The following is a 448,841-nucleotide window of genomic DNA, read 5'->3' on the forward strand; positions in this document are numbered from 1 at the left end:
CATCCGCGCCTCCCCGTCGCCGGACAGGTGCGGGAAGGGCTGGGAACCGTCGGGCTGGGAAGCACGCGCGCGGGGTACCTCGGGAATGAAGGCGTCCACCGACGAGGGACGAAAGACCGGGCGCTCAGTCATTGTCCAGCATCCAGACCATGACGCGCTCGCCGGCATCGACCACTTCGGTGTCCTCGCCCAGCAGGACCAGCGCATTGCAGGCCGCCAGGTCACCCAGCAGGTGCGAGGAGTGACCCCCCACCAGGTCGACGAGGCGTCGGCCGTTGTCCTCCCGCACGATGGCCCGGCCGAACTGCAGCTTGCCCTTGGCGGAACGCATCACGGAGCCCGCGACGCAGCGCACCGGGTGGTGGTTCAGGGGCTCGACGCCCATCAGCTTGCGGATCACGGGCCGCACGAAGCACTGGAAACTCACGTAGGCGCTCACCGGGTTGCCGGGGAGCATGATCATCGGCACCCTGTCCTCGCCGATCAGCCCGAAGCCCTGCGGCTTGCCCGGCTGCATCGCCACCTCGGCGAAGTCACACGTGCCCAGGCTGGGCATCACCTGCTTGACGACGTCGTGGTCGCCCTTGCTGACACCGCCGGTGGTGATGACCAGGTCCGCACGGATCAGCTGGTCCGTGATCGCCTCGCGCACGGCCTCCGGCTCGTCGGAGGCCACCTGCACGCGCCAGACCTGGCAGCCCTCCGCCTTCGCCGCGGCGGCGATCATGAAGCTGTTGGCGTCGTGGATCTGGCCGGGGCGTTCCAGCGGCCGTCCGGGGTCCACCAGCTCGGCGCCGGTGGAGACCACCACGACGCGAGGACGGGGACGCGCCAGCACCTTGTCGATCCCGGCGGCCGCCAGCAGGCCGATGGTGCGGGCATCCAGCCGCTGACCACGGCTCATCAGCTGGTCACCGTCGTGGATGTCGGAGCCGCGCAGCCTGACGTACTCCCCTGCCGTGACCGGCTCGAAGATCTTGACCTGCTCATCGCCTCCGTCGGTGAACTCCAGCGGCACCACGGCATTGGCGCCGGGCGGGATCGGGGCTCCGGTCATCACCTTGATGGCCTTGCCCTGCGCCAGTTCCTCGGTGCCGTCGTCACCGGCGGCGACGTGGCCGGCAACGGTCAGGGACAGGGGCTCCCCCTGACTGGCGGCGGCGATGTCCTCGGCCCGCACCGCGTAGCCGTCCATCTGGGAGTTGTCGAAGGCGGGCAGGTCCGTCTCCGAGCGGATGTCCTCGCACAGGGTCAGCCCGTGCGCGTCGAGCAGGCTCATGCCGAAGTAGGGCAACGGCTCCACCAGACCCAGCAGGTAGTCCCGGTGATCCTCCATCACCCGCATCCCGTCCTCGCCGGTCCGTGGCGGATCCGGCAGCGACTCCGTTGGTGGGGTGGGAGCCTCAGCCTCTTCGACGAGCTTCTTCTTGCGACGCAACAGTGCCATGACCTTTACGATAGGCGAATGACCTCGTGGGACTCCGACGGACTCTCCAAGCATGATGTGCGACGTGAGGTGGTGGCTCGCCGTCAGGCCAGACCCGCCTCCCAGCGGCTCGACGACGACCGTGCCCGTACGGGGCTGCTCCTGGCGGCCCTGCGCGACGTCGAACCGGCCACCATCTCCTGCTACCTCTCCGTGCCACCGCACGCCTCCCGCCCCGAACCGGGGACCCTGGAGATCGTCACCGCGCTGTGGACCATGGGCCACCGGGTGCTGGTGCCGGTGCTCTCCCCCACCCCCGAGGGACCGAGACATGAGCCGGCCTGGGCCTTCTTCGAGGGGCCGTCGGAACTCCGCCCCGGGCTGTGGGGCATCCCCGAACCCACTGGTACGCCTCTGGGTGCCGAAGCCCTGGCCGAGGCGGACCTGGTGCTGTGCTCCGGGCTGGCGGGCACCCACGACGGCCGCCGGCTGGGCGTGGGCGGCGGCTGGTACGACCGGGCCCTGGCGCACTGCCGCGAGGACGCCGAGGTGTGGATGCTGCTCAATGACGACGAACTGCTCGAGTCACTGCCGACCGAAGCGCATGACCGTCGGGTGGACCGGATCCTGCTGCCCGGTCAACTGCTGACCTGCGTCCACGCGGAGTCCTGAGCCCGGCCGCCTCGGAACAGCCGGGAGCCGGGGAGCGGGCCCGGCGGTTCACGTCGCGCCGGCTCTTGCACCGGGCGACGGCGGGGGTTCCTGGCGACGCGCCTGCGGGGTGCCAGGTGCTGTCATGTCTCATCACTTCTGGGACTCCCAGATGTCATGACATCTGGGACAGTTTGTAGGCGCGGCTGCGGCGGTCGATGACGGGGACCAGCCGGTGGGGTGGTTGGGTGACCGAGACGTATTTGGTGGGTGATGGCCAGGGGATGCTGGCGTGGAGTTCACCGTTGTCGTCGAAGATGTCGAGCTGGCCGTCGGTTTCGACGAGGTGGACCAGTTGGTGGGCCATGTCAGGGCCGAAACCGATGCTGGTGCCCTTCCACGCGGTGCGCAGGTTCCCGCCGATAGTGCGGTCCTCGATCCGGTTCTTTGCGGGCTGGGTGGGCTGCCGCAAGGACTGGCTGTAGAGCAGGTCGAGCGGAATCGCTCGGGGCTCGGGTCCGGCCTTGGAGGCTACTTGCCAGACGGCCATGGGCGTCAGGTGATGCCCCAGGCCTTGGTGTTGGCGTTCGTGGTTGTACCAGTTCCGGTAGCCGTCCAGGGCCTGGGTGAGGTCCTGCAGGGTGGCCGGTGTGCGGGCATGGAGCCAGCGTTGCAGTGGCTGGTGAGAGCGTTCGACCTTGCCTTGGGTTTGTGGGTGGCTGACCCGCCCCGAGATCGGCCGGATCCCAAGCCCGGCTAGCCAGACCTCAGTCGCGGACAAGCGTCCGCGTCGGTGCTGGTTGAACGCCGCGCCGTTGTCGGACAACACGCTCTGAGGCGGGCCGAACGCATCGATCCCGGATTGGAGGGCCTGCCGGGCGCCGGCCGTGGACTCGCCACCTGCCACGGCGATCAGGGCTGGGCAGAGGCGGGAATGGTCGTCGACGACGTGGTAGATGGTGACCAGCCCGATCTCAGGCAGGTGCCATTCCATGCCGTCGAGTTGCCACAGTTCGTTGGCCCTGGCTCGTCGGAAGCGACGGTACGAGGCGCGGGGACGTGTGCGGGGTGAGGGCGCTGACAGGCCTTCGCTGCGCAGGATCCAGGCGATCGTGGACCGAGACGGCAGCGGGTCCGCCTCCCGTTGAAACAGGCGCCACTCGACCGACCACGGGCCACAGTCCTTGCCCTCGGCCACCAGTTCCGCATGGGTCACGCGTACCAGGAGACGAGTCCAGTCCGTGTAGATGGTGGCGGGATGCTTGGGCGCCCGTGACTCGGGGACCAACGCCGCGGCCAGCCCGCGTTCGGTGGCCTTGTCTCGGACTCGGTAGAACGAGGATGTCGAGATCCCCGCCCGTCGGCAGAACTCGCTGACCGAGACCTGCTCCACGTCGGGATCGAACCGGACGATCTGCTCACGAACCCGTGGCGACAATGCGCTTCCCATTCCCCCAGCGAACTGCCCCAGATGTCATGACACCCGACCGTCCCAGAAGTCATGACACCCCGGTGTCCCAGAAGTGTTGCTACATGACACGGGGTGCCAGGTGCAGAAGGCGGCGCAACGTGCAGGTTGGGGCGCAGCGTCGCGTCGCCTGCTGGAGGATCCCCACGCGATTACCGGGGTCGTGGTCCACGTCGATAGAATCGCCCGGTTGCCGGAGCCCGCGCCACACCGCCCGCCCGGCCTGCCGATTGAAGGGGACCATGCCTACCTACCAGTACCGATGCACCGAGTGCGGCGTCGAACTCGAGCGCGTCCAGAAGTTCAGCGACCCTGCCCTGACCCACTGCGAAGACTGCGGCGGTGCCCTGCGCAAGGTCTTCAACGCCGTGGGCGTTGTCTTCAAGGGCTCGGGTTTCTACGCCACGGACAACCGCACCAAGGGTTCCTCCAGCGCGGCCACCCCGGCGAGCTCCGGCACGTCCTCCAGCACCGATTCGTCGAGCTCGTCGAAGAGCGATTCCAAGCCGGCCAGCACCACGAGCAGCACCACGACGCCTGCCCCCTGACCCTCGGCACGCTCGGGGAGCGGGTGTCGACGACTGCCAAGGTTGTCCACAGTTCGCCCTTCTCGGTGCAGGAATCCCCAACTGTGGATGACTGACACGAAAACGGGCCCGACGCACACACTGCAGGTGTGAGCATCTCCCACCAGTTGACCCAGTTGCGCCGGGCAGCCCGTTGGCATCGTCGCGGACTGGCCGCCCTGGCCGCGGCCATGGCAACCCTGGCCATCCTCGCCGCGCTGCGCCCCGCCCCACCGGTGACGGCCAGCGTCGTCGTGGCCGTCAAGGATCTTCCCGCCGGACACCGGCTGAGCGGCACCGACCTGGAGCTGAGCCATTTGCCTGCCGAGCTCTTACCACGACACGCCGTCACAAACCCCGATATCGCCATTGGCGAAACCCTCGCCGCGCCCATCACGCGTCGCAGCGTCCTGACCCGAGCCTCGACGGTCTCGGTGGCCCTGACTCCAGGTGCGGGAGAACTCCTGGTGCCGGTCCGGATCGCCGATGGCTCGGTGCTGGGCCTGGTGCACGTCGGTGACCGCGTGACCCTGGTGACAGCGTCGGCGGAATCCCAGGTGATCACCCTTGCCAGCCGGGTGCGCGTCGCCGCCGTCCCGCAGCAGGAGGAGACGGGCAGCCTGTCCGCGAGCACGGACCGCGCCATGCTGGTGGTCGCCGCGGACCGCGCCACCGCCGAACGCCTGGCGGCCCATGCCACCGCCGACGGGATCGGAATCGCCCTGGGGTGACCGGATTCTCAGCGGCCTGCCAGAAAAGCCCGCGTGTTTGGCCCGAAAAGCCCGCCATTCACTTCAACGACACTTGCACTTTCAAAGTTCCCGTAGTCTTGATGTCGTAACAGTTTGCGGGCCCGTCCAGGGTCTCCTGTTGTGTTGAAAGGAGCAACCCATGAAGGGTTTCAAGGATTTCGTACTGCGCGGCAACCTCATTGAGATGGCCGTCGCCTTCATCATCGGCGGCGCATTCGCCACCGTCGTCACCGCCTTCACCAAGGTGGTCATGGAAATGCTGGCCAAGGCCGGCGGCGCCCCCAACTTCGACGACTGGAAGATCTTCGGCCTGACCACCGTCGGCCCCTTCCTGACCGCCCTGATCGCCTTCCTGATCCTGGCCTTCATCGTCTACTTCTTCATCGTGAAGCCCTACGAGGCCGCCAAGAACCGCTTCATGAAGCCGGCTGAGGATGGCGACACCCCGGAGAGCCTGCTCGCCGAGATCCGCGACCTGATGGCCGCCGAGAAGCGCGCCTGATCCTCAGGACCAGTCCCACGCACCAAGGAACCCCCGCCGCCCGCTGGGCGACGGGGGTTCTTGCATGTCCGCGAGCAGCTGCTACCAGCCCCAGGCCAGGACGTGACGGCCGGCCGGGGCGTCGTGCTGGATCCGCTGCACCTCCGCGGTGGGAGACAGCTCCTGCGTCGAGGACGCTTCCTGGTCTCCGGGTGCGATGTGTGAGTGACGCACCCAGGCGGGCAATTGCTGCTCGAAGGCCACTTCCTGGATCAGCTGGTGGGTACCGTCCGGCCGTGGCGTCACCAGCTCGCAGCCGGCCTGCGCCGTGCGAGACACCTCGGTGATCACCAACTGCTGGTGCAGGATGGCGAACTCCCCCGGCGCCAGAGCCGCGTCCAGGCCGGTGCAGGTGAGCAGGATGCGCGGGGCCCCGGGCGAGGCCGGCTCCAACTCCACCACCTCGGGACGGGGAATGTCCGCCAGCTCGACGAGCTCCCACTGCGCCTCGCGTGGCACCTCGTGCACGATCACCAGGCGGTCCACCCCGGCACGCTCGGCCCGCACCAGCTGGAAGACCCGTCGGGCCAACCGCCCGGGCGCCACCACCAGGCGGTCGCGCAGCACCTGCACGGCCACGTCGCGTTCCAGTCCGACGCCCAGGCTGGCCAGGGCGGGCTGGATGCCGGGATGCTCCGGTAGCACCGCCAGGGGATCCCAGCCGCTGGGGCTCACCGTCGCCAGCACCCCGGTGAGCCAGCCGCGTCGGTGAAGACCTGGGCGAAACGCTCGCCGCTCTCCTGGTGGTCAACGGAGCCCATGGTCAGCCCACATTTCCGTGGTGCGGGGGCCGGTCCGCCAGCAAGCGCTGCTCCGCCGGCCCGATCACCTTGGGCCCGACGTGGCGGGTACGCATCAGTCCATCGGTGCCGGTCAGACGCCGCACCTCCTTCAGGACTGCCGTGAAGCGGGCGAAACCCACCTGCGCCAGCACCTCGCGCGGCACCTCGAAGGGCCACGGCTGCTCGTCGGCCTGGCGCTGCAGGCGCAGCCCCACCAGCCTCGGGGCGTCCCAGCCCAGGTCGGCCAGCCGGGCCACCACCTCGTCGGGGGTGGCGGCCCCACCGGCCATGACCGCCGGGCGCTCACCGGTCAGGGCGAGCGCCACGGCGGCCAGCAGTCCGTCGTCGCTCACGCGTCGAGGTCCACGACGCCGTCCAGGACGGTCCCGTCGGCAATGGTGGCCGGTGCCTTCGCGTTCACGGTCACGTCGCCGACGACGCTCACGTCCCGGCCGAAGCTGACCTCACCATTGACGGTGAGCGAGCTGGCCTGCCGCAGCGACGGGGCCTCGGGGATGAGCCGGCTGAAGTCCTGCACCAGCTTGTAGGGCTTGTCCAGCTTGATCGCCGGCGTCGTGGCCTGGGCCACCAGGTGCCCCTGGTCATCCAGCTCGTACAGGTCGGAGCGCAGCAGCAGCAGCTCATTGGTGGTCTTGACCGGCAGGAAGCGGTCGCGGCCCACGCAGATGGCCGTCGCCCCACCGAAGACCTCGATGGCGGCACCCATCGCACTCTCGATCTGGATCACCTTCGGCGACGACGCGTCGGCCGGGTCCACGGTCTTCTCATTGCGGATCAGCGGCAGGCCCAGCACACCGCGGCGCTCGACGAGGGTGTCGCGCACCACCTGCAGGTCCAGCCACAGGTTGTTGGTGTGGAAGAAGGGGTGACGGTGCTCGTCGGTGAAGAAGTCCATCTCCTCCTCGGCGCACTGTGCGGTGTCACGCAGCACCAGCTGGCCGTCGGCCTTGCGGATGGCCAGGTGGCCACCCTTGCGGTCGTTGACGGTGCGCACGCACAGCTCCGCGGCATAGGGTGCGCCGGAGGCGGCGAACCAGCCGGCGACGCGGGCATCCGGGGCGGCGCCCAGGTTGTCGCCATTGCTCACCGACGCGTAGCGGAAACCCTGCTCCAGCAGCTTGTCCAGCACACCGGAACCCAGCAGGGCCGTGTACAGGTCCCCATGACCGGGCGGGCACCACTCCAGCGTCGGGTCGGCCGGCCACTCGGCAGGCGTCAGGTCATCGGCCAGCAGCTTCGGCTCCTGGTTCTGGACGAAGTCCAACGGCAGGCCCTCGACGGCCAGCTCCGGGTACTTCTCCAGTGCCGCCAGGGTGTCCTCCTGGGTGCGGAAGGAGTTCATCAGGAGCAGGGGCACCCGGGCGCCGTGGTGCTCGCGGGCGGCCAGCACCTGCTGGACGATGATGTCCAGGAAGGTCTTCCCGTCGCGCACCTCCAGCAGGTTCTTGGCCTTGTCCAGGCCCATCGACGTGCCCAGGCCGCCGTTGAGCTTGATGATGGCGGTGCGGGACATGGCCTCACGGGCCGCTTCCTCACTGATCTCGACGTCGTCGAGCATCGGCGGAGCCGTCAGCGGCTCGATCGTGTCCTCCCGGATCAGGCCTGTCGCGCCCGATTCCAACTGCCGGTAGTAGTGGCTGAACACCTCGATGGCGGCGTCGCTGACCCCCGAGGCGCGCATCTTGTCCGTGGCTTGTGCAAGACCGTTGTCGCTCATGAACCCGATCCTAGAGGGGAGCGGCTGGGCACTGGCGCTCGGAACCCCCGGCAATTGGCTGTGAGGATGAGGGAAGGCGATGCCGCGCGCAGGGCCGAAGCCGTCTACCCACCCCCAGGAGACATGCGACGCTCGGCATCGCCTTCACCTGAAGAGTACGGGGCCACGGGCCTGAGCCGGGCATGGAAAGCAGCTGGTCAGCGGCACCTTCAGCCCCTCATCAGCCCCCTCGTGGGGAGCTGGGCTGCTGGCGACCCTGGGAGGATTCGAACCTCCGACACACGGTTTAGGAAACCGTTGCTCTATCCCCTGAGCTACAGGGCCAGCGCACCGGCTCGTAGCCGGCGCTCGTAGAAGAATACGGCATCTGCCGTGACCGAAGCACACGGAGGGGCCGAGCCGTCGGTGCGTTCGGCACCGCGGCTCGGCCCCTTGAGCATGCGTGTGTGGCTCAGGCCTGCTGCTTGGCGGCCTCGGCCTTGAGCGAGTCCATGTCCAGGCCCTTGATCTGCTCGATCAGCTTGTCCAGCTGCGAACCGTTCAGCAGGCCGGACTGGCGGAAGACCAACATCCCCTGACGGAAGGCCATGATCGTCGGGATCGAGGTGATCTCCAGCCCGGCGGCCAGGTCACGCTCGGCCTCGGTGTCCACCTTGGCGAAGGTGACGTCGTCGTGACGGCCGGAGGCCTCGTCGTAGATGGGCGCGAAGCGCATGCACGGGCCGCACCAGGAGGCCCAGAAGTCGATCAGGACGATCTCGTTGTCGTTGATGGTGCTGGCGAAGGTGTCCTTGTCCAGGGCGACGGGAGCCATCGTGTCCTCTTCCTTGTTCGGTAAAGCCTGAGCTGTGAAGTCTTCGACGCTCGGCGAGCGCCTGTCATGGTCTCAACGAACCGGGGCGGTGCGCTATTCCCTCACTTGATGGCCACGACGCGACGCAGGGGGATCGGCACCCGGATCCCGTCGTGCTCGGCGGCCTGCTGGGTCAGCCAGTCGGAGGCCGCCTGCAGCCGCTTTGGCGAGGTGGTGGGCAGATAGAGCCCGCTCAGCAGCAGGTCCGCGTCCTCGCGGTCCTCGACGGTGAAGTGGTAGCGCTCACGAGCATCCTCGGCCTTGCGCAGGCCGTGCTGCTCCAGCAGCTTGCCGACGGCCAGTTCCACCGTGGCGGGAAAACGTGGCGTTCCCAGCAGCACCTGGGTCAGCCGGGCCGCGGTGCGCATGTCGCGGGCATTCAGGGGGCGGATGGTGGGCACCAGGCCGACGAAGACCCCGCCGGGACGCAGCACCCGGGAGACCTCGTCGAGCAGGCCGGAGGTGGGATGGATCTGTGCCAGACCCAAGGTGCTGACCACCGCGTCGAAGGAGCCGTCGGCGAAGGGCATCGCCAGCGCGTCGCAACGCACGAAGGGCCCCGGGCCGTGGGCTGCGGCCAGTTCTGCGGCATTGCGGTCCAGCCCGATCACGGTGCGCCCCTCGGCTGCCAGTTCCCGGCCCATTGCACCGGCGCCGCAGCGCACGTCGAGCACGCGCGTGGCGGTCTGGCTGACACCGCGCGCGAGCCAGCGATAGGGGGTGTGGTTCCCGGAGGTGCAGCGGGAAAGGACGGCGTCGGCTATGCCGGGCCGCCGGGTGTGGAAGTCCGTGAGATAGCCACTCCAGTCGTCCATGGGGACCACACTAGCCAGCGACGTGGTCCCGGGCCCGGCGCAGTGCGGCAATGATGTCGTCGCCGATCTCGCGCAGCAGCGTCCCCTCACCGATCCTGCGGTCGGCCACCGTCGAGATCAGGGCCGACAGACCCGGGAGCGCCTCGTGCGGATCCGTCGGCATGGCGCCGATCAGCGGGTTCGAGCCGTCCGGCCACTGGGCGCTCAGCTTCTGCCAGGTGCGCAGCCAGCCCTCGCTGATCTCACCCACCGACGGGACCCCGAAGAAGTGCCCCACCGGGGCGTGGTGCCGAAGCGCCACCAAGGGGCTGTCCAGGTAGATCAGGGCCAAGCGCAGCCGCGCGTCCAGCGAACGGCGCTCCTCCCGGCTGCCCTGAACCGCCCAGCCGCACGGTGTCGGGCAGGTGGGGCCCACATCGGGCCGTTCGCCGGCCTCGATCGTCAGGTGATTCATGGCGCAGACGGCCAGGGTGTCGCCCAGCCGGGAGTGGAACTTGTCCAGGTAGCTGGTGAAGCCCACCCGGTCACCCTGCGACGCGTTCACGGCCCGCTTGGCGGTGGCGCGCATCGCCGAATTGTGCGGACATTCCGGGTCATCGGTGCCCCAGCGCTCCCCCACCTGGCCACCCAGCCGCAGCGGGTCTCCGCCATGGCCCAGCCGAGGCTCCCAGGCCAGCTGGCACAGGTATTCGCCAATCAGGTGCGCGGTCACGACGAGGCTCTGCGGCTCCCCGCGCTCGGCGCGCAGGTTCAGCACCTCCAGCATCAGCTCGTAGAGCGGCACCAGCGAGCCCAGAGCTCCACGGTGCGGGTCACGCGGGCCGTGGGGGAAGCCCGAGGCGCTCAACCGCTCGGCCCAGGCGTACTCCTCCACCGTCGTGGCCAGCTCGTCGAAGTCCTCGGCATCCAGGGCCAGCACCCGCTGTGCCACCGCCGCCAGCCGGTGCGCCTCGAGGATCGCCGGATCGTTGTCACCCGCCGCAATGCGCTGGGTGAGCATGGACAGGGCCGCGTCGTACCAGTGCTGCTCGCACAGGGCGACGAGGGATGCGGAATCGATCATGCGTCGGTGGCGAGGCTGACGAACAGCCCCTCCGCGACGGCCGCCGGAACCTCGCAGGTGCGGCCTCCGGCCTCGATCACGACGGTCTGGCCCTGCAGTCGGGCCGTCATCGAGGTGCCGGGCAACAGGTCCATGCTCTGCAGCACCCCGAGGGTGTCAGGGTCCGCCTGGCAGTTCTCGCTCATCCGGCGCAGGACCACCTGCACCGGCTCGGCGCCCAGGACGGTGGTCAAGGACTCCACGCCCTCCCGGAAGGACAGTTCGCTGCCCGCACCGCCGATAGCATCCAGGCCCGGAATGGGATTGCCATAGGGGGACTCGACGGGATCGGACAGGATCTGCACCAGACGACGCTCCACCTCGTCGGAGATCACGTGCTCCCAGCGGCAGGCCTCGTCGTGCACCTGGCTCCACTCCAGCCCGATCACGTCCACCAGCAGGCGCTCCGCCAGGCGGTGCTTGCGCATCACGGCAATGGCCAGCCCACGTCCCTTGTCGGACAGCTCGATCCGGCGGTCCTCATGCACGCGCAGCAGACCGTCGCGCTCCATCCGGGCAACGGTCTGGGAGACGGTGGGGCCGCTCTGGTGCAGGCGCTCGGCAATCCGGGCGCGCAGCGGCGTGATGCCCTCCTCCATCAACTCATAGATGGTGCGCAGGTACATCTCAGTGGTGTCGATCAGTTCATTCACGGCAGGCTCCTCGGGGGCAAGTGTCGCATTGAATCACTCAACTGGCGAGCGCGTCGACCCATTGTCCGCGACGCATCACGCGGCGCCCTGCGGCCGTCCTCCCCCACCCCGACCGTGTCCGGGCCTTCGACGTCGTCGACGCCGGTGACCATCCGCTGGGAGGAAGAGCGCGTCACCGCGGCTCTCCTCAGTGCTTGAGCGCCACGAAGGCGCCCGAAGCCAGCGAGATCAGCCCCGCGACGACCAGGGCCCACAAGGTGCCCCTGTTCTGCGAGGCGGCGCTGGGCCCAGTGGCCGCGGGGCTGGCCGGGGCCACCGTGGCCGGCGCCGGGGGCACGGAGGCGAGTGAGGTGGGCACCGCCACGTTGGTGAGCGTCGCCGGGCTGGCCAGCCCGGACACCGCCAGCTGGCTGCCGTCCAGGGCTGTGGTCAGCCCGAGCCCCTGGGCCTTCTCCGGGAGCGCAGCCGCGGCGGTGGCCGTCAGCTTGTAGGCGTCGAGCACGTGTACCGAGGTCAGGGTGCGCAGCACGAGGCTGCTGCCATCGGCATTGAAGGAGGCGTCGGTGACATTGGCCGGAGCATCCGCCACCCGCACCAGGGTGTTGGTCGGCCCGCCGGGAACCGGCTCCCCCGTGGTGCGGTAGATGCCGGGCTTGGTGCCCCGGGTGACCAGGTAGATCTTGCCGGTGCGGCTGACCGCCATGGCACCGCAGTCCTTCGCGCCATCTGGGTAGGCCAGCGTGAAGCTGCGGTAGGGCGCCGTGCCGCCATAGGCCAGGTCTCCGAAGCGGTAGGCCGCCACCGTGTCCCGCGAACCGGTCCGGTCCCCGACGTCGCCCACCCACACCCGGGAGTCGTGGAAGCTGACGGCCTGCACGTCCTGGGGTGTGGCTCCGTAGCTGACCGTGCCCTTGACCTTGCCGTCCGCGCCCACCGCCCGCACCTGCCCGGAGGTACGTGCCGGCACCCAGTAGACCTTGCGGCCGGCGTCGGCGGCCATGCCGGTGACCTCACCGACGGCGGGGTCGGTGCTGATCGTGTCATCGGCGCGAGCGGGAGCCGTGGCGGTGGCCCCGGCGGCCGCGGCCAGCATGCCGGCGACGGTGAGGGCGCGCAGGGCGCGTGCAGTGCCCGCGGGAGAGTCAGCCATGTCGTGGAGTCCTTCGTCCGGGTCAGCCGAGTACCGCACCCAGCACGACGAGCAGCACCAGGGCGGCGAGCACCCCGGAGACCACCAGGCGACGAGAACGCGGATTCACGAAGCCCACCATATGCCGTCGGGCCCACTGCCCGGCCACGCCCGAACGGGCTACCTTGGGTTCATGGGTGAGTTGCGCATGTACGCCATCTGCATCGACGAGGTCCGCGACATGTTCGGCGCCACCCCGGCCATCGCCGGGACGCTGCGCCAGATCGCCTCCGAGACCTTCCGCGGCGCCCCCGTGCCGCCCCGCGCACCGGGAATGCTCGGCAAGCTCGGTCCCCTGTTCGCCCGGGCACCCGAGGCACCGTTGGTTCCGCACGGCACTCCGCTGCCCTCCGACGTGGAGAACCTGCTGGCCGGACGCTTCGTGGCGCCCGAGCGTCTGGGGCTCGCCTGGCAGGTCGTCGACGCCTGGCTCGGCCGCCGCAGCCTGGCGCGCCACGTCCTGCACCGCACCCCGCGCGAGGTCGACCAACTGGAATTCGAACTCACCCGTGCCGGACTGCCCAGCCAGTTCGGGATCGGCAAACTGCAGGCCCTCGACGCGCAGATCCCGCTGCGCCCACTGCCGGGGATGAGCGTTGGCTACTGCAAGCACGCCCACGTGCTGGCCAGCGGACGCGCCCTGCAGGCGGTGCTGCCCGACGTGCTGCCGCACAGCCACCAACGCGCCGCCGCCCTGGCGGACTTCCTGACCTCCTTCGAGACGCTGGCAGGGGCCGCCCGCGCGAACGGGCGGCCCCTGCCGGACCTCTTCGTCACCTTCGACCGGGGTTGACCTCCCCGGCAGTGGAGCTCGGCTCAGGCCGGGGTGATCACCAGCAGCAGGTCGCCGCCTTCCAGCTGGGTGGTCGAGGGCACCGCGACGCGCTGCACCGTGCCCGCCACCGGTGAGGTGATGGCGGCCTCCATCTTCATCGCCTCGATGGTGGCCACCGTGGCACCCGCCTCGATCTGCTGGCCGGCCTCGACGGTCACGGTCACGGCGCCCGCGAAGGGTGCGGCGATGTGGCCGGGGTCGGACTTGTCGGCCTTCTCGACGGCGCTGGCCTCGGCCTTGACCGACGTGTCGCGCACCCGCACCGGACGCATCTGGCCGTTGAGCAGGGCGTGCACGGTGCGCTTGCCCTTCTTGTCGGCCTCGCCGATGGCGTCGAGCTCGAAGATCAGGCTGACGCCCTTGTCGAGGGTCACCACCTGCTCCTCCCCGGCACGCAGCCCGTACAGGTAGGGAATGGTGGGCACGGCCGACAGGTCCCCGAAGGTCTCGCGGTAGGCCTCGAAGTCCTTGGTCGGGCCGGGGAAGAGCAGCCGGTTGAGGGTCTCCTGCCGGGTGCGGCCGGGCTGGGACAGCAGGGCCAGGTCCTCGGCCGGCACCTCGGTGATGCGCGGCGGCGTGCGTCGGCCCTCCAGCGCCTTCGAGCGGAAGGGCTCCGGCCACCCGCCCTCGGGCTGGCCCAGCTCACCGTTCAGGAAGCCGATCACCGAGTCGGGGATGTCGAAGGCGTGCGGGTCCCGCTCGAAGTCGGCGGGGTCGGCCCCGACGGCCACCAGGTGCAGGGCCAGGTCACCCACCACCTTGGAGCTGGGCGTCACCTTGGTGGGGCGTCCCAGGATCTTGTCGGCCGCCGCGTACATGGCCTCGATCTGCTCGAACTTCTCCCCCAGCCCCAGCGCGATGGCCTGCTGGCGCAGGTTCGACAACTGGCCACCCGGGATCTCGTGGCGGTAGACCCGCCCGGTGGGCGCGGGAAGGCCGGACTCGAAGGGGTGGTAGACCTTGCGCACCGCCTCCCAGTAGGGCTCCAGCTCCGTGACGGCGCGCGGGTCCAGCCTGGTCTGCTTGTCCGTGTTGGCCAGCGCCATCACCAGCGCGGAGGCCGGTGGCTGGCTGGTGGTGGCGGCCATCGGGGCGCTGGCGACGTCGACGATGTCGACGTCGGCCCGGATCGCCTCCAGCAGTGTGGCCAGCTGGCCGCCGGCGGTGTCGTGGGTGTGCAGCGCCAGCGGGACGCTCGGGAACTCCTCGCGCAGGGCGGTGACCAGCTTCACCGCAGCCGGGGGCCGCAGCAGGCCGGCCATGTCCTTGATGGCCAGGATGTGGGCACCGGCGTCGACGCACTTGCGGGCCAGTTCCACGTAGTAGTCGAGGGTGTAGATGGTCTCGGCCGGGTCGTTCAGGTCACCGGTGTAGCACAGCGCCACCTCGGCGATGGCCGTCTTCGTCTCCAGCACCGCCTCGATCGCGGGGCGCATCTGCTCCACGTCGTTCAGGGCGTCGAAGATGCGGAAGACGTCGACGCCGACGGCCGCGGCCTCCTGCACGAAGGCCCGGGTCACCTCCACCGGGTACGGGGTGTAGCCGACGGTATTGCGGCCGCGCAACAGCATCTGCAACAGCGTGTTCGGCATGGCCTCGCGGAGCTTGGCGAGCCGCTCCCACGGATCCTCGCCCAGGAAGCGCAGGGCAACGTCGTAGGTGGCCCCGCCCCAGCACTCGACGCTGAACAGTTCCGGCAGCATCCGGGCGTAGTAGGGCGCGACCGTCAGCAGGTCACGGCTGCGCACCCGGGTGGCCAGCAGGCTCTGGTGGGCGTCGCGGAAGGTGGTGTCGGTCACCTCGACGCCCGACTGCTCGCGGACCTCACGGCTGAAGGCAGCGGGGCCCAGGTCCAGCAGCCGCTGGCGCGGCCCGGCGGGCACCGGAGCGGTCAGGTCGACGCCGACGGGCAGCTTCTCGGCCGGGTCCAGATTGGTGAGCGGCTCGCCATTGGGCTTGTTGACCGTCACGTCACCGAGCCAGCGCAGCATCTTCGTGCCGCGGTCGGCCGGGGTGCGGGAGGTGAGCAGGTAGGGACGCTCGTCGATGAAGCTGGTCGAGATGACGCCGCTGGCGAAGTCGGGCTCGTCGAGCACCGCCCGCAGGAAGGGCATGTTGGTGCTGACGCCACGGATCCGGAACTCGGCCAGAGCGCGACGGGCACGGCTGATCGCGGTCTCGAAGTCGCGGCCGCGGGCGGTCATCTTCACCAGCATCGAGTCGAAGTGGCCGCTGATCTCCACCCCGGTGGCCACGGTCCCACCGTCCAGCCGGATGCCGGCGCCGGAGGCCGAGCGGTAGGCGGTGATGGTGCCGGTGTCCGGGCGGAAGCCGTTGGCGGGGTCCTCAGTGGTGATGCGGCACTGCAGGGCGGCACCGCGGATCTCCAGCGTGTCCTGCGACAGGCCCAGCTCGGCGAGGCTCTCGCCGCCGCAGATCCGCATCTGCGACTGCACCAGGTCGACGTCGGTGATCTCCTCGGTGACGGTGTGCTCCACCTGGATGCGCGGGTTCATCTCGATGAAGTGGTGTTCCCCGGCGCGCGGCCCTTCCGTCTCCACCAGGAATTCGACGGTGCCGGCGCAGGAGTAGTTGATGGACTGGGCGAACTTCACCGCATCCGAGCAGAGGGCGGCCCGCAGTTCGTCGCTGAGGTGCGGCGCGGGGGCGATCTCGATCACCTTCTGGTGACGACGCTGGATGGAGCAGTCCCGCTCGAACAGGTGCATCACATTGCCGTGCTGGTCGGCCAGGATCTGCACCTCGATGTGGCGCGGACGGCCCACGGCCTGCTCCAGGAAGACCGTGGCATCGCCGAAGGCGCTCTCGGCCTCGCGCATGGCGGCACCCATCGCCTCGGCCAGGTCCTCGCGACGGTTCACCCGTCGCATCCCTCGGCCACCGCCACCGGCGACGGCCTTGACGAAGATGGGGAAGCCGATCTCGTCGGCCTGCTGCGTGAGCCACTCGACGTCGGTGGACGGGTCGCAGGAGCGCAGCGTGGGGATGCCGGCGGCCTTGGCCGCGGCCAGGGCACGGACCTTGTTGCCGGCCAGCTCGAGCACCTCCGGCGGCGGTCCGACGAAGGTGATGCCCGCATCGACGCAGGCCTGCGCCAGGTCCGGGTTCTCGCTCAGGAAGCCGTAGCCGGGGTAGATCGCGTCGGCGCCGGCGTGCTTGGCGACGCGGATGATCTCGTCGATGTCCAGGTAGTTGCGCACCGGGTGACCCGGCTCGCCGATCTGGTAGGACTCGTCGGCCTTGAGCCGGTGCTCGGAGGCCCGGTCCTCGTAGGGATAGACGGCGACGGTCTTCAGGCCCAACTCGTAGGCGGCTCGGAAGGCACGGACGGCGATCTCGCCGCGATTGGCAACCAGGACTTTCGTGAACATGGACCCAACCTATCGCCAGGCGGTGTGACCAATGTCACACGGCGGTCATTGATGGACACCCCTTGACAGCCGCGGTGCCCCCTTCAACCGAGGGCCCGCACCCCGTCCGCACCGAAAGGCCCCCGCCCCCACCGAAGGCTCACCATCCGCACCTGGGGGACCCGATCCACATGTTCGAACATGCGGATCAGGCCCCTTGGGTGCGGATGGTGAGAACAGTGGCGATGTGACACACGGGACGCCAGGGGGCCACTACTCCGACGGAAACCCTCAGGGGCGCCGACGAACAACCAGGGCCACGGCGCAGAGTTCCTGACGGTGGGCCGCAAAGGTGCGTCGCATCCCCAGCACCCGTCGGCGGGCCTCGGGCCTGCGGAGCAGGTTCACCAGGATCCGCACCAGGCCCACGACTCCCTCGTCGGCCAGCATTCGGCGCGGCTCGAGCAGGGCCATCTCCGTGGTCTGCGACCACTCGACGTCGTAGCCCTCTTCGTCGAAGAGCTGCCGCCATTCGGCGAGCGTCAACGGGCGGGCATTGACCTTGATGGCTCGCGCCAGGTCCTTGCGGATGTCCTCCTTGACCTGCTCGTCCAACTCGTCCGGACGCAGGCCCAGCTCGTGGATGGCATAGCGGCCGCCCGGCTCCAGCACTCGTCGGACCTCGGCCAGGATCTCCCGCTTGCCGCGCTCGGACTGCATCGTGAGCATGGCCTCCCCCACGACAAGATCCGCGCTCGCCTCCGGCAGCCCGGTCTGCTCGGCGCTGCCCAGGTGCACCTGGCCACGGGAGCCGATCACCGCGCGCACCGTGTCCGCGGCCTGCGGGTCACGCTCGACGGCCTGGTAGCCGGCCGGCTGGAGGTCTAGCAGCCGCGCAGCCGTGACGCCAATCCCCGGCGCCAGCTCCACCACCCGCCGACCCGCCGGTTCCGCCGCCGCGAGCATTGCCTCGGTGAGCTCCCGACCACCGGGACGCAGCACCCGCTTGCCCAGGGAGGCCAGCACCCAGTGCCCCTGCTGACCGCCCCCCGGACGCGCCTGGTCGAGCTCCTGCTCGTCGGTCTGGTCCACGCCTCGCTGCATGATGGCCCTTTCGTTCGCCGAGTCTTTAGGTTAGGTTTACCTAAACCATTAACCAAGGAGCCTTCCGTGTCAAATGAACAGCTTGAGGAATTCGCACCCGAGGATCCCCGTGCGGGTCACGTCGACCAGGGGGATGACGCCGGCCAGACCGACGGCGTCGCCACCTACGTCGCCAGCGCCTTCGAACAGTCCGCCTCGCGCGGCGGCCGGCCCGGTGCCACGGCCGTGGTGGACAACGAGACCACCAAGGTGGTCGCCTTCGAGTTCGCGGCCGGCGACGAGCTGAAGGAACACGCCGCCCGGCATCCGGTGCTGATCCAGGTGCTGCGGGGACGGGTGGACTTCACGCTGCCGGACCGCACCGTCGAGCTCGTGCCGGGCTCCTTGCTGCACCTGACCCCGATGCTGCGGCATGCGGTGCGCGCCACCGAGCCCACCACGCTCACGGTGACCATGCTGCTCCCCCGCTGACCCGAGCCTGTCGAGCAGCAGAAAGGGCCGACACCGTGGAAGGTGTCGGCCCTTGGGTACCGGCCCATCCGGCCGGAGACTTCTGTCCAAACCGGAATGTTACGCCGCAGCCCGGCCGTACTTCCAACCGGGGGCGGCGACGGGCCTCAGATCTTGTCCACCAGGCTCATCAGGATGCCCTGGGCGAAGTACACGACGAACAGCGCCGAGACCGCCCACAGCAGCGGATGCACCTGCTTCGCCTTGCCCTTGATCAGCTTGATCAGGCAGTAGACGATGAAGCCCGCGCCAATACCCGTCGTGATCGAGTACGCGAAGGGCATCAGGACGATGGTCAGGAAGGCGGGGATACCGTCCTCCACGTCGTCCCAGTCCACGTGCGCCACCTGGCTCATCATCAGGTAGCCGACGAAGGCCAGCACCGGGGCGGCGGCCTCGGACGGGATCATGTCGACGATGGGCGTCAGGAAGATGCTCAACAGGAAGGCGATGCCAGTGACCACCGAGGCCAGGCCGGTGCGGGCGCCCTCACCGACGCCGGCGGCAGACTCGATGTAGGAGGTGTTGGAGGACACACCACCCAGGCCACCGGCCATCGCGGCGACGGAGTCGACGGTCAGAATCTGCTGCAGGTGTGGCGGGTTGCCCTTGTCGTTGAGCAGGTCACCCTCCTGGCCGATCGCGACGACGGTGCCGACGGTGTCGAAGAAGTCGGCCAGCAGCAGGCTGAAGACCAGCAGCAACAGGCCCAGGAAGACCTTGAAGGAGAAGTGTCCCTCGGGGCTGAAGGCACCCAGCATGTCCACCTTGCCGAGCGTGCCCAGACTGGGGCTGGCGAAGTCCGCGGCGCTGGGCAGCTTGGGCACGTTCAGCGCCCAGCCGGTGGCCTTCTTGCTGCCGTCGGCCAGGAAGGTGGGGCCCACCTTGAAGACGGCCTCGACGACCACCGCGAGCACGGAGGTGAGCAGGATGGACAGCAGCATCGCGCCGCGCACCTTGCGGGTGTACAGGATGACCAGCAGCAGGAAACCGGTGATGCACACGGCGATCGGCCAGCCCATCAGGGAGCCGTTGATGCCCAGTTCGACGGGCGTCGAACCCGCGGGCTTGCGGACCACACCGGCGTCCATCAGGCCGACGAAGGTGACGAACAGGCCAATGCCGACGCTGATCGCGGTGCGCATCGGTGGCGGTACGGCCCGGAAGACCGCGGTGCGGATGCCGGTCATCACCAGCAGCGTGATCAGGATGCCCTCCCAGACCACCAGGCCCATCGCCTGCGCCCAGGTCATCTGCGGGGCGATGGCGTAGGCCAGCATCGCGTTCAGACCGAGGCCGGTCGCGAGGCCCAGCGGGTAGCGGCCCCAGACGCCCATCAGGATCGTCATCAGGCCGGCGATCAGCGCCGTGCCGGCCGCCACCATCATCTTGGAGTCGGCGACGGCGGCCCAGTCCACCTGGGTCCGGGCGGCGTCGAGGTATTTCGGGGCGCCGGAGATGAGCCGTCCCGTGCTGTCTGCCTCGGAGCCGATGATGATCGGGTTGAGCGCGATGATGTAGGCCATCGTGAAGAAGGTGACCAGTCCGCCGCGCACCTCCCGGCCGACATCGGACCCGCGCTGGGTGATCTCGAACCAGCGGTCCAGACCGCTGAGCTGCGTCTTGTGGGGGGAGCCGGGCGGCGTGACTGGTGCCGCCTGCGAATTGTTGACCATGGCTGACATCGTATGGCCCAGCATGTGGACGCCTAGAATGGCGTCCATGAGCGAGCCCACGCCGTCGCCCCGCCACCACTTCGTGCAGGCACCCATCCGTCCCCTGGACGAGGACGGGGTGCAGGTGGCCCGGGCGGGAACTGCCCTCTGGCTGGTGGCGACGCTGCTGCTGTGGCTGCGCCTCGACGCGCTACGGGCCGCAGGTCAGGGCTGGTGGCTGTGGGTCGGTGTCTGTGGCGTGATCCTGGGTCTGGTCGGCATCGTCTGGTGCACCCGGCGCCGCGCGGCACGTCCCTGAGCCGCGTCGGCCCCTGCCTCACGGAGCGAAACCCGGCACCGTGCGCCCCAGCCACTGGACGCCGCGCACCATCCCAGGAACCCACAGGTTGAAGGAGTGGCCGCCGCGTTGGTTGACCTCCGCCGTGACCGCCATGGGTGCGTGCACCCGCCCGAGGAAGGCATTGGTCGTCGGCCATGAGGCCTTGTCGTCCTTCGCGGTCTGCACATACAGCGCGACGCGCGGACAAGCACGGCGTGCCACGTCAACCAGGTCGAGCCGACGCGCGAGGGCGTCGGCCTGGTCCGCGGGCGGCTTGGAGGTACCCCACCAGGGGCGGAAGTAGCCGCCCAGCACCACCCCGGCCGCGAAACGATCGGGGTGGGTCATCGGCATCATCGCGGCGCACCAGCCGCCGGCGGAGTAACCCAGCCAGGCCCAGGCGGTGCGCTGCTGCATGACACGGAAGCGGGTACGCACCTGGTTGGGGACGTCCTGGGCCAGCCACTGCTCCATCTGGGTGGCGCCGTCGGGCCCCAGCACGCATTCGCTGTCGAGGCCGGGGTGATCGACGGGATGACGGCGATGAAGGGCTGCACCTCGTGCCGGGCCACCACCGGATCCGTGAGCTGCGCAAGGGACATCCGCCCCTGGAAGACGGGGAGACTGCCGGGCACCCCGTGGGCGGCGAGGAGCACGGGATAGGCACGGTGGGCATTGGCGGGGTCGAAGTAGCCGGCCGGGAGCAGGACGTCGACGGGCCACCGGCGCAAGCCGTCGGCGGTGGAGACCTCCAGGTGCTGGAGGCACTGCCCGGGCTGGGGAAGCGCGGGAAGACGCCGGCCATCGGTGCGGACGAGTTGCTCCCGGCCAAAGGTCTTGTGAGGATCACGAGCCCCGATGTGGGCCTCCGCGACGGGTTGGCGCCCCTGGACGAGGTCAGCCAGCGTCGGGTACCAGGCATTGGTGACGTTGAGGTAGAGGAAGACCGAGCCCAGCAGCACCGCATTGCTGACCAGCAGGGCGAGCACTGCCTTGGCCACGTCGACCCAGCGGCGCCGGGCCCGCAGCGTCACCAAGACCGTCGCGGCGGCCACCGCCACCAGCCCCAACGCGATCGCCACCCATCGCACATTCGGGTCCAACAGGTTCCATCCCATGCCACCGCCCCCTCAATGGCCGCCGGATGGGCCGAAGCCAGTATGGATTGGCAAGGGGGCAAATTGGGCTCGACGACGAAAGCATGCGCGACTGTCGTCGGTGATCCGTGGACCGCGGTGGTACTGGGCGGGAGCCAGCGCCCGGCCCCGGGTCACCCGGGGCCGAGGCGGGGGCTGTTCAGTCGAAGAGGTTGTCGTCGACGCCAATGGTGTCGAAGACGGGGACGCCCAGCTCCACGCCACGTTCCTCGGCGACGACGTCGGAGTGCCCGCCGCAGCCGTGGTCCACGGCGACGACATTCGCATCGAAGGGCGAGAACTCGTTGGTGCAGGCTCCGAAGATGCTGCCGAGCCCGCCCTGCAGGCGCACGAAGTAGCCGCAGGTCACGCAGGGTGCCGGGGCCAGCTTGCTGGACTGGTTCTCCGCACCGGAGTCGCCGGCGCTCCACCTTTCCGCGGCGACGGCTCGTCCGTGCTGCGACAGGACGCGCTCACGCCCCAGCCCGAGTTCGTTGACCACCGCACGGGTGGCGGACCACTCGGCCGGGTCGGCGTCGGCGGCGAACTCGCCACCGGTGAAGCCGGGCTCCAGGCGCGGGTCATTGTCCGGCGTGGGCAGCAGCGTCCCCGGGGCCACGTCCCCGGCCTGGATGCGGTCGCTCCACGGTACCCATGCGGGCGCCAGCAGGGCATCCTCACCGGGCAGCAGCACGATCTCGTTGATCGTGGCCACCCGGGCGCGCGAGGCACGCACCATGGTGACCGCCCAGCGCCAGCCGCTGTAGGCCGGATGCGGGCACGCGAACAGGTGGGTGACGATGCGCTCGTCCTCGGCCACGGCGCCGAGGTGCTCACCGACGCCGAAGTCCTTCGCGTGCTCGACGGCCGCCTCGCGGGCCTGCTCGACGGCCGCCGCGGTGACGGCGTCCAGCTTGGGCGCCCTCGACGTCTTCGCGACCGTCATCACAGCTCCAGCTCGTCGGCAACCTTGCGCAGCATCATCGCGATCTGCTTGGAGCTCTTCGGGTCGGGGTGCCGGCCATGGCGGTAGCCGTTGCCGATCCCGTCGAGCAGCTTGATCAGGTCCTCGGTGATGACCGCCATTTGTTCGGGCTTCTTGCGGCTGGCCTTGGACAGCGACGGCGGGGGCTCCAGCAGACGCACACTGAGCGCCTGCTCACCACGGCGGCCCTCGATGATGCCGAATTCCACCTTCTGGCCCGGCTTCAACGAGGTGACCCCTTCGGGGAGCACGTTGGCGCGCACGTAGACATCGCCCCCGTCCTCCTTGGACAGGAAGCCAAAACCCTTCTCTGCGTCGTAGAAACGCACCTTGCCGATGGGCACTTCATCCTCGCTTGGTCGTCTTCACCCGCGCCGGGAGGCACAGGTCATCACAGGATATCTGTCCGGAGCAAGACAGACCACCGCATTGCTCGGCCGCGTGCGGGTTCTCACCGCTCGGGTTCCCGCAAGCCGCTCGGGTTGCAACACGAGCGGAAATCCGAAACCCACTCGACATCGCGCGGCCGCCTAGACTGGAGGGCATGGCTGACTGGACCGACGGCGCCGAGTACGCACCCGTGGAGCGACCCGCGGGCTTTGCGACGCCCAGGGCCGGCGCGCTGCAGGTCATCGAGGCGGAGCCCAGCCCCGCCGATGGCCAGCCACTGGAGGCCCCCGGCGGCTACCGCCAGCCCGACACGACGCCGCTGGAGGCGCTCGATCCCCGTGATGCCCTGCCCCGCCGGGACCCCCGGGAGGCCTTCTCCACGCACGGCAGCGCAGATTCAGCGTGGGGTGCGGCGCACGCCTCCACCGGATGGGTCCCGACGATGCCCTTGGGCGATCCCGTCCACGAAGCAGCAGCCGTCGCCGACTTCCCGCCGCCGCAGGGCGCACCGGTGGGTGCGGCCCCGATGGGTGCAAACCCCATGCCCGGCGCCACTGGCGGCCCACAACCAGCACCCGCCGTGGTGGAGATCCCGCTCCAGGGGCACTTCCCGCCCCCGACGGTCGCACCGGCACCCCTGCCCCCGCCTGCCACGGCCGTCCGGCAGGAACCCACTGCCTGGCCACAGCCCCAGCAACAGGCCCCGGCCAGCACGCCCCAACAGTTCAACCCCTTCGCTCCCGCCCCGCGCAACGGCCAGCAGCCGACGCAGTGGCCCGTGCCGTCGGGCAACCAGCCCGCCCGGCGGGACACCCCGACGAAGCTGACGGCCACCGCGGTGGTCTCCGAGACCGGCCCGCTGGTCCTGGCGGTGCTGACCCTCGGTGCCCTGATCCCGGGCTTCGGAGCCATCACGCTGGTGATCGCCTCCATCCTGTCCCGGCGGCAGAACCCCGGCAATGTCATGCTGCGTGCCCTGTACAACGTGGCCATCTGGGCGGTCCTGCTGTCCTGGCTGGCCAGCGCCATCCTGACGCCCGAGACCAGTTCCTGGCCAGGCAACCTGGGCCGTTGGCTGTGCGCGGTGATGATCCCTGCCAGCCTGACCGCGGTCTACGACGAGCTCCGCAAGCGGATCGGCCGGTGAACGCGCCGCGCTCCATGGCCGACGTCGTCCGCGGCATGTCCCCCGACGAGCTGACCCGTCTGGTGGACCTGCGCCCGGACCTGGCCCTCCCCCGCCCGCAGGACCTCGCCGAACTGGTGGAGCGCGCCCTGGGAGCAACCTCGACGCAGCTGGCCCTGGAGGGGCTCGACGCCTGGCAGCGCCGGGTGGCACTCGCCCTGGCCGCCAGCCCCGACGCCATCTCCACCCGCCACCTGGCCGCGCTGATGGGGGCGGAACGCTCCGCCGTCGCGCAGACCATCCATGCCTTGCAACGGCGGGCCCTGCTGTGGGGCAACGAACGCGGCTGGCACATCACCCACGCCGTGCGGGCCGCCTTCGGAAGCTACCCGGCTGGATTGCCTGGCCAGTCCGTGATGCCCCTGCCGGACCACCAGATCGACGAGGCCCTGGCCGCCGTCGGGGAGCCCGGACGCGCCGTGCTGGAGCGGCTGCTCTGGGAGAACCCGACGGGCAGGGTTACCCAGGCAGATCGTCGCGGTTCGGCCACCTCCACGCGCCCCGTGGACCAGTTGCTGCACCACCGTCTGGTGCGGCCCCTGGACTCCGAGACCGTCATCCTGCCCCGCGAAGTGGCCCTGCGACTACGCGGCGGACGCCTCTTCCCCGACGAGGTCTCCCCCGTCGTCCCGCCGTGGCCCGCCGGCAGCGACAGCCGGGTGGCGGACCGCGCCGGACTGGGCAGCGCCTTCGAGCTGGTGTCCACGGTGGAGGTCCTCATCGAGGAGGTCGGCCGTCGCCAGCCCCGCCCGCTGGCCACCGGTGCGCTGCCCAAGAAGGAGCTCACCGCCCTCGCCCGGGAGGGCGGCGGACCGCAGCGGACGCTGTTGGCCCTGCTGGTGGCCGAACGCGCCGGTCTGATCACCTCGACGGCGAGCGCCTGGCTGCCCAGCGAGGGCTACGACGAATGGCTTGCCCTTGACGGCTGGGGACGGTGGATCGTGCTGCGCGACGCGTGGCTGGCGCTGGACGCCTTCGCGGACGTCCAGGCACCGGCCCTGGCACCGGGCAACACCGTCGCCTGGGCCGGGGCGCTGCGGCGGCTGGCCATTGAGCAGTTGCGGGCCGCCCCAGAGGGTGCACCCGTCGAGGCGCCGGTACTGGCCTCCCGGCTCGCCTGGTTGAAACCCGCATGGGCCCGGCTGGACCTGGAGCTGCTCGCAGGTCAGGTGGTGACCGAGGCCAGTTGGTTCGGTCTGGTGGCGCTCGGGCGGCGCACCGGGCTGGTCGATGCCGTCGAGGACCCGGGCTTCCCGCAACCAGCCGACGAGTTCATGGTCCAGTCGGACCTCACGGCGGTCACGCCGGCGCCACTGCGCGCCGAGGTGATGCGCACCATGGCGCTCGTTGCGGACCGCGAGTCCAGCGGCGGCGCCGGTGTCTACCGCTTCACCGCGGACAGCATCCGCCGCGCGCTCGATGCCGGTTTGGGCGCCGACGAGGTCCGCGGCTGGATCCGTGAGCACTCCCTCACGCCGGTTCCACAGGCGCTGGACTACCTGGTCGACGATGTCGCCCGGCGCCACGGCCTGGTGCAGGTGGCGGCGGTGGCCAGCGTCGTGACCGTCGATGACCCGGTGACCGTCGATGCCATCCTTGGTCGCCCCGGCGCCACCGAGCTGGGCCTGCGGCGTCTGGCGCCCACGGTGCTGGCCGCCGCAGCAGAGCCGGCGGACGTGGTGATCTTCCTGCGGGAACTGGGCCTGGCACCGGTGGCCCAGGACGCCTCGGGGGCCCGCTTCACCACGCCTGCATCCCGGCGCGCCAAGGCCCACGTCCCACCTGCCCCCATCGGTGGCCAGCGGGTGGACGCGCACGCGGTGGTGTCGGAGCTGCTGGTCCGCGACGAGGGCCGTCGGCACGCGGCCGAATCCGGAAACCTGCTCAAGGCCTTGGAGGATTCCATCGGCAAGCCCGGTTGGTGGCACCTTGACCACGTCGCCGACGACGGGACCCGCCGCACGGCCGAGGTTCGGGTGCTGGCGCTGACCGCAGGCCAGGCCCGCCTGATGAAGAAGGCAGAAGGCCCGTTCACCCTGCCGGTGAGCCGAATGATCGCGCTGCGCAAAGGTTGAGGCTGGCTGCACGCCAACCGCCCGTGCAGCACCACAGGCAGCAGCGGGCCGCATGGTCGTCCCGAACAGCGTCAAACGCGACCGAGCGCGACAATGTGCGACGAAGGAGCACTTGCGCGAGGGAGGCGAGCTGTCGGGACGAGCCATGCGGCCCGTTACGGTGGCCGAGGCCTAGGAATTCCCACCAAAGAGGCTGGTGACGGAGCCATCCTCGAAGACCTCGTGGATGGCCTTGGCGATCAGCGGCGCGATCGACAGCACGGTCAGCTTGTCCAGGTCCTTGCAGGACTCGGGAAGCGGCAGCGTGTTGGTGACGATGACCTCGCTGAAGGCGCTTCCGGCCAGACGTTCCCGGGCGGGGCCGCTGAGCACCGGGTGGGTGGTGGCGGCGATGACCTGCTTGGCGCCTCGCTCCATCAGGGCGTCGGCCGCCTGGCAGATGGTGCCAGCGGTGTCGATCATGTCGTCGACGAGCAGGCAGACCTTGCCCTCCACGTCGCCCACGACCTCGTGCACCTTCACCTGGTTGGCGACGTCGACGTCGTGGCGCTTGTGGATGATGGCCAGGGGGCAGCCGAGTCGATCGGTCCACATGTCGGCCAGGCGTACACGTCCGGCGTCGGGCGAGACGACGACCATCTCCGAGGTCTCGTACTTGTCGATGACGTACTCGGCCAACGCGGGCAGTGCCCACAGGTGGTCGACGGGACCGTCGAAGAAGCCCTGGATCTGGGCGGCGTGCAGGTCCACGCTCATCACGCGGTCCGCACCGGCGGCCTTGTACAGGTCAGCCATCAGGCGGGCGCTGATGGGTTCACGGCCCAGGTGCTTCTTGTCCTGGCGCGCATAGGGGTAGAAGGGGGCGACGACGGTGATCCGCTTGGCCGAGGCACGCTTGAGCGCGTCGACCATGATCAGCTGTTCCATCATCCACTGGTTGACCGGGGCGCAGTGGCTCTGGATCACGAAGGCGTCCGCGCCACGTACCGACTCCTCGAAGCGCACATAGGTCTCCGAATTGGCGTAGTCGATGGCACGCGTGGGCACCAGGTCGACGCCCATCAGTTCGGCGATCTCCTGCGCCAGCTCGGGATGCGCACGCCCCGAGAAGAGCATGAGGTGCTTGTCATTGGGGCGCTTGACACCGCTCACTTGTAATCCTCCGGCTTGCGATTTGCCATCTTCTCCCGGGACGCGGCCACGTCCGGGTGGATTTCGGGGTTTGCCTGGGCTGCGGACGCGGCGGCCTTGGAGGCGGGGCGCTTGCTGGCCACCCAGCCTTCCTTGACGGCCTGGCGGCCACGGGCGACGGCCATGGCGCCGGCGGGAACGTCCTCGACGAGGGCCGATCCGGCGGCCACGAAGGCCCCATCGGCAATGTCGACGGGCGCCACCAGCACCGAGTTGGAACCGATGAAGACGTTGTCACCCAGGTGGGTGACCGACTTGTTGGTTCCGTCGTAGTTGGCGAAGATCGTGCCGGCGCCGACGTTGACGCCCTCACCGATCCGCGCGTCGCCGCAGTAGGTCAGGTGCGGAACCTTCGAGCCGTCGCCGATCTGGGCGTTCTTGGTCTCGACGAAGGCGCCGATCTTGCCCTTGGCACCCAGCTCGGTGCCGGGGCGCAGGAAGCTGAACGGGCCGACGGTGGCCCCGGCGCCGATCACGCTCAGCGAGCCGTGGCTGCGAATGACGGTGGCGTCCTCCCCCACCTCTACGTCGGTCAGGGTGGTGTCGGGGCCGATCACAGCACCGGTGGCGATGCTGGTGGCGCCCTCGAGGTGGGTGCCGGACAGGATGGTCACGTCCTGCGCGATGTCGACGCCCTGCTCGATCCAGGTGGTCCTCGGGTCCTGGACGGTGACGCCGTTGCGCATCCACTTCTCGACGATGCGGCGGTTCATCTCCTCGTTCATCCGGGCCAGCTGGACGCGGTCGTTGACGCCCTCGGTCTGCCACAGGTCGTCGATCATGTGGGCACCGACGCGCTCATTGTTGCCGCGCGCGGTGGAGATGACGTCGGTCAGGTACAGCTCTCCCTGCGCATTGTCGGTCTTGAGGTGCTTGAGGCCCTCGTAGAGGGTCTCGGCATTGAAGATGTAGATGCCGGAGTTGATCTCGGTGACCGCGGCCTCGGCCTCGGTGGCGTCCTTCTGCTCGACGATCTTGGCGATCTGGTCACCCTCGCGGATGATCCGGCCGTAGCCGAAGGGCTCGGGTACCTCGGCGGTCAGCACGGTGATGTGGTTGTCCTTGGTGCGGTGCTCGGTCACCAGCTCGACCAGCGTCTGACCGGTCAGCATCGGCACGTCGCCGTAGGTGACCAGGATCTCGCCGCGCAGCTCGCCCAGACCCTGCAGGCCGCACTGGACGGCATGGCCGGTGCCCTTCTGCTCCTCCTGGACCGCGGTGGTGACATTGGGGGCAATCTCCGACAGGTGCTGCAGCACCTGCTCCCGCTTGTGGCCGACGACCACGACGAGGTGCTCCGGCTCCACCTCTTCGGCGGCATTGACCGCGTAGCTGAGCATGGAGTGTCCGGCCACCTGGTGCAGCAGCTTCGAGGTGTTGGACTTCATGCGCGTCCCGCCACCTGCGGCGAGTACGACGACGGCCGCCACCTGGCGGGCTTCGGGCTGCTGACTGCTCACGTGGCTCCTTCGGGTCCGGCAGCTTCCTGCCACAGACAGGGAGTGACTGCCTCATCAGTGCTCCTGTGGCACTCTACCGCGTCGGGGCCGGTGGACCCGGAGGTCATGGCGCAGCCAGTCTGGGCCAGGACGACGGCGTCGTGAAGAGGATGACGCCCATCTGGACGCAAGGTGTCAGTCTCCGGCCGTTGATCGACCGCGCGTCTGCCCTCTGCTGACGGCAATCCGCGCACGTCATGACATGTGGCTCCCCGGAGTGGAGTCGAACCACTGTCGCTAATCCTGATTCAAAGTCAGGCGGGCCCTGCCGGCAGACCAACCGGGGAACGCTCGTGGCGCGCACGAGCTCCCAGTACTCTACGGCACCGGCACCCACGTCGCCCATTCCGTCGCGCCGCGGCTCCCTCTGCGGACCGCGGACCTCTCCCACATGGTGCACCCGGCGCCACCCCTGCACCTGGCGACGGGCCCCCAAGGCGCAAGGAGCAGGCCCCGGCGCGACGAGCAGGAACCGTCGAGGACCGATATGGGATCATGTAGCCATGCCGGAACGCCACGCCACCCCCGAAGAGGTGACCGCGACGCCCCCTGCCCCGGAGCGTCCCACCACCTCCGCTCGTGCCCGTCGTGGCCGGATCCGGATGACGAGCGAGGAACGCCGCGAGCAACTGATCGGTGTGGCCCGCACCCTGTTTGCCCAGCGTGGCTTCGAGGGCACCAGCGTGGAGGAGATCGCGGCCACCGCCCAGGTCAGCAAGCCGGTGGTCTACGAGCACTTCGGTGGCAAGGAAGGGCTCTACGCCGTCGTGGTGGACCGGGAGGTCCGACGGCTGCACGACATGATCCGCACGGCCCTGACCACCCCCGGCGCCAGCTCTCGCGAACTCATCGAGTACGGCGCCCTCGCCCTGATGGACTACCTGGACGAACACCCCGACGGTTTCCTGATCCTGGCCCGTGACTCCTCGGTGGTGGCGACCCAGGGCTCCTTCGCCAGCATCCTGTCCGACATCGTCGGCCGCGTCACGGACCTGCTGGAAGCTCCCCTGAAGAGGCACGGCTTCGAGGCGACGCACTCCGATCTCTACGCCCAGGCGCTGGTGGGCCTGGTGGCGCTGGCCGGCCAGAGCTGGTTGGACACCCGGGAACCACCCAAGGAGGTCGTCGCGGCACATCTGGTGAACCTGGCCTGGAATGGGATGGCCAATCTGGTGCCCAACCCGGGCCTCACCGTGCGGGAGATGCCCGAGGACGCCCCTCGGCACCGTCCCAACCGCCGCGTCTGAGGCGCCGGCGCACGGCCGTTCCGCCCACCGCCGCGAGCCCGGGGATGTGTCGCAGCTGTCCGCTAGGGTGGCCCTGAAGGCTGGCACGGCTGCCAGCCCGATGCCACTGACGGTCAGCCGTCCAGACGATTGAGGGGAAGCCCCAGCCCATGGCGAAGATCATCTACACACACACCGACGAGGCCCCGCTGCTCGCCACCTACTCCCTGCTTCCGGTGGTGCAGGCCTACCTGAGCACCGCCGGAGTCGAGGTCGAGACCCGAGACATCTCCCTGGCCGGCCGCATCGCCGCCGCCTTCGGCAAGCAGCCTGATGCCCTCGCGGAACTCGGTGCCCTGGCCCAGACCCCTGAGGCCAACATCATCAAGCTGCCCAACATCTCGGCCTCGATGCCGCAGCTGAAGGCAGCCATCGCCGAGCTGCAGGCCCAGGGCGTCGACGTCCCCGACTACGACACCGCCTCCGACGAGGACAAGGCCAAGTACGACGCCGTCAAGGGTTCCGCCGTGAACCCGGTGCTGCGCGAGGGCAACTCCGATCGTCGCGCCCCCATCGCCGTCAAGAACTACGCCCGCAAGCACCCGCACAGCATGGGCGCCTGGTCGGCCGACTCGAAGACCGCCGTGGCCACCATGGATGGCGATGACTTCCGCCACAACGAGCAGTCGGTCATCATGCCCGCCGAGGACGTGCTGAAGTTCCAGCTGGTCGGCGCCGACGGCACCGTGACCGTGCTGAAGGAGAAGCTGCCCGTGCTGGCCGGCGAGGTCGTCGACGCCACCGTGCTGAGCGCCAAGGCACTGGATGCCTTCCTGGCCGACCAGGTCAAGCGCGCCAAGGACGAGGGCATCCTGTTCTCCACCCATCTCAAGGCCACCATGATGAAGGTCTCCGACCCGATCATCTTCGGCCACGTCGTCAAGGCCTTCTTCCCGCAGACCTTCGAGAAGTTCGGCGCCGACCTCGACGCGGCCGCCCTGAGCGCCAACAACGGCTTGGGCGGCATCTTCGCCGGCCTCGATGCGCTGCCCAATGGCGCCGAGATCAAGAAGAGCTTCGACGACGAGCTGGCCGCCGGCCCCGCGCTGGCCATGGTGAACTCCGACAAGGGCATCACCAACCTGCACGTCCCCAGCGACGTGATCGTCGACGCCTCGATGCCCGCGATGATCCGCACCTCGGGCCAGATGTGGAATGCCAAGGGCGAGCAGCAGGACACCCTCGCGGTGATCCCGGACAGCTCCTACGCCGGCATCTACCAGGTCGTCATCGACGACTGCAAGGCCAATGGCGCCTTCGACCCCACCACCATGGGCTCGGTCCCGAATGTCGGTCTGATGGCCCAGAAGGCCGAGGAGTACGGCTCCCACGACAAGACCTTCGAGATCCAGGCCGCGGGCAAGGTCCAGGTCCTCAACCAGGCCGGCGACGTGCTCATGGAGCACGACGTGCAGCCCGGTGACATCTGGCGCGCCTGCCAGGCCAAGGACGCCCCGATCCGCGACTGGGTGAAGCTCGCCGTCACCCGCTCGCGCCTGTCGGGCACCCCTGCCGTGTTCTGGCTGGACCCGGAGCGCGCCCACGACCGCAACCTGATCGAGCTGGTCAAGAAGTACCTGGCCATGCCCGAGGTCGTTGGTGACGCCACTGGCCTGGACATCCAGATCATGAGCCCGGTGGAGGCCACCCAGTTCTCCATCGATCGGATCCGCAAGGGCGAGGACACCATCTCGGTGACCGGCAATGTGCTGCGCGACTACAACACCGACCTGTTCCCGATCCTGGAGCTGGGCACCAGCGCCAAGATGCTGTCGGTGGTTCCGCTGATGAATGGTGGCGGCCTCTTCGAGACCGGCGCCGGCGGCTCCGCTCCGAAGCACGTGCAGCAGCTCGTCGAGGAGAACTACCTGCGGTGGGACTCGCTGGGCGAGTTCATGGCCCTGGCCGAGAGCCTGCGTCACCTGGCTGCCTTCGACTCGAACAAGCGCGCCGAGGTGCTCGCGGAGGCCCTCGACAAGGCCACCGAGACCCTGCTCAACGAGAACAAGGGCCCGGCCCGCAAGGTCGGCCAGATCGACAACCGCGGCTCGCACTTCTACCTCGCCCTGTACTGGGCGCAGGAGCTTGCCGCGCAGACCGACGACGCCGAACTGGCAGGAGCCTTCAAGGCCCTCGCCGAGCAGTTGTCGGCCGACGAGCAGAAGATCGCCCAGGAGCTCATCGAGGTCCAGGGCAAGCCCGTGGAGATCGGTGGCTACTACTGCCCCGACGACAAGCTGACCAGCGAGGTCATGCGTCCGTCGGCAACCTTCAACGAGGCACTGGCCACGATCAGCTGAGAGGCTGATTGACCAATTCTGGTGGGGTCCGGGACGTCGTTCCCGGGCCCCATCGTCATGCGTGCCGGGGACCGAACACGCCACCTTCAGGAAGTGTTCAGGCTTCGGCTACCATGTGCGCAGCACGAGGGAGCCACAGGCGGCTCGACCCCCACACCACGTGCTGGAGGAAGAACCCCATGAGCATCGCCCGTACCGGCTCCGCCCTGTTCGTCGTGGCTGTCGCCGCATCCGCCGTCGTCAACGTCGTCGCCCCTGTGCAGCCCGCAACCCAGCCATCGCCGTCACCATCCGCGTCGACGAGTGCGATCGTCCCCGCGCCCGCAAGCCAGGCCAGCACCACGGCCACGAGCGCCCCGGCCAGCACCACCGCCACGGGCCCGCAGCAGGAGACGCAGCCGCAGGACCAGGACGCCACCACCGCATCGCCCGCGGCCACCACCGAGGCCAGCGCCCCGTCCGCTCCCGTGACAGCGAGTGCCACCCCCAGTGTTTCCGCGTCGGCCCCCAGTACGCCGCCGCCCAGCCCCCTGGGTGACAGCACCGCACCGTCCGGCGCCCCGGCCACCACCGCGGCCCCCGCGCCCACGGCGTCTGTGGCGGCCAGCCACCGGCCGAGCCCGGCGCCGCACCCCAGCGCCACGAATTCGCGGCCCACCTCGAACCCGATGTCCACCCGGCCCACGGCCCACCCGTCGGCGCCGACCCGGCGCCCCAGCGCGACGCCGAGCACGGCCCGCCCCACCGTCACCGCACGGCCGACGGCGAAGCCCACGGCCACAACCACCGCGAAGCCGACGGCGAAGCCCACCGCCACGGCGAAGCCCACTGCCACGAACCCGCAGCCGGAACCGACGGCCACCAGGAGCTGCCCCCACGGCCGCACCGGGGAACACGACTGCCGCCGCTGATCGCCTCGGACATCCACCACGAGAAGCACCCGTCCACCCCACTGGGGCGAACGGGTGCTTGTGGTCTGGCGGGAGCCGTCAGAGCAGGTCGTTGATGGTGACCGTCTGCTCGCGGCCGGGGCCGACACCGATTCCGGAGATGCGGCAGCCGATCAGCTCCTGCAGGCGCTTGACGTAGGCCTGACAGTTCGCGGGGAGGTCCTCAAAGTGTCGGGCACCGGAGATGTCCTCGTGCCAGCCGTCGAGGTATTCGAAGACCGGGGTGGCCTTCGCCAGCTGGTTGACGTCCACCGGGAAGTGCTCCAGACGCTCACCGTCGGCCTCGTAGGCGACGCAGACCGGGATCCGGTCCCAGCCGGACAGGATGTCCAGCTTGGTGAGGAAGATGTCGGTGCAGCCATTGAAGGTGGCAGCCTGCTCCACCACCAGGGCGTCGAACCAACCACAGCGACGGGGGCGTCCGGTGGTGGCGCCGAACTCGCCACCCTCGGTGCGCAGCCGCTCACCGTCGGCGTCGAAGAGCTCGGTCGGGAACGGTCCCTCCCCCACGCGCGTGGTGTAGGCCTTGGCGATGCCGACGATCCGGTCGATCCGGGTGGGGCCGACGCCGGTACCGGTGCAGGCGCCACCCGCAGTGGGGTTGGAGCTGGTGACATAGGGGTAGGTGCCGTGGTCCACGTCGAGGTGGTGCGCCTGGGCGCCCTCGAAGAGGACCACCTTGCCCTCGTCGAGCGCGTCGTTGAGCACGCGGGCGGAATCCACCACGTGCGGGCGGATGCGTTCGCGGTGCACGAGCAGCTGTTCGACCACCTCGTCGGCGCGGATCTCCGGACGGTTGTACATCTTGACCAGCTGGCTGTTCTTGCTGACCAGGGCGGCTTCAACCTTGTCCCCCAGGGTCTGCTCGTCGAACAGGTCCTGGACGCGGATGCCCATCCGGTTGATCTTGTCCGAGTAGGCGGGGCCGATGCCGCGGCCGGTGGTGCCGATCTTGCGCTTGCCGGCGAAGCGCTCGGTCACCTTGTCCATGGTCTGGTGGTAGCTGGTCAGCACGTGGGCGGTGGCACTGACCTTCGGGTGGTTGACCTCGGTGCCGCGCTCGGCCAGCTCGTCGAGCTCGGTGTAGAGGACATCCAGGTCGATCACGACGCCATTGCCCAGCACGCAGGTGGTGTTCTCGTTGAGGATTCCCGACGGCAGCAGGTGCAGGACGGTCTTCTGACCATTGACCACCACCGTGTGCCCGGCATTGTTGCCGCCCGAGTATCGGGCGCAGAAGTCCACGCGCTCGCCGAGCTGGTCGACGGCCTTGCCCTTGCCCTCGTCGCCCCACTGGGTACCGATCACCACGATGCCAGGCATTTCAGCCCTCCAAGATCATTCAGCGACGCCGCTGGTCCGTGCCCCGGCGCCAGAAACAGGTGAAGCCCCTTGCACGAGTGCAAGCGGGCTCTTGCCACACAAGGTTACCTCACCCCCGCCGCCACCCCGGGAGGTGTCCGCAAACGCCGAAGGATCGCCCAGTGCTCACCTCGCGGCCATCTGGAGGCACCCACGGCGACCTGGCTGGAGTTGCTACGTCACGTAGTAGACACCCCACTCACGAGGAGAACCCGATGAACACCCGTCGCATCGCCGCGCCCCTGTTCAGCCTGGCCCTGGTGGCCGGCCTCACCTGTGCAGGAAACGTCTCCAGCGCCGACGCCACCGCGCCGCTGCCCGCCAAGAAGGCCAACAAGAAGCCCAAGGCTCCCAAGAACGTCATCGTCCTGATCGGTGACGGCATGGGCTACAACCAGATTGCCGCTGCCTCGCTGTACGAGAAGGGCCGCAGTTACAAGCAGGCCGTCGGCCAGCCCGGCGCCGTCCGCGAGGTCACCGGCCGTCCCGTCACCCTGCAGGAGAAGTTCCCGGTGCAGGTGGACATGGCCACCTACTCGGTCAAGGGTTCCCATGACCCCTTGCGCGCCTGGCGGGACTTCGAGTGCGTCAAGGCCGATCCCACCGGCTCCGCCGCGGCCGGCACCGCGATGTCGACCGGTGTCAAGACCTACAACGCCGGTCTGGGTGTCGATGCCGACGGCAAGCCCGTCGAGAACCCGTCCGAGCGCGCCATCGCCCTCGGCAAGGCCGCGGGCTCCATCTCGTCGGTGCAGTTCAGCCACGCCACGCCCGCCTCCTACGTGGTGCACAACAAGTCCCGCAATGACCACATGGGCATCGCGAAGCAGGAGGTCGCCTCCGAGATGACCGTCATGATGGGCGCAGGCAACCCCCACTTCGACGACAACGGCAAGAAGCTGAAGGCCCCCAAGTACGGCTACATCTCCTAGGAGGACTACACGGCGCTGCAGCAGGGCACCAAGGGCTGGAAGCTGCTGGAGAGCAAGGCCGACTTCACAGAAGCTGGCCAAGGGCAAGACCCCCCAAGCGGGTCTTCGGCATCCCGCAGGTGGCCACCAGCCCGCCTGGCACTCAGGCGCGACCACACCATCCACCGGTCCCCGTCCATGCCAAGGGCGCCGGTTCCAAGCAGCTGGCCAAGCGCGCCGTCGCGGGCGACCCGGTGCGCGGCAAGTACCTGGACAACACGGACCTCGCCAATGTGTTGCTGCAGGACCTGTGGGCCAACTGTTCGCAGGCGATGGGCAAGCGCCGCTGACGCACCTGCGGCTGCAGGGACGCAGGAGGGCCCGCACTCCGATCGTGGTGATCGGGGTGCGTGCCCTCCACGTCGTCGGGGTGCCCGTCAGTCCGCGTCGCCCGGCTGACCCTTCGAGAGCTCCAGGTAGGCCTCCTCGGAGCTGTCGCGCAGGAACTGTGCGCACCGCTCGGCCTCCTCGGTCTCCCGGATCCGTCCGGCGGCGACGGACAGCGCCCACAGGCAGCGCAGGAAGCCCTGGTTGGGCACGTGGCTCCACGGCACCGGACCGGCCCCCTTCCAGCCGCTGCGCCGCAGGGCATCGAGCCCGCGGTGGTAACCGGTACGGGCGTAGGCGTAGCCGGCAATGTCGTCCTCGAGTTCGCCGGTGCGCAGCGATGCCTCGGCGAGCAGTGCCCAGCAGAGGCTGGACGTCGGGTGGTCCTTGACCACCTCGAGGACGGCGTCGACGCCTCGTTCGGTGAGCAAGGCCAGCGCGGGATCCTCGGGGAGCTTCGTCTGGGGACCGGTGGCCATCAGGTTGGGGTGCGTCTCAGGAGCCATGGCACCACTCTAGGAGACCCCACCTACTCGTGGGGCACGCCTTGCCCAAGGCCGGACCGCGCCCCCTCCAGGGGCCGATGGGGCCGCGCTTCCTGAGGAGCAGGTGGCGACGTGTCAAGAGAGACGCCATCGGGCAGTAGAATCGACGAGTCAAATCCCTGTGAAGTTCGGAGTACCCCTGCATGCCCATCCGCAATGACCTGCGCAATGTCGCCATCGTGGCCCACGTCGACCACGGCAAGACGACTCTCGTCGACGCGATGCTGTGGCAGTCCGGCGCCTTCCGTGAAGGCTCCGATGTCAACAACCGCGTGATGGACTCGATGGACCTCGAACGCGAGAAGGGCATCACCATTCTCGCTAAGAACACCGCCGTCAAGCACACCATGGGCGACGGCGAAGAGCTGCTGATCAACATCATCGACACCCCCGGCCACGCCGACTTCGGTGGTGAGGTCGAACGCGGCCTCGAGATGGTCGACGGCGTGATCCTGCTCGTCGACTCCTCCGAGGGCCCGTTGCCCCAGACCCGCTTCGTGCTGCGCAAGGCACTGAACAAGAAGCTGCCGCTGATCGTGGTCATCAACAAGGTGGACCGCCCCGACGCCCGGATCACCGAGGTCATCGACGAGACCTACGAGCTGTTCATGGACCTCGTCGACGACGAGAATGCCGAGCAGCTCGACTTCCCGGTGGTCTTCGCCTCCGCGAAGGCCGGCCGCGCCTCGATGAACCAGCCGGCCGACGGCGAGATGCCCGACTCCGAGACCCTGCAGCCGCTCTTCGAGGTCATCGCCAAGACGATCCCGGCCCCCACCTACACCGAGGGCGCCCCGCTGCAGGCCCTGGTCACCAACCTGGACTCCTCCCCCTACCTCGGCCGCCTCGCGCTGTGCCGCATCAAGGAGGGCAAGATCCAGCGCGGCCAGCAGGTCACCTGGATCCGCCGAGACGGCAGCCAGCAGACCGTCAAGTTGTCCGAGCTGCTGATGACCGATGCACTGGAGCGCAAGCCCGTGGACGAGGCAGGCCCCGGCGACATCATCGCCATCGCCGGTATCCCGCAGATCACCATCGGTGAGACCATCGCGGACCCGGCCGACCCGAAGGCACTCCCGCTGATCCACGTCGACGAGCCCAGCATCTCGATGACGATCGGCATCAACACCTCGCCGCTGGCCGGCCGTGTCGGCAAGCAGCTGACCGCCCGCCTGGTCAAGGCGCGCCTCGACCAGGAGCTGATCGGCAATGTGTCCATCAGCGTCAACAACACAGACCGTCCCGACACCTGGGAGGTGCAGGGCCGTGGCGAGCTGCAGCTGGCCGTGCTGGTGGAGATGATGCGACGCGAGGGCTTCGAGCTCACCGTCGGCAAGCCCGAGGTCGTCACCAGCTTGGTCGACGGCAAGTTGCATGAGCCCTTCGAGCGGCTCACCGTGGACTGCCCCGAGGAGTTCGTGGGTTCCGTCAGCCAGATGATGGGCGTCCGCAAGGCCCGCATGGAGCAGATGGTCAACCACGGCACCGGCTGGGTGCGCCTGGAGTTCGTCCTGCCCGCCCGTGGCCTGATCGGCTTCCGCACCGAATTCCTCACCGAGACCCGCGGCACCGGCATCATGAACCACGTCTTCGAGGGCCGCTTCCCGTGGGCGGGCGAGATGCGCAACCGCCCCACAGGCTCGCTGGTGGCGGACCGGACGGGTGTCACCACCTCCTACACGCTGTTCAACCTGCAGGAGCGCGGCACACTGTTCGTCGGCCCCGGCGAGGAGGTCTACGAAGGCATGGTCGTGGGCGAGAACTCCCGCCCCGACGAGATGGACGTCAATCCCACCAAGGAGAAGCACCTCACCAATGTGCGCTCCGCCACGGGTGACGAGCTGGAGCGCCTGATCCCCGCGCGTCGGATGAGCCTCGAGGAGTCGCTCGAGTACTGCGCCGAGGACGAGTGCCTGGAGGTCACACCCACCCACGTGCGCATCCGCAAGTTGCAGCTCAGCCAGAACGACCGCTCCAAGGTGCGCAGCCGCGCCAAGGCCGCCGCCCTGTCCGCGAGCAAGAAGGACTGACGTCACCTGACGAAGTGCTGAGCAGCCGGCCCCGAACACCGTTCGGGGCCGGCTGCTTGTTTGATCGGGCAGACCGCTGCAGGTGGAGAATGGGGCCGTCGGATGCGAGACTTCATGCTGAGCGTCTGAACAACTCTCAGACAAACTCTCAACGAAGTCGGTGCAACCGAAGAGCGCGGTCGGACGTATTGGGAGTAGGAACTCACCACGGAGGGCAAACAGCCATGACCACCAAGATCTCGCGAGCAGTCGTCGCAGCAGCAGCCGCAGCCGCCATGATGGCGACGCCGTCACTCACGACGCCGGCCCACGCCGCCCCCATGCCGTCCGCCCCGATCGCGTCCCCCAACGCGGTGGTCGCCAAGCTCGGCAGCCGTGGGGCCACCGTCAAGAGCATCCAGTACAACCTGTACAAGGTCGGCCTGCTCAGCTCTGACAGCATCACCAGCTACTACGGCACCAAGACCCAGGCAGCCGTCAAGAAGTTCCAGGACCTGCGCGGACGCAAGATGACCGGCGTCGTCACGAAGTACGACTACGCCCTGATCACCAAGTTCGGAGCCGCCGTCAAGCCGGCGGCGAAGACGCCGGCAGCGAAGAAGCCGACGTCGCAGAACACCGTGGTCGCCAAGCTCGGCAGCCGCGGGGCCACCGTCAAGAGCATCCAGTACAACCTGTACAAGGTCGGCCTGCTCAGCTCTGACAGCATCACCAGCTACTACGGCACCAAGACCCAGGCAGCCGTCAAGAAGTTCCAGGACCTGCGCGGACGCAAGATGACCGGCGTCGTCACGAAGAACGACTACGCCCTGATCACCAAGTTCGGAGCCGCCGCCAAGGCCACCAAGCCGCGAGTCCGCCTCGACGGCCGCTGTCTGACGGGCCGCGCGATCTGCATCGACAAGGGTGACCGCAAGATGTACTGGGTCATCAACGGCAGCGTGAAGGCGACCTACCAGGTCCGCACGGGCCGGGCGAGTCTGCCCACCCGCTCCGGCTCCTTCCAGGTCTACCTGAAGCACCCGAACTGGTACTCGACGCTCTACCACGTGTACATGCCCTACACCATGTTCTTCTCCGGCGGACAGGCCGTGCACTACTCCAGCGAGTTCGCCCGCATCGGCTACTCGGGCGCCGGCAGCCACGGCTGCGTGAACATGAACAGCCGCAGCGACGCGAAGTGGCTGTACAGCCAGGTGCGCGTCGGCGACAAGGTCATCGTCACCGCCTGATCCCGGCCCCGGTCACCCCCGGAGCACCACGAACACGGACGAGGTCCCGCACCGAATTGGTGCGGGACCTCGTCACATCTGGGGCGTGGGCAGCCCGACGGTCAGAGCCGTGGGCGTACGTGCAGGCCCACTTCGGGGTCAACCAGGGTCTCCTGAGCGGCACTGATCCCCCCGGCCTGCAACACCGCGTCGACCGGCACATTGCGCTTGACCAGGCCCAGGGCAATGGGGCCCAGCTCGTGATGACGCGCCGAGGCCCCGACGAGACCCACCGGCCGGCCGTCGAGCTCCAGGGCGGAACCGAGCTCGGGGAGGGCTTCCATCGAGCCGTCGAGGTGCAGCTGCACCAGACGTCGAGGCGGGCGCCCAAGGGTGTTCACCCGGGCGACGGTCTCCTGGCCGCGGTAGCAGCCCTTGTCCAGGTGGGTACCCACCAGGCCGATCTCATTGGGGATGGTCTTGTGGTCCGTGTCGACGCCGATCCGCGGCACGCCCGCGGCGATCCGCAGCGCCTCATGGGCCCACACACCGACGGGGTCGGCGTCGAGCAGCGTCCCGCGGGGCACGATGTGCTCGAGACCGTCGGCGACCTCGCTGTGTCGGCTGGCGACGGCCTGCTGCGGGAACGCCACGTCGCGGCCGGCCCAGACCACCTCGAGGTCGTCACGCAGGGTGACCTCGACGCGCATCATGAAGCGCATCCGGTCCAGCCAGCCGGCCAGGTCCTCGCCGCGGCCGGCCTCGGTCCAGGCCCAGAAGCTGCCATCCCGGTCCACGCCGTGCAGCACATGTTCGATCCGTCCGTTGGGGTCCAGCACCAGTGCTGTGGTGGATCCACCGTCGGCCAGACCTTCGAGGTGCTGACTGGTCAGCGAGTGCAACCAGCCGAGCCGATCGGGGCCACTGATCTGCAGCACGGGACGGTTCGACAGGCTGACCTGTCCACCACCGGACTCCATGGTGCGCTGTTCACGCATCGGGTCACCCAGGTGCCAGACCAACCCGTCATCGAGGCCACCGTTGACCAGTACCGCGCTCATGCTTCCTCCGGATCAGGCCACACGCTGCAGGCGGGCCCACAGGTAGGGCTGCAGCTGGTGGTTGGTGGTGGCGCGGTCGAAGGTCCACAGCAGGTCGCCCTCCACCTGGCCGTAGAGGCGCGAGCCACCGGTGTACTCGACCTCGGCGGTGTTGGTGCGCGCCACGGCGTCGGTCACCAGCTCGATGCGCGCGCCGTCGATGGTGCCGGTCCACACCTCGCTCCAGCCCTCGGGTGCGGTGAGCACCACCTCAAGGTTCTTCTTGTCCTCGCTGGGGCGCCAGAAACCGGTCTCCATGCTGATCGGCTCCACGGGCGTGCCCTTGGAGTCCACCTTGTAGGTCTGGCAGATGTAGTGCAGGTACGGGCCGCCATTGGTCTCGAAGTCGATCTGCATGCCGTACTCGAAATCGCCGTGGCCGGGCCACGTGCCGTGGCCATTGCCGCGCCAGCGTCCAATCATCCAGGCCAGCGGGAACAGGGCCGGGTTGAGGTCATCGGGGATCTGGAAGGCCATCAGGAGTCTCGCTTCGTTCGTCGGGTCCGCCACTGGGTGGGCACAAGGAGGGTGACCAGCACGCCCACGGCGAGCAGCGCGACGAGCGCGCAGGCGATCGCGAGGACGATGACGGAGATGTTGGCCACCCGCAGAGTCTAACGACCGGCCCTGCGCTTTTCTTCCCGCGAGGCAGGGCTGCCGACGCGCAGGCGGTCAGATGCCGCCCATGCCTCCGGATCCCAGGAAGCCGGTGGTGACCGAGCCCTGGACCATGATCTCCTCGGCATCGGGACGCCGGCGCTCCGGGTAGGTCCCGTCGAGGTCCGCGTCCCCCTCCCGGACGAGGCGGACCGGCTTCATCACCAATTGCACGAGACGCGAAAGCAATCCCTTGAGGGTCTTCACGACCACCTCTCCCGATTCCGCCATGGAATCCCTTGTGGATCAACGCTACACGCCGGCGAGGCCATCCGCGCCCATTCGTCGTCGACTACTGTCACAGGCATGCGATGTGTGGTGCAGCGGGCCTTGGAGGGGCAGGTCAGCGTCGACGGCGAAGTGGTTGGCAGACTGCCGTCGCCGGGCTTGGTGGTGCTGGTGGGAATCACCCATGATGACGAGCCCACGGTGGTGCATCGGATGGCCGAGAAGCTGTGGGGGCTGCGCATCCTGGACGAGGAGAGGTCAGCCAGTGATGTGGCCGCTCCCCTGTTGGTGGTCAGCCAGTTCACCCTCTACGCCAATGTCCGCAAGGGCCGGCGTCCGTCGTGGAGTGCCGCGGCCCCGGGCCCGGTCAGCGAGCCGCTGGTGGACACCTTCGTGGAGGCCCTCCGCGGGCTGGGAGCACATGTGGAGACGGGCCGCTTCGGCGCCGACATGCAGGTGAGCCTGGTCAACGACGGACCGGTCACCCTGGTGCTGGACTCCGCCGAGCTCTTCGCGCCTCGCTGAGGCCTATCGGGAAGCCGCGAAACGGTAGCCGACATTGCGCACGGTGGTGATGTGCCCGTCGTACTCGGCGCCGAGTTTGGCGCGGAGGCGCCGGATGTGGACGTCGACGGTGCGGGTGCCGCCGTAGTAGTCATAGCCCCAGACCTCGCTGAGCAGCGTCTCCCGGCTGAGCACCCGGTTGGGGTGCAGCGCCAGGTACTTGAGCAGTTCGAACTCGGTGTAGGTCAGTTCCAGTGGCCGGCCGCCCACCGTGGCGGTGTAGGCCGTCTCGTCCACCTCCACCGGGCCGCAGACGATCCGGTTGCTGCCCTGTCCCACGTGCGTCAGGAGCCGGACGCGGGCGTCGATCTCCGCCGCCCCGGCCTGGTCCATCACGAAGTCCGCAATCCCCCACTGGGGGCTGAGCACGGCCAGTGCCTCCGCACCGACGAGCATCATGATGGGGGCCTCGACGTCCCGCCCCTGGATTCGCAGGCACAGGTCACGGGCCCCGGCCAGGTCCCTGCGCCCGTCGACCAGGACGACGTCGGCCTCCCGCAGCGCCGAGGAATCGGACTCCACGTCACAGCGGGTGTGTGGCACGAGGGCGAAGGCCGACGGCAGTTCCGCCGTGGGATCATGTGAGACCACGATGAGCCGAGCCATCCCCACCTCCGTCTAGACCGCCCCCTGGTCCGGGAGCATCTGCGGAAGATCGTTGCACGGCTTCGCAGCGGCGCGGCAATTGGGTCAGCAATCGGGATGCGAGCTCCCACGCCCCGGGGCTCCGCCGTCGGGCTGCTCGCGGCGCAGGACGATCGTGTCAGCCTCGGGGTCCACATGGCGTTCCTCATCGGCCGTGATGACGCGCCGAGCGTGGTCCATCCGCTGGGGGAGGACACCACGCGGCCCTGCCGGGTTGAACTGGTGGATGCCACCGAAGCCGGTGGCGAGGATCGCGGACACGCCGCAGGCAAGCGCCCACCAGTGGGCCTGTTCCTGGCGGGCGGTCTGCTCGGCCATCTGCAGGCAGGCCCACGGCCCCGCAAGTCCACACAGGACGGCCACCCAGCGCGCCGACGCGGAGGGCGTGAGCAGGTGCATCAGGGACACGTCCTTGGCGCCCGTCCACTCCTTCTGCGCCTGCCGCCACACGTGGAACTGGAGCAGGCAGACCAGCACGAGCAAGATGCTGGCGAGGTTGGCGACCATCGGCCACAGCCGGGAGGTCTGCTCCAGCCGCATCAGGGTGTGCGAGGACATCAGGGCACAGCCCAGCCCGATGAGGGAGACCAGCAGGGCGCCCGCGAGCTGCACGAGCAGGGCGCGCGTACGCGCGGCGACGGCGGGCTGGCGTCGCACACCAGTGACCTCGTCGACAGCCTGCTCGGAACTCATGTGAGGAGCCTAGCCTGCCCCACTGACACGGACCGGTCCACGGTGGTGGCAAGCTGTGGCGTCAATCGGCACCCGCCGGTATAGCGTGACTCGTGTGAACATCGCCATTGCTCGCACCGGAGCCCTCACCCCGCACCAGCGCGCCGCCGTTGAGCGGCTGGTGGAGGCCGTCACCGCCCATGACCGTGTCCGCCCGCTGAACGAGGCGGCCGGTTTCGCGCTGGACGGCAAGGGGCACGCCGTCCACTGGCTGGCCCACCGGGGAGGTGAGGTGGTCGGCTACGCCCAATGCGACCGCAGTACCCACCAGGCCCAACTGCTGGTCCACCCGGAGCACCGTCGCCAGGGCGTCGGATCCGCCCTGATGGACCAGGTGCAAAGGGTGGAGCCCCAGACCACCTGGTGGGCCTTCGGCAATCTGGAGGAGGCCCGTGGACTGGCCCAGAGCAAGGAACTGCGGCTGGAGCGCGAGCTGCTCATCATGGAACGTGATCTCGCCACCTTCCCGCCCGCTCGCGAGCCGGCCCCGGAGGGCATCGAGGTCCGCCCCTTCGAGGAGTCCGACGCCCAAGCCCTGGTCGAGGTCAATGCCGACGCCTTCACACATCACCCCGAGCAGGGTGCCATGACCTTGGAGGACTTCTGGATGCGTGCCGGGGAGGACTGGTTCGACCCGGCGGGCCTGCTTGTGGCCATCGATGATGACTCCGGCGCCTTCCTCGGCTTCCACTGGACCAAGACGGAGCGCCTGAACCCTGAGCGTCCCGACGAAGTGGTGGGCGAGGTCTACGTGATCGCCGTCGCGCCAACTGCCTCGGGACGAGGCATCGGCCGGGCCCTGCTGTCCGCCGGCCTGGCCCACCTCGCAGACCGGGGCGTCCAGCGCGTTCGCCTGTACGTCGAGGCTTCGGGCGAAAGGGTGGTCAAGATGTATGAATCCGCTAGATTTGCCGTTGTCACGCGCGATGCCAGCTATGCCCGTTGAGGAGACCACGTTGAACGCCAAGGACGTCGTTGCCCAGGCCGACAAGGCCCTGGACGACCTGCCGCCGAACCGATACTCCGACCGTGAGATGAGCTGGCTCTCCTTCAACAACCGGGTCCTGGACCTGGCCAAGGACGAGCAGCGCATCCCGCTGCTGGAACGGGCCAAGTTCCTGGCCATCTTCTCCTCCAACCTGGACGAGTTCTTCATGGTCCGGGTCGCCGGCCTGAAGCGTCGCATCGACGCCGGCGTCGCGGTCCGCAGCGTCACCGGGCAGATGCCGCGTGACCTGCACGACTCAATCCTCGTCCGTACCCAGGAACTGGTGACAGAACAGGCCGAGGTCTTCGCGCAGAGGGTGCGTCCCCAGCTCGCCGAGAACGGCATCGTCATCCTGCGTTGGGACGAGCTGACCGCCGCCGAGAAGGACCAGATGCGCACGCTGTTCAGCGAACGCATCTTCCCCGTCCTCACGCCGTTGGCCGTCGACCCCAGCCATCCCTTCCCCTACATCAGCGGCCTGAGCATCAACCTGGCCGTCCTGCTGAAGAACCCGCTGACCGGCCAGCGCCAGTTCGCCCGGGTCAAGGTCCCCACCATCCTGAGCCGCTTCATCAAGCTGGACAATGGCCGCTTCCTCCCGCTGGAGGAGATCATCAGCCGCCACCTCGACCAGCTCTTCAGCGGCATGCAGGTGCTGGAGCACACCACCTTCCGGGTGACCCGCAATGAGGACCTCGAGGTGGAGGAGGACGACGCGGAGAACCTGCTGTTCGCCCTGGAGAAGGAGTTGCTGCGCCGCAAGGTGGGCCGTCCCCCGGTACGCCTCGAGGTGCAGGACGACATCGACGACACGATGCTCGAGCTGCTGATGAGCGAGCTGGACGTGCGGGAGAAGGAGGCCTTCAAGCTCCCCGCCCCGCTGGACCTGACAGGTCTGTTCAGCCTGGCCGACGTGGACCGCGATGACCTCAAGTACCCCAACTTCCTGCCCATCACCCATCCGGACCTTGCGGAGGTGGAGACCGCCAAGCCGGCCGACATGTTCGCCGCCCTGAAGAAGCGCGAGGTGCTGCTGCACCACCCCTACGACTCCTTCGCCACCAGCGTCCAGCGCTTCGTGGAGCAGGCCGCGGCCGATCCCAAGGTGCTGGCCATCAAGCAGACCCTGTACCGCACCAGCGGTGACTCCCCCATCGTCGACGCCCTGATCGAGGCCGCGCTCGCCGGCAAGCAGGTGCTTGCCGTGGTGGAGATCAAGGCCCGCTTCGACGAGCAGAACAACATCGCCTGGGCACGCAAGCTGGAGAAGTACGGCGTGCACGTCGTCTACGGCATGGTGGGCCTCAAGACCCACTGCAAGCTGTGCCTGGTCGTGCGCGACGACGGCGACGGTCTGCGCCGCTATGCCCACATCGGCACCGGCAACTACAACCCGAAGACGGCGCGGATGTACGAGGACATGGGCCTGCTCACGTCCAACCCGATCATCACCGACGACGTCGCCCGCCTGTTCAACCACCTGTCCGGCATGACGCAGGAGACCAACTACCGTCGCCTGCTGGTGGCTCCGCACAGCATCCGCAAGGGGCTGATCGAGCGGATCGAGAACGAGATCTCCAACAAGCAGGCCGGCAAGCCCGCCGGCGTGCGGATCAAGGTGAACTCCCTGGTGGACGAGAAGGTCACCGACGCCCTCTACCGCGCCAGCCGCGCGGGCGTTCCGGTGGACCTGTGGGTGCGTGGCATCTGCACCATCAAGCCGGGAGTCCCCGGTCTCAGCGAGAACATCCGGGTGCGTTCCGTCCTGGGCCGTTTCCTGGAGCACTCCCGCATCTTCTGGTTCGCCAATGACGGCAGTCCGACGGTGGGCATCGGCTCGGCCGACCTGATGCACCGCAACCTGGACCGCCGGGTCGAGGTCATGGTGGGCATCACCAACCAGCGACACATCCGCGAGATCGAGGCGATGTTCGACGTGGCCTTCGACGAAGGGACCGTCTCCTGGCAGCTGGTGGACAACCAGTGGACCCCGCACACGACCGACGAGAACGGTGAGCCCTTGATGGACCTGCAGGAGGAGGAGGTCCGCAAGACCTCACAGCGTCGTCACTGACCCACACCCCCTGGGCCGGACGGACACCGCAGGGTTCCGCCCGGCCACACACCGCCAACCCACCCCGACGAGCACGGCAGGTACGCGCAGACATGGGCAGCAAGGGCAAGATCACCGCGGCTGGAGCCGTGGTGCTCAGGGACGCAAAGAATGGGCGCGAGGTGCTGGTCGTGCGCCGATCAACCTACAAGGACTGGTCCTTGCCGAAGGGCAAGCCGAAGACCGACGAGGACCTGCCCGCCACCGCGGTGCGGGAGGTGCATGAGGAGACGGGGGTCCGGATCCATCTGGGCCTGCCGGTGGGCACCACGAAGTACACCGTCGACAAGCACGCCAAGGTGGTGAAGTGGTGGCTGGGCGTCATCGAGTCCGAGCGACGTCGCCGGCCGGACAAGGAGATCGAGAAGGCCGTCTGGATGCCGGCCGACAAGGCACTCAAGAAGCTCAGCTATCCCAATGAGGCGGCCATCCTGGAGGAGGCCCTTGCCCTGGAGTCCCGGGCGACGGTGCTGCTGGTGCGGCATGGCAAGGCAATGCTGCGCAAGCACTGGAGCGGCGCGGACCAGCGTCGACCGCTGTCCAGCCGGGGCCGTCGCCAGTCGAAGCGGATCTCTGCACTGCTGGCCGCCTACGGCACCAGTGACCTGGTCTCCTCCACGTCGACCCGCTGCCTGCAGACCCTGGAACCCTTTGCGAGCATGCACAAACTGCCACTGACCGGCGTCGGGCTGCTGAGCGAGGAGGAGGCCGAGGGGCACGGCCCGCAGGTGGAGCACTTCATGGCGGGTCTCCGGCGCCAGGCGGCGGAGAGGGGCTCCGTGGTGGCGGTCTGCGGACACCGCCCGGTCATCCCGGACATGAGGACGGGGCTGCTCGTCACCGACGCCCCGATGCTGACGGCCGAGGTGCTGGTGGTGCACCTGGACGAGGACGGCGAGCCGATCGCCGTGGAAACTCACAAATGTGCCTCCTGACAACGGAGCATCCACTGCCCTGACGGCGATTCGAGACAACGTTCACCGAGCGTTAACCAGCTGGGGAGAAACAGGACACGTCCTCTCCCTACCGTGACCGTCAGGGGGGCACAGTGCTCCCGGCGCGGCGGCTGCCGCGGGAGCGACACAAGGAACAACGTGACGATGAATCGCACTGGCAAGTACGCAGCACTCGCCATCCTCGGAACCCTCAGCCTCGCCGCCTGTGGTGGCAATGACGCCGGGACGGCCGCGACCAGCGCCGCCGGCAGCCTGAAGGGCGAGGGTTCCAGCGCCCAGAAGACCGCCATGGACGAGCTGAAGAAGTCATACCAGGACCAGTGCGGAAACAAGGGCACCATCGAGTACAACCCCACCGGCTCCGGCAAGGGCATCACCAACTTCAACGCCAAGCTGGTCGACTGGGCCGGTTCGGACTCGGCCCTGAAGGACAAGCCGAAGGACGACGGCACCATCGAGACCGACGCCGCCAAGAAGCGTTGCGGTGGCAACGAGGCCTGGAACCTGCCGATGGTCGTCGGCCCGGTCGCCTTCGCCTTCAACCTCGACGGCGTCGACGAGCTCGTGCTGACCCCGGAGATCCTGTCCAACATCTTCGCCGGCAAGATCACCACCTGGAACGACGAGGCGATCAAGAAGGCCAACCCTGACGCCACCCTGCCCGGCGACAAGATCACCGTCTTCTACCGTTCCGGCGAGTCGGGCACCACCGAGAACGTCACCAAGTACCTGAAGGCCGCCGCCCCGTCCGCCTTCACCGCCGAGACCGGCAAGAAGTGGCCCATGAAGGCCGGCGAGGGCAAGGACGGCTCCTCTGGTGTTGCCGAGGCCGTGTCCTCCACCAAGGGCGCCATCAGCTACATGGAGTGGAGCTACGCCCAGTCCAACAACCTGAACATCGCCAAGATCGACAATGGTGGCGGCGCCGTGGAGCTCACCCCCGAAACGGTCGGCAAGGCCGTCGAGGGTGCCGAGGTCAAGGGCAAGGGCAATGACCTCAAGCTCGGTCTGAAGTACGACATCAAGGAAGCCGACGCCTACCCGGCCATCCTGGTCACCTACGAGATCGTCTGCTCGAAGGGCCTGGATGCGGGCAAGACCGCCCTGCTGAAGGACTACCTGACCTACACCGCCTCGGACGAGGGCCAGGGCCAGCTCGAGGATGCCGGCTATGCCCCGCTGCCGAAGTCGATGCAGACGAAGGTCCAGGAAGCCATCAAGGCCATCGCCTGATCCTTCCAGGCGTCCTCGTGACACCACTGCAGTGACCCTGGGAGTGGTCTCCTCGCCCAGAGAGGAGGCCACTCCCTCTCACTGTGACCGCCCCCACCGGCACCCTGCAGCACCCACCAGAAGAGGGAAATCCATGCCCACACCAGGCACTGAACCGCGTCGCGGTGCGCCGCCTGTCGACGCCGCCGAGTCACCCGCGGACATCGTCCACCACCACGAGCCCCACGCCGAGGCGCCCACCCCCGCGGTGAAGCGCGCCGTGGCCAGCAAGAAGCCCGCGGCCTCCACCCCCGTCGTCGAGACCGCGCCCGTGAAGCTCGACGAGGTCAAGCGGGGCGCAGACCTGGCCTTCAAGTCGGCCACCGGTCTGTCGGCTGGCCTGATCGTCACCATCGTGGGCTTCATCGCGGTCTTCCTGCTGGCCCTCGCCGTGCCGGCGCTGGGCCGCAACAACGCCAACTTCCTCACGTCGAACGAGTGGGACCTGGGCAGCAAGTTCAGCTTCGGCATCTCCGGGCTGATGTGGACCACGGTCTTCAGTTCGATCATCGCCATGATGATCGCCGTGCCGATCGCCATCGGCGTCGCCCTGCTGATCACCCACTACGCCAAGGGTGCCCTGTCCAACACCATCGGCTTCATGGTGGACCTGCTGGCCGCCGTCCCGTCGGTGGTCTACGGCCTGTGGGGCCTCCGCGTCCTCGGGCCGGTCCTGGTGCCGGTGGGTGAGTTCCTCTCCAAGATCCTGGGCTGGATCCCCATCTTCAAGCCGGGGCTGCTGCCCTCCCCCGGTACCGTCTTCACCGCGTCCACCGTCCTCGCAATCATGATCCTGCCGATCGTCACCTCGATCTCGCGCGACGTCTTCGCGCAGACCCCACGTGACAACATCGAGGCCGCCTGGGCACTGGGGGCCACCAAGACCGAGATGATCCGTACCGCGGTGATTCCCTACGGCCGCTCCGGTGTCACGGCCGCCGCCATGCTCGGCCTGGGCCGTGCACTCGGTGAGACCGTCGCCGTGATGATCATCCTGTCCACAGTGCAGGAGCTCGACTTCTCCATCTTCGGTGGTGGCGAGACCTTCGCCGCCCGGATCGCCAATGGCGCCGGCGAGCTGGACAGCGCGGACAAGACCGGCGCCTACATCGCTGCTGGCCTCGTGCTGTTCGTGCTGACCTTCGTCGTCAACGCCGTGGCCCGTACCCTCGCCAACGCCGGAAAGGTCAAGGCATGAGCACCGCCGTCAACACCACCTCCGCACCCGCCGGGGAGTCGAAGATCGAGCTGCGAACCCCGTCGGGCAAGCGTCAGCTCATCGACCGCTCGGCCACCGCATTCGTGTGGCTCGCAGGCCTGCTGGCCATCATCCCGCTGTTGTGGATCCTGGGAACCGTCGCCGTCAAGGGCGCCGCCCCACTCGTCACCGCACAGCCCGACTACATCAAGACCTGCGCCACCAAGGACGGGTCCAAGTGGGTGCGCGTCGAGCAGTCGCAGTGCGGCGCCGAACCCGCGTCCCCGTTGGACTATCGCTACACAGAGTCCGGCAAGTACGTCGGCGTCGGCGAGCAGATCGAGGGCCTGTCCAAGGGCAAGGAGCCCACAGCGGTCTCCACGGAACTCCGCATCGGGGAGCCCCAGGGTTCCTCCGCTGGCACGGCCAAGGAGTTCAGCCTGCAATGGTGGACCTCCGACGAGGGACAGGCCACCCAGAACTCGTCGGCCGGTGGCGCCAAGCACGCCATCATCGGCACCCTGCTGATCGGCCTGATCACGTCGTTGATCGCCGTGCCGATCGCAGTGCTGGGAGCCGTCTGGCTCGTCGAGTACGCCCGGGCGACGAAGGCCGCCAAGGTGGTCAGCTTCGCCATCGACATCCTGTCCGGCGTGCCCTCCATCGTCGCGGCACTGTTCGTCTTCGCCCTGGTGATCACGATCGGCGGCATGGACCGCTCCACCTTCGCCGCCTCCCTGGCGTTGGTGCTGCTGATGCTGCCCACCGTGCTGCGCTCCACCGAGGAGATGCTGAAGCTGGTGCCCGACAGCCTGCGAGAGGCCTCCTACGCCTTGGGCGTGCCGAAGTGGAAGACCATCCTCAAGGTGGTCATCCCCACCTGCAGCTCCGGCATCCTGACCGGCATCGTGCTCGGCCTGGCCCGCGTGATGGGCGAGACCGCCCCGCTGCTGATCCTGGTGGCCTTCGCCACCGGCACCAACTGGAGCCCCTTGGCCTCCAACATGGGCTCCCTGCCGACCATGATCAACGAGGACCGTCGCTTCGCCGTCGGTTCCACCGGTGAGGTGCGCGCCTGGGGCGCGGCACTGACCCTGGTCCTGCTCGTGATGATCCTCAACCTCATTGCTCGCGGCATCGCCCGCATGGGCAAGATCGCCGACAAGTAAGCAAGGAAGACACCAATGGCCAAGCGCATCGAGGTCAAGGACCTCAACATCTACTACGGCAAGTTCCACGCGGTCGACAGCGTCTCCTTCACCGTGGAGCCCCGCACCGTCACCGCCTTCATCGGCCCGTCGGGCTGCGGCAAGTCAACCGTGCTGCGCACCCTGAACCGCATGCACGAGGTCATTCCCGGCGCCACCTGCACCGGCGAGGTCCTGCTCGACGGCGTGAACCTGTACGGCGACGGCGTCGATCCGGTGGCCGTGCGCCGTCTGGTGGGCATGGTCTTCCAGCGCCCCAACCCCTTCCCATCGATGAGCATCTACGACAATGTCGTGGCGGGCCTGCGCCTCAACGGCGTCACCAACAAGGCCAAGCTCGACGAGGTGGTGGAGCGCTCGTTGCAGGGCGCCAACCTGTGGAATGAGGTCAAGGACCGCCTGGACAAGGCCGGCACCGGCCTGTCGGGTGGCCAGCAGCAGCGTCTGTGCATCGCCCGCGCCATCGCCGTGGAGCCCGAGGTGCTGCTGATGGACGAGCCCTGCTCCGCCCTGGACCCCATCTCCACCCTGGCGATCGAGGACCTGATCCAGGAACTGAAGGAGAAGTTCACCGTCGTCATCGTGACGCACAACATGCAGCAGGCAGCTCGAGTGTCGGACCAGACGGCCTTCTTCAACCTTGCCGCGACCGGCAAGCCCGGCCAGCTGGTCGAGATCGGTGCCACCGAGAAGATCTTCTCCAACCCGGACCAGAAGGCCACCGAGGACTACATCACCGGCCGCTTCGGCTGATCAACCTGGCTCTTGGGCGCTCCTCGCACCCGAGTGCTACATGCGACGCCCCCCGCGAATTCTCGCGAGGGGCGTCGTCGCTGACGAGGTCTGGGCGACCGTCGGATCGTGATCAGCTGGGCTCAGTGCGGCCGAGGGCGAACCAGACCAGTACGGCGACGGCATAGGCGACCAGCATGATCACGGCCATCGGCAACGGGCCGCCGGTCCCGAAGAAGCCCACCACCGGCGCGATGGCGGCACCCAGGATGAACTGCCCGGCCCCGAGCAGCGCCGAGCCGGCGCCCGAGGCATGCTGGGCGAGCGTCTGCCCAAGGGTCATCGTCGAACCGATGATCCAGGCCAACCCCAGCTGGGTGACGAACAGGCAGATCCAGGTGACCACCATGGTGTCGCCGTGGACGACGTCGAAGAGCACTTGTGCCAGCGCCCCGGTCAGGCTCAGGCCGATGCCCAGCGGCAGCAGTCGTTCCAACGGGAAATGGGCCGACAGACGGCCGAAGACCATCGAGGAGAGGATCACGGCAGCGGAGTTCACGGCGAAGACGATGCTGTAGCCGGTGGGCGACATCCCGTAGTGCTCCTGGAAGACGAAGGTGGAGCCGGAGATGTAGGCGAACATTCCGGCCGAGGCAGCACCGAGCGTCAGAACCATGCCGAGGAAGCGCTTCAACGCGACCAGCTCGATCATCGGGCGGGTCGACGCGCCGAGGTTGCCTGTCGTGCGCAGGTGCTCGGGATGGCTCTCGGGAACCAGACGGGCGGCGAGCAGCAGGGCGATCAGACCGGCCGCCGCCAGCACGACGAAGATGGCATTCCACGGGGCCACGCGCAGCACCGCCGCACCGATCACCGGAGCGATCACGGGGGCGACGCCTATCACCATGATGAGCACCGAGTAGGCCTTGGCCAGCTCCGTGCCACGCAGCTGGTCGGTGAGCACTGCGCGCGCCACGACCATGCCGACGGCACCGCAGAAGCCCTGCAGGAAGCGCGCGCCGACCAGCAGACCGGCGCTCGGAGCGATGGCGGCAAGCAGCGAGAAGCCCACGAAGGCCGCGGTGCCGAGCAGCAGCGGACGTCGACGTCCGATCTTGTCGCTCAGCGGACCGACGACCAGCTGACCCAGGACGATGCCCACCAGGCACGCGGTCATGGAGAGCTGGATGGAGGCGGCCGGGACGGCCAGGGAGCGGGCCATCGCCGGGAAGGCAGGGACGTACATGTCGATCGACAGCGGGGCCAGCGCGCTGAGGAAGGCGAGAACTGCCACGAGCCCGCCCATCCCTCGTCTCTCCTGTGCTGACTCGATGACGGGCGATGGAATGGTGCTGGTACTCACTGGCAGACTTTCGAGGTGGACTCCGGAATCCGATCAGACTCCGAAAAACCGTAACACGATAGACAACTGGTTTACCAAAGGAGCGACATGACAGAGACCCCGCAGACGATGGTGGCCCGAGCCTGGCAGGAGAACTTTCCGGGTCTCGACGTCAGCCCCATCGAGATCTTCGGACGCCTGCGGCACCTCCAGGAGCAGCACGAGGAGGCCCTCGCCCCGCTCTACGAGGGCGCGCCGATCAGCCAGGGGGAGACCGCCGTCCTCATCTTCCTCCGTCATGCCGAAGGCCCCACGATCGCCCGACGGCTCGCCCACCAACGGGGCTGCTCCGCTGCGGCGATGGGCAAGCTGCTGTCGAAGCTGGAGCGTCGAGGCATGGTCACCCGACGCCCGAACCCTGCAGACCGTCGCTCCGCGCTGGTCGAGATCACCCCCACCGGCGCCCGGATGGTGGACGACTACTTCCCCCGCCAGCTGGCCCTCGAGGCCAGCATCCTGGACGGCCTGCCCCAGGAATGGCGCCAGCAGTTCGTCGAGGCCATGGACGTCCTGTCGGACCGGCTCCGCCCCCTGGCGGGGCCATAGGGTGGAGACCATGACCACATGCAGCGACGGATGGGACGGGGCCGGGATTCCCGCGCTGGGAACGGCACCCGACGCGCGCTTCTGGGTGGCGCTGGAACAGCCCGGACCCTGGGGCGCCAAGGCCTTCACCCAGTCCCGGCTGGATCCGGAGCTGGGTCAACGGCTGGAAGCCGCCGTCGCGGCTCGAAAGGGACGGCTGCTGCTGGTCCGCAACCCCCTCTCCCACCCGGACGAGGACGGGCCACGACGCCTGGTCGTCGGGGCCGGCCCGATGCATGCACCGTGGGTGGCCGAGACCGTCATCGAGAACGCGGCAACCCTCCTGCACCTCCTCGACGGATGGCCGGACCTGGACATCGTCGAGACTCCCCCGCCGCCCCTGCAGCCCTGCGAACCGGTCCTGCTGGTGTGCACCAATGGCAAGCGCGACGTGTGCTGTGCCGTCAAGGGTGCCCCACTGGCACGTCGGCTGGCGGCGCGCTTCCCCGAGCGGGTCTGGGAGGCCACCCATCTGGGAGGGCACCGCTTCGCCTGCACGGCCCTTGCGCTGCCCTCGCGCCAGATGCTGGCTCGCATGGCCGAGTCTCTGGCCGTCCGGGCGATGGACGGCGAGCTACTGGCCCTGGACGCCCACCACGACCGCGGGCGCTCCGAGCTGCCCCAGCTGGCCCGCGTCGCGGACGCCTGGTTGCGAGGCGGCACCGGCGAGACCGATCCGGGAGCCGTCGCGTTCACCGTCGACGGCGACGTGGTGGCCGCAACGCACCGCGACGGCCGCAGCTGGACGCTGCAGATCACCAAGCACTCCAGCGACGAGCTGGAACTTCCCGAGAGTTGCGGCAAGCCCGCGGTGCCCGCCAGCTGGTGGCAGGTCACCGAGCTCTGATGTAGTTTCGACAGCTCTGAGTAGTTTCGACAGCTCTGACTGGTCATGACAGCTCTGGGCATACCGCCTTGTCACGGTGGGGGCAACGGAGAATGGCGGGCCGGCATCCAGACGTGTCCCTCCGATGACAGGCCGACGGCCCCGCCCGGGCCTAGCGTCGTGATCACCAACCACGAGCCCCAGGAGCACACATGACCACCGCCGGCCGAATCCGCGAATGCCGCACCACCGCGGGCCTCTCGCACGCCGAACTGTCCAACCGCCTGTCGGTCTCCCGGCAGGCCGTCAGCAAGTGGGAGTCCGGCGCGGGCCTGCCCGACGTCGAGAACCTCAAGCAGATGGCGAAGCTCTTCGACGTCAGCGTCGACCACCTGCTGGTCGACGAAACGGCCACGGACCGGGGCGAGGTCGCCATGCGCCAGCCGATCGACCTGGCATCGATGCAGCCGTACACAATCCCCGGCAAGAGGATGGGCTCCCGCGCCCACGCCGCGGTACTGGCTGCCTACCCCCAGGCCACCAGCGTCTGGGCGTTGGCTCGGAGCCAACGCAACACCCGCTCGCAGAACGCGCTGGAGTGGATCATCTCGCTCTTCTCCGATGCCAACGGTTTTGGCATCTTCGGCACCGCCGACGCACTGTCCGACCACGACGCCCGCTACCTGGTGGAGTCCGCCAACCGGCAGCTGCTGGTCAGCGTCGGACAGCACGAGATCACCAGCCGAGAACTGGGCGAGCGCATCACGGGCAAGAAGTTCACCATCGGCCAGGACAGTTTCCGTCGTGCCGTCCAGGTTCGCTGAGCTCGCGTCAGAGCTGGGCCACCAAGCGCCACACCGCGGCGGCGGAACGGGCGGCGACGTCGTCGATGTTGCCCTTGAAGTCCTGCCCCGCCTCCGGTGCGCACAGGTCGCTGATCGAGCGCACGCAGACGAAGGGCAGCTTGGCCGCCCACGCCACCTGGGCAATGGCGGTGGACTCCATGTCCGCCGCCAGAGCCTCGGGGAAGCGTTCCCGCAGGGTGTGCGCCAGCTCACCGGCAACGAAGGAGTTGCCGCTGACGATCTCGCCCAGGTGCACGGTGGCGTCGCTGTCGTCAGCCTGCATCAGGCCCAGCAGGCGCTCGTCGCCCGGGAAGCTGACGGGCATCGACGGGATCTGGCCGTACTCGTAGCCGAAGGCCGTCGCATCGGCGTCGGCGTAGCGGTAGGACCGGCCGACGATGATGTCGCCCACCCGCACGTCCTTGCCCAGCCCACCAGCCGATCCGAGGGAGACGATCACGTCGGGCCGGTGTCGTTCGATGGCGACGGCGGTGGCCGCGGCCGAGTTCACCAGGCCGATGCCGCAGGTCACCAGGGTGACGGTGCGCTCACCGTCGACGGCACGCCAGACGCGGCCCTCCTCGACGGCATCGAAACTGCGGCCCGCGATGACGGGTGCGGTCTCCTCGGCCATCGCCGCCAGCAGCAGGATGTGGGTCATGCCATCACCTGCGACCACTCGTCGCGCTTGGCGAGCATGGCGCGGGCAGCCTCCTGGGCCTCCTCGAGAGTGTGGTTGGCGCCCCAGCCGCACTGCACCTCGTTGGCGGCGGGAACCTCGGTGGCCTGCAACACGTCGCCGAGCGTGGCCGCCACCAGTTCCTCGATCTCGGCCTGCTCATGGTCCCCGACGGTGATCAGGTAGAAGCCGGTCTGGCAGCCCATCGGCGAGAAGTCGACGATGTAGTCGGCATGGTTGCGGAAGTTCTCGGCCATGGTGTGCTCCAGCGAGTGGATCACCGGCATCTCCAGGTGCTCCTGGTTCGGCTGGCAGAAACGCACGTCGAACTTGGTCAGCACGTCACCCTGCGGCAGCTCCTTGCGGTCGGCGACGCGGATGTAGGGCGCGGCGACCAGCGTGTGGTCCAGGTTGAAGCTCTCGACATTCATCTTCGGCATGTCACCAAGGCTACCCGCGGATCCCCCGTACCAACGGCGCTCAGGTTCCCGCGATCCGCTCGGGTTTGTGGGATCCGCTCGGGTTCGTGGGATCCGCTCGGGTTCGTGGGATCCGCTCGGGTTCGTGGGATCCGCTCGGGTTGCAACCCACGCGGATCATGGGAACCCACGCGTCTTCACCGGGGGCGCCCAGAACGCAGTGCCTGCTCCAGCTCCTTGCTCCACACAGCAGGCACCCGGAGCCCAGGATCGGTCCAGCGATGCACCCACCATCCCTGGGTGCGCATCCGTTGCTCCCGGAACCGCTCGTCGCGCAGCACGTCGGAGAGCTGCTGCCCGGGTTTCAACAGACGGCCGTACTTGACCCACCCGTCGAACTCGCCCAGGACGCCCAGGTCCGGCCACGCAAAGTCCGCGCGCCCGATCCGGTTCCCCTGGGAATCGACAACCCAGAACTGCAGCACTGGGACGGGCAGGTTGAACTCGTGCATGAACCAACGGCTCCGTGACTCCCCGGCGCTTTCTGCCAGTGGATCCCCCAGCGCCACGATTGCCCTGGCCCGGGGCGCCCCCGTCATCCGCCCCTGCATCTCGACGATCTCCGCCAGCAGCACCGGATCCGCCCCTTGCCGCAGCGCCGCGTCAACCACGACCAGCCCTCGGTCCGGAGTAAGGATCCTCGCGAGGTCTGCCGCCGTGCGCTCGAGGGTGGTCACAGGCAACCCGTCCACCTCGGTCACCTCGACGTCGTCGAGGCGGGCGCGGTGCACCTGGACGCTGGCACGGCGCACCCCGCCGGCATCCCCCACCCGCGTGACGTGTACCCGCCCCAGATCGTGCGACGGCAGCGGAAGCCCGTGCAGGGCCGCGGCCGAGTGGTGACTGAGGACTCCCGAATGGAGGCGCGGCCAGGTCGCCTGGACCAGGATGCGATGCCTGTCCTCGAACTGTGGCACTGGACGCGTCGACGTGTCCAGGTAGTCACCGCGCCGGACGCGTGCAAGGCTCCCCTCGCCGACGAGTCGTCGGATGTCGCTGTCGGTCACGCCCCGCTGGGCCAACTGTGCTCTGGTGAAAGTGTTCATACCTACGTTATGTGCGGCGCGCCCCGAAAATTTTCACCTGTCCACAGGGACACTTGACCCAGTAGCTGTCCACAGGGTCCCGTCGGGAAGGCGTGGCGGCCAAGACGCCTGGGTTCCCGTGATCCGAGTGGGTTGCAACCCGAGCGGATCACGCGAACCCGAGCGGATCCAACGGGGGGTTGGCATCGGCGCGAGCTAGGCCCCAGGGCGTCGATGTCCTGGGTCGAGCCGGAGACGATCAGCGCCTCCCCCATGCGCAGCACACGGTGCTCGGGCGGGTTGGCCTCGTAGTTGCCGTCGTCGTGGCGGATGGCCATGGTTGCCATCCCGCGACGACGCAGGTCGGCCACGGACTTGCCATCCAGCTGCGCATCGACTCCGATCTCCTCCAGGCTGAAGGACAGGTCACCGCGCCGGGACGCGTGGCCAGCTGCACCGCTCGTCGGCCCGCCATCACATAGGGCGAGATGGCGCGGTCCGCGCCGGCCGGCTCCAGCTTGTGCATCACGGCCTTCGTGCTGGCCCTGGACACGATGAAGAGCTCCGGGTTCAAGGCTCGGGCGCTGATGGTGGCGTGGACATTGTCGGCATCGTCGTCGATGGCCGTCACGAAACCTGCGGCCCGGGTGATCCCGGCCGTCAGCAGCGTGTCGTCATTGGTGCCATTGCCCGGCACCACCAGGTAGCCGTCGGCTGCCCACCAGGCGCCGGTGGTGGCGCAGGCCGCCCGGGCGTCAGTCGTGTTTCACTCCCGTGATCCTGGTCCTCTCACCCGGTGAACAGGCACGACATGACGAATGCCCCGCCGGTCTGGCGGGGCATTCGTCACGGGAGGTCTCAGGCGGGGACCACGTTCACCAGCTTGGGTGCCCGCACGATCACGGTCCGCACCCCGTTCTCGGTTGCCGCGACGACCTTCGGGTGGGCCAGGGCCAGGGCCTTCAGCTCGTCCTCCGTGATGCCGGCGCTCACCTCGAGCGTGGCGCGCACCTTGCCCTTGATCTGCAGCACGCAGGTCACCTGGTCGTCGACGAGCTTGCTCTGGTCGGCCACCGGGAAGGGGGCGTAGGCGATCGTCTCGCCATGCCCCAGACGCTTCCAGAGTTCCTCGGCGATGTGCGGGGCCACCGGGGCGGTCATCAGCACCAGGGCTTCGGCGGCCTCGCGGGGGACGGCGTCGAGCTTGGTCAGAGCATTGTTGAACTCGATCAGGCGGGCGATGCCGGTGTTGAAGCCCAACGTGGCGTAGTCCTTGCGCACCGCGTCGATGGTCTTGTGCATCGCCTTCTCGGTCTGGGGGTCGAGCGGCTGGTCCACCACCACGACCTCGCCGGTCTGCTCGTCGACGATGTTGCGCCACAGCCGCTGCAGGAAACGCTGCGAACCGACCACGGCGCGGGTCTCCCACGGGCGGCTCAGGTCCAGCGGACCCATGCTCATCTCGTAGACGCGCAGCGTGTCGGCGCCGTAGGCCTCGTACATCTCGTCGGGGCTGACGGCATTCTTGAGGCTCTTGCCCATCTTGCCGGCGCGACGGGTGACTTGCTCGCCCCCATCACCGTTCGGGTCGTACCAGTAGGTGGTGTCCTTGCCCTCGCCGCGCTCCTCGATCTCCGCGGCGGGCACGTAGACCTCGCGGCCGTCGGTGTAGGCGTAGGCCTGGATCATGCCCTGTGCGAAGTACTTGCGGAAGGGCTCCTCCGAGCTGACGTGGCCCAGGTCGAAGAGCACCTTGTGCCAGAAGCGGGCGTAGAGCAGGTGCAGCACCGCGTGCTCGGCGCCACCGACGTAGAGGTCGACACCGCCCGGATCCTTGCTGCCGGAGACGGCACCGGCGGCGGCCTGGTCGTGCTTGCCCATCCAGTACTGCTCGACGGCCGGGTCGACGAAGGCCTGGTCATTGGCCGGATCCAGGTAGCGCAGGTAGTACCAGCAGGAGCCCGCCCACTGGGGCATGGTGTTGGTCTCGCGGCGGTACTGCTGGGGGCCGTCGCCCAGGTCGAGGGTGACGTTGACCCACTCGGTGGCGCGGGCCAGCGGCGCCTCGGGACGCGAGTCGCGGTCGTCGGGCGCGAAGGTGCGCGGCGAGTAGTCGTCCACCTCGGGCAGCTCCAGCGGCAGCATGCTCTCGGGCAGCGCGTGGGGCACCCCGTCGGCGTCGTAGACCACCGGGAAGGGCTCACCCCAGTAGCGCTGGCGGCTGAACAGCCAGTCGCGCATCCGGTAGTTGACGGTGCCGGTGCCGGTGCCCTGCTGCTCCAGCCAAGCGATCATCGCCTGCTTGCTCTCGGTGACGCTCATCCCGTTCAGGTCGAGGCTGTCATTCGCGGAGTTGACCAACACGCCCTCGCCAGTAAAGGCCTTGCCGTCGGCGACGGTGCCCTCCCAGCCGGCCTGGGCCTTGCCGTCGCCGTCGACGGGGCTGATCACGTCGATGATGTCGATGTCGAAGGCCTGCGCGAACTCGAAGTCACGGTCGTCGCCACTGGGCACGGCCATGATCGCGCCGGTGCCGTAGCCCATCAGCACGTAGTCGGCGATGAAGACGGGCACCTTGGCGCCGTTGACCGGATTGGTGGCCCAGGCGCCGGTGAAGACGCCGGTCTTGGTCTTGTCATCCATCTGGCGCTCGACGTCGGACTTGCGGCCGGCCTCACGCTGGTAGTCCTCGACGGCCTGCTTCGGGGTGGCTGCGCCGCCGGTCCACGCGTCGCGGGTGCCCTCGGGCCAGCTGGTTCCCTCGCCGACCAGCGAGGCGACCAGCGGGTGCTCGGGGGCCAGCACCATGAAGGAGGCACCGAAGAGCGTGTCGGGACGGGTGGTGAAGACCTCGAGGTCCTCGCCGTTCGGGCCCGTGAAGTGCACGCGGGCGCCGTGGCTCTTGCCGATCCAGTTGCGCTGCAGCGCCTTGATGTTCTCGGGCCACTCGACGCGGTCCAGGTCTTCGGCCAGCCGATCGGCGTAGGCGGTGATCCGCATCTTCCACTGGCGCAGGTTGGCCTTGAAGACCGGGAAGTTGCCGCGCTCGCTGCGACCCTCGTTGGTGACCTCCTCGTTGGCCAGCACGGTGCCCAGACCGGGCGCCCAGTTGACCGGCGCCTCGTCGGCATAGGTCAGGCGGAAGCCGTCCAGGTAGTCGCCCTGCTCCTTGTTGCTGAGCTCGGACCACTGGCGTCCGGCGAAGTCACCCACCAGTTCTCGGCTGCCGTTGGCCAGTTCATCGACCAGTTCGCTGATCGGGCGCGCCTTGCCCAGACCACCGTCGGCGCGCACGGCCTCGGGGTCGTACCAAGCGTTGAAGATCTGGGTGAAGATCCACTGGGTCCACTTGTAGTAGCCGGGGTCGATCGTCTTGATGCTGCGACGGTCGTCGTGGTCCAGGCCCAGACGGCGCAGTTGGCGCTTGTAGGTGACGATGTTCGCCTCGGTGGTGACGCGCGGGTGCGTACCGGTCTCGATGGCGTACTGCTCGGCGGGCAGGCCGAAGGCGTCGTAACCCATGGCGTGCAGCACGTTCTTGCCGAGCATCCGGTTGTACCGGCTGAACACGTCGGTGGCGATGTAGCCCAGCGGGTGCCCCACGTGCAGACCGGAGCCCGACGGGTAGGGGAACATGTCCAGCACCAGCAGCTTCTCGCGTCCCTGGGCCTTGTCGGGCTCGGCCCAGGGGCCGGCCGGGTTCGGGGCCTGGAAGGTGCCCTCGGCCTCCCAGCGGTCCTGCCAGGCGGTCTCGATCTGGCCGGCCAGTTCGGCGGTGTAGCGGTGCAGCGGCTCGTTCATCTTGTCCTCAAGCTCGTCGGAAGTCGTCTCGCGACGTACCCACTGAGGTTATCCCAGCCTGGTACCCGACGCCCGTTGGTCCCAGCCGCGCCACCGCGGCCAGCCGCAAGGGTGGAGGTCTCATCGAACTGGCGGGTCAGTGAGCCTGCTTGCGGGCCTCGTCCCGACGCATGTACTCCCACGCGACACCACACGCGATCGCAAGCCCCATCCCGGGGAAGGATGCCTCGATCCAGCCGTAGTCCATGGCACTGGTCACCAGCTTCGTCACCACCCAGCAGGCAACCCAGATGGCCATGGTCACCAGCGAGTAGTAGCCCATCCGGATCCAGCCGAACTCGGTCTTGGGGGTCTTGTCGATGTCCATGGCTCAATTCCACCGCGCCGGAGTGCCGCGCGCATCAGTCCGGTGCATGGTTCGTGCTCATCCCACGGGTGGATTGCGCAGTTCAGCCAACAACTCCGTGAGCTGTCGTGGGTGCGTCAGCCGCAGGACCGCGGGGCCATCCGTCGCGGCTTCGAAGGCCCGCATCCGCCGGCGCTTGTTGGCGAAGGAACGGGAGTGCCACGCGATGATCGACTCCGACGAGAACGTCTGCCGCAACGTCTCGACATTGCCATTGCACTGCGGTTCCTTCGTGACCACGCGCCGCACGGTCCGGCGGACGAGGCGGGCCAAGGTCAACCACCGCGGGTAGTCGAGCGCGAGGATGACCTCGGCGCGGGGCAGCACGAGGTCGCGCCAGTGCCCGTAGGCGGAGTCCAGGATCCAGCCGGGCTCCGCCACCATGGATGCCGCCAGCTCGCGCTGCTCCGGGGCGGGGCGCTGTCGCCAGCCAGGCAGCCAGCCGATCTCGTCGTCCACCAGGTGCACCGGGAGCCCCAGCAAGGCGCCCAAGGCCAGCGCGGCCGTCGACTTGCCACTGCCCGTCACGCCGTAGCAGAGCACCCGCTGGGCCGTGCGGAGGTGATCGAGGGTCGCGGCGGGCATGTATCAGGCCTTGCACTCCACCAGACCGACCTCGGCCTTCAGTGCCAGGACGCGGGCGGCGTGCTCGGGCAGGTCATCGGCGAAGGCCTGGTCCTCGTCGGCCTTCTTCGCCAGCCCCTCGGCCATCTCGCCGACGCTGGACGGATCGGCATTGATCACGAGGTCGCCGCCGGCCTGCACGAAGCGCACCGCGCGCTCGGCCACGGGAACCTCCTTGACCGCCGCGGCGGCGCCCAGGTCATCGCTGATCACCACCTTCTGCCAGCCCTCCTTGCCACGCAGCCCCTCGGTGATGATCTTGGAGCTGAAGACCGCGTGCACCCCGGGATCGACCTTGGAGTAGATCGTGGAGCTGATCATCACCGAGCTCGCGCCGGCCGCCATCGGGCCGGTGAAGCTGGCGGTGTCGTCAAGGGTGGTGACGTCGTCGGTGGCGGAACCGAAGTCCGTGTTCACCGCGGCTCGGCCCAGTCCCGGATAGTGCTTGAGGCTCGACGCGACACCGGCATCCCTCAGCCCCTCCACCACGGCGGTCGCCTTGGCCGAGACAGTCTCCGGATCGCTGCCGTAGTGGCGCTTCAGGGCACCGACGGCGGCATTGCCGGACTCCGTGCCGGCGGGAACGACGTCGGCGTCGGGGGCAAGGTCATAGAGCACCCCGGCATCCTTGAGTTCCTGGCCCCAGGTCAGCCACTTCGAGCGCAGCTCGGCCTCGGACAGCCTGCCCTGGGTCACGGCCGACGGCAGGTCAGAGAATCCCTCGCCCTCGAGCCGCTGCACCTGACCGCCCTCCTGGTCCGTCGCGAATAGCAGCGGAGGCTGGGCACCCGTATTGCCCTGCAGGTTCTCCCCCACCTTCGCGGTGCCGGACAGGCTGCGGGGCCCCGGGCCGAGGTAGAGCACGGAACCGATGCCGTACTCCTTGATGGCCTCGGCCACCGACGGTTCGGGTTCCACGGTGTTGGTGCCCACCATGAGCAGCTGACCGATCTGGTCCTTGCGGTCCAGCTCCTTGGCCATGTCGAGGCAGCTGGTGGCCGACTCCCCTTCACTGGACTGGGTGTCCGTGGGCTGGGCCGCGGTGTCACTGGCCGCGGAATCCGGTCCGTCGGTGGGTGCGGGGGCCGAGGATGACGCCGCCGATTCGGGGGAATCGGCCTGCTGGCTGCCACCACCGCAGCCGGAAAGGCCCAGACTGAGGGCGCAGGCGGTGGCCAGGACGGCGATGTGTCGTGCGGGGGAAACGATCACGGGGAAACTACCTTGCCTTGTCGGCCTGCTCGACGAGCCCGAGCAGGGCATTTTCGACCACCTCGGTGAGTGCCGGGTGGATCCAGTACTGCCCACGCGCCATCTCCCGGATGCCCAGACCGAAGCTCATGGCCTGGACCAGTGGCTGGATGAGGGTTGAGGCCTGCGGACCGATGATGTGCGCCCCGAGCAGCTGGCCCGCCTCAGGGTCGCTGAGCAGTTTGACGCAGTGCTCGGTGTCCTCCATCGCCCAGCCGTAGGCGACGTCGCCATAGGCCTGCACCGTGGCCAGGTAGGGGGTGCCCGCTGCGCGCAGTTCCTGCTCCGTCCTGCCCACCGACGCGATCTGGGGATCGGTGAAGATGGCGTGCGGCACGAAGCGGTGGTCCGAGCTGACCAGACCGTCGCCGGTGCCGGTGATCTCGTGCAGCAGGTTGGCCTGGACCACCCGCATCTCGTGGTTGGCCACGTGCTTGAGCTGCGACGGGGAACACACATCGCCCAGGGCCCAGATGTGGGGCTGGCTGGTGCGCTGGTGCTCGTCGACGACGACATAGCCATTGCTGTCCACCTCGATGCCGGCGGCCTCCGGCTGCAGGAGGTCCGCATTGGGCACGCGCCCCAGGGCCACCAGCACCACCTCCGCCTCGTAGCCGTACTCGATGCCGTTGGGGTCCTTGGTGACCACCTCGACACCGCCGTCGACGGGATTCACGCCGGTCACCTGCTGGTTCAGCTTGAGCCCGACCCGCTCGGAGATGATCTTGGTGAACCGTTCGCTGATCTCGTCGTCCTCGCGGCGCAGCAGGCGTTCACTGCGGTTGATCATGGTCACCCGGGTGCCGTAGGCGCTGAAGACGTGGGCGAACTCGCTGGCGATGTAGCCGCCACCCAGGATGATCATGGACGCGGGCAGTGCCGGCAGCCGCATGATGCTGTCCGAGGTGTGCACCCGGGCGGCGACCTCGGGGTCATTGACGCCGGGGACGTCCAGCAACGTGGCGCGGGAGCCGGCGGCCAGCACGAAGCGGTCACCGCTGATCCGCACCGGCTCGGCCTCGCCCTGGACGGCGATCTCCATCACGTCGCGCTCGACGAAGTGCCCGGTGCCGGTGAAGACGGTGACATTGTCGCTCTTCTCCCGCCACTGCTTGCCGCCCGAGGAGATGGGGTCGATCCGGCCGAAGATGCGGTCCCGGATGGCGTCGAAGTCCACGCCCTCGAGCTGCAGGTCCACCCCGATCCGCCCGGCAGCCGCCGGCGAGACCGCATAGTCCGCGGGCAGCACGAACATCTTGGTGGGGATGCAGCCGACGTTCAGACACGTCCCGCCGTAGACGCCGCGCTCCACCATGGCAATCCGCAGGCCGTCGAAGCGCTCGTCGATGAGTGAATTGCCCGAACCGGAGCCGATGATGACCAGGTCGAAATGTTCCATGCCCTCCAACCTACCGGGCCCCTACCCGGGATCGGGGTCACGACGCGGGGCGGCTGCGCAACTGCACCTGGCTGGCCTTGACCTGGGCGAAGAGTGCGGCCCCCGGCGCGAGGTCCAGGGCCGCGACGCCCTGCGCCGTCAGGTCCGCCGCCAGCACCTGGCCGCCACTCATGGCCAACCGGACCCTGACGATCGCCCCGCGAGGCTCCAGGCCGGTGACCACCACCGGCCAGACATTGCGTGGGCTGCCGCCGGGGCGGGTGCAATGGAGCGCCACGGCCGCGGGGTCGAAGACCGCCAGCGTCGGCCCCACCGAGGCGCCGTCCGGCTCCTCCCACAGACCAGTCACCGTCTCCTCCCCGATGACCACCACCTGCCCGTCGCCGTGACCCTGCAGCAGGTTCGCGCCACACAGCTCGGCCAGGAACCTGGTCGTCGGGCGCGCCAACACGTCGCTGACCGGCCCCTGAGCCGTGATGCGACCACCCTCCAGACAGACCAGCCGCGTGGCCAGGGCCCAGATGTCCAGGGGATCGTGGGTGACCAACAGCACGGTCGGGCGGCTGGCTCCCGTCAACCGGGTGGCGAGCACCCGACGCATGGCGGCGGCGGAAGCGACGTCCAGGGCGGCGAGGGGTTCGTCGAGCAGGAGCAGCGTCGGGTCGGTGGCCAGGGCCCGGGCCAGCGCGACCCGTTGCGCCTGGCCACCGGACAGGGTGGTGGGGTGACGCCGGGCCAAGTCGGCGATCCCGACCGCTGCCAGTTCTCGTTCCGCCCGCTCCCGCGCCTCCCGACGCGAGGCGCCCCCGGCTCGGGGCCCGAAGGCGACATTTCCCAGCACGTCGAGGTGGGCGAAGAGCATCGGCCGTTGCTGCAGCAGGGCGATCGGGCGCCGGTGAGTGGGGACGTGGTGGTAGGCGTCACTCACCGTCTCCTCCGCGATGGAGACGCTGCCCCGGTCCGGCCGCAGCTGGCCGTCGAGCAGCTGCACGAGGGTGGACTTCCCCGCACCGTTGGGCCCCACCAGGGCCGTCGTGGTGCCCGCGGGCAGTGCGAGCTCGACCGCGACGTCGCGGTTGGTCACCTCGGCGCCGATCCGGGCGCCCACCCGCTCAGCCATCCGACGGCCTGCGCATCACCCAGCCGGACAGCCCCATCAGGGCGGCGGCCAGCACCAGCAGCACGAAGGACAGCGCCAGGGCCCCATCCGGGTCGCTCTCCCGGGTCAGGTAGATGGCCTGGGGCAGCGTCTGGGTCACCCCGGGCAGGGAGCCCGCGAAGGTGAGGGTGGCGCCGAACTCCCCCAGGGCCCGCGCCATGGCCATGGCGGCGCCCCCGACGAGGGCCGGTGCGAGTACGGGCAGTGTCACCCGGCGCAGGGTGTGGCTGGGTGAGGCCCCCAGCGTGGCGGCCACCCGCTCCAACTCGGGGTCCAGGGTGCGAAGCGCCCCCTCCAGGGCGACGACGAAGTAGGGCATTGCCACGAAGCTCTGGCCGATCACCACGGCCAGGGTGGTGAAGCCGACCTCGAGACCCAGGACGGACAGGTGCTGACCCACCAGCCCGCGTCGCCCCAGGGTGACCAGCAGCGCCAGGCCGGCCACCACCGGCGGCAGCACCATGGGCAGCACCGCGAAGAGGCGCGCCAGGCCGGCCAGCGGGCCACGGGACCGGGCCATCACCAGGGCCAGGGGCAGGCCGAGGACCACCACCACGGCCAGCGAGGCGGTGCAGGTGAGCAGGCTGAGCCGCAAGGCCTGGACTGCGGTGGGTGCGGTGACCAGCTCCACCAGCCGGGGCCACGGGATCCGGGCCAGCAGGCCGACCACCGGGAGCATCACCAGCAGCAGTGCCGCCCAGGCGAGCCCCTGAACCCAGCGTGGCAGTGGGGCCGGAGCCCTCATGGCTTCCCGAAGCCGGCGTCCGTGAGGACCTGCTGCCCCGGCTCTGCGGTCACGGCGTCGACGAACTGCTGGGCCAGCTCGGCCCGCTTGCTGGAGCTCGTCACCGCGATCGGGTAGCGGTTGACGGCCTTCTCGGCGCCCTTGATCGACACCGCGGAGGCCTTGCCGCTGGCCGAGGTGACGTCGGTGACGTAGACGACGCCGGCATCGGCCTCCCCGGAGGTGACCTTGCCCAGCACGTCGGTGACGCTCTGCTCCGCCGACACGGGCTTGAGCGTCGCCCCCAGGGCGGTGGAGAGCTTGGCTGTGGCATTGCCGCAGGGCACACCCTCGGCACAGATGACGAGCTTCCTGCCATCCAGGGACTTGTCCAGACCCGTCAGTTCCAGCGGGTTGCCCGGCGCGACGGCCAAGGTGAGCACATTGGTGGCGAAGACCTTCGGGCTCCCGGTCACCAGCTTGCCGTCGGTGGCCTTGGTCATGTTCTTCTCGTCGGCCGAGGCGAAGACGTCGGCGGGGGCCCCCTCCTTGATCTGGGTGACCAGCGTGGAGCTGCCGTTGAAGGACAGCGCAACGGTGGTGCCGGGATGGCTGGCCTCGAAGTCCTTGGCGATGGTGCTGAAGGTGGACTTCAGGGAGGCCGCGGCGAAGACATTGAGCGTGGTTCGTTCCTGCTCGGCACCGCCGGGGGCGCAGGCGGTCAGCGGAAGCAGCAGACACAGGGCCGCAGCGGCGGCGAGATGGCGACGGGGCATGGGGGATCTCAGTTCTCGAGGACGACATTGGTGGCCTTGACCCGGGCCGTGGTGACGACTCCGGGCTCCAGGCCCAGTTCGCGCACGGCCTCGGTGGAGATCAGGGAGACGACGCGGTAGGGGCCGCACTGCAACTCCACCTGGCTCATCACCTGGTCGCTGAGCACGCGGGTGACCAGGCCCCGGAACTGGTTGCGGGCTGACGTGTGCTCCGGACGGCTGGCCTGGGCGGCGGCATTCTCCTGGGCAACCCGGGCGACGTCCACGCCGTCGACGACGCGGCGCCCGGAACCGTCCTGCGCGGCGGGCAGGCGCCCGGCATCGATCCAGCGACGCACGGTGTCATCGCTGACCCCCAGCAGGCTCGCGGCCTCCGAAATCCTCATCTGCGGCATGAAGTTACGCTATCAGCCCGCAAATGCGTCAGTTGACGTCCCCGTCGAGGTAGACCCAACGGCCGGCGCGCCGCGCGAAGAAGCTGCGTTCGGTCAGGACGCCGTGCGCCCGGCCCCTTCGCCAGCGGGCCGTGAAGGCCACCTCGCCGGCCTCGTCGTCCTCATCGCCGTCCACCACCTCGGTGATGACCAGGCCCTCCCAGGCCTGCCCAGGGTCCGGGGTGACGTCCTCGGGGCGCTTCGACGGATGCCATGTGCGCCACAGGTGATTGGCGGCCGACGCGTGGCGGCCGGCCAGCGCGAAAGCGGTGTAGCGGGAACGCATCAAGGCCTCGGCCGTCGGGGCGGGATGCCCGTCCAGGTAGGGACCACAACACTCTGCGAAGGCGCGGCCCGTGCCGCAGGGGCACGGCGCCGCATCCAGCGTGCTCACTGCTCGTGCTGTCATCGCTTGGTGGGAGCGACGACCCGGCGGGCCACGGGCACCGCGATGCGGGCCGGCATCACCTTGGCGAAGTGCCCCTGGACGGCGTTGACGAAGCCGTCGGTGACGCTGGGCTGGCGACGGTCCAGTGCCCGGAAGGTGCTTGCCACCACCTGGTCCGGTGTGCGGCGGTTGGCCAGCACCTTGTCATCGCCGGCGGCGTCGAAGAAGGCGGTGTCGGTGGGGCCCGGGCAGATGGCGGTGACCCGGACCGGGGTGCTGCGGGTCTCCTCCCAGAGCGCCTGGGTGAAGCTCAGCACGAAGGACTTGGTTGCTGCGTAGACGGCCATCGTCGGAATGGGCTGGAAGGCGGCGGTGCTGGCGACATTGATGATGGAGCCACTGCCCTGCTCCAGCATCCCGGGCAGGAAGAGGCGGCTCAGGTGGGCCACCGCGCCGCAGTTGAGACCGATCTCGTCGTTGAGCCGGTCGACGTCGGCCATGGCCAGTTCCCCGATGGTGCCGAAGCCGGCATTGTTCACCAGCACGTCGACGTGGATGCCGCGACGCCCCAGCTCCGCGGCCAGCTCGTTGCGGGCGGCCTCCTCGCTGAGGTCTGCGGGCAGCACGACGGCGTCGACGCCGAACTTGGCGCGCGCGTCGGCGGCAATGCGTTCCAGCTGGTCGGTGCGGCGGCTGACCAGCACCAGGTCATGGCCCTGGGCGGCGAGGTGGTTGCAGAAGGCCTGTCCCAGGCCGCCGGATGCTCCGGTCACGAGTGCATGCATGCGGCCAGCCTAGTCGGGAGCTCACAAGGACAGAGCCGCTCGGGTTTGTGCGATCCGCTCGGGTTTGTGCGATCCGCTCGGGTTTGTGCGATCCGCTCGGGTTTGTGCGATCCGCTCGGGTTGCAACACACGCGGACCGCAGGAACCCGAGCGGCTGCCGGGGCACCCCGTGAAATCAGATGCCGGCGTAGGAGTGCAGCCCACTGACCAGCAGGTTGACCCCGATGAAGTTGAACCAGAAGCTCACCACGCCGATGATCGCGATGATCGCGGCATTGCGGCCCCGCCAACCGGCCGTCGCACGGGCGTGCAGGTACATGGAGTAGATGATGAAGGTGACCAGGCTCCAGGTCTCCTTCGGGTCCCAGCCCCAGAAGCGACCCCAGGCGTACTCGGCCCAGATGGAGCCGGCGGCGATGGTGAAGAACCACACCGGGAAGGCGAAGGCGTGGGCCCGGTAGGCGAAGGTGTCCATCACCTTGGCCGAGGGCAGCTTGGCCAGGTAGCCGGTGCGCGGCGCCCCATCGGCCTTCTTCTCGGCGCGTTCCTGGAAGAGGTAGATGATCGAGGCCATGCCGCCGACATTGAAGGCGGCGCCCGCGATGCAGGCGGCGACGATGTGGATCAGGAACCAGACCGAGTGCAGCGCTGGCACCAGCGGGGCGATCGCGACGTAGAAGACCGTCGCGGCCAGGCCATTGCCGACGGCCAGCAGCAGGGTGATGGGCAGGCCGAGCCAGCGCATGTCCTTGGTGAGGGCCAGGACCACGTAGGCGACGGCGACGAAGAGCAGCGCCGAGATGGTGAACTCGTACATGTTGCCCCACGGCGCCCGGTGGGCCGCGACGCCGCGGAGCACGACGCCCAGGGCATGGCTGACCAGGGCGATCACCGTGATGCCGATGCCCATCCGGCCGAGCATGTCGACGCGAATGCGGGCCTTCTCGTCGTTCTCCGCGTCCCCCGGGCCTGCCTCGACGAGCTCGGCCGACGCGAACTGCGGATCGGCCGCGAGCCCGCGGGCGGAGGCCCATTCGGCGGCGTGGGCCATGAAGGCCACCAGGTAGAGCACGGCCGCGGTGACGATGCCCAGGGCGGACAGTTCGGAAATGCTCACTTCTTCTCCTCGGTGGCGGTGCCGGTTGCGGCGGCGGTGAGTTCGTCGACGTGTTCGGACAGCCCGGTACGGGCGTCGGCGCGGTCCAGGCCGGCCACCTCGATCGCCGTGCCCTCGTCGTTGGTACGGGTGCGGATCCACAGACGGCGGGGCCGCACGAACAGGCTCAGGCACAGCCCCAGGATCGAGGCGGCGATGGAGCCGAAGGTCATCGGCAGACCGGGTGCGCGGCTGATCTGCACCTTGCTCCAGCGGCTCCAGCCGTCGAAGGTGACGGTCCCGGTGCCGTCGGGCAGGGTGTAGCCCTCTCCCGGCTTGAGCATGAAGCTCAGCACGTCGTCGCCCTCCTTGAACTGCGTCAGGCCCGTGGTATCCAGCGCGTAGATGTTCTCCGGCTTGCCGGTCTCGGTCTTGGGCGCGCCATGGTAGGCGTTCAGGAAGAGCTTGGGATTGACGGCGTCAGGGAAGAGCGACTGGCCCATCATCCCCTGCTCCGGCGCGGTGGGGAGGAAGATGCCCTGGAAGGCGAGGCGCTCGGGGCGGGCATCGGGGGCCTTGATGACGCCCGAGGAGGTGAAGTTGCCGTCCTGTGGCAGGAAGACGACCGGCCCCTGCCAGGCCTTGTCTCCCTTGCCGTCGGTGACGGTGACGTGGGCGGCGTAGCCGTGCCCGATCAGGTGGATCTTGTTGCCGTCGATGGTGATCGGGTGGTTCACCCGGACCAGGTCGGAACGGGTGCCCTGCTCATCCGTGACGTCCATGGTGGCGCGGAAGTCACGCGCGGCGCCGCGCTGCACGGGGCCGGTCTCGAACTTCACGATGAACTGCTTGAGCTTCATGCTGAAGGGCGACAGGTTGTCCGTGTCCACCCAGGCGCCGGCGTGGTACTCGTCGTACTGGGTGATGGAATTGCTGAAGCCCTGGCCCTCGACGAGGATCGTCGAGCCCTTGAAGCCCAGCATGTTGTTCCAGGCGATGCCGAGCAGCACGAAGACCAGACTGAGGTGGAAGAGCAGGTTGCCGAACTCGCGCAGGTAGCCACGCTCGGCGCTGAGCCCGGCCGATCCGTCGGGCAGGGTGGTGCGCTCGACGCGGAAGCGGCGCTTGCGCAGCCACGCCTCCGCACGCTCCAGGCCCTCGTCGGCAGTGATGCCCACGGGAGCCGCCAGCCGGTGTTCGGGCAGCCGGTCAAGCCGCGACGGGATGCGTGCCGGGCGGCCACGAAGGGCCTTCCAGTAGACCCTGATCCGGGGGATGATGCAGCCGATCAGGCTGGCGAAGAGCAGCAGGTAGATGGCGCTGAACCAGGGCGAGGTGTACACGTCGTACATGCCCAGCGGCTCGTAGACCTTGTCCAGGACCGTGTGCGCCTGCTTGAAGTCGGACACCTTCATCGCGCTCTGGCTGCGCTGCGGGATCAGCGATCCTGGAATGGCGCCCAGCGCCAGCAGGAAGAGCAGTGCCAGGGCGGTGCGCATGCTGGTCAGCTGCGTCCACACCCAGCGAATCATCTCGACGGGGCCCAGCGGCTGGGGGCGGGTGCTGCTGCTCATCGTGTCCTTGCTCTTCTTCATCAGATCGGGGCTCCGTAGGCGACGGCCCACTGACGCACCACGGCCATCGCCCGGTCCCACAGGCCGGTGACCAGCAGGATGCCGACGAGCACCATCAGTCCCCCGCCGGCGCGCTGGACGGCCAGTTGGTGGCGCTTCACGAAGCCGATGGCGCCGGCCATCCGGCTCATCGCCAGCCCGGCCAGCACGAAGGGAATGCCCAGGCCGAGGGCATAGCAGAAGGCCAGGACACCGCCCCTCAGTTGCGAACCCTCGTTGAGGGCCAGCCCCAGGACGACGGCCAGCGCCGGCCCCATGCACGGGGTCCAGCCGACACCGAAGACGATCCCCAGCAGTGGGGCGGCGAGGATTCCGAGACGGGGCACCCGGTGCAACCGCACGTCTCGTTGGCCCAGCGGGACGAGCCCCAGGAAGATGGCGCCCAGCAGGATGGTGAGCAGGCCGATCACCACGGTGATGGCGCGCTGGTGCATCACCAGCGCGGAACCGAGGCTGCCGATCACGGCGCCCGTCGCGACGAAGACGGCGGCGAAGCCCAGCACGAACAGGCAGCTGCCGAGCAGCATCCGGCCGCGCCGGCCCCCGTCGGCCACCTCGGCGGCGCTCAGGCCCGTCGCGAAACTCAGGTAGCCGGGCAGCAGGGGCAGCACACAGGGAGAGAAGAAGCTGAGCAGGCCGGCCAGGGCTGCGACGGGAATGGCGAGCAGCATGGAGCCCCCGATGGCGGATTCCACCCAGGAAGCCTGCAGCGGGACGAGGCCCGGCCACGACGTGGTCAGCATGGGCAGCTCACTTGCCGGCGGCGATGTCGTCGACGACGCCCACCAGGGTGGAGGCCGTGGCCTCGCCCAGGATGCGGGCGGCGATGCGACCCTCGGCGTCGATCACCAGGGTGCTGGGGATCGCCTTGGCGGGCAGCACCTTGAACTTGAGCAGCAGGGCACCGTCCGGGTCGTGCAGGTTGGGATAGGTGATCCCGAAGCTGCGCACGAAGGCCTGTCCCTGGGTGGTGTTGACGTCGCGGGTGTTGAGGCCGACGAACTGTGCCTTCCCGGCGGTGCGCTTGGCCGCCTCCACCAGGGCGGGCGCCTCGTGCCGGCAGGGCGAGCACCATGAGCCCCAGACGTTGACCACGACGACTTTTCCTGTGAAGTCCGTCAGGGAAAGCTTCTTGCCGTCCAGGGTCGGGCCCTCGATGGCGGGCGCGGGCTTGCGTCGGTCCACGGGGACGATCGAGTAACCGCCGTCCCCCACGGCGAAACCGTCCTCGGCTGCAACGCCCGTGGAATCGCTGCACCCGGGGAGACCCAGCAGCGGAAGGCTGGCGGCGCCGGCGAGCAGGGCGCGTCGGCTGGTTGGCACCGTCACAAGGCCTTTCGTGCCGCTGCGGCTGCCTTGGGCAGTGCATCGATGACCCGGCCGACGACATTCTCGTCGTGCGCCGCGGACAGGAACCAGCACTCGTAGCCCGACGGGGGCAGGTAGATGCCCTGGTCCAGCATGGAGTGGAAGAAGGCGGCGAAGGCCTCCTGGCTCTGTGTCTGGGCCTGCTCGTAGTTGGTGACCGCGCTCTCGGCGCCGAGGAAGACGCTGAACATGCTGTTGGCCGTGTTGATCACGTGCGGGACGCCGAAGGCCTGCAAGGCCGTGGTGACGGCCTGCTGCAGCTTGGCGGACATGGCGTCCAGGTGGCTGTAGACGTCGTCGGTGCACAGCTTGAGGGTGGTGGCTCCCGCCACCGAGGCCACCGGATTCCCGCTCAGGGTGCCGGCCTGGTAGACACCGCCGACGGGAGAAAGGTGCAGCATGTGCTCCGCGGAACCGCCGAAGGCAGCCGTCGGGAAGCCGCCACCCATCACCTTGCCGAAGGTCATCAGGTCCGGTTCGACGCCGTCCTTGCCGAACTGGCCGCTGCGAGTGACGCGGAAGCCGGTCATCACTTCGTCGCTGACGGACAGGGCGCCGTGGGCATGCGCGGTCCGCTTCAGGAAGGCGTTGAAGTGCTCGCCGTTCTCGGTGCCGGGCTCGATGACGCCCATGTTGCCGGGGCTGGCCTCGGTGATGATGCAGGCGATCTCGTCGCCGTGCTCGGCGAAGATCTTCTCCACGGCCGCACGGTCGTTGTACGGGGCCACCAGCGTGTCCGCGGCCACCGCGTCCGGGACGCCGGGGCCGGCGGGGACGGCGCGGGAAGCGGCATCGCCCAGGGTGGCGACGCCGGAACCGGCGGCCACCAGCAGTGAGTCGACGTGGCCGTGGTAGCAGCCGGCGAACTTCACGATCTTGTTGCGGCCGGTGATGCCGCGGGCCAGGCGGAGCACGCTCATGGTGGCCTCGGTGCCCGAGTTGACCAGGCGCACCATCTCGATGGGTGTGCGCTCGACGATGAGTTCGGCGAGTTCCACCTCGGCCTGGGTGGGGGCACCGAAGGAGGTGCCCCGGGCGGCGGTGGCCTGGACGGCGTCCAGCACCTGCGGGTGGGCGTGGCCCAGGATCATCGGCCCCCAGGAACCGACCAGGTCGACGAGCTCGTTGCCGTCGGCATCGGTGACGAAGGCTCCCTTGGCGGAGGTGATGAAGCGCGGCGTGCCTCCGACGGCACGGTAGGCGCGGACCGGGGAGTTCACTCCCCCGGGGATGACCCTCTGCGCGCGGGCGAACAGGTCTTCGGAGGCAGGCACGGGTTGCATGGCCGCCAGCCTATGCGCCCAGCCAAGGAAGGCCGAATCCGTGGACCGGAGGGTGGGCACCGGGCACAGAATCGACCGAGCCCGCTCAACCCCTCGACAAGCTCGGGGACCAAGGTGGAGACACGCGCGAGGACCAGGGCCCACACCCGACGGCCGAGCCTGTCGAGGCCTCAGCGTTGCGACGGAGGCTTGGCGAGCCGCTTGATCTCTCCCCAGCCGCGAATCAGAGCCTCGCGCTTTTGGGCACCCCAGCCATGCAGCTTGCGCTCCCTGCGCCACGCGTCCCCGACATTGGAGAACTCCTGGAACCAGACGAGCTGGATCGGCAAGCGTTCCGCCGTATGGCTGGCGCGGTGTCCGGATGCATGCTGGTGCAGCCGGTTCTCCAAATTCTTCGTCCTCCCGACATAGAGCGTGCCATCGCTGCAGCGATGCATGTAGTCCCATGTCATGCGGCGATCATTCGCCGTCCGGCCAGTTATGACCACCAGCAGAGCCCTCGACAAGCTCGGGCAGCGAGAAGGGTGCGGCCTCTGGACAGGCTCGGGTCACCCAGCCCTCGACAGGCTCGGGGCCGGGGCACGGGCGGCGTCGCGTCAGCGCGCCTGGCGCTGGGCCCACTCCAGGGCCCAGTAGCTCAGGGTGATGTCGGCACCGGCGCGACGGATGGCCAGCAGGCTCTCGTCGATGGTGCGCTCCCGGTCCAGCCAGCCATTGGCAGCGGCGGCCTCCACCATGGAGTACTCACCGGAGACGTTGTAGGCGGCCACCGGGATGTCCACCGCGTCGGCCACCTGGCGCAGGATGTCCAGGTAGGGCAGGGCCGGCTTGACCATCACGATGTCCGCACCCTGTTCCACATCGGCGAAGACCTCGCGCAATGCTTCGCGGGCATTGGCCGGGTCCTGCTGGTAGGTCTTGCGGTCGCCCTGCAGCGAACTGCCGACGGCCTCCCGGAAGGGGCCGTAGAAGGCGCTGGCGTACTTGGCTCCATAGGCCATGATCGCGACGTCGTCATGGTCCGCGTCGTCCAGCGCCTCGCGGATGGCCAGCACCTGGCCGTCCATCATGCCGCTCGGGGCCACCATGTGCGCGCCGCACTCGGCGTGGATCCGGGCCATCTCCGCGTACAGCAGCACCGTCAGGTCGTTGTTGACCACGCCGTCGGGGTTCAGCACACCGCAGTGACCGTGGTCGGTGAACTCGTCGAGGCAGACATCGGTCATCACCAGCAGCCCGTCACCCACCTCGTCGCGCACCTCACGGATCGCGCGGTTCAGGATGCCGTCTGGGGCCAGGGCCTTGGTGCCATTGGCGTCCTTGTCCTCGGGCTTCGGCACGCCGAAGAGCATGATGCCCGCAAGCCCTGCCTCGGCACACTCGTTGGCCAGCTTCTTGATGCCGTCCAGCGTGTGCTGGAACTGCCCGGGCATCGAGCTGATCGGGCGGGCCTCGTCAATCCCGTCGGCCACGAAGGCCGGCAGCACGAGGTGACGGGCCTCAACCCTGTTCTCACTCACCATGCCTCGCATGGCCGGGTTTGTACGCAGACGACGAGGACGATTGATCATTGGGCCAGTCTAGGCCGTGACCACCTTGCGACGCCTCCGCGTCTCGCTCGGCTTGGTCACGGGACGCCCCTCCGCCAAGAGCTCGGCACGACGCTCCACGGCGAAGGCCGCCAGGGCATCCACCAGCTCCAGCGCCCCGGGCTGCGGGGCCACGACGTCGACGCGCAGACCGTGCTCGGTGCAGGCCGTCGAGGTCTGCGGACCGATCGCCGCGATCACCGTGTGGCTGTGCGGCTTGCCGGCAATTCCCACCAGGTTGCGCACGGTCGACGACGAGGTGAAGACCGCCGCGTCGAACTTGCCGGTCTTGATCGCCTCGCGGGTCTCCGCGGGCGGCGGGGCGGCACGCACCGTGCGGTAGGCGGTGACGTCGTCCACCTCCCAGCCGAGCTCCACCAGGCCGGCCACCAGCACCTCGGTGGCGATGTCGGCACGCGGCAGGAAGACCCGGTTGATGGGGTCCAGGACCTCGTCATAGGCGGGGAACTCGGCGGCCAGCCCGGCCGCAGAGTGCTCGTGCACCGGCACCAGGTCCGGCACGATGCCCCAGGCCCGCAGCGCCTTGGCCGTGGCATTGCCGACGGCGGCGATCCGCAGTCCGCTGAAGGCGCGGGCGTCCAGCCCGTACTCCTCGAGGCGTTCGCAGACGGCCTTGACCGCATTGACGCTGGTGAAGGCCACCCACTCGTAACTGCCCTCCACCAGGCCACGCACGGCCTTGTCCATCTGCTGGGGTGTGCGCGGGGGTTCCACGCTGATGGTCGGCACTTCGTCGGCGTGGGCCCCGTACATCTCCAGGCGGGCCACCATCTCCCCTGCCTGGTCCTTGGTGCGCGGCACCAGGACTCGCCAGCCGAACAGGGGCTTGCTCTCGAACCAGTCGAGCTCGTCGCGGGGACTGTCCTCGACGGCGGTGCCGATCATCACGTGGATGCCGGCTTCGGGATCGAGGGTGCGGGCCACGCGAGGCAACTCGCCCAGCTTCGCCTGCCGGGAGTTCTGCTGGGTGCTGCCACCGGAGAAGGTCAGCAGGACCGGTTCGTCATTGGCGCGGCCCGAGGCCACGGCGTGCTGGTGCACGTCGACGAGCTGCGCGGCGGTGGCGTGCACCACCAGGGTTCCGTGATTGGCCCACAGGTGCGCGCTGCCCAGTTCCGAGGCGTCACCCGTGCTGGGGACGACATTGATCAGGTGCACCCCACCGCGGTCCAGCGCTACGCCCGCGTACTCGGGGATGGCGGTCATGGCGGAGATACCTGGCACGATCTCGATGTCCAGGCCGGCCTGCACGCAGGCGGAGGCCTCGCGGGAGACCCGGCCGTCGAGGAAGGGATCACCCGCGACGAGCCGCACGACGTGCGCGCCACTGGCTGCGGCGGTGCGAATGGCACGCACCCGCGCTTCCAGGGGGGCTTCCGGAGCCTGCTCCGTGGAGGCGAAGCTGGCGATGGTCGCCTCCGGGTCCACCGTGACCTGATGGTGGTCGAGCAGCCTTCGCAACTCGTCACTGTCCACCAGGACCGCGCCCGCCTCTTCCAGCGCGCCGAGGGCGGCAAGGGTCAGGAGATTGGGGTCACCGGGGCCGGCGCCCACGAAGAGCACCCGGCCCGGAGCGATGCCGGGCGCGAGATCGTCGTTGTTCACCGTGCTTCTTCCACCTTCTGGTCAATCCCGGTGCCGGTGAGCAGGGGCAGCACCTCGCGTGCGAGGGCGGCTCCCAGATTCCCAGCATCCTGCGGAGAACCGGCAACACGGGCAACGTGCAGTTGCTCGTTGTTGGACGATTGTTCCCCAGCAACCACACGCAGCGTCAAATCCTCGCCCACGGCGGCGTGTGCACCCACGGGCGCCAGGCACCCCGCCTCCAGCGTGTTGAGGAAGGTCCGCTCCGCGGTGATGGCGGCACGAGTGGCCGCGTGGTCCAGCTCCGCGAGGGCCTGAAGGACCTCGTCGGGCGCATCGCTGCGGCACTCCACCGCCAGGGCTCCCTGGCCTGCGGCCGGCAGCAAGACGTCGAGCGACAACAGGCGTGCGGGAAGGTCCCCGATCATCACGTCCTGGTCCTCGTCGACGCCGGTGGTGACCGCCTCGGGCGACAGCCGTCCCAGCCGGAGCAGTCCGGCGGCGGCCAACAGGGTGGCGTCCACCTCGCCGTCGCGCACCAGGCCAAGGCGGGTGTCCACATTGCCGCGGATCGGCACCACCTCGACGGCGACGCCGCGTTCACGAGCGATGCGTTCCACCTGCACCGCGCGACGCGGGGAGCCGGTGCCGACGCGGGTGCCGTCACGCCACTGGTCGATGTCCAGCCCCACCAGCACGTCGCGGACGTCCTCACGTTCGGGGATGGCGGCGACGACCAACCCCGGCGCAGGCGCCACGGGCAGGTCCTTGAGGGAGTGGACGGCGACGTCGATCCGGTCTGCCAGCAGCTGTTCGCGCACGGCAGTGGCGAAGATTCCCGTACCGCCGATCTCGGTCAGCCTGCGACGGTCCACGTCACCCAGCGAATCGATGCCCAGCAACTCGCACGGATGACCGAGTTCCGCCAGCCGGGCTGCCACCCATTCGGCCTGGGCGACGGCGAGCGGGGAACGGCGGGCGCCGATGCGGATCATGCAGTGGCCTCTTCCTGAAGGTCGGCGGGACGAACGGCAAGGCTGCCCGGAATCCCCTCGGGGCTCTCGCTGACGGCCCGACGGGCCTCCGGCGGGCAGTCGTCGGGATCACTGAGGGCGACATTTTGACCCTCCAGGGCAAACAGGGCCCGGAGGGCAGCGGCATAGTCAACGGGGCTGTCGTCCCCGGCGAACTCCCGGACCCGCACCGTGGGCGAATGGATCAGCTTCTCCGCCACCCGGTTGAGGGCATTGTGGACCTCCTTGGCGACGCACTCGTCGAAGCCACCGACCCGGCGCTCCAGGCGGGACATCTCGCTGTCCACGACGCCGGTCGCCATCCGTCGCAGTGCCACGACGGTGGGCGTCACGGCCTGGGCGCGCTGGCGGGCCAGGAATGCCGTCACCTCGGAGCCGACCAGGCGCCTGGCGGCTTCGACGTCCACCTCATCGGTGCGGTCCCCCGCCTCGCGCAGGCTGGCCAGGTTGACCAGCCGCACGCCGCGGTCCACCACATCGTCGGAGACATCCGGTGGCAGGGCCAGATCAATGATCACCCGGGGGGCCGGACCGTCACCGAGCGTCTCGGCGCTGACCAGGCTGCCGGAGGCACCCGTGCAGGTGACCACCACGTCGTGGCCGGCGACGGCCTGGGCCAACTGCTCCATCGGGACGGCCACGCCGCCCACCTCGGTAGCCAGCCGCTCGGCCTTGGCCAGCGTGCGGTTGGCGCAGTCGACGTGAGCGCCCTTGGCGGCGAGGCTGCGCGCGGCCACACCGGCCATGGCGCCCGCACCGACGACCAGTACGGAACTGCCGACGGGCTCGAACTCGCCTTCCAACTGGGTCAGGGCGGCGGTCAGCACCGAACGTCCCGCGGCACCGATCGAGGTCTCGGACTGCACCCGCTTGCCCACCCGCAGGGCGGTCTGGAAGAGCTGGTTCAGGGCGGGGCCGCTGGTGGCCTCCTCCTGCGCCGAGGACAAGGCCTCTCGCACCTGGCCGAGGATCTGGTTCTCCCCCACCACGAGCGAATCGAGTCCAGCAACCAGACCGAAGCAGTGGGTCACGGCCGCCTCGTCGTAGTAGACACGGCACAGATCGGGCAGGGCCGCCCGGTCGACGCCAGCGCGAGCCGCCAGCGGCTGGGCGACGGCCTCGAGCCCGGCGTGGAACTTGTTCGTGTCCAGGTAGACCTCGGTGCGATTGCAGGTGGACAGCACCAAGGCCTCGCTGACGTGTGCGGCGCCCACCAAGCTGTGGGCGAGCTCACGGCTGGCGTCGTGGTCCATCGACGTGCGCGCCAGCAGGTCGAGCCCTGCTGTGCGGTGGTTGATGCTGATGGCGAGCAGAGTCACGGCTGATACTCCTGCGCAGACTGGGTGGTGGCGGAGCCGGCCTGCTCGGCTGTCCGTCGCGCCTCATGGAAGGCGAGGATGTGCAGCTCCTGCGAGAGGTCGACCGTGCGGACGGTCGCTCCGGCGGGCGCCACGATGGTGGTGGGAGCAAAGTTCAGGATGCTGGTCACGCCGGCCTCGAAGACGCGGTTGCAGACCTCTTGGGCGGCGCTGGCCGGGGTGGCGACGATCGCGATCCGCGCGTGGGTGCGGTGGATGCTGTCCTCGAGCTCCCCATCGGAGACGACGCGAATGCCGGCGACGGTGGTCCCCACCACGGCCGGATTGCTGTCGACGAGGGCGGCGAGCCTGAAGTCCCTGCCCAGCATGCTCTCATTGCGGGCCAGGGCACGGCCGAGGTTGCCGACGCCGATCACGACGACGGGCCACTTGATGCCGCTTCCGACGTGCTCACCGATCTCTCGGACCAGCACGGGCACCTCGTAGCCGACGCCACGGGTGCCGTAGCTGCCGAAATGGGACAGATCCCGGCGCAGCAGGGCGGACTGCACTCCGGCCGCGTCGGCCAGCTCCGTGGAACTCACCCGGGTCACGCCCTCGGCATCGAGTGCGCTGAGCACGCGCAGGTACCCGGGAAGGCGCGCAATGGTCGCCTCCGGGATCTGGTCTGCGGGGCTCGTCATCACACTCCTGGCGTGGTCTCGAATACCGGTGCGAGGCGGATGCCCTCGGTTCGATATGCACTGTATCCACTGGTGAAAATGTTCACAATGCACCGTTCGCCGTGGTGGGACGAGCTTTCGGCCTGTCACAACGCCGGCGGCGGCGCGACGGCCCTTACGTCAAGGGCGTCATGGAGACGCCCCTCGTCAACCCGCCAGTAGTCGAGCAACGCGCCGCGCACGAAGAGCACCGGCACGTGGTCCGTGAAACGGGCACGCAGACCCTCGTCGGAGTCCACCTCCAGCACGCGCAGTCCGGAGCCATGCCGTTCGCAGGCCGAGGCCACGATGGGCTCCGCCTCCTGGCACAGGTGACACCCCGTGCGGGTCAGGAGTACGACCTCCGCACTCGACACGAGCGCGTCCACCTCACCGTCGCTCACCTCATGGTGCGAAGCAGACGAGGACATGCCGACGTCCGCAGTCTCCGAAGACACTGCGGACGGACGGTTCCCACCCCGCGGCCACAGACGCATCGTCAACCTCCCACGACGCACCGCGCCGCGGGACCAGGACTTACTTGCCTGCGCGACGACGCTGGATACGCGTCTTCTTCAGCAGCTTGCGGTGCTTCTTCTTGGCCATCCGCTTGCGACGCTTCTTGATGACAGAACCCACAGTGGAGCCTTTCCTCGATGGGACTGAGGACTTCCCCAGCCAAGTCTTGTTACCTCCCCGTCCGGCGGTGTCCCTCGACGAACTCGAGAACCACCGATGACAGGGCGACCCCCCAACCTTACCGTCAGGCAACGATCGGGCGAAATCGCGGTCAACCCATGGCCGCCGAACGATCGTGACAGGCCTGCATCGCCTCAGCGAAGGCGGCCCGCACGGCACGCTGGTCAAGCACCTTCAGCGCCTGAGCCGTCGTGCCACCGGGGCTGGTGACGTTCTCGCGCAGGATGCTGGGATGGGTGCCGGACTCGGTGAGCATGGTGCCCGCGCCGAGGATCGTCTGGTTGGCGAGCACCGTGGCCACGTCCCGAGGCAGACCGAGCTGCACACCCGCCTCGATCATCGCCTCCGCGATGGCGAAGATGTAGGCCGGGCCGGAACCGGACACGGCGGTGACGCCATCCTGCTGGTCCTCGGGTACGACGATGGCCTTGCCACAGGCCGCGAGCACCTCGAGCACCCGCTGCAACTGTTCGTCGTCGACGTGCTCTCCGGGGGAGGCGGCGCTCATCCCCTGGCCCACCAGCGACGGGGTGTTCGGCATTGCCCGCACCGCGGCGGCACCCGCGGGCAGGTGTTGCTGCATCGTCTGCAGGGTGATCCCAGCCGCCAGGCTGACCACCACGGCCTGCTGGGTCAGGGCGGGTGACAGCTCGTCGAGCATTCCGGGGACGTCCTTCGGCTTCACCGCAACCACCACGACGTCACTGCCGGCCACGGCTTCGGACAGGGTGGCCGCCGTCACGCCGTAGCGCTGCACCAGTTCCGCGTCGCGTTCGGCGCGGCGGTTGACCACCACCACCTGATGGACGCCGACGGCTGCGAGACCCGCAAGCACGGCCTCCCCCATCTTGCCGACGCCAACCAGGGCGATCCGCATCGTCAGCCCTTCAGGTTCTTGGCGACGACCTCGGCCACCTGCACCGCGTTCAGGGCGGCACCCTTGCGCAGGTTGTCATTGCTGAGGAAGAGCACCAGGCCCTTGCCCTCGGGCGCCGACTGGTCGCGACGGATCCGGCCGACATAGGACGGGTCCTTGCCGGCGGCATCCTGCGGCGTCGGGACGTCCATCAGCTCGACGCCGGGCGCCGTCGACAGGATCTCGGCGGCCTGTTCCGGGGTGATGTCCTGCTCGAACTCGGCGTGCACCACCAGCGAGTGCCCGCTGAGCACGGGGACACGCACGCAGGTACCGGAAACGAGCAGCTCGGGCAGGTGCAGGATCTTGCGCGACTCATTGCGCAGCTTCTGCTCCTCGTCGGTCTCGCCGGTGCCGTCGTCGACGAGGCCGCCGGCGATCGGGAGCACGTTGTAGGCAATCGGCTTCACGTACGGAGCGGGGTCACCGAAGTCGATGACCGAACCATCCAGGCGCAGTTCGTCGAGCTTGCCCGACTCGACGCCGGTGCGGAACTGGCGCTCGGCATTGACCACGGCGGCACCGCCGGAACCCGAGATGGCCTGGTAGGTGGCCACGATGAGCCGCTTCAGACCGGCCTCGTCGTGCAGCGGCTTCAGCACTGGCATGGCTGCCATGGTGGTGCAGTTCGGGTTGGCGATGATGCCCTTGGGCGGGTTCTTCGCGTCCTCCGGATTGACCTCGCTGACCACCAGCGGGACCTCCGGGTCCAGCCGCCAGGCCGAAGAATTGTCCACGACGATGGCACCCGCGGCGGCCAGCTTGGGGGCAACCACCTTCGACGTCGAGCCACCATTGCTGAACAGGGCGATGTCCAGGCCCGAGAAGTCAGCGGTCTCGGTGTCCTCGACGGTGATCTCCTGACCCTTGAAGGAGATCTTCTGCCCCGCGGAACGGGCGGAGGCGAACAGCCTCAGCTCGTCGACGGGGAAGTTCCGCTGCTCGAGCAGCGTCAGCATGACGCCACCCACCTGGCCAGTTGCTCCAAAGACTCCTACGCGCATGGTGTCCAGCCTACGGGGTGTCCCATCAGCCGGGATTCGCGTCCCACGGGATGGGGGCAGAACAGTGTGTGGGTCCATTGCTCCCCCTGGGCCATGAAGTCATACACTGTCAGGAGAAGGGCTCAGAGCCAGGAGAGCCTGTCAGCGAGCAGTGCGTAGCCCACGAAACTGGCGACGTCGAGCAGGAAATGGGCCACCACCAGGGGCCACAAGCGACGGGTGCGGGTGAACCACAGCCCGAAGGCGATGCCCATCACCAGGTTGCCGACGAAGCCCCCGAAGCCCTGGTAGAGGTGGTAGCTGCCCCGCACCACCGCGGAGAAGAGCAGGACGTGCAGCATCGTGAAACCGGCCTGGCGGCCACGCACGAACAGGTAGCCCACCATCACCACCTCCTCCAGCACGGCATTGCCCAGGGCGGCCAGCACCAGCAGCGGTACCGTCCACCAGTATTGCCCCAGGTTCGCGGCCTGCACCGTGGTGTTCAGCCCCATCGCCCGGGCGCCCAGGTACAGCCCCAGACCCGGGATCCCAATGGCTGCGAAGATCGCCGCGCCATGGAGGAGGTCCTGGCGCCACCCTTCCCGGGTCAGCCCCAGGGCCTGGGCCACCCCCACGCGTGGGCGCGCCACGGTGGCCAGCAGATGGACTGCCAGCAGCGCCGCCATGGGGAGGAAGACCACGTCCGCCAACTGGAAGAGGGCGCTGAGCCACGGCCGGTCCGGCGTCGCCGCCTGGTTCAGGGAGCTGGTCTGCTGGTTCAGCGCCACCCTGCGAGTGAGGCGCTCGATGATGCGCAGCACCGAGTAGACGGCCGACTGGCCCAGCGAGAGCGCAAGCACCAGCCCCATCTCGACCAGCAGGATTCTGCGGAACTTCATCGTCGCGTCACCAGGGCGCGCAGCAAGGGCATCACATTGGCGGGTCGTTCCGCCACGCGTCGCACCAGATAGCCGTACCAGTCCCTGCCCACCGGAAGGTGCACCCGCACCCGGTGTCCCGTGTCCACCAGCCGACGGTGCTCCCAGGGCCTGACCCCGTAGTACATCTGGAACTCGTAGCCGTCCAGCGAGCGCCCGTGGGCCCGGGCCTGCTCGTCCGCTATGGAGACCAGCCGGGGGTCATGTGTCGCGATCATGGGGTAGCCCTTGCCCGCCATCAGCAGGTCCATGCAGGCCACGAAGTTCGCGTCGACACCCTCCTGGTTGTCCACGCTGACCCGGCGTGGTGCGGTGTATCCGCCCTTGCACAGCCGCACCCGCGCGGGCATCGTGGCAAGCCAACGGCTGTCCGCCAGGCTGCGGCGCAGTTGGCTCTGCACCGTGACCCCCAGCCAGGGAAAGTCTTGGTGGAGGGCGGTGAAGGCGGCGAAGGTGGCATCGGTGGTGCTGTGCTCCTCCAGGTCCAGACTGACCTGGGTGCCGGCATTGCGCGCCGCGGCACACACCTCCGCCAGGTGCGTGGTGCTCAGCGCCGCGCCGTCCCGGCCGATCCGCTGGCCCAGGGTGGACAACTTGACCGTCACCTCGGCCAAGGGGCCCAGTCCGGCGGCGCCCAGCGCCCGGACCATCTCGAGGTGCGTCCGCCGTGCAATGGCGGCCTGCTCCCGGTCCCGGGCCACGGGCAGCAGCGGCTCCAGCGTCGCCATCAGGCCCTTCGCCTGGTCTCGACGCACCAGGTCCAGCGCCTCGTCCACGTCCTCGGCTGCGATGAACCTACGGGCCACGTCACGGGCCGCCGGGGTCTGGGTGACGAGCCGGTGTGCACGTTCGGAGTCCCCGAGCCGCAACAGTCGCGCATTGAGCCGCCCGTAGGGACGGGTGAGTTCGTCGTCGGTCACCGTCAGGCCTGCCCGAGGTGCTTGCGCAGGTCAGCCAGGACGGTGCCCAGCATCTCCTCCCGGGCCGCGCGGGAGCCGGCCTTGCGGGTGTTGACCTCCAGCACCACATGCCCATCGAAGCGTCGCTCCGCCAGCCGGTGCAGCAGTTCGACCGCCTCCTGGTCCCCTTCCCCGGGCAGCAGGTGCTCGTCCTTGAGGGAGCCGGAGCCGTCGGTGATGTGCACGTGGCGAAGCCGGGGCCCCCACTCCTCCAGGTAGTCCAGGGAGCGCTTCTTGGCCGTGGAGGCGTGCGAGAGGTCCAGGGTCAGGTGCTCATAGGGGAGTTCGGTGGGATCCCAACTGGGTACATAGGCCTGGAAGGGCGTTCCCGGGGTTCGCCACGGGTACATGTTCTCCACGGCGAAGATCACGCCGGTCTCCGCGTTCAGGCGTCGAATGCCCTCGACGAAGGTGCGGGCATAGCTTGGCTGCCATCGGAAGGGCGGATGCACGACGACGACCTCGGCGCCGAGCCGTTGCGCCGCCTCGGCGGAACGTTCCAGCTTGTCCCACGGGTCGGTACCCCAGGTGGCCTGGGTGACCAGCAGCGTCGGGGCGTGGATGCTGAGCACCGGTACCTGGTGGAAGTCGCGCAGCGCTTCTACACGGTCGATGTCCGCGGCCAGCGGGTCGATCCCCACCATCACTTCCACGCCGTCCCAGCCCAGGGCCGCCGCCACCTCGAAACCCGATGCGGTGGACTCGGGGTAGACCGAGCTGGTGGACAGCCCAAGCTTCGCCGGGCTCATGGCAGGGCTCTGGTCGCTCGCGCCGTCACTGGTCAGGTCCACGTTCCAAAACTAGCCCACCCCTCGACGGGCTCGGGGAACGTGGGCCCGACGTGCTCGGGGAACGTGGGTCCCATGGCCCGGAGAAGGCGGGGCGAGGAGCACGAGAAGGCGAGCGGGAGGCTGGCGCGGGTAGGGTGCGTGGGCGTGAATGCCGTGAGCGTGGAGATCACCCGCCCCTTCCCCCGAACCTGGGTGGAATTCGTCGACCCAGCCGATGAACAGCAGGTCCTGCGCTGCGACCTGACCTGGTTGACCTCCTCCTACCGCTGCATCTTCGGCGCAGGCTGCCGGGGCATCGACGCGTCGCGCCCCGATGACGGCTGCTGTGTGCTGGGCGCCCATTTCAGCGAACCCGCCGACGAGCAGCGCGTCGCCGGACACGTCGCACGCCTGACCCCCGAGACCTGGCAGAACCACGAGTTGGGCAAGGACAGCTGGGTCATCGATGACCCGGATGCCGAACCCGAAGAGGACGACGAGGACGCCCTTCCCGGCCGCAAGACACGCATCCACGACGGGGTCTGCATCTTCCAGAACCCCCCTGGCTTCCCGGGCGGCACCGGTTGCGCCCTGCACGGCCTCGCGCTGGAGGAGGGCATCAGCCCGATCGAGACCAAACCCGACGTCTGCTGGCAACTGCCGATCCGCCGCAGCTATCGGCACATGGAACATGCCGACGGCACGCCGTGGCTGGAGATCACCATCGGGGAGTACACCAGGGAGGGATGGGGGCCGGGCGGTGCGGACCTCGACTGGTACTGCACGTCGAATCCCGAGGCCCACCGCGGAGGAGACCCGCTCTACCTCACCAGCCGCGACGAGCTGGTGGAACTGATGGGGCCGCTGGCCTACCAAGAGCTCTGCCGGCTGGCCGAGATCCATCTGACCAGAGGAGCCATGCCCCACCCGGCAGGCGGAAAGCCGTAGTCAGAAGAGGTTTTGCCATCCCGGTTTCGCGTTGGGCCCTCCGGCCCGCAAGAATGATGCCATGCATGTCGACCATCTCGTTTTTGCAGCTGGACCCGCAGGCCTCAAGGCAGAGGCCGAACGTCTGGGCGAGCTTCTTGGTGCCGAATTCAAGGATGGTGGATTCCATCCCCGCTTCGGTACCCGCAACCACATCCTGCCACTGGCGGACGACCGTTACCTGGAGGTGGTGGAGGTGCTGGAGCACCCCGCCGCAGACAAGGCGCTCTTCGGCCAGGCCGTGCGCGTCCGCACGGAGATGGGCGGCGGCTGGCTGTCCTGGGTGCTGAGCGTGGAGGACATCATCCCCTTTGGCGAACGCGTCCAGCGCACCCCCGTCGACGGTTCGCGCCACTTCCCTGACGGCCGCCTGCTGGAGTGGAAGCAGGTCGGCATCAAGGGCCTGCTCGCCGATCCCCAGCTGCCCTACTTCCTGCAGTGGACCTCCCAGGACCACTCGGTGCTGCCGAGCGCACTGCCCGGCGACATCGATGTCCTGGAGATCGACATCGCCGGTTCCCGCCCCCGCATCGAGGAATGGATCGGACAGGAGCTCGGTGAGGAGTTCGACGGTGTGAAGCTCAACTTCACCGCCCCGAACGGCCAGCCTGGCATGGACGCCGTCACGTTCAACACGCCCAACAAGGGCATCGTGCGCATCTGACACACCACCACCGACGTGCTGCGGCGCGGCCCCATCCGGGGCCGCGCCGTTTTTTGTGGTGCCTTCCCCGGGTGCCCTCCCGGCCCAGCCGTCGTCGGACGCGCAGCTTCCAGGCCCCGGCGGCGAACCGACCCAGCAGGCGCTCCGACCCCCGACATGCTGCTTCGACCCCCATGGGCAGGGGTCGAAGCAGCACCGCGAGGGTCGGAGCCGACGACTCGAGACCAGGCTCCATCTTTTGTCAGTGGCGGCGTCTAGGGTCATCGACGTGGCAAAGACCAAGCAGGACCAGTGGGTGTGCACCGAGTGTGGATGGACCTCGGTGCGCTGGGTGGGCAAGTGCGGCGAGTGCCAGGCCTGGGGCAGCGTCGCGGAGCGGGGCGCCCCGAAACTGACGGAGGTGGCCTCCAACATCCCCGCCGCCAAGGCCATCCCGATCAACCAGGTCCCGACGAACTCCACCGTGCGCCACCTGACCGGAATCGGCGAACTGGACCGGGTGTTGGGCGGCGGGCTGGTACCGGGCGTCGTCGTCCTGTTGGCAGGAGAACCCGGGGTGGGCAAGTCGACGCTCCTGCTGGAGGTGGCCTCCAAGTGGTCCGCCGGCGGCCACCGCACCCTGTACGTGACGGGCGAGGAGTCCGCCGCCCAGGTGCGGCTGCGAGCGGACCGCACCGGAGCACTGGGCGACGAGCTCTACCTGGCGGCGGAGACGGACCTGGGCACGGTGCTGGGCCACATCGAGGAGGTGGAGCCCACCCTGTTGGTGCTGGACTCGGTGCAGACCATCGGCACTGCGCAGGCCGACGGCTCCCCCGGTGGCGTCACCCAGGTGCGCGAGGTGACCGGAGCCCTGGTCCGGGTGGCGAAGCGTCGCGGGATGGCAGTGGTGATCGTCGGCCATGTCACCAAGGACGGCAACATCGCGGGCCCACGGACCATGGAGCACCTGGTGGACGTGGTGCTCAACTTCGAGGGTGACCGGCACTCCGGTTTCCGGATGGTGCGGGCCGCGAAGAACCGTTTCGGCCCGGCCGACGAGGTGGGCTGTTTCGAGATGGGTGAGAAGGGCATCGTGGAGGTTCCGGATCCGTCGGGACTGTTCACCACCCACCACGAGGAACCCGTGCCCGGCACTTGTGTGACGGTGACGATGGAGGGTCGACGGCCACTGCTGGCCGAGATCCAGGCGCTGGTGGCACCGTCGCCCAATGAGAAGAATCCGCGACGCACCACCAATGGTGTCGAGAGCTCCCGGGTGGCGATGATCCTCGCGGTACTGGAGACCAAGGCCCGCATCGGGTTGAGCGCGAAGGACGTGTACGTGGCGACGGTGGGTGGCGCCAAGGTCGCCGATCCGTGCGCCGATCTGGCGATCGCCGTGGCCGTCGCCTCCGGTCAGCTGGGGGTGAACTTCCCCAAGCGGGTACTGGCCGTCGGCGAGGTGGGCCTGGCGGGAGACCTGCGGCGCACCCCCGGCCTGGAACGACGACTGCAGGAGGCGGGTCGGCTGGGCTTCGAATTGGCGATCGTCCCGGCCCGCTCGCGTGACACCACGCAGAAGGTGCCCAATCTGGGCGCGCTGAAGGTGGTGGAGGTGGCCAGCGTCGAGGAGGCGCTGGGCGTGCTCGGCCTCAAGCACCGCCCCCGCCGCACCGGGGGATGACCCCCCCGCGCCCCCTTCGGTCCTCCCCGGATGGGATCGGGACGTGGACTGTCCAGCGCCCCTTGACTGAGGGGGCTGCGGTCGTCAGCCGCGCGCCACGGTCCGGGCCCGCGCCACCAGGTCCAGCTGCAGCGGCAGGCGCCCCAGCGCGATCGCGCGCTTCGCCGGGGACTCACCACGCCAGTCCCAGGCCATCTTGAGGTTGCCCGGGAAGACCCCGACGAAGAGGGCCTCTGCGGCCCTGCCGCCGACACTGCGCGTGGCCGGGTTGGCCAGCAGCCCTGCGACAGCCAGCTCCGCCACACCCGAGCCCAGCGTCCAGGCACGTGCAGTGCCGGGCAGCTGTGAGGGGATCAGCCCGTCGAACGGCTCAGGCCTCACCAGGTGCAGGACGCCGGCGCCGGCCAGCAGCGCAGTGAGGAAACGGGCCTGGTTCTTCGGGTCGCGTGACATGCTCCGATCCTAGTCGTGGCCCACGACGAGGGCCCGCCAGTCCTCGACAAGCTCGGGAAATACCCCTGGCGCGGGCGACTGCGATCCGCTGGTCGCACAGAGGGTGGTGGAGGTGTCCAATGTCGCCGAGGCGCTGGGCATGCTCGGGTTGAAGCGCCAGCCGCGCGGGTGACCAAACGACCCGCCGCGGTGGCTGCGCGACGGGTCGTTCAGTGAGTCCTTGCTGACAGGGCAGGAGATTGTGGGAGGATCAGTTGGCGGCGATCCGTTCGGAGTGGACGAGCTCCGGGTCGACGCCGGCGGCTGCCGTCGCCTCCTCGAGCGCGGTGACCATCCCGGGCGGGCCACAGACGTAGATGTCCGGGACCAGCTCCGGGTCGTCGATTTGGGCCAGCGCCGCGGTGAGCACGTCGACGGAAGACCCGGCGACGCACTCGAAGCGCTCGTCGGCGGGTTGGAGACCGGCCTCGGGACGCCAGACGGCGGTGGTGACCTGCAGCTCGGGGAGCTGGTCCAGCACCTCCCCGATCTCGGCGGCGCCGAACATGTCGGCCGCGGTGTTGACCCCCAGGATGAGGCGTGACTCCTGCGGGTCGCCCCACTCGGCCATCCGTCGCAGCATGGACAGCAGCGGCGCCAGACCGCAGCCGCCGCCCACGAACCAGCGCGGGCGCATCCCGTTCTCCACCAGGCCGAAGGTGCCCTGAGGACCCACCAGGTTGAGGATGTCGTCCTCCCGGGCCTGGGTGTCCAGGTAGGTGGAGAAGAGCCCTCCCTCGCGGATGTGGATCAGGAATTCCAGCGTGCCGTCCCAGTTGGAGACATTGCTCATCGAGTAGGCGCGCAGCTCTCCCCTGCCGGGCACCTCGATCTGCATGTACTGCCCGGCCTCGAACTCGGCGGCCGAGCCCAGCTCGTCGTCGGGCTCCAGCTGCAGTGTGAGCTTCACGATGTGCGGGGTCAGCCGCTCGATCGAGACGATGCCCGCCTCGCGTCGGTTGGGCGCCTGTTCCACCAGCTTGGTGGAGTCGAAGGGCAGGGCTACGTCCAGGTCCGAGGTCGGCTCGGTGCAGCACAGCAGCACCGCGTCCTGCTTGCCGCCCAGGGCGTCATCCTCGAAGGGGCGCATGTCGTAGCTGCCCGCCTCCACCCGGCCGACGCAGGTGCCGCAGGTCCCCTTGCCACACAGCGACGGCAGGATGATGCCGGCCTGCTTGGCGGCCTCCACCACGGACTGCCCGGGCTCGGCGTGGACGACGCGTTGGTCACCGTCGGCGGTGACCAACCTCACCTGGCAGCTCATGCGCCGGCCATCGCGTTGGCGAGGTCCTCGGTGGGATCGCCCAGCGGCTTGAGCGCGAACTTGTCCACCAGCACGTCGACGACGGCCGGGGTGAGGAAGGCGGGCAGCGTCGGGCCGAGGCGGATGTTCTTGATGTCGAGCGCCAGCAGGGTCAGCAGCACGGCGGCGGCCTTCTGCTCGAACCAGCTGACGAACATGCTCAGCGGCAGGTCGTTGACGCCGCAGTCGAAGGCGTCGGCCAGGGCCAGGGCGATCTTGACGGCGGTGAAGGAGTCATTGCACTGGCCGATGTCGAGCAGGCGCGGCAGGCCGGCGACGGTGCCGTAGTCGTGGCCGTTGATGCGGAACTTGTTGCAGCCCATGGTGAGCAGGATGGTGTCGTCGCCCGACTTCTCGGCGATCTCGGTGTAGTAGTTGCGGCCGGGCTTGGCGCCGTCGCAGCCACCGATCACCAGGAATCGGCTGATGTCGCCGGCCTTGACGGCCTCGACGATGGCGTCGGCATTGGCCAGCACCGAGTCGTGCCCGAAACCGACGGTGATGCTGCGGGCCGGGTCCGTGGTGGCGAAGCCGGGCAGCGCCTGGGCGGCCTTGACCAGCAGGCCGAGGTCCTTGTGCTCCAGGTGGCGCACGCCGGGCCAACCCACCGGGCCCATGGTGAAGATGCGGCTGCGGTAGCTGGGCTGCGGTTCGATCAGGCAGTTCGAGGTCATCACGATCGGGCCGGGGAAGGCGGCGAACTCGGCGTGCTGGTTCTGCCAGGCGCTGCCGTAGTTGCCGGCCAGGTGCTCGTACTTGTTCAGGCCCGGGTAGCCGTGGGCGGGCAGCATCTCGCCGTGCGTCCACACCGTGATGCCGGTGTCCTTGGTGGCTTCGAGGATGGCCGCCAGGTCGCCGAGGTCGTGGCCGCTGACCAGGATGGCCTTGCCCTCGACGGGGGTGACGCGCACCTGGGTGGGCACGGGGGTGCCGTAGACGCCGGTGTTGGCCGCGTCGAGCATCTCCATCACCTTGAGGTTCAGGCTGCCCAGTCCGAGGGCGTGGCCCAGCAGGCTGTCGAGGTCGGTGGGCGGGTCGCCGAGGAAGGCGAGCGCCTTCTCGATGCCGGCGTCGGTCTCGTCGGTGCGGTGACCCAGTGCGTGGGCGTGGTGGGCGTAGGCGCACAAACCCTTGAGGCCGTAGAGGTTGAGGTTGCGGACGCCGACCACGTCGGCGCCCAGCACGTCGATGTTCACGTCGACGCGCACCAGCGGCGCCTGCTTGAGCAGACCGGCCATGCCGGGGTCGGGCACGAACTGGGCGGCTCCCTCGGGCACGACGGGCGTCTCGCCGGCCTCGGTGCAGGCGGCTTCGTAGCGGGCCTTGAGCTCGTCGCGCAGGACGATCGCGTCGGCGATCATGCGCTGGAAGACGGTGGCGTTGAAGTTCACATTGGTGAGGGTGGTGAAGACCCAGTAGGAGGCGCGGTGGGCCCATGTCGGGTCGACGACGCCCTTCTCGCGCAGCAGCACGGCGTACTGGCCGATGCCTTCACAGATGACGATCAGGACGTCCTGCAGCGTGGCGGTGCGGTCATCCTTTCCGCAGTTGCCCTTCACGCTGTGGCAGCCCAGCAGCAGGTTGTCGCTCCGGTCGGTCTGTTCGCACTGGTAGCAGAACATGGGGTGCTCCATCCGTGGGATCCGTTGTTTGTCACGGACACTAGCGTGTCTATTGGTTGGTGTCATCCAAGGCAGACCTCGCCCACCCACTACCATCGAACCCATGGCACTGTCCCCCGCTGAGATCCAGGCCCGGCCCCGTCGTTACCAGGCACTGCTGGCGCCGGGCACGCCACTTCGCGAGGGGCTCGAACGCATCCTGCACGGACGGACCGGCGCGCTGGTCGTGCTCGGCAGCAACCGGAAGGTGGACCGAGTCTCCACCGGCGGCTTTGCCCTGGACGTGCAGTTCACCCCCACGGCGCTGCGGGAACTGGCGAAGATGGACGGGGGGATCATCCTGTCCAGTGACTTCGAGCGCATCCTCGCCGCCGGGGTGCACTTCGTTCCCGACGGCTCCATCCCCACCGTCGAGACCGGCACCAGGCACCGCACCGCGGACCGGATCGCCCAGCAGACCGGAATGCCGGTGGTCACCGTCTCCGCGTCGATGTCCACCATCGCGCTCTTCCTCGACGGCCAGCGCCACCCCATCGAGACCTCCGAGGCTATCCTCTCGCGCGCCAACCAGGCCCTGGCCACCCTCACCCGCTACCGGGAGCGCCTCAGCGGCACCACCCGATCCCTGTCCACCCTCGAGGTGCATGACCAGGTGAGCGTGAAGGACGTCGCCCTGGTGGCGCAGCGGATCGAGATGATCCGACGGCTGGACCGCGAGCTACGTGCCTATGTCGCTGCACTCGGCGTCGACGGGCGGCTGCTGGAGATGCAGCTCTACGAGCTGACCCTCGGCGTCGACGACCTGGCCACCCTGCTCGAGCTGGACTACCGACCCGAGGAGCAGGAGGAGATGACCTTCCGGGTTGGTGCCTTGGAGCACCTGGACTCCACCGAGCTGCTGGATCCGCACGTCGTCGCCCGCCAGATGGGCTTCGGCGAGGGGATGCACCTGGAGACCCGGCTGGAGCCGCGCGGCCACCGGCAGGTGGCGCAGTTGACGCGGATCCCGGGCAGTCTCGGCCGCCGCTTGGTGGACCACTTCGGCACCCTGCAGGCCCTGTTCGGGGCCTCGACGGCGGACCTGCTGGAGGTGGAGGGCTTCGGCGAGGGCCGTGCCCGCCTGGTCCGCGAGGGACTCGCCCGCCTTGCCGAGGCCGCCTTCAGCGAGCGCCTGGACTGAGGCAAGTATTCGGAACAGATCCCAATCCGCTCCCCAACGCAATAGATGCACTGGGGAGCGGATTGGGATCTGTCCTGAATACTCATGCGGCGGGTTTGGTTCCCCGTCGCGCTCCCCACCACTGGTCTCCGCGGCGAATCATCGCCAGCAAGGCCTGCTCCGTGGCCGGACAGTCGTGAACGACCTGCTGGTAGGTCAGCCGAACGACGATGTAGCCCATGGAGCGCAGTTCCAGGTCTCGTCGGCGATCCGCCTGATAGCGCTCCTCCCCGGTGTGGTGCTCCCGGCTGTCCACCTCGATCACCAGTCGCTCTCCCACCAGGAAGTCCACCCGGGTGTCCTTGCGCAGCCAGACCTGGGGTTTCAGCTGGACACCCTTGGCACGCAACCGGAGCCGGACCATGGTCTCCGTCCCGGACTCCGCCGCGTCGATCAGGGCCAAGCTGTCCTCCCGGCCACGCACCCACCCCCACGCGCTGCGAATGTCCCCCACCGTGCAGATCTTGCGATGGACCAAGGAGTCGCACACGACGATCAGGTCCTCCCGGTCCAGACAGCGCCAGGCCGCAGAGAGCGCCGTCGCCAAGTCATCGACGGCTTGGGCCGGTGCCACCTCAAATCGGGACGACAAGGCATGACATCGTTTGAGTCCGGCGGGCAAGGGCATCGTCCGGTTGTGATCGCGGCGCACGTGCAGGACCCCTGCGGTGACGTCCCAGCCGCCATGGAAGGCGATTGCGGAAGCGCAGGTCAGCGCCCCACCGGAACGGACGGCCCGCTTCACGGACTCGTCGGCGCCCACCGTCGCGTACCAACCGGGCCGTAGCCGTTCCAGGGTTCCCGAGGCCACGGCCCTCGCGATCAGGTTGCCGTCGATGCCCTGTTCCTTGAGATCTCGCGTGCGGGCGATGCCGCCCGTGAACTGATTGCTCTCCATGCCCCTTCAGTTTCGAAATCGGGGGGCCAGAATTTTCACCTGTCCACAGGCTCGTCCGCCTCCTGTCCCTGTGGAAAAGTCGAAACAGATGCAGATCCGCTCCCCAACGCAATGGATGCACTGGGGAGCGGATTGGGATCTGTCCTGAACAGCCGGGTCAGGCCTTGGGCATGACCACCATCGTGTCAGGCTCGGCCCCGTCCATCGTGGCGCTGACCCGGTAGGTGCCGGGACGCAGCACCTGGGCGTCGAGCTTGCAGCCGTCGTGGGAACGCTTGCCCTGCCAGGTCACCTTGGCGGCGAAGGACTTGCCGCCGGTCAGGTCGGCCTTGCCCTTGGGCGCCCAGGCGGGGCAGTGCACGGTGGTCCAGATCCGGTCGCTACCCGAGGTGACGGCCAGCTGCACCGGGGTCTTGGCCAAGTCCAGCGTGCAACCCTTCTCGCTCTTCATCGTGATGGTGTAGGCGGCGCCGGCACCGATCTTCGGTGACCGGGAACCGTCGAGGGACAGGCTCACGTCGCCGCCCTGGCACTCGGCAGGCGCGCTGGGTGTGGGGGTGGGCGTCGGGCTCTGGCTGGGGGTCTGGCTGGCACTGGCCGACGGCGTGCTCGACGCACTCGCACTCGCCGAAGGACTCGCGGAGGCCGACGCGCTCGGGGAGGCCGATGGGCTGGGCGTAGCCTCGGCGCTGGCCAGCGACGACGGGTTCTGCGGCGTGGCAGCGACGGTGGAACGGTCGTCACCGCCGAACAGGCCGGACAGCACCCACCAGATCAGCCCGAGGGCCAGCAGGAAGGCCACGACGAAGATGCCGCGTCGCAACCAGTAGGTGTTCTCAGGCTCCGGGCCGGACGGGTGGATCACCGAGTTCATGCACCGATCGTAGGGTTGGTGGGCGGCTTTGCCTACCATGGCTCGCGTGATCCAGGACAACGAACTCACCGAAGACGCACGCCGCCGCATCGTGGCCCGGGTGGGTGACTGGTTCGACGAGCACCGCCGGGACCTGCCCTGGCGCCGCTCCACGCCGTGGGGCGTCATGGTCAGCGAGTTCATGCTGCAGCAGACGCCCGTCTCCCGGGTCCTCGGCCCCTGGCAGGAGTGGATGGAGCGTTGGCCCGCCCCCGACGACCTGGCCAGCGAGCAAGCCGGTGCCGCGGTGGCAGCCTGGGGCCGGCTCGGCTACCCCAGGCGCGCGCAGCGGCTGCACCGCGCCGCCACCGTGATCAGCGAGCAGCACGCCGGCCGAGTGCCCGGGACCCTGGAGGAGTTGCGGGCCCTGCCCGGCGTCGGGCAGTACACGGCGGCCGCCATCCTGTCCTTCGCCTTCGGCGGGCGCGCGGTGGTGCTGGACACCAACATCCGTCGCCTGCTCTGCCGCGTGGAGGACGGCCGGGAGTTCCCGCCGGACTCGGCCACCGCCTCGGAATGGCGCCGGGCGGAAGACTGGCTGCCCGACACCGACGAGCGCGCGGCGCACTGGGCGGCCGCGTCGATGGAGCTGGGAGCGCTGGTCTGCACGGCCCGCAGTCCGCGCTGCGAGGACTGCCCCGTCAAGGATTCCTGCCGCTGGCGGGCCGCCGGACACCCGCGGCACGACGGACCCCCGCGTCGCACCCAGGCCTGGCACGGAACCGACCGCCAGTGTCGCGGGGTGCTGCTTGACCTGGTCCGCCAGAACCCCGAGGGCGTCACCGTCGAGGTGGCGCTTGGGGCCTGGGCGGAACGGGTTCAGGCGGAGCGCTCACTGGCCGGGCTGCTGGCCGACGCGCTGGTCCGCGACGACGGTGGCCTGCTGCGGCTGTGATCCCCACCAACGCCAGGCCAGCACCATCAACAGCGCGGTGGTGAGCAGCAACTGGCCGCGTTGGACGAGGCCCATCATGTCCATCCGGACGCCGGGCAGGTGGGCGGCGAGGGTTGCCGCCAACAGGCCCAGCCACAGCACGAAGAGCGCGCCGAGCACCATGCGGCCCTCCCACCCGATCCAGCAGCGCACCCGCTGACGACGCCACAGCAGAACCGCGAAGGCCACGCCGAGGGCCGTGACCGCCACCGTGCTTGTGCCGGTGTGCGCCAGGTGGGTCCACGGCACCTGCCAGCTGGCCTCCCGGGCGGCGCATTCGGCGTCGCGGGTGGCCACACAGCTCATCGGACACAGGGAGTCGGCGACGGTGGCCAGCCCGAAGAGCGCCAACAACCGGAAGGCCCAACGCTCGTGACGCCAGCTCGGGCTCCTGCGCAGCAGGAGCAGGGCCACCAGGCCGGCCACCGTCATGCTCACTCCCGCCAGGGTGTCGCCCATGCGGAAGAGCAGGGCGTGGGGTTCACCGTTGGCCCCCAGCTCGCTGACATAGGAGGTCCGGGGCGAGAGCTTCGTCGGCAGCAGGAGTTCCAGCAGCCACACGGAATAGAACAGGCCGCCCAGCATCATCAGCCCGGCCGAGACCCGTCGCGCGCTCCTCATGCCAGCAACGCTAGGAGTCTGTCGGGTCAGCATCCGTCCACCATAGGGCCTGTCCGGGGGAAACCCGGGTCGTAATGACTGCTAGCCTCATGGGTGCACACGGGAGTCCGGAGCACCGGGCTGAGAGGAAGGTTTCGCACCTTCGACCGTCGAACCTGATCTGGATCATGCCAGCGCAGGGAGGCCTCTTGCGGCAACCGAAGGCCGGCTGCCACCCGTGCCCATTCCTCGAGAGGGCACACGAATGAGCACCATCACCGAAGACCCCACCCGTCCCCGCAGCAGTTCCGGCTGGCGCGTGGTGGACATCGTCGTCGCCGCCATCCTGGGCGTTGCGGTCGGCGTCATCTTCTGGGCCTTCAACAACACCGTCGCCACCGTCTGGGGGCCGCTGGAGGCTGTGCTGCCCGGCCTGGCCGGTCTGATCACTGGCGTCTGGTTCCTGGGCGGAACGCTGGGCGGTCTGGTCATCCGCAAGCCGGGCGCCGCCCTGCTGGTGGAACTGTTGGCCGCCACCGTCTCCGTGCTGCCCGGCAACCAATGGGGCATCACCACGCTCTACTCCGGCCTCGCCCAGGGAATTGGCGCGGAGATCGTCTTCGCGATCTTCGCCTGGAAGCGCTGGAGCCTGCCGGTGGCAGCCTTCGCCGGAATCGGCTCGGCACTGGGCGCCTTCGTCAACGAGTACTTCCTGATGGGCAACCATGCGAAGAGCTTGGCCTTCAACGCCACCTATCTCGTCTGCCTGGTCATCTCCGGTGTGCTGCTGGCCGGAGGACTGGCCTGGGTGCTGATGAAGGCCCTGGCATCGGCCGGGGCGCTCGATCGCTTCGAGTCCGGCCGCGAGACCCGTCGCGCGGTCTGACGCCGATGATCGTCGCCGAGGGTTGGGGTTGGCGCCACGCGAGCCGACGCGACTGGGCGGTACGCGGGGCCAGCTTCACCATTGGCGACGGTGAGCGGGTCCTGCTGCTGGGGGCCTCCGGCGCCGGCAAGTCGACGCTGATGCACGCCATGGCGGGCGTGCTGGGCGGCGCCGATGAGGGCGAGGAGGAAGGGCGTCTGCTCGTCGACGGAGCCCATCCCACCCGACGCCACGGCCACGTCGGGCTGGTGATGCAGGATCCGGAGACCCAGGTGGTGCTGGCCCGGGTGGGCGACGACGTCGCCTTCGGCGCGGAGAACCTGGGCGTGGCTCGCGACGAGATCTGGCGACGGGTGGACGAGGCCCTGGACGCAGTTGGTCTGGACGTCGGCCGTGACCGACCCACCACTGCCCTGTCCGGCGGCCAGAAGCAGCGGCTGACCATCGCCGGAGCCCTGGCGATGCAGGCGAAGGTCCTGCTGCTGGACGAACCCACCGCCAATCTGGACCCCGAGGGTGCCCGCGAGGTGCGCGACGTGGTGGCCCACCTCAGCCGGGAGCGCGGGACCACCCTGGTGGTGGTGGAGCACCGGGTGGAGTTGTGGGCGGACCAGGTGGACCGGGTGATCGTGCTCGCTCCGGGCGGGGGGATCCTTGCGGACGGTGCGCCCGGCAGGGTCTTCGTCGAGCAGCGTGAGGCCCTGTTGGCCGCGGGCGTCTGGGTGCCGGGCGTGGACATCCCCTCGACAGGCTCGGGGAACGGAGAAGGAAGCACGGCCGGGCCTGCCGAGGCCCCCTGGGCCCTGCGCGGCGAAGCACTGGCCATCGGCCACGACCCGCAACATGTCGTGCAGCACGCGCTCGATGTCACCATCCCCGCAGGACGCTCGACGATGATCACCGGCCCGAACGGCGCCGGGAAGTCCACCCTGGCACTTACCCTGGCCGGTCTGCTCCCCCGGCTCGACGGCCGCGTGGTGGCGGCCGGGGAGCTGCGTCCCGCCCGCGTCCTGGGCCCACGGCACTGGGGCAGGCGCAGGCCGGTGGATTCCTCTGACCCCGGCACCTGGTCCTCGCGGGACCTGATCACCCGGATCGGGACGGTCTTCCAGAGCCCGGAGCACCAGTTCGTCGCCACCACGGTGCGCGACGAGCTCGCCGTGGGCCTGCGAGCCCTGGCCGCCGTCGACCCGCAGTGGACCACCCAGCGCATCGACGAGCGCGTCGACGAACTGCTGGCAATGCTGCACCTGTCGCGGATTGCCGGGGCCAATCCCTTCACGCTGTCCGGCGGCGAGAAGCGCCGCCTCAGCGTGGGGACCGTGCTCGCCACCGGGCCACGGGTGATCTTCCTCGACGAACCCACCTTCGGGCAGGACCGCAACACGTGGCTGGACATGGTGGCGCTGGTGCGGGCCATGCTGGACCAGGGGCGCGCGGTGGTCAGCATCACCCACGACGCGGACTTCATCACGGCCCTGGCCCAGCACCGGATCCATCTGGAGCCGCAGCGATGAGCCGTCCCCGAACCCTGCTGGAGCGGCTCAATCCCGCGACGCTGCTGTTGCTCGCGGTCATCCTCTCCGTGCCCTTGGTGGTGACCCTGGACTGGGTGAGCGCCAGCGTGGCACTGGCTCTGGAGGTGGTGGCGCTGGTGGCCTGCCGGGTTTCCCTGCGGCGGATCCTGCGCAGGCTGGCCCCGCTGTTGCTGATCGCCCCGCTGGGGGCGATCAGCATGCTGCTCTACGGCCAGACGTCCGGCCGCATCTGGTGGCACTGGGGGCCAGTGGTGGTCAGCGACGGTTCGATCAGCCTGGCCGTGGCCCTGTTCATCCGCATCTTCGCGCTGGCTCTGCCGGCCGTGATGCTCTTCGCGGACATCGACGCCACCCGGATGGCCGACGGCCTGGCCCAGGTGGTGCGGCTTCCGGCCCGGTTCGTGCTGGGCTCCCTGGCGGGCTTCCGGATGCTGGCCCTGTTCACCTCGGACTGGCGGGTGCTCGGGCAGGCACGGCGGGCCCGCGGGCTGGGCGACGACGGGCGGCTGCGGCGCTGGGCACTGATGAGCTTTTCCCTGCTGGTCCTGGCCCTGCGACGAGGCGGGCGGCTGGCCACCGCCATGGAGGCCAAGGGTTTCGGGGCACCGGTCGAACGCACCTGGGCCCGGCCCTCGCGCGTGGGTGCCGCCGATGCCCTGGCGGTGTTGGTCTGCCTGGCCATCGCGGCGGCATCCCTTGCCGCGGCAGCACACTTCGGGACCCTGATGACAGTCCTGTCATGAGCGGACCGGTGCGCAGGATCATTGTCGACGGCGGCTCCGGGGCGGGCAAGACCACCTTCGCCCGGCGACTGGTGGAGCGCTGGGGCGTGCTGTGCGGTGAGTCGGTGCAGTTGGTCAGCCTGGATGACTGCTACCCGGGGTGGCATGGACTCGCGGCGGCCTCCCGGATGGTGGTGGCCGACATCCTGCGCGCCCATGATCCCGGTTACCGACGCTGGGACTGGGAACGTCGGGAACCGGCGGACTGGGTGGCGCTGGATCCCGGGCTGCCGATGGTCGTCGAGGGATGCGGGGCACTGACCCACGATTCGGCCCGGTTGGCGGATCTGTCCTTCTGGTTGGACATGCCCGCCGACGAGCGTCGCAGCCGCGCGTTGGCCCGCGACGGTGCGAGCTACGAACCGTGGTGGGAGGTCTGGGCCGCCCAGGAGGCCGAGCACTGGCGACGCCACGAGCCGCAGCGCCTCGCCTGCATGGTCGTGATCCCCCCGCACTGAAGACCTGCTGAGGCCCATGCCCTCCGCGCCCACGTGGACTAGGACTTTCATCGGCTCCGTCGGGGCCCGTGCCGAGCCACCCCTGTACCGGGACAGCTGGAGCCCGTGGCGGAGGCCGCGGGATGGTCTAGCCTCCTGCCCGGTGGCCGCTACGGCCGGCCGCCGCGCGGGCGGGGGTCCGCGTGCTCTCGGGGGGAGCGTCTCGCCACCCAGACCCAAGGATCCCCCACATGTCCTCCCCCATTGCCCGGCTCGTACTGGCCAGCTGCATTGCCGGCAGCCTCTCCGCCGTCGCCCCCGCCGATGCAGCCACCGCATCGTCCGTGAAGTGCCAGATCGTCCGGTCCCCGGTCGTCGGCGGCTTTGCGTGGCGCGGGATGCCCACCCGTCGCACCAGCAACACCGCGGTGGCCAAGGCGACGGTGCACGAGCTGACCCACCACGTCGAGTACCGCACCACCGCCCGACAGCGGGCACGCCTCTACGCGGACCTCGGCATTCGCAATCCCAGCGGCAACTACTTCGCCTTCAACGATGGCTACTACTACTCCGGATCGCTGGCCCGTTGGAAGGCCTCGCCGCGTGAGCGGCTGGCCGAATCGGTGGTGAACTGCACCTACGGGTCACCGAACCACAAGGGCATGAAGCAGGTCCCGCGCGGCAAGTGCAAGCCCTTCCTGTCACACTTCCGCCAGGCTCTGGCACAGGCCCGCTGACCCGCGGGCACCGGCTGCGTCAGGCCGTGGGGTCGAGCCGCGGCCGGAGCCAGGGCCGGCCATCAAGTCGAAAGCAGAAGACTGCCAGGGCACCGTAGGCAGCCAGTTCGACCAGTGCACCCAGGAGCCGCAGAGCCACCCAGCCGGATGTCCCGCCCAGCGTGGCGTCATGACCGGCGATGGCGGCGCTGAGGCTCCAGCCTGCTGCCATGGCGCGCCCCACCAGCACTCCCGCCATCAGCACGGCGAGCCGCCGCGCCATGTGCACCAGGTGCTGATCGCGCCCTGTCGAGGCCGCCGCGACGCCCATCAACATCCACCAGGTGGCGGCGAGCGCCGCGAGCCCTTCGCCCAGGCCCACAGCGTGGAGCAGCACGTCCCACGACTGTTCGCTGAAGAAGAGCGCCATCGTGATGCTGCCGAGGATGCCTGCCAGCAGGGCCGCCTGCTTGGCGCGCGTGAAATCCACCGAGGCCTCCGGGTGCGCGAGCGCCTGCTCCTCGACGACGGCATAGGCAATGGCCCAGCCCGCGACGTCAGGAAGCACGTCGAAGCCGTTGAGGCTGGGATCCAGCCCCACCAGGAGCATCGCCCAGCCGAGTAGGCGCATCGTCATGACAGTGACCATATTGCCTGACGTGCGGTTCCGGACCGGGGCGCACCAGAAGTTGATGCCCTTCGTGTCCCGTGCGCCTCCAGAGCGGCATCTGCTCAGGCGACACCGTACCCAAGACGCATGGGATACATGCTTTCGACTATATCTTTTGGGGTGTGACCATTCCTGGACCTGAAGCGCTCCCTGCCCACGCTTTCGCCGAGCCTCCCCCCGTGCGCGGTCGGCGCGGGCTGGGCCGACGCTGCGGCCGGACGTTGGCGGCCGCGTGGTCGCTCGCCACCTGGCGCTGGCTCGTGGCCGCGGGAGTCCTCCTGGTCATCTTCCCTCGAACCGTTCCGAATGCCACGGGCGACCGGTCCGTCTTCCTGGCTGTAGCCGAGAGGCTGCTCCAAGGGGATCGGCTCTACGCAGACGTGTGGGACAACAAGGATCCACTGTTCTTCTGGTCGCTGTCCCTCGAGCGGCTGGTGTGGCCGGAACAGTGGGACGTGCTGGGAGAGATCGCATGGATCGGCCTCGCATGCCTCGGCGTCTGGCACTGGTCCCGGGCACTGGGTTCGGACCAGTTGCCGGCATGGTGGGCAGCATGTGTCGCAGCACCGCTCATCATCACCGGCGACTCGTACATTGCCGGAATGACCTCATTGCCCGGCACGGCGCTGGGGATCCTCGCCCTGGGCCTCGCCGCCCGCGAACGATGGACCGCCGCTGGCACCGTGGGAGCCCTGCTGTGCTTCACAAAGATGGTCGTCGCCCCGATTGCCCTCGTGGGCGCGCTACTGGTGATCCAAGGCCGCTGGCGCAAGGCTCGGGGCTTCTTCTCTGCGGCTGTCCTGGTAGGGCTGACAATTCTGGCGGCCCTGGCCGCCACGGGCAGCCTGGGTCCCTGGATCACGACCCAGGGGAAGAATTCCGCCTACGCGAACGGGATGATCAGCCACGGCTTCCTACCCGGTGTCGCCGCCCAACTGGCCGCGGACGGGGCCCCGGCATGGGTCATCCACCTGACGCTGGCGCTCACCGCCACCACGATGACCATCATCACCACCACGGGCCTGCTGGCCATCTGGGCGCGACACCGCAATCCCCTGGGATCCCGAGTGCTGCTGTGGATGACGGTTGCAACTGTGCTCGTCGCCTCACTCACCACGATCTGGCCCCACCATCGCCAGATCTTCTACCTCCCCGCACTCGTGGCCCTGGGAGTGGCCACGGCCCTGGTCCCGGCCGGAAATCGACGAATCCTGGCAGCCACCATGGCCGCCGCGACGGTCCTGAGCGGATTCAACCCCCAACTCCTCGTGCATGACCGCTACGAGTTCAGGGGTCGACTGGCGGTAGCCGCCTCACAGCCTGCCGAGGGCCGGGCCCTGGCGAGCCTGGGACCCACGGGAACCTTCGCGCGAGTGGGAGGACCTCGACGGGCTGACTTCCGTGGAGCGGAGGGATGGCACCTTGCCTGCCCCCAGTTCCACCACTATCCATTCACCCCACCAGCAGATCTTGACGCCACGGTGGCCTGCCTCCCATCCGCCGATGTCATCATCGTGGCCTCCAACATCGCCATCAGCCCCCGCAACAATCCAGTCTGGAACAAGTTCTCCACCGACGTAGGCGCTCTCCTCTCGCGTGACTACACGTGCTCCCCCCTCATCGTGGAGGGCGAGAACGTGGAACGGTTGTGCGTCCGTGGACGGTGAGCGCGCAACGGGGCCTCAACAGGATGGACCGCCACCCGAAGCCTGTGGGGGCCTCTGGTGGCGGTCCAGTGGTGTCGGGCTTCAGCCTGCCCGACGGTGAGCGGTTGGTTCAGGCGACCTTGCTGGCGTTGACATCCTTCAGCTGCCCAGCCGGTGCGAACCGCGTCGAAGCCGTCGGTTTCCATGATCTGCTCGTCCGACGCGAGCGCGGCGTTGACTGCCATCGAGGTGTCGCCCGAGAGGGCGATCACTGCAAAGGCGCCCAGCCACAGGGCTGCGAGTTGCGACTGCGACGATCATGATGTGCTCCGGCTTCATTCGGGGGATTCGTGCGGTTGGCCCGGGGGAGCCACCTGCGACACCAAGAACTCTGCCATCCGTGCGACACCAAATGACTATGTATGACGGTTTAGTTCAGGTGACCGTCAGCATTACTTGAATATTTGACTAATTCGCTTCAGCTGGACTTCAGGCGCTGGTCAGGGCGTACTTCGCCAGCAGCGACAGGATGAGCGCGAGACCCACCAGCGCCAGCCACGGCCAGGTTCGGTTGGGCTTTCCGCGCCATGTCTCCCGGACAGCCACCATCATCAGCTGACCCACCAGCAGACCGGTCAGGAAGCCACCGAGATGTGCCTGCCAGGCGATGTTGGGCAGAGTGAAGGAGATCGCGGCATTGATGGCCAGGACACCCCACATCGAGCGCGACGAGGCTCCGATGTGCTTGTACATGGGAAGGGTGGCCCCGAACAGCCCGAAGACGGCGCCGGAGGCACCGACCACTCCGGTCACCCAGCCCCGGCTTCCGGGATTCGCCAACAGCACGAATCCGACGCCGCCACCCAGGGCGCTCAACAAGTACAGCGCGGCATAGCGGGCCCGCCCCAGGGCGGGCTCCATCCACTGGCCCACCGACCACAGCGCAAGCATGTTGAAGGCAATGTGCATGATGCTGTACCGGTCGTGGGCAAAGGCCGAAGTGAGGAAGCGCCAGGGCTCGTGGCGGCCGATCGCGGGACTCAGGGCCACCTGCTCGTAGAAGCCGGGCAGCATCAGCTCGCCCAGCCACACCGCCGCACACACGGCAATGATCGTCCAGGTCACCACGGCCAGCTGCGGCCGGAGTCGTCGCACCTGCGGGGGATGGTGCTCGGTCCACTGTTCAGTCACTCGCACAAGGCTAGGCGGACCAGCCAAGAGTTTGCTGTGGGCACGGCTACGCTGGGCGCACACCTCGAAGGGAGCAGTGGACACCATCACAATCCACCTGGACGCCGCCGACATGCGTCGGATGCTCCGCCACGCCTACGGGCCACACCTGGCTCCCGTCGGCGAGGACTTCGCTCGCCCGCTGCCCACCGACGGGCCGGAACAGGGCACCAGTCACCTGGCCACCCTGCGCACCGGTCAGCGCATCGTCCTGCGCACCGCCCCGTCGCCCGAGGTGGACCTGCTCACCCAGGAGACGGACCTGCTGGGCGCCGAGGTGGAAGCCCTGCAGATGATTCCCGAACACACCGACGTGCCGGTCCCCGCCATGCACCACCATGACGAGAGCCAGGAGCTGGTGGACGTGGAGTGGTTCTGCCGGGAGCACGTCGAGGGAACCAGCCTGGGCCATGCCGTGCTGGACCATGCGGCCCGGCTACAGGTCACGCGTGACCTGGGACGCCAGTTGCGCGCCCTGCACACCATCGAGGGGGAATCCTTCGGCCGCTTCCAGCAACCCTTGATGGACTCGTGGCAGGACGCCTTCAGCGGCATCTTCGAGGACGTGCTGCGCGATGCACAACGCTTCGGCGCAGACCTTGGAGTCGACCTGGACCGGGTGCATGGGCGATTCCTGGACCACTCCCCCGCGCTCGACGCGGTCAGGACTCCGGTCTTCTGCCTGTGGCGCACCCCGAAGTCCACGATTGTCGTCGACGAGGGCTGGATCGTGGGCCTGGTGCGTCCGGCCAAGACCTTCTGGGCGGACCCCCTGCTCGAGTCGGCCTTCTCCATCTGCCTGGACGCCGACTCACCGGCGTCCTCGGCGCTGCTGTCGGGCTACGGGCGTGGCCCGCTGGAGCCCGACGAGGTGGAGCGGCGTCGGCTCTACGACCTGTACGACGCCCTCGTCCGGGCCACGGAAGCGGCGCTGCGCCACCCGCAGGACCTGGGCGCGCGGCGCCAGGACCTGACAGCGGCGATGGCCCGTCTGGACCACCGCCGCTGATTGACCACGCCGCCTCAGCTGAAGACGGTCACGCTGCCGAAGCCCGAGCCGGCCGCAACCGCAGATCCCACTGTCGTTCCCGTGTTCAGGCGGGTGGACAGGGTGCCATCCGGGCGGCGTCCCATCAGGTCCAGACGTCCGTCACCGTTGAAGTCACCGGGGGTGAACAGCTTGGTCCATGTCCCCCAGCCCGAGGAGAGTTCCTTGCCCCACATCGGCTGTCCGGAGCTGTTGCTGGCGTAGAGCATCAGCTTGCCGTCGGTCCGCAGGCCCACGATGTCCGCCCGGGCATCCCCGTTGAGCGAGCCCAACCCCACCATGTGCACCACACCGTTCCAGCGCGGTGAGATCACCACGCCCTTGGACAAGCTGGTGGTCAGGCCGTAGCGCCGCAGTTTCCCGTCGCTGGTGCGCGCGACGATGTCCGTGACACCGTCGGCATTCATGTCGCCCACGACGGTGATGTTGCCCAGCCCGCCCCAGCCATAGCCGAGCCGCCGTCCACCGTCCAGGACGCCCACGCCCTTGGAATAGTAGAGCCACATGCTGCCATCGCTGCGCCGCGCGAGGACGTCAGACCTGCCGTCCTTGTTCACGTCACCGGCAAGCGACAACCAGTTGGTTGTGCTCCATCCCCGTCCGACGCGCCACCCATGCCCCAGGGACCCGTTGCTACGCCCCTTGTAGAACCACAGTTCACCGTTCTTCACCATGAAGAGGTCTGCCGCCTTGTCGCCCGTCTGGTCACCCGCGATCCGGGTGGCGGGCGCCGCCGTGGTGAACTCCACCGGCAGGTTCATTTGTTTGCTACTGCCACCCAGGGCATTGACGCTGGCCGTGAAGCTCCCCGTGTAGTGGGTACCCGGGCGCAGTGCGGCCGCAGGCACCATGGCCAGGGAGGCGTCGGAGATCTTGTCGGGCGCCACCGTGCACGTGCTGACTGCCGCACCGTCGGCCAGCAGGCGGCCGCTGCTGGCGGTCACCAGGCCGTACTGTGTGTAGTCCAACCCAGCGGTCACGGGAAAACCGAGGCCCGTGCAGCCGAAGCTGTCCATCCAGGGGATCCTGTGGGCCAGGGTGGTGTTGTTGACGCCACGGGGGAAGGTGCGCGGATAGCCCGTCGGGGGTTCCCCGGTGAACTGCATGGCAAAGACGCGCACCCCTGAGTATGAGCCGAACCCGACAGCGGTCCCGGTCTGTTCCAGGGCCATCGACGTACGAAGGTAGGGATCGCCCAGCATGCCGTCCACCAGGCCGCGCAACGTGCTGGTCCACACGGGTTCCGCATAGGGGGCAATCTCCGCGCCGGAAGCGGTGTACCCCGGCCGGCTGGATTCCTCGGTGTACACGTCATCGTCAGCGTCCGCATTCAGGCTGATGTAACGGGCGTGATTGTTCAGCGCCGTGGTGATGCCGGTGTCGAGCCTGAGGGCCGGGGTGCCATAGCGCGCTCGCGCCGCATTGATCGTCTGGAGGGCCGTGGTGGGAGTCAGGTCCGTCGTGGTGGCCGCCGCCCGCACCTCCCCCCGACGCTCGATGCCCTGCGAAGCACTGCCACGATGGGTGGGGCTGCGATAGGGATCGCGCTCCTGTGCTTTCGCGGTTGGGGCCGCAGCCGAGATCAGACCGATGGCCGTGGCGGCGGCAAGCGCCGCCCGCATCCTCGTGCCGGCAGTGCTCATGGAACGTACTCCTTGTCGATGTTCTCCCCCGAGCAGACCCATTCTGGCAGGCCGCTCAGGGACGCCCAGACCTGCCCCCCGGAGAGCGGCACACGGCGCGCGATCCAGTGGACCGTGCGCCGCTTCGTCAGCCGGTAGCTTCCTGCGCAGGAAGGATCAGGCCGCGGGCTTGCCGTCGACCGTGAGCTTCCAGTTGTCCACGAAGAAGGCGTGTGGATCGATCGTCTTGCTGGCACTGGCCCAGTCGATCAGCAACTGCCGGATCTCCTGCTGCTGCTGGTACACCACCGGTGCCGTCGCGATGTGCGGGAAGTTGCCGCCGCCGCTGCGACGGTAGTTGTTCACGGCCACCACCAACTGCTGGTCATCGGCCACGTGGGCCCCGTTGAAGGACAGGCCCTGGATGCGCTGGCCGACGGGCTGCGTGAGCTCGATCGAATAGTCGAGCCCGGCGATGCTGTCGTAGTTGTAGTCCCAGACGTTCTGTCCGTTGTACTGCACCTGCGTCATGGTCTCCGGGTCGAAGGTGCCGCCCGAAGGGACCTGGCCGAAGTACTTCGCCGAGTACTCCAGGTAGTCCTTGACCTGCGCACCCGTCATCACGACCGCCTCCAAGGTGTTGTCGTAGATGTACAGCCCGGCCATGTCACGCACCGTCACGTCACCCTGGGGGAAGAGGGCGGTACGACTGAATGGGGCCGCGATGCTCAGCACTGGCAGGTTGGCGTACTGACCGCCCTCCATGGCCTTGGCGACGGTCTGGGTCTGCACCATCTGGATGTAGTCCAGGATCGCGGTGTCCTTGTAGCGGCTCTGCGCCGCCGACATCTCCTGGGTGGACGTGGCGATGACCTGGTTCACGTACGCGACGGTCTTGTCGTGGTACGGCTTGACCACCGCCATGACCTCCGGGTCCGCCTGGTAGTCCTTGCTGGCCAGCAGCTTCGCCGAAGCCGCCCGCACCTCCCACGTGCCCCTGACCTGCTGCAGGCCGAAGGTCACGTCGGAGACGCTCTGCGCCCAGTTCTTCGGCTGGGTCAACAGCACCGGCTTGCCGGTCGTCTGATTGGCGACGTACTGCTGGGCAACCTCCTGGTGGGAATGGCCCATGACGACCGCGTCGATCCCCGGCACCTCGCGGGCGATCCGGTCGGACACGTTCTCCGCACCCAGACCGGCGGCCACCGGGTCATAGGAGCTGAGCCCGCCCTGACCCGAGTGGGACATGACCACGACCACGTCGGCACCCGCGGCACGCACCTTGGGCACCCATGTCTTGGCAGAAGTGACCATGTCCTCGATGGTGACCTGGCCGCTGAGGTTGGCCTTGTCCCAGATCATCGAACCGGGGACCGTCAGGCCCAGGATGCCGATCCGCACCGGCTTGTTTCCCTTCACCTTCTTGGTGACGATCCGGTAGGGCTGGTAGCGAGGCTGGCCTGTCTTCGCATCCAGCACATTCGCGCCGAGCAGCGGGGAGTCCAGGTCAGCCTTGAACTTGTCCAGCAGCGGCAGTCCGTAGTTGAACTCGTGATTGCCGATGTTGTTGGCGTCGTAGCCGATGGCGTTGTACGCGGCCGCCATCGGATGGGTGAGACCGCTCGCGGTGACCGGTTCCTGCTTGGCGTAGTAGTAGCTCAGTGGGGTTCCCTGCAGCGTGTCACCGTTGTCCACGACGACCACTCGGTCAGCCCCGCGCTCCTGGCGGACCTGCTTGATGGCAGTGGCGGCATGGGCAAGGCCCACCGCATTGCCCGCCTTGTCCGTGTATCCGGCGTTCTTGAAGTAGTCCCAGTTGGCGACATTGCCGTGCACGTCGGTGGTGGCCAGCAGCGTGATGTCCAGCTGCTTGCCCCCATCCTTGGGTGCCGCACTCGCCCGGACGCCGCCCAGGGCACTGGCACCGAGCGCGACCGCGAGACTGGCGGCCCAGATCTTGCGCATGAGGTTCTCCTTGTGGGGGTCGGCGGCGCCCCAGCGGTGCCGCCACCGGCAGCCTATGGCCGTGGCGGCCGTACGGTCACCCCTTGCTGAGCCCCCAGCTCGGCAAAGCGGACCGGGTCATACGTCCAAGATTCGTGCTCCTGTGGTCTCCCCGGACTTGGACAAGTGCCCCGGACCGAAAAGCCGAGTTGTCCACAGGCAAGCCAAGCGCGGGAATTCATCCCCAGCCCCCAGCGTGGCTGAGAATTCTGGGGCTCGGACCTCGATACTCCCCAGGCATGAGACAGACAGAGGAAGCCAGACAGTTGCTGGCCGCCCAAGGGAACCTGTTGAGACGCCGTTCACACCGCCAGCTGAGATCCGGCCTGAACTGGATGGTCAAGAACGGGGAGCGGGGCCGCGATTGATGACCTCCTGCGCCTTCACAAGGTGTCGCCGGCCACTCTGACCGCGGCGATGGCGGACCTCCGGCCCGCGCCGGGGAACCCCATCCGCCGCTTCATGGTCCAGAACTCGCGGTCCGAGCCGTGGTCCCAGGCGGAGCGTCGATTCCACATGTTCCTGCGAGCCCACGGCTACGACAGGTGGCGATCCAATGTCTGGGTGGGCATTGACGGAGACAGCTTTCCGGTTGATGTCCTTTTCGATGACCTTCCCCTTGCCGTCGAGGTGATGTCATGGGCCTTCCACGGCAATCGTGAGAACTTCCAGCGGGACAACGACAAGATCGCTGGGCTGGTCGGCGCCGGCTGGGTCTACTTCCCCGTCACGTGGCGGATGCTTGACGACGACGAACGCTTGACACGGACCTTCGCCCACGCATGGGATTCGGCTGCGCTTGTGTCATTGGATCAGGCACGCCGAGTCCGGGACACGGTCACGGAGCTCGGCCTGCCGGACCGGGACTGACGTCCAGAAGACCGAACCCTGCACCACTTGCGCGGGTGGACAAGTGCCCCGGGCCGGAAGGCCGAGTCCAGCCCCGGCCGACCACAGACGAAGGGCGGGCACCCGGTTTCCCGGATGCCCGCCCTGTGACCTCTACGGGCTCGGCCGTCGTCTGGCAGCTCGGCCCACTGGCGTCAGCCCTGCTGGGCTTCGCCCTGCTCGCCCTGGGCATCGGCGGCGAAGTCCGTCGGCGGCGAATCGGGCAGCTCGGCCTTCTTCGTTCCGGTGAAGGCGAAGGGCTCGGTGGAACCCTCACCCGCGACGTCGACCACCACGATCTCCCCGGCCTTCAACTCGCCGAACAGGATCTTCTCGGCCAGCACGTCCTCGATGTCACGCTGCAGGGCACGACGCAGTGGGCGTGCACCGAGCAGCGGATCGAAACCACGCTTGGCGATCAGCGTCTTGGCGGCAGGTGTCAGCTCGATGCCCATGTCCTTGTCCTTCAGGCGCCCCTCGATCTGGGCGACCATCAGGTCCACGATGCGCTCGATGTCGGCCTGCGTCAGCTGGTGGAAGACCACGACCTCATCGACACGGTTCAGGAACTCCGGACGGAAGTGCTGCTTGAGCTCGTCGGAGACCTTCGCCTTCATCTTCTCGTAGCTGGATGCCTCGTCGCCCTGGCGGTTGAAGCCCAGGCTGACCGCCTTCGAGATGTCGCGCGAACCCAGGTTCGTCGTCATCACGATCACGGTGTTCTTGAAGTCCACCACACGGCCCTGGGCATCGGTCAGACGACCCTCGTCCAGGATCTGCAGCAGCGAGTTGAAGATGTCCGGGTGGGCCTTCTCGATCTCGTCGAAGAGGATCACGCTGAAGGGCTTGCGACGCACCTTCTCGGTGAGCTGTCCACCCTCCTCATATCCAACATATCCGGGCGGGGAGCCGAACATCCGCGAGGCGGTGTGCTTCTCCGAGTACTCGGACATGTCGAGGGTGATCAGGGCATCCTCGTCGCCGAACAGGAATTCCGTCAGCGCCTTGGTCAGCTCGGTCTTGCCGACACCGGAGGGGCCGGCGAAGATGAACGAACCCGAGGGACGCTTGGGATCCTTCAGACCCGCACGGGTACGACGGATGGAGCGCGAGAGCGCCTTCACCGCGTCGTCCTGGCCGATGTATCGCTTGCCCAGCTCTGCCTCCATCTGCAGCAGACGGCTGGACTCCTCCTCGGTCAGCTTGAAGACCGGGATGCCGGTGGAGCTGGACAGCACCTCGGCAATCTCCTCCTCGCCCACCATGGCGGGGGCGTCGGAGTCACCGGCCTTCCACTCCTCCTCCTTCTCGGCGCGCTCGGCGAGGAGCTTCTTCTCGTCGTCACGCAGGGAGGCGGCACGCTCGAAGTCCTGGCCGTCGATGGCGGCCTCCTTCTCCAGGCGCACGGCGGCGATCTTCTCGTCGAACTCGCGCAGGTCCGGCGGAGCGGTCATCCGACGGATACGCATCCGTGCCCCGGCCTCGTCGATCAGGTCGATCGCCTTGTCCGGCAGGAAGCGGTCCTGGATGTAGCGCGAAGCCAGGTTGGCGGCCGCGGTCAGGGCCTCGTCGCTGATGGTGATCCGGTGGTGCGACTCGTAGCGGTCGCGCAGGCCCTTGAGGATGTCCACGGTGAGCGCGATGCTCGGCTCGGCCACCTGGATCGGCTGGAAACGACGCTCCAGCGCGGCATCCTTCTCGATGTGCTTGCGGTACTCGTCGAGCGTGGTGGCACCGATGGTCTGCAGCTCACCACGGGCCAGCATCGGCTTGAGGATCGACGCGGCGTCAATGGCGCCCTCGGCGGCACCCGCACCCACCAGGGTGTGGATCTCGTCGATGAACAGCATGATGTCGCCACGGGTCTTGATCTCCTTGAGCACCTTCTTCAGGCGCTCCTCGAAGTCACCGCGGTAACGCGAACCGGCCACCAGGGCGCCCAGGTCCAGCGTGTAGATCTGCTTGTCCCGCAGGGTCTCGGGCACGTCACCGCGCACGATCGCCTGCGCCAGGCCCTCGACGCATGCGGACTTGCCGACGCCCGGCTCACCGATCAGCACCGGGTTGTTCTTGGTACGACGGCTGAGCACGACCATCACGCGCTCGATCTCCTTGTCCCGGCCGATGACCGGGTCGAGCTTGCCGTCGCGGGCAGCCTGGGTCAGGTTGCGGCCGAACTGGTCCAGCACCGTCGCGGAGCTGGGAGCCGGACCGACATCGGGCGCACCGGCCGTGGCGGCCTCCTTGCCCTGGCCACCCGAGAGCAGCTGCAGGACGGTGTTGCGCACCCGGTTGAGGTCCGCGCCCAGCTTGATCAACACCTGGGCGGCAACGCCCTCACCCTCACGCACCAGCCCGAGCAGGATGTGCTCGGTGCCGATGTACGAGTGGTTCATCTGCAGGGCCTCACGCAGGCTCAGCTCCAGCACCTTCTTGGCGCGCGGAGTGAACGGGATGTGACCCGTCGGCACGGTCTGACCGTGGCCGATGATCTCCTCGACCTCACTGCGCACGGCCTCGAGCGAGATGCCCATCTGCTCCAGGGCCTTGGCGGCAACGCCTTCACCCTCATGGATGAGGCCCAGCAGGATGTGCTCGGTGCCGATGTAGTTGTGGTTCAGCATCTTGGCTTCGTCCTGGGCGAGCACGACAACGCGCCGCGCCCGGTCGGTAAACCGCTCAAACATTGGACTCCTCACTACGGGCCCGAGGGGCCCTGTTGCGCATCGCAGTCACCGGTCGGTCCGGCAGGCGTTGCAGATGCGTTCAAGTCTAGTAACTCCCACTGACAGCATTGTGTTCCCACGGCCCCCCGCTCGTTCGCTGCAGGCGGACCCATGTGAAGGGCCCCCGAAGGGACCCGGACACGATGCCCGGCCCCACGGGGGCCCTGGAAACCGCACAAGGCGTCAGGCGTTGGCCTTCTCGTAGGCCTCGCGAACCTCGGCGGAGACGCGGCCACGGGCGCTGACCTGCATGCCCTGGGCCTGCGCCCAGGCACGGATGTCATTGGCGGCGCTGCCCTTGCCTGGCTTCTTGCCGGTGGAGCGACGGCCGCCGACGCGACGCGCGTGGCCAACCCAGAGCGCCAACTCGTCGCGCAGCTTGGCGGCATTCTGCTCGCTCAGGTCAATTTCATAGGAAACGCCGTCCAGCGAGAACGAAACGGTCTCCGCGGCCTCGGAACCGTCGACGTCATCTTCAAGAACGATGTGCACGCGCTGGGCCATCGGTAGTCCTTTCGTAGTGAATGCTCCACACGATGCTATCGACAATTGTCGGCGCATCAAATCCCTGTCGGACTTTCCGCCCCGCAACACCCCGTCATTGGTTCGATACCATCGACGGGTGACATCCCTCCATCACCTCGCCATTGGAGCGCTGGGCGCCAGCGCTTTGCCGCCCGACGCCAATCAGGAATCCGTGCACGTGCTGGACCTAGGGCCCCAGCACCCGTCTCGGACCGGCCTATTGTTGATGGATGTCCACACGGAAAATGGCAGCATCTCGGACGTCAGAATTCAGCCCGGATACAACCACCGCAGCGCCGAGAAACTCTTCGAGGTGCGCGACTACCGCCAGATCCTGATGCTGGCGGACCGCCATGACTGGCATTCACCGTTCACCGGGGAACTGGGGATCGCGCTCGTCTGCGAACACCTGATGGGCCTTGTCCCACCCGTTCGGGCCACCTGGCTGCGCACCCTGCTGGCCGAGCAGGCGCGGATCCAGAGTCATCTGGCGCATCTGGGATTCATCGCCCATCACACGGCGGACGAGGCACTGGGCCGACGCATCAGCGCGGCGCGCAATGGGGGCCGTGACCTGCTGCTGGCCGTCTCCGGCAACCGGGTGCATCCGATGATGAATCGCCTCGGCGGTCTCGCCTTCGACGTCGACTCCTCCTGGATTGGTCACATTGACCAGTGGGCGAGGCAATGCGCCGATCTGGCCGCCGACATTGCCGCCGTGGTCGAATCAATGAAGATCGGTGTGGGGCTGGGAACCATTGACAGGGCGCTGGTGGACCAGTTCTCCTTGACCGGACCGGTGGCCGCCGCCACGGGAACACTGCGCCGCACCAGAACCAGCAACCCCCATCTGGGATATCAAGAACTCACGGACGTCTTCGGCGAACCCGCACACACGAACGGAGATGCGTCCTCGCGATTCCTGACATTGTGTGACGAGGTGGGCGAATCGGCGAAGTTGATCACCCGCTGTCGGGAAATCCTCGCCGGCATTGCGGGCCCAGTGGACACAAGACTCTCAAAGATCGTCAAGGTTCCCGATTCTGAGGCGTATCTCGCCCTGGATGCCCCGTGGGGAATGGCAGGATTCCTGCTCGTCTCGCGCGCGGAACGGACGCCATGGCGCCTCAAGCTGCGCACTCCCAGCCTGGTCAATGTGCAGGTCATGGAGCAGGCCCTGGTGGGGTGCTCCCTGCGGGACGCGGCCGTGGTCATTGCCTCCCTCGGGTGGACCGCCGGCGACCTCGACAAGTGATCCTTGAGGGGAAGGCCCCGGACATGACGAAGGGCCCGCCAGAGGCCGGCCCTTCGGAGTCTCCGGGTGGCTCAGGCCTGGCGCAGCGCGCCGGCCTCGCTCGGGTAGACCAGCGGGATGTTGGAGACGTCCAAGGTGCGGCGGCCGGCGCCACGGCGCGGGAGGCTCATCACGTGCTGCGCCAGCACCACCTCGTCCTCGGCGGCGGACAGTTGCTTCTCCAGGTCGCTGACGATCTTGTTCAGGGCGGAGATGCGCGTCTGCTTGGCCTCGGCGTCCAGGCTGACCGCGGCAACATCCGCCGTCAGGCGCTCGATCTCGGCGGTGGCTTCGGCAATCTGCGCCTGGTAGGCCTCTTGGCGCTTGGTGAAACGAGCGATGGTGGCCATCATCTCGACATGGTGGGCGTGCGCGGCCTCGCGGGCCTCGTCGCGCAATGCCTTCAACTCACCCATGTGCTGCAGGACCATGCGATCCATCTCACGCCAAGTCATCCACACGGAGGCGACGGCGGTCAACAGGGCGACGCCGAGACCGACGCGCACCAGCCACTCAGGACCGAAGGCGCAGCCGACGGCGAGCACGCTCCCGACGCAGAGCAGGATGAAGGTCCGTCGACGAGCGGGGGATGTCTGGGTCTGGTTCTTGGCTGCCACGTCCGCAAGTGTAGGCCGCATTCATCTGGGGCTCACACCATCACGCGGCGTGTTCGTCGGGTCTTCAGCCCACCGTCACACCATGGTCAGCCCTGCGGCTCCGTCTCCTCGTCCTCCGGCCCCTCACCGGGAGGTACCAGGCAGGCGCGTTCCAGGGCACGGCCGGACAGCCCACAGATGACGCTGGCGACGATGGCCGCCGCCCCATGGATGACCCTCTCGCGGGGCGTCGGCACGCTCCAGCTGCCGAGGAAGGCCAGGACGTAGACCAGGTGTCCACCGCCGAGGATCGCGCCGGTCATCAGCAGCGTCTTGCCCAGCACCAGTGCTCGGACACCACTCTCATGGGGAAGGGCAGCGCGGCTCTCGGCCACCTGTCGTCGCAGCACGCGGGAGTAGACCCAGGCCGCCGCGCCCAGTGCGCCCATCACCAGCGCGAGGCTCCATGGAGTCACCGGCACGGGCTTCCCCACGGCCTGCAGGGTGCCGACGATGAACCAGCCCACCACGGCGCCGACCAGCACCGAGGTGAGCGCCTGCCGTCCGGAGGTCAGCCCCAGACCGTTCTGGGGCTGGTCCGGGTCCTGCTGTGTGTTCACGGGAGCTCGATGACCTCGTCGCTCCTGACCACGCCGCTGGTGTCGAGACCGGCCAGCAGGTCCTTGACGCTGCCGCGGCCCTCGATCTCCGCCTCCGGGTCGATCTCCAGCCACGGCACCAGCGCGAAGGCGCGCTCGTGGGCACGCGGGTGCGGCAGCGTCATCTCGTCGGTGTCAACGGTGCGATGGCCGTACATGACCAGGTCGATGTCCAGGGTGCGGGGGCCACCGACGATGTCGCGAGTACGCCCCAACCCGGCCTCGATGGCGTGGGCACGCTCCAACAGGATGGACGGCTCGATCACCGTCTCCGCCACCAGCACCAGGTTCAGGAAGTCCGGCTGGTCCACGACCGCGCCCACGGGCTTGGTGACGTAGACGCTGGACAGGTCGACGGGGATCAGGTCCGGGGTGTCGGCCAGCGCCGTGACGGCGCTCTGAAGGATGTCGACGCTGTTGCCCTGGTTGGAGCCCAGGCTGAAGACGACCTTGGAGATGGGCTTCAGGTTGCCCAGGGTGTCGACGTCGGGAACGAAGGGATTGCTCATTGCTTGCTCCTGGTGATGCTCACCGAGACATCGGTGAAGGTGAAGCCCATGGGGGCCTGGGGCTTGTGTACACGGACCTTTGCGACGCTGACCAGCGGTTCCGCCAGACAACGGTGCGCGATCCGCCCGGCAAGGGTCTCGATCAGGTCGACGGGCTCCCCCGTGATGATCGCCACCACGTCGCCGGCAATCACCGAGTAGTCCACTGTGTCGTGGAGGTCATCGGTGTCGGTGACCACATGCAGGCCGAGCTCGAGGTCGACGACGAACTGCTGCCCGTCGCGTCGCTCTTCCGGGTAGACGCCGTGGAATCCGGTCGCGCTGAGACCCTGGACGGTGATCCAGTCCAGTGTCTCCATGCTGCCTCCGGTCATTGTCGAGGGGGTACGGCGCCCCGGGGTGGGTGAGCTCGAACAGGTCAGACAGTACCGGAGCAGGTGTCCGCCTCCGAACCGACGCCGAGGTGCCGGACAGGTCAGGCCCGGCCCAGTTCCGCGAAGACCCTCGTCACGTCCGCATTGCCCGCCACCTCGTGGGTGCGGACCGCCCAGATGCCCTGCTGGGCGCAGAGGGCGGTGATGGCCTGGGTCGCGGCATCCCGGCCCACCGGCTCGCGTCCGTCCAGCAGCTCACCCAGGAAACGCTTGCGGCTGACCCCCACCAGTTGGCGGTACCCCAGGGCCTCGAAGCGGTCCAGGTGGCGCAGCAGTTCCCAGTTCTGCGCGGCCGTCTTGGAGAAGCCGAGCCCGGCATCACTGATCAGTCGCTCGGGAGCGATACCGCCGGCCAGGCAGGCATCCAGGCGCGTCACGAGCTCTGAGAGCACCTCGCCGACGACGTCGTCATAGCTGGCATTGGTGTCGCCGGTGCCCAGGAAGCCGCGCCAGTGCATGCACACGAAGTCCAAGTCCAGCCCCGCCACGGTGCTGATCATGGCCTCGTCGGCCATCCCGCCGGAGACGTCGTTGATGATCTTCGCGCCCGCCAGCGCCGTGGCACGGGCCACCTCGGCGCGCATCGTGTCGATGCTCACCACCGCACCCTCGGCGGCCAGCGCCTCCACCACGGGCACGACCCGGGCCAGTTCCTCCTCGGGACTGGGCCGCAACGCACCCGGCCGGGTGGACTCCCCGCCCACGTCCAGGATGTCGGCTCCCTGGGCCAGCAGCTCCCGGCCATGGGCAATCGCCTGTTCCGGCGTGGACCAGCGCCCGCCGTCGCTGAAGGAGTCGGGGGTGACGTTCACGACGCCCATCACCAGGGTCCGGCCGGGCACGCCGGGGACCACGGGCTTCATCGATGACCTCCCATGATCAGGGCCATCGCCTCGGCGCGGGTGGCCGATTCACGCAGGTAGCCACGCACCGCGCTGGTGACGGTCTTCGCGCCGGGCTTGCGGACCCCGCGCATGGTCATGCACAGGTGTTCGCACTCGATCACGACGATCACCCCGCGAGCGTGCAGGTGCTCGACGATGGCATCCGCCACCTGGGTGGTCAGGCGTTCCTGTACCTGGGGACGCTTGGCGTACAGGTCCACGAGGCGGGCCAGCTTGCTCAGGCCGGTGACCCGGCCGTCCTTGGCCGGGATGTAGCCGACGTGTGCGACGCCGGTGAAGGGCACCAGGTGGTGCTCACACATGCTCCACAGCTCGATGTCACGCACCAGCACCATCTCGTCGTGGCTGATGTCGAAGGTGGTGCCGAGCAGCTCGGCCGGGTCCTGCCCCAGCCCGGCGAAGATCTCCGCATAGCTGCGGGCCACTCGGGCGGGCGTCTCACGAAGCCCCTCGCGGTCCGGGTCCTCGCCGACGGCGTACAGGATCTCTCGCACGGCTGCGGCGATCCTGTCCTGGTCGATGTCCTTGCCAATGTCGCTCACCCCGCCATGGTAGGCGCCATCGCCCCTCGTCGCCCGGCACATCGAGAAGCCCCCGATCCACGGATGTGGATCGGGGGCTTCGGCAGTCCAGACAGCCACACAGGGCTCAGGCCCGGGGAGGACGTCCCCAGGGGTTCGCGCCGGAACCATCGGCCGGCGGCTGCGGGTCCTGTCCGGGCAGGCCCGGAGTGGTCGACGGGCCGCTGGAGGGCGGCTGCGTGGGCCAGGAGTCCGGCTTGGCGCTCCACGGGTCATTGGCCGGGGGCTGCGGCGTGGGGCCGGCCGGGGTCTTCCACGGGTCGTTGACCGGCGGCTGCGGGTTCGGGGTCACGCCGGGCGGGGCCCAGTCACCGGGAGCCTTCCAGTCACCGGGAGGGGTCGTGCCCTCTCCCGTGTTGCCCGGGGGCAGGTCGGCTCCGGCTGCAGGAACCTCGTCGTCGGGCTTGGAGCGACGCGGGGGCATCGGCACGGGCGGCTCGTCGGACGGGATGCGGTTCTCGGAGCCCGTCCAGGCACCACGATCCGGCCAGCGCTTCAGCGGCTCGAAGATCTTGGCGATCTGCGCCTTGTCCAGGGTCTCGTGCTCCAGCAGCTGGCGGACCAGCTCGTCGAGCACCTCGCGGTTCTCCTTGAGGCAGTCGAAGGCCTCCTGGTGGGCGGTCATCAGCAGCTTGCTGACCTCCTCGTCCACCATCGCGGCGGTGATGTCCGAGTAGCCACGGCTGGGCTGGGAGCCGCTCATCCCCATGAAGGGCTCGGAGTCCCCGCCGCCCAGCTGGACGGCACCCAGACGTTCGGTCATGCCGTACTGGGTGACCATGGCCCGGGCCACCTTCGTCGCCTTCTCGATGTCATTGCTGGCGCCGGTGGTGGGGTCGTGGAAGATCAGCTCCTCCGCCGCGCGGCCACCCATCATGTAGGCCATCTGGTCCAGCAGCTGCCCGCGGGTGGAGGAGTACTTGTCCTGGTCCGGCATCACCATCGTGTAGCCCAGGGCACGGCCACGGGGCAGGATCGTGACCTTCTGCACCGGGTCGTTCTGCGGCATGGCGGCCGCCACCAGCGCATGTCCGCCCTCGTGGTAGGCGGTGACCAACAGTTCGTGGTCATCCATCAGGCGGGTCTTCTTCTGAGGGCCGGCAATGACACGGTCAATCGCCTCACCCAGCTCGGCATTGCCGATCACCGGCAGGTTCAGCCGGGCGGTCAGCAGCGCGGCCTCGTTCAGCACATTGGCCAGGTCCGCGCCGGTGAAGCCGGGGGTGCGCCGAGCGATTGACTCCAGGTCGACGTCGGCGGCCATCGGCTTGCCCTGGGCGTGCACCTTGAGGATCTGCGCACGTCCCTTCAGGTCGGGCGCCTCGACGGCGATCTGCCGGTCGAAACGGCCGGGGCGCAAGAGCGCGGGGTCCAGCACGTCGGGCCGGTTGGTGGCGGCAATCAGGATCACATTGGTGGTGGAGTCGAAGCCGTCCATCTCCACCAGGAGCTGGTTCAGGGTCTGCTCACGCTCGTCATGGCCACCGCCCATGCCGGCGCCGCGGTGGCGGCCGACGGCGTCGATCTCGTCGATGAAGATGATGGCCGGGCTGGCCTCCTTGGCCTGGTCGAACAGGTCACGCACACGGCTGGCGCCGACGCCGACGAACATCTCGACGAAGTCCGAGCCGGAGATGGAGAAGAAGGGCACGCCCGCCTCACCCGCCACGGCGCGGGCCAGCAGGGTCTTGCCCGTACCGGGAGGACCGTAGAGCAGCACGCCCTTGGGAATCTTGGCACCGACCCGCTGGAACTTGGTGGGTTCGGCCAGGAACTCCTTGATCTCCTGCAGCTCCTCGATGGCCTCCTGGCAACCGGCGACGTCGGCGAAGGTGGTCTTGGGTGTGTCCTTGGTGGCCACCTTGGCCTTGGACTTGCCGAAGCCCATCACGCCACGGGCACCGCCGGCGCCGCCCTGGACCATGTTCATCAGGAAGAAGAACAGGCCGAACATCAACAGGAAGGGCAGGCCGGTGTAGAGCAGGCTGGACCAGATGCTGGGGCCGGGGTTCTCACCACGCCACTCGTCGAGCGTCTTCGCCTGGGTGCGCTTCTCCAGCAGGTCGACGATGTTGCCGCCCTGACTGCCCGTCCAGGTGGACAGGTAGGTGGTCTTGCCGTCCTTCATGGCGATCTTGATCGACTGGTCACCGTCGTCGATGACGACCTGACGGATGGGTTCGGTGCCCTGGAGCACCTCGAGCGCCTTGCTGGTGGGCACCTTCTGGCTGCCGGAGGCGGAGTTCGCCAACTGCACCACACCGAGGACGAGGACGATGGCCAGCAGCAACCACAGGATGGGGTTGCCCTTGGCCTTGGAGAGCTTGTTCATTGACGGCCTGACGTTGGACGACGGAGCATCCTGCACCATACCAGCGCGTTTCAATCGGAGAGCTGGCGTGGGGACTTCCCGCCATCGAGCCGGCGACCTTCCAAGACCTGGGCGCGTCCGCTCCACTCACGCGGTGGGTGGGGAAAGGCGCAGCGCCTGCTCGATGACGGGAAGGGCCGCGCCCACTCCTGCGACGCGATGGCAGGGATGACAAAGGCGCCGTGCGGGGCCGTGTGTCAGCTGTAGATGTGGGGCGACAGCGTCGCGACGTCACGCAGGTTGCGGTACTTGCCGGCGTAGTCCAGGCCATAGCCGACGACGAACTCGTTGGGAATGTCGAAGCCGACGTACTTGACGTCGACGGGGGCGGTGACAGCCCCCGGCTTGCGGAACATGGCGGCCACCTCGAGGGTGGCGGGTTCACGGCTCCTGAGGTTCTGCACCAGGTAGCTGAGGGTCAGGCCGGTGTCGACGATGTCCTCGACGATCAGCACGTGCTTGCCGGAGATGTCGGTGGTGAGGTCCTTGAGGATGCGCACCACGCCGGAGCTCTTGGTGCCGGACCCGTAGGAGCTGATGGCCATCCAGTCCATGGTGCAGTGACTGTCCATGGCGCGCGCCAGGTCGCTCATCACCATGATCGCGCCGTTCAGGACGCCGATCAGCAGGATGTCACGGCCCTGGTAGTCGGCATCGATCTGTGCCGCCAGCTCATTCACGCGCTCCTGCACCTGCTCTGCGGTGTAGAGGACTCGGGTCAGGTCATCGGAAATCTCGGCTGCATCCACACCGCAACCCTACTCAGGGTCGCCGGACCGGGCCACCAGTGCCCCCTGGATCCGGTGCACCCGCACACCGCCGGGAAGGTCGACTCCGACCTGTCCGTGCCAGTTCTCCACCAGGGCCGCGACGCCCTGCACGTGCGCCATCGTCGGGGCCTGTGCCCCGCGTTCGATCATCCAGCGCCGCAGCACCCGCCCCCTCAGCGCCGGGTAGAGGTGCAGCAGACCGACGGCGTCGAGGCTGTCGCCACGTACCAGGTCACGCTGGGCATCGGCGGCCAACCGTTCCAGCAGGTCATTGTCGTGCCGGGCGAGCGTCGCGGTCCGTCCCAGGGCCTCCACCACACCGGGGCCCAACACGTCATCCAGCACCGGCAGCAGTTCGTGACGCACCCGCACCCGCAGGTAGGCGGGGTCGAGGTTCATCGGGTCATCCCAGGGCATCAACCCCCAATCGAGACAGGCCTGCCGCACCTGGCTGCGCCGCAGCCCCAGCAGGGGACGGACCAGGCGCCCGGACAGGTGGGGCGTGCTGGGCGCCATGGCCTGCAGGGAGGCCGCACCGGACCCGCGGGCCAACCCGAGCAGCACGGTCTCGGCCTGGTCATCCAGGGTGTGGCCCAGCAGCACCGGACGTTTCCCGTCCCCCACCAGGGCCACCAGTCGTTCCCGTCGAGCGGCGGCCTCGACCCCCTCCCCGGAGGTCGTGTCGACGTGCACGCTGCGCACCTCGGCGGCGACGCCCAGCCCCCGCACGGCCTCCACCGTCGCATCGGCAATGCGCAGGGAATCCGCCTGCAGGCCGTGCTCGACGACGACGGCCAGCACCCGGCTGGCATCGACATTCGCGCAGGCGGCGACCAGTGCCAGCGAATCGGCACCGCCGGAACAACCGATGACCAGCCCCCGTTCAGGGCCGTCGAAACACGGCCTGACCGCCTGGACGACGGCCAGCTGGGAAGGGCTAAGGGCTCGTCTGGCCATCAGCACCCGCAGGTGACGAGGGTGGAGGCCATCTGGTCCAGCCAGCTGCGTACATTCCACTCCTGTTTGGGGTTGTTGGACATGAAGGCGAAGACCACCTCGCCTCCCTGCCGGGTGCGGGTGTAGCCGGCCAGGGTCGAGACCTTGGACAGGGTCCCGGTCTTGGCATTGACCCAGCCGCGGCCCGGTTCGGAGGCCGGGGTGTAGAAGCGCAGGTGCAGGGTGCCGGTGACGCCGGCGCTCGGCAACCCCTCCAGCAGGGGCCGCAGCTTCGGGCTTGCCGCGGCCAGGTGCAGGGCCCGGCCCAGGACCCTGGCGGAGACCCGGTTGTTGCGGCTCAGCCCGGAGCCGTCGGCGATCCGGGTGGAGGCGTCCCAGGCCTTGAGCGTGGTCAGCCGCTGCTGCATGCCCTTGGCACCACCCGTGAAGCTGCCGCCATTGCCGGTGGCGACGCCGACCTGGCGCAGCAGCACCTCGGCGGCGGCATTGTCCGAGTGCACCAACGTCTCCTGCACGAGGCTGGAGACCGGCAGCGACTGGACGCTGGCCACCTCCGCGGCGTCGGCGCCTGCCGCGGCGGCGGTGGGCTTTCCGCTGACGGTGATGCCGTTGGCCTTGAGCTGGGCGGCGAAGACGGTGGCGGCGGTGGGCGCCGGGGTCTGGCTGGGGGCGGACTTCTCGTCGGGCTTGCCCTTGTCGATCCACAGCGCGGAGAGGTTGGTCACCTGGTCGTGGTAGCCCTGCGGCCAGCTGGGATGCCAGTTGGGGCCGCTGAACAGCGACTCGTCATAGCCCAGGGTGACCGAGCTCATGCCCTGCTTCTTGAGGGCTGCCGCGGTCTTCTTCGCCAGGTCCGCGCTGGTGGCCGGGAAGGGATACTCCTTGGCCGGCTTCGACGCGAGATAGGGGTCCCCGCCCCCCACCAGGACGATGCCCTTGCCCTGCTGCACCACACGGGTACTGAAGGTCTTGTCCGGCCCCAGGACGTCCAGGGCGGTCAGGCAGGTGAGCAGCTTCAACGTGGACGCGGGGATCTGGCCGGCATCGGGGCGGCTGCTCCACAGCAGCTCACCGCTGACAGCGTCGAGCACCACGCCCGAGGTGGTGCCCATGTCCTTGGCGGGCACCTTGGCAAGGGCCGCGGCCAGGGCCTTGGGATCCGGGGTGTGGGTGGGTGTCGCGACGGGAGCCGAGGCGATCACGCCGGATCCGCGCGCCGGCTGGCTCGCGCTGGGTGAGGCTGAGGGGTCCTCGAAGAGCGTCTGGGAGACGGTGGGTTGGCCACCGTCCACCCACAATCCCGTGGCGTACAAGGCGGGCCGCCAGCAGACCGCGCCGGCGATGGCCAGCAGTGCGGTGAGCACTGGCCAGATGACCAGCCGCAGCCCGCTGCTCCGACGTGTGCCGCCTTGCGAAACAGGCCGGCGTCGGCTTCCCTCTGGGCTCACGGTGCTCCCCTGTTAGGCGGTAGTGTGCTGAATAGTTCAGGTGCCCCTAATCATAGAGAGAGCTCACCGTGACAGATGACTTCGTGAAGCCCACCCTCAACAACCTGCCTCCGGGCGTCACGTTCGACGTGACGATCGAGATCCCCAAGGGCACCAAGAACAAGTATGAGATGGACCACAACACCGGCCGTATTCGCCTGGACCGCACCCTGTTCACGTCCACCCAGTACCCCTACGACTATGGCTATGTCGAGGGCACCCTGGGTGAGGACGGCGACCCGCTGGACGCCATGGTGATCGGCAATGAGCCCACCTTCCCGGGCTGCCTGATCGAGTGCCGCGTCATCGCGATGTTCCGGATGACCGACGAGATGGGCGGTGACGACAAGCTGCTGTGCATCCCGACCGCTGACCTGCGTCGCAACCACCTGCAGGACATCACCGACGTCCCGGAGTACATGTTGCTGGAGATCGAGCACTTCTTCACGGTCTACAAGGACCTGGAGCCGGGCAAGTCGGTCGAGGGCGCCACGTGGACCGGCCGCGCGAACGCCGAGGCCGAGGTCCATGCCTCGTTCGAGCGTGCCAAGGGCACGGCCTACGAGCACCACACCGTCTTCGTCTCGCACTGAACACCACCGCAGGCACACTCGCAAGGGTGCGAGCCGGTACCGGGCGCAGTGTTGCGCTGAAGTACTGCTGAACGCAACAAGGGTCCGTTCCCACGGGGACGGACCCCTGTTCCATGTCCCGGGCACTGCCCGGACGCTCGGGTTCGCAACACACGCTCGGGTTCACAACACACGCTTGGGTTCGCAACACACGCGGATCACAGGAACCCGAGCGCCTTCCACGAAGCCGAGCGAATCCGGGGGCACGAGTGGACCGACGAGACTCAGGCGAGCAGGAAGAACCCCAGTGCCGCAGCCGCCAGGCAACAGGCGGCACCCCCCAGCAGGTAGCCCAGGGCCAGTCCGGCTCGCCCGGCCTGCACCAGCCGGACACATTCCAGGCTGGCTGTGGAGAAGGTGGTGAAGCCCCCGCAGAAGCCGGCGCCCAGGACCAGCCGCACATCGGGGTCCACACCCTCGCGCAGCACCAGACCGGTCAGGGCCCCCAACAGCAGGCTGCCCAGCACGTTCACCAGCAGGGTTCCCGACGAGAAGTCTCCGGTGCGGCGGGCGCGCACCACCGCGTCGATCACGAAGCGGCAGACCGCGCCCAGGCCGCCCAGCACGGCCATCAGCACCAGGTTCATGCCGATTCCTCCGCCAGTCGGGAACCCAGCAGTACGCCACACCAGGCCAGCGCGACGCCGCCCAGCAGGCTCACCGCCAGGTATCCGCCGGCGGCCCACCACTGGGACCGGTCGGCCAGCAGGACCGCCTCGGTGGCCAGCGCGGACATGGTCGTGAAAGAGCCCAGGAAGCCGGTGCCGAAGTGCAGCCGCGCCAGCCGGGGCCACCCGCGGTCCGGGGCGCGCCGCAGCAGCGCCTCCAGGAGCAGGCCAAGGCAGAAGGCCCCCACAAGATTCACCAGCAGGGTCGCCCACGGCCAGCTGCCACCACCCCCCAGGAGCTCTCCGGCGCACCAGCGTGCCAAGGTCCCCAGCACACCGCCGACGAAGACGACGTAGAGGTATCGGGGCCTCAGGTGCAGGGGCCGGAGGTCGCCACCGGCGGTGACGGCATCGACTTCGGGATCCAGCAGCACGGGCACGGGTGGGTCTGGGTTCATGGGCTTTCCGTGGCGAGGGTCTGGGGCACGACAGGGCCATTCGGCGGCCCGCGTGGAAGAATGGGCCGGTGCCGAACCACGTGATGTTGCTTGCCCCGTCCGCCAACCGAGTGTACGCCGGGGAGTCCGCCGCCCTGGCTGCCGGGGAACTGGCGATCAGTGCCCCCTTCGCCAAGGATCCGGCCACCACGACGCTGGCGGGGGTGAACTACCTGGGCTTCGACACCGACGCCCTCGACGACGATGCCCTGCGCCTGCTTGCCCGGCAGTCCGCGGCGCTCGCCCTGTTCGGTGTGGAGGGTGAGCTGCTGCGTCCCCTCGAGCTGCCGGACGCGTTGACCCTCTCCAATGACCTGGTGACCATCCCCAAGTACCCGGGCAAGACCAATGAGCAGTTCACCCAGTTGCTGATGAATGTCACGCTGGCCAGCATCGACACCACGCTGAACCCGAAGGCGGCGCAGGGTCCCCTCGCGATCCTGGACCCGTTGTGCGGGCGCGGGACGACGCTGATGGTGGCCTGGATGCTGGGGCACAACGGCTACGGCGTGGAGGGCGACGAGAAGTCCGTCGAACAGATGGCCGCCTACCTCAAGACCTGGCTGCGCCGAAAGCGTCTCAAGCACACCGCCGACACCACCCCCGTGCGCCGCGAGGGCCGCGCCATCGGCAAGCGTTTCGACGCGACGCTGAAGGACGAGGCCCTGGAGATGACCGTCTTCACCGGCGACACCCGCCAGTCGCAGTACCTGTACGGCAAGAAGAAGTTCGACGCCATCGTCACCGACGCCCCCTATGGCGTGGTGCACGGCGCACACCACGTCACCGACGTGCGTGGGCATGCGGGCAAGCGGGACCGCTCCCCCTCCGGCCTGATCGGCGAGGCACTGCCGGTCTGGGCCTCCCAGCTGCGCGTCGGCGGTGCCCTGGGCATCAGTTGGAACACCTTCGGCCTGTCCCGCGAGGACCTGGCCTCCCTGATGAGCGAGCATGGTCTGGAACCGCAGGAGGGCGAGCAGTGGATGGGCTTCGCCCACCGAGTCGACTCGTCGATCCACCGCGACCTGATGGTCGCCGTCAAGCAGGAGGAAGTGTCATGACCCGCACCCTGGTGCTGATGCGCCACGCTGCCGCAGAGGGCTGGTCCGTCTCCGGAGACAGGGGGCGCAAGCTCAACGAGGGCGGACGACAGGATGCCGCCCAGGCCGGGCAGCAGATGGCCGCGCTGGGCATCCAGCACGTGCTGTGCTCCACGGCCACCCGCACCCGGGAGACCGTCGAATGCCTGGGCCTCGATGCCCCCGTCGAGTACATGGACGCCCTGTACAACTGCACGATGGACACCCTGGTGCAGCGGATCGGGGAGATCGAGGACGATGTGACCGCCCTGCTGGTGGTGGCCCACTCCCCGGCCATCCCGTCACTGGCCGCCGAACTGACCTGGGCCGCGGACCCCTCGGCCGCCGACGACATGCGGTGCTGGTTCCCGACGGCCGCCTTCAGCCAGTTCACTTTGGAGGGCAGCTGGTCCGAGCTGACCGACGACGCCACCCTGAAGCTGGCCGGCATCAAGCGCGTCGGCCACTGATCCCCGCGCGCCCGAGTCTCCCAGGCCGAGGCATCAGACAGGCCGAGGCATCAGACAGGCCGAGGCATCAGACAGGCCGAGGCATCAGATCAGCACGTAGACTTCGGAACCCCGCTCCGTCCTGCAGACCACCATCTCCTTGACCGTGCACCGGAACTGGTAGCTCGTGCCGCTGGTGGGACTCTTGGCGGTGCGCACGAAGCTGCCCGACGGCGGCTGCGGCAGGGTCAGCGCCAAGGCTCTGGCCAGGCCGCAGGAGGTCCCCTCGGAGGCACCAACCAGCGCCGTGCAGGCACGGGCATCGGCCGGCAGCCTCAGAGCGTGCGAGGGGGCTGCCTTGCTCGGCATCGGCTTCGCCGCAGCCGGTGTGGCCGTCACGGTCCTGACCGGAGTGGCGGGTGGCGCCGTCGGCCTGTCCGGTCCGGCCAGGCGCACCGGCCCGCTGGCTCGCAGCATCTGGGCGAGGACCAGGACGAGCGCCAGCGCCAGCCCGACGGCGGCGAAGCAGACGGTCATCACCAGCTGGTTGCGGCGGTGCAGCGCCAGGCTGTCCCGGGCGGTGCGGGGCCGGGTGGTGATCTGGCTGAGCGAGGGCAGGGAAGTCAGTGCCGGCATCGCCGGGAGCGCCAGCGCGATGCGCGCGATCGGCGCCGGGGCGGTGGCCCCGACGGGACCGACCGAGGCGACGGGCTTCTCGGAGGAGACAGGGTTCCGGCCCCCCGGGAAGACATCGGACAGGTGGCGGGCAGGCTCGTGCGGGCTGGTCAGCCGCAGGGCCCCCGAGCCCCACAGCTCGCGGCCGCATCCGGCGCAGACGTCATCCTGGGCGCCCACCTGGTGGCCGCATCCCGAGCAGTACATGAACTGGTCCCTCCCGGCGAGACCCGGCCGGGGATGACCCGGAACGAGTGTTCGACTGGACCTGCCCCCGCAGAGCCGCTCGCCTGTGGAGTGAGACTAGCCGACCGAGGAGTCGCCATGAGTGGGATCGTCCGGAAGACGTCTGGGGCACGGTTCAGGGGCCCTCGTGTGCGAGCAGCGTTGGGGGCGGTCACCGCCGGAGCCGTGAGATCCGCAGCTTGGTCACCACCCTGGAACGCAAGCACCGGGCGCACGTCAGCGTTGCCCTCCTCCCGGTGGGATCCACCGGGGCCCGTGGACCACGGGCACCTGCCGCAACGGCCCGGCATGGTCCACGTCGAAGGTTCCGCTGGCCATGGCCGCCCGGCGCAAGTACCCCAGGGGCCCCCTCACCGCCGCCCGGGTGATCCGCGACGGCCGCGACCGCACCACGACGGTTCCCTCGGTGCGCAAGCGCCGCGGCTTCACGATCTTCGGCCAGACCGCCTGGGCCCCGGCCAGCCAGGTGCGTTTCGTCGCCAGCCTCCGCCTGCCAAGGCCCACCCGGATCTGCTGAGGCTGTGACCTGGCCGTAACACCATCACAACCGTTGTGAAATCCGGCCGCTGCAGTGTGTTCTTCCATGAACCTGATCCAGATCAATGCAGGCGACACCGCCTGGGTCATGGTCAGTGCCGCCCTGGTGCTGCTGATGACCCCGGCGCTGGCCCTCTTCTACGCAGGCATGGTCCGTTCCAAGGGCGTGCTGAACATGATGATGATGTCCGTGCTGAGCATGGGCATCATCGCGGTGCTGTGGGTGCTCTACGGCTACTCGATGACCTTCGGTGACTCCTGGCACGGGTTGCTCGGCAACCCCTTCCAGTTCGCGGGGATGCGCGGCATGGCGGAGGCTACCGTGGGCCCCGAGGGCCACCAGATCCCGGCCTTCGCCTTCGCTGGCTTCCAGGCGGCCTTCGCCATCATCGCCGTCGCCCTGATCAGCGGCGCGGTGGCGGACCGGATGAAGTTCTCGGCGTGGGTGGCCTTCAGTGTGCTGTGGGCGACGCTGTGCTATTTCCCGGCGGCGCATTGGGTCTTCGCCTTCGACGGCTTCGCGGCCGAGCACGGCGGATGGATCGCCAATGACGTGAAGGCCTTCGACTTCGCCGGCGGCACAGCCATCCACATCAATGCCGGCGCGGCGGCGCTGGTGCTGGCCGTCGCCCTGGGGCCCCGGATCGGCTTTCGCACCTCCCCGATGCGTCCGCACAACCTCACACTGGTGATGGTGGGCGCCGGGCTGCTGTGGTTCGGCTGGTTCGGTTTCAATGGCGGCTCCGCCTTGGCCGCCAATGGTCTGGCCGCCATGGTCTGGGTGAACACCCTGGTGGCCGCCGGCGCAGCGATGCTGGGCTGGTTGGCCACCGAGCGGCTGCGCGACGGACATGCCACGAGTCTGGGCGCCGCCTCTGGCATCGTTGCCGGCCTGGTGGGCATCACCCCCGCGTGTTCGGTGGTGACGCCGCTGGGAGCGCTCGCCATCGGTGCCATCACGGGCGTGTGTTGTGCCTGGGCGATCGGCCTGAAGTACCGCTTCGGGATCGATGACTCCCTGGACGTCGTCGGGGTTCACCTGGTGGGTGGTCTGGTGGGAACCCTTGCCGCCGGCCTGTTCGCGAAGGGTTCGCTGGCCGGGGGTGCCGCAGGCCTGTTCTACGGCGGCGGGCTGGAGCAGCTGGGCCGTCAGGCCGTGGGGGCCGTTGCCGTGCTGCTCTACAGCCTGGTTGTCAGTTACCTGCTGGCCCGGCTTGTCGACGCCACCGTCGGACTGCGGATCGATCGTCGCGCCGAGGCTGCGGGGATCGATCTGGCCGAGCACGCCGAGAGCGGCTACGACCTGTCCCGTGTGCAGTACTCCAGCTACAGCAAGTCGCTGGTCGTCCCCCGTCCCGAGAAGTCCCCCAAGGAAGAGGTTGAGGCATGAACCTGGTCACCGCCATCATCCAGCCCGATGCCGTCGACGACGTGCAGATTGCGCTGCACCAGCACGGCATCAACGGCATGACACTCACCGAGGTCTCCGGCTATGCCCGCCAGCGGGGGCACACGGAGGTCTACCGCGGCGACTCGATCACCATCGACTTCACCGACAAGGTCAAGATCGAGATCCTGTGCGCCGGCGACGAGGCGTGGGCCGTGGTGAAGGTGATCTGCGACGCGGCCCGCACCGGCAGCGTCGGGGACGGGAAGGTGTGGATCTCCCCGGTCGAGGACGTGGTGCGGATCCGCACCGGGGAGCGGGGCGACGCCGCCATCTGACGGGCCCACCGGACATACGAAGGGGGCGGTGCCAATCGGCACCGCCCCCTCTGTCGTCCTCGTCGGCCTTACAGGGCCCGCCGCGGCGCCACCGGAGCCGGATGGTCGAACAGGTCCAGCATCAGGGCATTGGTCAGGTCATGGCTGGCCTGGCGCAGCTTGGCGATGTCGACGGCCTCGAAACGCTCCGCGACCGTGGGCTCGACGCCGGCCGTCACCTGCTCGTGGCTGGCGCGGGTCACCTCGCCGGCGCGCACGGCTAGTTCCCGACGCATCTCCTCGCCCAGGACGCCGCCCTTGCGGGCCGCCCGGTGGGCCACCTCGACGCCGTACTTCTCCAGCTCGGCCACCTCGTCGGCGTCCTCGCTGGTCAGCATTCGGCTGGTCCGGCTCAGGATCCAGACACCGTCGTGGTAGTTGCCATTGCCCAGGTCCTCGATGGCCCTGCGCAGCAACGGACGGTCATCGCGTTCGGCCTGCTGGGCGACGAGTTCCAGCTGCAGGCCCAACAGCCGCTCCCCGGAGCGGGTGTCCCCGCCGAGCCGACCGAGCGGCACGCGCGGATCATTGGCATTGGAATTGCCCATCGTGTCCAGCAGTTCGGCGCCGGCCTGGTCCGCGGTGTGCACGGTGTCGCGCAGCGGGACGGCCTTGATGAACATGCTGATCGCGAAGACCAGGATGCTCAGTGGGATGCCGATCACGAAGACGGTGTGCAGGGCGTCCGCCAGGCCGGCACGGATGGCATTGGCCACCACGGGGGGCATCTTGGCCAGGGCCTCGGGGTTGAGCACGTCGCCCGTGGACATCTTCTGCCCGCTGGCCTGCATCTGGGCGGCCATCTCGGGGGGCAGGTGCCGCGGGATGGCGGTCTTCATCTGGGTGGTCATGATGGTGCCGAAGACGGCGATGCCGACGGTATTGCCGACATTGCGGAAGAACTGGGTGGCGGCGGTGGCCACGCCCAGGTCACGGCGCGATGCGGTGTTCTGCACGGCCAACGTGTACTGCTGCATGCACAGGCCCAGGCCGACACCGAAGACGGTCATTGCCAGGGTCAGCTGCCCCTGCGAGGAACCGACGTGCAGCCGGGTGAGCAGCCAGAAACCGACGCCCATGATGGCCACACCGCCCAGCATGAACTCCTTGTAGCGTCCGGTGCGGCTGACCATCAGGCCACCCACGATGGACAGGCCGATCAGCGCCAAGTTCATCGGCATCAGGATCAGGCCGGAGTTCGTGGCGGAGACGCCCATCACGCCCTGTGCGTAGACGGGGATGTAGATGATGGCACCGAACATCAGCAGGGAGATGAAGAAGCCGGCCAGGTTGCTCAGCGTGAACAGCGAGCTCTTGAACAGGCGCAGCGGGATGACGGGCTCCACGGCCTTGCGCTCGATCAGCACGAAGGCCAGCGTCAGCACGACGCCCGCGATGTAGAGGCCGATCACCTGCGGACTGGACCATGCCCACGTCGTGCCACCCATGGAGGTGGGCAGCAACAGGCAGACCAGGGCGGCGGACAGCACGGCCATGCCGGCCCAGTCGATGGTGGTCTCACGCTTGGTGTGCGGCAGGTGCAGGAAGCGGAAGATGGCACCGAAGGCGGCGATGCCGATGGGCAGCGAGGCGAAGAAGAGCCAGCGCCAACCCCAGTGGTCGGTGATGAAGCCGCCGGCCAGCGGGCCCGCCACCGAGCTCATGCCGAAGACGGCACCCATCAGGCCCTGGTACTTGCCGCGCTGACGTGGCGGAATGATGTCGCCGATGATGGTCTGGGAGAGCGGCATCAGGGTTCCGGTGCCCAGGCCCTGGATGGCGCGGGCGGCCACCAGCATCGCGAAGCTCTGGGTCAGGCCGGCCATCAAGGTGCCCAGCATGAAGACCACCAGGCCACCGAGGTAGAAGCTGCGGCGCCCGTAGAGGTCGGACAGCTTGCCGACGATCGGGGTGGTGATGGCGCTGACCAGCATGGTGGCCGTTGCCACCCATGAGTAGTGGTCCATGCCACCGAGCTCGGCGACGATCCGCGGCATCGCGGGGCCGACGATGGTCTGGGTGATGGAGGCGACGAACATGCCGAGCATCAGGCCGATGAAGATGCGCCGGTTCTCCGGGCTGAGGCCCTCGAAGCGCTCGACGGCATCGCCCGACGCGGCGGTGACAGTGGTGGACATGGAACTCCTTGGTTCCAGACCCGAACGGGTTGAGGTCTGGGACGGGCTGTGACGTAGTACGGGGAAAGATTTTGTGCAAAGGGAATGCGAGCGTTCCACGGCGGGCACGGACACCGCCGAGGACCTCTCCATCGTGACAAAAACATGCAGTTACTGCAAAATATTCCCCATGGCTTCTCAGCAAATCCCCACGCTCGACCTGTTCGAGGCATCGAGCGTGCGTGAACAGAAGAAGCGCTCCACCCGCAGGGCCCTTCACCTCAGTGCCCTGCGCCTGGTGCTGGAGCACGGCCTGGCCGGGGTGACCACGGACGACATCGCACGCGCTGCAGGCGTCTCACCCCGCACCTTCTTCAACTACTTCCCCACCAAGGAGGCCTCGCTGGTGGGCATGCCCGAGGTGGTGGTGGAACGCGTGTCCGAGTACTGCGCCAACCGGCCCGACGACGAGCCCGCCTGGCAGACCGCCCGCTCCGTGGCGGCCCTGCTGCTGCACCTGTCCACCGATGACGATGACCTGAGGCGCAACCGTCGAACACTGATGGCCCATGATCCCGAGACCGCCGCGCTGATGCTGGGCAGTTCACGGGTGATCGACGCCGGGCTCACCGAGGCCCTGGTGACCCGCGTCGATGCCGGCCCCGTGACCACGCAACCGTGGCGGGCGCGCATGATGGCGCACACCGCCCTGGACGCGGCGCGGGTCGCCACCGAGTTGGGTGACGACCCGCACGATGCGATGTCGATCCTGCAGGAGATCCTCGACGCCCACGACGCGCTGTACGCGTGAGCCCGGCCTCCTGCCGCAGGCCTCAGGCCAGCAGCTGCTCGGCCACCTGCTCGCCGGAGCGCACGGCACCCTCCATGTAGCCGTTGTACTTGCTGGCGTACTCGGCACCCGCGAAGTGCACCCGGCCCTCCGCGGCAGCCAGCGCCGGACCGGAGGTGGTCCACACACCGGGCGCGAAGTGGGCACCGTGGCAGCCGCCGGTGTACTCCTCGCGGTACCAGTCGCGGTCGACATAGGCGATCGCGGCCGGGTGGTCCGCCCCGAAGGCTGTCTTGATGGTCTCCTCCATGGCCCGCTGGCGCAGGAACTGCGAGCGCTTGCCGATGCTGGAGTCTCCCTCGAAGAAGCCCATCAGGACACCGTGCTTGTCCACCGGGCCGGAGTTGTCGAAGATGACACGCATGGCGCCCTCGTCGGAGCCCAGCTGCCCGGACAGCCCCGCGCGACGCCACCAAGGACTCTCGAAGACCAGCGCCGCCTTGATCACATTGCCGGCGGGCACCTTCTCCGCCAGCTCGGAGCGCCAGCCGGGCAGGATCGGGGTGAAGGCGATCCGGCTCACCAGGCGAGGCGGCAGGGTGATGATGACCTCGCGGGCCTCCACCGTGCTGCCGTCGGCCAGGGTGACGGTGACGCCCTCGCTGCCCTGCTCGATGGCGGTGACCACGGCGCCCAGCCGCACCGCCTCACCCAGTGCCTCGGCCAGCCGGTCACAGACCTGCACGACGCCACCGGCGACGCGCTGCTGCTTGACGCCGCCGTTGACGGCGATCAGGGACTCCATGTCCACGCCATTGTTCACTCGCTGCAGGCCCTCCAGCAGGGTGCTCTCCGCGGCAGAGACGCCCATCGCGGAGTCGTAGACGTTGGCGAACCACTCGCGGGCACCGGGGGTGCGCAGGTTGGTGGCGGCCCAGGTGGAGACCTCCTGGTCCAGCCACTTGCTGTTCGCATCGGCCCAGGCGGCGTCCTTGACGACGCGCTCGGCGAGGCGCCGGAAGCGCAGCAGGCCCTGGCCCAGGTCAGCCATCTCGAAGGGCGACAGGTGCTCCTCGATCTCGTTGCTGGTGGGCACCTTGCGGGAACTCCCGCCCACCCGCACGACGATCTCGCCGTCGGTGGGGTCCACGCAGGTCAGACCGAAACGGTCCACCAGCTCATACATCCGCTCGTGCTGGGGGGAGATCCACTGACCACCCATCTCCAGCGGCGCCCCCTCGACCACGGCATTCTCCAGCCGACCACCCACGCGGTCCCGGGCCTCGAGCACGACGACGTCGCGGCCGGCCTCCGTCAGCTTCGTCGCGGCGCACAGGCCAGCCAGCCCCGCTCCGACAACCACACAGTCCAGCATCGCGACCTCCAGATCAACCAACACGTCAGCCAGAACTCTACTAAGTCTCTCCAGCCCCCCCGGCGGCGGGTGGGGACAAGACAAGGGGGCCCGCCAGGCGGCGAGACCCCTTGCCAAGTGCGTGAAATTGGGTCTTGGAACCCTGTGCGGTCCGGGCCTGAGGAAAGACCCCGACGGCTCAGGACCGGGCCGTGCGGAGCATCCCCGGATCGTTCAGCCGCCCGGCATCGGCGGCCGACGCAGATCCGGTGAAGGTGGCGGCGAAGGCCTCGCTGGTCCAGGTCTGCCAGTCCGCCTCGACGTCGGGATCACCCAGCGCACGCAGGGCCCGGATCTCGAAGACATAGTCACCGGCGGATGCCTTCGCGACATAGGGCGAGCTGCCGGTGGTCTGGTAGGTACCGTCCCAGGCCACACCCAGGTCCCCCACCATGCGCCCTTCCTTCTCCAGCTCCAGGGCCGTGCCCAACAGCTCACCCTTCGAGCCGTCGGCATTGGCCTTGTGCACCATCAGCTGGAAGGTCTCCACGGGGTACTCGATCCGGAAGACGGCCACCGGCTGGTCACCCTCGGCCATCGTGTAGCTGTGCCCCGTCTGCTCGTCGAGGCAGAGCGCCTTCTTGTCCACGATCTCGCCCAGGCAGGGCGCCGCGGAACCGTCGGCGTGCAGGACGTCGACGCGCTGGTAGTCCCCCGCCATGCCCTGGTAGGGCACGTTCAGGGTGGCGCCCGTGGCGGACCTCGCGACGATCCAGCCGCCGTAGACATAGCCATTGGGTGCATCTGCGGGTGCCTGGATGCTGACCTTCACCTTCTTGCTGCCCCTGGGCGGGACGACGACGCGGCCGGGCAGGTCCACCTGCGCATCGAGCAGGTCGAACTGCGGGTCGCTGGTGCCCACGGTTCCGATGGAGCTGTCATGGGTCAGCTCGTAGACCACGGGACGGGCGGCCTCATTGCGCAGGTTCAGGGTGGTGGTCACTGCCTTGGCCCGCTGTTCACCCAGGCTGATCTTTGCCGGGGACACGCGCTGCTGGGTGGTGATGGCTCGGTCCACCTGAATCATGCCGGCTCCCTGACGGATGACCGGCTCCACCAGTCCCAGATCCGGAGCCATGCTCCACAGGGCGTCGTGCCGGGCCGTGTTCATCAGCAGCTGGCGCACCTGGTCCGGATGCCCCTTGAGCTTGGGACGGGCCTGCAGCAACAATGCCACGGCACCGGTGGTGTGCGGCGCCGCCATCGACGTGCCCGACATGGAACGGTGGGCGCCCTTCTCCAAGGGGTAGGTGGACCAGATGTTGCCGCCGGGAGCGCCAAGCTCGGGCTTGAGGTCCAGGTTCGCGGCCAGGCCCCAGCTGGAGAAGTCGGAGATCCGGCCGCCGGCGGGGTCCTTGCTGGAGATCGTGTCGGCGGTCCACTCGATACGGGCGTCCTGGGCCGCGGCCAGTTCGATGCCGTCAGCCTGGCTGACGATCACGACGGGGATGGTGATCTTCTCGGCGCCGTCCAGTCCGGGGCTGAGTGTCCCGGGAGCGTTGTTGTAGAGCACGACGGCCGTGGCGCCGGCCTTCTGGGCGTTGATGGCCTTCTGGTAGAAGGTGCACGTCCCCCGCTGCACCAGCGCGGCGGCGCCCTCGTCGAACAGGGCCTTCTGGGCCTCGGTGTACTCCTCGCAGCCCTGCGCGGCCGGAGTGCCGGGCTCCCCCAGCTTGACCAGCGGCATGCTGCCGGACTGGGGCGGCAGCGGGGAGGCGTCGGCGGAACCGTAGCCGTAGAGCTTGCCGTTGGCGGCCAACCGGATGGCGCGCTGCGTGACGTGGGTGTTGTCGAAGGAGGCCACCGCGAGCGTGCCCTTGCCGACGCTGGGAGCGCCGGAGGTGAAGACGCCGGACTCGCCGGAGTTGCCGGCGGAGGCCACCATCACGGTGCCGCGACGCGCCATGGCGTCGGAGGCCTGGGCCGTCGGGTAGTCCGGCCAGGTCATCATGTCCGCACCCAGGGACATATTGACCACGTCCATGCCGTCGGCCTCGGCGCGCTCCATGGCCGCCATGATGATCTCGGAGCTGGTGCTGCCCTCGCACCCGAAGACGCGGTAGGCGCCGAAGGTGGCCTTGGGTGCGACGCCCGTCACGCCCTGCTTCGTGGTGTCCCCGTCGGCCCCGACGATGCCGGCGACGTGTGTGCCGTGGCCGCCACAGTCGTCCGGAACGGCGTCGGGAACGGGAACCGAGGTCTCGATCTTCGCGTCGTAGGCGTCACCGACGAAGTCGTAGCCGTACTTGACGCGGGCACTCGGGAAGGCGGTGGTGCCATTGGTGCCGGAGCCGCCCAGGTCCGGGTGGTCGATGTCGATGCCGGAGTCGATCACACCCACCTTGATGCCCCGGCCGTCGAAGCCCAGGTCATCGCGTGCAATGGCCGCACCGGACAGGCCCACCGCATTGGCCATGCTCGGGTCCGTCGCGCCCCCCTCGGTGACGGGACGGGAGACCGCCACGACGGGGTAGATGCCGGTGACGCCGGGAACGCGCATCAGCTTGGAGACCTGCTTGGCATCCAGGGTCACGGCCATCCCGTTGAAGGTGCGGGAGAAGCTGCGCTGCCCCTTGATCCGTACGCCGGCGCGGGCGGCTGCCGTGACGACGGCCTTCTGTGCCTTGCCCACGCTGGCGGGGGTATTGCCCTGCGCGATGCTGGGCCCCTGGACCTGCACGAGCCAGCGGTTCTTCACGAACTGCCCCGAGGTGTCGGAGGTGGCGATCTTCACGTAGTCCGACATCCGGCCCAGGTCACGGTCGTCGGCGCGTGCCGTGCTGGGAGACGTGGCGGCCAGGCAGGATGCGGCCAGGGCGGCTGCGGCAAGGCCACAGGTCAGGGTGCGGGGCATGGTTCTCCTCATCGAGAGTGGGGGTGGGCAACGCCGGGGCGGCCCCTCTGCAGGTGAACCTAACCCACCCTGAGGCGGCGCGGAAGAGCTTCCACCACACGGATGGCACGGCCCTGCCGCGGGACTAGGCTGACCGTGTGAGCGAGAATCTCCCCTCCCCCGAGTCCCCCGTCGCGCGCGCACGAACCGCCGTCGACGAGATCGCCGACGCCTACTTCGAGCGCTCCGCCCAGATGAGCCCCACCCTGCTCACCTCGCTGGGCCGTGCCGAGCGACAGGACGAGTACGACGACTTCTCCCCCGCTGGCCTGGGCGCCCAGGCGAAACTCGCGCGGGAGGTCCTGGACCAGCTGGCCGAGGCAGAGCCCGTCGACGTGATCGACAAGGTCACCATGGCCGCAATGCGCGAGCGGCTCGGGTTGGAGATCGAGGCGCACGAGGCGAGCCTTGACCTGCTGGGCATCAACAACATCACCTCCGGCCTGCACCAGATCCGCTCCGTCTATGACCAGATGCCGCGGAGCACGCAGGAGGACTGGCGCACCATCGCGCGTCGCCTCCGGGCGGTGCCGACGGCCGTCCTGACCTGGTTCATCTCCCAGACGGCTTCCGTGCACCAGGGCTTCTCGCCGGCCCGGCGCCAGGTGGAGGGTCTGGCCGAACAGGTGGAGCAGTGGGTGTCCGAGGGCGGTTTCCTCGATGGGCTGCGTGAGGGTGCTGCCACCGACGAGGGTCCTTTGAACGACGACCTCGCGGAGGACCTGGCCCACAGCATCGAAGTGGCGCGGCGCAGCTTCCGTCGGGCGGCCGAGCACCTGCGACGTGACTTCCTGCCCGTGGCCACCGAGACCGATGCGGCCGGGGTCGAGCGCTACCGCCTGGCCTCGCGCGCCAGCCTGGGCACCACGATCGACCTTGCCGAGACCTACCGCTGGGGGCTGGCGGAGGTGGCCCGGATCGAGGAGCTGCAGCGCCAGACCGCGGAGCGGATCCGGCCGGGTGCCAGCATCGCCGAGGCCGTCGAGCTGCTGGATGCCGACGAGAGCTACCGTCTGCAGGGCACCGAGGCCCTGCGTCACTGGATGCAGGAACGCGCCGACGAGGCCGTCGACGCCATGGCCGACGAGCACTTCGACATCCCCGAGCCCGTGCGGCGCATCGAGTGCTGCATCGCCCCCACCACCGACGGTGGCATCTACTACACCGAGCCCAGCGAGGACTTCTCCCGGCCCGGCCGGATGTGGTGGTCCGTGCCGCCGGAGGTGGAGAGCTTCACCACCTGGCGCGAGCTGACCACCGTCTACCACGAGGGCGTTCCCGGCCATCACCTGCAGATCGCCCAGACCGCCTACCGCTCGGAGCTGCTGAACTCCTGGCGGCGGCACGGCTGCTGGGTCCCCGGCCATGGCGAGGGCTGGGCCCTGTACGCCGAATGGTTGATGGCGGACCTGGGCTTCATGGATGACCCGGGCAACATGATGGGCCTGCTGGACGGGCAGATGTTGCGTGCCGTACGCGTCGTGATCGACATCGGCATCCACTGCGGTCCGGAGCTGGGCCTCAGCGCCCCGGACTTCGTCGGCGGTGGGGACTGGACCTATGACAAGGCCTGGCAGTACTTCAACCACTACGTCTTCATGGAGGAGGCCTTCGCCCGCTTCGAGGTGAACCGCTACTGCGGCTGGCCCGGCCAGGCCCCCGCCTACAAGCTGGGTGAGCGACTGTGGCTGCAGCTGCGCGACGAGGTGCGCGCGGCCCAGGGCGATGCCTTCGACCTCAAGGACTTCCACCGCACCGCCCTGGACCTGGGCAGTGTCGGGATGGACGTGCTGCGGGCGGCGGTGCTGGACCTGTCCGGCGTCTGATCGACGGGGCCCCTGCGATCTGCTCGGGTTCGTGCAGGACGCTCGACTTTGCGCAGGACGCTCGGGTTGCAACACACGCGGATCGCGCAAACCCGAGCGACTGCTGGGGCCCGCCGGGGCGGGCAGGAAAGAACCCGCGGGCTGCGTCGATCCGACGCTGACGGCTGGACGACTGCCGTCATACCCGCGGGTTCCGGTGGCTCGAGTGGATTGCCCGAGCTCACGCGTCCCTGGTGGAACGAGCTCGCTCAGGCGCGAGCCACCTCACATGTCCTGTAGTCATTCATCGGCAGGACCACCTCCTTCCTTGTGTGCTCCACACGCTAGGCGCGGCGCCGCAGGCGAGCAACCGATTTTCTGCTCAGTCCGCGACGCGGTCCACGAGCGCCCAGCTGGCCGCCGCGGTGATGGCGGTGACCGTCAGCACCGACGGCCAGGCACCCATCTTCTTGGCAAGCGGGTGGGACCCGCCGAAGGCGCCGAGGTAGAGGGCGGCCAGGCCGATGGTGGTCAGCGCACCCTGCTCCTTCCACTTCAGCCCGGCGGCGATGCCGGCGGCGGCCAGCACGGCACCGCCGAGAGGACGGTTGCGGGTGGTGCTGGCGAGGCCATAGCCACCCACCAGGCCGAGGGAGGTGAGTGCTGCGGACGTCGGGCAGGTCTTGGTTCTCATGCTCCGAGTCTTGCGCGCGGGTCTCCCCTCGACAAGCTCGGGGACCATTCACGCGGACCATCCGCTCGGGTTCACACGATCCGCTCGGGTTCACACGATCCGCTCGGGTTGCAACACACGCGGACCGCGGGAAGCCACGCGGATCCCGTGGAGGGCCTCAGGATCGCCCGGGCGCGCCCCGTCAGTGCGTCGGCTGGATGAAGTCGGCGACCTTCTTGACGACCTCCTTGTGCCAGATCACCTTGCGGTGTCCCAGCCCTTGGGTGGCCCTCAGCTCCGCACTGGGCCAGGCATCGGCCAGGACTCGGGCCTGGGAGAAGGGGGCGTCGGGGTCCTGCTCGTCGTGCACCACCAACAGCTTGGGCAGCGGACCCTTCTCCGCGCGTCGAGTGACATCCGCCACCATGTCGAAGTCGTCGGGCACCACGCCGGCATTGCTCGTCACCCGCTCCAGGAAGAGCTCACGGGTGCGTGGCCCCATCCCGACGACCTGCTCGAACCACGTCAGCGCCGGTTCCAGGCGGATCTGGGGAGCAAAGAAGATGTAGGCCTCGGCCATCGGCCGGCGACGAGCGTCGCGCAGTGCAGCCATCGCACCGATGGAGTGGGCCAGCACCAGACTGGGCCGGCCGAATTCGCCCACCACCGCGTCGATCGCCTCGGTCATCTCCAGCACCGAGCCGGAGCCGAAGCCGTGCGCGCCGTGCGTGGAGCGTCCGTGGCTTGGTGCGTCGTAGGCGACGACGCGGTAGCCGGCCTCCACCAGGGCGGGGATGTGGCTGGCCAGTTGCTGCCAGTAGCCGCCCCAGCCGTGCACCAGCAGGGCCACCGGACCATCGACCGGGCCATAGCTGGCGCCCTGCACCTCGCTCTGCCCGGACATCAGGAAGAAGGGCTCACCTCCCGCGGGGGTGAAGCGCTGCAGGCGGCCCGGCGACGAAGGTGCCGGCACCTTGTACCAGAGCTTCTCGGCAACCACGGCGGCGCGCTGCGGCGACACCTTCTCCAGGCTGGCCATTCGCAGCCGGACAGGCAGCGGTGCCGTCACGGTCACGGTGGCGGAGTCCTTCTTCGGCATGAGTCGTTCGCCTTTCCCCGAGTTGACGCCGGGACACGGGCGACGGGCCCCAGCCTGACCTAGGGTAGAGCAGCCCACCTACGGCTCCGTGCGGGCCCATCCGTCGGGCGGTGGGTTGCCCCCCGCCTTGTCCTAGGGTGGCAACCACAGAGAGAGGTGGGCCATGCTCAGATTTGCCAGCATCGGGACGAGTTCGATCGTGGAGCTCTTCGCCGAGGCCGCACGTCAGGTGGACGAGGTCTCCTACGTCGCTGCCTATTCCCGTGACCTGACCCGGGCAACCGCCTTCGGGGGCCCACACGGAGCGCGCCCCTTCACGGACCTGGGGGCGTTGGCCGACGCGCAGGACATCGACGCCGTCTACATCGCCTCCCCCAATGCCCTGCACCACGAGCAGGCCGTCAGGCTGCTGCGCGCCGGCAAGCACGTGCTGGTGGAGAAGAGCGCCGCCGCAAATGCGGGTGAGTGGTTGGACCTGCTGCGCATTGCCGAGAGCAACGGGGTGGCGCTCCTGGAGTCCGTGCGCTCCGTACACGAACCCATGTGGCGTTCCGTCGAGTCCTACATGGAGAGCCTGGGCACGGTGCGTCAGGTGAACCTGCAGATGTGCCAACGATCCCGCCGCTATGACAACTACCTGGCGGGCAAGGTGGAGAACATCTTCAAGCCCGAGATGGCCGCCGGAGCGCTGATGGACCTGGGCGTCTACTGCCTGCACCCCTTGATGACGCTCTTCGGCCTCCCCTCGAGGGTGCGAGCCTCCAGCGTCAAGCTGGCCAATGGCATCGACGCCAACACGACGCTGCTGCTGGACTACCCGGCCTTCACCGCCACCGTCGCCTGTTCCAAGGTCTCGGCCAATGCCGCGTGGAGCGTGATTGCCGGGGAGGACGCCTCGCTGGAGATGGACGCCGTGGACAATCCGCAGGCGCTGCGGGTCTGGTGGGCGCACTCCAAGTCCCATGAGGACCTGGTTCTGGACAAGTCCCAGCCGCAGCAGGCCCATGTGCTGCGCGCCTTCGCCCGGATGGCCGAACAGCCGTCGCTGGCCCGGCCCCACCAGCAGGCGACGCTCGATGCACTCACCGTGATGGATGAGGCACGCCGCCAGACCGGGGTGCGTTTCCCGTCGGATCCCGACATCACCGAACACCACTGACACTCCCCCTCGACAAGCTCGGGGACCGAAACGCCGCTCGGGGACCGTGCGGTCGGCTGGGGCCATAGGCTGGGTCACGACGCCACCGGAAGGGCCGGCGGCGCGAGTTCAGGAGTGGTCATGGCACTTGCCATTGGTGTGGACGTCGGCGGCACGAAGATTGCCGCCGGAGTGGTGGACGAGCAGGGCACCATCATCGCGGAACTGCGCAAGGCCACCCCGGCCAATGACACGGACAAGGTGGCCGCGCTGATCTCGTCGATGGCCAAGGAGCTGGCGGCCGAGCACGGCGCCACCAGCATCGGCATCGGAGCGGCGGGCTTCGTCGACGATGCCCGCTCCACCGTGATCTTCGCGCCCAACCTGGCATGGCGCAATGAACCGTTGAAGGATCGCGTGGAACAGGCCACCGGGCTGACCACCGTCGTCGAGAACGACGCGAATGCTGCCGGATGGGCCGAGGCGCGTTTCGGTGCGGCACGGGGCGCCAACTCGGCCGTGGTGTTCACCATCGGCACCGGAATCGGCGGCGCCATCATCTCCAATTCCCAACTGGTGCGCGGATCCAACGGTTTCGCGGGCGAGTTGGGGCACTTCATCATCCGCCCCGACGGGCGCCGTTGCGGCTGCGGACTGCGCGGGTGCTGGGAGCGCTATGGCTCCGGCAGTGCGCTGGTCACCGAGGCCCGTGAACTGTCCACGCTGGACCCCAACCTGGGGGCACGGATGCTGGAACTGGCCGACGACAATCCGCTGAACATCACCGGCCTGCACGTCACCCAGGCCGCCAAGGAGGGCGACGCTGCGGCGCTGGACTGCTACTCAACGCTGGGCACCTGGATCGGCCGGGGCATGGCGGCCCTGGCAGCCGTGCTGGACCCCGACGTCTTCGTGCTGGCCGGCGGGGTGAGCGAGGCGGGCGACCTGTTGCGCGAACCCACGATCAAGGCCTTCAAGAAACAGCTCACCGCCCGCAAGTTCCGCCCTGAGCCGCAGGTGCTGATGGCGCAGATGGGCAACAAGGCCGGCATGATCGGCGCCGCAGACCTGTCCCGCTGAGCCTGCGCGAGTCGCCCGTGGGCCCACACCGTCGCCCGAGCCTGTCGAGGGCACCCCAGGCTCGGGTGAGTTCCGCCGTGAGGGTCAGGGAATTTCGGTGGTGACGATCTCCTCGCGTGCCAACTGGCCGTCGACCTGCACCACGGACCGCTGGGTGTCGACGATCATCTGCACCTTCTCGTAGGGGCGGGCCTCCACCACGACGCGGGGCTCCTCCTGGTGCAGCACGAACTCCTGCACGACGCGGCTGTCGACGGTGCCGGTGGAACCGTGCACCGTGCCGGGATGGGCCTTGGGATGTTCGTCATCGAGATATTCGACGACGAGTTCCTCGCGACGCACCGGCACGGTGATCGTGCGCTCCTCGGTGATGATCCGCTTGGTGACGCGCACCCGCGCCCACTCATGGGTCGCGGTGCTGGCGACCATCTGCTCGCGGAGCAGGGTGAGCTCCTGTGCTTGCTCGTGCGGGGCGTCGCCAGCCAGGGCATCGCCTGCCGCGAAGGGCTCACGCGGGCTGGGCTGCTCGAACTCGGGAGTGGTCATCAGGGCCTCCTTGGGTGGGCGTCGCCGCGATGACCTCGAGGTGCTCGGCCAGCGGGCGGGGCTTCGATGGTCGCATGTCATCACCGCCCAGGGCCCCATGGATTCACGACGGGCGGAATGGCCGTGTCTGTCCGAGAGCGGCCAGTCCTCGGATGGGTGGGCAGCCCACGGCTTGTGCTGAATCCCTTCTACCCGCCATCGCAACGCGAGAACGGCTACGACGTCAGTGACTATAGGACGGCATCGACTCCAGCTTCTGGGGCTTCCTGATCGCCTCGGCCGCGGCCTTGGTGGTTTCCTTCGTGCTGACCTACACGTTCGGTTTCAGCGACGCCGACCTGGATGGTGAGAAGGAGGTCAAGAAGGTGCGCCTCGGGTCGCGTGAGCCCAAGGGCGTCTGATTCTGGGTCAGTAGCTGCCGCCGACGGCCTTGACGACGCCGTTGCGGGCCTTGACGTCGGTGAATGCCTTCGACGGGCTGGCCGAGAACTCGACCGTGATGGCGGCGGTGGGCTTCACCGCCGCATTTACGTGGCCGACGAGGGTGCCCCGGCTCACCTTCTTGCTGCTGCCCGTCCACTTGATCGGCAGGCCGAGCTGGTGGGACAGGTTCTTCTGGCGGATCACCCAGATCTTCACGCCCTTCACCTTTGGGCCATTGATGATCGCGTAGGCGGTGTCGTCGGTGCGCGGTTCGTCGCCGTGCATGTTGCCGAGCACCATCTGGGTTCGGGTGGCCTTCGGGTCACCCACCAGGTAGGCGGCGATGGCCTTGACGGTGGTCTTGTGCGCCTTGGCGATGCGGGACATGGTGTCGCCCGCCTTCACCCGGTAGGACTTGTGCGTGGTGGCGGCGTGGGCCGGAGTGGCCGTCATGGCGGCCGGGGCTGCACCCAGGGCCAACCCGAGGGCCAGGATGCCGGGGGTCAGTGCTGATCTCGTCGCCCTGGGCATGGGGGCTCCTGGGCTCGCGTGTCGAATGTGGTGTCCCCCGACGTGGTGCACGGTCACGGTATCCACTGATCAGTCCATGGTTCGCCGATCATGCTCAACGAGGCTCTTCTTCAGCTCTTCCACCCGCTGCCCCTCCGCCCAGTGACTCCCCCGGAGCAAGCCCCGGTGGCCACCGATAGCGTGGAGGCACGACGACGAGAGGACTGACCAGATGACCCACACCGTGACCGTGGACGGGATCCTGTTCGACAACGACGGGGTGCTGGTGAACTCCATCCCGGTGGCGATGCGGATCTGGCGCGAGTGGGCCCAGAAGCGCTCGCTGGGTGTGGACCCCACCATCAACTTCCCGCACGGCACGCCGGCCCGGGACTACATCGCCACCCTGGTGCCGCAGGATGAGGTGGACAGCGCCTACCAGGCACTGGACGAGACGGAGATCGCCCACGCCCACGAGGTGGATGCGATTCCCGGTGCGGTGGAACTCACCACGAGCCTCCCCGCCGATCGGTGGGTGGTGGTGACCTCCGCCGGGCGTGACCTGGCGACGGCCCGGGTGCGCGCCGCCGGGCACGAGCCGCAGCAGATGGTTTCCGTGGACGACGTGACCCATGGCAAGCCCCACCCCGAGCCCTACCTGCGTGGCGCGCAGGTGCTGGGGCTGGATCCCTCACGGGTCGCGGTCTTCGAGGACGCCCCAACGGGCGTGCAGGCAGCCAGGGCGGCGGGCGTGGCGCTCGTGGTGGGTGTCGGGGACCAGCTCGATCCGTCGACGGTGGATGTCCTGGTCCAGGACCTGACGCAGGTGCGCCGAGTTCCCTCTGACGAGGGCATCGTGCTGGAGTTCACGCCCGACGACCCGGTTGAAAAGTGAATCCCACAAGGGAATCCAAGTTAAATTGATTGAACGCCTCAGTTAACGGGGTCACGTGCCAAAGGCGGTGGCAGGAAGACACGGGGCTAACGGCCCTCGCGCACCCGCAGGACGCTGAGCGCCCCCCAGCGCCATTGCCGTGCCACCGACGAGCATGATGCCGGACATGCTGTGCCCCAGCATGCGTCGGCCGTTGGTGGAGCACCGCCGCTCGCTGAGCGTGGCAGTGAACCATCAAGCCCCTCGGCAAGCATCCAGCTCTGCGATGGCACGGCGGCAGCAACTGCCACCAGGACGGCGAGAGGATCAGAGCGCACTTGCACACTCCTCCAACCGAACCGCAGCTGCCGCGCTCACCCGGGGGTCCCCCAACAGATAGGCATCCAAGAGCACTCGCGCAAGCCGGTTGTCAGGCTCCGAGCGCTCGACAACCCCCAAGTTCCCGTCGGCGCTGAGTGTCACATCGTGCTCGGCCTCAAAGGCGTCCAGGTCCTCTGTCCGTCCGAAAGACAGCCAGGATTCCCCTTCGAGGATTCCTAGTTCCGACTTGGCGACGTCACTGGGGCCAATCGCATCAAGGGGCGCCGACCCCACCGTTGAGTAGCGCGCCCAGATCCCCAGACCACCACTGGCATGCGCAATCCCACGCGCATCCATGACGCGCAGGCGCCTGGCGAGCCGGGACTTCTCCGGACCCGAGATGAGTCGAGTCGTGCCCGATGTCAACAGGTCCAGCGCCGCCTCCCTCACCACCGCCGACCATCGCCGCCCCCGCGAGGAAGAGCGCATCCATGCCTGCGCCGCCAAGTCATCCACCAGATAGGCCTTGCCAACCCGGCGCAGGGGCGCGAGCTGCCCCAGCGCCACTGCCTGCTGGACAGCCCGCTGGGTCACCCCGTGGCGCACGGCCACGTCCCCCAAGGTCAATTCCATGGCACATATCTTCTCATGTGCGAAGCATTGTGCCAACCGTCACTGAAGGCTTCCCAAACTGGGGGGCACCCCGCACGCCTGTGGTGTCACAGTTGACCCAGGTCAAGAGACGCGACGCCAACCCTCTGGAGTGGTCGCGCGGCAACCGGAGCCGCTCCGGTGCTTTCCAGGGAAGACCCGGCCAGCCGGCAGTCCGCCGCGCTGGGCAACAGCGGCCTCGCTTCGAGGCCCGGAGCGAGGAGTTCAGATGAACCGTCCCCTGCCGCCCTTCCCGCGGCCCATTCCCGCAGATCAGGTCCACGTCGGCTATGTCCGACCGGCGCCAGGCCAAGGGGAGCTTGCGCCGCGCCCGACGCTCGTCGAGTCCTACCGGCTGGGCAACCTGCGTGTGTGGTCGGATGCCGGCCAGGCGGTGGACCTCCTCCCCCGCGTTGAGACCGAGCCCAACCTTCCGATGACCGAGCCCAGCCCTTCGACGGCCGAGCTTGTCGAGGCCCCCTCCCGCCCGACGGCCGAGCCTGTCGAAGCCCCGATCCACCTCGTCTTTCCCGCCAACACCCTCTCCCCTTGCTCCGACAAGGAGGCCGAGGCGCACCAGTGGCTCCGCACCGTCGTCGAGAATCGGGGCGTCGACTGGACCCCGGCGGCGCGCTGGTCACCGTCGCTGGACTGGGCGCAGCCGGGCGTCGCGATCCGCGGACTCGACGAGGACGCGATGCTGCTGCTGGCCGTGGAGCTGGGGCTCGACGTGTGGCTGCGCTGGGACGACTGCGGGGTGCGGGTCCGGTCGGGCGACGAGACGCTGGCGTGGCTGCCCGCCGCCCGCGTGAGCTTGCGGGAGGTGCGGCCGGGGTGCCCGCTGCGCAGTGGCGTGGATGATTTCTGCACACCGTGGGGCGGCCCGTGGACCGGTCAGTCGAGGGCCGCGTGGGTCATGTGGCAGCGGCATCGTCGGATGCTGGTCACCGCCTTGGGGTGCGGCGTCTGCCACGGAGGGGAGGTCCACCAGCGGTCGATTGGCTGAGCGCATAGGATCGGACCAGGACGCCGCAGTCCGGCGGCGATGCAACGAGGAGGTCGGCATGGCTCTGCAGGAGATCGAGTTCACATCCGCCAATGGGCGCGACATGATCCAGGCCTGGGTCCACACCCCGGTGCGCGAAGCCCGTGCGGTGGTGCAGCTGATCCACGGCTTGGGAGAGCACTCGCGGCGCTACCTGCGGTTGATCTCGGCGCTGGTGGACGAGGGTTTCGTCGTGGTGGCCGATGACCATGCCGGGCACGGGCGCACCGCCATGCGCGACGGGATCTGGGGCGACGCCGGTGATGATGCCGCGCGCGTGGTGGTGGACGACGAGATGACGCTGCAGGCCAAGGCGCGCGATCTGTTCCCGGAACTGCCGTACGTCGTCTTCGGGCACAGCTGGGGCTCGATGATCGCCCGCGTGATGGCCGCCCGACCGGAAGCCAAGCTGGACGGGCTGGCGCTGTGCGGGATCGCGGCGCAGATGAAGGGCATCGAGCAGTCGATGGACCGCGAGCTCCTTGAGCAGGTGGCCACCGGGCCGCAGGCCGCCGAGCCGGCGCCCGACGAGCTGGTGGGTCAGCTCTTCGACGGCTTCCTGGACCGCATCGAGGACGGCGCGCCGCAGACGGCGTGGGTGGCGCGCGACGAGCTGGTGGTGGCCGACCACGGGCGCGACCCGTTCAACAACTTCGGCGCCCCGCTCAGCGCTCGCTTCGTCAAGGGCTTCGTCGACGCCTATGACCAGGCCAATGCCGACGACTGGTACGCCGCCGTCCCCGCCGACCTGCCCGTGCTGATCCTGGCCGGCGACCAGGACCCCGTCGCCAACTTCGGCGAAGGGGCCTATCACGTGGCCAATGGCCTGGTGGCGACCGGCCACAAGGACGTGCGGACCCGCGTGTGGAGCGGCCTGCGCCACGAGGTGCACAACGAGCCCGAGAGCCGGGATGAGTTGGTCGCCGAGCTGGTGGAGTTCATGGGGCGGATGGAAGGCAAGTAGTAACCAATTCCTCAAACAGCACGAGGCCGATCCCCGAAGCGGGGATCGGCCTCGACCGTTGCGTGAGCAATGCCCGCGCTCAGCCCTTGCGCACCTCGGACGGGTGCGGCAGGTCAAGCGTCGCGACGATGGGCATGTGGTCCGACGCGATGGTCGGAACGACGCTCATGCTGGTGGGCGTGATCTGGCCGCTGACCAGGATGTAGTCGATGCGACCCTTGGGATTGTCCGAGTCGAAGGTGAAACCGTCGCCCTCACCGACCATCGGCCAGACGTCGGCCAGATGCTTGGTGAAGCTCTGGTACACCGGCTTGTCGGGACGTGCGTTGAGATCGCCAACCAGGATGGCGGGGCGATCGTCGGCAGCGACGACCTCGTTCACCTCACGAGCCTGCACCTCGCGTCCCTCGTCGGAGTTGTGCGTGAGGTGGGTGTTGTAGAAGCGCACCGGCACGCCGCGCACCGTCAGGTCTGCCTGCGCGAGGCTGCGCTGCTCACCCTTGGGGTGGTTGGTGAGCGGGGTGGAGGTGCAGTTGCCCAGCGGAAAGTCCGAGAGGATCGCGGTTCCGTACTGGCGGTTCTGGGTGCTCCCCTCGGCCGGCGGGTTGTCCAGGTTCGCGGTGTAGCAGTAGAACATGTCGAGCCGTTCGGCCAGCCACTTGGCCTGGTCGACGTTCTCGGAACGCTCACCCCAGTGCCGGTCGACCTCCTGCAGGCCGATCACCTGGGCGTCGGTGCCCTCCAGAACGGTGGCGACGCGCTCCAGGTCGAGCACGCCATCGGCGCCCTGGGCATGGTGGATGTTGTAGCTGGCCGCAACGACGGTGCGCTGGGCAGCGTTGTCCTTGGCCGGGGTGGCGACGGCCGGGCCGACGCAGGATGCGGCCAGGGCCAGGCCAAGGAGGGAGGTGGGAAGAATCTTGCGCATTGCTTCTCCTGTGGGGGTTCAGAAATGGGACCATGCCATTCCATCGCTCCGTCATGGAGGGGCCGTGACCCCCGATGAAACGCAAGGTGACATCTGATCCCCGGCCCAGAGCGTCATCAACGCGCGGACCAGTGGGAACCGTAGAATCGCTGGTGCTCGCGGAGAGCTCCCCGAAAGGTGCCAGTGCACATGCCCAGCGTCGAAACAGCCATGAGATGGGCTGATCTGGCCGTCGCCTTCTGCCTGATGTTGATCTGGGTGGCTTCCTACCTCTCAGCACGTTCCGAGCGGAACAAGATGCGAGCGCTTCGTCGCAGTGGCTACTGCGCTCATCCGACGACTCGCGGTGGATACTGCCGCAACCCACCGGTGGCGCCCGGTGGACGCTGCCGGGCCAACCACCCTTCGAGCCTCCCCGTCCCCGTGGTCGGGCTCGGGTCGTTCGTGGTGACATTCGCATTGGCCATCGCACTGGCCTTCTGGCAACCGCTTGCGCGCCATGCGCCGCTCTTGGTCAAGTAGACCCTCGGCCAAGGGTTTAGTGGAGCCGCCCAGGAGAGTCGAACTCCTGACCTACGCATTACGAGTGCGTTGCTCTACCAACTGAGCTAGGGCGGCGCGCCCGCCGGAGCGGACCAGAGAACTATAGCCGGTCGCGGCCCCCGGACGCGAAACGAGTTCGCGCTCGCCTCATCGGCCGGCCTCGCGAAAGTTGTCAGACCCCTGTGCCAACCTGGTGATCATGAGTCACCACGGCGTCGAGGCCGGTTTGTACGAAAGCTTGGTCACGCGCGCCCTGGACCAGAGACTGGCGGCATCGCCGCTTGCCAAGGACATCAGGGAGGTCGATCCCGCAGACCACCCCGATGTCCTCGCGCGCCACCTGGCCGACGCACTGCGCCGGCGCCTGCCGCGCAACCCGGACGAGCGGATCGCCGTGGTCAACCAGCTGCTGGGCATCCTGGAGGATCCCGAGGAGGAGCCGCTCGCACCCATCCGCCAGCTGCTCCGCGTCAGCCCCGACGCCGGACCGGGCGTGCGCACCGTCACGGAACGTCGCCCCAGCACTCCCCTGACCGACGTCGCCCTGCTCACCAATGCACCCGGCGAGCCTGGTCTGGGGCACGAACTGCGCGCCGAGCTGGCCTCCGCCGACGGTGTGGATCTGCTGTGCGCCTTCGTCCAGTGGCACGGCCTGCGCTTCCTGGAAGCCGAACTGGCCGACGCACGAGACCGGGGCGTGCCCATCCGCGTCGTCACCACCACCTACATCGGCGGAACGGAACGACGCGCACTGGACCGGCTCGTCGAGGACTTCGGCGCAGAGGTCCGGATGCAGTACGACGCCCGCGTCACCCGGCTGCACGCCAAGGCGTGGCTCTTCCACCGGAACTCGGGCTTCAACACCGCCTACGTCGGCTCCTCCAACCTGTCGCGCGCAGCGCTCGTCGACGGTGCGGAATGGAATGTGCGGCTGTCCTCTGCCACCACGGGGCACCTGCTGGACAAGTTCTCCGCCACCTTCGACTCCTACTGGAATGGCGAGCAGTTCGAGCCCTACCGCGGAGCCGCAGACGCCGACCGCCTGGACCGGTGCCTGGCCGAGGCCAAGGGCATCCGCAACATCAATCGCGCCACCCTCATCTCCGGGCTCGAAGTCCGCCCCTATCCCTTCCAAGCAGCCATCCTGGAAGCCCTCCGCAGCGAACGTGAGCAGCACGGTCGGCACCGCAACCTCATCGTCGCCGCCACCGGAACGGGCAAGACCGTGATGGCCGCGCTCGACTACAAGTCGCTGTGCACCGGCCCCACACGCCCCAGCCTGCTGTTCGTCGCACACCGCCGCGAAATCCTGGAGCAGTCGCGCCGCACCTACCGGGAGATCCTGGGCGACGGTGGCTTCGGGGAGCTGTTCGTCGACGGCCAGCGCCCCGAACACTGGACCCACGTCTTCGCCAGCGTCCAGTCGCTGTCCAGCTATGGCGTGCAGAACATCCCCGCAGACGCCTTCGAGGTGGTCGTCGTGGACGAGTTCCATCACGCCGAGGCCCGCACCTACCAGGCCCTCCTGGACCGGCTGACACCCAAGGAGCTGCTCGGGCTGACCGCCACACCCGAACGCGGCGACGGTGTGGATGTGCGTGGCTTCTTCGGCGGGCATGTCGCGGCCGAGCTGCGGTTGTGGGACGCGGTGCAGGCCGGTCTGCTGGCGCCCTTCCACTATTTCGGGGTCAGTGACGGCGTCGACCTGCGGCAGGTGAACTGGCGTCAGGGCCGCTACGACGTGAGCCAGCTGGAGAACATCTACACCGGCAGCGACGCCCGGGCGCGCATCGTGCTGAACCAGTTGCGGGACAAGGTCGTCGATCCCGCATCCATGAAGGCCATCGGCTTCTGTGTCAGTGTCAAGCACGCCGAGTTCATGGCCGATGTCTTCCGTCGCGTCGGCCTCCCGGCTGTTTCCTTGTCCGGGAATTCCAGCAGCGACGAGCGTGATGCGGCCATCGCCCAGCTGCGCTCGGGCGAGCTGTGCACCATCTTCACCGTCGACATCTTCAATGAGGGCGTCGACATCCCCGAGGTGGACACCGTGCTGCTCTTGCGCCCCACCGAATCGCCGACGATCTTCCTGCAACAGTTGGGCCGCGGCCTGCGCACCAGCCCCGGCAAGGACGTCCTGACGGTGCTGGACTTCGTCGCCCAACACCGCAAGGAGTACCGCCTCGACCTGCGCTATCGCGCGCTCACGGGGCATCGTGGCAGCGAATTGCAACGCCAAGTGGAGAAGGGCTTTCCGCTGTTGCCCTCGGGATGCCAGATCGTCTTGGACCGTGTTGCCCAGGACACGGTGCTGGAGAACCTGCGCAACAACCTTCAGATGCGCTGGCCCCAGCTGGCCGGCGAACTGCGTGCCGAGCCCACCAACTCCCTGCGGGACTTCCTGGAGGCCAATCAACTGGAACTGAACCAGGTGGTTCGGCCCTCCCCCAACCGGAGTTGGACCCATCTGCGTGCCGACGCCGGCCTGATCGAGCCCCTTTCCCCCGCGGACTCACAGCTGCTTCGACGAGTGCGGGCAGTCACCCACGTCGACGATCCACACCGCGCACATGACTACGCCGCGGCCCTGCGCGGCCAGCGCGCTCGAGATCCACGCCTGGCCCAGATGTTGTTCTGGACCATCTGGCCCGACGGCGGCGGGTTCGCCTCCGTGCAGGAAGGGCTCGCCAGCCTGCACAACCATCCCCTGGTAGCGGACGAGATGAGCCAGGTGATGGACCTGTCCTTCGAGGCCAGCCGCCGCATCACCTTGGACATGCCCGGAGCGCTGACGGGACTCCCGCTGCGCCCGCACGCGAGCTACACCCGCGAGGAGATCCTCGCCGGCCTGGGGCACGCCAAGACCGGGCGACCGCCGTCGCACTTCCGCGAAGGAGTCCTGTTCACCGAGGTGGACGGGCACCCCGTCGACGCCTTCTTCATCACGCTCAAGAAGTCGGAAGCCGACTACTCCCCCAGCACCCTGTACCGGGACTACCCGATCAGCCGCACCGAGTTCCACTGGGAATCCCAGTCGACCACGTCGGTGAACTCGCAGACCGGGCGCCGCTACCTGACGGGCGCCAGCACCCCGCTGCTCTTCGTCCGCCAGCAGCGGCACGGGGATTTCGGGACCTCGCCCTACGTCTTCCTGGGCGACGCCGAATATGTGCGCCACACCGGCGACCGGCCCATCGCCATCACCTGGCGCCTGCGCCACCCGATGCCCGCCGACCTGTTCGCCGCGACCTCGATCACGCAGTGATTCAGCCCTCGACTCGCACTCAAATCTATGCTGAAGGACATGATCATCACGCCCTCACTAGATCCGGATACGTACGGCCTAGCAGACCTTGCTGATTGGTCCGGATGGATCCCGTTCCTCGAAGGCACTACGCAAGCACCGCGTCATCCCGGGGTCTACTTGATCCGATTCTCAGGAACCATTCGCTACGTCGGCATGGCCAGGGAGAGGTCGGGCAAGGGCATCTGGGGAAGGCTCAGCAAGTACCGTTCGGGCAAGGCCGCAACAAGCGGCTTTGGCGAGCATGCTATGGACTTGGCCCTTGCAGATACTGAATGGCTCATGGATCGCATCGAACACCTGGCTGCCTCGGGGCCGGAGCGGACGACGGAGTGGGCAAAGCTGGCCATCGACCGGCTAAATCCCGAACTGTCCTGGGCGGTTGCCAGCAGTGGGCAGGCAGCGAAGCTACTGGAGCAGCAGACCATTGCTCGTCTCCGCCCCGACGGACTTCTGTTGAACCGATGAGCGCGGGGCGACCGCTGACAGGCTAACTCCAGACCGGGCAACCAGGGTCGATTCCCTCGGCCAGGGCGGCGGCGTCGAAGACCTCCCGGATCAAGCCAGCCAGTCCGGGGTACACCTGGTCGTAGTGTGCGGCGAAGCCCTCGTCGGACTCGAAGAGCCGGCCCAGGCAGACCTGCATGCTCCGGGTGATCGGGAACCAAGCGCCGAAGACGGACTGGTGACGGTCGGCCAGGGCGAAGGCCTCGTCAGCGTCGGGTTCCACTCCCCTGCCAAGAGCCTCGGCGGCGTCACATTCCCACTGCCGCATCGCGTCCGCCTGGGCGCGCCACTGCTCGGCCGTCCTGCCCGCCGAGCCCTCCGCGAACTGCGCCCACTGGGCACTGTCGCCCCATCGCTCCTTGGCCTGGTCCACCCAGTCGGGGCGCCACCGGTCCCCGAAGGCCGCGCGCTGTTCCTCACCGCTCAGCAGCACCCCGCGCTCATGGGCATCGGTCAGCCGGGCCAGGCGTTCGTCCAGGCGTCGCAGATCATCCATCTCGGCAGCCAGCTCGGCGCGGCGCTTCCGCAAGACCGCCCCGACCTCGGAAGATCCGACGTCCAGCACGTCGCCGATCTCCTCCAGCGACAGCCCCGCCCCCCGATAGGCCACCACCCGGCGCAACCGCTCGACATCGCCCGCAAGGTACAGCCGGTAGCCGCCCGATGATCTGCCCGACGGCCCCGCCAACCCGATCCGGTCCCAGTGGTGCAGGGTCCGTACTGTCACGCCCACGCGCGCGGCAGCGATACCGACGGTGATCCCCTCGCCCAGATCCATGCCCACATTCTGGTCGGTCACCGGGGCGCGACGATCCCCACGTCAGCCAAGCCCACCGCCTCCGCACTCCCCGGAACCAGCGGCTTGGCGGCCGTGAAGACGACGCGGGTCCCCTCCGGCGTGGTCACTGCCAGGTCGCGGGTATTCCACGGGGTGTCCGTCGGGCCCTGCACCTCTCCACCGGGGAAGGCGCGGCACGCGTCGGCCACGTCGTCGAGCTGCGACAGCACACACGCGAAACTCACCTGCAGACCCAACGGTTCAGCGGCCGGGCCGGGGACCAACAGCACGTCCTGGAAGGCCCACCGACGCAGGTGCACCAACCTCCCCGGAATGCCGAACAGCTCGAAGAAGCCCAGGCCCCGGGTCCAGAAGTCCACCGAAGCCTGCAGGTCCGGGCACGGGATTCGTGCGAACATCGGCATCCCGTAGATCCCGCGGAACAGTTCCGGCGGCTGCGCGTCGGGCCCGGGTGCCGGGACGGGGCTCATGTCGAAGGCGTTGAAGGTGCTCATGCATCCGACTGTGGAGCCTGACGCTGCGTCAGGGTCAAGCCCCTCGACAAGCTCGGGGGTCGGCATTGCGGGGCCCGGGGACCGGAAACCAGGGGCGCTTGCGACTGACCCACTCCCATGCTTGAATATCACTAAATGATATGTCGTTCAGTGATACTCAAGGAGGTGGAGCATGGCGCGCAGCTCGGGCTTCGAGAGCGGTGACCTGCCGGACTCCGCCCTGCACATCGCGCTCGCCCTCACGCGCCCCCGCCACGGCTACGCCGTGATGCAGTTCCTCGCCGACCAGAGCGACGGGAACGTCACCATCGGGCCCGCGTCGCTCTACACCACGCTCAAGAAGCTCGTCGCCGCCGGCCTGATCGACGAGCTCGACGGGGACGACTCGCGTCGCGTCTACCAGCTCAACGACGTCGGGCGTGAAGTCCTGGCCCGCAACATCGAACGCCGTCGCCAACTGCTCGCGATGGCCGACCTCATCATGGAGGAAGCATGACCACCCGCATGGGCCACGGCCTGGCCATCAGCCCCGAGAAGGACCTCGCGATGTTCGCGGACATGGCGCGCAAGGGGAAGCACCTCAACGGCGTCAGTTCCCTGGCCCACGGCTTCACCTTCACCGACGGCCCCGCCGAGGACCTCGTCTTCGACCTCGCCTACGAGGACCACCCCACCCCCGACTACTTCGACATCTTCGCCGCAGCCGGCTGGACGCACACCGTCTCCGTCGGCAACTGCCACATCTTCAAGGCCGCCCCCGGCACCGCTCCCCTGCACCTGGGAACGGACTCCAAGCGCGACGAGCTGGTCCGCAACCGCAACCGCTACACCCTGTACACCGCCTCGCACTGGCCGTCCTGTTCATCGTCGGCCTGCTGATCCGGACGATGTCATGGCCATCGCACGTGAATGTGGCCCTGCTCACCGTCGCGATCATCCCCTTCGTCTACACCGCGGTGCCGCTCGTCGGGTATCTCAGCGGACTGCGCAAGCTCAACGACTGACCACCGCGGCGATCGCCTTCGCAACGTATCCGACGTTGTCCTCGTTGAGCCCCGCGACGCAGATGCGGCCCTCGTCGGTGCCATAGACGCCGTGCTCGGTGCGCAGGCGCTGCATCTGCTCCGCGCTCAGGCCGGAGTAGCTGAACATGCCGTTCTGGTCCAGGACGAAGTCCATGTCCGTCACCCCCGCCTCGTGCAGGCCAGCCGTCAGGGCCTCGCGCACGGCACGGATCCGGTCACGCATCGCGGCCAACTCGGCCTCCCAGCTGGCGCGCAGCTCAGCATCGGCCAGCACCGTCGTCACGATCTGCGCGCCGTGCGCCGGCGGGCAGGAGTAGTTCGCGCGCACCACCTTGCACAGCTGCGAGCTCACTCGGCGCGCCTCGTCGGCGTCGCGGCAGACCAGGCTCAGGCCACCGATCCGCTCGCCGTACAGCCCGAAGTTCTTGCTGAAGGAGTTCCCGACGAAGAAGCGCTGCCCGCTCGCGACGAAGGTGTCCACCGCCACCCGATCCTCGTCCAGACCCCGGGAGAAGCCCTGGTAGGCCATGTCCAGGAAGGCGATCGCCCCGGCCTGCTCCACCGCCTCGGTCACCCGCACCCACTGCTCGGCATCCAGGTCATAGCCCGTCGGATTGTGGCAGCAGGCGTGCAGGACCACCACGGCCCCCGGCTGCAGCGCCGCCAGGTCCTCCAACATCCCGTCGACGTCCACCCGGCGATTGGCCGCGTCGTAGTAGCGGTAGCGCACCACGTCATAGCCCGCGCCACCGAAGATCGCCGCGTGGTTCGCCCACGACGGATCACTCAACGCGACGACATTGGCGTCCATCAGGACGTGCAGGAAGTCGGCCGCCTCCTTCAGGGCACCCGAGCCGCCCAGCGTCTGCACCGTCGCGATGCGCCCCTCAGCGACGACGGCAGCGTCGGCGCCAAAGACCAGCTCCTGGTCCGCGGGGATGAAGGACGGCAGGCCGCCCATCGGGATGTAGTTGTGCGACGCACCCTGCTCGGCCAACCGCTTCTCCGCCACCCCGACAGCCTGCGGCAAGGGAAGGCGCCCCATCTCGTCGAGGTAGATGCCCACGCCCAGGTTCACCTTCTGCTCGCGGTCATCGGCGTTGAACATGTCGGTGAGGCCGAAGATCGGGTCACCCGGGTAGAACTCCACGTCGTCGAAAGTCGCCATGGCCCTACGCTATCCAGAGCGGCCCATCGCCGGGGCCCACGAGAGGAGCGCTGAGATGGCACGCGTCATCCACACCGGCCAGGCACTGGTCGACGAGGTCGTCGAGATCCCCGCCCTTCCTTGGCGCGGCGACAACTCCATGGCCGCCAGCTACCACCGCTATGCCGGCGGAGCCACCAACATCCTGGTGGCCAGCGCCCGCACCGGCGCCGCCAGCGTCCACGCCGGCGCCCACGGCAAGGGGCCCAACGGTGACCTGATCCGCGCCGCCATGCAGGAAGAGGGCATCCAGGTCAGCTCGCCAGTCGTCGACGACATCGACACTGGCATCTGCTTCGTGATGATCGAACCCTCCGCGGAACGCACCTTCGTCACCACCATGGGCGCCGAACGCCTGATCAGCGTCGAGTCCCTGCAGACCAGCAATCCGCAGCCCGGAGACCTGGTGCACGTCACCGGCTACTCGCTGGTGGTGCGCAGCACCCGCAAGCCCCTGCTGGAGTGGTTGGAATCCCTGCCCGAGGGCGTGATCGTGTTGCTGGACCCCGGCGCCGCCTTCAGCGCCCTGCCCGCGCCCGTCCGGCAGCGGATGCTGGCGCTGACCACGGTGTGGACCTCCAATGGCGACGAGGCCTACCAGCTCACCATGGAACGCGACATGAAGACCGCCGCCGCGGCCGCCGCCGAACACCTCCCCGACGGTGCCGTCGCCATCGTCCGCGACGGGCGCGAGGGCTGCGCGGTGCACGTCGACGGCCAGACCCACCTGGTGCCCGGCTACCCGCAGAAGCCCGTCGACACCAATGGCGCCGGCGACTGCCACGCCGGAGTCCTGTCCGCGGAGTACATCACCGGCGGGGACTGGGTGGAGGCCGCCCGACGCGCCAATGCCGCCAGCGCCCTCAAGGTCACCCGTCGCGGCCCTGCCACGGCACCCACCCGCGCCGAGGTGGACGCCTTCCTGGCCGAGTGGGAGCGCACTCACTAGGGCCTCGACAGGCTCGGCCGTCGTGATGGCGCCAGCCCCCAGGGGTGGCGTCCGGAGGGTTGTATCCGGGAAGACGCTCGGGTTCGTGAGATCCGCGTGTGTTGCAACCCACTCGGATCCCAGAGACCCGAGCGGATTCCAGAAACCCGAGCGGATCCTGCCCCCCGCGCCCGCCCCTTACCGGCTCAGGGAGCTTGGTGAGCAGGCGCAGGGAGCTCGGTGCATCAGGCGCGGGGAGCTTGGTGATCAGCAGACGGTCTTGTCCTTGGGGACGGTGCCCTTGTTCACGTAGTCCTTCACGGCCGTCTTCACGCAGGCATTGCCCAGGTCCCAGGCCGAGTGACCCGCACCCTTCCACGTCACCAGCACCCCGGACTCCAGCTGGTCGGCCATCCAGACCGCCTGCTGGTACGGGGTGGCCGGGTCACCCGTGGCGCCCAGCACGACGATCGGTGCCGCGCCCTTGCCCTGCAACTTCAGCTGGGGCGACGGCTTGGCGCTCCAGAAGGAGCACTGCACATTCGGGCCGAAGAAGGGTGCCAGGATCGGGGCCTTCTTGATGTCCTTGGCCAGTTCCTTGCGGGCCCCGGCGGCACCCGGATCCTCGCTGTCCGCGCAGGCAATGGCGGGGAAGGAGTACATCATCGAGCCGTAGCTGCCGTCCTCATTGCGGCCATTCATCATGTCGGAGGTCTGCAGCAGCTGCGAGCCGTCGCCCTCCTTGGCGGCCACCAGTGCCGAGGTCAGCTGGCTGTAACCCTGGTCCCCGAAGTACAGGTAGGTGACCATGCCGGTCACACCCTGGCTCTGGGTCAGGGTGCGGTCGAAGACCTTCAGCGGCTTCGCGTCCAGCCCCTTGAGGATGCCGGTCACCGAATCCAGCACCTGCTTCTGCGTCGTGCCCAGCGCGCAGGACTGCTCCGCGCACCAGTCCGCATAGTTCTTCAACGCCAGGTCGAAGCCCATCGCCTGGATCACCGACTCGTCGGTGGTGATGTTCACCGCACTGTCCAGCACCATCTTGCCCACCCGATGTGGGTACAGCTCGGCATACATCGAGCCGATGTAGGTGCCGTAGCTGATGCCCAGGTAGTCCAGCTTCTCGTCGCCGACGAGGTGGCGCAGGTAGTCCAGGTCACGGGCCGTGTCGATGGTGGAGATGTGGTCCAGCAGCGCGCCCGACTTCTCCCGGCACTGGGCGGCGAAGTCCTTGTTGGCCTTCTCCAGACTGCCCCACTCGGCCTCGTCGTCCGGCGAGGAGTCCGTGGCGACGTAGGCGTCGGTCTGCTCGGGCGTGCCGCACTTCACCGGCGTCGACTCGCCACTGCCACGCGGATCCCAGCCGATCACGTCATGGGTGGGGAAGCTCGTCGCGTCGAAGTTGCCCACCATGTCCTGGCCCGAGCCGCCGGGGCCACCCGGGTTGATGAACAGGGTGGCGGTCTTGTCCTTGCCGGCCGCCTTGCGCTTCATCTTCAGGGTGATGGCATCGCCGTCGGGATTGTCCCAGTCCAGCGGCACCAGCACCGTGCCGCACTCGAGGCCAGTGTCACACCCCTTCCAGTCGATCTTCTGGTCCAGATAGCGCTGCATCCCACTGCCCGCCGGCGCCGCGGCAAAACCCTCCGGCTTCGCGTCGGAGGTGAAGCTGGTGCGGTCCGGCGAGGAGTACTTGGACTGCGTCTGGTGCTTGCTGGCGTCGAAAGCCGCCACGCCCTGGGCATTCGACGGGCTCTGCGCCGACGAGCTGGCACTGGCCGACGCGCTGGAGCTCGGTGACTGCTGGGCGCCGGGCGTCTTCGGGGTACAGCCCACCGCGACGAGCAGCAGGGGAAGACCGGCCAGTGCGGTCAGGTGTCGGGTGCGAGTGGTCACTGCTGCTCCTCGTGGGTGGTGGACGGATGCGGGCCGGGGCCCGTGGGTGGCTTGCGGCCGGCAAAACCACCGGTGCGCTTCTTGTGGCGGGCCTTCTTGCGCGGGGCGTCCTCCGGCGTGGCCTCGACAGGCTCGGCCGACGCTTCACTCACGGTCCCCGAGCCTGTCGAGGGGACGGTCTGGGACAAGGTGGCATCGCGGTCCTTGCGGCGACGTGAGGTGACGCACACCTCGGTCAGCGGGCAGCGGGCCACCTCACCGTGGCCATTGCGCACCGTGACGCTCTGGCCGGGAACCGAGTGACCGATCACCTTCGCATCCCCGATCGGGGACTCGACGTGCTCCCCCACGGCCGGCGCCTGCTGGGCGAATTCGACGTAGAGGGGGTGCTCGTACTTCAGGCAGCACATCAACTTGCCGCACTGCCCCTGGATGGCCAACGGATTGGGCGCCAGCCCCTGCACCTTCGCCAGCCGCAGGCCGACGGGTTCGAAGTCGGTCAGGAAGGTGGAGCAACACAGCTCACGCCCGCAGGAGCCGATCCCACCGGTCAGCCGCGTCGCATCCCGTCCGGCCACCTGCCGCAGGTCCACCCGGGCGTGCAGGGCGCGCGCCAGGTCTCCCACCAGGGTCCGGAAGTCCACCCGGCCGGGGGCGGTGAAGTAGATGGCCACCATCAGGTCCACGTCGTCGGCCCGGTCAATCCAGTCGACGGCGACGATCTTCATCGGCAGTTCGTGCTCGGCCACCAGCGCCTTGGTGACGGCCAGCGCCTCGGCCCTGCGCTGGCGGTTCTCCCGGTCCCGTTGCAGGTCAGCCTCGCTGGCAGGGCCCAAGCAGACCGGGAGCTCGGTGAGGTTCTCGCTGTCCACGTACTCGGGTGCCCACACCACCTGCACCACCTCGGGCCCGAACTCGGTGGGAAAGAGCACGTGGTCACCGACCCGATGGGTTGCCTCCCCAGGGTCCAGGTAGTGCAGTTGACCGTGGGTCTCGAAGGTCACTGCCATCACACGCGCCATGCAGGCAAGAGTAGACGCCCGCCGAACCAGGTCTGCTCCTGGCGAAACCAACCCCAGGGGTGTGGCCCCTCCCCCACGCCGTGTGGGGACAATCACCAATGAGTACTGCCAAGAAGACCAAGAAGACCAAGAAGGCCACCCCGACGGCACCAGCCGCCCCGGCGCCCACGTCGGCCGCCTCCCGGGCCAAGCTGAGCCGGATCCCCAACCAGACCCAGGACTGGCCCGGCACCACCACCGAGTTGCGCCCGCAGCCGGACCACGGTGACTCCTCCTGGACGCCGCGTGGCCGCCTGAGCGGCAAGCGCGCCCTGGTCACCGGTGGGGACTCGGGCATCGGCCGGGCCGTCGCCACCGTCTTCGCCCATGAGGGGGCCGAGGTCACCATCGTCGCCCTGCCCGACGAGGCCGAGGACGCCAAGGCCACCAAGAAGGCCATCAAGGCGCTGGGCGGCGTCTGCCACGTCATCAAGGCAGACCTGCGCACCGCCAAGGCCAACCAGCGTGTGGTGGAGCGCGCCGTGGAGAAGATGGGCGGCCTCGACGTCGTCGTCGCCAATGCCGCCTACCAGATGACCCACCCGGCGCTGGCCGAATTCCCCGACGGGCAGGTGGAGCGCACCTTCGAGACCAATGTCTTCGGCCCCTTCTGGCTGGTCAAGGCCGCCCAGGCGCACCTGAACGAGGGGTCCTCGGTCGTCTTGACCACCTCCGTGCAGGCCTACTCCCCGTCGGAACCGCTGCTGGACTACGCGGCTTCCAAGGCCGCACTGACCAACCTCGCGGTGAACCTGGCCAGCCAGTTCGGCCCCCAGGGCATCCGGGTCAATGCCGTGGCCCCCGGCCCCATCTGGACGCCGCTGATCCCGGCGACGATGGCCCCCGAGAAGGTCTCCGGCTTCGGCTCGGACACCCCGCTGGGGCGCGCCGGGCACCCGGTGGAGGTGGCCGCGGCCTACGTCTTCCTGGCCAGCGACGAGGCCAGCTATGTCTCCGGCACCGTGCTGGGCGTCACCGGCGGCAAGCCCGTCTTCTGAGGTCCGCGGAGAAGATCCCTGCGAGAGTTGCGCAGAACTGGGGCCTTCGGGCCCCGCCACGCGGTAAGTCCGCCGTGACGGGGCCCTGAGCCTGCTCTTCGCGCAACTCTCGCAGGGACGGACTGTGGTCAGGCCTCAGCCGGGGCCTGCTCCATCACGGCGATGCCCCGGTCAACCGAGGCGCGCTCCTGCTCGATCCGCGCGATCAGGGTCTCCGCCCGCTCCACCGAACCGAGCAGCGCCACCAATGCGCCCTTCTCCCCGGCGGGCAGCGAGGCGGTGTCGATGATCCGCCAGCGCAGGTCCTCGATCGTTGTCTCCGCGCGCTTGTCCGCCGGCACCTCGGTGGCCGGCGCCACAGCGGTGGTGATGTCCGCCAGGCGGGTCTCCAGCCGTTCCAGCGCCTCGGTCCAGAAGACCTGGCTGGCGGGGCTGAACTCCTCCCGGGTGACGCGGCGGGCAATCTGGTGCAGCTGCTCGTTGAGGCTGGTGGTGAAGTCCACCTCCTCGATCAGGCTGGCCACCATGTCCGACTGCTCCCGGCTCTGTCCGTCGGCGAACAGGTGGGCGGAGTAGGCGCGGATCTCCCGGGACAGGGAGTCCGCCGCCTCGGCATGCTCCCCGAGCACCTTCGGGGCGTCATCCTTGCCCCGCGCGATGTCCACGAAGACCGAGCCCGCCACCAGCTGCCGCTGGATCTCCTGCTGCACCGCGGGAATGGCCTTGTCCGGCTGGTCGATGACCGCGCGGTCCAGGAAGCGGGGCGTGGAGAAGTCCTCGACGTCGTCGTGCTCCGCCCCCACCTTGGACAGCACCCGCTCGAAGGTGCCGACGAAGGGGAACAGGATCATCACGTTGAAGATGTTGAAGACGATGGAGAAGACGCCCACGGCGACGGGGACCATCGGGAAGGTGGGCTGCCCGTCCACCATCACGGCGCGGCCCGGATCAATGTTGAACAGCCCAAGACCCCAGGACAGCACCCGGATGGCGGGGAAGAAGAGCGTCAGCACCACGAGCACGCCGATGAAGTTGAAGGCGATGTGCGCGTAGGCGGTGCGCTTGGCGTTCTTGGACAGGTTCAGTGAGGCGATCCAGGAGGTGATGGTGGTGCCCAGGTCCGCGCCGATCGCGAAGGCGATGGCCGTCTGCCACGGCAGCACGCCGGAGGCGCCCAGGCCCATCACGATGCCGATGGTGGCCGACGAGGAGTGGATGACGCCGGTGATGGCGGTGCCCGCCATCAGGCCCTTGACGGGCGTGCCCGCAATCTTGGCGGGCACGGCACGTCCTCCAGGCGGGGGTCCAGTGGGGTCTGCCCCACATGAAATGCGGTGGAAGTGAAGCACGCCACGAGATCCGGTGACTGACAGGTGAACACTTCGCCCTCGCCCGTGAGGCAGTTCCCCCGATCCGCTCGGGTTCCCGAGATCCGCGTGTGTTGCAGCACGAGCGGGATCCACAAACCCGAGCGGCCTGCCCGGACCAGAACATGACAGGAGCCCCGCACCGTGTGATGCGGGGCTCCCGAAGAAGTCAGCGGGTGAGGCTCAGTAACGCGCCTTGTTCTTGCGACGGTTGGCGCGGATCTGGCCGTCGATGCTCCACCGGCCGGGGCCGACGAAGAGCAGAGTCAGGCCAACCGCGGCCAGCAGCACCTCCAGCTCCCCGACGAAGCCGGCCTTGCCGGACTGGAAGGGATTGCCGGCGCCCCACTGCACCATCGCCAGGGCCCCGATGGCCAGCGCGGCAATGCCGAGGCCCGCGACGCGCGTCAGCAGGCCGAAGACCAGGGCGACGGCAGCCAGGAGCTCGGCGATACCGATGCCCCACGCCATGTAGTACGGGCTCGGCAGGCCCAGGGAGCTCATGAAGCCCTCGGTGCCGGTGATGTCGGTCAGCTTCTGGAAGCCGTGAACGCCCATGATGCCGGCCGTCACCAGGCGCAGCAGGAAGAGACCGAGGGAGGGGAAGAACTTCTCGGTGGTGGGCTTGTGGACGGCGGGCAGCACCGGGTCCGGGGCGCTCGAGGTGGGCACCTTGCCCAGGGCGCGGTCACGGGCGGCACGGTCCTGGGCGCGCTGGTTGGCCCAGTCGTCGGTCTCGGCCTCCGCGGCGGCGGCATTGGCCTCGCGCAGGACGTCGCTGTCAAGGATCTGGGTGGCCTCGGTGGAGCCAGTACGGTGGGTGTTGTTGCTCACGGCGGGTCCTTCAGTTGGGGAAGTACACCCATGAAGGGTGCGGCACATTCCCACTCAGTTTCTCATTTGACCACCTGCCCAGCTCAGCGACACGCGCCGGGGTGGTTCTGCCCGTGGGCGGAGCGGCCCCAGGCGCGGGAAGTGGCGCGACGTACCTCTGGGCACCAACTGGCTCGACCACCGGGAATCGACCACCGGGAATCGGCGGCCGAGGCGGTCAGTCCGCGACGCTCAGCAGCAGCGCTTCCATGGCCAGCAGCGGCGCCACATTGGTCTCCAGGGCCTCCCGGCACTGGATGATCGCGTCGATGCGGCGCAGGGTCTGCTCCGGGGTGGAACCCCGGGAAGCCCGCTCCAACTGGTTGCGGATCTCCCCGTTGATCAGGTGCGGCCCGCCGTCGGCCGGCACCCCGGAGTGCAGTGCCTGGGCGGGCATCGGTGCGGAGATCGCCCCGGTCTGCAGCGCCAGCACGTCGCGGTAGAAGGTGGTCAGCTCCGTCAGCACCCGGTCCAGGGCATCGCGCTGGATGCGCTTGGCGCGGGCCTTCTGCTGCTCCTCCAGCTCCTTCAGCGCGGCATTGGCATTGCGCGGGCGCGCGCCCTTGGTACCGAAACCCAGGGCCTCCTCCAGCTTGGCACGCTCGGCGGAGTCGGTCTCGGCCGTGGCCTTCGTCGCCTCCTCGGCAGCCGCCTTCACCAGGTTGTCGGCGGCCGTCAGGCAGGCTCCGACACTGCTCAGCCGCCCCGGGATCATCAACACCTCGTGCCGACGGTTGCGGGCCTCCTCGTTGCGGGCCAGCGCCCTGGCCCGGCCGATGTGCCCCTGCGCGGCCCGCGCGGCGTGGGCCGCCAGGGCCGGGTCCACCCCGTCGCGCCACTGCAGGAGTTCCGCGACGGCCGCATCGCTGGGCGTGGACAGGGACAGCCGGCGGCAGCGGGACCGGATGGTGACCACGACGTCATCGGCGGTGGGGGCGCACAGGATCCACACCGTCTTCGGCGCCGGTTCCTCGATGGCCTTCAGCAGGGCATCGCCGCCGCGGTCGGTCACCCGGTCCGCGTCCTCGACGACGATCACCTGGTGGCGGCCCATCGTCGGGCTCATCGCCGCACGGCGCACCAGGTCACGCACCTCGTCGACGCCGATGCTCAGCATCTCCGTGCGCACCAGCGTCACGTCGGGATGTGCCCCGGACAGGGAGGTCCGGCACTCATTGCACTGGCCGCAGCCGCCCCGGGGGCACTGCAGCGCCGCCGCGAAGGCCCGCGCGGCATTGGACCTCCCGGAACCGGGCGGCCCGGTCACCAACCAGGCGTGGGTCATGGCATGGGCATCGCCGGCGACGGCGCGCTTGAGCACCTCGACGGCGCGGTTCTGGCCGACGAGTTCACTCCACAGGTCTGGCGTGGTCTGGGTCACGGGTCGAGTCTGCCCGATGCCTCTGACTTTTCCTCGTTCCCCGAGCTCGTCGAGGGGGCCTCGACAGGCTCGGCCGACGAAGAATCCGGCTCGGCCGACGGATCCATCGCCCGAGCGGTCATCAGCTCCTGCACGCGGTGCCGGACCCGGCGGGCGATGGAGTCCACGGTGTCCCGCGCGGGGATCACCAGGTAGTGGTCCGGATCACGTTCGGCCAGCTCCAGGAAGCCCTGCCGCACCCGTCGGTGGAAGTCCTCCCCCGCGCTCTCGATCCGGTCCTTGTCCGCAATCCGGTTCACCGCCTGGCTCGGGTCCACGTCCAACAGCACCGTGAGGTCCGGACGCAGGCTCTGCGTCGCCCACCGGGCAATGGTCTCCACGTCATCGGCGGGCAGCGAACGCCCGGCCGCCTGGTAGGCGATCGTCGAGTCGACGTAGCGGTCGCAGACCACCACCTCGCCCCGTTCCAGCGCGGGCTTGACCACCTCCACGACGTGCTGCGCCTTGTCGGCGATGTAGAGCAGGCACTCGGCGCGGGAGGAGATGTCACCCGAATCGGGATTGAGCACCAGCCGTCGGATCTCGCCACCCAGCCACGAGTCTCCGGGCTCGTGGGTGACCAGGAAGGGAACCTGCTGGCGCTTCAACCAGCCGGCCAACTGCCGCACCTGGGTGGACTTGCCGGCGGAGTCCCCGCCCTCGAAGACGATGAAGAGCCCGCTCACCGCTTGCTCCCCTTGCCACGACGACGCTCGTCGGCCAGCTTCTCGGCCTTCTGCTGCACCTTGCGCATCCTGCGCTCGTGCTCGGACCACTGCTCAATGAAGGCGCGACGCGCGGTGGTGCACTCCTGGCGGCGCCGCTCGTAGCGCCGCCCCTCCTGGAAGGCCGTCACCGGATCCCACTCCAGGTCCACCGAGGGTTCCCCGACGCCGGGCGGCATCTGCGCCAACCGCAGCTGCTCCACCACCTCGCCGAGGGACTCCTCCAGCCTCTTGGCCTGCTTGCCGAAGAGTACCCGGTTGGTGTGCGCCAGCGTGGTCATCTGCTGCGCCGCGGCCAGGGTGCCCTGCCACCGGTCCTCGTGGGAGGTCATGGTCAGCGACCGGGCCCGGTCGAACAGGATGGAAGCGACGGAGGTGGCCTGCTGACGCAGCACCGTCAGCGCCCGCTGCTGCGACAGGTTGCCCAGCTTCGGGGCCCGGGCGCCCATCACCAGTGAGTCGAGCACGTCGAAGTACTCGTCGCCCAGTTGGTGCACGGTGCGCGACGCGAGGCCGTTCAGCACCAGGTCCAGCTCGTGCTCCAGCAATTCACGCCAGGCGGGTTCCAGAGCGAAGGCCAGGCTGCGCACCTCACCGCGGTACTCCGCGAGCTCGTGGCGCAGCAGGTCCATGTCATCGCTCTGCCCGCTGCGCAGGGTCAGGTCCGCCCGCATCACGGCGTCGAGCCGACGAGCGAACAGCCAGCTCACGAAACCCTCCAGCGACATGTCGTCGCCGCGAGTGAAGGGGCCCCGGAAGTCGGTAAGGCCGGTGGCCGGAGCGCCGATCCGTTCCACCAGCACCGGAAAACGCTCCACCTGCGCGCCGCCGGAGGCCAGCAGGGCCTCCACGACATGGTCGATCTGGGGGCGGGCCATCTCCTGCCGGGGAAGGACGGTGATCTCGCGGAAACGGGCCGTGACCAGGCCGCCGCGGCGCAGCTCCAGCTGCTCGTCACGCACCCGGGCCAGGGTCACGCCGTCGTTACCCAGCAGGTTCCACTCGACGCGACGATTGCTGATGGCCGCCACCGGCCCCAGGGCTGCGCTACGCCGGAAGGGACGCACCAGACTGGCGAACTCCTCCGACAGGTCACCGGCGGCTCCCAGCGGCTCGGCCCGGTCGGACGGCAGCCACGGCCCCCATCCGGGCGCATCGAGGTACCATTCGCCCAGCCCATTGGTCACCCGGTGCGCCAGCACGATGCCCGCGCGCAGCAACCGGTGGTCCGGGCTGTCCAGCAGCGTCGTGTCCGTGGTGAAGGAATGCTTGGAGCCCCGACGACTGGCATGCGTGATCCCCACCTCCGGGTTGACCAGGACGGGATCGGTCATGGCGAAGGGCATCTCGAAACGCAGGCTGCGCTGCTTCTTGGCCATGTCTCTCCTCTGGTGCCTCGGCTGGTGGCCTCGACAAGCTCGGCCGACGGGGTCACTCCGCGGCGGGAGCGGCCTTCTTCGCGGTGGTCTTCTTCGTGGTGGTCTTCTTCGTGGTGGTCTTGGCCGCGGTGGTCTTGGCCGCGGTCGTCTTCTTGGCCGCGGTCTTCTTGGCGGCCGTCTTCTTGCGCGTCGTCTTCTTGGCCGGTCCCTTGGCGCGCTTCTCCGCCAGCAGTTCCGCGGCGCGCTCCAGGGTGATCTCCTCCACCGAGTCGTCGCGGCGCAGCGTCGCGTTGTACTCGCCGTCGGTCACATAGGCGCCGAAGCGGCCGTCCTTGACCACGACGGGAGTGCCGCTGACCGGGTCATTGCCCAGCTCCTTGAGCGGCGGCTTGGCGGCGGCGCGGCCACGCTGCTTGGGCTGGGCGTAGATGGCCAGCGCCTCCTCCAGCGTGATGTCGAAGATCTGGTCCTCGGTGGTCAGGCTGCGCGAGTCCGTGCCCTTCTTCAGGTACGGGCCGTAGCGGCCGTTCTGCGCGGTGATCTCGACGCCCTCCTCGTCGGTGCCCACCACGCGGGGCAGGCTCATCAACCTCAGTGCCTGTTCCAGGGTGACGTCCTCGAGGCTCATGGACTTGAACAGGCTGCCGGTGCGCGGCTTGACGGCATTCTTGCCGGTCTTGGGGACGTCCTCGCCCAGCACCTCGGTCACGTAGGGCCCGAAGCGGCCGTTCTTGGCGACGATCATGGTGTGGGTCTCGGGGTCCAGACCCAGCTCGCGCTCCTCGCCGACGGGATTGGCCAGCAGTTCCTTGGCAAGCTCAGCGGTCAGCTCGTCGGGCGGCAGGTCATCGGCCACATTCGCGCGGCGACCCTCCTCGTCCTCCACATAGGTGCCGTAACGGCCGACGCGCACATTGATGCCGTCGTCCAGGTCACCGATCGGGAAGGTGGACAGTCCGCGGGCGTCGATGTCGCCCAGCTGGTTGACCAGCTGGTACAGGCCCTCGCGGCCGTCGGGTGCCAGCTCGCCGGCCTCGTTCCCCGAAGCATCAGGACGGCCGGAACGCTGCCCGTAGTAGAACTCGTTGAGCACGTGCAGCCGCTTCAGGTTGCCCTTGGCCACCTCGTCGAGGTCACCCTCCATGGCAGCGGTGAACTGGTAATCCACCAGCTTCGGGAAGTGCTCCTCCAGCAGCCTCGTGACCGCGAAGGCCAGCCAGGTGGGAACCAGCGCCGAACCCTTCTTGTACACGTAGTCACGGGCCGTGATGGTGCGCAGGATCGACGCGTAGGTGGACGGCCGCCCGATCTCGAGCTCTTCCAGCTTCGCCACCAGCGACGGCTCGGTGTAGCGCGACGGCGGCTTGGTGGCGTGCCCGGCGGCATTCAGCTTCGCCGCCTCCAGCACCTGCTTCTCGGCCAGGCGCGGCAGCTTGGCCTGCGCGTCGTCGCTCTTCTGGTCCTCGTCGTCATTGCCCTCGACGTAGGCCTTCATGAAGCCGTGGAAGGTGATGGTGCGGCCGCTGGACACGAAGCCCGCGCCCTTCACCTCGGAGAGGCCGCTGGTGCCGCCGTCGATGGCGATCGGGCTGGTGGGGACGGCGTCGAACTTCACCGTCATCGACTGACCCTCGGCGTCCTTCATCTGTGACGCGATGGTGCGCATCCAGATCAGCTCGTAGAGCCGGAACTGCTCGCCCGTCAGGCCGGTCTGCGCCGGGGTGCGGAAGCTCTCGCCGGCGGGACGGATCGCCTCGTGCGCCTCCTGAGCATTCTTCACCTTGGAGGTGTAGTGACGCGGCTTGTCGGGCACGTACTGCTTGCCGAAGAGCTGCTCGGCCTGGCTGCGGGCGGCATTGATGGCCTGGCTCGACAGCTGCACCGAGTCCGTACGCATGTAGGTGATGAAGCCGCCCTCGTAGAGGCGCTGCGCCACGCTCATCGCGGTCTGCGCGCTCATGCCGAGCTTGCGGCCGGCCTCCTGCTGCATCGTCGTGGTGCGGAAGGGGGCGTAGGGCTTGCGGGTGTAGGGCCGCGACTCAACCGATGCGACGGTGAACTTCGCGCTGGCCAGGCCACCGGCCACGGCATTGGCGGCCAGTTCGTCGAGGGCGACGGTGTTCTTGCTGGTCAGCACGCCCTTGGCGTCGAAGTCGCGGCCCGCGGCCACCCGCTGGCCGTCGAGCGTGGCCAGCCGGGCGCTGAAGTTGCGGGGATCGGCCTCGGCACCGGCGTCGAGGATCGCCTCGAGGTCCCAGTAGGAGGCGCTGCGGAAGGCCATCCGCTCACGTTCGCGGTCCACCACCAGACGAGTGGCCACCGACTGCACGCGGCCGGCCGACAGCCGCGGCATGACCTTCTTCCACAGCACGGGGCTGACCTCGTAGCCGTAGAGGCGGTCCAGGATGCGACGGGCCTCCTGGGCGTCCACCAGATCGAGGTCCAGGTCACGGGTGTTCTCGAGTGCCGCGGTGATGGCCTGCTTGGTGATCTCGTTGAAGACCAGGCGCTTGACGGGCACCTTCGGCTTGAGCTCCTGCATCAGGTGCCACGCGATGGCCTCGCCCTCGCGGTCACCGTCGGTGGCCAGCAACAGTTCGTCGGCATCCTTCAGCTCGTCCTTGAGCTTCTTCATCACCGACTTCTTGTCTGCCTGCACCACGTAGATGGGCTCGAAGTCGTTGTCGACGTTGATGCCGGTGCGCGCCCACTTCTCGCCCTTGTACTTGGCGGGCACGTCGCTGGCGCCCTTGGGCAGGTCCCGGACGTGGCCGACCGAGGAGTCCACCACATACCCGTCACCCAGATAGCTCTTGATCTTGGCCACCTTGTTGGGTGACTCGACGATCACGAGCCGGCGGGAAGTGGTTGGCATCTCAGAAGACCTCATCGATTGAATGGATTGGGAGGGGGCGCACCAAACATACGCGTAGCGCGGTCCGTGGGCACATGGTATCCACATGCCCGCCCCGGTCCAGCCCGCCGGGTGAGGAGGGGCTGGGGCTGGAGGCAAAACTGAGAGCCCAGACGAGGGCGGGATGAAATTGGAACGAGCCAACCCCCATCCTGGCTCTCAGTTTTGGGTCACGGGGCGACGAGCATCCCGTCCCGCAGGGCCTGACGAAGCTTCGGCAAGACCTCGGCCCGCACCGCCGACGCGTCGGCCTCCAGCAGGACGGCGATCGCGTCGGTGATCTGGCCCAGGGAGAGCTCCCCGTCGCAGGCGCCCAGGACACCACCCAGGACCGTGTCCACCTCCGTGGCCCGACGAAGGCCCGACGCGCTGCGCAGCACGATGTGCTGCGGGTCCTCAGCTCCCGCATCGCCCAAGGTCTCCTGGGTGACGTGGCTGGCGAGCTTCCAGTGGTGGGCCAGCAGTTCGTCGTCGCTCATCAGGGAATTGGTGACGCAGGCCTGGTGCTCGGCCAGGGCGGCGCCGACGGGCTGCGCGATGGCGTGCGGCCAGCTCTCCACCTGCACGTCGGGGGTGGTGCGTTCGGCGCGGGTCAGGGTGATCCAACCCATCCCGACGCCGACGATCCCCAGCTGCTTGAAGTAGTCGATCCACTCGCGGTAGCGGGGCTTCCACTCCGGGCTTCCGGCCAGGCCGGCGTCGGTCAGCCAGACCTCGATGTAGTTGTAGATGTCGAGCCGTTCACGCTCCACCACCCACACGTCGCAGCCCGAGTCCTCGGCCCAGCCGGCGACGCGCTCGGTCCACGGCTGTCCCTCCAGGATCGCCCAGTTGCACAGCACCTGCAGCGAGCCGCCCGGGTTGAGGTGCTCGGGCGCGCCCTTGACGACGGCCTCCACCAGCCCGTCACCGGCGAAGCTTCCCTCCCGGTAGACCAGCCGCTCATCCTCGGTGGTGGGCGGGCTCATCACATAGGGCGGGTTGGTGACGATCAGGTCGAACCTCTCGCCGGCCACCGGCTCGTAGAGGCTGCCGTCGCGGATGTCCACGTCGACGTCGTTCAGGGCGGCGGTGAGCGCCGCCAGTTCCAGGGCCCGCGGGTTGATGTCGGTGGCCACCACACGGTCTGCGTGACGGGCCAGGTGCAGGCTCTGCACGCCGCAGCCGGTGCCCAGGTCCAGGGCGCTGTCCACCGCGGTGCGCATCGTCATCTGGGCCAGCGAGGTGGAGGCCGGGGAGACACCCAGCACGTAGTCGGGGCGGGTGCGGGTGGTCACCTGGTCCAGCCCCGGGGTGAGGTCGCTGACGATCCAGCCACTGGCCCGCGACTCTGGAGCAGGGCCCGACGGGCTCGCGCCGTCGTCGGCGGAGCCGTAGGGCCGGATGTCCACCAGGGCACGGACGACGTCACCGTCGACGGCCAGGATGTCGGCGTCGACGAGGACGTCGAAGAGCTCGGGGGACGCGGACAAGGCGGCGCGGGCGGCGGCCAGCGGCACCTCCTGCTGCAGCGGCCACAGCTTCACCAAAGTCGCCTGCGGGTCCGTTGCCTCCCCCAGTACGTCCAGCGCCGGGATGGTCGAATTGCGCCCCAGACCCTCCTGACCGGCCTCACCGATCCGGTCGATCACCTCGTCGATCGTGTAGTTCGCAGCGGTGAAGGCGGAACGCAGGTCACGGACCTGAACGGGCGTCAGCATGGGTCAATGCTCACCGCCCGGCTCCCGGGGCGCAAACCTGAGACGATGCTGTTGGCGGTTCGGCAGCCGCGTGGCGCCACATCTACGCTCCCCTCGGCGGCCGGACGCCCGGGTACCCCACGCCACCGCACGCACCCGAAGGACCCCATGCCGCACGCCTCCGGTCTGGCCACCCTCACCCTGCTCGGCGCATCGTCCATCACGGCCACAGCCACCACCCTGACCGACGAGGGGCAGTGGGGTCTGGACCGGATCGACCAGCGCACCGGCCTCAACGGCCAGTACAACCAGAACCTGACCGGGGCCGGCGTCACCATCTACGTCGTCGACACGGGCGTCGAGGGAACCCACCCGGAGTTCGGCGGACGCGTGCGCAGCGGCTTCAGCACCGTCGACGACTCCGACGGCACCGGCGACTGCGCGGACCACGGCACCCACGTCGCGGGCATCGCGGCCGGAGAGGACCACGGCGTGGCCCGCCAAGCCAGCGTCGTCCCCGTCAAGGTGCTGGGCTGCGGCTTCGCGGGCGGCGACCAACAGCTGATCGACGGCATCAACTGGATGGTCAACCATCACCGGGCCGGCACCCCGGCCGTCGCGAACCTCTCCATCGCCCACCCCGCCTCCGGGTCCGCCACGGCCGGCCAGGTGGATGCGGCTGTCGAACGCGCCGTTGCGGACGGCATCACCGTGGTCATCGCCGCGGGCAACGAGTCGATGAGCGCGGGTGAAGAGTACCCGGGTCGCGTCGCGAATGCCCTGACCGTGGGAGCCACCAACAACGCGGACCTGATGACGGACTTCTCCAGCTACGGCTCCTCGGTGGACCTGCTCGCTCCCGGTTACAACATCGCCTCGGCCACCCATGACGGTGGGATCGGGCTGAAGTCCGGCACCTCCATGTCCGCCCCCTTCGTCGCGGGCGCGGCCGCCCTGGTCCTGCAGGCGCACCCCACCTGGACCCCGCCGCAGGTGTCGAGCTTCCTGGTCTCCAATGCCACCAGCAATGTGATCGGCAATGTCGCCCACGACACCCCGAACCGCCTGCTGTGGGCCGGCTTCAGCGGGACTGCACCCACCACCCCGGCCCCGTCCACCAGCGCCCCAGCACCCACCACCCCGGCCCCCAGTACTCCGGCACCTGCACCGCAGCTGGTGCCCTCGGGCCCCACCCAGGCACTGGGCACCCCCGCCGTCGGCAAGCGGCTGACCGGGGTACGCCCCGCCTACACCCCAGGGGCCTCCACCGTCACCATGCGGTGGTACCGGGTCAGCTCGACGGGCGCCTCCACCCAGATCGGCACCGGGACCAGCTACCTGGTGCAGCCCGCCGACAAGGGCCAGCGCATCCGGATGTGCGCCACCGCCAGCCGTTCCGGCTACCGCGCCCGCACCACCTGCAGTGGCCTGACCAGCGTCGTGGCTCCCGGCGCCATCACGCTGTCCTCCACTCCGTCGATCACCGGGACCGCCCGGGTGGGCAGGCAGGTCATCGCCGTCACCCGCACCTGGAGCCCATCGCCTGTCACGCTGCGTTACCAGTGGTACCGGGTGAACTCCCACGGCACGGCCGCGGCGATCCCCGGGGCCACCCGCAACGCCTACACCAACACGAGCGCGGACAAGGGTCACCGGATGCGGGTGCGAATCACCGGCAGCAAGGCCGGCTACACCACCCGCGCCGCCTGGAGCCTGACCAGCTACCCGGTCATCTGACCGTCCCCACGCCGGGCGCGTGGCATCCTGAACCCCATGGCTGTTCCCGACTGGTTGATGGGCGACGAGGTGGTGCACGTGCACCATCGCGAAGCCAGTGCGGGCCGGACCGCGGACTTCCCTGACTGGCTTCCCACAGCTGTCCTGGACTCCGTGCAGGCGCAGGGAATCCAGCGCCCCTGGGCGCACCAGCGCGAGCTGGCCGAGCACGCCTTCGCTGGCCGGCATGCCGCCATCTGCACGTCGACGGCATCTGGCAAGACGCTTGCCTACCTGCTGCCCGTGATGGCCGCCACTGCCGTGGCCGACGGGGTGCTGGGCATTCCGGTGGAGTCCGTGCGCGCCCGGCTGGTCACCCGCAAGCACACCGCCCTGTACCTGGCCCCCACCAAGGCACTGGCGCACGACCAGCGGCGCAGCGCCACCGAGCTGGGCCCCGACGGGTGGAAGGTCACCTGCCTCGACGGGGACTCGGACCAGCAGGAGCGACGCTTCGCCCGCGAGTTCGCCAGTTATGTCCTGACCAATCCGGACATGCTGCACCGCTCCGTGCTGCCCAACCACTCCCGCTGGGCCGGCTTCCTGGGTTCGCTGCGCTATGTGGTCATCGACGAGGCGCACCGTTACCGCGGTGTCTTCGGGGCACACGTCGCCGCGGTCATCCGACGGCTGCGACGGCTGTGCGCCATGTATGGGGCGCATCCGGTCTTCATCCTCGCGTCGGCCACCGCCAGCAATGCGGGCGAGGCCGGTGGCCGGCTGATCGGCGAGCAGTCCATCGAGGTGGTGGACGACGACGCCTCCCCGCACGCGGCCCGCGACGTGGTGCTGTGGCAGCCGTCGGACTCCCCGCACGGGGACGCGGCGCGCGTGATGGCGAACCTCGTCGACGAGGGCAAACAGGTGATCACCTTCGTCGCCAGCCGGACCTTGGCAGAACTCATCGCAGTCCGCGCCCAGGACCAGGTGACTGGCGGCGGGCAGATTGCCTCCTACCGTTCCGGCTATCTGGCGCAGGACCGACGCGGCATCGAGCGGGCCTTGTCCGGTGGGCGGTTGCGGGGCGTTGCTGCCACCAATGCCCTGGAACTCGGGATCGACGTCGCCGGGATGGATGCCGTGGTGATCTGCGGTTTCCCCGGCACCCTGGCCGCGCTGTGGCAGCAGGCCGGGCGTGCGGGGCGCGGTGTTCGCGATGCGCTGGTGGTGCTGATGGCGCGCGAGGACCCGCTCGATGTCTACCTGTTCAGCCACCCGGAGCTGCTCTTCGACGCCCCCGTCGAGGGCACGGTCCTGCACCCGGAGAACCCGTGGATCCTCGGCCCGCACCTTGCCGCCGCAGCCCAGGAAGCAGCCCTGACCAGCGCCGACGAGCGCTGGTTCGGTGACGGGATGGAGCGGCTGTGCGCCCAGTTGGCCAGGCAGGGCCTGCTGCGGCAGCGGCCGACGGGCTGGTTCTGGACCCGGCCGGAACGCGCCGTCGACTCGATCGACCTGCGCAGCCTGGGCGGGCGGCCGTTGGACATCGTGGACCGCGACACCGGCCGAGTGGTCGGGCAGATCGAGCGTGGTGCCGCAGACCGGACGGTCCACCCGGGCGCGGTCTACCTGCACCTGGGCGAGCAGTGGCTGGTGGACGAGTACCTGCCCGACGAGCTGCAGGCGCTGGTGCACAGCGAACGGCCGGGCTTCTACACCCAACCGAAGAGCCTCTCGGAGGTGCGCATCCTGGGCGTCAGCCAGACGCGTGACTTCGGCCGGGGAACGGTCAGCTGCGGCGATGTGGAGATCGGCGAGCAGGTGGTGGGCTACCTGCGCCGCGACGAGATCACCGGCGAGGTGTGGGACACCACTCCGCTGGAGATGGACGAACACCAGCTGCGCACGCGAGCGATGTGGTGGGAGGTGCCCGATGACCTGGTGGCCGAACTGGGCCTCAATGCGGTGCAACTGGCCGGTGCTGCCCATGCCGCGGAGCACTGTGCGATCGGTCTGTTGCCGATGTTCGCCCCGTGTGACCGGTGGGACATCGGCGGGGTGTCCACGGTCATCCACCCGGACACCGGGCGGTGCACCATCGTCGTGCATGACGGCCATCCGGGTGGCGCGGGCTTCGCGGAGCGCGGCTATGAGCGGGCCGAGGAGTGGGCCCTGGCGACGCTGGAACGTCTCGAGCAGTGCGACTGCGAGGCCGGGTGCCCCCGCTGCGTGGTCAGCCCGAAGTGCGGCAATGCCAACCAGGTGCTGGACCGTGACGCAGCGCGTCGGTTGATGAGCGGTTTGCTGGGGATCGACGCCTTCGAGTGAGGGTGCAGCGGGTGCGGACACACCTCATGACGGCCGAGCTTGTCGAGGCCTCAGCGGCTGCCCCAGTCCCACACCGGACGGTCGAGGACGCCCCGACCAGCGACCAGCGTCTCCCCCGTGTCCTTGATGAGTTCGTGGTGCTCCAGCTCCTCGCCGAGCAGTGAACGCAGGCCCTCGACCAAGGCCGTGGAGTGCGAGACGACCACCACCTGGGTGCGTTTGCTGGCCCCTGCCACCAACCGGGCCAGCGCGGGGATCATCTGAGGATGCAGGCTGGTCTCCGGTTCGTTGAGCACCAGGAGACGCGGCGGCCGAGGGCTGAGCAGGGCGGCGGCCAGCAGCAGGAAACGCAGGGTCCCGTCGGACAGCTCCTCCCCCTTCAGCGGCCGCAGCAGGCCGTGTTGCCGGAAGCGCAACTCCAGCCGGGTCCCGACATCGGAGACCACCACCTGTCCACGTGGGAAGGCCTCGGCGACGGCGGAATCCAGGACCTCGCCGAAGGCGGACTCCAGGATGGTCTGCAGGGCCGCTGCCAGGTCCGAGCCGTCGGCCGCCAGCACCGGGGTCCAGGTGTTGACGTGCAGGCCACGGGCGGGGCTGGCGGGATCGGTACGGAAGGAGTCGTAGAAGCGCCAGTTGCGTACTTCCTGGCGCACCGCCACCAGTTCCGGGTACATGGTGGGTTCGGCGAGTTCACTGAGCATGGACATCTGGTTCGGCAGGTCCTCCAGCACCAGCTCCCAGCGGTCCTGACGTGCTTCCACCCGGGAGTTCTTGCGACGTACCAAGGTGCTGGCCGGGCGCATCACCGGCCCCGCGAAGATGACCTCCCGCTTGATCTCCGGGTCGTGCACGAACATCGTGTCGCGGGGAATGGGCAGGCCGATGTCCGCCAGATAGCCCAGGTCATCGGCCACGAAGCCCAGGCCCAGGCTGATGGGGTTGACCCTCTTGCCCTTGCCCTGCACGGGCATCTCCCCGGACCGCATGGCGGCGCTAATGTTCTCCGGCCCTGCCCACAGCACGCTGCCGAACCCGCCCTGGCGCGCCAGGGACGAGACGAGCGCCCCATTGGCCGCATCGCCGATCAACCCCAACGCCTTGTACAGGCTGGACTTGCCGACACCATTGGCCCCCGTGACCAGGGTCACCCTGCCCATCGGGAGCACCAGGCCATGCAGGCTGCGAAAGCCGCGGACCGCCACCGTCTGGATCATGCAGCTGACGCTATGCGATGCCTCTGACAATTCTTGGTGGGCCGGGTCCTCAGCCGCGACGGACCAGACGCCGCAGGAAGCCGATCCGGGTCTCTTCGACGGACCCAGGGGTCGTGGTCTGCGGCTCGGAGTTCGTGGTCTGCACCTCAGGAGCCGCGGGCTGCGACGCGGAGACTGTCCCACCCTCGCCGGCCGAGCCTGTCGAGGCCTCGGGCTCCAGGGACCGGCGTGCGGGTCTCCCCTCGTCGGCGGGGTCTGCCGCAGCCTCGGCGTCCTGCGTCCGTCGGCCGGGTGGCTCCTCGTCGGGCAGTGCGGAGCCCTTCTTCACCGCCGACGCCTCGATCTCCAGGGTCACCTCGTCACCGATCAGCCAGCCGCCCGTCTCGAGCGCCGCATTCCAGGTGAGTCCGAAGCCGGCGCGGCTGATCGCGAGCTCTGACTGGAAACCGATCCGCTCATTGCCGAAGGGGTCGGTGGACGAGCCACCCCAGGCGAAGACCATGTCCACCCGACGGGTGACGTCCTTGATCGTCAGGTCTCCCCCGACCCGCACGTGGTCATCGTCGAGGATCTCGAAGTCCGTCCCCACAAAGGTCAGCGCAGGGTAGGTTGCGACGTCCAGGAAGTCCGCGGAGCGCAGGTGCGCATCGCGGTCTGTGACGAGGGTGTTGATGCTCGACGCGGAGATGCTGACCATCAGGGCCGAGTGCTGCACATTCCCGCCGTCGATCAGTGCATGGCCGTGGAATTGGTCAAAGGTGCCACGGATCCGGCTCAGGCCCGCGTGCCGGACCCGAAAGCCCAAGGCGCTGTGTGCCGGGTCCAGGTGGTACAGCCCGTGGATGTCCCGAATTCCTTGCATCGTGGTGTTTCCCCCGAAACGTCTCGATCCAGCAGAACCGGTTGCGGCCCACCGTTGACCAGTCAATCACGCCGGGGGATTCGGCAGTCCGCCCTGTTCGCACCGCGGCCCTGATGCTCAGCCGCGCCTCAGGGCTGCTCACGGGGCAGGCTCCCGGCAATCGCCTCCTCCACCACCCATCGTTCGGCGCCTGCCACGGCTGGAGTCAACTGGCTGCGGACCGCGACGACCACCTGGAAGTCACGCCGGTCACCCTCGATGTGGCACCGGACCAGAGTGGCGTCATTGGCCCGGGCGACGGTGCTGGCTGCAGGGCATGCCTCCGCGCTGCGGACATGGGCCTGGGCCCCGGCCAGCGCCGCCAGGTCTGCGGCGGCCCGTGCCCGGTGCACCGAGCCGATCCAGCCGGCGATCCACACGCCCAGGAGCATGGCCGCGCACAACAACAGCGCCATCGCTCCCGTCAGCGCCGTGCCGCTGCCCCGCTCCCCCGGCCGGGACCTCCTCATGGCGTCACACCCGGTTCCAGGTGGGCTGTTGCTTCGCCCCGCAGGTGCACAGGCCCGACGCGTCCCCAGGACGAGTCGACGTCGACCCGGACGGTGACCTCCCCACTGGCGCGCTGCACGATGGTCCTGGCACCCCGTGGGGCTCGCCCACGCGCCTCGACGGCCGCCGCGGTGTCACCCCGCGCCAGCTGCCTGGCAACCTGCGAGGCGGTGTCCGCGCAATGTGTCTGCAGCACCACCAGGCTCACCACCCAGCAGGCCAGGCCCATCAGGATGGCCGTGGTCAGGATGCCGATGGCCAGCTCCGCCGTGACCATGCCGCGCTGGCCCCTCGACGCTCTTCGGCCCCCTGGGCTGTTGTGGTCCATCCTGACGTCCTCCCAGACGTGCCCATGGTGGCGGGGCCGACTGCGGTGGCCCCACCACTCCTTGGGCTGTGCTCGTGGTCAGATCTGGGCGCCGATCTGGCCGATCAGCTTGGTGACCTGATGGAGCATCTCCTTCTTGAAGGTGCCGTCCGCGAAGACATTGACCAGGACCATTGCCAGCGCGATGGCGGCCAGAATGCCGACCGCATACTCGGCAGTGACCATGCCCCGTTCGCAGGCACGACGCACGGAACTCTTGGGACGCTCCCGGAAGGCAACCTCCGGCTCTGCCCAGGTGGTCGTCGCGGCCCCCGTGCTGTAGTCGTCCCGGGCACAGGTGGAGTTGATGGCGAGGGTGGTGAGGGTGGCGGACATGTCCGATTCCTTTCGTCGGGGTTCCCGGCGCTCACCGGGCCCACCTGACAGTCTCGAAATCGAGGCTCCGGAAAATTCACGTCCCGCACCACCTGTGGACAAGTCTTCGCCGCACTGCATCTGTGGATGACGAGCATCACCGCTTGTCAGCAAGGTATACAGCCAACCCGCACCGCGGGGCGCAACGGTCCACGTGGCACAGGTGTTGTCCAGATCTGCGGCGCAGGGGCCTACTGCGGCGCCGACAGCACCTCGGCTAGGGATGTGGCGGGGCGGCCGAGGATCGTGGGCACGTCCTCACTGATGCGCTCCATGGTGCCTTGCGCAATGGCTGTGTAGGTGCTGATCCAGGCCTCCAGCTGCCATTCCTCGGGCTCGAACTGGGCGCGCGAGGCGCGCGCTTCCTCGAGGGTCTCATCGACGTAGCGGACGGGCCGCCTCCACGCGTGGGAGATGGCCTCGGCCACCTCGGCCATGGTGAGGGCCTGGGGTCCGGTCAGTTCATAGGTGCGGCCTGCGTGGGCGCCGGGCTCTGCGAGCACAGCGGCGGCGACGGCCGCCACATCGGCCCGTGCCACCATGGCGGCACGTCCTTCGCCGGCGGGGCCGCGAATCGCGTCGTCCTCGCCGACCAGGTCTGGGGCGAAGTCCTGGTAGAGGCTGTCGCGCAGCAGGGTGAAGCCCATCCCGCTGTCCTTGATGGCAGCCTCGGTGGCGCCGTGGTCGCGGGCGAGGGTGAAGGTGCTGTTGTCGCTGGCACCCACGAAACTCGTGTAGACGATGTGCCCCACTCCCGCGTTGGCGGCGGCCCGCACGAAGGAGACCTGTTGTTCCGCCCGCTGGGGACTCTCGTGGCCAGAGACCATGAACAGGGTCTCGACGCCCGAGAGCACCTGCCCGGAATTCGCCGGGTGCGCGTAGTCATTGCCCATCGGGAAGATGCCGTCATCGGCACGGATGCGCTGCGGGTCCCGGGTCAGCAGGCGCAACGGGATGCCCCGGTTACGCAGCTGCTTGACCACCTGCTGACCGAGCTTTCCGGTGGGTCCGGTCACGGCCGTCGTAGGGAGTCTCATGTCATGACGGTACGTCGCGTGTCGCCATCCCGCGAAACCGTTCAGCGCACGGCCAAAGTCTTCACCAGACCGGCGACGACGGGTACGACGCCGGTCAGCAGGAAGGCCGGCAGGAAACAGGCCATCAGGGGCAGCACCGAACGCACCCCAACCGCGCGAGCCCGCCCCAGCTGGGCATCGCGCACCGCAACCCGCAGGTCCTGGGCATGTTGGCGCAGCACCCGCGCCGCGGCACTGCCTGTCTCGCTGCTGCGAGCCAGGTCCCGGGCGACCGGCCCCCACGCGGGGTCGTCGAGCAGCCCGCGCCAGGCCTCGGCATCGGACAATCCGACGCCCACCTGCGCGGAGACCCGGCGCAGGGTGGCGGCAGTGCTCTCGGGTGCCACGGCCCCCACGTCGATGACGGCCGCGCGCAAGGGTGCCCCTGCGTCGAGGCTGGCCGCCAGCAGGTCCAGCGTCTCCGGCAGCGCGGCCAGTACCGCGGCTCGTTCGCGGCTCCGGGCTGCGGGGACCAACCACCCCAGGCCCACCGCTGCCGCGAGCCCCGTCGGCGGTGCCAACGCCCACCCGATGGGCCCCGGAAGCCCGAGGACCAGGCAACAGGACACCAGCAGCCCGGCCAGCACCCGTCCGCGCGCTGGGAGGGCTCCGGGCCGTCCGGTCACCCAACCGGGCACGGAGACTGTGGTGCGTCGGCCGCCGAGACGCTGCCGGGAGTCGTCGCCGAGGAGCCACACCGTCAGCCCCACCAGCAGCGCGGGCCACCAGATGGTGCCCATGTCAGGGCCTCCTCGCCGCACGTGCCATCTGTTCGGTCCACAGCACACCCGCGCAGGCCAGCAGGACGCCGCAGACCAGACAGACGAGACCCGGCACCGTGTGGAGCAGGAATCCGACCGGATCTCCACCGGAGGCACGTCCCATCACGATCCCCACCAAGGGCAGGAAGGCAAGCAGCCGGGCGGTGGAACGTGGCCCGGACAGCTCCGCGTCGACGAGTTGCCGGGCAGCTCGTTCGCCCCGAACCTGGTCGCTCACCTGAAGGGTCAGGGCCGCGATCGGCGCACCCGTGCGTTCGCCCAGCTCCCATGCCCGGGCCAGGCTCACCAACCCTTCCCTTCCCGGCCCCGCCCCCGCCTCACGCAGGGCCCGCCCCACGTCGCCACCGATCAGCTGGGTTGCGGCGGCACGCTCCATGCAGTCGCTGTCGGCGGCGGCCTGCAGCAGTGCCCGGGAGGGCACGGCACCCAGCCGCAGCTGGCCGGCCACCACCTGGCAGGCATGGGCCACCTCGGCACCCGCACGCCGACGCCGACGCTCGGCCCGTGCTCGGGAGGTCAGGTGGCCGCCGGTGAACGCCACCGCGCAGCCCAGCACGGCCCACAGCAACCCACGCAGCCCGGTCAGCACCAGTGCGACACCCAGCACACCCACCACCAGGACCGCCGCCATCGCAGATGGGGGAAGCCCTCGGCGAGCGCGCACCTGCCCCGGCATCCGCGCCGGTGACGGCACGGCAAGGGCCGCCGTGATTCCCGCCAGGAGCGCTGCCCACACGACGGGCGCGCTCATGACAGCATCCCCATGAGTTCGTCCCAGGCGGGTCCGCGGCGGGGACGTGCCGAGGCGTCGAACCCGATGGCCTCCACCACCTCGATGGTGCGGTCTGGTTGGCGCCGCACCACGCCGATCTGGGCCACCCCGCGGCTCCCGGACGGCCACCGACGTACGTGCACCACCACACGCAGCGCCGAGGCCACCTGGGCGTGGCAGGCGTCACGACCCATGCCGCCGAGTGCCGCGAGGGCCTCGAGACGGGCGGGAACGTCGGTGGCGGAATTCGCATGCACGGTGCCGCAACCGCCCTCATGGCCGGTGTTCAGGGCGGTGAGCAGGTCGCACAGCTCTGCCCCTCGCACCTCTCCCAGCACCAGCCGGTCCGGACGCATCCGCAAGGCCTGTCTGACCAGGTGTGTGAGGCTGACGGCCCCGATGCCCTCCGCATTGGGCTGGCGGGCCTCCAGCCGCACGCAGTGCGGATGGTCGGGTGCCAGCTCCCGCGAATCCTCCACGATGAGCAACCTCTCGCGCTCCGGAACCAGGGACAGCAGGGAGGCCAGCAGCGTGGTCTTTCCGGAGCCGGTGCCACCGCTCACCAGGAAGGCGGTGCGGCTGGCCACCAGCGAGGCCAACAGGTCCGCGCACTCCCGGCTGAGGGACCCGGTGGAGACCCAGCGCTCCAGGGGGAATGCCTGGTGGGAGGGCACGCGCAGGGACAGGCAGGTTCCTGGGTCAGCGATCCCGCCCAGCACCGCATGCACGCGCGTCCCGTCCGCCAGCCGGGCGTCCACGCAGGGGCTGGCCTCGTCCAGCCGACGCCCGACGGAGGCGGCCAACCGCACGGCCAGCCGTCGCACCTGGTCGTCGTCCCCGAACCGCAACTCGCTGCGTTCCAGCCCCTGTCCACGGTCCACGAAGACCTGGCCCGGACCGTTGACCAGCACGTCGGTGACCCCGTCCAGATGCAGCAGCGGTTCCAGCGGCCCCGCGCCGATGCTGGTGCGACGAAGCTCCTCCAGGGTGCGCAGCACCATGGCATCGGAGACCACCAGGCCCAGGCCGCGCAGCGCCTGCGCCACGTCCGCGGGCTGGTACCCCCGCCCCAGCCCCGCCAGGCGCATCCGGACCAACTCCAGGTTCTCGGCGTCCGGCATCATCTGGTTCCCCTCGGTGCGCATCAGGCCACCAGCCCGTCGACGAGTGCCTCCACCTGCCGCGGATAGCCATGCCTGCCCCGGCCTCGCCCCACGGGCGCCGCCTGCTCGGCCGCCCTGGTGACGCGCCGGTCATCGCCGAAACTGCCCAGCAGGGGGATGCCGAGGGTCTCGGCCACCAGGTCCGGGGCAATCCGCCGGGCGGCACCGGTACGCACCACCAGTTCGACGTCGTGCAGTCCCAGTGCCCATGCCCGGCTCTGTGCAGCCACCACCCCGCGCACGTCGGCGCCGCAGACCAGCACCTGCCGCTGCCCGGGCCACGCCTCCACCGTCTCGCTGCCCTGACCGGCATCCAGCACCACCAGGTCATGGGTGCGGCTCAGGCTCGCCAGTACGGCACGCACCGCCTCTGCCCCGGGCAGGCCGTGTTTTCCGCCCCCGCCGCCGGCAAGGGTCTCCGGTCTGCCATGGGCGACGACATCCACGCCGGAGACATTGGGCAGGCGCCCCACCAGGGAATCGATGTGGCCCGCGGCCTGGCGCAGGTCATGCCAACGCCAGCCCGGTGCGGTCTCGGCCCCGAGCACCAGGTCCAGGCCACCGCCCGTCGGGTCCAGCTCCACCACGGCAGCGACCAGCCCGCGGTCTGCGGCGCGTTGCCCCAGGGCACAACACAGCGTGCTCACGCCCAGCCCTCCGGACCCGCCGACGACGCGCACCACGTGGGCCTCGCCGGCGCCGACATGCCCCTGGTCCAGGATGGAGGTGAGCAGGACGGTCTGGTCCGGCAGGACGAGCACGGAGGCCTGCAGCATCGCTGACCAGTCCGCCAGCTCTGCCAGGGAACTGCCCACCAGATGCACGCCCGGACGCGCTTCCAACGCGATGCCACAGACGAGCGGCGCCATCTCCGCGGAGACCAGGATGCACGGGGCACTGCGCCAGCCGGCGCGGATCTGGGCGGCCTCCCGGGCGAGCTCGGGGTGGACTCCCGCGGCGGCGGCCGCGGCGAGCACCTGTTCCACGACGCGCGCCTCGCGTGCCACCAGGAGCGGCGCGGAGCCGCCCTGTCGCAGCGCCCGGGCAGAAGCGCGACTGCCGGGCCGCAGGGGCGTTGCCAGACCTGACGGGTTCTCAGTGTTCATGTCTGCAGTGTGTGCGTCGGGGCACCGGAATCTGTCACCTCCGTGCAGGTTGTGGACAAGCTCTCAGCGGCGTCGAATGACCTGTGGACATCTCATGTCGGTGTCCAGACACCGTGCCCCCGGAAGCGCAGAACGCCCTAGAATCGCCGTCATGCCCTCCCCCAGGTCCGCCTCCGCAAGCACCCACTTCCCGATGCCTGCCGTCGAGTGGATGGTGGGCACAGAACCCAGTTGTGTGCTGAACCTGGCCGGGAGCGCCGCCCTCCCGCGGCTGCTCGCGGGTCTGGGTCATCAGGTGATGACCGTTGACAAGGACCTCGAGGTGATCCGGAAGCTGGCTGCCGACCCTCGCCTGGTGACCATCGTCGCAGAGGCCGAGTCCCTGCCCTTCGACCCCTGCCAGTTCGACGCCGTCGTCGCCCACCAGGTCTTCCACCGCTTCGCGCCGGGACTGGTGCTCAGCGAGATGGCCCGGGTCCTGCGCCCCGGGGGCACCGCCTGCGTCTCCTACCTGGTGCGCGATGACTCGGTGCCGTGGGTCAAGCGGCTGGTCAAGCTGTTGCGTCAGGTGGATGAGAACGCCATGCGCGGTGACTACGGCGACGCGTCGGTGGAGGCTCTGGCCACCAGCAAGTACTTCCCCCAAGTGGAGACCCGCAGCTTCCGCGTCTGGCAACAGGTCAACCGCCCCACGCTGCTGGCCATGGTCTCCAACCAGCCCGCTGTCGCCGCCCTCGACGGGGAGATGCGCGAGCTCGTGCTGGCCGATGCCGCACAGCTCTATGACAGTGCCACTCCCGGCGCCGACGAGCTGCGCCTGCCCTTCCAGCTGAAGGTCTGGCGTGCCTGGGTGGACCACGAGGAACTGACCGCGCCGATCGAGATCGATGACACGGGGCTCGTCATCCCGTTGTAAGGTTTGTCACTGGTGTGCCGGGAAGTCTGGTCGGCGACAGTTTCCGTCGAACCCTGAGGACTCCCATGAGCCACCCCATCCCACCGCGGCGCCGCATCATCTTCGGCCCCGGCCGCGAGGCAGACCGCCTCCACCTTCGCGACATCCTGCGCAATGAGACCACCGGCGGCCTGCTGATGCTGGCCGCCACGGCGCTCGCCCTGCTGGTCGCCAATCTCGCACCCGGCTTCTACTCCCACCTGTCGCACCTGCAGCTGGGCCCGCTGGACCTCCATCACTGGGCCGCCGACGGGTTGTTGACGATCTTCTTCTTCGTCGCCGGGCTCGAATTGAAGCGTGAACTCGTCGAGGGCGCCCTGAGCCGACCTGCCGACGCGCTGCTGCCGATCATGGCCGCACTCGGCGGCATGGTGGTTCCGGCCCTGATCTACGTCGGCGTCAACATGGCCGCGGGAGGCAGCCTCGCGGGCTGGGCCGTCCCGATGGCCACCGACATCGCCTTCGCCCTGGCCGTGCTCGCCATTGTCGGCTCCAACCTCCCGTCGGGACTGCGGGCCTTCCTGCTCACCCTGGCCATCGTCGACGACCTGGGTGCGATCATCGTGATCGCCGTCTTCTTCTCCGCGGGCATCGCTTTCCTCCCCCTGGCCGGGGCCCTGGCCTGCGTGGCCGCATTCGCCGTCGCCCAGCAGCGTCGCTTCCACGGCATCTGGCTGTACCTGCTGCTCGGGGTGGCCGCCTGGTGGCTGATGCTGCAGTCCGGCGTGCACGCCACCATCGCCGGCGTCGCGCTCGGCCTGGTGACGCGCACCGACGAGCACGAGCTGCATGACCCGGTGGACCGGTGGAAGCATGCCGTGGAGCCGTGGTCGGCCGGTCTGGTGGTGCCCATCTTCGCCTTCTTCGCCGCCGGGGTGGCCGTCGACGGCCAGATGCTGCGCTCCCTCGTCTCCCGCCCCGAGCCGCTGGGCGTGCTGCTGGGCCTGGTCCTCGGCAAGTTCGTCGGCGTCTACGTGGCCGCGCGCCTGACGGCTCGATTCACCTCCGCCGAGCTGGCCGACGGCGTGGAATGGGGCGACGTGGCGGCGATGGCGGTGCTCACCGGCATCGGCTTCACCGTCTCCCTGCTGATCGGGGACCTCGCCTTCCCGGGGGCCCCGGAGACGGCCCAAAGCGTGAAGGCGGCGGTTCTGGCGGCCTCGGTCACCTCGGCGATCCTGGGCGGGATTGCGTTACGCCGACGGAATAATGGGCGACCCGCCACGGTCTCCTGAGACCCTGATGGATGCTTCCACGAGGCAGAACGTCTAGGCTTTCACTGAATCCCAGAACACTCGAGGAGCGGAACAGATGGCAGAGCGAACCAATCCGAAGACCTTCGTCAACAACCTGGTGGTCGACACCAAGTCGCTGGTGCAGGACAACATTGCGCTCGCCAAGGCCGAGCTCGCCCCTTCGGCGAAGGCCGCGGGCGTGGGCGGTGGCATGTTCGGTGCAGCCGGTTACCTGGCCGCGAACGCCGCCTCGCTGCTCTTCCTTGCCGGTGGTCTGGGCCTCGCGAAGCTGTTCGCGGGCCTGCTGGACTGGAGCGCCATCCCGGCCATCGCGCTGGGCTTCGTGGCCATGGCCATCATCCTGCTGCTGCTCGCCGGCATCCTGGCGCTGGTGGGCAAGGGCAAGATGAAGCAGGTCCAGCCGCCGAAGGAGACCATCAAGGAGGCGAAGCTCACGGTTGCCAGCGTCAAGCAGTCGCTGAACCGCGGCCTCAACGAGGTCGACGCCGAGGTGCGCGACCGCAAGGGTCTGGCCGTCGCCAAGCGCGCCGCCAAGGACCTCGACGAGACCAGCACCTACCAGGCCTCCAGCTCGAAGGGCGCCACCCGCGTCTGAGTCCACACCGCACTGCACGAGGGCCGCACCCGACACCCGGGTGCGGCCCTCGCTGCTGTTCGGAGATGGTTCAGGCGAGCTCGACGATCCTCGATTCCCAAGGCGCCAGCTCGTCGTCGCGGCGCTCTTCGTGGGTGGCCAGCAGCACGGCGCCCTCCCGGCGCAGGTCCTCCGGGAGCGTGCAGGCCTGGCTGGACATGTTGGCCAGCACCAGCAGGACCGGCTGGCCGGGCACCGTGCGGGTGTAGCAGAAGAGCTGCTCGTGGTCCGGCTCCAGCAGGGCGAAGACGCCCTCGCGGACCACCTCGTTGTCATGTCGCAGCCCGATCAGCTTGCGATAGTGGTGGAAGACCGAGTCCGGGTCCGCCACTGCCGCTTCCACGTTGATCTCCGTGTGGTTCGGGTTGATCTCCAGCCAGGGCTCTCCGGTGGTGAAGCCGGCCTTGTCCGTGGCATCCCAGAGCATGGGGGTACGGGCATTGTCACGTCCCTTGGTGCGGTAGCTCTCCAAGAGCTCCTCGGGGTCTGCGCCAAGGGCGGTCGCCTCGGCCCAGTGGTTGAGGATCTCGATGTCCTGGTACTGCTCGATCGAGGTGAAGTAGGCATTGGTCATGCCGATCTCCTCGCCCTGGTAGACGTAGGGCGTCCCCTTCTGCAGGTGCAGCACCGTCGCGAGGGTCTTGGCCGAGTTCACCCGGTGCTCCGGGGAGTCGTCGCCCCAACGGCTCACGATCCGCGGCTGGTCGTGGTTGTCCCAGTACAGGGAGTTCCAGCCCCGCCCTTCCAGCCCGTGCTGCCACTTGGCGAAGTTCGCCTTCAGGTCCGGCAGGTGCAGCGGCTTGAGCGCCCACTTCCCGTGGCCCGGCTGCTCGTCCAGACCCATGTGCTCGAACTGGAAGACCATGCCCAGTTCCTCGCGCGACGGGTCGGTGTACTTGGCTGCCTGCTCCACGCTGACGCCGGGCGCCTCTCCAACGGTCAGCAGGTGGTTGTCCTTGAGCACGGCCTGGTTCATCTCGTGCAGGAACTCGTCCATGCGCGGGCCGTCCACGTAGCTGCCGCTGAAGCTCAGCGCCTGCCCGGGGACCACCTCGGCATCCTCCAGGGGCAGGGTCTTCGAGATCAGGTTGATGACGTCCATCCGGAAGCCGTCGACGCCTCGGTCGATCCACCACTGCATCATGCCGTGGACGGCCTTGCGGACCTCGGGATTCTCCCAGTTCAGGTCCGGCTGCTTACGGCTGAAGATGTGCAGGTAGTACTGGCCGCGCTTCTCGTCCCAGTGCCAGGCGGGGCCGGAGAAGGCGCCGGCCCAATTGGTGGGTTCGGCACCGGGGGTGCCGGGCTCGAAGCCGGGGCGCGGGTCGCTCCACCAGTACCAGTCGGACTTGGCGGAGTTGCGGTCCCTGGACTCCTGGAACCAAGAGTGCTCGTCGGAGCTGTGGTTGACCACCAGATCCATCACCAGCTTCATCCCGCGCGAGTGCAGGCCCTCGATGAGCTCGTCGACGTCGGCAAGGCTGCCGAACAGCGGGTCGATGTCCTGGTAGTCGGAGATGTCGTAGCCGTTGTCGTCCTGGGGGCTGGTGTAGGCGGGGCTCATCCAGACCACGTCGACGCCCAGCTGCTGCAGGTGGTCGAGCTTGGAGATGATCCCGCGGATGTCACCCATGCCGCTGCCGGTGGAGTCGCAGAAGGAGCGGGGATAGATCTGGTAGACCACCGCGCTCTTCCACCAGTCGGGGGTGCGCTGGGCGGTGCCGGTCACGTGGAGTTCAGCCATACCTCCAATCATTCCAGACCAGCTCAATCGCGGGCTCGGGGGCCCTTCCACTCACGCGAGGGGCCAGCCTTGTCCCGCAGGAAGCGCCAGGGAACCGGCTCCTCCCGCGAGGTGTCCCACGGCCGCCGCCAACCGCCAAGATCAAGAATGCAGTCGACGAGGTGTGCGGTGAAGCCCCAGATGAAGATCTCCCCCATCGCAAAGGCTGGCCCCCGATAGCCGGAGGGGATCACCGCGCTCACCCGGTGCTCGGGGTCTGCAAGTTCATCAATACGGAAGCGGTGGATGGAGGCCACCTCGGCGGGATCCACCGGGGCGATCCCCGCGGCCTGCTCGCCGTCCCAGGTGGCCACGACACCGGCGACGTCGAAGGCACTGGCCGCTACGTGGGCCGCGGGCAGCCGGCCGAGCACCTTGGCCCGCGAGGGCGCCAGACCGATCTCCTCCCATGCCTCACGCAAGGCGGCCTCAATGGGCCCCTCCCCCTCATCCAGAGCGCCTCCGGGGAAGGAGATCTGCCCTGGGTGCTTGCGCATGGTGCCGGAGCGTTCGGTGAAGGTGATGTCAAGATCATCTTCGGAGATCATGATCAGCACCGCGGCCCGCCGGGAGCCTTCGCGCGGGGGTCTCGGACGAGTGACCCGCCGGTGCAGCTCCGCCTCGCCGTCCAGCGCGGTCGTCAGCGGTGCCAATTCCTCCGGCAGGGCCCGTGGGTCCGCGAAGACGGGATCGACCGGTCCTAGCTGGGGGTTCACAGCTGCACCCCCAAGTGTTGCTTGACGGCCTCCCGCAGCTGGGTGGCATCGGTGTAGGGCTTGAGTTCGCGGTGCACCACCACGCCGCTGGCGTCGACGAAGAAGGTCTGGGGCACCACCGAGACCCTCAGTGGCGCACGGGAATCCTTGTCCGGGTCCACGAGCTGCGGGTAGAGGGTGCCGTGCCGTACGGCGAAGTCGATGGCCTTGCCGGGGAAGGGATCGGCATAGTCGATGCCCAGGAAGTCCACTTTTGCCCTGGCCCGCTTCGAGACCTCACCGAAGGCCGGCGCCTCGTCCGTGCACGGCTGGCACCACTGCGCCCACAGGTTGACCACCCGGGGCCCCCCTGTGGGCAGGCCCGCCAGGTTGACCTTGCTGTCCCGGCCGAGGCAGTCCAGCGTCAGGGCGGGCAGCCCACCCTCGCGAGCCTTGGCTTCAAGATCACTTGCCGGGCAGGCCTGGATCGCGGCCTGTTTGCGGGCGGCAAGCACCTCATCGGGGGCCAGGGACCGCTGGCTGTCGGGAACGCCTCCGACGGTGACCTGCGGCACCGCGGGTTCGGAATTCCTGGAGCAGCCGGCGAGCCCCAGCAGAGCCACTCCGAGCCCCATGGAGATGATCTTGGTCAAGGTCTGCTCAGCCACGGGGTTCCCTCACAAGCTTGGCGGCCTTGGCCGGGTCGGTCTCGCCCTCACCGAAGGCGGGGCACAGGTCCGCGACGGGGCATGCCCCGCAGGCGGGACGCCTGGCGTGACAGCGACGTCGTCCGTGCCAGATGACGTTGTGGCACAGCTGCACCCACTGGCCAGGTTCGAAGAGCTCGCCCACCTCCCGCTCGACGGCGTCGGGCTTGGTGGCAGCAGTCCAGCCGAGCCGACGAGTGACGCGCATGAAGTGGGTGTCCGGGGTGATCCCGGGGATGCCGAAGGCATTGCCCAGCACCACATTGGCGGTCTTGCGGCCCACTCCCGGCAGCCGGACGAGCTCCTCCAGGGTGGCGGGCACCCGGCCGTCAAACTCGTCGACGATCATCGCACTCAGGCCCAGCAAGGAGTCGGTCTTGGCCCGGAAGAATCCGGTGGGGCGGATGATCTCCTCCAGCCCAGTCCGATCAGCCGCCGCCAGCGCGGTGGCATCGGGGTAGCGGGCGAAGAGGGCTGGCGTGACCAGGTTGACCCGACGATCCGTGCTCTGCGCACTCAGCACCGTGGCCACGAGCAGCTCGAAGGGATCGCGAAAGTCCAGCTCGCACCTGGCGTCGGGATAGGTGCGCGCCAGCAACTCGTTGACGCGCTGCGCCTGTTCGCGCGAAGCAATGACCGGCCGTGACACGCCTCCCACTGTACGGCGAGGCGCACCAATCGAGCTGGTCGTCACAGCCAGACCAAGCCAAATGCGTGCCTCGGACACCCATCCGGGCGGCAAGCCAGTAGACTGCGGACTCACGTGCCGTAGCTGAACCATCAAGGGGGATCATGCACGAGGAGCTCCTGGCCCGCCTGCCGCTCTTTCAGAATCTTGCGCCCGCATCACGCCAGGCCCTTGACGAGCAGATCCATCCCCTGGCCCTGCGCCGTGGCGAGGTGCTCTTCCACAGCGGTGACGTCGCGCTCGGTCTGTACGTGCTGGTCTCGGGCAAGGTGAAGCTGACCAAGCCGTCACGCCAGCCGCAGCCGTCGCTGACCACCAATCGCAAGGGTCGTCCGACCATCCCGATGCCGCGCGAGTCCCTGCTGGCCCTGATCGGACCCGGCGAGATGTTCGGCGAGCTCTCGGTGCTCGACGGCGGTCAGCGAAGCACCACGGCCACCGCCATGCTGGACTGCCGGCTCTACCACGTGCCTCGCGAGCCGATGCTGGACCTGATCGAGAAGCACCACGACGTCTCGCAGGCAATGCTGCGCCAGATGGCGCACCGCGTCCGGGTCTCCAACGAGACGATCTCCGGCCTCGTCCTCAGCGACGTCCCAGGCCGGATGGCCTTCCTGCTGCTCACCATGGCGGAGCGCTTCGGCATCAGCACGGAGCGCGGCGTGGAGGTGCACCATGACCTGACCCAGGCCGAGCTGGCTCAGATGGTGGGTGCCAGCCGCGAGACGGTGAACAAGGTTCTGACGGACTTCGCTGCCCGCAAGTGGATCACGATGAGCGGCAAGAGCGTCGTGATCCGCGACGCCGCCCGCCTGCGCGCCCGGATCGACTGACGGCATCCCCCGGACACGGTCTGGCCCGAGGAACTGCGGCTCGCACTAGGCTTGTGGCATGACCAAGTGGGAATACTTCACCGCGCCCGTGCTGAGCCACATCAGCCAGCAGATCCTGAACAACTTCGGCTCCGAGGGCTGGGAACTCGTCCAGCTCGTCCCGGGCCCGAACCCGGACACCCTGGTGGGCTACTTCAAGCGCCCGCTGCCCGAGGACAAGTGATGACCAGCCCCAGCGAGAAGCTTGACGAGCTGGGCATCACCCTGCCGCCCGTCGCGGCGCCCGTGGCCGCCTATGTGCCGGCTGCACGGTTCGGCAGCCAGGTGTGGACCTCGGGCCAGCTGCCCTTCGTCGACGGCAGGCTCGCCGTCACCGGCAAGGTCGGCGCCGAGGTGACCGCGGAGATCGCCAAGACCCAGTCCCGGATCGCCGCCCTGAACGCCTTGGCCGCGGCGGCCGACGTGGCCGGCGGCATTGACAAGATCACCCGCATCTGCAAGGTGACGGTCTTCGTCGCGTCCGATTCCTCGTTCACCGGCCAGCCGGGCGTCGCCAACGGAGCCAGCGAATTGTTTGGTGAGGTCTTCGGCGATGCCGGAGTCCACGTGCGCAGCGCCGTCGGCGTCGCGGCGCTGCCGCTGGATGCGCCGGTGGAGATCGAACTCGTCTGCGAGACCAACTAGGGCAGCTCGGCAGCGGGAGGTCAGTCCTGGAGCACGTCCCGCTGCCGGCTCGGGTGAGCGTCCACCGCCAACGGCGAGCCGCCGGCGTTCTCCCCCATGTCATCCTTGGGGAGCACCGCGGCCCAGGACTTCACCTCGGGACGCTGCCGGAGCAGTTGGCGCCGCTCACGCTCGGTCAGGCCGCCCCAGACGCCCCATTCGATGCGGTTGTCGAGCGCCTCGGCCAGGCATGTCGAGCGGACCGGGCAGCCCATGCAGACGGCACGCGCCCGCTTCTGGTCCTTGCCCTCCGGAAAGAGTGCGTCCGCCATCCCACGGCACCGCGCGAGCAGTGTCCAGTCGTCCACTTCAGTGAGAGACATCTTCTCTCCTTCCGCGATCGGCCTCAGCTCCGTGCCCCACGTCGGGCACGGTCGGCGCGTCTTGGTGCGAAGATAGCGGCTGCCCCACCTGTTGACAATGTAGGTCCACTGGACAGACAAACAGACGGGCCCCTTGCGGGACGGCAAATCGCGGCCCGGCGTGCGGGTGCGTGTACCGCCGCTGACAGTGGGCTCACGTACTCTAGGAGGCATGACTTCTCGCAAGACGGGCAACAATGCCTATCACCTGGCCTGGTTCGCCGCGCTCAGCGTCCTGAGTGGCCTGTTGGTCGCCGGGCTCGTGCTGCCTGCGGCCTATGTCATGGGCAGTGTGGTCAAGGCCAGTGCCGCGTCGCTGGAGTCGCTGCCCGCCGAGCTGGAGATCGGGCCGCAGTCCGAACGCTCCAAGGTGCTGATGGCCGACGGCAGCACGCTCGCCGAGTTCTACGCCGAGAACCGCGTCTACGTGCCGCTCAGCAAGATCTCGCCGATCATGCGCACCGCCCAGGTGGCCATCGAGGACGATCGCTTCTTCGAGCACGGCGCCATCGACTTCCGTGGCACCGCCCGCGCCGCACTGCGCAGCGCGTCGGGCTCGACGCAGGGTGGCTCCACGCTGACCCAGCAGTACGTGAAGCAGGTGCAGATCGAGGCCGCCGTGGTCGCCGGCGACGACGAGGGCGTGCAGAAGGCCCAGGAGCAGACGCTGACCCGTAAGGTCCGCGAGCTGCGCTATGCCGTGGCCACCGAGAAGAAGCTCACCAAGAGCCAAATTCTTGAGCGTTACCTGAACATTGCCTACTACGGCGACGGCGCCTACGGCGTCGAGGCCGCTGCCCGCCACTACTTCAACACCACCGCCGAGAAGCTGACCCTTCCGCAAGCCGCCCTGCTGGCCGGCCTGGTGCAGAACCCCGTCGCCACGGATCCGGTGAACAACCCGACGGCGGCCATCAACCGCCGCTCCATCGTGCTGAACCGCATGGCCCAGCTGGGCAAGATCACCGAGGCGCAGGCCACTGCCGCGAAGAAGGTCCCCTTCGACAAGTCCAAGGTGGTCGAGCCCCCGAACGACTGTGCCTCCTCCCCCTTCCAGACGATGTGCCTGTACGTGAAGAATGTGTTGCTCTCCGATCAGTTCAAGAGCCTCGGCAAGAACAAGGAGCAGCGGCTCAACGCCCTCAAGCGCGGCGGCCTCACCATCCAGACACTGATCGACCCCAAGGCCCAGGCCGCGGCGGAGAAGGCGGTGGCGCGTGTCATTGCCCCCACCGACCCCTTCATCTCCACGTCGGTGCTGATCCAGCCGAAGTCCGGCCTGATCGTCGCCATGGCGCAGAATCGGCCGAAGCTCGGCGACAAGCCCGGACAGACCTGGTACAACTACTCGGTCAACCGCTCGATGGGCGGCGCCGAGGGCTACCAGGCCGGCTCCACCTTCAAGGTCTTCACGGCCGCGGCGGCGGTCAACAAGGGCATCCCGACGACCCGTCGCTACAACTCCCCATCGCCGATGAACTTCACGGGCACCACCTTCCGCTCCTGCGAGGGCCCGTTCCTGTCGCCGCAGTACACTCCGAAGAACTCCACGGGCGTCGGCAACTTCGACATGAAGCAGGCGACCATGAAGTCCATCAACACCTACTTCGTGCAGCTGCAGCGCGCCGTCGGCAACTGTGACGTGGTGAAGATGGCCCAGGCGGCCGGCGTGGCGCGCGCCGATGGCAAGGACCTGATCAAGGACCCGGTGCCCGGCTCCGGCGGCACCGGCGGCTTCGACACCATCGTCTCCTTCACGCTCGGCCCGGTGGAGGTCACCCCGCTGTCGATGGCCCAGGCCTACGCCACCTTCGCCAACCGCGGCGTGCGCTGCGACCCGATCATCATCAAGTCGGTGACCACGAAGGCAGGCAAGAGCAGCCCGGTGCCCTCGGCCAATTGCACCCGAACCATCGACCCCGAGGTCGCCGACCAGGTGACCAAGCTTTTGGAGGCCACCATCGCGTCGGGCACGGCCCGCCCGGCCAACCTTGATGACGGACGGGACCAGGCCGCGAAGACCGGCACCACGGACTCCGCCGAGGCCGTGTGGCTGGCCGGTTTCACCCCGGACATGGCCGGCGTCTCGCTGATCGCCGCCGACAAGCAGGCCCCGCAGTACAAGGGCCGTTCGCGCCGATCCATCACCGGCCGCTACTCGCACGGTACCGATTACCCGTATGGCCACCAGCTGTCCGGTTCCGGCTCGGGCGACGCCGGCCTGATCTGGCGTGCGTCGATGCGCGCTGCTCTGGAAGGTGGCCCGCGCAGCAGCTTCCACGCTCCCACCGGCAAGCTCGTCGACGGCAAGGAGGTGGAGATTCCGGACATCACCGGCCTGAGCTTCAAGGAGGCCATGGCCAAGGTGGAGGCTGCCGGCTTCAGCACCGAGGTGACCTACGAGTACAGCAGCTACTCCGAGGGCACCTACCTGTACGCCTATCCCACCAAGGGCAAGCGCTCGATCAACAAGCCGATCACCTTCGTCCTGTCGCAGGGCCCGCGTCCGGTGGCTCCCAAGCCGAAGCCCACCGCCACGCGCACCCGCACGACGCAGCCCACGGCAACCCGCACCAGGACGGCGCCCAGGCCGACCGCCTCGAAGACGACCACGAAGCCCAAGGCCACCACGACGGCCCCGAAGCCGACCGCCTCGAAGACGACCACGAAGCCCAAGGCCACCACAAAGCCCAAGGCCACCACAAAGCCCAAGACCACCACAAAGCCCAAGCCGACCACGAAGAAGACCCCGTGAGCGCCCGTAGGACGCTGACCGGGCTCGCGAGTGGCGCCGCGGCCGTGGGGACGGCAACGCTCGGCTATGGCCTGTGGGAGGCCCGTCAGTACACCCTCCAGCAGGTCGCCGTCCCGGTTCTGCCGGCCGGGCAGGAGCCCATCCGGGTGCTGCACATCAGCGACATCCACCTGTTGCCGCGCCAGAAGGCCAAGCTGGAATGGGTCTCGAGGCTGGCCGAGCTGGAGCCGGACCTGGTGATCAACACGGGTGACAACTTCTGTTCCCCCGACGCCTTGGAACCCCTGCTCGACGCGTGGGGAAGTCTGTTGGACCGCCCCGGCGTCTTCGTCTTCGGGTCCAATGACTACCGGATGCCCAAGTTCAAGAATCCGGCCGGGTACCTCGCCGGGCCGTCGAACGTGAAGAAGCACACCACCGACGAGCTGCCCTTCGAGGACCTGCGTGCTGCCATGACCTCACGCGGTTGGACGGACCTCAACCATGCGCGTGCGGAGCTGACCGTCGCCGGCCGCCGGATCGCCTTCCGTGGCACCGACGATGCGCACCTGAACAAGGATGACTACTCGCTGGTCGCCGGCCCCGCCGTCGAGGATGTGGACCTGAACGTCGCCGTCACCCACGCGCCCTACCTGCGGCTGCTGGATGCGATGACGGCCGACGGGATGGACATGATCTTCGCCGGCCACACCCACGGTGGTCAGGTCTGCCTCCCCTTCAAGGGGGCCCTGGTCACCAACTGTGACCTGGACACGGGGCGGGTCAAGGGCGTCAGCACCCACACCGTCGCCGACCAGCACGGCGTCGAGCACACCAGCTGGATGCATGTGTCCGCGGGGCTGGGATCCTCTCCCTTCGCTCCCTATCGGATTGCGTGCCGCCCGGAGGCGACGCTGCTCACCCTGGTTTCCCGCTGAGCTCCCCTCGACAGGCTCGGGAACGATACAGAGGACTCGATTGGTCCTACGGGCGCTGGTGGGATACAGTTGTCCACGGCCTTCGGGCCAGAATGCAGGACCGGGGTGTGGCGCAGCTTGGTAGCGCGCGTCGTTCGGGACGACGAGGTCGCAGGTTCAAATCCTGTCACCCCGACCAGCAGGCGAAATCCGTGGTTGCCATTGGCAGCCACGGATTTCTCGTTGCCCCCGGGAATCCGACCCCAGAGCCAATTGAACAAAACTTAAAACTGAACAACTGAACGGGAGCTGTAGAAGGCCCCCACACATTGCGTCTGTCTGACGCCCCGCATAGAGTAGTTCCCAGATGGCGAACCCCCGATCGCCATCCACAACGGAACAGCAACCCCCCGAGTGTTGTTCCTGCATCGTGAGCCGCGACCCCCCGAGCGCGGCTCGCACCAAGAGGAAGGCCCCGGACCTGTCCGGGGCCTTTCTTGCGTCCTGAAGGGGTTTCCTTCGTCCTCGCAGCCCGAGAGACTCCGCGATCGAGGCACAGGCCCCTCGACAGGCTCGGGGAACGCCGCAACCTCAGCCTCCGTCGATCAACACTGAGGCCCTTGCGTGCACATCGAGATGGTCATACGCACCTCAATGTGCACCCAAGCACCTCAATCAGCGCGGGAGTCGGCGGGCCAGATGCAGGCGACGCAGGACGGGAGCCAACAGCTCGTCGACCTCGCGGATGTGCAGGATGCGCGAGGCGGCCAGGAAGACGAGCCCGAAGCAGAGCCCCGCCACCGCGCAGGTGAGCGCCGACAGCAGCCAGGAGCGCCCGAAGCCGGTCATGCCGTAGACGGCCAGCCAGGCCACTCCCCCGGCCAGCACGGACGCGATCACCAACCTCACCCACAGACGCACCACGGAGTCCAACCCCAGGCCGCCCAGCTGACGGCGCGCGACGGCCATCCACAGCAGCGACTGGCCCCAGTTGGCCACCACCACGCCCAGCGCCACCAGGGGCAGCGCCAGATACGGTTCCACCAGCCAGAGCGCGGCCAGGGCAAAGGCAACCTGCACCACCGTCAACAGCCCCTGGTAGAGGAAGTTGTGGCGCCCCTCCTCGCGGGCGAAGCAGTAGCGCTGCTGCAGCACGGAGATGCCGTAGCCCAGGATGCCGAAGCTCAGGATGCGCAGCGCCGTGACGACGGGTTGCGCGTCGTGCACGGACAGCCGCAGCATCACGTGGACCAGCGGCTCGGCCAGCACGAAGAGCCCGGCACTGCTGGGGATGATCGCGACGGCCGGAGTACTCAGGGCCCGGGTGCACAGGCGTCGCATCTCCCTGACGTCGCCCGCCTGCCAGACCCGGGCCATCTGCGGGAAGAGCGCCGTCAGGATGCTCACCGTGATCAGGCCATGCGGGAGGGCAAAGATCAGCATGGCGTAGTTGTAGGAGGTCAGGCCGCCCACGGCCTCCCCACCCGCGCCCTGGTGCTTCACCACATTGGTCAGCACCCACTGCACCACCAGGCCACCGCCCAGCGAGAAGAGCAGGGCGCTGACCGTCCATCCGGCCATCTTCGAGGCGGAGCCCAGTCCGGAGCCGCGCAGCCCGAAGCGGGGCCGATAACGGAAACCGCTGGCCACCAGAGGCGGCACCAGCACGAAGGCCTGCATCACGATGCCCAGCGTCGTGGTTCCGGCCAGGGTCCAGACCATCGCCGGAGTCCACACCGACGGATTGGTCTGCTGCCCCCACTGGTGCAGGAAGGCGATCAGCCCGACGATCTGCACCACATTGGCCAGCGCCGGCGCCCACATGAAGGCGGCGAACCGGTTGCGGGCATTGAGCACATTGCCCAGCACCGAATACAGGCCGTAGAAGAAGATCTGTGGCAGGCAGATGTAGCCGAACAGGATGGACAGGTGCAGCGCGGCACCGGACAGGGAGCTGGTCCAGTCCACCAGCCACGGCGTCGCGACGGTGCCGATCACGGCCAGGCCCAGGATGGCCCCGAAGGCCGCCGTCAGCAGCTTGTCGACGAAGACCTGCCCGCCGTCGTCGTGCTTCATGGCGGCCGTGATCTGCGGGATCAGCAGGGCGTTCAGCACGCCCGCATTGAGCACCATCAACAGGTAGTTCGGCATGGTGTTGGCGACATTGAAGGCGTCGCCCACGATGGAGGCCGCCACCACCTGGGCGAACAGGTACTGCCGGCCGAAGCCCAGGATGCGACTGACCAGCGAACCCATCGCCATGATGACACTGGCGCGTCCGACGGAATCCTTGCGCACCGGCTCGGCGGCTCCCTCAGGCTCCTGCTCGGCAGCAGGCGCCGGCACGGCAGGTTCCACCCGCGGGGCTCCGGAGACCACCTCCTGCGGCAACAGCACGACCGTCTCGGTCATGTCGGCCACCTCGGTGCCCGCGACGGAGACGTCCCACTCGGCGCGTTGGGGAAGCCCCACCGCGCCGAAGGTGACCGTCTTGTCCGCGTCGTACCCAGCTGGCTCCCCCGGGCCGCCGGTGGGTTGGGTCACCGCCCGGTGCCGGCGTAGACGACAGCCTCGCCCTCGGCATCAAGCCCGAAGGCGGTGTGTGCAGCCCGGACGGCGGTGTCGACATGGTCCGCGTCGACGACGACCGAGATGCGGATCTCCGAGGTGCTGATCATGTCGATGTTCACGTCGGCGTCGGACAGGGCCCGGAAGAACTTCGCGGTGACACCGGGGTGGGACCGCATGCCGACGCCGATCACCGAGACCTTGCCAATCTGGTCGTCGTAGAGCAGCTCGTCGAACTTGATCTCCTCCTTGGCGGCGTTCAGCGCGTCGATCGCCTTGCGGCCGTCGTCCATCGGCAGCGTGAAGGAGATGTCCGTGCGCCCGCTGGCCACCTGGGAGACGTTCTGCACGATCATGTCGACGTTGATCTCATTGCGCGCGATGGTGTCGAAGATCTCGGCGGCCTCACCCGGGCGGTCCGGGACACCGACGACGGTGATCTTGGCCTCCTTGGTGTCCTGCGCGATACCGGTGATCAGGGCTTGTTCCATCGGATTTCCTTTGCTGAGGTCCTTGACCCAGGTGCCGGGCTTGTCGGAGAAGGACGAACGAACATGGACGGGGACGCTCTCGCGGCGTGCGTACTCGACGCAGCGCAAGTGCAGGATCTTGGCGCCATTGGCGGCCATCTCCAGCATCTCCTCGTAGCTGATCTCGGGGATGTGACGCGCCCCGGAGACGATCCGCGGGTCGGCGGTGAAGACGCCGTCCACGTCGGAGTAGATCTCGCAGTACTCGGCACCCAGCGCGGCCGCGAGCGCGACGGCGGTGGTGTCGGAGGCGCCACGGCCCAGGGTCGTGACGTCCTTCGTGGTCTGGGAGACGCCCTGGAAACCGGCGACGATGACCACATTGCCCTCGTTGAGCGCCTGCTCGACGCGGCCGGGCGTGATGTCGATGATCCGGGCGTCGCCGTGCTTGCCCGTGGTGATCACACCAGCCTGCGATCCGGTGTAGCTGCGGGCCTCGGCGCCCAGGTCACTCAGCGCCATGGCCAGCAGGGCGGCGCTCTGCCGCTCGCCCGTGGTCAGCAGCATGTCGAGCTCGCGCGCCTTGGGCTGGGGGCTCACCTGCAGCGCAAGGTCCATCAGCTCGTCGGTGGTGTCACCCATCGCGGAGATCACCACGACCACGTCATTGCCCGCCAGTTTGGCGTTGAGGATCCGGCGCGCGACGCGCTTGATCGACGCCGCATCCGCCACCGACGATCCACCGAACTTCTGGACGATCCGTCCCATCACACCTCCAGGTTGGCGAGCGCCCGGCATGGGCGTCGCGCGGACCACTGTACCCAGCCGAGAGCTGCGGACCCGGGCGATCCGCGCACTGGAAGGGCGACGCCCATGACGGTGCGCCGGTTGAGCCCCGTCGCACTAGCCTGAAGGGGTGGATGAGTCAGCGGCCAAGGCCTACCGGATCGGCGACCGGGAGCGCGACGAGGCGGTGCGGCAGCTGCGCGAGCACCATGCAGACGGCCGGCTCGACATCGCGGAGTTCGACGAGCGGATGACCGCGGCCTTGGCGGCTCGCACCAGCAACCAGCTGGCGGACCTGTTCACGGACCTGCCACCGCTGGACAGCGATCCACAGGCCTGGCTGCCGGCTCCCCTCGCTGGAAGGCCAGCCGAGCAACTGCGACGCAGCAGCAATGCGTGGAACTGGCGCCAGGGCGTCAGCGGGGCCGCCTTCCCGCTGGCCCTGATCGTCTGCTTCGCCACAGGCTGGCGCTACTGGTGGATCATGCTGGTCCCGATGATGGTCAGCGCCGCCCTGCTCGGTGACGACGACGAGGACGAGGACGTGGACAAGGACGGCGAAACCCCCGCCAAGACTCGCAAGGAGCTCGACGGGGGTTCCTGACGCCTCGGCCGGGGCCTCGACCGGCTCAGCCGACGTGAAGCTGGGGCTCGTCCGGCGTGAAGCGGGTCAGGCCAGCAGGTCCTGGTACTCGGCGTTCTCGTCGATGAACTTCTTGACGAAGGGGCAGGAAGGCTTCACCTTCTTGCCGATGCTGCGGATCAGGTCAAGGGTCTGCTTCACCAGTTCGGTGCCGACGCCCTTGCCCTCGTAGGCCGAATCGATCTCGGTGTGCTGCAGGTCGAGCACGTCACCCTGCGGCTCGTAGGTGATGAAGCCGGCGGGCTGGCCGTCAACGGCGGCCTCGTAGCGCTTCTTCTCGTTCTTGAGTGCAACTGTGATGGTCATGTCTTGATCCTGCCTCATCCCAATGGCTGATCGGTGTGCTTTACGCCAACGGCGTTCAACGCCTGCTCCAACTGGGCCATCACGGCCAAGGTGTGATCCAGTGGGACGATCTCGCTCTCGGTGCGGCCCTGCTGGATGCAGCGGGTCACTTCCTCGATCTCGTGGCTGTACCCGATTCCCAACGGGGAAAGGGCAAGCGTCCGAGGCGTCACCCCCTTGCGGTGCAGCACCACGCGGTCGGGGTGGTGGAAGCGAGGCTTGACCTCAGCCCACCCCTGGTCCCCCATCACGACGATCCGGCCCGGGCCCGCCGCCTGCAGAGAGACGGCCAAAGTGGCCAGTGCACCCGTTTCATACCGCAGCACCATGCCGGCCTGCGCGTCGACACCATTGGGGTAGAGGGTGCCGTCAACGGTCATCGACGCCGGTGTTCCCAGGAAGTCCTGGGCGAAGTGCAGGACGTAGACACCCAGGTCCAGCAGCGCGCCGCCACCCAGCTCCTTGGCGAACAGACGATCGTCGGGATTGAAGTCACGCTGGGCGTAGAGGTCACCCTGCACACCCAGGATCGTGCCGAGCCGGCCCTCGTCGACCACCTGGTGCAGGGCCTGGACGACGGGCTGGAAGCGGGTCCACATGGCCTCCATCGCGAAGACCTTGGCCTCACGGGCTGCGTCGACGACCTCCTGGGCCCCCGCCAGCGTGGTGGCGAAGGCCTTCTCCACCAGGACGCCCTTGCCATTGCGGATGGCTTCCAGGGCAATCGCCTTGTGCTGCGGGTGCGGGGTGGAGATGTAGACGACATCGATGTCCGGGCTTGCACACAGCTCCTGGTAGCTGCCGAAGGCCTGTGGGAGGCCGAACGTGCTGGCGAAGGCCTGGGCCCGCTCCAGGTTGCGGGAACCGACGGCATACGCCTCCGCGCCGTCGACGTGGACGAAGTCCTTGACGAAGTTCTGGGCCATCCGGCCTGGTCCGGCGATGCCCCAACGAATGGTGCGTTCTCCTGCTGCGCGCTGCTCCATGACTCCACCTTGGCACGCCCGGACGACGAAGGGGAGCCCGGATCAATCCACGGGCTCCCCTTCGGACCTCGACAAGCTCGGCCATCGTGCCCCGGCGCGGCCATCGTGCCACGGCTCAGGCCAGCTTGGTCACCTTCACCGCCAGGCCGAGGTCGGGCTCGACGGCCCAGTCGTCACCCTGCACACCGGCCTCCATGCCGGTGGCCAGCACCTCGTCGGCAATCAGCTGCCGATGGGTGCCGATGGCCTGCGCCAGGTCACCGGCCGCGGCCCACTGCAGCTGGATCCGGTCGCTGACCTCCAGGCCGGTGGCCTTGCGGGTCTCCTGCACGAAGCGGATGGCGTCGCGGGCCAGGCCGGCCTGCACCAGCTCCGGGGTGAGGGTGAGGTCCAGGGCGACGGTCTCGCCCTGCTCGTTGACGACGCTCCACCCCTCCCGGGGCCGCTCGGAGATGATCACCTCGTCGGCGCTCACCTCGGTGCCGCCCTCGAAGTCCACCGTCGCGGTGCCATTGGCGGTCAGGTCGGCCGCCAGCTTGGCGGCATCCGCGGCGGCGATGGCCTTGGCCACCAGCGGCGTCTGCTTGCCGAACCGCTTGCCCAGGGCGCGGAAGTTGCCCTTGGCCGAGTAGTCGACGACGTCGCCCGCGGAGCTGAAGGACTCGATGCTGTTGATGTTCAGCTCGGCTGCGATCTCCGCCACCAGGCTGTCGTCCAGCTGCGCGTGGGCGTAGCTGGGCACCAGCATCCGGGCCAGCGGCTGACGGGTCTTGACCTTGGCCTCGGCGCGGGCACTGCGGCCCAACTCCACCAGGCGCTTGGTCATGTCCATCGCCTTGTCCAGCTGCTCATCGATGACCGAGGTGTCGGCCGCCGGCCAGCTGGCCAGGTGCACGGACTTCGGCGCCTCCGGGTTGGTGGCCACGAACAGGTCCTGCCAGACGCGCTCGGTGATGAAGGGCACCAACGGCGCCATCAGGCGGGTCAGCACCTCGAGCGTCTCGTGCAGGGTGGTCAGCGCCGACTGGTCGCCGTCCCAGAAGCGACGACGGCTGCGACGCACGTACCAGTTGCTCAGCTCGTCGACGAAGGTGGCAATCCGGCTGCCCGCATGCTGCGTGTCGAATTTCTCCAGGGCCTCGGTCACGTCGACGACCAACTGGTTGGTGGCGGAGACCAGCCAGCGGTCCAGCACATGACGGTCCTTGACTGCGGGTGCACCTTGCGGAGCGCAGTAGGCCTGCTGCGACGAAGGAGCAGCGTCGGATGCCGCGCGGAGCGCGGGGGGGCTCGGGGGGGTCGTCCCCCCCGGGACGTAATGGTTGGCATTGGCGTACAGCGCGTGGAAGGCGACGGTGTTCCAGTAGGTCAGCAGCACCTTGCGGACCGTCTCGGTGATGGTGCCATCACCCACGCGACGGGCGGCCCACGGCGAACCCGAGGCCGCCATGAACCAGCGCACCGCGTCGGCACCGTGCTTGTCCATCAGCGGGATGGGCAGCAGGATGTTGCCCAGGTGCTTGCTCATCTTGCGGCCGTCCTCGGCCAGGATGTGGCCCAGGCACAGCACGTTCTTGTAGGAGCTCTGGTCGAAGACCAGGGTGTTCACGGCCATCAACGTGTAGAACCAACCGCGGGTCTGGTCGGTGGCCTCGCAGATGAAGTCGGCCGGGTAGTTGGCCTCGAACTTCTCCTGGGAGCCCTCCACCCACGGGAATCCCCATTGCGCGAAGGGCATCGAACCCGAGTCGAACCAGGCGTCGATGACCTCGGGCACGCGGCGGTAGGTTCCGGCCCTGCCCTCCACCGTGAACGTGACGTCGTCGACGAAGGGACGGTGCGGATCCATCGTCGCCAACTCGGGATTGCCCGCGAGCTCGGCCAGTTCCGCACGGGAACCGACACAGACCACGTCCGTCGGGTCCTCGTCATTGCGCCAGACCGGCAGCGGGGTGCCCCAGTAGCGGCTGCGGCTCAGCGCCCAGTCGATGTTGTTCTCCAGCCAGTCGCCGAAGCGGCCGTGCTTGATGGATTCGGGGTACCAGTTGGTCTTCTCGTTCTCCGCGAGCAGCTGTTCCTTGCGCTGCGTGGTACGGATGTACCAGCTGGGCATGGCGTAGTACATCAGCGGCGTGTGGCAGCGCCAGCAGTGCGGGTAGGGGTGCTCGTGGTCCAGGGTGGCAAGCAGCAGGCCCTTCTCGCGCAGCTGCTCGATGATGACCGGGTCCGCCTTCTTGAAGAACAGGCCGCTGACGAAGCCCTGGCCCTCCTTGAAGCAGCCGTCGACGCCGATCGGGTTCACGAACTCGACGCCGTTGCGCTTGTTGGACTCGTAGTCGTCCTGGCCGAAGGCCATCGCCTGGTGCACCAGACCGGTGCCCTCACCGATGGCGACGTAGTCCTCCAGCACCACGAACCAGGCCTTGCCGGGCTGCTCCATGCAGGTGAAGGGACGCTGGTAGGTCCAGCCCTCCATCTGGCTGCCGGTGAAGGTCTCACCGGTGGTCCAGCCCTCGCCCAGAGCTGTGGGGACATTCTCCGTCGCGATCACGACGGGCGTCTCCCCCTCCTTGCTGGCGACGGTGTACTCCAGCTCGGCACCGGCGGCGACGGTCACATTGGCGATCAGGGTCCACGGGGTGGTGGTCCAGATGGCCAGATCGGCCTTGCCGGCCAGCGGGCCGCTGGTCAGCGGGAAGCGGGCGAAGACGGTGGTGTCGACGGTGTCCTCGTAGCCCTGCGCCAGCTCGTGGTCGCTCAGCGCGGTCTGGTCGTGCGGGCAGTACGGGGCGACGCGGAAGTCCTCCACCAGCAGACCCTTGTCGAAGATGGACTTCAACGCCCACCACTCGGAGTCGACGTATTCGGGGGCCATGGTCCAGTAGGCCTCATCCATGTTCACCCAGTAGCCCATCCGATTGGTGAGCTCGGCGAACTGGCCGACGTGACGGCTGACCGATTCGCGGCACTTGGCGTTGAAGGCCTCGACGCCGTAGTCCTCGATCTGGTCCTTGGAGTCGATGCCGATCTCCTTCTCCACCGCCAGCTCCACGGGCAGGCCGTGGCAGTCCCAGCCGGCCTTGCGGTCCACCCGTCGGCCCTGCATGGTCTTGAAGCGCGGGAAGACGTCCTTGAAGACGCGCGCCTCGATGTGGTGGGTTCCGGGCTGGCCGTTGGCGGTGGGCGGGCCCTCGTAGAAGGTCCACGGCTCGCCGTCGGCGGTCTTGGCCAAGGTGGCCTTGAAGGTCTGGTTGGCCTGCCAGAAGTCCAGGATCTGGTGCTCCATGGCCGGCAGGTCGATCTGTGCCGGGACGCTTCGATAGGCAAGTGGGGACGACCCCCCTTGGACCCCCCGCGCTCCGTGCTCAGTCGCTGGCTGCTCCTTCGTCGCAGCGCGCCCACTGAGCTCCGCGGGATCGGGCCTGGCCTCTGGCTTTTCGGTGCTCATCGCATTCCTCTTCGTCGGATCTCCTGACGAAGGGACGAGGCAGCCGGAGATTCTCCGGGCGACCCGCGGTACCACCCTCCTTGGGGAGTGTTGCTCCCCCACTCTTGCTTGCCGCGGCCGGGTCTAGTGAGCGTCGGATCCTTGCGGGCGACGCCGTTCTTCCGGCAGCTCCGGGGTGATGGCCCCATCAGTGCCTTGCGACGGGCTTCATTCTAGGGGGGACGTTCTGGTGGCCCCAAACCAGTTTCGCGTCGGGAGTGCCAGCAGCCCACTGCACAGACGCTCGGGTTCCCGACAACCGCTCGGGTCCCCAACAACCGCTCGGGTCCCCAACAACAACCGGTCGGGTCCCCAACAACCGCTCGGGTTCCCAACAACCGCTCGGGTCCTGATAGACGCTCGGGTTTCCAACAGACGCTCGGGTTGCAACACACGCGGATCGCGCGAACCCACGCGGATTCCCCCCCACGATCCCCCTTGCCCCTCGACAAGCTCGGGGACCGTGGTGGGGTGTGGTGCTCGGCCACCGTGATGGGGGCCCGACGGCTCCGGTCAACGGGCGGCGGCAGACAGCCGACGTCGCAGCGCCAGCATCGCCAGCAGGCCCGCGACGGAGAAGCACAAGCCCACCCAGAAGGCGCCGCGGTAGCCCAGGGGTTCCACCAGGGCACCCAGGACGAAGGGGCCGATGCCGATTCCCGCGTCGACGAAGAGGAAGTAGCTGCCCACGCCGATCCCGGCCCGAGAGGACGACCCCACCAGGTTCAGGGCGACGGTCTGGCCCGCCGGGACGAGGGTGCCGTAGCCCAGCCCCAGCAGCGCACCGCCCGCAACGAGCGTCCAGTACGTGGTGGCGGTGGCGGTCAGCGCCAGTCCGGCGATCATCGCCACCATGATCGGGACCATGATCGACGTGTCACCGTGGCGGTCCCGCAGGATCCCCGCAATCGGCCGAGAGACGGCGATCACGGCGGCATAGGCGAGGAAGTAGGCGCCGGCAGCACTCGGCAGGCCGATCTGTTGGGCATAGGGCGCCATCAGGGTGAGGACAGCGCCGAAGGGCAGGGCGCACAGCGAGACCACCAGGGCGATTGGCAGGACGGTGGGGTCCAGGTAGTCGGCCAGGCGGTGGCGTCCACCGATCGGCTTCGCCGGGCGCGGCTCCAGGCGTCGGACGACGACGAGCGCGAGACCGAGGGCCATCGCGGCGAAGCACACCGACGAGACGAGGATCCGCTGCTGCCCGTCGGTTCCCTGCTGCAGCACGCTGCCCAGCATCGGGCCCAGTCCGGAGGCGATGGCCAGACCGAAGGTGAACCAGCCGGATCCCTCACCCCGTCGCTGGACCGGGACGCGGGCCAGCACGGCCCCCGCGACGCCCGTCGCGGCCACACCGAAGGCCACGCCGTGGGCGAAGCGCAGGAGCAGCAGGAGCGGAACCGAGTTGCACCAGAAGTAGAGCAGGCTCCCGACGACCATGCCGACGAGGCTGCCGAGCACGACGGCGCGCTCTCCCAACCGCAACAGCGCCTGGCCGGCGAACAGTCGCGCCACCATGGCGCCGAGGAATCATGCGGTGCCCACCAATCCCGCCTGGGCCTGGCTGGCGCCCAGGTCCTTCAGCGCCCAGGCGCTCATGGTGGCGGTCAGCAGGTAGAAGACCATCGCGACGCCGAAGTTCCCCACCGTCAGCGACGTGAACACGGCGGTCCACAGGCGGGGGCGGGCATCGGCGGTGGGCATGCGCTCGAGCCTAGGCGGGGCCGTCGCGAACATGGGATCTGCCACACTCCGAGATTCCGGGAGGCGGAACGCCCGACCCGACGCGGGACGCTCCGTGCTCAGGCCACCAGGATTCCCAACGCGGCTGCCAAGGGCACCGGCGCTCCGAAGCGCCCCGGGCTCGTGGGCGCCGACGGGTAGAGCCTGGTCTCGCCGGCGGCATTGCGCGCCACGAGGTCCGTGCGGCCGTCGGCATTCATGTCACCAACCCCGACGATCGACCTGAATCCGCCCCACCCGGTGCCGATCCGCTCGGGCGTCTTCAAGGTGCCCGTGCTCGTGGCGCGAGCCATCATCAGGTTGCCGTTCACATCCCGCATGATCACGTCATCGATGCCGTCGCCGGAGAAGTCCCGCACGGCGAAGACCAGGTTGTACTGGTTGCCCGCCCAGCCGGCTGCGCTGACCACGCTCGGGGACCCGGCGAGCACTCCGCCCGTGACGGGCCAGCGCAGCAGCGCACCGTCGGAGGTGCGCTGCGCCACCACTGCAGGCTTCCCAGCGGCCAGACCGGGCGCCAGTGACGGCGTCCGGACGCCTGTCAGACCACGCCCGACGACGGTGGCCGTGCCCCAGCCGGCGCCCCGGGAAGGGTAGAGCTTGAGCTGTCCGGTGGTGTCCAGGGCCAGGAGGTCGGCGATCCGGTCCGAGGTGAAAGGCCCCGCGAAGACCGCGGTGAAACCGCCCCACCCGGAACCGATCCGACGCGGAGCCGCGAAGGCCGTCCCGCTGCTGGCATCGGAGGCCATCAGGTGACCATTGGGGTCCCGGTGGAGCAGCTCGCTGCGTCCGTCACCGGAGACGTCTCGGCTCAGCGCGTCGGGTCCGTCGGCGATGGTGAAGTAGTTCCCCTTCCCACCACTGACCAGGGGTGAGAGCTGGGACGGGGTGATGGATGCCGTGCCCAGGCTGCCCTCCAGCTGCATTGCGGTGACCCGGCCGCCCCACTGGCCGCGGCCGTCGCGTCCGGTCACGACGAGGCGGCGCACCGTGCCCACCTGCGGCCAGCGGGCCTGCAGCTTCGCGGCGCTGACGCTGCCCTGCCAGGTGGTGACGCTGGTGGGCAGGCGCATCTCGTAGGGATCGGCCGCGACGCTGGTGTACGGCACCCCGCCCGCGGCGATCTGCCCGCCATTGGAGGCGGAGAACTCGCTGCGCACCACCGCACCGTTGTGGGTGAGCACTCGCCCCGCGCTGGCGGCCACCCCGTCGCGGGTCTGGCTGGTCTCCTTGGAGATGCCGCCGAAGACCTGGCAGCTGGTGGTGTCGCAGATGTCGTAGAGGCTGGTGCGGGGGTGGGCGATGTACCAGGCGCCGTAGCTGCGGGCTGCGACGGACTGCGCGGCCTGCGCCTGCACCGGCCAGTTCGTGTAGTTCTCCCACGGCACCACCTGGCGCGTGTAGTCCTCCAGCGTGGTGGCGAGCACCGGGGTGATCCCACTGCCGGAGCGGTGCCCGGTGAAGCGCCCCAGGTATGTGGCGACGTTCTTCCCGGACGCGTTCTGGGCGGTCAACGAACCGTCGGTGTCCGTGAAGGTCCACTTGCCGGAAACCGTGCTCCACAAGGCCTTGCGGGCCGTGGCGGTGCGAAACCACAGCGTGGCGGTGGTGGCAGTACCGGTCTGCGACGGGAGGGAGACCTCCCAGCTGGTGATCGGCACCCCCGCGTCGGCCAGCGGCAGGGCGATGGTCTGCCCCGCGCCGTCGGTGACAGTCAGGCCGGCCTCTGCGGCGACGCGAGCCGTGGCGCCGGTCAGTCCGTAGGTGCCGACGCGGATGGTGCTCGCCGCACGGGTCTGGAGGTTGGCGCCCGGATAGTAGAAGGCGACGATCTGCTGCCAGCCGCGCCCCTCCGTGGCCTGTTGATAGGAGCCCCACTGGCTCATGCCCCGGCCGTGGCCATAGCCACGGCCGACCAGGGTGAAGCCGCCATTGACGACGGGGTGTGGCTCGTCGGCGGCCTGGGCGGACGGTGCGGGAAGGACGGTGGACAACAGGGCGCCGGCGGCGACCAGCGTCGTCAGGCGCGCGGGGATGATGGGCATCGGGGGCTGCTCCTCGGGGGTGATTCGTGCAGGGACAACCCATCAGAGCGCGCCCCCGTCCGCCAAGCCCGTGGACGCGGTTCCTCGACCCCGGGACGAGAGTCTGGGAACTCTTCAGTCACCGGGTCCGGAGCAGACGCTCGGGTTCCCGCGATCCGCTCGGGTTGCAACACACGCGGAACGCAGGAACCCACGCGGCCTCAGTCGACGCGCACGGCCCGGGCCACGGGCGGACGGACCGCCAGGAAGGCGATGCCGGACGCCACCAGCGGGATGACCACCAACAGGCTCAGCAACCAACCCCACGGGATCCCCAGGCTCACCCCGCCCATGCTGGACAGCACCATCAGCACCATCGGCACCGCCCCGACCAGTAGCCCCAACAGGCTGCCCAGCCCGACAGCCACCATGGTCTGGACCGCCGCCATGCCCCGCAGCGTCGCCGTGGAGGCGCCGATTGCCGCCAGCGATGTGTGGGCGTCACGAGCATCGCGCAGGGCCAGCGCCCCGGCCAGGGCCGCCACCACCAGCATCAGCACGGCACTGGCCAGCGCAAACCACTTCTGCGTGGTCAGGTAGGAGCTGTTCGGGCCCTGCTCCACGGAGACCGACGCCAGATTGCCCAGACCGGCCTTCGACAGTTCGTGCGAGAGCTGGTCCACCTGCGCCTGGGTCGGGTCGATGCCAGTGTCGAAGAAGGTGAAGGTGTCCTTGATGGCGGCCTTGGTGGCGAGCTCTGTGAGGGTGGCCTCATCCATCAGCGCCACCTGCCCCACCTGGCCGATGCCCTTGGCGGGCACGGTGACGGACTCCTTGGCCCCCGCCTTCGCCGGATCCCAGGCGACCACCTGCACGGCGTCGCCGTGCGGCAGGCCGTCGGAGACCAGCACCCCGCCGCGCGCGAGCAGCGACTTCTCCTCGGCCGTCGCGTCCCGGCCCGTGAGCACCCGGAAGTAGCCCGGTTCGTAGACGGAGACACCGTTGGAACTGCTGCTGCAGCCACCGCGGTCATTGCAGACCTCGTCGCCCTGCACCATCAGGGCATTGGTGCACGCCGGCCCCATCGGAACGGAGGAGTCACAGACCTGCGGCTCGCGGACCACGGCGCTGGCCGCCACGGGCATGACCTGCTGGATGACCTGGCTGGTGCGCTGCCACAGCTGGGGTGTCATGGTGTTCGACGTCGCGGACGACGCGCTCCCGACGCCCACCCGCGACGTGTACTGGTAGTGGTCCAGGTCCGTCTGGCCCATGGACTGGTTGGCCACCAACAGGGCCCCGGCAAGACTGGCGATCGCCATCGGTGCGGCCACGGTCGCCGTCGCGCGCGACCGGTTGCGGGCACCGTCGCGCAGAGCCATCCGCCAGGCCAGCGGACCGCGGGCTCGGCGCCCCAGCCGGTCCAGCAGCCACGGGATCATGAACAGCGATGCCAGGAAGAGCAGGAAGACGCAGATTGCGGCGGGGCCGACGATGGTCTCCACCGGAACGGTTCCTGGGTGACGCCCACCACCCGACGGCCAGAGCCTCGGCCCCACCAGCCCGGCCAGCAGTCCGAGGGTTGCCAGCACCAGGCCCGCCTTCGGCAGGCGTGCCTCGGTCTGGGAAGCCTCGGCGCTGCGCACCGAGGTCATCACATCCTGTGACGCGATCCTGCGGGCGGGGAGCCACGCAGCCACGACGGCCGAGGCCGTGCCGACGAGGATAGCCAACGGCAGCAGCAGCCACGGAATCCTGAGCGGTTGCGGCAGGCCGCTGTCCGCGGCGTTGAGCCAACGCACACCGGCCCAGCCCCACGCAACTCCCGCGACGGCGCCGAGCAAGGACCCGACCAGGCCCAGCCACAACCCCTGGCGCACCACGACGCCCTGCAGGGTCCGGCCGGGAGCGCCGGTGGCGCCAAGCAGCGCCAGGTTGCGTCGCTGCTGCCGGATGCCGATGGCGAAGGCCGCCCCGACGATGGTGGACGTAAGCAGGGTGGCCAGCACGAGGACCACCAGCAGGAGTGCCTGGAGCGACACCGCCTGGGTATCGCTGCCCTGCATGTGGTCGAAGGCCTCCCGTGTGGAGATCCCCAGACCAGCCTTGTTCAGCTGCTGCACCTGCCCCAGCGTCGGCTCGTCGCCGTAGAGGAAGACGGTGCGGACGGCCCTCGATGATGCGGCCGCGGTCCTGGCCAGCGGATGCTCCGGGGCGACGACAATTCCCACTCCGTACTCGTCGGTGCGGACCAGCCCGGCCACGGTGTACGTGGAGTCCCCGACGGTCACCTGGGATCCGGTGCGCAGGTTCAGGCGCGTGGCCAGTTCCTTGGTGGTCAGGACCTCGTGGGCGCCGGGCACGACGGACGGCTCGACGGCCCAGCGTTCTGCGGCGTGCGGGCTGGTCAGGTCCACCACCGCCAGGGTGGTGTCCATCGTGACGCCCTCCACGGTGACGGTCTGCCCCGCTTGGACCTCGGGGACCTGCTGCTGCGGCAGGGAACCCACGGCGCTCCAGTCCGGGGCGGGCGACTTCTCGCCGTCCTGGATCGTGCTGTCCGTGCAGGAGGCAGAGGTGAGGTCCGACTGCTGGCACTTCCCGTCCCAGTACTGCAGCTTCTCCACCTTGGCGGTGGCCGCCCCGTACTGCCGGGCGGCGAAGTCCTGCTTCTCCTGGGCAGCCAACATCCCCAGCGCGCACACCACCATCACCGGCAGCATCACGAGCGCGATGATCAGCGCCGATCGCCCCTTGTGGCGGACGAGTTCACGACGAGCCAGACGATCGGCGACGACATTGCCCCTCCACGGGGCCTGCAGCATCACGATGCCCGCTTCGGGCCGAGAGGCAGGGTGGCCGCGGCATCACCGGCACCGGACTGCGCCTGGTCCGTCTGACGGCCGTCGCGAAGGAAGACGACGCGGTCCGCCCAGCCCGCGTGGCGCGCCTCGTGGGTGACCAGGATCACGGCCACTCCCTCGTCGGCCAGGTCACGAAGCAGCGCCATGACCTCGTCGCCGGTGTTGGAGTCCAGGGCGCCGGTGGGTTCGTCGGCCAGGATCAGGCGACGGTCCCCGCAGATGGCGCGGGCGATGGCGATCCGTTGGCGTTGGCCGCCGGACATCTGGTCCATGGTGCGCTCCGCCAACTCGGTCAGGCCGACGCGCCGCAAGGCGACCTCGGCGGCGGCTCGGGCGTCCTTGCTGGAGCAGCCGTCGAGCTCCAGCGGCAGCATCACGTTCTCGATGGCCGTCAGGGTGGGCACCAGGTTGAAGTCCTGGAAGACGAAACCGACGCTGCGGCGACGAAGGCGGGCCAGGTCATCGCGGCTCTTGCCGGACAGCGGCGTGCCCGCCAGGGTGATCTGCCCATCGGTGGGGGCGTCGAGTCCGCCGGCCAGGCCCAGCAGGGTGGACTTGCCGGAGCCGGAGGGCCCCATCACGGCGATGAACTCGCCGGGGTCCAGGGTCAGGTCCAGCCCGTCCAGGGCCAGCACCTGGGCATCGCCGGAGCCATAGCTGCGAGTCACCCCGCGCATCTCGAGCACGTGTGTCATTGCGGATCTCCTTGTGCGGTTGGGGAAGTGGAGCGGTGGCGACGAGCTGCCCGCAGCGCGGCGGACTCACAGTGGTCCAGCCAGCGGACCTCGGCGTCCGCGGCGTGGATGAGGGATTCGATGACCAGCTGCCAGGCCAGGTCATCCGGGTCGGCCTCCCGGCGAGCCCTGGTGTACTTCTGCAGGTTCTCGATGGAGGCGCGACGCTGGGTCTGGATCAGGCGCGTGACGTCGACATCGGGAAGTGTCACGGCCAGGGCAATCTTGATCGCGAGTTCGTTGCGGGGCGGGTTGTCCAGGGCCACGGGGCTGGCGAACCATTCGTCCACCTGTTCGCGGCCAGCCGGGGTGAGGCTGTAGACCACCCTTCCCTCGGCGTCCTCATCACCGCGCAGCACCAGACCGTCGCGCTCCAGACGCTCCAGCGTGGTGTAGACCTGCCCGATGTTCAGCGGCCAGGAATTGCCGGTGCGACGCCTGAACTCGTTCCTGAGTTCATAGCCATGCCTCGGCTTCTCGCCCAGGAGGGCCAGCAGTGACTGCTTGACGGACATCGACCCTCCCCTGTGTGCTAGCGACATGTTTGCATACCGAGTATGCACACATCATTGCATACCGAGTATTCCCATGTCAGCCGCATGCCAACCCGAGTTGACTCCCGATCATTATTTGATAATGATTCCCACTATGAACAGAAGCCCAGCACTCCTCGCCCTCGCCGCCTGCTCGCTCGCCACCCTGGCCGCATGCGGGAACACGACCCAACCGGCCTCCAGCCCCTCACCCAGCAGCACCCCGACCGCTCGCGAGACCGTCGATGCCGCGGGGCGCACGCCTCGCCTCGCCATCACCTACAACGGGGGCGTGCAGGTGCTCGACGCCGCGACCGGCAAACCGGAAGGTGACTTCCCGCTGGACGGCTTCACCCGGCTCAACCAGGCGGGCAATGGCCGACACCTGTTGGTCACCGAGGGCGACCACTTCAAGGCGCTCGACATGGGCGTCTGGAGCCAGGCCCACGGAGACCACTTCCACTCCCGCAAGACCTCGCCACTGCTCACTGACATGACCTTCGACGGATCACATCCGGGGCACGCCGTGCACCACGGAGGCCGCACCGCTCTGTTCTACGACGGCGAGGGTCGCATCGAATGGTTCGAACCCACCAGCCTCTCGGTGGAGAAGCCCCAGACCCACCAGGTGAAGCTGCCCAGGGCCCACCACGGCGTCGCCGTCTTCCGCGAGGACGACAGCCTCGTGCACACCGTCGGCGACGAGAAGACGCGCACCGGCATCGCGATCCAGGACGGAGACGGTCACCAGGTTGCCGAGAACAAGGACTGCCCGGGGGTGCACGGCGAAGCCGCCGCGAAGGGGGCCCTCAGCGTCGGCTGCGAGGACGGCATCCTGGTAGTCAAGGGCAACAAGATCACCAAGGTGAAGTCCCCCGATGCCTACGGGCGGATCGGCAACCAGGCCGGCAGCGAGAAGTCCTCGGTCGCGCTCTGGGACTACAAGGTGGACAAGAAGGCGGAACTGGAACGCCCCACCCGCATCACCCTCACCGACACCGCCAAGAGCACCCTCAAGCTCGTCGACCTGAAGGCCTCCTACTCCTTCCGTTCCCTGGGCCGCGGAGCCGGCGGCGAGGCGTTGGTGCTGGGGACCGACGGGAAGCTGCGCGTGATCGACCCCGACGCAGCCAGGGTCACCGCCGAGATTCCCGTCACCGCCGCGTGGACCGAGCCCACCGAATGGCAGAAGCCCCGCCCCACCCTGTACGTGCAGGGCAAGGACGTGTGGGTCAGCGAGCCAGCCACGAAGCAGCTGCACCTGGTGGACATGACCACCAAGAAGGTCGGCCGCTCCATCACGCTGGACCGGGTACCCAATGAGGTGAACGGCGTCACGGGCTGAGCACCAGCGGCGAGGCGGTCAGATGATCCCCTCGCGCAGGAAGCGCATCAGGGTTCGGCCCACTCCGTCGTCGTCATTGCTGCCGGCATTGCCGGTGGCGACGGCGACGGCCTTTGGATGGGCCTGGTCCATCACATAGGAGCAGCCGGCCCAGCGCAGCATCTCGACGTCATTCGGGGCATCACCGAAGGCAACCACGTCACCCCGGTCCAGCCCTAGCATTCCGCACAGGTCATCCAGTGCCGAGGCCTTGGTGACCCCCGCGGCGGACATCTCCACGAAGTCCGCACCCGACGTCGTGGGATGAACCCCCGCCACCTCCAGGTCCTTGATGATCTGGGACAGCTCCAGGGCGGGGACCTCTGCGTGCCGGGCCAACAGCTTCAGCGCCGGCTTCTCGACGATCTCCTCGAGGGTCATCGTGCGGGCATGGACCATGGCGGGTTGGTGGTCCTCGGGTCCCGTGATGGCCCGGTAGTCCGCATCCAGGCCGAAGGCCTCGCCCCGGTTGCGAACCGTCGCGAAGGTGATGCCGGGCACCGCCTGGCGCGCCTTCTCTGTCAGGGAGGCCAGGACCTCTGCCCGGATCAGGTGCTCGAAGGCCACCTCGCCGGTGCCGAGGTGCTGCACGAGGGCGCCGTTGACGCAGACGGCCCATCCGGTCAGGCCGCACTGCTCCGCAATGGGGGCCAGGCCCTTGGGTTGCCGTGCGGTCACCGGAACGACGGGCACGCCGCGCTCCTGCACGGCCTCCAGCACGCTGCGCGTCCAGGCCGTCACGGTCTTGTCCGTGCGCAGCAGGGTGCCGTCAAGATCAGTGGCGACGAGACGAATCATGGACGCTCCTCAGACCCGGGGCGCGGGACGCGCCGTACCCTCGACATAGCGACGCCCCTCGAAGGCGCGGCCCAGGGTCACCTCGTCGGCATATTCCAGGTCACCGCCCACCGGCAGGCCCGACGCGAGGCGGCTGATCTGCAGGCCCATGTCCTTCAGCAACCGGCTCAAGTAGGTGGCCGTCGCCTCGCCCTCGGTGTTGGGGTCAGTGGCCAGGATGATCTCGGTGACGGTTCCATCCGCCAGCCGGGTCAACAGCTCCCGGATGTGCAGGTCCGACGGGCCCTTGCCGTCGATCGGGCTGATCGCGCCGCCGAGCACGTGGTACAGCCCGCGGAACTCGCGGGTGCGCTCGATGGCGACGACATCCTTGCTCTCCTCGACCACGCAGATCACCGTCTGGTCGCGGCGTGCATCGCGGCAGATCCGGCAGGTCTCCTCCTGCGAGACGTTGAAGCAGACGGCGCAGAAGCGGGCCCTGGCCTTCACCTCGCTGACCACCTGCGCGAAGCGCTGGACATCCTCAGCCGGTTGGTCCAGCATCCAGAAGGCGATCCGCTGGGCGCTCTTCGGGCCGACGCCGGGTAGGCGCCCCAGCTCGTCGATCAAGTCCTGTACTGGACCTTCGTACATGTCAACCTTTCAGGCCCCTCGACAGGCTCGGGGAACGTGTGAGCGACAGGCTCGGTCCATTGGGAGTGGCATACCCACCACGACGGCCGAGCCTGTCGAGGCCCTTGTGGGACCGGGAGATCAGAAACCGAGGCTGCCCATGTCCGGCATGCCGGGCATCACGGCGGCGGCCTTGGCCTGCACCTGGGCGCTGGCGTCGCGCACGGCGGCGAGCACCAGGTCAGCCAGCCCCTCGGCGTCCTCGGGGTCGATCGCCTCGGGCTTGATCACCAGACCCGTCAGCTCACCGGCGCCGGTCATGGTGGCCTCCACCAGGTCGCCGCCGGCGGTGCCGGTGAAGCTGGAGCTGGCCAGCTCGTCCTGCGCCTGCTGCAGCTGGGCCTGCATCGCCTGGGCCTGCTGGAGCAGACCGTTCATGTCCATGCCTTCGGGGAACATCTGGCTTTCCTCTCGTCGTGGGGAGCTTGCGATGACGCAAGTCCGGGGCAAGCCTACGCGCTCGGCCGGACCGCACCGAGTGAGAGCACGGCGCCGATGTTGCGCGCGGTGCGGCTGATGTTGGTGGCGCCGTCGGCCAGCACCTCGTCAAGCGGCGCCAACCGGCAGAGCACCGGGAAGATGGCCGCGAAGCCCTCGTCATAGAGGACCTCGGCACCATCGCCCAGCGCACCGGTCACCGCAACAACGGGTACCCCCGCGGCGGCCGCGACGTCGGCGACACCCTTCGGCGTCTTGCCGAAGCGGGTCTGGGAGTCCATCCGTCCCTCGCCGGTGACCACCAGCGCGGCACCGGACACCTTCTCCGGCAGGCGGGAGTGGTCCACGACGATGTCGATCCCCGGCCGCAGCGTGCAGTGCGGCAGGAAGGCCAGCAGCCCCGCGCCAAGTCCCCCTGCAGCCCCCGCCCCCGGGGTCTGCCCCACGTCACGGCCAAGGTCCCGCGCCACCACCTGCGCGAAGTGCGCGAGCGCAGCGTCCAGCTCCGCGACGCACGCGTCGTCGGCACCCTTCTGCGGCCCGTAGACGGCGCTGGCGCCCTGCGGCCCGCACAGCGGATTGGTCACGTCGCAGGCCACCTCGACGGTGACCTCGGCCAGCCTCGGGTCAAGGCCACTGACGTCGATGCCGGCCAGCTGCGCGAGGGGCGCACCACCGGGCCCCAGGCACTGGCCCTCCCCGTCCACCAAGCGGGCACCGAGCGCCTGGGCGAGGCCCGCGCCGCCGTCATTGGTGGCGCTTCCCCCGATCCCCAGCACGATGTGCGTGATCCCGGCATCCAGCGCGGCAGTCACCAACTGACCCGTGCCACGGGTGCTGGCACGACGTGGGTCACGGCGATCTCGGGGCACTCGCCCGATGCCGCTGGCCTCCGCCATCTCGATCACCGCGGTCGAACCATCGCCCAGCACTCCCCAGGTGGCCTGCACCGGGTCCCCCAACGGGCCATCCACCGTCGTGGTGCGCAGCTCGCCTCCCGTCGCATCCACCAGGGACTGGACGGTCCCCTCGCCTCCATCGGCCATCGGGACGTGCACGAAGGTGGCATCGGGAAGGCTCTGGCGAAGCCCTGCCTCCAGGGCCTCACAGACCTCCTTGGCGGTCAGCGACTCCTTGAAGGAGTCGGGCGCCAGGACGATGGTGCGGGTCATCATTGACCTCCTCCCCTCGACAAGCTCGGGGATCGTGGGTGGGTCGGGAATCGTGGGTTGGCCCCCTCGACAAGCTCGGGAACGTGGTCGGGATCGGGGGTGGGCCGGGCGCCGGGTCAGACGGCTGGCTGCTCCTCGGCGATCACGACGCCGCCGAGGGTCCGCGTGATCAGCTCGTGGGCGGACTCGCCGGACTCGTCGAGTGACTCGTCGTCATCGCTGACCAGCTGGGACTCGTCCACCACCACCTCGGGCGCACTGGGCCCCGAGGAGGTCGGCCGGATGTTCTGACGGGCCTGCTCCGTCCACCGCGAGGTGTCGGCCGGGGGCTCCGGGGGTTCGGGCGCGCTGGGCGGCGTGCGGGGCCCTGGATCGTCCGATTGCTGGTTGCCCGGCACGGGCGCCGGAGTCTCCTCGCGGGCCGGTACCGCTGGCGCCGACGCCTGCCAATCACCCTGGCCACCACCCTGCGGAGCGGCCGGTGCCTGACCCGACGAAGCGGGAGCCGAGGGCTGCTGCGGCTGGGGCGGCTGCGGTCCACGGCCGGCCGAACCACCGTGGTTGCCATCGATGATGGCCTCCACGCGAAGATCGGCCCCCATCACCTGCACCATGCAGTCCCGCAGCACGTCCTGGCTGCCACCCGACGCAAAGCGGTCGCGAGCGCCGGAATTGCTGAAGCCCAGGGTCAGGACGCCGTCGCGGACATCCATCACCTGCGCGTTCTGACTGAGCAGGATCCAGGCGAAGCGACGTCGGCTCTTGACCTCCTCCAGGACCTGCGGCCACAGCCGACGCACATCGGCGGCCGAGATGCTGCCGCTGGCGACGCGGGGCGGCGCAGCCTGACCGTCGGACGGCTCCGGTGCGGCGGCCTGGGCGGTCGGCCCCTCGGCGGGACGCTGGCCCAGTGGGCCTCCCGCCGGGCGTTGCCCCTGCCCCGGTGCGGGGCGCTGGCCTTGGCCCGGTGCGGGGGCGGGGCCGGGGCGTTGACCGACCGGCGCCTGCTGCTCGGGTGCCTGCTGTTGTGGCGTCGGGCGCTGTTCGGCGGGGGCCGGGGCGCCCTGGCCCTGAGGTTCGACGAGTTGCGGGCCTGCCTCGTGCGCGACAGCGGGCTCCTGCCGCGCGGGAGCTGCGGCGGGCCGCTGTGCCGGGGCCTGCTGCATGGCCGGGGCCTGCTGGGGCGGCATCGCCTGGACCGGAGCCGGCGCCGGCATGTGGGGCGCGGCACCGCCCAGGTCTGCGGTGCTCCAGCTCCCGGCGCTGGGGTCGGCCGGGGCCAGAGCGCCCGGGATGCCGATCCGTCGCTCCAAGCGGTCCAGCCGGGCATGGATGCCACGCCCGTCGACGTCGGCACCGGGCAGCAGCACCCGGGAGCACATCAGTTCGAGGTGCAGACGGGGAGCCGTGGTTCCACGCATGTCGGTCAGGCCGGTGGCGATCACCTCTGCGGCGCGGGTCAGCTCGCCGGCTCCCATGCCGTTGGCCTGGGTCTCCAGCCGTTCGGCCTGGTCACCGGACACGTCGATCAGGCCCGATGAGACGGCATCCGGCACCGCCGCGACGATCACCAGGTCACGCAGGCGACGCAGCAGGTCCTCGGCGAAACGACGGGGGTCCTGCCCCACCTCGATCACCTTGTCGATCGTCGCGAAGACACCCGCGGAATCCCCCGCGGCGAAGGCGTCCATGATCTCGTCGAGCAGCGCATCGGGGGTGTAGCCGAGCAGGGCGGAGGCCTGCTGGTAGCTCACCCCGTCCTCCGCGGCGCCGCCGAGCAATTGGTCCAGCACGCTCAACGAGTCACGCACGGACCCGGCACCGGCGCGTACCACCAGCGGCAGCACGGTCTGGTCGACGGACACCCCCTCGGCCTCGCACAGCGTCGCCAGGTAGTTCTGCAGCACCTTCGGCGGCACCAGCCGGAAGGGGTAGTGGTGGGTGCGGGAGCGGATGGTGCCGATGACCTTCTCCGGCTCCGTCGTCGCGAAGATGAACTTCACGTGTGGCGGGGGCTCCTCCACCAGCTTCAGCATCGCGTTGAAGCCCTGGGCGGTCACCATGTGGGCCTCGTCGATGATGTAGATCTTGTAACGCGAGTGCACCGGCGCGAAGAAGGCACGTTCCCGCAGGTCGCGGGCATCATCGACGCCACCGTGGCTGGCCGCGTCGATCTCGATCACGTCGATGGAGCCACTGCCGCCACGAGCCAGGTCACGACAGCTCTGGCACTGGCCGCAGGGGTTGGGCGTGGGCCCCTGCTCGCAGTTCAGGCAGCGCGCCAGGATGCGGGCGCTGGTGGTCTTGCCGCAGCCGCGTGGGCCGCTGAACAGGTAGGCGTGGTTGACCTTGTTGTTGGTCAGGGCACGCTGCAGTGGATCCGTGACGTGCTCCTGGCCGATCACCTCCGAGAAGGTCTCCGGGCGGTAGCGACGGTAGAGCGCCAGCGGCGCTGCCGGTGCATTGTCCGTGGGCCGCGGCTGGTGCCGGGACGCCGGAGCGGCGAGTTCGGGGGCCAGCGCGTCCAAGCTCCCCGAGTCTGCCGCGGGATCCTCCGCGCCACCCAGGATGAACTCGTCCTCGTCCTCGTCGGAGAGCCCGTCCTCGGGCTCCCGCGTCACGACAGGCGCGACGTCCGGAGGTGCATCCGCCGGGGCCACCTCGTCGAACAACCCGGGACCATCCATCTCGAAGAGGTCGTCGCCCGCATCGGTCGGCTCGTCGTAGTCGTCGTCCACGCCCTGAACCCTAGTTGACGCCTCCGACAAACATGATGGTAGGAGTCTCGTGGAGTCGTGACCCTGCCTCTGACTGGTGCCCTGCTGGGCTACCGACAAACTGATCAGTCCGGCTCCACGAGGCCCAGGGGCGACGACCGCCCGGCCATGACCTAATACGAGCCTGATCGCGAGTCCGGTGTATGTCCTGTCTGGTCGAAGCGGCCGCCGCCTGACCCACTCACCGAGTCCAGGAGCAGGCCATGACCATCATCCCAGAGCCCCACCACCACGTCGCAGGAATCGACTCCCACACCGAGACCATCCACATCGCGGTCATCACCGCCACCGGGCTCGAGGTCGACGACCACGAGTTCACCACCACCACTACCGGCTACCGCAAGGCAGTGGCCTGGCTGGTCGAGCACGGACCTATTGCAGCTGTCGGCATCGAGGGCACCTCCAGCTACGGCATCGGCATCACAGCAGCACTACGAGCCGCGGGCATCACCGTCATCGAGGTCAACCGCACCCGCCCCGCCGAACGCCGCAAGCACGGCAAGACCGACCGCCTCGACGCCTACCGCGCCGCCCGCTGCGTGATCTCTGGAGAAGCGGCCACCCATCCCAAACACGACTCCATCGAGCCCCTTCGAGCCCTGCTGGTCACTCGACGCAGCGCCAACAAGGCCCTCCAAGCCTGCTGGCGCCAAATCCGCAGCCTCTTGGTCAACGCACCCGCCACGCTACGAGACAAATACCGCCAAACCAGCCGCGACAAGCTCATCCGTCATCTCGCTGCCAGCCGCCCCGACCAGATCCATGACGCCGCCCAGGCCCTCACCATGCGAGCCCTGCGATCCCTGGCCCGACGCCACCAGTTCCTGCACGACGAACTGGTCGACCTGGAAGCCCAGCTCGACGAACTCACCACAACCAAGAACCCCGGGCTGCGCGCCATGCACGGAGTCGGGCCGGTCACTGCCGCTGTCCTGCTGGTCACGGCCGGCGACAATCCCGCCCGCCTCGCCACCCCTGCCGGGTTCGCGGCGCTCTGCGGTACCAGCCCGATCCCCGTGTCCTCGGGCAAGACCCAACGCCACCGCCTCTCACGCGGCGGCGACAGGCAGGCCAACTGGGCGCTCCACCAAATCGTGAAGGTCCGCATGGTCCACGACCAACGCACCCGCGACTATCGCGACAAGCACCTCGACGCGGGCTGGACCCTCGCAGCGGTCTACCGGGCACTGAAACGCGCCGTCGCCAGAGAAGTGTTCCGCGCACTCACCGGCAACTGCGAGATCCCGAACTACACAGACCTGCGACCAGCCCGCCAGGCCAAGAAACTCACCCTCACCCACGCCGCCCAGCACTTCAACGTCTGGCCCGCCCACATCTCCGAGATCGAACTCGGCAAACGCCGAGACGACACCCTGGCCCAGAACTACCGAGAATGGCTCCAAGCCGCTTGACGGGAGATAGGAGCATCAGTTTTCGACGATCACCGACGCCTCACCCATCCTAGGATTTCCGCAAGAATACTGTGACCTTATTTAGCTTAGGGTCACCTAAATGTTCTCGATTGTCTTCACACCACTGGAAGTGACCTCCTACGCAGTGCCGCCGGTCTGGCGCCTGCTCACCAAGCTCCTCTACTTCGTCGCCCTGGCCGGCGCCATCGGAGCCACCCTCACCCATGCCCTGGCCCTGCGTCCGTCGCTGCGCCTGGCGCCCAGGGCAGAAGGCCCCGTGCGCCATCGCGTCACCACGGCACTGGGCCTGAGCGGGCTCGCCCTGTTGGCCTGTGGCTACCTGCAGCTGGCCGGGCGAGTGGCCCGCGCCAAGAACGGCCCCTCCTACGGCCAGGCCCTCGCCCCGGGCACCATCGTCGACTACCTGCGCAAGCCTGCCGAAGAGGGCGAGTGGGTCTCCACCGGCATCATGATCGGCCTGCAGAACCTGCTCTTCCTGGCCTGTGCGGTCCTGTTGCTGCTCGCCTGGCGACGCCGCGACGACCGGCTGGCCCTGCCCGCCGGACTGGTCGCCGCCGTGGGCAGCCTGACCGGATCCATCCCCCGCAAGGCCGTCGACGCCGACCATCTGGCCAGCGCCGTCGCCGTCCAGGCGCACATCATCGGCGGCAGCGTGTGGCTCGGCGGGCTCGGACTGCTGGCCGCAATCTCCCTTGCCCGGCGCCACGGCGATGCCGAGGAGAATGCCGCCTGGGCCCAGGCGTGGAGCCATTTCGGCACCGTCGCGCTGTGGTCCGTCGGCGCAGTGGTGGCCTCTGGGCTGTGGCTGACCCGACGCGAGGTGGGCAGCATCGACCAGCTGTGGACCACCATCTTCGGGCGGGTGCTGCTGGCCAAGTTGGTGCTGGTGGCCGCCCTGTTCGCAGCCGGCGCCTGGAACCAGCTGGTCCTGATGCCCGCGATCGCCCGGGAACAGCGCCGCAACCACCAGCAACGAGTGGGCGAGCTGGTGCTGACGCACTTCCCGCGCGTGGTGGCGACGGAGACGGTGATCGGCCTGGGCGTGCTGGCCTGCGTCAGTTTCCTGGTGGGCTCGGCCCGTGGCGAGGCGGGCCAGCCCGAGGCGGGACCGATCGCCCTGCCGCTGCTGGGGATCGGCCTGGTCATGATCGGCATGATGGCCGCCTCCTTCTGGGCGACGACCCGCGCCTCGGCCGCCCTGGCCCGGCTGGAGGCCCCCGTCGAGGCACCCCACCGCACCGCGGACGCAGTCGGCGCCCCCAGCTGAACCCCCACGCCATTTGCAGTCCCCGCTCCCCGACGCCCAGCTGCTGGGCGCCGGGGAGCTCCCCCGTGTCAGTGCTTCGGACACAATGAGGCCGTGGCATCCCCCGAAGACATGGCCGCCGCGGTGGCCGACTCCATGCGGCAGCGCACCGGCCACAGCCTCGACGAGTGGGTCGGAATCGTCGAGCAGGGCTCCGGGCTGGATCCGCTGGACCAGCTGGCCGTGCGCCGCTGGTTGCGCGACGAGCACGGCATCGCCCAGAACTCGCAGTGGGCCATCGCCTTCGAGGTGGCTGGCCGGGCCGGCTGGACGATGCCCACGCCGCAGCAGTTCGCGGACCAGATGTACGTCGGGAAGAAGGAGCCGCTGCGCCCCGTCCACGACACCCTGGTGGCCGCCGCGGAGGCCTGTGGTCCCGAGGCACACGTCGAGGGCCGCGCCACCTACACGCCCATCGTGCGCGCCCGGCAGTTCGCTGCCGTGGGGCCTGGCCCGCGGCTCACGGTTCGGCTGGGCCTCCGCTTCCGCGAGGCGCCCGGCGGGATGGAACCCGCCAAGGCTTTTGCCCAGGCGACCCACTGGATGCACTTCGGCACCGACGTCGACCCACAGGCCGCCGTGCAGCAGGCCCGCGAGTTGCTGGCGCTGGCCTACGAGCAGAACGGCTAGCCGCAAGAGCCTCGCCCCACACCACGATCCCCGAGCTTGCCAAGGGGCGGCGAGGCCCGCCAGAACGCAAAGGGGCCCCCGCGCACCTGGAAGAGCTCACTTACCCTTGCTGTCTTTCGACCCTGGGGGAGTTGGGCGAGGTACCACCGCGCGGGGACCTTGGGAATACTCTAGCGCCCGCTGCGGCCCGTCGACCAATCCACTCGGCCTCCTGATGATCGGCCCGATCGGTGGGATTGAACACGACAGCCTGTCGTGGGAGCTAGCGTTTCCCCGCCGGGCCGTCGGGCCCTGCCTTGTTCCGTGAAGGAAACCACGATGAGTACTGACCCCCAGGCCGAAGGCCAGCTACAACGGAGTCTGTCCAACCGCCACGTCCAGTTGATCGCCATCGGTGGCGCAATTGGCACCGGCCTGTTCATGGGATCCGGAAAGACCGTCCACGCCGCCGGCCCTTCGCTGGTACTGGTGTACCTGATCATCGGCGTGATGCTCTTCTTCGTGATGCGCGCCATGGGCGAACTGCTCCTGTTCAACCTGAAGTACAAGTCCTTCCAGGACTTCAGCGCCGACATGCTGGGCCCTTGGGCCGGCTTCTTCTCCGGGTGGACCTACTGGCTGTGCTGGGTGGTCACCGGCATGGCGGACCTGGTGGCCATCAGCGGCTACTGGGACTACTGGGTGCACAACAAGCCCCTGTCCGTGGGGCTGGCCTGCGCCGTGATGATCGCCCTGCTGGGGCTCAACCTTCTGACCGTGAAGCTCTTCGGTGAGCTGGAGTTCTGGTTCGCGCTGATCAAGGTGATCGCCATCCTGGTGCTGATCGTCGCAGCCCTCTACATGGTGGTCACGCACTTCAAGGCACCCAACGGACAGGTCGCTGCCATCAGCAACCTGTGGAGCCACGGCGGCTTCTTCCCGACTGGATTCAAGGGCTTCTTTGCGGCCTTCCAGATTGCCGTCTTCGCCTTCGTCGGCATCGAGCTGGTGGGTACCACGTCGGCCGAGACCAAGGATCCGGAGAAGACGCTGCCCAAGGCCATCAACTCCATCCCCGTGCGCGTCATCTTCTTCTACGTCTTCGCGCTGCTGGCCATCATGATGGTCACGCCGTGGGACGAGGTGAACCCCGCCGTCAGCCCCTTCGTGAACCTCTTCGGCCTGATCGGCCTGAGCGCAGCGGCGTCCGTGATGAACTTCGTGGTGCTGACCTCCGCGTCGAGCTCCTGCAATTCCGGCATCTACTCCACGTCGCGGATGCTCTACGGCCTCGCGCACCGCGGGATGAGCCCAAAGCGCTTCGGCAAGCTGTCCGGCAATGGCGTGCCCGTCGCGGGCCTGGTGATGAGCGTCTCCCTGATCCTCACCGCCGTGCTGCTGATGCTCAGCGACTCCATCATGGGTGCATTCACCGTGGTCACCACCATCTCCGCGGTGCTCTTCATCTTCGTGTGGGGCCTGATCCTGCTGAGCTACATGAAGTACCTCAAGCGCTTCCCCGAGGCGCACGCCAAGAGCATCTTCCCGATGCCCGGCGCCCGGTTCATGCCGCAGGTGGTGCTGGTCTTCTTCGCCTTCGTACTGGTGCTGCTGACCCAGGAGAAGGACACCCTGCAGGCCCTCATGGTGACGCCGCTGTGGTTCATCATCCTGGGCGCCGGCTGGTACTTCGGCCGGCACCACGCCGTGCCCGACGCCGATGACGTCACCCCCGGTGAGCTGTACGACGAGATCCTCAACCGCAAGCACTGAGGCCCAGTCCGCACGTCGCGATACTTGTTCGACGTCGATGACCTAGCTGTACTGGCCGGGGACGTTGGTCAATCGTGAGAAGGGCGGCTGGTTGCCGCAGGCCGTGTGGGGCCGGTGCTGGTTGTAGTAGTGCAGCCAGCCATCGAGCTCGCCGCGGCGTTCGGCCTCTGAGGTGTAGCAACGGGCATAGGCCCAGCCATCGGCCAGGGTCCGATGGAAGCGTTCGATCTTCCCGTTGGTCTGCGGCCGATACGGCCGAGTGCGCTTGTGCTTGATGCCCAGCTCTTGGCAGGTGTCGCGCCATAGATGCGACTTGTAGGCGCCGCCATTGTCGGACAGGACCCGCTCGACGGTGGCCCCGTGGGCGTTGAACCACTCAACAGCCCGCACCAGTACGGCGGTCGCGGTGAGGGCGGTTTCGTCGTCGTGGATCTCGGCGTAGGCGACGCGGGAATGGTCGTCGATGACGGTGTGGACGTAGGCCTTGCCCATCAACGGGTCGTAGTGCTTGTTCCTGGGCTTGCCTGGTGTGGCGGCTCGGTTCTTCCCTCCTTGTCGGCGGCCGACGTAGCGCCAGCCTCCGCCGTCGGGGATGTTGCCGAGCTTCTTCACGTCGACGTGGAGCATGGCGCCGGGGTGGTCGTGTTCGTAGCGGCGGATGGGTTCACCGGTGGCACGGTCGACGTGGGTGAGCCGGTTGAGGTGGCAGGACGAGAGGATGCGGTGGACGGTGGAGGGGGCGATCCCGAGTCGTGGTGCGAGCTGCACTGGCCCTTCGCGGAGTCGCATGCGCAGGCTGATGCAGCGCTTGACGACCTTCGGGTGGGTCTTGTTCGGGCTGTGGTGTGGTCGTGAGGACCGGTCGTGCATGGACTCGCCGGCGCGGTAGCGGTCGGCCCAGCGCTTCGCGGTGGGCCAGGAGACCTGGAAGCGAGCGGCGACCTCGCTGATCGGCCATCCTTCCTCGACGACGAGTTGGGCTACCTTCAGGCGGTGGCGAGGGGTCAGTGCAGCATTGGGGTGGGACATGGACGTCCTCCAAGGTGTGATGGGCGGCCACCTCACGGTGGCCGCCCATCACAGGCTCCTCGCCGCGGAGCGACCGACGGGAAGGGTCAGTTGTTCTGGTTGCTCACTTCTGCGGCCCAGGCACCGACCCGGCGAGCTGATTCCTCATCGCTGAGGTCCTCGACCCGCGTCATCACCGACCACCGGATCCCGAACGGATCGCGGATGCTCCCGTAGCGGTCGCCAGAGACGAAACCCGTCACAGCCTCGCGCAGCACAGCACCGCGAGCGACTGCGGTCTCAACGACCCTGTCGACGTCCGCGACGTAGATGCCGAGGGAGAACTGCGCGTCTTCGGCCTCTGGATCCAGCGCCAGCAGGTGATAGTCCTTCATCGCCGGCCCCAGCTGGAGGCGACCACACCCGAAGTCGAGCTCGGCGTGGATGATCGCCCCCTCCATCTCGGTGGAGTTGACCACGCGTGCGCCGAACACGTCGGTGTAGAACGCCAACGCTGCCTTCGGATCCTCGAGTGCAACGAACGGAGTCAGGCTGGAGAAACCCTTCGGGCGACCGTTGTCGGTGTACTCGCCATGGGCAGGGGTAACTGGTGCAGTCGTCATGACCTCCACGCTAGGGACTGCTGGTGCGGGTGGTCTTGTAGATTCCGGCCATGACCACACCGTCTGACGTCAGTGGACGGGGCCCATTGTTCCCAGCGGAACTTCCCTTCGATTTCACCCGGATCCCACCCGGCCCCGCAGCCAAGGACTTGGTGGCCTGGTGGTGGACCACCACGTGGGACCTCCCCTCGGGGCACCACTCGTCGCAAGAACTCCTAGCCTTCCCCGCGAGCAACCTCGCCTTCGAAATGGATCAGGTGCGCTTCTGGGGACCCACCACGCGGCGCTCCACACGAGTCCTGGTCGGGCAGGGCTGGGTACTTGGCGCCCTGCTACGTCCGGCAGCAGTGCCCGCCTTCACTCAACAACCGGCAGCCTGCCGCGACGATTCTGTCCCTGTATCCGCCCTCGAACTCCACGAAACAGTTCAGGCATCAAGCGGCAACCTTGCCGCTGTCATCGGTGAAGTCGAGGTGTGGCTTGCACACCACGTGGGCACGCTGGCCGACGAGGCTCACCAAGCCAACCGTTTGGCCGACCTGGCCATCACTGACTCCACCATCGCCACGGTGCAAAACCTCGCGGGCGCCTTGGGGATCTCGACCCGAACGGTCAACCGCCTCACCACGAAGTACGTGGGTCTATCGCCCTACACGATGATCCGCCGCCGACGCCTCCAAGAAGCGACCGAATGGATCCGGGACAACCCAGATGAAACGCTGGCCGATGTCGCAGTCCGCTACGGCTTCGTTGACCAGGCGCACCTGAGCCGTGAAGCGCGCACTCTTCTTGGGCTGACCCTCACGGACTACCGCATGCGCACGATCAGGCCGTGACGATACCCGCCTAGCCTCAATCAACGTGTCCGGTCAGTACACCTGATATGGGTGTGGGTTTTGTCAAGAGGGCAGGACGAGGCGCCGCCGGGCTGGATGCCTGGCGGCGCCTCTCCTGTGTTGACCTGAAGTGGATGTGGTCAGGGGTTTCGCGTGTCTATACGACGGCGATGTCAGTCTGATATTCGCGGGTTGGTTACCGCAGGACGGTGCTTTCGGCTCGGAACGTCACGCGTGTCTAGGATCGAGCGTCGCCGCCGGTCAGGGCGGCTGCTCATAGGTGTTTCGCGGGTCGTTCCGGTCGCTGCGTCACCCCATGACCGGCCGGTCTTCAGGTCAAGTTTGTGGGCCTCGACGTCAGTCGTCGAGGACGGCGAGGGACCAGCACCACCCGGCGAGTTCGCGGGCGATCGCGGCGTTGGCGATGTTGTTGGCCTTCTTGCGGGCTTTGAACTGGTTCCAGCGATGGTTCAACCGCCGGTTGCCCAGGTCACCGCGGGCCCGGGCAGCCGGGGACGCAAGATCCCAACGGTCACGGATCGTCTTGCCGGGAACGTAGCGGTGCTGGTGGTGCCAAGCGGCCTCGACCAGCAGCCGCCGGGCATGACCGTTGCCGGTCTTCGTGATCGGACCGAGTGAGCGTGACTGGCCGGATGAGTTCTCGGACGGGACGAGGCCGACGAAAGATCCGATGGAGTTCCCGGTGAACCGGGTCCAGTCGCCGATCTCGACCGCCAGACCGAACCCTGTCAGCGTCGAGATCCCCCGCAGACAGCCGAGCCGGTGGATGGTGTTGGTCCAAGGACTGTCGGCAGCCATGGCGGTGATGCGCTCGTCGAGACGATCACGGCGCGCCGTGATCGTGACAACACTGTCGTAGGCCTCATCGAAGGCGGCCTGGACCAAGGGCGAGTCGAAGTGCTGGCGTTTGAGCCAGGCGTCATGCGCGTTGCTCCAGGTCTGCCCGCCCGAATAGACGATCCCGTGACGCAGCAGCAGCTTCGACAACCGATGCCTGGCACGCATCAAGTCACTACGGCAGTCCTCGCGGGTCCTCACCAGGTCACGAGCAGCCTCGGTCAGCTCATCAGGAACCGCGACCGCAGTGAACGCGTCCAGCCGGAGCAGCATCGAGAGGTGTTCAGCGTCGATCGCATCAGTCTTCACCCTCGATCCGGCTGGCCTCTGGAGCTTGGACGGCGCGGCGACCACCGTTCGGATGTCATTGCCCAGCAGGGTCCGGGCCAGACCGTAACCGGTCGGGCCAGCCTCATAGATCGCCGCGGCCGGGCCGGGCAGGGCCTTGATCCAGGCCGTCACTTCCACAGGGTCGGGGCAGAGTCGGGCTTTGAAGATCTCGCCGGTCTGGACGTCCATCGCATGCGCCACCACGGAGCGGGCATGCACATCCAGACCAACACTCGTACGCTCGGTAAACAACCGGGGCCTCCCACGTATGTCGGAAAGGCCAGACAGGCCCACCCTGTCCGGCAACCCACGAATCGTTGCGCGGCGAGGCCCCGGCCTGCCAGAGCTCTCACCCCTGAATCGGGGTCACCCATACCGTCTAGATGTTTGAGGTCATCACGTTCATGACGCGGGCTGGGGTGCGGGTGGCTGGTGGCTGGTTCCCGCAGGCGGTGTGGGTCCGATGGTAGTTGTAGTGGACGTTCCAGACCTTGATGGCTGCGCTGCGTTGGGCGTCTGAGGTGAACGGTCGGGCGTAGAGGAATTCCTCGGCCAGGATCCGGTTGTAGCGTTCGACCTTGCCGTTGTGTCGGGGGGTGTAGGCCCGGATGTACTGGTGCTTCGCGACGTGGCCGGTGATGGAGCGTTCGAAGGCGTGGGCCTTGTAGCAGGGCCCGTTGTCGGTGACCAGCCGGGTGATCCGGCCGATTCCGTGGAGCGAGAACCAGGCGCGGGCGCGGGCCCAGAACCCGATCACGGTGGTGGCTTTCTCGTCGGGCAGGGCTTCGGTGTAGGCCAGCCTGCTGAACCCGTCGATGGCCGAGTGGAAGTAGGTGTAACCCACCTTCTGGCCCTTCTTCGCGCGGTTCGCTTGGCGTGCTTGGTCGGAGTCGCGGCCGTGGATGCGCCAGCCGCCGCCGTCGGGGATCTTGCCCGCCTTCTTCACATCCATGTGGATCATGTGGCCGGGGTAGCGGGCCGTGATCTTCTGGGGTTCCCGCACGGGTTCGCCGTCGAGGTCGAGGAAGCGACGCCGGTGCAGGTTGTGGAGCCGTAGGTGGCGTTGGATCGTGGAGGTCGAGACCCGCAAGCCGTGTTTCTCGGCGAGTTCGGTGCTGATCTTGGCCGCGGACCACTTCTTGGCCCGGCGCAGCTTCAGCGCTTCCTCGATCACGTTGTCGGGGGTTCGGGTGGGGCTGGTGTGTGGGGCGCTGGAGCCGTCCAGCAGCCCTGGGTCGCCGAGGTCGCGGTGCCGGTTGACCCATTTGGAGGCGCAGGCGCGGGAGATGCCCATCTCCTTCGCGACGTGGGCGATCGGGCGGTGCTGGCAGCGTTCCACGAGCCGGCGGCGGCCCTCCAGGGACAGGGGTGCGTTAGCGTGGGTGTTCAAGGGCAGGTCTTTCTGACTCAACGTGATGACGGCTTAGACACCACTCATCCTGTCGAGAGACCTGCCCCCTTCGCATCCCCAGCCGTGTCTACAACGTCATGACCCGCAACACCTGATATGGGTGTGGGTTTTGTCAAGAGGGCAGGACGAGGCGCCGCCGGGCTGGATGCCTGGCGGCGCCTCTCCTGTGTTGACCTGAAGTGGATGTGGTCAGGGGTTTCGCGTGTCTATACGACGGCGATGTCAGTCTGATATTCGCGGGTTGGTTACCGCAGGACGGTGCTTTCGGCTCGGAACGTCACGCGTGTCTAGGATCGAGCGTCGCCGCCGGTCAGGGCGGCTGCTCATAGGTGTTTCGCGGGTCGTTCCGGTCGCTGCGTCACCCCATGACCGGCCGGTCTTCAGGTCAAGTTTGTGGGCCTCGACGTCAGTCGTCGAGGACGGCGAGGGACCAGCACCACCCGGCGAGTTCGCGGGCGATCGCGGCGTTGGCGATGTTGTTGGCCTTCTTGCGGGCTTTGAACTGGTTCCAGCGATGGTTCAACCGCCGGTTGCCCAGGTCACCGCGGGCCCGGGCAGCCGGGGACGCAAGATCCCAACGGTCACGGATCGTCTTGCCGGGAACGTAGCGGTGCTGGTGGTGCCAAGCGGCCTCGACCAGCAGCCGCCGGGCATGACCGTTGCCGGTCTTCGTGATCGGACCGAGTGAGCGTGACTGGCCGGATGAGTTCTCGGACGGGACGAGGCCGACGAAAGATCCGATGGAGTTCCCGGTGAACCGGGTCCAGTCGCCGATCTCGACCGCCAGACCGAACCCTGTCAGCGTCGAGATCCCCCGCAGACAGCCGAGCCGGTGGATGGTGTTGGTCCAAGGACTGTCGGCAGCCATGGCGGTGATGCGCTCGTCGAGACGATCACGGCGCGCCGTGATCGTGACAACACTGTCGTAGGCCTCATCGAAGGCGGCCTGGACCAAGGGCGAGTCGAAGTGCTGGCGTTTGAGCCAGGCGTCATGCGCGTTGCTCCAGGTCTGCCCGCCCGAATAGACGATCCCGTGACGCAGCAGCAGCTTCGACAACCGATGCCTGGCACGCATCAAGTCACTACGGCAGTCCTCGCGGGTCCTCACCAGGTCACGAGCAGCCTCGGTCAGCTCATCAGGAACCGCGACCGCAGTGAACGCGTCCAGCCGGAGCAGCATCGAGAGGTGTTCAGCGTCGATCGCATCAGTCTTCACCCTCGATCCGGCTGGCCTCTGGAGCTTGGACGGCGCGGCGACCACCGTTCGGATGTCATTGCCCAGCAGGGTCCGGGCCAGACCGTAACCGGTCGGGCCAGCCTCATAGATCGCCGCGGCCGGGCCGGGCAGGGCCTTGATCCAGGCCGTCACTTCCACAGGGTCGGGGCAGAGTCGGGCTTTGAAGATCTCGCCGGTCTGGACGTCCATCGCATGCGCCACCACGGAGCGGGCATGCACATCCAGACCAACACTCGTACGCTCGGTAAACAACCGGGGCCTCCCACGTATGTCGGAAAGGCCAGACAGGCCCACCCTGTCCGGCAACCCACGAATCGTTGCGCGGCGAGGCCCCGGCCTGCCAGAGCTCTCACCCCTGAATCGGGGTCACCCATACCGTCTAGATGTTTGAGGTCATCACGTTCATGACGCGGGCTGGGGTGCGGGTGGCTGGTGGCTGGTTCCCGCAGGCGGTGTGGGTCCGATGGTAGTTGTAGTGGACGTTCCAGACCTTGATGGCTGCGCTGCGTTGGGCGTCTGAGGTGAACGGTCGGGCGTAGAGGAATTCCTCGGCCAGGATCCGGTTGTAGCGTTCGACCTTGCCGTTGTGTCGGGGGGTGTAGGCCCGGATGTACTGGTGCTTCGCGACGTGGCCGGTGATGGAGCGTTCGAAGGCGTGGGCCTTGTAGCAGGGCCCGTTGTCGGTGACCAGCCGGGTGATCCGGCCGATTCCGTGGAGCGAGAACCAGGCGCGGGCGCGGGCCCAGAACCCGATCACGGTGGTGGCTTTCTCGTCGGGCAGGGCTTCGGTGTAGGCCAGCCTGCTGAACCCGTCGATGGCCGAGTGGAAGTAGGTGTAACCCACCTTCTGGCCCTTCTTCGCGCGGTTCGCTTGGCGTGCTTGGTCGGAGTCGCGGCCGTGGATGCGCCAGCCGCCGCCGTCGGGGATCTTGCCCGCCTTCTTCACATCCATGTGGATCATGTGGCCGGGGTAGCGGGCCGTGATCTTCTGGGGTTCCCGCACGGGTTCGCCGTCGAGGTCGAGGAAGCGACGCCGGTGCAGGTTGTGGAGCCGTAGGTGGCGTTGGATCGTGGAGGTCGAGACCCGCAAGCCGTGTTTCTCGGCGAGTTCGGTGCTGATCTTGGCCGCGGACCACTTCTTGGCCCGGCGCAGCTTCAGCGCTTCCTCGATCACGTTGTCGGGGGTTCGGGTGGGGCTGGTGTGTGGGGCGCTGGAGCCGTCCAGCAGCCCTGGGTCGCCGAGGTCGCGGTGCCGGTTGACCCATTTGGAGGCGCAGGCGCGGGAGATGCCCATCTCCTTCGCGACGTGGGCGATCGGGCGGTGCTGGCAGCGTTCCACGAGCCGGCGGCGGCCCTCCAGGGACAGGGGTGCGTTAGCGTGGGTGTTCAAGGGCAGGTCTTTCTGACTCAACGTGATGACGGCTTAGACACCACTCATCCTGTCGAGAGACCTGCCCCCTTCGCATCCCCAGCCGTGTCTACAACGTCATGACCCGCAACACCTGATATGGGTGTGGGTTTTGTCAAGAGGGCAGGACGAGGCGCCGCCGGGCTGGATGCCTGGCGGCGCCTCTCCTGTGTTGACCTGAAGTGGATGTGGTCAGGGGTTTCGCGTGTCTATACGACGGCGATGTCAGTCTGATATTCGCGGGTTGGTTACCGCAGGACGGTGCTTTCGGCTCGGAACGTCACGCGTGTCTAGGATCGAGCGTCGCCGCCGGTCAGGGCGGCTGCTCATAGGTGTTTCGCGGGTCGTTCCGGTCGCTGCGTCACCCCATGACCGGCCGGTCTTCAGGTCAAGTTTGTGGGCCTCGACGTCAGTCGTCGAGGACGGCGAGGGACCAGCACCACCCGGCGAGTTCGCGGGCGATCGCGGCGTTGGCGATGTTGTTGGCCTTCTTGCGGGCTTTGAACTGGTTCCAGCGATGGTTCAACCGCCGGTTGCCCAGGTCACCGCGGGCCCGGGCAGCCGGGGACGCAAGATCCCAACGGTCACGGATCGTCTTGCCGGGAACGTAGCGGTGCTGGTGGTGCCAAGCGGCCTCGACCAGCAGCCGCCGGGCATGACCGTTGCCGGTCTTCGTGATCGGACCGAGTGAGCGTGACTGGCCGGATGAGTTCTCGGACGGGACGAGGCCGACGAAAGATCCGATGGAGTTCCCGGTGAACCGGGTCCAGTCGCCGATCTCGACCGCCAGACCGAACCCTGTCAGCGTCGAGATCCCCCGCAGACAGCCGAGCCGGTGGATGGTGTTGGTCCAAGGACTGTCGGCAGCCATGGCGGTGATGCGCTCGTCGAGACGATCACGGCGCGCCGTGATCGTGACAACACTGTCGTAGGCCTCATCGAAGGTGGCCTGGACCAAGGGCGAGTCGAAGTGCTGGCGTTTGAGCCAGGCGTCATGCGCGTTGCTCCAGGTCTGCCCGCCCGAATAGACGATCCCGTGACGCAGCAGCAGCTTCGACAACCGATGCCTGGCACGCATCAAGTCACTACGGCAGTCCTCGCGGGTCCTCACCAGGTCACGAGCAGCCTCGGTCAGCTCATCAGGAACCGCGACCGCAGTGAACGCGTCCAGCCGGAGCAGCATCGAGAGGTGTTCAGCGTCGATCGCATCAGTCTTCACCCTCGATCCGGCTGGCCTCTGGAGCTTGGACGGCGCGGCGACCACCGTTCGGATGTCATTGCCCAGCAGGGTCCGGGCCAGACCGTAACCGGTCGGGCCAGCCTCATAGATCGCCGCGGCCGGGCCGGGCAGGGCCTTGATCCAGGCCGTCACTTCCACAGGGTCGGGGCAGAGTCGGGCTTTGAAGATCTCGCCGGTCTGGACGTCCATCGCATGCGCCACCACGGAGCGGGCATGCACATCCAGACCAACACTCGTACGCTCGGTAAACAACCGGGGCCTCCCACGTATGTCGGAAAGGCCAGACAGGCCCACCCTGTCCGGCAACCCACGAATCGTTGCGCGGCGAGGCCCCGGCCTGCCAGAGCTCTCACCCCTGAATCGGGGTCACCCATACCGTCTAGATACCTGGCTGCAGCAGCAGGATGGCGCCCCCTCGATCGGGCTGGTGCGCTCCCGGGTGGGGCCGTGGCCTGTCCTGGTACGGAGTTGTGCCGGGGCAGCATGGGATGAGAAGTGGGAGTCGGCACGACGCCCGGGTCTACTTCCTGGCCTTCTCTGTCCACCCTGGGTGGACTAGACCGATGCAATCGCTTTACCGCCAGATTGGCCGACTCAGTTCACTTTAGACGAAGGTGATGGTGTAGTACACCTGATATGGGTGTGGGTTTTGTCAAGAGGGCAGGACGAGGCGCCGCCGGGCTGGATGCCTGGCGGCGCCTCTCCTGTGTTGACCTGAAGTGGATGTGGTCAGGGGTTTCGCGTGTCTATACGACGGCGATGTCAGTCTGATATTCGCGGGTTGGTTACCGCAGGACGGTGCTTTCGGCTCGGAACGTCACGCGTGTCTAGGATCGAGCGTCGCCGCCGGTCAGGGCGGCTGCTCATAGGTGTTTCGCGGGTCGTTCCGGTCGCTGCGTCACCCCATGACCGGCCGGTCTTCAGGTCAAGTTTGTGGGCCTCGACGTCAGTCGTCGAGGACGGCGAGGGACCAGCACCACCCGGCGAGTTCGCGGGCGATCGCGGCGTTGGCGACGTTGTTGGTCTTCTTGCGGGCTTTGAACTGGTTCCAGCGCTTGTTCAACCGCCGGTTGCCCAGGTCCCCGCGGGCCCGGGCAGCCGGGGACGCAAGATCCCAACGGTCACGGATCGTCTTGCCGGGAACGTAGCGGTGCTGGTGGTGCCAAGCGGCCTCGACCAGCAGCCGCCGGGCATGACCGTTGCCGGTCTTCGTGATCGGACCGAGTGAGCGTGACTGGCCGGATGAGTTCTCGGACGGGACGAGGCCGACGAAAGATCCGATGGAGTTCCCGGTGAACCGGGTCCAGTCGCCGATCTCGACCGCCAGACCGAACCCTATCAGCGTCGAGATCCCCCGCAGACAGCCGAGCCGGTGGATGGTGTTGGTCCAAGGACTGTCGGCAGCCATGGCGGTGATGCGCTCGTCGAGACGATCACGGCGCGCCGTGATCGTGACAACACTGTCGTAGGCCTCATCGAAGGCGGCCTGGACCAAGGGCGAGTCGAAGTGCTGGCGTTTGAGCCAGGCGTCATGCGCGTTGCTCCAGGTCTGCCCGCCCGAATAGACGATCCCGTGACGCAGCAGCAGCTTCGACAACCGATGCCTGGCACGCATCAAGTCACTACGGCAGTCCTCGCGGGTCCTCACCAGGTCACGAGCAGCCTCGGTCAGCTCATCAGGAACCGCGACCGCAGTGAACGCGTCCAGCCGGAGCAGCATCGAGAGGTGTTCAGCGTCGATCGCATCAGTCTTCACCCTCGATCCGGCTGGCCTCTGGAGCTTGGACGGCGCGGCGACCACCGTTCGGATGTCATTGCCCAGCAGGGTCCGGGCCAGACCGTAACCGGTCGGGCCAGCCTCATAGATCGCCGCGGCCGGGCCGGGCAGGGCCTTGATCCAGGCCGTCACTTCCACAGGGTCGGGGCAGAGTCGGGCTTTGAAGATCTCGCCGGTCTGGACATCCATCGCATGCGCCACCACGGAGCGGGCATGCACATCCAGACCAACACTCGTACGCTCGGTAAACAACCGGGGCCTCCCACGTATGTCGGAAAGGCCAGACAGGCCCACCCTGTCCGGCAACCCACGAATCGTTGCGCGGCGAGGCCCCGGCCTGCCAGAGCTCTCACCCCTGAATCGGGGTCACCCATACCGTCTAGCTAGGGCAGCGACGTCGAACAGCTGTAGCGACGTGCAGCGCCGGCGGCACAAGAGCCCACACCTCTCGCAGGAACCGACGCGTGACCTCGCACCACACGCCGCCTGCCCCGGTGGGCAGGCGGCGTGTGTGATGAGGGTCAGCGGGTGGCGTCGACGAAGATCGGGTTGGCGTCGCCGATCTCGTTGCCGTGGCGGATCGGTCCGTGCGGGTCCACCGAGCGGCCGAAGTAGCCCGCGCCGTGACGGTTGCCGTCGGAGCCGCGGAAGCGGATGTAGAAGGACTCCTCCACATCACGGAAGACGTGGCTCAGCGTGAACGTGCCGCGTCGCCCGGTGGTGTCGAAGCTCTTCATCACGGTGGTCTGCGGTGCACGGAAGCCGTCGCGATCCAAGACACGCCCCGTCACGGGGCCGCCGATGATGTCGACGTGGGCCAGCTCCGGCACGATGCCGGCGAAGTTGGCGTAGTCGGTGGTGGTGACTGCCATCGTCACCTGCACGTCCTGGCCGCGTCGCACCCGGACCCGATCCCCCAACCCGGCAATGTTGCCCCACGCGTCACCCTTGCCACGGCCTCGACGGGCGGAGACCTGCACGTCGAAGCCCTGCAACAGGTGGCCGTGGTCCACCCAGCTTCGGCCTGCCCGCAGGGCCTCCATCACGGCGGAGTAGCTGCGGCTGGTGGCGCCCACGTGGTTGCGGGAGAACTGGCCGGGCCAGAAGTCGGAACCGCCCTGCGGCTCGTCGGTGGCCACCGGATCGGGCCGACGTCCAATCACGTTGAACTTGTCGAACTCGCTCTTCGCACTCAGCCACGGCTCCACCTGCGGGTACTTCGACGCGTCGAACTTCCAGGTGTCCTTCACGGTCAGGTGGTTGTCGGAGTTCGTCGTGATGAAGAAGGGCTTGCCCTCGGCCAGCATCGAGTCCCACATGCCGCCGACGGTGGCGGTCATCCAGTCGAAGCCACCCCACGGGCGCATCATGTCCTCGGTGTAGCCCAGCCAGGAGTAGTCGCTTGGCTTGTTGCCGTGCTCACCGCGCTGGTCGCCCGGGTCGACGTTCTTGCCCACGCCGTAGCCCTGCGCACCGGGGGCGCCTTCCATGCCGATCATGATGTGCGGGTCAGCGTCGCGCCAGTTGCGCATCTCGTGCGGCGAGTCGATGCCCAGACGCATCGGGTGGTTCGCGAAGACCAGTGCGTCACCGATCAGGCCGCGCTTCTTCTGCTCCCCCAGCCATGTGATGGCCTCGACGGCCTCCTGCTCCCAGGCGGCCTCGTCGGAGGAGCCGCGGGGTGCCTTCTCCCAGGCGTTGAGCTTGCCGTCGTAGACCAGCTCGAAGGCGCACAGCGTCTCGAGGGCGCGACGGCTGGGGGTGGTGAACACGGTGCAGTGCTCGGCGCTGGGGATGTACCACTCGATGCCCTGGAAGATGAGCATGTTGCGACGGCTGCGTTCGCGCTGCAGCTCCTCGTACTGGTCATAGATGCCCTGCTTGCGGTGGCCGGTGTTGGAGTGCTCGGTGAAGACCAGCCAGTCGACCCCGTGGCGCTGGGCGGCGTCGAGCTGCTGGTTCACCTTGTACTTCGCGTCGTGCGAGTACTGGGTGTGCACGTGGTGGTCGCCCACCAGCCAGGTGAGCTTGCCGGGGCGACGGGCGGGAGCTGCGGCGGCCGGTTGCGCCAGTCCGGCAGCGCCGAGGCCGCCCGCGGCGACGAGGGCAGCGCCGGAGCGCAGGATGTCGCGACGGTTGAAGCCCAGCCGGACCAGCTCCTCGTCGGCGCGAGCGGTGGCCTCGGCCAGCTCGTCGGGATTGATCGGATGGTTGTCACACATGGTGGGTCCTTCGATTCTCGAGTGGGGGCCTGCGCCGTCCGAAGGCGGACCACCAGTCATCCCACCTCCAGTGGACGGGAGCACCACCCGTGGATGAATGACCGATGAACACCGCGAACGGCCCGACGACAGCCGCCACGCAAGGCGCGGTCATCCCTGGGCGTCTGGCCCCTGTCCGAGGCGACCGACGGAGCCCGCCACGGACTGCAGGAACCCACCCCAAGACGCTCGATTGGCGACGAGGTGAACCGAACGTGTACGCTCTCCCACGGAGGATTCGCCTAGAGGCCTATGGCGCTCGCTTGGAAAGCGGGTTGGGTTCACGCCCTCACGGGTTCAAATCCCGTATCCTCCGCCACTCCCGCAAGGGACGACGCCTCCGGCTCTCATCCGAGAGCCGGAGGCGTTTCGCGTCGAGGCGCGGGACGTCCTGGCGATACGTCGGGCTGCGCTCGTCGCGGAGACACGGGCAGGTTTGGATCTCGAGGCGGGAACATCTCGCGCATCCGTCTTTCCTCGCGAATGATCTGCACCACGAAGTAGGCACCCAGACCAGCCATGCCCAGAACCACCAAGCCGGAGACAACCCCGAGAACCATGTCACCGGTCATGCTGTAGCCGAGCGGATAGACATTTCCGGTCTCTGGGAAGTACTGCACCGTCAAGGTGCTTCCCACCGCAGCGTCTCCCTCCACTCCCGCATGCACAGGTGGAAGGCCGGGCGCGGTGAAGGTGCCAACATTGGTGCAGCCTGACTTGCTGCAATCGCGCGACTCCACATGAAGGCTTCCCTGGATTCCTTCACCGCGACTCGCTGCGGACAACTCTGGAAAGTCCGCCCAAGTCGCCACAGCGATCACCACGCAGCCGACGAACGCCACCAACGCGCCCAGAACATCACGCACCCCGGGTTCCCAAGCCTTCAGCTCGCGCAGCCACTTCACTCACCCAGTATGCGCGTCACATCGGCGCCCAGAAGGCCACATCCCCCTTCGCCACGCAGAGGAAGACCACCGTCGCCCGCTTGTCCCACAAGTGGCCCGCGGCGTACAAAGCTCCGGACATGCGCTGGCAGCGGGCCAGGTTTCCGTCGGTTCCGGGGTCCTTGGCCATTCGCTCATAAACCGAGAGGATCCGACCATCCGAACCCCGGCAGATGTCAAAGGTTTGTATGCCGCTGTAATCCTCCAGCACCTCGAATCGACCGCCGGACGTCGCGCAATCATGTTCACGCCGTGGGTGTTGCACATGGTCGTGGTAGATCGACGGAGCGAATGCCGCAACCAGTGCCACCAGTAGGAGTGGCATCGCGAGCCAGGCCGGCAGCTCAGGTCGCCTCTCACGCGGGGGCCTCAATGCTGTCTCACTCCCCCGCGATCGACGCCTGGATGCGGCGGACCACGTCGCCGAGGAAGCCGCGGCTCAGCAATCCAGGCCCAAGCGGTCCCGGCTCATCGCAACCAACCGCGGGTAGCTGCTTCAAGGCCCGACGCTGGTCGGAACTCAGGTGGGAGATCTGCCAGACAATCTCGTCATCAACGGAATCAGCACCGCCGCTCAGCGACACGGCTTTCGCGGCGTAGGCGGCGGCTCCCAGGGCATGGGCGCCCATGTGCGCCACCGCGGCGGCCTGGGCGACGGACCGAGCGGCCGCTGCACCGGCCGGGGAATCGGCCTTGCCCGCTGCCTTCACGGCCCGCATCCGCAGCTTGATCTCGGCCGCGGCGGTGCTCTCACCATTTCCGAAGGCTCGGGCGCGCTCCACGGCGTCAGTGATGGTCTCGACGCACTCCGCGTCACCGTCGACGAGCAACACGACGCGCGACGCACAATCGGCCGCCCACAAGGCCAGCAGCCGTCGATCGGCTTCACTCAAGGTCTGGCTGTTGACCACTTCCGCTCCTTCGTCGGGGCCGGTTGGGGACTTCCCCCTGATGCGGCGTCGCCGCCTGAGTCTGCCCTTTCCCTACCGAGACTGGGCCAGCCACTGGGCGACCATCCGCACATACTCGCCGTACTGCTCCCGGGCCACCGGAACCGAGGCGGCCACGATGCCAAAATCGACGCCGACATACTCGTGGACCAACACATTGCGCAGCCCCACGCTCGGCTTGAGGGCGTCGGCCAGATCCCTGGTGATCAGCCCGGACTTCACCGCCAGGTCGAAGGACTCCCGGTAGCTCGTCGCGACCGTCCCACCTGTTGTGGAGGCCACGTGCTGGTTGACGTCAGCGGCAAACTCGACCAGTTGCGTCAAGATTCGCTCGATTGCCAGGCGCTTGATCGCGTCGTCCGCCAATACCTGGGCATCGACGGTGCCGACCTGGTCCAGGGCATCCAGCAGCTGCCGCATCAGCTGCAAGCGCACGACCACGGTTTCCGCGGAAAGATCAGAGGGACTCATCGGGCCATTACCTCCACCATCAGGTCACGGAAGCGTTGCGTGTCGCAATAGTCACGAAAGGCCCTCATCTGGGTGCGGGCGAAGACTCCCTCGCCAAGCTCCACCAGCACGTCGGCGGGTCCCAGAGCGGCGTAACGGGCCACCTCCCCCGCACGGTCCAGCGGCATGATGTCCAGCAGATCTCCATAGCGCTCGCCCAAAGCGTTCACCACGGCCAGATCGTCACGCGGCGCACCCGGACGGAACTGGTAGGCGACATCCACGTCATGGGCAGTTTCCGGATCGAGCCGTGCACTGCCAAAGAGCGTGAGGAGTTCGACGCCATGTTCGTCGCACAGCTCGGCCAGCGCGCCCGACTCCTTGTCAGCGCGCAACTGCTGCACCACCTCCGCAACGCCCATGCGCCCACTGTAGGCGAAGCCCTGAGCCAGCCCTTGACCCTGCCACCGTGTCAGGCGCCACAGTGGAGCCATGGCCGAGACCACGAAGCTCATGACGATCGGCGAGTTCAGTTCGCTGACCCGCCTGTCCGTACGGATGCTGCGCCACTACGACACCCACGGGGTCCTGGTGCCCGCGGACGTCGACGCGTGGACGGGTTACCGCCGCTACTCCCCGGAGCAGCTGCGCGATGCCGCGGACATCCGCAACCTGCGCGACGTCGGCTTCGGCGTCTCCGCCATTTCAGCCCTCCTCGCCGCCCGCGGGACGCCGGCCTGGGCCAGTGCGTTGGAACTCCAGCGCCAGACCCTCGTCGCCGAACAGCGCGCCGCCCAGACCCGGCTGGACCTCATCACCACACTTCTCAGCCAAGAAGAGCCCAGCACGTCCATCACCGTCGAACGCACCACCGTCCCCGCCCAGACCCTCGTCGCCCTGCACGGCGTCGTACCCACCTACTCCGACGAGGGCCAGCTGTGGCAGCAGTTCTTCCCGCTGCTGCAGGCCCAGGGCATCATCCCGATCGGGCCGTGCGGGGTCATCGAGCACTGCGAGGAGTACACCGAACACGACGTCGAGCTGTCGGTCTTCTTCCCCGTCGCGCCGGGCACCACGGCCACCGCCCCCTTGCAGGTCCTCGAGCTGCCGGAACGAGACTGCCTGGTCGCGCACGTCGCCGGCCCCTATGACCAGATCACCACCGCCCACGACATGATCAACAGTCGGCTGGCCGCCGAGGGCCTCACGCTGCGCAGCGACGGAACGCTGGCGGCCAAGCCGTTCAACCACTACCTGGTGACACCGGACCAGGCGGCCCCGGAAGACCTCGTCACCGACGTCTTCCAGCCGATCAGCTGAAGATGGGGCGTCCCGATCGAGCGCTGACGGGCCCTTGACACGTTCAGGGTGCACTCGGGTGCGCAATTCGCTCGATCGGGACGACCCCCCCCCGATTAGGGTGGTTGTCATGGCCACCCCCGCCGAACTGACGAACGCCCTCGAACAGGGCCAGAGCGTCGACCTGCCTGGCCACACCTCGTCGCTGCTGTGGAGGACCCTGGCCCCGGCTGTCCTCGCAGTGACCTCCGCCGCCGCGGCACTGGGAAGCTCCACCGCCCTGGTCCGGATCCTGGCCGCGGCATTCGGCCTCGCCATGGTCGTCGCGACGCTGGCCGGGCTGGCAAGCCTGGGCCGCGCCCGCCACACCTACCGGATCCTCCCCGAGGGACTGTGCGTCGACGGATCCCCCGTCATCGCCTGGCCGCTGATCGGCGGCGCCTTCCGCCACACGGACCCGCACACGGACCGCGGCGCCCAGGAATTCCCCGTCCTGTCCCTCACCGAGGACGGCCGGGCCTGGTTGCGCCAGCACGGCACGGCCCGGATGAAGCTCGCGCACCGCAAGGAACTGCGCGGCATGCAGATCCCCCTGGCGAAGGGTTGCAATCCGGAACAGACCGCCCAGTTGCTGTCCGCCGCCATCCGCGCCCATCGGTCGCGCCGCGGCCTGCCACCCGTCGCCTGAACGAGGAGCCCCATGAGCCGCATGCAGAAGCACCTCGACGCCATCCAGCGCAGCAATCACGTGGACCTGTCGGGTGGTGCGGTACGGGAGGGCAAGTACTTGTTCTTCATGCTCGGGTTGCTGGCCTTCGTGACCATCAGCCTGTTCACCGAGGAGTCCCGCTTCAAGCAGGGCGGACTCGTCCTGTTGGGCCTGCTGGACCTCTGCTCGTCTACGCCGCCGCCTGGAACCTAGCCACCGTGCGTCACGCCATCCGGATCAGGCCCGACGGGATCGCGGAACGCGACCAACCAGTCATCCCGTGGCGCATGCTGGCGCAGGCGCAGGCCGGCCGGGACACCGACGGCGCCTACGACATGCGGGTCCTGCTGATCCTGACCAGCGAGGGCCACGACTGAGCCCGCGCCCACGATGTCCTGCTCAAGGATGTCCACAAGCCGCTGCGCGCTCGGGGCATCGAGATGCCGGTGCTGCGCGGCTGCAACCGCCGGGAGACGGCCGACGTGCTCACCGTCGCCATCCGGTTGAACAGGCAGCGGCAGGGGCTCCCAATCTGAGGCCTTCACGTCCCACCTAGCTTGATATTGCAGTACCCAGCTTGGGTTGTAGCCCAAGCTGGGTACTGCGATATCAAGCTAGGTCGGATTGGGGGCGAGCCGCACGACGGGAAAGGACCCGGTGAATCAGACCCGTTCGCGCAGCTTCTCGACGGCCAGCTGGCCCAGCGCATTGGCGGCCAACGGGCTGTCGCCGGTCAGCAGCAGGCGGTCGGCATGGACGGCGCCCGTCATGCCGTCGTTGACCAGTTCGACGCCCCGCTGCTTGAGCCGCTCACCCAGGGCCCAGGTGAGCTTGCCGGGCAGGTAGCCGATCTTCACGTTGGCGCCCTCGTCGAGGCTGTCGGGGAAGACGGCGATCTTGTAGCCAGCAAAGGCATCCCCGGCGGCCAGCAGCGCGGCCGGACCGTGGCACAGGGTGATGATGTGCCGGTCATTGTCCAGCGCCCAGCGCAGGACCGTCCCCACCTGCTCGTCGGACGGCAGTCCGATCATGGCGCCGTGCCCGCCGGGGATGAAGACGGCAGCGTAGTCAGAACCGGCACCCAGCTCGTGGGCGATCACGTCGGCCAGCTTCTTCGGCGCCTTCAGCTTGGGCAGCAGCGCCTCGTAGGCGTCCTTGACGGCCTGGTCCTTGGCCGGGAAGGCCCACAGCTCCAGCTTCGCCATCAGACCCGACGGCGTCGCCACCTCCACCTCGTAACCGGCCTGCACCAAGTGCATCACCGGCAGCAGGGTCTCGACCGGATGGTTGCCGGTGGAGAAGAGCTGGCCGCCCTCGACGGGCAAGTAGCGCTCGTCGGTGGCGATCATCAAGATCTTGCGCGGCCCGCTGGCCACGGTGCCCGGCTCGGCCGCCTCGTAGTCCGTCATCGGCGGCACGTACTGCGCCAGCGAGAACTCCGACGGGAACCAGGCGTCGTGCTCGGCGGTGTCCGGCTGGGGCTTCTTGGAGTCGAACATCTGGGTCTCCTTCACGTCATGGAATGAGCCCAGTCTTGCGCGCCGCGGCCCCCGACACCGCATGGGTTCGCGGAAAGAGGAAGCCTTGACAGGAGCTGGCCCGGCAAGGCCTCAGACCGGCCAGGTCTCCTGGCGCCAGGCGGCATCCCAGAACATCCACTCGTAGCGCGACGCCTGCAGGAAGACCTCCCGCATCCGGACGCGAACCTCGTCGGAGCCGGCCTCGGCCAAGCGGTCAGTGATCTCGCGCGCCCGAAGCGTCGACTCCGCGAAGGCGGGATCGGCATACATGCCGATCCAGTCGCCGTAGGGATGCTGGGCCAGGTCACCGGCGGTGGCCAACAACCGGTCCCCCACCCACTGGTAGATCCAGAAGCAGGGCAGGATCGCGGCCACACCCACCTCGTAGGGGGCAGCGGCGGCCGTCGCCAGCAGGTAGCTGGTGTAGGCACGGCTACTCGGCGACATCTGCCCGGCGCCCACCTCCACATGGGCGGCGTGCAGCTCGCGCTCCGCAACGATGGCCCCCTGCACCCCGACACCCCAGAAGGTGATGTCATCGGCATCGGTGGCTCGAAAGGCCAGCATGCCCATCGCCCGCGCATAGTCGGCCAGATAGAGGGCATCCTGCGTCATGTAGCCGGCGAAGACCTCGCGCGGCAGGCTCCCGTCGCCCAGCCCCGTGACGAAGGGGTGCTGCTCGATGGCGTCCAGGATGGGGCGGGCCTCGGCCCAGATCTCGTCGGTGAATCTCATGTCAGTCCTCCCAGAGGTTCCAGAAATGGTGCACCGGCCCGTGCCCGTGGCCGACGTGCAATTCGTCGGCGTGCTCCAGTGCGTGGGTCAACCAGGTCTTGGCGTCGCTGACGGCCTCCAACCAGCCGTCGCGCTGCGGCCGCAGGGTCGCGATGGCCGAGGACAGGGTGCAGCCCGTGCCGTGGGTGTTGACGGTCTCGACGCGGGGTGCCGCCAATTCCGCGACGCCCTGCGCGTCCGCGTAGATGTCCACCATCTCGCCGCCCGCCAGGTGCCCGGCCTTGAGCAGCACCCGCTGAGCCCCCAGCTCCAGCAGCGCCTTGGCCTGGCCCGCCATCGCGGAGGCCTCGGTCACCTCGTCGACCCCCAGCAGCACCGCCGCCTCGGGCAGGTTCGGGGTGATCAGGGAGGCCTTCGGGACCAGTGCCCGCACGGCAGCCTCCGCCTCGCGGTCCAGCAGGCGGTCGCCGCTGGTGGCCACCATCACGGGATCCAGCACGACGTGTTCCCCGCCGCGGACGTGGTAGTCGTCGATGATCCGTCCGACGACCTCGGCCACCGGGGAGCTGCCCAGCATCCCGATCTTGATCGCGTCGGGAAGGATGTCATCGGCCAGCGTCTGCCACTGCTGCCAGACGAAGCCCGGCTCGACGCCGGAGACACCCGTCACACCCGTGGTGGACTGCGCCGTCAACGCGCACACGACGCCCATCCCGTAGCCACCCAGCGCGCTGAAGGCCTTGAGGTCCGCGAAGATTCCCGCGCCGCCACTGGGGTCGACGCCGGCGATGGTCAGCACCTTGGGGATCATGCCGTCGCCTCCTGCCACTCCCGCACGATCATTGCGGTGGCCTCACCGGGGTCCTCGGCGGCGCAGATGGCGCTGACGATCGCCATTCCAGCCCCCGTCGGCTTGATGGGGGCGATCCGCCCGGGGCCCCCCATGCCACCGATGGCCACCGATGGCACCGTGCTCAGCGCCGCCAGCTCGGCCAGCCCGTCTGGGCCGATCGGCGGTTGGGCATCCGGTTTGGTCTGCTGCGCCCACACCGGCCCGATCCCCACATAGTCGAGCGTCCCGGCCGGCAGCGCGTTGGCCGCCTCCACCAGCTCGCGGCGCTCCACGGACAGGCCCAGGATGGCGTCGGGCCCCAGGAGTTCCCGCGCCTGCTCGGGCGGCATGTCGCCCTGCCCGATGTGCGCCCCGTCCGCTCCCGAAGCGCCCACCAGGTGCACGCGGTCGTTCAGCACGACGGGCACCCGGCCCGCCACCACCTCGACGACGCCCTTCGCCAGCGCCAGGAAGTCCTCGTCCGGCATGTCCGGGTCCCGGACCTGGACGAAGGTGGCGCCGTGGTCGACGGCCGCGGCGACGGTGCGGACCACTCCATCGGGGCCACCGCACATGCCGGTGTCGGTGACCAGGTAGACGCTCATGGCTTCGACAAGCTCAGCCGACGTGAGGGGGCGCTCAGCCCACGTGGGCTTCATGACAACCTCACCTTCTCTTCCAGTTCCTCCGGGGTGACCAGGGCCAGCTGGTCGAGCAGTGCTGCGGCGAAGCTCCCGGGCCCCTGGCTCGTGGCGACGGCATTGTCCGCGGCGACGCAGATCAGGGCGGTGGCGGCGCTGGCGGCCAGCAGCGGTTCGCTGACACCCGCGAAGCCCGCCATCAGGCCGCCCAGACTGCACCCCACGCCCGTCACCCGGGTCATCACCTCGTGGCCGTTGTGGATCCGGACCAGCCGTTCCCCGTCGGTGATGTGGTCGACTGCGCCGGAGACGGCCACCACGGCGCCGGTGCTCCGCGCCAGCTCGTGGGCGAGGTCCAGCACCTCCTGGGGGGCTGCGGTGGAGTCCGCGCCGCGGCCGCCGGCCCCACCCGACAGGCCGGAGATCTCGGAGGCATTGCCGCGGATGATCATCGGACGGTTGGCCAGTACCTCGACGGCGAAGGCGGTGCGCACCGGCAGGCCGCCGGCGGCCACCGGGTCCAACACCCACGGGGTCCCGGCGCTGTGGGCGGCCGCGGAGGCCACCCGCATCGCGTCGTAGGTCTCCTTGTAGGGGGTGCCGGTGTTGACCAGCACGCCGGAGGAGACGCCGGCGAAGACCCCGGCCTCCTCCGGGTTGTCCACCATGGCGGGCGCGGCACCGGCCGCCAGCAGGACATTCGCCGTCCACTGCGCCGCCACGATGTTGGTGAGGCACTGCACCAACGGGGTCTGGGCACGCAGGGTGCGCAGGGAATCGGCAAGCTCTGCCGGGGAAATGACGGATGTGCTCATTGAAGAGACGTCCCTTCGCTAGTCCGAACTAGATCAGGTTCGACGGGTCTGTTCTCAGCCACCTGCGTGGCACCCCGCGTCCTTCTCGGAAGGCTATCGCACGTCGGGCCGCCAGTGGCTGCCGGGGGGCACAGCCACGGAGCCGTGGGCGTGGGGTGAGGGTGTGTGGGTGCGGGTGTGTGGGTGCGGGGTGGCGCAACTCACGTAGCTTGATCTGTGAGGGAGAGGACCCGACGCACAGGCACCGCGGCCCGGACCCGATGGACTGGTCAGGCGCGCAAGGATGGTGGGCATGCGCCATCCCTTCTTCGAGATCGACGTCTTCGCCACCACCGCCTTCAGCGGCAATCCCCTCGCGGTGGTTGCCGAGGCCGACGGCCTGACCACGGAGCAGATGCGCGCCATCGCGTCGTGGACCAATTTCTCCGAGACCACCTTCCTGCTCCGGCCCACCACCCCGGAGGCCGACTACCGGGTACGGATCATGACGCCCTTCGAGGAGTTCCCCTTCGCCGGGCACCCGACGCTGGGCACGGCCCGCGCCTGGCTGGAGCTCGACGGGCAGCCCCGCACCCCCGGTGTGGTCGTCCAGGAGTGCGGCGCCGGCCTGGTGCCGGTGCGCGTCGCCGACGACGAGCTGTCCTTCGCCACCCCGCCCTGCCTGCGTGCCGGCCCGCTGCCCGACGACGAACTCGCCGAGCTGCTGCGTGTCCTGGACCTGTCACCCCAGGACGTCGTCGCCCATGCGTGGGGTGACAACGGCCCCGGCTGGCGGATGGTGCAGCTGAGCAGTGCCGAGGCGGTGCGTGCCGTGCGTCCCCGCGCGGACCGTGCTGACGCAAAGGTCGGCCTCGTGGGCCTGGAAGAGCCGGGACGGGATGCCGCCTACGAGGTTCGTGCCATCACCGATGACCGGGAGGACCCGGTGACCGGCTCACTGAACGGCGCGGTGGCGCAATGGCTGCGGGAGCGCGGCCTGGTGGGCAGTACCTACGTAGCGGCCCAGGGAGGTCAGGTGGGACGCGCCGGCCGGGTGCGGATCCACGACGACGGGAGCGACATCTGGGTGGGCGGCAGGGTGGTCACCCGGGTCCGCGGCGCCATCGAAAGCTGAGTCCCAGCGAAGAAAGAGCATTTCTCTACACTGTTTGGTGCGAATATATTGCGGGCATGGACGAGACACTGCTGCAGGCCCGTGGCCTGGAGATGGCCGGGCGCACGTCGATGGTCTTCGGCCCGGTGGACATGGACCTGCCCCGCGGCCAGCTCGGCGTCGTCACCGGCCAGCAGGGCTCCGGCCGTTCGGCCCTGCTGCTGGCCCTGGCAGGGCGCCTCAAGGGTGTCCAGGGTGAACTGACCGTCGGCGAGATCGACGGCATCGCCCACCCCCGCAAGCTGCGCCGGGAGGTCTCCGTGGCCCGGATCACCGGTCTGGCGGACCTGGAGCCCAATCTGACCATCGGTGAGTCACGCGACGAGCGAGCCATCGCGGAGGGCATCGGGGTGCGCCGCGGCCGGGAGCGCTTCGCCCACCTGGAGCGGGAGCTGGGCCACCGCTTCGACCCCGAGCAGTGGGTGGACCGCATGCCCGCCGTCGAGCGGACCCTGCTCACGCTGGTACTGGGTTGCCTCGCGCCGAGCCGCTATGTCGTGCTCGACGACATCGACGAGTCGCTGACCGACCGCCAGCTCGGATGGATCCACGATGGCCTGGACATCCTCCTGGAGGACGGGCAGCACGTGGTGATGAGCGCCCTGGACCAGAGCCCGCTGCCGGCGAAGGCCGTCGTCTGGCACCTGGACAAGCCCACACTGCCCCAGGACGCGGGCTTCGTGCTGCACCTGCCGCGGCACGCGCAGGACCAGGCCTCGCCCACCCGGCCCATCCCCACTCGCCCAGCCGACCCCACCCCTGACACCCCTGACACCCCTGACACCCCTGACACCCCTGACACCCCTGACACCCCTGACACCCCTGACACCCCTGACACCCCTGACACTCCTGACGCCCCCACTGACCCCACTGACACCACCAAGGACGCCTGATGTTGCTGTCCCGCTTCGAGCTGCGACGTTTCCGGGGCCTGCTGCCCAAGCTCGCCCTCATCTTCGCCACCCTCGTGCCCGTCATCTACGGCTCCATCTACCTGGCCGCCAACTGGGATCCCTATGGCCGCCTCGCGGACCTGCCGGTGGCCATCGTGAACGAGGACCAGAGCGTCACCTACAACAAGCAACAGGTGCACGCCGGGCGGGACTTCACCGAGAACCTGATGTCCAAGCAGGACTTCGGCTGGCGGCTCACCGACGCCGCCGACGCGGAGGACGGCCTGCGGGACGGCCGCTACTACCTGACGGTGCACGTCCCCAAGGACTTCTCGGCCAACCTGGTCAGTGGTTCAGGCGACCATCCGCGACGCGCGGAGATCTCGATGCACCGCAATGACGCCAATGGCTTCGTGATCGGTTCGGTGACCGGGCAGGCGCAGAACAAGATCGAGATGGCAGTCAACGAGACGGCCGTCCAGGCCTACTTCGAGGCCGTCTTCGCCAACCTGGACAAGATTCGCCACGGGATGGTCGAGGCCCGTGACGGCTCCAACAAGCTGACCACCGGGCTCACCGACGCCAAGGACGGCTCCGCCCAGCTGGCCACCGGCGCGACGAAGGCCTCCGACGCCTCCGCCCAGCTGGCCACCGGCGCCAGCACCTTGGACAGCCAGTTCGGCAAGCTGGAGCAGGGCGGCACGGACCTGCAGGCCGGCCTGTCCGAGCTGGGCACGGGTTCACAGAAGCTGGCCACCGGCGCCGAACAGGTGGCGGCAGGTACGCAGACCCTGGCCGACGGCGTGGTGCCGGTACTGGACCGGGCGGCAGAGGTCCAGGGCCAGGTGAAGAAGGACTCGGCGGCCATCGACTCCGACATCCAGGCCGTCAGCTCCGACGTGAACGGCGCGACCGATTCCGTCGACACCCGGCTGGACGCCGTGGAGCAGGCCCTGGCCACCCTGGGCAGTGTGCCCGGCGTCGCCGACTCCACCGCCTACACCGATGCGCAGAAGAAGCTCGCCGAGGCACAGGCCCGCAACGAGCGGGTGGCCGCGGCCGCCACCCGGGCGTCGACCCGCTCCTCGCTGCTGAACCAGCGGGTGCAGGACTCGGCGGCCGCCACGGACCTCAAGGACGCCTCGGCCAAGCTGACGCAGCTCAACGCCGGCGCCCAGCAAGTGGCCGCTGGCGCGGGCACCCTGCACGCCGGCATCGACAGGGCCACCACGGGGGCCGGCACCCTCAATGCGGGTCTGGCCAAGGCGGGCGGCGGCATCAGCCAACTGTCCACCGGGATGGGACAGCTGGACGAGGGCCTGACCACCCTGGACACCAACATGACCAAACTGGACAAGGGCCTGGGCCAGCTGGTGTCCGGCTCACAGCAGCTCACCAAGGGCCTGACCGATGGCGTGAAGCAGATCCCGGCGTTGACCGACGAGCAGGCCGACGGCGCCGCCCAGGTGCTCAGCAAGCCGGCACACGTCAACACGCTGGTGGAGAACCCCGCGCACGTCTACGGCCGCGGCCTGGCACCGCTCTTCTTCTCCATCGCCATGTGGGTCTTCGGGATCTCGGGTTTCCTGGTGATGCGCCCCATCTCCGGCCGCCTGCTGTCGGGCCGGATGAACCCCCTGCGGTTGGCGCTGAGCGCCTGGGTCCCCTTCGGGACCGTGGCCGCGACGGGTGCCTTCGTCATGCTGGCGACGGTGTGGATGACGCTCAGCCTGGACCCGGTGCACGGACTGGCCACCGTCGGGCTGACTCTGCTGGTGGCGCTGGTCTTCAGCGTGATCGCCCACTTCCTGCGCACCGCCCTGGGGTTGCCCGGTTCCGCCCTGCTCCTGGTCTGGCTGATCCTCCAGTTGGCCTCCACCGGAGGCACCTATCCGGCCGCGATCCTGCCGCCCTTCTTCCGCTGGATCAGCCCCTTCATGCCCATCACCTATTCCATCGACGCCTTCCGGGTGGTCATCTCCGGCGGTCTGTGGAGCCACTTCACCCGCGACGTGCTGGTGCTGGCCGTGATCGGGCTGACGACGCTGGCCCTGGACGTGTTGGCCGTCGGGGCCCGGCAACGCTTCCGGATGAGCGACCTGCACCCACCGCTGCAGCACTGAGCCAGTACCCGCGCGGCTGGCAAAAGGCTTGCACACCTGACATGTTGTGGGGGTGTTCCATCGTCCACCTGCGCGCCGCCGTACGCAGCCACGCCGGGCGCAGGCCAGTTGGCCACGGCGGGCGGAGGAGGACCTGACACTGCCCGGCACCATCCGGGGAGCCATCCGGACCGGCCTGCGCGCCACGGGCGTGGGATCTGGGTGCCGATGGTGCTGGCCGGGCTCGTCCCGGTCCACCTGCGCGCATGGCACCAGGGCAATCAGCTGGGCCTGGCACTGGTGGCCGTCCTGATGCTGGCACCACACCGCAACCACATCGACCCGATCGACCTGTGGGCCTCGGCTACTGGTTTCTGCCCTGGCTGGCCTGGGCGATCACCCTCAGTGCCACGGGCAGCGCCGCCACCGCGGTCATCCTCGACCCGAGCCCGGAGCAACTGTCCCGGTGGCAGGGGCGCCCCCTGCACCGTGGCACTCGACGACGACCACCGCACCGGGCGCCGCGACCTCGTCAACGCCTGAGCAACCGGCCCATACGACGACGAAGGCCCGCAACCCCTCCCGGTTGCGGGCCTTCGTCGCGTCCTGGGCGGATCAGCCCTTGGTCGGTTCCTTCGGCAGGGGCTCGTGGCGGTAGAGGACCGGCACGTAGGCCTCTTCCTCATGGGTCAGCGGGACGACGGTGAAGATGCCCTCGCTGCCCTCGACGATGCTGCCGCGCTCGAACTCGACGTCGCTGAGCACGCCCAGCACGCACGTCTCCGGGTTCTCCTTGACGAATTCCAGTTCGCCGGAGGTCAGGAAGACCGGGCGGCCGACGGTCTCGGCACCCTTCGCGAAGAGGTAGCGCTGCTCCCCGCCCCGGAAGGCCACGGCGCAATAGGGGCGGTCCTCATTGGTGTCGGCGACCTCCCAGCCGTCCTCCTCGAAGCCCTCACGGATCCGGTCCCGGGCGGCGGTGCTGAGCACGCGACGGCGGGAGTCGTCGACGCTCCAGCCGACCTCCACGTCAACCAGGGCGGGGGCGTCCTCACCCACATGGCGGGCCCAGAGGGCGTCCATCTCCCCGGCCATCGGCTGGTGCAGCTCCACGCCGCTCTTGCGCGGGGTCCAGGCGTAGCCCGGGACATCGCGCTGCAGGATGTCCAGCAGGATGGCCTTGTCGCTCTCCAGCACCAGGTCCCAGTCGATGTCGATGTAGTTGGCGTTGCGGTTCGGGTCATCCCAGTGCTCGCCCTGGAAGATGCGGCTGGAGACGACGCCACTGCCGCGCACGCCACGGGGAAGCCCCTCGCAGCGCTCCAGCAGGTAGACCCGGTCCCCCGGCTCGATGCCCTGCTTGCGTCCGCCGGCGGACCAGCATTCGCGCATTGTGGCCCCCGCGCCCGTGCGGGCCACCAGCTCGGCCTCGTCCTCCGGCGACCAGAACCACTTCTCGGTGTCATGGGTGATCAGGAAGGTCCGGTGGGCCCGGTCATTGGGGGCATAGCGCTCGGCGGCCGGCATCTCGTCCAGCTCGGCGGTGTCAATGATGCTGGGCCCCACCTCGGTGGCATCCACGCTCTGGCCCACCAGCGCGTCGCGCACGGGATCCCCGCGGTGCAGCAGGCGGCCCATCAGGGCCTGCATCGGGGTGCCGTCGACGTCGACATTCTCGATACCCTCCAGCTCTGCGACCAGCCGGATGGTCCCGTCATGGCTGAAGGTGGCGAACTGCTCATCCCTCGCCTGCTCGGGCAGTTCCCAGACGCCGCGGTTGGCATTCCACAGCTGTTCGTCGCTGACCTTGGGGTCGAAACCGATGAAGCTTCGTGCAATGGGTTGGGAGAAGGTCTCAACATCTTGCCGGGGACCCAGATTGATGTTGATGGCCACGAACATTCCTCCTGATCAGCGAACGGTTGGTGGGTGAAGCAATGCGCCACCCTCGGGGAGGCTACCCGTTCGGGTGGGGCGCGCCAATGGCTGGGAGACCAGGTACGCCGAGGGCGGAATCATTCCTGGAGCCCGAGCACCCCGTTGTCGTCCAGCGCACCGCTCAGCACGGTGCAGAAATCCCAGCCCAGGGCGGTGCCCTCGATGCGGTGTCCCCGGCGCCACAGGTTCGCGTCGTCGAACAGGGCCATGCCGTGCACGAGGTCCCAGCCCGCCTCGTCGAGGGCGGAGGTCTCGGCGATTCCCAGGTCCAGCAGGTCCGCCCGCACGGAGTCCACCCAGGCCTGCACCAGCTCGCGCAGGGTCGCGGGACCGCCGCCGGCCGGCTCGCTGGTCATCATCAGCACCAGGCAGAGGGCCTCCAGGCTGGTCTCGTAGGCGCACCACTCGGCGGTGCAGTAGAGCACCGCCATCGCCAGCTCCACCCACCCCTGGGCATCCGACGGTTCGTCCAGGACGCCCCGGGCCGTTCCCTCCACCACGGTCAGCAGCCCGGCTCGCACCGCCACCCACCAGAGACGGTCCACGGCCGGGCAGTCCGCCTGCACCGCCCATCCCTCATCCCATGCGACGCGGCTGACGACCGGCACGCTGGCCAGCGCTGCCGGCACCTCGTCGGCGTCGAAGTCCGCGGCGCGGAAACGCCCCGTCCAGACGCCCAGGTCCAGCAGCTCCCACAGTTCGCGCACCTGCCCCATCTCCAGGTCCCCCACCGGCAGCACCTGGCGGGTCCCCTCCGGGCCGGCGGCCACCCAGTCCATCAGGGCACGTAGCTGCCGCCACAGTCCGCTGGCGCGGAAGTCCGCGGCGCTGGCGCGCACGTCGGAAGCAGGGATGAGCCGGTCCCGGGCCTGTTCCTGTTCCGCCAAGGCCCGGCGGGCAGTCACCATCGCGGCTTCCTGGCAGGCCTTCGCCATCCGCCCACGCGCCTTGCGACCCTCGGCCACCAGCTCCGCCGGGCTCGCCGAGCGGACATTCATCCGGCCGTCGCTGCGCAGGAAGCGCCAGAAGACCTCGAGGGTGGCCAGCAGCTCCTCCGCGGCCGGCGGCTCGACGGGACCGCTGGCCGGGTAACGCTCCACCATCAACTGCCGCACGCTGCCGGCCGGCCAGTGGTTGTCCCCCAGGTCGTCATGCAACAGGCGCAGGTCCAGCGCCTGCACCAGCAGATCGACGTCGAGCTGGTGTCCACGCCTTCCTGCCCACACGAGGAGGTCGTCAATGACGGGCTGCAGCACGGGGTCCATGTCCTTGATCGTAGGGGGCCAGCCTGCTGCGGCCTTCCTGAAGCCCGGGTGGGGCACGCTCGACACAGGGGGAGCCAACCGATTCCACACCCTGCGTCGCCAGGAAGAGGCGCAGCTGGAGCGGGAGGAGGCCTCGCCACCACCATCGCCGCGGCCGTGCACGAGGCCCAGACCCAGGACGGCTCGCACATCTGGGAGGACCTCTTCCTGCCCGAGATCGTCGACGAGGACATGAAGCCGGTGGCCGACGAGACCCAGGGTGAGCTGGTCTTCACCTCGCTCGGAAAGCACGCCCTGCCGATCGTGCGCTACCGCACCAAGGACCTGACCCGGCTGCTGCCCGGCACGGCCCGCCCCGGCCACCGTCGGATGGAGCGGATCATCCTGGAGCAGCCGACGCTCAGCCCGCACTTCGTGCTGGAGATCACCCGGCCCGGCCGGATGGACGAGCTGATGGTGCGCGTCGAGCGTCGCCCGGACTCCACCACCGACGACGGCTACCAGGCCGCCAGGATGCTGGCCCGCGGGGTCCAGGTGCGGATCGGCTCCTCCTGCGCCGTGCAGATTGCCGAGCCCGGGGAGCTCGCCCGCTCCGAGGCCAAGATGAAGCGGATCCACGACCTGCGCCCCGAGGCCCCGCTCCACGGTCAGCCCTGATCCCGGGGCCCAAACTGAGAGGAAACTCGAGGACTGGCACGTTCCAGTTTCGTCCTACCCTCCCCTGGGTTCTCAGTTTTCCCACCAGCACCCCGTCGCTCCACCCGGAGGCGGGGTGCTGCGCGTGCATGGCATGGGAGATACTGAACGTTCAGTAGCACCCGCCGCCCCGTGAAACCGAGCACCCCCACGCTCCCCGAGCACCACCCACCACGATCCCCGAGCCTGTCGAGGGGAAGAGGACGACGATGACACCGCAGAAGACCACCACCAGCCAGCGCCGGGGCCGTCCCGGCTACGACCGCGAAGCGCTGCTGGAGGTCTGCGTCGCCGAGTTCATCAAGCACGGCTACCACGCGACATCGATCGGGATCCTCGCCGAGGCACTGGGCGTCTCCAAGTCCGCCATCTACCACCACGTCGACTCCAAGGAACAGCTGCTGGAGATGGCGGTGGAACGGGCCCTGGGGGCGCTGGAGGGCACCATCACCGAGGCGGAGGCGCAGGCCGGCACCAGCCTGGACCGGGTCGAATGGCTCCTGGAGCACAGCGTCCACCTCTTGGTGACCGAGCGTCCCTATGTCACTCTGCTGCTGCGGCTGCGCGGCAACACCGAGGTGGAGCTGGCAGCCATGGCCCGCAGGCGGGCCGCCACCAAGCGGATCGAGGCGCTGGTGCGCACCGCCCAGCAGGACGGGCTGATCCGCCCGGACCTGGGCGCCAAGGCGACCACCCGCCTGATGCTGGGCATGGTCAACTCCATCGTCGACTGGTACCAGCTTGACGGCACCGCCGACGTCGACGAGCTGGTGCACAATGTCCGCACCATCGCGATGGACGGCTTCCGCGCCCGCCCCTGATTCCCGTCGCCCGACCCAAGGCGCAAGATGAAGACGCTCGGGAGCCCCCTTGGGACCGGATGGTCAGGCGGCGGGCCAGGACTTGGCCACGAGGGTCAGCACGTCATAGGGGGCGACGATCTCGTCCTCCTGGTTGTGCAACACGCAGTCCCGGGCCACCTCGCCGTACTCGTCGGTGACCCGCGGCGTGATCTGCTTGGCCGTCAGCGTGACGCGGATCTGGTCGTCATAGGTGACCGGCGTGATGAAGCGCAGGTTCTCCAGGCCGTAGTTGGCCAGCACCGGCCCCGGGGCCGGGTCGACGAACAGGCCGGCGGCCCAGGTCACCAGCAGGTAGCCGTGGGCGACGCGACGCGGGAAGAAGGGGTTGGCCATGGCGGCCGCTTCGTCGGTGTGCGCGTAGAAGGTGTCGCCGGTCTCGTGGGCGAAGTCGGTGATCTCCTGCAGGGTGACGGTGCGCAGCTCGGAGCGGAACTGGTCCCCGATGCCCAGCTCGGCCAGGCTCTTGCGGAGGGGTGCTTGCCCTTGCCAGAATCGACGTCCGAACGGCTGACGCTGTTCGTGGCGGCACCGGTGTGCCAGATGCCGGTGATGGCGGTGAGGTGGTCCGGGCCGCCCTGCACGGCCAGGCGCTGCATGCAGTGCTTGACGGCGCGCACACCACCCAACTCCTCGCCACCGCCGGCGCGGCCGGGGCCGCCGTGCACCAGGTGCGGAACCGGGGAGCCGTGGCCGAAGGCGATCCTGCCGCCGGTCTCCACGAGGGCGTTGACGGCCTTGGCCACCTCCTCGCGCTGGTCGAGGGAGGCCAGCGGGCCCATGGTGGAGCCCTCGGTGCGGGGGCCACCGACGACGATCTTCGACGAGATCTTGGCCTGCAGAACGTCGACCACCGGCTGCACCATGGCCTGCGGCACCACGACGCGACGGATGGCGGTGCACTTCTGGCCCGCCTTGACGGCCATCTCCACCATGATCGCCTTGATGAAGGCGTCGAACTCCGGGCTGTCGACGGTGACGTCGCTGCCCAGGACGGCGGCATTGGGGGAGTCGGTCTCCGCGGTGAAGTGGCAGCCGCGCTCCGTGACGGCGGGGTGCAGCTTGAGCTTGCTCGCGGTGCCGGCCGAGCCGTTGAAGGCGACCATGTCGCGCATGTCCAGGTGGTCCAGCAGGTCTCGCGCGGAGCCACTGACCAGCTGCAGGGCGCCGGCGGGCACCTTGCCGGACTCCACCATCATTCGCACGCAGGCCTCGGTGACATGGCCGGGGGGGTGGCGGGCTTGACGATGGTCGGGACTCCGGCGATGAAGGCCGGGGCGAACTTCTCCAGCATTCCCCACATTGGGAAGTTGAAGGCGTTGATCTGCACCATCAAGCCGTCGAGGCGGGTGTGGACGTGGCGTCCGATGAAGCTGCCGTCGCGGCTGAGCACCTCGGGAGCGCCGTCGACGATCACATGGGCATTGGGCAGTTCGCGGCGGCCCTTGGAGGAGAAGGTGAACATCGTGCCGATGCCGCCGTCGATGTCGCTGGCGTGGTCCCGCTGGGTGGCCCCGGTGGCGAAGGACAGGTCGTAGAGCTCCTGCTTGCGGCCGTTGAGGTAGGTGGCGATCTCCTCCAGCAGCAGAGCGCGCTCATGGATGGTGAGCTCCCCCAAGGACTTCTGGCCGACGGTGCGTGCGTGCTCGACGGCGGTGGCGATGTCCAGGCCGTCGGTGCTGACCCGCGCGACGACCTCGCCGGTGCTGGCGTCGAGCACCTCGGTGGCACGGACCTTGTCGGCGGGGCTCCACCACTCGCCGCAGGTGTAGCTGGGGACGATGGGCAGGTTCTGGGGCGTCGTCATGGGGCTGTGGCACCTCTCGCCCGCGAGAGGCCGTCCCGCCACATTCCATCCACCGAACGAAAGGGCATCATGAGCACCACGAATCCAGCCATCGGCCCCCACGAACCGTGGCGGATCGCCCTGGGCGAGCTCGACGAGAAGATGGGCGTCGAGGTGGTGGAGCAGGGCGTGGAGAAGGTTGTCGTGCGAATGCCGGTCGAGGGCAACCGTCAGTCCCTGGGGCTGTTGCACGGAGGCGCCATGTTGAGCCTCGGTGAAACCGCCGGCTCCTGGGCCGCCCTGATCCATGCCAGCACGCACGGCATGAAGTGCGTCGGGGTGGACGTGGCCGCCACCCACCTGCGCTCGGCGCACGACGGTTTCGCGACGGCCACTGCGACCCCGGTGAAGCTCGGACGCACCCTGGACTGCCATCAGGTGGACATCACCGACGAACAGGGCCGACTGCTGAGCACCTTTCGGATCACCAATATGCTCATCACCCACGAATGAAGCCCCCATGTCCCCCAAACGGGTGACACGAAAGCCCTTGTCTGGATGACCATGACACGCGATCAGGGGACATTAGAGGCCCTCTTCCTGTCCAGCACCTGAGCCTAATGGGCAGTTTCAAATCTTAAGTTGTGTTCACTACTTAAATGCACGATTGTTGACTCATCACCGAAGATCGGATCGGGGGATCCGCTCTACGGAGGGGCGAACCGTTCGGGGGGAACGGGAAGCCGACGCCAGCAGATTCGGGGGAAGACGCTGGCACCGCCCACCAACTCGGGGGACGAGATGGGCAACCCGGCCACATCGGGGGATGGGGCCGAACGCATGACCCGTGGACGGATTCGGGGGAAGACGTCCACGCAGGACCCCGGGCCCGCCAGCACCAGCTGGCGGGCCCGAGGTCTTTTCCCCCACAGGGGTCACCCAGCCTCCCCGAGCGCAGCTCCGAGCCTGCGAGGAGCGGTGCGCGCGAGGGCGCGAGGGTCCAAGGGGGGTCGTCCCCCGGCGAAGGCCTCGTTCAACTCAACGGCCCCGATGCTGCCCAGTTCCCAACCGGCCCGCTCCAGCGCCTTCTGGGTGGCGGGCACGGGTCCGATGCCCATGATCGGCGCGGGCACGCCGGCTGCCGTCACCTGCACCACGCGGACGCGGGCCAACAGGTCGTACTTCTCGATGGCGGCCTTGCTGGCGACGATCACCGCGGAGGCCCCGTCTTGAGACTGGAGGCATTGCCGGCCGTCACCGCGCAACCACCCTTGACCACGGGCTTGAGCTTGCCGAGCACCTCCATGCTGGTGCCCGGGCGCGGCCCCTCGTCCGTGTTGGACATGGTGACCCTGCCCCTGCGGTCGGCGACCGGGACGGGAACGATCTCGGGCTCGAAGCGGCCGGCCTCGATGGCGGCCAGAGACAGTTCGTGCGAGCGCACGGCGAAGGCGTCGGCCTCCTCGCGGCCGATCTCGTCGGCGCGGGCAACCTCCTCCGCGGTCTCCGGCATGGAGTAGGTCATCTTGTCCTGCGCGGTGAAGACGGGGTTCACGAAGCGCCAGCCGATGGAGGTGTCGAAGCTCTCCCCCGGCTTGGCGAAGGCCGTGGTGGGCTTTGCCGTCACCCACGGTGCGCGGGACATGGACTCGACGCCGTCGGCGACGATGACCTCGGCCTGGCCGGACTGCACAATCGCGGTGGCGAGCCCGATGGCGCTCATGCCGGAGGCGCAGCCGGTTCACGGTGATACCGGGCTCGGTATCCGGGAAGCCCGCCAGCAGCCAGGCCACCCGGGCGCAGAGGTGCGGCCGAGAATCTCAATTAACTTAACGAACGTACGGTAACTTAGCAATGAGCGGTCCGCACGAGTGGACGCCGCCTTGCCGCCCCCCGTCACACAGGAGAGACTGTGATCCACTTCACACACCCACGTGACCCGAACGGAGCCCGAGCATGCCCGGCAGCCAACGCCAGACCACCCTGCGATTCCTCGCCGCACCCATGGAGGGCAACCAGAAGGGGCATGTCGAGGGCGGCACGGCTCTGGCCTGGATCGACAAGGCGGGTTATGCGGAGGCTGTGGCCTGGAGCGGGCGCTACTGCGTCACCGCCTATGTCGGGAATGTTCGCTTCACCAAGCCGGTCAGCGTCGGCGAACTCGTCGAGGTCCAGGCCCGGATCGTGCACACCGGGCGCAGCTCCATGCACATCGTGTGCACCGTCAGCTCCGGTGACCCCACCGGGGGCGAACTGGAGGTCACCTGCCAGTGCCTGATGATCTTCGTCGCCACCGACGGCAACGGGAAGTCCGTCGAGGTGCCCACCTTCACCGCCGAAACCGAATGGGAGAGGGAACAGCAGGTCATCGCCATCCGCCGGATCGACGGCCGCAAGGCCATCGAGAAGGACATGGCCGAGCAGGTCTACACGGACCAGACCGAGGCGCTCCAGCGAACCCTGCGCTTCCTCGCCAAGCCCACCGACGTCAACTGGGGCGGCAAGGTGCACGGCGGCATCGCCATGGAGTGGATCGACGAGGCCGCAAACCTCGTCGCCGAGACCTGGCACCAGGGGCCGGCCATCGCCGTCTTCGCCGGTGGCGTCCGCTTCTACCGGCCCATCCAGATCGGCCACCTGGTTGAGGTGGAGGCACGCCTCATCCACACCGGCCACAGCTCCATGCACGTCAGCGTGCACGTGCGCTCCGGCGACCCGATGAAGGGCGAGATGGAGCTCACCACCCATTGCCTGATGGTGCTCGTCGCGCTGGACGAGACGGGCACCCGCAAGCGGCACGTGCGTTCCTGGAACCCGCGGCTGCCCGAGGACCTGGCGCTGCAGGAGCATGCCAAGCGGTTGATCGACATCCGCCAGGGCCTCGCGCGCACCGCTCCGCGCGAAGTGCCTCACTAGGAGGACTCCTCACTAGACTGGCCACATGCCCTTCGAGATCACTCGCCGGCAGGCACTCGGGCTCGGCGGACTGGCCGCAGCAGCCATCGCGACGTCCGGATGCGGCTCCGGCGAGCCATCCGCACAGCTGCCGGCCAGCCTGGTCCCGGTGGGCGGCGGCTACATCATGCCCGACGCCAATTTCGTCGTCACGCAGCCAGAACCGGGCTCTTACAAGGCTTTTGACAAGCACTGCACCCATGCTGGCTGCGTGGTGAGCAAGCTCGAGGCCAGTGGCATCGTGTGCATCTGCCACAGCTCGGTCTTCTCCTTGGCCGACGGCAGTGTCCAGTCGGGCCCGGCCGAGAAGCCGTTGGCCGGAGCCAAGGTCCGCGTCGACGGGGACCAGCTGCGCGTCTGGCAGTGAGGGCCCCGGGCAGGTTCACCATCATCACGCGCGGTCTCTGACCGCTCCGGGAGCGCTTCGACCCCCGCAAGACCTCTTCGACCCCCTGCCTGCTGCTTCGACCCCCGTGCACGGGGGACGAAGGGACAGTTGGGGGGTCGAAGAGGCCCGTCGGCGCCCGGGCCGACAGCTGCCCGGAGACTGGACCGAGTGGCGCCCGGCTGTCTGCGGCCCCGACGATGGACGGCATGGATGCCCAGAGCCCAGGCCTGTTGAACCTGTCCCCCATGCAACAGCTGCGTGCGGGGCGGATGGGTCGTCGCATCACCCAACTTTTGGTGGGGCTGGTGATCTTCGGCGTCTCCATCGCGCTGGTCTTGCGCGGCGGCCTGGGAATGTCGCCGTGGGACGTGCTGCACGTGGGCATCGCCATACATGTTCCGTTGAGCATCGGGACCGTCTCCATCCTCGTCGGATGCCTCGTGCTGCTGCTGTGGATCCCGCTGAAGCAGTGGCCGGGGCTGGGGACGATACTGAACATCTTCGTCGTGGGCATCGCCCTCGACGCGACACTCGCCGTGGTGCACGAGCCGGCCTTGCAGGGCTGGGTCAACTGGCTGGCCCGGGCGGGTCTGCTGGTTTCCGGCATCGTCCTGAACGGGCTCGCGGGCGCCCTCTACATCGGCAGTCAGCTCGGTCCCGGACCCCGCGACGGCCTGATGACCTCCCTGACCGGCCTGACCGGCCGCCCCATCGGCCTGATCCGTGGCCTGATCGAGGTCACCGTGTTGACCCTCGGCTGGCTGCTGGGCGGGCCCGTCGGTCTGGGAACGGTTGCCTATGCGCTGGCCATCGGGCCCCTCACCCAGCTGCTGCTGCCACTGTGCCTGGTCCGGCTCCACCCAGAACGCACCGCCCCGTAGACATACCCCTTCCGCCCAGCCCATCCGCGGGAGAGACTGGACGGGTGACCCGAACCCCTCGTCGCCGCAAGCCACGGCCGGCACACCCCGCGGATCCCCGCACGCTGGCCCGGCAGCTCGCCCGCCAGCAGGAGGTTCTGCACGTACTGCTGGCGCAGCGTGGTGAGCCGCTGGCAGTGGACGCGCTGGCCGAACGGCTTGGTGTCTCGGAACGCACCGTAGAGCGCGACCTCGAACGGCTGCGCGCCGCCCGGTTGCCGCTGCGTGGCCGGGGCGGGACGGGAGGCGGTGTCTGGCTCGACGTCTCCCGGGCACGCCAACCGCTGCGGCTCGACGACGACCAGGTGATGGCGCTGGTACTCGCGCTGGACTTCCTGGACGCGGACCTCCCCGAACGGCTGGTCCAGACCCGCGAACAGCTCCGCAACCTGCTGGACGAACCGAGCCTGTTCTGAGCGGGATGGCCTCGACAGGCTCGGCCAGCGGACGCGTGGCTCGGCCGGCGGAAGCCGGAGTCGATCAGCCCTCGTACAGCGAGGCCATCCGCTCCAGCGTCCGGCGCATGTTGGCCACCGTCGGCCCAGCCGCGAAACGGCTGAGCAGTGCGGCAGGGCGGGCGTGGGTGAGGTCGAAGCTCTCCTTGACCAAGGTGCTGCCGTCACCGCGGTCGGTCAGCTCGTAGCGCCACACCTGACCGCCGAGGATTCGCTTGTCCCCGCGGAAGAGACCGGTCTGCCACGCGATCCGGCGGCCCTCCTCGAACTCGACGACGCGGTTGCTGGAGGTGTAGCTGACCGCCTTGTTCATCGTCATCCCGAAGTCGTCGCCCAGGCTGAGGCGCTCGGGGCCGGTGACGGTACTGCGCACGGTGTCGCTGCCGTCGAACTCGCAGTGTCGGGCGGGGTGGACCAACATGTCGAAGACCACCTGGGGTGAGGCCTGCACGACGCGCTGCACGGAATGGATGAGCTGGGGCATGGCGAACTCCTGTGTCGAGGGTCATCGCCAGCCTAGTCAATGACCTCCACGCCTTCACGAAGCGCCTGCAGGGCAGCTGCGAGCCGCTCCTGTTCCGCTGTCAGTTCCCGGAGCCCGCGCGTCGCCTCGTCGTGCCGGGCCGTCGCCTCGTCGTGCCGGGCGGCGGCCTCCTCTGCCTCCCGAGTGGCTTCCTGGAGGCACTGTTGGGCCTCCACCACCCTTCGGGCGGCGAGCTCCCGGGCAGAAGCTGCGGCCTGGGCGCGGGCCGTCGCCCCTGCTTCCTGGTCGACGGCCTCCCCCACGCGAAGCGCCACCTCAGACAACCGGTTCTCCAGTGCCTGCACGCGTTCGGCCAGGGCGTGGGCGCGCGCCCGTTGCGCCTCCCGTTCGGCCCGCTGGCGTTCCCGCTCGGCCCGGACCTTCTCGCGTTCGGCCTTGGCCTGTTCGCGTTCCTCGTCATCACGCGGCAGGGGAATCACCGGCGCAAGACCCTCGGGCGTGGGGTCCGGGCCGGGGGTGGCCGGTGCCGGCGGCATCTCGAAGAGGTCCATCGGGAAGGCCGCAGCTGTGGTGGGCGCCTTGACCAGACACCCCTGCAGCACCTGCTTCGCCGCCTCCGGATGGGACAGGGCTGCTTCCAGGCAGGTCTCGACCTCTCGGCGGACCGGCTCGGTGACCGTCTGGCCGCGAGATCGCCCCACGTCGACCGCCCGCGCGACGAGCGCAGCCACCGTGCGACGCCGCAGGATGGTCAGCTCCCGTAGCTGCTCCGGACTACCCGCGGTGTGCATCTGGGCGAGCAGGGGGCCCAAGGAGAACAGCTCGCCGAGGTCTGCCTGCGGGTCCCGGGCCAGCTGGTTGACCAACCAGGCGCTGCGCGACGGTTTGCGCAGGCCCTCGATGCGTCTCGCAAGCTCACGGTCCTTGGCCGCGCGTGCCTGACGCGCCAGCGCGCGACGCGTCGCGACGAAGTCCTCCGGCGCCCCGCCGTAGAGCAGTTTGCGCGCCGCATCCATGTCCACGCCCCCAGCCTAGGGATGCCCATCCAGCGGCACGGCCACGGGCCGTGGGCATGTCTCTCAGCGAAACGTCAAGTCCCGTGTCTTGGTGTTGTGACCCAGCGGCTGAAACACTGGGTGAGGACAGGCCAGCTCCCCGATTCGTTGGCCACCCCTGCTCAGAAGGACCCCCGTGAACACCTCCCCCCTGCGGCTTGCTGCCCTTGACGACCACCCCGTCGTCCTTGCCGGTCTCCAGGCCATCGAGCAGGCGAGTTCCGGCGGACTGGCCATCGTGCACTCCGTGACGGAACCCGAGGAGTTCTTCCGTCGCGTGGCCGAGGAGCCGGTGGACGTGGCCCTCGTGGACCTGCAGCTCAAGGACGGACTGAGGGGCCCCGAGGTGGTGGCACAGCTGGACGAGATGGGCATTCCCAGCGTCGTCTACACCGCCGAGCTGCGTCCGATGCCCATCCGCCGCGCCGTTGCCGCAGGTGCTCTGGGTCTGGCGCTGAAGAATGACCCGCTCGACGGGCTGATCCGCACCATCCAGAGCGCCGCCGCCCGCGAGTTCGCGGTCTCCAGCCAGCTGGCCGACGTGCTGATCAAGGGTCCCAGCCTGACCCCGCGCCTGGCTCCGCGTGAGATCGAGGCGCTGGAACTCCTGCACCAGGGCATTCCGCGCAAGTCCGTCGGGCGCCTGATGAACCCGCCCGCCTCGGACTCCACCGTCGACACCTACCTGCGACGTGTCTCCTCGAAGTACCGGATGCTCGGCCGCACCGTCCACGGCGTACCGGATGCCCTGAGCCACGCCGAGCGCGACGGCTACTTCGAGGGCTGACCGAGCAGGGGCCCTGCACCTGGGCGCCTGTCAGGCTTTGATGGCCGACGCAGTGATGGCTCCTCGACGAGGGGACTGGCCTCACCGTCGTCCCCGGTTGAGTGGGGCCGGCAAGCCCCAGGACGATTGAGTCCCTGAAGATCTCCCAAGAGGACCCGGCATGGGCAAGGAGTCCACTACTGTGCGTCGTGGCCCGTCGGGGGATGTCAGCCACCACTACAGGAGACCCCATGCCCTTGCGGACCGCAGCCCTCGGCCTGTCCACCATCCTGGCCGCGTCCTGCCTGGCCGCCCCACCGGCGCATGCGGCGGCCGGCACGCAGACTGCCTGGGCCAATGAGGGCTACCCCTATCCCAGTGCCAGTGACTGCGTCGAAACCCCCGGGGTGACGACGGGCTGCATCTACGACCAGTGGCATGCCTACCAGGGCCAGTGCGTCAGCTGGGTGGCCCATCGCCTCAACACCGTCAGCGGCCTGCGCTATGACAACCACTCCTTCCTGGGCCAGCGTTTCGGCAGCGCCAACAATTGGGGCACTGCCGCCAGTCGGGCTGGCATCCCGGTGAACATGACGCCGGCCCGGGGCGCGGTGGCCTGGTACAACTACCACGCCGCCTTCGTCGAGTACGTCAATCCCGATGGTTCCGTGGTGGTGAGCGAGATGAACTACGACAACCACAACGGCTTCCGGTACGTCACCATCAAGCCCGGATACCGCTGGCCGAAGGGCTTCATCCATTTCAAGGACCTGCCCAACCAGCGCCTGCAGTACCGGATCGATCCCGTCGGCGCCCTGTTTGCGGACACCGTCCCGGCACGCGGGGCCCTGCGTCGCGGGCCGCGGGTCGGCATCGGCTGGGAGAAGATGGGCCTGGTCACACAGCTCGACGACATCACGGGCGACCGCCTGCCGGACCTGCTGGCGCGACGCAATTCCGACGGATTGCTGTTCCTGTATCCGTCGGCCGGCGGGGGTCGATTGGGGCCGAAGCGGCAGGTTGGCAGCGGCTGGTTGTCGGTGCGTGCGCTGACCGACGCAGGTTCCATGCGAGGGAGCGGCCGTCAGGTCGTCGCGGTCTACACCAGTGGAGAGGTGCGACAGTTCTCGGTCAGCCGCAGCGGCCTGAGCGGCATGCGGCAACTGGCCCCGACAAGCCGGTGGACCACGGTCACCGGCATCGACGACGTCACCCAGGACGGCCGGACCGATCTCCTGGTCAACACCTCCGACAAGAAGCTGCTGCGCTACCCCAGCACCGCCACGGGAGCCCTGGGCAGGCCCACGATGGTCTCATCTGACTACCGGATTGGCCAGCTGGTCTCGCACGAGCGGGGCCGGTTCACGGTGGTCACCGGCACCGGGGCTCTCGCGACCCGGACGGTGACGGCCTCACGGATCACCAACCACACCGTGATTGCCACGGGGCTGGCGGGGCATCGTCCAGCCTGAGGTCTTCACAGCTTCGCCTTGGAGTGGCGTGGCAGAATAGGGTAAGAACCACACCACATCAAGTCCTAGCGTCGCGGCTCCCGTCGTGCGCCTGCGCGGGACGCCGGCTTCCTGGGTGAATGGAGAAGCCAGTGGCACTTGTCACCACCTTGAATCCCGCCATCCGTCGCGCCCTGATCACCAGCGGCTCGCACCTCCCGCCCATCACCACCGACGATCCCCTCGAGAGCACCGGCACCCGCCCCGAGGAAGAGGCCCACCAGCACACTCCCCTGCTGCACTCCGTCAGCCAGCTCTGGCACCGACTGACCGCCTGATCCCCTCGACGGGGTTCGGGAGTCAGCCTTCGGGAAGACTTGGCAGCCGCACCTGCAGTGCTGCCTGCGCAAAACCCTCGGGCGACAGGCCGCCAGCCCCCGCCTGTAGGCAGCCGAGCAGGGGGACGCCGGTCACGACGGCGAATTCCGCAAGGTTGAGCTGCGTGGCCAGGTCCGGCTCGGCGGGCAGTGCGCCCCCGACCAGCCCAAGCACCTCAAGACCACGACGTCGAGCGGCCTCGACGGTGAGCTCTGCCGCATTCAGTGACCCCAGACCGGTGGAGGTCACCACCAGCAGGGGCGCCGCCAGCTCGGCGGCCAGGTCCGCGATGGTCCACTCATCCGCCAGGCGCACCAGCAAGCCCCCGGCGCCCTCCACCAGGACGACGCGACCGGGACCGTCGAAGCTCCTCACCCACGCCACCACCTCGGCCAGCACCGGCTGGGCCATCCCGGCCCGCCGGGCCGAGAGGTTGGGGGCAAGCGGCTCCGGGAAGCGCAGCAGGTCATGCCCGCGGACCCCGGTCAGCCTCTCCACCGTGGTGGCATCGCCCTGCCCCACGGGCTCGCCGGTCTGCACCGGCTTGAGCGGGCGGACCTCCTTGCCCGCGGCCGCGAAGCGGCTGACCAGAGCCGCGGTGGCGATGGTCTTGCCGACGTCGGTGTTGGTGCCGGTGACGATGAGAATGGTCATGGTCAGGCCTTTCCGCAGGCGGTGACGGCGGCCCGGAGCCCGCGACAGATCCGGGCCACCTGGTCCGTGGTGCTGATGAAGGGCGGCATGCAGTAGACGAGCCGCCCGAAGGGCCGCAACCACACCCCCGCTGCAAGGGCGGCCTCGGTGGCCGCCGCCATGTCACAGTCCTCACGCAGCTCGACGACGCCGATCGCGCCCAGGACGCGCACATCGGCCACATGCGGCAGGTCCGCCAGCGATGCCAGGCCGTCGCACAGTCCCCCCTCGATCCGCGGCACGCTCTCGCGCCAGTAGCCCGTCCCCACCAGGTCCAGCGAGGCCAGTGCGACGGCACAGGCCAGCGGATTGCCCATGAAGGTGGGCCCGTGCATCAGCGCACCGCCACCGGCCGGGGTGGCGATGGCCCCCGCGACCGCAGCGGTGGTCAGGGTGGCGGCCAGTGTCATGAATCCGCCGGTCAGGGCCTTCCCGACGCACAGGATGTCCGGCGTCACACCCACCGAGGAGGTCACGAAGAGCTCCCCGGTCCGGCCGAATCCGGTGGCGATCTCGTCGGCGATCAACAGCACCCCGTGGCGGTCACAGATCCGGCGCACTCCAGCCACCAGTTCCGCGTCATGGAAGCGCATCCCGCCGGCACCCTGGACGACGGGTTCGATGATGACGGCGGCCACATCCGGCCCCACCAGTGCCTCGAAGTCGGCCAGGTAGGCGTCGCGGATCTCGGCCGAGGAGCCGCGGACCGGAGGTGGGGGCGCGAAGACCTGTTCGGCAAGCGTCCCCGACCACAGGGCGTGCATTCCGCCATCGGGATCGCAGACGCTCATCGCCGCGAAGGTGTCACCGTGGTAGCCGCTGCGCCAGGTGAGCAGCCGGGACCGTTCGGGATGGCCGGCTCCGCGCTGGTACTGCAAGGCCATCTTGATGGCCACCTCGACGCTGATGGAGCCCGAGTCCGACAGGAAGACGCGGGTGAGGGCATCGTCGGTGAGTTCGACGAGTTTCGCCGCCAGTGCGGCAGCGGGTTCGTGCGTGAGGCCTCCGAACATCACGTGACTCATCGCGTCGATCTGCTCGTGCGCGGCAGCCACCAGCAGCGGGTGACCGTGGCCGTGACAGGCCGCCCACCAGGAGCTCATGCCATCGATGAGCTGGCGCCCGTCCATGGTGTGCAGGTGGACGCCGCTGGCCCTGGCGATGGGCAGCGCCGCCATGGAGGCGGGGCTGGGGCTGTAGGGATGCCAGAGGTGCGCCCGGTCGATTGCCGCCACGTGTTCGGCTGTCATGACCATGCCTGCTCCGCCCTCGGGGTGCCCTTGCGAGCGCACGAATTGAACACTGTTCAATCTAGCGTCACATTCTGCTGCGCAACACCCTCCCCTGGCTGCAGGATGGACCACATGACTCATGTTGAACAGCGTTCAATCCTGGCCGGGGCCAGCGTCCAACCCCTCGCGATGCCCGCCACCGTCGGCGTGGAGATGTGGGAACGCTTCAGCTTCTACGGCATGCAGGCGATCATGGCCTACTACCTCTACCACCAGGTCTCCCAGGGCGGGTTGGGCCTCGAGCGCTCCCAGGCAACGGCCCTGATGGGTGCCTACGGTGCCGCCGTCTACCTGTGCACGCTGGCCGGAGGCTGGGTGGCCGACTGCCTGCTCGGCGCCGAACGGACCCTGCTGGGCGGAGCACTTCTGCTGGTGGCTGGACACCTGGCGCTCGGCACCCTGCCCGGCGGCTGGGGCGTGGCGAGCGGCCTCTGCCTGGTGGCTGTCGGCTCCGGCGCCCTGAAGACGGCCGCCATCACCGTGCTGGGCCACGCCTATGGCGGGGATGCCGACGCCCGCCGCGATGCCGGTTTCCAGCTCTTCTACCTGGGCATCAACATCGGCGCCCTCTTCGGCCCGCTGCTCACCGGCTGGCTCAGCGCCCATTACGGCTACCGGACTGGCTTCACGGCCGCTGCCGTGCTGATGGGGATCGGACTGGCGCACTACGTCGCGCTGCGAGGCCGCTACCTGGGACACCTTGGCGAAACGGCCGCCCGGGCCATCACCCGGCCCGGAAATCCGCTGCCCGCGGCTCAGCTACTGCCCTCGATCTCGGGCGTGCTGATCGGTCTCCTGGCGCTGGCCGGTCTGCTGGCCACCGGCCAGCTGCCGCTGTCCGGCCTCGCCACGCTGCTGCTGGTGGTGACCGTCGCCGCCGCGGTCGGCCTGTTCGCACAGATGTTGACCTCGCCGCGGGTCACCGCCGACGAGCGACGCCGAGTGCTCGCCTTCATCCCGCTGTTCATCGCCTCCAGCGCCTTCTGGTCCGTCCTGAACCAGACCTACGGTGTCTTCGCCGTCTACTCCGACGTCCGGCTCGACCGCAGGATCGGCTCCTTCGAGATCCCCGCCGCGTGGACGCAGTCCTTCAACCCGGCCTACATCCTGGTGCTCAGCCTGCCGATGGCCTGGCTGTGGACGCGGCTGGGCGAACGGCGCCCCGGCTCGGCGCTGAACACGTCCGCGGTGAAGATGTGCGTGGGCGTGACGGTCTCCGGCCTGGGCCTGTTGGTCCTGCTGCCCTTCGCCGGCCAGGGCGCTTCCTCGACCCCGGTGCTGGCACTCGCGGCCGCCGTCCTGGTGATCACGCTGGGTGAACTGCTGGTGGGCCCCGTGTGCATGTCCGCGACGACGGCACATGCGCCCGCCGCCTTCCGCACCCGCTTCTCCGCGCTCTACTTCCTCACCATGGCGCTGGGAACCTCGCTGGCAGGTGTCTTGAGCGGCTGGTACGACCCGGACAGCGCCAGCGCCGAGCGTCGCTACTTCCTGGCCTGTGGCCTGGCCACCATGGCGGTGGGTGGGCTCACGCTGTGGGCCACCCGTCAGTTCGGCGCCATCGGACGGTCATGCTCCCCGTCGGGGCCAACCAGCGCCCAGCCGACGAGCGAGGTGGCCGTCCGCCCCGCCGCACCCTGAAGCGCCACCGCCCTGCGGCCGCCGGGAAGCCCGAGCATCTCGCGGGCCCAGGGCGGCAACAGGGCCTTGCCGCCTTCGATCACCAGGCGATAACCCGGTCTGGCAATGGCCGGCAGGGGGGCGCGGTGGGTGAGGTAGTCCACCACCTCGAGGGCGTCGGGCGTGCAGGCGAGGGACGGACGGAAGGCCTCCAACTGCGCGTGCAGCTCGTCGACGCTGTTCGGCAGCCCGGTGGCACCCAACATCGCCCCACCTTCGGCCGACTGGGCCACATAGCGGTCGGCCTCGACGGCGCTCAGCCGGCCCCGGCCCCATCGCTGGTAGGCGGTCAGGAAGCTCCACGTCTCCGCATCATGGACCCAGCGCAACAAGTCAGGATCGCCAGCCCAGTAGGGATTGCCGAATTCATCGGTTCCACGCACCCGTTCGTGGACGGCACGCACCAGCGCGAACTGCGCCTCCACGTCGGGCAACGGGGCATAGGTGGTGACCGCGATGTGGTTGCTGATCCGCTGCAGCCTTCCCCACGGATCGGACTGGTAGTTGTCGTGCTGTGCGACGGCCGCCATCGGGCCCGGGTGCAGGGACTGCAGGAAGAGGGCGCACACGCCGCCCGGGTACATGGCGGGGTCCAGGTTGACGCGCCAGATGACGTCCTCGGGCGCGAAGCGACGGTTTCCGGGTGCACCCCAGATCCGCCAGGCACGTTCTGCGGCGTCGGGGCCGGCGACACGGGCGCGCAGGAAGCTGGCGAGTCGTTCGCGTGGCAGGTGGATGGCGCGGGCAGACATGACTCCAGTGTGCGCCATCCGCAGCGGGGATGCGCTCGACACCGAGCAGCGACCTACCGGCAGGTCAGATATCCTGCACGAAGTCCCGTCAGCCACCCTGGAGCACCCATGGCCACCGCCCCCACACCCAGCCTCGATGCCCGCCGCGCCAGGGGTGCCGTCGCCGCCCTCTTCTGGCTCAACGGCGCCACGATCGCCTCGCTCGTGCCCCGCTATCCGCTGATCCGCGACAACCTGGACCTCAGCAACACCTTCTTCGGTCTCGCCATCGCGCTGGGCCCGTTGGGGGGTCTGGTGGCGGGCTTGTTCACCTCACGGGTGATGCGGGCCAGCACGTCGGCCCGGGTTGCCACCTGGGCGCAGGTCGGTCAGGTGCTGCTCTTCTGCGCCGTGCTGAACTCCCCGACGGCCTGGGCCTTCGCGGCCGCCATCGTGCTGATGAGTGCCACCGACGTCTACACCGACATCGCCATGAATGCGCACGGCATGCGGGTGCAGCAGCTCTACGGCCGCAGCATCAACAACAGCTTCCACGCCTGGTGGAGCCTGGGTGCCGTAGGCGGCGGCCTGCTCGGTTCCTTCTTCGCCGGGATCCACCTGTCCCTGGCGAAGCACGCGCTGGTCAGCGCGGTCATCATGCTCACCATCAACCTGGGGTTGCGCCGCTTCCTGCTCACGGGGCCGGATCCGGAGGTCACCGAGGATGCCCCGGCCGGAAAGGTGCGCATCCCCCGCAACCTCCTCCTGCACCTGGTCGCCCTGGGCCTGGTGGGCGCCTTCGCCGCCAGCATCGAGGACTCCGGCTTCACGTGGAGCGCCATCTACCTGCGCGAGGGCCTGGACGCCTCCCCCGGCCCGGCGGGCCTGGGCGTGGTCTTCCTGGTGGGAGCCCAGACCGTGGGCCGCTTCACCGGCGACCGCCTGGTGGACCGCCTCGGGGACCGCGGCGCCGCCCGGCTCGGCTGCGGGGTGGCCACCGTGGGCATGGCTCTGGCCCTGGCCTTCCCGTCGGTGCCCCTGACGCTGTTCGGCTTCGCCTGTGCCGGCTGGGGCGTCGCGACGATCGTCCCGGCGGTCTACTACACGGCCCACCACATGCCGGGCCTGCCTTCGGGCGCGGGCCTGACCATCGTGAACTGGCTGCTGCGCCTGGCCTTCTTCGTCGGCCCGCCCCTGGTGGGGCGCCTGTCCGACGTGGTCAACTTCCGCGTCGCCCTGCTGGTGATGCCGCTGGCGACGGCAGCCGTCGTCGCCCTGAGCGGGGCGCTGGCCGCCCACCGCGACACCACGCAGGACGTCCCTGACCCGGAGCCGATCTCACCCAGCCTGGGGCTGTGACGGCCGGGGCGACCGGGGGTCGACGACTCCTTGGCGCTCAGGGCAGCCCGAAGAACTCCTGGATGCCGGTGAAGATCATCTGCGTGCTGATCAGCACCAGGATCATGCCCATCAACCGCTCCAGCGCCAACAGCACACGCTCCCCCAGGATCCGCTCCAGGTAGCCGGAGGCGAACAGGATCACCGCAGACAGCGACCACGCGATCAGCACCGCCGCCAGCCACACCTTCCAGCGAGCCGGATCCTGGCTCATCAGCAGGATCTCGGTGGCCAGCAAGGAGGGGCCTGCGGTGTAGGGGATGGCCAGCGGCACGATGAAGGGTTCCGCCGCCAGGCTCACCTCCTCCAAGGTGGTTTCCGGCGTCGGGAAGACCATCCGCACCGCGATCAGCATCAGGATGATCCCGCCGGCCGCCGTGAGGGCTTCCCGGCTGACCTGGAGGACGCCGAGCAGACCCTGACCGGCGAACAGGAAGACCACCATGATCAGCAGCGCGATCAACAACTCCCGGGCAATGACCCACTGGCGCCGATGCGGGGCGACCTTCTTCAGCGAGGTCATGAAGAAGGGGATGTTCCCCAGGGGGTCCATGACCAGGAAGAGCAAGGTGGTGGCTTGCATCAGGGTCATGGACTGGCATTCCTTCGATAGAATTTCGCGCTTGCTTGGCGAATCAACACTAAACGAATCGTTCAACTCCTTCAATCTGAAACATGTTGTACCCCACGAGCGTCCGCTGGCTTCCGGGCCCACCCGGCCCGCGCGGTGACCTGCCCGCGTGCCACCATGCCGTGGTGGATGATGGTCCGACGATGTCTGCCACCAAGATCACCCGACGTGCCCTGTTCGGCGCCCTCGGCGCCTGCTCGCTCGCTGCCTGCCACGCGCCGGGCCAGGACCCGAGCCCGTCGCCATCCCCGGGTGGGAGCACTCCCGCCCCGTCCGCCAGCGGCTCACCAGCTGAGGTACCGGGCGGTGCCTCCCTGGAATTGTGGGCCGATGACAGCCGGTACCCGTCCGACTGGACGGCCGCCCTGTCCCGGCTGGCCGCGCAGCAGGCCCCACCGCTGCAGGTCCAGGTGAACACCACCAACCAGTTGGCCGCCTCCCTGCTGGAACGCTTCGCCGCCGGTGATCCACCGGCCGTCGTGGCCAATGGGGGTTCCGACCAACTCGGCGTCGGCCTGTTGGCGGAGCAGCTGGCGGACCTGTCCCCCATCCTGACCTCGACCACACCCGATGGCGCCATGCTGGGCCGCGTGCTGCGCCCCGGAACCACCGACGCCGGCATGGTGGGCGGCGTCCTGCGGCAGTTGCCCTATCTGTTCACCGTGCACGGGCTGTGGTACTCCTCGTCCCTGTTCGAGCAGCACCACTGGAGCGCACCGAGCACCTGGCCGGAACTCCTGGCCCTGGGCGAAAAGGCCGCCCGGGAGGAGATCCACCTCTTCTGCTGGGGGCGCGAGACCGCCACGGCCTACCTGCGCATGTGTCTGGCCAGCGCCGTCAAGCAGGGCGGCGACGAGGTCCGGCGTGCGTTGGACCAGTTGGAGCCCAAGGCATGGAGCCAGCCAGAGGTCCAGTCGAGCCTGAAGGCCATGCATGAAGCCGTACGCGCGGGCCATGTGAAGCCCGGTGGCTCCCAGCGTTCCTGGGCCTCCGCGCTGCCGGCCTGGACCCAGGACCGCAGCGTTCTGATGGTGTCCAGCGGCTCCTGGCTGACGGCCCAGGCGGCCCCGGCGCCGGACTTCGGCCTGAGCCTCGTGCCCGATCCGTCTGTGGATGCCACACCGGCCCTGGGTCACTCTGCCCTGCACGCCATGCCGGAGGAGAACTACCTGGTGGCCCGGCAGTCCGATGACCCCGCGGCGGGCCGGGCCCTGGTGCTGGACGCCTTCGACCGTTCGGCCGCCCTGCGTTTCGCCCAGACGAACCAGGTGATCCCCACCCGCACGGATGCCCTGCCTCCGGCACCGGGCCCGGTGCTGACCCGCCAGCTGGCGCTGGTCAAGGCAGCAGGCAAGGCCGTCTTCGGCTGGCGCTTCATTGACCACCACGGCACCAACCACGACCATCAAGCGCTGTGGAATGCCTTCCTGGAGGGCCGGATGGACGTCGCGACGCTCACCCGGGAATCGCAACGGATCAGCGACCTCGTGGCCAGCGATCCGCAGCAGAGCCGCTATCCGGTTCGCTGACTGGCTACCGGGAGAGATTGCCCACAGGTCTCTCTTTTCCCTGCGTCACTAGGTAGCATGCAAGTGAGGGCGTTGCCCCGAGCACGCCCCGGGCGCAAAGGAGCGTGCGTGATGAGCACTGTTGACTACAGCGACCGCGTGGTCGTGGGTGTGGACGGCTCCGGCCAGTCCGCCATCGCCACCGAATGGGCCGCCCAGCGGGCCGAGCGCCTCGGCGTCGGGCTCACGATGCTGCTGGCGACGCCACCGCTGGTCGTTCCCACCAGCCGGGGCCACATGATGCGCGAGGGCGTCGAGCAGTTCGCCAAGCGCGTCGGCTCCGCGGCGCGTGAACGCCTGGACCAGGCGGCCGATGAGGCGGCTGCCAAGCATCCCGGTCTGGACATCGTCGCCCTCCTGCTGGAGGACTCCGAACCGGCGCTGGCCCTGGTGGAGGCCACCCGCACCGCCCGCCTCACCGTGGTGGGCACCCGGGGCCTGGGCACCATCAAGGCGATGGCACTGGGAGCCGTGTCCCGCCACCTCATCTCCCACGCCCATGGCCCCGTCGTCGTGGTTCCCGAGACGGGCGTGGCCCGCGACGCACGGGCCGAGGGCACGGTGGCGGTCGGCGTCGACGACGAGGCCCACTCGTCGCAGACCCTGCAGGCCGCCATCAACGAGGCACAACTGCTGGGCGGCAAGCTGCTGGTGCTGCACTCCTGGGAGTACAGCCCGGTCAGCGTCGAGGGCATGCCGACGATGGACACCGAACTGTTCGCGAGCGTCCAGTCCACCTATGAGCAGGACCTGGCCGTCCTGGTGGCCGAGCAGGTGGGCTCGGACCACGCCTTCGAGGTCGAGGTCCGGGTCACCCTGGGTCACGCCGGCGAGGTGCTGACCCAGGCCTCCCATGAGGCGGAGTTGCTGGTGGTCGGGTCCCGCGGCCGCAGCGGCCTGGGTGGTCTGTTGCTGGGTTCGACGGCGGCACACGTGGCCCGCTCGTCGATCTGCCCGGTGCTGGTGGTCCCCAACCAGAAGAAGTAGTTCCACACGCTTCCCCAAGCCTGTCAAGGGGCTCGGGGGAAGGCGTGCCCAGGATCAGCGCCGGCCGGTCTTGAACAGGCCGCGCACGATTTCCCGGCCTGCCGAGCGAGCGAACTGCTTGAAGACGCTGGACCCGACGACCTGCTCCACGATGCCCTTCTCCTCGCGAGCTCGCCCGCGGGGGGCTGCGGCGCGCTCGGCGGCCGCCTGGGCCTTGTCCAGCTTGGCCTGCTCCTTGGCGGCGGCCTCTGCTGCAGCTGCGTCGGACGCGGCGGTGATCTTGGCGGACAGGATCTCGGTGGCGGACTCACGGTTCACTGCGGTGCCGTACTTGGTCTGCAGTGGGCTGGAGGCGATGGCCGCCGTGACCTGGTCCGCGGGGGTGGGCGCCATCAGGCTCTGCGGGGCGCGCATCCGGGTCCAGGCGACGGGGGTCGGGGCGCCGTCGGGGTCCATCACGGTCACGATGGCCTCGCCGATCCCCAGCTGCTGCAGGGTCTCGGCCAGGTCGTAGTGGCTCTTGGGGAAGGTGGCGACGGTCTGCTTGAGCGCCTTGGCATCGTTGGGGGTGTGGGCCCGCAGCTGGTGCTGCACGCGGGAACCCAGCTGGGCCAGCACCTCTTCGGGCACGTCCTTGGGGGTCTGGGTGACGAAGAAGACGCCCACTCCCTTGGACCGGATCAGCCGCACCGTCTGGGCGATGGCATCCAGGAAGGCATCGCTGGCGCCGTCGAAGAGCAGGTGCGCCTCGTCGAAGAAGAAGACCAGCTTGGGCTTGTCGACGTCGCCCACCTCGGGCAGGTCGTGGAAGAGGTCCGCCAGCAGCCACATCAGGAAGGTGCTGAACAGCGCCGGCCGGTCCACCAGGTTCGGCAGTTCCAGCAGCGAGATGACGCCCCGGCCGTCGGGTGCCACGCGCAGCAGGTCATTGGAGTCGAACTCCGGCTCGCCGAAGAAGGTGTCGGCCCCCTGGCTGGACAGGGTGATGATCTCGCGCAGGATGACGCCGACGGTGGCGGCGGACAGTCCGCCGATGCCCTTCAGCTCGGCCTTGCCCTCGTCGCTGGTGAGCCAGGTGAGCAGCGTCTGCAGGTCCTCCAGGTCCAGCAGGCCCAGTCCCTTGGTGTCGGCGTAGTGGAAGACCAGGCCCAGCGAGCTCTCCTGGGTGTCGTTGAGGCCCAGCACCTTGCTCAGCAGGATGGGACCGAAGCTGTTGACGGTGGCGCGCAGCGGGACACCCTGCCCCTGGCCGCCGAGGGCGTAGAACTCGACGGGATTGGCCGCGCCCACCCACTCCTGGCCGATGACCTGGGTCCGGAACAGCAGCTTGTCCGAACTCTGGCCGGCGCTGGCCAGGCCGGACAGGTCACCCTTGATGTCCGCCGCGAAGACCGGGACGCCGGCATTGCTGATCTGTTCCGCCATCAGCTGCAGGGTCTTGGTCTTGCCGGTGCCGGTGGCGCCGGCCACCAGGCCATGGCGGTTCAGCATGCTCAGCGGGATGCGGATCTTTGCGTCGGGGACCGGGATACCGTCGTCGGCCAGGACGCCGAGTTCGATCGCGGCCTCCTCGAAGGTGTAGCCCTTGGTGATGGTCTCGACGGGATTGCCGGATGCTGCGTCAGTCATGCTCCAAGCGTGGCACACGGCGGGGACAGTTTCGGTTCACGACGGCTGATTGACTTCTGGGGTGGTCGGTCCTGTCCGCGCGGGCCGGGTGCCGGTAGGCTCGAATGGTGATCTTCAAGCGAGTTGGCGAGTCCCGTCCCTACCCGGACCATGGCTACGTGCAGAAGCAGTGGGCTGCCATCGCCCCGCACCAGGTGCGGCTGGACGAGCTGGTGACCACCAAGCGCACCCTGGACCTCGAGGCCCTGCTCGAGGATGACTCCACCTTCTACGGGGACCTGTTCGCGCACGTCGTGAGCTACCGCGGCGAACTCTACCTGGAGGACGGCCTGCACCGGGCACTGCGAGCCGCACTCCAGCAGCGCCAGACGATGCACGCCCGCGTGCTCGAACTGAAGTAGCGCCGCGTCTGAAGTAACATCATCCATCAGGCGGCAACCCCACTTCGACGTCAGGAGCAACAGTGCAGCGGTACGTGCGTCTGTTCGGCACACCCATCACACTGTTGGTGCTGATCGGCATCCTCATCTTCGGGGCTCGGTGGGGCTACAAGAATGTCGTCGCTCCCGCGCCGCCGCCGCCGCTGGTGCCCTGCACCAACCAGAACGTCGGCAAGGCCCTGAAGGTCAGCCAGGTGACGGTCAAGGTCTACAACGGCGGCACCAAGGCCGGTCTGGCCTCCACCGTCGCGGCCCAGCTGCGCGCGGTCGGCTTCAATGTCTCCAAGACCGGCAACACCGAGGTCGAGGTGAACCAGACCCAGATCATCGGCGCCGACGCCGACAATCCCGAGGTCAAGCTGGTGGCCGGCTTCTTCAAGGGCGCACAGGTCAAGGGCGACGGCCGCGTGGACCACTCCGTCGAGGTGCTCGTGGGCAACAAGGTGACCGGTTTCAACCGCTCCGCCCCGACGAGCATCCAGGTGAACAACCCGACGGTCTGCCTCCCCGCCCCCGTCGCCACCCCCTGACCTCTTCCCCGCCGCACCCGGCACGCACCGTTACCCGCGCCGATCCGAGTGGTGGGACTGTGGAGGTTTCCCGCCCAAAACCGAGAGCCGAAACCGGGATTTGAACCTTCACATCCCATCAGGGGCAGCTCTGGGCTCTCAGTCTTCCCACACCCACCCAGACCGACGGGATGGCCCAGCGGGGCCCGACGCGTCCAGTGGCTCAGCTCCCGACGCCGTACCAGCCGGCCAGACGCCCGCCGCGGCCGATCGCCGTCATCCGGCGCTCCACCTCCGGGCGGTGCTTCTCCGGTGTGACGATCAACAACTCGTCGCCGGTGCGCAGCCGGGTGTCTCCGTGTGGGGCGAAGGAATGCTGCCCGCGGATCAACAGCGAGACGACGGCATTGCGCGGTAGCCGAAGCTCACGCACCTGGACCCCGCCCAGTTGGGAGCCCTCGGGAATCTTGATCTGCAGGAGCTCGGCGGCGATCTTGTCCAGCGGTGCGGCCTCGATGTCGACGTCGCGCGCGGCATTCGGGTCGGCCAGCCCCAGCTTGCGGCCCACCCAGGGCAGGGTCGGGCCCTGCAGGCTGGTGAAGACGATCACGAAGACCAGGACGATGTCGAAGAGCATGTCCGCATGCGGCACCCGCGCCGACATCGGCACCGTCGCCAGGATGATCGGGACGGCACCGCGCAGACCCGCCCAGGAGACGAAGACCTGCTCGTTCCACGGCACCCGGAACCAGACCAGGCACGCCATCACCGAGGCCGGACGGGCGACGAAGGTCAGGAAGAGGCCCGCCATGATCCCCGCCCAGGTGGCATGCCAGGTGATGCGCCCCGGATTCGCCAGCAGGCCCAGCATCACGAACAGCCCGATCTGGGCGATCCACCCGATGCCCTCCGCGAAGGACCGGGTGGCGTGCCGGTGCGGCAGCTTGCCATTGCCCAGCACGACGGCACACACGTAGACCGCAGCGAAGCCGGAGACGTGCAGGGCCACGCCGGCACCGTAGGTGGCCACCGCCCATGCCATGGAGGCCAGCGGATACAGGCCAGAGGAAGGCAGTGCGATGTGCCGCAGCACCGCGACGCCCAGGAAGCCCAGCGCGATGCCCATCAGCACGCCCCCGGCGAGCTCGCCCGCCACCAGGGCAAAAAGGCCCCAGGCGCCGCCGTGCGGGCTGTGTCCGAGCGCCAGCTGGGAAGCGGCGGCCACCAGTAGCACCGTGGGGGCGTCGTTCAGGCCGGACTCGGCCTCCAGGATGGCGCGCACCCGGCTTGGCAGCGGCACCCCGCGCAGCACGGCGAAGACGGCGGCAGAGTCCGTCGGCGCGGTCACGGCACCGAGCAGCAGGGCGACCGCCCAGGGCAGGTCCAGCACGAAGTGACCGAAGGCCGCCATCAGCACGATTCCGACGCCAATCCCCAGCGTCGCCAGGAGACCTGCCGCACCGATGGCGGGACGGATGTTGTCCCACTTCGTCGTGAAACCGCCCTCGGCCAGGATCAGCACCAGGGCAGCGAAACCCAGGCCGTGCGCCAGGTCCGCGTCGTTGAAGACAATCCCCAGCCCGTCTTTGCCCATGGCCATGCCGAGGAAGAGGAAGAGCAGCAAGGCGGGCAGCCCGAGCCGGGAACCCAGACGCGCCGCGAAGATGGCCACCAGTGAAACACCCGCCCCCATGAACAGGGCGAGGTCGATGGGTGCCATGGGGTCATTCTTTCAGACCCGGACAATGCCTGACCTTTTCTGGACATCAGCTGGAGGTTGGGCGAATCCACAGGATCGGCTTGGGCCGATCAGCACCGCTTCACGCATACTGAAGATTGCTGTGCGCCTCATCGGGGGGCGTGAGGGCAGTCATGGACGACGGGGACTCCACGGGAGCATGCACGCCCAGATTCCCTGTGCAGCCGCCTTTTTCGGGTGGCCGGGCATGACGCACGGGACGCTCGGGGAGGAAGTTGACGTGGTTGATGGGGAGAATCTGGGGACAGTCACGCCGCGACGCGGCCAGCCGGACCCCGACGCGTTGGACCTGCCGTCTGAGAGCCAGTTCGACGTCGACGCCACCGCAGGTGCTCCCCGCGCAGCCGTCCCGGACCTCACCGACGGCACCGTGAGCACCCCCGAGAGGACCACCGCGGGTGATCCGGCCGAGGGCGAGAACCTCGGCGCCAAGGTGGCCTCCGGCGCCAAGTGGAGCATGCTCGGCAACATCATCACCCGCGCCGGGTCCCTGGTGATCGGCATCGTCGTCGCCAACATGGTGGGTGCGGAAGGCATCGGCGTCTTCGCCATTGCGATGACCGTGGGCCAGATGCTGCTCACCTTCATCGACATGGGCCTGGGCACGGACCTCGTGCGTGGCACCGAGGAGGAGATGGAGCGCAAGGCGCCCACCATCGCCACCCTCGGCATGACCTTCTGCACGGCCGGCGCCGTCGCCCTCTTCCTCGGGGCCGGAGCCATCGCCAATGCCCTCGGCACCCCGGGCGCCACCGCCCTGCTGAAGGTCTACTCGCTGATGGTCTTCATCGGAGGCCTGGCGATCGTGCCGCAGGGCGTCCTGACCCGACGGATCGACCAGAAGAGCCTGGCCTTCGCCATCATGGCCAACTTCATCGTCGGCAATGCGCTGACCCTGGGCCTGCTCTTCGCCACCAGCATCGGCGTGCTGGCGCTGCCGATCGGTGCCGTGACCGGCATGGCCATCGAGGTGGCCCTGTTCTACGTCTTCGCCAAGCGCGGCCTGCGTTTCGGATGGGACCGCACCGTGATGCGCTCGGCGCTGGGCTTCGGCGCCCCGGTGGCCGGCTCCAATGTCCTGCAGGTGCTGCTGGGCAATGTGGACAAGCTGGTGGTGGCACCCATCCTGGGCCCCATGCGCCTGGGTCACTACACGATGGCCGCGAACATCTCGAACTGGCCGGTGAGCGTCTTCGGGCTGGTGGTGCGCTCCGTCGCAATGCCCGCCTTCGCGCACACCAAGCCCAAGGACCGGGACCCGGTGCTCACCCTGGGCTGCCAGCTGACCTGGCTGATCGCCTTCCCCATCGGCCTGATGCTCGCCTTGTTCGCGCACGACGTCATCCTGTTCGTGTACAACCCGGAGTTCGAGAAGTCGATCCCGTTGTTGGCCATCCTGGGCATCTACGGCGCCATCCGCGTCATGTTCGACACGCTGACCGGCTACCTGTACGCCCGCGGCAATTCCCGCGCGGTGCTGCAGGCCAATGTCGCCTGGGTGATCGTGCTCTTCGCCGCGACGTGGGTTGCCGCCCGCACCTGGGGAACCGAGGGCGCCGCCCTGGCCCAGGTCTTCACCGTGGTGGTCGTCGCGCTGCCCATCTTCCTGTGGTCAGCCCAGAAGACCGGCGCGAGCATCGTCGACATCCTCAAGAGCCTGCTGCCCGCCACCGTCGCGTGCATCCCCGCAGCCGTGGTGAGCGTGCTGCTCTCTCGCTGGGTGGATTCTTTCCACTTCACCGGGAACCTGCGGCTCGACTCGATGATCGGCCTGGCCGTGGGTGGCCTGAGCTTCCTGGCGATCTACATCCCGCTGGTCCACAAGAAGGTGCGTGCGAGCATCGCGGCCATGCGCGCCCCCGTCGAGGAGCCGGAACCCGTCCTGCCCTGAATGACACCGCAAAGAATGACACCGCAAAGAATGACACCGCACGGAAGAGAAGAAGGGCCCCGGAATGTTCCGAGGCCCTTCCATGATGGCGGTGACGGAGGGATTTGAACCCTCGGTGGCTTTCACCACACTCGCTTTCGAGGCGAGCTCTTTCGGCCGCTCAGACACGTCACCGCGAAAAAGTGTGCCACAGTTCACCGCGTGTTCGCCAATCGAGACGGAGCGACATTCGTCAGGCGGATCCCCCGATGCAGATTCGCGTGGGGTCTGGTGAGCGCGCCCACATCGCGCCAGTGCGTGCACGTCTCTCTGCCGGGTGCACCTCGCGACAGGTGTCATGTCTCATCACTTCTGGGACTCCCAGATGTCATGACATCTGGGACAGTTTGTAGGCGCGGCTGCGGCGGTCGATGACGGGGACCAGCCGGTGGGGTGGTTGGGTGACCGAGACGTATTTGGTGGGTGATGGCCAGGGGATGCTGGCGTGGAGTTCACCGTTGTCGTCGAAGATGTCGAGCTGGCCGTCGGTTTCGACGAGGTGGACCAGTTGGTGGGCCATGTCAGGGCCGAAACCGATGCTGGTGCCCTTCCACGCGGTGCGCAGGTTCCCGCCGATAGTGCGGTCCTCGATCCGGTTCTTTGCGGGCTGGGTGGGCTGCCGCAAGGACTGGCTGTAGAGCAGGTCGAGCGGAATCGCTCGGGGCTCGGGTCCGGCCTTGGAGGCTACTTGCCAGACGGCCATGGGCGTCAGGTGATGCCCCAGGCCTTGGTGTTGGCGTTCGTGGTTGTACCAGTTCCGGTAGCCGTCCAGGGCCTGGGTGAGGTCCTGCAGGGTGGTCGGTGTGCGGGCATGGAGCCAGCGTTGCAGTGGCTGGTGAGAGCGTTCGACCTTGCCTTGGGTTTGTGGGTGGCTGACCCGCCCCGAGATCGGCCGGATCCCAAGCCCGGCTAGCCAGACCTCAGTCGCGGACAAGCGTCCGCGTCGGTGCTGGTTGAACGCCGCGCCGTTGTCGGACAACACGCTCTGAGGCGGGCCGAACGCGTCGATCCCGGATTGGAGGGCCTGCCGGGCGCCGGCCGTGGACTCGCCACCTGCCGCGGCGATCAGGGCTGGGCAGAGGCGGGAATGGTCGTCGACGACGTGGTAGATGGTGACCAGCCCGATCTCAGGCAGGTGCCATTCCATGCCGTCGAGTTGCCACAGTTCGTTGGCCCTGGCTCGTCGGAAGCGACGGTACGAGGCGCGGGGACGTTTGCGGGGTGAGGGCGCTGACAGGCCTTCGCTGCGCAGGATCCGGGCGATCGTGGACCGAGACGGCAGCGGGTCCGCCTCCCGTTGAAACAGGCGCCACTCGACCGACCACGGGCCACAGTCCTTGCCCTCGGCCACCAGTTCCGCGTGGGTCACGCGTACCAGGAGACGAGTCCAGTCCGTGTAGATGGTGGCGGGATGCTTGGGCGCCCGTGACTCGGGGACCAACGCAGCGGCCAGCCCGCGTTCGGTGGCCTTGTCTCGGACTCGGTAGAACGAGGATGTCGAGATCCCCGCCCGTCGGCAGAACTCGCTGACCGAGACCTGCTCCACGTCGGGATCGAACCGGACGATCTGCTCACGAACCCGTGGCGACAATGCGCTTCCCATTCCCCCAGCGAACTGCCCCAGAAGTCATGACACCCGACCGTCCCAGAAGTCATGACACCCCGGTGTCCCAGAAGTGTTGCTACATGACAGCACCTCGCGACAGGTGTGCGGTGCGCCAGGTGCAGCAGACGGCGCAGCGTCCAGGAAGCGGCACGCTGGCCGGGAGGAAGCGGGTCAGCGGCCGAAGAAGTCCCGGAGGAGGGCGCCGCATTCGTCGGCCATGATCCCGCCGCGAACCTCGGGGCGGTGGTTCAGCCGGGGATCGCGCACCACGTCGAAGAGCGACGCGACCGCACCGGCCTTCTCGTCGTACGCGCCGAATACCAGCGTCTGGATGCGGGACAGCACGATGGCCCCCGCGCACATGGTGCACGGCTCCAGGGTGACCACCAGGGTGCAGCCCTCCAGCCGCCACTCGCCGACCTTCTCGGCGGCCCGACGCAACGCCAGCACCTCCGCATGGCCCGTGGGATCCCCGGTCAGCTCACGCTCATTGCCCGCCGTCGCCAAGACCTCGCCGGAAGGCCCCAGCACCACGGCGCCGATCGGGATGTCGCCGTGACCGGCGGCCTCACGGGCGGCGTGCAGCGCCAGCTCCATCGCCTCGTCCCAGCGGCTCGGCACCTCAGTGGAGGCGGCCGCCCTGGGCAGCCAGGGCACGCTCGAACTGCGGCAAGAACTTCATCCGCTTCGCGATGCCACGCAGCAGCTCGTCGGCATCATCGTCGACGTTGTCGCAGATGGCTTCCATGTCGAACTCGCTGACGCCCTGATCCGCGAGCAGCCCCAGGTCACCCAGCGGATCGGAGTCGTCGTCGGGATCCGGGATGTCCTCACCCAGGTAGTCCGCGACGTCGCGGGCAATCGGCCAGTCATTGGCCGCCACGCCGTCACTGAGCAGCACCTGCACGGTGCGGCCCCGCACCCGGCACAGCACGAAGAACTCGCCGGCAATGGAGACCATGCCCACCGCTCCGCCGTCGCCGGGGATGCGGCGCAACTGCGTCATGAATTCGTCCAGGTCATTGGCCAGATCGCTGGCCATGGTCACCGCGACGGGCTGGGAGTCCTCGCGGTAGAGGGCCATCACCAGGTCGATCTCGTCCTCGGTGGCGTCGTCGAGATCGTCGTCGTCGAGGTCGTCGTCTTCATCGTCGTCATCTGCGTCGTCGCTGTCTGCGTCGTCGTCCTCGGTGGCGTCGTCGAGATCGTCATCGTCGTCGTCGTCGTCGTCGTCGAGATCGTCGTCATCTTCGACGGGCGAATCGTCAAATGAATCGAGGTCCTCGTCAAGATAGGGAGAAGGCGTCTTCTCACCAGCTTCGAAGGGGTCCACCTCATCGTCGAACGGGGTCATGGTTCCTCCTGGGCCGCTGAACTGCTCTTCCATCCTCGCAGACCAGTCAACCTCAATTCCCGACGCTTCGCAGCCACCCTCAAGCAGCGCTGGACCCATGACCCCGCGCTGCCGGCCATGCAGGGGATGTGGGACAATGAGGGCGTGGAACTGCGCGTACTCGACCATCCCCTGGTGACTCACAAGCTCACCCTCCTGCGGGACAAGGAAACCGACTCTCCGACCTTCCGTGCCCTCGTGGAGGAACTGGTCACCCTGCTGAGCTATGAGGCCACCCGCGAGGTGCGCGTCAACGAGGTCACCGTCCAGACCCCCGTCTCCGAGACCAAGGGCCTGGCGCTGAGCAGCCCCAAGCCGCTGGTGGTGCCCATCCTGCGCGCCGGGCTGGGCATGCTCGAGGGCATGATGCACATGATGCCGACCGCCGAGGTGGGTTTCGTGGGCATGGTGCGAAATGAGGAGACCCTGCAGCCCGTCACCTACGCGGAGCGCCTCCCGCAGGACCTGTCGGCCCGCCAGTGCTACGTGCTGGACCCGATGCTGGCCACCGGCGGCTCGCTGGGTGGTTGCGTGAAGTTCCTCGTCGACCGCGGCGCGGACCACATCACCTGCATCTGCATCCTCGCCGCCCCCGAGGGCATCGAGAACTTCCGCAAGCTGGTCGAAGACCTCGACGTGCCCTGCACGCTGGTCGTCGCCGCCGTCGACGACAAGCTCAACGAGCACGGCTACATCGTCCCCGGCCTGGGCGACGCTGGCGACCGCCTCTACGGCCTGGCCAACTGACACTGACAATGCGAAGGACCCCACGGACATGATGTCCGTGGGGTCCTTCGCTGCTTCTGGCCGGGTGCGGAAATCAGCCGATGGTGGGTTCCGCCTTGTCCTCCACCTTCTTCGGCTGCTGGGTCCCGGTGACCGTCGGGCGGAAGTCCTCCCCCAGCTGCTGCACCGCCAGGCGCGCCACCATCTGCTGACGGGTGGTGATCCGCTCCGAGCGAGCTCCCCCGACGAAGGCGATCGCCCAGTGCACCAACGTCGTGAACTGCGCCTTGAAGCCGACGATGTAGAGCAGGTGCAGCGCCAACCACGCCACCCAGGCCGGGAAGCCGGTCAGCTCCACCTTGCCCGCCTTCATCACCGCGCCGAACTTGCTGATCACCGCCATGGATCCCTTGTCGTGGTAGCGGAAGGGACGAGTGACCGGCTTGCCCGTCACGTCGCCGATGATCCGGTCCGCCGCGTACTGGCCGGTCTGGATGGCCACCTGCGCGACGCCCGGCAGCTTGTCCAGGCTCATCATGTCCCCGACGACGTAGACCTCCGGGTGACCGGGAACGGTGCAGTCCTTGTTGACCTGCAGGCGCCCAGCCCGGTCCACCTCGGCCTCTGACTGCTCCGCGATCATCCGGCCCAACGGGCTGGCCTGGACACCCGCGGCCCACACCTTGCAGCCGCCCTCGATGCGTTCGGTGCGCTCGTCGGAGTACTTGAGGTCCAGGCCGTTCTCGTCGACGCCGGTGACCATGGCCCCCAGCTTCACCTCGACACCGATCGCCTCCAACTTCTCCTTCGCCTTGCCGGACAGACGCTCACCGAAGGGCGGCAGCACCCGGTCTGCCGCATCCAGCAGCAGGACGCGAGCCTTGGAGGGGTCGATTCTGCGGTATTCGCCCTTGACCGTCTGGCTGGTCAATTCCCGGATCTGACCGGCCATCTCGACACCCGTCGGGCCGGCACCCACCACGACGAAGGTCAGCAGCCGCTCACGCTCCTGCTCGTCCTCGGTGAGCTCCGCCACTTCCAGGGCGCCGAAGATCCGGGCGCGCAGCTCCAGCGCGTCGTCGATGCTCTTCATGCCGGGGGCATAGACGGCGAAGTGGTCATTGCCGAAGTAGCTCTGGCCAGCACCCGCGGCGACGATCAGGTGGTCATAGCTGAGTTCGGTGGTGGTTCCCAGAGCCTCTGCCCTGATGGTGCGGGCCTCGAGGTCCATCCCCGTGACCTCGCTGAGCAGGACCCGGACGTTCTCCTGCTCCTTGAGGATCTCCCGGGTAGCGGGCGCGATCTCACCGGGCGACAGGATCCCCGTCGCCACCTGGTAGAGCAGCGGCTGGAAGAGGTGGTGGGTGGTCTTGGCCACCAAGGTGATGTCGACGTCTGCCCCTGCGAGCCGCTTGGCGGCGAACAGGCCTCCGAAGCCGGAACCGATGATGACGACGTGGGGACGGGAGTTGTTCATGGTTCTCCTGCACAGGCCTCGCCGAGAGGCATTGAATGGGACGCGGGAGAGGTTAGCCTCCCCTTCCAAAGAGGAACAATCCTCCGGGGCGCACCCACCTGCGCCGCGGCATCTCGAGGAACCGCAAGGCCCGCGATGACACTTCTAGGATCAAGGTCATGGACACGACCGAAACAGCACCTTCCCCAAACATCGAGGCCGCGCTCACCCGAAGGGAATACCTCCGCCGTCGATACCTGAGCCTGGGAACCGGGGAACTGGTGGCTGCAGTGACCTTCGCGGGTGTCTTCGGGCTCTACACCTCCTCGAGCAGCTCGCTGCGGCCCGCAGCCCTCACCCTCTGGCTGTCCTTCCTCCCACTTGAGTTCATCCTCATCCAAGGCGGGATCTACTGGCTGGCCGCCAGGGACTGGGTGAAGCGATCATGCATGCCGCCTGTGCTGGCATGCTCGTTTGCGGTCCTGACGTGGGTCAATCCGCTGCTCCTGCTGGCGGCCACCGGCATGCTTGTCTGGCAACGGCCAGCCGGGTCCGCCGCGGCCCTGGCCGTGGGTTGCGTCGTCTTCGGAGCGATCGAATACGTCAACTACTTCTGGATTCGCCTGTCCTATCCGTGGAAGTCCTGGGCACGACACGTGACACAGTGGCGACGCTCGCGTCTCCGGCATGATCTGGCGACAGCCCGCACCTCCAGGTGAGTCGCAGCAGGGGAGCCCTCACGTCCACGCGGCTGGCCAGATGTGCGCGGAACCCCTCAGGGAGAGCATGCTTGTCCACGTGGCCCAGCACCAGACCTCTCGCCCTGCCCAACTGCCGACGGTTCCCATCTCCTGCGGTGCGATCCTGCTCGACGGTCAGGGCAAGCTGCTGATCGTCAAGCCCACCTACAAGAGCGGCTGGAGCATCCCCGGCGGTTCGATGGAGAGCGACGGGGAGTCGCCGTGGCAGGCCTGCCAGCGCGAGGTGCGCGAGGAGGTGGGCCTGGCCGTGCGCCGAGGACGCCTGGTGGTGGTGGACACCCGCCCCCACGAAGGGCGCCAGATGGGTCTGCGCTTCCTCTTCCACTGCGGCACCGTGGCGCCCGCCGACGCCGCTCGGATCCGGATCGACCGGCACGAGATCGGTGAACACCGCTTCGCCCCACTCACCGAGGCCCTGGAGCTCTTGCGCCCCGCCATCTCCCGCCGAGTCGCCGTCGGGATGCAGGCCCGTTCGTGCGTCTACCTGGAGGATGGGCGTCGCAACCCTGCCGTGATCGGCTGACCTCCGCCCCACGTCGCGCCGCGTCCCGCCCCCTGCGCCACGGAATGCTCGTGGCACCCCGGACACAGGTCGCCGGGAGAAGCAGCCGGCGCGGCGTGGGCACGCGCTACGCCAGGAAATAGGGGTGCGTCGCCGGGGCACCTGCGGTTCACTGTCAGCATGGACATCGAGGAGATCTTCCCGCCCTTCGGGCTGCGCATCACCTGCGGACCGCTGGAGCTGCGGTGCGTGCGGGAGGGCGACATCCAGGAGGTCTCCGAGCTGATCGTCTCGGGCATCTACGACCCCGACGAGTACCTTCCCTTCCTGCGCCGCTGGGCCGAGAACCCGCCCGAGCTCATCCCCGCCAACACGATGCGCTTCTACTGGGGCACCTTCGCCACCTTCCAACCCGACGACTGGCACCTGGTACTGGCCGTGCGGGAGCACGGGCGGATCGTGGGGGTGCAGGACCTCACCGCCAAGGACTTCCCCATCACCCGCAGCATCGAGACGGGCTCCTGGCTGGGGAGGGGCTTCTAGGGCCGAGGCCTGGGGACGTTGATGCGCCAGGCAGTGTGCGCCTTCGGTTTCGACGAGCCGGGGGCAGCGCAGATGACGTCGGCCTACCTCGACGAGAACCAGCGCTCCGCGGGAGTGAGCCGCAAGGTCGGCTACCAGTTCAACGGGCGGGTCCGCATGGTCCACCCCGACGGGGAGCGGGTCCGCGTCGAGGAGAAGGTGGTCCTGCTCCCCGAGAACTTCACCAGGCCGCCCCACCCCGTCCGGGTGGACGGTGCCGACGCCTTCCGGACCTTCATCGGGCTCTGAGTTCGATCCTGGTCACCGTTTGCCATCCCTAGGAGTGGCAAACGGTGACCAGGATGCTTGCCTGGCGGCCCCGGCGAGCCGGCACACCAGCCACGCACTGGTTCCCACCAGCAGGGCATCGGAGACCGGGAACTCCCCCGCCCTGTGTGCCCACCACCACAGACCGGCAATGGGCACGAGGGTGAGCACGAGCCCCAGGGTGCGGTCCACGCGCCGCCCCAGCCGCCCGCAGGCCACCGCTCCCGCACTGGCCACGGACCAGCCAAGCAAGAAGAAGGGCAACCACTGCCACGTCGGACGGGAGAAGAGCTCCGAGTCATTGGCGAAGTAGAGCTGCCCGGAGATCGCCACCGACGAGAGGAGTAGCACCAGGCCTTGCAGCGCGGCCAACGGTGATGCCTCCTCCAGGACGCCCCGCAGCGGACGGCGTCCCTCACGGGGCTGTTCCGTCGGGGGCACCGTGCCCGCCGCCGCAGGGTCCGCGAGGGTTGCCACGAAGCTCCCCCGGCTCCCAACTCGAGGTCACCACCGTGCAGCCGGCAGGTCTCCCGCGCCAGCGAGAGCCCCAATCCGCGGCCGCCCTCGTGCCGGGCACCATCACCGCGCACGAAGCGGTCGAAGACCACCTCCCGCAGGTCGCCCGGGACGCCAGGTCCCGCATCCTGCACCTCGATCCGTGCCCCGGCATCCTGCGGGGAGACCGTCACGACCACCGGCTCCGCACCGTGCTGTAGGGCGTTGCCCACGAGGTTGCGCACCACCAGCCGGACGCGGTGCGGATCCAGGTTCGCCCTGAACTCCTCCCCCTCCACGTGCACGTCACGCCCCGCGGCCACCTCGTCGACGGCGTGCCGTACCAGCGCGACCACCTCCACCTCGTGGGCATCCACGCGCTGGGCTCCCTCGTCGAAGCGGTTCAGCGCGAGCAGGTCCTCGGTGAGCCCGGCCAGCCGCCCCACCTGCGGCACCATCAGGTCCAGCACCTCGTCATGGGAGCAGTGAGGTCCAGGGCGGAACTGCTGGCCAGCAGCGCGGCCGTGGGGGTGCGCAGCTCGTGGGAGGTGTCGGCGACGAAGCGTCGCTGCGACGCCAGCGTCGCCTGCACCCGGTCTGCCATCGCGTTGAAGTCCCGCCCCAGCCGGGCCACCTCCGCCGGCCCGGACGCGGCGGCCCGCGCGGAACCACCACCATCACCGAAGGCACGCACCGCCCGGCCCAGGCGCTCGATGGGACGGCTCGTGAGCCCGGCCAGCACCCAGGCCAGCGCGGCACCCACCAGGCTGATCAGGATGCCGAGCCGAAGGGCTTCCCGTCGTTGATAGTCGACGCGGAAGCGCGCATCGGTGGTGTCGATCGTCTCCACGACGACCAACGTCTTCCCATTGGTCATGGGCAACGTGCTGGATCCCGCGAAGTCATGTTCCAGTGACGACAGACTGACGGGCCAGAAGGCGGGCGTTGCCTCCTTCGGGAAGACCGAAGGGTCCCCCGAGATCTCCCCTGCACCCTGACCGGAGGTCACCAGGGGGTTCTCGCCGGCGGACCAGACCGGTTGCACCGGGTTGGCCATGTCCACCGACGTCGCATTGCTCGGCACCTCCCAGATCCAGAGCGGGGGGTCCGCGGTGTGGTCCCATTCACTGCCATCCGGGTACTTCGCCGGCCGGTAGGAGGCGACGAATCCCTCCGGCGTCTTGTCCTTCGCCCGCTGCCAGGCCAGCACCTGCCCCGTCCCGACGGACTGTGACTCCTGCCAGAGCAGGTCCCACGTCGCGGCCTCGGTCATCCGGACGGCGAACCGCCCGCAGATCGCGGTACTGGCGACGATCGCCAACCACACCAGCAGAGCGATCTGGAAACGCACGGACACGCGTCGCATCATCGGTCCAATCGGTAGCCCACGCCGCGCACGGTGTGGATGTGGGTGGGGTGCGCCGGATCCGGCTCGATCCGGGCGCGCAGCCGTTGCAGGGTGCTGTCCACCAGCCGCGAGTCGCCCCCGTACTTGTAGTCCCAGACGCGATCCAGCAGCACTGCGCGGGTGAGCACCTGCCCGGCATTGCGCAGCAGGACCTCGAGCAACCTGAACTCCATCGGGGTCAATCCCAAGTCCACGCCGTCGCGGGTCACGCGCATGGCGGCCATGTCCACGACGAGCTCCCCCAGCCGCGCGACCGGCGCCTCGTCGGAGCGGGCACCGCGACGCAACAGCGCCTTGATCCGCGCGTCGAGCACCCGCGGTGAGACGGGCTTGACCACGTAGTCGTCGGCTCCACACTCCAGACCGGCCACGACGTCGGTGTCGTCACCTCGCGCCGTGAGCATCACGATGGGCAGGCCGTTGGTCACTCGGATCCGCCGGCAGGTCTCGAAGCCGTTGATGCCGGGCATCATCACGTCCAGCAGCACCACGTCGCACCGGTGCCCGGGTGCCAGGGCGGCCAGGGCGGCGAGTCCGTCCTCGACGGCGGTCACCTCATGGCCTAGGCGGCGCAACGCCACGGCCATGGACTCGCGTACCGCACGGTCGTCGTCGACGAGGAGGACTTCAGCCATGGCCCCATGCTGGCAGGCGCTCGTCACAGCAGTGTCACAACCTGTCAGCGGGTGAGCACCACGAAACCGTCCCGGTCGTGGACGGTGCGCCATCCCTCGCGGTGGAAGTGGTCCAGGGCCTGGGGTAGCCAGTGCTCCGCGCCGCCATGACTGGCAGAGTTCCGGTCGAGCACCAGCCAGCGTGCCGCCAGCGGGCGGCCGATGTCATCCCGGTAGTCCGCCCTTCCGGGCGGCCACGCGGGCCGGACCTGTTGGGTTGCGGGATGCTCTCGGGTGAGGTGCGGGGTGAGGAAGACATCGGCCGCCAGCGGGCGGCCGGAGGGACGACTCCGAGGGCCTCGCGGGCCGCGTCCACACGGCCGGGGTCGACGTGGTCCCGCAGGCGCAGTCCGACCGCACCGTAACGGGCGCTGCACATCACGGCCATGACCAGCAGTGCCGTAGCCCTCTGCCGAGCCCGCGGTGCGAACCGTCGCATCCCGTCCAGGGTGGCGAAGGCCAGCACGACGCTGGGCAGCAGGTTGTAGTGGTAGGTGATTCCCCAGTAGGCCGGATTGCCACTGATCAACCGGGCGGCCAGCGAGGGAAGCAGCGCCAACGGAAGTGGTGAGCGCAACGCCACCAGCCCCGTGGCCAACAGCATCACCGCCACCGTGCCGGTGAGCAGTCCGGGTGACAGGAGCGCCTGCGACACATGGTGCAGGCTGGCCCGCGGCCCGCCGACGGCGCCGCGGTAGAGCCACTGGCCCGTGGGTGACAGCGCGGGGATGATGACGACCAGCACCAAACCTGTCCAGGCCATCGCCACGGCGGCCAGGGTCGCGCCCAGTCGGCGTCGTCCCATCAGGAAGACCACCCCACCCAACCCGGCCACCAGGAGTCCGGCGTCCTCCTTCACCAGCAGCACGGCCAGCGACCACGCGGTGAAGGCGCACCAACGCTCCTCCCGCAGGGCGGCAAGCGAGAGCGCCAGCAGGGGCACACCGAAGGCCACCTCGTGGACGTCGAAGACCATCGCCCACTGTGTCCCGGGCGCCGCCGCCAGCCCCAGCCCCAACAGCACCGCCACCGGCACTGGGCCGCGGCCGGGCACCAGGCGCTGGGCCGTCCGGACCAGGACCGCGCACCCCACCCCCAGCGCCATCGCCTGGGCAATGAGCAGCATCCGTGGGTCGTCCCACAGCCAGTACAGCGGTGCGGCCAGCACGATCACGGGGTGGAAGTGGTCACCACACAGGTTCATCCCGGCCGACTTCATGGCGCTGGTGGGCCAGTGCCCCTGGCTGAGGGAGCGCACGCCCTGGTCGAAGATCGCCAGGTCCATGCCACAGCCCAGGTGGCTGTAGATCCGCAGTGAGACCGCGGCATGACCAGCGGCCACGAGCAGGCCGACCAGGACCGGGCACCAGACGTCGCGAGGACCGGGCGATGTGGGATGACGGAGCGCCGGCGCAGGGGAAGGGAGCAACAGGTCCATGGCCCTGACCCCACCGGACATGGGTCACGGCACCGTCACCGGACATGTGGTGTCGGGTCACAAGGGCAGGGCTGGCTTCTTGGCCACCCTTTGACATCCCTAGGAGTGGCAAACGGTGACCAAGGCCGTTCGCCCCGTCAGCAGCTGCGGTCCAGGAGGGCCTCGGACTCGATGCAGCCGCGCCCACAGGGGTTCCAGTCCACCACTGTTCCGAGCATCCTCAGCGCGGCAGCCACCATGGCGGCGCAGGCGCACGGCCGGGTGTCCGCGTCATGGAAGCCGAAGTGCATGGTTGATTCGCCCTGCAGGAGGTGCACGTTGTCCCGGTCCATGTCCCTGAAGGCATCCGACCCCTCGTGCCCCAGCCGGCCGTCCAGTTCCACCAGCAGCCTGCCGTAACGGATGTCCCGGAAGCCCATCCGGCTGGTGGTCTGGCGCTCACCCGGTGGAAGGCCGTGCGCGCGCTCCACGTCCCGCAGCCACATCACCTCGAGCACGCTCAACGCACCCTCCCCGATGTCACCCAGCAGGCCACGAACCACATCCCGGCGCGGAAAACTCTTGAACCTTGCCAACTCCTTGAGCAGGTGTTCGGGCTTCGTCTTCCTGGAGTTCACGGCATCGGTGAGGATCGATGTGGCACGCATCGGGTTGGCCCGCACCATGTCCAGGGCGGTCCGCTCCACCGTGGTCTGGGGCGGACTGCCCTTGGTCCTGAAGCCCAGACGGGTCGCGTGAGTGGTCCAGAAGCCTGCTTGTACCTTCCTCTGTGCCCACGGCACCACCACGTGGACTTCCTTGGTGGGCTTGCCCCAGCCCTGGAGCGCCGCAGCCGTCTCCAGCCCCAGGGCGGCCCCGTCGCCGGCCGCCAGGATCGCCAGCCAGTGACGGGTGCCCCGGCTCCACTCCAGGCAGTGGGTCACGTACAAGCCACGTCCGGCCCGCACCCACGCACCATCGGCCACCATCCGCGCCACGGCATTGCGCGTGAAGCCCGCCATCAGGCACTGCTCCACCGTCAACGCACCGGACTGGGCCTTGGCGAGGGCGAGGAGGGCCTGGGGCACGGTGAGACGCGTGGACATGCCCCGATCCTGCGCGCCTGTGCGGCCTTGCGGAAGGCACACGAGGCCCCGGACAACAACCGGACAACACCTGCCCAAGCGCCCACCCACGACCCTGGTCACCGTTTGCCATCCCTAGGAGTGGCAAACGGTGACCAGGATCGCTACCGGCTCAGTAGTAGTAGGGGAACTCGGACCAGTCGGGGTCACGCTTCTCCAGGAAGGAGTCACGTCCCTCGACGGCCTCGTCGGTCATGTAGGCCAGACGGGTGGTCTCGCCGGCGAAGATCTGCTGGCCCACCAGGCCGTCGTCGACGGCGTTGAAGGCGTACTTGAGCATGCGCTGGGCCGTCGGCGACTTGCCGCAGATGATCCGCGCCCATTCCAGCCCCTCGTCCTCGAGCTGGGAGTGCGGGACCACCTTGTTGACGGTGCCCATCTCGTAGGCGCGCTGGGCGTCGTAGGTCTGGCCCAGGAAGAAGATCTCGCGCGCCACCTTCTGCCCCACCTGACGGGCCAAGTAGGCCGAGCCGTAGCCGGCGTCGAAGGAGCCGACGTCGGCGTCGGTCTGCTTGAACCTGGCGTGCTCGGCGCTGGCCAGGCTCATGTCGCTGACCACGTGAAGCGAATGTCCGCCGCCGGCCGCCCAGCCGTTGACTAGGGCGATGACCGGCTTGGGCATGAACCGGATCAGACGCTGCACCTCCAGGATGTGGAGGCGGCCCAGCTTGGCCTGGTCGATCGGCGAGGGCTTGGCGGAGCCATCATTCGCGCCACTGCCGGCATCGGCCTCCGCCATGTAGCCGGCCTTGCCACGGATCCTCTGGTCGCCACCCGAACAGAAGGCCCAGCCGCCATCCTTGGCGCTGGGGCCGTTGCCGGTGAGCAACACACAGCCGATGTCGGCGCTGGTCCGGGCGTGCTCCAGGGCGGTGTACAGCTCGTCGACGGTGTGCGGCCGGAAGGCATTGCGCACCTCGGGCCGGTTGATGGCCACGCGTACGGCGGGCACGTGCTTGGCGCGGTGGTAGGTGATGTCGGTGAAGTCGAAGCCGGGAATCTCGTCCCACAGCTCGGGCTTGAAAGGATTGTCGACCATGCACCGGAGCCTATCGGCCCCGGCTCAGGACAGTTCGGCTCGCACCTGGAGGGCCAGCTCCACCTCGTCGGTGATCACGGCATCGACGCCCCGGCGGAACATCTGCTCCAGGTCCGCGCGCCGGTTCACCGTCCAGGCATTCACGGCAATTCCCTTGTCATTCAGGCGTTCCAGCAGCCTCGGTTCGGACAGGGTGCGGAAGTCCGGATGCACCGCGGCGGCACCGAAGGCGGCCGCGTACTCCTCGACGGCCCACAGCGGCTCGACGTAGAGCAGCCCCAACGGCAGACCAAGCTCCGTGGAACCGGCGAACTGGACATGGTTGAAGGAGCTGAGGATGACCCGGTCAGTCATCCCGGCGGCGCGCACGGCCTCGGCCACTTGGAGGTCCATGCCCGGGTAGTGCTCCACCCCGTCCTTCAGCTCCACGTTGAGCACCATCTGGGTGGGGGCAAGCAGTTCCAGCACCTCCTCCAGCAGGCACAGGCGCTCTCCGTCGAAGGCGGGGTCACCGGCGCTGGCATCCACCTCGCGGATGTCGTCCCAGACGGCCTCCACCACACGCCCCGAACCGCTCGTGGTGCGGTCCAGGGTCTCGTCATGGATGACGACGAGCTTGCCGTCGGCGGTGCGCTGGACGTCCAGTTCGATGCCGTCGGCACCCAGCTCCACGGCGCGACGGAAGGCGCTCATGGTGTTCTCGGGTGCGACGGCGCTGGCTCCGCGGTGGGCCCAGATGCTTGTCATGTTGCTCACGCTAGGACACCCGGGTGAACACCGGATGTCATGCCTGGCGACGCTCCAGCCAGTCCATCACGAGACCGGACAATGCGCCGTGAACCAGCACGGACAGGATGATGGTGAAGGCCGCCGTCGCCCACAGGGCCTCCTGGTCCGCGAAGGTCTGATGTCTGGTGGCGTAGGCGAGGTAGTAGATGGTGCCGATGCCGCGCACGCCGAAGAAGCTCATCACCGCCATGTCCGCCCTGGTGAGGCGCACTCCCGCGGAATGCTCATTGGCGCTGCGCAGGGACAGCGACAGCGACAGCCAGCCGGCCAGCGGCCTGACCACGAAGACCAGCAGCAGCCCCGCGGCCATCCCGGCCGGCGTGAGTGCCTCCATCAGGCCATTGGTGGGGCTCAGTCCCAGCATCAGCAGGAGCAACAGGGTGAGCAGGGTCTCCATCCGCTCGGTGACCTCGTGCATGGACTGGTGGTACTCGTGCTCCGGCTCCCAGCCACCACAGTGTCACCGCCGAGACGAAGACGGCCAGGAAGCCGTACCCGTGCAGGGCTTCGGCCGTGCCGCAGGCCAGCGCGAGGCAGGCGAGCGCAAGGATGGGTTCCCCGGTCAGCACTCGGCGCAGCGCGGCCTTCGGCGGATGGAAGGCCAGCCACCCCAGCACCCAGCCGACGACGATGCCGCAGACCACGCCAATCAGCACCCGGGCCACCAGGTCCCACCAGACCCAGTGCCAGACCCACCCGCCGAGCTGACCGGCTCCGGCCCAGGCGATGGCGAGGTAGACGAAGGGGAAGGCAAGACCGTCGTTGAGGCCGGCCTCCGCCGTGAGACCGAAACGGACCTCGTCATGCTCGTCAAGATCGGCCTGGCTTCCCCCGGTGGTGGGACCTGCCACCTGGACGTCGCTGGCCAGAACCGGGTCCGTGGGAGCCAGCGCGGCCCCCAGGAGCAGCGCCGAGGCAGGTGCAAGACCCATCAATCCCCAGCCGGCAACGGCGACGCCCGCGATGGTCAGCGGCATCGCCACCAGCAGCAGCCGCCAGGAGGCAGACCAGGCTCGCAGGGTGTGGAGCCGAAGCAGACTGATCCGACGATCCAGCGACAACCCGACGCCCATCAACGCCACCAGCCCATCAACGCCACCAGCCCATCAACGCCACCAGCCCATCAACGCCACCAGCCCATCAACGCCACCAAGATGCACAGCTCCGTGAGGTGCTCGGTGACCGCCTGGTGCGCAGTCGGGTCGACCCACCAGTCGGGCAGACCGGGAAGCAGCCCCAGGACGAGACCAACCAGCACCAGCACCATGGGCGCGGAGAGGGGCAGGCGCCGCAGCGCGGCGGGCAGGACGACGGCAAGGAGAAGGGCCGCGCCCACCACCAGGTAACACAGATCAGCGACGGCCACGGGCCACTTCTAGCGCACCCCGCGCCGCCGTCGGGCATCGACGGGCTTCCTCACCCCCGCAGGGGTGGGCCGAGGACCGCGCCTTCCAGCGGGCTCAGTGCTCCTCCAGGGAGCCGGTGAACCCGTCGACTCGCAACGAGTCCGTCAGGGCCGTCCACTTCTTCTCCACCATCTTTGCCTTCGGGCAGCCGTAGACCAGCTGGTAGCCCTGCAGGGATTCATTGCTCAGCCGGCCCGCGGCCCGCAGGGCATCGGTGCTCGTCGCACCGCTGGCGGTGAGAGTGGGCACTGGCCCCGGATCGCCGGGGACCATCAACCCATTGGCCTGGAAGGTGGAAATGCCGGAGACCTTCATGATGGCGCCGAGCATGTTGTAGGTGGCGTCCTGATCCTCGGTGCCGTCACCTTTGTCGATCAGCAGCCGCACCACGCGCAACTGGCACCCGTCGGAACTGCGGAAGAGCTTCACCTCGGACCGGACACCGCCACTTGGCGTGCTGGCGGGAAGTGAGACCTCGGTCATGTCCGCCGGAGGCGTGTAGCTGAGCGTCACGTACTGGGGCGGGGTGGGGGTGTTCGGGGCCTGCGCGTCGTCCTTGCCGGAGCATCCGCTGGTGACCAGCAGTGCGCCCGCCACCAGGACAGTCAGGGGACGACGTCCCGCCGTGGTCACAACAGCTTCCTCAACGCGAGGGCGGCTGCAGCCGCCGCGCCGAACGCAAACTTGTAGGGAACCCGGGGCTTGAACCCACTCTCGACGGGTGCCTCGCCCTCCGGCATGGTCACCTGTCCACGATCAGCATCCACAGTGATCAGCATGCCATTGCGGATGCGACGTGTGGCGATGCCGGTCCCGAGCACGGCGGGAATTCCGTACTCACGCGCGACGATGGAACTGTGGGACAGAGGGCCACCGACGTCGGTGACCACCGCGGCTGCCATCGCGAACAGCGGCGTCCAGTCGGGCGTCATGATCGGCGAGACCAAGACCTCCCCCGGCAACATCTGGTCGAAGTCCTCCGGCCCCCTGATCACCCGCGCCGGGCCCGTGATCCGCCCCTGACTGACACCCAGCCCCTTGATCACCGGGCCCTCCTGCTGGGTCTCCATGGCGGGCATGAAGCGGTGGAACATCTTGTACCAGGCATTGTGGGGCAACAGCTGCGGCGGCGTGGCGGCACGCTGCCCGCGCCAGGCGATGCGACGGGCCTCGACAAGCTCGGCCATCGTGGCTGTCTGCTCGGCCATTGTCGCTGTCTGCTCGGCTGCCCCGTCGTCCAGTTGATCGCAGAAGGCTGTCAGCTCGTCGCGGCGCAACCAGAAGATGTCGTCGGCTTCGCCCACGACGCCGAGGTCGACCAGACGCCCACCCAGGCTGCGCAGCATGCGACGCATCAGGGGCCAGGCCAGGCCGACGTCGGCCAACGCGTCCTCGCGCACCGGCGCCAGGTGCTGCGCCTTGACCAGCAGCGGCTGCAGGATGGCCTTGCGGGCGGGGTCCAGGCGTGAGAAGAGTTCCGCCTCCGCCGCCTCGCGCCGGGCGGTCTGCTGGTTGAGCCGCTCGTCGGGGTTGAGGCCCTTGGCACCCATGTACCAGCGCAGGGTCTCCATCACCGGCGTGGGATCATCGGCAGGCACGGGCACCATGAAGTCCAGGGTCTGGACCGTGTGGCCGAAACGGTCCAGGTGTTCTGCCAGCCGCCGCTGGAAGTCCGCCGCCTCCGCAATCCCGCCCAGGGGCCGGTCCGCCAGCAGCGCGTCGGCCAGGCCCGGCCGCTCACGACACCACTGCGCCAGGGACCACAGCGACCGCTCGGCCTCGATCGGCAGGGAGGCGAAGCCCTGCAGGAAGACCGATGCGGGCGGCCCGCCGGCCTGCTTCGCGAGGCTGGTGTACAGGCGGGTGAAGGGGAGCTCGGCGCTGGCCGCCAGAGGAATGACGGCCTGCACCGTGGCGTAGTACTCACACGCGGCGTCCAGCAGGGACTGCACGCCCACCAACAACTGCCGGCTGGGCAGGCCCTCCAGGTCCTGTTCACCCCAGTTGGCCACCACCTGTTGGTAGGCGGGATGCGCGCTCTCCCACAGCTTCTCGCCGTTGAGCTGGCTTCGCCCACCCAGTGCCGCCACCGCCTGCGGGCTCTGCTTGAGCAACCGCAGCATGCCGTCGCGGCCGTAGTAGTAGTACGCGTAACCGTTGATCGTCGGGAAGTCCAGGTCCCCCGGCCGCAGGCTGCGGTCATCGAAGTAGCGGCGCAGCACGGTACGCAGCCCCTGCACGACGGCGGGACGGACCATGTCCGCGAACAAGGGGCTGAGCGGATCGGGCATCTGCTCGATGATCGAGGCGCGCACGTACATGGCCTTGTCATCGGGCACGGACCAGTCTTCGGGAATGTCGCCGACGGTCTGGGACAGGGCGGTGATGGGCCGGGCCTGCACCAGCACCAGTGCGCCGTCGGGCGCCAGCACCCACTCGATGTCCTGGGGGGCCTGGAAGATCTCCTCGACGCGGTGCCCCAGCTCCGCCAGGTGGACAGCCTGTGCGTCGGTCAGGGCGCTGGCATGGCGATCCTGTGGGGCGACGGCCAGGTCCACCGTCCCGCTGCCCTCGGTGGAGGACTGGATGCGTACCCGCTTGTCCACGGTGCTGCGCTGCTCAACGGTGCCGGCACGCACGACGACGGTGTCCGCCGCGCCGCCCTGCACCGCCTGCTCGCCCAGCCCGAAGGTCGCGCTGACCAGCGTCTCGTCGCGACGACCGTTGACCGGGTTGGCGGTGAACATCACGCCTGCGGATTGTGCCTCCACCATCTTCTGCACGACCACGGCCAGGGCCACCCGGTGCTGGTCCACGCCATGGCGGGTGCGGTAGGCAACGGCCCGCTCATTCCACAGGGAGGCGAAACAGCGTCGCACGGCGTCGACGAGCACATCGGCCCCGCGGATGTTGAGGTAGCTGTCCTGCTGGCCGGCGAAGCTCGCACCGGTGAGGTCCTCGGCCGTACCGGAGCTGCGCACGGCCACGGCACCGCCTCCCAGATCCCGCCAGGCCGTCACCACATCGTGGGCCAGGTCCACTGGCAGGGGCGTCGTGAAGAGTTCGCGGATGCCTGCCTCGTCGCCGGAGTCCACCAGGTGCGGCAGGTGTCCCTGCGGATCAGCCGCCTCCAGGTAGCGGCGGTAGGCGTCGGTGGTGACCACGAAGCCATTGGGCACGGGAAGGCCGGCCCGCAGCATCCGGGACAGGTTGGCGCCCTTGCCTCCGACGAGTACCGCCCCACGGTCCTGGTCGAGCCAGCCGATGTTCTCCATCTGGAATCTCCTTCGCCTGCCCTGAGCCGTCAACGAGTTCCACGCACCGCGCGGGTTCCGGAATCACCGCGGGCCGGCTCCAGTCTAGGCGCGCGACGCCCACGGGGTGCCTCCTGACGGGCCAGCAGCAGCGGCCTGATCCGGTAGCCGACCACCTCACGCAGGAAGACGCTGGTGGAGGTTCGCAGGATCCCGGGACACAGCCGGATCTCCTCGCTGACGCGGTAGAGGTCGTCGGGATTGCGGGCGACGACGCGGCACAGGAGGTCCGTCCCGCCAGCCGGCGCGAAGCACTCGAGCACCTCTGGGATCTGACGCAGTGCTGTGACCGCATCCTCCAACTGGTGCTGGTCCAGCTCGACGGAGACGGTCGCCGCCAACCCACAACCCAGGGCCGAGGGTGGGATGCGGGTGCTGGCCAGGCGCAACAGGCCCAGTTCGCGGTAGCGCTCGAGACGGGACTGGACGGTGCCACGGGCCAGCTTCGTCTTCTGCGCCAGCAGGAGCACCGGCATCCGCGGGTCCTCGTCGAGGACCGCCAGGATGCGACGGTCCGTCTCGTCGAGCTGGTAGTCGGCCTCGGCTGCCATGGCGCCTCCTCGTTGGCTTCACTGGGTGATCTGCCCAAGAATGACCACAGCCTATCGCCGTCTTTGATCAGATTGATCAATCTTTCATCAGCCTGTTGTGCAATCTGGCGTCGAAGCGGCACATTGGTGTCACCGAGCAGCCCACGAAGCAGCCCGGAGCGGACACCCCGAAGAGGCCCACAAGGCAGCCAGGGGCAGGGATGGAGCCAGTACCCGGCAACCCGAGTCATCACATGAACCGCGCCCCCAGCAGGGCTCCAGACCATCTGGAACCTCGCTGGGGGCGCGGTTCGGTTTCGTCCAGACTCGGACGGGTCCACAGAGCGAAACGCGATGCGTGTGGTCAATTTCACATTCAATGGCCATCGCCGTGAGGACCATCGGACACGACAAAGGCCCCGGTCCTGGGACCGGGGCCTTCGCCTCCTGCGCACTCGGAGGGACTCGAACCCCCAACCTTCTGATCCGTAGTCAGATGCTCTATCCATTGAGCCACGAGTGCATGCCCTTGCGGGCGAGAAGAAACATTACCGCGAGATGACGCCCAAGCCAAATCGAGCACTTTGCCGACCTGCGAGACAGGCGCCAGACCAAGTGGACAACGTTCCCGAGCCTGGGCGATGATACAACTCATCCCGGTGGTCTGTTTTCAGACCAGTGCCCCCACTGGTCTTCACCCATTGAGTACACCGACGTACAGGAGCACAGCATGCAGGTTCCCAATCCCGATCCGGTCAACCCGCTCGACGACGAGCCCCAGAAGGACTTCGAGCGCAAGAACGTCAAGGACATCCCGGTGGAGGGCAAGCTGCCCGAGCTCCAGTCCGTCGTCGACTGGGTGAACGAGGTCGCCGCCCTGACCCAGCCCGACAAGATCCGCTACTGCGACGGATCGGATGCGGAGTGGGACGAGCTGGTGGACCTGCTGGTGAAGTCCGGCACGGCCATCAAGCTCAACGAAGAGAAGATGCCGAACTCGATCTACTGCAAGTCCGATCCCGACGACGTGGCGCGCGTGGAGGACCAGACCTTCATCTGCTCCAAGAACGAGGCCGACGCCGGCCCCACGAACAACTGGATGCACCCGGATGAGATGAAGGGCATCATGAACGGCCTGTTCGATGGGGCCATGCGTGGGCGCACCATGTACGTCATCCCCTTCTGCATGGGCCCCTTGGACTCGGAGGACTCGAAGTTCGGCGTCGAGATCACCGACTCCGCCTACGTCGTGCTCAGCATGAAGATCATGGCCCGCATGGGTCAGGCTGCCCTGGACGAGATGACCAAGCGCAACGCCCCCTTCGTGCCCTGCCTGCACTCCGTCGGCTACCCGCTGGAGCCCGGCCAGAAGGACGTCCCGTGGCCGTGCAGCGAGATCAAGTACATCGTGCACTTCCCGGAGGAGCGCGCCATCTGGAGCTACGGCTCCGGCTACGGCGGCAATGCCCTGCTGGGCAAGAAGTGCTACGCGCTGCGCATCGCCTCGGTGATGGGCCGCGACGAGGGCTGGATGGCCGAGCACATGCTGATCCTGAAGCTCACCAGTCCGGAGGGCAAGGCCTACCATCTGGCCGCCGCCTTCCCGTCGGCCTGCGGCAAGACCAACCTGGCCATGCTGGACCCGACCATCTCCGGCTGGAAGGTGGAGACCCTGGGCGACGACATCGCCTGGATCCGGATCGGCAAGGACGGCCGGATGTACGCCACCAACCCGGAGAACGGTTTCTTCGGCGTGGCCCCCGGCACTGGCGCTGCCACCAACCCGAATGCCATGCGCACCATCGAGAAGGGCAACTCGATCTTCACCAATGTGGCCGTGACCGACCACGGTGGCGTCTGGTGGGAGGGCATGACCGCGGTCAAGCCCCCGCACCTGACGGACTGGAAGGGCCGTAGCTGGACCCCCGAGGAGGGCCCCGAGGGTGGCCGCGCCAACGAGAAGGCCGCGCACCCGAACAGTCGCTTCTGCACCCCGATCGAGCAGTGCCCCATCCTGTCCGAGGACTTCAACAATCCCGAGGGTGTCCCGCTGGACATCATCATCTTCGGGGGCCGTCGCGAGAACACCATTCCGCTGGTCACCCAGGCCCGGGACTGGAACCACGGTGTGTACATGGGCGCCACCTGCTCCTCGGAGACCACGGCCGCCGCGAAGGGTGCCGTCGGCGTCCTGCGTCGCGACCCGATGGCCATGCTGCCCTTCATCGGCTACCACGTCGGTGACTACCTGCAGCACTGGGTGGACATGGGCAACAAGACCACCGAGGACAAGCTGCCGAAGATCTTCTACACCAACTGGTTCCGCAAGGGTGCCGATGGCAAGTTCGTCTGGCCCGGCTTCGGTGACAACAGCCGCGTGCTGAAGTGGATGATCGACCGCCTCGAGGGCAAGGCCGAGGGCCAGGAGACGCCCGTGGGCATCGTTCCCGCCGCCGGAGAGCTCGACGTCGAGGGCCTGGACATGACCCCCGAGGCCGTCGAGGAGTGCACCCGCTACGTCGCCCACGAGTGGGCCGACGAGCTGCCGCGCCTGGAGAGCTGGCTGGAGAGCTTCGGCTCCAAGCTGCCTCCGTCGATCTCCGCGGAGCTCGACAAGGTGCGCGAGGGCGTCAAGAAGTAGTCCCCGCCTGAGCTGACGAGAGGGCCCGGTAGTCCATCACGGACTACCGGGCCCTCCTCCTGTCCCGTGCAGCTGGTACCCGATCCTGAACATCCCGGCCCCCGAGCCTGTCGAGGGCCCGGTTCAGACGGTGGCGAAGAGCTCCGAGCCCTGCTCAATGGGCACGTCCGCCTCGGCCGGGACGATCGAGCCGGGGGCGGTGTCCATCTGGCAGACCAGCACGACGGTGTCCATGCCGGCCTCGAGGGCCACCTGGGGATCCCATTCGACGATCGGCTGGCCGGCCTCCACGACGCCCTTCTCCTGCGCGAGGACGGTGAAGCCGTCGCCCTTGAGCCTGACGGTGTTGATCCCCAGGTGCACCAGCACGCCGATGCTGCCGTCGTGCACCACGAAGGCGTGCGGGTGCACCTTGAGCAGCTTGCCCGCGATCGGTGAGACGACGCTCTGCGGGCCCTCGGCCGGCTCAATGGCCACGCCGGAACCCACCATCTCCGCGGCAAAGACGGGGTCACTGACGCCGGACAGCCCGCGGACCGTTCCGGCAACGGGCGCCAGGACGCTGGTCACATCAGGTCCTGGATGTCTTCGCTCAGGGTGTCCGCCTCGGGGCCGACGATGACCTGCACCACGGTCCCGGTCCGCATCACGCCGTGTGCGCCGGCCGCCTTGAGAGCGGCCTCGTCCACCAGCGACGGGTCGCTGACCTCGGTGCGCAGCCGGGTGATGCACGGCTCCATCTCGACGATGTTGCCGGCGCCGCCGAGGCCCGCCAGGATCTGCTCTGCCTTGCTCATCGTGGTCCTTTCGTCCGGCGCCATGGCGCCTTTGCCTTGTCATTCGAGCCTACCGACCCGGGCCCTGCGCGGCGGTGTTGACTTCGTCGTCACGCCGAGGCAGAGTCCTCTGGTACATACTGGACCGTACCAGTTGGTACCGGCGGCAATGAAGCCGCCGTCTCCCGGAACAGCCGCCCGTCAGGAGGCACCGTGCAGCCCGCACCGCAGGAGTCCATCCGCGTCGTCACCGAAAGTGCTGTGCCGAAGCACGTCCAGCTGCGGGAACTGTTGCTGCACACGATCCGCGACGAGCTCTCGCCCGGTGATGCACTCACCTCGGAGCGGGAGCTGATGGCGCGTCACTGTGTCTCGCGCGCCACCGTCCGGCGCGCCGTCGGCGAGCTGGTGGCCAACGGCGTCCTGGTGCGCACCCCGGGCAAGGGCACCTTCGTGGCACGCAGCAGCGTCGAGTCCCGGTTGCACCTGGCCTCCTTCACCGACGACATGCGCCGTCGCGGCTACCGGCCGAGCACCGTGGTGCTGGACTGCTCCCTCACCCCCGCCCCCACCGAGGTCAGCCGCTTCCTGGGCACGGGGCTGGACGGCCGCCACTGGCGGCTGGAACGCCTCAGACTGGCCGACGAGCTGCCGATGGCCGTCGAGACCGGCTGGTACAACGCGGAACTGTTGCCCGGCTTCGGCGACGAGGACCACTCGTCGCTCTACCAACTCCTCCGCGACCGGCACGGGCTGGTGATCGACCGTGCGGAACAGGTGGCCACCTCACAACTGGCCGACGAGCGCACCTGCCGCCTGCTGCGGGTGCAGCCGCCCGCCGCCGTGATGACCTTCCTGCGCCGCTCCGCGGCCGGAGAAGAGCCCGTCGAATGCGTCCGCAGTGACTACCGCGGTGACCGCTACAGCCTCGGGATGGCCCTCGACGGGTCCATGCCCTCCGAATCCACCCTCAGCCAATCCTTCCCCAACCACCATTGAGAGGAATCATGTCCACCACCACGGACCCGGCAGCGAAGCCGGGCAAGTCCAGGATGGCCGGCATCCAGAAGTTCGGCCGCTCCCTGATGCTCCCCATCGCCTCCCTGCCCGCCGCAGCCCTGTTGCTGCGTCTGGGCCAGGACGACCTGCTGGGCAAGAACGGCCTGGGCTGGACCCACGTCGCGCCCATCTTCGCCGCGGCAGGAAATGCCCTGTTCGCCTGGCTGCCGCTGCTCTTCGCCGTCGGCATCGCCATCGGCATGGCCAAGAAGTCCGACGGTTCCACGGCGCTGGCCGCCGTGATCGGCTACATGGTCTTCAAGGGGGTCACCGACGCCATGAGCCCCTTCGTGCTTGGCCTTCCAGGCAAGGACGAGAAGCAGGAACTGGTGAACTTCGGGGTGCTGGGTGGCGTCGTGATCGGCCTGGTGGCGGCCTACCTCTACCAGCGCTTCTACCGCACCAAGCTGCCCACCTACCTGGCCTTCTTCGGCGGACGTCGCCTGGTGCCGATCCTCACCTCCTTCGCCGCCCTGGTGCTGGGCGTGCTGATGAGCTTCATCTACCCGGCCTTCGACCAGGTGTTGACCAGCCTGGGCAACTGGGTGGCCGGCAATGCCGTGCTCGGCGGCTTCGTCTACGGCACCCTGAACCGCCTGCTGATCCCCACCGGCCTGCACCACATCCTCAACTCGGTGCCGTGGTTCGTGCTGGGTGACTTCACCGACGCCAGCGGCAAGGTGGTCAACGGTGACATCAACCGCTTCCTGGCGGGTGACCCGACTGCGGGCGCCTTCATGACCGGCTTCTTCCCGATCATGATGTTCGCCCTGCCCGGTGCCGCCATCGCCATCTGGCAGGAGGCCAAGCCCACCATGAAGAAGGTCACCGGCGGCATCATGCTGTCCTCCGCCCTGACCGCCTTCCTGACCGGCGTCACCGAGCCCATCGAGTTCGCCTTCATGTTCGTCGCATGGCCGCTGTACGTGGTCCACGCCCTCCTGACGGGCGTCTCCATCGCCCTGTGCAATGCCCTGGGCATCAAGGCCGGCTTCGGCTTCTCCGCCGGCCTGTTCGACCTGGCCCTGAACTGGAACATCTCCACCAAGCCGGCGCTGCTGGTGGGCATCGGACTGGTCTACTTCGTCGTCTACTACCTGCTCTTCCGCATCATCATCCGCAAGTGGAACCTGCGCACCCCGGGGCGCGAGGAAGAGGGCGAGGCGACCCTGGCCGACGACAGCGTCAACGTCTGAAACCCGTTCCGCTACCCCTCCATGAGCCCGTCGAGGGCCTCGACAGGCTCGGCCAGCGAAAGAAGGAAGGCCCCCGGGATCTCTCCCGGGGGCCTTCTGGTTGGCGGAGGTGGCGAGATTTGAACTCGCGATGGGGTTTTAGCCCCAAACCCGCTTAGCAGGCGGGCGCCATAGACCGGACTAGGCGACACCTCCAACGAGGGACAACAGTATCGGGTGGCTGGCGCTCGGGCAAAGTCACGCCGGAAATCCTTGCCACACTCGGCGCCTCGGCAACCCTCGAGGTGGCCTCAAGCAAGCCACAGCCCCCACCTTGGGTCCTGCCCCTGCGGGGCCATAGCATCGAGCGACAGATTCGAGAAGGACATCCATGCCTCCAGCCCGACGTGCGCGCAGCGCTGCCGACGACGCCCCCAGAACGCCACGCCCCCGACGAGCCCGGACCAGCTCCGAAGACACCGGGGTGAATCCGGCGATCCCTTCTCCGGGTCCGGGGACCATCCACGAGGGCTCACGGACCGGGGCCTTCCGGCGCGCGCTGGGGTGGACCACCCTCGCCGCCATCGCCCCCGGGCTGGGCCTGCTGCCCACCAGGCGACGCGGAATCGGCCTCGGCATCTTCGGGGCGTGGGTGATCGGCCTGGCCTCTGTCTCGCTGTTGTTGTGGACCAATCTGTCAGGTCTCGCGTCGGTGGCGGTGCGCCCCGGGATGCTGCGCATCGTCGGCATCGGCGCGGTGGCCGCGGCCCTGTTCCTGTCCTCGCTGATCGCCGCGACACACACCCTGACTCGGCCCTCGCGGCCGAGTACCCTGCAGCGCAGCCTGGGCGCCGTGTGGGTGGCCGTCCTCAGCTTCGCGGTCAGTGCGCCACTGGTCGTCGGCGCCGGCTATGCGCGCAACCAGGCATCCCTGGTCGACGGCGTCTTCCGGACCGACAGCCGCTCCCAGACCCGCCCCGACACTGCCCTGTTCCAGGACAAGCCACGGCTCAACATCCTTCTCCTGGGCGCGGACTCCACCGCCATCCGCAACGAACACGGCGACGGGGTCCGCACCGACACGATCATGGTGGCCAGCATAGACACCGCCACCGGTGACACGTCGCTCTTCCAGATCCCCCGCAACATGGCCCGGATGCCCTTCCCGGAGGGGAGCCCGCTCGCCGGGGCCTATCCCGACGGCTTCTACGGCGGCAATGCGGACAATGCCGAGTACTTCGCCAATGCCGTCTACCAGAACGTTCCCGCACAGCATCCGGAACTGTTCACCGGAACCGACTACCCGGGCGCGGATGCGCTGAAGCTCGGCGTCGGCGCGGCCCTCGGCCTGGAGATCGACTACTTCATGATGGTCAACATCGACGGCCTGACGAAGCTGATCGATGCCATGGGTGGAGTCCACCTGAACGTGAACTCCCGGATCCCAGTGGCCGGCGACTCCGAGGGCCGCGCGTCGACGGGGTGGATCGAGCCAGGCCCGGACAAGCTGCTCAACGGCTATTACGCCATGTGGTACGCCCGCAGCCGCAAGGGCTCCACGGACTACAACCGGATGGGCCGCCAGACCTGCGTCGTGAAGGCCGTGATCGACCAGGCGGATCCCGCCACCATGCTCACCCGCTACGAGGCGATCGCACGGGCGTCCAAGGACATGATCATGACCGACATTCCCCAGGACGTCCTGTCCCCCCTGGTGGCGCTGACCCTGCGGGTCAAGGAAGGGCATGTGCGACGGGTGCTCTTCGTCCATGGCAAGGACGGTTTCGAGACCACGGATCCGGACTTCATGATGATGCGACAGCGCGTCCAGAAGACACTGGAGGAGGCGAAGGCGGCCCCTGCACCGAAGAAGAAGACCGCGCCGGCCACCACTCCGTCATCGGCCGCACCCAGCAGCCAGGAACCCACCCAGCAGGCCAGCACCCCGTCCGCGGCGCCCAGCACCCAGAGCGAGGACGTCAGCGATGCCTGCGCCTACAACCCGGGACCCGAACAGCCCTGAGGGCCTCGGACACTGGCGCTGACCATGCCGCCGGGGTTCAGCCGTGGCTGACGACGTCGGGGTCCTGCGGCTCGTGGGGGTTGATCAGCGGGACGTTGATGGTCTCGCCATAGCCACGGTCGGCGTCGAGGTGCGCGGCGACATCCGCCACCAGCGCCTTCATCTCCGGGTCATCGCCGCCCCCCGGGCACAGGATGTGGGTGCGGCCCACCTGCCCGTGGTACAGCGTCAGGTGCGAGCCGTGGGCGCTGGTGGTCACCTTGGTGACATCACCCCAGCTACCGGCCTTGTCCACACCGGGCCCGACGATCCGGTAGCCCTCGGCGTCCAGGTCCACGAAGGTACGCATGGTGTGCATGGACCAGCCGGCCATGCCCGCCAGCGCCAGGCCGGCCAGCAGCAGCACGACGGCCAGCGCGGTCCACACCGCACCGGAGACCGCGGCCAGCAGCAGGGCCCCCAGCAGGACGAGCACTGCGGCAATCACGAAGGCACGAACCGGTGGCCTGGGCTTCAGGACGTGGCGAGCCGGTTCCGGACGAGGGCTGGGTGCGGCGGTCACGGGGGACTCCTGTTCGTGGTGATCGAACGTTGATCTGGCGGCGAGGGTGGGATTCGAACCCACGGAGAGTTGCCCCTCGGTCGCTTTCAAGGCGACTGCACTAGTCCACTATGCGACCTCGCCGTGACGCCCGGAACATGTCCTGACGTCGTCGGCCATCGTACTCGACGCTGTGGCAGGCTGGATGCCATGCGCGCAATCACCGTGACCGAGCCCGGCGGACCCCAGCAGCTGCAGTGGTCCGAAGTCCCCACCCCCTCCCCCGCGGAGGGTGAGGTGCTGGTGAAGACCATCGCCGTCGGCGTCAACCGCGCCGACCTCCTGCAACGCCAGGGCCACTACCCGCCGCCCCGCGGCATCAGCGACGTGATGGGCCTGGAGGCCACCGGCACGGTGGCCGAACTCGGCAAGGGCGTCACCGGCATGTCCGTCGGCGACGAGGTGGTCTGCCTGCTGGCAGGCGGCGCCTACGCGGAGTACTTCGTCGTCCCCACAGGCCAGTGCATTGCCGTGCCACAGGGCGTCGACGTCGTCACCGCCGCGGGCCTGGTGGAGGTGGCGGCCACCGTGGTCAGCAACATGGACGGCGTGGGCCTCGAGGCCGGCGAGACCCTGCTGGTGCACGGCGGCGCGGGGGGCATCGGGACCTTCGCCATCCAGTACGCCAAGGCGCTGGGGTGCCGGGTGCTCACCACGGCCGGTTCGAAGGCCAAGTTGGAGCACTGCCGCGCCATGGGCGCCGACGTCGCGATCGACTACCACGATGACTGGGTGGCCGCCGTCAAGGAGGCCACCGACGGCCAGGGTGCCGACGTGATCCTGGACGTGATGGGCGCCAAGTACCTGGAGCTGAACGTCGATGCCCTGGCCACCGCCGGCCGGCTGGTCATCATCGGCATGCAGGGCGGTGTCAAGGGCACCCTGAACATCGGCAAGCTCCTCTCCAAGCGCGCGCTGGTGACGGCGACGAGCCTGCGCTTCCGGCCCGTCGAGGAGAAGGTGGCCATCTGCCAGCGGGTCGCCGAGGTGGTGTGGCCGATGATCGCCGACGGCAGGATCAAGCCCGCCCCCGAGACCCGGATCCCGCTCAAGGAGGCGCGCCGCGCCCACGAGCAGCTGGCCGGCGGCGAGAACATCGGCAAGATCATCCTCGTCGCCTGACGGGCGCGGGTGGGCGCCCCTCAGGTCAGCAGGAAGGCCCAGGCGAACCAGAAGAGCCAGACCGCAGCCAGCAGACCCAGCACCGCCGGGATGGTGATCCGCCACTCCTTGCCTGGCACCGCATCTGGCTCGTCGGAGACCTCGCCACGCATCCCGGGGATCGCCGGAAGGGCGTAGTGGACGTCGAGGGCGCCAGCCTCGGGCACGTGCACCTCGGCGGCCGCGCGCCCCGTACGGCCCCAGCTCACCCGGCCAACGAATTCCAGTTCGTGCTCACCCGCCGCGACGGGGATCTCGTGGATGACGGCGGGGCTTCCCGCCTCCAGCCAGTGCTCCTGGCCGTCGACGCGCACCTCCACCGGCCCCCGGGCATTGAGGGCCAACAGATGAAGACGGAGCACGGGCTCGGACACCGCCCCAGTCTTCCAGACACACCCGCGCCGCCGCATGGCATGCCTAAGCTGGAGCCATGACTCGCATCGAGACCGACAGCATGGGCGCCGTCGAGGTGCCCGCCGAGCACTACTGGGGCGCACAGACGCAGCGCAGCCTGCACCACTTCGACATCGGACGCAGCACCTTCGTCTGGCAGCGTCCGATGATCCGGGCGCTGGGCGTGCTGAAGAAGGCCGCGGCCCAGGCCAATGGCGAGTTGGGTGAACTGCCCGCCGAGATCAGCGATCTGGTCGTGCGCGCCGCCGACGAGGTGATCGACGGCAGCCGGGACGCGGACTTCCCGCTGGTGGTCTTCCAGACCGGCTCCGGCACCCAGTCCAACATGAATGCCAATGAGGTGATCAGCAACCGGGCCATCGAGCTGGCCGGGGGCAAGTTGGGCAGCAAGGAGCCGGTACATCCCAATGACCACGTCAACCGCGGCCAGTCGTCGAATGACACCTTCCCCACCGCGATGCACATCGCCGTGGTCTGCGAGCTGCAGCGCACCCTCTATCCCGGCGTCGAGCAACTGCGCGAGACGCTGGCCGGGCTGGCGGAGCGATTCGACGACGTGGTGATGGTGGGGCGCACGCACCTGCAGGACGCCACTCCGGTGCGGCTGGGTCAGGTCATCGGCGGCTGGGTGGCGCAGCTGGACGAGGCCCTGGTGGCAGTCCACCATGCCGACGAGCAGGCCCGGGGACTGGCCATCGGCGGCACCGCGGTGGGAACCGGGCTCAATTCGCATCCAGACTTCGGGCCGCTGGCCGCGCGTCGGATCAGCGAGGAGACGGGGATCGACTTCCGACAGGCCGACAACCTGTTCGCTGCCCTCAGCGCCCACGACTCCCTGGTCACCGTGAGCGCGGCGCTGCGCACCCTGGCCGGCGCCCTGATGAAGATCGCCAATGACGTGCGCTGGTATGCCTCTGGGCCCCGCGACGGCATCGGTGAACTGGTGATCCCGGAGAACGAACCGGGCAGCTCGATCATGCCCGGCAAGGTGAATCCCACCCAGTGCGAGGCCCTGACCATGGTCTCCGCCAAGGTCTTCGGCAATGACGCAACCGTCGCCTTCGCCGGCAGCCAGGGCAATTTCCAGCTCAATGTCTTCAAGCCCGTGATGGCCTGGAGCGTGTTGGAGTCCATCCAGTTGATCGGTGAGGCGTGTGTCAGCTTCGACCTCCACTGCGCCCGGGGCATCGAGCCGAACACGGCGGTGATCGAGCAGCACCTGCAGAGCAACCTGATGCTGGTCACCGCGCTGAACCGTCACATCGGCTATGACAAGGCCGCGAAGATCGCCAAGACCGCCCACCGGGAGGACAAGACACTGCGTCAGGTGGCGGTCGAACTGGGCCTGGTCAGCGAAGAGGACTTCGACCGCTGGGTGCTTCCCCAGGACATGACGCGCCCCAGCACGTCCTGAGCACACAGCCGGAACGAGGCTTGGAATATTTATTCGACGTGTCGAATAGGTATGCGCTAGACTTTTGCCGTGTCCAAAGTTCTGACTTCCCTTCCGGCCGGCGAGCGCGTCGGCATCGCCTTCTCCGGAGGCCTCGACACCTCCGTCGCCGTCGCCTGGATGCGCGAGAAGGGTGCGATTCCCTGCACCTACACCGCGCACATCGGCCAGTACGACGAGCCCGACATCGAGTCCGTGCCCGGCCGCGCCGGCCAGTACGGCGCCGAGATCAGCCGCCTGGTGGACTGCCGTGAGCAGCTCGTCGAGGAGGGCCTGAGCGCCCTGGCCTGTGGCGCCTTCCACATCACCAGCGCCGGCCGCGCCTACTTCAACACCACGCCGATCGGCCGTGCCGTCACCGGCACCCTGCTGGTGCGCGCCATGGCCGCCGACGACGTGAACATCTGGGGCGACGGCAGCACCTACAAGGGCAATGACATCGAGCGTTTCTACCGCTACGGCCTGATGGCCAACCCGCAGCTGCGCATCTACAAGCCCTGGCTGGACGAGGACTTCGTGCGCGAGCTGGGTGGCCGCGACGAGATGAGCGTCTGGCTGACCGAGCGCAAACTGCCCTACCGCGACTCCAAGGAGAAGGCCTACTCCACCGACGCCAACATCTGGGGCGCCACCCACGAGGCCAAGACGCTGGAGAACCTGAACGTCGGCCTCGAGGACGTCGAGCCCATCATGGGCGTCAAGTTCTGGGACCCGTCGGTGTCCATCGACACCGAGGACGTGAAGATCACCTTCCACCAGGGCCGCCCGGTGGAGATCAACGGCGAGAGCTTCTCCTCCGCCGTGGACCTGGTGATGAAGGCCAACGAGATCGGTGGCCGTCACGGTCTGGGCATGAGCGACCAGATCGAGAACCGCATCATCGAGGCCAAGAGCCGCGGCATCTACGAGGCTCCCGGCATGGCGCTGCTGTTCATCGCCTACGAGCGGCTGCTGAACGCGATCCACAACGAGGACACGCTGCAGAACTACCACCAGCAGGGCCAGCGCCTGGGTCGACTGCTCTACGAGGGCCGCTGGCTGGACCCGCAGAGCCTGATGCTGCGCGAGTCGATCACCCGCTGGGTGGCCAGCGCCGTGACCGGAACCGTCACCCTGCGCTTGCGTCGCGGCGAGGACTACACGATCCTCGACACCGACGGCCCCAACTTCAGCTACCACGCGGAGAAGCTGTCCATGGAGCGCGTGCAGGACGCCGCCTTCGGCCCCACCGACCGCATCGGCCAGCTGACCATGCGCAACCTGGACATCGCCGACTCGCGCGAGAAGCTCGAGATCTACGCGTCGCAGGGCGTGCTGGGTGGCGCCTCCGCCGAGCTGGTGGGAGAGCTGAAGGCCGGCGCCGGCAAGCAGATCCCGTCGCTGGGACGTGGCTCCGACGAGGCCGAGGCCTCGCTGGATTCCGCCGCGATGGACTTCGGTCTGGACTGATCCCACGACGCCTCACCCGGCGCCTGTCCACGTGACCTGCTGTGCCCCCGGCCGAATTGGCCGGGGGCACTGCCCTGCCCAACCCAGCGGGTCTCGCGAACCGAATCACCGGTGCCATGGAGTCTGGTGCGCTGCTAGTTTCCACCCATGAAGCAGTCCACCGAACGCATCCTGACCACCCACGTCGGCAGCCTGCCACGCACCGAGTCGCTGCTCGCCGCCAACCAGAAGCGGGACAGCGATCCCGAGGCCTTCGCCGCCGAGCTCACCCGCGCCGTTGACGACGTGGTCGCGCGCCAGCGGGAAGTGGGCATCGACGTCGTCAACGACGGCGAGTACGGCCACGCCACCACCAAGAGCCAGGACTTCGGCTCCTGGTGGACCTACTCCTTCGACCGCACCAGCGGCCTGGAGCTGAACCCGGAGAACGTCTGGGACACCCGGATCGCGAAGTCCACGCCGGGCCAGGTCGTGCTCACCGGCATGAACGATCGCCGGGACCGGCAGCTCTTCCGCGCGGTCTACGACGATGCCGCCGCGGTGCATCCGACCACGCGCCAGCGCCCGCAGGCCGTCGCACCCTTGGGCTACATCGGCCAGGAGGCCGTCGCCGCCGACACCGGCAACCTGACCGCCGCGATGGCCGCCCACGGCGCCGACGAGGGCTTCATCTGCGCCATCGCCCCGGGCGCCGCCTCCCGCATCGGCAGCGCCGTGCACGCGGATGACGAGGCCTACATGGACGACTGGGCACAGGTTCTGCACCAGGAGTACAAGGCGATCACCGATGCCGGGCTGATCGTGCAGATCGACGACCCGTCCATCGCGGAGAACTTCGACCAGATCGACCCCGAGCCCAGCGTCGCCGACTACCTCGCCTTCACCCAGAAGCGCGTCGACGCCCTCAACAAGGCCCTGGAGGGGATCCCGGCAGAGCAGGTGCGCTTCCACCTGTGCTGGGGTTCGTGGAATGGCCCGCACACCACGGACTTCCCGATGTCCGAGCTGGTGGAGCTGATGCTCACCATCAACGCGCAGGCCTACACATTCGAGGCCGCAGGGTCTCGCCACGAGCACGAGTGGGAGGTGTGGAAGGACGTCGAACTACCCGACGGCAAGCTGATCCTGCCCGGCGTGGTCACCCACCACACCAACATCGTCGAGCACCCCCGCCTGGTGGCGCAGCGGATCGAGCGCTTCGCCGACGCGGTGGGCCGCGAGAAGGTCATCGCCTCCACCGACTGTGGCCTGGGCGGACGCATCCACCCGGACATCGCGTGGGCCAAGCTGGGCGCCCTCGTCGAAGGCGCCCAGCTGGCCAGCGAGAAGCTCTGGGCCTGAGCCCGCTCAGCCGCGGGGGTTCAATCAGTCGAAGCATCATTGCTTGGGCTGGCCATATCCCTTCAGCGCTTCGACGGTGTAGCTCACCTGTTCTTGTGTGAGCAGCTTGACGGGGGCGCCCGTGGCCATGGCCTTCAGCTGCACCTCGCAGACGTACTCGAGATATGGGAGGAGCCCGAAGGCCTTGTCCAAGGTGGCTCCAACGGTGACCGCGCCATGGTTTGCCATCAGTGCGCCATGTCGCCCCTCGAGCGCGGTGCAGACATTCTTCGCCAGCTCGTCAGTTCCGAAGTGCGCGTAGGGCGCCACCCGGATCGGACCGTTGAACATCGACGAGTAGTAGTGCGACACGGGCACCTCGTCACAAACCAACCCGACGGCTGTCGAAGCTGGAGCATGGTTGTGCGTGATGGCCCCGGCATCGGTACCTCGGTAGACGGCCAGATGAAGCGGCAGCTCGCTCGAGGGCTTCAGAGACGCCTCGACGGGAGCCCCCGACATGTCATGCACCCCAACCATCTCAGGCGTAAGTTCCTCGTAGGCCACACCGGAAGGCGAGATCACCACAAGATCGCCGAGCCGCACCGAGACGTTGCCGGCAGTGCCCACCACCAATCCCTGCCCTTGCATCTCCTGACAGGTGTGGACGACGGCCCTTCGGGCCTGTTCATGCAACATTGGATGTGTCCTCTCGACTCGCGGGGAGCAGCCCCGTTCTTGGCTTCATTGAACTGTTGCGTCCCGGAACGGGCCATCCAGCCATTGCCCAGCAGTAGGCAATCCCCCCCCCGCCTCCTCGTTGCCCCCGCGGTGGCAATTCACGAATGGTTTCCAGCAGGCATCCGGGCAAGTCTGGTCCCCGGGGCCCTCGACGACGTTGGCCCCGGCCAGAGCGAGGAGGAGTCAGATGACGACGATGAAGGCCGCTGTCATGCACGGCCCCGGGGACATCCGCTTCGAGGATGTCGCGGCACCCAGCTGCCCGAGCGGTGGTTTCGTGGTGAAGGTGGAGGCCGTTGGGCTGTGCGGATCCGACATCCGCAACCTTTCCACCGACTCCCGAAAGGGAAAATACCCCCACATCTACGGCCATGAGGTGGTGGGTACAGTCGTCGAATCCGACGCGGACTCCGAACGCGTCACCACGGGACAACGCATCTATCTCTACCCCCTGGCGCACTGCTTGGCCTGTGAATTCTGCCGCGCCGGCCACCACGAACAGTGCACCGACGTGGAGGAGTACACCGAGAGCCCCGGAGGTTTCGCCCAGTACATCTCCTACTCCGCCCGACGGGTGGATCGCGGAGCCTTCTTTCCCGTTCCTGACGGTGTGAGTCCGGAACGCGCGTCGCTCGCCGAGCCGCTGTCTTCGTGCTACGCCTGCCTGGACAACATCGACGTTCGGATCGGGGACAGCGTCGCCATCCTGGGGGCTGGCCCGATCGGAATCTTCCTGGCGATCCTGGCCCGGATGCGGGGTGCCAGCCAGGTCTTCCTCATCGACGTCAACCAGGAGCGCCTGGACAAGGCCTCACGCTTCGGCATCGGCTTCCGCGTCGACTCCTCCCGGACCGACGCTGTCGACTTCGTGAAGCAGCACACCGGAGGCTTGGGCGCCCACAAGGTCATCTCGGCCAACCCGACAACGGCCGGCCAGCAGCAGGCTCTTCTCATGGCCCGTCGCTGTGGCACCGTCGTCTTCTTCGGGGGCGTACCCAAGGGCACCCTCACGGAGATCGACAGCAACCACATCCACTACAGCAGCCTGTGGATCTACGGCCACTACGGCGCGAACTCCATGCAAGTGCAGAAGGCGTTCGAGATCGCGATCGACCCCGCCTTCCCGGCCGACGACGTCATCACGCATGTGCTGCCGCTCAGCGAGATCCAGCAGGCCATCGACCTGACCCGTTCCGGGGAGGCCCTCAAGGTGGTCCTGCAACCGAACTGACTCGTGGGGCCACTGCTCGCCACACCACACGAGGAGCGGGGTCCTGCACCAACCGGTGCAGGACCCCGCGCCTCGTGGGCCTTCCCTTCAACCAACCCTCACGCCGTCAATCGTTCTGTGACGCGCTCCGCAATCTCCTCCCGCGACGTGAGCTCCCGCAGACCCGCCATGAAGTCCGTGTCCTGGAAGCTCCTCACCAAGGTTTTGAGGAGCTTGACGTGCGCGGCGCCGTCGGAAAAGACGAGCAGAAAGATGCAGCTCACCTCGACGGTGGAGTCGACCCCTCCCCCCATCTCGCCAGCGGTGACGGGCTTCGACAAGGTGGCCACGGAGACTGCGTCGGCCACGACATGCTCGGGGTCCGTGTGCGGCATGGCGACACCACCGTTGAGGGGAAGGCCCGTAGGGAACTGCCTCTCTCGTTCGACGACGGCGGCCTCGAAGCTCGGCCTGACCCGCCCCGCTTGCAGCAGCGGCTGCGCCATGAGCTGCAGGGCTTCTTGGTAGCTCTCGGCGGCCAGGCGTACGTGCACGAATTCGGGCTCGATGAGCTGACGCATGGAAGTGATTCCTCTCGGAGGCTGTGGTGTGAAAAAGGGTGGGGCGGGGCGCCACGGCCAGGTGACGCCCCCGCTCCGTTCAGCCCATGATGTGGTTCAGAAGCCCGATGATGACATTGGGGAGGTTGTAACCGAAGAAGGTGTCGGTCACCGTCCCGTCCACGGGAACCCCCGTCGCCTTCATCATCATGGTCGCCTCAGGGGCGAGCAGGTGCGTCATCCACTCGACGAACAGGAGGAAGAAGGAACCGGCCACCAGTGTGCGGAAGAGATTGCCACGGCAGCCCAGGGCGATCAGCGGAACCATGTAGACAATGCCAGTGAGCATGCCCACCGGGAAGTAGGTCATCCCGGGGATCAGGAAGGCGAACAGGATCGCCATTGGAATCAGCAGCACCGTCGCGGTGACGGCCGTCGGATCACCCAGGCCGAGGGCGATGTCCATGCCGATGACCAGCTCGCGTCCCTTGCCGTCCTTGCTCTTGAGGTGCTTCTTCATGAAGGCCTGGGCGCCGGCACCAACGGCCGTCAGGCCCTCCATCATCACCGAGACCATGCGCGGCAGCAGGACCAGGACCGTGGCGATGCCCATGCCCATGCTGAGCACGCCCTGCCAGGGCTGGCGGGTCAGCAGGCCAAGGAAGACGCCGACGATCAGGCCGATGAAGGCGGGGTCGCCGAAGAATCCCAGCTTGTCGGAGATCTTCTCCATGGACAGGTCGATCTTGCGGAGGCCGGGGATCCGATCGATGAGCCAGTTGAAGGCAACGCCCACGGGCCACGCGAAGGAGATGTAGGACAAGGTGGAACAGGTGGTGCCCTCAATGCCGTAGTACTCCTGCCAGCTGGGGGCCACCTTCTGTGCGATGAACAGGTTGACCACCGACAGCCCGAGCACGACGAGCAGGCCGATCCAGGCCTTGCCCGTGAGGGCATAGGCCAAGGTCCCGGGGATCAGGAAGTGGATGAAGTTCCAGATGTCCACGTTGAGGACATTGGTCCAGCCCAGCACGATCATTACAATGTTGATCAACACGATGCCGAGAATGGCCGGTGCGGCGAAGGGCGCCGCCCAGGACGCGGCACCGACGGCGGCCCATCCCACGTCGACCGTGGTGAATCCACCGCCCTGGATCCCCTTGTAGTACTCGATGGCCGGTGAGACGGCGGCCATCATGGCACCGATCACCAGCACCAGACCGGCGAAGCCGATGCCGATCATCAGGCCAGCCTTGATGGACTTGCCAAGTGACATGCGGAAGACGAGGCACAGGATCGTCATCACGACGGGTAGCAGCACTGCCGCGCCTACATCCATGATGCTCTTGAGGAAATCAACCATTGGGATTCTCCAGTCGGGAGTCGTTGAGGATCAGGGGCAGCAGGATCAGGAGCACTGTCCGAGGACCTTGCGCGCTTCGTCGACGATCTGCTGGGCGACGGCATCCTCGTTGATCCCCGAGATCAACCCGAAGACCTGGATCACCGGCTTGTCGATCTGCTTGGCGTACCGCGCAGTGACCATGATGATGTCGACGCTGTCGGCCATTGCCGGCACCTGCGAGACAGTGCCCTTGGAGATCTTCGCCGGGATCTTGGCATCCGCCAGGATCTGCTTGACCTTCTCCTGGGCCACCGTCGACGTGGCGATGCCGCTGCCGCAGGCGATGAAGATGCGAACCTCGTTGCTCATGTGACTCTCCTTTGGGTCGTTCTGACCCCATGCTCGATCCGGGTCAGGGTGCCTCCGGCGCAAGAAGTGTGGCCAGCAAGGCACACCGAGACTGCTCCTTCGGCCTGGCTCCCGTCACTTGTCCCATTGCCGCCGTGGTGGCAACCACCCGTTGCCGCCACGGCGGCAACGGCGCGGGAGTTCTTCCTAGTGAGAGCAAAGTAGGCTGTACGGGAGAGAAGGTGGACCATGATTTCCTTCACAGAACGCCAGAGACTTCTGGTCCAGCTCCTGGGAGAACTGGAGGGCGCCATCTCGGGCGCCGATCTGGCGGCGCTGCTCGGCGTCAGTGTCCGGACAGTGCGTTACGACGTGCAGCGCATCAATCGGGGTGCGCGCACCGAGCTCGTGGTGGCAGACAATTCCGGCTACCGCCTGGCCCGCGTCGCCTTTCGTGACTACCTGGCACAGGCCAGCGAGGTCAGGGCCCCCATCAGCAATGCTGAACGCATCCTGCTCTACCTCACGACCCATCCCGTCACGGATGTCTACGATGTGATGCGCGATTGCTACGTGAGTGAGACGGTGGCCCGTAGTGAGCTGGCGCGGATCTCCTCCGAACTCACGGGCAAGGGCCTTTCGCTGAGTGTGACTGGGGCTCGGGTCCAACTCGCGGGGAGCGAGTTGGCCCTGCGCAAGCTGATCGGTCAGATGGTGCGTCAGGCGATGGACACCGTCGTCGGCCGCAACCAACGCATAGCCGTTCATTTCCCCGATATCGATGTCACGAGCGTGCATGGCACCGTTGCGAAGGTGCTGGCCAAGAGCCGGATCGAGCCGAACGACATCCACCTCGAGAATGCCGTCATTACCCTCGCCATCTGTCTGCAGCGCAGGAACTCGCCCCTAACCCAAGGCGAATACAGCCCCAGCCGCTGGTCCCCCTCCGTTGACAAGATCACCCTCGAGGTCCTTGAGGCGCTGGTCGACCTGTACCCCGACCGACCCTTGGCAGCCGTCGACCGAGCCTACGCACGAGACGTCTTGGCAGTGACGCTCAGCGGGCACCTCCAGATCGATGAGGTTCCCTCCGAGGTGGACCAACAGCTCGAGAATGCCGTCCGGCAGGCTCTCACCCTCACCATCGAGAAGTTCAACCTGCCGATCCCCGCGGACAAGCAGGCCAAGCTCTTCCGCGGTCTGTCGGAACACACCGCTAGACTCGTGGCCCGCAACAAGCTGATGCCCTACTTCCACAATGGGCTCAGGGAATCGTTGAAGTCACGCTCCCCGCTCATCTACGATGCCGCCGTCTACATGGCTGACAGGCTCTTCCGGGGTCTTGGCCTGCCCCTCCCCGACGACGAGATCGGTCTGCTGGCCATCTATCTGGGCCTGTACTCCGAAGCGACGACGTTCGGGGACGGGAAAATCACGGCCGTGTTGGTCTGCCCCCGCTACGGAACCTTGCGTGACTGGCTGTTGTCTGGCCTGATGCATCGGTTCGGGGAGAGATTGCGCATCGTCGATATGGTGGCGACCAATCGAGAGGCCATCGGGTGCGACGCGGACCTCGTCATCTCGACCCTCGGCGAGCAGGAGATGGGACCCGACACCGTGCGGATCAGCGCCCTTCTCTCGGAGGAGGACCTCAGCTGTCTGGAGAATGCCCTGACCGTCGCGGCCACCCGTCGCAGCCGGCGTTGCATGGCGCAGGCCATGGCACGATTCATGAACCCGTCGCTCTATTTCGCCGACTCCGACGTGACGACCTCGCACGAGGCGATCAGATTCCTGTGTGGCCAGCTCTACGAGACCGGGGCCGTCCCGGAGGACTTCGAGGAGAGCGTCCGATTGCGGGAGGCCTACTCGTCGACGGCTTTCGCACGCCGCTTCGCGGTACCTCACTCGATGGACTTCATGGCCCACCAGACCAGCGTCTGCATCCTGATCCCCAGACGACCCATCCCCTGGGGCGAGGCCGAGGCTTCGCTCGTCATGCTGCTGGCAGTCAATTCCGCCGACTACGACGAGTTTGAGCGCTTCTACCAGCCGCTGATCAACCTGCTGATGGACCCCCAGCGCTTCGCCGAGGTGCAGAAGATGAAGACCTTTCGGGACTTCTCCAACTACTTGGTGCAGAAGCTGAGCGCCTGAACTGACCCAAAGAATGAACTGCCTGCGCCTCCCCCGGACAAGGTCGAGTCAGGTACGGGCGCGCCGCTCAAGCCAATCCGGATCAGTCGTCCTTCTCGCCCCGGTCATCGTCCTTGTCGTGAGCACCGTCATCCTTGTCGTCAGTGTCCGGGTCGCTGTGCTCGTCCCGTTCATCCGCGGAAGCCGTGGCATCGTCGGACTCCGCCTGGCTGTCCTGCATGACCTCCCCTTCGGTCAGCTGCGCGGGATGTTGCGCAGGTTGGACCGGGCCATCTTCACCACCTCGCCGGCACCTCCGTTGAGCACGGTGCGGCTCATGGCCGTGGCGAAGCCATAGACCTGGTCCAGGGTGATCTCCGGCGGGATGGACAGCGCATTCGGATCGGTGACCACCTCCACCAGGACGGGGCCGGGGTGGTCCAGCGCCTCGCGGTAGGCCTTCTCCAGGTCCTTGCCGTCCTCGACCCTGATCCCCTTGATCCCGACAGCATTGGCCACGGCCGCATAGTTCGCGTCGGGCACGTCGGTTCCGGAGCTGGGCAGCCCGTTGACCAGCATCTCCAGCTTCACCATGCCCAGCGTCGAGTTGTTGAAGCAGACCACCTTCACCGGCAGCTGGTATGCGGCGATGGTGAGCAGTTCACCCAGCAGCATCGACAGTCCGCCGTCGCCACTGACGCTGATCACCTGGCGCTCCGGGTAGGCGAACTGGGCGCCGATGGCGTGCGGCAGCGCATTGGCCATGGAGCCGTGCAGGAAGGACCCGATCAGCCGCCGACGGCCATTGGGCGTCACGTAGCGCGCGGTCCAGACATTGCACATGCCGGTGTCGGCGGTGAAGACGGCATCGTCACTGGCCATGTCGTCCAGCACCGCCATGGCGTACTCCGGGTGGATGGGCGTCAGCTTCCTGGCATTGCGGGTGTAGGCATTGGTGCCCTTGTCCACGATCCTGTGGTGCTTCTTGAGCATCTCCTTGAGGAACTTGTCCTTGCGCTTGTTCTTCACCAGAGGCATCAAGGCCCTCAGCGTGGGCAACACGTCACCGTGCACCGCGACATCCACGTCGGTGCGACGGCCCAGATGCTCGGCGCGCCGGTCCACCTGCGCGGTGCGCACGTCGGGCAGGAACTGGTCATAGGGGAAGTCCGTGCCGAGCAGCACCAGCAGGTCCGCGCCCTCCATGCCGTCGGCCGCCGCGCCATAGCCCAGCAGGCCGGTCATCCCGACGTCGTAGGGATTGTCGTACTGGATGAAGTCCTTGCCACGCAGGGAATGGCCGACGGGGGCATTGATCCTGCCGGCCAGATCCACCACCTCGTCGTGGGCGCCCTGGACGCCGGCTCCCGCGAAGATCGCGACCTTCTCCGCCGCATTGATGGCGTCGGCCAGCTGCTGCACCGCGGCCGAGGAGGGGTGGAGTTCTCCGCGCTCGACAGGCGTGTGCAGCGGCGCGTCGTCCGTGGCTTCCTGATCCGTCACATCAGCGGGGATGGTGACCACCGCGACGCCCTGCAGCGTGACGGCGTGCTGGATGGCCGCCTGCACCACCCTCGGGGACTGCTGCGGGGTGCTGACCATCTCGCAGTAGACGCTGCACTCGGTGAACAGCCGGTCCGGGTGGGTCTCCTGGAAGTAGCCCTGACCGATTTGCGAGCTGGGGATGTGGGAGGCGATCGCCAAGACCGGGGCACCGGAGCGGTTTGCGTCGTAGAGACCATTGATCAGGTGCAGGTTGCCCGGCCCGCAGGACCCCGCGCACACCGCCAATTCACCAGTCAGCTGGGCATCCGCGGCTGCAGCGAAGGCGGCAGCCTCCTCGTGCCGGACGTGGACCCAGTCGATGCCGCCCTTGCCCGAACCGCCGGTGCGGCGCACGGCGTCGACGATCGGATTCAGGGAATCGCCCACGATGCCGTAGACCCGCCGGACTCCGGCGGCCTGGAGTTGAGCGACGATCTGGTCAGCGAGCTTCATGGAGGGTGCCTTCCGTACCTGACGGGGACTCTTGGCGCCCCCACCTACGTCGCCACGATACGTCGCCGAATTTCACCATCTCGAGTCTTTCGGCCAGCGGCGAACGTGGAGCCCGGCCACTCGTGGAAACCGAGCTCGACGCGACATCCGGTCCCTAGTGCGGGTCATCGCCCCGGCGACTTCGGTCCCCGACGCCTTCGGTGTCCCTACTGCTTCTGGACCTGGGGCGGTTTCCCGCCGGAGCAGCCGCCGATTGCCAACCACAATCCCCGGTTCGCGCCCGCCATCCACCCCACCCTGGAGGTGGGCACCCGCGCCCTGCTGTCCGCCACCCTCGCCTGTCTTGATGGTGCGCGATGACTGCTACTGCCGCCGGTGGGGTGCTGTTGGCGGCCGGCAAGGTGGCGCTTCCGCTGATGCTGGTCGGCCGTGCCGTGTCCATGTGGTCCATCGGCACCTTCGGCTGATCCAGCATGGCGGCACTGTTCGGAGACTTCCTGGCCACCAATCTTGGCTGGCACTACATCTTCTGGACCTCGATCATCGCGTCGGCGCTGTCCTTCGTGATGATCTGGGGCACCTCGGAGAGCAAGGCGGAGCAGACCGCGACCACCCGCTTCGACATCGTCGGCCTGTTGGTCTTCATGATCACGGGTGCGCTGCTGTCCAACTTCGCCGTCAACATGACCATCGGCATGCTCATCGTCAGCCAGCAGATGCTGCAACTGGCCCGTCCGGAGCGCTTCGACGCCTGGCACGCGGGGCTGCTGACGCTGGGCTTCGCGATTGCCGTGATCAGCTGCATCCGGATTGGCGAGAAGTTGCTGCAGCGCTTCGGCCCGCAAGCCGATGATGTGGGGCGCGATGATCCTGGGCCTCTGCGCCCTGCTGCTGATGCAGACGCAGGTGCTGGTGGGCACCTATGTGGTGCTGGCCGTGATCGCCTATGTGCTGTTCGGCCTGGGGCTGGCCTTCTACGCGATGCCCTCCACGGACGCGGCCCTGTCCAACCTGCCACCCGCTCAGTCCGGCGCCGGTGCCGGCATCTACAAGATGGCCTCGAGCCTGGGCGCAGCGATCGCGGTGCTGCCCGAAGAGGCGCTGCTCGGCGGCCGTGCCGGGGTGACTACCGGCGTCGGGACCGGCGTCGGTTCAGGATCCTGGCAGCCGGCCAGTGACACGAGCATCCCCACGCCGCAGACGATGGCGCAGGTTCTGGTGAACGAACTCATCGTGCTCCCTCCCGCGACGTGCCCCGCATGCCGATGACCTCATCCCAGCACAAGACCATTCCGCTGACGCCCATCCATGCCCAAGGAACCTCATCCGCATCCACGGGGCCCAATCCGCACGGTCGACCATGCGGATGAGGCCCCCACGGTGCGGATCGCGAGAGCTGCCGAGGCCCTGTCGCGCGGCCGGTCAGCTGGTCCAGGCGCGCCAGAGGCTGGCGTACTGGCCCTCGAGGGCCATCAGCTCGTCGTGGCTGCCCAGCTCCGCAATCCGACCGTCGATCACCACCGCGATCCGGTCAGCGTCGTGGGCGGTGTGCAGCCGGTGAGCGATGGCCACCACGGTGCGGCCGTCGAGCAGGCTCGCCATGGAGCCCTCCAGGTGCCGTGCCGTCTTGGGGTCGATGAGGCTGGTCGCCTCGTCCAGCACCAGGGTGTGCGGATCGGCCACCACCAGCCGGGCCAGGGCGACCTGTTGTGCCTGCGCCGGGGTGAGCACCTGCTTGCCGGAACCCACCAGGGTGTCCAGCCCTTCGGGCATCCGCTCCACCCATTCGACGGCGTCGACGGCGCGCAGCGCGTCCCAGACCTGCTCGTCGGTGGCCGTGTCCTCCCTGGCCAGGACGATGTTGTCCCGCAGCGAACCGACGAAGACGTGGTGCTCCTGGGTGACCAGGGCCACCTGGGTGCGCAGCTCGGCAAGAGGCAGCTCCATCACGTCGACACCGCCGACGCTCACCTTCCCCTCACGCGGTGCATTGATGCCACTCAGCAGCCGCGCCAAGGTCGACTTCCCGGAACCGGACGGCCCGACGATGGCCAGCCGCTCGCCGGGACGCAGGTCCAGGTTGACCCCGTGCAGCACGTCGTGCCCCTCGCGGTAGGCGAAGCGCAGGTCCTTGGCCAACAGGTGGTCACCGACGGGCTGCTCACCGGTCGCCTCGCGGTCCTGTGGTACCGCCGCGATGCCCAGCAGGCGGGTGGTGGAGGCCATGCCCACCTGCAGCCGGTCCAGCGTCTGGATCAGCCGGTCCATCGGCTCGATCAGCTGCTGCACGTAGATGGCGGCCGCGGTGATCTGGCCGAGGCTGACCAGGCCGTGGGAGTGACCCCAGGCCCCCAGCAGCACGATGAAGACCAGCGGCCCCTGGTAGGCGTAGTCGACGGTGAGGAACATCTGGTTGCGCAGCGTCATCGTGTAGCGCTCCGCCTGGGCGGAGACCTCCACGTCCTCGTCGGTGCGCCCGGTGCGGTGGTCCTGCAGCCGCAGGGCCTCGACGGTCCGGGCGCCCTCCACCGTCTCGGTGAGGCCGGTGTTGATCTGCGAGTAGGTGCCGCCCTCGGTGATGTAGCCCATCGGGGCCTTGCGCAGGTAGCCGCGCGCAACGATGCCCAGCAGGAGCATGGAGGCAACGCTGGGCAGCGCCAGCAGCCATGAGTTGAGGAACATCGCCACCATGGTCAGCACGGTCATCACCGACGCGATCACCAACTGCGGCAGCGCCCAGCGAACCGCCCCGGACATCGTGGACACGTCACGCGTCACGCGGGTGACCAGATCACCGCTGGAGGCGCGTTCCACAGTCGACAGGGGAAGGCGAAGCACGAAACGCACCACGTACTCGCGTGCCTCGGCCAGCATGTCCTGGCCGAAGACGGCGCTGATCCGTCGCGCGCCGAAGGTCAGCAGCGTCTGCACCAGCACGACACCGACCACCATCAGGGCGATCCCGTCCAACTCCTCGGCCAGACTTGCACCGCCGGCTGTGGCGCGGTCCACCAGCCCACCGAGCAGCCGCGGGACCAGCAGGCCGGCGACGGCCGCGAGCGCATTGAAGGCCACCAGCCCGACGGCCACGGCTCGACGCTTGCCGAGCATTGCGCGGATGAAGGCGACGACGTCCGAGTCAGGGGCGACGGGCAGGCCACGCTCCGGGGAGCGGGAGGCCTGGTAGAAGTCCCGGGCGCGTGCGGCCCGCAGGTCACGGCGGTGCCGCCAGCCGCGCAGCCGCAGGGCAAGCGGCACGCTGGTGTCCACCCGCAGCACGTCGGGGATGTCGGGGTTGGGCGCGCCATGCTCCCGCCAGGTGCTCGCCGAGCTGGCGAGCAGGTCCTCGGTGCTCATCGGGTGCCTCCTTCCTGGGATGCCTCGTCCTCCATGCCGCGCGCGACGACTGCGCGGTAGTCAGCACTGCTTGTCAACAGCTGGGCGTGGCTGCCCCGCACTGTGGCCCTGCCCTCCACCAGCAGCACCACGTCATCCGCGTGGTGCAGGAGCAGCGGCGAGACGGTGGCGACGATCGTCGTGTGTCCGCGGCGGTGCTGCGCCAAGCGCTCCGCGATCCGCGCCTCGGTGTGCGCATCGACCGCGGAGGTGGGTTCCACCAGCACCAGCACCTCCGGGTCCGCGAGCAGTGCGCGGGCCAGCACCAGACGCTGCCGCTGACCGCCGGACAGGCCGCGTCCGCGCTCGTCGAGCACGCCCTGCCATCCCCCGGGAAGCGCGTCGTAGACATCCTCCGCATTGGCGGTGCGCAGCGCCCGCTCCGCCTGCTGGCGCGTGGCGCGGCCATGGGGATCCACCAACTGCTGCAGGCTTCCGGCAAAGACCTGGGCCCCGGTGTCGGCCACCAGCACCCGGGAGCGCAGCTCGTCGAGCCGCACCTGGGAGAGGTCGACGTCGCCGAAGCTGACGCCCCAGTGCTCGCTGGCTCGCTTCTCGTCGGCGGCCACCAGCGCGGCGCGCTCCGCCTCGCGTTCGGCCCGCGCCTTCTTGGCGGCCTTGCCCTTGAGCCCCTCGTCGATGGACAGCGGCACCGGGTCGGTCTGGCTGGGCAGGTAGCGCCCGATCCGGTCAGCCAGGGCCGCCGAATCGTCAGGCACGGCGCTGACCACGACGGTCATCCGCCCCGGGTGGGCGACGAAGCCCGTCTGTTCGTCGGTGATCACGGCGTCGGCCGGCAGCGGCTGCGCCTCGGCAGGGTCCTGCCACGGCGGCTGCTGGGCCATCACGGCGATGGTCTTGCGCGCGGCCACCAGGCCCTGCACCCACTTCTGCACGAACTCGAAGAAGGTGCTGATGGGCCAGACCATGAAGATGGCGTAGCCGAAGAAGCTGACCAACTGCCCGATACTCAGCTGCCCGGCGAGCATCTCCCGGGTGCCCAGCCAGGTGAGCACCACCAGCAGCAGCCCGGAGAGCAGCACGCTGAGGGCGTCGACGGAGGCCTGCCAGGTGCCGGCGCGTACGCCGGCGCGGCGGACCCGCTGCGACTGGGTGGCGTAGTTGTCCCCGAAGGTCTGCTCGCCGCCGATGCCGCGCAGGATCCGCAGGCCCGCGACGATGTCGGTGGCCATGCCGGTCAGTTCGCTGGAGCGGCTGCGCTCGGAGGCCTGGGCGCGCTGCAGCGGCTTGAGCAAGGGCGATGCGGCGCCCACCAGCAGGGGGGCGGCGATCAGCGTGACCAGCCCGAGCTTGGTGGACTCACCCAGCACCAGGATGGCGACGAAGATGAAGGCGGCCAGCGCGGCGATGGCGCGGCCCACCACCTCGAAGACCATGCCGAAGGTCTCAGCGTCGCCACCGGCGATGGACAGCATCTCCCCGGACGGCGTGCGACGGGTGGCGACGTGACCCAGCTGGGTGCCCTTGCGCAGCACCAGCTTCATGGTCCGGTACATCATCACCAGGAATCCGGTGACGGCGCTGGTGTGCATCAGGGTGCCGCCCACCACGCCGATGGTGATGCTCAGCATCATCAGGCCCGCCCACGGAAGAGTCGCGACCACGCTGCCCTTGCTCACGCCCTCGTCGATGGCGCGGCCCAGCAGCCACGGGTTCACCGCACTGGGCAGGAACCACAGACCGCCGACGAAGGCGCTGGCCAGCACGAGGTCCAGCTGTTGGCGCAGCATCCAGCGCAGGAAACGCGCGGGGCTCCGGGTGTCGGGCTCGTCGGCGGACGCGACGCTGTCCGCGGCGGCCTGGCCAGTGCTGGTCAGGGCGTCACGGGTGCGTTGGCTGAAGGCCTGGGTGGCCGGAGGAAAGGTCTGCATGGCAGGAATGACACTAGGGGCTGCCGCTGACAGTTTCACCCGAATTTTTGGACCCCGCAAACACGGATCAGGTGGGGATGCTCCCGGATTCGACATCGCACTCGTCACCGATCTGCACAGGCGCAATGTGCCCCTGCTCGCGGAGCTTGAGCAGCTCGGGCAGCACCCTGTCCCGGACATCCCACGGAGAGAGCGTGTTGAGGTAGATCTTCGTGTCACCCTCGAAGCCGGCCAGCGTGGAGATGCGCCACTTGAGCACGATCCGCCATGGGATCGTCTCCTCTCCCACCGACCCGACGCCGTCCTCCAGTGCCGGAGGCCGGTGGTGCCACTCCTCATTGCAGGACAGCTTGCGGCCGCCGGCCGCGTGGATGGCGTGCAGGATGTCGGCCATGCCGTCGCGCTCCTCGTCGGACAGCAGCCAGGGCTCCCGCCGCGGGGACAGCGAGTAGATCTCCACCGACGGATAGCGGTGTCCGAAGCCGGCGAAGGCGACGGCGTGGTCATTGGCGGCCAGCATCAGGCCGTGCCGCAGGGCCATGTCCAGGCCGAACTCGTTGAAGGCGTTGGGATTGCGGGCGAGAGCCCGGGCGGAGGACGCGACGTGCTCCCCCACCTCGTCGATCGCGACGACCTGCCGATGCAGGTGCTCGAAGGACGCCCCGGCCGGCTTGAGCCAGTTCTGGAAGACCGAGACATAGCGCGCCGCGCGATTGGCCGCATAGAGGTCCGCCATGGCCTGCACCGTGAAGGCGACGTAGGCGCGATGTTCGTCGACGGACAGCCGCCCCGATGAGGCCAGGTCACTGCTCTGCGTCGCGCCCTCGACGTGGTGTCTGCGGGGAATGACCAGTTCGTGAGTGGTGCCGAACCAGCCCAGGGCAGCCTGCCGCAGGTCGTCGACGGAGGGCACTGCGCCTCCGGTGAAGCGGGAGCGCAGCATCCAGACCCGACGCAGGTGCTCACGCCCCGCCTCCTCGGACAGGTACTGCTCGACGCGTTCGACCACCTCCTTGCCCGGCTCCACCCCGTGGTTGAGCCGCCAGTAGTCCAGGGAGCAGATCTCGAAGAGGTTCGGGACACGACGGAAGCAGGCCTGCGTGGCGTCGAGCTCGTCGGCCGACAGCCCCGTCAGGGTCCGCCACCCCCGTCCCTCTCGCACCAGGCGGGCGCGCTCGGGCGGATTGTCCAGGTGGTGCCCCGGGCAGAAGGCGCAGCCGGGAACACCACCATCCGGCGGCAGTGGCGTGGGCTCGTCGAGGCTCGCCGGCAAGGGACGCTTGCCACGCCCCGGCATGGTCCAGACCTGCGTCCCCGTGAAGGGATTGCGCTGCTTCACGGTGCCGTCGGGAAGCCGCTGCAGGAGCTCGTCGTGTGCACTCACCCAGACAGACTATTCAGCCACGGTGCTCACACCCGGAGCACAGTGCCGCCCATCGGCGCGGAAGGCCCGTGATCGACACGGATCATGAAGGTGAACCCCACGTTGCGCAACAATGAACGGCGGCCGACAAATCATCCACGAATTCCCACGAGAAGATCCACGGTCATCATTTCCAGAATTACGCATGTCACATGATTGCGTGACACACGAATACGTCTCACAGTGAAGACAAATGGTCACTCAATGACCCCCGCACATGGCAACATCTGGTTCAGGAGATCGCCAGCTTGATCGCGCCGCCACACGGACTACTCAACATGGTCTTTTCATTGTGGAACAGGGATCGCGGAGACCTTATTCCAAGGTTCAAGCAGAATTCCGCGAGAAGTTGAGTACGGGTACTCAGCTTCCATGAGTAGACCCACACACGTGATTTGGGTATTTCGCACCCCCGCTGGAGACTTTCCCCCATTGTCAATGCTGACAGTCTTGGGATGCGCCGCACAGACGACCATTCCCACGGGAACCCACATGGCCATCACCGCGTCGCAGGGAAAGTTCACCCGCTCATCCCGCACCTGAAAGTTGCAGCGAAAGACATGACACTCCAGACCAGTTCCGTCACCCCGGCCCAGGCCTGCGTCGCGCTTGCATCCGTCTTCCAGCACCCCCTCCTCGAGGACCAGGCCCCGGCCACCACCGCCGAACAGCGCCACCTCCAGGCCAGCCTGATCCGTCAGGCAGACCAGGCCTGCATGAGCTGCCCGCTGCTGGAACGATGCTTGTACAGCGCCGTCGTCGAACACGATGTGGCAGGGCACGTCGCCGGGACCTCCCCGGCACAGCGCCAGGCCATTCGAGCCCGCCTCGGGATCCGCGTGAAGCCCGAGGACCTCGACTCCTTCGCCGGCGTCGTGGCGCCCAATCGCCAGATCGACCCGCACGAGGTCGTCAGGATGCGGGCCGCGAACCCGCACGACTCGCTCGAGAGCATTGCCCAGCGCCTGGGCTGCAGCCTCTCGACGGTCAAGAGGCACCTGCGCCGGGCGCGCAACAATCCCCTCCCCAGCCGTCCCTTGCACAGCGTGCGGCCCAGCATGGAGCAGGTCCTGCAGGCCGCACGCGAGGTGCTCCGACGCCCCGGAAGCCGACGTCGAGCCGCGTGAGCCGAGCTTCCCAGACAGCGTCGACAAGCACGGGAGCCGCAGCATCCACGCTGCGGCCACCCGTGCTTAACCATCTGGTCACCAGTGGCTGGCATCCTCGTCACATGAGCTGGCAACCACACATGGTGGCCCTGGACATCGACGGGACGCTCGTCGACCACGAGGGACATCTGCCCGATCCCATCCGCGAGGCCGTCGACCGCATCAAGGCCGCCGGCATTCCCGTCGTGCTGGCCACCGGCCGCGCCTGGGCGGACACCGAACCCATCTTCGAAGCACTCGACCTGCCTCCAGGCCCGGCCGTCACCTCAAATGGCGCCGTCGTGATCGACTTCCCGCCCTACCGGCTGCGCAAGCAGGTCACCTTTGACCCGGGCCCCGCAATCCAGAAGGTGCTTGCCAAGCATCCCCACATGCGGGTGGCCGTCGAGGATCCGCGCGGGGGATACCGCCTCAACGAGCTCTTCCCCGACGGGGACCTCACCGGCGAGATGCGGCTGCAGACCGTCGAGGAGCTGTGCGCCGAACCCGTCACCCGCGTGATCATCCGCGACCCCAACTCCTCCAGCGAGGACTTCAAGAAGATCGCCCGCGGCCTGGGCATGCGGGGCGTGAGCTACTTCATCGGCTGGTCCGCATGGCTGGACATCGCGCCCGTCGGGGTCAACAAGGCAACCGGTCTCAAGGAGGTCTGCGCGGAGTTCGGCGTCAAGCGCAAGCACGTCCTGGCCCTGGGCGACGGCCGCAATGACACGCACATGCTCAAGTGGGCCGGCCGCGGCGTGGCCCTCGGCGACGCCCCCGACGAGGTCAAGGAGTGCGCGGACCACGTCACCGGCAGGTTCGCCGACGGCGGCACCGGGGAGGAACTGTCCCGCTGGTTCTGACCCTCGACGGGGCCGTGACCGTGGGAGGACGTGCACGGCGACTGGGACGGACCGTGCCAGGGGAGCATGAGGCGGGAAACCTGGTCGAGGCCGATGCTGACGAAGGTGTCGTCGGCCAGGCTTCCCACGGCCACCACCTCCTCGCCCTTCAACTGGCCCAGCCGCGACGGCACGCTGGCGCTCGTTGCACCAGATGCGTTGGCCGTCGTCGTACATGCGGGAGCAGCGGGGCACCCGACGCACCTTCCCGTCGGCCAGATTGATGAAGGCCGTCGGGCCTGCCCCCCACGGCGCCAGCATCGAGTCCGCCTGCCGGAACCGCACCTTCTGCAGGGCAAGGCCGTCGGGCGGTGACAGGTCCGGCCGGTACACGAAGCGGTTTTGGCTGAAGAAGCCCAGGTGGAGGGCCTGCTGGGCCAGGCCACCCGCCACACCGGCGTGAGCGACGAGGAATAACCGCTGACCACCAGGCGGGGCGCGGGCTGGCGCTGTTCCACCAGCACGAGGCGATCCTGGCGGACCGTCAGCATGGCGAGCCACGCGTCGACGTCGCGCTGGGCGAGGATCTTGCCGGTGGCCGGGTCCAGCAGTTGCAGCCGCCACGGGGTGGGCAGGCCGGTGCGGTCGTCGCTGGCCAGCGAGGAGGCGCAGGCCAGCCTGTCGCCCAAGAGCTGGGTGGCGCACAACCCGAAGGGCATCTCACGGTGCCAGAGCTGCGGCCGGTGCCGGCGTCGCGGCCGTGGACCCGCACCTTGGCATCCGGAACCCGTGGCTTGGCGGCGATCCCCGTCTGGCCGGTCATCACCACCCAGACGCCCTTGGCTTGTGGGGTCGCGGCGCCATCGGCGGACCCATCCGGGGAGAACAACAATCGTGGGGCGTCGAGCTCCGGGCGCAAGACCTTGGCCCGCACGGACCAGCGGTACTCGGCGATCTCCTGTGCCGGTGGTGCGGGCGCCATGGCCGAGGAGGGCAGGGGCGAGGGCAGATAGGGCCGCGGCGTGTTCACGGGACCGCCCAGTGTCGGGGCATTGGAGGGCACCCAAGGTCCGGCACATCCTCCGGTTCGGGAGCCTGGGGGCGCACCAGCCAGCCCACCATCAGCGAGGCCGTGAGGGCCACTGCGGCCATCCAGGCGGCCATCCGCAGCGGAGCGGGGCGCCTTCGACGAGGCGGTTCCGACGGGGAACTCGGCAAATCGGACCGGGGCGCTTGTCCCCACTCCAGGATCCACGCGGGGCTCGACGCCCGGGTCAACTGCCCCGGTCCACTTCCCCGAGTTGGATCCAGAAGAGCCCTCCGCCCCAGACGCAATCGAGCCCGGTTCGCCCAGCGGCCGCAACCCGTGGGGACGGGTGAAGCTGGAGGGTTCGCCGGGCTCGTGCTGGCTCACAGGGCCATCAGGCCTTCGGGGTCATCTTCTCCATGCCGCCCATGTAGGGGCGAAGGGCCGGCGGGACGTACACCGAGCCATCGGCCTGCTGGTGGTTCTCCAGCAGCATGATGATCATCCGGGTCATCGCGCACAGGGTGCCGTTCAGCGTGGCCAGCGGGCTGACCTCGCCGTCCTTGCGCTGGCGGATGTTGAGACGACGGGCCTGGAACTCGGTGCAGTTGGAGGTGGAGGTGATCTCGCGGTACCGGTCCTGAGTCGGCAACCACGCGTAGCAGTCGTACTTGCGGGCGGCGCTCAGACCCAGGTCACCGGAGGCGACGTCGAGCACCTGGAAGGGCAGCTCGAGGGCCGTGATGAACTCCTTCTCAAAGCCCAGCAGCTTCTGGTGCTCCGCCTCGGCATCGGCCGGGTCGCAGTAGACGAACATCTCCCACTTGTCGAACCAGTGCACACGGAAGATGCCGCGGGTGTCCTTGCCATAGCTGCCGGCCTCACGACGGAAGGCGGGGCTGTAGCCGGCATAGTGCAGCGGCAGTTTGTCGGCGTCGATGATCTCGTCGGAGTGGTAGGCGGCCAGCGGGACCTCGGCGGTGCCGACCAGGTACAGGTCGTCGGCCTCCAGTCGGTAGACGTCGGCGGCGGCCTGGCCCAGGAAGCCGGTGCCCTCCATGGCCGACGGCTTGACCAGCGACGGCGGGATCATCGGGGTGAAGCCCCATTCCAGGGCCTTGGCCATGGCGAACTGGCTCAGCGCGAACTCCAGCTGCGCGCCGACGCCGGTGAGGAAGTAGAAGCGGCTGCCGGAGACCTTGGCGCCGCGCTCCATGTCGAGGGCGCCGAGCATCTCGCCCAGCTCCAGGTGGTCGCGGGGCTCGAATCCCTCCGCGGCGAAGTCACGCGGGGTGCCGATGGTCTCGACGATGGTGCCCTCGTCCTCACCGCCGGTGGGGACGCCGTCGATGACGAGGTTGCCGAGCTGCTTCATCAGCTCCTCGAACTTGACGCCGGCCTCATCCGCCGCGGCCTGGGCGGCCTTCACGTTGGCGGACAGCTCCTTGGTGCGGGCCAGAAGCTGCTGCTTCTCCTCGCCCTGGGCCTTTGCCACCTGCTTGCCGAGGTCCTTCTGCTCGGCACGCATGGTCTCGAAGGCCTGGATGTTGCCGCGACGGGCCTCGTCGGCGGCCAGCAGCTCGTCGACGACCTCACCAGAACCGCCGCGCGCAATCTCGCTGCGTCGGATGCGGTCAGGGTCGGTGCGCAGGAGCTTCGGATCGATCATGGGCACAGCCTACCCACCGTCGGCCCGCGAGGGCTCGCGGGTTCTGGGCCTCCGGACAGCGTGGCAGAATCGGCCCATGCCCAGCCCTCGGAGGATCGCGATCCGCGTGCGTCGCCACTTCGCGCCGCACGTGCTGGGCGCGGCACTGGCGCTCTTCGTGCTGTGGACCTGGCTGGCCCTGGGCACCAGCCTGCTGCAGCCGCTGGATGACCTGTCCCGCACGCACTACCTGGCAGCGGGTTCGGGCGCCGCGCAGATCTGGTCCGCCATCGCCGTCGTGACGCTGCCGGGCGTGCTGGCGACGGTCCTGGTCATTGTCGCCGGCTGGGCGTGGCGACGCCGGCTGCGCAACCTGACTGCGGCCCTGGTGCTGTCCGTGCTCTTCTCCTGGGGCGGCAACTTCCTGCTCAAGCACCTGTTCACCCGGCCACGGCCCAGTTCCCCGCTGGCCGACGTGATCACCCACTCCGGCTGGTCCTACCCCAGCGGCCACATGACGATGGCCACCACCGCGGCCCTGATGGTGATCGCCACCACGACCACCACCCGCCAGCCCTCAGACGTGCGTTACCTGGCGCGGGTGCTGGGTGGGCTTGGCGTCGCGCTGGTGGCCTGCGACCGCTTCGTGATGAATGCCCACTGGCCCACCGACATCGTGGCCGGCTTCCTGATGGGCCTGGTCTGCGCCAGCCTGGCGAGCATCGTGGCGCGGGTGCACATGCTGCCCATCCCCCGTCGACGGATCGACCAGCCGCAGCCCCGCACCTGCGCGATCGTGTGGAACCCGTCGAAGGTGATCGACCGCGCGAGTTTCCGCCGCACGGTGGAGTACGAGTTGGAGCACGGGGGCTGGGAGGACCCGCTGTGGATGCAGACCCGTCCCGATGACCCGGGCTACTCCATGACCCGCACCGCCATCGAGCGCGGAGTGGACCTGGTGCTGGTGGCCGGCGGCGACGGGACCGTGCGCATCGTGTGCTCCGAGCTGGCCGGCAGCGGCATCCCGCTGGGGATCATCCCCGCCGGCACCGGCAACCTGCTGGCCCGTAACCTGGACATCCCCCTGGACGAGGTGGCCGCCGCCCGTGTCGCATTCGGCGGCATCGCGAAGCCCATCGACCTGGTGAAGGTCACCATTGACGGCGACGACTCCACCGCGGAGCACTTCGCGGTGATGGCCGGCATCGGGATCGATGCCCGGATCATGGAGAACACCCGGCCGGAGCTGAAGAAGACCGTCGGGTCCGCCGCCTACTTCCTGGCCGCCGCGCAGGAGATCAATGCCGAACCGATGGACCTCACCTTCCAGGTGGACGGCCAGCCGCCCGAGCGTCGACGGGCGATGATGGCGGTCGTCGGCAATGTGGGCATCCTGCAGGGCGGGCTCCAGCTGATCCCCCGCGCGTCGGCCACCGACGGACTGCTGGACCTGTCCATCGCCTCCCCCCGCAACCACATCGACTGGGCCGCGATGGCCACCCGGGTGATGGCGCTGCGCAGCGAGCGGGTGAACCGGGTGGACCAGATCCAGGCCCAGCGGGTGCGGATCAGCGTCGCCGAGGAGATGCCCTATGAACTCGACGGGGACACTGCCGGGCGCGCCACGGTCTTCGAGGCCGAGGTGGTTCCCCAGGCGCTGCTCCTGATGCAGCCCTGAGGTCTGGACGGCGCTGACTCAGTCACGCACCCTCGCGCCTTCGGAGGCCGGGCGACCCAACGCCAGTCCGGCCGGAACCATCACCGCGAGACCCACCACAGCCAGCACCACCAGCGCCAAGGACGGCAGCAGCAGCACCCGCGACGGGGCGGCGGCGTGGCCGGCGAGCACCTCGTCGGGCACGATCGCCTGCCCCAGGCCGAGCCCTCGGGAGTAGGTGAAGGCAAGCCGCAGCCGGCCGGTGGTGCCGTCGCCCAGCACGAAGTCCCCCTCGTCCCTGGGGTCGAGCCCCAGCACCCGGGCCTGGCAGTCCTCCAGCGCGATCGCCTGCCCCGTCAACTGGCGGGCCTGACCCCGCTGCACATCCGGGTCGATGGCGCGGTCCACAGGGCCGTCAGCGTACGGTGCCCGCGGTCGGGGCCGTCGACCCCTTCCGGGCGGCGCTTCGCGAGCACCGGTCTGACCTGGTGATCCTGGATGTGCGGATGCCGCCGACCTTCACCGACGAGGGGATCCGGGCCGCCGTCGAGGCCCGCCGCCTGCACCCCGGGCTGCCGGTGCTGGTGCTCTCTGCCTGGGTGGAGCAGTCCTTCGCGACGCAGCTGATGGCCGACGGAGCGCATGGCATCGGGCAACCAGGCCATCGCCGCCCGTCTGGTCGTCACCGACGGGGCGGTGCACGAACACATCCGCAGCATCTTCAACAAGCTGGACCTGCCTCCCGACCACGAGTCCGACCGTCGTGTGGTGTCGGTACTGAGTCATCTCCGGGCGACGGGGGTGGGACGCGGAGGCAAAGCTCTCCCCTGACGAGGGCATCTGCGCAAGAATGAGCCCAAGCGCCACACCGAGGAGGCATCGTGACACCGACGTCCCGACCCGAGATCCCCGCCTCCGAACTTGCCCAGCGCATCGGCGACGCCATCCGCCCCGCCGTGCAGAAGGCCTGGACCAGTGACCGGGTGCAGATGCTGCGCCGGGTCATCCAGGGCGCGCACATGCCGAATGCGTCGGGCCAGAAGCTGCTGACCGCCCATCACGAAGTGGTGGTGGCCAACCGTGCCGAGCGGTCCGCGACGACGACGCTGGTGGTGGAGGCCACCGCCGAGGACGTGCGCGGCTGGTCCATCTCCGTGGACCTGGCCCAGCAGCAGGTCAGCGCAGAAGCGCTGCTGGGCTGCCGTTTGGGGCGCGTCATCCCCGTCGACGAGGGCGCCCAGGTCTACGAATTCCTCTTCGAGCCGCCGTTGGCCAAGAGTGACAACCGCCGCACCCAGCACCGGCTCACCTTCACCGGCGACGCCGAGTGCACCACGACCGGATACTCCCTGAGCCGCCCCGCGCAGTTGCTGACCCTGACCGTGAATTTCGAGGGTGAGCAGCCGAAGAAGGTCTGGCAGACCACCAAGGGCGCGCAGGAGGACGCCGAGACCAAGGTGGTGCAGGAGTTGTCCGTCGCCCCCATGGTGGAGGTGGTGCTGTCCAACCCCGGCCCCGGCCTGCACGCCCTCGAGTGGGAGTGGTGAACCGGGGCCGCGGGTGATGCCAGCGGACCTCAGGAGGCGATGGCGCTCCAGTCCTGGCGCTTGCCACCAGGTCATCGCGCAGCACGCCCGAGGAGGGCTCCGGTACGGGCGCCGGGAGCATGATGGACTCCAGTGCGTCGGCCACCAGGTCCTCTCGCGAGGCCCAGCGACGATAGACCGTCGCCTTCCCCACCCCGGCGCGCGCCGCGATGGCCCCCATCGTGAGGTCCGGATAGCCACCCTCCACGATCAGGTCCAGCGCCGCCTCGATGATCCGCACGTCGCGCGCCACGTCCCGGGCCGGACCCGACGATCCACCCGGCCGCTGGCGTGGTGTGGCCAGTGATGACCTGGACATGCGCCCGACCGTACCCCACGAACCACGGCACGGGTTCGACCACCATCCGACGCACATTGAGGTACTCACGGACACATTGAGGTAGCTGTGGACACCTCAATGTGTCCGTGTGTGCCTCAATGTGCTGCCGGCAGGTTGCCCGTCAGCCGGGCGCGCTCGACGAGCAGGGCCAACTGGACCCGGGAGTCGGCGCCGGTCTTGTCGAAGATCCGGTTGAGGTAGGTCTTCACCGTCGCCAGGGACAGGAAGAGCCCCTCCGCGATCTCCGCATTCGCCAGCCCGTCGGCGACGCCGAGCGCCACCTGCAGCTCCCGTTCGCTGAGCTCGGCCAGCACCGAGGCCTCGTGCCGGGGCTGGCTGGTGCGGGCGGCCAGCCCCACCACTCGTCGCAGCACTCCCGGGGTGAAGTGCAGTTCCCCGCGGGCGGCGGCGTGCACCGCGTCGACGAGTTCGGCCGGCGGCGCACTCTTCAGCAGGAAGCCCTGTGCGCCGGCGTCCAGGGCGTCGGCGACGAAGTCCTCGGTGTCGAAGGCGGTGAGCATCACGACGGCCGGGGCCTGCGGCAGCGCGCTGATCCGGCCGGCCGCCTCAATGCCATCCATCCCGGGCATCCGGATGTCCATCAGGACGACGTCGGGCCGCAGCGCCTCGACGGCCTGCACCGCGGCCAGGCCGTCGCCGGCCTCACCGACGACGCTGATCCCCTGGTTGCCGTCCAGCACCATCTTCAGGCCGGCGCGCACCAGCATCTCGTCGTCGACGAGCAGCAGCGTCATGGTCACGTCCATGGCACCCATGCTTCCAGTTCGTGCCTCCCGCCGACGACGCCATGCCGCATGCGCCCGCGAGCCAGCCGCAGCCGTTCGTCCAGACCCACCAGTCCGTGCCCGCCGGCCAGGCCGCTGTCCCGCTGGGAGATGTTGTTGCGGACCAGGACCGTCGCCCCGGTCTGGTCCGCGGTGATCGTGACGGTCACGGGCTGGTCCGGAGCGTGCTTGATGCAGTTGGCCAACCCTTCGCGGACGGTCTGACCCAGGGCCGCGGAGCAGCGCGTCGGCAGGCTGTCCAGCCGGGCACGCACCTCCTCGTCGAGGTCCGCATCCACGCGCAGACCCGCAGCCCTGGCTCCGACGAGGATCGCGTCGAGGTCGGCGAGTGTCGTCGGGAGCGCCCGGTCCGAGGTGTCGTCGCGCAGCAGGGTGAGCAGGTCGCGGAGCTCCTCGCTGGCGGTCTGGGCGGTGTTCTGGATCAGTCGCGCCGTGTCCGTGATCCGCTCGGCGGGCAGGTCCGGGCGCACCGACAGTCCTCCGGCATGTAGGGAGATCACGGCCAGCCGATGGCTGAGGGTGTCGTGCATCTCCCGGGCAATGGTGGTGCGTTCCTCGGCCCTCGCCATCGCCACCGTCGCGGCCTGTTCCCGACGCAGGGTCTCCGCCTGCTGCCGGTAGGAGTCCACCAGCACAGACTTCTGACCCCGATACATCCCCCACAGGTTCAGCCCGGCGACCACGCCCAGCATGACGGCGACATCCGGCAGCGCCAGCCGCGAGCCCGGCATCACCAGCATGGACACCAGCCCCGCCGCGATGGCCAGGGCGTCGACGCCCACCAGCCACCGCCGGTCACGCCAGGAGGAGATGGTGACCAGGGCGTGCACCACCGAGGCGAAGGACCATGCCGACAGCGCGCTGCAGGCCACCACCACCAGACCGGCCCCACCCGCAACCCGTCGGCGACGGCTGCGCACCAGGGGAACCAGCAGGCAGGTCAGCTGACCGAGCAGGGTGTCGATGCTGAGCAGGGCGGACTCCCGGGGCGGAATGTTCTCCATGTCCGGGTAGAGGTCGTTCACCGTGAAGAAGAAGAGCCCCGCACCCACGATCCAGAAGAGCAGCACCATCGCCACGGACTCGACGTGATGCGGCCAGCGTCGGGGCGTCGACGGGGGCAGGGCGACGGTGGACATGACCACCAACCTAGGGCTCGTCGGCCCCCGTGGCTGTCGGCCGAAGGTTGACCCACAGACCAACTGCTCGGCTGGACGGTCGTCGTCGCCCGGCTGCCCATGTGCCGCGCGCCCCGAGGCGAGGCTGGATGCCATGACGAAAAGCCCTGGCACCCTGCGCCCTGAACCCCTGCGCTACCACCGCCTCGCCCGTACCTCCCCCGGGCTGGTGGAGGCCACTGACCGCGCTGTGGCTGGCCGTGGTCGCCTACATCGGGCTGGTCGTCACCGCGGTGGTGGTCAGCGTGCTGGTGGGGATGGCACGTCCCGAGTGGGAACGTGCGATGGACCGGGCCATGAACGATCGCCTGGCATGCCGTCAACAACCTGTTCGCCTTCGGGTACCAGACGCTGGGCCTGGTGGACCCGGCTGCGCCGATCACCGCCATCGCCGGACTGACGGACCTGGCGATGAGCCTGGCCATCGTCGGGATGCTGGAGTGGCTGTGGCGCAGCCGTTGGTCGGCTCGATTCCACGCGGTGCGTCCGGCCGTCGAGGCGCCCACTACGGTGAAGGCATGTACGTCCCCAACCACTTCCGCCTGCCCGACGAGTACACCAGTCACCTCCTGACCACCGCCCGGGCCGGCAACCTGGTGACCTGCCATGACGACGGCCCCGACGCCACGCTGGTGCCCTTCTTCCACGACGCCGAGCGCGACGTGCTGGTCACCCACCTGGTGCGGAACAACCCGCAGGCGGTTCGTCCGGTGAATGGCCCGGCGATGGTGGTCCTCGACGAGGCCGACGCCTATGTCTCGCCTCTGTGGTACGCCACCAATGAGAAGCTGCCGAATGTGCCCACCTGGGACTACATCACGGTGCATGTCTGGGGCACGATGCGCGTCGATCCCAGCCCGGCCGCGGCACTGGAGGCCGCCCGTCGGCTCACCGGACAGTTCGAGGGCGGCGACGTGCTGGACATGGTGGGGCAGCAGAAGCTGGAGCGAATGGCGCGTTCCATCGTCGCGGTGGAGGTGTCCGTCGAACGCATCGAGGGCAAGGCGAAGATGAGCCAGAACCGGCACCCCGACGACATCCGCAGCCTGGCCGAGGCCCTGGAGGCCAGCGGTGAAAGCGAGCTGGTGAACTACCTGCGCACCGTCAGCCTCCCGCACGCCGAAGAACGCTACGCCCTGATCTCGGAGCTGCGGGGCGGCAAGGCCGTCGACGTCCGGCTGAGCCCCGCCGACTGACGTCTCCCCCCGGCGATTGCGGGGGCGGGCTGGGCAAACTGAGAGCCCAGAGGGGACCAGGACGGGATTGGAACGTGCCAACCGCGATTCTGGCTCTCAGTTTTGGGACCCACCCCCAGATCAGGCGTTGGCCTCGCACCAGGCCTTGAAGGTCTCCATCGAGCGCTGGGTATTGGTCCGGAAGCCGGTCTGCCCCTGCTCCCCGATGCCTTCCACCATCCCGGGCGGCAGGTGGAAGATGTGCTCCGCGGTCCACTGAGTCCTGCCATCGGGCAGCTCGACGAAGCGGTTGTGCACCACATTGCGCACCGGCCCCAGCAGGTAGACGACGTCGAGGTGCTCCTCGTCGCGGCGCTCCACCTTCTCGATCATCTCCCCGGACCCGGGAACCCCGTCGAAGCGCAGCTCGCTCACCGAACCGGGCCGGCCTCGTTCGCCCTCGACGGCCCGGTAACTCGCCAGGCCGGGCATCCATTCGGCGGCACGGTTCCCGTCGGCCATCAGCTCGACGACCCGCGCGCGAGCCACGGCAATCTCCACCTCACAGGTGTACTGCATGGTCATCAGTCGTCCTTCCCGGTGGCGCGCAGGGTCTCCAACCAGCTGGCCGCCGCCTCGTGGTCGGCGTCGGTGCACCCCGCGGGAACCCGCGGCTTCACCCGGTCCGCGCGGGCATAGGAGCCCAGGAAGACCACCTTCTTGCACACCCGGTGGAGACCCATCAGCGCCTCGGCCATCCGGGAATCCAGCAGGTGCCCCTCAGCGTCGATGCTGAAGCAGTAGTTGCCGAGCGTGGTCTTGGTGGGACGCGACTCGATCCGGCTCAGGTTCACCCCGCGCATCGTGAACTGGTCCAGGATCTCCTGCAACGCACCGGGGTGGTCCTCACGCATGTAGGCCACCAACGTCGTCTTGTCCGCGCCGGTCCGCTCGGTGGGCGGCCCCTGCCTTGCCACCAGCACGAAGCGGGTCACCGCGGCCTCATTGTCCGCAATGCCCGAAGCCAGCGACTCCAGCCCGTACAGATCCCCGGCGACGGCCGCGCAGATGGCGGCATCGTGCCGGGAGCCAGGGTTGGCGACGTCTGCCGCGGCCGCCGCCGTCGAGCCGCCTTCCGTGACGTGGGCGCACGGACAGTTGGCCGCCACCCAGTCCCGGGTCTGGTTGTAGGCGTGCGGGTGGGTGAGGATCTGGCGCACGTCGGCCAACGAGGTTCCTGGCCGCGCATAGAGGCCGAACTGCACCGGCAGCAGCACCTCCCGGATGATCATCAGCCGGTCCCCGGCGGCCAGGTTGTCCAGTGTTGCGGAGACCCCACCCTCTACCGAGTTCTCGATGGGAACCAACGCCGCACTCACCTCACCGGCGCGGACGGCGTCGAGCGCCTGGGCCACAGTGCCGAAGGGGCGCGCCTCGTCGGTGCTGACGCTCAACAGCGCCTGATGGGTGAAGGTTCCGGCTGGGCCGAAGTATCCGAGCATGACCGGGATTCTAGGCCGCGTTGACCCGCCAGGAGATTTTCGACGGATGGCGGGAACCATTCGGCCCCGGGCCACGACAGGTGGGGAGTAGTCGTCCTCCCACTTTCAGGAGCCCAACCCATGTTCACCCTGTCCGCAGTCCCCGTGAAGTTCGTCGCTCTGCTGATCCTGTTCGCCTTCACGACGGTCTTCGAGACCTACCGCGTGGTGCGCGCCACCAACGGCACCCAGCGCACCTCGCACCTGCTGCACCTGGTGATGAGCGTGATCATGCTGCTGATGGTGCCCAAGAGCTGGTGGGTCCCCTTCCGCAATGTGGTTCCGGTTCCCGTCTCGATCTTCCTGATGGTGCTGGGCGTGCTCTGGTTCGGCTACCTGGCGGTGACCGCAAAGCCCGGGCACCGCGCACACCCCACGGGCTGCGCCCTGATGTTCGCCGCGATGGTCTGGCACCTGGCCGCGATGATGGTCAAGATGCACAACATGGCCGGCATACAGCACGGGTCCAACCAGATGGGTGGCATGAACCACGGCTCGATGGGCGGAATGCAGCCGCAGATGGCCTCCGGTGGCCACGGCACCCTGTGGTGGATGGCAGTGCTCGGCCTGCCGCTGATGGCCTACCTTCTCTACGCCTCGGTCCGGGCCCTGGCGGTGGCCTTCCGTCAGCCGGCGGCACGCCTGTCCTCGCTCAGCGACTTCGCGATGAACTTCGGCATGTTTTGGATGAGCACCGGGTTGCTCGTGCCGGTGCTTCCCTTCTTCTCCCACCTGGCCTTCTGAGGCGTCTCGCACACAGGAGGCGATCGAGCGGTGGGGGTCGTGGTGGTGCCCTGGGGCGAGCCCGGGGCGCCACCACGAGCCCCACCGCGTCCGTCGAGCTACTTGAGCAACTTGCTCAGGCGGCGGTCCGCGAGCACCTTGCCGCCGGTCTGGCAGCCCGGGCAGTACTGCAGTGACGAGTCGGCGAAGCTCACCTGGGCGATCGTCGTGCCGCACACCTCACAGGCCTCGCCGGCGCGGCCGTGCACCCGCAGGTGGCTGCGCTTGTCGTCCTTGAGCTCCTTCGCCGCCAGCCCAGAGGCCCGCTCGACGGCTCCGGCCAAGGTGCTGCGCAGCGCCGCGTACAGGGTGGCGCGTTCCTCGTCGTCCAGGCTGGCGACGGGTTTGAAGGGGCTCAGCCGGGCGACGTGCAGGATCTCGTCGGAATAGGCATTGCCGATCCCCGCGATGGTGCGCTGGTCCCGCAACACCCCCTTGATCTGGGCCTTGCCGGCGGCGTCCAGGATCTGGCCGAAGACCTCCCGGGTGAAGGCCTCCGAGAGTGGGTCCGGACCCAGTGTCGCAATGGCCGGTACATCCTGCGGATCCGCGACGACGTGCAGGGCCAGCTTGCGCTGGGTGCCGGCCTCGGTCAGGTCGAAGCCCGCGTCGTCGTCGAGCACCACACGCAGGCTCAATGGGCCCTTGCCCGGCTTCGGGATCCCGGTGGGCGCCACGTCGTGCCACTTCACCCAGCCCGCCCGGGCCAGGTGGAAGCACAGATGGGTGCCCTGCGCGTCGACGTCGAGGAACTTCCCGTGCCGGGAGACCGCGCTGATCTCCAGACCCAGTAGGGATTCCAGGGGCATCTCGAAGGTCTTCAGGGCGCTGAAGGCCGTCAGGTGGATGCGGGCCGCACCACGCCCCACCAGCCTCTCTTCCAGGAAACCGCGCAGGGCCTCCACCTCGGGCAGCTCAGGCATCGTCGTCCTCCCGTGTCTGCTTGGTCTGCAGGGGCTCGGTCTGCAAGGCATGCAGGGCCAGGAGCTCATCGCCGGTCATCGGGGAGGCGGCCCGAGCACCATCCCAGTCGACGGGCGGCAGGTCCAGGGCCTGGTCCACCAGCCCCAGGTAGGCCACACGCTCCACCTCCGTGACGCCCAGGCTGGCCAGGTGGTCCGTGCGCCACTGCACGTCCAGCACCCGCGGCTCCATCCCGGCACGCAGTTCGGTGACCAGCCTGACCAGCGCCACCTTGGACGCGTCACGCCCCCACTGCGGGTGGTGGAACATCGACTCCCCGGCGAACAATCCGCCGATCGCGACACCGTAGAGACCCCCCACCAGGCGCCCCAGCTCGTCCCAGACCTCGACGGAGTGCACCAGGCCCTGCGCGTGGAGGTTGGTGTAGACGCCGCGGATCGCTTCGTCGATCCAGCCGTCGGGACGGTCAGGGTCCGAACAACCTGCCAGCACCGCGTCGAAGTCCGCATCGACGGTGGTGGTGTAGCGCCGCGCCATCTTGCGCAAGCTGCGCGGCACCCGCAACGCATCCAGCGGCAGGAGGCCCCGCTGCATGGGTGACCACCAGCCCATCTCCCCCTCGAAGCCCGTCTCGTGCAGGGGCATGGGAAAGACGCCGGAACAGTAGGCCGCGAGCGCCAGCTTCTCGTCGAACTCGTCGGAGAAGGCGATCAGGTCCTGTTCCGGCCATTGGGTCCAGGGACCGAAGACATGGGCCAGCACATCTCCGAGTGTGGCACTCGGGTCCGACAATTTCGCGTCGCGTGCCGCCCGGTCCACGGCGCTCGAGGTGGTGGATCCGCTCGGGTTCTTCACCCCCGAGTGGGTTTGTGGGATCCGAGTGGGTTGCAACACACGCGGACCGCACAAACCCGAGCGTCCTTCGGGCGGCCCCTCGACAAGCTCGGGGAACGTGGAGACCACAGCTCGGGGAACGTGGGGACCGCAGCTCGGGAGTCCCGCGTTGAACGTCACCGCTGGTCGCGGGGCACCCACTCCACCTCGTCGGGGCCGACGTAAACCTGGCGCGGGCGGTAGATGCGGCCCGCGGGGTCCTCGGTGGCCTCCTTCCAGTTGGCGATCCAGCCGGGCATCCGGCCAATCGCGAACATCACCGTGTACATGTTCAGCGGGATCCCGACGGCGCGCAGCAGGATGCCGGAGTAGAAGTCGACGTTGGGGTACAGCTTGCGCTCCACGAAGTAGGGATCGTTGAGGGCGACGTCCTCCAGCTCCAGGGCGATGTCCAGCAGCGGGTCGTGCACGCCCTGGGCCTGGAGCAGCTCGTCGACGGCCGTCTTGAGGATGCGGGAGCGCGGGTCGAAGTTGCGGTAGACCCGGTGCCCGAAGCCCTGCAGCTTGATGCCGGTGGACTTGTCCTTGACCTGCGCCACGTACTCCGCGGTGCTCATCCCGGAACGGTGGATCTGCTGCAGCATCTGCACCGCGGCCATGTTGGCGCCGCCGTGCCGCGGGCCCCAGAGCGCGGCCACGCCTGCGGAGCAGGCCGTGTAGAGGTTGGCCTGGGAGCTGGCCACCATCCGCACCGTCGAGGTGGAGCAGTTCTGCTCGTGGTCGGCGTGCAGCACGAAGAACAGGTTGAGCGCGCGCTGCACCTCGGGCGTCGACTCGTAGTTCCTGTAGGGCAGAGAGAACATCATGTGCAGCAGGTTCTCGACGTACTTCAGGTCGTGCCGGGGGTAGATCAGTGGCTCGCCCTTGTGCGTCTTGTACGAGGCGGCGGCGATGGTGCGCACCTTGCTCATCAGGTGCGCGGTGGCGTGCAGGAAGCTCTCACCGTCGGTGATCCGCGGGCGCGTGTGGGTGCTCATCGCGTTGATCATCGAGTTCATGATGGCCATCGGGTGGCCGCTCTCGTGGAAGGCCTCGAAGTGCTTGCTCATGTCCGGGTGCAGTGCGGAGGACTCGCTGAGCAGCTCCGAGAAGTGGTCACGTTCGGCCTGGGTGGGGAGTTTGCCGAAGATCACCAGCCAGGCGGTCTCGACGAAGGAGGACTTGCCCGCGGCCAGCTGCTCGATCGGAATGCCTCGATAGCGAAGGATGCCTCGCTCTCCGTCGATGAAGCTGATGGCCGACGAGCAGGACCCGGTGTTGCCGTAGCCGTCGTCGAGCGTGATCAGGCCGGTGGTGGCCCGCAGCTTCGAGATGTCCAGGGCGCGCTCGCCCATGGTCCCCGTCACGACGGGCAGTTCGTAGGTCTTCCCGTCGATGGTCAGGGTTGCGGTCTGGCTGGTCATGGCAGGCTCCGTCTCCGTACCGGTGGTGGCACCGTCCCATCGTCCGTCCGCCGACGGATCCTGAGACTGAAGGACCACATCGTGGGCCTCCATTGCGCCGACGGCGAATGGGGACCGTTCAGGGCAGGCACGCCTTCTGACGCCACCACGCAGCGACTACCGTTGGTGGGAGCAGCATCAGGCCCCGTGCACGACCTCTGGAGGAACCATGGCCACCGCGAAGGACATCGGCAAGACAATCCTTGCCCAGGCGCCGAACATCGCCCCGGGGGCCGCCTCCACCGCCCTGCGCAAGGCACTCGACCTGGCCATCGACGGGGTGGGCAAGGTTCCCGGCGCCAAGCAGACCGCCGCCAATGCCCTGCAGCGGACCGGATCCGCCGAACTGGCCGTCAACCAGATCGTCAAGCAGCACGTCGCCATGGCCGGCGCCCAGGGCTTCATCACCAACCTCGGCGGCCTCGCGACGCTAGCCGTCAGCATCCCCGCCAATGTCTCCGGCGTCGCCATCGTGCAGTGCCGGATGGTGGCCGCCGTCGCACACCTGCGCGGCTATGACATCGAGGACCCGCGGGTCCGTTCGGCCATCCTGATGTGCCTGCTGGGTGAGGGCAATGCCCGGGAGGCCGTGCAGCGCCAGGAACTGCCGAGTTCGGCGCTGGCGATTGCCACCGCGCCCGTGCACGACCCGCAGCTGGACAACACCATCAGCGAGAAGGTGCTGGCCAACCTGATGGGACAGGTGGGCGGAAAGCGGGTCACCCTGCTGGCCGGCAAGAAGATCCCCGTCGTCGGCGGTGGCGTGGGTGCCGCGACCGACGGTTGGGCCACCTGGTCCACGGGCGCCTTCGCCAAGGCGCAGTTCATCAACCGTCGACGCTGACCCCTCGACAGCCTCGGGCCCACGGCTTCGTCTGGTCTCAGCTGTCGTAGTAGACGCGCGGAACCCGGGGCGTGATGAGGCAGGTGACCTCGTAGCTGATGGTGCCCATGATCCGGGCCAGGTCATCGGCGGTGATCCGCTCGTCGCCCTGGGCACCCATCAGGACCACCTCGTCCCCCACCTGCACGGTCGGGTCGTCGGGGCCCAGGTCCACCATCGTCTGGTCCATGCAGACCCGGCCGGCGACGGGGTACGCCTTCCCGCCGATCAACATCGTCCCGGCATTGCTGTTGGCGCGGCTGAACCCATCGGCATAACCCACCGGAACGGTCGCGATCCAGCTGGGACGGCTGGGAGCCCAGGTGCGGCCATAGCCCACCGTCTCCCCCGCGTCGACGCGCTTGATGAAGGAGACCCGGCTGACCAGCGACATCACGGGTTCCAGTGGCACGGTACGGGGCGTACTCGCGTCCGGGTAGTAGCCGTAGGCCATGACCCCGGCGCGCACCAGCGTCATCCCGGTCAGGTCGTGACCCAGGATCACCCCCGACGGGGCACCGTGGACCAGCTCGATGGGTCCGCGTTCCGCCTCGATCCCGGCGACGAGCTCCCGGAAGCCCTGCAGCTCGGCGACGGTCCAGTCATGACAGTCGGCCATGTCACTGACCGGCGGATGGGTGAAGATGCCCTCCAGGTGGAGGTTCGGGCTGTCGTCGACCAGACGGACGAGCTCGGCCGCCTCTTCCGGTTCTGCGCCGATGCGTCGCATGCCCGTGTCCACCTTGAGGTGCACCGGTGTCGTGACGCCGGCAGCCTCGGCGGCGGCCTGGGCCTGCCGGATGGTCGTCTCGTCGACGACGGTCAGCGAGAGCTCCATCCGGACGGCCTGGGGCAGCTCCTCGGCGAAGCAGTGGGAGAGCTTGAGGATGGGCAGTGTCACACCGGCCTCGCGCAGCTCGGAGGCCTCCGGGACGGTGGCGACGGCCAGCCGGTCCGCGCAGCCGGAACGCTGCACCATGAGAGCCACGTCCACTGCACCGTGCCCGTAGGCATTCCCCTTGACCGCCAGCAGCACCTGCCGCTCCCCTGCCAGGGAGCGCACGGCGAGCAGGTTGCGCCGCAAGGCGGCCAGGTCGACGGGGGCTTGGGTGGCATACAACACGGCGCAATCCTGCCACCGTGACGAAGCCCAAGGGGGCATTGTCCCAAGCCGCCCCGCCCACTGATGAAATTCAGCCACTCGGCGAAGCCCGGCAGTCACGCGCCTGTCGCCCGCGCCTCCGAATCCAGAACCACACCCTTACGGGTGTAGCTCCGCAGGGTAGTGAATTTATCCCGTTGGACAGTGCCATAATCACCTGAGTGAACTCCTCATCCCCTCTCCGGATTGCGCTGGTCAATGACTACGAGATCGTCCTCGCGGGCATCCGGGAGATGCTGGCCCCCTTCTCCGACGAGGTGGAAGTGGTGGAGGTCGACGCCACTGCGGATGTCGCCAGCGAGGTGGACATCGCGCTCTACGACACCTATGGCCAGAACGAGACGACCCTGACGGCCATCTGCCAGCCGCTGCGCGCGGACCGGGTGGACAAGGTGGTGCTGTTCACCTGGAACCACAGCCAGACCCTTACGGATGCCGCGATCGCCGCAGGAGTCAACGGCCTGCTGAGCAAGAAGATGGGCGCCCACGAGCTGGTCGCCAGCCTCAAGCGGATCGCCGACGGCGAGACCGTGATCACCGCTCACACCTCCACACCCCAGGACGTGACGGCACTGGCTCCGCGCGGGAACCAGTGGCCAGGCCGGGAGGCCGGACTCACGATGCGCGAGTCGGAGATGATCTCCCTGATCACCCAGGGCCTCAGCAATGCCGAGATCGCGGAGCACACCAATCTGAGCCCCAACTCGGTCAAGTCCTACATCCGCGCCGCCTATCGCAAGATCGGTGTGGCGCGACGCTCCCAGGCGGTCGTCTGGGGGATTGCGCACGCGATGGTGCCGGACCGGTCCCGCCAGATCGTCGCCACCCCGAGGAGCAGCACCCCCGTCGAATAATCACGGTCCACGCCGGGTAGAGTCACGCGAACAGGAGGTGTCAGCGTGACGGTGTGTCGTGTCGTGGTGGTCGGTGCAGGGGTCAGCGGACTCGTGGCGGCCCGAGAACTGACCAAGCACCCGGAGCTGGAGGTCATCTGCCTGGAGGGCAGTGATCGCGTCGGGGGGCAGCTGCACACCCTGGAGATCGACGGGGCAGCCGTCGATGTGGGCGCTGAGGCCATCCACCTCGGAGCGCCACATGTCGCCGCCCTGGTGCGTGAGCTGGGCCTGGCCGAACGCGTCGTCGGGGCCGCACGAGGCGCCAGCGTGATGGGGACCCGCAAGGGCCTTCGCCCGCTGCCCGCCGGCGTCGGACCCACCGGCCCCACCAAGATCTGGCCGGTCCTCAAGTCCGGCATCCTCACCCCCCGCGGCCTGCTCCGCGCCGGGCTGGAACCCCTGATGGCCCGACGACGCGTCCCCGAGGACGTCACGGTGGGCAGCTTCACCCAGGGCCGTTTCGGCAAGGAGGTCACCGACACCTTCGTCGACCCCTTGCTGGGCAACCTGCACGGTGGGGACGTGCACCGGCTCTCCCTGCAGGCCACCGCACCGCAGCTCGTGGCCGATGCCAGCAATGGCACCTCGATGCTGCTCAAGAACCTGCACCTGCCCGCCCCGCTGGCGGGTCTGGCCGCACGGGTCCGTCGCACGCCCGCGCTCGGGAGTCCACGGCCCGGTGCCTCACGCGGCGGCTCCGCGCTCCCCATGTTCGCCACCTGGCCCGGCGGCCTGCAGGAGCTGACCGCCGCGCTGGCCGCCGAGGTCGATGTCCGCACCGACGCGCGTGTCACCGGTCTGGAGCGCGAGGGGCAGGGCTGGCGGGTCCTGGTGGAGGGCCAGGAGCCATTGCTGGCCGACCACGTGCTGCTCACCGCGCCCGGTGCCGCCTCCGCTGAGCTGCTGCGGGAGCACTGCCCCCAGGCCGCCGCACTCTACGACCATGTGCCGATGGCCTCGGTGGCCACCGTGGTGCTCGGCTACGAGCCGGCCGCCGCCACCGCCAATCCGACGCTGCGCGACCACAACGGCATCCTGCTGCCCAGCAATCTTGTGCGCACCTTCAAGGCCGCCACCAACCTGAGCCGCAAGTGGCCCGGTCTGGGCGCGCGGCACCACCTCATGCGAGCCTCCGTCGGACGTTTCGGCAGCAGTCTGGCCGAGGAACTGACCGACGAGCAGATGACCCGTCGCGTCGCCGACGAGATCAGCGACCTGACCGGTCTGGCCGCGCGGCCCGAGCTCGCCCAGGTGCACCGCTGGCCCGCGTCGATGCCGCAGCTGCAGCCCGGGCACAAGGACCGCGTCGAGGCCGCCCGTGACGCCCTCGCCACGGTCGGCGGGATCACCATCGCTGGATGCAGCGTCGACGGCCTGGGCATCGGGTCCACCGTGAAGTCGGGCCAACAGGCGGCCCGCGAGATCATCACCACCTGCAAGGACAAGGACTGACCGTGACCGCCACCCATCCGCACGTCGCACAGGATCCACACGGCGAGACCCCGTCACACCCGCACCACGCACCCGCCGTGCGCACCATTCGCCACGACATCAACACCAAGCCCTTCATCGTCATCTGGGAGACCACCCGGGCGTGCCAGCTGGTGTGCAAGCACTGCCGCGCCGATGCGCAGCACCGCGCCCACCCGGAACAGTTGACCACCGAGCAGGGCAAGGCACTGCTGGATGACCTGGCCGCCTACGAGGCGCCACGGCCCCTGGTGGTCTTCACCGGAGGCGACGCCTTCGAGCGCGAGGACCTTGCCGAGCTGTGCCGCTACGGCACCGAGAAGGGCCTGAGCATCTCCCTGAGCCCGTCGATCACGCCCCTCGTCACGCCGGAGCGCCTGCATGAGATGCGCGAGGCCGGCGGCAAGGCGATCAGCCTCAGCCTGGATGGCGCCACCGCCGAGACCCACGACTCCTTCCGCGGTTTCCCCGGCACCTTCGACGCATCGATCGAGGCGTCGCAGTGGATGCGCGAGGAGGGCTTCCGGCTGCAGGTGAACTCGGTCTTCACCAAGGGCAACATCAAGGAGGCCCCGGCACTGCTGAAGACCGTCATGGGAATGGGTGCCTTCATGTGGTACACCTTCATGCTCGTGCCCACCGGCCGTGGCGCAGACCTCAACGCCCTCAATCCCGAGGAGCGCGAAGACGTCCTGAACTGGCTGCACGACATCAGCGACCGCATCGCCATCAAGACCACCGAGGCGCCGCAGTACCGCCGCATCGCCATCCAGCGCGAGCGCGCCCGGGAGCAGGGCATCCCGATCCCCTACCAGGTGGCCCACCGCGGTGAGCTGTACCACTACCTCACCGAGGAGACCACGCGCCTGCTGGGCGACCACCCCGAGAAGCCGCGCCGTCCTCGTGCGCCGATGGCCGTGAACTCCGGTTCGGGCTTCGCCTTCATCGACCACCTGGGCGACGTGTACCCCAACGGCTTCCTGCCCAAGCACTGCGGCAACGTGAAGCAGACCCCCTTCCACGAGATCTACACCGATTCGCCCGTCTTCCAGGCGCTGCGCAAGCCCGACGAGTTCAAGGGCAAGTGCGGCGTGTGCGAGTTCAACAAGCTGTGTGGCGGTTCGCGCTCCACCGCCTACGCCATGACCGGCGACTACCTGGCCAGCGACCCCACCTGCCTGTGGGTGCCCCCGGCCTGGACCGAGCAGATGGAGGGCAGCCCCCGCCACATGGGCTGAGCCCGGCGGAGCCCTGCACGACGGCTGAACCCGTCGAAGTCCCAATTCTCGGTCCCGCTAGGCTCTGGTCATGCAGAGGATCATCGTGGATCTGGGCGGCGTGCTGGTGCACGAGACGACGCAGGTGCGCGACGCCGCGAAGCTGTTGGGCGTGGCGCCGCACGAGATCACGCGTCGCTACTGGTCCGAGCGTGACGCCTGGGACCGGGGCGACGACGACCTCACCTACTGGGGTGCCGTGGCGCAGGGTGCTGGCATCACGATCGACGCGGCGATCGCCGACCATCTGGCTCGTCAGGACGCGAAGCTGTGGACCACGCTTCGCCCCACTGCGCTGGACCTGCTCGTCGATCTGGCGATGAGCCCGCACGAGGTGTGGGTGCTGAGCAATGCCGCCAGCTGCTTCGAGCGATCGATCGCCGAATCGGACTGGGGTGAGCTGGTCAACGGCTGGTTCGTCTCCGGAAAGCTCGGCATGGCCAAGCCCGAGGCCGCGATCTATGAGCACGTCGAGCAGGCGCTGGGCTGCAGCCCTGACGAGCTGTGGTTCGTCGACGACAAGCCCCAGAACCTGGAGGTGCCACAAGGGCGCGGCTGGCACACCCACCTGTGGCAGGACGACGCCGACACCCGCTCGTGGCTGGTGGAGTCGGGCGCGCTGGAGCCGTGATGCTGCCGCTCAGCCCAGTACGGTGCCATCCTCGATCATGCGCGGCTCGTCGGGGCTGACCTCCACATCGCCGACCACCTGGACGTCGCGGCCAAAGCCCACCTCGCCGTTGACACGCAGCGAGGTGGCCTTGCGCAGCCCCAGCGGATGCGGCACCAGCCGGGAGAAGTCCTGCACCAGCTTGTAGTGGCCGTCCAGCTCCACCCGAGGCGTCTCCGCCTGTGCCACCAGCAGCCCGTCCTCGTCGAGCTCGTAGAGGTCGCTGCGCAGCAGGAGCAGTTCATTGGTGGTCTTCACCGGCAGAAAACGTTCACGTCCGACGCAGATGGCGGTGGCGCCCTCGAAGACCTCGATCGCGGCACCCATGGCGCTCTCCATCTGGAAAACCGGGGTGGAGTCGGGGTCGGTGGGATCGACGGTCTTCTGGTTGCGAATCAGCGGCAGGCCAAGCACCCCGTCGCGCTCGGACATGACGCGATGCAGCACCCGCAGGTCAAGCCACAGGTTGTTGGTGTGGAAGTACGGGTGATGGTCGGGGTCGGTGAAGAAGTGCATCTCGTGGGGCAGGGTCTGCGCCGTGTCGCGCAGGATCAGCTGACCGTCGCTGCGACGCGCCGCCAGATGACCGCCCTTGCGGTCGTTGACGGTGCGGCGGCACAACTCGGCGGCATAGGACGCCCCGGAGGCAGCGAACCAGCCGGCCATGGTGGCGTCGGGGCTGGCACCCAGGTTGTCGCCATTGGTGAGCAGCAGCCGTTCGTGGCCCAGGTCGATGAGCTGTTGCAGCAGCCCGCTGCCGTAGAGGGCGACGTAGACGTCGCCGTGACCGGGCGGGCACCACTCCAGCGACGGGTTGGAGGGCCATTCGACGGGCGTCAGGTCGTCGACGCGCAGCTTGGGTTCCTGGTTCTGCAAGAAGCCGAGCGGCAGCCCGTCGACGGCCAGTTCCGGGTAGCGGGCCAGGGCGGTGAGGGTGTCGTCGTGGGTGCGGAAGGAGTTCATGAACATCAACGGCAGCCGCGCGCAGTGCTTGGCTCGGGCGGCGAGCACCTGCTGGACGATGATGTCCAGGAAGGTCTTGCCGTCACGCACCTCCAGCAGGTTCTTGGCCTTGTCCAGCCCCATCGATGTGCCCAGCCCGCCGTTGAGCTTGATCACGACGGTGCGGTCGAGCGCCTCGCGCGCCGCCTCGGGGTCGACGTCCAGATCGGCCAGGTGCACCGGGCGGGGCATCGGCTCGATGGTCTCCTCGCGGATGAAACCGGCGGCCCCGGCCTCCAGCTGCGCGTACTGCGACTGGAAGGTGCGGATGGCCGCGGGCATCACGCCGGCCGCCTGCATCTTGGCGACGGCCTGCTCTAGTCCTGCTGCGCTCATGGTGGGACTCCTGCTGCTCTGGATCGGCTGCTCTGGATGGACTGGTTCAGGACAACCGCTGGCCGGGGCCGGCCGCGATCGCCAGGTGGAGCTGCGGTTCGGGCGTGCCGGCCTGCCGGGTGGCATCGAGCATGGCCTGGGCGATGCGTTCGGCATCGGCGTCGCGCACCAGGGCGATGATGCTGCCACCGAAGCCACCGCCGGTGATGCGGGCCCCCAGCGCTCCCCCCGCCAGGGCGGCATCCACCAGCACGTCGGTCTCGCGGACGCTGGTCTCGTAGTCGTCACGCAGTGAGGCGTGCGACGCGGTGAGCAGCTCGCCGGCTACCTCGAACTGGCCCTCGCGCAGGACGGCGACGAAGCCCTGCACGCGCCAGGTCTCGGTGAGAACGTGGCGCAGACGGCGGCGCAGCACGTCCTCGGGCATGCGGTCCAGCACGGAGTCGAGGTCGGCGGGGTCAGTGGCGTCGGCCACCTCGCGCAGGCTGGTGACGCCCAGGATCTGGGCGGCTTGGTCACAGTGGGCACGACGGGCGCCGTACTGGCCGTCACCCAACGAGTGGGCCGCACGGCTGTCGGCCACCAGCAGGCTCATGCCCTGCGCGGCCAGGTCGAAGGAGACGTGCTCGACGGTGTTGGCGGCGCAGTCCAGCAGCAGCGCGTGCCCCTCCTGGGTGCGCAGCGAGGCGGCCTGGTCCAGGCCCCCGGTGGGGGCATTCGCGACGAGGTTCTCTGCCTGTACGCACAGCGCCGCGAGCCGGGCGCGGTCCTCGGAGGTGGCGTCCATGGGCTGGCCGGCCAGATCGGCGAGCGCCAGCCCGACGGCGCACTCGATGGCGGCCGACGAGGACAGCCCGGCACCGACCGGCACACAGGAGGCGACGGCGGCGTCGAAGCCGGGCACCTGGATGCCAGCCTCGCGCAGCGCCCAGGCCGGGCCACCGCAGTAGGCCACCCAGCCCTCCACCCGGCCGGGGGCGAGTTCGTCGAGGCTCCCCTGCCAGGGCCCGTCCGCCGCGAAGTCGGTGACCATGCGAACCCGGCCGTCGTCGCGGGACGCCACGGCAACATAGGTACGGTGCGGCAGCGCGATGGGCAGACAGAAGCCGCCGTTGTAGTCGATGTGCTCACCGATCACGTTGACCCGTCCGGGCGAGGCCCACACACCGGCGGGTTCGCTGCCGAAGGTCTGGGTGAAAAGCTCGGTGGCACGCGTGATGCCCTCATCGGTGCTCCAGGCGGCGTCCAGGTGGAACATGTCATCTCCAGTGATGGTGGTGGCGCACCCAGTGCGGGCGCGGCCGGGTTCCCGTGTTTCGATTCAAGCAGGCGGTCGGCAGGCTGGCCACACCAACCCCGGTGCAGCGGCCAGGTCGGGGCCCTCCCCCCCCTCTGGCCCTGTGCCTGCCCCGCGTCTAGACTACGACCTATTAGTTTCGCCGCAACAGTAAGCATCCAATGGAGGATGCCGTGACTGTGACCACCCAGATCCTGCTGCAAGCACCCCAGACCTGCCTCGTGCTCGAATCCCCCGACGGTGGACTTCCGGGAGTGCTCCACTGGGGCGCCCCGCTCGGCGAGATGGACTCCGCCGCCGTCACCCAGCTCAGCACCGCGCACTCCCACGCCGGTATCCACAATGGCCTACCCGGCGAGGGTTACCGCCTGGCTGTGCTGCCCGAGCAGTGAAATGGCTGGTACGGCCACCCCGGCCTGTCGGGCTCCCGCCACGGCGCCGCCTGGGCGCCCCGTTTCACCGTCACCAGCGTGACCGTTGATGGCTCCGCCGTCACCGGATTCCACAGCGGCGGCCCCGCGACCACCATCTGGACCGCCAGCGATGAGCAGACCGGACTCGAACTGGAACTGACCATCGAGCTCACCGCCCAGAGCCTGGTGCGCACCCGCGCCGCCCTCACCAATACCGGCGAGGACGGCTATCAGCTCGAGCAGCTGCTGCTGGCCCTGCCCGTGCCGGAACGAGCCACAGAGATCCTCGACTTCGCCGGCCGCTGGGGCAAGGAGCGCGTGCCGTAGCGCACCCCTCTGGGCGTCGGAACCCACTGGCGCGAGGGCCGCCACGGCCGCACCGGCGCCGATTCGGCCTTCGTGCTGCACCTGGGCGAACAGGGCTTCGACTTCGGCTCACGCGAGATCTGGAGCGTGCACACCGCATGGAGCGGCAACCACGTCCACTACGCCGAACGCACGTTGACCGGAGACCAGGTGATCGGTGGCGGCGAGCTGCTGCTGCCCGGAGAGGTGGTGCTGGCCAATGGCCAGAGCTACACGAGCCCATGGCTGGTCTTCGGCCACGGCACCGGTCTGGACTCGATTGCCCACGCCCACCACGACTTCCTGCGGGCCACCCATCCCGTCGACGCCGAGCGCCCGGTCACGTTGAACGTGTGGGAGGCCGTCTACTTCGACCACGACGCCGACCGCCTGCTGGATCTGGCCCGTCGCGCCGCAGACCTAGGCATCGAGCGCTATGTGCTGGACGACGGCTGGTTCGGCGCCCGTCGCGATGACCGTGCGGGCCTGGGCGACTGGACGGTGAGCCCTGACGCGTGGCCAGGGGGCCTGCACCCACTGGTGGACGAGGTGACTCGCCTCGGGATGCAGTTCGGCCTGTGGTTCGAGCCCGAGATGGTGAACCCTGATTCCGATCTGGCCCGCGAGCATCCCGATTGGGTCCTCCAGGTGCCCGGACGCATGCCGCTGGAGGCGCGTCACCAGTGGGTGCTGAACCTGGGGATCCCCGAGGCCTACACCCATGTGCGCGACCAGATGATGGCGCTGCTCGAGGAGTACGAGATCGGCTACATCAAGTGGGACCACAACCGCGATCTGCTGGATCCCGGCACGCATCCCGACGGCCGGCCCGGGGTCCGCGAGCAGACTCTGGCCTTCTACCGACTGGTGGACGAACTGAAGGCCGCCCACCCCGGACTGGAGATCGAGTCGTGCAGCTCGGGCGGTGCGCGCATCGATCTGGAGGTGATGCAGCACTGCGATCGCGTCTGGGTGAGCGACAACATCGATCCCACGGATCGTCAGCAGATGACGCGCTGAACCACCCAGCTACTGCCGCCGGAGATGCTGGGATCGCACATCGCGTCGGGCGCCTCGCACACCACGGGCCGACACCACGACATTGCCTACCCGCCGCGACGGCCGTCTTCGGCCATCTGGGGGTGGAGTGGGACCTGGCGAAGGCCAGCGACGAGGAGATCGCCCAGCTGAAGGCGTGGATCGCTTGGTACAAGCAGATCCGGGCGCTGCTCAATCGCGGACGCCTGGTGCGCGTGGACCCGCCGCAGCCCGGCGCCTTCCTGCACGGCGTCGTGGGTGAGGACCGTGCCATCTTCGCGTTGACGCTGCTGGAGCTGCCCGGAACGTGGAGCATCGGCAGCATCCAGTTGCCCGGCCTGGCCCCGGATGCCACCTGGCGGATGAGCCACCTCGATCTCACCGCCGGCGGCCGCGAGTTGCCCGCGACGGTGGAGCTGACGGGACGGGCACTGGCGACGGCCGGGGTGCGAGCGCCCGTGATCCTGCCCGAGCGCACCCGGATCCTGGTGCTGGACAAGCTCTCCTGACCACCGCAACCACTACGGGCTCGCACGGCCCCACCCATGATCCAAGTGGGGCCGTGCGAGCCCGTAGTGCCTGACGCCAGCCTCACAGGCCGGGCACTTCACCCTTTGCGTACAGGCGCCAAAGTGAAGTCGACATGGTGATGGACGGCGTCCAGTCGGTATTTCTCCAGGAGCTCAGGACCACAGCTGTTCGAGCCAACTCCACCCATCCCATGGTCGAGGCAGAGCACCAAGTCCTCCTCCGCCTCCAGCTCCCAGTCGTGAGAGGCCCGAGCCAGCTCCTCTTGGCTGTAGCGGGACAGATTGAAGCTGAATGGTTGCCCACCCCAAACGGACAGCCCAATGTCCGGGTTGCCTATCCCAAGCAAGTCGCAGTCATGGCGACTGCCATTCTCCTGCGGGTTCAGGTAGTTGACGAACAAGGCATCAACATCCGTGACGAAGTGTCCGTGCCAGCTGGCGCGGTGCTTGTCCACGTAGTTCTCGTACGGCCCCATACCCACGAAGGTCACTTGTTCCAGGTCCGAGCGAAGGAAGAATCGAAGCCCCAGACGCGGCAGATACGGAAAACCCTCGCCTCGAGTCGCATCCATTCGGAGCCGAAGTCGCCCGGTTGCGTCCACAGTCCAGCGAGTCTCCATACGGAGAATAGGTTGGACAGTCTCGGAAGCCAGCGACATCGAGAAACTGATCTGCGCGGCAGCACCGTCTGTATCCACCTCACACTCGTAGGTACGAGTATGGGTCCGGTCGTAACGAGCCCGACGCCATTCGGCCACGATGTTGCGGTCGTTGTCGGTGGGAGCACGCCAGATGTTCACCTCGGCGGGGCGAGTTAGAACCTCGTGTCCCTCCAGCTGGAAACCCACTGGAAGTCCCGAATCACGACTGAAGGTCCATCTGAAGCTTTCACCACTGACAACGACGTGCCAAGGATCCTCGTGAACCTCGGGCGCGCGCCCAGCCACTGAGGCGGCGAGGGCAACGACCTCCTGATTGCGCGGATCGAGGATCTCCAGTTCTGCCTCGTCGAAGCCCAGGTCATGTCCTACAGCTCTGAACGCATCCGCCTCTCGCAGCAGATACCGCAGTCGCAGGTGGCAACGCCCCGAGTCAGGCACGTCCACAGGGCAGGACACATCGACCGTCGTGTGGGGCTCGATACCCTTCGGCAACTTCGCCACTCCCTGCGCCACAACGACACCGTCGCGCACCACCTCCCAGACGACCTGCAAGTGGTCGTCGAGGTTGGTGAAATCGAGCTCATTTCGCAGGCGGGCGACACCGAGTGCTTGATCGAAGCCAACCATCCGCACGGGCCGCTGCACATTCTTTAACTCAAGTAGTCCCTGGTGGGGCACGCGGTCCGGGCCGACCAGACCGTCGACGCAGAAGTTCCCGTCATGCACGGTCTCCCCGGAGTCTCCACCGTAGAGGAATCTCGGATGACCTTCTGGGGTCCACCCGTCCAGGACGGCATGGTCACACCACTCCCAGACGAAGCCGCCTAACAATGCTGGCTCGACCCGGATGAGCTCCCAGTAGTCCTCAATGTCGCCCGGCCCGTTACCCATGGCGTGGGAGTACTCGCAAAGCACATAAGGCTTGTCCGGGCCGCCTGCGAGGTAGTCGCGCATCTCTTGGAGCGAGGCATACATACGACTGTGGACATCTAGGGAGGAATAGTCATAACTGCGTTTTCCATCACGATAGAACGCGCCCTCGTAGTGGCTGATCCGAGTCGGGTCGAAGCCCTTGACCCAAGCCATGGCCGCCTCGAACGTGCAACCGTAGCCACCCTCGTTGCCGGCCGACCAGCTGATCACACTGGGACGGTTCTTCTCCCGCCGGACGCTACGCTCCATTCGATCAACGGTGGCCTGCGTCCATTCAGGATTGTCGGCAATCAGTTCGTTCCACCTCTCAACAATGTTCTCCCAAGAGCTGTCGGCGAGGTAGCGCGACTGGGCACCATGGCTCTCGTTGTCAGCTTCGGACATGACGAAGAAGCCATGACGGTCACACAGCTGATAGAAACGTGGATCATTCGGGTAATGAGAAGTGCGCACGGCATTGATGTTGTGCTGCTTCATCAGGGCAAGATCTCGGCGCATGTGCTCGACGTCCACCACGGGTCCAGTGACAGGGTCCGAGTCATGACGATTGACGCCCCGCAGCTTGATCGGCCGACCATTCACCGCCACTACGACACCGTCGATCGTGACCTCCCGGATGCCCACCTCATCGGTGATGACCTCGTCGGATGTCTCGATCAGTAGCGTGTAGAGGTAGGGGCTCTCCGGATTCCAAAGCTGGGCATCGGACACCTGCAGGTCACAGGCGTGGGTGTAGCCATGGCCATCGCTTCTGGGCGAGAACGTCCCAGAAGCCACCATGTCACCATGCGCGTCGATAAGACGCAGGTTGGTTGGTACGACGCCGCCCCTGTACTGACCACGCACCGAGACCCTCGCGTCGCCGCCAAGACCAACACTGGTGGTCACAAAGTAGTCGAAGAGCACCTTCTCGGGCCGGTCGAGCAAGTAGACGTCACGAATGATCCCACTCGTACGGAACTTGTCCTGGTCTTCCAGATAGGTACCGTCGCACCACTTGTACACCAGCACCACCAGATGGTTGACGCCGTCGACCAGAAAGGGGGTGATCTCGAACTCACTGGTGGCGTGGGTCACCTGGCTGTAACCCACGTAATGACCGTTGAGCCAGACATAATAGCAGGAGTCGACGCCCTCGAATACCAGTTGCGTTGTGGGGGCGTCGGAGTTGGGGGTGTGCTCGAAGTCCAACAGATGGATGCCACAGGGGTTCGCGCTGGGAACGTGAGGCGGATCGACTGGAATCGGGTAACGGACATTGGTGTACTGATGGGCATCAAAGCCTTGGTGCTGCCATGTGCCAGGGACCTGAATATCCACCAGATCCGAGATTTCAGATCCGGGCAGGAAGAATCCTTCTGGCAGCTCTCGCTCCTCGGCTAAGAGCTGAAACTTCCACGTGCCGTTGATTAACTGCGCGCGGTCCGACAGCACTCGCGCTTCGACCACGTCGCCGAGGGGCGTGGAGGCTGGAATGTAGTAGGAGCGAGTAGGCAGTGTGTTCTCATGGAGCACCGCCAGACTCTGGTGATGGCCAAGCATTTTCGATGACTCTCCTTCAAGTCCGAATGTGACTGCTGCCGCCCCGCCACTGCGGCGAGACGGCAGCCCTTTACATTGATGCGACAGCTGAAGCCTGAAGCTCAGCCCTTGGTTTCTCCCATGGTCAGACCCGAGACAAAATGCTTTTGGAGTGCGAAATAGATCACCAGGGTAGGCAAGGCGATGATCATCGATCCTGCGGCCACGAGGTTGTTGTCTGTAAAGAAATCCCCTGCGAGATTAGTCAGGGAGCTCGTGATCGGGAACTTGTCACCGTTCTGGAGCAGCACGGTGGCCCAGAAGAATTCGTTGTAGATCCAAGTGGCCTCCAAGGTTGCGAGGGCAGCCAATGAAGGGCGGCACAGAGGCAGAGTGATCCGCCAAAACTGTCCCCACAAGCTGGTGCCATCAACCATCGCCGACTCGTAGATCTCCTTGGGAAGAGCCTTCATGTAGTTGCTCAACACGAAGGTACAGAAGCCCGTCTGGAAGGCAACGTTCACAAGAATCACGGCCAAGTGAGTATTCAGCAGCGTCCCCGACTCAGAGATCCAGAAGGGGACCTCGACTCGCTGGAACAACTTGAATACCGGAATGAGCAGGGCCTGAGGTGGTAGCAGGTTCCCGGCCAGGAAGAGGGCCAACATGATCGTGTTGAACTTCCATGAGAAACGCGAGATCACAAATGCCACCATCGATGCAAAGAAGAGCGAGAGCACCACAGCAGGGATGGTGATGATCGCAGAGTTGAGGAACTTTGCCCCGAAATCACCCGCCTCCCATGCCTTGCTGTAGTTCTCCAAAGTGAACCCCCCGAAGCTCAGGTATCCGTGTTCGCTCGTGTACGCATAGCTCCGCAAAGAGGCAAGGACTGCATAAAGGAGGGGAAAGAGCCACAGCACTGCCATGCCCCCCAAGAAGATATGCGTCGCGATACGCCCCTTGCTCCAGGGGCGACGACTCGCAGCCACTTCCTCGCGTTCGATTGGTGCAACAGTGCGAGCGGGAGCACTCATCGCGCCTCCTCCCTCATGACGATTCTCAGATAGATCAAGATGAATACGCTGGACATCCCCAACATGATCGTGGCCAAGGCGGATCCGAACCCGATTCGCTGTGCCTCCCCCACGATGTTGCGGGTGACCTCCGTGGCCAGTAGCTCGAGGCCGTTACGACCTCGGTTGATCACCCAGACCAGGTCGAACGCGCGCAGGGAATCGATGAAAGTGATCACCAGCACCACCACGTTGATGGGAAACATCACGGGAAAGGTGACGTGGAAGAAGGTCTTGATCTCAGACGCCCCGTCGATGCCGGCCGCCTCCTTCAGCGCTGGATCAACACCCTTCAAACCAGCAAGATAGAGGAGCATGACGTAACCCACATGTCGCCAGCTGGTGGCAATCAGCGCAGCCCACAGATTATACCGGGAATCGCCGTACCAGTCGATGGAAGTCCCCAATACTGCGTTAATGAGTCCTTGATCCCGACTGAACATGAGCTGCCAGACGAAGCCAATTAGAGCCATCGACAGCACCACTGGTAGGTACAGCGAAGTCTGGTAGAGCTTCGTGCCACTGGCTTCACGGTCGATCAGCACGGCGCAAAGCAACCCGATCGGAGTCGCGACAAAGAACATCGCTGCCAGCCAGATCAGGTTGTGCTGCACGGCAGGCCAGAAGGCGGGATAGATCGTGACGGCCTCTTCATACCAGCGGAGCCCGACTGGTTCTGCCTCCGACAGCGGCCCGAAACCATCCCAGTCGAAAAAGGACAGCACCACCGAAGCGATAGCGGGTAGCCAGACCAGTGAGGCCGCCACCAGCGTCGGGATCCCCATCATCAGAGAGACGGTCACTTTGTCGCGTGTCGAGAGTCGGCCTCCCCCACGCCCCCGCTGGCGGGGCTCAGCAACGGCACTCATGATCCGAAGATCGACTTTCGCTGAGACTCCACGTTGGCCAGCATCGACGTGATGTCATTGGGATTCTTGATGAAGCTCTGGATCGCCGGGCCCATCACGGTCGAGGCGAAGTCTGGGCGGGAGTCACGGTCCAGGAACTGGGCCACATCGGTGGCGCCCTTCATGACCTCGAGCATGCGCTTCTGTAGAGAGGTGTACTTGGTCGGATCGGCGTTCTCGTTGACTGCGATCGCCGACGGATCGGCGGCCACATTGGCCATCTGGGCATCAGCACTGCCCAGATAGGACAGGAAGGCCTTTGCGCCCTTCTCGTTCTTGGGGCGCTTGCTCAGCATGAAACCATCGGTCGGCGCCTCGATGGCACCGGAACCGATCGTGCTGTCCACCTCGGGGAACACGAAGAAGTCCAAGTCGTCCTGTTCAGCGCCGGTCTTGAACTGCTGGGCCATGAAGGTGCCCAAGTAGTACATACCGGACTTCCCCTGCTGCAGACTCTGCGCCGCCTCCTGCCAGGTGCGGCCCAGCGCATCCTTCTGGTGATAGGGAAGCAGTCCCTTCCACAGGTCGAATACCTTGGCCACCTTGGCCTGCGACCAATCCTCCTTGCCAGACATCAGGTCGACATGGAACTGGTAGCCGTTTGCGCGAAGGTTAAGGATGTCAAACATGCCCATCGCTTCCCAACCGTCCTTGTCGGCGAAGGCCATCGGGGTCAGACCGTCCTTCTGCATCTTCTTGGACAGCTCAGTGAACTGATCAATGGTCTTGGGGATCTCGTAACCGTGCTTCTTCCAGACGCTCTTTCGGTACTGGACAACCCACGGGTAGTAGGTGGCGGGCATGACGATCTGCTTGCCATCAGCCGTGGAACAAGCGTTCTTGAGCGAGGCGGGAATCCCCTTGGTCTCACCGAAAACGTCAGAGATGTCGCCAACCATGCCCTTCTCGGCAAAGAACCGAGCACGGTATCCGGCAAACCAGGCGAAGACATCGTCCGGAGCGCCCTGCAGATAGTTGTTGATGTTCTCCTGGAAGGTGGTGTGTGCCACCGTGTTCATCTTGATCTTGTAGTCGGGGTGCGCTTTCTCAAAACCGGCAACATTGGCCTTGATCGCCTTGAGGGGAGCTTCATCTGCCTGATTGTTACCGAAGGACACCTCCCCGGAGGCCGAACCACCACCCCCTCCACTACCGCCACAACCAACCAAGCCAACAGCGCCCACAGAGAGCGCTCCAGCCAGCACTGCACGACGGGAGACGCCCGAAATGGGAGCGGTGCGGAAACGCGCGAGGTACTCGAGTTCAGATTGGGGACGAGACATGGGTGACCTACTTCCTCCGTTGGAATAACCGGCGGTCTGTTACCGGTAAAAGCATGATACACGGTAACTGTTATCGGTAACAAGAGGGAGACACCCTAGTTTTTCTGTCCCTCAGCGCGCCGGTGGCGCGCTCGATCTGCGGGGGACGAGCTCACCGGCGAAACAGTAGCCCTCAAGTTCGGGTGCGCCGCCGAGCCCCGTCCCCGCAAGAAGAGAGTTCACCGCCCGGCGACCCATCCCCACGAAGTCGATCGCCACCGTGGTCAATGGCGGAGCGTAGAAGGCTGCATCCTTGAGCCCGTCAAAGCCGGTGATGCTGACGTGACCCGGGACGCTAATGCCACTCTTGTGCAACCGAGCGATGGCGCCCAGGGCGATCTGGTCGCTCGCCGCGACGATGGCGGTGGGCATCTGGTCTAGGGGAAGGTGGTCCACCGCCGCGTAACCGTTGACGGCCCCCCATGGGCCATGGGTGCGACCGCAGTCGACCAAGCCCAGATCTTCAACGCAGGTACCGTAAGCCGTCTCACGATTCCACGCTGAGGGCCACCCGCGCGGACCCCCCAGATAGAAAAATCTCTGATGCCCCAGTTCCGCCAGATGCCTCACGGCCTTTGCTATCGGATGCTCCAGCGACGCCGGATGCCCCCGAGGGATCCTTGGCTCTGCCTCGATCAGCCACGGGGTCTGCAAGGAACTAAAATCCATCGCCTCGAGCACGAAGTCTGGAGGCGAAAGCACCACCACACCCGCCAGCGAAGCGCGGTTCATCATGTGTAGGGCCTGCTTGATTGACGCAGGGTCATCCATGTCGGCCCGGATCGTCTCCAAGATGTGTCCGCTCGCACGGGCCGCCTCTCCAGCACCTGCTAGAACTCTCTGCGGGGCCCAGTCATCAACATCGAAAACCAACGCTCCGATGCGGCGCGGCTGTTGTGTGGCCAGCTCACTCGCGGTGTCGTTGAACCGGTAACCAAGCTCATCAATAGCCTGCCGCACCCGTTCTTGATTCTCAGGCCTCAGCTTCTCGCCGCGGAGATACCGAGCGACCGTCTGGTGACTGACTCCCGCTCTCTCGGCCACCGTCCAGATGGTCGCTCCTTGCCGCCGATGCCCCTGCCGCGCCATGGGAGCAACTCCTGTCTGGATCTGGACAATGCGACGCACACCGCGCCACCCGCACAGTGTACGTGGGCCTCGTCAACGAACCAGATTCGGATGCCACGTCAATCAAGCACCCACACAAGATCACCGCGAAGTAGGGTCTGGGCCGTGAACGACTTCGACGGCCTGGACTCCACCTCGAAGCGCGTGGCCCTGGCGGTGCTCCGCCAAGGCCCCGTCTCCCGGGCCGATCTTGGGCGCATGCTGGGGCTCTCGGCCCCCAGCCTCACCCGGTTGACCAAGCCGCTGGTGGCCCGACGGTTGCTGGTGGAGGGCGAGCCGGTGGCGCAGAACTCCACCGGCCGCCCGTCGGTACCACTGGACGTCAACGCGTCACGGGCCCACGTCGTCGGCGCCAAGTTCGTCACCGACGCCCTGTTCGCCGTGGTCACCGATCTCAAGGGCACGGTGGTGGCCAGCCACAAGGTGCAGCAGGAGTTCCCCTCCCCCGAATCCGCCGTGGCTACGCTGGAAGAGTTGGTGCTCGGCTGGGCCGCTCCCTGGCACCCGGTGGGGCTGGGCGTGAGCCTGGGCGCCAATGTGGACGCCGACGGCAACATCAGCCGGGTCTCCTTCCTGGGCTGGCCAGACTCTCCCTTCCGGGATCTGCTGGCCGGGGCGACCAGGCTGCCGTGCGTGGTCGCCAATGACGTGCATGCCTTCGCGCTGGCCGAACACTGGTTCGGTTTCGGACGGGGCTGCACTGACTTCGCGGTGGCCACGCTGGGTGCCGGTGTCGGTGTCGCGCTGGTCTGCAATGACGAGCTGGTGCTGGGTCAGGCCGGGCGCGCGGGCCGGGTGGGCGACGTGACGCTCGACGACGGGCGTCGGCTGCGTGATGTGGTCGTCACCAGCGTGGTGAGCCAGCACGTCGAAGCGGCGCTGGGCAGTGCGCTGCCCACGCACGCCAGCAGTGAGGACCTGGCGCGTTTCTCCCATGATCCCCGGGTGCAGGTGGTGCTCGACGACGTGGCCCGGGCCATGGGGCAGCTGGTCGGGCAGGTGTGCCTGTACACCGCACCGGAGAAGGTACTGATCTCAGGCGAGGACGCGGGTTTGCTGCGCAACCATCAGACCGCCCTGCACGACGGGATCCGACGCTATGTCCAGCTGCGCCCCGAGCAGATCGGCATCGAGAGCCTGGGCTTCGACGAATGGGCCCGCGGATCGGCCGCCATGGCGATCCGCGCCCACATGACTCCGCGCTCATAATCCTCCGACACATCTGACCCCAAGGCGAAACAGAGTGCCGGCGAAGCGCGGTGAGTCCCGCCACATCGTGCAGCGGGACCCACCGCGTGGTGCGGGATCAGTGCGCCTTCTGCACCGTGATGACCCAGCCGAAGTCGGGTGCCTTGACGAACTCGGTCACGGGATAACCGGACTCCGCGGCCCACTCGGGGATCGACTCGGTGGCCTGGGTGCAGTCGAAGTTGATGACCAGCTCGTCGCCGACGGGCAGATCGGCCATCGCCTTCTTGGCCTCGATCAGCCGGAAGGGGCAGACCTCGCCGACGGTTTCCAGAACGTGCTTTGCCATGGTGTTTCCCCTTCTGTGGTGGTGATTGTGTGGTGGTTCAGGCCGGGATGGCCACGGCGACGGGACGTCGCGAGGGGGCGGACTTGCGGCCCACAGGAAGGAAGATCTTGGCGCCGATGCCCAGCACCAGCATCACGCCCCAGTCGACACGCTCGGTGTTGCCGGTCACCAGGTAGCTGCTGAGATTGGCCGACGCAGTGGTGATGCCCAGAGCGGACTTGCGGCCGGAGGCGAAGCTCAGCGGGTAGGCGGCGCTCGCGATCAGGCCGATGATGACGCCCGCGACGAAGGGACGCCAGCGCTTCTCGAAGAGCACGTGCGCCAGGCCGGTCCTCTGGGGCGGGAGCGTGTCCATCGGTGCGGTGGAGCGCTTCAGCTCCCGACGCACCAGCACCACAGTGAGGGCCATCAGCAGTGCCACCAGCACCCAGCTGGAGATGCCCAGTGCGTCGTGGATGGGGTGACGGGGGCGGTGACACCACGCACGGCATCGTTCATGGGCTTCAGGGCGCCGTACTTGATCATGGCCGCGGCGGCGGCATAGCCGACCAGTGCGATCCATGAGCCGACCAGGCTCTCGCCGGCGCGGTACCAGGTGCCGGTGGCGCAGCCGCCCGCCGCGACGATGGAGACACCGAAGATGAGCGATCCCACGATGACGGCCAGCCACGGCAGCTCCTCGAAGCTGCGCGTGATTGCGCCGGTGCTCTGCAGCGCGGCGACGCCGACGGCCTGGACTCCGATGGTGATCAGGAAGGCCACCATCCAACGAGCCTTGTGGGCGATACACACGTCTCGGAGGGCGCCGGTGACGCAGAAGCGGCCGCGCCGCAGAACGAAGCCGAAGAGCAGACAGGGCAAGAGTCCGGTGATGATCATGAGTTTTCCTTCTGGGGTGGTGAATGCCCGCGTATCCCGGGGGTGTGACGCAGTGACCCATCGACGATGACCGAGGGCCAGGGGGTGAGTTGGAATGCCCGAATGGGCAGGGGCGTACCCCACGAGGAGGGGTAGGCGCTACGCGTAAGCCCTCACGCAGAGGTGAGGCAGGGGCCAACCAAACCCTTGTCCTTGGACGGACGCGGGGGCTGGAGACGGCGCAGGAGGTCCGTGACAGGCGCAGCGTTCGGGGCAACGACACAGCAGGTGGCATATGCACGTCGGCGTACCGATGACGGCATGCCGAGTGGTGGCGGTGTCACGCTGGATGACCACGACGCTTTTCCTTCCCTGCTGAGGCTTTCCTGACCTTGTTCGTGGGCAACCCCACCCCACCACCCCGCAGGATGAGGCACCGTCTCTCCTGCTGGGGCAGGATGGACGGGAAGGGAGCCGCATGAATCCGCAACGTGAACCACGCCTGGCCGAGGTGGCCGAGAGGGCCGGGGTCTCGGTGACCACCGTCTCGCGCGTGCTGAACAATCGCGGCTACCTCAGCCAGCAGACCAAGGACAAGGTGGCGCAGGCCATCGACGAGCTGAACTACCACCCCAACCAGGTGGCGCGATCGCTGCTGGGGCACCGCACCAACACCATCGGGCTGGTGCTGCCGACGGTCGCACTCCCCTTCTACGGCGAGGTGGCCGTCGAGGTGGAGAATGCCCTGGCCGAGCACCAGTGCCAGCTGCTGTTGTGCAACAGCTTCGGCCGCTCCGACCGGGAACGGGCGGTGCTCGACATGCTGGTGGCCAATCGCGTCGACGGCATCATCTCGGGCGCCCACAACGATCCCGTGGACGACTACTCACGGTTGCGTCAACCGGTGGTCACAATTGACCGTGAGCTGGCACCCCACATTCCCAATGTGCGTGCCCAGAACGAGACCGGCGGCAGGCTCGCCACCGAGCTGCTGCTGAAGCGTGGCGCGCGCCGCCCCGCACTGGTCACCTCACGCTCGCACTCCCGCAATCTCCGTGAGCGTGGCTATCGCGACGTGTTGGCCGCCGCCGGGATCGATCCGACCGTGGTGACGGTGGACTTCCACCTGCCCGAGGCCGAACGGGCTCGCACCATGGAGGCCAAGCTGGACGCGCTGACGCCGCAGGCCGATGCCGTCTTCGCCACCGACGACCTGCTGGCCGCCGGGGTGCTCGACTGGACGCGTCGGCGTGGCCTGGAGGTGCCCGGCCAGTTCAAGGTGGTGGGCTTCGACGGCACGCTGGCTGCCACGTCGGCTTCCGGATTGCCGACGGGGTGCTCACTGTCGATCGTTCCACCACGCGTTATCCGCACGGGGATCGACGCAGCGTCACCCTGCCCGAAGCCAGCGCCGACGGCCTGCTGCGCCTGCAGCTGGCGCGCGACCGCTCGGTGGACGAGCTCTTCCTGGCCGACGGTCTGGTCAGTTTCACGATGCGCAGCTATCTGGCGCCGGATGCGGCGGGGATCACCGTGGAGCAGACGGGCTCACTGCGCGTGGTCTCCTGTCGTGTGCTGTCGCTGGACTGAGGTCCTCCCCACCAGGCGCGGGTGGTCTCCGTCGGACCGTCGAGTTCGGTGAAACCGGCGTCGACCACCTGCACCCGGCCGGGATTGCTGGCCCACCGCTCGGCGTCGACCACCTCGACGCGGAGCCGGAAGTAATCGGCCTGCCAGGCCTGACGGGTGGGTTCGTCCATCGCCTCCCATGCCAGCTGGGCGGCGTGCGCGCACTGGGCGGCCGCCTTGCCCGTGGTCATCGTGATGTGAGGGCTGACACCGACCGTGACCACCGCCCCCTCGGTGCGACTGGGGTGAAGATCGGGCAGTTCGGTGCCCTCCACCTGCAGCTTCTTCAGCACCGGGCCGAGCGGACGCACCGGGGCGGGGACGAAGGCGCGGGCGCCCGCCACACCTTCATCGCCGGGCTCACCGTCGGGGGCGCCACCACCCTGTTCGACGGTGACTCCGGGAACGGTCTGCACCTCGGCCCAGCGGGTCTGGCCGCGAGCTCGGCGCACCAGCTTGCGGATCCTTCCGTCGCGCCAGAAGTCGACGGCCTGGCGCCACTCCCCCTCGAGCGCCTCGGGGGAACTGATCAGCGCCACCGCGGCCCGGGCGACGGCCTCGCAGGTGTCCACATGGCTGGCTGGCCGCTTCTTGTCATAACGGATGGCAAACTGCATCGCCCACGGAATCTCGTCGTCCAGGTGACCGTCGATGGGTGAGGCGTCGGGCTGCGGGCTGTCCATGGAAACCCACTGTAGAGGGGATCGCGGGCTGCCCGGCCACGTCGGGGCGACTCCCCCAAGAGGTGACCTGCCTTGTCACGGGCTCGACGGCCCAGCAATGGACGGGTGAACAGTTCAGGAACTGCTCGAAACACCCCTTGCGCCGAGCGGTCCGAATTCAGGAAGCTGGGCGGTGCAGCGCCCCACACGGACCCGTCCGCACCCCAGCGCACCACCCATCGGAACCCCCACACAGGAGCATCCATGAACACGACCGGTCTGGCGCGAGCCGCCGCCACGGGCATCGCCGCCCTCACCCTCGTCGCTGGAAGCGCTGGCTTCGCCGACGCCGGCAAGAAGGCCCCCAAGCCGAAGCCGTCGGAAGCCGTCGCCTGCCAGCAGGAGACGAACCAGCTGTCGATCTTCGCCTTCAACGACTTCCACGGCCGGCTGGCCGCCTCGAGCCCCGACACCGTCGCCTTCTTCGGCACCCTGGAGGACGCCCGCCAGACCGCCGGCGAGGACCACTCCATGGTGGTCTCCAGCGGTGACAATGTGGGCGCCTCGCTCTTCCCGTCGGCCGTGCAGGAGGACAATCCCACCGTCGACGTCCTCAATGCGATGGACATCCAGTCCTCCACCGTCGGCAACCACGAGCTGGACCGCGGATGGAGGGACCTGACCGGCCGCCTCACCGAACGCTCGGAATTCCCCTACCTGGCGGCCAACCTGTACACCAAGGGCACCACCACCCCGGCGCTCAAGCCCTACGAGATCGTCGAGCGCGACGGACTGAAGATCGCCGTCGTGGGTGCCATCACCGCAGACCTGAAGAGCCTGGTGGGCACCGAGGTCTTCAACAATGTGGACCTGGGCGATCCGGTGGCCGCGGTCAATGCGCAGACCGAGGCCCTGACCGACGGCAACCAGGCCAATGGCGAGGCCGACGTCGTGGTGGCCAGCTACCACGAGGGTGCCGCCGTCAGCACCCCGAAGACGCTCGACGAGGCGCTGACCAGCAAGCCCTTCGCCAGCATCGTCAACGAGACCTCCCCGAAGGTCGCGGCCATCCTCACCGGCCACACCCACCAGAACTACACCTGGCAGGCACCGGTTCCGGGCACCGACCGCACCCGTCCCGTGGTCGAGTCCGGCAGCTACGGCGCCTTCGTCGGCAAGGTCAGCCTGACACTGGACAACACCCAGCCGATGAGGCCCGGCAACAACAAGGGCAGGGGGAAGGGGGCCGTCAAGGATCCGGGCGCTGAACTGCGCGGCACCGTCTGCGCCGCCTCCGCGGAGAACCTGGCCGTCAAGCCGTCGGCCGAGGTGCCCGCCCTGGTGGCCAAGTACCCGCGCGTGGCCGAGGTGCAGAAGATCACCACCGACGCCCTGTCCCAGGCCAAGATCATCGGCTCCCGCGTGATCGCCAAGTCCACCGCCCCCGCGAGCCGAGGCCTCAAGGCCGATGGCACTCCCGACAACCGCGCCGTCGAGAGCACCATGAGCAACATGGTGGCCCAGATGTTCTTCGACACCCTGGGCAAGGGCGACGCGGACTTCATCGGCGTCCAGAACCCGGGCGGTACCCGCGCGGACCTGGCAGCCGGCGACATCACCTACGCCCAGGCCGCGGCCATCCTGCCCTTCGCCAACACGCTGATGACCACCCAGATCACCGGCGCCCAGGTGAAGACCATGCTCGAGCAGCAGTGGCAGACCAATGCCGACGGCTCCATCCCCAGCCGCGCCTACCTGCAGCTGGGGCTGAGCAAGAACGTCACCTACACCTACGACGAGTCACGTCCGATGGGTGACCGAATCACGTCGATCGCGGTCAACGGCAAGGCCATCGATCCGGCCAAGCTGTACACCGTCGGTTCGGGCAACTTCCTGATCACCGGTGGCGACAACTTCCGCGTGCTCGCCGAGGGCCAGAACAGCCGCGACACCGGCGCCAGCGATCTGGCCGCCTGGGTGGAGTGGCTGACCGCGAACAAGACGGTCTCGCCGAGCTTCGCCCGCGGTGCCGTCAGCGTCAAGGAGACCCCGAAGACCCTGACCGCTGGCCAGGCCACCACCTTCACCGTCGGCGCCCCGCAGGGTGCGCTGCAGACCGACACCCTGGACATGAAGTCGGCCGGTGCCGTGGCCAACACCTCGCTGGTGGCCAGCATCGGCGACGTGCAGGTGGGTACCGCGACGGTCAGCGACGGCAAGGCCACCCTCACGGTGACCGTGCCCGAGAGTGTCGCCAAGGGTGCCGCCGTCCTGACCCTGAAGGCCGCCCCTTCCGGCACCGTGGTGAGCATCCCGGTCACCATCGCCTGATCCGCTCGGCACCGTTCGCACGAAAGGGGCTCGGGCCACGGCAGGATGTGCGGACGAGTGAACATGCCCTGGACGACGGGTTCGGCCAGTGAACCGGCGGGCACCACCAACCTCGCCACGGTTCCGACGAGGTCTGCCCGACGCGCCAGCGCCCCAATCGGCCCCAGCACTCCGGCCTCGTCCGACCCCAGGCCACGGGCCTCGACGGGCTCGGCCACCGTGGATGCGTCAGTAGACCTCCACCTGGCTGAGCCGGCAGGGTGCGGTAGCCACCAGGCGCAGCCCGTCGATCGGCTCGGAACCCACCCGGTAGGCGGCCGTCTGGTCCGGGTGCGGGGTGGAGCGGGTGACCACGGCGGCGTCGGCCCACTCCCCGTCGCAACGGACCTCGACGCGCAGACCGGGTGCGGCCGCTTCGGGGCTGGTCACGGTGAGGTAGAGCGGCGTGAAGGGCTGCTCCCAGGTGAAGCTGACCACGTCACCGGCCGAGAGGTCCGCATGATTCTCGCCCCGGTCGTCCACCAGGCACTCGGGTCCGTCGTAGCTGGCCGCCGGGGTACGGTCCGGCTGCCAGCGTCGGGCCTTTCCGGTGGCCGTCGACGCACTCCACGGGCGCGTTCCTGCACCCCAGCTGGACGGCTCGGGGCCCAGCTCGAACTCCAGCAGCGCATTGCCGCGGACCAGCTCGGCCGGAATGGTGACGGCATTCCACAGCTCCCCGTTGACCCGCAGGGACTGGATGTAGCGGTGCTCGATGCCCGTCGCACGGATCTCCAGCCGGGTTCCGTCGGTGCGGTTCCACGCCATCTTCGCGAACAGGGGCGCGGTGATCGCCAACTCTCCCCCGCCGACGAAGACCGGGTAGAGGCCCATGGCCAGCAGCAGCCAGTAGCCGCTCATCTCGCCGTTGTCCTCGTCGCCCGGGTAGCCTTGGCCGATCTCCGAGCCGACGAACTTCTTGTCCAGCAGCTCCCGCGTCAACCACTGCGTCTTGTGCGGCTGTCCGGCGAACAGGTACATGAACGGAATGTGGTGCGCCGGCTGGTTGCTGATGGCCAGCTGCCCGATGCCGTCGGCCTGGGCCTCGTTCATCTCCTGCGTGTTGTAGGTGTAGCTGCCCCACATCGCCGGGCTGGTCACCGCCGGGGTCCGCAACATCTCGTCGAGCTTGTCCGCCAAGGCGTGTTCCCCACCCAACAGCTTGGCCAGCAGGGCGCCGTCGTGCGGGGCGTGGAAGGCCTGCCCCCAGGCATTGGTCTCGGTGTAGTCGTGGCCCCAGTGGCGCGGGTCGAAGTCCTTGGGCTCCACGCGCCAGCCACCGTCGGGCCGACGGCCCTGGTAGAAACCGATCCCGGCGTCGAACATCTCTGCGTGGGCCAGGGCGCGGTTGGCGAACCAGACCTCATTGGCCTCCAGCTCCTCACGCCTGCCGGCCAGGCGCGGATCGTTCGTCGCGCGGACCGCCAGCCGCCCGGACCACAGGGAGATGGCTGCATCGCAGGAGGCGTTGTCCATGGTCCAGGCCAGCCCCTCCTCCGTGTCGGTGTCGATCCATCCGACGAAACGTCCCTTGCCGATCCCCTTGCGGCCGGTCAGCACTGAGTCCGACGGTCCGGTGGCATTGCGGAGCGCCGAGTCGTAGGCGGCCAGCTCGTCGGAGCCCGAGGCGAAGGTGTGCGCCAGCGAGGCGTCGGCGAAGATGGCGTCCGAGCTGGTGCCGGGCATGCAGTCGACGTAGCCGGGGGCGGACCAGCGCGCCATCCAGCCGCCGTCGCGGTACTGCTGCAGGATGCCGCCCAGCAGCTCGGGGGCCTTCTCCGGCGTGAGCAGCGAGTACAGCGGCCAGCAGGTTCGGAAGGTGTCCCAGTAGCCGTTGTTGACGCTCAGCTGCCCGTCGACCACCTGGCAGCCGGTGTGGTCAGGGGTGTGTGCTCCAGCCGGACGGAAGGGCGAGGCGTAGGCCCAGCGGGGCTCTTCTGGGCTGCCGACGTTCTCGTGGTGGTCATTGGGCCACGAGTACAGGCAGGCCAGGTTGGACCAGGCCGTGATCCGCTGGTCCAGCGTCCCGCCGTCGATCTCCAGGCGCCCCAGCAGCTCGGTCCAGGTGGCGTGGGCACGGCCGGCGATGTCGTCGAAGCTGGCCTGCCCCACCTCCATCTCCAGGTTCCGGCGCGCCTGCTCGACGCCGAGGAAACTCATCGCCGCGCGTACTTCCAGCACGTCGGCCTCGGTCTCCAGGATGGCGGCCTGCGGGCGCGGCAGCGGAACGGTCAGCTTGCCGAACCAGGACTTGTGCAGCCGCTTGCCGTTGATGACGACGATGCCCTCCAGCGGGCTGCGACGTTCGCGAGCGCGGTGCACGGCGGCGGGTGCATTGGTCTCGCCGTAGACATAGGCCGGTGGACTGGGCCGGTGCAGGCCGACGGTCCATCCTTCGGCCGGAGCGATGGAGGCGTGGAAGGCCACCCGCCCGTCGTCGAGTGTCTCGGTGTGCATGGTGCCGACGAAGGGCTGGTCCAGCACGACGCCGTGCCGGGCGGACTCGGTGAAGGTGAACTTGAAGACCCCGGCGCGCGACGTGGGCGTCATCTCCGCCCGGATCCCCCCGTCGAGGTCCACCCGGTAGTAGTGCGGGCGGTCGATCTCGTCGTCATGGCTGAAGGCGCGGGCCCGCTTGGTCGGCGACGCCGTCATGTGACCTTGCCAGGGCATGATCTGGAAGGCGGAACGGTCCGCGATCCACGGGCTGGGCTGGTGACAGAAGGCCAGCGCGGACAGCTTGGGAACCGGGCCCCCGTCGCGGTGCCAGCCGTAGAGCCAGTTGCGATCCCGACTCTCCGTGAGCGGGACGAGGAAGTTGAAGCCCTGCGGCACGCAGGTCAGCGGCAGCGCATTGCCCCGGGAGTAGAGGAAGGCCGAGTGGGTGCCGCGGGTGGTGCGCACCCGGTCGACGACGTCGGGCTCCTCCACGGGGCGGGGCCGCATCCCGAAGACCTGCAGCCAGCCGGAACCCACCAGTCCTGCGCGGCTGGCCAGCAGCACCTGCTCCACCCGCTGGCCGACCAGCTCGTCGAGGGAGAGCTGCAAGAGGTTCCAGTTGTCCGCCACCAGGCACTGCCTGCTGCCGTCGATGACGTGTTCGTGCTGGTCGCGCAGGGTGACAGAGCCCGTTTCCGTGATGAACTCGACGCCCAGCGAGCAGCCGTCGAAGTTGGGGTCCGGGGAGTCATTGCGGGTGGGGTCGTGCTCCAGGTCCGGGAAGACGGCCAGCTCGAAGACGGTGCCGGGCCGGACCCTGAACCCGCCGCCGATCCGGGTGGATCCGCCTGCCACCTGCTGCCGGAAGTGGTGCACCGTGCCATGCTTCAGACCGGCCCGGGGCATCGAGGCCATCGGGTTGGTGGGGCCGGGCGAAGGAGTCAGGACGGGGCCGTGGCCCTGGACGTCGTCGGTGGCGCTGGTCTGGGGCATCGGCTCTCCTGGAAGGGCTTGTCAGGGTGCGTCGGGGGCCGCACCCGGCACTGGGTCCAGCGTAGCCGGGGCGTTGCCAGACATTGATGGCTCCCTCGCTGGCAATCCGCAGATAGCCCGTGGCCACGATCCGCCGCTCCACCTCCTGAGGGCTGGGCAGCGGGTCGCCGACCTCCTTCTGGCTCATGTCCAGCACGACGAAGTCGCTGGGGATCTTGGTGAGCGTCGGAAGTGTCACGAGATTGCTGCGGGTCAGGTGGGCGGCCAGCCGGTTGTCGACCTCCAGGCAGGTGCCGGCCGGCAGGTGGCGCAGCACCGCCTGCTGGTGCACCATCAACGGCTTGGTCTGCCAGGCGTTGTGGAAGAGGCGCACCAGGGCGTAGTTGCGACCCTGCACAGCCAGGTCGAAGACCGGGGTGAACACCAGCACCTGTTGATCGCCAGGAAGAAGACGACGGTGCCCAGCAGCACCAGAGCGCCACACATCGCCAGCGTCCGGTGCAGGGGCTTGGGCGCGGCCCGGGAAGGCGCTCGGGTTTGTGGGATCCGCTCGTGTTGCAACCCACGCGGATCGTGCGAACCCGAGCGGCTGCCGCCCCGCGAGCGGGGCCAGCGTCGCGATGATGGGGTGCCGGCCGTAAGGAATTGTGGGTAGCGGCTGAGGCAGTGGATGCCGTAGACCAGCCAGCTGGCCAGTATGAACCACCAGATGGCCCGGGGCGAGGAGAGTTCACGGTGCACGCGTCCGCGCGCTGCCACGGGGACGACGGGATGGGCCATGGCGGCAGTGCAGAGCGCCATCAGGGGGTGGTTCCGCCGCCATGGGGGCGCCCCCAGCACACCCGTCGGGTGACTTGTTCGTTCAAATGGGTGGGCTCCTCCGCGCGTCTTCCCGCCAGTGGCGCAAAGGGGCTCCGAAGGGTTTGGCCTGACCGTCATGCCGTGTACTGTGGAGACAGTTGTTGAAGTTCTAGTACCTCGTATGACAAGCGGTTTTCGGCCTCGACCCCCATCCAGGGCGTCCGTGCCAAAACTGTTTTCTGGACGGTTCACAAGGCATCACAGCTAGGAGCACCCGAAAGCCGGAGTGCTCAGCACCCAGAAAGCAGAAATGACATGACTACTGGCATCGTGAAGTGGTTCAACGCCGAAAAGGGCTTCGGCTTCATCGCCCCCGAGGACGGCTCCGCCGACGTGTTCGCGCACTTCAGCGCCATCCAGGGCTCGGGCTTCAAGAGCCTCAACGAGAACGACCGCGTGGAGTTCGAGGTTGTCCAGGGCCCCAAGGGCGCCCAGGCCGCCGACATCCACGTGATCAGCTGACACCAGGTCTTCAAGAACCGCCCGTCCTGCTCCGGCAGGGCGGGCGGTTCTGCGTCTCCGGACGGAGGCCCCCTGCCCGTCGGTCAGTCCTACGGCACCCTCCGCACACAGGGCGAGTGACCCCGCCCCTGACGGGGCCGGGTCCCTCGCCGCACCACTGGCCCGTGCCTCAGAACTGGCCTGCCTCCACCAAGCGGGTCCGCTCGTCGCGCAGCGCGACGTCCTTGGGGTGGAAGCGAAGACGAACCAGAAGGCGGCGTTCATCAGGTAGGGGATGGTCACGAAGTGGAGCAGCGTGCGCTGCAGGCCGAAGCTCACCGACATCCAGCCGGTGGCCAGGCTCATCAGGGCCGTCAGGCAGCCCTGCACCAGGCTGAACAGGACGGCGAAACCGGTGGCGGACAGCTGCGTCGGGACCACGCTGGCCACCATCGGCAGCACACACCCGGAGAATCCGATCGAGAAGACCAGGCCCAGCATGAAGGCCACCACGTAGTACTGGCCCAGGCTGAACTCCACCGGGAAGGCGATGAAGGTCATCGCGGCAAAGGCGACACAGTAGATCTGGAAGAGGTCGATGCGGCCCTTGTCCCCGAAGCGACGCTGGAAGAAGTCGCCCAGGAAGCCGCCGATGAAGGAGGACAGGAACTGCCCCAGCTGGAGGATGGTGCACAGGTAGGCGGCGTTCTTGATGCCCCAGCCCAGGTCCTTGGCCCAGAACTTGGCCCGGAAGCCGAACATCACCAGCGAGGTGAGCATGGGGAGTATCGCCAGCCATTCGGGTTGTCACCGAACTGCCCCAGCGCCGGGGTGAGCAGCATGCCCAGGCCGGCCGAGATGCCGCGCACCGTACCGAAGGCCTTGCCACGCTCGGACTTGGCGTAGAGCGAGTTGATCAGGCCCAGGGCCGCGTCATTGACCGCGAAGGCGTTCATGATCTGCGGGAAGAAGACCTTGGAGACACCGCCCTCGGAGTTGTCGATGGACATCGGCGCTCCCAGGGCGACCGTCGCCCCCATCCGGCCCTTGGGCTTCACGAACTCCGCGTCCTCATTGACGGGGACGTAGGTGGGGCCGTAGCCGGGAACATTGGCGACGAGGTCCTCCCGTCCGGGGACCTGGGTGATGGACGAATTGTCCGGGTGTTGCGTGGTCAACTGAGGCCTTTCATGTGCTTCATCGAGCAGTGAGCCGTGATGCGTCAACTGTGGAGCCAGCACCGATGCGTCGTGACCCTGTTGCCGGATCTTGCCGTCGGTCACCCACCGGGCAGTGCCCGGTGATGTCAGTGCCATGGGGCAGGATCGGGGCATGACCAATTTCGACGCACTCACCCCAGAAGCCCTGCGTGCCCGTGGATCCATGAAGTGGAACCGTCGCGGCCCGGAGGTCCTGCCCATGTGGGTGGCGGAGATGGACTACCCGCTGGCCGATCCGGTCGCCGCCGCCATCGACGAGGTGGTGGCGCGCCAGGGCTTCGGCTACGCGGAGGTGGATGACCGGGTCCCCCGTGCCTTCGCGGACTTCGCGGCCCGTCGGCTGGGCATGACGGTCAACCCGGGGTGGACCACCGTCGTGCCGCATGTCCTGGCAGGCATCGAGATCGCCGTCGAGGTATTCACGCCGAAGGATGCCGGCGTGGTGGTCACCACCCCCGCCTACATGCACTTCCTGGTCATCCCCGGGCTGACCGGGCGCGAGGCCGTCGAGGTGCCGCTCCTGGAGACCAGGGGCGCGGCCAGCGTCGACGAGCAGTGGCACCTGGACCTGGAGGGCATCGAGCGCGCCTTCGCCAATGGCGCCCGCTCGCTGATCCTGTGCCAGCCCTACAACCCGGTCGGCAAGGTCTTTTCCCGTGAGGAACTGGCCGAGCTGGCCCGGATCGTCGCCAGGTACGACGGTTGGGTGATCAGCGACGAGATCCATGCCCCGCTGACCCTGCCCGCCATCCGGCACCTGGCCTACTCGGAGGTGGACGAGACGGCCGCCAGCCACTGCGTCACCATCACCAGCGCGTCGAAGAGCTTCTCCATGCCCGGCCTGCCCTGTGCCACGGTGAGCCTGCACACCCAGGCGGGCCACGATCGCTTCGTCACCAATGCCCATCCGGACCACCTCTACGGCGCCACGACGCTGGGGATCGAGGCCAATGTGGCGGCCTTCACCGGGGGCGACGAATGGTTGGACGGCGCCCTGGCCAAGATCGCCCAGAACGTGGCGCGGACCAAGGCCTTCGTCGACGCGGAACTGCCCGACGTGCGCTATGTGCCCGGTGATGCCACCTACTTCGCCTGGCTGGACCTGCGCGAGGCGGGCCTGGGCGATGACCCGGCCGCCTGGGTCTTGGATAAGGGCAAGCTGTGGATGAATCCCGGAGGAGACTTCGGGGCCAATGGCAAGGGATTCTGCCGCCTCAACCTGGCCACCACCAGCGCCATCCTGGACGACGGTCTGGGCCGGTTGAAGGCCGCGCTGGACGCCCGCTGACGCGCCTTCAGGGGGCGAGGATCCCCGCCGCGCGAGCCGCCCCCGCATAGGCCGCCGCCAGGCTGTCGACGGTCTCGTGGGCGTTCAGCCCCGATGGGTTGGGCAGCACGAAGAGCCTCGCGCCCGCCAACGCTTCGGGCTGCTCGCCCAGCGCGGCGCTTGGCATGGCGAAGGACTGCCGGTAGGCGGTCACCCCCAGCACGGCCACCAACCGGGGCCGGCGCTGACGCACCGGTACCTCCAGGCGCACCGCTCCCCGGCGCAGTTCCTCGCGGCTCAGTTCGTCGGCGCGCGCGGTGGCCCGGGCGACGAGATTGGTGTTCCCGATGCCCAGCCGGTGCAGCTCCGCCAGGTCCTCCGGCCGATAGCCGTCGGCGGCATCGAAGGGGTGGCTGATGATCCCGGCCCGTGCCAGCGCCGGGTAGAAGCGGTTTCCGGGGCGGGCGAAATGGGCGCCCGTCGCGGCGGTCCACAGCGACGGGTTGATGCCGCAGACCAGCAGGCGCAGGTCCTCAGGCAGCAGGTCGGGAACCTCACGGCCCGCGAAGGCCAGCAATTCGTCCTTGCTCCATCCCATGACAGGAAGCCTGCCAGAGGGGCGCAACCGGCACCGTCGCGGCGGCCCTTGGCCACGAATGGCCGAACGTCGAGCGGACTGCGAGTGAACCACTGTCCAAGGGACCCGTGGCGGTCCTACGCTCGTGGCAGGACGGCGCAGCATGCGCCACGACGACGAGGTGAGAGATGCCCCTGTACGGACCCCTGTTCAATGACTACGCGGAGAAGAACTCCGAGCACCAGTTCAGCCTGCAGAACAAGAAGCTGCTCAAGGTCGAGATGGGCTTCGGCCCGGTCTGGGCACGCACCGGATCCATGGTGGCCTACCAGGGCAAGATCAACTTCACCAACAAGGGATCCGGCGGGATCGGCAAGTTCCTCAAGCAGGCTGCCACCGGCGAGGGCGTGCAGCTGATGGAGTGCACCGGCAGCGGCGAGCTCTTCCTGGCCGAAGAGGCTGCCGACGTCCAGGTGATCTACCTGGAGAACGACACGATCAGCGTCAATGGCGGCAATGTGCTGGCCTTCAGCCAGTCGATCCAGTGGGATGTGCGACGCATCCAGGCCCGTGGCGCGGCGATGACCGGCGGCCTGTACAACGTGGTCCTGCAAGGCACCGGCTTCGTCGCCATCACCACCAAGGGTGAGCCGGTGGCCCTCGACGTCGCCCAGGCGCCGACCTTCGCCGACGCGCAGGCCGTGGTGCTGTGGACCGGCGGCGTGCAGATGGACATCAAGATGGACACCGGCGGCCTGAAGTCGATGGTGCGTGGCGGCACCGGCGAGATGCTGCAGATGGCCTTCCGCGGTCAGGGCCACGTCGTGGTCCAGCCCTGCGAGAACGTCGTCGCCACACCCAATGGCAGTGGCGGGGCCGGCGGCATGCTCGGCGGCCTGCTCGACGGGTAGACGACGGGTTCCGCCCGCCGCCATCCGATTCCCTACGCGGCCCTCCAGAGCTGTCAGTCCCCCAGCGTCGCCACCATGACGGCCTTGATGGTGTGCATCCGGTTCTCGGCCTGGTCGAAGACGACGGACTGCGGCCCCTCGAAGACCTCGTCGGTGACCTCGAGCGCCTCCATCCCGAACTGCTCGTGGACCTGGCGTCCGACGGTGGTCTCCAGGTCATGGAAGGCCGGCAGGCAGTGCAGGAACTTCGCCTCGGGGTTGCCGGTGGTGGCCATCACCTCGGCATTGACCTGGTAGGGCTTGAGCACCTCGATCCGATCGGCCCAGACGTCCTTGGACTCGCCCATGCTCACCCACACGTCGGTGGAGATGAAGTCACAGCCCGCGACGCCGGCGGCGACGTCGTCGGTGATGGTGATCCGGGCCCCGGTCTGCTCGGCGAGGCCGCGGGCCAGACCGACCACCCACTCCTCGGGCTGGTACTCGACGGGCGCGACGATCCGGATGTCCATGCCCACCAGGGCACCGGAGACGAGGCAGGAATTGCCCATGTTGTAGCGCGCATCACCCAGGTAGGCGTGCGCCACCTGGTCCAGGGGCTTGCTGCAGTGCTCACGCATGGTGAGCTGGTCGGCCAACATCTGGGTGGGGTGCCACTCGTTGGTCAGGCCATTCCAGACGGGGACGCCGGCCTTGGCGGCGAGCACCTCGACGCCGTCGGTGCCGAAACCGCGGTACTCAATCCCGTCGAACATCCGGCCCAGCACGCGGGCAGTGTCCGCCATCGACTCCTTGTGCCCGATCTGGCTTCCGGTGGGTTCGAGGTAGGTGGTGTGGGCGCCCTGGTCGAAGGCGGCCACCTCGAAGGAGCACCGGGTGCGGGTGGAGGTCTTCTCGAAGATCAGGGCGATGTTGCGGCCGATCAGGCGCTTGGTCTCCTGGCCGGCCTTCTTGTCCGCCTTGAGCTGGGCGGCAAGGTCCAGCAGCTCGGTCCATTCGGCGGGGGTGAAGTCCGATTCCTTGACGAAGTGGCGGCCCTTGAGGCTCATCATGGCTCCCTGTGCTCTGGTGCGGAAGCACACATCCTTTCAGCCCCGCGGTGCGAAGCGGAGGATGTCTCGTCGCGGGGTGCCGTGGCAGGGTTGAATCATGAGCCAGCACATCCTGATGATCTGCCACGGCAACATCTGCCGCTCCCCGATGGCCGAACGGGTCGCCCGCGCCCACGCGGAGCGCGAGTGCCTCGACGTGACGATCACCTCCGCCGGGGTCAGCGCCGAGGAGGACGGCAATCCCATCGACCGCCGGGCGGCCAGCGTCCTGCGGGAGGCCGGCTATGACGCCTCGAACCACCGGGCCCACCAGGTGACGGCGCTGGAGGTCCGGGAGGCGGACCTCGTGGTGGCAGCGGAGGAATACCACCTGGACCGGCTTCGACGCCTGGTCCCGGACGCGGAGAACCTGCACCTGTTCAGCGAGTTCGACCCCGAGGCCTCCACCGGCGACGGCCTGCCAGACCCCTGGTACGGCGGGATGGACGGCTTCCATGACACCCTGGCGGCCGTCGAGAGGGCAATGCCGGCGCTGATGGAGCGGGTACGGCAGAATTCCTGAGACCGCCCCTCACAGGGCCACCCGTCGCGTGGCTCGAGCGGACCCCTCGAGTGAGAGGATCGACGCACCGAAACGACAGACCCTCCGGAGAACCGTGTCCCAGCAAGCAATCGCCGAGCGTGGCCAGCACATTGGCCCGCGGTATGCCCTGGGGCGGGCCCGTCGGGACTCGACGACGACCGCGCTACGGGTGCTCGGGCTCGCCTCGCTGGCGCTGACCCTGACCACCGAGACCGTCCCGCTGACCCTCGCCTTCGGTTCTGCCGAGTCGGAGGCCGGGCTCGGCCTCGCCCTCCTGCTCTCTTCCCAGCTGCTCGCCGGCGTGGCCCTGATGCTGCCACGCCACCACGTCGTCATCCCCTGGATCCTGCTGGCGCTGCTGGGAGGTGGGATCGCGGAGATGATGTCCCACACCGAGAACTTCCGCGCCGCCGAATACCTGCTTCCCGGCTACTGGCTGCTGCCGCTGATCTCCGTTGCGATGCGCTCCAAGAAGCGTCAGGTCTACGGCTCCTTCGCCCTGATCGGCGCGGCCGCGATGATGGTCGTGCAACAGGTGTACGTCGGCGTGCACAACTGGGTGGGAGTGGCGGATCATGTGTGGATCCTTCAGCCCACCATGCTGGTGCTGCTCTTCGGCGACGCCGTCATCTCCATCGACAGGGCCCGCGGCGAGGCGGTCGAACGCAGCCTGACCGCACAGCAGGAGCAGGAAGAACAACAAGGTCTGGACCAGGGCCGGCGCGAGGCGGACCGGATCCTGAACGAGCACGTCCTGCGCGCCCTGGCGTTGGTGGGAGGTCCGGGGTCGACCCGGCGCATCATCGAGGAATTGCGCGGCGCCTGGGCCACCGTCGAGGTGGCGGACTCCCGTCGACGCACCACGCGGCTGGAACGCCAACTCAGGCTGGACCGCCGCCTCCGCGACGCAGGAGTCGTCGTCGAGGGTGAGACCGCCCCCATCCCGATGGCCTTGGCCCGCGCCTTCTGCGATGCCGTGGCTGCCGCCGTCGCCCCGCGGGACACCGTGGCAGGCGGGCCGGCGATCAGGGCGGTGGTGAGCGAGGTGGAGGACCTTCGACGGGTACAGCTCACGCTCCCGCGCAGCCCCGGACATCGGGGAGCCGATCGCGGCTTCGACCTGGGGGAGGTCCAGCAACGGATGTCCGAGGTGGGAGGCCAGGCCGAGGCCACACCGGCTGCGGGTGGCGGTCACGTCATCGACCTGCGCTGGCCACGTCAGGTCCCCGGGGCACCGGCCGCCGCCTGGAATGCGGCCCCCGACCGCCTGGTGCGCAGGAAGCTGACCCGCACCGCCTGGCCCACGCTGATCACCGGGCTGTTGATGACCCTGATGGCCAATACCGAGACCATCCGCCCCGCCGTCGGGCTGACCGCCGGCCTCCTCGCCTTCCTCGTCGGAGGAGTCACGGCCGCCCTGCTGCGCCGGCATCGGATCGGCCGGGCCGGAATGGCCGGGGTCTCCCTGCTGGCGCTGTCCGTCTGGGCGCTGAACCTGTGGCTGGTGCCCGCGCCACCGGAGATCGACTACCCGTTCTGGCTGGGCTGGTCCGCCTCGGCCCTGATCCACCTCGTCGTGCTGTCCGAGACCATCTCCGTAGGGCTCTTCCTGGCGGTGTTCTGGACGGTGATCCAGATCGGCGGCATTGCCCTGCGCTATGGCAGCTGGACCGAGGTCTGGTGGCACAGCTTCCTGGTGATCACCGGTGGGGGGGACGTCATCATCACCCTGCTCGTGCTCTGGGTGGCGCGGACCGCGGCCGCCCAGGAGGCCGAGGCGAAGGCCATCGCGACCAGCTTGCGGGCGGCCACGACGAGACTGCAGATGACCTCCGACGTGCAACGTCACTGGAGCCGCGTGGTGACGCAGGAGGCCCTGCCCCTGCTGGACGGCATCGCAGCGGGTGAGCTGGACCCCGATGACCCGCAGGTGCAGGCCCGGGCGCGCGCCGTGGAACGAGTACTGCGGGCGGAGCGGGCGAGCGCCTGAGACAGGTGGGGTGGGCGGCACCGCCAGCGCTGACTAGGCTTGGGCCATGACCATCTACCTCGTCGGCGGCGGCCCGGCCGACTCCCTCTCCTCGGTCCATGACCAGTTCGTCGCCTCGGCAAAGAAGCGCGGCACCAGGATCGCGGTCGCCCTGCTGGGCACCGAGGAGGAGACCGGCGGCCAGCTGGCCAGCTACGCCGATCCCCTGCGCGCCCGGTGGCCGGAGGCGGAGATCGTGCCCATCTGGCTGGATGACGAACCCGACGCTGCGCAGAACCAGACCGTCTGGCCGCAGGACCCGGAGGAGCTGGCCGGCATGGTGGTGGCCGGGGGGTGGACCCCCGGCTACCTCGAGGCGCTGCGTCCGCACCGTGAGGTGATCGCCAAGCTGGTCCGCCGCGGCGTTCCCTACATGGGCTTCTCCGCGGGCGCGATGGTGGTGGGAAAGCGAGCCATCGTCGGCGGCTGGCGTTTCCGGGGCCGTCAGATCATCCCCGAGGTGTGGGGCGAGGGCGTCGAGGAGTTCGAGATGCGCGACGGCCTGGCCCTGATCGGCCCCACCGTCGACGTGCATGCCGATGTCGCCGGGCTGGGTGCTGGCCTGGCCGCCCTGGAGAAGGGCGAGGTGACCACCGTCGTGTCCATCGACGAGCAGACCTGCCTGGTGATCGACCCGGTCAGTGGGCACACGCTCGTCGAGGGTGGCCAGCGGATCCACTGGCTGACCAAGGAGGGCACGGCCATCGTCGTGCGTCACGAGTCGTCGGCCGCGGAGCAGGAGCGCCACAAGGAGTACCTGCCGCGTGAGCGGGAGGCGGCCGAGCGTGAGGCGGCCGCCCGTCAGGCCGAGCTGGAGCGCCTGGCGGCGATCAAGGCGGAGCGGGAGCGGGAGCTGGCCGCCGAGCGTGCCGAGCGGCAGCGGGTGCTGGCCGAGCAGCGCGAACAGGAGAAGGCGCGGCTGGAGGCCGAGCAGGAGGAACGTCGACGCCGGCAGGCCGCACGTCAGCGGATCGCCGACGAGAAGGCGGCGGCCGCCAAGGCCGCCGCGGCCGAGGAGGAGGAGCGTCGCCGCCACGAGAAGCACGAGCAGCGCATCGCCGAGACAGCTCGTCGCAAGCTGGCCGCGGACAAGCGCTTCCTGCCGAAGACCGAGGAGGCTGCCCAGGAACCTGCCACCGAGCAGCCCCTCGAGCTCGCCGAGGTGGCGCGCACCAAGGCAGCGGGAGACAAGCGGCTCACCACCGGGCCGGCCCCCACGGAGTGAACCAACCGACCGGCCCGGCACCGCTGGCCCCGGGAGATGACGCCTACCGTCGCACGACGGTGGCGCTCTTCCTGGCCGGGCTGGTCACCTTCGCCGCGCTGTACTGCACACAGCCGCTGCTGCCCCTGCTGGGCCAGGTCTTCCACGTCTCCCCCGCGGAGACCGCGCTGAGCGTGTCCGCGACGACCATCACGCTTGGTCTCGCACTGCTCTTCCTGGGCCCCATCTCGGACGCCTTCGGCCGGACCAACATCATGCTGGCCAGTCTCTTCGCCAGCGGGCTGGTCACCCTTGCCGTTGCCGCCAGCCCGTCCTGGCCGGTGCTGCTGGTGCTGAGGGCCGCGTTGGGCATCTGCGTGGCGGGGCTGCCCGCCGTCGCCGTGGCCTATCTGCGGGAGGAGATCTCCCCCGGAGCAGCCGGGCGGGCCACGGGCCTCTACATCGGTGGCACGGCGCTGGGCGGCATGGCCGGCCGCCTGCTCAGCGGGGCCCTGGCGGACCTCTTCGGCTGGCGCTGGGCCATCGCCGGGATCGGCCTGCTGGCACTGGCCTGCGCCGTGGTGGTGCACCGGCTGTTGCCGCGCAGCCGCTTCTTCGTCGCCCAACCCTTGTCCCCCGCCGAGCTGACCGCCAAGACGCTGCGCCTGCTGCGCGATCCGGTGCAGTTGGCCCTGATGACCCTGTCCTTCTGCGCGATGGGTGCCTTCGTCGCCGGGTTCAACGCGATGGGCTTCCGGCTGGAGGCCCCGCCCTACCGCCTCGGGGTGGGGTTGGCGGGGACGGTCTTCCTGGTCTACGCCTTCGGCTCGTGGAGCTCGGCCCGGGCGGGACGTTTCGCGGAGGGGCATGGCCCCGCGAAGGTGGCGCTGGGTGGCCTGGCGCTGCAGCTGGCGGGAATCTGCGTGACGGCTGCGGAGACCCTGCCGCTGGTGGTGCTGGGTCTGGCGCTGACCACGATCGGCTTCTTCGCCGCCCACGGCGTGGCCAGCGGATGGGTGGCCGCCCATGCCGCCCGGCAGGGGCTGGGGACGGGCCAGGCGGCGTCCCTGTACCTGTTCGCCTACTACCTGGGCAGCTCGGTGGCGGGGACCGCGGCAGGGTGGGCGTGGAGCGGTTGGCGGTGGCCGGGCGTGACGCTGCTCACCGCAGCACTCGTCGTGGCCGCCCTGCTGGTGGTGCGTCTGGCGGGCCGCTGGGAAGAGCCCTCTCAGGGCTGAGCGCCGGCCCCCAGCTGGACGAGGGTGTCCACCCCCAGCAGGGCCAGGCCGTGGTGGAAGTGGGTCCCTGCGTCGCGGCCCAGCGCATCGAAGAAGTTGGGCCCCCACTGGAGCAGGTGCTCGGCAAGGAAACGCTCCCGCCCCGACGCCAACCGCGTGCGCTCCTGGTCCGTGGTGGCATCGAGCCAGCGTTCGGACAGTTTCGCGACGAATTCCAGCTCCAGCGACAGGTGGTCATCGGGAGCCCGGTTGAGGTGGGGTGCCGCAAGACCGAATTCCGCATAGGCGGCGCGGACCTCCAATGTCTGTTCGTCGAAGAGCAGGCCCTCGACGGAGCGATGGACGGACTCGTACGGGTGGACGGCCACCCGTCCCGGGCCCCCGACCAGCCGGGCGTGGTCGGCAGCCACGGCGTCCGCATCCTCACCCACCTCCGCGGAGCGCGCCCACAGGTCGAGCCCGGCACGGCACACCTCGGTGCGCTCCATCGGCCACCCCTCCAGCCACTCGGCCGAACGGATCCGGTCCAGCACCTCGGCCTTCGCAGGGGCCGAGACGAAGGTGGCCAGGACGCGCAGGGCAGCGGCGCTGCGGGCCATGCCCTCCTCGTCGGTCTCGACGCTCATGTGCCCACCCGCACCATCGAGCCGTAGAACATCAGGCGGCCGATGAACTCACCGACGAAGGCCAGGGCGAAGGCGACCACGCCCAGGGCCGGCAGGTAGCGGTAGCTGTCCACCCGAGCCACCAGCTTGAACAGCAGGTAGGCCAGGCAGAGCAGGGCCGCGGCCAGCAGCAGGGCCTGCGCCGTGCGCCATCCGCCCAGTTCACCGCCCAGGATCTCCAACGAACGACGTGCCGCCGGCGACGGGTGCCCGCCGAGGAAGGCGTAGTAGCTGACCCGCTCGAAGAAGCGCACCGCAATCAGCACCACACCAGCCAGGGAGATGGCCCGCACGGTCTGGGTGAGCAGGGCGTCGGCGTCCGGATCCGGCTCGGAGCGGCCGCGACGGATCCGGTAGACCACCAGCAGTGCGGCGGCCACAGCCAACCCGCCCAGCAGCAGCGTGGTGATGTAGAAGGCGATCGGGGTGTGCACGGTCGCCCAGGCGGGGACGGTGCGCAGCGAGTAGACCTTGCTGATGGCAAAGACCAGGAAGAAACCCACCAGGGCCGTCAACCCGGCCAGCACCTGACGCAGGCGGTGGTTGAGCAGCTTGAACCACTGGCAGATGGCGAAGGCGGCGCCCAGTGCCGCGAAGGCCATCCCGAAGACGATCTCACGCGAGAGCCAGCTGGAGCCCAGGTGCAGCAGGGCATTCGGGGCGCGCAGCGGTTTGCCCAGGTGCATCGTGGAGGCGGCCAGCCCCAGCACCAGCAACGGGCCGATCGCGTACAGCGCCGGATCGGTCACCTTGTCCATCGTCTTCTGCGGCACCTTCAGGCCCGCCAGGTGGATGATGCCGAGCACGATGAAGGAGCCCACCGACATCTGGGCGCAGATGGTGAAGATCACCAGCGGAAGTTCATGCCACATGTCAGATCTCCTCGGGATTCGCGATCTCGCCGGTGCCCTGGCCCGGGGGCTGGGCGTCGCGGTGCGGGGTGATCACCAGGTTGGGCCGGGTGATCTCGGGATCCGGCAGCGGTTCCACGGACCGCACGTCGCTGTTGTGCTTCTTGGCCAGCTCGGCGACGTCACCCCATTCGAGGGCGCGCGAGGGACAGGCGGCGACGCAGGCGGGTTCCTGCCCGGCATCGCGGTAGTCCTTGCACCCGTCGCACTTGGTCATGATCCCCTTCTCGGGGTTGAACTGCGGGGCGCTGTACGGGCAGGCCATCGCGCAGTACTTGCAGCCGATGCACTTCTTGGGATCGACGTAGACCGTGCCGTCGTCGCGGATGGTCATGGCGGTGGTGGGGCACACCTCCGCACAGATCGGGTCCTCGCAGTGGTTGCAGGAGATCGACGTGTAGTAGCTGAAGACCTTGGGTTCGTAGGTGTCACCCTGCTGCACCCAGCTGCCGCCGGTGTACTCGATCACCCGTCGCCACTGCACGCCGATGGGCAGGTCGTGCTTGTCCTTGCAGGCAATGGCGCAGGCCTTGCAGCCATTGCAGGCCGACTGGTCGAAGTAGAAGCCTTCCATGATCCGTCCTCTCAGGCCTTCTTGATCTGCACGAGGGTGGTGTGCTGGCAGTTGCCCTTGGAGACCGGGGTCCAGTGCAGCGACGTGAGCACGTTGACGGCACCTCCGTGGTCGACGCCCTCGGCGTCGAAGTCGGTCCAGGCGCCCTGCGGGAGCGAGGCGACGCCGGGCATGATGCGTGCCGTGACCTTGGCCGGGATCTGCACCCGGCCGCGGTCGTTGAAGATCTCCACCGTGTCACCATTCTTGATGCCGCGCTTCTCGGCGTCGGGAATGCTGATCCACACCGACTGCGGGTGGGCCTCCTGCAGGTTGGACAGGTTGCCGTAGGTGGAGTGCACGCGCTGCTTGAAGTGGTGTCCGATCAGCTGCAGCGGGTACTTGTCATTGGACAGTGCCTCCATGGCACCTTCCCAGGTGTCCACGTGCATCGGCAGCGCGGTGATCACGTCGCCCTTCTTGCGGTCCGGGAATTCCCACGTCCTGGCCATGTTCCACAATTCCTCGGAGAAGATCTCGATCTTGCCGGTGGGCGTCTCGAGCGGGTTCTTCACGGGATCCTCGCGGAAGTCCCTCAGCGCGACGGTGGTGCCCTCGGGGTTGCGGTAGCGGTGCACGCCCTTCTTGAGCATCTCCTCGAACTTCGGCATGCCGGGCACGGCCTTCACGTTCACCTCGTCCTGCAGGTATTGCGCCCAGCCCCGCAGGTCGCGGCCCTCGGTCACCTTCTTCTCCACCCCCAGCCGCTTGGCGATCTCGGTGACCATCTCGTAGGCCGGCTTGGAGTCGTGCAGCGGCTCGATGGCCTTCTCGCAGGCGATCAGGTAGGCGGTGTCACCGCAGTACTCGCTGGGCACCAGGTCCCAGCGCTCCGCGGTGGTGGTGTCGGGCAGCACCAGGTCGGAAAGGTCTGCCGAGGTGGACATCTGGTTGTCGACGGTGACGATGAACTCGCACTTCGACTCGTCCTGCAGGATCTCGCGCAGCTTGTTGAGGTCGGCGTGCTGGCTGCCCAGCATGTTGCCGCCGTACTCCAGCAGGAACTTGATGCTGGTGCTCAGCTTCTTGACGCCGCGCACGCCGTCCTTGACGTCGGTCATCTCCTCGCCCCGCACGATCGCCTCGCTCCAGCCGAAGTTGCTGATGGCGGCCTTGCACGGGTTGTCACCATTGGGCAGCCAGGCGGTCAGCGGCCAGTAGTTGCCCTCGCGGCCACCGGTGCCGCCGCCGGGAATGCCCACCTGGCCCAGCACATTGGCCAGAGTGTAGATGGCGCGGGCCTGGTTCTCACCATTGGCGTGGCGCTGCGGGCCCCAGCCCTGGGTGATGTTGACCGGCTTGGTGCGGCCCAGTTCCAGCGCGAACTCGATGATGGTCTTCTCGGGCACGCCGGTGATCTTCGACGCCCAGGCCGGGGTCTTCTCGATGCCGTCGGCCCCCTTGCCCATGATGTAAGTCAGGTAGGAGTTGTTGGCCGGGATGCCCTTGGGCATGTGCTTCTCATCGAAGCCGACGCAGTACTTGTCCAGGAAGGCCTGGTCGTGCAGGTTGTTCTTCACCAGGTGGTGCACGATGCCGTTGACCAACGCCGCGTCGGTGCCGGGGCGCGGGCTGATCCACTGGTCTGCCAGGACCGCGACGGAGTCGGAATGGCGCGGGTCCACCACGACGATCTTCAGCCCCGCCTTGCGGGCCGCCTCCAGCGAGACATAGGTGAGGCCGCCACCCGACATGCGGGTCTCCTGCGGGTTGTTGCCCCACAGCACCAGCATCCGGCCGTGCTTGAGGGAGTCCTCGAAGGAGTTGGAGACCTGCTCGTCCTGGTTGCCGTAGTGAAAGCGGGTGATCCCACCGATCTGGCTGTAGGAGTAGTTGTTGTAGTAGTTCAGGTGGCCACCCATGGCATTGAACAGCCGCTGCCAGCCGGCGCCGTAGGCAAGGTGGGCATTCCACACGCCGGAGCCGTAGACCTTGAAGACGGCCTCGGGGCCGTAGGTGTCGTAGGTGTGCTTCAGCTTCTCCGCGAACAGGTCGAAGGCCTCGTCCCAGCTGATCTCCTCCCACTGTCCCTCGCCGCGCCTGGTGCCCTCCTTGCGCTTGAGGGGCTTCTTGATGCGGTCAGGATTGTAGATCCGCTGGCGCATGTTGCGGCCCCGCACGCAGGCGCGGATCTGGCGGTTCTCCAGGGTGTCGTCGCCGGTGTTGTCGGGCAGCACCCGCACCACGACGCCGTCCTTGACCTGCAGCCGCAGCGGGCAACGAGAGCCGCAGTTGACGATGCAGGCGCTCCACACGGTGCGGTCCGCGTCGGGCATCCCGTCGGCCTGCAGCAGCCTCACCGGCTCGCTGGCAGCGCGCAGCGGATCACTGGAGACCAGCGCGCCCGTAGCGGCAGCGGCACCGGTCCACTGCATCAGGCTGCGGCGCGAGAAGCGCGCCCCCTCACCCCTGGCCGGGGTTCTCGTCGAAGCCGTCACCACAAACCTCCCGTCGAAATTCACCACAACACCTCAACCCTAACGAGAGCACTTTTGGAGGTGAACCCCGGGTCTGGGGGTGCGTCGCATAGGCTCGAGGGGATCCCGACCGGAGGAGGTTCATGCGCGCCCACGATGCCCAGTCCGCACACACCCGCCGGGAGCTCCTGCTCACCCACCTGGAGCGAAGCCCCGGCGGCGTCGTCGTGCTGTGCGACCATGCCGAGCGCCGTTCGACGGCTCGCAGCCTGCGCCTGGAAGGGTGCCTTGCCACCGTGGACGCCCACTGGTTGGTGGACATCGCCGTGGCCGCCGGGACGGCCTGGCTGGACGTGGAGCAGTGCCCCGCGGCGCAGGCCCGCCAACAACTCTGGCAACTGGGTGAACTCCTCGGGCCGAGGCGCCTGGTCGTGAATGCCCTGCCGGAGGACGCCGCGCGCGGGCCCTTGCTGGACGAGCGACGCCCCCCGGTGGACCGCCGGGCGGCCCTGGGTCTGCCGACACTGGGCCTGCCGGCACTGGGGCGGCCACAAGTGGGCCCTGGGCGCCCCGAGACCGACGGCGTCCAGCACTCACCGGGGGCGGACCCGCACACCAGGCTGCTGGAATCACTGGCGAACGCGGGGATCGTGGCGGCCCACCTACCGTCGCCCGCCCTGGCCTTGGGCGCGAGCGGCTGCACCGCCTGCGGCGTCTGCGTACGCGCCTGCCCGCACGACGCACTCCGCCTGAGCCACTCCGGGAGCACCTCGACGCTGGGCCACGACGCCGGCGCCTGCCAGGGGGAGGGCCAGTGCGTGGAGCTGTGCCCGGCCGATGCCCTCCAGACGGGGGGCACCCTGGACTGGGGCGCGGCCCTGGAGCGGAGGACCAGCGTGCTGGCCCGTGTCCCCACCCGTACCTGCCGCCGTTGCCAGACCCGGGTCCCGGACGACGGCCAGGATCTTTGCCCCGAATGCACCGGACGAAGGCGGGACCCCTTCGGCGTTCACCTGCCGGAAGAGCTCCTGGCCAGACTGGGCCGCGGACCGGACGGGCGACGCCTGTGATCATCCCCACACACAGTGCAGGAGACAGCATGCACCTTGACGAGACCCCGCCTAGTCCAGACCTGCAGCCCTGGCTGGAGACGGCCTGCCGGGCCGTTGGAATCCCCAGCCACCGGCTGGACACCGCCGCCCTGATCGACCTGGCCGGGCAGGTGGCAGCCAGTGGGCTGCGCCCGATGGCCCCGGTCGCCGCCCACATCTGGGGCCTGGCCCTCTCCCGCGGCGGGGACCCCGAGACCACCCGCCGGGCGATCATCGAATCACTGCCAGCACAGCCCGTCGCAACGCACGAACGCGAGGACCGCCAGCACTGGCAGCTCTTCGTCCAGGGATGCTGCCATCGCCTCCAGCTGGCACCCGGGCTGGTCCCACTGGAGGAGATCCCCGCACTCACCCGGGAGGTTGCCCACGCCAGCATCCGGCCGATGGCTCCCGTCGTCGCCCACCTGCTGGGCCTGACCACGGACGCCGGGCCGACGCTCCGGGAGCGCACCGACGCCGTCCTGGAGGCCCTGTCCCGGGCCGCGACCGTCTCCGGCCAGCAGACGGAGGCGGGCCCGACGGGCAATCCGGACCCGCAAGTGGCAAGCTAGGCCCATGCACATCCTCGTGGTTGACGACGACCAGGCCGTCCGCGACTCCCTCGCCCGCTCCATGCAGTACAGCGGCTACGAGGTGAGCACCGCCGCCGACGGACTGGAGGCGCTCGCCAAGCTGTCCGCCATCCACGCCGACGCCGTCGTCATGGATGTCATGATGCCGCGGCTGGACGGTCTGGAGACCACCCGGATGCTGCGTTCCACCGGCAATGACGTCCCGATCCTGATCCTCACCGCCCGCGACGCCGTGGGTGACCGTGTCGACGGCCTCGACGCCGGCGCCGACGACTACATGGTCAAGCCCTTCGCCCTCGACGAGCTGTTGGCCCGCGTGCGCGCGCTCACCCGTCGCTCGCGCCCGGAGCGTGAGTCCGGCAGCGAGACGCTGGTCTTCGACGACCTGATCCTGGACACGCAGACCCGCGAGGTCTCCCGCGCGGGACGCAGGATCAGCCTGACCCGCACCGAGTTCGCGCTGCTGCAGGTCTTCATGGAGCACCCGCGGCGCGTCCTGGAGCGGGGCTGGCTCCTCAACGAGGTCTGGGGCTTCGACTTCCCCACCACGGCCAACTCGCTGGAGGTCTACATCGGCTACCTGCGGCGCAAGACGGAGAGCGACGGCGAGAGCCGCCTGATCCACACCGTGCGCGGCATCGGCTACGTACTGCGTGAGACGCCGCCGTGATCCGCCGGGCCCCGGCCCCCGGCCAGCCCCGCAATCCGTGACTTCCTGACAGGCAATCCATGAACCTCCTCGACCGCCTGGCCCGTACGTGGCCGTGGCGACGGCTGCAGGACCGCCGCTCGTCACTGAGCAGGCGGTTGGTGTGGTTGTCGGTGCTCTCCGTCAGCGCGACGGTGCTGATGGTGGCCACCGGCGCCTACTGGATGACCCGCTTCAGCCTGTACAACCAGCTGGACGACGAACTGATCGACGTCGCCGCCTACTCCGCCGCCCAGATCCAGACCGACGTCGAGGGCATGGGCGGGCTGAACACCAGTGCACTGCGCGCCGCGAACGTGACCCTGATGCTGCTTGCCAGCGACGGCCGCGCCCAGCAGGTGCGCGGCGCCAGCGTGGCGCTGGAGCCCGGCGACGAGGAACTGGCCGTCGCCCGAACCCAGACCGGTGACTCCGCACGCACCGTGACGGACACCAATGGCTCGCGCTACCGCATGGTGGCGGTGCCGCAGACCATCCAGGGCACGCGCTACGCACTGGTGATCGCCCGGCCTCTCGGGCCGACGGAGGCGACGCTGCACTGGCTGTGGCTGACGATGATGACCACCGGCGGGCTGGGCGTCCTGCTCTCGGTACTGCTGGGCTGGCTGTCCTCGCGGCAGGCGATGCAGCCGCTGCGCAACCTCTCGGGCGCCGTGGCCCACGTCACGGAGACCGACGAGCTGACCCCGATCGAGATCCATTCCGAGGACGAGCTCGGCGAACTGACCCGCTCCTTCAACACCATGCTGAACTCGCTCAGCTCGTCGCGTGAGCGCCAGAAGCGGCTGATCGCCGACGCCGGGCACGAGCTGCGCACCCCGTTGACGTCGATGCGCACCAACATCGAGCTACTGGTGGCCGACGACAAGACCGGCATGCTGCCCGAGGGGGCCCGCGGCGAGATCCTGCACGACATCGCCGCCCAGCTTGGCGAGTTCACCTCACTGGTGGGTGACCTGGTGCAGCTCTCCCGCGAGGACAAGGTGACGGCCAACCCGGAGCCGATGGACCTTCGCGACGTCGTCGAGTCCGCCATCGTGCGTGCCAAGCGTCGCGGACCTGGCCTGGTCTTCGACGTGGAGTTGAACCCCCTCTTCCTGGTGGGTGAGCCGGACACGCTGGAGCGCGCGGTGACCAACCTGCTGGACAATGCGGTGAAGTTCTCCCCGCCCGGCGGCACCATCCACGTGCACCTGCAGGGTGACACCCTGCGGATCGCGGACCAGGGCCCCGGCATCGCCGACGAGGACCGGCCCCACGTCTTCGACCGCTTCTACCGCTCTGACCAGGCGCGCAACACCCCCGGCACCGGGCTGGGCCTGTCCATCGTCGCGCACACCATCAAGGCCCACGGCGGCGAGGTGACCGCCCAACGCTCCGCGGAGGGCGGCGCCGAGTTCATCGTCCGGCTGCCCGGCAAGACCGTCGAGGACCAGCAGGCCGAGGACGACACCGTCACCATGCCGGCCATCAAGGACTGACGCTCGGCCGACGGGTGTCCATCCGAGCGTCCGATGCGCGGGAGGACAAGGCCCCGGTCCTGACCCCCAGGGGTGATGTGCGACACCTGAGGCGCTGGTTAGCGTCGAACAATGAGAACCCAGACCACATCTCACCGGACCGACTCCGCCCAGACCCAGACGCCGCTGCGTCGGGCCGTCGGCACGGGCGCACTCTTCCTGTTCATCCTGGGTGACGTGCTGGGCGCGGGCGTCTACGTCCTGGTGGGCGAGGTGGCCGGTGCGGCAGGTGGCGCGGTGTGGCTGCCGCTCCTGGTGGCACTCCTGCTGGCGCTGCTGACCGCGGGCTCCTATGCGGAGCTGGCGACGAAGTACCCGCGCGCCGGCGGCTCCTCGCACTACGCCCGTCGCGCCTTCGGACCGTTCATGGGCTTCCTGGTCGGCTTCTGCATGCTGGCGGCGGGCATCGTGTCGGTGGGCGCCCTGGCGCTGGGCTTCGCCGGTGACTACCTGGCCGAATTCGTCTCGCTGCCCGTCCCCGCCGTCGTCGTGTTCTTCCTGGCCGCCTTGGCCCTGCTCAACATCAGGGGGATCAAGGAGTCGATGGGCGTCAATGCCGTCGCGACGGTGGTTGAGGTCGGCGGCCTGCTGCTGGTGATCGCCCTGGGTTTCCTGGTGATCGCGCGCGGTGACGCGGACCTCTCGCGGCTGACCCAGCTCGGCACGGCCGGGCACGGCCCGGCCGGTGCGGTGCTCGCGGCCTCGGTCCTCGCCTTCTACTCCTATGTGGGCTTCGAGACATCAGTGAACATCGCCGAGGAGGCCCGTGACCCCAGCCGTTCCTACCCTCGGGCCCTGTTCGGTGCGCTGCTGACCGCGGGCCTGGTCTACGTCGGGGTCGGCGTGGCGGCCAGCGCGATCCTGCCCACACCCCGACTCGCCGCCTCCTCCGGACCGCTGTTGGAGGTGGTCCGGGCAGCGGGCATCGTGCCGCCGGTGCTGTTCAGCATGGTGGCGCTGGTGGCGGTGGCCAATGGCGCGCTGCTGACCGGCATCATGTCCTCCCGTCTCGCGTACGGCATGGCGCGCGACGGCTTGCTGCCCTCGGTGCTGGGGCGGGTCCTGCCGGGCCGGCGAACCCCGTGGGTGGCGGTCCTGGTGACCACCGCGCTGTCCGCCCTGCTGGCGCTGACCGGTGAGATCTCGACCCTGGCCGGCACCCTGGTGCTCCTGCTCCTGGTGGTCTTCGCCAGCGTCAACGTCGCCGTCCTGGTGTTGCGCCGCGACCAGGTCGGCCACAGCCACTTCCGCATCCCGAGTGTGGTGCCTGCGCTGGGCCTGCTCTCCTGCCTGGGGCTTGCCACCCGTGTCGAGGCGGCGACGTGGCGGCTGGGCGTGCCGCTGTTGGCGGCGGGCGCCGTGCTGGCCGCTGTCGCTTCGCGCCGCGCCAGAACCCCCTCAGGGACCCGCTGAGGGCCACACCGGGTCAGCCTTGTCCGCGGGGCGCGAAATCCTGACACCCCTTGGGGTGGAAGCTGCCCTCAGCGGGCGCGCGAGAGCCGGTGCACCCGGCACGCTGGGTGCTCGTGTACAGCGCCGAACAACCCGACCTGCGGAACCGCACCCCCCGAGCCCTCGACGTCGCCCTGCGCGTCGGTATCCCCTTCCTGGTCTCCGTCGCCTGCGGCTGGGTGGCCATCCGCCTGATGGGCCAGGCCAGGTTCGCCCTGGTCCCGATGGCCATCGCCATGCTGCTGACCGCACTGTTGAGCCCGGCCGTTTCCTGGATGCGCCGCCGGCTCCACGTGCCCGCCTACCTGGCCGGCGCTCTGGCCCTGGTCGGAACCATGGGCGTCCTGATCGCGGTGATCGGCCATGCCGGCAGCGCCCTGCTGGCGGACGGCGGGAGCATCACGGCGATGGCGCAGGACGTACTGCACTCCACGGCCGCGTGGTTGCGCGGCGGACCCCTGCACGTACAGGACGGACAGCTTCCCCAGGCGGTGGACAAGGCCCAGGCCTGGCTGGCCACCAATTCGTCGAACATCGCCTCCACCGTCATGACCTTCGGTGGCTCGCTGAGCGAACTCAGTGCCATGGCCCTGCTCGGCCTGGTCAGCGCCTTCTTCTTCCTGGGCGACGGGAAGCGCATCTGGCGCAGCATCCTGTGGCTGGTGCCGCCGCGCTCGCGGAACCGGCAGTTCGAGGCCTCCCGCCGCAGCTGGCACGCCTTGGAGCTCTACGCCCGCACGGCCGTGGTGGTGGCGGTCATCGACGCGGTGTGTATCGGGTTGGGCGCGCTGCTGCTGGACGTCCCCTTCCCGCTGCCGCTGGCGATGCTGGTCTTCGTGTCCGCCTTCATCCCCTTCGTGGGCGCCATCGCCTCGGGCGCCGTGGCCGTGGTGCTCGCCCTGTTCACCGGCGGCCCGACCACCGCGCTGCTGATGGCCGTGGTGGTACTGGCCGTGCAGCAGCTGGAGGGCAATGTGCTGCAGCCGCTGCTGATGGGCCGGGCCGTCAGCCTGCACCCCTATGCCGTGATCGTCGGGGTGAGCCTGTCGGGCTACCTCTTCGGCCTGGTGGGCGCCCTGTTGGCGGTGCCGGCGATGGCCGGGGGGATGGCCTGGCTGCGCTACCTGAACGACACCGATCCATTCCCCCAGCTGGAAGCGGAACCCGATCCCGCTGAGGAGGCGGGCAGCGGCGCCCACCCGGCGCACCCCTGATGGCCGGGCGCCGGCCGTCAGGGCAGATGCGCGGGCAGGCTGCGACGGGGACCGCGGCGCTCCCGGCGGTCCCCGGCCTGGGCCAGCAGCAGCTCGACGCGGTATCGGTGCCCCGCGAAGGGCTCCAGCAGCTCGGCGCAGCCGTCGTCGTCCAGTTCCTCGCCGCACAACGCGAAGCTGATCGCGCGGGGGACGTGGTAGTCACCGATGCTCCACGCGTCAGGATCGCCCAGCGCCTGCTGCCGCACCCGGGCTGCGGTCCAGGGACCGATCCCCGGCAGGGAGCGCAGGGCCGAGTCCGGATCCGGGCGCTGGGTCACCCGCTCCAGTGCCGAGGCTCGGCGGGCGGCCGCCACCACCGTCGCGGACCGTTTCTGTTCCACCCCCACCGTGAGGTACTCCCAGGACGGCACCGCGGCCCACTGCGCGGCGGTCAGCGGGAGCACCATGCCGTCCGCCGGATGCCCCACGATGCGGGCCGGTCCCGGCGCCGGATCCCCGTAACGTCTGGTCAGCCGGGCGATGGAGCGGAAGGCCTCGGCGCCGGTGACCTTCTGCTCGATCACGGCGGGCAGCAGGCTCTCGCAGACCAGGTCCGTCGCCCCCACGCGCAGCGACGGGTGGCGCCGCACGAGCGCCTTCAGCAGTGGGTGCGAGGGGTGGAAGTCTGCCTCGTCGTGGCAGCCGAGCAGGCGCGGCACCTGGTCCAGCGCCCAGCTGCTCCCCTCACCCCACGCGGTGGCCTCCACATCGGGTCCGTCATCACACAATCGCAACAGGACGGGACCCAGCGGTGTGACGCTGGCCCGCCACCACACGTCGCCGGTCCGTCGGTGCGTCGGATCCCCGCCGGACCGCCGGAGCCGTCCGAGGCAGGAATCAAGCCGTCCGGCCGCCGACAAGATCCTTCGGGAGGACGGCCTCGCAGCGGGTATGGTGGCCGCGGCTGGAGGCACCACGGTGCCACGCCGGGGGAACAGACGCTCGGTCACAGCTCGCTTCCATCGCAGGTCATTGGTCAAAGGTTAGGCCCTCATGGCACATTCCCATTCCCACTCCACCCGCAGCGACGATCCGGAGATCCGGCGGCTCGAGCAACGGGCACTGGGCCTGATGATGAGCTTCCTGGTGCCCATCGCCGTGCTCACCGTCACCGCCCTGGTCTGGCTGTGGCCGCACGACGTGACCTCGCACATCAAGAACGACACCTCGTCGGTGATGGTCCCGGGCGTCACCATGCCGAAGGCCCACGTGACGATGGTCAACGAGGTCAGTTGCGAGGGCACGACGGGATCCATCGCGAATGACACCCGTGCCTGCGCCAACCTGCACGTGCAACTCACGGAGGGCCCGGAGACCGGCCAGACCTACGAGGTGATGGTCACGGCGGCCATCTACGCGTCGGGGATCGACCCCGGGGACACGGTGAAGCTCTACCGGATGCCCTCCCCCCAGGACGGCACCACCGTCTACCAGTTCGCGGACTTCGAACGCAGCGCACCGCTGATCTTCTTCACCGTCCTGCTGGCGGTCCTGGTGGTGCTGGTGGCCCGGTGGCGTGGCTTCGCCTCCCTGCTCGGCCTGGTCTTCGCGGCCGTCGTGATGTGGAAGTTCCTCTTCCCGGCACTGATCGTGGGGCACAATCCGACGATCGTGGGGCTGGCGGCGAGCTCCGCCATCATGTTCGTGGTGCTGTACACCGCCCACGGTTTCTCCACGCGCACGACGACGGCGCTGGTGGGCACCCTGTTCGGCCTGATGATCACGGCGGCGCTGGGTTTCTGGGCCACGAAGTGGGCGCACCTGACCGGTGTCTCCAGCGAGGACGACTACCTGCTGGCCAGTTCCGCGCCGAACCTGCCGCTGCAGTCCGTGGTGATCTGCGGCGTGATCATCGCCGGCCTGGGCGTGCTGAACGACGTCACCATCACCCAGGCCTCCGCGGTCTGGGAACTGGCGGAGGGTGGCGGACGCCGCCGCAAGGACCTGTTCCTGGGTGCGATGCGGATTGGCCGTGACCACATCGCGTCGACGGTCTACACCATGGCCTTCGCGACGGCGGGTGCCATCCTGTCGGTCCTGTTGCTGCTGAGCATCTACCAGCGGCCGCTGGGCGAGGTGCTGACCAGCGAGATGTTCGCCGCGGAGCTGGTGCGCACCCTGGTGGGCTCCATCGGATTGGCACTGGCAGTGCCGGTGACGACGGGCATCGCGGTGGCCGCCGTGACCGCCGGCCGTCCCCTTCCCCGCCGGGACCAGATCATGCCGCAGAAGCAGCCGGAAGCCCGGCAGCCGGAACAGCCCGCACTGCTGACCCCGGCTCGGGCCTCGAAGCCGGAGCGGGGGGTGGACCACCCGACACTCACGAACATGGGGATCGTGCGCCCCGGCCGGGCGCGCCCCAGCACCGAACAGGACCTGTTCAAGCGGCCGCAGGGGCCCGACGAGGTCTGACGGTGCGGGGGACTATGCCAATGCCGCCAGGTGGCAGAAGCGCGTCACCGAGGTCACCCCGAAGGACCCCACGGCCTGGCTGGCCCTGGGCGTCGCCCACTTCAACGGCGCAAACCTCAAGGATGCCGAGGTCTCCTGGACCAAGGCCAAGGAACTGGACCCCAAGCAGGCCGTGACCTACTACAACCTCGGCTTCCTGTACATGTCGAAGAATGACATGGCCAAGGCCCGCGAGAACTGGCAGAAGGTGGTGGACCTGGACCCCAAGTCCGAGCTGGCCAAGAGCGTCCAGTCCCACCTGGGCAAGTCCCCCAGCGCGTCCGCCTCCCCGTCGGCCAAGGCAGGCAGCCCGTCGGCCTCGCCCTCACGCTGACCCGGTCCCGCACCGGACACCACCATGGACAATCCCACGCTCCCGATCGCGCTGCTGGCCGGCATCATCAGTTTCGCCTCGCCATGCTTCCTGCCGATCGTGCCCGTCTACGTCGGCTACCTGGTGGGCACCGACGAGCAGGAGCGCACCCGCGCCGCGGCGCTGAAACAGTCCTTGGCCTTCGTGGCCGGATTCAGCATCGTCTTCGTCGGGCTCTGGGCCTCCATCGGCCTGATCGGCTGGGTGATCGGCGACCACCGAGACCTGATGCGCTGGATCGGCGGACTGGTACTGGTGGTGATGGGGCTGCACGTCGCCGGCCTGATCCGGATCCCACTGCTGGCCCGCACCATGGGCGGCCCGCGCTCCGGCCGCGGCGCCCAGGCCCCCGGCCTGCGCCGCTCACTGCTGCTCGGCCTGGCCTTCGGCGCCGGCTGGACGCCCTGCATCGGGCCCATCCTCGGCGGCATCATCGGGTTGGCCACCCAGACCAGCAGCGTCGGCCAGGGCGCCGCCCTGCTGGTTGCCTACTGCCTGGGGCTGGGCATCCCCTTCGTCGCGGTCGCTCTCGGGGCGTCCTGGGTGAGCGAGAAGCTCTCCTGGTTGACCCGCCACGAGGCCGCCGTCCAACTGATCTCGGGGGCGCTGCTCGTGCTCGTCGGCTTCCTGGTGATCACCAACCAGTTCAGCAGGCTTGCCGCCTTCGGAGTATGAGGAGACCAGCATGAGTACCGCAGTTGCCAGTGGCGGCGACATCAGTCCCAAGGACCTGTTCCGACGCATCTACCGCCTGTTCCACAACAAGCGCTTTGGCCTGTGGCTGATCTTCGCGATGACCTTCCTGAGTCTGGTGGGTGTGCTCTTCGACCAAGTTCCGGCCGAGGTGCGGGCGGACCCGGGGCGCTACCGCGAATTCCTGGAGCAGGTGCACCCCAAGTTCCGCGGCTGGACCTATCCGCTGAGCATGATGGGCGTCTTCCACATGTTCAGCTCGTGGCCCTTCCGGATCGTCAACCTGCTCCTGGTGCTCAGCATCATCGCCTGCACCACGCACCGCCTGCCCACCCTGTGGCGCAATGCCACCAAGCCGCACACCCATGTGCGCGAGGGCTTCTTCGACCACGCCCGCACCCATCGCACCAGCGTCGTGGCCGGCGATGCGCAGCAGCTCTACGCCGAGGCGAAGTCCAAGCTGGCCGCGAAGCGCTTCCGTGTGATCGAGGACAACCGCGACGCCACGGAGGGCCTCAACCTCTATGCCGACCGCTACCGCTGGATGCCACTGGGCACCGCGCTGGCGCACACCGCCTTCTGCCTGATCCTGCTCGGTGTGCTGGTCACCAACAACACCGGATTCCACGAGGAGGAGTTCACCGTCCCGATCGGGATGGGGCCGCAGGCCGTCGGGCACGGCACCAACCTGGCCGTCGAGGCGAAGAGCTTCACCGACAGCTACCACGACGACGGCTCCCCGATGGACTATGCCGCCGACGTGGTGCTGTGGGAGGACGGCAAGCCCGTCAAGGAGCACCTGCTCAAGGTGAACTCGCCGCTCAAGCAAGGGCGGATCATGTTCAACCAGTCCTACTTCGGCTTCGCCGCGGACATGACCGTGAAGGACGCCGCCGGCAAGGAGATCCTGCACACCGGTGTGCCACTGCAGTACGCCACCGACGACCAGCTGCAGAACTACGGCCGCCAGGCCCTGCCCGACGGCCGGATGATCGTCGTGATCGCCCCCGCCTCGGGCCAGATCGACGCGCAGATCGGCCCCGGCCAGGTGATGGTTGACCTCTACGACGCCGACCGCAAGCCCGTTGACTCCCAGGTGCTGAGCCAGGGCAAGCCGCTGACCATGGACGGGCTGCAGGTCACCTTCAACCGGGAGCGCCAGTTCACCGGCCTGATGGTCAGCAAGGACAATGGTGCGCCGCTGGTGTGGCTGGGTTCCCTGCTGCTCGTGCTGGGCATGCTGAGCACCATGTTCTTCCGCCACCAGCGGCTGTGGCTGCGCATCCACCCCGACGCGGCGGGCAACACCCTGCGGATCGGCTCGCCGGACAAGCACGACATCCTCTTCGAGGCGGAGGTGACCCGCTTCGTCGAGAGCCTGGGCGGCAGGACCACCGCCACCAGCCATGACGCCCACGAGGAACGTGACGTGGCCGTCCCCGAGGACGACGACGTCGTCCCCGCCCTCTTCGGTTCCCGAACCGCCGATGACACGACCCCCCTCACGCCCCCCGACACCACCTACCCGACCCCCGAGCCTGTCGAGGGGACCACCACTGGGAGCAAGAATGCTTGAGATCTCGAAGTTCGCCCTCAGCGCGGCGGTGATCCTGGTGGCGCTGGCCGCCGTGGCCTTCGTCGCCGGACTGACCACCAGCCGTCGCCCCGCCCCCGTGATGGCCGGTGCCGGCGGTCCGTCGGTTCCCTCGACCAGCCTTGAGACGGGGACCACCGCCACCCGCGGTGTGGCCTGGTACGGCAGCCAGCTGACCCTGGCCGGGTTCATCGCGATGAGCATCTGGTTCATCGCCCGCACCATCGTCGTCAAGCACGCCCCCTTCGCGAACCAGTACGAGTTCGCCTGCGCCTTCGGCTGGGGCATGCTCGCCTTCTACGTCTACTTCGAGCGCCGCCACCAGGCCCGCTTCCTGGGCATCGCCCTGCTGCCGATGGCACTGGCCGTGCTGATCTACGCCGCCACCCGCGACGACATCACCAAGCCCCTGATGCCGGCCCTGCAGAGCCCCTTCATGCTGACGGTGCACGTCTTCCTGGCGGTCCTGGGCTACGGCGCCGGCGGTGTCGCATCGGCCGCCGGCATCCTGTACCTGCTCAAGCCGAAGGTGAACTGGGCGGCCCTGCCGTCGCGTGAGCGCCTCGACGAGCTGGGCTACCGCGCCGTCGTGTTCAGCTTCCCGCTGCTGACCATGATGAACATCCAGGGCGCCATCTGGGCCAACAATGCCTGGGGCAAGTACTGGAGCTGGGACCCCAAGGAGACCGCCGCACTGGTCACCTGGCTGATCTACGGCGCCTACATCCACGCCCGCGTCACCAAGGGCTGGCAGGGCAACCGCTCCGCCTGGTTGCTGATCCTGGGCTTCGGCGCCATCATCTTCACCTTCCTCGGCAACCACTTCTTCGGTGGCATGCACTCCTACGGAGGCTGACCCATGAGCGAGAACACCACGGACCCGGCGATGACCTCGGGTGACTGGCGCGCCAAGCTGCGCCAGAGCAAGTTCGGCAGCACCGGCGTGCTGCTGCTGACCCTGGCCCTCGTCCTCGCCGGCGCCTGGTTCGTGAACCGGGCGGATTCCCGCGAGACCATCAACCAGGCCGACCAGAGTGGCGGCGCCGCCCAGGTGACCCTTGAGGGCGACCAGAGCGGTTCGGCGCCGGAGATCGGCAAGCCCGCGCCGCAGTTCCGCGCCACGACGATGGATGGCAAGGAGGTCTCGCTGGCGTCGCTGAAGGGCAAGCCCGTGTGGATCACCTTCGGTGCCACCTGGTGCACCGCCTGCCGCGCCGAGGCCCCGGACATCGAGCAGGCCTGGCAGAAGGCCAAGGCGAAGGACGCCGTCGTGCTGGCGGTCTTCATCAGTGAGGATGCGGCCACCGTGCGCGGCTACGCCAACCGGCTCAACCTCAGCTTCCCGATGATCAGTGATCCGGACACCACCATCGCGTCGCGCTACCGCTCGATCGGGATCCCCTCGCACTTCTTCATCGACCGAGAGGGCAACCTGCAGGCCTCCCACGTCGGCGCCCTCACCGCGGACCAGATGGCCGAGAACCTGGCCAAGGTCGGCGCCTGAAGGACCATCACACCTCTCGACGACAGGAAGGCCTGGTCTGGGCATGCTGGCAATCCACTACACCGGCACCGGACGAGCCGCCGGCGTCCTGACCCACGCTGAGCTCCCCGATCCCCACCCAGGCCCGGGCGAGGTGCGGGTCCGGGTGCACTTCTCGGGCATCAACCCCGGCGACACCAAGAAGCGGTTGGACTGGTCGGGAACGGGATGGCGCACCCGCTGGTGATTCCCCGCAGCGACGGGTCGGGCGTCGTCGACGAGGTCGGCCCCGGGGTGGACCCGTCGCGCATCGGGCGGCGGGTGTGGGTCTGGGGCGCGCAGAGCTACCGAGCCTTCGGCACCGCCGCCCAGTACGTGTGCGTGCCACAGGTACTGGCCGTCGGCCTGCCCGACGAGGTGAGCGACGAGATCGGTGCCTGCCTGGGGATTCCGGTCAGCACAGCCCACCGGTGCGTCTTCGCCGACGGGTCGGTGCGGTCATGGGTGATGCTGGTGCAGGGCGTGCTGGGTGCCGTCGGTGGCATGGCGGCAGACCTGGCCCGTCGCGACGGGGCGCGCGTGATCGGGACGGTGCGCCGCAGCAGCGACCTGCCGCTGGGAGCCAATGCGGCCCTCGATGCCGCTGTGACGGCCCCCGATGCGGTGATCGCCGCCTACGCCTCGGACGCCGACCCGGTGACGATCCCGTTCTGGAGCCTGCTGTTCAAGAATGTGACGCTGCGGCTGCTGGGCAGCGACGACTTTGACGCCGATGCCCGGGCCGCCGCCGCCCACGACCTGGTCGACTCCGGCGTGCGACACCGGGTGCTGCTGCCATTCCCTCAGTCGGCGTCGGTTCGCGGCTCAGATCACGTCGCGACGGCGATAGCCGACGAAGGCGATGGCCAAAAGGCCCACCGTGACCAGCCCCAACCAGCCCAGTTCGCCCCAGGCCCGGTCGGGCGCCACGACAACGGGCACGTGGTGCAGCGGGCTGATGTCCAGGGCCCACTCCGGGAACTTGAAGGTGGGGCCCAGCAGGGTGATGCCGAAGGTGGCCACGATCACGATCCACCCCCCGAAGCGCACCACCGGCTTGGCGGCCACCAGCATCAGGGAGACGGAGACCAACAGCCAGACCGCCACCGTGGTGCACACCGCCTGCAGCCAGACGTCACCGAAGGCGAGCTGGTCGGATCCTCGGGAGGCGACGACGGCCATCACCAGCCCGGCGGTGACCATGCCCACCCCGGAGATGCCCAGCGCCACCAGCACCGTGGCGGCGAGGTGCTTGGCGCGGCGCAGCGGCGCGGCCAGCAGCGGCTCGGCCCGGAAGTCGACCTCCTCCTCGCGGAAGCGCATCGCCACCTGCGCGCCGGCCACGGCGGCGATGATCCCGATCACCTGCTGGATGGTGGCCACGAAGCCGAAGGTCAGCTCGGCCTGCGTGCGAGCGCCGGAGGCCATGATCACCCGGATGGCCGGGTTCTCGGTGATCAGCCGGCTGGCCGTCGGGGCGATGTTGCCGAAGACCATCCCGAGGAAGGCGAAGGACAGCAACCAGGTCAGGGCGCTGCCCCGGTTCAGCCGCCAGGCCAGGCTCCAGACGCCCAGCCGGGGCGCCGTCGCCGGGCCGGGCCGGGAGGAGACCAACCCCATCCCGAAGTCGCGGCGGGCCTGCAGGCGCATGGCGACGGCCAGCAGCACCACGGTGAATCCCAGCGCCGCCAGCAACGGGAGCGGGTCATTGTCGACGGCCGCGCGGGTGCGGGAGAGCCAGCCGAAGGGGGTCAGCCACTCGGTCCACCCGGGGGCCTCGGAGGAGTCGAACCAGCCGCGCAGCACATAGGTGAACCCCAAGGTGCCGATGGCCAGGCTGTTGGCGGCGCGGGCGTCGGAGCCGAGCTGAACGCACAGCGCCGCGACGGCCGCGAACATCCACGCGGAGCTGGTGAACATGGCGCTGATCAGCAGCGTCGAGGTGATGCCGCCACCGAAGGCCCAGGTCAGCAGGAAGCTGACCACCCCCAGCGCGACGCCCGCGACCATGGCCATCCCGACGGCCACCGCCAGCCGGGCCTGCCGGGTGATGATGCCCGAGGCGATCAGCTCGGCCTGGCCGGAGTCCTCGTCGGCGCGGGAATTGCGCACCACGGTGAGGATCGCCATCAGCGCGGCGAAGAAGCAGCCGAGCATGCCGGCCCGCCAGGCATTGAAGCCGTCATTGGTGAGCAGGTCCCGGGCGGGGCCGAAGACCAGCTCGAGGGCCGGGTTGGCGGCCAGCGTCAGGGAGAGCGCCTGCCGGTCCGACAGGTCCGTGAAGATCCAGCGGTAGGCGATGATCGACGTCGCGCTCAGGACACTGATCAGCATCACCCACGGCGCGATGTTGCGCCGGTCCTGCCCGATGGCGACGCGGAACAGGGGCTTGGCCCCGGTCAGGGCGCTCATCGGGTGGCCACCCGGCCGGTGCGAGTGTCGTACTGCTGCAGGAAGAGCTCCTCCAGGCTGGCGGGGGTGACGGTGAGATTGGTCAGCCCCTGGGGCAGCAGCGCCTCGAGGGTGGCGGCGACGTTGTCGGGGGCGACTGTGGCGCGCAGCCGGCCGTGCTCGTCCAGGTGCACGTCGCCGGGCAGCGAGGTGAGGTCCGGTGTGGCGACGTCGACGACTGCCGCATGGCGCGGTGCCACGGCGGCCGCTGGCGTCCGCGGCAGCAGGCCGGTGATGGTCACCCGGGCCTGACCCCGCATGTCCTCGAGGGTGCCCGTCTGCACGTTCCGTCCGTCGCGGATGATGCTGACGCGATCGGCCAGGGCTTCCACCTCGCTCATGATGTGGCTGCTCAGCAGCACGGTGCGGCCCTTGTCCTTCTCCGCGGCCACCTCGTCCTGGAAGACGGCCTCCATCAGCGGGTCGAGGCCACTGGTGGGTTCATCGAGGATCAGCAGTTCGGCGTCGCAGGCCAGGGCCGCGATGATCGCCACCTTCTGCCGGTTTCCCTTGCTGTACTGGCGTCCGCGCTTGGTGGGGTCCAGTTCGAAGCGCTCCACCAGGTGCTGGCGCCGTGCGGGGTCCAGACCGCCGCGCAGATTGCCGAGCAGGTCGATGGCCTCGCCACCGCTCAGCCCGGGCCACAGGCTCACGTCACCGGGCACGTAGGCGACGCGCCGGTGCAGCTCCAGCACGTCGGTCCACGGATTGCCGCCGAGCAGCTCGACGTGGCCGGCGTCGGCCTTCAGCAGGCCCAGCAGCACGCGGATGGTGGTGGACTTGCCCGCGCCATTGGGGCCGAGGAAACCGTGCACCTCCCCGCGGGTCACCTCCAGGTCGAGGCCGTCGAGGGCGGTGAACTTCCCGAAACGCTTGACGAGCCCTTCGGTGTGGATGGCTGTGGTCATGACAGGTCTCCGAGCATGTGGTGGGTGAGGGCGGGCAGCAGGAGGGCATGCAATTGTTCGGGGGTGAGGCTCGCGACGGGCTCGACGCCGACCACCTTGCGGGCGACGATCACGCCGAGCATCTGGGTGAGGACCAGGGCGACGCGTCGGTCCGCGGTGGCGGGGTCTCGCCGGGCGAGTGCCACACGCAAGGGCTCCGCGATGAACTGGTGCACGACATTGCCGCGCAGCAGCAGCCGCTGGTCCGGGTCGTCGAGGGCGCGGCGCAGCACGATGGCCATGGCGTCGGACAGTTCCGGGTCCTCCCAGACGGCGAGGAAACGGTCCAACAACTGCTGTGGGATCTGCTCGACGGGGCCGTCGGCGACACCGGCGATGGCGGTGATGGGGTCGATGGGCAGGTCGAGGATGGCCTGGAAGAGGCCCTCCTTGCTGCCGAACCAGTGGTTGATCATGGCGGGGTCGACGCCGGCCTCACGGGCGATGGCGCGCACGGAGGTCTCGGCGAAGCCGCGTGCGGCGAACAGTGGGCGCGCGGCGTCGATGATCTGTTGCCGGGTGCCCTGCTGCCCCGGGCGTCGTCCCATGGGTGGTGCCATCACGAACTCCTGAACTCAACGTCTGTTGAGTTCAAGTGGACACCCGTCGCGCGCAGAAGTCAACACTTGTTGAATTGATGACCACGGCAGGCGCTCGGCTTCCCATGATCCGCGTGTGCTGCAACCCGAGCGGATCCCGGAAACCCGAGCGGCTGACAGGAGGGACTGCTTCAGGTGACGGGCTGGCGGCGACGGTGCACCCGCACCCCGAAGCGCTGGTCCTCGATCCGGGTCCCGGGCTGCTCGGCCCATGCCGCCCAGCACAACCACGCGTCGCCCACCCCACCGGACAGGTGGATCGCGAAGGGCAGCACCCACCAGGCCGCGTGCGGCCCCCAGGCCATCAGGGCAAGCAGCCCGATGTTGATCACCACATTGGGCAGAGCCGCGACGACGATGTACTGCGACCGGCTGAACGTGTGCCCCTCGCAGGTGGTGTACAGGTAGGGCAGGCCGGGTGTCATCACGCCGGCGCCGAAGCGCGGACGGGCACCCAGCGCCAACATCCCGACGCCGTGCAGCAGTTCGTGCAGCGCCAGGGTGCCGATGGTGATCAGCGTCGTGCCCGCCATCAGCTTGAGCATCTTGCGCGCGGTGAAGACCATGATCCCCGACGCCGCTCCGTGCCATGCCAGCACACCCAGGCCGATGGCCGCGCCGACGAAGAGCAGGCCGGTTCCGAGCGCGGCCATCCAGGCCTGGGATCGCTCACCGGGAGTCTTGCTGCAGGCGTCGTCTTCCGGCGATTCGGCCGGAGGGGTCATCATGGTGTCGATCCTATGCGGCCAAACAGGTCAAGCGATTCAGGCAATCGCCCCACAGATCAGGACCGGGAAGACCCGGGGAAGGAGGAGCGATGGACCTCGTCGTCCCGCCCGGACCCGGCATCCCGTCCGGCCTGGTCATCGCGGAGGGCTTCCTGAACGAGAACTTCAGCCGCTCCTCCGGCCCCGGAGGCCAGGGCGTCAACACGACGGACTCCCGCGTGCAGCTGGCGCTCGACATCGCCGCGTGCAGCGCCTTCACCGAACGACAGCGCGAACGGCTGCTGGAGCGGCTCTCCTCCCGGCTGGTGGGCACGACGCTGGTCGTCGACGCCTCCGAACTGCGGCACCAGCGCCGCAACCGCGTGGCCGCGAGGGAGCGGATGGCGGCCATGCTGCGCGAGGCGCTGGCTCCTCCACCGCCCAGCCGTCGCGCGACCAGGCCCACCCGGGGCTCGGTGCAGCGTCGGCTCGCGGCCAAGAAGCGCCGCTCCCAGACCAAGTCCCTGCGCGGACGCCCCTCGGACTGAGGTTGGTGGGTGGGCCGGGTCCCAAAACTGAGAGCCGAAATCGTTCTTGGAAGCTACCAATTTCATCGACAACCCTTCTGTGCTCTCAGTTTTGGGGACCCACCCCCATGATCAGCGCACCCCGGCGACCCGTCGGGCCAGCGGCAGGTAGGCGACGAAGGAGACCACCAGCGCGATCAGCACGCCGATCGAGGTGTGCGCCCACACGCCATCAGGGCCGCCAAAGCCCAGCGGACCCAGCAGGTAGCCCTGCCACGCCAGCCAGCCGGCGTAGCCATTGGTCACCAGGCCGAAGCCCAGCCCGCAGCAGGCCAAGAGCAGCACCAGCGGCACCCACTTCACCGAGCCATAGCCCTGCGACGACGGGTCGAAGAGCTTGCGCTGGTCGTAACCGGCACGCCAGCGCACCATCACCAGGTCGGCCAGGAAGATGCCGGCCCACGCCGCCTCGGGAACGCCCAGCGTGATCAGGAATCCGGTGAAGGGGCCCATGAAGTCGAGCGCGAACCACACCACATAGATGGCGCCGATGGTCATCAGCACCCCGTCGATGGCGGCGGCCTGCCAGCGCTTCACCGGCAGCCCGATGGCCAGCAGGCACAGCCCCGACGAGTACAGGTCCAGCGTGGCGCCCGCCACCTGGCCGGCCATCGCGAAGAGCCAGAAGGGCACCATGAACCACAGTGGCGCCAGGGCGGCGAGGGTGCCGATCGGGTCGGCGGCCATCTTCTCCATCAGGTCGGGATTGCTACCCACCAGGAGCAGGCCGTAGCCGATCAGCAGCACGACGGGCAGCGAGCCGCCGGCGGTGGTCCACCCGACGATGGCTGGGCGCGACGAGCTGCGGGGCAGGTAGCGGGAGTAGTCGGCGGCACCGGTGAACCAGCCCGCACCGAAGGCACAGAAGACCATGATGGTGGCACCCACGACGGCGTATGCATTGCCCGAGGGGTGACTGCCGAGCACCGACGGGTGGATCATGTGCGCGGTCAGCGCCATGAAGATGCCGGTCATGGCCAGGGTGAGCCAGCTGAGCCACTTCTGGGCGCGCATCACGGCGTCGAATCCGAGCACGCCCAGAGCGATCACGAGACCGGCCACGACGACGAAGGCGATGACCTTGGCCGTACCGGGGTCTGCCCCCAGCCGGGAGGCGATGGTGCCGGAGGCGAGCACGGCGGTGGACACGTTGACGATCTCCCAGCCGAGCATCAACAGGTAGCCGATCAGGCCGGCGGGGAAGTTCCCGCGTACGCCGTAGACGGCGCGGGACAGCACCATCGTCGGAGCCGAGCCGCGCATGCCCACCAGGGAGATCAGTCCCACCATGAAGAAGCTCACCACGACACCGATGAAGCTCACCAGCAGCGCCTGGGTGAAGGAGATGCCGTATTCCAGCAGGTAGGCACCCCAGGCCACCTGGAGCAGTGTGATGTTGCCGGCGCACCAGGGCCAGAACATGTCCAGCGGTCGCCCCCTGCGGGCCTGTTCGGGGATGACGTCGATGCCGTGGGTCTCGATGGTGAGCGCCGAGCCCATCGTGGGCGTGGGGCGCTGTTCAAGGTGTGTGGTCACTCGCGTCATTCTGGGGCAAGCAGGGCCCACCCGGTGGCGGCTTCCAGAACCGACGCTTGCTCGCACAGGAAGACAGGGCACGATGGGATGCGCGAAAGGAGCCCGATGACCGGACATGCCCTGCTGGACCTCGCCCTGGTGGTGGTGCTGCTGACCCATGCGGTCCGCGGCTGGCGGATGGGCGCGCTGACCAGCGTGCTGGGCGTTGCGGGCCTGCTCGCGGGTGCCGCGGTGGGGCTGTGGGCGGTGCCGCGGATGCTCTCGCGGTGGGGGCAGGCACTGGCCCCACCGTTGCCGTCGATCCTGTTGCTGGGCGGGGTGCTGGTGGCAGCGGTCCTCGGCGAGTCGATGCTGGGACAGGTGGGCGTGCGGCTGCGGGCCCGCGCTCGCGGGGTGGGTGCCCGACGGGTGGACTCCGCGCTCGGGTCGCTGACGTCGATGCTGGTGGTCTGCGTCGTCGTGACACTGCTGGGCAGTGCAGTGCGGCCGCTGCTGCCGAAGGAGTGGGCGGGCGTGGCCAACCAGTCGGCCGTGCTGCCGGGGATGGAACGTCTCACCCCTGACCAGGCCGGACGGTGGGCCTCGCAGGTCACCCACACCATCAGTGAGGCCGGATTTCCCCGCGTCTTCAGCGGCCTGGCGCCGGAACCAGTGATCCCCGTCGAGGCGCCGGACACGGCAGCGGCGAAGACCGCGGCGGTGCGACGGGCGGCGGCCAGCATCGTGAAGATCCAGGCCGATGCCCCCTCCTGCTCCCAGACCCATGCCGGCAGCGGCTGGGTGGTGGCGGGCCACCGGGTCGTGACCAATGCCCACGTCGTCGCCGGCGCGGACGACACGACGGTGCAGGTGGGTGGGGCCGGGAACCGGCTGCCCGCCACCGTCGTCGCCTTCGACCCGGACCTGGACCTGGCGATCCTCGACGTGCCAGGGCTGGAGGCCTCACCGCTGCCGCGCGCCTCGCGGGTGGAGGCCAAGCAGGATGCCGTCGTCGCGGGCTTCCCGAAGGGCGGGCCCTACACGGTGAAGGCCGCCCGGGTGCGAGCGACGGTCAAGGCCGCGGGCGATGACATCTATGGCGGCAAGGGCGTGGTCCGCGAGGTCCACTCCGTCGCCGGGACCGTGCAGCCCGGCAATTCCGGCGGGCCCCTGCTCACCACCGACGGGCGCGTGGCCGGCACGGTCTTCGCCCGCTCGATGGTGGACCATTCGACGGGCTATGTGCTCACCGACGCCGCCACCGACGCGATGCTGGACCGGGCCGCCAGCTACCACACGCCCGTCGGGACACAGAGCTGCGCCAAGGTGTGAGGATCAGCGGCTGGCCAGCGCCAGCGGAAACTCGGCGTCGGGCTCGCCGGTGATGCGGTTGCGCAGGTCTCGGCGGGTGAGCTCGATGACCCACATCCAGAAGATGTGGCCGAAGCACTCGCTGAAGTGCTCGTGGAAGGGCTGGTCCCACGGGGCGGGCACGGTGCCCATGGCCGGCATCAGCACGAGGGGGAAGAGCACCCAGACCAGCAAGCCGAAGGCGGCGCCCTGCCACAGCTTGATCCGCGGCCAGCGCTCGGCGGCAACGGCATAGAGGATGCCGAAGCCGATCGAGAAGGCGAAGTGGATGATGAAGCTGATGTAGGGCAGGTCCCAGCCGCTGAAGCTGTAGGTCATGTGGGTGAACTGCTCGCTGAAACCCAACTGCTGCTGCCCGTCGCGATCGAGCGAATTCCGGTGCCCAGTGCAGATTGAACGTGCCAAGGAGCAGCTGGCGCTCGATCCGGGAGATGGGTCAGATGACCAGCGGACCTGGACCCCACCTCATGACGGGTTCGTGGCATGCTCGGATGGTGCAGGAAGCGGCCAGACCCCCCGATGCCAGACCGGCGACCCCCCGGACGCCCACCAGGAAGCCGACGCCCCGGGCTCCTCGGCGCTACCAGAACAGGGCCCTGGCGGGGGTCAGGCGTGTCATCCGCAAGAGCCTGCTGGCCACGGCCGTGAAGCTGGGCGTCGACGTGGAACTTCACGGCTCCGAGAATGTCGACGGTCTCGAGGGTGCCTTCGTCGTCGTCGCCAACCACAGTTCGCACCTGGACACGGCACTGATCTACGCTGCCCTCCCGGACCACCTCACGACGAACCTGGCCGCCGGCGCCGCCGCAGACCACTTCTTCATGAGCTGGCGCACGGCCCTGGCCCCGGTGCTGCTCTTCAATGCCTACCCCATCGACCGGCCGGGGCGCCCCCACAAGGGCAACCACAAGGGGCTCTCCTCCGCCTTGCTGAAGAGCGGCACCCCTTTGCTGATCTTCCCGGAGGGCACCCGATCCCGCACTGGCGCGATGGCCACCTTCACCCCGGGCGCGGGCCGGTTGTGCGTGAGCCGCAAGGTGCCGTGCGTCCCGGTGGCGTTGGTGGGCTGCTCCGAGGCCTGGCCCGCCAACAACAGGCTGCCCCGCTGGCCCCGTCGCAAGGTGCACGTGGTCGTCGGACGGCCCTTGCACCCTCGCCCCGGTGAGGGCGTGGCCGCCTTCACCCGACGCGTCGAACGCGAAGTGGTGGACCTGCACGACGCCACCGCGGAACGCGTGGGGATGCGTTCGCTGGCCGTGCTTGCCGCCCGTCGGGTTCGCCGCAGATGAACTCGGGTTCGCCGCAGATGAACTCGGGTCCGCCGCAGATGAACTCGAGTACGCCGACGGTGACCCAGACCTTCCTGCACCGCTTCACCGTGAAGCCGAAGCACCTCGACTACCTGCCCCTGTGGCGGCGGGAGGTGGCGGTGCGGACCCGGCACGGCTTCACCACGCACCGCGCCTTCGTGGAGACCGACGCCGAGCCCAAGCTCACCTGGCTCTACTCCCACGAGGGCGACGCTGCGGCGGCGGAAGCGGCCCTTGCCCGTGACCCGGAGCAGCGCGATCTGGACGGGCTGAAGGCCCCGCACGTCTTTCGCAACCTGCTGGTGCGTCCCGTAGACGTGGAGTTCGCACCCACCGTCGCCACCCCGGAGTCCGTCGCGGGCAGCGACGGCCGGCAGCGGATCGCCATCATGCGGCGCTACTCCATCGTCAACGGCTGGGATGACTTCCTGGACGTGTGGCGACAGATCGTGCCGGTGCGCGAGCAGTACGGCTTCCGGTGTCTGTTCGCCGTCGCGGACCGTCCGCGGGACATGTTCACCTGGGCCTTCGACTTCGACGGGGAATGGGCGGACTTCCCCGCCGCGCAACGCGGCTACTACCGGGACCCGGCGCGCGTCCAACTCCGCAAGGTCTTCGACCACATGGCCGACTACTCCATCCACCCCGCGACACAGTTGCTCATCTGACGTCCTCGACCGGGGCGGCGAGCGAGGAAGTGGGTCAGTCCTCCAGGGTCTCGTCGACCTCGAGGTCCACCATCAGCTCGTCGGCAATGGACTCCAGCGCATCGCGGAGCCCCTCCAGCTCGACGCTCTTGGGCAGCCGCACCTGGGCGACGGCCTCGAAGAGCATGGTGTCGCCCATCGGGGCGGGCCGGGTGAAGGTGTGCATCTCGTCGATGCTGATGGCCCGTGAGGCCAGTGCGGTGGTGACCTCGCTGACAATGCCGGTGTGGTCATTGCCCACCAGATGCAGCGTCACGGGAAGGCCGACGGCGCCGACATCCTCCCCGGCAGGGGTGACGGTGACGTCGAGTCCGTCCAGGGCTCCGACGGCCGCGGTGAAGGCATGGGCCTTCGCGTCGGGCAGGTCCACCAGCGCGATGCCCGCGAACTTCCCGCCCAGCCGGGCCATCTGGCTCTCCTGCCAGTTGCCGCCGTGGGCCAGGACCGCCTGGCTGAGGGAGGCGACCAGACCTTCGCGGTCGTCGCCGATCAGGGTCAACAGGAGCTGTGCCATGGAGGTGAGCCTAGGCGATGGACCGCGCCCGGGGACAGGCTTTCGCCAGAGGTGAAGTGCGTGGGTACGATCCTCCCAACCCCCAAAGTCCAGGAGGACGCATGACTCCGTTGTCCACCGCTGGATCCTTGCAGAGTGGCGATGCCTTCGCCTCCTTCCGCATCCCGGCCAGCGACCGCTCGGAACGCGTCGCCCGAGGAAAGCGCCTGCGGGAACACACACCGCACCACAGCCTGGGTTTCTGGCAGCCCACCGCGGACCGTCCGGACGTCGTGGACTTCATCAAGAACAGTCATCAGGGACGCCTCGAGTGGCTCTTCGCCCTGCGCGTGGGGCGGATGGCGGCCTCCCCCTTCGGCATGCTGCGCGGCAGCGCCCAACTGATGGCCCATGACGTCGCCAACCTGCCGTCGACGGGCGTGCACACCACAGCCTGCGGCGACGCGCACATCGGCAACATCGGCTTCTACCGGTCACCGGAGGGCAACCAGGTCATCGACCTCAATGACTTCGACGAGGCCCACACCGGCGCCTGGGAGTGGGACCTGCGGCGCCTGACCGCCTCCATCCACGTGCTGGGGCGGGACAACGGCGCCACCGAGGAGCAGTGCGGCGAGGCGGTGCACAACTGCGTGCAGTCCTACCGCGAGGAGGTCAGCTTCCTGTCCAAGCAGCCCCTGATGTGGCGCGCCTTCAACCACCTCGACCTGGATGCCCTGCAGGAGAGCTCCACCGACGAGGAGCTGCGCGGCGAGATCCAGCGCGCCGCCCGCGCCGCCCGCAAGCGCACCGATGACCGGATGTTGCCCAAGCTCGCCGGCGGGGCCACCTCCGCGACGGAGATCGTCGACACCCCGCCGCTGGTCACCCACCCCGACGACAGCACGCGGGAGATGATCGCCGAGGCCCTGGACGACTACCTGCACACCCTCACCCCGCAGTGGCGACGCATCGTCGGCGGCTATTCGCTGGTGGACATCGCCCACAAGGTGGTCGGCGTCGGATCGGTCGGGATGCGCTCCTGGGTGGCGCTGCTGGTGGGCTCCCGGGAGGACGACGTGCTCTTCCTGCAGCTCAAGCAGGCGCAGCGTTCGGTGCTGGCCCCCTATGTGCACGGCGAACGGGCCTGGCACAACCACCAAGGGCAGCGGGTCGTCGAGTACCAGCAGCAGCTGCAGACTGTCTCCGATCCCCTGCTGGGGTGGACGACGGTGGGCGAGCACCAGTACTACGTGCGCCAGTACCGCAACATGAAGGGCGGTGTGCCGCTGGAGTCGATGACACCCAGCGCCCTGGTGGACTACGCCGGCATCACCGGCCACCTGCTGGCCAAGGGCCATGCCCGCACCTCAGGTGCATCGGTGATCAGTGGTTATCTGGGCAAGAAGCCGCCGGTCACCAAGGCCTTCCAGCGGTGGGCCAGGGCCTATGCGGACCAGACGGAGAAGGACCACGCCGAGGTGGTGGCCGCCGTGAAGTCCGGCCGCCTGCCGTGGGAGGACCCGCTGACCAAGACCGGCCCGCGCCCCATCTGGCGCCCGACGGAGGTGTGACCGCCCAGCGACTCCCGGGCTACCCCCGCTCCCCGATCGCGTCGAGGCATCTGGCCTCAATCGTCCAGGATGTCGAGGTCGAGATCGTAGGCAATCACCATCGCGACGGCCAGGGCTCGCTCCTGATCCGGGTGCAATACCCCTCTGCATCCCAATCTGGGATGCAATGCCCTCCTTCCCTCGTGCCCTACCGTGGGTCCATGACCGAGCGCGCGCCCTACCGCACCATCGCCCGGGTGCACACGGACTTCCCGTCGAAGTTCGGGGTGCCGCGTCAGTCCGGGCTGGTGCCCGAGCTTCTGGCTCGGGTGGTCTTCGAGCCGGACTTCCGGTCCCCGGATGCGGTGCGCGGGATCGAGGGCTTCAGCCACCTGTGGCTGGTGTGGGAGTTCGACAAGTCGGTCTCCGGACGCGACTGGTCACCGACGGTGCGTCCGCCACGGCTGGGAGGCCATGACCGGCTCGGGGTCTTCGCGACCCGCTCCCCCTTCCGCCCGAACCCGATCGGCCTGAGCTCGGTGCGGCTGGTCAGCGTCGAGAGCGCCGGCGAGGAGGCCCCGGTGCTGGTGGTCGGCGGGGCTGACCTGGTGGACGGCACGCCCGTCCTGGACATCAAGCCCTACATCCCCTACGACGTCCACCCCGACGCGACCAGCGGTTTCATCCAGACACATCCGGAGAGCTGGTACCGGGTGAGCTTCCCGCCCGAGCTGCTGGGGCGCGTCCCGGAGGATCGACGAGGGGCTCTGCTGGGCGTGCTGGCCCACGACCCGCGGCCCCGCTTCATGGACGACTCGTCGCGCGTCTTCGGACTGCCCTTCGCCGGGCTGGACGTGCGCTTCACGATCGATGACACGACGGTGCGGGTGGTGGACGTCGCCCCGCTGACACCGGAGCCGGGCGCCGCCTGGCCGGGCTACCGCTGAGCCCCGGGGACGCGACAGACGCTCGGGTCCCTGGGATCCGCGTGTGTTGCAACCCGAGCGCATCACGGGAACCCGAGCGGATTCGCGTGACCGTCAGAAACCAGCCATCCGGGCCACCCGGGCTGTGAGTTCCTCGTCGACGGACAGCTGCCTGCCGTCCAGTTCGACCACGGGTGAGGGCCCACGGCTGGAACTGACCAGCCAGACCCCGTCGGCGGTGAACAGGTCAGCGGTGGGCACGAGCTCCTCGCGGGCCTCCATCCCCTCAGCCCGCGCAGCCGCCAGGATCTCGTCGACGGTGACCGACGCGAGGATCCCGGTGGCGCCGGTGGGGGCGGTGCGCATCACGCCGTCGGTGACCACGATCAGCCCGGAGGTCGGACCGTCGAGGGCGAAACCGTCGGTGGTGACGAAGACGGCATCGTCCGCCCCTCGACGTCTGGCCTCCCGGGCGGCGGCGATGTTGACCACATAGCTCAGCGTCTTCACGCCACCGAGCAACCATGGGGCGTCGGCGAAGGCATCCGAGGGGCGGCCGGTGGACAGGGTCACGGCGCGCAGCCCGCGGGTGACGGCCTTCCCACTGGAGGCCGTGCGCACGGTGGCGGCGGCCTTCTCGCTGACGGTGAGCAGCGCGACGCATCCTTGCCCCGGGAACCACTCGCGGCCGCGGGTCAGGACGAACTTCATGGTGGCCTCACCTGGGGTGGTCCAGGCGTCGAGGGCCTCGTGCACCAGCGCCTCCCACGCCTGGCGAGGCGGGCCGTCGATCTCCATCCGGCCGGCCGAGACGGCCAGCCGGTCAAGGTGCTCGTCGAGGTTGACCACCCGGGCTCCAGCCTCGTCGCAGACCACGCGGGCCGAGTCGAAGCAGCCGTCTCCCCGGGCGAAACCCAGGTCGTCGGCGAAGATGACGGGCTCGTCGCCCCGGACCACACCGCGCCCCAGCACGGCCACCAGATGTTCGGTCATGGTCTCCATTCAACTCCCGCGCCGGTTCCGGGCGGGAACCGGGAGCCGGATCCTCAGACAGACAACCGGTTGCTGGCCACCAACCCTTGACCCACTCCTTTTTGAATGAAAAGCTCCAATCGGCAACATCCTTCTGAAGAGTTTCCTCCACGCTCGTCGAAGCGGCTGGCCACCTCCAAGGAGCACCCCCCATGACCCAGCACCTGTCCACCACGCGACGCACTCTGCTGCGCGGCCTCGGCGCCTCCGCCCTCGTCGGCGGCCTGGCCACCTGTCCCACCACGGCAGTGGCCGCCCCCGCCGGCAAGGGCCACCCCAAGGACGGGGTCCACGTCCCGGGCACCACCGCCGCCCAACGAGCCTGGGCCCGCCGCACCCTGCGCACCATGACCCGTGACCAGAAGATCGGCCAGGTCTTCAACCAGTACCTCTACGGCAGCGACGCGAACACCGTCAGCGAGGCCGACGCCGCCGAGAACCTCAAGCTCTACGGCGTCCGCACCCCCGCCGAGGTGGTGGCCAAGTACAAGCTCGGCGGCGCCATCTACTTCGCCTGGACCAACAGCGTCAAGGACCCCGAGCAGATCGCCACCCTGTCCAACGGCCTGCAACGGGCCGCGCTGGAGGCCAGCGACGTCCCCCTGACCATCAGCATCGACCAGGAGAACGGCGTCGTCACCCGGATGGGCGCGCCGGCCACCACCCTGCCCGGCGCGATGGCCCTGGGCGCCACTCGCTCCCCGCACGAGGCGCGGATCGTCGCCCGGGTCAACGGGCAGGAACTCCACGCCGTCGGCGTCACCATGAACCACGCGCCGGATGCGGACGTCAACGTCAACCCGGCCAATCCGGTGATCGGGGTGCGCTCCGTCGGGTCGGACCCCGAACTGGTCTCCCAAATGGTCGCGGCGCAGGTCAAGGGGCTGCAGGGCAGCAAGGGAGTCAGCGCCACGGCCAAGCACTTCCCCGGCCACGGCGACACCGCCACCGACAGCCACGTCGGACTGCCGGAGATCACCCACAGCCGCGAGGAGTGGGAGCGCATCGACCTGCCTCCCTTCAAGGCCGCCATCGCCGCCGGGGTCGACTCGATCATGTCGGCACACCTCGTGATGCCCGCGCTCGACGACTCCGGTGACCCGGCGACCCTCAGTCACAAGATCATCACCGGGGTGCTGCGCGAGGAGCTCGGTTTCCAGGGTCTGGTGGTCACCGACGGGCTGCAGATGGAGGGGGTGCGCCAGAAGTACGGCGACGGCGAGGTGGCGGTACGCGCCCTGCTGGCCGGCATCGACATGCTGCTGATGACCCCGGACATGCCCGCCGCGTGGCAGGCCGTGCACGACGCGGTGGACTCCGGTCGGCTGCCCATGGCGCGGCTCGACGAGGCCGTGCTGCGCAATCTGCAGACCAAGGCCAAGCGGGGCGTCGTCGCCGACCCCTTCGTCGACGTGCAGCGGGTGATGGACGTGGTGGGCACCCTTCAGCACCAGCGCGTTGCGGCAGGCGCCACGGCCGACTCCATCACCCTGCTCCGCAATGAGGGCGGCACGTTGCCCTTGGCCGGCGCGGCGACGGCGGCCCTTGCGGGATGGAGCAGCAAGACCGAGACCCATGACGCGCTCACGACGGCGCTGAGCGGGCATGGCGCAACCGTCACCGCCCTCCAGACCGGCGCCAGCCCGACCCCGGAGCAGGTGGACGCGGCGGTCGCCGCCGCCAAGCAGGCCGACGTCAGCATCGTCACCACCTACAACGTCACCAAGGGCTCCCGCCAGGCGGTCCTGGTGGAGGCCCTGCGCGCCGTCGGCAAACCCGTCGTCGTGGTGGCGTTGCGCAATCCCTATGACATCGCCCACCTCCCGCAGGTGGATGCCTACCTCGCCAGCTACGCCTGGAGTCCCGTCGCCATGCGTGCCGTCGCCGACGTGCTCGCGGGGAAGACCTCCCCCACCGGCAAGCTGCCGGTCACCATCCCGACTGCCGACGATCCCTCCAAGGCCCTGTACCCCTTCGGTGCGGGCCTGACCCTCTGACGGACAGGAGAAGAAGCCATGGACATCTCGCGCAGGAAGCTCGTCGCCGCGGCAGGTCTCGGGGCCGTCGCGGCGCCCTTCGGCCCCCTGCCCGCCCAGGCCAGTTCCGGGCGTGGCAGGGGGCACCCCGGACGCGTCGTCACCGGCGCCCAGGCGCAAGCCGATGCCGGCTGGCCCACCCTCAAGGGTCACCGCGTCGGGGTCATCTCCAACCCGACGGGTGTCCTGGGGGACCTGACCCACATCGTCGACCGGATGCATGCCGACGGGGTGGACGTGGCGGCGGTCTTCGGCCCGGAGCACGGCTTCCGCGGCACCGCGCAGGCCGGGGGCAGCGAGGGATCCGCCAAGGACCCGCGCACCGGCATCACCGTGCACGACGCCTACGGCGCCAATGACAAGAGGTTCGCCGAGCTCTTCGCCGCCTCGAAGGTGGACACCGTCGTCTTCGACATCCAGGACGTCGGCGTGCGCTTCTACACCTACATCTGGACGATGTACCAGGCCATGCGCGGTGCAGCCCAGGTGGGAGGCATCCGCTTCGTCGTGCTGGACCGGCCCAATCCGATCGGGCGTGCGGCTTGCGGCCCCTTGCTGGACATGACCTACTCCTCCGGGGTGGGGCTGCGTTCCATCCTGATGCAGCACGGCATGACGGTGGGCGAGCTGGCCACCATGTTCGACGCCGAGTACCTGCCCCGGGAGAAGGAGGCCAAGCGGCTGGCCGAACTCGAGGTGGTCAGGGTGCGCGGCTGGAAGGGCGAGCTCTTCGACGAGACGGGACTGCAGTGGGTGATGCCTTCGCCCAACATGCCCACACCCACCACCGCCCTGGTCTACCCCGGCACCGGACTGTTCGAGGCCACCAACATGAGCGAGGGCCGCGGCACCACCCGCCCCTTCGAGCTGGTGGGCGCCCCCTGGGTGGACCACCGGTGGGCCGAACGGCTCAACTCACATGGCCTGCCGGGCGTGCTCTTCCGCGAGGCCTACTTCACGCCGACGATCAGCAAGAATGCGGAGAAGGTCAACGGTGGTGTCCAGGTGCACGTCACCGACCCGTCGCGGATCAATGCGCCAGAGCTGGCGGTGCACATGTTCTGCGACGCACGCGACCTCCATGAGGACTTCGACACCCGGGTGATCGCGTGGGACAAGTACCCGTGGGAGTGGTTGGACAAGCTCACCGGCACCGCCCGGATGCGTGAACAGCTCACCTCCGGCGCCTCGGCCCAGCAGATCGTCGCGGCCTGGGCCGACGACGAGAAGGCCTGGCAGAAGCGCCGCCGTCCCCACCTGCTGTACCCGGCTGGCCGTCGATGAACGTACAGGTCAGCAACCCGGCTCCGCTGATGTCGGTGCTGCGAGCCCTGGAACCGTCGCTGCCCAAGGGACCGGCGGCGGTGGCCCGGTATGTCGTCGACCACCCGGCCGACGCCTCCGGCCTCAGCCTGGGGGCCTTGGCCCGCATCACCGGCACCAGCGAGTCGACGGTGGCCCGGCTGGCCACGGCGGCGGGTTTCCGTGGCTACCGCGACCTGAGGATCGCGGTCGCCACGGCCGCCGGGGCGCTGGAGCAGGGGCCGGGCGATGCCAACCTGACCAGCGACATCACCCAGCACGACTCCCCCGCGGCGATCATCGCCAAGCTGGCCGCGGAGGAGCGCAGCACCATCACCGACACCGCGACCACGCTGGACGCCGACGAGGTGCTGGCCGTCGCGCGGGTCCTGGTGGAGGCGCGACGCATCGTGGTGATCGGCATCGGGGCCTCGGGGCTGGTCGCCCTGGACCTGGCCGGCAAGCTGTCACGGATCGGGCTGCTGGCCCAGGCCGTCGTGGAGGGGCACGAGGCGTTGACCACCGCGGTGGTCCTGCAGTCGCAGGACGTGCTGGTGGCCATCTCGTCCTCGGGCGAGACCGTGGACATCGTGGAGCCCCTGGAGGTGGCCCGCAGGAATGGGGTGGGCACCGCCGCCCTGACGGCCCGGGCCGGAAGTTCCTTGACCAGGGCGGACCACACCCTGCTGAGTGTCAGTCTGCGGGAGAACGACCTGCGCCCCGCCGCGATGGCCTCGCGCACCGGGCAGATGTTCCTGGTGGACGTGTTGTTCACCATGGTGGCCCAGCTGTGCTTCGACCAGGCCAAGTCCGCCATCAAGGAGTCGTGGCTGGCGCTGCGGCCCCGGCACGACGCCTCCCACGGCGCACGCCACACAAAGCACCCCGCACAGGAGGAGGACGCATGACCGAGAACCTTGGCTCGCTGACGACCGAGAGCGTCGAGCAGCGCTTCTCCCGGATCGACATGCTGGACACGCGCTCACTGGTGGCGCTGATCAATGACCAGGACGCCACGGTGGCGGGGGCCGTGGCCGCACAGCTGGATGCCGTGGCGGCCGCCGTCGACCTCATCGTGGCAGGGCTGGGGGCTGGTGGGCGGTTGGTCTACGCCGGTGCCGGCACCGCCGGACGGCTGGGCGTGCTGGATGCCTCGGAGTGCCCACCCACCTTCAACACCGAGCCGTCGATGGTGGTGGGGCTGATCGCCGGCGGACCGGTGGCCCTGACCACCGCCGTGGAGGGGGCCGAGGACGATGCCGAGGGTTCCTTCCCCCAGCTCGACCAGCTGGCCGTCGGCGAGCAGGACGTCGTGGTGGGCATCTCTGCCTCGGGCCGCACCCCCTATGCCGTCGGTGCGGTCACCGAGGCACGCCGCCGCGGTGCCCGCACCGTCGGGCTCAGCTGCAATGCGGGATCCGCACTGGGCGCGGCAGCCGACGTCGCCATCGAGGTGGTCGTCGGCCCGGAGGTGGTGGCCGGTTCCACCCGCCTCAAGTCCGGCACCGCCCAGAAGCTGGTGCTCAACACGCTGACCACGGCCAGCATGGTCAAGCTGGGCAAGACCTACGGGAACCTGATGGTGGACGTCCGCGCCAGCAACGAGAAGCTGCGTGACCGGGCCCATCGCATCGTCACCGCTGCCACCGACGCCTCGCCCGAGGCCGTCACCGCGGCGCTCCAGGAGCATGGCGGGCGGGCCAAGCCCGCGATCCTCGCCCTGCTCACCGGGTGGTCCGCCGACGAGGTCGCCGCCGCCCTCGAGGCCTCCGACGGACACCTGCGCCGGGCCGTCGACGCCTCCCTTCCCCACCCCGGCCAGGACATGTGAGGAGCACAGCATGAGTGACGTGACGCGCATCGCCGAACAGGTGACCACCGCCCTGGGTGGCAGCGCGAACATCCAGGACATCGAGAACTGCATGACGCGGCTGAGGATCGGCGTGGCCGACCAGGATGCCGTCGACGCCGCCGCACTCAAGGCCGTCGACGGCGTGCTCGGCGTCGTGGAGGACCAGACCATGCAGGTCATCCTCGGCCCCGGACTGGTGGACGAGGTGGCCGACGAGATGGGACGGATCTCCCGGACCACGGTGCGGATGGAGGGTGCGGACTCCGCGGTCCCGGAAGAACAGGCCGCCGACGGCCCCGGTGCCAGCGGCCTGACCGCCTCGCAGTTGGCGGCGCGCGGCGACGAGATCCGCACCGAACGCAAGCGGGCCAACCAGACGCCGCTGCGCAATTTCCTGCGCCGGATCGCGAACATCTTCCTGCCGCTGATCCCGGCGTTGATCGCCTGCGGCATCATCGCCGGCCTGAACGGCGTGCTGACCAACCTGACCGTCAAGGGCATCACCCCGTGGGCTGCCGGCATCACGCCGGCCCTGGGCGCGGTGGCATCGGGCTTCATGAGCCTGATCGCCGTCTTCGTCGGCATGAACGCCGCCAAGGAATTCGGCGGCACCCCCATCCTGGGCGGCGCCGTCGCGGCGATCATCCCCTTCGCGGGGATCGCGAAGGTCACTGTTCTGGGCCAGGCGCTGGCACCCGGACAGGGTGGCGTGATCGGCGCCCTGCTGGCCGCGGTGCTGGCGGCCTTCGTGGAACGCTGGGCGAGGCGCTGGTGCCCCCGCTCGCTGTCCATGCTGGTGGTTCCCACCCTCACGGTCCTGGTGGCCGGTCTGGTGACCATCTTCGTCTTCATGACCCTGGCCGGCTGGATCTCCACCGGTATCGGCTCGCTGGCCAACTGGCTGCTCGAGTCCGGCGGCGCGGCCTCCGGCTTCGTCCTGGGCGGCCTCTTCCTGCCACTGGTGATGTTCGGGCTGCACCAGGCGCTGATCCCCATCCACACCACCCTGATCGAGCAGGCCGGCTACACCATCCTGCTGCCGGTCCTGGCCATGGCCGGGGCGGGTCAGGTGGGTGCCACCGTGGCCGTCTACATGCGGGCCAAGCACAATGCGTCGCTGCGCAACACCATCAAGTCCGCCCTGCCGGCCGGCGTGCTGGGCGTCGGCGAGCCCCTGATCTACGGCGTCACTCTTCCCCTGGGGCGCCCCTTCATCACGGCCTGCGTCGGTGGCGCCTTCGGCGGTGGCTTCATCGGCCTGTTCGACCAGCTGGGCACCACGGTGGGCTCCACGGCGATCGGCCCGTCCGGTTGGGCCCTGTTCCCGTTGGTCAATGGTGCGCGCGGGATCGGCGCCGCCGCACTGGTCTACGCCGGCGGCTTGTTGGTGGGTTATCTGGCCGGATGGGCAGCCACCTACTTCTTCGGCTTCAGCAAGGAGGGGCTGGCAGCGCTCAATGCCTCCGAGGCCGACGAGCAGCGCTCGGACCTGATCGGCGCGGAGCTGGACCCGCAGGCCTGACCCCATCCGTCGTCGAGGTGCGGGCGGTTGTCAGGATGGAGCCATGAGTACCTCCTTCACCGCCCGTACCCTGGGCACCCATGTGGTCACACTGGCCAGCCCGGTCCCCGTCACCGAGGACCCGCGGCTGGCCAGCGCGGACTTCACCGTCGACGACCTGCTGGCCTTCCCCGTCGACGGCCAGGAGATTCCTGCTGGCAGCAGCTGGCGCGTGGCGGGCAGCCGCTCGATGGCGCGGCACGGGTCCAGCGCCCTGGACACCCAGATCACGGTACGTCTGATGCTTCCCGTCGGATCCGACGCGGACCCCGAGCCGCTGCTCTCGCAGGCGATGATGCGGGTTGCCCTGGCGCTGGCCTCGCCGGAGACAGGCGTGGCGGACCCGCGCTTCGTGGGCCCGCTGGGCTGACCCTGGAACTCAGCGGGGCGGGAGCTGTCCCTGCTCGCGCTGCCACTTCTCCATCGCACGACGGTGCGAGGTGAGCAGCCGGTACCCGCCCCAGGCGGGCAGCACCAGGGTGAGGAGGATGCCGATCCAGGTGCCGAAGGTGTAGGCCGGGTCCGGGCTGACCAGTTGCAGCTGGCCCTGCCCTGCGCGGGACATCATCGACAGCACCGTCAGGACGGCGATGACGGCGATGACGGCGAGGATCCAGCCCACGACCGTCTTCGCGGTGCTCTTCGCGGGCGGCGGCTGGGTGGGAACCAGACCTCCGGGCTGCTGGTAGGTGACGGGCCAGCTCCCCTGCGGCGGTTCGGGCGGTACCTGTCCCCAGTGCTGGGGCTGGGGTTTGGCCCAGCTCAGCTGCTGGGGCTGGGACTGCGGATTGGCCCAGCCCTGCTGCAGGGGCGTGGGCTCCTGTCCCTGCACCGGGTACTGCCGGTAGGGATCCTGGCCGTACGGATTCTGCGGCTCGCTCATGGCCACACGCTAGGCAATGGGGGGGTCTCAGCCCGTCAGGCCACGGCGCCAGTCGACGGCGGTCCACAACGCCACGGCATCAGGCATCACGTCGACGGCCGGATCGTCGATCATCGTCTGCACCTCCTCGACGTCCATCCACCGCCCCCACGCCACTTCGCTGGGCTGGTGCACGATGGGGCCGTCCCAGCGCACCCGGTAGAGCCAGGCGTGCAGGTCGATGCGTTCGTCGCGGTAGTCGGCCTCGCCCATGAACTCCAGGACGACGCCGGTGATCCCCAGCTCTTCGGCGAGTTCCCGTCGCGCCGAGTCGGGCGGATCCTCACCGGCGCTGATCACGCCGCCCGCGGCGAAGTCGTGGAAGCCGGGGTAGACGTCCTTGGTGTCCGTGCGGCGGTGCACGTAGACCTGCCCGGAGGAGTTCACCACCATGATCCCGGTGGCGCCGTGGCGCAGGTTCCCCCGTCGCATCACGGAGCGGGGCACCACGCGCAACGGCCGCCCCAGCTCGTCGCGGACCTCCACCATTTCTTCCATGCCCCCGAGCATTGCACGCCGCCCCGATTGCCACCCGCCGGGCCCCGCCTCCGAAAACTGAGAGGAGAATGGGCCCATTGGATCGTTCCACCGCCGTCCTGGCCTCCTCTGCGCTCTCAGTTTTGGGATGTGGTGCCCCCCGCATCACCAGACGGGGAATGGACAAGGGAGTCTCGGCGTTGAGAAGTTTCGTAGCGTTGTCCACGCTCCCGTCCTGAGAGGCTGTCCCATGATCCGAAGCGCAGCGCCCTCCCCAGCCGGCTCGACTCCCCACTACTGCACCCCCGTGGGCGACGACCAGATCTGGGACCGGATCCGTGAGGAGGCGGAGGCCGACGCCGTCGCCGAGCCTGCCCTGGCGGGCTTCCTGAACACAGTTGTGCTGGGGCACGAGACACTGGCGGACTCGCTGAGCTACCTGCTGGCCGCCAAGCTGGCCAGTCAGACCGTCACCGCCCTGACCCTGCGGGACCTCCTCCAACCGGTCTTTGCCGAGCACGACGGGATCATGACGGCGGTGCAGGCAGACCTTCAGGCCATCGTCACCCGAGACCCCGCATGCCGCGGCTACTCCCAGCCGCTGCTGTACTTCAAGGGCTTCCACGCGATCCAGGCCCACCGCGTCAGCCACCACTACTGGAAGCAGGACCGCAAGGCCTTGGCCCTGTTCATGCAGAGCAGGATCTCCGAGGCCTTCGCCGTGGACATCCACCCGGGCGCACGGCTTGGCAAGGGGCTGATGTTCGACCACGCGACCAGCGTGGTGATCGGCGAGACGGCCGTGCTGGGCGACGACTTCTCCATGCTGCACGAGGTCACCCTGGGCGGCACCGGCAAGGTCGGTGGGGACCGCCACCCCAAGATCGGCCGCGGCGTCATGATCGGAGCCGGCGCAAAGGTCCTGGGCAACATCTCCGTCGGAGAGGGCGCCAAGATCGGTTCGGGTTCGGTGGTGCTGCACGACGTTCCGGCCCACACCACCGTCGCGGGTGTACCGGCCAAGCCCGTCGCCTACCCGCGCACGGCGCTGCCTGCCCTGGACATGGACCAGTCCCTGGACGACGAGGAACCCTCCGGCGAATGAGCCTCGGCGGACTCCGTGCAAATTCTCGTTCTTCGGGTCCGGCGTGCCACTTATCACTCCTGACTACGGTTTCTGCACCGTCTGGTCGAGTGGAGATAGTCTGTCGTGACGGCCAAGGAAGGCCCGCCAGGAAGAGGAGATCCGTGGGATGACCACGCCCAGCAGTTCAGCCGAACCCGGTGCCACGGCAGGCACCCCGCGTTCCCGAGACTCTCGAACGGCGGTGGACAAGGCCTTGGCCCTGCTCAGCGCCTTTGGGAACGACGCATCGGTGGGCGTTGGCGTCAGCGAACTCGCCCGACGCGCGGAACTGAGCAAGTCGACCTCCTTCCGCCTGCTGGGAATGCTGGAGCGCAATGGTGCCGTGGAGCGCGCGGGCAGCAACTACCGCCTCGGCCCCCTGCTGCACCAATTGGCCAGCCCCATCGTGATGCCGGAGATCGACTTGGTCCGCGACACCCTGACCCCTTTCCTGGCGCACCTCTACGAGCGCAGCCGGCAGACGGTCCACCTCGCGGTGCTCGAGGGCACCAATGTGGTCTACCTGAACAAGCTGCACGGCCTGCAGAGCATCCCCACACCGTCGCGGATCGGCGGCCGGATCCCGGCCTACTGCACCGGCGTCGGCAAGGCCATGCTGGCCTTCGACCCGGAGCTCACCGAGCGCATCGTCGGTGGCAAGCTGACCCGTTGGACTCCCCACACCATCACCGACCCCGACCGCCTGCGCGCCGAGTTGGCTCGCGTCCGCGCCGACGGGATCGCCTATGACCGCGAAGAGGTCCGTCAGGGACTGGTGTGCGTCGCAGCCCCGGTGCGTGGGCCGAATGGCCGCCCCGTGGCCGCGATGTCCGTCTCCGGCCCGGCGAACTCCTTCAATCCCCGCTCCCAGGCCCCGGCCATGCGCGCCATCTGCGCCGAAGCGTCGCGGGCCTATGCCGCGCGCCTGCGGATGTATCGCCGGCGCGGTTGAGATCCTGAGTCCGTCCGAGCCAGCCCGCCGACCCCATGGAGCCTCGATGAGCACCGACCGCATCCTGCTTGAGTTCACCCTCACGAAGTTCGACGAGCTCTTCGAGCTGATCGGCGGTGCCGGCGATGAACTGGCGAACCGCCGCCCCTCGGCCCAGGGCGCCAATTCCCTGTACGCGATCGGTGCGCATGTGCTGGGCATGGTGCGCTTCTGGAGCTGCACCACCAATCGTGGTGTGGAGGTGGAACGGGATCGTGACGCGGAGTTCACCGCCACGGGCGGCGTCGCGGAGCTGCTGGAGCGCGCGGCCGTCGAACGGGAGCGCTTCATCACCGACGTCGTCAGCGTGCGGGCCCACTCGGTTCCCGCGAGCAAGCCCGAGGGACGCGACGAGCAGTGGCTGGTGAGCTGTCACGGCGTCCTGCTGCACGTCTTCGAGGAGATCTGCCAGCACCTGGGCCACGCCGAACTGACCCGGGACCTGCTGCGCGGCTGATCGGCGCCGGAATCCACGAAAACGTGGCCGGGACGTCCGTGGGACGTCCCGGCCACGTTCATGGGCCGGGCCCGGTGTCAGCCGATCCGCTCGACGGAGAAGTCGTCACCCAGCTCGGCCACGACGGCAGCCTTGTCCTGCGCCTCGAGGAAGCGCTCGGCGGCCTCCTTCGTGCAGCTGACGACGAGCTTCACCTGGCCCTCGCGTCCGTTGGCGAAGGTAACCAGACGCTGAGTGACCTCAGCACGATCGCCATGGATGTCGACCAGGCTGGGGTCCGCGGTTCCGATCGAGATGACCTTGCGGTCCTCGTCGAAGCGCAGGATGAGGCTGGTCCACAGGGCGCCCGCGTCGTGCACGGCCAGCACCACCGAGCTGTCCGGCGTGACGAGGGCCTCTGCAGCAGCGACCACCTCGTCGTGCGAGGCACCCAGCTTCCACTGCAGGCCCAGCGTCTGGTCGACCTGCTCGCGGTTGGCGGCATACAGCGCGTCGGCGGCAGCCTGAAGGTCATCCACCCGGCTGGGTGTATCGGCCACGTCGGCGCCATGGGTGTGGCGGCACTTGACCACCTCCCCCTTCTCCAGCAGGCACACGATCCGGCGAGCCCCCTTGGCGGAACGCAGCAGCAGGTGCTGGGCATTGCGCCACTGGTCCACATCCAGATCGGCCATCAAAACACCACCGTGAAGCATTGGAGTTCCTTTCAGCTCTTCAGCGAGCAGTCGTAGACGTTGATCGAGTAGGCGGGCATGGACGCCAGCAGCTGGCTGCCCTGGACGGTGCCCGGCTGGACGGTGCCCGGCTGGCCGGACCACAGTTCGGTCGCCTTGTCCGCCTCGAAGGGCAGTTCGACGCGAGCCTCGATGGCCTCGGCCGTCGGGTTGGCGACGAAGACGACGCGGCGCTCCTCGTCGGCCAGGTCGGCATGGACGACCATGTCCAGGCGGGCATCGCTCTTGCGGACGGCATCCACCTCGGCCGCGGTGCATGCCTGGTCGAGCACACTGGCGGCGTCATCCCCGTCCTTGACGACGAACCACTTGCCCTGGCCGGACTCGACGGCGTCCTTGAGGATGGTGCACGGGTTCATCAGCGAGTCGAGCTCCGGCAGCTTCGGGCCGACCACGGCACAGCCACCACCGGCGACGAAGTCCACCAGCGACTGCTGGGTCTTCTCGTCGAGGTAGTCGAGCGTCGGCAGCACGATGATGCGTCGCTCACCCCAGCGTGCGGGGTCCAGGTCCGTGTCGGAGATCACGAAGTCGTGACCACCTGCGGAAAGTGCCTCGAAGTAGGCACCGAAGGCCTTGCTCTTCTCCAGCTGGACCGGGGCGTCGAAGCCGAGCGTCTCCTCGCTGATCGTCAGCGGGTTGGCGTACTCGCTGAAGCCCGACGGGGTCTCCAGGAAGTCGCCGGGGAAGGAGACGAGCACCGAGGCTGCCTCGAGCCGGTCGTACTCGCGGTTGGCCAGCAACAGCACCTTCGCGTCACGCCGCAGCCCGGTGAAGCTGCCCTCGGACTGCATCCGGTTGGCATTGCCGAACATCTCCGCGTGGTCCTCGCGCACCCGGCCGTCGCGACGGATCGGGGAGTCGAGCCAGCTGGCCGACGGATTGCGGACCTGCCAGAGCGCCCGACGGCCGTCTTCGCCGCCTCGGACCTGATGGCCCTGGGGATGGTGCGCGCCTTCGCCGAGCGAGGCATCCGCGTACCGGACGACATCAGCATCATCGGCTTCGATGACCACGAGTTCGCCGCCCAGTTCAACCCGCCGCTGACCACGGTCCGCCAGGACTTCGCGGCGCTGGGGCGGCTGTGCCTTTCCAGCCTGCGCAACCCCGAACCCGACGCACTCCGGATGATCTCCCCCACGCTCGTGCTGCGTGAGAGCACAGCCCCACCGCCCAGTGCGTGACCACCCTGCCCCCGTCACCCCGCGCACGTGGCTTGATTTCGGAGTACCCAGCTTGGGGTACCGCCCCAGCTACGTACCGCCAGATCAAGCCACGTCGGTTCCAGGCCCCCGTAGACACCCGACGGGATGCCGGGCCTGTGCACGAAGCCATCCCGCGGCGCGTTCTGGTCAGATGACCCCACAGGGTTCTCCACAGATATCGCCCAAATGTGTGCGCAACTCTCAACCGGAGACTGACGCGTGGAGTTGACCACAGCACCCCTCCACAGCTGTGCACACACGTCCACAGCCCCAAAGAGCCGTTGACTAGGCTTAACTTGTCCACAGGGTTACTCACACCTGTGGAATTCCATCCCTGCAATTTTCCCCAGCAGTGGACAACTCTGTGGACAACTCTGCACGGGAGGTTGAGGTGGCACTGACTAGGACGAACGTCATGGGAACCCGGGTCCAATCCGATGGACGAGCCGCCGCGTGGCACCCGTGCGGCTCACGTCATATCGTGGGGACACCCACGCGTGATCCACATGGCGTGGCCAAGCCGCGCCCTTCCCCAGGCGCGCACACCGGAGGACACCGTGCTACTCACCACCCAGTTCGCCGTCGACCTGTTGGTCTGGCTCGCGGCAGCGGTCACCATGGGCGCCTGGACGACGGCGGCATTCATCCGCCCCCGTCGCGGCGCCAATCGGCTGCGGCTGGACGGAGACCGGTTGCTGGGCCTCGCCCGTCTCTCGTCGCTGGCCGGAGTGGGTGCCTGCATTGCCATGGCCAGCCTGACGCGCACCGACGCCGGTCTTGGACACGGCGAGGCGCTGGCCTGGTGCATCGCCGCCGGAGCGGGCCTGCTGAGCACCCTGTTCACCTTCCACAAGCAGTGGGAGAGCGCCATCTACGCGCTGGCACTGCAGGCCATCGCCCTGGTGGCCCCCATCGCCTCGACGGAGAACCAACTCCCCCGCAACCATGACCTTGCCGGTGATGCACGGATGATCGCCGCCGTCGCCTTCACCGTGCTGGCCGGCACCTGGATCTGCCGCCTCTTCCTCACCGCCGACGAGGCAGGCAGTGGCCGGGTCTACTTCCGGATGCGCTTCCTGTCCCTGGCAGCGGCCGCCGTCGTCGTGGTCTGTGACCTGACCACCGTGTGGGCCCAGGGTGGCCAGATCGACGACGACGCCCGCTGGCACCTGGGACGCGCCGCCGCGGCGCTGCTGATCGCCGCCCTGTCCTGGGTGGACAAGGCCATCACCTGTCTGGCGGCCGCCGTGGTGGGGGTGCTGGGGCAGTTCGCCGCCGCCAGTGCCTTCCGCACGCTGCCGGACATCGTCGGCGAAAGCGTCCCGACGGATGTCGCCGCCATCGGCTACTCCGTCGCAGACTGGCCGACGCTGGTGAACCTCCTGGTCAAGTGGCGGATCAACCTGTTCTTCCTCGGCCTTGCAGTGGTGGCCGTCGCCTTCTACCTCTACCTCGTCGCCCAGCTCAACAAGCGGGGAGACCACTGGCCCGCCGGCCGCACCTTCGCCTGGGTGACGGGCTGGGTGATCGTGGTCCTTCTGACCTGCTCCGGGGTGGGCCGCTATGCCCCGGCCGTCTTCAGCGTGCACATGTTCATGAACCTGGGCCTCAACATGTTGGCCGCGATGATCTTGACCCTGGGTGGATTCATCACGCTGGTGCTGCGCGCCACCCCGGCGCGCAGCCGTGACGAGGCCGCGGGCCTTCGCGAATGGGTGGCCTGCACCATGAAGTCCCGCTACCTGGGATTCATGTACAACCCGATCATCGCGCTGGTCTTCATGACCGGCACCTACTACGTCTTCTACCTCTCGGGCCTGTTCACCGCCAGCCTCCACACGCACTGGCTGCACCAGTTCTTCTACCTGCACTTCCTGGTCAGCGGCTACATCTTCTACGGCCTGATCATCGGCATCGACCAGCCGCCGCACCCGCTGCCACACATCGGCAAGCTGGGGCTGATCATCGGCGCGATGCCCTTCCACGCCTTCTTCGGCGTGATCCTGATGGCCAAGCAGACCGTCTACGGCGAGAGCTTCCTGCACGCCCTGGGCCACCCGTGGCTGGAGGCTCGCGGCCTGATGCACGACCAGTGGGTCGGCGGAACCATAGCCTGGGCCGGCGGCGAGTTCCCCCTGGTGATTGCCCTGATCGCGCTGCTCACCCAGTGGCATCGGCAGGACAGCAAGGAGTCGAACCGCTTCGACCGGCACGTCGACGCGGGCACCGACGACTCCTACGACGCCTACAACCAGATGCTCGCGCAGCTGGCCGAGCGGGACCGCCAGGGCTGAGCCGCTCGGCTGGGCAGGTCGCGTCCGACGCACCTCGCGCCGCATACTGCTCGGAACGCCTCATCCTGCTCGTCGCGACGGGTGTCCGGGCGCAGTGTGCACCAGGTGGCGCCACGTGCCCGACACGGCGCACTGTGAGCCGAGGCTCACCCCAGGGCCGCATACTGCGGCCCATAGGTGGCCAGGCATTCCTCGAAACCGGGCGAATGCGTGCCCTCGACGGCCGCCACCAGCCGGGCCAGGTAGAACTCCCACCCGGCGCCGAGGTCGCCCAGTGGCACGTCGGCCGGGATCCGGCCATGCCGCAGGGTGATCGCCGAGCCGGCGGTGCGCGGCTCACAGGTCAGGGTGATGGGCCAGTCAAAGGGGGCCGGTGCGGTGGAGGCCAGGGCCAGCAGGGCCGGCGGCTGACAGGCCTCGATCCGCATGCCGGACTCCTGGTCGCTCTCCTCCTCGCTCATCGTCACCAGGACCTCGTCGCCCACCCGCGTATCCATTCCGTCCGTGGTGCGCCACGGGCCGTATCACCGGGCGGTGCGCTCGGACTCGGTGATCCAGCGCCACAGTTCGTCGACGGTGACCGACAGCTCGCGGGTGAGCAGCATCGCGCGCCCGGGTGCGACGCCCTCAAGGCGTCCGTGCAGGGTCTCCATGCTGCCAACCGTCCCACGAATCCGCCCGCAGGGGTATGGCGACGAGGCACCGGATCGACAAGTCTGGGAGCAACCCATCCCAGAAGGAGTTCTCATGACTGCTCCCAAGACCCGCGACGAGGTCCTCGAGATGCTGCGCTCCCAACGCACTGCCATGGTCACCACTCTGGACGGTGACCAGCTCGTCAGCCGCCCGATGGCACCGATGCACGTCGACGACGACGGCACGCTGTGGTTCTTCACCGAGGCGGACAGCGACAAGGCCGACCAGGTGGAGTCGATCCCCCACGTCAACGTGTCCTTCTCCCACGGCGACTACCTCTCGGTCAGCGGCCCCGGTCAGGTGGTGCAGGACGTCGAGCAGCAGAAGGCGCTGTGGAACACGGCTGTGGAGAGCTGGCTGCAGTGCGAGCCCGACGATCCCATGGTTCGTCTCCTGAAGGTCCAGCCCAGCACCATCGCCTACTGGAGCACCCCGAACACCGTCGCCACCCTGCTGGGCATGGCGAAGGCAGTGGTCACCGATGAGCAGCCGGACCTCGGCGATTCCGGGGTGGTCAACGTCTGATCCGGCTCAGGCTCGTTCCCAGCCGGCCACGTCCCCGGGAACCACCCGGAAGACCGGGTGCGCCGGCGGGGCGGAGGCGGGCAGCGAGCCCACCAGGTGCGGGTTGCGCACTTCGACCTTGCGGCGCAGGTGCCGCAGTTCGTGCTCGAGCTGCCCGTCGGCGACCTCCAGGCTCCCCTGCCAGACGGGGATGTCGTCCAGACGGCCCCGGTCGAAGTGGTGCCCTCGTCGGTCTGCCTCGTCGGCGACGGCCTGCAGGTAGGCCAGCACGGCTCCACGCGGGTCGGGAGACTCCCGGAAGCGCTCCAGCTGTGGGTGGTGCCGGTAGCCCGTGGTGCGGCCGCCCAGCACTGCCTGCGCCAGCAGGCCCTCCCGCCACAGCGCCACCAGTCCCTGCCGGTCCAGCAGCGACGGGTGTAGTGACCACAGCCTCATCTGCGCATTCCTTCCCGGATCCGGCCCATGGGGGCCTGGAATCGGTCACACTCTACGAAGACCCCACCACAGGAGCCCACCATGACCACATTGAACACGTCCCAGCACCGACCAATCGCACTGGTTGCCGGCGCCTCCAGAGGCCTTGGACTGCTGCTGGCCACCGAACTTGCCCGCCTCGGTCACGACCTGGCCCTGTGCGCACGCAACGAACAGAGCCTGGACCAGGCGCGCAAGCAGATCCTCGCGGCACATCCCGAGGCACAGGTGCTGGTGCATGCCTGCGACGTGTCGGACGGGGACGCGGTGGCGGGCCTGGTCGAGCGCGTGGAGGCCGAGCTCGGTCCCATCGAGGTGGCCCTGCACGTGGCCGGCATCATCCAGGTGGGGCCATGGCAGGCCACCCGACGCGAACACTTCGAGCAGGCCATCAACGTGATGCTGTGGGGCCCGATCAACCTGGCGCTCGCGGTGACGCCGCGGATGGCGGAGCGCGGACACGGCCGCTTCGGTGTGGTGGACTCCATCGGTGGGGTGGTCAGCCCACCCCGGCTGCTGCCCTACTCCGTCGCCAAGTTCGGCGCGGCGGGACTCACCGAGGGGCTCAGCGCCGAACTCGCCGGCACCGGCGTCACTGTGACGACGCTGGTTCCCGGCCTGATGCGCACCGGTTCCCACACGGCGGCCACCTTCTACGGCGACGCACCCCGCCAGTACGCCTGGTTTGCCCCGGCGGCCTCGCTGCCGCTGCTCAGTCAGGACGCGCAGCGGGCGGCGCGCACGATGGTGGCGGGAGTCCTGGCCGGCCGTCCGGTGGTACACGTCGGCATCCTCAGCGCGGCTGCCCGACGCGTGCACGGCCTCGCTCCCGGGCTGACGGTGCACCTGATGGGGGTGGCGAGCCGATTGCTGCCCTCGGGCACCTCCCCGGAGGTGGTCGACGGCAGGACCGCGCGGGATCGGCTGTCGTCGCCGCTGGTCAACCGCCTCACGGCCTTGGGAGACCGCGCAGGGCGCCGCAACAACGAATAGGCACCCGGAGGGATTTCTTGAATTCTCCCGCGTTGTCCTCCTGTCATGTCGCATGGCCAGCCGCTGCTCTTCGTCGGGGATGGCTTTCCGCAGACCGACATCGGCGTCGTGCAGCACCGATGACACGACGTAGGCTGGATGACGGCTTCGTGCACTGGGCAGGAAGCACAGGAGGAGAACCGTGAGCGCACCCGTCCAGAGCCGACGCGATGGTGCCTCCCCCACGGACAAGCAGCTGGAACTCGACATCTCCGGCATGACCTGCGCGGCCTGCGCCAACCGGATCGAGCGCAAGCTGAACAAGCTCGATGGTGTGACCGCCATGGTCAACCTGGCCACCGAGCGGGCCCTCGTCCAGGGCCTCGGCACCTCCAACGATGACGTGGCGCTGGCCATCTCCACCGTCGAGAAGGCCGGCTACGGCGCGGCGCTGCACGATGACGAGGACGACACCTGGACCCAGCGGGCCGCGGCGGAGCGCACTTCGTCGCTGCGACGACGGATGGGCGTGGCGGGCCTGCTGAGCATCCCGCTGATGTCGCTGACCCTGCAGCTGGCCCTGGTGCCCAGCGTGCGCTTCCCTGGCTGGCAACTGGTGTGCGTGTTGCTGGCCCTGCCCATCGTGACGTGGTGCGCCTGGCCCTTCCACCGCGCGACGGTGCGCGGTATCCGGCACCGCTCGCTGAGCATGGACACCCTGATCTCGCTCGGCGCCACGGTCAGCTTCCTGTGGGCCCTGTGGACCCTGAAGTACCCCGCCACCGATGCCGGCTACTGGTTGGGTTTCGGCCGTACGCCTGCCGGCGCCGATGCCGTCTACCTCGACGTCGCGGCCGGCATGGTCACCTTCCAGCTGGCCGGGCGCTACTTCGAGTCCCGCGCCCGGCGACGTGCCGGCGAGGTGCTGCACGCGCTGGGCAACCTGGCCGCGAAGCAGGCACGTCGGCTCCTGCCCGACGGCACCACAGAGATGATCCCTGCCGAGGAGCTGCGGCGCGGAGACTCCTATGTCGTGCTGCCCGGTGAGCGCTTCGTCGCCGACGGCAGCATCGCCGACGGCTCCTCCACCATCGACAGCTCCGCCATGACCGGTGAGTCCGTCCCGGTTGAGACTGCTCCGGGCGACGCGGTGCTGGGCGGCACCACGAACCTCACCGGCCGGCTGGTCGTCCTCGCGGAGGCCGTGGGTGCCCGCACCCGGCTGGCACAGATGGCAGCCATCGCGGACGAGGCGCAGCGACGCAAGTCCCGGGTGCAGAAGATGGCGGACAAGGTCACCCAATACTTCGTGCCGTCGGTGATCGTCCTCGCCATCGTGGTGGGGCTGGCGTGGTTCTTCGCGACGGGTTCGGGCGCCCGAGCGCTGGCCAATGGCGTGGCGGTGCTGATCATCGCCTGCCCCTGCGCCCTGGGCCTGGCGACGCCGACAGCCCTGATGGTGGGCGTCGGACGGGCCGGTCAGCTGGGCATCCTGGTGAAGGGGCAGGACGCCCTGGAGTCCTCCGGCCGGATCGATACCGTCGTCCTGGACAAGACCGGCACCCTGACCACCGGCCGGATGGCGGTCACCGACGTCGTCCCCGCCCCCGGCCTGACGCCCAGCGACGTGCTGGTGCCCGCCGCCGCCGTCGAACGTTCCTCGGAGCACCCCATTGCGCGCGCCATCGTCACCGTCGCCGACGACCTGACCGCACTGACTGGCCCCTCGACGAGCTCGGGGACCGAGGAAGGCTCGAGGACCGATCGCTCCACCACGATGGCCGAGCCTCCCCACGTCACCGACTTCCGTGCCCTGCTCGGCTGGGGCGCCCGCGCCCTGGTGGACGGCAAGGAGTGCATCGTCGGACGTCTGGACACGGTCACCGCGGCCTCCCCCACGACCCCCGAGCCTGTCGAGGGGTGGGCCACCGACGCCATCACCTCCGCCGAGCGCGCCGGGGCTGTGGCAGTGGCCGTGCGGCACGACGGCACGTTGCTGGGTGTGGTGACGATGGCTGACCAGGTGAAGCCGAGCGCGCAGTCGGCCGTCGAGAAGCTCAAGGAGATGGGACTGCGCACGGTCCTGCTCACGGGCGACTCGGAGCTGGTGGCCAACCACGTCGCGGCGCAGCTCGGGATCGACGAGGTCCGTGCCCGGGTGCTGCCCGATGAGAAGTCCGGCGTCGTCCAGTCACTGCGCGACGAGGGCCGCAATGTGGCGATGGTGGGCGATGGCATCAACGACTCGGCGGCGCTGGCGACGGCCAACCTGGGCATCGCGATGGGCCAGGGCACCGAGATCGCGATGAAGAGCGCGGACATCATCATCGTCCGTGATGACCTGCGGACCCTGGTGGATGCCATCCAGCTGAGCCGCCGCACCATCTCCACCATCAAGATGAACCTGGTGTGGGCCTTCGGCTACAACATCGCCGCCATCCCGATCGCCGCGGCCGGCCTGCTGAACCCGCTGATCGCCGCCGCCGCGATGGCGATGAGTTCCGTGCTGGTGGTCTCCAATTCGCTGCGGCTGCGCACCTACGAACCGGTGGACTGACTCGCGGCGTGCCGCACCGCACGGGTACCCATGACAGCAGGGCCCGCACCGACGAATCGGTGCGGGCCCTGCTGGTGTGCTGTGTCAATCAGTCCCGAGGGACGGAAATCACTTGGCAGCGACGGTCACGGAGATGTGGGCGGTCACGGCCTCGTGCAGCTTGATGCCGACGGTGTGCTTGCCGGTGAGCTTGATCGGCTTGGCGATCTGCACGGCGCGCTTGTCGACGGCGGGGCCACCGACGGCCTTGACGGCCTTGACGATGTCAGCGGCGGTGACGGCTCCGAAGAGCTTGCCCTCGGCGCTGGCAGCCTGGGCCTCGTAGGTGACCTCGAGGGCCTCCAACTGGGCCTTGACCTCGTTGGCATGCTCGATGCCGCGGATCTCGCGAGCGTCACGAGCGCGCTTGATGCCCTCGATCTGCTTCTCGGCGCCGCGGGTCCAGCGGATCGCCTTGCCCTGGGGCATCAGGAAGTTGCGGCCGTAGCCGTCCTTGACCTCGACGACGTCGCCGGCAATGCCGAGCTTCTCGACGGGTGCGGTGAGAATGAGCTTCATGAGTCAGACTCCCTTTCTCAGCGCGCGGTGGACGCGTAGGGCAGCAGGGCGAGCTCGCGAGCGTTCTTGATCGCGATCGCGACCTTGCGCTGGTCCTGGACCGAGAGGCCCGTGACGCGACGCGCACGGATCTTTCCGCGCTCGGAGATGAACTTCCGCAGGGTCGCGGCGTCCTTGTAGTCGACGTTGTCGATGCGAACCGACTTCATCGGCACGATCTTCTTCTTGTTCACAGGCTTGCGCTGTGGACCGGCCATTGTGGTGCTCCTAATCTGCGGGACTTCTCCCGCGAGCCCGGCTTTCGCCGGAATGTGCCTTCCCAACTGGGAATGGTGTTCGTGGGTACTGAGTGGGTTGCTGCTCGAGTGGGGGCCGTCTCATCCGGCCCCGGTCGATCAGAAGGGAGGCTCGTCGGTCTGGGCCTGGGCCCACGGATCGACGCCGCCACCACGGTTGTCTCCACCCTGGCCCTGGGGTGCGGACTGCCAACCAGCGCCGGCGTTGCCGCCACCCTGGTTGCCCCAGCCCTGGTTGCCACCGGCTGCCGGCGCAGGAGCGCCGCCACCCGTGTTCTGGCCACCCTGGTTGCCACCCTGCCAGTTGCCGCCGCCGGCGCCGCCACCCGTGGTACGGGTGACCTTTGCCGTGGCGTAACGCAGGGAGGGACCGACCTCGTCGACCTCGACCTCGAAGACGGTGCGCTTCTCACCCTCGCGGGTTTCGTAGCTGCGGCTCTTCAGGCGGCCCTGAACGACGACGCGCATCCCCTTGGTGAGGGACTCGGCGACGTTCTCGGCGGCCTGACGCCACACCGAACAGTTGAGGAACATGGCCTCGCCGTCACGCCACTCATTGGTCTGACGGTCGAACTGGCGCGGTGTCGACGCGACGGTGAAGTTCGCGACGGCTGCACCCGACGGGGTGAAGCGCAGTTCGGGGTCGGCGGTGAGGTTGCCGACGAGGGTGATGGGAGTTTCGCCTGCCATGTTGGTCTCCGTATGGATCGGACGTGAGGACTGTGTGGATCACGCTGTCAGATAGCTCTGACAGTTTTTCATTCCGCAGCAGTCCAGGGAATGCATGTGGTGTTGTCCGGTTGTTGTCCGGACGCCTCCGGCGTTCAGCTGAGCGTGGGCTCAGTGAGCGTCAGGACGCATCACCTTGGTCCGCATGATCTGCTCGTCGATCGTCATCAGACGATCCATTTCCTTCACGGTGGCCGGCTCAGCGGTCACGTTCAGGACGACGTAGACGCCTTCCGGCTTCTTGCGGATCTCGTATGCGAGGCGACGCTTGCCCCACACATCGGTGTTGTCGACGGTGCCACCGGCTTCGGTGATCGTCTTCAGGTGCTTGTCCATCAGGGGAGAAACCTGACGCTCGTCGACGTCGGGGTCAATGATGACCACAATCTCGTACTTGCGCATACGCGTACTCCACCTCCTCTGGTCTCAACGGCCATGGGTCGGTCCCATGGCAGGAGGGCGTTTGCCATGGACGCCGACATCGGGTGCTGGCGTCCAAGGCACAACTCTACCGGCTCAGGAGCCAGCCACCCAATCGGTTCCGACGGCCCCGAGGTCCCGCCTCCGGACAAGGTCCGCGTACCACTTCGCGGAGTCCTTCACGGTGCGTTCGAGACTGTCGTAGTCCACCCGCACCATGCCGAAGCGCTTGCTGTAGCCCCAGCTCCACTCGAAGTTGTCCAGCAGGCTCCACAGGTAGTAGCCCGTGACCGGCGCCCCCTCGTCGATGGCCCGGGCCACCGCGTCCAGGTGGTCGCGCAGGTAGTTGACGCGCAGCGGGTCATGCACCTGTCTGTCAGCGGAGACCTCGTCGGGGAAGGCGGCGCCGTTCTCCGTGACCATCAGCTGCTGGCCGGGATAGCGGCGCGCCGTTGCGACGAGCAGCTGGCGCAGGCCGTCGGGCTCGATGTTCCAGCCCATGTCCGTCAGCAGCCCCTTCGGAGGCAGGAAAGTGACGTCCTCGCAACAGACCCAGGGGCTGACGCCCGTCTCACCGTGCCCACCGGACAGCGACTCCTCCCCCGGGTCACAGGCCTTCACCGTCGAGGTCGAGTAGTAGTTGATGCCCAGGATGCCGGGCACCTGGTGGCAGAGCTCCATGTCTCCGTCAAGCACGAAGGACCAGTCCGTGACGTCCTTGGCGATCTCGCGCAATTCCTCGGGGAAGCGCCCTTCCATCACCGGCTGCAGGAAGGCCTCGTTGCCCACCACCTCGATCCGGCGAGCCGCGGCCACGTCCGCCGCGGAGTCCGTGAGGGGGTGGATGACATGCAGGTTCAGGGTCAGGCAGATGGGGACGTCCTCGCCGAGCTCCTCACGCAACGCCCTCGAGGCCAGCCCATGCGCCAGGTTCAGGTGGTGCACCGCCTTGAGGGCCTCCACCGGATCGGTGTGCCCGGGAGCATGGACGCCCGAGCCGTAACCCAGGTAGGACGAGCACCACGGCTCGTTGAGGGTGCTCCACACGTCGACGACGTCTCCCAGCTCACGCGCCATCTTCTGGGCATAGTCAGCGAAGGCGTAGGCGGTCTCGCGTAGCGTCCAGCCGCCCTTGTCTTCCAGCACCTGCGGCAGGTCCCAGTGATAGAGGGTCACGACGGGGCTGATGCCGGCAGCCTTCAGCGTCTCGCAGACGCGACGGTAGTAGGCCACGCCCTCCGGGTTGACCTCACCGACCCCGTCGGGGATGACTCGGCTCCAGGAGATGGAGAAGCGGTATGCCTGCAGGCCCAAGGACTTGATGATCTCCAGATCCTCGTCCCAACGGTGGTACTGGTCGCAGGCCACGTCGCCCGTGTCCCCGCCATGGACCTTGCCCGGGGTGCGGCACTGGGTGTCCCAGATGCTGGGGGTCCGGCCGCCCTCGGCGTGGGCGCCCTCCACCTGGTAGGACGCCGTCGCCGTCCCGAAGACGAAATCATCGTTGAACCTCACCAGAACTCCTCTCACACCCCGCACCATTTCCATATTGAAAGCGGTTTCAGACGGCTGCAGGTCAGGCTATCGGCGCTGATCTCGCAAGGTCAACACCTAGTTTTGGAGCCGCACTTCGCCATACCGAACCCTTGCCAACCCCGAAGGGACCGTGCTTAGATGCCGGACATGAGAGCGCTTTCACAGCGGCTCTCGACCAGAGTGGATCGTGCATCGTGGCACGACCGTGATCCAAAGGAGTCCCTGGTGAGCACTGGCAAGTGGAGGAAGGCAGCCGCGCTGGCAGCTGGCCTTGCAGTGATGGCAACGGGTTGTTCCAGCGGCGACAAGGCTGCCGACACCCAGGCCACGACCGCAGACCCCAACGAGAAGGTGACACTCACCGTCGCCACCTTCAACGAGTTCGGCTACGACAAGCTCTACGCCGAATACATGAAGCTCCATCCCAATGTGACCGTGAAGGCGAAGAAGGCGGCGACCACACAGGAGGCCCGCGACAACATGAACACCCGCCTCGCTGCGGGATCCGGCCTTGCCGACATCGAGGCCGTCGAGGTCGACTGGCTGCCCGAGCTGATGCAGTCCAGCGACAAGTTCATGGACCTGAAGGCCGATGATGTGACGGACCGCTGGCTGGAGTGGAAGGAAAAGGCAGCAACCACTCCCGACGGCAAGCTGATGGCCTACGGAACCGACATCGGCCCCGAGGCCGTCTGCTACCGCTCGGACCTGTTCGCCAAGGCCGGCCTGCCCACGGACCGCGACGAGGTGGCCAAGCTCCTCGAAGGCGACTGGGACAAGTACTTCTCGGTGGGCAAGCAGTTCGTGGGCAAGGTGCCCAATGTGGGCTGGTACGACTCCCCCAATGCCGTCTGGGCCGCACGCCTGAACCAGATGGAGAACCCCTACTCCTCGTCCACCGAGGAGGAGCAGGTGATCCCTCTGGACGAGAACAAGCCCGTCAAGGAGCTCTACGACGACGTGGTGACGCAGTCCGTGGACAACAAGTTGTCCGCCGGCCTGTCCCAGTGGAGCCCTGACTGGAACAAGGGATTCCAGAGTGGCCGCTTCGCCACCATGCTCTGCCCGGGCTGGATGCTCGGCGTCATCGAGGGCAATGCCGCCGGCGTGAAGGGTTGGGACATCGCCAATGTCTTCCCCGGAGGCGGCGGCAACTGGGGCGGCTCGTACCTGACGGTCCCCGAACAAGGACAGCACAAGGCCGCAGCACGTGAGCTGGCCGCCTGGCTCACGGCTCCCGAACAGCAGATCAAGGCCTTCGAGTCGAAGGGCACCTTCCCGAGTCAGAAGAAGGCCCTCGAGGACCCGGCTGTCACGGGCAATGTCAACAAGTTCTTCAACAATGCTCCCGTCGGCAAGATCCTCTCCGACCGGGCCGCCGCGGTGAAGGTCACCCCCTACAAGGGCCCGAGCTACTTCGCCATCGACACCATCGCGCAGGATGCGCTGACCCGCACCGCCGTCGAGAAGTCCGCGAACCGCGAGGACTCCTGGAAGAAGGCCGTCGACGAGGCCAAGGCACTCGGCTGATCCGCCTGGTGGGGCGGCGCCCGGCGCCGCCCCATCATCCCCCGACGCCACCACCAACGAGGACACCCGATGAGTACCCAACCCCTGTCCAAGCGCCAACGGCTGAGCCACTGGGACCAGAAGGCCTCGCCCTACCTCTACATCGCACCCTTCTTCATCATCTTCGCCATCGCAGGGCTCTTCCCGCTCCTGTACACGGCCTTCGTCAGCGCCCACAAGTG

General features: G+C 68.5%; 430 protein-coding genes, 9 tRNA genes, 1 other RNA gene, 11 pseudogenes and 3 riboswitches (2 of these 454 cut by a window edge). Of the genes and pseudogenes, 184 read left to right on the plus strand and 267 right to left on the minus strand.

Annotated features, from left to right (window positions below; all coding sequences use genetic code 11):
• Positions 1-132: the beginning of a cyclic pyranopterin monophosphate synthase MoaC gene (moaC, locus tag EDD41_RS06905; RefSeq protein WP_123575391.1), read on the minus strand. Its footprint begins 426 nt before the window's first position; only the first 132 of its 558 coding nucleotides appear in the window; its start codon is at positions 130-132; its stop codon lies off the left edge, out of view.
• Complete coding sequence (glp, locus tag EDD41_RS06910; RefSeq protein ID WP_123575392.1) at positions 125-1,447, minus strand: molybdotransferase-like divisome protein Glp; 1,323 nt, start codon at positions 1,445-1,447, stop codon at positions 125-127. The genes moaC and glp overlap by 8 nt, the downstream gene beginning before the upstream one ends.
• A gap of 18 nt (positions 1,448-1,465) precedes the next feature.
• On the opposite strand from glp, the gene EDD41_RS06915 reads away from it, so the two are divergent.
• Positions 1,466-2,098 (plus strand): 5-formyltetrahydrofolate cyclo-ligase, encoded by a 633-nt coding sequence (locus EDD41_RS06915; protein WP_123575393.1) that lies wholly within the window; start codon positions 1,466-1,468, stop codon positions 2,096-2,098.
• A 154-nt stretch (positions 2,099-2,252) separates the two neighbouring features.
• Here the strand turns inward: EDD41_RS06915 and EDD41_RS06920 are convergent, their stop codons facing one another.
• On the minus strand, positions 2,253-3,527 hold the full coding sequence (locus tag EDD41_RS06920; protein WP_123575394.1) for an integrase core domain-containing protein: 1,275 nt from the start codon (positions 3,525-3,527) through the stop codon (positions 2,253-2,255).
• Between the two features lie 260 nt (positions 3,528-3,787).
• On the opposite strand from EDD41_RS06920, the gene EDD41_RS06925 reads away from it, so the two are divergent.
• From EDD41_RS06925 to EDD41_RS06935, 3 genes are all read left to right on the plus strand, one after another.
• Complete coding sequence (locus tag EDD41_RS06925; RefSeq protein WP_094764501.1) at positions 3,788-4,093, plus strand: FmdB family zinc ribbon protein; 306 nt, start codon at positions 3,788-3,790, stop codon at positions 4,091-4,093.
• A 128-nt stretch (positions 4,094-4,221) separates the two neighbouring features.
• Positions 4,222-4,842, plus strand: a complete 621-nt coding sequence (locus EDD41_RS06930) for an SAF domain-containing protein (RefSeq protein ID WP_123575395.1) — start codon at positions 4,222-4,224, stop codon at positions 4,840-4,842.
• Positions 4,843-5,002: 160 nt separating this feature from the next.
• A complete protein-coding gene (locus EDD41_RS06935) occupies positions 5,003-5,365 on the plus strand; it encodes an MscL family protein (protein ID WP_094764503.1) in 363 nt (120 codons plus the stop codon).
• Positions 5,366-5,446: 81 nt separating this feature from the next.
• Here EDD41_RS06935 and EDD41_RS06940 read toward each other — a convergent pair whose 3' ends face one another.
• The 10 genes from EDD41_RS06940 to EDD41_RS17775 all read right to left on the minus strand — a co-directional run bounded on the left by EDD41_RS06940 (position 5,447) and on the right by EDD41_RS17775 (position 12,645).
• Positions 5,447-6,091: a hypothetical protein gene (locus EDD41_RS06940; RefSeq protein WP_123575396.1), complete on the minus strand. Its 645-nt coding sequence runs from the start codon at positions 6,089-6,091 to the stop codon at positions 5,447-5,449.
• A 76-nt stretch (positions 6,092-6,167) separates the two neighbouring features.
• A complete protein-coding gene (locus EDD41_RS06945; protein WP_123575397.1) occupies positions 6,168-6,539 on the minus strand; it encodes a hypothetical protein in 372 nt (123 codons plus the stop codon).
• Complete coding sequence (locus tag EDD41_RS06950; protein WP_123575398.1) at positions 6,536-7,924, minus strand: UTP--glucose-1-phosphate uridylyltransferase; 1,389 nt, start codon at positions 7,922-7,924, stop codon at positions 6,536-6,538. Before EDD41_RS06950 ends, EDD41_RS06945 begins: the two co-directional genes overlap by 4 nt.
• 248 nt (positions 7,925-8,172) lie before the next feature.
• Positions 8,173-8,248 (minus strand) — tRNA-Arg (locus tag EDD41_RS06955).
• A gap of 127 nt (positions 8,249-8,375) precedes the next feature.
• Entirely contained in the window at positions 8,376-8,738 is a 363-nt protein-coding gene (gene trxA / locus EDD41_RS06960; RefSeq protein ID WP_094764508.1) for a thioredoxin, read from the minus strand.
• A gap of 101 nt (positions 8,739-8,839) precedes the next feature.
• Positions 8,840-9,592: a class I SAM-dependent methyltransferase gene (locus EDD41_RS06965; protein WP_148060495.1), complete on the minus strand. Its 753-nt coding sequence runs from the start codon at positions 9,590-9,592 to the stop codon at positions 8,840-8,842.
• Between the two features lie 10 nt (positions 9,593-9,602).
• Entirely contained in the window at positions 9,603-10,655 is a 1,053-nt protein-coding gene (locus EDD41_RS06970) for a hypothetical protein (protein WP_123575400.1), read from the minus strand.
• Positions 10,652-11,347, minus strand: coding sequence for an iron-dependent transcriptional repressor DtxR (locus tag EDD41_RS06975; RefSeq protein WP_123575401.1), 696 nt, complete (start codon positions 11,345-11,347; stop codon positions 10,652-10,654). The genes EDD41_RS06970 and EDD41_RS06975 overlap by 4 nt, the downstream gene beginning before the upstream one ends.
• 187 nt (positions 11,348-11,534) lie before the next feature.
• On the minus strand, positions 11,535-12,497 hold the full coding sequence (locus EDD41_RS06980) for a hypothetical protein (protein ID WP_123575402.1): 963 nt from the start codon (positions 12,495-12,497) through the stop codon (positions 11,535-11,537).
• A gap of 22 nt (positions 12,498-12,519) precedes the next feature.
• Positions 12,520-12,645, minus strand: coding sequence for a hypothetical protein (locus EDD41_RS17775; protein ID WP_281273101.1), 126 nt, complete (start codon positions 12,643-12,645; stop codon positions 12,520-12,522).
• 24 nt (positions 12,646-12,669) lie between these two features.
• Between EDD41_RS17775 and EDD41_RS06985 the strand changes: the two genes are divergently transcribed.
• Positions 12,670-13,329 carry a hypothetical protein gene (locus EDD41_RS06985; protein ID WP_148060496.1) on the plus strand — a complete coding sequence of 220 codons (660 nt, stop codon included), beginning with the start codon at positions 12,670-12,672 and terminating at the stop codon, positions 13,327-13,329.
• A gap of 23 nt (positions 13,330-13,352) precedes the next feature.
• Here EDD41_RS06985 and EDD41_RS06990 read toward each other — a convergent pair whose 3' ends face one another.
• Positions 13,353-16,763: a pyruvate carboxylase gene (locus EDD41_RS06990; protein ID WP_123575404.1), complete on the minus strand. Its 3,411-nt coding sequence runs from the start codon at positions 16,761-16,763 to the stop codon at positions 13,353-13,355.
• A gap of 270 nt (positions 16,764-17,033) precedes the next feature.
• On the minus strand, positions 17,034-17,846 hold the full coding sequence (locus EDD41_RS06995; protein ID WP_123575405.1) for a class I SAM-dependent methyltransferase: 813 nt from the start codon (positions 17,844-17,846) through the stop codon (positions 17,034-17,036).
• A gap of 66 nt (positions 17,847-17,912) precedes the next feature.
• Between EDD41_RS06995 and EDD41_RS07000 the strand changes: the two genes are divergently transcribed.
• Positions 17,913-18,317 carry a cupin domain-containing protein gene (locus EDD41_RS07000; protein WP_211336604.1) on the plus strand — a complete coding sequence of 135 codons (405 nt, stop codon included), beginning with the start codon at positions 17,913-17,915 and terminating at the stop codon, positions 18,315-18,317.
• 146 nt (positions 18,318-18,463) lie between these two features.
• Here the strand turns inward: EDD41_RS07000 and EDD41_RS07005 are convergent, their stop codons facing one another.
• Entirely contained in the window at positions 18,464-19,882 is a 1,419-nt protein-coding gene (locus tag EDD41_RS07005; RefSeq protein WP_123576905.1) for an NCS2 family permease, read from the minus strand.
• Positions 19,883-20,078: 196 nt separating this feature from the next.
• Here EDD41_RS07005 and EDD41_RS07010 point away from each other — a divergent pair, with 196 nt between their 5' ends.
• The gene (locus tag EDD41_RS07010) at positions 20,079-20,330 is read left to right on the plus strand and encodes a DUF2530 domain-containing protein (protein WP_170165272.1); all 252 of its coding nucleotides are present in this window, start codon (positions 20,079-20,081) and stop codon (positions 20,328-20,330) included.
• An 18-nt stretch (positions 20,331-20,348) separates the two neighbouring features.
• On the opposite strand, the gene EDD41_RS07015 is transcribed toward EDD41_RS07010, so the two are convergent.
• From EDD41_RS07015 to EDD41_RS07025, 4 genes are all read right to left on the minus strand, one after another.
• The gene (locus EDD41_RS07015) at positions 20,349-20,813 is read right to left on the minus strand and encodes an alpha/beta hydrolase-fold protein (protein ID WP_245995735.1); all 465 of its coding nucleotides are present in this window, start codon (positions 20,811-20,813) and stop codon (positions 20,349-20,351) included.
• The gene (locus tag EDD41_RS17455) at positions 20,705-21,469 is read right to left on the minus strand and encodes a hypothetical protein (RefSeq protein ID WP_245995560.1); all 765 of its coding nucleotides are present in this window, start codon (positions 21,467-21,469) and stop codon (positions 20,705-20,707) included. The genes EDD41_RS07015 and EDD41_RS17455 overlap by 109 nt, the downstream gene beginning before the upstream one ends.
• A gap of 178 nt (positions 21,470-21,647) precedes the next feature.
• Positions 21,648-22,433: a DUF3027 domain-containing protein gene (locus EDD41_RS07020; RefSeq protein WP_094764518.1), complete on the minus strand. Its 786-nt coding sequence runs from the start codon at positions 22,431-22,433 to the stop codon at positions 21,648-21,650.
• On the minus strand, positions 22,433-22,816 hold the full coding sequence (locus tag EDD41_RS07025) for a cold-shock protein (protein ID WP_094764519.1): 384 nt from the start codon (positions 22,814-22,816) through the stop codon (positions 22,433-22,435). The genes EDD41_RS07020 and EDD41_RS07025 overlap by 1 nt, the downstream gene beginning before the upstream one ends.
• A 200-nt stretch (positions 22,817-23,016) precedes the next feature.
• Between EDD41_RS07025 and EDD41_RS07030 the strand changes: the two genes are divergently transcribed.
• The gene (locus EDD41_RS07030) at positions 23,017-24,009 is read left to right on the plus strand and encodes a hypothetical protein (RefSeq protein WP_123575408.1); all 993 of its coding nucleotides are present in this window, start codon (positions 23,017-23,019) and stop codon (positions 24,007-24,009) included.
• Positions 24,006-26,123, plus strand: coding sequence for a helicase-associated domain-containing protein (locus tag EDD41_RS07035; protein WP_123575409.1), 2,118 nt, complete (start codon positions 24,006-24,008; stop codon positions 26,121-26,123). The genes EDD41_RS07030 and EDD41_RS07035 overlap by 4 nt, the downstream gene beginning before the upstream one ends.
• A 171-nt stretch (positions 26,124-26,294) precedes the next feature.
• Here the strand turns inward: EDD41_RS07035 and EDD41_RS07040 are convergent, their stop codons facing one another.
• The 3 genes from EDD41_RS07040 to EDD41_RS07050 form a co-directional block, all read right to left on the minus strand.
• Positions 26,295-27,275, minus strand: a complete 981-nt coding sequence (locus EDD41_RS07040; RefSeq protein ID WP_094764521.1) for a ribose-phosphate diphosphokinase — start codon at positions 27,273-27,275, stop codon at positions 26,295-26,297.
• Positions 27,272-28,774 carry a bifunctional UDP-N-acetylglucosamine diphosphorylase/glucosamine-1-phosphate N-acetyltransferase GlmU gene (gene glmU / locus EDD41_RS07045; RefSeq protein WP_094764522.1) on the minus strand — a complete coding sequence of 501 codons (1,503 nt, stop codon included), beginning with the start codon at positions 28,772-28,774 and terminating at the stop codon, positions 27,272-27,274. Before glmU ends, EDD41_RS07040 begins: the two co-directional genes overlap by 4 nt.
• A 244-nt stretch (positions 28,775-29,018) precedes the next feature.
• Positions 29,019-29,100 (minus strand) — tRNA-Gln (locus tag EDD41_RS07050).
• A 216-nt stretch (positions 29,101-29,316) separates the two neighbouring features.
• Between EDD41_RS07050 and EDD41_RS07055 the strand changes: the two genes are divergently transcribed.
• Positions 29,317-30,060, plus strand: a complete 744-nt coding sequence (locus EDD41_RS07055; protein WP_123575410.1) for a TetR/AcrR family transcriptional regulator — start codon at positions 29,317-29,319, stop codon at positions 30,058-30,060.
• Positions 30,061-30,209: 149 nt separating this feature from the next.
• Positions 30,210-32,399, plus strand: a complete 2,190-nt coding sequence (locus tag EDD41_RS07060) for an NADP-dependent isocitrate dehydrogenase (RefSeq protein WP_123575411.1) — start codon at positions 30,210-30,212, stop codon at positions 32,397-32,399.
• 97 nt (positions 32,400-32,496) lie between these two features.
• Here EDD41_RS07060 and EDD41_RS07065 read toward each other — a convergent pair whose 3' ends face one another.
• Positions 32,497-33,285, minus strand: a complete 789-nt coding sequence (locus EDD41_RS07065; protein ID WP_148060498.1) for a hypothetical protein — start codon at positions 33,283-33,285, stop codon at positions 32,497-32,499.
• A 103-nt stretch (positions 33,286-33,388) separates the two neighbouring features.
• Complete coding sequence (locus tag EDD41_RS07070) at positions 33,389-34,672, minus strand: adenylosuccinate synthase (RefSeq protein ID WP_123575413.1); 1,284 nt, start codon at positions 34,670-34,672, stop codon at positions 33,389-33,391.
• Positions 34,673-34,926: 254 nt separating this feature from the next.
• Here EDD41_RS07070 and EDD41_RS07075 point away from each other — a divergent pair, with 254 nt between their 5' ends.
• Together EDD41_RS07075 and EDD41_RS07080 are read left to right on the plus strand one after the other, a co-directional pair.
• The gene (locus tag EDD41_RS07075) at positions 34,927-35,643 is read left to right on the plus strand and encodes an alkaline phosphatase (RefSeq protein WP_123575414.1); all 717 of its coding nucleotides are present in this window, start codon (positions 34,927-34,929) and stop codon (positions 35,641-35,643) included.
• Positions 35,644-35,762: 119 nt separating this feature from the next.
• Positions 35,763-35,972, plus strand: coding sequence for a hypothetical protein (locus EDD41_RS07080; protein ID WP_123575415.1), 210 nt, complete (start codon positions 35,763-35,765; stop codon positions 35,970-35,972).
• A gap of 87 nt (positions 35,973-36,059) precedes the next feature.
• Here EDD41_RS07080 and EDD41_RS07085 read toward each other — a convergent pair whose 3' ends face one another.
• Positions 36,060-36,515 carry a DUF3151 domain-containing protein gene (locus EDD41_RS07085; RefSeq protein ID WP_123575416.1) on the minus strand — a complete coding sequence of 152 codons (456 nt, stop codon included), beginning with the start codon at positions 36,513-36,515 and terminating at the stop codon, positions 36,060-36,062.
• Positions 36,516-36,697: 182 nt separating this feature from the next.
• Between EDD41_RS07085 and typA the strand changes: the two genes are divergently transcribed.
• Together typA and EDD41_RS07095 are read left to right on the plus strand one after the other, a co-directional pair.
• A complete protein-coding gene (typA, locus tag EDD41_RS07090) occupies positions 36,698-38,584 on the plus strand; it encodes a translational GTPase TypA (RefSeq protein WP_094764530.1) in 1,887 nt (628 codons plus the stop codon).
• 224 nt (positions 38,585-38,808) lie between these two features.
• Positions 38,809-39,816 (plus strand): L,D-transpeptidase family protein, encoded by a 1,008-nt coding sequence (locus tag EDD41_RS07095; protein WP_170165273.1) that lies wholly within the window; start codon positions 38,809-38,811, stop codon positions 39,814-39,816.
• Between the two features lie 101 nt (positions 39,817-39,917).
• Here the strand turns inward: EDD41_RS07095 and ygfZ are convergent, their stop codons facing one another.
• The 4 genes from ygfZ to EDD41_RS07110 all read right to left on the minus strand — a co-directional run bounded on the left by ygfZ (position 39,918) and on the right by EDD41_RS07110 (position 41,783).
• Positions 39,918-40,856: a CAF17-like 4Fe-4S cluster assembly/insertion protein YgfZ gene (ygfZ, locus tag EDD41_RS07100; RefSeq protein WP_094764532.1), complete on the minus strand. Its 939-nt coding sequence runs from the start codon at positions 40,854-40,856 to the stop codon at positions 39,918-39,920.
• Between the two features lie 12 nt (positions 40,857-40,868).
• Positions 40,869-41,372: a nitrobindin family protein gene (locus EDD41_RS07105; RefSeq protein ID WP_123575418.1), complete on the minus strand. Its 504-nt coding sequence runs from the start codon at positions 41,370-41,372 to the stop codon at positions 40,869-40,871.
• Positions 41,372-41,500 (minus strand): hypothetical protein, encoded by a 129-nt coding sequence (locus EDD41_RS17780; RefSeq protein ID WP_256763119.1) that lies wholly within the window; start codon positions 41,498-41,500, stop codon positions 41,372-41,374. Before EDD41_RS17780 ends, EDD41_RS07105 begins: the two co-directional genes overlap by 1 nt.
• Positions 41,501-41,567: 67 nt before the next feature.
• On the minus strand, positions 41,568-41,783 hold the full coding sequence (locus tag EDD41_RS07110) for a hypothetical protein (protein ID WP_094764534.1): 216 nt from the start codon (positions 41,781-41,783) through the stop codon (positions 41,568-41,570).
• A 75-nt stretch (positions 41,784-41,858) separates the two neighbouring features.
• Between EDD41_RS07110 and dtd the strand changes: the two genes are divergently transcribed.
• Complete coding sequence (gene dtd, locus EDD41_RS07115) at positions 41,859-42,305, plus strand: D-aminoacyl-tRNA deacylase (protein ID WP_094764535.1); 447 nt, start codon at positions 41,859-41,861, stop codon at positions 42,303-42,305.
• 3 nt (positions 42,306-42,308) lie between these two features.
• On the opposite strand, the gene EDD41_RS07120 is transcribed toward dtd, so the two are convergent.
• Both EDD41_RS07120 and EDD41_RS07125 read right to left on the minus strand, forming a co-directional pair.
• Positions 42,309-42,950 carry a winged helix-turn-helix transcriptional regulator gene (locus EDD41_RS07120; protein WP_123575419.1) on the minus strand — a complete coding sequence of 214 codons (642 nt, stop codon included), beginning with the start codon at positions 42,948-42,950 and terminating at the stop codon, positions 42,309-42,311.
• An 84-nt stretch (positions 42,951-43,034) separates the two neighbouring features.
• Positions 43,035-43,682 (minus strand): hypothetical protein, encoded by a 648-nt coding sequence (locus EDD41_RS07125; RefSeq protein ID WP_123575420.1) that lies wholly within the window; start codon positions 43,680-43,682, stop codon positions 43,035-43,037.
• Between the two features lie 94 nt (positions 43,683-43,776).
• Here EDD41_RS07125 and mshD point away from each other — a divergent pair, with 94 nt between their 5' ends.
• The 7 genes from mshD to pstB all read left to right on the plus strand — a co-directional run bounded on the left by mshD (position 43,777) and on the right by pstB (position 52,209).
• Positions 43,777-44,667 (plus strand): mycothiol synthase, encoded by an 891-nt coding sequence (mshD, locus tag EDD41_RS07130; RefSeq protein WP_170165274.1) that lies wholly within the window; start codon positions 43,777-43,779, stop codon positions 44,665-44,667.
• Complete coding sequence (locus EDD41_RS07135) at positions 44,657-46,783, plus strand: RNA degradosome polyphosphate kinase (RefSeq protein ID WP_211336605.1); 2,127 nt, start codon at positions 44,657-44,659, stop codon at positions 46,781-46,783. The genes mshD and EDD41_RS07135 overlap by 11 nt, the downstream gene beginning before the upstream one ends.
• A gap of 92 nt (positions 46,784-46,875) precedes the next feature.
• Positions 46,876-47,757 carry an NUDIX hydrolase gene (locus EDD41_RS07140; protein WP_094763420.1) on the plus strand — a complete coding sequence of 294 codons (882 nt, stop codon included), beginning with the start codon at positions 46,876-46,878 and terminating at the stop codon, positions 47,755-47,757.
• Between the two features lie 165 nt (positions 47,758-47,922).
• Positions 47,923-49,011: a phosphate ABC transporter substrate-binding protein PstS gene (gene pstS / locus EDD41_RS07145; protein ID WP_123575422.1), complete on the plus strand. Its 1,089-nt coding sequence runs from the start codon at positions 47,923-47,925 to the stop codon at positions 49,009-49,011.
• A gap of 133 nt (positions 49,012-49,144) precedes the next feature.
• On the plus strand, positions 49,145-50,248 hold the full coding sequence (gene pstC / locus EDD41_RS07150) for a phosphate ABC transporter permease subunit PstC (RefSeq protein WP_123575423.1): 1,104 nt from the start codon (positions 49,145-49,147) through the stop codon (positions 50,246-50,248).
• On the plus strand, positions 50,245-51,417 hold the full coding sequence (gene pstA, locus EDD41_RS17960) for a phosphate ABC transporter permease PstA (RefSeq protein ID WP_094763417.1): 1,173 nt from the start codon (positions 50,245-50,247) through the stop codon (positions 51,415-51,417). The genes pstC and pstA overlap by 4 nt, the downstream gene beginning before the upstream one ends.
• Positions 51,418-51,432: 15 nt before the next feature.
• Entirely contained in the window at positions 51,433-52,209 is a 777-nt protein-coding gene (gene pstB, locus EDD41_RS07160) for a phosphate ABC transporter ATP-binding protein PstB (RefSeq protein ID WP_094763416.1), read from the plus strand.
• 112 nt (positions 52,210-52,321) lie between these two features.
• Here the strand turns inward: pstB and EDD41_RS07165 are convergent, their stop codons facing one another.
• Positions 52,322-53,494: a multidrug effflux MFS transporter gene (locus tag EDD41_RS07165; protein ID WP_123575424.1), complete on the minus strand. Its 1,173-nt coding sequence runs from the start codon at positions 53,492-53,494 to the stop codon at positions 52,322-52,324.
• Between the two features lie 144 nt (positions 53,495-53,638).
• Here EDD41_RS07165 and EDD41_RS07170 point away from each other — a divergent pair, with 144 nt between their 5' ends.
• The 3 genes from EDD41_RS07170 (at position 53,639) to EDD41_RS07180 (ending at position 55,825) form a co-directional block, all read left to right on the plus strand.
• Positions 53,639-54,136, plus strand: coding sequence for a MarR family winged helix-turn-helix transcriptional regulator (locus tag EDD41_RS07170; RefSeq protein WP_123575425.1), 498 nt, complete (start codon positions 53,639-53,641; stop codon positions 54,134-54,136).
• A gap of 10 nt (positions 54,137-54,146) precedes the next feature.
• Positions 54,147-55,022 (plus strand): ferredoxin family protein, encoded by an 876-nt coding sequence (locus EDD41_RS07175; RefSeq protein ID WP_148060499.1) that lies wholly within the window; start codon positions 54,147-54,149, stop codon positions 55,020-55,022.
• A gap of 191 nt (positions 55,023-55,213) precedes the next feature.
• Complete coding sequence (locus tag EDD41_RS07180) at positions 55,214-55,825, plus strand: helix-turn-helix transcriptional regulator (protein WP_123575427.1); 612 nt, start codon at positions 55,214-55,216, stop codon at positions 55,823-55,825.
• 7 nt (positions 55,826-55,832) lie between these two features.
• Here EDD41_RS07180 and EDD41_RS07185 read toward each other — a convergent pair whose 3' ends face one another.
• The 34 genes and pseudogenes from EDD41_RS07185 to EDD41_RS07350 all read right to left on the minus strand — a co-directional run bounded on the left by EDD41_RS07185 (position 55,833) and on the right by EDD41_RS07350 (position 86,694).
• Positions 55,833-56,507, minus strand: coding sequence for a 5'-methylthioadenosine/adenosylhomocysteine nucleosidase (locus tag EDD41_RS07185; RefSeq protein WP_094763411.1), 675 nt, complete (start codon positions 56,505-56,507; stop codon positions 55,833-55,835).
• Complete coding sequence (locus EDD41_RS07190; RefSeq protein ID WP_123575428.1) at positions 56,504-56,965, minus strand: S-ribosylhomocysteine lyase; 462 nt, start codon at positions 56,963-56,965, stop codon at positions 56,504-56,506. Before EDD41_RS07190 ends, EDD41_RS07185 begins: the two co-directional genes overlap by 4 nt.
• Positions 56,966-57,141: 176 nt before the next feature.
• Positions 57,142-58,050: a type IV toxin-antitoxin system AbiEi family antitoxin domain-containing protein gene (locus EDD41_RS07195; protein ID WP_094763409.1), complete on the minus strand. Its 909-nt coding sequence runs from the start codon at positions 58,048-58,050 to the stop codon at positions 57,142-57,144.
• A 2-nt stretch (positions 58,051-58,052) separates the two neighbouring features.
• Positions 58,053-58,376 (minus strand): hypothetical protein, encoded by a 324-nt coding sequence (locus EDD41_RS18150; protein ID WP_425454350.1) that lies wholly within the window; start codon positions 58,374-58,376, stop codon positions 58,053-58,055.
• Positions 58,289-58,735 (minus strand): annotated as a pseudogene (locus tag EDD41_RS07205) (potassium channel family protein); the annotation flags it as partial. The pseudogene EDD41_RS07205 and the gene EDD41_RS18150, both read right to left, overlap by 88 nt.
• Before the next feature lie 152 nt (positions 58,736-58,887).
• Positions 58,888-61,830, minus strand: a complete 2,943-nt coding sequence (gene leuS / locus EDD41_RS07210; RefSeq protein ID WP_123575431.1) for a leucine--tRNA ligase — start codon at positions 61,828-61,830, stop codon at positions 58,888-58,890.
• Between the two features lie 136 nt (positions 61,831-61,966).
• Positions 61,967-62,197 (minus strand): hypothetical protein, encoded by a 231-nt coding sequence (locus EDD41_RS07215; protein ID WP_094763406.1) that lies wholly within the window; start codon positions 62,195-62,197, stop codon positions 61,967-61,969.
• Between the two features lie 57 nt (positions 62,198-62,254).
• Entirely contained in the window at positions 62,255-62,821 is a 567-nt protein-coding gene (locus tag EDD41_RS07220; RefSeq protein ID WP_123575432.1) for a P-loop NTPase family protein, read from the minus strand.
• A 3-nt stretch (positions 62,822-62,824) separates the two neighbouring features.
• Complete coding sequence (locus EDD41_RS07225) at positions 62,825-64,072, minus strand: glycoside hydrolase family 3 N-terminal domain-containing protein (RefSeq protein ID WP_170165276.1); 1,248 nt, start codon at positions 64,070-64,072, stop codon at positions 62,825-62,827.
• A gap of 7 nt (positions 64,073-64,079) precedes the next feature.
• Positions 64,080-65,510, minus strand: a complete 1,431-nt coding sequence (locus tag EDD41_RS07230) for a mycothione reductase (RefSeq protein WP_123575434.1) — start codon at positions 65,508-65,510, stop codon at positions 64,080-64,082.
• Between the two features lie 37 nt (positions 65,511-65,547).
• Positions 65,548-66,630 (minus strand): sulfate/molybdate ABC transporter ATP-binding protein, encoded by a 1,083-nt coding sequence (locus EDD41_RS07235; RefSeq protein WP_123575435.1) that lies wholly within the window; start codon positions 66,628-66,630, stop codon positions 65,548-65,550.
• Complete coding sequence (locus tag EDD41_RS07240) at positions 66,623-67,414, minus strand: ABC transporter permease (protein WP_094763401.1); 792 nt, start codon at positions 67,412-67,414, stop codon at positions 66,623-66,625. Before EDD41_RS07240 ends, EDD41_RS07235 begins: the two co-directional genes overlap by 8 nt.
• Complete coding sequence (gene modA / locus EDD41_RS07245) at positions 67,411-68,169, minus strand: molybdate ABC transporter substrate-binding protein (RefSeq protein ID WP_094763400.1); 759 nt, start codon at positions 68,167-68,169, stop codon at positions 67,411-67,413. Before modA ends, EDD41_RS07240 begins: the two co-directional genes overlap by 4 nt.
• 8 nt (positions 68,170-68,177) lie before the next feature.
• Positions 68,178-68,564 (minus strand): TOBE domain-containing protein, encoded by a 387-nt coding sequence (locus tag EDD41_RS07250; RefSeq protein ID WP_123575436.1) that lies wholly within the window; start codon positions 68,562-68,564, stop codon positions 68,178-68,180.
• Between the two features lie 28 nt (positions 68,565-68,592).
• Positions 68,593-68,997, minus strand: coding sequence for a YchJ family protein (locus EDD41_RS07255; RefSeq protein WP_425454331.1), 405 nt, complete (start codon positions 68,995-68,997; stop codon positions 68,593-68,595).
• Positions 68,998-69,008: 11 nt separating this feature from the next.
• A complete protein-coding gene (locus EDD41_RS07260; RefSeq protein ID WP_123575438.1) occupies positions 69,009-69,776 on the minus strand; it encodes an SDR family NAD(P)-dependent oxidoreductase in 768 nt (255 codons plus the stop codon).
• 175 nt (positions 69,777-69,951) lie between these two features.
• On the minus strand, positions 69,952-70,893 hold the full coding sequence (gene ccsB, locus EDD41_RS07265; RefSeq protein WP_123575439.1) for a c-type cytochrome biogenesis protein CcsB: 942 nt from the start codon (positions 70,891-70,893) through the stop codon (positions 69,952-69,954).
• On the minus strand, positions 70,890-72,467 hold the full coding sequence (gene resB, locus EDD41_RS07270; RefSeq protein ID WP_123575440.1) for a cytochrome c biogenesis protein ResB: 1,578 nt from the start codon (positions 72,465-72,467) through the stop codon (positions 70,890-70,892). The genes ccsB (EDD41_RS07265) and resB overlap by 4 nt, the downstream gene beginning before the upstream one ends.
• Positions 72,467-73,177, minus strand: a complete 711-nt coding sequence (locus tag EDD41_RS07275) for a cytochrome c biogenesis CcdA family protein (protein ID WP_123576907.1) — start codon at positions 73,175-73,177, stop codon at positions 72,467-72,469. The genes resB and EDD41_RS07275 overlap by 1 nt, the downstream gene beginning before the upstream one ends.
• Before the next feature lie 79 nt (positions 73,178-73,256).
• Complete coding sequence (locus EDD41_RS07280; protein WP_123576909.1) at positions 73,257-73,829, minus strand: TlpA family protein disulfide reductase; 573 nt, start codon at positions 73,827-73,829, stop codon at positions 73,257-73,259.
• A 2-nt stretch (positions 73,830-73,831) separates the two neighbouring features.
• Entirely contained in the window at positions 73,832-75,157 is a 1,326-nt protein-coding gene (gene hemL, locus EDD41_RS07285; RefSeq protein WP_123575441.1) for a glutamate-1-semialdehyde 2,1-aminomutase, read from the minus strand.
• A gap of 170 nt (positions 75,158-75,327) precedes the next feature.
• Complete coding sequence (locus tag EDD41_RS07290) at positions 75,328-75,609, minus strand: GIY-YIG nuclease family protein (RefSeq protein WP_123575442.1); 282 nt, start codon at positions 75,607-75,609, stop codon at positions 75,328-75,330.
• Positions 75,610-75,753: 144 nt separating this feature from the next.
• The gene (hemB, locus tag EDD41_RS07295; RefSeq protein WP_094763393.1) at positions 75,754-76,728 is read right to left on the minus strand and encodes a porphobilinogen synthase; all 975 of its coding nucleotides are present in this window, start codon (positions 76,726-76,728) and stop codon (positions 75,754-75,756) included.
• Positions 76,729-76,737: 9 nt separating this feature from the next.
• Positions 76,738-78,372 (minus strand): bifunctional uroporphyrinogen-III C-methyltransferase/uroporphyrinogen-III synthase, encoded by a 1,635-nt coding sequence (locus tag EDD41_RS07300; protein ID WP_245995562.1) that lies wholly within the window; start codon positions 78,370-78,372, stop codon positions 76,738-76,740.
• Positions 78,369-79,346 carry a hydroxymethylbilane synthase gene (hemC, locus tag EDD41_RS07305; RefSeq protein ID WP_123575443.1) on the minus strand — a complete coding sequence of 326 codons (978 nt, stop codon included), beginning with the start codon at positions 79,344-79,346 and terminating at the stop codon, positions 78,369-78,371. The genes EDD41_RS07300 and hemC overlap by 4 nt, the downstream gene beginning before the upstream one ends.
• The gene (hemA, locus tag EDD41_RS07310) at positions 79,343-80,704 is read right to left on the minus strand and encodes a glutamyl-tRNA reductase (protein ID WP_123575444.1); all 1,362 of its coding nucleotides are present in this window, start codon (positions 80,702-80,704) and stop codon (positions 79,343-79,345) included. Before hemA ends, hemC begins: the two co-directional genes overlap by 4 nt.
• Positions 80,701-81,387 carry a redox-sensing transcriptional repressor Rex gene (locus EDD41_RS07315; RefSeq protein WP_094763390.1) on the minus strand — a complete coding sequence of 229 codons (687 nt, stop codon included), beginning with the start codon at positions 81,385-81,387 and terminating at the stop codon, positions 80,701-80,703. The genes hemA and EDD41_RS07315 overlap by 4 nt, the downstream gene beginning before the upstream one ends.
• Positions 81,388-81,512: 125 nt before the next feature.
• Positions 81,513-81,836, minus strand: coding sequence for a glutaredoxin family protein (locus EDD41_RS07320; protein ID WP_123576913.1), 324 nt, complete (start codon positions 81,834-81,836; stop codon positions 81,513-81,515).
• A 106-nt stretch (positions 81,837-81,942) separates the two neighbouring features.
• Positions 81,943-82,044, minus strand: a complete 102-nt coding sequence (locus EDD41_RS07325; RefSeq protein WP_002550589.1) for a 30S ribosomal protein bS22 — start codon at positions 82,042-82,044, stop codon at positions 81,943-81,945.
• A gap of 151 nt (positions 82,045-82,195) precedes the next feature.
• Positions 82,196-82,981 carry a pyrroline-5-carboxylate reductase gene (gene proC, locus EDD41_RS07330; RefSeq protein WP_123575445.1) on the minus strand — a complete coding sequence of 262 codons (786 nt, stop codon included), beginning with the start codon at positions 82,979-82,981 and terminating at the stop codon, positions 82,196-82,198.
• A 2-nt stretch (positions 82,982-82,983) separates the two neighbouring features.
• On the minus strand, positions 82,984-84,033 hold the full coding sequence (locus EDD41_RS07335) for an aspartate-semialdehyde dehydrogenase (RefSeq protein WP_123576915.1): 1,050 nt from the start codon (positions 84,031-84,033) through the stop codon (positions 82,984-82,986).
• A 113-nt stretch (positions 84,034-84,146) separates the two neighbouring features.
• The gene (locus EDD41_RS07340) at positions 84,147-84,905 is read right to left on the minus strand and encodes a CPBP family intramembrane glutamic endopeptidase (protein ID WP_094763388.1); all 759 of its coding nucleotides are present in this window, start codon (positions 84,903-84,905) and stop codon (positions 84,147-84,149) included.
• A complete protein-coding gene (locus EDD41_RS07345; RefSeq protein WP_094763387.1) occupies positions 84,902-85,864 on the minus strand; it encodes a proline dehydrogenase family protein in 963 nt (320 codons plus the stop codon). The genes EDD41_RS07340 and EDD41_RS07345 overlap by 4 nt, the downstream gene beginning before the upstream one ends.
• A 2-nt stretch (positions 85,865-85,866) precedes the next feature.
• On the minus strand, positions 85,867-86,694 hold the full coding sequence (locus tag EDD41_RS07350; RefSeq protein ID WP_342769267.1) for a sugar phosphate isomerase/epimerase family protein: 828 nt from the start codon (positions 86,692-86,694) through the stop codon (positions 85,867-85,869).
• Between the two features lie 144 nt (positions 86,695-86,838).
• Between EDD41_RS07350 and EDD41_RS07355 the strand changes: the two genes are divergently transcribed.
• From EDD41_RS07355 to radA, 3 genes are all read left to right on the plus strand, one after another.
• A complete protein-coding gene (locus EDD41_RS07355; protein ID WP_143813816.1) occupies positions 86,839-87,621 on the plus strand; it encodes a DUF3109 family protein in 783 nt (260 codons plus the stop codon).
• A gap of 61 nt (positions 87,622-87,682) precedes the next feature.
• On the plus strand, positions 87,683-88,324 hold the full coding sequence (locus EDD41_RS07360) for a VOC family protein (protein WP_123575446.1): 642 nt from the start codon (positions 87,683-87,685) through the stop codon (positions 88,322-88,324).
• 268 nt (positions 88,325-88,592) lie between these two features.
• Positions 88,593-89,990 (plus strand): DNA repair protein RadA, encoded by a 1,398-nt coding sequence (radA, locus tag EDD41_RS07365; protein ID WP_123575447.1) that lies wholly within the window; start codon positions 88,593-88,595, stop codon positions 89,988-89,990.
• Positions 89,991-90,074: 84 nt separating this feature from the next.
• Here radA and EDD41_RS07370 read toward each other — a convergent pair whose 3' ends face one another.
• The 3 genes from EDD41_RS07370 to hcp form a co-directional block, all read right to left on the minus strand.
• The gene (locus tag EDD41_RS07370; RefSeq protein WP_094763383.1) at positions 90,075-90,443 is read right to left on the minus strand and encodes a DoxX family protein; all 369 of its coding nucleotides are present in this window, start codon (positions 90,441-90,443) and stop codon (positions 90,075-90,077) included.
• Positions 90,444-90,693: 250 nt separating this feature from the next.
• Complete coding sequence (locus tag EDD41_RS07375) at positions 90,694-91,746, minus strand: 2Fe-2S iron-sulfur cluster-binding protein (RefSeq protein WP_123575448.1); 1,053 nt, start codon at positions 91,744-91,746, stop codon at positions 90,694-90,696.
• The gene (gene hcp / locus EDD41_RS07380) at positions 91,743-93,419 is read right to left on the minus strand and encodes a hydroxylamine reductase (protein WP_245995563.1); all 1,677 of its coding nucleotides are present in this window, start codon (positions 93,417-93,419) and stop codon (positions 91,743-91,745) included. Before hcp ends, EDD41_RS07375 begins: the two co-directional genes overlap by 4 nt.
• 91 nt (positions 93,420-93,510) lie before the next feature.
• Here hcp and disA point away from each other — a divergent pair, with 91 nt between their 5' ends.
• Entirely contained in the window at positions 93,511-94,587 is a 1,077-nt protein-coding gene (disA, locus tag EDD41_RS07385; RefSeq protein ID WP_123575450.1) for a DNA integrity scanning diadenylate cyclase DisA, read from the plus strand.
• Between the two features lie 82 nt (positions 94,588-94,669).
• On the opposite strand, the gene EDD41_RS07390 is transcribed toward disA, so the two are convergent.
• Both EDD41_RS07390 and EDD41_RS07395 read right to left on the minus strand, forming a co-directional pair.
• On the minus strand, positions 94,670-95,524 hold the full coding sequence (locus tag EDD41_RS07390) for a type IV toxin-antitoxin system AbiEi family antitoxin domain-containing protein (RefSeq protein WP_123575451.1): 855 nt from the start codon (positions 95,522-95,524) through the stop codon (positions 94,670-94,672).
• Between the two features lie 157 nt (positions 95,525-95,681).
• Positions 95,682-96,398: a hypothetical protein gene (locus tag EDD41_RS07395; RefSeq protein WP_123575452.1), complete on the minus strand. Its 717-nt coding sequence runs from the start codon at positions 96,396-96,398 to the stop codon at positions 95,682-95,684.
• Positions 96,399-96,447: 49 nt separating this feature from the next.
• Here EDD41_RS07395 and EDD41_RS07400 point away from each other — a divergent pair, with 49 nt between their 5' ends.
• Positions 96,448-97,332 (plus strand): HhH-GPD family protein, encoded by an 885-nt coding sequence (locus tag EDD41_RS07400; protein WP_425454351.1) that lies wholly within the window; start codon positions 96,448-96,450, stop codon positions 97,330-97,332.
• On the opposite strand, the gene EDD41_RS07405 is transcribed toward EDD41_RS07400, so the two are convergent.
• A complete protein-coding gene (locus EDD41_RS07405) occupies positions 97,270-97,992 on the minus strand; it encodes a DUF998 domain-containing protein (protein ID WP_170165277.1) in 723 nt (240 codons plus the stop codon). The genes EDD41_RS07400 and EDD41_RS07405 overlap by 63 nt on opposite strands.
• An 89-nt stretch (positions 97,993-98,081) precedes the next feature.
• A riboswitch (TPP riboswitch) is annotated at positions 98,082-98,191 on the plus strand.
• A 45-nt stretch (positions 98,192-98,236) separates the two neighbouring features.
• On the opposite strand from EDD41_RS07405, the gene EDD41_RS07410 reads away from it, so the two are divergent.
• The 5 genes from EDD41_RS07410 (at position 98,237) to EDD41_RS07430 (ending at position 102,351) form a co-directional block, all read left to right on the plus strand.
• Complete coding sequence (locus tag EDD41_RS07410; protein WP_094763374.1) at positions 98,237-98,857, plus strand: ECF transporter S component; 621 nt, start codon at positions 98,237-98,239, stop codon at positions 98,855-98,857.
• Positions 98,858-98,862: 5 nt separating this feature from the next.
• The gene (locus EDD41_RS17785) at positions 98,863-100,374 is read left to right on the plus strand and encodes an ABC transporter ATP-binding protein (RefSeq protein WP_123575455.1); all 1,512 of its coding nucleotides are present in this window, start codon (positions 98,863-98,865) and stop codon (positions 100,372-100,374) included.
• On the plus strand, positions 100,371-101,138 hold the full coding sequence (locus tag EDD41_RS07420) for an energy-coupling factor transporter transmembrane component T family protein (protein ID WP_094763372.1): 768 nt from the start codon (positions 100,371-100,373) through the stop codon (positions 101,136-101,138). The genes EDD41_RS17785 and EDD41_RS07420 overlap by 4 nt, the downstream gene beginning before the upstream one ends.
• Positions 101,135-101,635: an AAA family ATPase gene (locus EDD41_RS07425; RefSeq protein WP_179110539.1), complete on the plus strand. Its 501-nt coding sequence runs from the start codon at positions 101,135-101,137 to the stop codon at positions 101,633-101,635. The genes EDD41_RS07420 and EDD41_RS07425 overlap by 4 nt, the downstream gene beginning before the upstream one ends.
• Positions 101,636-101,865: 230 nt before the next feature.
• On the plus strand, positions 101,866-102,351 hold the full coding sequence (locus EDD41_RS07430) for a hypothetical protein (protein WP_123575456.1): 486 nt from the start codon (positions 101,866-101,868) through the stop codon (positions 102,349-102,351).
• A 19-nt stretch (positions 102,352-102,370) separates the two neighbouring features.
• On the opposite strand, the gene EDD41_RS07435 is transcribed toward EDD41_RS07430, so the two are convergent.
• Positions 102,371-102,967, minus strand: coding sequence for a hypothetical protein (locus tag EDD41_RS07435; RefSeq protein ID WP_148060500.1), 597 nt, complete (start codon positions 102,965-102,967; stop codon positions 102,371-102,373).
• 212 nt (positions 102,968-103,179) lie between these two features.
• Between EDD41_RS07435 and EDD41_RS07440 the strand changes: the two genes are divergently transcribed.
• Complete coding sequence (locus EDD41_RS07440; RefSeq protein WP_148060501.1) at positions 103,180-104,667, plus strand: hypothetical protein; 1,488 nt, start codon at positions 103,180-103,182, stop codon at positions 104,665-104,667.
• Positions 104,668-105,135: 468 nt separating this feature from the next.
• Here the strand turns inward: EDD41_RS07440 and EDD41_RS07445 are convergent, their stop codons facing one another.
• The gene (locus tag EDD41_RS07445) at positions 105,136-105,837 is read right to left on the minus strand and encodes a rhomboid family intramembrane serine protease (protein WP_245995564.1); all 702 of its coding nucleotides are present in this window, start codon (positions 105,835-105,837) and stop codon (positions 105,136-105,138) included.
• A 76-nt stretch (positions 105,838-105,913) separates the two neighbouring features.
• Here EDD41_RS07445 and EDD41_RS07450 point away from each other — a divergent pair, with 76 nt between their 5' ends.
• Positions 105,914-106,885, plus strand: coding sequence for a phosphotransferase family protein (locus EDD41_RS07450; protein WP_148060502.1), 972 nt, complete (start codon positions 105,914-105,916; stop codon positions 106,883-106,885).
• 14 nt (positions 106,886-106,899) lie between these two features.
• On the opposite strand, the gene EDD41_RS07455 is transcribed toward EDD41_RS07450, so the two are convergent.
• Both EDD41_RS07455 and EDD41_RS07460 read right to left on the minus strand, forming a co-directional pair.
• On the minus strand, positions 106,900-108,567 hold the full coding sequence (locus EDD41_RS07455) for an FG-GAP-like repeat-containing protein (RefSeq protein ID WP_123575461.1): 1,668 nt from the start codon (positions 108,565-108,567) through the stop codon (positions 106,900-106,902).
• Between the two features lie 156 nt (positions 108,568-108,723).
• Positions 108,724-110,511: a bifunctional metallophosphatase/5'-nucleotidase gene (locus EDD41_RS07460; RefSeq protein WP_123575462.1), complete on the minus strand. Its 1,788-nt coding sequence runs from the start codon at positions 110,509-110,511 to the stop codon at positions 108,724-108,726.
• 429 nt (positions 110,512-110,940) lie between these two features.
• On the opposite strand from EDD41_RS07460, the gene EDD41_RS07465 reads away from it, so the two are divergent.
• Entirely contained in the window at positions 110,941-111,420 is a 480-nt protein-coding gene (locus tag EDD41_RS07465) for a hypothetical protein (protein WP_148060503.1), read from the plus strand.
• Between the two features lie 173 nt (positions 111,421-111,593).
• Here the strand turns inward: EDD41_RS07465 and EDD41_RS07470 are convergent, their stop codons facing one another.
• Entirely contained in the window at positions 111,594-114,125 is a 2,532-nt protein-coding gene (locus tag EDD41_RS07470) for an ATP-dependent Clp protease ATP-binding subunit (RefSeq protein WP_123575463.1), read from the minus strand.
• A 222-nt stretch (positions 114,126-114,347) separates the two neighbouring features.
• Entirely contained in the window at positions 114,348-114,668 is a 321-nt protein-coding gene (locus tag EDD41_RS07475; RefSeq protein WP_123576919.1) for a histone-like nucleoid-structuring protein Lsr2, read from the minus strand.
• On the opposite strand from EDD41_RS07475, the gene EDD41_RS07480 reads away from it, so the two are divergent.
• Complete coding sequence (locus EDD41_RS07480; protein ID WP_123575464.1) at positions 114,649-115,944, plus strand: NADH-quinone oxidoreductase subunit D-related protein; 1,296 nt, start codon at positions 114,649-114,651, stop codon at positions 115,942-115,944. The genes EDD41_RS07475 and EDD41_RS07480 overlap by 20 nt on opposite strands.
• Before the next feature lie 71 nt (positions 115,945-116,015).
• Here the strand turns inward: EDD41_RS07480 and EDD41_RS07485 are convergent, their stop codons facing one another.
• The 10 genes from EDD41_RS07485 to dacB form a co-directional block, all read right to left on the minus strand.
• Positions 116,016-116,600, minus strand: a complete 585-nt coding sequence (locus EDD41_RS07485) for a hypothetical protein (protein ID WP_123575465.1) — start codon at positions 116,598-116,600, stop codon at positions 116,016-116,018.
• Positions 116,601-116,686: 86 nt separating this feature from the next.
• Complete coding sequence (locus tag EDD41_RS07490; protein WP_170165278.1) at positions 116,687-117,199, minus strand: DUF3180 domain-containing protein; 513 nt, start codon at positions 117,197-117,199, stop codon at positions 116,687-116,689.
• Complete coding sequence (gene folK, locus EDD41_RS07495; RefSeq protein ID WP_094763355.1) at positions 117,196-117,747, minus strand: 2-amino-4-hydroxy-6-hydroxymethyldihydropteridine diphosphokinase; 552 nt, start codon at positions 117,745-117,747, stop codon at positions 117,196-117,198. Before folK ends, EDD41_RS07490 begins: the two co-directional genes overlap by 4 nt.
• Complete coding sequence (gene folB / locus EDD41_RS07500; RefSeq protein WP_245995565.1) at positions 117,744-118,121, minus strand: dihydroneopterin aldolase; 378 nt, start codon at positions 118,119-118,121, stop codon at positions 117,744-117,746. Before folB ends, folK begins: the two co-directional genes overlap by 4 nt.
• 101 nt (positions 118,122-118,222) lie before the next feature.
• Positions 118,223-119,044 carry a dihydropteroate synthase gene (gene folP, locus EDD41_RS07505; protein ID WP_094763354.1) on the minus strand — a complete coding sequence of 274 codons (822 nt, stop codon included), beginning with the start codon at positions 119,042-119,044 and terminating at the stop codon, positions 118,223-118,225.
• Complete coding sequence (folE, locus tag EDD41_RS07510) at positions 119,041-119,619, minus strand: GTP cyclohydrolase I FolE (protein ID WP_211336716.1); 579 nt, start codon at positions 119,617-119,619, stop codon at positions 119,041-119,043. Before folE ends, folP begins: the two co-directional genes overlap by 4 nt.
• 115 nt (positions 119,620-119,734) lie before the next feature.
• Entirely contained in the window at positions 119,735-121,999 is a 2,265-nt protein-coding gene (gene ftsH / locus EDD41_RS07515) for an ATP-dependent zinc metalloprotease FtsH (RefSeq protein ID WP_094763352.1), read from the minus strand.
• 236 nt (positions 122,000-122,235) lie between these two features.
• The gene (hpt, locus tag EDD41_RS07520; RefSeq protein ID WP_094763351.1) at positions 122,236-122,787 is read right to left on the minus strand and encodes a hypoxanthine phosphoribosyltransferase; all 552 of its coding nucleotides are present in this window, start codon (positions 122,785-122,787) and stop codon (positions 122,236-122,238) included.
• Positions 122,788-122,796: 9 nt separating this feature from the next.
• On the minus strand, positions 122,797-123,765 hold the full coding sequence (gene tilS / locus EDD41_RS07525) for a tRNA lysidine(34) synthetase TilS (RefSeq protein ID WP_123576921.1): 969 nt from the start codon (positions 123,763-123,765) through the stop codon (positions 122,797-122,799).
• Positions 123,765-125,129 (minus strand): D-alanyl-D-alanine carboxypeptidase/D-alanyl-D-alanine endopeptidase, encoded by a 1,365-nt coding sequence (dacB, locus tag EDD41_RS07530; protein WP_123575467.1) that lies wholly within the window; start codon positions 125,127-125,129, stop codon positions 123,765-123,767. Before dacB ends, tilS begins: the two co-directional genes overlap by 1 nt.
• Before the next feature lie 152 nt (positions 125,130-125,281).
• Here dacB and EDD41_RS07535 point away from each other — a divergent pair, with 152 nt between their 5' ends.
• The gene (locus EDD41_RS07535) at positions 125,282-125,845 is read left to right on the plus strand and encodes an inorganic diphosphatase (protein WP_256762206.1); all 564 of its coding nucleotides are present in this window, start codon (positions 125,282-125,284) and stop codon (positions 125,843-125,845) included.
• Positions 125,846-126,108: 263 nt separating this feature from the next.
• On the opposite strand, the gene crcB is transcribed toward EDD41_RS07535, so the two are convergent.
• Both crcB and EDD41_RS07545 read right to left on the minus strand, forming a co-directional pair.
• Entirely contained in the window at positions 126,109-126,471 is a 363-nt protein-coding gene (gene crcB, locus EDD41_RS07540) for a fluoride efflux transporter CrcB (protein ID WP_123575468.1), read from the minus strand.
• Positions 126,468-126,950: a fluoride efflux transporter FluC gene (locus tag EDD41_RS07545; protein ID WP_094763348.1), complete on the minus strand. Its 483-nt coding sequence runs from the start codon at positions 126,948-126,950 to the stop codon at positions 126,468-126,470. Before EDD41_RS07545 ends, crcB begins: the two co-directional genes overlap by 4 nt.
• A 68-nt stretch (positions 126,951-127,018) precedes the next feature.
• Here EDD41_RS07545 and EDD41_RS07550 point away from each other — a divergent pair, with 68 nt between their 5' ends.
• The gene (locus EDD41_RS07550) at positions 127,019-128,050 is read left to right on the plus strand and encodes a TRM11 family SAM-dependent methyltransferase (RefSeq protein WP_123575469.1); all 1,032 of its coding nucleotides are present in this window, start codon (positions 127,019-127,021) and stop codon (positions 128,048-128,050) included.
• Positions 128,047-128,538 (plus strand): SixA phosphatase family protein, encoded by a 492-nt coding sequence (locus tag EDD41_RS07555; RefSeq protein ID WP_094763346.1) that lies wholly within the window; start codon positions 128,047-128,049, stop codon positions 128,536-128,538. The genes EDD41_RS07550 and EDD41_RS07555 overlap by 4 nt, the downstream gene beginning before the upstream one ends.
• A gap of 84 nt (positions 128,539-128,622) precedes the next feature.
• On the opposite strand, the gene EDD41_RS07560 is transcribed toward EDD41_RS07555, so the two are convergent.
• A complete protein-coding gene (locus EDD41_RS07560; protein WP_123575470.1) occupies positions 128,623-129,399 on the minus strand; it encodes a hypothetical protein in 777 nt (258 codons plus the stop codon).
• A gap of 355 nt (positions 129,400-129,754) precedes the next feature.
• On the opposite strand from EDD41_RS07560, the gene EDD41_RS07565 reads away from it, so the two are divergent.
• The 3 genes from EDD41_RS07565 (at position 129,755) to EDD41_RS07575 (ending at position 131,700) form a co-directional block, all read left to right on the plus strand.
• Entirely contained in the window at positions 129,755-129,955 is a 201-nt protein-coding gene (locus EDD41_RS07565) for a hypothetical protein (protein ID WP_123575471.1), read from the plus strand.
• Positions 129,956-130,021: 66 nt separating this feature from the next.
• A complete protein-coding gene (locus EDD41_RS07570) occupies positions 130,022-131,365 on the plus strand; it encodes an ammonium transporter (RefSeq protein WP_123575472.1) in 1,344 nt (447 codons plus the stop codon).
• A complete protein-coding gene (locus EDD41_RS07575) occupies positions 131,362-131,700 on the plus strand; it encodes a P-II family nitrogen regulator (protein ID WP_123575473.1) in 339 nt (112 codons plus the stop codon). The genes EDD41_RS07570 and EDD41_RS07575 overlap by 4 nt, the downstream gene beginning before the upstream one ends.
• A gap of 68 nt (positions 131,701-131,768) precedes the next feature.
• Here the strand turns inward: EDD41_RS07575 and EDD41_RS07580 are convergent, their stop codons facing one another.
• Entirely contained in the window at positions 131,769-133,877 is a 2,109-nt protein-coding gene (locus tag EDD41_RS07580; protein ID WP_123575474.1) for an MDR family MFS transporter, read from the minus strand.
• Positions 133,878-134,046: 169 nt separating this feature from the next.
• On the opposite strand from EDD41_RS07580, the gene EDD41_RS07585 reads away from it, so the two are divergent.
• Positions 134,047-134,667, plus strand: a complete 621-nt coding sequence (locus tag EDD41_RS07585) for a TetR/AcrR family transcriptional regulator (protein ID WP_123575475.1) — start codon at positions 134,047-134,049, stop codon at positions 134,665-134,667.
• A 22-nt stretch (positions 134,668-134,689) separates the two neighbouring features.
• Here the strand turns inward: EDD41_RS07585 and EDD41_RS07590 are convergent, their stop codons facing one another.
• Both EDD41_RS07590 and EDD41_RS07595 read right to left on the minus strand, forming a co-directional pair.
• The gene (locus tag EDD41_RS07590; RefSeq protein WP_123575476.1) at positions 134,690-136,021 is read right to left on the minus strand and encodes a flavin monoamine oxidase family protein; all 1,332 of its coding nucleotides are present in this window, start codon (positions 136,019-136,021) and stop codon (positions 134,690-134,692) included.
• A 178-nt stretch (positions 136,022-136,199) separates the two neighbouring features.
• On the minus strand, positions 136,200-138,914 hold the full coding sequence (locus EDD41_RS07595; protein ID WP_170165279.1) for a S8 family serine peptidase: 2,715 nt from the start codon (positions 138,912-138,914) through the stop codon (positions 136,200-136,202).
• Positions 138,915-139,147: 233 nt separating this feature from the next.
• On the opposite strand from EDD41_RS07595, the gene EDD41_RS07600 reads away from it, so the two are divergent.
• Positions 139,148-140,779: a DUF885 domain-containing protein gene (locus EDD41_RS07600; protein ID WP_123576923.1), complete on the plus strand. Its 1,632-nt coding sequence runs from the start codon at positions 139,148-139,150 to the stop codon at positions 140,777-140,779.
• A 361-nt stretch (positions 140,780-141,140) separates the two neighbouring features.
• On the opposite strand, the gene EDD41_RS07605 is transcribed toward EDD41_RS07600, so the two are convergent.
• Both EDD41_RS07605 and EDD41_RS07610 read right to left on the minus strand, forming a co-directional pair.
• Positions 141,141-141,452: a hypothetical protein gene (locus EDD41_RS07605; protein WP_123575478.1), complete on the minus strand. Its 312-nt coding sequence runs from the start codon at positions 141,450-141,452 to the stop codon at positions 141,141-141,143.
• Positions 141,453-141,633: 181 nt separating this feature from the next.
• Positions 141,634-142,530 carry an alpha/beta hydrolase gene (locus EDD41_RS07610; RefSeq protein ID WP_123575479.1) on the minus strand — a complete coding sequence of 299 codons (897 nt, stop codon included), beginning with the start codon at positions 142,528-142,530 and terminating at the stop codon, positions 141,634-141,636.
• Positions 142,531-142,693: 163 nt separating this feature from the next.
• Between EDD41_RS07610 and EDD41_RS07615 the strand changes: the two genes are divergently transcribed.
• Positions 142,694-143,689 carry a Gfo/Idh/MocA family protein gene (locus EDD41_RS07615; protein ID WP_123575480.1) on the plus strand — a complete coding sequence of 332 codons (996 nt, stop codon included), beginning with the start codon at positions 142,694-142,696 and terminating at the stop codon, positions 143,687-143,689.
• Between the two features lie 120 nt (positions 143,690-143,809).
• Positions 143,810-144,748, plus strand: coding sequence for an ROK family glucokinase (locus EDD41_RS07620; RefSeq protein ID WP_123575481.1), 939 nt, complete (start codon positions 143,810-143,812; stop codon positions 144,746-144,748).
• Positions 144,749-144,832: 84 nt separating this feature from the next.
• Here the strand turns inward: EDD41_RS07620 and EDD41_RS07625 are convergent, their stop codons facing one another.
• Positions 144,833-145,294, minus strand: coding sequence for a DUF2382 domain-containing protein (locus EDD41_RS07625; protein ID WP_170165280.1), 462 nt, complete (start codon positions 145,292-145,294; stop codon positions 144,833-144,835).
• A gap of 408 nt (positions 145,295-145,702) precedes the next feature.
• Complete coding sequence (locus EDD41_RS07635; RefSeq protein ID WP_094763333.1) at positions 145,703-146,248, minus strand: LysM peptidoglycan-binding domain-containing protein; 546 nt, start codon at positions 146,246-146,248, stop codon at positions 145,703-145,705.
• 211 nt (positions 146,249-146,459) lie between these two features.
• On the opposite strand from EDD41_RS07635, the gene EDD41_RS07640 reads away from it, so the two are divergent.
• Positions 146,460-147,122, plus strand: a complete 663-nt coding sequence (locus EDD41_RS07640; protein WP_123575483.1) for an HAD-IA family hydrolase — start codon at positions 146,460-146,462, stop codon at positions 147,120-147,122.
• Positions 147,123-147,428: 306 nt separating this feature from the next.
• On the opposite strand, the gene EDD41_RS07645 is transcribed toward EDD41_RS07640, so the two are convergent.
• The gene (locus tag EDD41_RS07645; RefSeq protein WP_123575484.1) at positions 147,429-148,055 is read right to left on the minus strand and encodes a hypothetical protein; all 627 of its coding nucleotides are present in this window, start codon (positions 148,053-148,055) and stop codon (positions 147,429-147,431) included.
• A 100-nt stretch (positions 148,056-148,155) separates the two neighbouring features.
• Positions 148,156-148,273: riboswitch (SAM riboswitch) on the plus strand.
• Positions 148,274-148,302: 29 nt separating this feature from the next.
• Between EDD41_RS07645 and EDD41_RS16575 the strand changes: the two genes are divergently transcribed.
• Together EDD41_RS16575 and EDD41_RS07655 are read left to right on the plus strand one after the other, a co-directional pair.
• On the plus strand, positions 148,303-149,079 hold the full coding sequence (locus EDD41_RS16575; protein ID WP_148060504.1) for a hypothetical protein: 777 nt from the start codon (positions 148,303-148,305) through the stop codon (positions 149,077-149,079).
• 58 nt (positions 149,080-149,137) lie between these two features.
• Positions 149,138-150,082: an alpha/beta fold hydrolase gene (locus tag EDD41_RS07655; RefSeq protein ID WP_123575486.1), complete on the plus strand. Its 945-nt coding sequence runs from the start codon at positions 149,138-149,140 to the stop codon at positions 150,080-150,082.
• 79 nt (positions 150,083-150,161) lie between these two features.
• On the opposite strand, the gene EDD41_RS07660 is transcribed toward EDD41_RS07655, so the two are convergent.
• Positions 150,162-151,010, minus strand: coding sequence for an endonuclease/exonuclease/phosphatase family protein (locus EDD41_RS07660; RefSeq protein WP_123575487.1), 849 nt, complete (start codon positions 151,008-151,010; stop codon positions 150,162-150,164).
• Between the two features lie 542 nt (positions 151,011-151,552).
• Positions 151,553-151,628, minus strand: a tRNA-Thr gene (locus EDD41_RS07670).
• 124 nt (positions 151,629-151,752) lie between these two features.
• Between EDD41_RS07670 and EDD41_RS07675 the strand changes: the two genes are divergently transcribed.
• On the plus strand, positions 151,753-154,815 hold the full coding sequence (locus tag EDD41_RS07675; RefSeq protein ID WP_123576925.1) for a DEAD/DEAH box helicase: 3,063 nt from the start codon (positions 151,753-151,755) through the stop codon (positions 154,813-154,815).
• A gap of 39 nt (positions 154,816-154,854) precedes the next feature.
• Entirely contained in the window at positions 154,855-155,322 is a 468-nt protein-coding gene (locus EDD41_RS07680; protein WP_123576927.1) for a hypothetical protein, read from the plus strand.
• A 22-nt stretch (positions 155,323-155,344) separates the two neighbouring features.
• Here the strand turns inward: EDD41_RS07680 and EDD41_RS07685 are convergent, their stop codons facing one another.
• Positions 155,345-156,139, minus strand: coding sequence for a MerR family transcriptional regulator (locus EDD41_RS07685; protein WP_123576929.1), 795 nt, complete (start codon positions 156,137-156,139; stop codon positions 155,345-155,347).
• Between the two features lie 17 nt (positions 156,140-156,156).
• Positions 156,157-156,654, minus strand: a complete 498-nt coding sequence (locus EDD41_RS07690) for a VOC family protein (RefSeq protein ID WP_123575489.1) — start codon at positions 156,652-156,654, stop codon at positions 156,157-156,159.
• Positions 156,655-156,826: 172 nt separating this feature from the next.
• On the opposite strand from EDD41_RS07690, the gene EDD41_RS07695 reads away from it, so the two are divergent.
• A complete protein-coding gene (locus EDD41_RS07695) occupies positions 156,827-157,150 on the plus strand; it encodes a PadR family transcriptional regulator (protein ID WP_123575490.1) in 324 nt (107 codons plus the stop codon).
• Positions 157,147-157,533 (plus strand): DUF2812 domain-containing protein, encoded by a 387-nt coding sequence (locus EDD41_RS07700; protein WP_123575491.1) that lies wholly within the window; start codon positions 157,147-157,149, stop codon positions 157,531-157,533. Before EDD41_RS07695 ends, EDD41_RS07700 begins: the two co-directional genes overlap by 4 nt.
• A 114-nt stretch (positions 157,534-157,647) precedes the next feature.
• Here EDD41_RS07700 and EDD41_RS07705 read toward each other — a convergent pair whose 3' ends face one another.
• A complete protein-coding gene (locus EDD41_RS07705; protein ID WP_123575492.1) occupies positions 157,648-158,847 on the minus strand; it encodes an amino acid aminotransferase in 1,200 nt (399 codons plus the stop codon).
• A gap of 55 nt (positions 158,848-158,902) precedes the next feature.
• Here EDD41_RS07705 and EDD41_RS07710 point away from each other — a divergent pair, with 55 nt between their 5' ends.
• Positions 158,903-159,835, plus strand: coding sequence for a PfkB family carbohydrate kinase (locus EDD41_RS07710; protein ID WP_123575493.1), 933 nt, complete (start codon positions 158,903-158,905; stop codon positions 159,833-159,835).
• Positions 159,836-160,081: 246 nt separating this feature from the next.
• Here EDD41_RS07710 and EDD41_RS07715 read toward each other — a convergent pair whose 3' ends face one another.
• Together EDD41_RS07715 and EDD41_RS07720 are read right to left on the minus strand one after the other, a co-directional pair.
• On the minus strand, positions 160,082-161,548 hold the full coding sequence (locus EDD41_RS07715; RefSeq protein ID WP_425454352.1) for an alpha/beta hydrolase: 1,467 nt from the start codon (positions 161,546-161,548) through the stop codon (positions 160,082-160,084).
• Between the two features lie 158 nt (positions 161,549-161,706).
• Positions 161,707-162,732: a PSP1 domain-containing protein gene (locus EDD41_RS07720; RefSeq protein ID WP_123575494.1), complete on the minus strand. Its 1,026-nt coding sequence runs from the start codon at positions 162,730-162,732 to the stop codon at positions 161,707-161,709.
• 98 nt (positions 162,733-162,830) lie between these two features.
• Here EDD41_RS07720 and EDD41_RS07725 point away from each other — a divergent pair, with 98 nt between their 5' ends.
• Positions 162,831-163,769 carry an SDR family oxidoreductase gene (locus EDD41_RS07725; RefSeq protein ID WP_094763320.1) on the plus strand — a complete coding sequence of 313 codons (939 nt, stop codon included), beginning with the start codon at positions 162,831-162,833 and terminating at the stop codon, positions 163,767-163,769.
• A 128-nt stretch (positions 163,770-163,897) separates the two neighbouring features.
• Here EDD41_RS07725 and EDD41_RS07730 read toward each other — a convergent pair whose 3' ends face one another.
• The 7 genes and pseudogenes from EDD41_RS07730 to EDD41_RS07760 form a co-directional block, all read right to left on the minus strand.
• The gene (locus EDD41_RS07730) at positions 163,898-165,052 is read right to left on the minus strand and encodes a Na/Pi symporter (protein ID WP_123575495.1); all 1,155 of its coding nucleotides are present in this window, start codon (positions 165,050-165,052) and stop codon (positions 163,898-163,900) included.
• Between the two features lie 267 nt (positions 165,053-165,319).
• On the minus strand, positions 165,320-165,970 hold the full coding sequence (locus tag EDD41_RS07735; protein WP_170165281.1) for a DoxX family protein: 651 nt from the start codon (positions 165,968-165,970) through the stop codon (positions 165,320-165,322).
• Between the two features lie 217 nt (positions 165,971-166,187).
• Positions 166,188-167,390, minus strand: a complete 1,203-nt coding sequence (locus EDD41_RS07740) for a DNA polymerase III subunit delta' (RefSeq protein WP_123575497.1) — start codon at positions 167,388-167,390, stop codon at positions 166,188-166,190.
• 119 nt (positions 167,391-167,509) lie between these two features.
• Positions 167,510-168,115, minus strand: a pseudogene (tmk, locus tag EDD41_RS07745) (dTMP kinase); the annotation flags it as partial.
• Entirely contained in the window at positions 168,112-169,533 is a 1,422-nt protein-coding gene (locus EDD41_RS07750) for a CYTH domain-containing protein (RefSeq protein ID WP_094763315.1), read from the minus strand. The gene EDD41_RS07750 and the pseudogene tmk, both read right to left, overlap by 4 nt.
• A gap of 52 nt (positions 169,534-169,585) precedes the next feature.
• On the minus strand, positions 169,586-172,408 hold the full coding sequence (topA, locus tag EDD41_RS07755; RefSeq protein ID WP_123575499.1) for a type I DNA topoisomerase: 2,823 nt from the start codon (positions 172,406-172,408) through the stop codon (positions 169,586-169,588).
• Positions 172,409-172,617: 209 nt separating this feature from the next.
• Positions 172,618-174,147 (minus strand): methyltransferase, encoded by a 1,530-nt coding sequence (locus tag EDD41_RS07760; RefSeq protein WP_123575500.1) that lies wholly within the window; start codon positions 174,145-174,147, stop codon positions 172,618-172,620.
• A gap of 147 nt (positions 174,148-174,294) precedes the next feature.
• Between EDD41_RS07760 and EDD41_RS07765 the strand changes: the two genes are divergently transcribed.
• Together EDD41_RS07765 and EDD41_RS07770 are read left to right on the plus strand one after the other, a co-directional pair.
• Complete coding sequence (locus EDD41_RS07765; RefSeq protein ID WP_170165282.1) at positions 174,295-175,863, plus strand: S8 family serine peptidase; 1,569 nt, start codon at positions 174,295-174,297, stop codon at positions 175,861-175,863.
• 36 nt (positions 175,864-175,899) lie between these two features.
• Positions 175,900-178,170, plus strand: a complete 2,271-nt coding sequence (locus EDD41_RS07770) for a DEAD/DEAH box helicase (RefSeq protein ID WP_123575502.1) — start codon at positions 175,900-175,902, stop codon at positions 178,168-178,170.
• 50 nt (positions 178,171-178,220) lie between these two features.
• Here the strand turns inward: EDD41_RS07770 and EDD41_RS07775 are convergent, their stop codons facing one another.
• From EDD41_RS07775 to ssd, 10 genes are all read right to left on the minus strand, one after another.
• Positions 178,221-179,387: an AAA family ATPase gene (locus tag EDD41_RS07775; protein WP_123575503.1), complete on the minus strand. Its 1,167-nt coding sequence runs from the start codon at positions 179,385-179,387 to the stop codon at positions 178,221-178,223.
• Between the two features lie 49 nt (positions 179,388-179,436).
• A complete protein-coding gene (locus EDD41_RS07780) occupies positions 179,437-180,249 on the minus strand; it encodes a YceI family protein (protein ID WP_123575504.1) in 813 nt (270 codons plus the stop codon).
• 128 nt (positions 180,250-180,377) lie between these two features.
• Entirely contained in the window at positions 180,378-180,758 is a 381-nt protein-coding gene (locus EDD41_RS07785; protein WP_094765193.1) for an Rv3654c family TadE-like protein, read from the minus strand.
• Positions 180,755-181,126: a TadE family type IV pilus minor pilin gene (locus tag EDD41_RS07790; RefSeq protein ID WP_245995567.1), complete on the minus strand. Its 372-nt coding sequence runs from the start codon at positions 181,124-181,126 to the stop codon at positions 180,755-180,757. The genes EDD41_RS07785 and EDD41_RS07790 overlap by 4 nt, the downstream gene beginning before the upstream one ends.
• A gap of 78 nt (positions 181,127-181,204) precedes the next feature.
• Positions 181,205-181,501 carry a DUF4244 domain-containing protein gene (locus EDD41_RS07795; protein WP_123575505.1) on the minus strand — a complete coding sequence of 99 codons (297 nt, stop codon included), beginning with the start codon at positions 181,499-181,501 and terminating at the stop codon, positions 181,205-181,207.
• Positions 181,502-181,731: 230 nt separating this feature from the next.
• On the minus strand, positions 181,732-182,577 hold the full coding sequence (locus EDD41_RS07800) for an SDR family oxidoreductase (protein ID WP_123575506.1): 846 nt from the start codon (positions 182,575-182,577) through the stop codon (positions 181,732-181,734).
• Between the two features lie 41 nt (positions 182,578-182,618).
• Positions 182,619-183,356, minus strand: coding sequence for a type II secretion system F family protein (locus EDD41_RS07805; RefSeq protein WP_094765197.1), 738 nt, complete (start codon positions 183,354-183,356; stop codon positions 182,619-182,621).
• Between the two features lies 1 nt (position 183,357).
• Positions 183,358-184,149 (minus strand): type II secretion system F family protein, encoded by a 792-nt coding sequence (locus EDD41_RS07810; protein WP_143813971.1) that lies wholly within the window; start codon positions 184,147-184,149, stop codon positions 183,358-183,360.
• Complete coding sequence (locus EDD41_RS07815) at positions 184,146-185,315, minus strand: TadA family conjugal transfer-associated ATPase (protein ID WP_245995568.1); 1,170 nt, start codon at positions 185,313-185,315, stop codon at positions 184,146-184,148. Before EDD41_RS07815 ends, EDD41_RS07810 begins: the two co-directional genes overlap by 4 nt.
• The gene (gene ssd, locus EDD41_RS07820; protein ID WP_123575507.1) at positions 185,315-186,439 is read right to left on the minus strand and encodes a septum site-determining protein Ssd; all 1,125 of its coding nucleotides are present in this window, start codon (positions 186,437-186,439) and stop codon (positions 185,315-185,317) included. The genes EDD41_RS07815 and ssd overlap by 1 nt, the downstream gene beginning before the upstream one ends.
• Before the next feature lie 151 nt (positions 186,440-186,590).
• On the opposite strand from ssd, the gene EDD41_RS07825 reads away from it, so the two are divergent.
• The 3 genes from EDD41_RS07825 to EDD41_RS07835 all read left to right on the plus strand — a co-directional run bounded on the left by EDD41_RS07825 (position 186,591) and on the right by EDD41_RS07835 (position 189,245).
• On the plus strand, positions 186,591-187,355 hold the full coding sequence (locus tag EDD41_RS07825; protein WP_123575508.1) for a class I SAM-dependent methyltransferase: 765 nt from the start codon (positions 186,591-186,593) through the stop codon (positions 187,353-187,355).
• Positions 187,356-187,420: 65 nt separating this feature from the next.
• Positions 187,421-188,629, plus strand: a complete 1,209-nt coding sequence (gene nhaA, locus EDD41_RS07830) for a Na+/H+ antiporter NhaA (protein WP_094765201.1) — start codon at positions 187,421-187,423, stop codon at positions 188,627-188,629.
• A 76-nt stretch (positions 188,630-188,705) separates the two neighbouring features.
• On the plus strand, positions 188,706-189,245 hold the full coding sequence (locus EDD41_RS07835) for a phage holin family protein (protein ID WP_123575509.1): 540 nt from the start codon (positions 188,706-188,708) through the stop codon (positions 189,243-189,245).
• Positions 189,246-189,315: 70 nt separating this feature from the next.
• Here EDD41_RS07835 and EDD41_RS07840 read toward each other — a convergent pair whose 3' ends face one another.
• Genes EDD41_RS07840 through nth form a run of 4 tightly spaced genes read right to left on the minus strand, consistent with a single transcriptional unit; the run spans position 189,316 to position 193,118 of the window.
• A complete protein-coding gene (locus tag EDD41_RS07840) occupies positions 189,316-191,028 on the minus strand; it encodes an alpha-glucosidase (RefSeq protein WP_123575510.1) in 1,713 nt (570 codons plus the stop codon).
• 23 nt (positions 191,029-191,051) lie between these two features.
• Complete coding sequence (locus EDD41_RS07845) at positions 191,052-191,783, minus strand: NUDIX hydrolase (protein ID WP_123575511.1); 732 nt, start codon at positions 191,781-191,783, stop codon at positions 191,052-191,054.
• Positions 191,780-192,430, minus strand: coding sequence for a TlpA family protein disulfide reductase (locus EDD41_RS07850; RefSeq protein WP_123575512.1), 651 nt, complete (start codon positions 192,428-192,430; stop codon positions 191,780-191,782). Before EDD41_RS07850 ends, EDD41_RS07845 begins: the two co-directional genes overlap by 4 nt.
• The gene (nth, locus tag EDD41_RS07855) at positions 192,423-193,118 is read right to left on the minus strand and encodes an endonuclease III (protein WP_245995569.1); all 696 of its coding nucleotides are present in this window, start codon (positions 193,116-193,118) and stop codon (positions 192,423-192,425) included. Before nth ends, EDD41_RS07850 begins: the two co-directional genes overlap by 8 nt.
• 143 nt (positions 193,119-193,261) lie before the next feature.
• Here nth and EDD41_RS07860 point away from each other — a divergent pair, with 143 nt between their 5' ends.
• The 3 genes from EDD41_RS07860 to EDD41_RS07865 are packed head-to-tail and all read left to right on the plus strand — an operon-like array spanning position 193,262 to position 194,674.
• Positions 193,262-193,990 carry a Crp/Fnr family transcriptional regulator gene (locus EDD41_RS07860; protein WP_123575513.1) on the plus strand — a complete coding sequence of 243 codons (729 nt, stop codon included), beginning with the start codon at positions 193,262-193,264 and terminating at the stop codon, positions 193,988-193,990.
• A gap of 58 nt (positions 193,991-194,048) precedes the next feature.
• Positions 194,049-194,213, plus strand: a complete 165-nt coding sequence (sp36, locus tag EDD41_RS16810) for a Sp36 family protein (RefSeq protein ID WP_094765208.1) — start codon at positions 194,049-194,051, stop codon at positions 194,211-194,213.
• Complete coding sequence (locus tag EDD41_RS07865; protein WP_123575514.1) at positions 194,213-194,674, plus strand: RidA family protein; 462 nt, start codon at positions 194,213-194,215, stop codon at positions 194,672-194,674. The genes sp36 and EDD41_RS07865 overlap by 1 nt, the downstream gene beginning before the upstream one ends.
• Before the next feature lie 20 nt (positions 194,675-194,694).
• Here the strand turns inward: EDD41_RS07865 and EDD41_RS07870 are convergent, their stop codons facing one another.
• Positions 194,695-195,036 (minus strand): WhiB family transcriptional regulator, encoded by a 342-nt coding sequence (locus EDD41_RS07870; RefSeq protein ID WP_123575515.1) that lies wholly within the window; start codon positions 195,034-195,036, stop codon positions 194,695-194,697.
• 211 nt (positions 195,037-195,247) lie between these two features.
• On the opposite strand from EDD41_RS07870, the gene EDD41_RS07875 reads away from it, so the two are divergent.
• From EDD41_RS07875 to EDD41_RS07885, 3 genes are all read left to right on the plus strand, one after another.
• On the plus strand, positions 195,248-197,830 hold the full coding sequence (locus EDD41_RS07875) for a transglycosylase domain-containing protein (protein WP_123575516.1): 2,583 nt from the start codon (positions 195,248-195,250) through the stop codon (positions 197,828-197,830).
• Positions 197,827-198,747 carry a metallophosphoesterase gene (locus tag EDD41_RS07880; protein ID WP_123575517.1) on the plus strand — a complete coding sequence of 307 codons (921 nt, stop codon included), beginning with the start codon at positions 197,827-197,829 and terminating at the stop codon, positions 198,745-198,747. The genes EDD41_RS07875 and EDD41_RS07880 overlap by 4 nt, the downstream gene beginning before the upstream one ends.
• 101 nt (positions 198,748-198,848) lie before the next feature.
• Positions 198,849-198,925: transfer RNA gene (locus EDD41_RS07885), tRNA-Pro, on the plus strand.
• Between the two features lie 476 nt (positions 198,926-199,401).
• Here the strand turns inward: EDD41_RS07885 and murJ are convergent.
• Together murJ and EDD41_RS07895 are read right to left on the minus strand one after the other, a co-directional pair.
• Positions 199,402-201,270 (minus strand): murein biosynthesis integral membrane protein MurJ, encoded by a 1,869-nt coding sequence (gene murJ / locus EDD41_RS07890; protein ID WP_123575518.1) that lies wholly within the window; start codon positions 201,268-201,270, stop codon positions 199,402-199,404.
• Positions 201,267-202,532: an aspartate kinase gene (locus tag EDD41_RS07895; RefSeq protein ID WP_094765214.1), complete on the minus strand. Its 1,266-nt coding sequence runs from the start codon at positions 202,530-202,532 to the stop codon at positions 201,267-201,269. The genes murJ and EDD41_RS07895 overlap by 4 nt, the downstream gene beginning before the upstream one ends.
• 148 nt (positions 202,533-202,680) lie before the next feature.
• Here EDD41_RS07895 and EDD41_RS07900 point away from each other — a divergent pair, with 148 nt between their 5' ends.
• On the plus strand, positions 202,681-203,154 hold the full coding sequence (locus EDD41_RS07900) for a DUF1707 SHOCT-like domain-containing protein (protein WP_123575519.1): 474 nt from the start codon (positions 202,681-202,683) through the stop codon (positions 203,152-203,154).
• A 66-nt stretch (positions 203,155-203,220) separates the two neighbouring features.
• Here EDD41_RS07900 and EDD41_RS07905 read toward each other — a convergent pair whose 3' ends face one another.
• The 9 genes from EDD41_RS07905 to EDD41_RS07940 all read right to left on the minus strand — a co-directional run bounded on the left by EDD41_RS07905 (position 203,221) and on the right by EDD41_RS07940 (position 215,891).
• On the minus strand, positions 203,221-203,499 hold the full coding sequence (locus tag EDD41_RS07905; RefSeq protein ID WP_094765216.1) for a GNAT family N-acetyltransferase: 279 nt from the start codon (positions 203,497-203,499) through the stop codon (positions 203,221-203,223).
• Between the two features lie 14 nt (positions 203,500-203,513).
• Complete coding sequence (locus EDD41_RS07910) at positions 203,514-204,524, minus strand: Gfo/Idh/MocA family protein (protein ID WP_094765217.1); 1,011 nt, start codon at positions 204,522-204,524, stop codon at positions 203,514-203,516.
• 115 nt (positions 204,525-204,639) lie between these two features.
• Entirely contained in the window at positions 204,640-207,972 is a 3,333-nt protein-coding gene (gene ileS, locus EDD41_RS07915) for an isoleucine--tRNA ligase (RefSeq protein WP_123575520.1), read from the minus strand.
• A 552-nt stretch (positions 207,973-208,524) separates the two neighbouring features.
• Positions 208,525-209,529 (minus strand): MFS transporter, encoded by a 1,005-nt coding sequence (locus tag EDD41_RS07920; protein WP_123575521.1) that lies wholly within the window; start codon positions 209,527-209,529, stop codon positions 208,525-208,527.
• Between the two features lie 12 nt (positions 209,530-209,541).
• Positions 209,542-209,715 (minus strand): hypothetical protein, encoded by a 174-nt coding sequence (locus EDD41_RS16815; protein ID WP_170165285.1) that lies wholly within the window; start codon positions 209,713-209,715, stop codon positions 209,542-209,544.
• Between the two features lie 98 nt (positions 209,716-209,813).
• A complete protein-coding gene (locus tag EDD41_RS07925; RefSeq protein WP_123575522.1) occupies positions 209,814-211,799 on the minus strand; it encodes a SpoIID/LytB domain-containing protein in 1,986 nt (661 codons plus the stop codon).
• Positions 211,800-211,999: 200 nt separating this feature from the next.
• Positions 212,000-214,603, minus strand: coding sequence for an FtsX-like permease family protein (locus EDD41_RS07930; protein WP_123575523.1), 2,604 nt, complete (start codon positions 214,601-214,603; stop codon positions 212,000-212,002).
• Entirely contained in the window at positions 214,603-215,337 is a 735-nt protein-coding gene (locus EDD41_RS07935; protein ID WP_094765222.1) for an ABC transporter ATP-binding protein, read from the minus strand. The genes EDD41_RS07930 and EDD41_RS07935 overlap by 1 nt, the downstream gene beginning before the upstream one ends.
• Positions 215,334-215,891 carry a PadR family transcriptional regulator gene (locus EDD41_RS07940; RefSeq protein ID WP_123575524.1) on the minus strand — a complete coding sequence of 186 codons (558 nt, stop codon included), beginning with the start codon at positions 215,889-215,891 and terminating at the stop codon, positions 215,334-215,336. The genes EDD41_RS07935 and EDD41_RS07940 overlap by 4 nt, the downstream gene beginning before the upstream one ends.
• A 133-nt stretch (positions 215,892-216,024) precedes the next feature.
• Between EDD41_RS07940 and aztD the strand changes: the two genes are divergently transcribed.
• Positions 216,025-217,254: a zinc metallochaperone AztD gene (aztD, locus tag EDD41_RS07945; RefSeq protein ID WP_123575525.1), complete on the plus strand. Its 1,230-nt coding sequence runs from the start codon at positions 216,025-216,027 to the stop codon at positions 217,252-217,254.
• Between the two features lie 18 nt (positions 217,255-217,272).
• Here aztD and EDD41_RS07950 read toward each other — a convergent pair whose 3' ends face one another.
• From EDD41_RS07950 to EDD41_RS07970, 5 genes are all read right to left on the minus strand, one after another.
• Positions 217,273-218,091: a Cof-type HAD-IIB family hydrolase gene (locus EDD41_RS07950; RefSeq protein ID WP_123575526.1), complete on the minus strand. Its 819-nt coding sequence runs from the start codon at positions 218,089-218,091 to the stop codon at positions 217,273-217,275.
• A 9-nt stretch (positions 218,092-218,100) separates the two neighbouring features.
• Positions 218,101-218,724 (minus strand): recombination mediator RecR, encoded by a 624-nt coding sequence (gene recR / locus EDD41_RS07955; RefSeq protein ID WP_123575527.1) that lies wholly within the window; start codon positions 218,722-218,724, stop codon positions 218,101-218,103.
• A 120-nt stretch (positions 218,725-218,844) separates the two neighbouring features.
• Entirely contained in the window at positions 218,845-219,162 is a 318-nt protein-coding gene (locus EDD41_RS07960) for a YbaB/EbfC family nucleoid-associated protein (RefSeq protein ID WP_123575528.1), read from the minus strand.
• A gap of 53 nt (positions 219,163-219,215) precedes the next feature.
• Entirely contained in the window at positions 219,216-220,373 is a 1,158-nt protein-coding gene (locus EDD41_RS07965) for a glycerate kinase (RefSeq protein ID WP_211336607.1), read from the minus strand.
• Between the two features lie 116 nt (positions 220,374-220,489).
• A complete protein-coding gene (locus EDD41_RS07970; protein ID WP_425454332.1) occupies positions 220,490-223,111 on the minus strand; it encodes a DNA polymerase III subunit gamma and tau in 2,622 nt (873 codons plus the stop codon).
• Positions 223,112-223,353: 242 nt separating this feature from the next.
• On the opposite strand from EDD41_RS07970, the gene EDD41_RS07975 reads away from it, so the two are divergent.
• The 3 genes from EDD41_RS07975 (at position 223,354) to EDD41_RS07985 (ending at position 226,519) form a co-directional block, all read left to right on the plus strand.
• Positions 223,354-224,562, plus strand: coding sequence for an IS110 family RNA-guided transposase (locus tag EDD41_RS07975; protein WP_094763584.1), 1,209 nt, complete (start codon positions 223,354-223,356; stop codon positions 224,560-224,562).
• Positions 224,563-224,662: 100 nt separating this feature from the next.
• Entirely contained in the window at positions 224,663-225,850 is a 1,188-nt protein-coding gene (locus EDD41_RS07980) for a copper resistance D family protein (protein WP_123575530.1), read from the plus strand.
• 93 nt (positions 225,851-225,943) lie between these two features.
• Positions 225,944-226,519: a DUF4287 domain-containing protein gene (locus EDD41_RS07985; protein WP_123575531.1), complete on the plus strand. Its 576-nt coding sequence runs from the start codon at positions 225,944-225,946 to the stop codon at positions 226,517-226,519.
• A gap of 66 nt (positions 226,520-226,585) precedes the next feature.
• Here EDD41_RS07985 and ffs read toward each other — a convergent pair.
• Positions 226,586-226,682: signal recognition particle sRNA small type (gene ffs, locus EDD41_RS07990), an RNA gene on the minus strand.
• 155 nt (positions 226,683-226,837) lie between these two features.
• Between ffs and EDD41_RS07995 the strand changes: the two genes are divergently transcribed.
• Positions 226,838-228,271 carry an amino acid permease gene (locus tag EDD41_RS07995; protein ID WP_094765231.1) on the plus strand — a complete coding sequence of 478 codons (1,434 nt, stop codon included), beginning with the start codon at positions 226,838-226,840 and terminating at the stop codon, positions 228,269-228,271.
• Positions 228,272-228,313: 42 nt separating this feature from the next.
• On the opposite strand, the gene EDD41_RS08000 is transcribed toward EDD41_RS07995, so the two are convergent.
• Both EDD41_RS08000 and EDD41_RS08005 read right to left on the minus strand, forming a co-directional pair.
• Complete coding sequence (locus EDD41_RS08000; protein ID WP_094765232.1) at positions 228,314-229,300, minus strand: IS481 family transposase; 987 nt, start codon at positions 229,298-229,300, stop codon at positions 228,314-228,316.
• Positions 229,301-229,386: 86 nt separating this feature from the next.
• Positions 229,387-229,902 carry a VOC family protein gene (locus EDD41_RS08005; protein WP_094765233.1) on the minus strand — a complete coding sequence of 172 codons (516 nt, stop codon included), beginning with the start codon at positions 229,900-229,902 and terminating at the stop codon, positions 229,387-229,389.
• Between the two features lie 50 nt (positions 229,903-229,952).
• On the opposite strand from EDD41_RS08005, the gene EDD41_RS08010 reads away from it, so the two are divergent.
• Entirely contained in the window at positions 229,953-230,738 is a 786-nt protein-coding gene (locus EDD41_RS08010; protein WP_094765234.1) for a helix-turn-helix domain-containing protein, read from the plus strand.
• Between the two features lie 357 nt (positions 230,739-231,095).
• On the opposite strand, the gene EDD41_RS08015 is transcribed toward EDD41_RS08010, so the two are convergent.
• From EDD41_RS08015 to EDD41_RS08045, 7 genes are all read right to left on the minus strand, one after another.
• Positions 231,096-232,178 (minus strand): IS110 family RNA-guided transposase, encoded by a 1,083-nt coding sequence (locus EDD41_RS08015; RefSeq protein WP_123574949.1) that lies wholly within the window; start codon positions 232,176-232,178, stop codon positions 231,096-231,098.
• A gap of 127 nt (positions 232,179-232,305) precedes the next feature.
• A complete protein-coding gene (locus EDD41_RS08020) occupies positions 232,306-233,316 on the minus strand; it encodes an IS481 family transposase (protein ID WP_123575532.1) in 1,011 nt (336 codons plus the stop codon).
• Positions 233,317-233,743: 427 nt separating this feature from the next.
• Positions 233,744-234,826, minus strand: a complete 1,083-nt coding sequence (locus EDD41_RS08025; RefSeq protein WP_123574949.1) for an IS110 family RNA-guided transposase — start codon at positions 234,824-234,826, stop codon at positions 233,744-233,746.
• A 127-nt stretch (positions 234,827-234,953) separates the two neighbouring features.
• The gene (locus EDD41_RS08030) at positions 234,954-235,964 is read right to left on the minus strand and encodes an IS481 family transposase (protein ID WP_123575532.1); all 1,011 of its coding nucleotides are present in this window, start codon (positions 235,962-235,964) and stop codon (positions 234,954-234,956) included.
• Between the two features lie 427 nt (positions 235,965-236,391).
• Entirely contained in the window at positions 236,392-237,474 is a 1,083-nt protein-coding gene (locus EDD41_RS08035; RefSeq protein WP_123575533.1) for an IS110 family RNA-guided transposase, read from the minus strand.
• A gap of 694 nt (positions 237,475-238,168) precedes the next feature.
• On the minus strand, positions 238,169-239,251 hold the full coding sequence (locus EDD41_RS08040) for an IS110 family RNA-guided transposase (protein WP_123575534.1): 1,083 nt from the start codon (positions 239,249-239,251) through the stop codon (positions 238,169-238,171).
• A gap of 269 nt (positions 239,252-239,520) precedes the next feature.
• Positions 239,521-241,221: a PHP domain-containing protein gene (locus tag EDD41_RS08045; RefSeq protein ID WP_123575535.1), complete on the minus strand. Its 1,701-nt coding sequence runs from the start codon at positions 241,219-241,221 to the stop codon at positions 239,521-239,523.
• Positions 241,222-241,491: 270 nt separating this feature from the next.
• On the opposite strand from EDD41_RS08045, the gene EDD41_RS08050 reads away from it, so the two are divergent.
• Positions 241,492-241,579 (plus strand) — tRNA-Ser (locus EDD41_RS08050).
• 28 nt (positions 241,580-241,607) lie between these two features.
• Here EDD41_RS08050 and EDD41_RS16580 read toward each other — a convergent pair.
• From EDD41_RS16580 to EDD41_RS08070, 5 genes are all read right to left on the minus strand, one after another.
• On the minus strand, positions 241,608-242,165 hold the full coding sequence (locus EDD41_RS16580) for a hypothetical protein (RefSeq protein WP_148060506.1): 558 nt from the start codon (positions 242,163-242,165) through the stop codon (positions 241,608-241,610).
• Between the two features lie 16 nt (positions 242,166-242,181).
• On the minus strand, positions 242,182-242,514 hold the full coding sequence (locus tag EDD41_RS08055) for a hypothetical protein (RefSeq protein ID WP_148060507.1): 333 nt from the start codon (positions 242,512-242,514) through the stop codon (positions 242,182-242,184).
• A 70-nt stretch (positions 242,515-242,584) separates the two neighbouring features.
• The gene (locus EDD41_RS08060) at positions 242,585-243,115 is read right to left on the minus strand and encodes a putative immunity protein (RefSeq protein ID WP_211336608.1); all 531 of its coding nucleotides are present in this window, start codon (positions 243,113-243,115) and stop codon (positions 242,585-242,587) included.
• A gap of 72 nt (positions 243,116-243,187) precedes the next feature.
• Positions 243,188-243,625 carry a type VII toxin-antitoxin system HepT family RNase toxin gene (gene hepT, locus EDD41_RS08065; RefSeq protein ID WP_123575537.1) on the minus strand — a complete coding sequence of 146 codons (438 nt, stop codon included), beginning with the start codon at positions 243,623-243,625 and terminating at the stop codon, positions 243,188-243,190.
• On the minus strand, positions 243,622-244,026 hold the full coding sequence (locus tag EDD41_RS08070) for a hypothetical protein (RefSeq protein ID WP_148060508.1): 405 nt from the start codon (positions 244,024-244,026) through the stop codon (positions 243,622-243,624). The genes hepT and EDD41_RS08070 overlap by 4 nt, the downstream gene beginning before the upstream one ends.
• Positions 244,027-244,096: 70 nt before the next feature.
• Between EDD41_RS08070 and EDD41_RS08075 the strand changes: the two genes are divergently transcribed.
• The 4 genes from EDD41_RS08075 (at position 244,097) to EDD41_RS16820 (ending at position 245,989) form a co-directional block, all read left to right on the plus strand.
• Positions 244,097-244,924 (plus strand): MerR family transcriptional regulator, encoded by an 828-nt coding sequence (locus tag EDD41_RS08075; protein WP_123575539.1) that lies wholly within the window; start codon positions 244,097-244,099, stop codon positions 244,922-244,924.
• A gap of 109 nt (positions 244,925-245,033) precedes the next feature.
• Positions 245,034-245,591 carry a hypothetical protein gene (locus tag EDD41_RS08080; protein ID WP_123575540.1) on the plus strand — a complete coding sequence of 186 codons (558 nt, stop codon included), beginning with the start codon at positions 245,034-245,036 and terminating at the stop codon, positions 245,589-245,591.
• Between the two features lie 12 nt (positions 245,592-245,603).
• The gene (locus tag EDD41_RS08085) at positions 245,604-245,825 is read left to right on the plus strand and encodes a hypothetical protein (protein WP_123575541.1); all 222 of its coding nucleotides are present in this window, start codon (positions 245,604-245,606) and stop codon (positions 245,823-245,825) included.
• Positions 245,826-245,830: 5 nt separating this feature from the next.
• Complete coding sequence (locus EDD41_RS16820; RefSeq protein WP_170165286.1) at positions 245,831-245,989, plus strand: hypothetical protein; 159 nt, start codon at positions 245,831-245,833, stop codon at positions 245,987-245,989.
• Positions 245,990-246,274: 285 nt separating this feature from the next.
• On the opposite strand, the gene hchA is transcribed toward EDD41_RS16820, so the two are convergent.
• The 5 genes from hchA to thiM form a co-directional block, all read right to left on the minus strand.
• Positions 246,275-247,111 carry a glyoxalase III HchA gene (gene hchA, locus EDD41_RS08090; RefSeq protein WP_123575542.1) on the minus strand — a complete coding sequence of 279 codons (837 nt, stop codon included), beginning with the start codon at positions 247,109-247,111 and terminating at the stop codon, positions 246,275-246,277.
• Between the two features lie 111 nt (positions 247,112-247,222).
• Positions 247,223-247,867, minus strand: a complete 645-nt coding sequence (locus tag EDD41_RS08095) for a TenA family protein (RefSeq protein ID WP_123575543.1) — start codon at positions 247,865-247,867, stop codon at positions 247,223-247,225.
• Between the two features lies 1 nt (position 247,868).
• Positions 247,869-248,678, minus strand: a complete 810-nt coding sequence (thiD, locus tag EDD41_RS08100; RefSeq protein ID WP_123575544.1) for a bifunctional hydroxymethylpyrimidine kinase/phosphomethylpyrimidine kinase — start codon at positions 248,676-248,678, stop codon at positions 247,869-247,871.
• On the minus strand, positions 248,675-249,358 hold the full coding sequence (thiE, locus tag EDD41_RS08105) for a thiamine phosphate synthase (RefSeq protein ID WP_245995571.1): 684 nt from the start codon (positions 249,356-249,358) through the stop codon (positions 248,675-248,677). Before thiE ends, thiD begins: the two co-directional genes overlap by 4 nt.
• Positions 249,355-250,155: a hydroxyethylthiazole kinase gene (gene thiM / locus EDD41_RS08110; protein WP_094764553.1), complete on the minus strand. Its 801-nt coding sequence runs from the start codon at positions 250,153-250,155 to the stop codon at positions 249,355-249,357. Before thiM ends, thiE begins: the two co-directional genes overlap by 4 nt.
• Positions 250,149-250,242, minus strand: a riboswitch (TPP riboswitch). (Overlaps the previous gene by 7 nt.)
• A 205-nt stretch (positions 250,243-250,447) precedes the next feature.
• Between thiM and EDD41_RS08115 the strand changes: the two genes are divergently transcribed.
• From EDD41_RS08115 to EDD41_RS08130, 4 genes are all read left to right on the plus strand, one after another.
• On the plus strand, positions 250,448-251,269 hold the full coding sequence (locus tag EDD41_RS08115; protein ID WP_123575545.1) for a PhzF family phenazine biosynthesis protein: 822 nt from the start codon (positions 250,448-250,450) through the stop codon (positions 251,267-251,269).
• A gap of 56 nt (positions 251,270-251,325) precedes the next feature.
• Positions 251,326-252,201 carry an ATP-binding cassette domain-containing protein gene (locus EDD41_RS17140; protein ID WP_123575546.1) on the plus strand — a complete coding sequence of 292 codons (876 nt, stop codon included), beginning with the start codon at positions 251,326-251,328 and terminating at the stop codon, positions 252,199-252,201.
• The gene (locus EDD41_RS08125; RefSeq protein WP_211336609.1) at positions 252,201-254,324 is read left to right on the plus strand and encodes a YhgE/Pip family protein; all 2,124 of its coding nucleotides are present in this window, start codon (positions 252,201-252,203) and stop codon (positions 254,322-254,324) included. Before EDD41_RS17140 ends, EDD41_RS08125 begins: the two co-directional genes overlap by 1 nt.
• A 201-nt stretch (positions 254,325-254,525) precedes the next feature.
• Positions 254,526-254,846: a hypothetical protein gene (locus EDD41_RS08130; RefSeq protein ID WP_148060509.1), complete on the plus strand. Its 321-nt coding sequence runs from the start codon at positions 254,526-254,528 to the stop codon at positions 254,844-254,846.
• 72 nt (positions 254,847-254,918) lie between these two features.
• Here EDD41_RS08130 and EDD41_RS08135 read toward each other — a convergent pair whose 3' ends face one another.
• Together EDD41_RS08135 and EDD41_RS08140 are read right to left on the minus strand one after the other, a co-directional pair.
• Positions 254,919-256,199: a hypothetical protein gene (locus EDD41_RS08135; protein ID WP_148060510.1), complete on the minus strand. Its 1,281-nt coding sequence runs from the start codon at positions 256,197-256,199 to the stop codon at positions 254,919-254,921.
• A 119-nt stretch (positions 256,200-256,318) separates the two neighbouring features.
• Complete coding sequence (locus EDD41_RS08140; protein ID WP_170165159.1) at positions 256,319-257,506, minus strand: hypothetical protein; 1,188 nt, start codon at positions 257,504-257,506, stop codon at positions 256,319-256,321.
• A gap of 156 nt (positions 257,507-257,662) precedes the next feature.
• Here EDD41_RS08140 and EDD41_RS17145 point away from each other — a divergent pair, with 156 nt between their 5' ends.
• Together EDD41_RS17145 and EDD41_RS08150 are read left to right on the plus strand one after the other, a co-directional pair.
• On the plus strand, positions 257,663-258,163 hold the full coding sequence (locus EDD41_RS17145; RefSeq protein ID WP_211336610.1) for a phenylacetate--CoA ligase family protein: 501 nt from the start codon (positions 257,663-257,665) through the stop codon (positions 258,161-258,163).
• A gap of 248 nt (positions 258,164-258,411) precedes the next feature.
• The gene (locus EDD41_RS08150) at positions 258,412-259,023 is read left to right on the plus strand and encodes a TetR/AcrR family transcriptional regulator (RefSeq protein WP_094765455.1); all 612 of its coding nucleotides are present in this window, start codon (positions 258,412-258,414) and stop codon (positions 259,021-259,023) included.
• A gap of 63 nt (positions 259,024-259,086) precedes the next feature.
• Here the strand turns inward: EDD41_RS08150 and EDD41_RS17150 are convergent, their stop codons facing one another.
• Genes EDD41_RS17150 through EDD41_RS17795 form a run of 3 tightly spaced genes read right to left on the minus strand, consistent with a single transcriptional unit; the run spans position 259,087 to position 260,869 of the window.
• Positions 259,087-259,461: a MaoC/PaaZ C-terminal domain-containing protein gene (locus EDD41_RS17150; protein ID WP_245995742.1), complete on the minus strand. Its 375-nt coding sequence runs from the start codon at positions 259,459-259,461 to the stop codon at positions 259,087-259,089.
• Positions 259,347-260,261: an aldehyde dehydrogenase family protein gene (locus EDD41_RS17790; protein WP_281273181.1), complete on the minus strand. Its 915-nt coding sequence runs from the start codon at positions 260,259-260,261 to the stop codon at positions 259,347-259,349. Before EDD41_RS17790 ends, EDD41_RS17150 begins: the two co-directional genes overlap by 115 nt.
• Complete coding sequence (locus EDD41_RS17795) at positions 260,258-260,869, minus strand: aldehyde dehydrogenase family protein (protein ID WP_211336612.1); 612 nt, start codon at positions 260,867-260,869, stop codon at positions 260,258-260,260. Before EDD41_RS17795 ends, EDD41_RS17790 begins: the two co-directional genes overlap by 4 nt.
• 69 nt (positions 260,870-260,938) lie before the next feature.
• On the opposite strand from EDD41_RS17795, the gene EDD41_RS08160 reads away from it, so the two are divergent.
• Positions 260,939-261,361: a PaaI family thioesterase gene (locus EDD41_RS08160; RefSeq protein WP_123575550.1), complete on the plus strand. Its 423-nt coding sequence runs from the start codon at positions 260,939-260,941 to the stop codon at positions 261,359-261,361.
• Positions 261,362-261,783: 422 nt separating this feature from the next.
• Here the strand turns inward: EDD41_RS08160 and EDD41_RS17165 are convergent, their stop codons facing one another.
• Positions 261,784-262,062 (minus strand): hypothetical protein, encoded by a 279-nt coding sequence (locus tag EDD41_RS17165; protein WP_211336613.1) that lies wholly within the window; start codon positions 262,060-262,062, stop codon positions 261,784-261,786.
• Positions 262,059-262,571: a thiolase family protein gene (locus EDD41_RS08165; RefSeq protein WP_211336614.1), complete on the minus strand. Its 513-nt coding sequence runs from the start codon at positions 262,569-262,571 to the stop codon at positions 262,059-262,061. Before EDD41_RS08165 ends, EDD41_RS17165 begins: the two co-directional genes overlap by 4 nt.
• A 233-nt stretch (positions 262,572-262,804) precedes the next feature.
• Here EDD41_RS08165 and EDD41_RS08170 point away from each other — a divergent pair, with 233 nt between their 5' ends.
• From EDD41_RS08170 to EDD41_RS08185, 4 genes are all read left to right on the plus strand, one after another.
• Positions 262,805-263,764: an acyl-CoA thioesterase gene (locus tag EDD41_RS08170; RefSeq protein WP_094765456.1), complete on the plus strand. Its 960-nt coding sequence runs from the start codon at positions 262,805-262,807 to the stop codon at positions 263,762-263,764.
• A gap of 25 nt (positions 263,765-263,789) precedes the next feature.
• Positions 263,790-264,170, plus strand: coding sequence for a Rieske (2Fe-2S) protein (locus EDD41_RS08175; protein ID WP_094765457.1), 381 nt, complete (start codon positions 263,790-263,792; stop codon positions 264,168-264,170).
• 227 nt (positions 264,171-264,397) lie between these two features.
• Positions 264,398-265,072 carry a membrane protein YczE gene (gene yczE / locus EDD41_RS08180; protein ID WP_245995572.1) on the plus strand — a complete coding sequence of 225 codons (675 nt, stop codon included), beginning with the start codon at positions 264,398-264,400 and terminating at the stop codon, positions 265,070-265,072.
• A gap of 44 nt (positions 265,073-265,116) precedes the next feature.
• Positions 265,117-265,527 (plus strand): HTH domain-containing protein, encoded by a 411-nt coding sequence (locus tag EDD41_RS08185; RefSeq protein WP_170165287.1) that lies wholly within the window; start codon positions 265,117-265,119, stop codon positions 265,525-265,527.
• 64 nt (positions 265,528-265,591) lie between these two features.
• Here EDD41_RS08185 and EDD41_RS08190 read toward each other — a convergent pair whose 3' ends face one another.
• Both EDD41_RS08190 and EDD41_RS08195 read right to left on the minus strand, forming a co-directional pair.
• Entirely contained in the window at positions 265,592-266,050 is a 459-nt protein-coding gene (locus EDD41_RS08190; RefSeq protein WP_123575552.1) for an SRPBCC family protein, read from the minus strand.
• 32 nt (positions 266,051-266,082) lie between these two features.
• Positions 266,083-267,072, minus strand: coding sequence for a hypothetical protein (locus tag EDD41_RS08195; protein WP_148060511.1), 990 nt, complete (start codon positions 267,070-267,072; stop codon positions 266,083-266,085).
• A 169-nt stretch (positions 267,073-267,241) separates the two neighbouring features.
• On the opposite strand from EDD41_RS08195, the gene EDD41_RS08200 reads away from it, so the two are divergent.
• The 3 genes from EDD41_RS08200 (at position 267,242) to EDD41_RS08210 (ending at position 269,660) form a co-directional block, all read left to right on the plus strand.
• Positions 267,242-267,892 (plus strand): response regulator, encoded by a 651-nt coding sequence (locus tag EDD41_RS08200; protein ID WP_170165288.1) that lies wholly within the window; start codon positions 267,242-267,244, stop codon positions 267,890-267,892.
• A 230-nt stretch (positions 267,893-268,122) separates the two neighbouring features.
• Positions 268,123-269,343, plus strand: a complete 1,221-nt coding sequence (locus EDD41_RS08205; RefSeq protein WP_123575555.1) for a CHAP domain-containing protein — start codon at positions 268,123-268,125, stop codon at positions 269,341-269,343.
• 131 nt (positions 269,344-269,474) lie between these two features.
• Complete coding sequence (locus EDD41_RS08210; protein WP_123575556.1) at positions 269,475-269,660, plus strand: hypothetical protein; 186 nt, start codon at positions 269,475-269,477, stop codon at positions 269,658-269,660.
• 22 nt (positions 269,661-269,682) lie between these two features.
• Here EDD41_RS08210 and bioD read toward each other — a convergent pair whose 3' ends face one another.
• Positions 269,683-270,354, minus strand: a complete 672-nt coding sequence (gene bioD / locus EDD41_RS08215) for a dethiobiotin synthase (RefSeq protein WP_094765465.1) — start codon at positions 270,352-270,354, stop codon at positions 269,683-269,685.
• A 2-nt stretch (positions 270,355-270,356) separates the two neighbouring features.
• Positions 270,357-271,643, minus strand: coding sequence for an adenosylmethionine--8-amino-7-oxononanoate transaminase (locus EDD41_RS08220; protein WP_245995573.1), 1,287 nt, complete (start codon positions 271,641-271,643; stop codon positions 270,357-270,359).
• A 114-nt stretch (positions 271,644-271,757) separates the two neighbouring features.
• On the opposite strand from EDD41_RS08220, the gene EDD41_RS08225 reads away from it, so the two are divergent.
• The gene (locus EDD41_RS08225) at positions 271,758-273,326 is read left to right on the plus strand and encodes a peptide MFS transporter (RefSeq protein ID WP_211336615.1); all 1,569 of its coding nucleotides are present in this window, start codon (positions 271,758-271,760) and stop codon (positions 273,324-273,326) included.
• Here the strand turns inward: EDD41_RS08225 and EDD41_RS08230 are convergent.
• Entirely contained in the window at positions 273,233-274,117 is an 885-nt protein-coding gene (locus EDD41_RS08230; protein WP_123575558.1) for an oxygenase MpaB family protein, read from the minus strand. The genes EDD41_RS08225 and EDD41_RS08230 overlap by 94 nt on opposite strands.
• A gap of 108 nt (positions 274,118-274,225) precedes the next feature.
• Here EDD41_RS08230 and EDD41_RS08235 point away from each other — a divergent pair, with 108 nt between their 5' ends.
• Positions 274,226-275,455: an MFS transporter gene (locus tag EDD41_RS08235; protein ID WP_123575559.1), complete on the plus strand. Its 1,230-nt coding sequence runs from the start codon at positions 274,226-274,228 to the stop codon at positions 275,453-275,455.
• Between the two features lie 37 nt (positions 275,456-275,492).
• Here EDD41_RS08235 and EDD41_RS08240 read toward each other — a convergent pair whose 3' ends face one another.
• Positions 275,493-276,086 (minus strand): MarC family protein, encoded by a 594-nt coding sequence (locus tag EDD41_RS08240; protein ID WP_123575560.1) that lies wholly within the window; start codon positions 276,084-276,086, stop codon positions 275,493-275,495.
• A gap of 182 nt (positions 276,087-276,268) precedes the next feature.
• On the opposite strand from EDD41_RS08240, the gene EDD41_RS08245 reads away from it, so the two are divergent.
• Both EDD41_RS08245 and EDD41_RS08250 read left to right on the plus strand, forming a co-directional pair.
• Positions 276,269-277,654 (plus strand): ABC transporter substrate-binding protein, encoded by a 1,386-nt coding sequence (locus EDD41_RS08245; protein WP_170165289.1) that lies wholly within the window; start codon positions 276,269-276,271, stop codon positions 277,652-277,654.
• 111 nt (positions 277,655-277,765) lie between these two features.
• Positions 277,766-278,680, plus strand: a complete 915-nt coding sequence (locus tag EDD41_RS08250; protein ID WP_170165290.1) for a universal stress protein — start codon at positions 277,766-277,768, stop codon at positions 278,678-278,680.
• 54 nt (positions 278,681-278,734) lie between these two features.
• Here the strand turns inward: EDD41_RS08250 and EDD41_RS08255 are convergent, their stop codons facing one another.
• A complete protein-coding gene (locus EDD41_RS08255) occupies positions 278,735-280,309 on the minus strand; it encodes a helicase HerA-like domain-containing protein (protein WP_123575562.1) in 1,575 nt (524 codons plus the stop codon).
• Between the two features lie 107 nt (positions 280,310-280,416).
• On the opposite strand from EDD41_RS08255, the gene EDD41_RS08260 reads away from it, so the two are divergent.
• A complete protein-coding gene (locus tag EDD41_RS08260; protein WP_094765659.1) occupies positions 280,417-280,710 on the plus strand; it encodes a type II toxin-antitoxin system VapB family antitoxin in 294 nt (97 codons plus the stop codon).
• Positions 280,711-280,772: 62 nt separating this feature from the next.
• Positions 280,773-281,279: a LytR C-terminal domain-containing protein gene (locus EDD41_RS08265; protein WP_245995574.1), complete on the plus strand. Its 507-nt coding sequence runs from the start codon at positions 280,773-280,775 to the stop codon at positions 281,277-281,279.
• Positions 281,280-281,481: 202 nt separating this feature from the next.
• Here EDD41_RS08265 and EDD41_RS08270 read toward each other — a convergent pair whose 3' ends face one another.
• A complete protein-coding gene (locus tag EDD41_RS08270) occupies positions 281,482-282,978 on the minus strand; it encodes a potassium/proton antiporter (protein WP_123576944.1) in 1,497 nt (498 codons plus the stop codon).
• A gap of 259 nt (positions 282,979-283,237) precedes the next feature.
• Between EDD41_RS08270 and EDD41_RS08275 the strand changes: the two genes are divergently transcribed.
• The gene (locus EDD41_RS08275) at positions 283,238-284,908 is read left to right on the plus strand and encodes an oligosaccharide flippase family protein (RefSeq protein ID WP_170165291.1); all 1,671 of its coding nucleotides are present in this window, start codon (positions 283,238-283,240) and stop codon (positions 284,906-284,908) included.
• 86 nt (positions 284,909-284,994) lie between these two features.
• Here the strand turns inward: EDD41_RS08275 and EDD41_RS08280 are convergent.
• The 4 genes from EDD41_RS08280 to EDD41_RS08295 all read right to left on the minus strand — a co-directional run bounded on the left by EDD41_RS08280 (position 284,995) and on the right by EDD41_RS08295 (position 287,907).
• A tRNA-Ser gene (locus tag EDD41_RS08280) sits at positions 284,995-285,082 on the minus strand.
• A 193-nt stretch (positions 285,083-285,275) separates the two neighbouring features.
• Positions 285,276-286,550: an integrase core domain-containing protein gene (locus EDD41_RS08285; protein ID WP_123575069.1), complete on the minus strand. Its 1,275-nt coding sequence runs from the start codon at positions 286,548-286,550 to the stop codon at positions 285,276-285,278.
• Between the two features lie 174 nt (positions 286,551-286,724).
• Positions 286,725-287,150 (minus strand): nucleoside deaminase, encoded by a 426-nt coding sequence (locus EDD41_RS08290; protein ID WP_094765662.1) that lies wholly within the window; start codon positions 287,148-287,150, stop codon positions 286,725-286,727.
• 25 nt (positions 287,151-287,175) lie between these two features.
• Entirely contained in the window at positions 287,176-287,907 is a 732-nt protein-coding gene (locus tag EDD41_RS08295) for a tRNA adenosine deaminase-associated protein (RefSeq protein WP_123575563.1), read from the minus strand.
• Between the two features lie 126 nt (positions 287,908-288,033).
• Between EDD41_RS08295 and upp the strand changes: the two genes are divergently transcribed.
• Complete coding sequence (gene upp / locus EDD41_RS08300; RefSeq protein ID WP_211336720.1) at positions 288,034-288,693, plus strand: uracil phosphoribosyltransferase; 660 nt, start codon at positions 288,034-288,036, stop codon at positions 288,691-288,693.
• A gap of 73 nt (positions 288,694-288,766) precedes the next feature.
• On the opposite strand, the gene EDD41_RS08305 is transcribed toward upp, so the two are convergent.
• On the minus strand, positions 288,767-290,149 hold the full coding sequence (locus EDD41_RS08305) for an NAD(P)/FAD-dependent oxidoreductase (protein WP_094765475.1): 1,383 nt from the start codon (positions 290,147-290,149) through the stop codon (positions 288,767-288,769).
• Positions 290,150-290,307: 158 nt separating this feature from the next.
• Here EDD41_RS08305 and EDD41_RS08310 point away from each other — a divergent pair, with 158 nt between their 5' ends.
• The 4 genes from EDD41_RS08310 to EDD41_RS17480 all read left to right on the plus strand — a co-directional run bounded on the left by EDD41_RS08310 (position 290,308) and on the right by EDD41_RS17480 (position 292,222).
• On the plus strand, positions 290,308-290,847 hold the full coding sequence (locus EDD41_RS08310; protein ID WP_123575564.1) for a hypothetical protein: 540 nt from the start codon (positions 290,308-290,310) through the stop codon (positions 290,845-290,847).
• Positions 290,848-290,914: 67 nt separating this feature from the next.
• Complete coding sequence (locus EDD41_RS08315) at positions 290,915-291,412, plus strand: NUDIX domain-containing protein (protein ID WP_123575565.1); 498 nt, start codon at positions 290,915-290,917, stop codon at positions 291,410-291,412.
• Positions 291,413-291,571: 159 nt separating this feature from the next.
• Positions 291,572-291,934, plus strand: a complete 363-nt coding sequence (locus tag EDD41_RS08320) for a GNAT family N-acetyltransferase (protein WP_123575566.1) — start codon at positions 291,572-291,574, stop codon at positions 291,932-291,934.
• Between the two features lie 9 nt (positions 291,935-291,943).
• The gene (locus EDD41_RS17480; protein WP_342769283.1) at positions 291,944-292,222 is read left to right on the plus strand and encodes a GNAT family N-acetyltransferase; all 279 of its coding nucleotides are present in this window, start codon (positions 291,944-291,946) and stop codon (positions 292,220-292,222) included.
• 12 nt (positions 292,223-292,234) lie between these two features.
• On the opposite strand, the gene EDD41_RS17485 is transcribed toward EDD41_RS17480, so the two are convergent.
• The 15 genes and pseudogenes from EDD41_RS17485 to EDD41_RS08380 form a co-directional block, all read right to left on the minus strand.
• Positions 292,235-292,717 carry a hypothetical protein gene (locus EDD41_RS17485; RefSeq protein WP_245995575.1) on the minus strand — a complete coding sequence of 161 codons (483 nt, stop codon included), beginning with the start codon at positions 292,715-292,717 and terminating at the stop codon, positions 292,235-292,237.
• A gap of 77 nt (positions 292,718-292,794) precedes the next feature.
• A pseudogene (locus EDD41_RS18155) lies at positions 292,795-293,193 on the minus strand (sensor histidine kinase); the annotation flags it as partial.
• Entirely contained in the window at positions 293,193-294,104 is a 912-nt protein-coding gene (locus EDD41_RS08330; RefSeq protein ID WP_123575568.1) for a HAMP domain-containing protein, read from the minus strand. The pseudogene EDD41_RS18155 and the gene EDD41_RS08330, both read right to left, overlap by 1 nt.
• Positions 294,101-294,778 (minus strand): response regulator transcription factor, encoded by a 678-nt coding sequence (locus EDD41_RS08335; RefSeq protein ID WP_123575569.1) that lies wholly within the window; start codon positions 294,776-294,778, stop codon positions 294,101-294,103. The genes EDD41_RS08330 and EDD41_RS08335 overlap by 4 nt, the downstream gene beginning before the upstream one ends.
• A gap of 34 nt (positions 294,779-294,812) precedes the next feature.
• A complete protein-coding gene (locus tag EDD41_RS08340) occupies positions 294,813-296,255 on the minus strand; it encodes a DUF2079 domain-containing protein (protein WP_170165292.1) in 1,443 nt (480 codons plus the stop codon).
• A gap of 137 nt (positions 296,256-296,392) precedes the next feature.
• The gene (locus EDD41_RS08345) at positions 296,393-297,340 is read right to left on the minus strand and encodes a type IV toxin-antitoxin system AbiEi family antitoxin domain-containing protein (protein WP_094765483.1); all 948 of its coding nucleotides are present in this window, start codon (positions 297,338-297,340) and stop codon (positions 296,393-296,395) included.
• 151 nt (positions 297,341-297,491) lie between these two features.
• Positions 297,492-298,418 carry a 1,4-dihydroxy-2-naphthoyl-CoA synthase gene (locus tag EDD41_RS08350; protein ID WP_094765484.1) on the minus strand — a complete coding sequence of 309 codons (927 nt, stop codon included), beginning with the start codon at positions 298,416-298,418 and terminating at the stop codon, positions 297,492-297,494.
• Between the two features lie 24 nt (positions 298,419-298,442).
• On the minus strand, positions 298,443-299,165 hold the full coding sequence (locus EDD41_RS08355) for a glycerophosphodiester phosphodiesterase family protein (protein WP_148060512.1): 723 nt from the start codon (positions 299,163-299,165) through the stop codon (positions 298,443-298,445).
• 37 nt (positions 299,166-299,202) lie between these two features.
• Positions 299,203-299,631 (minus strand): annotated as a pseudogene (locus EDD41_RS17800) (cation:proton antiporter domain-containing protein); the annotation flags it as partial.
• 91 nt (positions 299,632-299,722) lie between these two features.
• Positions 299,723-300,280 (minus strand): annotated as a pseudogene (locus tag EDD41_RS17805) (cation:proton antiporter domain-containing protein); the annotation flags it as partial.
• Positions 300,281-300,330: 50 nt separating this feature from the next.
• Positions 300,331-300,573: a hypothetical protein gene (locus EDD41_RS17495; protein WP_245995577.1), complete on the minus strand. Its 243-nt coding sequence runs from the start codon at positions 300,571-300,573 to the stop codon at positions 300,331-300,333.
• A gap of 94 nt (positions 300,574-300,667) precedes the next feature.
• Positions 300,668-301,246, minus strand: coding sequence for a hypothetical protein (locus tag EDD41_RS08365; RefSeq protein WP_123575572.1), 579 nt, complete (start codon positions 301,244-301,246; stop codon positions 300,668-300,670).
• Positions 301,243-303,888 (minus strand): PEP/pyruvate-binding domain-containing protein, encoded by a 2,646-nt coding sequence (locus EDD41_RS08370; protein WP_123575573.1) that lies wholly within the window; start codon positions 303,886-303,888, stop codon positions 301,243-301,245. The genes EDD41_RS08365 and EDD41_RS08370 overlap by 4 nt, the downstream gene beginning before the upstream one ends.
• 29 nt (positions 303,889-303,917) lie before the next feature.
• Entirely contained in the window at positions 303,918-304,478 is a 561-nt protein-coding gene (locus tag EDD41_RS08375) for an Lrp/AsnC family transcriptional regulator (protein ID WP_094765488.1), read from the minus strand.
• A gap of 429 nt (positions 304,479-304,907) precedes the next feature.
• Positions 304,908-304,980 (minus strand) — tRNA-Arg (locus EDD41_RS08380).
• Between the two features lie 207 nt (positions 304,981-305,187).
• On the opposite strand from EDD41_RS08380, the gene EDD41_RS08385 reads away from it, so the two are divergent.
• Positions 305,188-307,098: a phosphoenolpyruvate carboxykinase (GTP) gene (locus tag EDD41_RS08385; RefSeq protein ID WP_123575574.1), complete on the plus strand. Its 1,911-nt coding sequence runs from the start codon at positions 305,188-305,190 to the stop codon at positions 307,096-307,098.
• A 123-nt stretch (positions 307,099-307,221) separates the two neighbouring features.
• On the opposite strand, the gene EDD41_RS08390 is transcribed toward EDD41_RS08385, so the two are convergent.
• Entirely contained in the window at positions 307,222-307,668 is a 447-nt protein-coding gene (locus EDD41_RS08390) for a PTS sugar transporter subunit IIA (RefSeq protein WP_123575575.1), read from the minus strand.
• On the minus strand, positions 307,665-307,895 hold the full coding sequence (locus EDD41_RS08395) for a PTS sugar transporter subunit IIB (protein ID WP_123575576.1): 231 nt from the start codon (positions 307,893-307,895) through the stop codon (positions 307,665-307,667). Before EDD41_RS08395 ends, EDD41_RS08390 begins: the two co-directional genes overlap by 4 nt.
• 192 nt (positions 307,896-308,087) lie before the next feature.
• Between EDD41_RS08395 and EDD41_RS08400 the strand changes: the two genes are divergently transcribed.
• Together EDD41_RS08400 and EDD41_RS08405 are read left to right on the plus strand one after the other, a co-directional pair.
• The gene (locus tag EDD41_RS08400) at positions 308,088-308,873 is read left to right on the plus strand and encodes a GntR family transcriptional regulator (protein ID WP_123575577.1); all 786 of its coding nucleotides are present in this window, start codon (positions 308,088-308,090) and stop codon (positions 308,871-308,873) included.
• An 8-nt stretch (positions 308,874-308,881) separates the two neighbouring features.
• The gene (locus tag EDD41_RS08405) at positions 308,882-310,129 is read left to right on the plus strand and encodes a PTS transporter subunit EIIC (RefSeq protein ID WP_094765492.1); all 1,248 of its coding nucleotides are present in this window, start codon (positions 308,882-308,884) and stop codon (positions 310,127-310,129) included.
• A 101-nt stretch (positions 310,130-310,230) separates the two neighbouring features.
• On the opposite strand, the gene EDD41_RS08410 is transcribed toward EDD41_RS08405, so the two are convergent.
• Positions 310,231-310,324 (minus strand) — tRNA-Ser (locus EDD41_RS08410).
• 175 nt (positions 310,325-310,499) lie between these two features.
• Between EDD41_RS08410 and EDD41_RS08415 the strand changes: the two genes are divergently transcribed.
• The gene (locus tag EDD41_RS08415; protein WP_123575578.1) at positions 310,500-312,131 is read left to right on the plus strand and encodes an LCP family protein; all 1,632 of its coding nucleotides are present in this window, start codon (positions 310,500-310,502) and stop codon (positions 312,129-312,131) included.
• A 37-nt stretch (positions 312,132-312,168) separates the two neighbouring features.
• Here the strand turns inward: EDD41_RS08415 and EDD41_RS08420 are convergent, their stop codons facing one another.
• Positions 312,169-312,693: a hypothetical protein gene (locus EDD41_RS08420; RefSeq protein ID WP_094765494.1), complete on the minus strand. Its 525-nt coding sequence runs from the start codon at positions 312,691-312,693 to the stop codon at positions 312,169-312,171.
• A gap of 35 nt (positions 312,694-312,728) precedes the next feature.
• Positions 312,729-312,816, minus strand: a tRNA-Ser gene (locus EDD41_RS08425).
• Positions 312,817-312,882: 66 nt separating this feature from the next.
• Here EDD41_RS08425 and EDD41_RS08430 point away from each other — a divergent pair.
• Positions 312,883-313,854, plus strand: a complete 972-nt coding sequence (locus tag EDD41_RS08430) for an NAD(P)H-quinone oxidoreductase (protein ID WP_094765495.1) — start codon at positions 312,883-312,885, stop codon at positions 313,852-313,854.
• Between the two features lie 20 nt (positions 313,855-313,874).
• Here the strand turns inward: EDD41_RS08430 and EDD41_RS08435 are convergent, their stop codons facing one another.
• The gene (locus EDD41_RS08435; protein WP_094765496.1) at positions 313,875-314,267 is read right to left on the minus strand and encodes a hypothetical protein; all 393 of its coding nucleotides are present in this window, start codon (positions 314,265-314,267) and stop codon (positions 313,875-313,877) included.
• A 56-nt stretch (positions 314,268-314,323) separates the two neighbouring features.
• Here EDD41_RS08435 and fumC point away from each other — a divergent pair, with 56 nt between their 5' ends.
• The 3 genes from fumC to EDD41_RS08450 all read left to right on the plus strand — a co-directional run bounded on the left by fumC (position 314,324) and on the right by EDD41_RS08450 (position 318,550).
• Entirely contained in the window at positions 314,324-315,721 is a 1,398-nt protein-coding gene (gene fumC, locus EDD41_RS08440; protein ID WP_094765497.1) for a class II fumarate hydratase, read from the plus strand.
• A 69-nt stretch (positions 315,722-315,790) separates the two neighbouring features.
• Positions 315,791-317,209 carry an argininosuccinate synthase gene (gene argG, locus EDD41_RS08445; RefSeq protein WP_094765498.1) on the plus strand — a complete coding sequence of 473 codons (1,419 nt, stop codon included), beginning with the start codon at positions 315,791-315,793 and terminating at the stop codon, positions 317,207-317,209.
• 147 nt (positions 317,210-317,356) lie between these two features.
• Entirely contained in the window at positions 317,357-318,550 is a 1,194-nt protein-coding gene (locus EDD41_RS08450; protein ID WP_123575579.1) for a cobalamin-independent methionine synthase II family protein, read from the plus strand.
• Positions 318,551-318,586: 36 nt separating this feature from the next.
• Here the strand turns inward: EDD41_RS08450 and EDD41_RS08455 are convergent, their stop codons facing one another.
• Positions 318,587-319,228 carry a class II aldolase/adducin family protein gene (locus EDD41_RS08455; RefSeq protein WP_123575580.1) on the minus strand — a complete coding sequence of 214 codons (642 nt, stop codon included), beginning with the start codon at positions 319,226-319,228 and terminating at the stop codon, positions 318,587-318,589.
• Between the two features lie 229 nt (positions 319,229-319,457).
• Between EDD41_RS08455 and EDD41_RS08460 the strand changes: the two genes are divergently transcribed.
• Positions 319,458-320,501, plus strand: coding sequence for an alcohol dehydrogenase catalytic domain-containing protein (locus tag EDD41_RS08460; RefSeq protein WP_211336616.1), 1,044 nt, complete (start codon positions 319,458-319,460; stop codon positions 320,499-320,501).
• 98 nt (positions 320,502-320,599) lie between these two features.
• Here the strand turns inward: EDD41_RS08460 and EDD41_RS08465 are convergent, their stop codons facing one another.
• The 3 genes from EDD41_RS08465 to EDD41_RS08475 all read right to left on the minus strand — a co-directional run bounded on the left by EDD41_RS08465 (position 320,600) and on the right by EDD41_RS08475 (position 322,754).
• The gene (locus EDD41_RS08465) at positions 320,600-321,061 is read right to left on the minus strand and encodes a PTS sugar transporter subunit IIA (protein WP_123575581.1); all 462 of its coding nucleotides are present in this window, start codon (positions 321,059-321,061) and stop codon (positions 320,600-320,602) included.
• Positions 321,062-321,140: 79 nt separating this feature from the next.
• Positions 321,141-322,403, minus strand: coding sequence for a PTS transporter subunit IIC (locus EDD41_RS08470; protein WP_123575582.1), 1,263 nt, complete (start codon positions 322,401-322,403; stop codon positions 321,141-321,143).
• 45 nt (positions 322,404-322,448) lie between these two features.
• Positions 322,449-322,754, minus strand: a complete 306-nt coding sequence (locus EDD41_RS08475) for a PTS sugar transporter subunit IIB (protein ID WP_123575583.1) — start codon at positions 322,752-322,754, stop codon at positions 322,449-322,451.
• Positions 322,755-322,982: 228 nt separating this feature from the next.
• Between EDD41_RS08475 and EDD41_RS08480 the strand changes: the two genes are divergently transcribed.
• A complete protein-coding gene (locus EDD41_RS08480) occupies positions 322,983-324,890 on the plus strand; it encodes a BglG family transcription antiterminator (RefSeq protein ID WP_123575584.1) in 1,908 nt (635 codons plus the stop codon).
• Between the two features lie 82 nt (positions 324,891-324,972).
• On the opposite strand, the gene EDD41_RS16830 is transcribed toward EDD41_RS08480, so the two are convergent.
• The 3 genes from EDD41_RS16830 to EDD41_RS08490 all read right to left on the minus strand — a co-directional run bounded on the left by EDD41_RS16830 (position 324,973) and on the right by EDD41_RS08490 (position 327,672).
• Positions 324,973-325,110: a hypothetical protein gene (locus EDD41_RS16830; protein ID WP_170165293.1), complete on the minus strand. Its 138-nt coding sequence runs from the start codon at positions 325,108-325,110 to the stop codon at positions 324,973-324,975.
• A 14-nt stretch (positions 325,111-325,124) separates the two neighbouring features.
• Entirely contained in the window at positions 325,125-326,867 is a 1,743-nt protein-coding gene (locus EDD41_RS08485) for a pyruvate dehydrogenase (RefSeq protein WP_123575585.1), read from the minus strand.
• A gap of 520 nt (positions 326,868-327,387) precedes the next feature.
• Entirely contained in the window at positions 327,388-327,672 is a 285-nt protein-coding gene (locus EDD41_RS08490) for a hypothetical protein (RefSeq protein WP_123575586.1), read from the minus strand.
• A gap of 59 nt (positions 327,673-327,731) precedes the next feature.
• On the opposite strand from EDD41_RS08490, the gene EDD41_RS08495 reads away from it, so the two are divergent.
• Complete coding sequence (locus tag EDD41_RS08495; protein WP_148060513.1) at positions 327,732-328,136, plus strand: MFS transporter; 405 nt, start codon at positions 327,732-327,734, stop codon at positions 328,134-328,136.
• Between the two features lie 153 nt (positions 328,137-328,289).
• Here the strand turns inward: EDD41_RS08495 and EDD41_RS08500 are convergent, their stop codons facing one another.
• The 3 genes from EDD41_RS08500 to EDD41_RS08510 form a co-directional block, all read right to left on the minus strand.
• Positions 328,290-330,224, minus strand: coding sequence for an ABC transporter ATP-binding protein (locus tag EDD41_RS08500; protein WP_123575588.1), 1,935 nt, complete (start codon positions 330,222-330,224; stop codon positions 328,290-328,292).
• Positions 330,221-332,155, minus strand: a complete 1,935-nt coding sequence (locus EDD41_RS08505) for an ABC transporter transmembrane domain-containing protein (RefSeq protein WP_123575589.1) — start codon at positions 332,153-332,155, stop codon at positions 330,221-330,223. The genes EDD41_RS08500 and EDD41_RS08505 overlap by 4 nt, the downstream gene beginning before the upstream one ends.
• A 67-nt stretch (positions 332,156-332,222) precedes the next feature.
• Positions 332,223-333,539 (minus strand): DUF4921 family protein, encoded by a 1,317-nt coding sequence (locus EDD41_RS08510; RefSeq protein ID WP_123575590.1) that lies wholly within the window; start codon positions 333,537-333,539, stop codon positions 332,223-332,225.
• Positions 333,540-334,138: 599 nt separating this feature from the next.
• Between EDD41_RS08510 and EDD41_RS08515 the strand changes: the two genes are divergently transcribed.
• The 3 genes from EDD41_RS08515 to EDD41_RS16585 all read left to right on the plus strand — a co-directional run bounded on the left by EDD41_RS08515 (position 334,139) and on the right by EDD41_RS16585 (position 335,946).
• A complete protein-coding gene (locus tag EDD41_RS08515; protein ID WP_094765510.1) occupies positions 334,139-334,705 on the plus strand; it encodes a WhiB family transcriptional regulator in 567 nt (188 codons plus the stop codon).
• 122 nt (positions 334,706-334,827) lie between these two features.
• Positions 334,828-335,592, plus strand: a complete 765-nt coding sequence (locus tag EDD41_RS08520; RefSeq protein WP_211336721.1) for an HAD family hydrolase — start codon at positions 334,828-334,830, stop codon at positions 335,590-335,592.
• 93 nt (positions 335,593-335,685) lie between these two features.
• Complete coding sequence (locus EDD41_RS16585; protein WP_148060514.1) at positions 335,686-335,946, plus strand: hypothetical protein; 261 nt, start codon at positions 335,686-335,688, stop codon at positions 335,944-335,946.
• 1,046 nt (positions 335,947-336,992) lie between these two features.
• On the opposite strand, the gene serS is transcribed toward EDD41_RS16585, so the two are convergent.
• Complete coding sequence (gene serS / locus EDD41_RS08525; protein ID WP_123575593.1) at positions 336,993-338,267, minus strand: serine--tRNA ligase; 1,275 nt, start codon at positions 338,265-338,267, stop codon at positions 336,993-336,995.
• A 76-nt stretch (positions 338,268-338,343) separates the two neighbouring features.
• Here serS and EDD41_RS08530 point away from each other — a divergent pair, with 76 nt between their 5' ends.
• Positions 338,344-339,924: a bifunctional phosphatase PAP2/diacylglycerol kinase family protein gene (locus EDD41_RS08530; protein WP_170165294.1), complete on the plus strand. Its 1,581-nt coding sequence runs from the start codon at positions 338,344-338,346 to the stop codon at positions 339,922-339,924.
• Positions 339,925-339,942: 18 nt separating this feature from the next.
• On the opposite strand, the gene EDD41_RS08535 is transcribed toward EDD41_RS08530, so the two are convergent.
• A complete protein-coding gene (locus tag EDD41_RS08535; protein WP_094765515.1) occupies positions 339,943-340,311 on the minus strand; it encodes a hypothetical protein in 369 nt (122 codons plus the stop codon).
• Positions 340,312-340,409: 98 nt separating this feature from the next.
• On the opposite strand from EDD41_RS08535, the pseudogene EDD41_RS17965 reads away from it, so the two are divergent.
• The 3 genes and pseudogenes from EDD41_RS17965 to EDD41_RS17505 form a co-directional block, all read left to right on the plus strand.
• Positions 340,410-340,490, plus strand: a pseudogene (locus EDD41_RS17965) (DNA-binding response regulator); the annotation flags it as partial.
• A 55-nt stretch (positions 340,491-340,545) separates the two neighbouring features.
• Positions 340,546-340,734 carry a helix-turn-helix domain-containing protein gene (locus tag EDD41_RS17500; protein ID WP_245995578.1) on the plus strand — a complete coding sequence of 63 codons (189 nt, stop codon included), beginning with the start codon at positions 340,546-340,548 and terminating at the stop codon, positions 340,732-340,734.
• Between the two features lie 50 nt (positions 340,735-340,784).
• Entirely contained in the window at positions 340,785-341,450 is a 666-nt protein-coding gene (locus EDD41_RS17505; protein ID WP_245995579.1) for a hypothetical protein, read from the plus strand.
• A gap of 151 nt (positions 341,451-341,601) precedes the next feature.
• Here the strand turns inward: EDD41_RS17505 and EDD41_RS18160 are convergent.
• From EDD41_RS18160 to EDD41_RS08555, 3 genes and pseudogenes are all read right to left on the minus strand, one after another.
• Positions 341,602-341,865, minus strand: a pseudogene (locus EDD41_RS18160) (helix-turn-helix domain-containing protein); the annotation flags it as partial.
• Positions 341,866-341,924: 59 nt separating this feature from the next.
• Positions 341,925-342,596, minus strand: a complete 672-nt coding sequence (locus EDD41_RS08550; RefSeq protein WP_245995580.1) for a response regulator transcription factor — start codon at positions 342,594-342,596, stop codon at positions 341,925-341,927.
• On the minus strand, positions 342,587-343,774 hold the full coding sequence (locus EDD41_RS08555) for a sensor histidine kinase (protein WP_170165295.1): 1,188 nt from the start codon (positions 343,772-343,774) through the stop codon (positions 342,587-342,589). The genes EDD41_RS08550 and EDD41_RS08555 overlap by 10 nt, the downstream gene beginning before the upstream one ends.
• 557 nt (positions 343,775-344,331) lie before the next feature.
• On the opposite strand from EDD41_RS08555, the gene EDD41_RS08560 reads away from it, so the two are divergent.
• Positions 344,332-345,009, plus strand: coding sequence for an FMN-binding negative transcriptional regulator (locus EDD41_RS08560; protein WP_094765667.1), 678 nt, complete (start codon positions 344,332-344,334; stop codon positions 345,007-345,009).
• Between the two features lie 120 nt (positions 345,010-345,129).
• Here the strand turns inward: EDD41_RS08560 and EDD41_RS08565 are convergent, their stop codons facing one another.
• Together EDD41_RS08565 and pheA are read right to left on the minus strand one after the other, a co-directional pair.
• On the minus strand, positions 345,130-345,573 hold the full coding sequence (locus tag EDD41_RS08565; protein WP_123575595.1) for an SRPBCC family protein: 444 nt from the start codon (positions 345,571-345,573) through the stop codon (positions 345,130-345,132).
• A complete protein-coding gene (gene pheA / locus EDD41_RS08570; RefSeq protein WP_094765518.1) occupies positions 345,573-346,490 on the minus strand; it encodes a prephenate dehydratase in 918 nt (305 codons plus the stop codon). The genes EDD41_RS08565 and pheA overlap by 1 nt, the downstream gene beginning before the upstream one ends.
• A 120-nt stretch (positions 346,491-346,610) precedes the next feature.
• On the opposite strand from pheA, the gene EDD41_RS08575 reads away from it, so the two are divergent.
• On the plus strand, positions 346,611-347,273 hold the full coding sequence (locus EDD41_RS08575) for a DUF5134 domain-containing protein (RefSeq protein ID WP_123575596.1): 663 nt from the start codon (positions 346,611-346,613) through the stop codon (positions 347,271-347,273).
• Positions 347,274-347,371: 98 nt separating this feature from the next.
• Here the strand turns inward: EDD41_RS08575 and EDD41_RS08580 are convergent, their stop codons facing one another.
• From EDD41_RS08580 to EDD41_RS08590, 3 genes are all read right to left on the minus strand, one after another.
• Positions 347,372-348,235 carry an Fpg/Nei family DNA glycosylase gene (locus tag EDD41_RS08580; RefSeq protein ID WP_094765520.1) on the minus strand — a complete coding sequence of 288 codons (864 nt, stop codon included), beginning with the start codon at positions 348,233-348,235 and terminating at the stop codon, positions 347,372-347,374.
• The gene (gene aat, locus EDD41_RS08585) at positions 348,228-349,091 is read right to left on the minus strand and encodes a leucyl/phenylalanyl-tRNA--protein transferase (protein ID WP_245995581.1); all 864 of its coding nucleotides are present in this window, start codon (positions 349,089-349,091) and stop codon (positions 348,228-348,230) included. The genes EDD41_RS08580 and aat overlap by 8 nt, the downstream gene beginning before the upstream one ends.
• A 155-nt stretch (positions 349,092-349,246) precedes the next feature.
• Complete coding sequence (locus EDD41_RS08590) at positions 349,247-350,533, minus strand: citrate synthase (protein ID WP_123576954.1); 1,287 nt, start codon at positions 350,531-350,533, stop codon at positions 349,247-349,249.
• A gap of 208 nt (positions 350,534-350,741) precedes the next feature.
• Here EDD41_RS08590 and EDD41_RS08595 point away from each other — a divergent pair, with 208 nt between their 5' ends.
• On the plus strand, positions 350,742-351,416 hold the full coding sequence (locus EDD41_RS08595) for an EcsC family protein (protein WP_123575597.1): 675 nt from the start codon (positions 350,742-350,744) through the stop codon (positions 351,414-351,416).
• Between the two features lie 37 nt (positions 351,417-351,453).
• Here the strand turns inward: EDD41_RS08595 and alr are convergent, their stop codons facing one another.
• Complete coding sequence (gene alr, locus EDD41_RS08600) at positions 351,454-352,617, minus strand: alanine racemase (RefSeq protein ID WP_123575598.1); 1,164 nt, start codon at positions 352,615-352,617, stop codon at positions 351,454-351,456.
• A gap of 161 nt (positions 352,618-352,778) precedes the next feature.
• Here alr and EDD41_RS08605 point away from each other — a divergent pair, with 161 nt between their 5' ends.
• The 4 genes from EDD41_RS08605 (at position 352,779) to EDD41_RS08620 (ending at position 356,891) form a co-directional block, all read left to right on the plus strand.
• Positions 352,779-353,471: a response regulator transcription factor gene (locus EDD41_RS08605; RefSeq protein WP_245995583.1), complete on the plus strand. Its 693-nt coding sequence runs from the start codon at positions 352,779-352,781 to the stop codon at positions 353,469-353,471.
• Positions 353,472-353,516: 45 nt separating this feature from the next.
• Positions 353,517-354,965 (plus strand): protoporphyrinogen oxidase, encoded by a 1,449-nt coding sequence (hemG, locus tag EDD41_RS08610; protein ID WP_123575599.1) that lies wholly within the window; start codon positions 353,517-353,519, stop codon positions 354,963-354,965.
• Positions 354,962-356,221 carry a TIGR04053 family radical SAM/SPASM domain-containing protein gene (locus tag EDD41_RS08615; protein ID WP_425454353.1) on the plus strand — a complete coding sequence of 420 codons (1,260 nt, stop codon included), beginning with the start codon at positions 354,962-354,964 and terminating at the stop codon, positions 356,219-356,221. The genes hemG and EDD41_RS08615 overlap by 4 nt, the downstream gene beginning before the upstream one ends.
• Before the next feature lie 70 nt (positions 356,222-356,291).
• On the plus strand, positions 356,292-356,891 hold the full coding sequence (locus tag EDD41_RS08620; protein WP_094765525.1) for an HAD-IA family hydrolase: 600 nt from the start codon (positions 356,292-356,294) through the stop codon (positions 356,889-356,891).
• Positions 356,892-356,900: 9 nt separating this feature from the next.
• On the opposite strand, the gene EDD41_RS08625 is transcribed toward EDD41_RS08620, so the two are convergent.
• Entirely contained in the window at positions 356,901-358,268 is a 1,368-nt protein-coding gene (locus tag EDD41_RS08625; protein WP_094765526.1) for a UTP--glucose-1-phosphate uridylyltransferase, read from the minus strand.
• A 46-nt stretch (positions 358,269-358,314) separates the two neighbouring features.
• Positions 358,315-359,526, minus strand: a complete 1,212-nt coding sequence (galK, locus tag EDD41_RS08630; protein WP_123575601.1) for a galactokinase — start codon at positions 359,524-359,526, stop codon at positions 358,315-358,317.
• A gap of 212 nt (positions 359,527-359,738) precedes the next feature.
• On the opposite strand from galK, the gene EDD41_RS17510 reads away from it, so the two are divergent.
• The 4 genes and pseudogenes from EDD41_RS17510 to EDD41_RS17820 all read left to right on the plus strand — a co-directional run bounded on the left by EDD41_RS17510 (position 359,739) and on the right by EDD41_RS17820 (position 361,870).
• The gene (locus tag EDD41_RS17510) at positions 359,739-359,957 is read left to right on the plus strand and encodes a hypothetical protein (protein ID WP_245995585.1); all 219 of its coding nucleotides are present in this window, start codon (positions 359,739-359,741) and stop codon (positions 359,955-359,957) included.
• Positions 359,958-359,981: 24 nt separating this feature from the next.
• Positions 359,982-360,479, plus strand: a pseudogene (locus tag EDD41_RS17810) (glycoside hydrolase family 36 N-terminal domain-containing protein); the annotation flags it as partial.
• 54 nt (positions 360,480-360,533) lie between these two features.
• Positions 360,534-361,343 (plus strand): alpha-galactosidase, encoded by an 810-nt coding sequence (locus tag EDD41_RS17815; protein WP_281273182.1) that lies wholly within the window; start codon positions 360,534-360,536, stop codon positions 361,341-361,343.
• A gap of 122 nt (positions 361,344-361,465) precedes the next feature.
• Positions 361,466-361,870: a hypothetical protein gene (locus EDD41_RS17820; protein WP_281273111.1), complete on the plus strand. Its 405-nt coding sequence runs from the start codon at positions 361,466-361,468 to the stop codon at positions 361,868-361,870.
• Between the two features lie 98 nt (positions 361,871-361,968).
• Here the strand turns inward: EDD41_RS17820 and EDD41_RS08640 are convergent, their stop codons facing one another.
• The 5 genes from EDD41_RS08640 to EDD41_RS08660 form a co-directional block, all read right to left on the minus strand.
• A complete protein-coding gene (locus tag EDD41_RS08640) occupies positions 361,969-365,001 on the minus strand; it encodes a glycoside hydrolase family 2 TIM barrel-domain containing protein (RefSeq protein WP_245995586.1) in 3,033 nt (1,010 codons plus the stop codon).
• A gap of 128 nt (positions 365,002-365,129) precedes the next feature.
• Positions 365,130-366,044, minus strand: coding sequence for a carbohydrate ABC transporter permease (locus EDD41_RS08645; protein ID WP_123575603.1), 915 nt, complete (start codon positions 366,042-366,044; stop codon positions 365,130-365,132).
• Positions 366,041-366,952, minus strand: a complete 912-nt coding sequence (locus EDD41_RS08650; RefSeq protein ID WP_123575604.1) for a carbohydrate ABC transporter permease — start codon at positions 366,950-366,952, stop codon at positions 366,041-366,043. The genes EDD41_RS08645 and EDD41_RS08650 overlap by 4 nt, the downstream gene beginning before the upstream one ends.
• Positions 366,949-368,274 carry an ABC transporter substrate-binding protein gene (locus tag EDD41_RS08655; protein ID WP_123575605.1) on the minus strand — a complete coding sequence of 442 codons (1,326 nt, stop codon included), beginning with the start codon at positions 368,272-368,274 and terminating at the stop codon, positions 366,949-366,951. Before EDD41_RS08655 ends, EDD41_RS08650 begins: the two co-directional genes overlap by 4 nt.
• 111 nt (positions 368,275-368,385) lie before the next feature.
• Positions 368,386-369,402 carry a LacI family DNA-binding transcriptional regulator gene (locus EDD41_RS08660; protein WP_123575606.1) on the minus strand — a complete coding sequence of 339 codons (1,017 nt, stop codon included), beginning with the start codon at positions 369,400-369,402 and terminating at the stop codon, positions 368,386-368,388.
• A gap of 144 nt (positions 369,403-369,546) precedes the next feature.
• On the opposite strand from EDD41_RS08660, the gene EDD41_RS08665 reads away from it, so the two are divergent.
• On the plus strand, positions 369,547-370,650 hold the full coding sequence (locus tag EDD41_RS08665; RefSeq protein ID WP_170165296.1) for an ROK family transcriptional regulator: 1,104 nt from the start codon (positions 369,547-369,549) through the stop codon (positions 370,648-370,650).
• Positions 370,651-370,747: 97 nt separating this feature from the next.
• Here EDD41_RS08665 and EDD41_RS08670 read toward each other — a convergent pair whose 3' ends face one another.
• Positions 370,748-370,978: a sulfurtransferase TusA family protein gene (locus tag EDD41_RS08670; protein ID WP_094765535.1), complete on the minus strand. Its 231-nt coding sequence runs from the start codon at positions 370,976-370,978 to the stop codon at positions 370,748-370,750.
• Between the two features lie 37 nt (positions 370,979-371,015).
• Positions 371,016-371,857, minus strand: a pseudogene (locus tag EDD41_RS18165) (YeeE/YedE family protein).
• A gap of 457 nt (positions 371,858-372,314) precedes the next feature.
• Between EDD41_RS18165 and EDD41_RS08685 the strand changes: the two are divergent.
• Positions 372,315-373,139: pseudogene (locus EDD41_RS08685) on the plus strand (LacI family DNA-binding transcriptional regulator); the annotation flags it as partial.
• Positions 373,140-373,171: 32 nt separating this feature from the next.
• On the plus strand, positions 373,172-373,426 hold the full coding sequence (locus EDD41_RS18170) for a GH32 C-terminal domain-containing protein (protein ID WP_425454354.1): 255 nt from the start codon (positions 373,172-373,174) through the stop codon (positions 373,424-373,426).
• On the opposite strand, the gene EDD41_RS08690 is transcribed toward EDD41_RS18170, so the two are convergent.
• Complete coding sequence (locus EDD41_RS08690; RefSeq protein WP_245995743.1) at positions 373,339-374,082, minus strand: peptidyl-tRNA hydrolase; 744 nt, start codon at positions 374,080-374,082, stop codon at positions 373,339-373,341. The two genes, EDD41_RS18170 and EDD41_RS08690, sit on opposite strands and share 88 nt — an antisense overlap.
• A gap of 309 nt (positions 374,083-374,391) precedes the next feature.
• Between EDD41_RS08690 and EDD41_RS08695 the strand changes: the two genes are divergently transcribed.
• Positions 374,392-376,458, plus strand: a complete 2,067-nt coding sequence (locus EDD41_RS08695; protein ID WP_123575610.1) for a bifunctional metallophosphatase/5'-nucleotidase — start codon at positions 374,392-374,394, stop codon at positions 376,456-376,458.
• Between the two features lie 228 nt (positions 376,459-376,686).
• Here the strand turns inward: EDD41_RS08695 and EDD41_RS08700 are convergent, their stop codons facing one another.
• The gene (locus EDD41_RS08700) at positions 376,687-379,929 is read right to left on the minus strand and encodes a GH92 family glycosyl hydrolase (RefSeq protein ID WP_123575611.1); all 3,243 of its coding nucleotides are present in this window, start codon (positions 379,927-379,929) and stop codon (positions 376,687-376,689) included.
• Between the two features lie 1,116 nt (positions 379,930-381,045).
• Here EDD41_RS08700 and EDD41_RS08710 point away from each other — a divergent pair.
• Positions 381,046-381,252 carry a cold-shock protein gene (locus EDD41_RS08710; protein WP_094765544.1) on the plus strand — a complete coding sequence of 69 codons (207 nt, stop codon included), beginning with the start codon at positions 381,046-381,048 and terminating at the stop codon, positions 381,250-381,252.
• Positions 381,253-381,526: 274 nt separating this feature from the next.
• On the plus strand, positions 381,527-381,748 hold the full coding sequence (locus EDD41_RS08715) for a hypothetical protein (protein ID WP_123575613.1): 222 nt from the start codon (positions 381,527-381,529) through the stop codon (positions 381,746-381,748).
• A gap of 244 nt (positions 381,749-381,992) precedes the next feature.
• On the opposite strand, the gene EDD41_RS08720 is transcribed toward EDD41_RS08715, so the two are convergent.
• The gene (locus EDD41_RS08720) at positions 381,993-382,547 is read right to left on the minus strand and encodes an MFS transporter (protein ID WP_148060517.1); all 555 of its coding nucleotides are present in this window, start codon (positions 382,545-382,547) and stop codon (positions 381,993-381,995) included.
• Positions 382,548-382,563: 16 nt separating this feature from the next.
• Here EDD41_RS08720 and EDD41_RS08725 point away from each other — a divergent pair, with 16 nt between their 5' ends.
• Positions 382,564-383,739 (plus strand): MalY/PatB family protein, encoded by a 1,176-nt coding sequence (locus EDD41_RS08725; protein ID WP_170165298.1) that lies wholly within the window; start codon positions 382,564-382,566, stop codon positions 383,737-383,739.
• Positions 383,740-383,746: 7 nt separating this feature from the next.
• Here EDD41_RS08725 and EDD41_RS08730 read toward each other — a convergent pair whose 3' ends face one another.
• A complete protein-coding gene (locus EDD41_RS08730) occupies positions 383,747-384,316 on the minus strand; it encodes a mismatch-specific DNA-glycosylase (protein ID WP_123575616.1) in 570 nt (189 codons plus the stop codon).
• A gap of 167 nt (positions 384,317-384,483) precedes the next feature.
• Between EDD41_RS08730 and EDD41_RS08735 the strand changes: the two genes are divergently transcribed.
• The gene (locus EDD41_RS08735; protein ID WP_123575617.1) at positions 384,484-385,206 is read left to right on the plus strand and encodes an AIM24 family protein; all 723 of its coding nucleotides are present in this window, start codon (positions 384,484-384,486) and stop codon (positions 385,204-385,206) included.
• 53 nt (positions 385,207-385,259) lie between these two features.
• Here EDD41_RS08735 and argF read toward each other — a convergent pair whose 3' ends face one another.
• The gene (argF, locus tag EDD41_RS08740) at positions 385,260-386,258 is read right to left on the minus strand and encodes an ornithine carbamoyltransferase (protein WP_123575618.1); all 999 of its coding nucleotides are present in this window, start codon (positions 386,256-386,258) and stop codon (positions 385,260-385,262) included.
• Positions 386,259-386,355: 97 nt separating this feature from the next.
• On the opposite strand from argF, the gene EDD41_RS08745 reads away from it, so the two are divergent.
• From EDD41_RS08745 to EDD41_RS08760, 4 genes are all read left to right on the plus strand, one after another.
• The gene (locus EDD41_RS08745) at positions 386,356-386,820 is read left to right on the plus strand and encodes a low molecular weight protein-tyrosine-phosphatase (protein WP_123575619.1); all 465 of its coding nucleotides are present in this window, start codon (positions 386,356-386,358) and stop codon (positions 386,818-386,820) included.
• Positions 386,821-386,914: 94 nt separating this feature from the next.
• Complete coding sequence (locus EDD41_RS08750) at positions 386,915-388,831, plus strand: hypothetical protein (RefSeq protein WP_148060518.1); 1,917 nt, start codon at positions 386,915-386,917, stop codon at positions 388,829-388,831.
• A 46-nt stretch (positions 388,832-388,877) separates the two neighbouring features.
• Entirely contained in the window at positions 388,878-390,095 is a 1,218-nt protein-coding gene (locus tag EDD41_RS08755; RefSeq protein ID WP_094765553.1) for a type 1 glutamine amidotransferase family protein, read from the plus strand.
• Complete coding sequence (locus tag EDD41_RS08760; protein ID WP_123575621.1) at positions 390,092-391,312, plus strand: MFS transporter; 1,221 nt, start codon at positions 390,092-390,094, stop codon at positions 391,310-391,312. The genes EDD41_RS08755 and EDD41_RS08760 overlap by 4 nt, the downstream gene beginning before the upstream one ends.
• Here EDD41_RS08760 and EDD41_RS08765 read toward each other — a convergent pair.
• The 4 genes from EDD41_RS08765 to EDD41_RS08780 are packed head-to-tail and all read right to left on the minus strand — an operon-like array spanning position 391,303 to position 395,963.
• Positions 391,303-391,938 (minus strand): TorD/DmsD family molecular chaperone, encoded by a 636-nt coding sequence (locus EDD41_RS08765; protein ID WP_123575622.1) that lies wholly within the window; start codon positions 391,936-391,938, stop codon positions 391,303-391,305. The genes EDD41_RS08760 and EDD41_RS08765 overlap by 10 nt on opposite strands.
• Entirely contained in the window at positions 391,935-392,849 is a 915-nt protein-coding gene (locus EDD41_RS08770) for a dimethyl sulfoxide reductase anchor subunit family protein (RefSeq protein ID WP_123575623.1), read from the minus strand. The genes EDD41_RS08765 and EDD41_RS08770 overlap by 4 nt, the downstream gene beginning before the upstream one ends.
• Position 392,850: 1 nt before the next feature.
• Positions 392,851-393,462, minus strand: a complete 612-nt coding sequence (locus EDD41_RS08775) for a DMSO/selenate family reductase complex B subunit (protein ID WP_094765557.1) — start codon at positions 393,460-393,462, stop codon at positions 392,851-392,853.
• A gap of 11 nt (positions 393,463-393,473) precedes the next feature.
• Positions 393,474-395,963: a DMSO/selenate family reductase complex A subunit gene (locus EDD41_RS08780; protein WP_245995587.1), complete on the minus strand. Its 2,490-nt coding sequence runs from the start codon at positions 395,961-395,963 to the stop codon at positions 393,474-393,476.
• Positions 395,964-396,061: 98 nt separating this feature from the next.
• On the opposite strand from EDD41_RS08780, the gene EDD41_RS08785 reads away from it, so the two are divergent.
• The 6 genes from EDD41_RS08785 to EDD41_RS08810 all read left to right on the plus strand — a co-directional run bounded on the left by EDD41_RS08785 (position 396,062) and on the right by EDD41_RS08810 (position 402,497).
• Positions 396,062-396,988, plus strand: coding sequence for a 4Fe-4S dicluster domain-containing protein (locus tag EDD41_RS08785; RefSeq protein ID WP_123575625.1), 927 nt, complete (start codon positions 396,062-396,064; stop codon positions 396,986-396,988).
• A 29-nt stretch (positions 396,989-397,017) separates the two neighbouring features.
• Positions 397,018-397,581 (plus strand): DUF6457 domain-containing protein, encoded by a 564-nt coding sequence (locus EDD41_RS08790; protein ID WP_123575626.1) that lies wholly within the window; start codon positions 397,018-397,020, stop codon positions 397,579-397,581.
• A 4-nt stretch (positions 397,582-397,585) separates the two neighbouring features.
• Complete coding sequence (locus EDD41_RS08795; RefSeq protein WP_094765561.1) at positions 397,586-398,272, plus strand: response regulator transcription factor; 687 nt, start codon at positions 397,586-397,588, stop codon at positions 398,270-398,272.
• 77 nt (positions 398,273-398,349) lie between these two features.
• A complete protein-coding gene (locus tag EDD41_RS08800) occupies positions 398,350-399,792 on the plus strand; it encodes a sensor histidine kinase (RefSeq protein ID WP_425454355.1) in 1,443 nt (480 codons plus the stop codon).
• Positions 399,793-399,903: 111 nt separating this feature from the next.
• Positions 399,904-401,244, plus strand: a complete 1,341-nt coding sequence (locus EDD41_RS08805; protein WP_123575628.1) for an APC family permease — start codon at positions 399,904-399,906, stop codon at positions 401,242-401,244.
• A gap of 113 nt (positions 401,245-401,357) precedes the next feature.
• Entirely contained in the window at positions 401,358-402,497 is a 1,140-nt protein-coding gene (locus EDD41_RS08810) for an AI-2E family transporter (RefSeq protein WP_148060519.1), read from the plus strand.
• Between the two features lie 17 nt (positions 402,498-402,514).
• On the opposite strand, the gene EDD41_RS08815 is transcribed toward EDD41_RS08810, so the two are convergent.
• Positions 402,515-403,246, minus strand: a complete 732-nt coding sequence (locus tag EDD41_RS08815; RefSeq protein ID WP_211336617.1) for a DNA-3-methyladenine glycosylase family protein — start codon at positions 403,244-403,246, stop codon at positions 402,515-402,517.
• 286 nt (positions 403,247-403,532) lie between these two features.
• Between EDD41_RS08815 and EDD41_RS08820 the strand changes: the two genes are divergently transcribed.
• The 7 genes from EDD41_RS08820 (at position 403,533) to EDD41_RS17170 (ending at position 409,380) form a co-directional block, all read left to right on the plus strand.
• A complete protein-coding gene (locus tag EDD41_RS08820; protein ID WP_123575630.1) occupies positions 403,533-404,951 on the plus strand; it encodes a YibE/F family protein in 1,419 nt (472 codons plus the stop codon).
• Positions 404,952-405,123: 172 nt separating this feature from the next.
• The gene (locus tag EDD41_RS08825) at positions 405,124-405,324 is read left to right on the plus strand and encodes a tetratricopeptide repeat protein (RefSeq protein ID WP_170165299.1); all 201 of its coding nucleotides are present in this window, start codon (positions 405,124-405,126) and stop codon (positions 405,322-405,324) included.
• A gap of 24 nt (positions 405,325-405,348) precedes the next feature.
• Entirely contained in the window at positions 405,349-406,038 is a 690-nt protein-coding gene (locus tag EDD41_RS08830; protein WP_123575632.1) for a cytochrome c biogenesis CcdA family protein, read from the plus strand.
• Between the two features lie 10 nt (positions 406,039-406,048).
• Positions 406,049-407,632: a cytochrome c biogenesis ResB family protein gene (locus EDD41_RS08835; RefSeq protein ID WP_123575633.1), complete on the plus strand. Its 1,584-nt coding sequence runs from the start codon at positions 406,049-406,051 to the stop codon at positions 407,630-407,632.
• Positions 407,625-408,506 (plus strand): c-type cytochrome biogenesis protein CcsB, encoded by an 882-nt coding sequence (gene ccsB, locus EDD41_RS08840; protein ID WP_123575634.1) that lies wholly within the window; start codon positions 407,625-407,627, stop codon positions 408,504-408,506. Before EDD41_RS08835 ends, ccsB (EDD41_RS08840) begins: the two co-directional genes overlap by 8 nt.
• Before the next feature lie 3 nt (positions 408,507-408,509).
• Positions 408,510-409,154 (plus strand): TlpA family protein disulfide reductase, encoded by a 645-nt coding sequence (locus tag EDD41_RS08845; RefSeq protein ID WP_094765568.1) that lies wholly within the window; start codon positions 408,510-408,512, stop codon positions 409,152-409,154.
• Positions 409,155-409,197: 43 nt separating this feature from the next.
• Positions 409,198-409,380, plus strand: a complete 183-nt coding sequence (locus tag EDD41_RS17170; protein WP_211336618.1) for a hypothetical protein — start codon at positions 409,198-409,200, stop codon at positions 409,378-409,380.
• A gap of 251 nt (positions 409,381-409,631) precedes the next feature.
• Here the strand turns inward: EDD41_RS17170 and EDD41_RS17175 are convergent, their stop codons facing one another.
• From EDD41_RS17175 to EDD41_RS08870, 5 genes are all read right to left on the minus strand, one after another.
• A complete protein-coding gene (locus EDD41_RS17175) occupies positions 409,632-409,955 on the minus strand; it encodes a hypothetical protein (RefSeq protein WP_211336619.1) in 324 nt (107 codons plus the stop codon).
• Positions 409,956-409,997: 42 nt separating this feature from the next.
• Positions 409,998-411,584, minus strand: a complete 1,587-nt coding sequence (locus EDD41_RS16835) for an ABC transporter permease (RefSeq protein WP_170165300.1) — start codon at positions 411,582-411,584, stop codon at positions 409,998-410,000.
• Positions 411,581-412,531, minus strand: coding sequence for an ABC transporter ATP-binding protein (locus tag EDD41_RS08860; RefSeq protein WP_123575635.1), 951 nt, complete (start codon positions 412,529-412,531; stop codon positions 411,581-411,583). The genes EDD41_RS16835 and EDD41_RS08860 overlap by 4 nt, the downstream gene beginning before the upstream one ends.
• Positions 412,528-413,130, minus strand: coding sequence for a TetR/AcrR family transcriptional regulator (locus tag EDD41_RS08865; RefSeq protein ID WP_123575636.1), 603 nt, complete (start codon positions 413,128-413,130; stop codon positions 412,528-412,530). Before EDD41_RS08865 ends, EDD41_RS08860 begins: the two co-directional genes overlap by 4 nt.
• Positions 413,131-413,300: 170 nt before the next feature.
• Positions 413,301-413,897: a DUF3267 domain-containing protein gene (locus EDD41_RS08870; RefSeq protein WP_123575637.1), complete on the minus strand. Its 597-nt coding sequence runs from the start codon at positions 413,895-413,897 to the stop codon at positions 413,301-413,303.
• A gap of 89 nt (positions 413,898-413,986) precedes the next feature.
• Here EDD41_RS08870 and arfB point away from each other — a divergent pair, with 89 nt between their 5' ends.
• Complete coding sequence (gene arfB, locus EDD41_RS08875; RefSeq protein WP_123575638.1) at positions 413,987-414,424, plus strand: alternative ribosome rescue aminoacyl-tRNA hydrolase ArfB; 438 nt, start codon at positions 413,987-413,989, stop codon at positions 414,422-414,424.
• Positions 414,425-414,535: 111 nt separating this feature from the next.
• Here the strand turns inward: arfB and EDD41_RS08880 are convergent, their stop codons facing one another.
• Positions 414,536-415,999 (minus strand): purine-cytosine permease family protein, encoded by a 1,464-nt coding sequence (locus tag EDD41_RS08880; protein ID WP_245995588.1) that lies wholly within the window; start codon positions 415,997-415,999, stop codon positions 414,536-414,538.
• A 105-nt stretch (positions 416,000-416,104) separates the two neighbouring features.
• Here EDD41_RS08880 and EDD41_RS08885 point away from each other — a divergent pair, with 105 nt between their 5' ends.
• Positions 416,105-417,310, plus strand: a complete 1,206-nt coding sequence (locus EDD41_RS08885) for a MarP family serine protease (RefSeq protein ID WP_170165301.1) — start codon at positions 416,105-416,107, stop codon at positions 417,308-417,310.
• Between the two features lie 3 nt (positions 417,311-417,313).
• On the opposite strand, the gene EDD41_RS08890 is transcribed toward EDD41_RS08885, so the two are convergent.
• Positions 417,314-417,754 carry a YagU family protein gene (locus EDD41_RS08890; protein WP_281273112.1) on the minus strand — a complete coding sequence of 147 codons (441 nt, stop codon included), beginning with the start codon at positions 417,752-417,754 and terminating at the stop codon, positions 417,314-417,316.
• 86 nt (positions 417,755-417,840) lie between these two features.
• On the opposite strand from EDD41_RS08890, the gene EDD41_RS08895 reads away from it, so the two are divergent.
• Positions 417,841-418,638, plus strand: a complete 798-nt coding sequence (locus EDD41_RS08895; protein ID WP_170165302.1) for a lysophospholipid acyltransferase family protein — start codon at positions 417,841-417,843, stop codon at positions 418,636-418,638.
• A gap of 59 nt (positions 418,639-418,697) precedes the next feature.
• Entirely contained in the window at positions 418,698-419,327 is a 630-nt protein-coding gene (locus EDD41_RS08900; protein ID WP_148060521.1) for a hypothetical protein, read from the plus strand.
• Positions 419,328-419,361: 34 nt separating this feature from the next.
• Here the strand turns inward: EDD41_RS08900 and EDD41_RS08905 are convergent, their stop codons facing one another.
• Positions 419,362-419,880, minus strand: a complete 519-nt coding sequence (locus EDD41_RS08905) for a glycine cleavage system transcriptional repressor (RefSeq protein WP_123575641.1) — start codon at positions 419,878-419,880, stop codon at positions 419,362-419,364.
• Positions 419,881-419,981: 101 nt separating this feature from the next.
• Here EDD41_RS08905 and EDD41_RS08910 point away from each other — a divergent pair, with 101 nt between their 5' ends.
• Positions 419,982-421,433 carry a DUF2252 domain-containing protein gene (locus EDD41_RS08910; protein WP_123575642.1) on the plus strand — a complete coding sequence of 484 codons (1,452 nt, stop codon included), beginning with the start codon at positions 419,982-419,984 and terminating at the stop codon, positions 421,431-421,433.
• A gap of 200 nt (positions 421,434-421,633) precedes the next feature.
• Entirely contained in the window at positions 421,634-422,359 is a 726-nt protein-coding gene (gene tsaA, locus EDD41_RS08915) for a tRNA (N6-threonylcarbamoyladenosine(37)-N6)-methyltransferase TrmO (protein ID WP_123575643.1), read from the plus strand.
• Positions 422,360-422,452: 93 nt separating this feature from the next.
• On the opposite strand, the gene EDD41_RS08920 is transcribed toward tsaA, so the two are convergent.
• Positions 422,453-423,331: an aminodeoxychorismate lyase gene (locus tag EDD41_RS08920; protein WP_094765582.1), complete on the minus strand. Its 879-nt coding sequence runs from the start codon at positions 423,329-423,331 to the stop codon at positions 422,453-422,455.
• Between the two features lie 191 nt (positions 423,332-423,522).
• Here EDD41_RS08920 and EDD41_RS08925 point away from each other — a divergent pair, with 191 nt between their 5' ends.
• From EDD41_RS08925 to EDD41_RS08950, 6 genes are read left to right on the plus strand one after another with little or no spacing between them, the layout of a single operon-like run.
• On the plus strand, positions 423,523-425,367 hold the full coding sequence (locus EDD41_RS08925; protein ID WP_123575644.1) for a glycoside hydrolase family 3 protein: 1,845 nt from the start codon (positions 423,523-423,525) through the stop codon (positions 425,365-425,367).
• An 18-nt stretch (positions 425,368-425,385) separates the two neighbouring features.
• Entirely contained in the window at positions 425,386-426,690 is a 1,305-nt protein-coding gene (locus EDD41_RS08930) for an exo-beta-N-acetylmuramidase NamZ family protein (RefSeq protein ID WP_123575645.1), read from the plus strand.
• Entirely contained in the window at positions 426,687-427,616 is a 930-nt protein-coding gene (locus EDD41_RS08935) for a MurR/RpiR family transcriptional regulator (protein ID WP_123575646.1), read from the plus strand. Before EDD41_RS08930 ends, EDD41_RS08935 begins: the two co-directional genes overlap by 4 nt.
• On the plus strand, positions 427,613-428,539 hold the full coding sequence (gene murQ, locus EDD41_RS08940) for an N-acetylmuramic acid 6-phosphate etherase (RefSeq protein ID WP_123575647.1): 927 nt from the start codon (positions 427,613-427,615) through the stop codon (positions 428,537-428,539). The genes EDD41_RS08935 and murQ overlap by 4 nt, the downstream gene beginning before the upstream one ends.
• Positions 428,540-428,549: 10 nt before the next feature.
• Positions 428,550-430,082, plus strand: coding sequence for a PTS transporter subunit EIIC (locus EDD41_RS08945; protein WP_123575648.1), 1,533 nt, complete (start codon positions 428,550-428,552; stop codon positions 430,080-430,082).
• Positions 430,083-430,125: 43 nt separating this feature from the next.
• Positions 430,126-430,491, plus strand: a complete 366-nt coding sequence (locus EDD41_RS08950) for a hypothetical protein (RefSeq protein ID WP_123575649.1) — start codon at positions 430,126-430,128, stop codon at positions 430,489-430,491.
• A gap of 9 nt (positions 430,492-430,500) precedes the next feature.
• Here the strand turns inward: EDD41_RS08950 and EDD41_RS08955 are convergent, their stop codons facing one another.
• Both EDD41_RS08955 and EDD41_RS08960 read right to left on the minus strand, forming a co-directional pair.
• The gene (locus EDD41_RS08955; RefSeq protein WP_123575650.1) at positions 430,501-431,004 is read right to left on the minus strand and encodes a hypothetical protein; all 504 of its coding nucleotides are present in this window, start codon (positions 431,002-431,004) and stop codon (positions 430,501-430,503) included.
• 27 nt (positions 431,005-431,031) lie between these two features.
• A complete protein-coding gene (locus EDD41_RS08960) occupies positions 431,032-431,541 on the minus strand; it encodes an NUDIX hydrolase (protein WP_211336620.1) in 510 nt (169 codons plus the stop codon).
• Positions 431,542-431,770: 229 nt separating this feature from the next.
• Between EDD41_RS08960 and cysE the strand changes: the two genes are divergently transcribed.
• The 3 genes from cysE to EDD41_RS08975 all read left to right on the plus strand — a co-directional run bounded on the left by cysE (position 431,771) and on the right by EDD41_RS08975 (position 434,094).
• Positions 431,771-432,625 carry a serine O-acetyltransferase gene (cysE, locus tag EDD41_RS08965; protein ID WP_123575651.1) on the plus strand — a complete coding sequence of 285 codons (855 nt, stop codon included), beginning with the start codon at positions 431,771-431,773 and terminating at the stop codon, positions 432,623-432,625.
• 148 nt (positions 432,626-432,773) lie between these two features.
• Complete coding sequence (locus EDD41_RS08970; RefSeq protein ID WP_123575652.1) at positions 432,774-433,598, plus strand: IclR family transcriptional regulator; 825 nt, start codon at positions 432,774-432,776, stop codon at positions 433,596-433,598.
• A 46-nt stretch (positions 433,599-433,644) separates the two neighbouring features.
• Positions 433,645-434,094 carry a mycothiol transferase gene (locus EDD41_RS08975; RefSeq protein ID WP_123575653.1) on the plus strand — a complete coding sequence of 150 codons (450 nt, stop codon included), beginning with the start codon at positions 433,645-433,647 and terminating at the stop codon, positions 434,092-434,094.
• A gap of 77 nt (positions 434,095-434,171) precedes the next feature.
• On the opposite strand, the gene EDD41_RS08980 is transcribed toward EDD41_RS08975, so the two are convergent.
• Both EDD41_RS08980 and EDD41_RS17515 read right to left on the minus strand, forming a co-directional pair.
• On the minus strand, positions 434,172-434,768 hold the full coding sequence (locus EDD41_RS08980; RefSeq protein WP_245995589.1) for a hypothetical protein: 597 nt from the start codon (positions 434,766-434,768) through the stop codon (positions 434,172-434,174).
• A gap of 32 nt (positions 434,769-434,800) precedes the next feature.
• Complete coding sequence (locus EDD41_RS17515; RefSeq protein WP_245995590.1) at positions 434,801-435,664, minus strand: hypothetical protein; 864 nt, start codon at positions 435,662-435,664, stop codon at positions 434,801-434,803.
• Here EDD41_RS17515 and EDD41_RS17520 point away from each other — a divergent pair.
• Together EDD41_RS17520 and EDD41_RS08995 are read left to right on the plus strand one after the other, a co-directional pair.
• Positions 435,650-436,012, plus strand: coding sequence for a LacI family DNA-binding transcriptional regulator (locus tag EDD41_RS17520; RefSeq protein ID WP_245995591.1), 363 nt, complete (start codon positions 435,650-435,652; stop codon positions 436,010-436,012). The two genes, EDD41_RS17515 and EDD41_RS17520, sit on opposite strands and share 15 nt — an antisense overlap.
• A gap of 527 nt (positions 436,013-436,539) precedes the next feature.
• Positions 436,540-438,327 carry a cytochrome c oxidase assembly protein gene (locus EDD41_RS08995; protein WP_148060522.1) on the plus strand — a complete coding sequence of 596 codons (1,788 nt, stop codon included), beginning with the start codon at positions 436,540-436,542 and terminating at the stop codon, positions 438,325-438,327.
• Positions 438,328-438,473: 146 nt separating this feature from the next.
• Here EDD41_RS08995 and EDD41_RS09000 read toward each other — a convergent pair.
• Positions 438,474-438,830: pseudogene (locus EDD41_RS09000) on the minus strand (SRPBCC domain-containing protein); the annotation flags it as partial.
• 21 nt (positions 438,831-438,851) lie between these two features.
• On the minus strand, positions 438,852-438,980 hold the full coding sequence (locus tag EDD41_RS17825) for a hypothetical protein (protein ID WP_281273115.1): 129 nt from the start codon (positions 438,978-438,980) through the stop codon (positions 438,852-438,854).
• Between the two features lie 94 nt (positions 438,981-439,074).
• Between EDD41_RS17825 and EDD41_RS16840 the strand changes: the two genes are divergently transcribed.
• Entirely contained in the window at positions 439,075-439,548 is a 474-nt protein-coding gene (locus tag EDD41_RS16840; protein ID WP_170165304.1) for a pyridoxamine 5'-phosphate oxidase family protein, read from the plus strand.
• Between the two features lie 6 nt (positions 439,549-439,554).
• Here EDD41_RS16840 and EDD41_RS09010 read toward each other — a convergent pair whose 3' ends face one another.
• On the minus strand, positions 439,555-439,983 hold the full coding sequence (locus tag EDD41_RS09010; RefSeq protein WP_123575659.1) for a pyrimidine dimer DNA glycosylase/endonuclease V: 429 nt from the start codon (positions 439,981-439,983) through the stop codon (positions 439,555-439,557).
• An 81-nt stretch (positions 439,984-440,064) separates the two neighbouring features.
• On the opposite strand from EDD41_RS09010, the gene EDD41_RS09015 reads away from it, so the two are divergent.
• Together EDD41_RS09015 and EDD41_RS09020 are read left to right on the plus strand one after the other, a co-directional pair.
• Complete coding sequence (locus EDD41_RS09015; RefSeq protein WP_094765599.1) at positions 440,065-441,015, plus strand: SDR family NAD(P)-dependent oxidoreductase; 951 nt, start codon at positions 440,065-440,067, stop codon at positions 441,013-441,015.
• A 181-nt stretch (positions 441,016-441,196) separates the two neighbouring features.
• A complete protein-coding gene (locus EDD41_RS09020) occupies positions 441,197-443,551 on the plus strand; it encodes a heavy metal translocating P-type ATPase (RefSeq protein ID WP_281273116.1) in 2,355 nt (784 codons plus the stop codon).
• Positions 443,552-443,659: 108 nt separating this feature from the next.
• Here EDD41_RS09020 and rplI read toward each other — a convergent pair whose 3' ends face one another.
• From rplI to EDD41_RS09045, 5 genes are all read right to left on the minus strand, one after another.
• Positions 443,660-444,109 (minus strand): 50S ribosomal protein L9, encoded by a 450-nt coding sequence (gene rplI / locus EDD41_RS09025; protein ID WP_094765600.1) that lies wholly within the window; start codon positions 444,107-444,109, stop codon positions 443,660-443,662.
• A gap of 17 nt (positions 444,110-444,126) precedes the next feature.
• Positions 444,127-444,366, minus strand: a complete 240-nt coding sequence (rpsR, locus tag EDD41_RS09030; protein WP_094765601.1) for a 30S ribosomal protein S18 — start codon at positions 444,364-444,366, stop codon at positions 444,127-444,129.
• Positions 444,367-444,504: 138 nt separating this feature from the next.
• A complete protein-coding gene (locus EDD41_RS09035) occupies positions 444,505-445,095 on the minus strand; it encodes a single-stranded DNA-binding protein (RefSeq protein WP_094765602.1) in 591 nt (196 codons plus the stop codon).
• Between the two features lie 150 nt (positions 445,096-445,245).
• The gene (gene rpsF / locus EDD41_RS09040) at positions 445,246-445,536 is read right to left on the minus strand and encodes a 30S ribosomal protein S6 (RefSeq protein WP_094765603.1); all 291 of its coding nucleotides are present in this window, start codon (positions 445,534-445,536) and stop codon (positions 445,246-445,248) included.
• A 114-nt stretch (positions 445,537-445,650) separates the two neighbouring features.
• Positions 445,651-447,069: a GH1 family beta-glucosidase gene (locus tag EDD41_RS09045; protein ID WP_245995592.1), complete on the minus strand. Its 1,419-nt coding sequence runs from the start codon at positions 447,067-447,069 to the stop codon at positions 445,651-445,653.
• 246 nt (positions 447,070-447,315) lie between these two features.
• Between EDD41_RS09045 and EDD41_RS09050 the strand changes: the two genes are divergently transcribed.
• Together EDD41_RS09050 and EDD41_RS09055 are read left to right on the plus strand one after the other, a co-directional pair.
• Positions 447,316-448,620 carry an ABC transporter substrate-binding protein gene (locus EDD41_RS09050; protein WP_245995593.1) on the plus strand — a complete coding sequence of 435 codons (1,305 nt, stop codon included), beginning with the start codon at positions 447,316-447,318 and terminating at the stop codon, positions 448,618-448,620.
• Between the two features lie 69 nt (positions 448,621-448,689).
• Positions 448,690-448,841: the 5' portion of a carbohydrate ABC transporter permease gene (locus tag EDD41_RS09055; protein WP_094765605.1), read on the plus strand. It continues 817 nt past the right edge of the window; 152 of the gene's 969 nt are visible here — the first part of the coding sequence; it begins with the start codon at positions 448,690-448,692; its stop codon lies off the right edge, out of view.

The sequence above is a fragment of the Luteococcus japonicus genome, from assembly GCF_003752415.1.
In the GTDB taxonomy this organism is placed as follows: domain Bacteria; phylum Actinomycetota; class Actinomycetes; order Propionibacteriales; family Propionibacteriaceae; genus Luteococcus; species Luteococcus japonicus.

Coding starts and splice junctions, on each gene's coding strand:
- glp (WP_123575392.1), bottom strand. CDS start 1,447: ATGGCACTGTTGCGTCGCAAGAAGAAGCTCGTCGAAGAGGCTGAGGCT.
- EDD41_RS06915 (WP_123575393.1), top strand. CDS start 1,466: ATGACCTCGTGGGACTCCGACGGACTCTCCAAGCATGATGTGCGACGT.
- EDD41_RS06920 (WP_123575394.1), bottom strand. CDS start 3,527: ATGGGAAGCGCATTGTCGCCACGGGTTCGTGAGCAGATCGTCCGGTTC.
- EDD41_RS06925 (WP_094764501.1), top strand. CDS start 3,788: ATGCCTACCTACCAGTACCGATGCACCGAGTGCGGCGTCGAACTCGAG.
- EDD41_RS06935 (WP_094764503.1), top strand. CDS start 5,003: ATGAAGGGTTTCAAGGATTTCGTACTGCGCGGCAACCTCATTGAGATG.
- EDD41_RS06950 (WP_123575398.1), bottom strand. CDS start 7,924: ATGAGCGACAACGGTCTTGCACAAGCCACGGACAAGATGCGCGCCTCG.
- trxA (WP_094764508.1), bottom strand. CDS start 8,738: ATGGCTCCCGTCGCCCTGGACAAGGACACCTTCGCCAGCACCATCAAC.
- EDD41_RS06965 (WP_148060495.1), bottom strand. CDS start 9,592: ATGGACGACTGGAGTGGCTATCTCACGGACTTCCACACCCGGCGGCCC.
- EDD41_RS06970 (WP_123575400.1), bottom strand. CDS start 10,655: ATGATCGATTCCGCATCCCTCGTCGCCCTGTGCGAGCAGCACTGGTAC.
- EDD41_RS06980 (WP_123575402.1), bottom strand. CDS start 12,497: ATGGCTGACTCTCCCGCGGGCACTGCACGCGCCCTGCGCGCCCTCACC.
- EDD41_RS06985 (WP_148060496.1), top strand. CDS start 12,670: ATGGGTGAGTTGCGCATGTACGCCATCTGCATCGACGAGGTCCGCGAC.
- EDD41_RS06990 (WP_123575404.1), bottom strand. CDS start 16,763: ATGTTCACGAAAGTCCTGGTTGCCAATCGCGGCGAGATCGCCGTCCGT.
- EDD41_RS06995 (WP_123575405.1), bottom strand. CDS start 17,846: ATGCAGCGAGGCGTGGACCAGACCGACGAGCAGGAGCTCGACCAGGCG.
- EDD41_RS07005 (WP_123576905.1), bottom strand. CDS start 19,882: ATGGCCTACATCATCGCGCTCAACCCGATCATCATCGGCTCCGAGGCA.
- EDD41_RS07010 (WP_170165272.1), top strand. CDS start 20,079: ATGAGCGAGCCCACGCCGTCGCCCCGCCACCACTTCGTGCAGGCACCC.
- EDD41_RS17455 (WP_245995560.1), bottom strand. CDS start 21,469: ATGGGATGGAACCTGTTGGACCCGAATGTGCGATGGGTGGCGATCGCG.
- EDD41_RS07020 (WP_094764518.1), bottom strand. CDS start 22,433: ATGACGGTCGCGAAGACGTCGAGGGCGCCCAAGCTGGACGCCGTCACC.
- EDD41_RS07030 (WP_123575408.1), top strand. CDS start 23,017: ATGGCTGACTGGACCGACGGCGCCGAGTACGCACCCGTGGAGCGACCC.
- EDD41_RS07055 (WP_123575410.1), top strand. CDS start 29,317: ATGCCGGAACGCCACGCCACCCCCGAAGAGGTGACCGCGACGCCCCCT.
- EDD41_RS07060 (WP_123575411.1), top strand. CDS start 30,210: ATGGCGAAGATCATCTACACACACACCGACGAGGCCCCGCTGCTCGCC.
- EDD41_RS07070 (WP_123575413.1), bottom strand. CDS start 34,672: ATGCCTGGCATCGTGGTGATCGGTACCCAGTGGGGCGACGAGGGCAAG.
- EDD41_RS07075 (WP_123575414.1), top strand. CDS start 34,927: ATGAACACCCGTCGCATCGCCGCGCCCCTGTTCAGCCTGGCCCTGGTG.
- EDD41_RS07085 (WP_123575416.1), bottom strand. CDS start 36,515: ATGGCTCCTGAGACGCACCCCAACCTGATGGCCACCGGTCCCCAGACG.
- typA (WP_094764530.1), top strand. CDS start 36,698: ATGCCCATCCGCAATGACCTGCGCAATGTCGCCATCGTGGCCCACGTC.
- EDD41_RS07095 (WP_170165273.1), top strand. CDS start 38,809: ATGACCACCAAGATCTCGCGAGCAGTCGTCGCAGCAGCAGCCGCAGCC.
- ygfZ (WP_094764532.1), bottom strand. CDS start 40,856: ATGAGCGCGGTACTGGTCAACGGTGGCCTCGATGACGGGTTGGTCTGG.
- EDD41_RS07105 (WP_123575418.1), bottom strand. CDS start 41,372: ATGGCCTTCCAGATCCCCGATGACCTCAACCCGGCCCTGTTCCCGCTG.
- EDD41_RS07110 (WP_094764534.1), bottom strand. CDS start 41,783: ATGGCGGAATCGGGAGAGGTGGTCGTGAAGACCCTCAAGGGATTGCTT.
- dtd (WP_094764535.1), top strand. CDS start 41,859: ATGCGATGTGTGGTGCAGCGGGCCTTGGAGGGGCAGGTCAGCGTCGAC.
- EDD41_RS07120 (WP_123575419.1), bottom strand. CDS start 42,950: ATGGCTCGGCTCATCGTGGTCTCACATGATCCCACGGCGGAACTGCCG.
- EDD41_RS07125 (WP_123575420.1), bottom strand. CDS start 43,682: ATGAGTTCCGAGCAGGCTGTCGACGAGGTCACTGGTGTGCGACGCCAG.
- EDD41_RS07135 (WP_211336605.1), top strand. CDS start 44,657: ATGCCCGTTGAGGAGACCACGTTGAACGCCAAGGACGTCGTTGCCCAG.
- EDD41_RS07140 (WP_094763420.1), top strand. CDS start 46,876: ATGGGCAGCAAGGGCAAGATCACCGCGGCTGGAGCCGTGGTGCTCAGG.
- pstS (WP_123575422.1), top strand. CDS start 47,923: ATGAATCGCACTGGCAAGTACGCAGCACTCGCCATCCTCGGAACCCTC.
- pstC (WP_123575423.1), top strand. CDS start 49,145: ATGCCCACACCAGGCACTGAACCGCGTCGCGGTGCGCCGCCTGTCGAC.
- pstA (WP_094763417.1), top strand. CDS start 50,245: ATGAGCACCGCCGTCAACACCACCTCCGCACCCGCCGGGGAGTCGAAG.
- pstB (WP_094763416.1), top strand. CDS start 51,433: ATGGCCAAGCGCATCGAGGTCAAGGACCTCAACATCTACTACGGCAAG.
- EDD41_RS07165 (WP_123575424.1), bottom strand. CDS start 53,494: ATGGGCGGGCTCGTGGCAGTTCTCGCCTTCCTCAGCGCGCTGGCCCCG.
- EDD41_RS07170 (WP_123575425.1), top strand. CDS start 53,639: ATGACAGAGACCCCGCAGACGATGGTGGCCCGAGCCTGGCAGGAGAAC.
- EDD41_RS07175 (WP_148060499.1), top strand. CDS start 54,147: ATGACCACATGCAGCGACGGATGGGACGGGGCCGGGATTCCCGCGCTG.
- EDD41_RS07180 (WP_123575427.1), top strand. CDS start 55,214: ATGACCACCGCCGGCCGAATCCGCGAATGCCGCACCACCGCGGGCCTC.
- EDD41_RS07185 (WP_094763411.1), bottom strand. CDS start 56,507: ATGACCCACATCCTGCTGCTGGCGGCGATGGCCGAGGAGACCGCACCC.
- EDD41_RS07190 (WP_123575428.1), bottom strand. CDS start 56,965: ATGCCGAAGATGAATGTCGAGAGCTTCAACCTGGACCACACGCTGGTC.
- EDD41_RS07195 (WP_094763409.1), bottom strand. CDS start 58,050: ATGAACACTTTCACCAGAGCACAGTTGGCCCAGCGGGGCGTGACCGAC.
- EDD41_RS18150 (WP_425454350.1), bottom strand. CDS start 58,376: ATGGCAACCATGGCCATCCGCCACGACGACGGCAACTACGAGGCCAAC.
- leuS (WP_123575431.1), bottom strand. CDS start 61,830: ATGAACGAGCCGCTGCACCGCTACACCGCCGAACTGGCCGGCCAGATC.
- EDD41_RS07215 (WP_094763406.1), bottom strand. CDS start 62,197: ATGGACATCGACAAGACCCCCAAGACCGAGTTCGGCTGGATCCGGATG.
- EDD41_RS07220 (WP_123575432.1), bottom strand. CDS start 62,821: ATGCCCGCCGCGACCCTCGATCACCTCCGCACGGCCCAGCGGGTGCTC.
- EDD41_RS07230 (WP_123575434.1), bottom strand. CDS start 65,510: ATGGAACATTTCGACCTGGTCATCATCGGCTCCGGTTCGGGCAATTCA.
- EDD41_RS07235 (WP_123575435.1), bottom strand. CDS start 66,630: ATGGCTGAGCGGGTGGGCGCCCGGATCGGCGCCGAGGTGACCAACCGC.
- EDD41_RS07240 (WP_094763401.1), bottom strand. CDS start 67,414: ATGAGGGCTCCGGCCCCACTGCCACGCTGGGTTCAGGGGCTCGCCTGG.
- modA (WP_094763400.1), bottom strand. CDS start 68,169: ATGCCCCGTCGCCATCTCGCCGCCGCTGCGGCCCTGTGTCTGCTGCTT.
- EDD41_RS07250 (WP_123575436.1), bottom strand. CDS start 68,564: ATGCCGCAGATGAGGATTTCGGAGGCCGCGAGCCTGCTGGGGGTCAGC.
- EDD41_RS07260 (WP_123575438.1), bottom strand. CDS start 69,776: ATGCATGCACTCGTGACCGGAGCATCCGGCGGCCTGGGACAGGCCTTC.
- resB (WP_123575440.1), bottom strand. CDS start 72,467: ATGAAGAAGAGCAAGGACACGATGAGCAGCAGCACCCGCCCCCAGCCG.
- EDD41_RS07275 (WP_123576907.1), bottom strand. CDS start 73,177: ATGCTGCTCGCCATTCCCGTCGCAGCCCTGGCCGGCCTGCTCAGCTTC.
- hemL (WP_123575441.1), bottom strand. CDS start 75,157: ATGCAACCCGTGCCTGCCTCCGAAGACCTGTTCGCCCGCGCGCAGAGG.
- EDD41_RS07290 (WP_123575442.1), bottom strand. CDS start 75,609: ATGACATGGGACTACATGCATCGCTGCAGCGATGGCACGCTCTATGTC.
- hemB (WP_094763393.1), bottom strand. CDS start 76,728: ATGATCAATCGTCCTCGTCGTCTGCGTACAAACCCGGCCATGCGAGGC.
- hemC (WP_123575443.1), bottom strand. CDS start 79,346: ATGATCCGCATCGGCGCCCGCCGTTCCCCGCTCGCCGTCGCCCAGGCC.
- EDD41_RS07315 (WP_094763390.1), bottom strand. CDS start 81,387: ATGACGAGCCCCGCAGACCAGATCCCGGAGGCGACCATTGCGCGCCTT.
- EDD41_RS07320 (WP_123576913.1), bottom strand. CDS start 81,836: ATGTCCTCGTCTGCTTCGCACCATGAGGTGAGCGACGGTGAGGTGGAC.
- proC (WP_123575445.1), bottom strand. CDS start 82,981: ATGCGGATCGCCCTGGTTGGCGTCGGCAAGATGGGGGAGGCCGTGCTT.
- EDD41_RS07340 (WP_094763388.1), bottom strand. CDS start 84,905: ATGAAGTTCCGCAGAATCCTGCTGGTCGAGATGGGGCTGGTGCTTGCG.
- EDD41_RS07360 (WP_123575446.1), top strand. CDS start 87,683: ATGCATGTCGACCATCTCGTTTTTGCAGCTGGACCCGCAGGCCTCAAG.
- EDD41_RS07370 (WP_094763383.1), bottom strand. CDS start 90,443: ATGTCACGCGACCCGAAGAACCAGGCCCGTTTCCTCACTGCGCTGCTG.
- EDD41_RS07375 (WP_123575448.1), bottom strand. CDS start 91,746: ATGAGCTGCCAGGTGAGGTTGGTCACCGCCGACGGTGACCAACGCGTC.
- hcp (WP_245995563.1), bottom strand. CDS start 93,419: ATGGAGCACCCCATGTTCTGCTACCAGTGCGAACAGACCGACCGGAGC.
- disA (WP_123575450.1), top strand. CDS start 93,511: ATGGCACTGTCCCCCGCTGAGATCCAGGCCCGGCCCCGTCGTTACCAG.
- EDD41_RS07390 (WP_123575451.1), bottom strand. CDS start 95,524: ATGGAGAGCAATCAGTTCACGGGCGGCATCGCCCGCACGCGAGATCTC.
- EDD41_RS07395 (WP_123575452.1), bottom strand. CDS start 96,398: ATGAACTCGGTGATCCACCCGTCCGGCCCGGAGCCTGAGAACACCTAC.
- EDD41_RS07405 (WP_170165277.1), bottom strand. CDS start 97,992: ATGAGGAGCGCGCGACGGGTCTCGGCCGGGCTGATGATGCTGGGCGGC.
- EDD41_RS07410 (WP_094763374.1), top strand. CDS start 98,237: ATGAGCACCATCACCGAAGACCCCACCCGTCCCCGCAGCAGTTCCGGC.
- EDD41_RS17785 (WP_123575455.1), top strand. CDS start 98,863: ATGATCGTCGCCGAGGGTTGGGGTTGGCGCCACGCGAGCCGACGCGAC.
- EDD41_RS07420 (WP_094763372.1), top strand. CDS start 100,371: ATGAGCCGTCCCCGAACCCTGCTGGAGCGGCTCAATCCCGCGACGCTG.
- EDD41_RS07425 (WP_179110539.1), top strand. CDS start 101,135: ATGAGCGGACCGGTGCGCAGGATCATTGTCGACGGCGGCTCCGGGGCG.
- EDD41_RS07430 (WP_123575456.1), top strand. CDS start 101,866: ATGTCCTCCCCCATTGCCCGGCTCGTACTGGCCAGCTGCATTGCCGGC.
- EDD41_RS07435 (WP_148060500.1), bottom strand. CDS start 102,967: ATGACGATGCGCCTACTCGGCTGGGCGATGCTCCTGGTGGGGCTGGAT.
- EDD41_RS07455 (WP_123575461.1), bottom strand. CDS start 108,567: ATGAGCACTGCCGGCACGAGGATGCGGGCGGCGCTTGCCGCCGCCACG.
- EDD41_RS07460 (WP_123575462.1), bottom strand. CDS start 110,511: ATGCGCAAGATCTGGGCCGCCAGTCTCGCGGTCGCGCTCGGTGCCAGT.
- EDD41_RS07470 (WP_123575463.1), bottom strand. CDS start 114,125: ATGTTTGAGCGGTTTACCGACCGGGCGCGGCGCGTTGTCGTGCTCGCC.
- EDD41_RS07480 (WP_123575464.1), top strand. CDS start 114,649: ATGTGCACGCGCTGGGCCATCGGTAGTCCTTTCGTAGTGAATGCTCCA.
- EDD41_RS07475 (WP_123576919.1), bottom strand. CDS start 114,668: ATGGCCCAGCGCGTGCACATCGTTCTTGAAGATGACGTCGACGGTTCC.
- folK (WP_094763355.1), bottom strand. CDS start 117,747: ATGAGCAATCCCTTCGTTCCCGACGTCGACACCCTGGGCAACCTGAAG.
- folB (WP_245995565.1), bottom strand. CDS start 118,121: ATGACCGGAGGCAGCATGGAGACACTGGACTGGATCACCGTCCAGGGT.
- folP (WP_094763354.1), bottom strand. CDS start 119,044: ATGAAGCCCGTGGTCCCCGGCGTGCCCGGCCGGACCCTGGTGATGGGC.
- ftsH (WP_094763352.1), bottom strand. CDS start 121,999: ATGAACAAGCTCTCCAAGGCCAAGGGCAACCCCATCCTGTGGTTGCTG.
- tilS (WP_123576921.1), bottom strand. CDS start 123,765: ATGGCCAGACGAGCCCTTAGCCCTTCCCAGCTGGCCGTCGTCCAGGCG.
- crcB (WP_123575468.1), bottom strand. CDS start 126,471: ATGAACCTGGTGCTGATGGCCGTGCTGGGCGGCCTGGGCGCGGTCTGC.
- EDD41_RS07545 (WP_094763348.1), bottom strand. CDS start 126,950: ATGAACCCAGACCCACCCGTGCCCGTGCTGCTGGATCCCGAAGTCGAT.
- EDD41_RS07555 (WP_094763346.1), top strand. CDS start 128,047: ATGACCCGCACCCTGGTGCTGATGCGCCACGCTGCCGCAGAGGGCTGG.
- EDD41_RS07560 (WP_123575470.1), bottom strand. CDS start 129,399: ATGTACTGCTCGGGATGCGGCCACCAGGTGGGCGCCCAGGATGACGTC.
- EDD41_RS07565 (WP_123575471.1), top strand. CDS start 129,755: ATGGCCGCCCGGCGCAAGTACCCCAGGGGCCCCCTCACCGCCGCCCGG.
- EDD41_RS07570 (WP_123575472.1), top strand. CDS start 130,022: ATGAACCTGATCCAGATCAATGCAGGCGACACCGCCTGGGTCATGGTC.
- EDD41_RS07575 (WP_123575473.1), top strand. CDS start 131,362: ATGAACCTGGTCACCGCCATCATCCAGCCCGATGCCGTCGACGACGTG.
- EDD41_RS07580 (WP_123575474.1), bottom strand. CDS start 133,877: ATGTCCACCACTGTCACCGCCGCGTCGGGCGATGCCGTCGAGCGCTTC.
- EDD41_RS07585 (WP_123575475.1), top strand. CDS start 134,047: ATGGCTTCTCAGCAAATCCCCACGCTCGACCTGTTCGAGGCATCGAGC.
- EDD41_RS07590 (WP_123575476.1), bottom strand. CDS start 136,021: ATGCTGGACTGTGTGGTTGTCGGAGCGGGGCTGGCTGGCCTGTGCGCC.
- EDD41_RS07595 (WP_170165279.1), bottom strand. CDS start 138,914: ATGCCCCGCACCCTGACCTGTGGCCTTGCCGCAGCCGCCCTGGCCGCA.
- EDD41_RS07600 (WP_123576923.1), top strand. CDS start 139,148: ATGAGCCCCACCCTGCTCACCTCGCTGGGCCGTGCCGAGCGACAGGAC.
- EDD41_RS07605 (WP_123575478.1), bottom strand. CDS start 141,452: ATGAGAACCAAGACCTGCCCGACGTCCGCAGCACTCACCTCCCTCGGC.
- EDD41_RS07610 (WP_123575479.1), bottom strand. CDS start 142,530: ATGCCGAAGAAGGACTCCGCCACCGTGACCGTGACGGCACCGCTGCCT.
- EDD41_RS07615 (WP_123575480.1), top strand. CDS start 142,694: ATGCTCAGATTTGCCAGCATCGGGACGAGTTCGATCGTGGAGCTCTTC.
- EDD41_RS07620 (WP_123575481.1), top strand. CDS start 143,810: ATGGCACTTGCCATTGGTGTGGACGTCGGCGGCACGAAGATTGCCGCC.
- EDD41_RS07625 (WP_170165280.1), bottom strand. CDS start 145,294: ATGACCACTCCCGAGTTCGAGCAGCCCAGCCCGCGTGAGCCCTTCGCG.
- EDD41_RS07635 (WP_094763333.1), bottom strand. CDS start 146,248: ATGCCCAGGGCGACGAGATCAGCACTGACCCCCGGCATCCTGGCCCTC.
- EDD41_RS07640 (WP_123575483.1), top strand. CDS start 146,460: ATGACCCACACCGTGACCGTGGACGGGATCCTGTTCGACAACGACGGG.
- EDD41_RS07645 (WP_123575484.1), bottom strand. CDS start 148,055: ATGGAATTGACCTTGGGGGACGTGGCCGTGCGCCACGGGGTGACCCAG.
- EDD41_RS16575 (WP_148060504.1), top strand. CDS start 148,303: ATGAACCGTCCCCTGCCGCCCTTCCCGCGGCCCATTCCCGCAGATCAG.
- EDD41_RS07655 (WP_123575486.1), top strand. CDS start 149,138: ATGGCTCTGCAGGAGATCGAGTTCACATCCGCCAATGGGCGCGACATG.
- EDD41_RS07660 (WP_123575487.1), bottom strand. CDS start 151,010: ATGCGCAAGATTCTTCCCACCTCCCTCCTTGGCCTGGCCCTGGCCGCA.
- EDD41_RS07675 (WP_123576925.1), top strand. CDS start 151,753: ATGAGTCACCACGGCGTCGAGGCCGGTTTGTACGAAAGCTTGGTCACG.
- EDD41_RS07680 (WP_123576927.1), top strand. CDS start 154,855: ATGATCATCACGCCCTCACTAGATCCGGATACGTACGGCCTAGCAGAC.
- EDD41_RS07685 (WP_123576929.1), bottom strand. CDS start 156,139: ATGGATCTGGGCGAGGGGATCACCGTCGGTATCGCTGCCGCGCGCGTG.
- EDD41_RS07690 (WP_123575489.1), bottom strand. CDS start 156,654: ATGAGCACCTTCAACGCCTTCGACATGAGCCCCGTCCCGGCACCCGGG.
- EDD41_RS07695 (WP_123575490.1), top strand. CDS start 156,827: ATGGCGCGCAGCTCGGGCTTCGAGAGCGGTGACCTGCCGGACTCCGCC.
- EDD41_RS07700 (WP_123575491.1), top strand. CDS start 157,147: ATGACCACCCGCATGGGCCACGGCCTGGCCATCAGCCCCGAGAAGGAC.
- EDD41_RS07705 (WP_123575492.1), bottom strand. CDS start 158,847: ATGGCGACTTTCGACGACGTGGAGTTCTACCCGGGTGACCCGATCTTC.
- EDD41_RS07710 (WP_123575493.1), top strand. CDS start 158,903: ATGGCACGCGTCATCCACACCGGCCAGGCACTGGTCGACGAGGTCGTC.
- EDD41_RS07720 (WP_123575494.1), bottom strand. CDS start 162,732: ATGGCGCGTGTGATGGCAGTGACCTTCGAGACCCACGGTCAACTGCAC.
- EDD41_RS07725 (WP_094763320.1), top strand. CDS start 162,831: ATGAGTACTGCCAAGAAGACCAAGAAGACCAAGAAGGCCACCCCGACG.
- EDD41_RS07750 (WP_094763315.1), bottom strand. CDS start 169,533: ATGGCCAAGAAGCAGCGCAGCCTGCGTTTCGAGATGCCCTTCGCCATG.
- topA (WP_123575499.1), bottom strand. CDS start 172,408: ATGCCAACCACTTCCCGCCGGCTCGTGATCGTCGAGTCACCCAACAAG.
- EDD41_RS07760 (WP_123575500.1), bottom strand. CDS start 174,147: ATGCTGACGCCCGTTCAGGTCCGTGACCTGCGTTCCGCCTTCACCGCT.
- EDD41_RS07765 (WP_170165282.1), top strand. CDS start 174,295: ATGCCGCACGCCTCCGGTCTGGCCACCCTCACCCTGCTCGGCGCATCG.
- EDD41_RS07770 (WP_123575502.1), top strand. CDS start 175,900: ATGGCTGTTCCCGACTGGTTGATGGGCGACGAGGTGGTGCACGTGCAC.
- EDD41_RS07775 (WP_123575503.1), bottom strand. CDS start 179,387: ATGATCCAGACGGTGGCGGTCCGCGGCTTTCGCAGCCTGCATGGCCTG.
- EDD41_RS07780 (WP_123575504.1), bottom strand. CDS start 180,249: ATGCAAGGAATTCGGGACATCCACGGGCTGTACCACCTGGACCCGGCA.
- EDD41_RS07785 (WP_094765193.1), bottom strand. CDS start 180,758: ATGAGGAGGTCCCGGCCGGGGGAGCGGGGCAGCGGCACGGCGCTGACG.
- EDD41_RS07790 (WP_245995567.1), bottom strand. CDS start 181,126: ATGGACCACAACAGCCCAGGGGGCCGAAGAGCGTCGAGGGGCCAGCGC.
- EDD41_RS07795 (WP_123575505.1), bottom strand. CDS start 181,501: ATGTCCGCCACCCTCACCACCCTCGCCATCAACTCCACCTGTGCCCGG.
- EDD41_RS07800 (WP_123575506.1), bottom strand. CDS start 182,577: ATGAGACTCCCTACGACGGCCGTGACCGGACCCACCGGAAAGCTCGGT.
- EDD41_RS07805 (WP_094765197.1), bottom strand. CDS start 183,356: ATGGGCACCATCTGGTGGCCCGCGCTGCTGGTGGGGCTGACGGTGTGG.
- EDD41_RS07810 (WP_143813971.1), bottom strand. CDS start 184,149: ATGAGCGCGCCCGTCGTGTGGGCAGCGCTCCTGGCGGGAATCACGGCG.
- EDD41_RS07815 (WP_245995568.1), bottom strand. CDS start 185,315: ATGCGCACCGAGGGGAACCAGATGATGCCGGACGCCGAGAACCTGGAG.
- ssd (WP_123575507.1), bottom strand. CDS start 186,439: ATGAACACTGAGAACCCGTCAGGTCTGGCAACGCCCCTGCGGCCCGGC.
- EDD41_RS07825 (WP_123575508.1), top strand. CDS start 186,591: ATGCCCTCCCCCAGGTCCGCCTCCGCAAGCACCCACTTCCCGATGCCT.
- nhaA (WP_094765201.1), top strand. CDS start 187,421: ATGAGCCACCCCATCCCACCGCGGCGCCGCATCATCTTCGGCCCCGGC.
- EDD41_RS07835 (WP_123575509.1), top strand. CDS start 188,706: ATGGCAGAGCGAACCAATCCGAAGACCTTCGTCAACAACCTGGTGGTC.
- EDD41_RS07840 (WP_123575510.1), bottom strand. CDS start 191,028: ATGGCTGAACTCCACGTGACCGGCACCGCCCAGCGCACCCCCGACTGG.
- EDD41_RS07860 (WP_123575513.1), top strand. CDS start 193,262: ATGCACGAGGAGCTCCTGGCCCGCCTGCCGCTCTTTCAGAATCTTGCG.
- sp36 (WP_094765208.1), top strand. CDS start 194,049: ATGACCAAGTGGGAATACTTCACCGCGCCCGTGCTGAGCCACATCAGC.
- EDD41_RS07865 (WP_123575514.1), top strand. CDS start 194,213: ATGACCAGCCCCAGCGAGAAGCTTGACGAGCTGGGCATCACCCTGCCG.
- EDD41_RS07870 (WP_123575515.1), bottom strand. CDS start 195,036: ATGTCTCTCACTGAAGTGGACGACTGGACACTGCTCGCGCGGTGCCGT.
- EDD41_RS07875 (WP_123575516.1), top strand. CDS start 195,248: ATGACTTCTCGCAAGACGGGCAACAATGCCTATCACCTGGCCTGGTTC.
- EDD41_RS07895 (WP_094765214.1), bottom strand. CDS start 202,532: ATGGGACGGATCGTCCAGAAGTTCGGTGGATCGTCGGTGGCGGATGCG.
- EDD41_RS07905 (WP_094765216.1), bottom strand. CDS start 203,499: ATGACCATCACAGTTGCACTCAAGAACGAGAAGAAGCGCTACGAGGCC.
- EDD41_RS07910 (WP_094765217.1), bottom strand. CDS start 204,524: ATGGAGCAGCGCGCAGCAGGAGAACGCACCATTCGTTGGGGCATCGCC.
- ileS (WP_123575520.1), bottom strand. CDS start 207,972: ATGAGCACCGAAAAGCCAGAGGCCAGGCCCGATCCCGCGGAGCTCAGT.
- EDD41_RS07920 (WP_123575521.1), bottom strand. CDS start 209,529: ATGGTGGCGCGACTGTTCGCCGGCCAGGCGCTGTTGCGGTTGGGAGAG.
- EDD41_RS16815 (WP_170165285.1), bottom strand. CDS start 209,715: ATGCCCACCGCCGATGCCCGCCCCCGCCTGTGGACCGCCGTGTTCACG.
- EDD41_RS07925 (WP_123575522.1), bottom strand. CDS start 211,799: ATGCCCATCATCCCCGCGCGCCTGACGACGCTGGTCGCCGCCGGCGCC.
- EDD41_RS07930 (WP_123575523.1), bottom strand. CDS start 214,603: ATGCTGCAGGCCCCGTGGAGGGGCAATGTCGTCGCCGATCGTCTGGCT.
- EDD41_RS07935 (WP_094765222.1), bottom strand. CDS start 215,337: ATGACACACGTGCTCGAGATGCGCGGGGTGACTCGCAGCTATGGCTCC.
- EDD41_RS07940 (WP_123575524.1), bottom strand. CDS start 215,891: ATGTCCGTCAAGCAGTCACTGCTGGCCCTCCTGGGCGAGAAGCCGAGG.
- aztD (WP_123575525.1), top strand. CDS start 216,025: ATGAACAGAAGCCCAGCACTCCTCGCCCTCGCCGCCTGCTCGCTCGCC.
- EDD41_RS07950 (WP_123575526.1), bottom strand. CDS start 218,091: ATGATTCGTCTCGTCGCCACTGATCTTGACGGCACCCTGCTGCGCACG.
- recR (WP_123575527.1), bottom strand. CDS start 218,724: ATGTACGAAGGTCCAGTACAGGACTTGATCGACGAGCTGGGGCGCCTA.
- EDD41_RS07960 (WP_123575528.1), bottom strand. CDS start 219,162: ATGTTCCCCGAAGGCATGGACATGAACGGTCTGCTCCAGCAGGCCCAG.
- EDD41_RS07965 (WP_211336607.1), bottom strand. CDS start 220,373: ATGACCCGCACCATCGTCCTGGCGCCCGACTCCTTCAAGGAGTCGCTG.
- EDD41_RS07975 (WP_094763584.1), top strand. CDS start 223,354: ATGACCATCATCCCAGAGCCCCACCACCACGTCGCAGGAATCGACTCC.
- EDD41_RS07980 (WP_123575530.1), top strand. CDS start 224,663: ATGTTCTCGATTGTCTTCACACCACTGGAAGTGACCTCCTACGCAGTG.
- EDD41_RS07995 (WP_094765231.1), top strand. CDS start 226,838: ATGAGTACTGACCCCCAGGCCGAAGGCCAGCTACAACGGAGTCTGTCC.
- EDD41_RS08000 (WP_094765232.1), bottom strand. CDS start 229,300: ATGTCCCACCCCAATGCTGCACTGACCCCTCGCCACCGCCTGAAGGTA.
- EDD41_RS08005 (WP_094765233.1), bottom strand. CDS start 229,902: ATGACGACTGCACCAGTTACCCCTGCCCATGGCGAGTACACCGACAAC.
- EDD41_RS08010 (WP_094765234.1), top strand. CDS start 229,953: ATGACCACACCGTCTGACGTCAGTGGACGGGGCCCATTGTTCCCAGCG.
- EDD41_RS08045 (WP_123575535.1), bottom strand. CDS start 241,221: ATGTGTGACAACCATCCGATCAATCCCGACGAGCTGGCCGAGGCCACC.
- hepT (WP_123575537.1), bottom strand. CDS start 243,625: ATGAGTCCCTCTGATCTTTCCGCGGAAACCGTGGTCGTGCGCTTGCAG.
- EDD41_RS08070 (WP_148060508.1), bottom strand. CDS start 244,026: ATGGGCGTTGCGGAGGTGGTGCAGCAGTTGCGCGCTGACAAGGAGTCG.
- EDD41_RS08075 (WP_123575539.1), top strand. CDS start 244,097: ATGGCCGAGACCACGAAGCTCATGACGATCGGCGAGTTCAGTTCGCTG.
- EDD41_RS08080 (WP_123575540.1), top strand. CDS start 245,034: ATGGCCACCCCCGCCGAACTGACGAACGCCCTCGAACAGGGCCAGAGC.
- EDD41_RS08085 (WP_123575541.1), top strand. CDS start 245,604: ATGAGCCGCATGCAGAAGCACCTCGACGCCATCCAGCGCAGCAATCAC.
- hchA (WP_123575542.1), bottom strand. CDS start 247,111: ATGTTCGACTCCAAGAAGCCCCAGCCGGACACCGCCGAGCACGACGCC.
- EDD41_RS08095 (WP_123575543.1), bottom strand. CDS start 247,867: ATGAGATTCACCGACGAGATCTGGGCCGAGGCCCGCCCCATCCTGGAC.
- thiD (WP_123575544.1), bottom strand. CDS start 248,678: ATGATCCCCAAGGTGCTGACCATCGCCGGCGTCGACCCCAGTGGCGGC.
- thiE (WP_245995571.1), bottom strand. CDS start 249,358: ATGAAGCCCACGTGGGCTGAGCGCCCCCTCACGTCGGCTGAGCTTGTC.
- thiM (WP_094764553.1), bottom strand. CDS start 250,155: ATGAGCACATCCGTCATTTCCCCGGCAGAGCTTGCCGATTCCCTGCGC.
- EDD41_RS08115 (WP_123575545.1), top strand. CDS start 250,448: ATGCGCCATCCCTTCTTCGAGATCGACGTCTTCGCCACCACCGCCTTC.
- EDD41_RS17140 (WP_123575546.1), top strand. CDS start 251,326: ATGGACGAGACACTGCTGCAGGCCCGTGGCCTGGAGATGGCCGGGCGC.
- EDD41_RS08125 (WP_211336609.1), top strand. CDS start 252,201: ATGTTGCTGTCCCGCTTCGAGCTGCGACGTTTCCGGGGCCTGCTGCCC.
- EDD41_RS08140 (WP_170165159.1), bottom strand. CDS start 257,506: ATGGACCCCGTGCTGCAGCCCGTCATTGACGACCTCCTCGTGTGGGCA.
- EDD41_RS08150 (WP_094765455.1), top strand. CDS start 258,412: ATGACACCGCAGAAGACCACCACCAGCCAGCGCCGGGGCCGTCCCGGC.
- EDD41_RS17790 (WP_281273181.1), bottom strand. CDS start 260,261: ATGATGGTGGAGTCCGGCAAGGTGCCCGCCGGCGCCCTGCAGCTGGTC.
- EDD41_RS17795 (WP_211336612.1), bottom strand. CDS start 260,869: ATGACGACGCCCCAGAACCTGCCCATCGTCCCCAGCTACACCTGCGGC.
- EDD41_RS08160 (WP_123575550.1), top strand. CDS start 260,939: ATGAGCACCACGAATCCAGCCATCGGCCCCCACGAACCGTGGCGGATC.
- EDD41_RS08165 (WP_211336614.1), bottom strand. CDS start 262,571: ATGAGCGCCATCGGGCTCGCCACCGCGATTGTGCAGTCCGGCCAGGCC.
- EDD41_RS08170 (WP_094765456.1), top strand. CDS start 262,805: ATGCCCGGCAGCCAACGCCAGACCACCCTGCGATTCCTCGCCGCACCC.
- EDD41_RS08175 (WP_094765457.1), top strand. CDS start 263,790: ATGCCCTTCGAGATCACTCGCCGGCAGGCACTCGGGCTCGGCGGACTG.
- yczE (WP_245995572.1), top strand. CDS start 264,398: ATGGATGCCCAGAGCCCAGGCCTGTTGAACCTGTCCCCCATGCAACAG.
- EDD41_RS08190 (WP_123575552.1), bottom strand. CDS start 266,050: ATGCCCCAGCTCATCCATTCCGTGCAGCGCGTCGTGCAGGCCTCACCC.
- EDD41_RS08205 (WP_123575555.1), top strand. CDS start 268,123: ATGCCCTTGCGGACCGCAGCCCTCGGCCTGTCCACCATCCTGGCCGCG.
- bioD (WP_094765465.1), bottom strand. CDS start 270,354: ATGACCATTCTCATCGTCACCGGCACCAACACCGACGTCGGCAAGACC.
- EDD41_RS08220 (WP_245995573.1), bottom strand. CDS start 271,643: ATGACAGCCGAACACGTGGCGGCAATCGACCGGGCGCACCTCTGGCAT.
- EDD41_RS08225 (WP_211336615.1), top strand. CDS start 271,758: ATGACTCATGTTGAACAGCGTTCAATCCTGGCCGGGGCCAGCGTCCAA.
- EDD41_RS08230 (WP_123575558.1), bottom strand. CDS start 274,117: ATGTCTGCCCGCGCCATCCACCTGCCACGCGAACGACTCGCCAGCTTC.
- EDD41_RS08235 (WP_123575559.1), top strand. CDS start 274,226: ATGGCCACCGCCCCCACACCCAGCCTCGATGCCCGCCGCGCCAGGGGT.
- EDD41_RS08240 (WP_123575560.1), bottom strand. CDS start 276,086: ATGACCCTGATGCAAGCCACCACCTTGCTCTTCCTGGTCATGGACCCC.
- EDD41_RS08245 (WP_170165289.1), top strand. CDS start 276,269: ATGTCTGCCACCAAGATCACCCGACGTGCCCTGTTCGGCGCCCTCGGC.
- EDD41_RS08250 (WP_170165290.1), top strand. CDS start 277,766: ATGAGCACTGTTGACTACAGCGACCGCGTGGTCGTGGGTGTGGACGGC.
- EDD41_RS08255 (WP_123575562.1), bottom strand. CDS start 280,309: ATGACTGACGCAGCATCCGGCAATCCCGTCGAGACCATCACCAAGGGC.
- EDD41_RS08270 (WP_123576944.1), bottom strand. CDS start 282,978: ATGGCACCCATCGACCTCGCCCTGTTCATGGGGGCGGGTGTTTCACTG.
- EDD41_RS08285 (WP_123575069.1), bottom strand. CDS start 286,550: ATGGGAAGCGCATTGTCGCCACGGGTTCGTGAGCAGATCGTCCGGTTC.
- EDD41_RS08290 (WP_094765662.1), bottom strand. CDS start 287,150: ATGGAGCTGGCGCTGCACGCCGCCCGTGAGGCCGCCGGTCACGGCGAC.
- EDD41_RS08295 (WP_123575563.1), bottom strand. CDS start 287,907: ATGACCCCGTTCGACGATGAGGTGGACCCCTTCGAAGCTGGTGAGAAG.
- upp (WP_211336720.1), top strand. CDS start 288,034: ATGTGGGACAATGAGGGCGTGGAACTGCGCGTACTCGACCATCCCCTG.
- EDD41_RS08305 (WP_094765475.1), bottom strand. CDS start 290,149: ATGAACAACTCCCGTCCCCACGTCGTCATCATCGGTTCCGGCTTCGGA.
- EDD41_RS08310 (WP_123575564.1), top strand. CDS start 290,308: ATGGACACGACCGAAACAGCACCTTCCCCAAACATCGAGGCCGCGCTC.
- EDD41_RS08315 (WP_123575565.1), top strand. CDS start 290,915: ATGCTTGTCCACGTGGCCCAGCACCAGACCTCTCGCCCTGCCCAACTG.
- EDD41_RS08320 (WP_123575566.1), top strand. CDS start 291,572: ATGGACATCGAGGAGATCTTCCCGCCCTTCGGGCTGCGCATCACCTGC.
- EDD41_RS08330 (WP_123575568.1), bottom strand. CDS start 294,104: ATGATGCGACGCGTGTCCGTGCGTTTCCAGATCGCTCTGCTGGTGTGG.
- EDD41_RS08335 (WP_123575569.1), bottom strand. CDS start 294,778: ATGGCTGAAGTCCTCCTCGTCGACGACGACCGTGCGGTACGCGAGTCC.
- EDD41_RS08340 (WP_170165292.1), bottom strand. CDS start 296,255: ATGGACCTGTTGCTCCCTTCCCCTGCGCCGGCGCTCCGTCATCCCACA.
- EDD41_RS08345 (WP_094765483.1), bottom strand. CDS start 297,340: ATGTCCACGCGTCTCACCGTGCCCCAGGCCCTCCTCGCCCTCGCCAAG.
- EDD41_RS08350 (WP_094765484.1), bottom strand. CDS start 298,418: ATGGTCGACAATCCTTTCAAGCCCGAGCTGTGGGACGAGATTCCCGGC.
- EDD41_RS08355 (WP_148060512.1), bottom strand. CDS start 299,165: ATGACAAGCATCTGGGCCCACCGCGGAGCCAGCGCCGTCGCACCCGAG.
- EDD41_RS08370 (WP_123575573.1), bottom strand. CDS start 303,888: ATGGAGAACATCGGCTGGCTCGACCAGGACCGTGGGGCGGTACTCGTC.
- EDD41_RS08375 (WP_094765488.1), bottom strand. CDS start 304,478: ATGGCAGCCGAGGCCGACTACCAGCTCGACGAGACGGACCGTCGCATC.
- EDD41_RS08385 (WP_123575574.1), top strand. CDS start 305,188: ATGCAGGTTCCCAATCCCGATCCGGTCAACCCGCTCGACGACGAGCCC.
- EDD41_RS08395 (WP_123575576.1), bottom strand. CDS start 307,895: ATGAGCAAGGCAGAGCAGATCCTGGCGGGCCTCGGCGGCGCCGGCAAC.
- EDD41_RS08405 (WP_094765492.1), top strand. CDS start 308,882: ATGTCCACCACCACGGACCCGGCAGCGAAGCCGGGCAAGTCCAGGATG.
- EDD41_RS08415 (WP_123575578.1), top strand. CDS start 310,500: ATGCCTCCAGCCCGACGTGCGCGCAGCGCTGCCGACGACGCCCCCAGA.
- EDD41_RS08430 (WP_094765495.1), top strand. CDS start 312,883: ATGCGCGCAATCACCGTGACCGAGCCCGGCGGACCCCAGCAGCTGCAG.
- fumC (WP_094765497.1), top strand. CDS start 314,324: ATGACTCGCATCGAGACCGACAGCATGGGCGCCGTCGAGGTGCCCGCC.
- EDD41_RS08450 (WP_123575579.1), top strand. CDS start 317,357: ATGAAGCAGTCCACCGAACGCATCCTGACCACCCACGTCGGCAGCCTG.
- EDD41_RS08455 (WP_123575580.1), bottom strand. CDS start 319,228: ATGTTGCATGAACAGGCCCGAAGGGCCGTCGTCCACACCTGTCAGGAG.
- EDD41_RS08460 (WP_211336616.1), top strand. CDS start 319,458: ATGACGACGATGAAGGCCGCTGTCATGCACGGCCCCGGGGACATCCGC.
- EDD41_RS08465 (WP_123575581.1), bottom strand. CDS start 321,061: ATGCGTCAGCTCATCGAGCCCGAATTCGTGCACGTACGCCTGGCCGCC.
- EDD41_RS08470 (WP_123575582.1), bottom strand. CDS start 322,403: ATGGTTGATTTCCTCAAGAGCATCATGGATGTAGGCGCGGCAGTGCTG.
- EDD41_RS08475 (WP_123575583.1), bottom strand. CDS start 322,754: ATGAGCAACGAGGTTCGCATCTTCATCGCCTGCGGCAGCGGCATCGCC.
- EDD41_RS08480 (WP_123575584.1), top strand. CDS start 322,983: ATGATTTCCTTCACAGAACGCCAGAGACTTCTGGTCCAGCTCCTGGGA.
- EDD41_RS16830 (WP_170165293.1), bottom strand. CDS start 325,110: ATGCAGGACAGCCAGGCGGAGTCCGACGATGCCACGGCTTCCGCGGAT.
- EDD41_RS08485 (WP_123575585.1), bottom strand. CDS start 326,867: ATGAAGCTCGCTGACCAGATCGTCGCTCAACTCCAGGCCGCCGGAGTC.
- EDD41_RS08490 (WP_123575586.1), bottom strand. CDS start 327,672: ATGCAGCTGATCACGGCAATCGCGAAGCCCAGCGTCAGCAGCCCCGCG.
- EDD41_RS08495 (WP_148060513.1), top strand. CDS start 327,732: ATGATCCTGGGCCTCTGCGCCCTGCTGCTGATGCAGACGCAGGTGCTG.
- EDD41_RS08500 (WP_123575588.1), bottom strand. CDS start 330,224: ATGAGCACCGAGGACCTGCTCGCCAGCTCGGCGAGCACCTGGCGGGAG.
- EDD41_RS08505 (WP_123575589.1), bottom strand. CDS start 332,155: ATGCAGACCTTTCCTCCGGCCACCCAGGCCTTCAGCCAACGCACCCGT.
- EDD41_RS08515 (WP_094765510.1), top strand. CDS start 334,139: ATGACACTCCAGACCAGTTCCGTCACCCCGGCCCAGGCCTGCGTCGCG.
- EDD41_RS08520 (WP_211336721.1), top strand. CDS start 334,828: ATGGTGGCCCTGGACATCGACGGGACGCTCGTCGACCACGAGGGACAT.
- EDD41_RS16585 (WP_148060514.1), top strand. CDS start 335,686: ATGCTGACGAAGGTGTCGTCGGCCAGGCTTCCCACGGCCACCACCTCC.
- serS (WP_123575593.1), bottom strand. CDS start 338,267: ATGATCGATCCGAAGCTCCTGCGCACCGACCCTGACCGCATCCGACGC.
- EDD41_RS08530 (WP_170165294.1), top strand. CDS start 338,344: ATGCCCAGCCCTCGGAGGATCGCGATCCGCGTGCGTCGCCACTTCGCG.
- EDD41_RS17500 (WP_245995578.1), top strand. CDS start 340,546: ATGGCATCGGGCAACCAGGCCATCGCCGCCCGTCTGGTCGTCACCGAC.
- EDD41_RS08550 (WP_245995580.1), bottom strand. CDS start 342,596: ATGGACGTGACCATGACGCTGCTGCTCGTCGACGACGAGATGCTGGTG.
- EDD41_RS08555 (WP_170165295.1), bottom strand. CDS start 343,774: ATGTCCACCGTCGCCCTGCCCCCGTCGACGCCCCGACGCTGGCCGCAT.
- EDD41_RS08560 (WP_094765667.1), top strand. CDS start 344,332: ATGTACGTCCCCAACCACTTCCGCCTGCCCGACGAGTACACCAGTCAC.
- EDD41_RS08565 (WP_123575595.1), bottom strand. CDS start 345,573: ATGACCATGCAGTACACCTGTGAGGTGGAGATTGCCGTGGCTCGCGCG.
- pheA (WP_094765518.1), bottom strand. CDS start 346,490: ATGCTCGGATACTTCGGCCCAGCCGGAACCTTCACCCATCAGGCGCTG.
- EDD41_RS08575 (WP_123575596.1), top strand. CDS start 346,611: ATGTTCACCCTGTCCGCAGTCCCCGTGAAGTTCGTCGCTCTGCTGATC.
- EDD41_RS08580 (WP_094765520.1), bottom strand. CDS start 348,235: ATGCCTGAGCTGCCCGAGGTGGAGGCCCTGCGCGGTTTCCTGGAAGAG.
- EDD41_RS08590 (WP_123576954.1), bottom strand. CDS start 350,533: ATGACCAGCCAGACCGCAACCCTGACCATCGACGGGAAGACCTACGAA.
- EDD41_RS08595 (WP_123575597.1), top strand. CDS start 350,742: ATGGCCACCGCGAAGGACATCGGCAAGACAATCCTTGCCCAGGCGCCG.
- alr (WP_123575598.1), bottom strand. CDS start 352,617: ATGCCCCCTTGGGCTTCGTCACGGTGGCAGGATTGCGCCGTGTTGTAT.
- EDD41_RS08620 (WP_094765525.1), top strand. CDS start 356,292: ATGCAGAGGATCATCGTGGATCTGGGCGGCGTGCTGGTGCACGAGACG.
- EDD41_RS08625 (WP_094765526.1), bottom strand. CDS start 358,268: ATGAGCGCAGCAGGACTAGAGCAGGCCGTCGCCAAGATGCAGGCGGCC.
- galK (WP_123575601.1), bottom strand. CDS start 359,526: ATGTTCCACCTGGACGCCGCCTGGAGCACCGATGAGGGCATCACGCGT.
- EDD41_RS08645 (WP_123575603.1), bottom strand. CDS start 366,044: ATGAGTGCTCCCGCTCGCACTGTTGCACCAATCGAACGCGAGGAAGTG.
- EDD41_RS08650 (WP_123575604.1), bottom strand. CDS start 366,952: ATGAGTGCCGTTGCTGAGCCCCGCCAGCGGGGGCGTGGGGGAGGCCGA.
- EDD41_RS08655 (WP_123575605.1), bottom strand. CDS start 368,274: ATGTCTCGTCCCCAATCTGAACTCGAGTACCTCGCGCGTTTCCGCACC.
- EDD41_RS08660 (WP_123575606.1), bottom strand. CDS start 369,402: ATGGCGCGGCAGGGGCATCGGCGGCAAGGAGCGACCATCTGGACGGTG.
- EDD41_RS08670 (WP_094765535.1), bottom strand. CDS start 370,978: ATGGCAAAGCACGTTCTGGAAACCGTCGGCGAGGTCTGCCCCTTCCGG.
- EDD41_RS08690 (WP_245995743.1), bottom strand. CDS start 374,082: ATGCAGTTTGCCATCCGTTATGACAAGAAGCGGCCAGCCAGCCATGTG.
- EDD41_RS08695 (WP_123575610.1), top strand. CDS start 374,392: ATGAACACGACCGGTCTGGCGCGAGCCGCCGCCACGGGCATCGCCGCC.
- EDD41_RS08700 (WP_123575611.1), bottom strand. CDS start 379,929: ATGCCCCAGACCAGCGCCACCGACGACGTCCAGGGCCACGGCCCCGTC.
- EDD41_RS08710 (WP_094765544.1), top strand. CDS start 381,046: ATGACTACTGGCATCGTGAAGTGGTTCAACGCCGAAAAGGGCTTCGGC.
- EDD41_RS08715 (WP_123575613.1), top strand. CDS start 381,527: ATGGTCACGAAGTGGAGCAGCGTGCGCTGCAGGCCGAAGCTCACCGAC.
- EDD41_RS08720 (WP_148060517.1), bottom strand. CDS start 382,547: ATGGCACTGACATCACCGGGCACTGCCCGGTGGGTGACCGACGGCAAG.
- EDD41_RS08725 (WP_170165298.1), top strand. CDS start 382,564: ATGACCAATTTCGACGCACTCACCCCAGAAGCCCTGCGTGCCCGTGGA.
- EDD41_RS08730 (WP_123575616.1), bottom strand. CDS start 384,316: ATGGGATGGAGCAAGGACGAATTGCTGGCCTTCGCGGGCCGTGAGGTT.
- EDD41_RS08735 (WP_123575617.1), top strand. CDS start 384,484: ATGCCCCTGTACGGACCCCTGTTCAATGACTACGCGGAGAAGAACTCC.
- argF (WP_123575618.1), bottom strand. CDS start 386,258: ATGATGAGCCTCAAGGGCCGCCACTTCGTCAAGGAATCGGACTTCACC.
- EDD41_RS08745 (WP_123575619.1), top strand. CDS start 386,356: ATGAGCCAGCACATCCTGATGATCTGCCACGGCAACATCTGCCGCTCC.
- EDD41_RS08755 (WP_094765553.1), top strand. CDS start 388,878: ATGACCATCTACCTCGTCGGCGGCGGCCCGGCCGACTCCCTCTCCTCG.
- EDD41_RS08765 (WP_123575622.1), bottom strand. CDS start 391,938: ATGAGCGTCGAGACCGACGAGGAGGGCATGGCCCGCAGCGCCGCTGCC.
- EDD41_RS08770 (WP_123575623.1), bottom strand. CDS start 392,849: ATGTGGCATGAACTTCCGCTGGTGATCTTCACCATCTGCGCCCAGATG.
- EDD41_RS08775 (WP_094765557.1), bottom strand. CDS start 393,462: ATGGAAGGCTTCTACTTCGACCAGTCGGCCTGCAATGGCTGCAAGGCC.
- EDD41_RS08785 (WP_123575625.1), top strand. CDS start 396,062: ATGCGCGCCCACGATGCCCAGTCCGCACACACCCGCCGGGAGCTCCTG.
- EDD41_RS08790 (WP_123575626.1), top strand. CDS start 397,018: ATGCACCTTGACGAGACCCCGCCTAGTCCAGACCTGCAGCCCTGGCTG.
- EDD41_RS08795 (WP_094765561.1), top strand. CDS start 397,586: ATGCACATCCTCGTGGTTGACGACGACCAGGCCGTCCGCGACTCCCTC.
- EDD41_RS08805 (WP_123575628.1), top strand. CDS start 399,904: ATGAGAACCCAGACCACATCTCACCGGACCGACTCCGCCCAGACCCAG.
- EDD41_RS08820 (WP_123575630.1), top strand. CDS start 403,533: ATGGCACATTCCCATTCCCACTCCACCCGCAGCGACGATCCGGAGATC.
- EDD41_RS08830 (WP_123575632.1), top strand. CDS start 405,349: ATGGACAATCCCACGCTCCCGATCGCGCTGCTGGCCGGCATCATCAGT.
- EDD41_RS08835 (WP_123575633.1), top strand. CDS start 406,049: ATGAGTACCGCAGTTGCCAGTGGCGGCGACATCAGTCCCAAGGACCTG.
- ccsB (WP_123575634.1), top strand. CDS start 407,625: ATGCTTGAGATCTCGAAGTTCGCCCTCAGCGCGGCGGTGATCCTGGTG.
- EDD41_RS08845 (WP_094765568.1), top strand. CDS start 408,510: ATGAGCGAGAACACCACGGACCCGGCGATGACCTCGGGTGACTGGCGC.
- EDD41_RS17170 (WP_211336618.1), top strand. CDS start 409,198: ATGCTGGCAATCCACTACACCGGCACCGGACGAGCCGCCGGCGTCCTG.
- EDD41_RS16835 (WP_170165300.1), bottom strand. CDS start 411,584: ATGAGCGCCCTGACCGGGGCCAAGCCCCTGTTCCGCGTCGCCATCGGG.
- EDD41_RS08860 (WP_123575635.1), bottom strand. CDS start 412,531: ATGACCACAGCCATCCACACCGAAGGGCTCGTCAAGCGTTTCGGGAAG.
- EDD41_RS08865 (WP_123575636.1), bottom strand. CDS start 413,130: ATGGCACCACCCATGGGACGACGCCCGGGGCAGCAGGGCACCCGGCAA.
- EDD41_RS08870 (WP_123575637.1), bottom strand. CDS start 413,897: ATGATGACCCCTCCGGCCGAATCGCCGGAAGACGACGCCTGCAGCAAG.
- arfB (WP_123575638.1), top strand. CDS start 413,987: ATGGACCTCGTCGTCCCGCCCGGACCCGGCATCCCGTCCGGCCTGGTC.
- EDD41_RS08885 (WP_170165301.1), top strand. CDS start 416,105: ATGACCGGACATGCCCTGCTGGACCTCGCCCTGGTGGTGGTGCTGCTG.
- EDD41_RS08895 (WP_170165302.1), top strand. CDS start 417,841: ATGGTGCAGGAAGCGGCCAGACCCCCCGATGCCAGACCGGCGACCCCC.
- EDD41_RS08905 (WP_123575641.1), bottom strand. CDS start 419,880: ATGGCACAGCTCCTGTTGACCCTGATCGGCGACGACCGCGAAGGTCTG.
- EDD41_RS08910 (WP_123575642.1), top strand. CDS start 419,982: ATGACTCCGTTGTCCACCGCTGGATCCTTGCAGAGTGGCGATGCCTTC.
- tsaA (WP_123575643.1), top strand. CDS start 421,634: ATGACCGAGCGCGCGCCCTACCGCACCATCGCCCGGGTGCACACGGAC.
- EDD41_RS08920 (WP_094765582.1), bottom strand. CDS start 423,331: ATGACCGAACATCTGGTGGCCGTGCTGGGGCGCGGTGTGGTCCGGGGC.
- EDD41_RS08925 (WP_123575644.1), top strand. CDS start 423,523: ATGACCCAGCACCTGTCCACCACGCGACGCACTCTGCTGCGCGGCCTC.
- EDD41_RS08930 (WP_123575645.1), top strand. CDS start 425,386: ATGGACATCTCGCGCAGGAAGCTCGTCGCCGCGGCAGGTCTCGGGGCC.
- EDD41_RS08935 (WP_123575646.1), top strand. CDS start 426,687: ATGAACGTACAGGTCAGCAACCCGGCTCCGCTGATGTCGGTGCTGCGA.
- murQ (WP_123575647.1), top strand. CDS start 427,613: ATGACCGAGAACCTTGGCTCGCTGACGACCGAGAGCGTCGAGCAGCGC.
- EDD41_RS08945 (WP_123575648.1), top strand. CDS start 428,550: ATGAGTGACGTGACGCGCATCGCCGAACAGGTGACCACCGCCCTGGGT.
- EDD41_RS08950 (WP_123575649.1), top strand. CDS start 430,126: ATGAGTACCTCCTTCACCGCCCGTACCCTGGGCACCCATGTGGTCACA.
- EDD41_RS08955 (WP_123575650.1), bottom strand. CDS start 431,004: ATGAGCGAGCCGCAGAATCCGTACGGCCAGGATCCCTACCGGCAGTAC.
- EDD41_RS08960 (WP_211336620.1), bottom strand. CDS start 431,541: ATGGAAGAAATGGTGGAGGTCCGCGACGAGCTGGGGCGGCCGTTGCGC.
- cysE (WP_123575651.1), top strand. CDS start 431,771: ATGATCCGAAGCGCAGCGCCCTCCCCAGCCGGCTCGACTCCCCACTAC.
- EDD41_RS08970 (WP_123575652.1), top strand. CDS start 432,774: ATGACCACGCCCAGCAGTTCAGCCGAACCCGGTGCCACGGCAGGCACC.
- EDD41_RS08975 (WP_123575653.1), top strand. CDS start 433,645: ATGAGCACCGACCGCATCCTGCTTGAGTTCACCCTCACGAAGTTCGAC.
- EDD41_RS08980 (WP_245995589.1), bottom strand. CDS start 434,768: ATGGCCGATCTGGATGTGGACCAGTGGCGCAATGCCCAGCACCTGCTG.
- EDD41_RS08995 (WP_148060522.1), top strand. CDS start 436,540: ATGGCGTGGCCAAGCCGCGCCCTTCCCCAGGCGCGCACACCGGAGGAC.
- EDD41_RS17825 (WP_281273115.1), bottom strand. CDS start 438,980: ATGGAGACCCTGCACGGACGCCTTGAGGGCGTCGCACCCGGGCGCGCG.
- EDD41_RS16840 (WP_170165304.1), top strand. CDS start 439,075: ATGACTGCTCCCAAGACCCGCGACGAGGTCCTCGAGATGCTGCGCTCC.
- EDD41_RS09010 (WP_123575659.1), bottom strand. CDS start 439,983: ATGAGGCTGTGGTCACTACACCCGTCGCTGCTGGACCGGCAGGGACTG.
- EDD41_RS09015 (WP_094765599.1), top strand. CDS start 440,065: ATGACCACATTGAACACGTCCCAGCACCGACCAATCGCACTGGTTGCC.
- rplI (WP_094765600.1), bottom strand. CDS start 444,109: ATGAAGCTCATTCTCACCGCACCCGTCGAGAAGCTCGGCATTGCCGGC.
- rpsR (WP_094765601.1), bottom strand. CDS start 444,366: ATGGCCGGTCCACAGCGCAAGCCTGTGAACAAGAAGAAGATCGTGCCG.
- EDD41_RS09035 (WP_094765602.1), bottom strand. CDS start 445,095: ATGGCAGGCGAAACTCCCATCACCCTCGTCGGCAACCTCACCGCCGAC.
- rpsF (WP_094765603.1), bottom strand. CDS start 445,536: ATGCGCAAGTACGAGATTGTGGTCATCATTGACCCCGACGTCGACGAG.